The organism is Haemophilus haemolyticus M19501 (genome assembly GCF_000222025.1).
GTDB classification, from domain to species: domain Bacteria; phylum Pseudomonadota; class Gammaproteobacteria; order Enterobacterales; family Pasteurellaceae; genus Haemophilus; species Haemophilus haemolyticus_G.
This window is the reverse complement of the sequence record NZ_AFQO01000007.1, coordinates 1-364637: the sequence shown is the minus strand read 5'-3', so window position 1 is coordinate 364637 and position 364637 is coordinate 1. Positions and strand designations below refer to the sequence as shown.

At 38.3% G+C, this 364637-nt stretch carries 365 protein-coding genes, 12 tRNA genes, 4 rRNA genes, 5 pseudogenes, 2 riboswitches and 1 other annotated feature; of the genes and pseudogenes, 151 read left to right on the top strand and 235 right to left on the bottom strand.

Annotated features, from left to right (window positions below; translation table 11 throughout):
- From GG9_RS0108720 to GG9_RS0108700, 6 genes are all read right to left on the bottom strand, one after another.
- Positions 1 to 463: ribosomal RNA gene (locus GG9_RS0108720) — 16S ribosomal RNA — on the bottom strand; the annotation flags it as partial.
- Positions 464 to 637: 174 nt separating this feature from the next.
- Positions 638 to 714, bottom strand: a tRNA-Pro gene (locus GG9_RS0108715).
- 22 nt (positions 715 to 736) lie between these two features.
- Positions 737 to 812, bottom strand: a tRNA-His gene (locus GG9_RS0108710).
- Positions 813 to 838: 26 nt separating this feature from the next.
- Positions 839 to 915: transfer RNA gene (locus GG9_RS0108705), tRNA-Arg, on the bottom strand.
- A 147-nt stretch (positions 916 to 1062) separates the two neighbouring features.
- On the bottom strand, positions 1063 to 3198 hold the full coding sequence (gene rlmKL / locus GG9_RS04015; protein ID WP_005631535.1) for a bifunctional 23S rRNA (guanine(2069)-N(7))-methyltransferase RlmK/23S rRNA (guanine(2445)-N(2))-methyltransferase RlmL: 2136 nt from the start codon (positions 3196 to 3198) through the stop codon (positions 1063 to 1065).
- A gap of 129 nt (positions 3199 to 3327) precedes the next feature.
- Positions 3328 to 3404, bottom strand: a tRNA-Met gene (locus tag GG9_RS0108700).
- Positions 3405 to 3590: 186 nt separating this feature from the next.
- On the opposite strand from GG9_RS0108700, the gene mltA reads away from it, so the two are divergent.
- The 3 genes from mltA to znuA all read left to right on the top strand — a co-directional run bounded on the left by mltA (position 3591) and on the right by znuA (position 6614).
- Positions 3591 to 4700 carry a murein transglycosylase A gene (gene mltA, locus GG9_RS04020; protein WP_005631533.1) on the top strand — a complete coding sequence of 370 codons (1110 nt, stop codon included), beginning with the start codon at positions 3591 to 3593 and terminating at the stop codon, positions 4698 to 4700.
- A complete protein-coding gene (tcdA, locus tag GG9_RS04025; RefSeq protein ID WP_005631531.1) occupies positions 4700 to 5470 on the top strand; it encodes a tRNA cyclic N6-threonylcarbamoyladenosine(37) synthase TcdA in 771 nt (256 codons plus the stop codon). The genes mltA and tcdA overlap by 1 nt, the downstream gene beginning before the upstream one ends.
- 178 nt (positions 5471 to 5648) lie before the next feature.
- Positions 5649 to 6614, top strand: a complete 966-nt coding sequence (gene znuA, locus GG9_RS04030) for a zinc ABC transporter substrate-binding protein ZnuA (protein WP_005631530.1) — start codon at positions 5649 to 5651, stop codon at positions 6612 to 6614.
- A gap of 49 nt (positions 6615 to 6663) precedes the next feature.
- Here znuA and GG9_RS04035 read toward each other — a convergent pair whose 3' ends face one another.
- Positions 6664 to 7170: a DUF2301 domain-containing membrane protein gene (locus GG9_RS04035; RefSeq protein WP_005631528.1), complete on the bottom strand. Its 507-nt coding sequence runs from the start codon at positions 7168 to 7170 to the stop codon at positions 6664 to 6666.
- Between the two features lie 112 nt (positions 7171 to 7282).
- Complete coding sequence (gene mpl / locus GG9_RS04040) at positions 7283 to 8644, bottom strand: UDP-N-acetylmuramate:L-alanyl-gamma-D-glutamyl-meso-diaminopimelate ligase (protein ID WP_005631527.1); 1362 nt, start codon at positions 8642 to 8644, stop codon at positions 7283 to 7285.
- 146 nt (positions 8645 to 8790) lie between these two features.
- Between mpl and GG9_RS04045 the strand changes: the two genes are divergently transcribed.
- On the top strand, positions 8791 to 9384 hold the full coding sequence (locus GG9_RS04045) for a hypothetical protein (RefSeq protein WP_005631525.1): 594 nt from the start codon (positions 8791 to 8793) through the stop codon (positions 9382 to 9384).
- Positions 9385 to 9435: 51 nt separating this feature from the next.
- Here the strand turns inward: GG9_RS04045 and metC are convergent, their stop codons facing one another.
- A complete protein-coding gene (metC, locus tag GG9_RS04050) occupies positions 9436 to 10623 on the bottom strand; it encodes a cystathionine beta-lyase (protein ID WP_005631522.1) in 1188 nt (395 codons plus the stop codon).
- Between the two features lie 137 nt (positions 10624 to 10760).
- Between metC and GG9_RS04055 the strand changes: the two genes are divergently transcribed.
- The 5 genes from GG9_RS04055 (at position 10761) to GG9_RS0108685 (ending at position 12467) form a co-directional block, all read left to right on the top strand.
- Positions 10761 to 11363 (top strand): peroxiredoxin C, encoded by a 603-nt coding sequence (locus tag GG9_RS04055; protein ID WP_005631520.1) that lies wholly within the window; start codon positions 10761 to 10763, stop codon positions 11361 to 11363.
- Positions 11364 to 11463: 100 nt separating this feature from the next.
- Positions 11464 to 12021: a CDP-diacylglycerol--glycerol-3-phosphate 3-phosphatidyltransferase gene (pgsA, locus tag GG9_RS04060; protein ID WP_005625600.1), complete on the top strand. Its 558-nt coding sequence runs from the start codon at positions 11464 to 11466 to the stop codon at positions 12019 to 12021.
- A gap of 153 nt (positions 12022 to 12174) precedes the next feature.
- Positions 12175 to 12250, top strand: a tRNA-Gly gene (locus tag GG9_RS0108695).
- A gap of 4 nt (positions 12251 to 12254) precedes the next feature.
- A tRNA-Leu gene (locus tag GG9_RS0108690) sits at positions 12255 to 12341 on the top strand.
- A 50-nt stretch (positions 12342 to 12391) separates the two neighbouring features.
- Positions 12392 to 12467, top strand: a tRNA-Lys gene (locus GG9_RS0108685).
- 222 nt (positions 12468 to 12689) lie between these two features.
- Here GG9_RS0108685 and thrC read toward each other — a convergent pair.
- Genes thrC through thrA form a run of 3 tightly spaced genes read right to left on the bottom strand, consistent with a single transcriptional unit; the run spans position 12690 to position 17411 of the window.
- Entirely contained in the window at positions 12690 to 13964 is a 1275-nt protein-coding gene (gene thrC, locus GG9_RS04065) for a threonine synthase (RefSeq protein WP_005631517.1), read from the bottom strand.
- Positions 13965 to 14006: 42 nt separating this feature from the next.
- On the bottom strand, positions 14007 to 14951 hold the full coding sequence (thrB, locus tag GG9_RS04070) for a homoserine kinase (RefSeq protein ID WP_005631514.1): 945 nt from the start codon (positions 14949 to 14951) through the stop codon (positions 14007 to 14009).
- A gap of 12 nt (positions 14952 to 14963) precedes the next feature.
- Positions 14964 to 17411, bottom strand: coding sequence for a bifunctional aspartate kinase/homoserine dehydrogenase I (gene thrA, locus GG9_RS04075; RefSeq protein ID WP_005631512.1), 2448 nt, complete (start codon positions 17409 to 17411; stop codon positions 14964 to 14966).
- Positions 17412 to 17446: 35 nt separating this feature from the next.
- Positions 17447 to 17565: a sequence feature (Thr leader region), on the bottom strand.
- 170 nt (positions 17566 to 17735) lie between these two features.
- On the opposite strand from thrA, the gene GG9_RS04080 reads away from it, so the two are divergent.
- Complete coding sequence (locus tag GG9_RS04080) at positions 17736 to 18437, top strand: YggS family pyridoxal phosphate-dependent enzyme (protein WP_005631511.1); 702 nt, start codon at positions 17736 to 17738, stop codon at positions 18435 to 18437.
- Positions 18438 to 18511: 74 nt separating this feature from the next.
- Here GG9_RS04080 and GG9_RS04085 read toward each other — a convergent pair whose 3' ends face one another.
- The 9 genes and pseudogenes from GG9_RS04085 to GG9_RS04120 form a co-directional block, all read right to left on the bottom strand.
- The gene (locus tag GG9_RS04085) at positions 18512 to 19267 is read right to left on the bottom strand and encodes a class I SAM-dependent methyltransferase (protein ID WP_005631510.1); all 756 of its coding nucleotides are present in this window, start codon (positions 19265 to 19267) and stop codon (positions 18512 to 18514) included.
- 108 nt (positions 19268 to 19375) lie between these two features.
- On the bottom strand, positions 19376 to 20413 hold the full coding sequence (locus GG9_RS09305; protein ID WP_005631509.1) for a YadA-like family protein: 1038 nt from the start codon (positions 20411 to 20413) through the stop codon (positions 19376 to 19378).
- Positions 20414 to 20437: 24 nt separating this feature from the next.
- Positions 20438 to 20668, bottom strand: a pseudogene (locus GG9_RS09755) (YadA-like family protein); the annotation flags it as partial.
- A gap of 333 nt (positions 20669 to 21001) precedes the next feature.
- Positions 21002 to 22147 (bottom strand): N-acetylglucosamine-6-phosphate deacetylase, encoded by a 1146-nt coding sequence (gene nagA, locus GG9_RS04095; protein WP_005631508.1) that lies wholly within the window; start codon positions 22145 to 22147, stop codon positions 21002 to 21004.
- Positions 22148 to 22204: 57 nt separating this feature from the next.
- Positions 22205 to 23008, bottom strand: coding sequence for a glucosamine-6-phosphate deaminase (gene nagB, locus GG9_RS04100; protein WP_005631507.1), 804 nt, complete (start codon positions 23006 to 23008; stop codon positions 22205 to 22207).
- Positions 23009 to 23186: 178 nt separating this feature from the next.
- Entirely contained in the window at positions 23187 to 24065 is an 879-nt protein-coding gene (gene nanA / locus GG9_RS04105; protein ID WP_005631506.1) for an N-acetylneuraminate lyase, read from the bottom strand.
- Positions 24066 to 24075: 10 nt separating this feature from the next.
- On the bottom strand, positions 24076 to 24942 hold the full coding sequence (locus GG9_RS04110; protein ID WP_005625613.1) for a MurR/RpiR family transcriptional regulator: 867 nt from the start codon (positions 24940 to 24942) through the stop codon (positions 24076 to 24078).
- Positions 24935 to 25837, bottom strand: a complete 903-nt coding sequence (locus tag GG9_RS04115) for an N-acetylmannosamine kinase (RefSeq protein ID WP_005631505.1) — start codon at positions 25835 to 25837, stop codon at positions 24935 to 24937. The genes GG9_RS04110 and GG9_RS04115 overlap by 8 nt, the downstream gene beginning before the upstream one ends.
- 44 nt (positions 25838 to 25881) lie before the next feature.
- Complete coding sequence (locus tag GG9_RS04120) at positions 25882 to 26568, bottom strand: putative N-acetylmannosamine-6-phosphate 2-epimerase (RefSeq protein WP_005631497.1); 687 nt, start codon at positions 26566 to 26568, stop codon at positions 25882 to 25884.
- A gap of 358 nt (positions 26569 to 26926) precedes the next feature.
- Between GG9_RS04120 and GG9_RS04125 the strand changes: the two genes are divergently transcribed.
- From GG9_RS04125 to GG9_RS04145, 5 genes are all read left to right on the top strand, one after another.
- A complete protein-coding gene (locus GG9_RS04125; RefSeq protein WP_080563589.1) occupies positions 26927 to 27913 on the top strand; it encodes a sialic acid TRAP transporter substrate-binding protein SiaP in 987 nt (328 codons plus the stop codon).
- A 70-nt stretch (positions 27914 to 27983) separates the two neighbouring features.
- Positions 27984 to 29834 (top strand): TRAP transporter large permease subunit, encoded by a 1851-nt coding sequence (locus tag GG9_RS04130; RefSeq protein ID WP_005631491.1) that lies wholly within the window; start codon positions 27984 to 27986, stop codon positions 29832 to 29834.
- A 123-nt stretch (positions 29835 to 29957) separates the two neighbouring features.
- On the top strand, positions 29958 to 31085 hold the full coding sequence (locus GG9_RS04135) for an N-acetylneuraminate epimerase (protein WP_005631490.1): 1128 nt from the start codon (positions 29958 to 29960) through the stop codon (positions 31083 to 31085).
- A gap of 88 nt (positions 31086 to 31173) precedes the next feature.
- Positions 31174 to 32637, top strand: coding sequence for an N-acetylglucosamine-specific PTS transporter subunit IIBC (nagE, locus tag GG9_RS04140; protein ID WP_005631489.1), 1464 nt, complete (start codon positions 31174 to 31176; stop codon positions 32635 to 32637).
- A 63-nt stretch (positions 32638 to 32700) separates the two neighbouring features.
- A complete protein-coding gene (locus GG9_RS04145; protein ID WP_005631487.1) occupies positions 32701 to 33135 on the top strand; it encodes a methyltransferase family protein in 435 nt (144 codons plus the stop codon).
- A gap of 41 nt (positions 33136 to 33176) precedes the next feature.
- Here the strand turns inward: GG9_RS04145 and hflC are convergent, their stop codons facing one another.
- From hflC to GG9_RS04210, 16 genes are all read right to left on the bottom strand, one after another.
- Complete coding sequence (gene hflC / locus GG9_RS04150; RefSeq protein ID WP_005631485.1) at positions 33177 to 34064, bottom strand: protease modulator HflC; 888 nt, start codon at positions 34062 to 34064, stop codon at positions 33177 to 33179.
- Positions 34064 to 35299: an FtsH protease activity modulator HflK gene (hflK, locus tag GG9_RS04155; protein ID WP_032825083.1), complete on the bottom strand. Its 1236-nt coding sequence runs from the start codon at positions 35297 to 35299 to the stop codon at positions 34064 to 34066. Before hflK ends, hflC begins: the two co-directional genes overlap by 1 nt.
- 751 nt (positions 35300 to 36050) lie before the next feature.
- Positions 36051 to 36509 (bottom strand): hypothetical protein, encoded by a 459-nt coding sequence (locus GG9_RS0108675; protein ID WP_032825081.1) that lies wholly within the window; start codon positions 36507 to 36509, stop codon positions 36051 to 36053.
- 19 nt (positions 36510 to 36528) lie between these two features.
- Complete coding sequence (locus tag GG9_RS0108670; protein ID WP_032825080.1) at positions 36529 to 36900, bottom strand: hypothetical protein; 372 nt, start codon at positions 36898 to 36900, stop codon at positions 36529 to 36531.
- A 222-nt stretch (positions 36901 to 37122) separates the two neighbouring features.
- Entirely contained in the window at positions 37123 to 37446 is a 324-nt protein-coding gene (locus GG9_RS0108665; protein WP_032825079.1) for a hypothetical protein, read from the bottom strand.
- A 77-nt stretch (positions 37447 to 37523) separates the two neighbouring features.
- Entirely contained in the window at positions 37524 to 38231 is a 708-nt protein-coding gene (locus tag GG9_RS04160; RefSeq protein ID WP_005631482.1) for a 4'-phosphopantetheinyl transferase family protein, read from the bottom strand.
- A gap of 60 nt (positions 38232 to 38291) precedes the next feature.
- Positions 38292 to 39623 carry an anaerobic C4-dicarboxylate transporter gene (locus GG9_RS04165; RefSeq protein WP_005631480.1) on the bottom strand — a complete coding sequence of 444 codons (1332 nt, stop codon included), beginning with the start codon at positions 39621 to 39623 and terminating at the stop codon, positions 38292 to 38294.
- Between the two features lie 204 nt (positions 39624 to 39827).
- Positions 39828 to 40058: an acyl carrier protein gene (gene acpP / locus GG9_RS04170; protein ID WP_005627318.1), complete on the bottom strand. Its 231-nt coding sequence runs from the start codon at positions 40056 to 40058 to the stop codon at positions 39828 to 39830.
- Between the two features lie 272 nt (positions 40059 to 40330).
- On the bottom strand, positions 40331 to 41059 hold the full coding sequence (fabG, locus tag GG9_RS04175; protein ID WP_005631476.1) for a 3-oxoacyl-ACP reductase FabG: 729 nt from the start codon (positions 41057 to 41059) through the stop codon (positions 40331 to 40333).
- Positions 41060 to 41071: 12 nt separating this feature from the next.
- Complete coding sequence (gene fabD / locus GG9_RS04180; RefSeq protein WP_005631474.1) at positions 41072 to 42010, bottom strand: ACP S-malonyltransferase; 939 nt, start codon at positions 42008 to 42010, stop codon at positions 41072 to 41074.
- 625 nt (positions 42011 to 42635) lie between these two features.
- Entirely contained in the window at positions 42636 to 43586 is a 951-nt protein-coding gene (locus GG9_RS04185) for a beta-ketoacyl-ACP synthase III (protein WP_005631472.1), read from the bottom strand.
- 20 nt (positions 43587 to 43606) lie between these two features.
- Positions 43607 to 44626, bottom strand: coding sequence for a phosphate acyltransferase PlsX (plsX, locus tag GG9_RS04190; protein WP_005631471.1), 1020 nt, complete (start codon positions 44624 to 44626; stop codon positions 43607 to 43609).
- Positions 44627 to 44648: 22 nt separating this feature from the next.
- The gene (rpmF, locus tag GG9_RS04195; protein ID WP_005544470.1) at positions 44649 to 44819 is read right to left on the bottom strand and encodes a 50S ribosomal protein L32; all 171 of its coding nucleotides are present in this window, start codon (positions 44817 to 44819) and stop codon (positions 44649 to 44651) included.
- Between the two features lie 22 nt (positions 44820 to 44841).
- Positions 44842 to 45366, bottom strand: a complete 525-nt coding sequence (gene yceD / locus GG9_RS04200) for a 23S rRNA accumulation protein YceD (RefSeq protein WP_005631470.1) — start codon at positions 45364 to 45366, stop codon at positions 44842 to 44844.
- 89 nt (positions 45367 to 45455) lie between these two features.
- On the bottom strand, positions 45456 to 46832 hold the full coding sequence (locus tag GG9_RS04205; protein WP_005631469.1) for a rhodanese-like domain-containing protein: 1377 nt from the start codon (positions 46830 to 46832) through the stop codon (positions 45456 to 45458).
- Positions 46833 to 46845: 13 nt separating this feature from the next.
- Entirely contained in the window at positions 46846 to 47832 is a 987-nt protein-coding gene (locus tag GG9_RS04210) for a YeeE/YedE family protein (protein ID WP_005631468.1), read from the bottom strand.
- Between the two features lie 143 nt (positions 47833 to 47975).
- Between GG9_RS04210 and asd the strand changes: the two genes are divergently transcribed.
- From asd to yedF, 4 genes are all read left to right on the top strand, one after another.
- Positions 47976 to 48845, top strand: coding sequence for an archaetidylserine decarboxylase (gene asd, locus GG9_RS04215; protein ID WP_032825088.1), 870 nt, complete (start codon positions 47976 to 47978; stop codon positions 48843 to 48845).
- A gap of 24 nt (positions 48846 to 48869) precedes the next feature.
- The gene (locus tag GG9_RS04220) at positions 48870 to 49493 is read left to right on the top strand and encodes a BamJ family beta-barrel-assembly machinery protein (protein WP_005631466.1); all 624 of its coding nucleotides are present in this window, start codon (positions 48870 to 48872) and stop codon (positions 49491 to 49493) included.
- A 203-nt stretch (positions 49494 to 49696) separates the two neighbouring features.
- Positions 49697 to 50917: a selenium metabolism membrane protein YedE/FdhT gene (gene yedE / locus GG9_RS04225; RefSeq protein WP_005631465.1), complete on the top strand. Its 1221-nt coding sequence runs from the start codon at positions 49697 to 49699 to the stop codon at positions 50915 to 50917.
- A 17-nt stretch (positions 50918 to 50934) separates the two neighbouring features.
- Positions 50935 to 51204 carry a sulfurtransferase-like selenium metabolism protein YedF gene (yedF, locus tag GG9_RS04230; protein WP_005627337.1) on the top strand — a complete coding sequence of 90 codons (270 nt, stop codon included), beginning with the start codon at positions 50935 to 50937 and terminating at the stop codon, positions 51202 to 51204.
- A gap of 49 nt (positions 51205 to 51253) precedes the next feature.
- Here the strand turns inward: yedF and GG9_RS09775 are convergent.
- The 6 genes and pseudogenes from GG9_RS09775 to suhB all read right to left on the bottom strand — a co-directional run.
- Positions 51254 to 51585 (bottom strand): annotated as a pseudogene (locus GG9_RS09775) (5-methyltetrahydropteroyltriglutamate--homocysteine S-methyltransferase); the annotation flags it as partial.
- A 59-nt stretch (positions 51586 to 51644) separates the two neighbouring features.
- Positions 51645 to 52850, bottom strand: coding sequence for a BaiN/RdsA family NAD(P)/FAD-dependent oxidoreductase (locus GG9_RS04235; RefSeq protein WP_005631463.1), 1206 nt, complete (start codon positions 52848 to 52850; stop codon positions 51645 to 51647).
- Positions 52847 to 53989 carry a heme lyase NrfEFG subunit NrfF gene (gene nrfF, locus GG9_RS04240; RefSeq protein WP_005631460.1) on the bottom strand — a complete coding sequence of 381 codons (1143 nt, stop codon included), beginning with the start codon at positions 53987 to 53989 and terminating at the stop codon, positions 52847 to 52849. The genes GG9_RS04235 and nrfF overlap by 4 nt, the downstream gene beginning before the upstream one ends.
- On the bottom strand, positions 53986 to 54516 hold the full coding sequence (locus GG9_RS04245; protein WP_005631458.1) for a DsbE family thiol:disulfide interchange protein: 531 nt from the start codon (positions 54514 to 54516) through the stop codon (positions 53986 to 53988). Before GG9_RS04245 ends, nrfF begins: the two co-directional genes overlap by 4 nt.
- Complete coding sequence (gene nrfE, locus GG9_RS04250; protein WP_005631455.1) at positions 54516 to 56423, bottom strand: heme lyase NrfEFG subunit NrfE; 1908 nt, start codon at positions 56421 to 56423, stop codon at positions 54516 to 54518. The genes GG9_RS04245 and nrfE overlap by 1 nt, the downstream gene beginning before the upstream one ends.
- Before the next feature lie 108 nt (positions 56424 to 56531).
- Positions 56532 to 57335 carry an inositol-1-monophosphatase gene (gene suhB / locus GG9_RS04255; protein WP_005631453.1) on the bottom strand — a complete coding sequence of 268 codons (804 nt, stop codon included), beginning with the start codon at positions 57333 to 57335 and terminating at the stop codon, positions 56532 to 56534.
- A 199-nt stretch (positions 57336 to 57534) separates the two neighbouring features.
- Here suhB and GG9_RS04260 point away from each other — a divergent pair, with 199 nt between their 5' ends.
- The 8 genes from GG9_RS04260 (at position 57535) to degS (ending at position 65830) form a co-directional block, all read left to right on the top strand.
- Positions 57535 to 58053 carry a type II secretion system protein gene (locus tag GG9_RS04260; protein WP_032825078.1) on the top strand — a complete coding sequence of 173 codons (519 nt, stop codon included), beginning with the start codon at positions 57535 to 57537 and terminating at the stop codon, positions 58051 to 58053.
- Positions 58047 to 58763 (top strand): PulJ/GspJ family protein, encoded by a 717-nt coding sequence (locus GG9_RS04265; RefSeq protein ID WP_032825077.1) that lies wholly within the window; start codon positions 58047 to 58049, stop codon positions 58761 to 58763. The genes GG9_RS04260 and GG9_RS04265 overlap by 7 nt, the downstream gene beginning before the upstream one ends.
- 29 nt (positions 58764 to 58792) lie before the next feature.
- Positions 58793 to 59476, top strand: coding sequence for a DUF2572 family protein (locus GG9_RS04270; protein WP_032825087.1), 684 nt, complete (start codon positions 58793 to 58795; stop codon positions 59474 to 59476).
- Positions 59469 to 59756 carry a DUF5374 domain-containing protein gene (locus GG9_RS04275; protein WP_005655928.1) on the top strand — a complete coding sequence of 96 codons (288 nt, stop codon included), beginning with the start codon at positions 59469 to 59471 and terminating at the stop codon, positions 59754 to 59756. Before GG9_RS04270 ends, GG9_RS04275 begins: the two co-directional genes overlap by 8 nt.
- 45 nt (positions 59757 to 59801) lie before the next feature.
- Positions 59802 to 63176, top strand: a complete 3375-nt coding sequence (gene recC / locus GG9_RS04280; RefSeq protein WP_005631444.1) for an exodeoxyribonuclease V subunit gamma — start codon at positions 59802 to 59804, stop codon at positions 63174 to 63176.
- A 63-nt stretch (positions 63177 to 63239) separates the two neighbouring features.
- A complete protein-coding gene (gene nrdR / locus GG9_RS04285) occupies positions 63240 to 63689 on the top strand; it encodes a transcriptional regulator NrdR (RefSeq protein WP_005631443.1) in 450 nt (149 codons plus the stop codon).
- Positions 63690 to 63691: 2 nt separating this feature from the next.
- Positions 63692 to 64810, top strand: coding sequence for a bifunctional diaminohydroxyphosphoribosylaminopyrimidine deaminase/5-amino-6-(5-phosphoribosylamino)uracil reductase RibD (gene ribD, locus GG9_RS04290; RefSeq protein ID WP_005631442.1), 1119 nt, complete (start codon positions 63692 to 63694; stop codon positions 64808 to 64810).
- Entirely contained in the window at positions 64811 to 65830 is a 1020-nt protein-coding gene (gene degS / locus GG9_RS04295; protein WP_005631441.1) for an outer membrane-stress sensor serine endopeptidase DegS, read from the top strand.
- 73 nt (positions 65831 to 65903) lie between these two features.
- Here degS and mutM read toward each other — a convergent pair whose 3' ends face one another.
- The 4 genes from mutM to radC all read right to left on the bottom strand — a co-directional run bounded on the left by mutM (position 65904) and on the right by radC (position 68088).
- A complete protein-coding gene (gene mutM / locus GG9_RS04300; protein WP_005631440.1) occupies positions 65904 to 66719 on the bottom strand; it encodes a DNA-formamidopyrimidine glycosylase in 816 nt (271 codons plus the stop codon).
- 71 nt (positions 66720 to 66790) lie between these two features.
- Positions 66791 to 66961, bottom strand: coding sequence for a 50S ribosomal protein L33 (rpmG, locus tag GG9_RS04305; protein WP_005613503.1), 171 nt, complete (start codon positions 66959 to 66961; stop codon positions 66791 to 66793).
- Positions 66962 to 66972: 11 nt separating this feature from the next.
- Complete coding sequence (gene rpmB / locus GG9_RS04310; RefSeq protein WP_005631437.1) at positions 66973 to 67209, bottom strand: 50S ribosomal protein L28; 237 nt, start codon at positions 67207 to 67209, stop codon at positions 66973 to 66975.
- A 213-nt stretch (positions 67210 to 67422) separates the two neighbouring features.
- Positions 67423 to 68088 carry a RadC family protein gene (gene radC, locus GG9_RS04315; protein ID WP_005631435.1) on the bottom strand — a complete coding sequence of 222 codons (666 nt, stop codon included), beginning with the start codon at positions 68086 to 68088 and terminating at the stop codon, positions 67423 to 67425.
- A 163-nt stretch (positions 68089 to 68251) separates the two neighbouring features.
- Here radC and coaBC point away from each other — a divergent pair, with 163 nt between their 5' ends.
- From coaBC to crp, 5 genes are read left to right on the top strand one after another with little or no spacing between them, the layout of a single operon-like run.
- On the top strand, positions 68252 to 69454 hold the full coding sequence (coaBC, locus tag GG9_RS04320) for a bifunctional phosphopantothenoylcysteine decarboxylase/phosphopantothenate--cysteine ligase CoaBC (RefSeq protein WP_005631433.1): 1203 nt from the start codon (positions 68252 to 68254) through the stop codon (positions 69452 to 69454).
- A 47-nt stretch (positions 69455 to 69501) separates the two neighbouring features.
- Positions 69502 to 69957, top strand: a complete 456-nt coding sequence (dut, locus tag GG9_RS04325; protein WP_005631431.1) for a dUTP diphosphatase — start codon at positions 69502 to 69504, stop codon at positions 69955 to 69957.
- Positions 69958 to 69960: 3 nt separating this feature from the next.
- On the top strand, positions 69961 to 70617 hold the full coding sequence (gene slmA, locus GG9_RS04330; RefSeq protein WP_005631429.1) for a nucleoid occlusion factor SlmA: 657 nt from the start codon (positions 69961 to 69963) through the stop codon (positions 70615 to 70617).
- 21 nt (positions 70618 to 70638) lie between these two features.
- The gene (locus tag GG9_RS04335) at positions 70639 to 70890 is read left to right on the top strand and encodes a YheU family protein (protein WP_005631427.1); all 252 of its coding nucleotides are present in this window, start codon (positions 70639 to 70641) and stop codon (positions 70888 to 70890) included.
- Positions 70875 to 71552, top strand: coding sequence for a cAMP-activated global transcriptional regulator CRP (crp, locus tag GG9_RS04340; RefSeq protein ID WP_005631425.1), 678 nt, complete (start codon positions 70875 to 70877; stop codon positions 71550 to 71552). Before GG9_RS04335 ends, crp begins: the two co-directional genes overlap by 16 nt.
- Positions 71553 to 71919: 367 nt before the next feature.
- Here the strand turns inward: crp and rlmC are convergent, their stop codons facing one another.
- The 11 genes from rlmC to rpmH form a co-directional block, all read right to left on the bottom strand.
- Entirely contained in the window at positions 71920 to 73098 is a 1179-nt protein-coding gene (rlmC, locus tag GG9_RS04345; protein ID WP_005631423.1) for a 23S rRNA (uracil(747)-C(5))-methyltransferase RlmC, read from the bottom strand.
- The gene (gene nagZ, locus GG9_RS04350) at positions 73095 to 74147 is read right to left on the bottom strand and encodes a beta-N-acetylhexosaminidase (RefSeq protein WP_005631421.1); all 1053 of its coding nucleotides are present in this window, start codon (positions 74145 to 74147) and stop codon (positions 73095 to 73097) included. The genes rlmC and nagZ overlap by 4 nt, the downstream gene beginning before the upstream one ends.
- 3 nt (positions 74148 to 74150) lie before the next feature.
- Positions 74151 to 74501, bottom strand: coding sequence for a YcfL family putative periplasmic lipoprotein (locus tag GG9_RS04355; RefSeq protein WP_005631419.1), 351 nt, complete (start codon positions 74499 to 74501; stop codon positions 74151 to 74153).
- Positions 74501 to 74851 (bottom strand): purine nucleoside phosphoramidase, encoded by a 351-nt coding sequence (gene hinT, locus GG9_RS04360; protein WP_032825076.1) that lies wholly within the window; start codon positions 74849 to 74851, stop codon positions 74501 to 74503. Before hinT ends, GG9_RS04355 begins: the two co-directional genes overlap by 1 nt.
- Positions 74852 to 74929: 78 nt before the next feature.
- Positions 74930 to 76798: a peptidylprolyl isomerase gene (ppiD, locus tag GG9_RS04365; RefSeq protein WP_005631415.1), complete on the bottom strand. Its 1869-nt coding sequence runs from the start codon at positions 76796 to 76798 to the stop codon at positions 74930 to 74932.
- A 66-nt stretch (positions 76799 to 76864) separates the two neighbouring features.
- Positions 76865 to 76993 (bottom strand): manganese efflux pump, encoded by a 129-nt coding sequence (locus tag GG9_RS09770; RefSeq protein ID WP_420167074.1) that lies wholly within the window; start codon positions 76991 to 76993, stop codon positions 76865 to 76867.
- Positions 76990 to 78348, bottom strand: a complete 1359-nt coding sequence (gene mnmE / locus GG9_RS04370) for a tRNA uridine-5-carboxymethylaminomethyl(34) synthesis GTPase MnmE (protein WP_005631413.1) — start codon at positions 78346 to 78348, stop codon at positions 76990 to 76992. Before mnmE ends, GG9_RS09770 begins: the two co-directional genes overlap by 4 nt.
- Positions 78349 to 78691: 343 nt before the next feature.
- Positions 78692 to 80320 (bottom strand): membrane protein insertase YidC, encoded by a 1629-nt coding sequence (gene yidC / locus GG9_RS04375; RefSeq protein ID WP_005631411.1) that lies wholly within the window; start codon positions 80318 to 80320, stop codon positions 78692 to 78694.
- Positions 80320 to 80580 (bottom strand): membrane protein insertion efficiency factor YidD, encoded by a 261-nt coding sequence (gene yidD / locus GG9_RS04380; RefSeq protein WP_005631409.1) that lies wholly within the window; start codon positions 80578 to 80580, stop codon positions 80320 to 80322. The genes yidC and yidD overlap by 1 nt, the downstream gene beginning before the upstream one ends.
- Complete coding sequence (gene rnpA, locus GG9_RS04385) at positions 80544 to 80903, bottom strand: ribonuclease P protein component (RefSeq protein ID WP_032803246.1); 360 nt, start codon at positions 80901 to 80903, stop codon at positions 80544 to 80546. The genes yidD and rnpA overlap by 37 nt, the downstream gene beginning before the upstream one ends.
- Positions 80904 to 80915: 12 nt before the next feature.
- Positions 80916 to 81050 carry a 50S ribosomal protein L34 gene (gene rpmH / locus GG9_RS04390; RefSeq protein ID WP_005539760.1) on the bottom strand — a complete coding sequence of 45 codons (135 nt, stop codon included), beginning with the start codon at positions 81048 to 81050 and terminating at the stop codon, positions 80916 to 80918.
- Between the two features lie 255 nt (positions 81051 to 81305).
- Between rpmH and dnaA the strand changes: the two genes are divergently transcribed.
- From dnaA to recF, 3 genes are read left to right on the top strand one after another with little or no spacing between them, the layout of a single operon-like run.
- The gene (dnaA, locus tag GG9_RS04395; protein WP_005631405.1) at positions 81306 to 82670 is read left to right on the top strand and encodes a chromosomal replication initiator protein DnaA; all 1365 of its coding nucleotides are present in this window, start codon (positions 81306 to 81308) and stop codon (positions 82668 to 82670) included.
- A gap of 12 nt (positions 82671 to 82682) precedes the next feature.
- Positions 82683 to 83783: a DNA polymerase III subunit beta gene (gene dnaN / locus GG9_RS04400; protein WP_005631401.1), complete on the top strand. Its 1101-nt coding sequence runs from the start codon at positions 82683 to 82685 to the stop codon at positions 83781 to 83783.
- A 1-nt stretch (position 83784) separates the two neighbouring features.
- Positions 83785 to 84864, top strand: a complete 1080-nt coding sequence (recF, locus tag GG9_RS04405; RefSeq protein ID WP_005631398.1) for a DNA replication/repair protein RecF — start codon at positions 83785 to 83787, stop codon at positions 84862 to 84864.
- Positions 84865 to 84905: 41 nt separating this feature from the next.
- On the opposite strand, the gene leuD is transcribed toward recF, so the two are convergent.
- From leuD to leuA, 4 genes are all read right to left on the bottom strand, one after another.
- Complete coding sequence (gene leuD / locus GG9_RS04410) at positions 84906 to 85508, bottom strand: 3-isopropylmalate dehydratase small subunit (RefSeq protein WP_005631396.1); 603 nt, start codon at positions 85506 to 85508, stop codon at positions 84906 to 84908.
- A 23-nt stretch (positions 85509 to 85531) separates the two neighbouring features.
- Positions 85532 to 86941 carry a 3-isopropylmalate dehydratase large subunit gene (leuC, locus tag GG9_RS04415; RefSeq protein WP_005631394.1) on the bottom strand — a complete coding sequence of 470 codons (1410 nt, stop codon included), beginning with the start codon at positions 86939 to 86941 and terminating at the stop codon, positions 85532 to 85534.
- 73 nt (positions 86942 to 87014) lie between these two features.
- Entirely contained in the window at positions 87015 to 88091 is a 1077-nt protein-coding gene (gene leuB / locus GG9_RS04420) for a 3-isopropylmalate dehydrogenase (RefSeq protein WP_005631391.1), read from the bottom strand.
- Positions 88092 to 88253: 162 nt separating this feature from the next.
- Positions 88254 to 89801 (bottom strand): 2-isopropylmalate synthase, encoded by a 1548-nt coding sequence (gene leuA, locus GG9_RS04425; RefSeq protein WP_005631390.1) that lies wholly within the window; start codon positions 89799 to 89801, stop codon positions 88254 to 88256.
- Between the two features lie 543 nt (positions 89802 to 90344).
- Between leuA and dprA the strand changes: the two genes are divergently transcribed.
- From dprA to smpB, 5 genes are all read left to right on the top strand, one after another.
- Positions 90345 to 91466 carry a DNA-processing protein DprA gene (gene dprA / locus GG9_RS04430; protein ID WP_005631389.1) on the top strand — a complete coding sequence of 374 codons (1122 nt, stop codon included), beginning with the start codon at positions 90345 to 90347 and terminating at the stop codon, positions 91464 to 91466.
- A 52-nt stretch (positions 91467 to 91518) separates the two neighbouring features.
- Entirely contained in the window at positions 91519 to 92295 is a 777-nt protein-coding gene (yaaA, locus tag GG9_RS04435) for a peroxide stress protein YaaA (protein WP_005631388.1), read from the top strand.
- Complete coding sequence (locus GG9_RS04440) at positions 92288 to 92869, top strand: hypothetical protein (protein ID WP_005631387.1); 582 nt, start codon at positions 92288 to 92290, stop codon at positions 92867 to 92869. The genes yaaA and GG9_RS04440 overlap by 8 nt, the downstream gene beginning before the upstream one ends.
- Before the next feature lie 107 nt (positions 92870 to 92976).
- Positions 92977 to 93942, top strand: coding sequence for a 6-phosphofructokinase (pfkA, locus tag GG9_RS04445; RefSeq protein WP_005631386.1), 966 nt, complete (start codon positions 92977 to 92979; stop codon positions 93940 to 93942).
- A gap of 238 nt (positions 93943 to 94180) precedes the next feature.
- Positions 94181 to 94663: an SsrA-binding protein SmpB gene (gene smpB / locus GG9_RS04450; RefSeq protein WP_005631385.1), complete on the top strand. Its 483-nt coding sequence runs from the start codon at positions 94181 to 94183 to the stop codon at positions 94661 to 94663.
- A gap of 51 nt (positions 94664 to 94714) precedes the next feature.
- On the opposite strand, the gene GG9_RS04455 is transcribed toward smpB, so the two are convergent.
- Positions 94715 to 95503, bottom strand: coding sequence for an outer membrane protein assembly factor BamD (locus GG9_RS04455; protein WP_005631384.1), 789 nt, complete (start codon positions 95501 to 95503; stop codon positions 94715 to 94717).
- A gap of 107 nt (positions 95504 to 95610) precedes the next feature.
- Here GG9_RS04455 and rluD point away from each other — a divergent pair, with 107 nt between their 5' ends.
- Positions 95611 to 96585 (top strand): 23S rRNA pseudouridine(1911/1915/1917) synthase RluD, encoded by a 975-nt coding sequence (rluD, locus tag GG9_RS04460; RefSeq protein WP_005631382.1) that lies wholly within the window; start codon positions 95611 to 95613, stop codon positions 96583 to 96585.
- Position 96586: 1 nt separating this feature from the next.
- Positions 96587 to 97321 (top strand): peptidoglycan editing factor PgeF, encoded by a 735-nt coding sequence (gene pgeF, locus GG9_RS04465; RefSeq protein WP_005631380.1) that lies wholly within the window; start codon positions 96587 to 96589, stop codon positions 97319 to 97321.
- A gap of 42 nt (positions 97322 to 97363) precedes the next feature.
- Here pgeF and mnmA read toward each other — a convergent pair whose 3' ends face one another.
- From mnmA to GG9_RS04515, 10 genes are all read right to left on the bottom strand, one after another.
- Positions 97364 to 98515, bottom strand: a complete 1152-nt coding sequence (gene mnmA / locus GG9_RS04470) for a tRNA 2-thiouridine(34) synthase MnmA (protein WP_100185031.1) — start codon at positions 98513 to 98515, stop codon at positions 97364 to 97366.
- Between the two features lie 116 nt (positions 98516 to 98631).
- Positions 98632 to 98892: a (Na+)-NQR maturation NqrM gene (nqrM, locus tag GG9_RS04475; protein WP_005629187.1), complete on the bottom strand. Its 261-nt coding sequence runs from the start codon at positions 98890 to 98892 to the stop codon at positions 98632 to 98634.
- 2 nt (positions 98893 to 98894) lie between these two features.
- A complete protein-coding gene (locus tag GG9_RS04480) occupies positions 98895 to 99935 on the bottom strand; it encodes an FAD:protein FMN transferase (protein ID WP_005631376.1) in 1041 nt (346 codons plus the stop codon).
- Between the two features lie 143 nt (positions 99936 to 100078).
- The gene (gene nqrF / locus GG9_RS04485; protein ID WP_005631375.1) at positions 100079 to 101314 is read right to left on the bottom strand and encodes an NADH:ubiquinone reductase (Na(+)-transporting) subunit F; all 1236 of its coding nucleotides are present in this window, start codon (positions 101312 to 101314) and stop codon (positions 100079 to 100081) included.
- 12 nt (positions 101315 to 101326) lie between these two features.
- Positions 101327 to 101923, bottom strand: coding sequence for an NADH:ubiquinone reductase (Na(+)-transporting) subunit E (gene nqrE, locus GG9_RS04490; protein ID WP_005631374.1), 597 nt, complete (start codon positions 101921 to 101923; stop codon positions 101327 to 101329).
- A 3-nt stretch (positions 101924 to 101926) separates the two neighbouring features.
- Entirely contained in the window at positions 101927 to 102553 is a 627-nt protein-coding gene (gene nqrD, locus GG9_RS04495; RefSeq protein WP_005629349.1) for an NADH:ubiquinone reductase (Na(+)-transporting) subunit D, read from the bottom strand.
- Positions 102553 to 103287: a Na(+)-translocating NADH-quinone reductase subunit C gene (locus tag GG9_RS04500; protein ID WP_005629176.1), complete on the bottom strand. Its 735-nt coding sequence runs from the start codon at positions 103285 to 103287 to the stop codon at positions 102553 to 102555. The genes nqrD and GG9_RS04500 overlap by 1 nt, the downstream gene beginning before the upstream one ends.
- Positions 103280 to 104515 (bottom strand): NADH:ubiquinone reductase (Na(+)-transporting) subunit B, encoded by a 1236-nt coding sequence (locus GG9_RS04505; protein WP_005631373.1) that lies wholly within the window; start codon positions 104513 to 104515, stop codon positions 103280 to 103282. The genes GG9_RS04500 and GG9_RS04505 overlap by 8 nt, the downstream gene beginning before the upstream one ends.
- Positions 104516 to 104517: 2 nt before the next feature.
- The gene (locus GG9_RS04510) at positions 104518 to 105861 is read right to left on the bottom strand and encodes a Na(+)-translocating NADH-quinone reductase subunit A (protein WP_005631372.1); all 1344 of its coding nucleotides are present in this window, start codon (positions 105859 to 105861) and stop codon (positions 104518 to 104520) included.
- 295 nt (positions 105862 to 106156) lie between these two features.
- Positions 106157 to 106468, bottom strand: coding sequence for a BolA family protein (locus tag GG9_RS04515; RefSeq protein ID WP_005631371.1), 312 nt, complete (start codon positions 106466 to 106468; stop codon positions 106157 to 106159).
- Positions 106469 to 106560: 92 nt separating this feature from the next.
- On the opposite strand from GG9_RS04515, the gene GG9_RS04520 reads away from it, so the two are divergent.
- Positions 106561 to 107160 (top strand): YajG family lipoprotein, encoded by a 600-nt coding sequence (locus GG9_RS04520; protein WP_005631370.1) that lies wholly within the window; start codon positions 106561 to 106563, stop codon positions 107158 to 107160.
- A 230-nt stretch (positions 107161 to 107390) separates the two neighbouring features.
- Entirely contained in the window at positions 107391 to 108761 is a 1371-nt protein-coding gene (gorA, locus tag GG9_RS04525; protein ID WP_005631368.1) for a glutathione-disulfide reductase, read from the top strand.
- 70 nt (positions 108762 to 108831) lie between these two features.
- Here gorA and pnuC read toward each other — a convergent pair whose 3' ends face one another.
- The 17 genes from pnuC to galT all read right to left on the bottom strand — a co-directional run bounded on the left by pnuC (position 108832) and on the right by galT (position 125282).
- Entirely contained in the window at positions 108832 to 109509 is a 678-nt protein-coding gene (gene pnuC, locus GG9_RS04530; protein ID WP_005631366.1) for a nicotinamide riboside transporter PnuC, read from the bottom strand.
- Between the two features lie 165 nt (positions 109510 to 109674).
- The gene (locus GG9_RS04535; protein ID WP_005631364.1) at positions 109675 to 110442 is read right to left on the bottom strand and encodes an amino acid ABC transporter ATP-binding protein; all 768 of its coding nucleotides are present in this window, start codon (positions 110440 to 110442) and stop codon (positions 109675 to 109677) included.
- 9 nt (positions 110443 to 110451) lie between these two features.
- A complete protein-coding gene (locus tag GG9_RS04540; protein ID WP_005631362.1) occupies positions 110452 to 111168 on the bottom strand; it encodes an amino acid ABC transporter permease in 717 nt (238 codons plus the stop codon).
- Complete coding sequence (locus GG9_RS04545) at positions 111152 to 111925, bottom strand: amino acid ABC transporter substrate-binding protein (protein ID WP_005631360.1); 774 nt, start codon at positions 111923 to 111925, stop codon at positions 111152 to 111154. The genes GG9_RS04540 and GG9_RS04545 overlap by 17 nt, the downstream gene beginning before the upstream one ends.
- A 299-nt stretch (positions 111926 to 112224) precedes the next feature.
- Positions 112225 to 113499, bottom strand: a complete 1275-nt coding sequence (murA, locus tag GG9_RS04550; RefSeq protein ID WP_005631358.1) for a UDP-N-acetylglucosamine 1-carboxyvinyltransferase — start codon at positions 113497 to 113499, stop codon at positions 112225 to 112227.
- 10 nt (positions 113500 to 113509) lie between these two features.
- On the bottom strand, positions 113510 to 113767 hold the full coding sequence (locus GG9_RS04555) for a BolA family protein (protein WP_005631356.1): 258 nt from the start codon (positions 113765 to 113767) through the stop codon (positions 113510 to 113512).
- Between the two features lie 11 nt (positions 113768 to 113778).
- On the bottom strand, positions 113779 to 114105 hold the full coding sequence (locus GG9_RS04560) for an STAS domain-containing protein (protein ID WP_005631354.1): 327 nt from the start codon (positions 114103 to 114105) through the stop codon (positions 113779 to 113781).
- Between the two features lie 10 nt (positions 114106 to 114115).
- The gene (mlaC, locus tag GG9_RS04565) at positions 114116 to 114760 is read right to left on the bottom strand and encodes a phospholipid-binding protein MlaC (protein WP_192805825.1); all 645 of its coding nucleotides are present in this window, start codon (positions 114758 to 114760) and stop codon (positions 114116 to 114118) included.
- 28 nt (positions 114761 to 114788) lie between these two features.
- Positions 114789 to 115295: an outer membrane lipid asymmetry maintenance protein MlaD gene (gene mlaD, locus GG9_RS04570; RefSeq protein ID WP_005628338.1), complete on the bottom strand. Its 507-nt coding sequence runs from the start codon at positions 115293 to 115295 to the stop codon at positions 114789 to 114791.
- A 10-nt stretch (positions 115296 to 115305) separates the two neighbouring features.
- Entirely contained in the window at positions 115306 to 116091 is a 786-nt protein-coding gene (gene mlaE, locus GG9_RS04575; protein ID WP_005628334.1) for a lipid asymmetry maintenance ABC transporter permease subunit MlaE, read from the bottom strand.
- Complete coding sequence (gene mlaF, locus GG9_RS04580; RefSeq protein ID WP_005631350.1) at positions 116088 to 116882, bottom strand: phospholipid ABC transporter ATP-binding protein MlaF; 795 nt, start codon at positions 116880 to 116882, stop codon at positions 116088 to 116090. The genes mlaE and mlaF overlap by 4 nt, the downstream gene beginning before the upstream one ends.
- A 39-nt stretch (positions 116883 to 116921) precedes the next feature.
- Complete coding sequence (lnt, locus tag GG9_RS04585) at positions 116922 to 118460, bottom strand: apolipoprotein N-acyltransferase (protein WP_050541741.1); 1539 nt, start codon at positions 118458 to 118460, stop codon at positions 116922 to 116924.
- Between the two features lie 122 nt (positions 118461 to 118582).
- On the bottom strand, positions 118583 to 119482 hold the full coding sequence (gene corC, locus GG9_RS04590; protein ID WP_005631346.1) for a CNNM family magnesium/cobalt transport protein CorC: 900 nt from the start codon (positions 119480 to 119482) through the stop codon (positions 118583 to 118585).
- A 145-nt stretch (positions 119483 to 119627) separates the two neighbouring features.
- The gene (locus GG9_RS04595) at positions 119628 to 121844 is read right to left on the bottom strand and encodes a TonB-dependent receptor domain-containing protein (RefSeq protein ID WP_005631344.1); all 2217 of its coding nucleotides are present in this window, start codon (positions 121842 to 121844) and stop codon (positions 119628 to 119630) included.
- 119 nt (positions 121845 to 121963) lie between these two features.
- Positions 121964 to 122998 (bottom strand): galactose-1-epimerase, encoded by a 1035-nt coding sequence (gene galM / locus GG9_RS04600; RefSeq protein ID WP_032825075.1) that lies wholly within the window; start codon positions 122996 to 122998, stop codon positions 121964 to 121966.
- Between the two features lie 9 nt (positions 122999 to 123007).
- Complete coding sequence (gene galK / locus GG9_RS04605; protein WP_005631340.1) at positions 123008 to 124162, bottom strand: galactokinase; 1155 nt, start codon at positions 124160 to 124162, stop codon at positions 123008 to 123010.
- Between the two features lie 70 nt (positions 124163 to 124232).
- Positions 124233 to 125282, bottom strand: a complete 1050-nt coding sequence (gene galT, locus GG9_RS04610) for a galactose-1-phosphate uridylyltransferase (RefSeq protein ID WP_005631339.1) — start codon at positions 125280 to 125282, stop codon at positions 124233 to 124235.
- A gap of 210 nt (positions 125283 to 125492) precedes the next feature.
- Here galT and GG9_RS04615 point away from each other — a divergent pair, with 210 nt between their 5' ends.
- The 11 genes from GG9_RS04615 (at position 125493) to mtgA (ending at position 135403) form a co-directional block, all read left to right on the top strand.
- Positions 125493 to 126491, top strand: coding sequence for a substrate-binding domain-containing protein (locus GG9_RS04615; RefSeq protein ID WP_005631336.1), 999 nt, complete (start codon positions 125493 to 125495; stop codon positions 126489 to 126491).
- 186 nt (positions 126492 to 126677) lie between these two features.
- Positions 126678 to 127673, top strand: coding sequence for a galactose/glucose ABC transporter substrate-binding protein MglB (mglB, locus tag GG9_RS04620; protein ID WP_005628316.1), 996 nt, complete (start codon positions 126678 to 126680; stop codon positions 127671 to 127673).
- Positions 127674 to 127738: 65 nt separating this feature from the next.
- Positions 127739 to 129259 carry a galactose/methyl galactoside ABC transporter ATP-binding protein MglA gene (mglA, locus tag GG9_RS04625; RefSeq protein ID WP_005631334.1) on the top strand — a complete coding sequence of 507 codons (1521 nt, stop codon included), beginning with the start codon at positions 127739 to 127741 and terminating at the stop codon, positions 129257 to 129259.
- An 18-nt stretch (positions 129260 to 129277) separates the two neighbouring features.
- Positions 129278 to 130288, top strand: coding sequence for a galactose/methyl galactoside ABC transporter permease MglC (gene mglC / locus GG9_RS04630; protein ID WP_005631332.1), 1011 nt, complete (start codon positions 129278 to 129280; stop codon positions 130286 to 130288).
- Between the two features lie 160 nt (positions 130289 to 130448).
- Positions 130449 to 131183 carry a hypothetical protein gene (locus GG9_RS04635; protein ID WP_005631330.1) on the top strand — a complete coding sequence of 245 codons (735 nt, stop codon included), beginning with the start codon at positions 130449 to 130451 and terminating at the stop codon, positions 131181 to 131183.
- A 5-nt stretch (positions 131184 to 131188) separates the two neighbouring features.
- Complete coding sequence (locus GG9_RS04640; protein ID WP_005631328.1) at positions 131189 to 131746, top strand: septation protein A; 558 nt, start codon at positions 131189 to 131191, stop codon at positions 131744 to 131746.
- Positions 131746 to 132222 (top strand): acyl-CoA thioester hydrolase YciA, encoded by a 477-nt coding sequence (gene yciA, locus GG9_RS04645; protein WP_005631326.1) that lies wholly within the window; start codon positions 131746 to 131748, stop codon positions 132220 to 132222. The genes GG9_RS04640 and yciA overlap by 1 nt, the downstream gene beginning before the upstream one ends.
- 16 nt (positions 132223 to 132238) lie before the next feature.
- A complete protein-coding gene (locus GG9_RS04650) occupies positions 132239 to 132535 on the top strand; it encodes a YciI family protein (RefSeq protein ID WP_005631324.1) in 297 nt (98 codons plus the stop codon).
- 15 nt (positions 132536 to 132550) lie between these two features.
- Positions 132551 to 134332 (top strand): transglycosylase SLT domain-containing protein, encoded by a 1782-nt coding sequence (locus tag GG9_RS04655; protein WP_005631322.1) that lies wholly within the window; start codon positions 132551 to 132553, stop codon positions 134330 to 134332.
- A gap of 38 nt (positions 134333 to 134370) precedes the next feature.
- The gene (trpR, locus tag GG9_RS04660; protein WP_005631320.1) at positions 134371 to 134676 is read left to right on the top strand and encodes a trp operon repressor; all 306 of its coding nucleotides are present in this window, start codon (positions 134371 to 134373) and stop codon (positions 134674 to 134676) included.
- The gene (mtgA, locus tag GG9_RS04665) at positions 134654 to 135403 is read left to right on the top strand and encodes a monofunctional biosynthetic peptidoglycan transglycosylase (protein WP_420167073.1); all 750 of its coding nucleotides are present in this window, start codon (positions 134654 to 134656) and stop codon (positions 135401 to 135403) included. Before trpR ends, mtgA begins: the two co-directional genes overlap by 23 nt.
- 105 nt (positions 135404 to 135508) lie before the next feature.
- Here mtgA and frdD read toward each other — a convergent pair whose 3' ends face one another.
- Genes frdD through frdA form a run of 4 tightly spaced genes read right to left on the bottom strand, consistent with a single transcriptional unit; the run spans position 135509 to position 138849 of the window.
- Entirely contained in the window at positions 135509 to 135853 is a 345-nt protein-coding gene (gene frdD, locus GG9_RS04670) for a fumarate reductase subunit FrdD (protein WP_005631316.1), read from the bottom strand.
- A 12-nt stretch (positions 135854 to 135865) separates the two neighbouring features.
- A complete protein-coding gene (frdC, locus tag GG9_RS04675; RefSeq protein ID WP_005631314.1) occupies positions 135866 to 136276 on the bottom strand; it encodes a fumarate reductase subunit FrdC in 411 nt (136 codons plus the stop codon).
- Positions 136277 to 136286: 10 nt separating this feature from the next.
- A complete protein-coding gene (locus tag GG9_RS04680) occupies positions 136287 to 137057 on the bottom strand; it encodes a succinate dehydrogenase/fumarate reductase iron-sulfur subunit (protein ID WP_005631312.1) in 771 nt (256 codons plus the stop codon).
- A complete protein-coding gene (gene frdA, locus GG9_RS04685; RefSeq protein ID WP_032825074.1) occupies positions 137050 to 138849 on the bottom strand; it encodes a fumarate reductase (quinol) flavoprotein subunit in 1800 nt (599 codons plus the stop codon). Before frdA ends, GG9_RS04680 begins: the two co-directional genes overlap by 8 nt.
- A 215-nt stretch (positions 138850 to 139064) precedes the next feature.
- Between frdA and epmA the strand changes: the two genes are divergently transcribed.
- Complete coding sequence (gene epmA, locus GG9_RS04690) at positions 139065 to 140036, top strand: elongation factor P--(R)-beta-lysine ligase (protein WP_005631308.1); 972 nt, start codon at positions 139065 to 139067, stop codon at positions 140034 to 140036.
- Between the two features lie 37 nt (positions 140037 to 140073).
- Here the strand turns inward: epmA and cpxA are convergent, their stop codons facing one another.
- The 4 genes from cpxA to yejK form a co-directional block, all read right to left on the bottom strand.
- Positions 140074 to 141468, bottom strand: a complete 1395-nt coding sequence (gene cpxA, locus GG9_RS04695; protein ID WP_005631305.1) for an envelope stress sensor histidine kinase CpxA — start codon at positions 141466 to 141468, stop codon at positions 140074 to 140076.
- A 4-nt stretch (positions 141469 to 141472) separates the two neighbouring features.
- Positions 141473 to 142156: a response regulator gene (locus GG9_RS04700; RefSeq protein ID WP_005631303.1), complete on the bottom strand. Its 684-nt coding sequence runs from the start codon at positions 142154 to 142156 to the stop codon at positions 141473 to 141475.
- Between the two features lie 53 nt (positions 142157 to 142209).
- Complete coding sequence (gene bamE, locus GG9_RS04705; RefSeq protein ID WP_005631300.1) at positions 142210 to 142623, bottom strand: outer membrane protein assembly factor BamE; 414 nt, start codon at positions 142621 to 142623, stop codon at positions 142210 to 142212.
- A 65-nt stretch (positions 142624 to 142688) separates the two neighbouring features.
- Positions 142689 to 143705: a nucleoid-associated protein YejK gene (gene yejK / locus GG9_RS04710; protein ID WP_005631298.1), complete on the bottom strand. Its 1017-nt coding sequence runs from the start codon at positions 143703 to 143705 to the stop codon at positions 142689 to 142691.
- A 128-nt stretch (positions 143706 to 143833) separates the two neighbouring features.
- Here yejK and GG9_RS04715 point away from each other — a divergent pair, with 128 nt between their 5' ends.
- The 6 genes from GG9_RS04715 (at position 143834) to acrB (ending at position 152086) form a co-directional block, all read left to right on the top strand.
- Positions 143834 to 144052 carry a YejL family protein gene (locus GG9_RS04715; protein ID WP_005631296.1) on the top strand — a complete coding sequence of 73 codons (219 nt, stop codon included), beginning with the start codon at positions 143834 to 143836 and terminating at the stop codon, positions 144050 to 144052.
- Between the two features lies 1 nt (position 144053).
- Complete coding sequence (locus GG9_RS04720; RefSeq protein ID WP_005631295.1) at positions 144054 to 145811, top strand: DUF3413 domain-containing protein; 1758 nt, start codon at positions 144054 to 144056, stop codon at positions 145809 to 145811.
- A gap of 196 nt (positions 145812 to 146007) precedes the next feature.
- On the top strand, positions 146008 to 147000 hold the full coding sequence (locus GG9_RS04725) for an amidohydrolase family protein (protein ID WP_005631292.1): 993 nt from the start codon (positions 146008 to 146010) through the stop codon (positions 146998 to 147000).
- Positions 147001 to 147196: 196 nt separating this feature from the next.
- Complete coding sequence (gene acrR, locus GG9_RS04730) at positions 147197 to 147760, top strand: efflux transporter AcrAB transcriptional repressor AcrR (RefSeq protein ID WP_005631290.1); 564 nt, start codon at positions 147197 to 147199, stop codon at positions 147758 to 147760.
- Positions 147761 to 147791: 31 nt separating this feature from the next.
- A complete protein-coding gene (gene acrA, locus GG9_RS04735) occupies positions 147792 to 148988 on the top strand; it encodes a multidrug efflux RND transporter periplasmic adaptor subunit AcrA (protein ID WP_005631288.1) in 1197 nt (398 codons plus the stop codon).
- A 17-nt stretch (positions 148989 to 149005) separates the two neighbouring features.
- Positions 149006 to 152086 (top strand): multidrug efflux RND transporter permease subunit AcrB, encoded by a 3081-nt coding sequence (acrB, locus tag GG9_RS04740; RefSeq protein WP_005631286.1) that lies wholly within the window; start codon positions 149006 to 149008, stop codon positions 152084 to 152086.
- Positions 152087 to 152152: 66 nt separating this feature from the next.
- Here the strand turns inward: acrB and adk are convergent, their stop codons facing one another.
- From adk to GG9_RS04795, 11 genes are all read right to left on the bottom strand, one after another.
- A complete protein-coding gene (gene adk / locus GG9_RS04745) occupies positions 152153 to 152797 on the bottom strand; it encodes an adenylate kinase (protein WP_005631284.1) in 645 nt (214 codons plus the stop codon).
- Positions 152798 to 152880: 83 nt separating this feature from the next.
- Positions 152881 to 154158 (bottom strand): MFS transporter, encoded by a 1278-nt coding sequence (locus GG9_RS04750; RefSeq protein WP_005631281.1) that lies wholly within the window; start codon positions 154156 to 154158, stop codon positions 152881 to 152883.
- 143 nt (positions 154159 to 154301) lie between these two features.
- Positions 154302 to 155318: a UDP-glucose 4-epimerase GalE gene (gene galE, locus GG9_RS04755; protein ID WP_005631278.1), complete on the bottom strand. Its 1017-nt coding sequence runs from the start codon at positions 155316 to 155318 to the stop codon at positions 154302 to 154304.
- Between the two features lie 43 nt (positions 155319 to 155361).
- Positions 155362 to 156609, bottom strand: a complete 1248-nt coding sequence (gene rhlB / locus GG9_RS04760) for an ATP-dependent RNA helicase RhlB (RefSeq protein WP_032825072.1) — start codon at positions 156607 to 156609, stop codon at positions 155362 to 155364.
- A 116-nt stretch (positions 156610 to 156725) separates the two neighbouring features.
- Positions 156726 to 156932 (bottom strand): DNA gyrase inhibitor YacG, encoded by a 207-nt coding sequence (yacG, locus tag GG9_RS04765; RefSeq protein WP_005631273.1) that lies wholly within the window; start codon positions 156930 to 156932, stop codon positions 156726 to 156728.
- Positions 156925 to 157545: a dephospho-CoA kinase gene (gene coaE / locus GG9_RS04770; protein WP_005631270.1), complete on the bottom strand. Its 621-nt coding sequence runs from the start codon at positions 157543 to 157545 to the stop codon at positions 156925 to 156927. Before coaE ends, yacG begins: the two co-directional genes overlap by 8 nt.
- A gap of 70 nt (positions 157546 to 157615) precedes the next feature.
- Positions 157616 to 158881 carry a serine hydroxymethyltransferase gene (glyA, locus tag GG9_RS04775; RefSeq protein ID WP_005631268.1) on the bottom strand — a complete coding sequence of 422 codons (1266 nt, stop codon included), beginning with the start codon at positions 158879 to 158881 and terminating at the stop codon, positions 157616 to 157618.
- A 123-nt stretch (positions 158882 to 159004) separates the two neighbouring features.
- On the bottom strand, positions 159005 to 160294 hold the full coding sequence (gene purD, locus GG9_RS04780; RefSeq protein WP_005631266.1) for a phosphoribosylamine--glycine ligase: 1290 nt from the start codon (positions 160292 to 160294) through the stop codon (positions 159005 to 159007).
- 94 nt (positions 160295 to 160388) lie between these two features.
- Positions 160389 to 161987 carry a bifunctional phosphoribosylaminoimidazolecarboxamide formyltransferase/IMP cyclohydrolase gene (gene purH, locus GG9_RS04785; RefSeq protein WP_005631264.1) on the bottom strand — a complete coding sequence of 533 codons (1599 nt, stop codon included), beginning with the start codon at positions 161985 to 161987 and terminating at the stop codon, positions 160389 to 160391.
- Positions 161988 to 162174: 187 nt separating this feature from the next.
- Complete coding sequence (locus GG9_RS04790) at positions 162175 to 162579, bottom strand: DoxX family protein (RefSeq protein WP_005631262.1); 405 nt, start codon at positions 162577 to 162579, stop codon at positions 162175 to 162177.
- 111 nt (positions 162580 to 162690) lie between these two features.
- On the bottom strand, positions 162691 to 164430 hold the full coding sequence (locus GG9_RS04795; protein ID WP_005631261.1) for a protein-disulfide reductase DsbD: 1740 nt from the start codon (positions 164428 to 164430) through the stop codon (positions 162691 to 162693).
- A 191-nt stretch (positions 164431 to 164621) separates the two neighbouring features.
- On the opposite strand from GG9_RS04795, the gene arcA reads away from it, so the two are divergent.
- The 3 genes from arcA (at position 164622) to hpf (ending at position 167683) form a co-directional block, all read left to right on the top strand.
- Positions 164622 to 165332, top strand: coding sequence for a two-component system response regulator ArcA (gene arcA / locus GG9_RS04800; protein WP_005631260.1), 711 nt, complete (start codon positions 164622 to 164624; stop codon positions 165330 to 165332).
- Between the two features lie 198 nt (positions 165333 to 165530).
- Positions 165531 to 165641: riboswitch (glycine riboswitch) on the top strand.
- Positions 165642 to 165752: 111 nt separating this feature from the next.
- On the top strand, positions 165753 to 167123 hold the full coding sequence (locus tag GG9_RS04805) for an alanine/glycine:cation symporter family protein (RefSeq protein WP_005631259.1): 1371 nt from the start codon (positions 165753 to 165755) through the stop codon (positions 167121 to 167123).
- A 236-nt stretch (positions 167124 to 167359) separates the two neighbouring features.
- Positions 167360 to 167683 (top strand): ribosome hibernation-promoting factor, HPF/YfiA family, encoded by a 324-nt coding sequence (hpf, locus tag GG9_RS04810; RefSeq protein WP_005631258.1) that lies wholly within the window; start codon positions 167360 to 167362, stop codon positions 167681 to 167683.
- 75 nt (positions 167684 to 167758) lie between these two features.
- Here hpf and GG9_RS04815 read toward each other — a convergent pair whose 3' ends face one another.
- The 4 genes from GG9_RS04815 to GG9_RS04830 form a co-directional block, all read right to left on the bottom strand.
- Complete coding sequence (locus GG9_RS04815) at positions 167759 to 169075, bottom strand: MFS transporter (protein ID WP_005631257.1); 1317 nt, start codon at positions 169073 to 169075, stop codon at positions 167759 to 167761.
- Between the two features lie 55 nt (positions 169076 to 169130).
- A complete protein-coding gene (gene menH / locus GG9_RS04820) occupies positions 169131 to 169874 on the bottom strand; it encodes a 2-succinyl-6-hydroxy-2,4-cyclohexadiene-1-carboxylate synthase (RefSeq protein ID WP_005631256.1) in 744 nt (247 codons plus the stop codon).
- 61 nt (positions 169875 to 169935) lie between these two features.
- The gene (menD, locus tag GG9_RS04825; protein ID WP_005631255.1) at positions 169936 to 171642 is read right to left on the bottom strand and encodes a 2-succinyl-5-enolpyruvyl-6-hydroxy-3-cyclohexene-1-carboxylic-acid synthase; all 1707 of its coding nucleotides are present in this window, start codon (positions 171640 to 171642) and stop codon (positions 169936 to 169938) included.
- 14 nt (positions 171643 to 171656) lie between these two features.
- Positions 171657 to 172928 carry an isochorismate synthase gene (locus GG9_RS04830; RefSeq protein WP_005631253.1) on the bottom strand — a complete coding sequence of 424 codons (1272 nt, stop codon included), beginning with the start codon at positions 172926 to 172928 and terminating at the stop codon, positions 171657 to 171659.
- Between the two features lie 156 nt (positions 172929 to 173084).
- Between GG9_RS04830 and GG9_RS04835 the strand changes: the two genes are divergently transcribed.
- From GG9_RS04835 to tsf, 5 genes are all read left to right on the top strand, one after another.
- Positions 173085 to 174299: a pyridoxal phosphate-dependent aminotransferase gene (locus GG9_RS04835; protein WP_005631251.1), complete on the top strand. Its 1215-nt coding sequence runs from the start codon at positions 173085 to 173087 to the stop codon at positions 174297 to 174299.
- Between the two features lie 116 nt (positions 174300 to 174415).
- On the top strand, positions 174416 to 175672 hold the full coding sequence (mtr, locus tag GG9_RS04840) for a tryptophan permease (RefSeq protein WP_005631249.1): 1257 nt from the start codon (positions 174416 to 174418) through the stop codon (positions 175670 to 175672).
- A gap of 64 nt (positions 175673 to 175736) precedes the next feature.
- Positions 175737 to 176501: a class I SAM-dependent methyltransferase gene (locus tag GG9_RS04845; RefSeq protein ID WP_005631247.1), complete on the top strand. Its 765-nt coding sequence runs from the start codon at positions 175737 to 175739 to the stop codon at positions 176499 to 176501.
- 177 nt (positions 176502 to 176678) lie between these two features.
- Positions 176679 to 177401, top strand: coding sequence for a 30S ribosomal protein S2 (gene rpsB / locus GG9_RS04850; protein ID WP_005645552.1), 723 nt, complete (start codon positions 176679 to 176681; stop codon positions 177399 to 177401).
- Between the two features lie 133 nt (positions 177402 to 177534).
- Positions 177535 to 178386: a translation elongation factor Ts gene (gene tsf, locus GG9_RS04855; protein WP_005631243.1), complete on the top strand. Its 852-nt coding sequence runs from the start codon at positions 177535 to 177537 to the stop codon at positions 178384 to 178386.
- A gap of 179 nt (positions 178387 to 178565) precedes the next feature.
- On the opposite strand, the gene lpxD is transcribed toward tsf, so the two are convergent.
- From lpxD to uppS, 6 genes are all read right to left on the bottom strand, one after another.
- Positions 178566 to 179591, bottom strand: a complete 1026-nt coding sequence (gene lpxD / locus GG9_RS04860; protein WP_005631241.1) for a UDP-3-O-(3-hydroxymyristoyl)glucosamine N-acyltransferase — start codon at positions 179589 to 179591, stop codon at positions 178566 to 178568.
- 12 nt (positions 179592 to 179603) lie between these two features.
- A complete protein-coding gene (locus GG9_RS04865; RefSeq protein WP_005631239.1) occupies positions 179604 to 180212 on the bottom strand; it encodes an OmpH/Skp family outer membrane protein in 609 nt (202 codons plus the stop codon).
- Between the two features lie 112 nt (positions 180213 to 180324).
- Positions 180325 to 182703, bottom strand: a complete 2379-nt coding sequence (bamA, locus tag GG9_RS04870; protein WP_005631237.1) for an outer membrane protein assembly factor BamA — start codon at positions 182701 to 182703, stop codon at positions 180325 to 180327.
- Positions 182704 to 182722: 19 nt separating this feature from the next.
- Positions 182723 to 184054: a sigma E protease regulator RseP gene (rseP, locus tag GG9_RS04875; RefSeq protein WP_005631235.1), complete on the bottom strand. Its 1332-nt coding sequence runs from the start codon at positions 184052 to 184054 to the stop codon at positions 182723 to 182725.
- Positions 184055 to 184063: 9 nt separating this feature from the next.
- On the bottom strand, positions 184064 to 184930 hold the full coding sequence (locus GG9_RS04880; RefSeq protein ID WP_005631233.1) for a phosphatidate cytidylyltransferase: 867 nt from the start codon (positions 184928 to 184930) through the stop codon (positions 184064 to 184066).
- 21 nt (positions 184931 to 184951) lie between these two features.
- The gene (uppS, locus tag GG9_RS04885; RefSeq protein ID WP_005631230.1) at positions 184952 to 185671 is read right to left on the bottom strand and encodes a polyprenyl diphosphate synthase; all 720 of its coding nucleotides are present in this window, start codon (positions 185669 to 185671) and stop codon (positions 184952 to 184954) included.
- A gap of 152 nt (positions 185672 to 185823) precedes the next feature.
- Here uppS and yggU point away from each other — a divergent pair, with 152 nt between their 5' ends.
- From yggU to GG9_RS04910, 5 genes are all read left to right on the top strand, one after another.
- The gene (gene yggU, locus GG9_RS04890) at positions 185824 to 186111 is read left to right on the top strand and encodes a DUF167 family protein YggU (protein ID WP_005631228.1); all 288 of its coding nucleotides are present in this window, start codon (positions 185824 to 185826) and stop codon (positions 186109 to 186111) included.
- A 128-nt stretch (positions 186112 to 186239) separates the two neighbouring features.
- Positions 186240 to 188825, top strand: coding sequence for a leucine--tRNA ligase (leuS, locus tag GG9_RS04895; RefSeq protein ID WP_005631225.1), 2586 nt, complete (start codon positions 186240 to 186242; stop codon positions 188823 to 188825).
- A gap of 95 nt (positions 188826 to 188920) precedes the next feature.
- Positions 188921 to 189424, top strand: coding sequence for an LPS-assembly lipoprotein LptE (locus tag GG9_RS04900; protein WP_005631222.1), 504 nt, complete (start codon positions 188921 to 188923; stop codon positions 189422 to 189424).
- Positions 189424 to 190458, top strand: coding sequence for a DNA polymerase III subunit delta (holA, locus tag GG9_RS04905; protein ID WP_005631220.1), 1035 nt, complete (start codon positions 189424 to 189426; stop codon positions 190456 to 190458). Before GG9_RS04900 ends, holA begins: the two co-directional genes overlap by 1 nt.
- An 89-nt stretch (positions 190459 to 190547) precedes the next feature.
- On the top strand, positions 190548 to 190811 hold the full coding sequence (locus GG9_RS04910; RefSeq protein ID WP_032803225.1) for a DUF5339 domain-containing protein: 264 nt from the start codon (positions 190548 to 190550) through the stop codon (positions 190809 to 190811).
- A 48-nt stretch (positions 190812 to 190859) separates the two neighbouring features.
- Here GG9_RS04910 and mutT read toward each other — a convergent pair whose 3' ends face one another.
- From mutT to secM, 3 genes are all read right to left on the bottom strand, one after another.
- The gene (gene mutT, locus GG9_RS04915; RefSeq protein ID WP_005627484.1) at positions 190860 to 191273 is read right to left on the bottom strand and encodes an 8-oxo-dGTP diphosphatase MutT; all 414 of its coding nucleotides are present in this window, start codon (positions 191271 to 191273) and stop codon (positions 190860 to 190862) included.
- Between the two features lie 64 nt (positions 191274 to 191337).
- Positions 191338 to 194043, bottom strand: coding sequence for a preprotein translocase subunit SecA (secA, locus tag GG9_RS04920; protein ID WP_005631216.1), 2706 nt, complete (start codon positions 194041 to 194043; stop codon positions 191338 to 191340).
- A 123-nt stretch (positions 194044 to 194166) separates the two neighbouring features.
- Positions 194167 to 194469, bottom strand: coding sequence for a secA translation cis-regulator SecM (secM, locus tag GG9_RS04925; protein ID WP_005631214.1), 303 nt, complete (start codon positions 194467 to 194469; stop codon positions 194167 to 194169).
- A gap of 78 nt (positions 194470 to 194547) precedes the next feature.
- Here secM and GG9_RS04930 point away from each other — a divergent pair, with 78 nt between their 5' ends.
- Positions 194548 to 194862 carry a DciA family protein gene (locus GG9_RS04930; RefSeq protein ID WP_005631211.1) on the top strand — a complete coding sequence of 105 codons (315 nt, stop codon included), beginning with the start codon at positions 194548 to 194550 and terminating at the stop codon, positions 194860 to 194862.
- Between the two features lie 33 nt (positions 194863 to 194895).
- Here GG9_RS04930 and tadA read toward each other — a convergent pair whose 3' ends face one another.
- From tadA to ampD, 6 genes are all read right to left on the bottom strand, one after another.
- Positions 194896 to 195411 carry a tRNA adenosine(34) deaminase TadA gene (gene tadA / locus GG9_RS04935; RefSeq protein WP_005631209.1) on the bottom strand — a complete coding sequence of 172 codons (516 nt, stop codon included), beginning with the start codon at positions 195409 to 195411 and terminating at the stop codon, positions 194896 to 194898.
- Entirely contained in the window at positions 195411 to 196262 is an 852-nt protein-coding gene (locus tag GG9_RS04940) for a thymidylate synthase (RefSeq protein ID WP_005631208.1), read from the bottom strand. Before GG9_RS04940 ends, tadA begins: the two co-directional genes overlap by 1 nt.
- A 9-nt stretch (positions 196263 to 196271) precedes the next feature.
- Positions 196272 to 197078: a prolipoprotein diacylglyceryl transferase gene (lgt, locus tag GG9_RS04945; protein WP_005631206.1), complete on the bottom strand. Its 807-nt coding sequence runs from the start codon at positions 197076 to 197078 to the stop codon at positions 196272 to 196274.
- An 8-nt stretch (positions 197079 to 197086) separates the two neighbouring features.
- A complete protein-coding gene (locus GG9_RS04950) occupies positions 197087 to 197884 on the bottom strand; it encodes a sulfite exporter TauE/SafE family protein (RefSeq protein ID WP_005631204.1) in 798 nt (265 codons plus the stop codon).
- The gene (gene rppH, locus GG9_RS04955) at positions 197884 to 198474 is read right to left on the bottom strand and encodes an RNA pyrophosphohydrolase (RefSeq protein WP_005631202.1); all 591 of its coding nucleotides are present in this window, start codon (positions 198472 to 198474) and stop codon (positions 197884 to 197886) included. Before rppH ends, GG9_RS04950 begins: the two co-directional genes overlap by 1 nt.
- 525 nt (positions 198475 to 198999) lie before the next feature.
- On the bottom strand, positions 199000 to 199554 hold the full coding sequence (ampD, locus tag GG9_RS04960) for a 1,6-anhydro-N-acetylmuramyl-L-alanine amidase AmpD (protein WP_005631200.1): 555 nt from the start codon (positions 199552 to 199554) through the stop codon (positions 199000 to 199002).
- A 113-nt stretch (positions 199555 to 199667) separates the two neighbouring features.
- Between ampD and GG9_RS04965 the strand changes: the two genes are divergently transcribed.
- From GG9_RS04965 to GG9_RS04980, 4 genes are read left to right on the top strand one after another with little or no spacing between them, the layout of a single operon-like run.
- Positions 199668 to 200117 carry a prepilin-type N-terminal cleavage/methylation domain-containing protein gene (locus tag GG9_RS04965; protein WP_005631198.1) on the top strand — a complete coding sequence of 150 codons (450 nt, stop codon included), beginning with the start codon at positions 199668 to 199670 and terminating at the stop codon, positions 200115 to 200117.
- A complete protein-coding gene (locus tag GG9_RS04970; RefSeq protein WP_005631196.1) occupies positions 200114 to 201511 on the top strand; it encodes a GspE/PulE family protein in 1398 nt (465 codons plus the stop codon). Before GG9_RS04965 ends, GG9_RS04970 begins: the two co-directional genes overlap by 4 nt.
- The gene (locus GG9_RS04975) at positions 201508 to 202728 is read left to right on the top strand and encodes a type II secretion system F family protein (RefSeq protein ID WP_005631192.1); all 1221 of its coding nucleotides are present in this window, start codon (positions 201508 to 201510) and stop codon (positions 202726 to 202728) included. The genes GG9_RS04970 and GG9_RS04975 overlap by 4 nt, the downstream gene beginning before the upstream one ends.
- A complete protein-coding gene (locus tag GG9_RS04980; protein WP_005631189.1) occupies positions 202725 to 203417 on the top strand; it encodes a prepilin peptidase in 693 nt (230 codons plus the stop codon). Before GG9_RS04975 ends, GG9_RS04980 begins: the two co-directional genes overlap by 4 nt.
- Before the next feature lie 53 nt (positions 203418 to 203470).
- Here the strand turns inward: GG9_RS04980 and rho are convergent, their stop codons facing one another.
- Positions 203471 to 204733 carry a transcription termination factor Rho gene (rho, locus tag GG9_RS04985; protein WP_005629550.1) on the bottom strand — a complete coding sequence of 421 codons (1263 nt, stop codon included), beginning with the start codon at positions 204731 to 204733 and terminating at the stop codon, positions 203471 to 203473.
- A gap of 246 nt (positions 204734 to 204979) precedes the next feature.
- Here rho and metJ point away from each other — a divergent pair, with 246 nt between their 5' ends.
- Positions 204980 to 205297: a met regulon transcriptional regulator MetJ gene (gene metJ, locus GG9_RS04990; RefSeq protein WP_005631186.1), complete on the top strand. Its 318-nt coding sequence runs from the start codon at positions 204980 to 204982 to the stop codon at positions 205295 to 205297.
- 13 nt (positions 205298 to 205310) lie between these two features.
- On the opposite strand, the gene GG9_RS04995 is transcribed toward metJ, so the two are convergent.
- Positions 205311 to 205697, bottom strand: a complete 387-nt coding sequence (locus tag GG9_RS04995; RefSeq protein WP_005631185.1) for a Cu(I)-responsive transcriptional regulator — start codon at positions 205695 to 205697, stop codon at positions 205311 to 205313.
- A 76-nt stretch (positions 205698 to 205773) separates the two neighbouring features.
- On the opposite strand from GG9_RS04995, the gene GG9_RS05000 reads away from it, so the two are divergent.
- From GG9_RS05000 to GG9_RS05015, 4 genes are all read left to right on the top strand, one after another.
- Positions 205774 to 205980, top strand: coding sequence for a heavy-metal-associated domain-containing protein (locus GG9_RS05000; protein ID WP_005631184.1), 207 nt, complete (start codon positions 205774 to 205776; stop codon positions 205978 to 205980).
- Complete coding sequence (locus GG9_RS05005) at positions 205955 to 208123, top strand: heavy metal translocating P-type ATPase (protein WP_005631183.1); 2169 nt, start codon at positions 205955 to 205957, stop codon at positions 208121 to 208123. The genes GG9_RS05000 and GG9_RS05005 overlap by 26 nt, the downstream gene beginning before the upstream one ends.
- A gap of 223 nt (positions 208124 to 208346) precedes the next feature.
- Positions 208347 to 209585: an HAAAP family serine/threonine permease gene (locus GG9_RS05010; protein WP_005631182.1), complete on the top strand. Its 1239-nt coding sequence runs from the start codon at positions 208347 to 208349 to the stop codon at positions 209583 to 209585.
- Between the two features lie 35 nt (positions 209586 to 209620).
- Entirely contained in the window at positions 209621 to 210988 is a 1368-nt protein-coding gene (locus GG9_RS05015; protein WP_005631177.1) for an L-serine ammonia-lyase, read from the top strand.
- Positions 210989 to 211056: 68 nt separating this feature from the next.
- Here the strand turns inward: GG9_RS05015 and GG9_RS05020 are convergent, their stop codons facing one another.
- The 11 genes from GG9_RS05020 to ccmA form a co-directional block, all read right to left on the bottom strand.
- On the bottom strand, positions 211057 to 211356 hold the full coding sequence (locus tag GG9_RS05020) for a hypothetical protein (RefSeq protein ID WP_005631174.1): 300 nt from the start codon (positions 211354 to 211356) through the stop codon (positions 211057 to 211059).
- A gap of 11 nt (positions 211357 to 211367) precedes the next feature.
- Positions 211368 to 211898: a DUF8095 domain-containing protein gene (locus tag GG9_RS05025; RefSeq protein WP_005631172.1), complete on the bottom strand. Its 531-nt coding sequence runs from the start codon at positions 211896 to 211898 to the stop codon at positions 211368 to 211370.
- A gap of 107 nt (positions 211899 to 212005) precedes the next feature.
- A complete protein-coding gene (gene ccmI, locus GG9_RS05030; protein ID WP_005631170.1) occupies positions 212006 to 212923 on the bottom strand; it encodes a c-type cytochrome biogenesis protein CcmI in 918 nt (305 codons plus the stop codon).
- Positions 212924 to 213385, bottom strand: a complete 462-nt coding sequence (locus GG9_RS05035; RefSeq protein WP_005631167.1) for a cytochrome c-type biogenesis protein — start codon at positions 213383 to 213385, stop codon at positions 212924 to 212926.
- Positions 213385 to 213930, bottom strand: a complete 546-nt coding sequence (locus GG9_RS05040; RefSeq protein WP_005631165.1) for a DsbE family thiol:disulfide interchange protein — start codon at positions 213928 to 213930, stop codon at positions 213385 to 213387. Before GG9_RS05040 ends, GG9_RS05035 begins: the two co-directional genes overlap by 1 nt.
- Positions 213931 to 214072: 142 nt before the next feature.
- On the bottom strand, positions 214073 to 216019 hold the full coding sequence (locus tag GG9_RS05045; RefSeq protein WP_005631163.1) for a heme lyase CcmF/NrfE family subunit: 1947 nt from the start codon (positions 216017 to 216019) through the stop codon (positions 214073 to 214075).
- A complete protein-coding gene (gene ccmE / locus GG9_RS05050) occupies positions 216016 to 216537 on the bottom strand; it encodes a cytochrome c maturation protein CcmE (RefSeq protein WP_005631161.1) in 522 nt (173 codons plus the stop codon). The genes GG9_RS05045 and ccmE overlap by 4 nt, the downstream gene beginning before the upstream one ends.
- Positions 216534 to 216737: a heme exporter protein CcmD gene (gene ccmD, locus GG9_RS05055; RefSeq protein ID WP_005631159.1), complete on the bottom strand. Its 204-nt coding sequence runs from the start codon at positions 216735 to 216737 to the stop codon at positions 216534 to 216536. The genes ccmE and ccmD overlap by 4 nt, the downstream gene beginning before the upstream one ends.
- Before the next feature lie 133 nt (positions 216738 to 216870).
- Positions 216871 to 217608, bottom strand: coding sequence for a heme ABC transporter permease (locus GG9_RS05060; protein ID WP_005631157.1), 738 nt, complete (start codon positions 217606 to 217608; stop codon positions 216871 to 216873).
- A gap of 59 nt (positions 217609 to 217667) precedes the next feature.
- On the bottom strand, positions 217668 to 218333 hold the full coding sequence (gene ccmB / locus GG9_RS05065) for a heme exporter protein CcmB (protein WP_005631155.1): 666 nt from the start codon (positions 218331 to 218333) through the stop codon (positions 217668 to 217670).
- Positions 218334 to 218337: 4 nt separating this feature from the next.
- The gene (gene ccmA / locus GG9_RS05070; protein WP_005631152.1) at positions 218338 to 218976 is read right to left on the bottom strand and encodes a cytochrome c biogenesis heme-transporting ATPase CcmA; all 639 of its coding nucleotides are present in this window, start codon (positions 218974 to 218976) and stop codon (positions 218338 to 218340) included.
- A 261-nt stretch (positions 218977 to 219237) separates the two neighbouring features.
- On the opposite strand from ccmA, the gene sodA reads away from it, so the two are divergent.
- Complete coding sequence (gene sodA / locus GG9_RS05075; protein ID WP_005631151.1) at positions 219238 to 219885, top strand: superoxide dismutase [Mn]; 648 nt, start codon at positions 219238 to 219240, stop codon at positions 219883 to 219885.
- A gap of 100 nt (positions 219886 to 219985) precedes the next feature.
- Here sodA and cysK read toward each other — a convergent pair whose 3' ends face one another.
- Together cysK and cysZ are read right to left on the bottom strand one after the other, a co-directional pair.
- Positions 219986 to 220936 carry a cysteine synthase A gene (gene cysK, locus GG9_RS05080; protein ID WP_005631149.1) on the bottom strand — a complete coding sequence of 317 codons (951 nt, stop codon included), beginning with the start codon at positions 220934 to 220936 and terminating at the stop codon, positions 219986 to 219988.
- A 99-nt stretch (positions 220937 to 221035) separates the two neighbouring features.
- Entirely contained in the window at positions 221036 to 221854 is an 819-nt protein-coding gene (cysZ, locus tag GG9_RS05085) for a sulfate transporter CysZ (protein WP_005631147.1), read from the bottom strand.
- Between the two features lie 152 nt (positions 221855 to 222006).
- On the opposite strand from cysZ, the gene zipA reads away from it, so the two are divergent.
- Complete coding sequence (gene zipA, locus GG9_RS05090; RefSeq protein ID WP_005631145.1) at positions 222007 to 222993, top strand: cell division protein ZipA; 987 nt, start codon at positions 222007 to 222009, stop codon at positions 222991 to 222993.
- Positions 222994 to 223103: 110 nt separating this feature from the next.
- Positions 223104 to 225122 (top strand): NAD-dependent DNA ligase LigA, encoded by a 2019-nt coding sequence (ligA, locus tag GG9_RS05095; protein ID WP_005631143.1) that lies wholly within the window; start codon positions 223104 to 223106, stop codon positions 225120 to 225122.
- A gap of 69 nt (positions 225123 to 225191) precedes the next feature.
- On the opposite strand, the gene GG9_RS05100 is transcribed toward ligA, so the two are convergent.
- From GG9_RS05100 to GG9_RS05145, 10 genes are all read right to left on the bottom strand, one after another.
- Positions 225192 to 226835: an ABC transporter substrate-binding protein gene (locus GG9_RS05100; protein ID WP_005631140.1), complete on the bottom strand. Its 1644-nt coding sequence runs from the start codon at positions 226833 to 226835 to the stop codon at positions 225192 to 225194.
- A 153-nt stretch (positions 226836 to 226988) separates the two neighbouring features.
- Positions 226989 to 228377 (bottom strand): MDR family MFS transporter, encoded by a 1389-nt coding sequence (locus GG9_RS05105; RefSeq protein WP_005631137.1) that lies wholly within the window; start codon positions 228375 to 228377, stop codon positions 226989 to 226991.
- Positions 228374 to 228889, bottom strand: a complete 516-nt coding sequence (gene mobB / locus GG9_RS05110; protein ID WP_005631135.1) for a molybdopterin-guanine dinucleotide biosynthesis protein MobB — start codon at positions 228887 to 228889, stop codon at positions 228374 to 228376. The genes GG9_RS05105 and mobB overlap by 4 nt, the downstream gene beginning before the upstream one ends.
- Before the next feature lie 141 nt (positions 228890 to 229030).
- Positions 229031 to 229252, bottom strand: a complete 222-nt coding sequence (locus GG9_RS05115) for a hypothetical protein (RefSeq protein WP_005631132.1) — start codon at positions 229250 to 229252, stop codon at positions 229031 to 229033.
- Positions 229253 to 229362: 110 nt separating this feature from the next.
- On the bottom strand, positions 229363 to 229797 hold the full coding sequence (locus tag GG9_RS05120; RefSeq protein WP_005631130.1) for a SoxR reducing system RseC family protein: 435 nt from the start codon (positions 229795 to 229797) through the stop codon (positions 229363 to 229365).
- Positions 229791 to 230564: a class I SAM-dependent methyltransferase gene (locus GG9_RS05125; protein WP_005631128.1), complete on the bottom strand. Its 774-nt coding sequence runs from the start codon at positions 230562 to 230564 to the stop codon at positions 229791 to 229793. Before GG9_RS05125 ends, GG9_RS05120 begins: the two co-directional genes overlap by 7 nt.
- Positions 230546 to 231637: a tRNA (uridine(54)-C5)-methyltransferase TrmA gene (gene trmA, locus GG9_RS05130; protein ID WP_005631126.1), complete on the bottom strand. Its 1092-nt coding sequence runs from the start codon at positions 231635 to 231637 to the stop codon at positions 230546 to 230548. The genes GG9_RS05125 and trmA overlap by 19 nt, the downstream gene beginning before the upstream one ends.
- A 143-nt stretch (positions 231638 to 231780) precedes the next feature.
- Positions 231781 to 232116: a MaoP family protein gene (locus GG9_RS05135; protein ID WP_005631125.1), complete on the bottom strand. Its 336-nt coding sequence runs from the start codon at positions 232114 to 232116 to the stop codon at positions 231781 to 231783.
- A gap of 61 nt (positions 232117 to 232177) precedes the next feature.
- Entirely contained in the window at positions 232178 to 232795 is a 618-nt protein-coding gene (dsbA, locus tag GG9_RS05140) for a thiol:disulfide interchange protein DsbA (protein ID WP_005631122.1), read from the bottom strand.
- A 12-nt stretch (positions 232796 to 232807) separates the two neighbouring features.
- Positions 232808 to 233074, bottom strand: coding sequence for a YihD family protein (locus GG9_RS05145; RefSeq protein WP_005631120.1), 267 nt, complete (start codon positions 233072 to 233074; stop codon positions 232808 to 232810).
- Positions 233075 to 233138: 64 nt separating this feature from the next.
- Between GG9_RS05145 and mobA the strand changes: the two genes are divergently transcribed.
- Entirely contained in the window at positions 233139 to 233729 is a 591-nt protein-coding gene (gene mobA / locus GG9_RS05150; RefSeq protein ID WP_005631118.1) for a molybdenum cofactor guanylyltransferase MobA, read from the top strand.
- Positions 233730 to 233750: 21 nt separating this feature from the next.
- Here mobA and GG9_RS05155 read toward each other — a convergent pair whose 3' ends face one another.
- The 5 genes from GG9_RS05155 to GG9_RS05175 form a co-directional block, all read right to left on the bottom strand.
- Positions 233751 to 234611 carry a Dam family site-specific DNA-(adenine-N6)-methyltransferase gene (locus tag GG9_RS05155; RefSeq protein WP_005631116.1) on the bottom strand — a complete coding sequence of 287 codons (861 nt, stop codon included), beginning with the start codon at positions 234609 to 234611 and terminating at the stop codon, positions 233751 to 233753.
- Between the two features lies 1 nt (position 234612).
- The gene (gene aroB, locus GG9_RS05160) at positions 234613 to 235701 is read right to left on the bottom strand and encodes a 3-dehydroquinate synthase (RefSeq protein ID WP_005631113.1); all 1089 of its coding nucleotides are present in this window, start codon (positions 235699 to 235701) and stop codon (positions 234613 to 234615) included.
- 19 nt (positions 235702 to 235720) lie between these two features.
- Complete coding sequence (gene aroK, locus GG9_RS05165) at positions 235721 to 236263, bottom strand: shikimate kinase AroK (RefSeq protein WP_005631111.1); 543 nt, start codon at positions 236261 to 236263, stop codon at positions 235721 to 235723.
- A 286-nt stretch (positions 236264 to 236549) separates the two neighbouring features.
- A complete protein-coding gene (gene nadN, locus GG9_RS05170; RefSeq protein ID WP_005631109.1) occupies positions 236550 to 238361 on the bottom strand; it encodes an NAD nucleotidase in 1812 nt (603 codons plus the stop codon).
- Positions 238362 to 238383: 22 nt separating this feature from the next.
- The gene (locus GG9_RS05175; RefSeq protein WP_005631107.1) at positions 238384 to 239163 is read right to left on the bottom strand and encodes a hypothetical protein; all 780 of its coding nucleotides are present in this window, start codon (positions 239161 to 239163) and stop codon (positions 238384 to 238386) included.
- Positions 239164 to 239473: 310 nt separating this feature from the next.
- Here GG9_RS05175 and rpsP point away from each other — a divergent pair, with 310 nt between their 5' ends.
- The 4 genes from rpsP to rplS are packed head-to-tail and all read left to right on the top strand — an operon-like array spanning position 239474 to position 241456.
- The gene (gene rpsP, locus GG9_RS05180; RefSeq protein ID WP_005631105.1) at positions 239474 to 239719 is read left to right on the top strand and encodes a 30S ribosomal protein S16; all 246 of its coding nucleotides are present in this window, start codon (positions 239474 to 239476) and stop codon (positions 239717 to 239719) included.
- A gap of 44 nt (positions 239720 to 239763) precedes the next feature.
- Positions 239764 to 240291, top strand: a complete 528-nt coding sequence (gene rimM, locus GG9_RS05185; protein ID WP_005626427.1) for a ribosome maturation factor RimM — start codon at positions 239764 to 239766, stop codon at positions 240289 to 240291.
- 37 nt (positions 240292 to 240328) lie between these two features.
- Complete coding sequence (trmD, locus tag GG9_RS05190; protein ID WP_005631103.1) at positions 240329 to 241069, top strand: tRNA (guanosine(37)-N1)-methyltransferase TrmD; 741 nt, start codon at positions 240329 to 240331, stop codon at positions 241067 to 241069.
- Positions 241070 to 241105: 36 nt separating this feature from the next.
- Positions 241106 to 241456, top strand: coding sequence for a 50S ribosomal protein L19 (rplS, locus tag GG9_RS05195; protein WP_005631101.1), 351 nt, complete (start codon positions 241106 to 241108; stop codon positions 241454 to 241456).
- Positions 241457 to 241507: 51 nt separating this feature from the next.
- Here rplS and GG9_RS05200 read toward each other — a convergent pair whose 3' ends face one another.
- Positions 241508 to 242245 carry an epoxyqueuosine reductase QueH gene (locus GG9_RS05200; protein WP_005631100.1) on the bottom strand — a complete coding sequence of 246 codons (738 nt, stop codon included), beginning with the start codon at positions 242243 to 242245 and terminating at the stop codon, positions 241508 to 241510.
- A gap of 50 nt (positions 242246 to 242295) precedes the next feature.
- Positions 242296 to 243285 carry an octaprenyl diphosphate synthase gene (gene ispB / locus GG9_RS05205; protein ID WP_005631099.1) on the bottom strand — a complete coding sequence of 330 codons (990 nt, stop codon included), beginning with the start codon at positions 243283 to 243285 and terminating at the stop codon, positions 242296 to 242298.
- Between the two features lie 213 nt (positions 243286 to 243498).
- On the opposite strand from ispB, the gene rplU reads away from it, so the two are divergent.
- The 4 genes from rplU (at position 243499) to cgtA (ending at position 246289) form a co-directional block, all read left to right on the top strand.
- Positions 243499 to 243810 carry a 50S ribosomal protein L21 gene (rplU, locus tag GG9_RS05210; RefSeq protein WP_005626416.1) on the top strand — a complete coding sequence of 104 codons (312 nt, stop codon included), beginning with the start codon at positions 243499 to 243501 and terminating at the stop codon, positions 243808 to 243810.
- Between the two features lie 20 nt (positions 243811 to 243830).
- Positions 243831 to 244088: a 50S ribosomal protein L27 gene (gene rpmA / locus GG9_RS05215; RefSeq protein ID WP_005626413.1), complete on the top strand. Its 258-nt coding sequence runs from the start codon at positions 243831 to 243833 to the stop codon at positions 244086 to 244088.
- Positions 244089 to 244168: 80 nt separating this feature from the next.
- Positions 244169 to 245089: a DMT family transporter gene (locus tag GG9_RS05220; RefSeq protein ID WP_005631098.1), complete on the top strand. Its 921-nt coding sequence runs from the start codon at positions 244169 to 244171 to the stop codon at positions 245087 to 245089.
- A 27-nt stretch (positions 245090 to 245116) separates the two neighbouring features.
- Complete coding sequence (cgtA, locus tag GG9_RS05225; RefSeq protein WP_005631097.1) at positions 245117 to 246289, top strand: Obg family GTPase CgtA; 1173 nt, start codon at positions 245117 to 245119, stop codon at positions 246287 to 246289.
- A 70-nt stretch (positions 246290 to 246359) separates the two neighbouring features.
- Here cgtA and ndk read toward each other — a convergent pair whose 3' ends face one another.
- From ndk to glnA, 4 genes are all read right to left on the bottom strand, one after another.
- Positions 246360 to 246782 carry a nucleoside-diphosphate kinase gene (gene ndk / locus GG9_RS05230; protein WP_005631096.1) on the bottom strand — a complete coding sequence of 141 codons (423 nt, stop codon included), beginning with the start codon at positions 246780 to 246782 and terminating at the stop codon, positions 246360 to 246362.
- 9 nt (positions 246783 to 246791) lie between these two features.
- Entirely contained in the window at positions 246792 to 248096 is a 1305-nt protein-coding gene (gene pepB / locus GG9_RS05235) for an aminopeptidase PepB (protein WP_005631095.1), read from the bottom strand.
- Positions 248097 to 248157: 61 nt separating this feature from the next.
- Positions 248158 to 249204: a dTDP-glucose 4,6-dehydratase gene (rfbB, locus tag GG9_RS05240; protein WP_005631093.1), complete on the bottom strand. Its 1047-nt coding sequence runs from the start codon at positions 249202 to 249204 to the stop codon at positions 248158 to 248160.
- Between the two features lie 87 nt (positions 249205 to 249291).
- Entirely contained in the window at positions 249292 to 250710 is a 1419-nt protein-coding gene (gene glnA / locus GG9_RS05245; protein WP_005631090.1) for a glutamate--ammonia ligase, read from the bottom strand.
- A gap of 230 nt (positions 250711 to 250940) precedes the next feature.
- Here glnA and typA point away from each other — a divergent pair, with 230 nt between their 5' ends.
- The gene (gene typA, locus GG9_RS05250; RefSeq protein WP_005631087.1) at positions 250941 to 252791 is read left to right on the top strand and encodes a translational GTPase TypA; all 1851 of its coding nucleotides are present in this window, start codon (positions 250941 to 250943) and stop codon (positions 252789 to 252791) included.
- 87 nt (positions 252792 to 252878) lie between these two features.
- Here the strand turns inward: typA and pdxH are convergent, their stop codons facing one another.
- A complete protein-coding gene (pdxH, locus tag GG9_RS05255) occupies positions 252879 to 253511 on the bottom strand; it encodes a pyridoxamine 5'-phosphate oxidase (protein ID WP_032825071.1) in 633 nt (210 codons plus the stop codon).
- A 192-nt stretch (positions 253512 to 253703) separates the two neighbouring features.
- On the opposite strand from pdxH, the gene GG9_RS05260 reads away from it, so the two are divergent.
- The 3 genes from GG9_RS05260 to GG9_RS05270 all read left to right on the top strand — a co-directional run bounded on the left by GG9_RS05260 (position 253704) and on the right by GG9_RS05270 (position 255960).
- Positions 253704 to 254411 (top strand): 7-cyano-7-deazaguanine/7-aminomethyl-7-deazaguanine transporter, encoded by a 708-nt coding sequence (locus GG9_RS05260; protein WP_005631081.1) that lies wholly within the window; start codon positions 253704 to 253706, stop codon positions 254409 to 254411.
- A gap of 274 nt (positions 254412 to 254685) precedes the next feature.
- Positions 254686 to 255729 (top strand): YeeE/YedE family protein, encoded by a 1044-nt coding sequence (locus GG9_RS05265; protein WP_005631079.1) that lies wholly within the window; start codon positions 254686 to 254688, stop codon positions 255727 to 255729.
- Between the two features lie 9 nt (positions 255730 to 255738).
- Positions 255739 to 255960, top strand: coding sequence for a sulfurtransferase TusA family protein (locus GG9_RS05270; RefSeq protein ID WP_005631077.1), 222 nt, complete (start codon positions 255739 to 255741; stop codon positions 255958 to 255960).
- 64 nt (positions 255961 to 256024) lie between these two features.
- On the opposite strand, the gene nanQ is transcribed toward GG9_RS05270, so the two are convergent.
- The 3 genes and pseudogenes from nanQ to GG9_RS09485 form a co-directional block, all read right to left on the bottom strand.
- The gene (nanQ, locus tag GG9_RS05275) at positions 256025 to 256492 is read right to left on the bottom strand and encodes an N-acetylneuraminate anomerase (protein ID WP_005631076.1); all 468 of its coding nucleotides are present in this window, start codon (positions 256490 to 256492) and stop codon (positions 256025 to 256027) included.
- Between the two features lie 75 nt (positions 256493 to 256567).
- The gene (locus GG9_RS05280) at positions 256568 to 257176 is read right to left on the bottom strand and encodes a glycosyltransferase (protein WP_237702619.1); all 609 of its coding nucleotides are present in this window, start codon (positions 257174 to 257176) and stop codon (positions 256568 to 256570) included.
- A 99-nt stretch (positions 257177 to 257275) separates the two neighbouring features.
- Positions 257276 to 257410, bottom strand: a pseudogene (locus tag GG9_RS09485) (glycosyltransferase family 8 protein); the annotation flags it as partial.
- 273 nt (positions 257411 to 257683) lie between these two features.
- On the opposite strand from GG9_RS09485, the gene pnp reads away from it, so the two are divergent.
- The 5 genes from pnp to GG9_RS09610 all read left to right on the top strand — a co-directional run bounded on the left by pnp (position 257684) and on the right by GG9_RS09610 (position 264572).
- Positions 257684 to 259813: a polyribonucleotide nucleotidyltransferase gene (gene pnp, locus GG9_RS05285; RefSeq protein ID WP_005631070.1), complete on the top strand. Its 2130-nt coding sequence runs from the start codon at positions 257684 to 257686 to the stop codon at positions 259811 to 259813.
- An 81-nt stretch (positions 259814 to 259894) separates the two neighbouring features.
- On the top strand, positions 259895 to 260839 hold the full coding sequence (nlpI, locus tag GG9_RS05290; RefSeq protein ID WP_005631069.1) for a lipoprotein NlpI: 945 nt from the start codon (positions 259895 to 259897) through the stop codon (positions 260837 to 260839).
- A gap of 119 nt (positions 260840 to 260958) precedes the next feature.
- Positions 260959 to 262797 (top strand): DEAD/DEAH box helicase, encoded by a 1839-nt coding sequence (locus tag GG9_RS05295; protein ID WP_005631068.1) that lies wholly within the window; start codon positions 260959 to 260961, stop codon positions 262795 to 262797.
- Positions 262798 to 262966: 169 nt separating this feature from the next.
- Complete coding sequence (gene mltF, locus GG9_RS05300) at positions 262967 to 264418, top strand: membrane-bound lytic murein transglycosylase MltF (protein ID WP_005631067.1); 1452 nt, start codon at positions 262967 to 262969, stop codon at positions 264416 to 264418.
- Position 264419: 1 nt separating this feature from the next.
- Positions 264420 to 264572, top strand: coding sequence for a hypothetical protein (locus GG9_RS09610; RefSeq protein ID WP_005631066.1), 153 nt, complete (start codon positions 264420 to 264422; stop codon positions 264570 to 264572).
- Between the two features lie 82 nt (positions 264573 to 264654).
- On the opposite strand, the gene GG9_RS05305 is transcribed toward GG9_RS09610, so the two are convergent.
- The 4 genes from GG9_RS05305 to arsC (GG9_RS05320) form a co-directional block, all read right to left on the bottom strand.
- Entirely contained in the window at positions 264655 to 265266 is a 612-nt protein-coding gene (locus GG9_RS05305; protein ID WP_005631065.1) for a YagU family protein, read from the bottom strand.
- A 142-nt stretch (positions 265267 to 265408) separates the two neighbouring features.
- The gene (locus tag GG9_RS05310; RefSeq protein ID WP_005631064.1) at positions 265409 to 265705 is read right to left on the bottom strand and encodes a DUF5377 family protein; all 297 of its coding nucleotides are present in this window, start codon (positions 265703 to 265705) and stop codon (positions 265409 to 265411) included.
- A 23-nt stretch (positions 265706 to 265728) separates the two neighbouring features.
- Positions 265729 to 265974, bottom strand: a complete 246-nt coding sequence (locus GG9_RS05315) for an alternative ribosome-rescue factor A (protein WP_005631063.1) — start codon at positions 265972 to 265974, stop codon at positions 265729 to 265731.
- A gap of 67 nt (positions 265975 to 266041) precedes the next feature.
- Positions 266042 to 266392, bottom strand: coding sequence for an arsenate reductase (glutaredoxin) (gene arsC, locus GG9_RS05320; protein ID WP_005631062.1), 351 nt, complete (start codon positions 266390 to 266392; stop codon positions 266042 to 266044).
- Between the two features lie 77 nt (positions 266393 to 266469).
- Between arsC (GG9_RS05320) and GG9_RS05325 the strand changes: the two genes are divergently transcribed.
- Entirely contained in the window at positions 266470 to 267519 is a 1050-nt protein-coding gene (locus tag GG9_RS05325; RefSeq protein WP_005631060.1) for an AI-2E family transporter, read from the top strand.
- Positions 267520 to 267617: 98 nt separating this feature from the next.
- Here the strand turns inward: GG9_RS05325 and secF are convergent, their stop codons facing one another.
- The 9 genes from secF to uvrA all read right to left on the bottom strand — a co-directional run bounded on the left by secF (position 267618) and on the right by uvrA (position 277925).
- Positions 267618 to 268592, bottom strand: coding sequence for a protein translocase subunit SecF (gene secF / locus GG9_RS05330; protein ID WP_005631058.1), 975 nt, complete (start codon positions 268590 to 268592; stop codon positions 267618 to 267620).
- Between the two features lie 10 nt (positions 268593 to 268602).
- Positions 268603 to 270453, bottom strand: a complete 1851-nt coding sequence (gene secD, locus GG9_RS05335) for a protein translocase subunit SecD (protein ID WP_005631056.1) — start codon at positions 270451 to 270453, stop codon at positions 268603 to 268605.
- Positions 270454 to 270522: 69 nt separating this feature from the next.
- Positions 270523 to 270816 carry a preprotein translocase subunit YajC gene (yajC, locus tag GG9_RS05340; protein WP_005631054.1) on the bottom strand — a complete coding sequence of 98 codons (294 nt, stop codon included), beginning with the start codon at positions 270814 to 270816 and terminating at the stop codon, positions 270523 to 270525.
- Between the two features lie 109 nt (positions 270817 to 270925).
- Positions 270926 to 271147, bottom strand: coding sequence for a sulfurtransferase TusA family protein (locus GG9_RS05345; protein ID WP_005631052.1), 222 nt, complete (start codon positions 271145 to 271147; stop codon positions 270926 to 270928).
- Complete coding sequence (locus tag GG9_RS05350) at positions 271144 to 271662, bottom strand: hemerythrin domain-containing protein (RefSeq protein ID WP_032825069.1); 519 nt, start codon at positions 271660 to 271662, stop codon at positions 271144 to 271146. The genes GG9_RS05345 and GG9_RS05350 overlap by 4 nt, the downstream gene beginning before the upstream one ends.
- A gap of 64 nt (positions 271663 to 271726) precedes the next feature.
- Positions 271727 to 272875, bottom strand: a complete 1149-nt coding sequence (gene tgt, locus GG9_RS05355) for a tRNA guanosine(34) transglycosylase Tgt (protein ID WP_005631048.1) — start codon at positions 272873 to 272875, stop codon at positions 271727 to 271729.
- A 343-nt stretch (positions 272876 to 273218) separates the two neighbouring features.
- Positions 273219 to 274310, bottom strand: coding sequence for a tRNA preQ1(34) S-adenosylmethionine ribosyltransferase-isomerase QueA (gene queA, locus GG9_RS05360; protein ID WP_005631046.1), 1092 nt, complete (start codon positions 274308 to 274310; stop codon positions 273219 to 273221).
- Positions 274311 to 274496: 186 nt separating this feature from the next.
- Entirely contained in the window at positions 274497 to 274940 is a 444-nt protein-coding gene (locus GG9_RS05365; RefSeq protein ID WP_032825068.1) for a hypothetical protein, read from the bottom strand.
- 153 nt (positions 274941 to 275093) lie between these two features.
- Positions 275094 to 277925, bottom strand: a complete 2832-nt coding sequence (gene uvrA, locus GG9_RS05370; RefSeq protein ID WP_005631042.1) for an excinuclease ABC subunit UvrA — start codon at positions 277923 to 277925, stop codon at positions 275094 to 275096.
- Between the two features lie 152 nt (positions 277926 to 278077).
- On the opposite strand from uvrA, the gene GG9_RS05375 reads away from it, so the two are divergent.
- The 5 genes from GG9_RS05375 to GG9_RS05395 all read left to right on the top strand — a co-directional run bounded on the left by GG9_RS05375 (position 278078) and on the right by GG9_RS05395 (position 283963).
- Complete coding sequence (locus GG9_RS05375; RefSeq protein ID WP_005631041.1) at positions 278078 to 278572, top strand: single-stranded DNA-binding protein; 495 nt, start codon at positions 278078 to 278080, stop codon at positions 278570 to 278572.
- A gap of 150 nt (positions 278573 to 278722) precedes the next feature.
- Positions 278723 to 280003 carry a site-specific integrase gene (locus tag GG9_RS05380; protein ID WP_016533798.1) on the top strand — a complete coding sequence of 427 codons (1281 nt, stop codon included), beginning with the start codon at positions 278723 to 278725 and terminating at the stop codon, positions 280001 to 280003.
- Positions 280004 to 280147: 144 nt separating this feature from the next.
- Positions 280148 to 281509 (top strand): site-specific integrase, encoded by a 1362-nt coding sequence (locus tag GG9_RS05385; protein ID WP_272941224.1) that lies wholly within the window; start codon positions 280148 to 280150, stop codon positions 281507 to 281509.
- Between the two features lie 2 nt (positions 281510 to 281511).
- Positions 281512 to 283551: a hypothetical protein gene (locus tag GG9_RS05390; protein WP_005631036.1), complete on the top strand. Its 2040-nt coding sequence runs from the start codon at positions 281512 to 281514 to the stop codon at positions 283549 to 283551.
- A gap of 1 nt (position 283552) precedes the next feature.
- Complete coding sequence (locus GG9_RS05395; RefSeq protein ID WP_005631033.1) at positions 283553 to 283963, top strand: hypothetical protein; 411 nt, start codon at positions 283553 to 283555, stop codon at positions 283961 to 283963.
- A 49-nt stretch (positions 283964 to 284012) separates the two neighbouring features.
- Here GG9_RS05395 and GG9_RS09690 read toward each other — a convergent pair whose 3' ends face one another.
- A complete protein-coding gene (locus GG9_RS09690; RefSeq protein ID WP_228840868.1) occupies positions 284013 to 284231 on the bottom strand; it encodes an efflux RND transporter permease subunit in 219 nt (72 codons plus the stop codon).
- On the opposite strand from GG9_RS09690, the gene GG9_RS05400 reads away from it, so the two are divergent.
- Complete coding sequence (locus tag GG9_RS05400) at positions 284164 to 284985, top strand: zinc-dependent alcohol dehydrogenase family protein (protein ID WP_005631031.1); 822 nt, start codon at positions 284164 to 284166, stop codon at positions 284983 to 284985. The two genes, GG9_RS09690 and GG9_RS05400, sit on opposite strands and share 68 nt — an antisense overlap.
- Before the next feature lie 52 nt (positions 284986 to 285037).
- On the opposite strand, the pseudogene GG9_RS09685 reads toward GG9_RS05400, so the two are convergent.
- Together GG9_RS09685 and GG9_RS05405 are read right to left on the bottom strand one after the other, a co-directional pair.
- A pseudogene (locus GG9_RS09685) lies at positions 285038 to 285403 on the bottom strand (arsenic resistance protein); the annotation flags it as partial.
- A gap of 14 nt (positions 285404 to 285417) precedes the next feature.
- A complete protein-coding gene (locus tag GG9_RS05405; RefSeq protein ID WP_005628504.1) occupies positions 285418 to 285816 on the bottom strand; it encodes a Cd(II)/Pb(II)-responsive transcriptional regulator in 399 nt (132 codons plus the stop codon).
- A 71-nt stretch (positions 285817 to 285887) separates the two neighbouring features.
- Between GG9_RS05405 and GG9_RS05410 the strand changes: the two genes are divergently transcribed.
- Positions 285888 to 286502: a cation diffusion facilitator family transporter gene (locus GG9_RS05410; protein ID WP_005628502.1), complete on the top strand. Its 615-nt coding sequence runs from the start codon at positions 285888 to 285890 to the stop codon at positions 286500 to 286502.
- 83 nt (positions 286503 to 286585) lie between these two features.
- Here the strand turns inward: GG9_RS05410 and arsB are convergent, their stop codons facing one another.
- From arsB to GG9_RS05440, 7 genes are all read right to left on the bottom strand, one after another.
- The gene (arsB, locus tag GG9_RS05415) at positions 286586 to 287602 is read right to left on the bottom strand and encodes an ACR3 family arsenite efflux transporter (protein WP_005628501.1); all 1017 of its coding nucleotides are present in this window, start codon (positions 287600 to 287602) and stop codon (positions 286586 to 286588) included.
- A gap of 3 nt (positions 287603 to 287605) precedes the next feature.
- The gene (arsC, locus tag GG9_RS05420; protein WP_005628499.1) at positions 287606 to 288010 is read right to left on the bottom strand and encodes an arsenate reductase (glutaredoxin); all 405 of its coding nucleotides are present in this window, start codon (positions 288008 to 288010) and stop codon (positions 287606 to 287608) included.
- Positions 288011 to 288073: 63 nt separating this feature from the next.
- Complete coding sequence (locus tag GG9_RS0108655; RefSeq protein WP_014550505.1) at positions 288074 to 288376, bottom strand: ArsR/SmtB family transcription factor; 303 nt, start codon at positions 288374 to 288376, stop codon at positions 288074 to 288076.
- A 190-nt stretch (positions 288377 to 288566) separates the two neighbouring features.
- Entirely contained in the window at positions 288567 to 288896 is a 330-nt protein-coding gene (locus GG9_RS05425; RefSeq protein WP_005628495.1) for a hypothetical protein, read from the bottom strand.
- 13 nt (positions 288897 to 288909) lie between these two features.
- Positions 288910 to 289377 (bottom strand): DUF411 domain-containing protein, encoded by a 468-nt coding sequence (locus GG9_RS05430; RefSeq protein ID WP_005628492.1) that lies wholly within the window; start codon positions 289375 to 289377, stop codon positions 288910 to 288912.
- A 542-nt stretch (positions 289378 to 289919) separates the two neighbouring features.
- Entirely contained in the window at positions 289920 to 290132 is a 213-nt protein-coding gene (locus GG9_RS05435) for a hypothetical protein (RefSeq protein WP_005653483.1), read from the bottom strand.
- Positions 290133 to 290215: 83 nt separating this feature from the next.
- Positions 290216 to 290605 carry an IS1 family transposase gene (locus tag GG9_RS05440; protein ID WP_005628489.1) on the bottom strand — a complete coding sequence of 130 codons (390 nt, stop codon included), beginning with the start codon at positions 290603 to 290605 and terminating at the stop codon, positions 290216 to 290218.
- Here GG9_RS05440 and GG9_RS05445 point away from each other — a divergent pair.
- The 3 genes from GG9_RS05445 (at position 290519) to GG9_RS05450 (ending at position 291552) form a co-directional block, all read left to right on the top strand.
- Positions 290519 to 290812 (top strand): flavodoxin, encoded by a 294-nt coding sequence (locus tag GG9_RS05445; RefSeq protein ID WP_005612106.1) that lies wholly within the window; start codon positions 290519 to 290521, stop codon positions 290810 to 290812. The genes GG9_RS05440 and GG9_RS05445 overlap by 87 nt on opposite strands.
- Before the next feature lie 49 nt (positions 290813 to 290861).
- Positions 290862 to 291188, top strand: coding sequence for a hypothetical protein (locus tag GG9_RS0108650; RefSeq protein ID WP_220089296.1), 327 nt, complete (start codon positions 290862 to 290864; stop codon positions 291186 to 291188).
- A 151-nt stretch (positions 291189 to 291339) separates the two neighbouring features.
- Positions 291340 to 291552, top strand: coding sequence for a Gfo/Idh/MocA family oxidoreductase (locus tag GG9_RS05450; protein ID WP_005628486.1), 213 nt, complete (start codon positions 291340 to 291342; stop codon positions 291550 to 291552).
- A gap of 293 nt (positions 291553 to 291845) precedes the next feature.
- Here GG9_RS05450 and GG9_RS05455 read toward each other — a convergent pair whose 3' ends face one another.
- Positions 291846 to 293708, bottom strand: a complete 1863-nt coding sequence (locus GG9_RS05455; protein WP_005631022.1) for a monovalent cation:proton antiporter-2 (CPA2) family protein — start codon at positions 293706 to 293708, stop codon at positions 291846 to 291848.
- A gap of 122 nt (positions 293709 to 293830) precedes the next feature.
- Between GG9_RS05455 and GG9_RS05460 the strand changes: the two genes are divergently transcribed.
- From GG9_RS05460 to nrfD, 8 genes are all read left to right on the top strand, one after another.
- Positions 293831 to 294283, top strand: a complete 453-nt coding sequence (locus tag GG9_RS05460; RefSeq protein ID WP_005631020.1) for a DUF441 domain-containing protein — start codon at positions 293831 to 293833, stop codon at positions 294281 to 294283.
- Entirely contained in the window at positions 294284 to 294658 is a 375-nt protein-coding gene (locus tag GG9_RS05465; protein ID WP_005631018.1) for a DUF423 domain-containing protein, read from the top strand.
- Positions 294655 to 298566, top strand: coding sequence for an ATP-dependent RNA helicase HrpA (gene hrpA, locus GG9_RS05470; protein ID WP_005631016.1), 3912 nt, complete (start codon positions 294655 to 294657; stop codon positions 298564 to 298566). Before GG9_RS05465 ends, hrpA begins: the two co-directional genes overlap by 4 nt.
- 10 nt (positions 298567 to 298576) lie before the next feature.
- Complete coding sequence (locus GG9_RS0108645; protein ID WP_032825067.1) at positions 298577 to 299092, top strand: hypothetical protein; 516 nt, start codon at positions 298577 to 298579, stop codon at positions 299090 to 299092.
- A 748-nt stretch (positions 299093 to 299840) separates the two neighbouring features.
- Positions 299841 to 301367 carry an ammonia-forming nitrite reductase cytochrome c552 subunit gene (gene nrfA, locus GG9_RS05475; protein WP_032825065.1) on the top strand — a complete coding sequence of 509 codons (1527 nt, stop codon included), beginning with the start codon at positions 299841 to 299843 and terminating at the stop codon, positions 301365 to 301367.
- A 76-nt stretch (positions 301368 to 301443) separates the two neighbouring features.
- Positions 301444 to 302094 carry a cytochrome c nitrite reductase pentaheme subunit gene (nrfB, locus tag GG9_RS05480; protein WP_005631012.1) on the top strand — a complete coding sequence of 217 codons (651 nt, stop codon included), beginning with the start codon at positions 301444 to 301446 and terminating at the stop codon, positions 302092 to 302094.
- Positions 302091 to 302768: a cytochrome c nitrite reductase Fe-S protein gene (nrfC, locus tag GG9_RS05485; RefSeq protein ID WP_005631011.1), complete on the top strand. Its 678-nt coding sequence runs from the start codon at positions 302091 to 302093 to the stop codon at positions 302766 to 302768. The genes nrfB and nrfC overlap by 4 nt, the downstream gene beginning before the upstream one ends.
- Complete coding sequence (nrfD, locus tag GG9_RS05490; RefSeq protein ID WP_005631010.1) at positions 302765 to 303730, top strand: cytochrome c nitrite reductase subunit NrfD; 966 nt, start codon at positions 302765 to 302767, stop codon at positions 303728 to 303730. Before nrfC ends, nrfD begins: the two co-directional genes overlap by 4 nt.
- Positions 303731 to 303804: 74 nt before the next feature.
- On the opposite strand, the gene GG9_RS05495 is transcribed toward nrfD, so the two are convergent.
- The 4 genes from GG9_RS05495 to serB all read right to left on the bottom strand — a co-directional run bounded on the left by GG9_RS05495 (position 303805) and on the right by serB (position 307046).
- The gene (locus GG9_RS05495) at positions 303805 to 304350 is read right to left on the bottom strand and encodes a YggT family protein (protein ID WP_032825064.1); all 546 of its coding nucleotides are present in this window, start codon (positions 304348 to 304350) and stop codon (positions 303805 to 303807) included.
- Positions 304350 to 305297: a magnesium/cobalt transporter CorA gene (gene corA / locus GG9_RS05500; RefSeq protein ID WP_005629627.1), complete on the bottom strand. Its 948-nt coding sequence runs from the start codon at positions 305295 to 305297 to the stop codon at positions 304350 to 304352. The genes GG9_RS05495 and corA overlap by 1 nt, the downstream gene beginning before the upstream one ends.
- Positions 305298 to 305592: 295 nt before the next feature.
- Positions 305593 to 306084, bottom strand: coding sequence for a YajQ family cyclic di-GMP-binding protein (locus tag GG9_RS05505; protein ID WP_005631008.1), 492 nt, complete (start codon positions 306082 to 306084; stop codon positions 305593 to 305595).
- A 17-nt stretch (positions 306085 to 306101) separates the two neighbouring features.
- Positions 306102 to 307046 (bottom strand): phosphoserine phosphatase, encoded by a 945-nt coding sequence (serB, locus tag GG9_RS05510; protein ID WP_005631007.1) that lies wholly within the window; start codon positions 307044 to 307046, stop codon positions 306102 to 306104.
- Between the two features lie 56 nt (positions 307047 to 307102).
- Here serB and GG9_RS05515 point away from each other — a divergent pair, with 56 nt between their 5' ends.
- From GG9_RS05515 to GG9_RS05525, 3 genes are all read left to right on the top strand, one after another.
- Positions 307103 to 307741 carry a YtjB family periplasmic protein gene (locus tag GG9_RS05515; protein ID WP_005631006.1) on the top strand — a complete coding sequence of 213 codons (639 nt, stop codon included), beginning with the start codon at positions 307103 to 307105 and terminating at the stop codon, positions 307739 to 307741.
- 111 nt (positions 307742 to 307852) lie between these two features.
- On the top strand, positions 307853 to 309850 hold the full coding sequence (gene tkt / locus GG9_RS05520) for a transketolase (RefSeq protein ID WP_005631005.1): 1998 nt from the start codon (positions 307853 to 307855) through the stop codon (positions 309848 to 309850).
- A gap of 190 nt (positions 309851 to 310040) precedes the next feature.
- Positions 310041 to 310736 carry an IS1595 family transposase gene (locus GG9_RS05525; RefSeq protein WP_005631004.1) on the top strand — a complete coding sequence of 232 codons (696 nt, stop codon included), beginning with the start codon at positions 310041 to 310043 and terminating at the stop codon, positions 310734 to 310736.
- Here the strand turns inward: GG9_RS05525 and bioB are convergent.
- The 11 genes and pseudogenes from bioB to murJ all read right to left on the bottom strand — a co-directional run bounded on the left by bioB (position 310692) and on the right by murJ (position 324416).
- Positions 310692 to 311702: a biotin synthase BioB gene (gene bioB / locus GG9_RS05530; RefSeq protein ID WP_005631001.1), complete on the bottom strand. Its 1011-nt coding sequence runs from the start codon at positions 311700 to 311702 to the stop codon at positions 310692 to 310694. The genes GG9_RS05525 and bioB overlap by 45 nt on opposite strands.
- Positions 311703 to 311820: 118 nt before the next feature.
- Positions 311821 to 312468 carry a thiamine ABC transporter ATP-binding protein gene (gene thiQ / locus GG9_RS05535; protein ID WP_005630999.1) on the bottom strand — a complete coding sequence of 216 codons (648 nt, stop codon included), beginning with the start codon at positions 312466 to 312468 and terminating at the stop codon, positions 311821 to 311823.
- A pseudogene (thiP, locus tag GG9_RS05540) lies at positions 312452 to 314067 on the bottom strand (thiamine/thiamine pyrophosphate ABC transporter permease). Before thiP ends, thiQ begins: the two are co-directional and overlap by 17 nt.
- Before the next feature lie 4 nt (positions 314068 to 314071).
- The gene (thiB, locus tag GG9_RS05545; RefSeq protein WP_005630995.1) at positions 314072 to 315070 is read right to left on the bottom strand and encodes a thiamine ABC transporter substrate binding subunit; all 999 of its coding nucleotides are present in this window, start codon (positions 315068 to 315070) and stop codon (positions 314072 to 314074) included.
- 51 nt (positions 315071 to 315121) lie between these two features.
- A riboswitch (TPP riboswitch) is annotated at positions 315122 to 315209 on the bottom strand.
- Between the two features lie 118 nt (positions 315210 to 315327).
- Entirely contained in the window at positions 315328 to 315675 is a 348-nt protein-coding gene (locus GG9_RS05550) for a ComEA family DNA-binding protein (protein ID WP_005630993.1), read from the bottom strand.
- A 170-nt stretch (positions 315676 to 315845) separates the two neighbouring features.
- Entirely contained in the window at positions 315846 to 316790 is a 945-nt protein-coding gene (ispH, locus tag GG9_RS05555) for a 4-hydroxy-3-methylbut-2-enyl diphosphate reductase (protein ID WP_005630991.1), read from the bottom strand.
- On the bottom strand, positions 316787 to 317302 hold the full coding sequence (lspA, locus tag GG9_RS05560; protein WP_005630989.1) for a signal peptidase II: 516 nt from the start codon (positions 317300 to 317302) through the stop codon (positions 316787 to 316789). Before lspA ends, ispH begins: the two co-directional genes overlap by 4 nt.
- A gap of 69 nt (positions 317303 to 317371) precedes the next feature.
- Positions 317372 to 318931: a phosphoethanolamine transferase gene (locus GG9_RS05565; RefSeq protein WP_005630987.1), complete on the bottom strand. Its 1560-nt coding sequence runs from the start codon at positions 318929 to 318931 to the stop codon at positions 317372 to 317374.
- A 76-nt stretch (positions 318932 to 319007) separates the two neighbouring features.
- Complete coding sequence (gene ileS / locus GG9_RS05570; protein ID WP_005630984.1) at positions 319008 to 321833, bottom strand: isoleucine--tRNA ligase; 2826 nt, start codon at positions 321831 to 321833, stop codon at positions 319008 to 319010.
- A 32-nt stretch (positions 321834 to 321865) separates the two neighbouring features.
- Positions 321866 to 322792 (bottom strand): bifunctional riboflavin kinase/FAD synthetase, encoded by a 927-nt coding sequence (gene ribF, locus GG9_RS05575; RefSeq protein ID WP_005630983.1) that lies wholly within the window; start codon positions 322790 to 322792, stop codon positions 321866 to 321868.
- A gap of 49 nt (positions 322793 to 322841) precedes the next feature.
- On the bottom strand, positions 322842 to 324416 hold the full coding sequence (murJ, locus tag GG9_RS05580; RefSeq protein ID WP_005630982.1) for a murein biosynthesis integral membrane protein MurJ: 1575 nt from the start codon (positions 324414 to 324416) through the stop codon (positions 322842 to 322844).
- A gap of 265 nt (positions 324417 to 324681) precedes the next feature.
- Here murJ and rpsT point away from each other — a divergent pair, with 265 nt between their 5' ends.
- The gene (gene rpsT / locus GG9_RS05585; protein ID WP_005548279.1) at positions 324682 to 324945 is read left to right on the top strand and encodes a 30S ribosomal protein S20; all 264 of its coding nucleotides are present in this window, start codon (positions 324682 to 324684) and stop codon (positions 324943 to 324945) included.
- Between the two features lie 71 nt (positions 324946 to 325016).
- On the opposite strand, the gene GG9_RS05590 is transcribed toward rpsT, so the two are convergent.
- Positions 325017 to 325583: a DUF5358 domain-containing protein gene (locus tag GG9_RS05590; RefSeq protein WP_005630981.1), complete on the bottom strand. Its 567-nt coding sequence runs from the start codon at positions 325581 to 325583 to the stop codon at positions 325017 to 325019.
- A 145-nt stretch (positions 325584 to 325728) separates the two neighbouring features.
- On the opposite strand from GG9_RS05590, the gene menB reads away from it, so the two are divergent.
- The 12 genes from menB (at position 325729) to fis (ending at position 336136) form a co-directional block, all read left to right on the top strand.
- A complete protein-coding gene (gene menB / locus GG9_RS05595; RefSeq protein WP_005630980.1) occupies positions 325729 to 326586 on the top strand; it encodes a 1,4-dihydroxy-2-naphthoyl-CoA synthase in 858 nt (285 codons plus the stop codon).
- 68 nt (positions 326587 to 326654) lie between these two features.
- A complete protein-coding gene (gene menC / locus GG9_RS05600; protein ID WP_032825062.1) occupies positions 326655 to 327644 on the top strand; it encodes an o-succinylbenzoate synthase in 990 nt (329 codons plus the stop codon).
- A 56-nt stretch (positions 327645 to 327700) separates the two neighbouring features.
- Positions 327701 to 328150: a type II 3-dehydroquinate dehydratase gene (gene aroQ, locus GG9_RS05605; RefSeq protein WP_005630978.1), complete on the top strand. Its 450-nt coding sequence runs from the start codon at positions 327701 to 327703 to the stop codon at positions 328148 to 328150.
- A gap of 153 nt (positions 328151 to 328303) precedes the next feature.
- On the top strand, positions 328304 to 328771 hold the full coding sequence (accB, locus tag GG9_RS05610) for an acetyl-CoA carboxylase biotin carboxyl carrier protein (RefSeq protein ID WP_005630976.1): 468 nt from the start codon (positions 328304 to 328306) through the stop codon (positions 328769 to 328771).
- 176 nt (positions 328772 to 328947) lie between these two features.
- Positions 328948 to 330294 (top strand): acetyl-CoA carboxylase biotin carboxylase subunit, encoded by a 1347-nt coding sequence (gene accC / locus GG9_RS05615; RefSeq protein WP_005630974.1) that lies wholly within the window; start codon positions 328948 to 328950, stop codon positions 330292 to 330294.
- Positions 330295 to 330500: 206 nt separating this feature from the next.
- Complete coding sequence (locus GG9_RS05620) at positions 330501 to 330758, top strand: YhdT family protein (RefSeq protein WP_005630971.1); 258 nt, start codon at positions 330501 to 330503, stop codon at positions 330756 to 330758.
- The gene (panF, locus tag GG9_RS05625; protein ID WP_005630969.1) at positions 330755 to 332209 is read left to right on the top strand and encodes a sodium/pantothenate symporter; all 1455 of its coding nucleotides are present in this window, start codon (positions 330755 to 330757) and stop codon (positions 332207 to 332209) included. The genes GG9_RS05620 and panF overlap by 4 nt, the downstream gene beginning before the upstream one ends.
- 130 nt (positions 332210 to 332339) lie before the next feature.
- Positions 332340 to 333212, top strand: coding sequence for a DMT family transporter (locus GG9_RS05630; protein ID WP_005630967.1), 873 nt, complete (start codon positions 332340 to 332342; stop codon positions 333210 to 333212).
- A 29-nt stretch (positions 333213 to 333241) separates the two neighbouring features.
- On the top strand, positions 333242 to 333787 hold the full coding sequence (fic, locus tag GG9_RS05635) for a protein adenylyltransferase Fic (protein WP_005630965.1): 546 nt from the start codon (positions 333242 to 333244) through the stop codon (positions 333785 to 333787).
- A gap of 41 nt (positions 333788 to 333828) precedes the next feature.
- Entirely contained in the window at positions 333829 to 334716 is an 888-nt protein-coding gene (gene prmA, locus GG9_RS05640) for a 50S ribosomal protein L11 methyltransferase (RefSeq protein WP_005630963.1), read from the top strand.
- A gap of 146 nt (positions 334717 to 334862) precedes the next feature.
- Positions 334863 to 335843, top strand: coding sequence for a tRNA dihydrouridine synthase DusB (dusB, locus tag GG9_RS05645; protein ID WP_005630961.1), 981 nt, complete (start codon positions 334863 to 334865; stop codon positions 335841 to 335843).
- The gene (gene fis / locus GG9_RS05650) at positions 335837 to 336136 is read left to right on the top strand and encodes a DNA-binding transcriptional regulator Fis (RefSeq protein ID WP_005630960.1); all 300 of its coding nucleotides are present in this window, start codon (positions 335837 to 335839) and stop codon (positions 336134 to 336136) included. Before dusB ends, fis begins: the two co-directional genes overlap by 7 nt.
- Positions 336137 to 336253: 117 nt before the next feature.
- On the opposite strand, the gene glmS is transcribed toward fis, so the two are convergent.
- The 13 genes from glmS to GG9_RS05715 form a co-directional block, all read right to left on the bottom strand.
- Complete coding sequence (gene glmS, locus GG9_RS05655) at positions 336254 to 338086, bottom strand: glutamine--fructose-6-phosphate transaminase (isomerizing) (protein ID WP_005630958.1); 1833 nt, start codon at positions 338084 to 338086, stop codon at positions 336254 to 336256.
- Between the two features lie 55 nt (positions 338087 to 338141).
- Positions 338142 to 338915, bottom strand: a complete 774-nt coding sequence (locus GG9_RS05660) for a DeoR/GlpR family DNA-binding transcription regulator (RefSeq protein WP_005630956.1) — start codon at positions 338913 to 338915, stop codon at positions 338142 to 338144.
- Positions 338916 to 339042: 127 nt separating this feature from the next.
- Entirely contained in the window at positions 339043 to 339315 is a 273-nt protein-coding gene (locus GG9_RS05665; RefSeq protein ID WP_005630954.1) for an HU family DNA-binding protein, read from the bottom strand.
- A 138-nt stretch (positions 339316 to 339453) separates the two neighbouring features.
- Positions 339454 to 340044, bottom strand: coding sequence for a YjaG family protein (locus GG9_RS05670; RefSeq protein WP_005630952.1), 591 nt, complete (start codon positions 340042 to 340044; stop codon positions 339454 to 339456).
- Between the two features lie 32 nt (positions 340045 to 340076).
- Positions 340077 to 340874, bottom strand: a complete 798-nt coding sequence (gene nudC / locus GG9_RS05675) for an NAD(+) diphosphatase (RefSeq protein ID WP_005630950.1) — start codon at positions 340872 to 340874, stop codon at positions 340077 to 340079.
- A 67-nt stretch (positions 340875 to 340941) separates the two neighbouring features.
- A complete protein-coding gene (gene nfuA / locus GG9_RS05680) occupies positions 340942 to 341538 on the bottom strand; it encodes a Fe-S biogenesis protein NfuA (protein WP_005630948.1) in 597 nt (198 codons plus the stop codon).
- Positions 341539 to 341613: 75 nt separating this feature from the next.
- Positions 341614 to 342300, bottom strand: a complete 687-nt coding sequence (locus tag GG9_RS05685) for a ComF family protein (protein ID WP_005630945.1) — start codon at positions 342298 to 342300, stop codon at positions 341614 to 341616.
- Positions 342301 to 342726: 426 nt separating this feature from the next.
- A complete protein-coding gene (gene tnpA, locus GG9_RS05690) occupies positions 342727 to 343182 on the bottom strand; it encodes an IS200/IS605 family transposase (protein ID WP_005630943.1) in 456 nt (151 codons plus the stop codon).
- A complete protein-coding gene (locus GG9_RS05695) occupies positions 343179 to 344522 on the bottom strand; it encodes a type IV pilus secretin PilQ family protein (RefSeq protein ID WP_005630941.1) in 1344 nt (447 codons plus the stop codon). The genes tnpA and GG9_RS05695 overlap by 4 nt, the downstream gene beginning before the upstream one ends.
- A 9-nt stretch (positions 344523 to 344531) precedes the next feature.
- On the bottom strand, positions 344532 to 344945 hold the full coding sequence (locus tag GG9_RS05700; RefSeq protein ID WP_005630939.1) for a pilus assembly protein PilP: 414 nt from the start codon (positions 344943 to 344945) through the stop codon (positions 344532 to 344534).
- Entirely contained in the window at positions 344942 to 345463 is a 522-nt protein-coding gene (gene comC / locus GG9_RS05705) for a competence protein ComC (protein ID WP_005630937.1), read from the bottom strand. The genes GG9_RS05700 and comC overlap by 4 nt, the downstream gene beginning before the upstream one ends.
- Entirely contained in the window at positions 345460 to 345969 is a 510-nt protein-coding gene (locus tag GG9_RS05710; RefSeq protein ID WP_005630935.1) for a hypothetical protein, read from the bottom strand. The genes comC and GG9_RS05710 overlap by 4 nt, the downstream gene beginning before the upstream one ends.
- Entirely contained in the window at positions 345970 to 346767 is a 798-nt protein-coding gene (locus GG9_RS05715) for a type IV pilus biogenesis protein PilM (protein WP_005630933.1), read from the bottom strand.
- 98 nt (positions 346768 to 346865) lie between these two features.
- On the opposite strand from GG9_RS05715, the gene GG9_RS05720 reads away from it, so the two are divergent.
- The 7 genes from GG9_RS05720 to GG9_RS0108635 all read left to right on the top strand — a co-directional run bounded on the left by GG9_RS05720 (position 346866) and on the right by GG9_RS0108635 (position 354073).
- The gene (locus GG9_RS05720; protein WP_005630931.1) at positions 346866 to 349460 is read left to right on the top strand and encodes a penicillin-binding protein 1A; all 2595 of its coding nucleotides are present in this window, start codon (positions 346866 to 346868) and stop codon (positions 349458 to 349460) included.
- Positions 349461 to 349532: 72 nt separating this feature from the next.
- Positions 349533 to 350378 carry a 23S rRNA (adenine(2030)-N(6))-methyltransferase RlmJ gene (locus tag GG9_RS05725; protein ID WP_005630930.1) on the top strand — a complete coding sequence of 282 codons (846 nt, stop codon included), beginning with the start codon at positions 349533 to 349535 and terminating at the stop codon, positions 350376 to 350378.
- A 168-nt stretch (positions 350379 to 350546) separates the two neighbouring features.
- The gene (locus GG9_RS05730; protein WP_005630928.1) at positions 350547 to 350876 is read left to right on the top strand and encodes a YbaB/EbfC family nucleoid-associated protein; all 330 of its coding nucleotides are present in this window, start codon (positions 350547 to 350549) and stop codon (positions 350874 to 350876) included.
- 62 nt (positions 350877 to 350938) lie between these two features.
- A complete protein-coding gene (gene recR, locus GG9_RS05735) occupies positions 350939 to 351541 on the top strand; it encodes a recombination mediator RecR (protein WP_005626527.1) in 603 nt (200 codons plus the stop codon).
- Between the two features lie 15 nt (positions 351542 to 351556).
- Positions 351557 to 353491, top strand: coding sequence for a DNA topoisomerase III (locus tag GG9_RS05740; protein WP_005630927.1), 1935 nt, complete (start codon positions 351557 to 351559; stop codon positions 353489 to 353491).
- A gap of 130 nt (positions 353492 to 353621) precedes the next feature.
- Positions 353622 to 353963: a preprotein translocase subunit SecG gene (gene secG, locus GG9_RS05745; protein WP_005630926.1), complete on the top strand. Its 342-nt coding sequence runs from the start codon at positions 353622 to 353624 to the stop codon at positions 353961 to 353963.
- 24 nt (positions 353964 to 353987) lie between these two features.
- Positions 353988 to 354073, top strand: a tRNA-Leu gene (locus tag GG9_RS0108635).
- A gap of 469 nt (positions 354074 to 354542) precedes the next feature.
- On the opposite strand, the gene GG9_RS0108630 is transcribed toward GG9_RS0108635, so the two are convergent.
- From GG9_RS0108630 to mutY, 5 genes are all read right to left on the bottom strand, one after another.
- Positions 354543 to 354618: transfer RNA gene (locus GG9_RS0108630), tRNA-Asn, on the bottom strand.
- A 2-nt stretch (positions 354619 to 354620) separates the two neighbouring features.
- Positions 354621 to 354696: transfer RNA gene (locus tag GG9_RS0108625), tRNA-Phe, on the bottom strand.
- 235 nt (positions 354697 to 354931) lie between these two features.
- Complete coding sequence (gene mltC / locus GG9_RS05750; RefSeq protein ID WP_005630925.1) at positions 354932 to 356008, bottom strand: membrane-bound lytic murein transglycosylase MltC; 1077 nt, start codon at positions 356006 to 356008, stop codon at positions 354932 to 354934.
- 14 nt (positions 356009 to 356022) lie between these two features.
- Complete coding sequence (locus tag GG9_RS05755) at positions 356023 to 356295, bottom strand: oxidative damage protection protein (protein WP_005625838.1); 273 nt, start codon at positions 356293 to 356295, stop codon at positions 356023 to 356025.
- Positions 356273 to 357409 (bottom strand): A/G-specific adenine glycosylase, encoded by a 1137-nt coding sequence (mutY, locus tag GG9_RS05760; protein WP_005630924.1) that lies wholly within the window; start codon positions 357407 to 357409, stop codon positions 356273 to 356275. Before mutY ends, GG9_RS05755 begins: the two co-directional genes overlap by 23 nt.
- Positions 357410 to 357583: 174 nt before the next feature.
- Here mutY and rpmE point away from each other — a divergent pair, with 174 nt between their 5' ends.
- Positions 357584 to 357796 (top strand): 50S ribosomal protein L31, encoded by a 213-nt coding sequence (gene rpmE / locus GG9_RS05765; RefSeq protein ID WP_005625828.1) that lies wholly within the window; start codon positions 357584 to 357586, stop codon positions 357794 to 357796.
- Between the two features lie 85 nt (positions 357797 to 357881).
- Here rpmE and GG9_RS0108620 read toward each other — a convergent pair whose 3' ends face one another.
- Together GG9_RS0108620 and GG9_RS05770 are read right to left on the bottom strand one after the other, a co-directional pair.
- Positions 357882 to 358484 carry a hypothetical protein gene (locus tag GG9_RS0108620; protein WP_032825061.1) on the bottom strand — a complete coding sequence of 201 codons (603 nt, stop codon included), beginning with the start codon at positions 358482 to 358484 and terminating at the stop codon, positions 357882 to 357884.
- 77 nt (positions 358485 to 358561) lie between these two features.
- Complete coding sequence (locus GG9_RS05770; protein ID WP_005625827.1) at positions 358562 to 359245, bottom strand: 2,3-diphosphoglycerate-dependent phosphoglycerate mutase; 684 nt, start codon at positions 359243 to 359245, stop codon at positions 358562 to 358564.
- Positions 359246 to 359420: 175 nt separating this feature from the next.
- Here GG9_RS05770 and envC point away from each other — a divergent pair, with 175 nt between their 5' ends.
- Positions 359421 to 360653, top strand: coding sequence for a murein hydrolase activator EnvC (gene envC / locus GG9_RS05775; protein WP_005630923.1), 1233 nt, complete (start codon positions 359421 to 359423; stop codon positions 360651 to 360653).
- The gene (locus GG9_RS05780) at positions 360653 to 361495 is read left to right on the top strand and encodes a divergent polysaccharide deacetylase family protein (RefSeq protein WP_005630922.1); all 843 of its coding nucleotides are present in this window, start codon (positions 360653 to 360655) and stop codon (positions 361493 to 361495) included. Before envC ends, GG9_RS05780 begins: the two co-directional genes overlap by 1 nt.
- A 28-nt stretch (positions 361496 to 361523) precedes the next feature.
- Here the strand turns inward: GG9_RS05780 and murQ are convergent, their stop codons facing one another.
- The 7 genes from murQ to GG9_RS0108595 form a co-directional block, all read right to left on the bottom strand.
- Entirely contained in the window at positions 361524 to 362435 is a 912-nt protein-coding gene (gene murQ, locus GG9_RS05785) for an N-acetylmuramic acid 6-phosphate etherase (protein WP_005630921.1), read from the bottom strand.
- Between the two features lie 9 nt (positions 362436 to 362444).
- Positions 362445 to 363584: an anhydro-N-acetylmuramic acid kinase gene (locus tag GG9_RS05790; protein WP_005630920.1), complete on the bottom strand. Its 1140-nt coding sequence runs from the start codon at positions 363582 to 363584 to the stop codon at positions 362445 to 362447.
- Positions 363585 to 363717: 133 nt separating this feature from the next.
- Positions 363718 to 363793 (bottom strand) — tRNA-Trp (locus GG9_RS0108615).
- A gap of 16 nt (positions 363794 to 363809) precedes the next feature.
- Positions 363810 to 363886: transfer RNA gene (locus GG9_RS0108610), tRNA-Asp, on the bottom strand.
- 12 nt (positions 363887 to 363898) lie between these two features.
- A 5S ribosomal RNA gene (gene rrf, locus GG9_RS0108605) occupies positions 363899 to 364014 on the bottom strand.
- A 46-nt stretch (positions 364015 to 364060) separates the two neighbouring features.
- Positions 364061 to 364176: ribosomal RNA gene (rrf, locus tag GG9_RS0108600) — 5S ribosomal RNA — on the bottom strand.
- Between the two features lie 140 nt (positions 364177 to 364316).
- Positions 364317 to 364637, bottom strand: a 23S ribosomal RNA gene (locus GG9_RS0108595); the annotation flags it as partial.

The window sequence follows — 364637 nt, the reverse complement described above, 5'->3', positions numbered from 1 at the left end:
ACATACATCCCTTCCTCAATACCGAAAGAACTTTACAACCCGAAGGCCTTCTTCATTCACGCGGCATGGCTGCATCAGGGTTCCCCCCATTGTGCAATATTCCCCACTGCTGCCTCCCGTAGGAGTCTGGACCGTGTCTCAGTTCCAGTGTGGCTGGTCATCCTCTCAGACCAGCTAGAGATCGCAGGCTTGGTAGGCCTTTACCCCACCAACTACCTAATCCCACTTGGGCTCATCTCATGGCATGTGGCCCGAAGGTCCCACACTTTAATCTTTCGATATTACGCGGTATTAGCGACAGTTTCCCGTCGTTATCCCCCTCCATAAGCCAGATTCCCAAGCATTACTCACCCGTCCGCCACTCGTCAGCAAGAAAGCAAGCTTTCTCCTGCTACCGTTCGACTTGCATGTGTTAAGCCTGCCGCCAGCGTTCAATCTGAGCCATGATCAAACTCTTCAATTCAAGTTCAATCGCTCAATATACTGCTTAGCTATAAATAAAACACTACTTAAAAAGTAATTATGAATTTTCAGTTAAGCACCTATTAAGACTTCAAAATTAAAAATATTTTAAAACAAGTCAATCAACAAGTGCCCACACAGATTGTCTGATACATTGTTAAAGAGCAAAATAAAGTGGTCGGCGAGATAGGATTTGAACCTACGACCCACTGGTCCCAAACCAGTTGCGCTACCAAGCTGCGCTACTCGCCGTCAGATCTTATTAAAGATAAGATGGGGTGGCTAATGGGATTCGAACCCACGACAACTGGAATCACAATCCAGGGCTCTACCAACTGAGCTATAGCCACCATTAAAAGTTGTTATTGCACTGACCTGGCGCGCTCGACAAGATTCGAACTTGCGACCTTTGGCTCCGGAGGCCAACGCTCTATCCAACTGAGCTACGAACGCGTTACTGCGTCGTTGCGGAGGCGTATATTAATGATTTAATAAAACCTTGTCTAGCACTTTTTGAAAAAAAATGTTTGAGCGATAGTTTTTTATTCAGTTTGTTTAAAATTCACTATTTTTTCGACTATTTTACAACTTGGCGAATCATTATATATGTTGAATCATCCAACAATTATGAATTTGTTTATTACGTTCAAAATCTAGTGGTAACGTTTTATGCGAAATTTCTACCGCACTTAAACCTAATTCTTCCAACGCAACTAGATTCATTTTGAATCCACGTTTATTATTCGAAAAGACAATTGTGCCATTATTCGACAAAACTCGTTTTAGATTACTCATCAATTTCACATGATCTCGTTGAACATCCCAACTCTCGTCCATACGTTTAGAATTTGAAAACGTCGGTGGATCCACAAATATCAAATCAAATTGACGATCACATTTTTCTAACCATTGAAGGCAATCTGCTTGAATTAATTTATGTTGTTTACCTTCAATATCATTCAAAATAAGATTTTGCTCCGCCCAATTAAGATAAGTATTGGACATATCAACGGTCGTTGTCGATTTCGCACCACCAAGTGCCGCATGAACAGTTGCTGAGCCAGTATAAGCAAATAAATTCAAGAAATCTTTACCTTTTGCCAATTCACCAATCATTTTTCTTGTTAAACGGTGATCTAAGAATAAGCCTGTGTCTAAATAATCTGTCAAATTTACCCAAAGTTGCACGCCATATTCATTCACATAAAAGTATTCACCTTTATTGGCTAATTTCTCATATTGGTTGGTACCTTTTTGTTTCTGGCGAACTTTAAGGATCAACTTATTCGTTTCGACACCTGTAACGTGCAAAGTTGCAGTAACCGCATCCAATAAACGTTGACGCGCTTTATTTTCATCAATATTTTTCGGCGCTGCATACTCTTGCACAACAATGTAATCTGCATAACGATCGACGGCTAAATTATATTCAGGCAAATCAGCATCATATAAACGATAAGCATCTAATCCTTGTTGCTTTGCCCATTTGCTAATTTTCTTAATATTTTTTTGTAATCGATTAGCAAAATCGGTTACCACCTCCGAAGTGCGGTTAAATTCTAGTTCATTTTCAGCTGTAATTTCGTCAGATTTTCGTTCTGAAACTTGATAATTCTTCTGCACACAATCTAATGGGCCATTTTTTGCTTTAAACTGTCGGCTAGCACGCATTCTCAAACAATCAAGCAATGTGGATTCGCTACTAAAAACAGAAACATTCCAACCGCAAAATTCTTTTTTAAGTCTTTGCCCAATTACAGAATAAAGTGCGATCAATGCTGGGGTTGTACCTAAGCGTTCTCCATAAGGTGGATTACAGATAACCGTACCGACTTCATTTAAATGAGGATTTTTCAACGCTGCCACATCAGACTGCTGCCATTTAATTAAATGTGAAACACCTGCATTTTGTGCATTCCTCTGTGCCTTTTTTAATACGCGGTGATCGAGGTCAAATCCATAAAAGTGCGGTTGAATTTCACGTTGTTTTTCTTCTGCTAATTCAATCGCTTCATTTTTTACCTTTTCCCAAGCCGATTGATTATGCCCTTTCCAAAAATCAAATCCCCAATGTAAACGATACAGCTGCGGCGCAATTTTGGCTTCCATTTGTGCCGCTTCAATTAAAAGCGTGCCTGAACCACACATTGGATCCACTAATGGAGAACCCGCTTGCCAACCTGAACGCATAACAATTGCAGCTGCTAAAGTTTCGCGTAAAGGAGCTTGACCTGCATCTTCACGATAGCCTCGTAAATGCAATGCTTCCCCACTTAAATCTAAAGAAATCACTAAATTTTCACGATTCAAATAAGCGTGAATACGTACGTCTGGCTGAATTTTATCTACATCAGGGCGAGTTTTACCTTGACGTTCAAAGTAATCGACAATTCCATCTTTAACACGCATCGCACCAAATTGAGTATGACGAATTTCTTGGTTGGTTCCATTAAAATCGACAAAGAATGTAACTCTTTCATCAAATTGCGCTAACCAATTAAAGCCTGAAACAGCCGCATAAAGATCCAAATCACTGTAAATTTTGGTTTCAATCAAAGGAAATAAAATGCGTGAAGCAAGGCGTGACCAAAGTAAAGTGCGGTATAAAGTTTCGTCATCAGCTTGATAATGAACGCCACCTTGAACCACTTTTGCCTCTTGCGCACCAAGTTCAGTGAGTTCAACTTTTAATAATTCTTCAAAGCCACGAGAAGTCGTTGCAAATAATTGTTTCATTTAGATACCGATTTTGAAAATTTTGAGGGATTATAGCATAGAAAAAGATGATCTAATTGAGATCATCATTGCGAATTAAACTGTAAAAAGAAAGCCCTGATTTTCTTAAATCAGGGCTTTAGAATTTGTTGGTTGCGGGGGCCGGATTTGAACCGACGGCCTTCGGGTTATGAGCCCGACGAGCTACCAAGCTGCTCCACCCCGCGTCTGATGGGGCGTACTATACTCGCTTAAAATTTAATTGCAAGAATTAAACAAAACTTTATCAATTGTTTGTTAATAAAATGTTCAATATGTAGTTTTATTAAGCAATTTCACTAAATAACACTGGTTGTTTTCTGTAAATTTTGGTAGCGTATGCAACCTTATTTCTGCTTACTTTAGGATTGAAAATGTCGGTGTGTAAACCATTTTGGTTCAAAACTTTTTCTATCTCAATTATTACCGCACTTTTGGTGTCTTGTACCTCTAACATAAAAAACACTCAGATTCCCACCACCTCAAATGGTAGTGATCCTCAACAATTCGGTGCAAAATATACCAATCGAACTTATCAGCAAGCAGCTCTTATGCCTGTTTCCCATATAGAAAACCAAAGTACGGTAATAAATCAAGGCGATTTTTTAACACAGCTTTCCAATATAAAAAATTATTCGAGTAAACTTTCCACCAATTTTTACGATAATTATGAAAAAATTACAAATTGGGTTCTTTCTGGGGCAAATATTAATGAACTCACTCAATTTAATATCCAACCGCAAATTATGCGTGGCTTTGATGGATTTCAAAATGTGCTGATGACAGGCTATTATTCGCCTATACTTTATGCTCGTCATACCCCACAAGGTCAATTTAAAAATCCAATTTATCGTATGCCTGTGAAAAAACGTCTAAGTCGAGCGCAAATTTACGCGGGAGCATTAGCGGGGAAAGGATTAGAGTTAGCATATAGCGATTCCATGTTGGAAAACTTTTTACTTGGGGTACAAGGCAGTGGTTATATAGATTTTGGCGATGGCAATCTTAACTATTTTGCTTACGCAGGACAAAATGGTTTCCCTTACACGGCTATCGGGCGTTTATTAGTGGAAGATGGCGAAATTCCAAAAGAAAAAATGTCTATTCAAGCAATTCGAGAATGGGGTAATCGTAATCCATCGCGTGTACAAAGCTTGTTAGAACGCAATGAAGCTTATGTATTCTTTAAAAATGATCCAAGTGGCAAAGTAAAAGGCTCTGCAGGCGTTCCTCTTGTAGCAATGGCTTCAGTGGCATCAGATCGCAATGTTATCCCATCTGGCTCTGTACTTTTAGTCGAAGTACCAGATATTGATAATAATGGAAATTGGCTTGGCACACACAAATTACACTTAATGGTTGCACTTGATGTAGGCGGTGCAGTGAAAGGTCATCACTTTGACTTATATCGTGGTATCGGTGCTAGAGCGGGACATATTGCAGGGCTTTCAAAACACTACGGTAGAGTATGGGTATTACAATAATGGCTAGAATAGATAATTACGAACAACGCTTTGGTGGCATTGGGCGACTTTATACGCCTGATGGCTTAGCACGCTTACGCCAAGTGCATATTTGCGTGATTGGCATTGGCGGTGTCGGATCTTGGGTTGTTGAAGCCTTAGCACGATCTGGCATTGGCGAACTCACATTAATTGATATGGATGATATTTGCGTCACGAATATCAATCGCCAACTTCCTGCGATGAGCGGCACAATCGGCAAATTAAAAACTGAAGTCATGTCAGAGCGAGTAAAATTAATTAACCCAGAATGTACCGTCAATATTATTGATGATTTTATCTCGCCAGAAAATCAAGCGGATTACCTCAATCGAGGCTATGACTACGTCATTGATGCCATCGATAATGTGAAAACTAAAGCGTCGCTGATTGCTTATTGTAAACGTAACAAAATTAATGTAATTACTATTGGTGGTGCTGGTGGTCAAACTGATCCAACCCAAATTCAAATTGCCGATCTTAGTAAAACCATTCAAGATCCTCTCCTTGCTAAAGTGCGGTCAATTTTACGCAAGGATTACAATTTTAGCCAAAATCCAAAACGCAAATTTAGTATCGATGCGGTATTTTCAACACAACCTTTAATATTTCCACAAATGACTGAGGACTGTGCAATTTCTGCTACGATGAATTGCGCAAATGGGTTTGGTGCAGCCACAATGATCACGGCAGCCTTTGGTTTTTTTGCTGTTTCTCGTGTAATAGATAAATTACTCAAGAAAAAATCTTAGTCTTCCTTTTAAAATGCACATTGACCATAAATGTGCATTTTTTATTGAATGAAACCTATTTACTTTAAAAATGAAAAATTTTCCCTCTTTTTCACTATAAAATCATTGCAATTTACAGAAAAGAGCGTAGGCTTTTTGCCCTTTACTAATTATTATCAACAAGTAAGGAAACAGAAATATGAAAAAACTTTTAAAAATTAGTGCAATTTCTGCCGCACTTTTAAGCACACCAATGATGGCAAATGCCGATGTATTGACATCAGTAAAACCTTTGGGCTTTATTGTTTCATCTATTGCAGAGGGTGTAACTGGCACGCAAGTTCTTGTGCCTGCTGGCGCATCTCCACATGATTACAATTTGAAATTATCTGATATTCAAAAAGTAAAATCTGCAGATTTAGTAGTATGGGTTGGTGAAGATGTTGATTCATTTTTAGATAAGCCAATTAGTCAAATTGAACGCAAAAAAGTGATTACCATTGCCGATCTTGCGGATGTTAAACCTTTATTAATTCAAGCTCACCACGAGCATTTCCATGAAGATGGCGATCATGACCATAAGCACGAACACGATCACGACCATAAACACGATCACGAACATCATGATCACGATCATCACGAGGGTTTAACAACAAACTGGCACGTTTGGTATTCTCCAGCTATCAGCAAAATTGTTGCACAAAAAGTAGCGGATAAATTAACTGCACAATTCCCAAATAAAAAAGCATTAATTGCACAAAATCTTTCAGATTTTAACCGCACTTTGGCAGAACAAAGTGAAAAAATCACAGCACAACTTGCAAATGTAAAAGACAAAGGTTTCTACGTTTTCCACGATGCTTATGGTTATTTCAACGATGCTTATGGTTTAAAACAAACGGGTTACTTTACCATCAATCCATTAGTTGCTCCGGGTGCAAAAACTTTAGCACACATTAAAGAAGAAATTGATGAACATAAAGTAAATTGCTTATTCGCAGAGCCTCAATTTACACCAAAAGTGATTGAGTCTTTAGCTCAAAATACTAAAGTCAATGTAGGACAACTCGACCCAATTGGCGATAAAGTCACTTTAGGCAAAAATTCTTATGCAACATTCTTGCAATCTACCGCAGATAGTTACATGGAATGCTTAGCTAAATAAACCTTTCTAAAAACAATGACCGCACATAAAAGTGCGGTCATTTTCTTTTCTAAATTTGATATTTTGTTTTGTCTCCAATATCAAAATGCAAAGGCATTCGCCATTTTTGTATCGCTAAAACGAAAAGTAATACGCCAGAAATAATAGAAAAAATTCGTAGTGCGATAAAATTATTTAATACCCACGAAAACCACAAGCAAGCCACAAATATCGGCTGTAAATTTAGCAAAGGTACGCGGAAACAAAAATATTCTTTAAAACACAAACCACCTAAAGTAAGTAACGCACCACCAAGAGCCAAAGCAGGATAATGATTAATATAAAAAAGTAATCCTATCCAAGTAGCAAATTGGAAAAGCAATCGGAAGGATTTGAGATAAATATGTAACGAAGAGGCACAGCAAGTTGCTGCAATTAATATAAATATAAGTGACAAATCTGGATACCAGCTTACTGTAAGAACAGCCAACGCTGCTATCACAAAGCCAGTGCGGTAAATAATAACAGTCAGATTATCTAAAAAATCCATCGGTGATTTAATATGTGGATCAGCCATTGTATAAATGTTCCTTTTTATGAATTACAAATTAAAAATAGATATAGCCTAAAAGTCAGAAATAAAAAGTGCAGTCAATTTAAAAACAGGTTCTAAATTAACCGCACTTTTATTATTTCAGTTTTAGCTTATCAAGAATTTTTTGATGAATGCCACCAAAACTGCCGTTAGACATCACTAAAATATGATCCGTAGGTTGAGCCTCTGCAACAATCATATCCACTAATCGATCCAAATTTGCGTGCCAATAAGCAGGTTGTACACATTGGTTTGCAATATCAGCCACTTCCCAAGGAAGCTGTTCAGGTTGAAGCATAAACACGGCATCAGCTCGACCAAGCGCAGACGCAATTTCATCTTTATGAACCCCCATTTTCATTGTGTTAGAACGAGGCTCAAGCACGGCAAGAATTCGCACGCCGCCACCTACTTTATCTCGCAAAGCAGTTAGCGTAGCAAGAATAGCTTCTGGATGATGCGCAAAATCATCATAAACTGTAATGCCATTAACTTCGCCTTTCACTTCTAAACGACGTTTAGCATTTACAAAAGATCCCAATGCTTTGCACGCATCTTCAATAGCAACGCCAATATGATGAGCAGCCGCTATTGCCATTAACGCATTATGCATATTATGTTGTCCCACGACATTCCATTTTACTTCTGCCACTTTTTCTCCATGATGGAAGACAGCAAAATGTGAAGCATCATTTGTAATACGTTCAGCAAACCACTCATTATCTTTGCCTAAAAATTGTTGTTGCGACCAACATCCCAATGCCAGCGTTTCTTTTGCACTTTGTTCACTCGCCGAACTTAATACCAAGCCACTGGCTGGAATAGTTCGAATCATATGATGAAATTGGCGTTGAATCGCTTTGAGATCATCAAAAATATCTGCATGATCAAAGCTAATGTTATTTACGATAAGTGTACGCGGATTGTAATGGACAAATTTCGAACGTTTATCAAAGAAAGCCGTATCATATTCATCAGCTTCAATAACAAAATAAGGGCTGTCTCCTAAACGAGCTGAAATGCCAAAATTACCCGCAATACCACCGATTAAAAAACCAGGTTTTAAACCATTTTGTTCCAGAATCCAAGTCAGCATGCCTGTTGTCGTTGTTTTTCCATGCGTACCAGAAACCGCCAATACCCAACGATCTCGCAATAAATGATCATGTAACCATTGAGGACCAGATGTGTATTTCAAATTATTTTCCAACACATATTCTACGCAAGGATTACCGCGTTTCATCGCATTACCAACAATTACCATATCAGGCGCAGGTTGTAATTGTACAACATCATAATTTGGAATGATCTGGATACCTTGCTCTTCTAAAAAAGTGCTCATTGGAGGGTAAACATTAGTATCTGAACCCGTTACGTGATAGCCCATTTGTTTAGCAATCATCGCCACGCCGCCCATAAATGTGCCACAAATACCTAAGATATGAATATGTTTCATTGTGCTTCTCTGTTGATTAAGGAAAACGAAAAATATGATAAAACAACTTCTATGAACTTTCAAAAGAAAAGACTGTCATACCAAAATATATGATCTATAATTAACGCCACTGAACCATTATTTAACCACTTCAATAGGAATAAACAATGAAATTTAATAAGTCTTTTCTTTTCGCAACTATCGTCGCAAGCTCAATTGCTTTAACTGCTTGTAACGATAAAGAACAAAAAAAAGCTGAAAAACCCTCAGTAGAAGCAACTCAACCTGCTGTAGAAAAAGCTCAACCCGCAACAGAAGCTGCACAACCAGCAACCAACCAATCAGAACAACAGGCACAAATCAAAATAGATGAATTAGTCGCTCAAGCTAATGCAGAATTTCAAAAAGTTGCAAACATAAAAGTTACTAATGTTTCTGTTACCGATGATTTAAAATCTTTTTCTATCACTTATGAAATTACAAATTTAAGCGATAAAGCAATTTCAGAAGCACAATGGCTAACTATTTATAAAGAAAATAACCAGCCGTTCTATGTAGCAAATCTTCCTGCATTACAATTTGGAAAAACAATTGCACCGAAAGCAAATGAGATCGTTACCTTATCAACCGATGAAGAAGCAGTGCTTTCTCAAATTCGTCCTCACTTACAACAAGGAAAAAGTATTCAAGTCGATATTATTGGGACTTCAATTCATTTTTCTGACGGTTCCCAAATTGGTTTAGTTTCAGAACAAAAATAATCCTAATAAAAATGCCTGTAATAAAACAGGCATTTTTTTTATCCGCACTTTTTAAGCAATTCGCTCAAATCCAGCTTTTAAATCTGCAATCAATTCATTTACATCTTCAAAACCGATATGCACACGAATTAACGAACCTGTAAGATTACGTTTAATATTTGGACGAATATGTGCAATTTCTTCTGGTTGATTACAAAGAATTAAAGACTCAAATCCTCCCCATGAATAAGCCATAGTGAACAGTTGAAAATGATCCATGAAATTTGAGACTTGTTCCGATGTCAATCGCTTAGTTAATTCAAAAGAAAATAAGCCACTGCTTCCACTAAAGTCTCGTAAAAAGAATTTATGACCAGGACAGCTTGGTAAGGCTGGATGATACACCGTTTTTACTTCTGGTTGCTCACTCAACCATTTTGCCACTTTAATACTGCTTTCCTGATGTTGTTTTAATCGTACACCCAATGTACGAATACCACGAGCAGTCGTATAAGCAGAATCCGCATCCACCATCTGCCCCATTAAATAGGAATGTTCTCTAAGTTGATCCCAAGTTCGGGCATTCGCAACAGCAGTACCAATCATAATATCAGAATGCCCCACTAAATATTTCGTACCCGCTTGAATAGAAATATCAATATCATGCTCTAACGCTTTAAATAGAACACCTGCCGACCAAGTATTATCAATCATAATCACAATATTAGGATTCACCGTTCTTGCAGCTTTCACAATAGTCGGAATATCGGGAATTTCCATTGTGATAGAACTCGGTGCTTCTAAAAAAAGTACTTTTGTATTCGGTTGAATAAGCGTTGCAATATCAGCCCCAATAAGAGGATCGTAATAAGTGGTATCGATCTGCATTTTTTTCAGCACAATATTACAGAAATCTTGGGTTGGCTCGTAAGCTGCACCACTCATTAATACATGATCGCCACTTTTTACAAAAGAAAGAATCGAATTAGTTACTGCTGCTGCACCACAAGGATAAAGATAACAGCCTGCGCCTCCCTCCATTTCACACATTAAATCTTGTAAAGCAAAATGTGTTAGCGTCCCTCTTCTGCCATAAAATAATTCACCTTTTGCTCTATGTTGAGTAGCGTGTTTTTTATCTTCAATACTGTCAAATACTAATGAAGAAGCTCGCTGTAAAACGGGGTTTACAGATCCTTGTGAAAAACGTTTTTTACGCCCTGCATGGACAAATGTTGTTGATAGATTGTGTTGTTGCATATTTCCACCTTATTTTAGATAAGATTAATTGCTTTAATAGATAAAATCGAGTATAAAAATGTCGGCGTTTCAAATAGAATCGCGTCGCTATTTTGTGTGGCAAAACTTCAACTTAACTTTATATAGGAATTATGACTATGGTATTAGTAACCCGTCAAGCACCAGATTTTACTTCATCTGCTGTATTAGGCAATGGCGAAATCGTTGATAACTTCAACTTTAAACAACACATTGCTGGTAAAGCAGCGGTAATCTTCTTCTACCCGTTAGACTTTACCTTCGTTTGCCCTTCTGAGTTAATCGCATTTGACCACCGTTATGAAGAATTCAAAAAACGTGGCGTAGAAGTCGTTGGTGTTTCTATCGACTCTCAATTTACTCACAATGCATGGCGTAACACCCCAACTGAAAATGGTGGTATCGGCCAAGTTAAATATGCATTAGCGGCAGACGTAAAACACGAAATTGCTCAAGCATACGGTATTGAACATCCTGAAGCAGGCGTTGCATTACGCGCTTCATTCTTAATCGACAAAAATGGCGTCGTTCGTCACCAAGTAGTAAACGATCTTCCATTAGGTCGTAACATCGATGAAATGTTACGTATGGTTGATGCATTACAATTCCATGAAGATCACGGTGAAGTTTGCCCTGCTCAATGGGAAAAAGGTAAAGAAGGGATGAAAGATAACCCTGAAGGCGTTGCAAAATACTTAAAACAAAACGCTGATAAACTTTAATCCGTAATTATTTACAAGAAAGCCACATAATGTGGCTTTTTTTATAGTCTTAGATACTTTAGAATAGGCGTATCTCTAACACCAAGAGCGGTTCATTTCTATGAAATTTAATATTCCTATTTTCCTAACGATGTTTCGCGTAATCCTGATTCCGTTTTTCGTGATTGCATTTTATTTACCTATCGAATCCTCCCCTTTTATTACTACATTCATATTCTTTATTGCAGGTGTTACTGATTGGCTTGATGGTTATTTGGCTCGTAAATGGAAACAAACTACAAGATTTGGCGCTTTTTTGGATCCTGTTGCGGATAAAGTAATGGTTGTCGCCGCCTTGGTTCTCATCGTTGAATATCAACACTCTCTTTGGATTACGATTCCTGCGATTATTATGATTTCTCGCGAAATTATTATTTCCGCATTACGTGAATGGATGGCTGAACTCGGAGAACGTAGTAAAGTCGCTGTCTCTTGGTGGGGAAAATGGAAAACAACCGCACAAATGTTAGCCCTAGGCGGATTATTATGGCGTTACAATAACTATATGGAAATTGCCGCTATAATCTTGCTTTACATCGCAGCCATTTTAACAGTATGGTCAATGATCCAATATTTACAGGCAGCAAAAGGTAGCCTACTAGATGACCTAAAACTCTAGTTCAGGATAAAGTGCGGTATTTTCTACCGTACTTTTATTATTTTGTCTTATTTTTAATCAAACAAAGTTTTTTTTATTTTTTCATTTGACACAAGACTATAAAACCGTAAAATACTCCCCGTTGTCACGCAGCAATGCTGATTGGTGATAAATGCGGGAATAGCTCAGTTGGTAGAGCACGACCTTGCCAAGGTCGGGGTCGCGAGTTCGAGCCTCGTTTCCCGCTCCAATTTGCCCGAGTGGTGGAATCGGTAGACACAAGGGATTTAAAATCCCTCGCCTTTCGAGGCGTGCCAGTTCAAGTCTGGCTTCGGGCACCATTTAAACACTAATCCAAAGATTTTAAAATTTACTTTAAAATCATCTAATTGGGTCGTTAGCTCAGTCGGTAGAGCAGCGGACTTTTAATCCGTTGGTCGAAGGTTCGAATCCTTCACGACCCACCACTTAAAAATAAAGTAAGTGCTGAAATGTGTTTTTTATTGCCTAAATTAATACTACTTTTTTAAATCACTAGCTTATTGATAAATAGGTGTTCTTTCTATCTAATATAAAACTAATTAGTTAATACATCCTTATTTTTTATCTCTATACCCTATTTTCTAAAAATAAATAGCACCTAAAAATCAGATGCTATCCAAAACACAATAAAAATTTACCGCACTTTATTACTTTAATAAGTAAGCCCGTAGTTGTGCAAAATCATTATCCATTTCATCAGAAAGCAATGGTAGCTGATTATGTTTATCCAGTGTTTCAGGTAATGGAAGCTGAATACCAAGAATACGTTCTACAGATTCTTTAAATTTTGCAGGATGCGCCGTACACAGGAAGATTCCTGTTTCATCTGCTTTAAGTTGATCTTTCAGCACCTGATAAGCAATCGCACCGTGAGGTTCACATAAATAACCTTTTGCCTGCATCGCTTTTAAGGTATCTTCTGTTTCGCTATCACTTAACATTCCCGAGCCTAAATCAGTTAAATTCCAACCATTTCGTTTAAACAGTTCTTCCACTCTTGGCCAGTTATTTGGGCGACTTACATCCATTGCGTTAGAAAGAGTTGCAACTGTCGTTTTAGGATCCCAATTTCCCGACTTCAAATAACGTGGCACAGTATCATTTGCATTTGTTGAGGCGACAAAGCGTTTTATTGGCAAGCCTAAGGTTTTTGCAATTAATCCCGCAGTTAAGTTACCAAAATTACCACTTGGCACAGAAAGCACAACATTATCACGTTTTTCTTTTGGCAATTGTGCGACAGCTTCAAAATAATAACAAACTTGAGCTAATAAGCGGCTGATATTAATAGAATTTGCAGAGTTAAGTCCGATAGCTTGGCGCAATTCAACATCATCAAAGGCTTGCTTAACCAAAGCCTGACACGCATCGAAATCACCATTAATCGCAACAGTACGAATATTCCCACCTAAAGTACAGAATAGCTTTTCTTGTAATGGACTGATTTTGCCTTTTGGATAAAGGATAACTACATTAATATTTTCTAATCCATAAAACGCATGTGCTACAGCAGCTCCAGTATCGCCAGACGTAGCCGTTAAAATGGTAATTTTTCCATCGCCACGTACCGCAGCAAGTGCCTGTGCCATAAAACGCCCACCAAAGTCTTTAAATGCTAATGTGGGGCCATGAAATAATTCAAGTGCATAAATATTATCTTCCACTTTTTCTAACGGTGCGGTGAAAGTGAATGCATTTTTTACCATCTCATCTAACGTTGCTTTAGGTAATTCTTCACCGATTAAGGCGCCTAAGATTTTTTGACTACGCTCAACAAGAGGTAATTCAAGTAATTCATCAATGTTATTAAGTTGAGGAATAACTTCAGGAAAGAATAAACCTTGATCCCGACCAAGTCCTTGACGAACAGCCTGAGAAAAAGTGACTTGTTCTTCGGGATGTTTGATATTGTATAAATTCATATTTAATCCGTTTTTAATCTGACTTTATCTATTTAAATTAACTTATTTAATTTCTCTTGCGCCTTCGTTATCAACCTTACATACATGCACAAAACCTTCATTATTTTGTAAATAATGATTCTCTAAATAAGTTGAAAGTTTAATTGCGGTTTGTAAGTCTGGAGCAATAGAGAAAATAGTTGGGCCTGAGCCTGAAATACCTGTGGCAAGCGCGCCTAAGTCTCGCGCAGCTTGTTTTACTTCAGCAAAATTAGGTAACAGAGATTCACGATAAGGCTCGGCAATGACATCTTTCATCATAATCGCTGCAAGGTTTTCCTGATGGGTATGGCAAGCATGCACAAAACCACCCAAATGACGACCATGGGCAATCACGTCTTGTCGAGTATAGCTTTTCGGTAAAATTGCACGAGCTTCAGCAGTAGAAACTTCAATTCCTGGATACGCCAACACCCAATACCAATTATCAAAAAATGGCAGTTTTTGACAAATATTGCCAAGCGATTGCACCATAAATTGCACACCGCCAAGATAGCAAGGTGCGACGTTATCATAATGGATTGAACCAGAAATACGACCTTCCAATTCGCCCATCATTTCAAGCAACTCCATTTTCGAAAAAGGTTCATTATGAAACTGATTTAATGCCACTAATGCAGCAACAATAGAACAAGCACTAGAGCCTAAACCAGAGCCAATAGGCATATTTTTTTCCAGCGTTAAACGCAAAGGTTTTACATTTGCTCCGCATAATTTTAATTGCTCAGTAAATAGCACATAAGCTTGGTAAACAATATTTTTTTGCGGTTCTTTCGGTAATTTACGAACAAAATAGCCCGCACTTTCTAACTCAAAACCACTTGAAATAGATTCTATTTGAACCACATCACCTAACAATGAACCATCAATAGGAGAAATCGCAGCACCTAAAGTATCGAAACCTACGCTAATATTCGCGCTAGATGCAGGGGCGTAAATTCTTAACATTGGGAATCCTTATTAATGTTGTAATGTTCTTAAAATATCTGCAAAGATACCTGCCGCCGTCACCGCATTACCTGCACCATAACCACGTAATAAAAGTGGGATAGGTTGGTAATAACGAGTATAAAATGCCAAAGCATTTTCACCATCTTTCACTTTATAAAGTGGGTTATTCTGATCAACTGCAACAATGGATACTTTACATTTACCTTCACAAATTTTTCCAACATAACGCAATACTTTTCCTTCAGATTTAGCGGTGGAAACACGAGCGTTAAACTCTTCATCAAGTTGTGGCAACATTGCCATAAATTCATCTGCAGATTTTCCTTCAGAGAAGCCTTTCGGCAATACACCTTCAACTTCAACATCTGAAAGTTCAAGCTCAATTCCAGCTTCACGAGCAAGAATTAATAATTTGCGCGCGACATCTTGTCCAGAGAGATCATCACGAGGATCTGGCTCAGTAAACCCTTTTTCACGCGCAAGCGCGGTGACTTCTGAAAGAGAAAGTCCCTCTTCCAATTTACCAAAAATAAAGGAAAGCGAGCCAGATAAAATGCCTTCAAAATATTCAAGTTCATCACCCGCAGCAAGTAAGTTTTGAAGATTTTCAATAACTGGCAAACCAGCGCCCACATTGGTTTCATATAAGAATTTATGTTGGCTTGCTTGAGCATTTTGACGTAACTCATTGTAATAAGCTAATTCTCGTGTATTCGCTTTTTTATTTGGCGTAACCACATGGAAACCTTCTTTTAACGCACGAGCATAAAGCCCCGCTACAGATTCGGCTGAGGTACAATCTACAAATACTGGATTCACCACATGATGTAATTTAATGAAAGAAAGCAATACATCAAAATCTGATGGCTGAGTCGCATTTTCTAAATCGTTTTTCCAATCGTCTAAACATAATCCATTTTCATCAAGTAACATACGATTAGAATTTGCTATAGCACAAACTCGAATTTCAACATTCTTCTTTGCTAGATACTCCTTTTGGCGTTTTACCTGCTCAATTAATTCTCCGCCTACTCCACCAACGCCCACTAAAAACATATCCACTACTTTTTTATTATTGAAAAGAGCCTGATGGGTAGCTTTCACCGCTTCAATCGCTTTATTTTGCGGCACAACTGCAGAAATTGAACGTTCACTAGAACCTTGTGCAATCGCCACAATGCTAATATTTGCCTGCGCTAAAGCAGAGAAGAAACGAGCAGCAATTCCTTTCGCTTGCTTCATTCCATCACCCACCACAGAAATAATGGATAAATCTTTAATCACTTCAATTGGTTCTAATTGATGTTCGTTTAATTCATTAGCAAACTCTGTTTCTAGTACGGTTTTCGCTACTTCTGCAGATTTCACTGGCACGCAGAAGCTAATACTGTATTCAGATGAAGACTGGGTAATTAAGATGACTGAAATGCCTGCGCCTGACATAGCTGAAAATACGCGAGATGCCATGCCTACCATGCCTTGCATACCAGGGCCTGATACATTAAACATCGCCAAGTTATCTAAGTTAGTGATACCTTTGACTTGTAAACCTTCTGATTTCACATTGCCATCAATAATCGAACCCGGCGCAGAAGGATTTCCTGTATTTTTAATGACACAAGGAATATTTTGTGGCAACAATGGGCCAATCGTACGAGGATGAATCACTTTCGCACCGAAATAAGAAAGCTCCATCGCTTCACGATAAGAAAGAGTTGGTAATAAACGTGCATCAGGCACTAAACGCGGATCGCAAGTATAAACGCCATCCACATCAGTCCAAATTTCGCATACGCTTGCGCCTAAACAAGCGGCTAAACAGGCTGCAGAATAGTCTGAGCCATTACGACCGAGCAGAACCAACTCACCTTTTTCGTTACCCGCAGTAAAGCCAGCCATAAGCACCACTTTATCTTTTGCGATACTTGCTGCATCAACACGTTTTGTTGATTCTTCAATTTCAACAGAAGATTCAAGATAACCGCCTTTTGCTAATAATTGCTTGACAGGATCCACAATATGTACGCTATAGCCACGCGCTTCAAACCAAGCTTTCATCATTGCAATAGAAAGTTTTTCACCACGGCAATCAATCGTCGCTTTAACTGCATCTTCTACTTTTCCTGCCTGACGAATTTCTTCTAATAATCCTTTGATTTGAGCAAATTCAGTATCAATAAGCGCTTTGGTGCCATTTAAGTCGAATTGATTATTTTCGGCATGTAAGCCATTGATGATGTTATAGAAAATTTCGATTGCTTCGTTGAAATGCGTATCGGTTGGTTGATTTAATGCAGCTTTTTCAGAAAGGGCGACGAGATGATTAGTTATTTTGGCTGGTGCTGATAAAACACCTGCTGCCTGCTCTTCTAAATGAGCTTGCTCGATCAATTTCGCTGCTTGGGAAAAACGTTCCGGATTTGCAAGCGAAGTGCCGCCAAATTTTAGTACGCGCATGATTGGTTCTCCTAGAGATATTGTGTTTTTTAATTTATAAAAAAACCCGCTATTCAGTTGAATCGCGGGTTTTCTGTATCCTGTTTTTTGGTGCACTAACCCGCGCCATTAATCATAGTAATGGTCATCATAATCGTGGTAATCGTGCTAATGATTACGGATAAAGTGCGGTTATTTTTCATTGTGTTTTATCTCGAAAAATGAATGCATAAAGAAATACCGAAATTTTCCGAGCTTGTCAAACAGAAAGTAACAAATTTTTCAGAAATTTTCTCAGTAAATAAATTTCGTGTAAACTAACCGCACTTTTATAAAGGAGAACCTATGGATATCCAGCATAATATCAACCTAATTCATCAAAAAATTAAAACAGCTTGCGAAGAAGCAAGACGCGATCAAAATACTGTTAAATTACTTGCCGTATCTAAGACCAAACCTATTTCCGCCATTATTTCGGCTTATCAAGCTGGACAAACGGCTTTTGGAGAAAATTACGTGCAAGAGGGGGTAGAAAAGATCCAATATTTTGGATCTCAAGGTATTAACCTTGAATGGCATTTTATCGGTCCATTACAATCGAATAAAACACGTCTCGTTGCAGAACATTTTGATTGGATGCAAACACTTAATCGAGCAAAAACTGCAGATCGTTTAAATAAACAACGACCAATTAACAAAGCACCGTTGAATGTCTTAATTCAGGTTAATATCAGCGATGAAGAAAGTAAATCAGGTATTCAACCTGAGGAAATGCTAACACTGGCAAAACACATCGAAAATTTACCGCACTTATGCTTACGTGGCTTAATGGCAATACCCGCGCCAACCGATAACATCTCAGAACAAGAAAATGCATTTAGAAAGATGTTGTCTCTATTTGAGCAACTTAAACAAGCCTTACCCAATCAACAAATTGATACTCTTTCTATGGGAATGACTGACGATATGCCGAGCGCAATAAAATGCGGTTCTACTATGGTACGAATTGGCACTGCGATTTTTGGTACAAGGGATTATTCAAAATAAATCTAAACAACCCTAGTGAAAAAATTATCGTAAAAAAAGCGAACCGCACATAAAAGAGCGGTTCGTTTTTTATATTATTTTTGGCTACATACAGCAATAAAATGTAATTTATGTTCAGGATCATTAAAGGTTTTAAACATTCTTTTAAATTGCTCACGATTTTCCGCTTTCATCGCATTACGGATGATTTTTAACGTCCCGAGAATGCCCTCATCATAAATCATTCCTTTTGGTGAAAGTAATGTCATCTCACCAGAGAAAGTATCAACATTTCTAAAGCCACTTTCTTGGAATATTCCCTTCCAGCCATCTTTCGTTAATGGCGTGACAGTCACATTAATCGCTTTTCGCATATTTTCTAGAATAGTTTGATGATCATTCCCCACCAGCATAACATCGTGAGTAAGCAATAAACCATTTGGTTTTAACACTCGAAAATATTCTGCAATGGCTTTTTTCTTCGCTTCCACGGGTAACATCGTGAGCATCGCTTCATTAATGACAATATCAAAACTTTCATCCTCGAAAGGCAACTTCATCGCATTCGCACGCTGCACATGAATTTTTTCTTGCAAGCCATTTGCTTCAATATTTGCTTGTGCTTTTTCTAACGCATTTTCATCTAAATCAACACCTTCAATATGGCAACCAAATTGCTTCGCCAATCCAATGGCTGTCGTTCCCATATTACAAGCAACCTCTAACACTTTTTTATCTTGGCTAAAATCGCCATTGGCAATTAACCAATCTGTCGCTTTTTTACCACCTGGACGCAAACGCGTTTTACCCAAACGTGCAAGAAAATTATGCCCAACTTCATCTTTTGCCATTTTTATCTCCTAGTAATTAACTTGGTTTTTATATTATAGATAAAAATGATAACTATTAAAATGGCAGATCAAATAAATAAGGCGGAATAATTGTTCCGCCTTTTTCTCTTATTTCTTCAATGCTTTTTTCAATTCAAGTAATTCACGACGTAACTGCTTCAATTCGCTTTCCATTTCAGCTTGTTTATGCAGTTTTTTGTTGGTTTCTACTTGTTGAGAACGCATCATCACTACTTCTTGTCTCAATTGCAAAACTTCCGCAGAATTGACCGCACTTTGTGTTGAAACTGCAGGTTTTGATTTGTTACCAAATTTCCAAGAAACACCTGCGCCAAAAGTTTTTTCCGAACCAGAAAAACTCCCCGCTACATTAAGCAACACATTTTCAGCAGGCTTAAACACTGCACCCATTGCCATCGCTTGTGCATTTTTATAGCTTCCCACGCCTAAAGACAACGCAAATTTATCATCTTCGCCTAATTGTGCAGGTTTTAATGAAGCCAACGCCGCAGCACTTGCACCAACGCGGTTAATACGTAAATCTGTTCGATTTAAACGGGTATCAACTTGAGCAAATTGATTATTCACTTGACCAATTTTAGCTTCTACTGCATTTAATTGACGGACATTTACTGCATCATAATCTTCTGTGCCATCGGCGACATTGACGATTTGGCGACGATAGTTCGCTTGTTTGCTTCCCACAGAAACCGTGTTGGCACGGTCGGCAATAGAATAATTACCTAAAGCAACCGATTTTTCTTTTTCTGCTGTGCTATTTGCGCCTAATGCCAAAGAGTCTTGTGCCTTCGCTTCAGCAAAATACCCTAATGCAGAAGAATCTTTTTGTATTGCCTTTGAATTAAAGCCAATGGCTGTACTGAATTTACCTAATGCACTACTTTGCGCACCGTATGCGCTAGCACCTGTTGCCCCTGTAGTGCTATATGCACCGAATGAATTGGCGAGTAGTCCGTGCGATGAAGCTTTATAACCAAATGCTTGGCTACCGAAAGTTTCACCATAACTTTTAATGACAGTTTCTTCATTTTGAGAAGTTGTAATAACATTTGTCACATTACCGCTACCGTCGGTAACAACTTGCTTAGACGTGCCATTGATTGGCGTTGTTTGATTTACAGGCAATTTAGAAACTTTGGCATCTTGACCAAATGCTACGGCATTATCACCGTCTTGAGCCTGCGCACTATTACCTACTGCAATAGAGTCTTTAGACTTAGCTTGTGCTTGAAAGCCAACAGCAACACTTGAATAGCCATTTAATGCTTTACTGCCGTAACCAATGGCTATGTTGCCTCCCTCTGAAGAATTAGATTCTGCATTATAACCAATTGCTACAGCAAAAATACCCTTTGATTTGCTATTTTTCCCAATTGCAATATTATCTGCATTTTTTTTGGTATCGTCTTTAGCATTTAAACCTTTACCTGTTTGTAACTGCCAAGTTGTATCATCTGCCGCAAAAGATTGAACAGAATAAAAAGATGTGGAAATAAGTAGAGTGATTAAAGAAAGGCGGGTTAGACTATTTTGCTTGCTTGCTTGCTTGCTTGCTTGCTTGCTTGCTTGCTTGCTTGATGATTGTCATAATATTTTTCCTTTTGTCAAATAAATGATAATTAAGAGATTTTTTAGAGTAGCAAAATATCAATCAAAAATCTGTGACATATATCACAGATTTTTAAATCAATTAGCTATTTAAGGTGTGTACTATTAATTCTCTTTCCACTCTCCGTTTACTACTGTGCCGATTACTTTGTAATCTGGTGTAAATATAGCTAAATTCGCGATTTTTCCTTTTTCTACAGAACCTAAACGCTCATCCACACCAATTGCTCGTGCAGGATAAAGGTTACTCATTCGAATTGCTTCAGCAAGTGGAATTTCTACAAACTCCACTGCATTTTTAATAGACTCGATCATGGTAATTGATGCACCAGCGATCGTACCGTTTGCATCAAAACAGCGGCCATCTCGGATATAAATGGTTTTACCTACAAAGGTAAATGTTTCCAATTCAGGTGGGGCGCCTGCTGCAGCGAGAGAATCAGTTACAATACAAAGTTTGTCACCTTTGATTTTTTTATCAATGCGAACATTGCCGTAATTGATATGCACACCATCCACGATAATACCAGTGTAAACATCAGAATCTAGTACCGCCCCTACTACGCCCATAGCACGTCCAGAACTAATTGGCGACATTGCATTATGCAAGTGAGTCGCAAAAGTTGCACCTTTGTGGAATGCGGCTTTAGCGACTTCATAAGTCGCATTGGAATGGCCTACAGAGACAATAATGCCCGCTTTCACAAAATCAGGCGTATAGTTAATAGTTGGGTTTTCTGCGGCAATGGTAATTTTTGTAATAACATCACCATTTTCACAGAGGAAATCCTTCATTTCAGGCGTAATTTCACGAATATATTCAGGACGGTGTACCCCTTTTTTCTCAACACTGATAAACGGCCCTTCAATATGTAAACCAAGTGCTTGGTTTTTATGCTTATTTAAATATTCACGCATAATTTTCACCGCACTTTTTATGTTTTCATCTGGTGCAGTGATAAACGTTGGAAGGAAACTTGTACAACCTGATTTCAAGTTAGTTTCCTGCATAATTTCCAAGGTTTCAACGCTAGTTTGATCGTTAAACATCACGCCACCACAGCCATTTAATTGCAGATCAATAAAACCAGCAGTTAAATTATTACCGTGTAAATCAATGGTTTTGATGCCTGTTTCTAATTCAGCTTGTGGAACTACCGCTTCAATAATTTCACCGTTAATAATTACAGCAAAATCACGTAAAACATCATATTTTGTGTAAATCACACAATTCGTTAATGCATATCTCATTTTTTGTCCTTAAATAAAATAATCAGAAAAATTACCGCTCTTTTGAGCGGTAGGATCTTATAACACGCTATGAATGGCGCGTTGTTCTAATTCAGTAAAATATTTAACAGTTTTTACTTTCAATTCTTGTTGTGCAGGTTCATCACAAACTAACACAAAATGGCGATGTAGCTGAAGTGCACTCACTGTCCACATATGGTTCACACCACCTTCTACAGCTGCTTGAACTGCAAGCGCCTTATGATGGCCTGTCGCAAGGATCATCACTTCTTCGGCATCTAATAATGTGCCTACGCCAATCGTCAAAGCATATTTAGGCACTTTATTTACATCATTATCAAAGAAACGTGAATTTGCGATCAGTGTATCTTGAGTTAACGTTTTAATACGAGTGCGAGAGCTCAATGATGACGCTGGTTCATTAAAGGCGATATGACCATCATTACCGACTCCGCCCATAAATAAATTAATTTTTCCATAAGATTTAATTTTTTCTTCATAACGGCGACATTCAGCATCATGATCATCCGTGTTACCGTTAAGAATATTGATATTTTCTGGCTGAATATCGACATGATTAAAGAAATTGTTATACATAAAACTATGATAACTTTCAGGATGTTCCTCTGGTAAACCCACATATTCGTCCATATTGAATGTTACTACATGCTTAAAGCTCACCTCTCCCACTTTACAAAGTGCGATTAATTCTTGGTAAGTTTTTAATGGCGTACCACCAGTTGGTAAACCGAGAACAAAAGGGCGTTCAGCCGTAGGATTAAAATGATTGATACGATCAACAATATGGCGTGCAGCCCAACGACTCACCTGTTGTTCGTTGTGTAGAGGGATAAGACGCATACTATACTTCCTTTATTTTCAATACCGTGGATAAACAAACCAACGGTTAAACATAATGGTTCCCCACTACGAAATAGAAAAACTGAGAAGCAGGAAACGAGAATTGCTACCCCAAGAGGGATAAATTATGAGTAACCTAGGGAAATCGCTCCCCTAGGTTCTCACGATATTCCATTAATTATAAAAATTTCGCTTTCAACTCTTTTGCTTTAGCAAGCTGAGCATCTGTTGCTTTTGCTGTCATTGGCTCACGGCAATAACCCGCATCCACCCCTTCTAATTTAAGCAATTCTTTGATGGTTAAATATAAACCGTTCGCTAAAATACCTTCGATTAAGTCGTTGGTTACATGTTGAATTTCTAACGCTTCGGCTAATTTACCCGCTTTGGTTAATTCAAAAATTTGACGAGCACGAACACCGTTTACATTGAAAGTTGAACCAATTGCACCATCCACACCAAGTGCGGCCGCAGGTAACATCATTTCATCGAAACCAGCCCAAATTAAGTGGTTTGGATAAGCTTTTTTCAAACGTTCTAATAAGTAGAAATCACCTGCTGTGAATTTTACCCCTAATACTTTCGGGTTTTTGTAAAGTTCACCAAATTGTTCAATTCCCATATTCACGCCAGTTAAGAACGGAATAGAATACACGATCATATTATTGCCCGTTTCTGCAATAATGGTGTCGTAATAATGTTTGATTTCAGGAAAACTAAATTTATAGTAGAACGGAGTGACGGCAGATAAGCTATCGTAGCCTAATTCTGTTGCATATTTACCTAATTCCACCGCTTCTTTTAAGTTTACGCTACCCACTTGAGCAATTAGCGCGATTTGATCTTTTGCTTCATCTTTTGCAATACGGAAGATTTCTTTTTTCTCTTCAGTTGAAAGCATAAAGTTTTCGCCTGTTGAACCACCCACATATAAACCATCAACTTTCATCTTATCGATATTGTGGCGGATAATTTGACGTAAACCTTTTTCATTAATTGTGCCATCTTCATTAAATGACACTAATAATGCACTGAAAATACCTTTTAAATCACGCATAAGTTTTCTCCTATTTTATACGTTGTTCAAGAATCACATTGAGAGTTTTTTGCTTGGTTTGAGCTGCAAGTTCTTCTTCGCCCTGCACTAACAAAGCATAAATTAAATCTAATACAAAAAGCTGTGCAATTTTGGTACCAATGGAGTCACCTTGTAGCTTCCCTTGTTTATTACCATTTACCAAAACATAATCAGCATATTCTGTAACGGGTGAACGCAAACTGTGAGTTAATGCCACTGTCGTTGCACCATTTTGTTTAGCAATTTTGAGTGTGTGCGCTGTTTCAGCGGAATAGCCGGAATGACTTAAACCAATTGCCACATCAGAAGACGTAAGTAATGCTGCCTGCATATACATAAAATGATTATTGCCTGTTGCATCCACTTGGAAACCGATGCGCATCAATTTATTTTTCGCATCTTCAGCTGTCACACCAGATGATCCCACGCCGAATAAAAAGATACGACGTGCTTTTTTAATGGCTTTAACCACTTGTTCAAGCTGTTTTAAATCTAATAAATTAACCGTTTCTTCCATTACATTAGAAACTGCCGCTTGCAACTTTTGTGCAATCGTTAAAGAATCATCACTCGGCATAATTTCTGTTTCGAGCACAGTTTCATCATTGTTATCTTTCGTGGCAAGCTCAATGGAAAGTTCTAATTTAAAATCGCTGAAACCTTTAAAACCAATGGTTCGACAAAAACGGACGAGCGTAGCTTCTCCAACTTCCAAATGTTTAGCGATTTCTGAAAGGGGACATTGAGACACCAAATCAGGGGAACGCAAAATCGTATCAGCAATTTTTTTCTCTGACTTGGTTAGGCTATGGTAAAGCGAACTAATGGTATTTAACACATTTCCGGATTTAGCCATAAATTGTTCCTTTTGGTTTATCAAGCACAACATCTTTCACCCAATAAGCTGCGCCAACTAATCCTGCATCTTGACCAAATTTAGCAGATTCAATATCACAACTATATACAGCAGGCATAGCCTGTAAGAAACGTTTGACTAATGGTAAATAACCATCAGCCAACCCGACACTACCGCCTATAACGACTTTTTGTACATCCAATCCAATCACAAAATCTGCCACTAAATTGGCAATGGCTTGAGCTGAACGTTCTATAAGTGCGGTAGCTTTTTCATCATTTTTTCTAAAACGTTCAAAAACTTCTTTTGGTTCGCAAGGATCATCCCATTGGGAAGATACCGCTTCAATAGCACGACCAGCAGCAACGGCTTCTACACAACCTCGACGACCACAACCACACATTGGGCCATTTGGATCCGCTAATGTATGCCCGATATGTCCTGCGATTCCCTTTGGGCCAGTTTGTAATTGTTGGTTTAATATGACACCACCACCCACGCCAGTAGAAACTGTAATAAAAACAAAGTTTGATACTTTCTCTGGATCTTGAAGTTGATATTCCGCATAAGTCGCGGCTTGTGCATCATTTAATAAACCAATTGGTTTATCCGTGTGTTTAGCAATACTTTCTTTTAGTGGAAATTGATTCAAACCACCCAAATTTTTAGGATTAAGTGCGGTTAAAATACCGTCATTTATAATGCCTGTTGAAGCCACCGCTACATAATCAAATTGCCCCGCATAATGAGTAAGAAGTTGTTCCAATGCTTGATGCATTCCTTCTACCACATTTTCACGCGGTGTATGAATTTGTTGGCGTTGTTCAACTTCGCCATTTTTTACGATAGCTGCTGCGATTTTTGTACCGCCAATGTCTAGAGCTAAACAACGCATAACTTATCCTTATAGTATGAAGTATTTTCTCACATGTCTTACGACTATCTTGCAGATTTCACAGAATTAGCGAACCAACTCACGATATGCTCAAGGCGAGTTAAGGCTGAACCCACGGTTACGCAATCTGCGCCAATTTCAATGGCCACTTTTGCCAATTCAGGCGTATTATAGCGACCTTCTGCCATCACAAAACAACCTGCAGCTTTTAAATCTTTCACTAATTGATAATCAGGTTCTTCGGGGACTGGACCACCTGTATAACCGGACATTGTGCTCCCCACAATATCAAAACCGAGTTTTTGACAATACAAGCCTTCTTCTAAATTAGAGCAATCTGCCATAGCCAAGCAGCCCATTTCATGAATTTTTTTCACCGCACTTTCAATATCAACTGGGCGAGGACGGTTAGTACCATCTACCGCAATAATATCAGCCCCAGCATTGGCAAGATCTTCAATATCTTGCAGAAATGGCGTAATACGAATCGGACTATCAGGTAAGTCACGTTTTACAATACCGATAATTGGAATGTTTACAAAAGGACGTGTCGCTTTAAGGTTATCTACACCTTCAATACGTAAACCTGATGCGCCACCAGCAACAGAAGCTTGAGCCATGGCAGAAACAATTTCTGGTTTATCCATTGGGCCATCATCAACAGGTTGGCAAGAAGCAATGAGACCATATTGAATTTGAGAAAGCGCATCTTGATGAGATAATTTCGACATAATATCACTCCTAAATATATTGAGGCCGATAATGCTCAAATGCTTTATTACAAGCCATATAGGCGTTAGCATTATTTAGACTCAATCATCCTCAAAAATATAACTGAGCCCGCATTTTCGTCAGTGCTTGGCATTATATAAAAACACAACTCCATTTTAAAAGTTTTTTTGAAGTATTTTTTTGCAAATGTGATCTACCTCTCAATTTTGAAATAAAACTTCAAAGATTAGTTCAAAAAGTATTTTTTTACTTTAGAATAACGTCCGAGTCGTTTTTTGATGTCATAAACATCAAGTATTCACTTTTAAGCTGAGCCAATAATGGCTTATATCAACATAGGTTCACACAGGAGCGAACATTATGAAATTTACTAAACTTTTCCTTGCAACTGCTATCACATTAGGAGTTTCTTCAGCCGTTTTTGCCGCAGATTATGACTTAAAATTTGGTATGAATGCGGGTACTTCATCTAATGAATACAAAGCTGCAGAAATGTTTGCGAAAGAAGTAAAAGAAAAATCACATGGTAAAATCGAAGTTTCACTTTATCCAAGTTCACAACTTGGTGATGACCGTGCAATGTTAAAACAATTAAAAGACGGTTCTCTTGACTTCACTTTTGCTGAATCAGCTCGTTTCCAATTATTCTATCCTGAAGCCGCAGTGTTCGCGTTACCCTATGTAATCACCGACTACAACATTGCACAAAAAGCCTTATTTGACACCTCATTTGGTAAAGATTTAATTAAGAAAATGGATAAAGATCTTGGTGTTACTCTACTTTCTCAAGCCTATAATGGTACTCGCCAAACAACTTCAAATAGAGCAATCAACAGCATTGCAGATATGAAAGGTTTAAAACTTCGTGTACCAAATGCGGCAACTAACTTAGCTTATGCAAAATATGTAGGCGCATCTCCAACACCTATGGCGTTCTCTGAAGTATATCTTGCACTTCAAACCAACTCTGTAGATGGTCAAGAAAACCCATTAGCAACAGTACAAGCACAAAAATTCTATGAAGTGCAAAAATTCTTAGCGATGACTAACCACATTTTGAATGACCAACTTTATTTAGTGAGTAACGAAACTTATAAAGAATTACCTGAAGATCTTCAAAAAGTAGTCAAAGACGCCGCTGAAAATGCAGCAAAATACCATACTAAATTATTCGTAGATGGCGAAAAAGATTTAGTGACATTCTTTGAAAAACAAGGGGTGAAAGTAACTCGTCCTGATTTAACGCCATTCAAAGACGCAATGAAACCATTCTATGCTGAGTTTGTAAAACAAACTGGTGAGAAAGGTGAAAAAGCATTAAAAGAAATCCAAGCTCTTAAATAATCTCTACACGTGCGCCAGCAATTTGGTTGGCGCACTCATTTTCGTTCTCCACAATCTCTCGGAGTGAAGTATGAAATTTTTTAACAAACTTGAAGAATGGATTGGTGGCGTACTGTTCCTTGTCATCTTCGGTATTCTTGTAGCCCAAATTCTATTCCGTCAAGCTTTCCACTCGCCGTTAATTTGGAGTGAAGAACTCGCTAAACTATTGTTTGTTTATGTAGGAATGCTCGGTATTAGCGTGGCAATTCGCAAACAAGAACACGTTTACATTGATTTCTTAACCAATTTAATGCCACCTTCAGTTAAAAAAGTCGCAAACTCTTTTGTACAGTTAGTGATTTTCCTTGGTATTATTTTCTTTATTCATTTTGGTATCAAAACTTTCCTTGGCTCTAGTTTCCCGATTGATGCATTAGGTGGAATTTCAGAAAAATGGATTTACGCTTCTTTACCGATCATTTCTATCCTAATGTTAGTGCGCTTCTTCCAAGCACAAGCGGACAATTTTAAAGAAGATAAAAGCTATTTACCGGCAACCTTCTTTATTGTAAGTGCGGTCATTTTATTAGGCATTTTGTTTACTTTCCCAGAGTGGTACAAAGTATTACGCATTACAGAATATGTGAAATTTGGTTCTAACTCTGTATACGTTGCCCTAATATTCTGGCTAGTTATTATGTTCCTTGGTGTGCCAGTAGGTTGGTCATTATTCATCACCACATTGCTTTATTTCTCCATGACCAGATGGAATGTGGCAAACGCAGCAGCTGAAAAGCTGACCATGAGTTTAGATAGTTTCTCATTACTTGCTGTGCCGTTTTATATCCTAACGGGTATTTTAATGAATACTGGCGGTATCACAGAACGCATCTTTAATTTTGCGAAAGCCTTACTCGGCCACTATACTGGTGGTATGGGTCATGTAAATATTGGTGCAAGTTTATTATTCTCAGGTATGTCTGGTTCTGCACTTGCTGATGCGGGCGGCTTAGGTCAATTAGAAATCAAGGCTATGCGTGATGCAGGTTATGATGATGATATTTGTGGCGGGATCACTGCAGCATCTTGTATCATCGGTCCATTAGTTCCACCAAGTATCGCCATGATTATTTACGGTGTAATCGCCAACGAATCCATTGCGAAACTCTTCGTTGCAGGTTTTGTACCAGGCGTACTCGTTACGATTGCCTTGATGTTCATGAACTACTACATCTCTAAAAAACGTGGTTATCCAAGAACACCAAAAGCAACTCGTGAAGAACTTTGCACATCATTCAAAAAAGCGTTTTGGGCAATTTTAACCCCATTACTCATCATCGGTGGTATCTTCTCTGGCTTATTTAGCCCAACAGAATCTGCCGTTGTTGCTGCGACTTACTCTGTAATCATTGGTAAATTCGTTTATAAAGAATTAACCATGAAAATGCTCTTCAATAGCTGTGTTGAAGCAATGGCAATTACCGGTGTGGTTGCATTAATGATTATGACTGTGACCTTCTTCGGAGATATGATCGCGCGTGAACAAGTTGCAATGCGTATTGCAGATGTATTCGTTGCTGTAGCTGATTCTCCATTGATGGTATTAGTGATGATCAATGCGCTCTTGCTCTTCTTGGGTATGTTCATTGATGCATTAGCATTGCAATTCTTAGTGTTACCAATGTTAATTCCAATTGCAATGCAATTTAATATCGACTTAGTCTTCTTTGGTGTAATGACAACATTAAATATGATGATTGGTATTCTTACCCCACCAATGGGAATGGCTCTCTTTGTGGTGGCGCGTGTGGGTAACATGTCTGTATCTACTGTGGCTAAAGGTATATTGCCGTTCTTAATCCCAATATTCTTAACATTAGTATTAATTACGATTTTCCCACAAATCATTACTTTTGTGCCAAATCTATTGATGTCTTAACACTAAAGTGCGGTTAAAAAAAGCAAGGCTTTTATAACCGCACTTTTTTTATAAAATAAATCCTATTCAATGCGGTTTTATGAATAGCAATCCATAAACATAACTTAATAAATGAGGTTTATTATGAAATTGACAAAAACAGCATTATGCGTCGCACTTTTTGCAACTGTTGCATTTTCAGCTAACGCACAAGCCTATCCAGATTTACCAGTAGGCATCAAAAGCGGAACGGGCGCACTCATCGGAGATACCGTATATGTAGGCTTAGGTTCTGGTGGCGATAAATTCTATTCTTTAGACTTAAAAGATCCTGCCGCACAATGGAAAGAAATTGCCGCATTCCCTGGTGGTGAACGTAATCAACCTGTTGCAGCAGCCGTAGATGGAAAACTTTATGTATTCGGTGGTTTGCAAAAAAATGAAAAGGGCGAACTACAACTTGTTAATGATGCTTACAGCTACAATCCAGCTGATAATACTTGGGTGAAACTTCCTACTCGCTCTCCGCGTGGTTTAGTGGGCTCAAGTGGCGCATCTCACGGCGATAAAGTTTATATTTTAGGTGGTTCTAATCTCTCTATATTTAATGGTTTCTTCCAAGACACTGTGGCAGCAGGTGAAGATAAAGCGAAAAAAGATGAAATCGCAGCAGCTTATTTCGATCAACGTCCAGAAGATTATTTCTTCACAACAGAATTATTGAGCTATGAACCATCAACCAATAAATGGCGCAATGAAGGTCGTATTCCATTCTCTGGCCGTGCTGGTGCGGCATTCACTATCCAAGGTAATGACTTAGTGGTGGTCAATGGTGAAGTGAAACCAGGGCTTCGTACCGCAGAAACGCATCAAGGTAAATTCACCGCTAAAGGTGTGCAATGGAAAAACTTACCTGACTTACCTGCGCCAAAAGGTAAATCACAAGATGGTTTAGCCGGTGCTCTCGCAGGCTATAGCCATGGCCATTATTTAGTCACGGGTGGAGCCAACTTCCCTGGTTCAATTAAACAATTCAAAGAAGGCAAACTTCATGCACATAAAGGTTTAACCAAAACGTGGCATAACGAAGTTTATACTTTAAATAATGGTAAATGGAGTATCGTTGGTGAATTACCAATGAATATTGGCTATGGTTTCTCTGTGTCTTACAACAATAAAGTATTGCTCATCGGTGGTGAAACTGACGGTGGTAAAGCATTAACCAGCGTCAAAGCCATTAGCTACGATGGTAAAAAATTGACCGTTGAATAATTTGGCATAGAATAATGTATAAGGCTTGAGGCAAAGAATGGGCTCAAGCCTTTTGATTTCATCAAAATATAAAAATTAAGGAGATTATATGAGTGTACTTAGTTACGCACAAAAAATCGGTCAAGCCTTAATGGTGCCTGTGGCAGCCTTACCTGCTGCAGCATTATTAATGGGTATTGGCTATTGGATCGACCCAGATGGTTGGGGTGCAAACAGTCAATTAGCGGCATTATTAATTAAATCTGGTGCAGCAATTATTGATAACATGGGCTTACTCTTCGCTGTGGGCGTTGCGTTTGGTCTTGCAAAAGACAAACACGGTTCCGCCGCACTTTCAGGCCTTGTTGGTTTCTACGTAGTAACCACCCTACTTTCCCCTGCTGGTGTAGCACAATTACAACACATTGATATTAGTGAAGTGCCTGACGCATTCAAAAAAATCAATAACCAATTTATCGGGATTTTAATTGGTGTAATTTCAGCTGAACTTTACAACCGTTTCTATCAAGTTGAATTACCAAAGGCACTTTCGTTCTTTAGCGGAAAACGCCTCGTCCCAATTTTGGTTTCTTTTGTGATGATCGCCGTATCATTTGCTTTACTCTATATTTGGCCTCATATTTTTAACGCGCTCGTTTCATTTGGTGAATCCATCAAAGATTTAGGTGCAGTCGGTGCGGGCATTTACGGTTTCTTCAACCGCTTATTAATTCCTGTTGGCTTACACCATGCCTTAAACTCTGTATTCTGGTTTGATGTAGCGAGTATCAACGATATTCCAAACTTCTTGGGCGGAGCTAAATCTATTGCCGAAGGCACTGCAACTGTGGGGGTAACGGGTATGTATCAAGCTGGTTTCTTCCCAGTGATGATGTTTGGTTTACCGGGTGCGGCTCTTGCGATTTATCACTGTGCAAAACCAAATCAAAAAGTACAAGTGGCCTCAATTATGCTTGCGGGTGCGTTAGCCTCTTTCTTTACAGGGATCACCGAACCGCTTGAATTCTCATTCATGTTCGTTGCACCTGTGCTTTATGTATTGCATGCATTATTAACAGGTATCTCTGTATTCATTGCAGCTACAATGCACTGGATTGCAGGATTCGGCTTTAGTGCTGGTTTAGTGGATATGGTACTTTCTAGCCGCAACCCACTTGCTGTTAGCTGGTATATGTTGCTTGTACAAGGTATTGTATTCTTTGCGATCTATTATTTTGTGTTCCGTTTTGCAATTAATGCCTTTAATCTCAAAACGCTAGGACGTGAAAATAAAGCAGAAACAGCTGCAGCCCCAACACAAAGCAATCAATCTCGCGAAGAAAGAGCGGTGAAATTTATCGCTGCTTTAGGTGGTTCAGAAAACTTCAAAACTGTGGATGCTTGTATCACTCGTTTACGCTTAACTTTAGTTGACCATCACAATATTAATGAAGATCAACTTAAAGCGCTTGGTTCAAAAGGTAATGTAAAATTAGGTAATGATGGATTACAAGTCATTTTAGGGCCTGAAGCTGAACTTGTAGCAGAAGCGATTAAAGCAAAATTAAAATAAATTTTGACCGCACTTTACATGCCGTCTATCACTAGGCGGCATTTTTATTAATGAGATTTAGCAATGTTATTTATTCCACCACCACTACTCTGTTTATTAATTGGCACAGCAATGTATTTTTTGCCAAAAGTAGCGAGTTATTCTGTCCATTTTGTAGTCATTGCCTTTGTCATTACTTTTTCATTTTTGATTGCTGGAGGCAGTGTGGTTCAATTTTTTATCCGCAAAACGACCATCAATCCTCATGACTTTAAACATACAACACAATTAGTTTCTACAGGCATATTTCGATTTAGCCGTAATCCAATGTATTTAAGTTTGCTGTTAATGTTAATTGCGTGGGCTCTTTGGTTAGGTAATAGTTTGGCTTGGTTAGGCGTGATTGTCTTTATACTAGTGATGAATCGCTTTCAAATAGCCCGAGAAGAAGCCTATTTGGAAAATAAATTTGGCAATGAATATCGTCGTTACAAACAAAAAGTAAGACGCTGGCTATAAAAAACACCTTCACGAGGAAGGTGTTTTTATCAATTTTAAATCTATTTCTTCGGAGCTTGCATAAAGCGGAAGAAATCACTATCTGGTTTTAAAATCATCATATTGTCAGAGCTTGCAAAACTCGCTTCATAGGCTTTTAAGCTACGTACAAAACTGAAGAATTGTGGTTCTTGAGCAAAAGCATCTGAATATAATTTTGCCGCCGCAGCATCGCCAGAGCCTCGTAATTCTTGTGCAGTTTTATTTGCATTAGCAAGAATCAACGTCACTTTACGATCTACATCTGCTTGGATAAATGCAGCTTTTTCTTTACCTTGAGAACGGTGTTCACGCGCGACTGCATCACGTTCTGCACGCATACGTTGGTAAATTGAAGAAGATACTTCGTCCGGTAAATTAATTTGTTTTACACGCACATCAATCACTTCAATACCCAATTCTGCCGTACTATCTTGCCCTGAATTTAAAGCTTTTTTGGCACCTTCCATTAATTCACCACGCGTACCAGAAACGATATCTTTAATAGTTCTTGTACCAATTTCAGAACGCAAACGGTCATTTACTTTACGGCTTAACAAGCTTGAAGCTTGGGTATAATCGCCACCACCAGTAGATGTGTAGAATCGACCAAAATCACTAATCTTCCATTTCACATAAGAATCTACTAGCAAGTCTTTTTTCTCAACAGTAACAAAACGTGTTGCTGAACCATCTAAAGTACGAATACGTGCATCTAAAACTTTAATGCTATCAATCAAAGGCACTTTAAAATGCAAGCCTGGTTCATAGACAACCACTTTATTATCTGCATCACGTTGTACTTTGTTGAATCGCAACATAATACCGCGAGTACCTTCAGTCACGACCACGACACTGGAATACACCACTGCCGCAATGACAAAAATAGCTGGTAATAAAAATTTACGCATTAGTTAAATCTCCCTTGGCGAATCGGCTCAACAGCGCTTGGTAGTTGGCTTGAAGAATGATTAATACGCTCTGGCTGTGATAAAACAGGCGCAGATTCTACCGCTCTTTCTGTTACGGTTGGCGCTTTAGCTGATACTTTTTTACCCATAATTTGTTCTAACGGTAACACGGTTAAATTGTTACCATTATTGCCATCAAGCATCACTTTTGGCGTATTTGCCATGACTTTTTCCATGGTTTGAATGTATAAACGCTCACGCAGTAAATCTGGTGCAGCTTTAAATTCAGGCAACAAACGCTGTAAACGTTCCACTTCGCCTCGTGCATCTAACACGATACGATCTTTATAAGCTGTTGCTTCTTCAATAATACGTTGTGCATCACCACGCGCAATCGGCTCCTTCTCACGGGCATAGGCTTCCGCTTCACGAATGAAACGTTGTTCATCTTCTTGCGCTTTAATCGCATCATCAAAGGCATCTTTTACTTCTTCAGGTGGGCGCGCAGATTGGAAATTCACATCAATAACCTCAAGTCCCATATCATAGGATTTGATAATGTCATTTAACGCTTTCCACGTATCTTCACGAACAACCGCACGGCCTGTTGTTAAAATATCATTCATTGACATATGGCCGATCACATAACGCAATGCACTATCAGTCGCTTGACCTAAACTGTCATCCGCATTCGTCACACTAAAACGATATTTAGCAGGATCTTGTACGCGATATTGCACGGTCATTTCCACTCGAACCATATTTTCATCTTTAGTCAGCATTGAACCTTGCGTGCGAAGTTCTTTAACCTGCTCAACATTCACCGGCAATACTTTATCTACAAATGTTGGTTTCCAGTTCAAACCTGGTTGAACAATAGAATGCAATTCACCAAAACGAAGCACCACACCACGCTCAGCCTCTTTAATGGTGTAGAAACCACTTACGCCCCAAATAATCGCACCAATGGCAACCGCAAGCGGCACCACTTTTCCAAAATTAAATGGCGTACTGTTTTGAGAACTACCATTATTTTGACCGCTCTTTTTATTTCCACCACCTAATTTTCTGAGAAGGTTATTAAAAATCTCCTCAATATCTGGCGGAGATTGTTCTTGATTTCCACGATTTTGATTGTTATTCCATCCATTATTATTGGATGAATTTCCCGGCTGTTGGTCGTTGCTTTGCCCTGGTTTACTCCAAGGATCGCGATCTGAACCGTTCTGTGACATTTCATTCTCCATTTGTCAAAAAATTGTTAAGAGTTTAGCTAAATAAATGGGGCGCGTCTATGAAAATGCAAGAAGGGATAACCATTAATTTCGCCGCACTTTCAAGTTATGCCCCTTAGGAGCGGAGATTTTTTCCGTTGGCATTAGATAGCTTTTACTGTTTGCTATCATAGCAGTTACTGTCTTAACAGATTTTTTAATTAAGATTGCCTTTAATAGCAATACGTACATTTTCAGAAAAAACGATATTAATTCTCATCGCAGCTTAGGGGTCTTGCTCTCTTGTGATATTTCCGTAGAAAATCGGGTGTGCTTACTCTAGATTGGATGTAAAGTTATAAAGTTTACTTAACACAAGCATAATTAAAAATACAAAAAATGCGGTCAATTTTTGAGAAGTTTTAAAACTCTTTGAAAATTGACCGCACTCTGTGCCTCAGTATTTTAAATTATAGTCTGTTTAAATATCAAACAAACTACAAACTTCTAAGAACTTAACACTAGAAATTAAACACTTTCTATTCTATATACCTCTCAGTTTTTTAGATATAAGCATTGCTAATACTATTAATGGTGACATCCTATAAAAAATATAGAAATTAAAAGATAGTATATCCTTTATCTCAAGAATAGAAATATCACCTAGATTTATGATAAAGGTAAACACGATAAAACATAAAGATATTATTATAAATCCAGATAGAAAAACAACGAGGGAATAAATAAAAAACTGAATAATATTATTAAACACTTATTCACCTCCTAGAATTATAGATTTAATGTTTTTCTCATTATTTTCCAATTTTTTACTTGTAGCTTCACTCGCCATTGAATCGACTACTACCCCAAATCTAACTGGTAAATATTTATAATCTTCGTATCCTGTATAATAAAAATTTTTATTTCTATATTGATGCTCATAATTATTTTTATATTTACTAATACTTCTAACAACCAAGGAATCAATTGATTTCTCAGCTACTTTACCTGCAAAACTGCCAGTTGCTGTTGCTACCCCAGAAGATACTGCTTTATAACCAGCATGTTTAATTGAATCCTCATTAGACTCAAAATATCCTTGCAAGCCTGAACTCACGGTATTCACTATCAATGTCGTTTTAAAATTTGTTCCACCAGTAATAAATCCTGTTGTACCGCTCCAAGCTAAATCACTGGCTGATGTATCTTTACCTTGATAAGAGTTTCCCAAATATCCTGATAAAATCTATCTACTTCAAATGACATATATCTAAATCAGGATAAAAATAATTTAAATAAAATAGTCCATCATAAAAGTTTACTCCCATATATTGTTCACCTTTACAATAATCTCCATCACTAACCTTAACAAACCCTAGAGATAATATAAAATCATTTAACTCATTATAATTAGTTTCTTTTATGGAGAATTTTACAAAAGCATAGATCCTGTTAGAATCAGATATATCAACAATTTTATCTTTATATCTTTCCAAAACAAGCATATAAATATCTTGCTTTTTTTTATTATTTTTTTCCTTATCAACAGCACCTTCTTTTAACAAAGATAAGAGAAGAAAAAAGAAACAAGATATAAATAAAAATTTCAATACATTATTCATTTTAATTTATCCGTGTATTCAGTCCCAATTGAGAATCCCTGCCCAACACCAATTCAAAGTATTTACAAAAAGTGCAGTCAGTTTTGGGGAGATTTTAAAACTCTTTGAAAATTGACCTCACTTTTTTCTTTAAGACACATGCTAAATTAACAATTAAAAATCACAAATATTCTAGCATTAAGAGTATCCTAAATCTCAATAAGCTATATCTAAATTGAAAACCTATCCATAATTTAAAAAATTCTTATTTTCGACAATCTCTTTTATAAGATAGAACACACTCTCCTCATCCTGTCTATCAAACTCATAAATAAAATCACGCAAATAATCACTTAATGGATAATTATACTTATATAACAATGCAGATAAATCATTTTGAATGCTGAATAATTTATAAATATTTTCCACAGAGGGATCATGTTTTTTTATTTCATTTACTATGTTTTTAATTTCATTTTCATAATCATGTAAAATTCTATCTATCTGGTTTCTAGAGCTTATAAAAACCTCTAGCTGCTCAATTAGAATTGAATATTTAATACTCATATTATTTTCCTTTAACTGGTTGAATATGCCAAATTTCTTTTGTTCTAGGGTTATTTTTAAATATAATAATAGTCCCTCTAGTTCACACAATAAAAGCTGAATTCTTGTAGTATTTTAAGTTGCAATCGTTCCCCACTCCATTCATAAAAGTGCGGTAATTTTTCTTGATGATTTACAAAAGCGGCTAAATAAACAGGGAGTTCATCAGTAAACCATAATTGCCCCTGCGGACAATAATCTGAAAAAATTTTTTGTTGTTCAGGAAAATGACGAACATTGGATAATTTTACGATCCCGAATCCTTGGGATTTCAATACGGCTTCTCGCAAACACCAACAACGATAAAAAGCCTTCAAAGAATCCTGCTGATGATGAAACCAATCAATTTCTTCTTTTGGTGCAATATGTTCCATCAACGCCGAAAAATTTCTTATTTTAGGAAATTCAATATCAATTCCCACCGCACTTTTTTCTTTATTTCTAATATCTAATATTACCGCCACCCAATCACCAGAATGGCTAATATTAAAATCTATTCGCTCATCAAGAAAATAAGGTCTGCCACTTTCGGTACGATGAATTTGAGATAAAAGTGCGGTGGATTTTCCTGATATTTTTAGAAGTTGGAAAAGTAATAAGTGAGCAAGCCGACGGCACTGATGACGCTGAAAAACACGCGAGCTATCCGTTTCAATTTGATATAGATTTTCTGGAATCAGTGCATCGGGTAAGGATTCCAAAGAAAAAGGTTGATTTATATTGCCGTAGGCGATGTAGGTTGTCATAAAAATAAAAGCACCATTCAAAGGTGCTTTTATATTAAAAGGATTTAGTTTATGTGTAAATTAGCGAATCACTAATTCCGCCACAGAAACACCGACCAAGCAAGCAACAACAACCCCAATTAAACCTGGCACCATGAAACTGTGGTTAAAATAATATTTACCAATTTTCGTTGTACCTGTTACGTCAAAGTTTACAGTGGCAATGTCTGACGGATAATTTGGGATGAAGAAATATGCATAAGTTGCAGGCATTAAACCAACCAAGATTGGTGCGGGAATACCTAAACCAATACCAACAGGTAATAACATGACTGCGGTCGCAGCTTGGCTGTTAATTACGACTGAAACTGCAAATAATGCTAACGCGAATGTCCAAGGATAAGTTTGAACCATATCAGTAATCGCGGCTTTAAATTCTGGCATTGCATATTGGAAGTAAGTATCGCTCATCCAAGCAATACCATAAATCGCAATAGCTGCCACCATACCTGACTTAAATACCACGCCATTTGGCACGATTTGAGGATTCGTTTTCGTTGCGAGTAAAATCACACCACCAAAACAAAGCATCATCATTTGGATAATTAGCGACATGGAAATTGCTTTTCCGCTACCAATAGTACGAATTTCAGGAATCATCGCAATCGCAACAATCACCACCAAGGCTAATAAGAACAAATAAACTGATTTTTTAGCGCCTTGTGGAAGGGCTTCATTCAATGTTGTGCTTGTGGTATTTAAAATGCGTTCGCGCCATACTGGATCTTGTAAGCGACGTTGATATTCAGGATCTTGTTCTAACTCTTTACCACGACGCATACTGTATAAAGAAAGCGCTATCGTACCCGCTAAGGTTGCAGGAACAGTCACACAAATAATATCTAACAAACTAATATGCTCAAAACCAGGCATTGCTGTAATTTTACCTAGATAGAAGACAACAGCTGCAGAGAGTGGACTAGATGTAATCGCTAACTGAGATGCCACCGAAGACGCTGCCATTGGACGTTCTGGACGAATTTTGTTTTTCAATGCAACATCGCCGATGATTGGCATAATTGTGTAAACAGAGTGGCCAGTACCAAGCATAAACGTTAATAAATACACGACCAATGGGCCGAGTAAAGTGACACGTTTTGGATTTTTACGGAGAATGCGTTCGGCAATTTGTAACATAAATTTCAAACCGCCTGCAGCTTCAAGCACAGATGCACAAGTCACTACCGCAAGAATGATGAGCATTACATCAATCGGTGCTTTCCCCACTGGCATACGGAATACGAAAACTTCGATAGCAAGACCGATACCAGAAACAACACCTAATCCGATACCACCGTAACGGCTTCCCATATAAAGCATTAATAATAAGAATAAAAATTCTAAATAAAGCATAAGCACCTCAAAAACAAAAAAACTGTAAAAATAATACCCTTTTTGAGGAATAAAACTAGATATTTTTTAAATTTTAGAGCAAGAATTGAATTAAAAGGTAATTCAGATCAATTTTACAATGCTGGAATAAGAGAAAAGTGCGGCGATTTTAGAAAGAAATTTTTGAAAAAAATTAGGCGACTTAAAAAGTCGCCCAACTTGAAATTATTGATTGTTTTGCACGTAGTCAATCGCAGATTGAACAGTTGTGATTTTTTCAGCTTCTTCATCTGGAATTTCGATATCGAATTCTTCTTCTAAAGCCATTACTAATTCAACTGTGTCTAAAGAGTCCGCACCTAAATCTTCAACGAAAGAAGCTTCAGATTTAACATCTTCTTCTTTAACACCTAATTGTTCAACGATGATTTTTTTCACGCGTTCTTCAATACTCATTTGTTTTTCCTATTTTGTTGGTTTTAACTCATAAAAGAGCGGTTAGTGTATGTATTTTTTATCAACTTGCAACTATTTTATAGGCTGGTCGCACCACAAAACGGGCAATCTGAATACACACATTAAAAATAGTTACGTACCTTTGCATACGCTCAAGGCGTAACCAAGCTACACTGCGAATGGGATTCTAACATTATCTAAAATCTTTGGCTATGATTTTGTGTTTAGAACGCCACTCAAGTCCAAATAAAGAGAAATGCTGATTTTCAGCATTAGCTCATATATAAACCACCATTTACATGCAACGTTGTGCCTGTAATGTAAGCTGCATCATCAGAAGCTAAGAAAGCAACGGCTTTAGCAATATCTTTAGCTTCGCCTAAACGACCTGCTGGAACATTAGATAAAATACCTGCTTTTTGTTCATCAGTAAGCACTTCTGTCATATCCGTTGCAATAAAACCAGGTGCAACCACATTTACAGTAATACCACGCGCAGCCACTTCTTTCGCTAAAGATTTAGAAAAACCGATCACACCCGCTTTTGCCGCACAATAGTTAGCTTGTCCTGGATTCCCCATTGAACCCACCACTGAACCAATATTGATGATACGACCAAAACGTTTTTTCATCATTGAACGTAACATGGCTTTAGAAAGATGATACACCGAAGTTAAGTTAGTTTGCATAATATCAAACCACTCATCATCTTTCATACGCATCAATAAGTTATCACGAGTAATACCTGCGTTATTCACGAGAATATCAATATCGCCAAAATCATCTTTAATTTGCTCAAGTAAAGTTTCAATAGATTCTTTATCTGTGACGTTTAAAACTAAACCTTTACCTTTATCTCCTAAATATGCAGAAATTGCTTCTGCACCTTTTTCAGATGTTGCAGTACCAATTACAAACGCACCTTTTGAGCTAAGTTCTTCTGCAATCGCTCGGCCAATACCACGAGTAGCCCCTGTCACTAAAGCAATTTTACCTTGCATTTTTCCTTCCTTTTACGCTAAAAATTCTTCTACGGCATTGAATGATGCAACATCATTTACAGATATTGCTTGTAAATCACTCACAATGCGTTTGGTTAAACCATTTAATACTTTACCCGGTCCCACTTCAACAAGTGCTTGAACGCCATCTTGCGCCATTTTTTCAACGGTTTCAGTCCAACGAACTGGGCTATATAACTGACGAACAAGTGCGGTACGAATTTCTGCATCTTTAGTTTCAGCTTTCACATCAACGTTATTTAATACCGATGTTGTTGGTGTATTAATTTGAATATTCTCAAGTGTTACCGCTAATTGCTCAGCTGCTGGTTTCATCAAGGCACAGTGAGAAGGTACGCTCACCGCTAATGGCAATGCGCGCTTAGCACCCGCTTCTTTACATAATGTAGCCGCACGCTCAACTGCTGCTTTCGCGCCAGCGATAACGACTTGACCTGGTGAGTTAAAGTTCACAGCAGATACGACTTCGCCTTCCTCTGCTTGTTTGCAAGCATTAATAATTGCTTCATTGTCCAAACCAATGATTGCATACATTGCGCCAGTGCCTTCAGGCACAGCTTGTTGCATTAATTTTCCGCGCAATTCCACTAATTTAATCGCATCTTGGAAATCCAACACGCCAGCACAAACCAAGGCAGAATACTCACCTAAGCTATGGCCTGCCATTACTTCTGGTTTTAATTGAGGAAATTTTTCTTGCCATACGCGATAAATAGCGACTGAAGCAGCCAAAAGTGCGGGCTGAGTTTGCCAAGTTTTATTAAGTTCTTCAGCAGGGCCTTGTTGAACAAGATGCCATAAATCATAACCAAGCGTATCAGATGCTTGTTTAAATGTTTCAGTAACGATTGGATATTCAGTTGCAAGATCAGCAAGCATACCGACAGTTTGGGAGCCTTGGCCTGGGAAGACCATTGCGAATTTTTTCATTATGTTTTGTCCTATTGTTTTAATTAAAAATATTTTTCGGTAATTGACGTCAGGATTTCGCCTGACGGCGACCTACTTTTCTTTGCTTGTGCAAAGCAAAGTAGGCAAAAGAAACACACCCCAATTAAATCGCTGATCTTTGCTTTGTTTCAATTTTCTTTACGGCAATTTGCTGAACTCGCTTCGCTCAAACAGACGCAAATTGCCTAAAAATTGAAAGTCACAAAGGCGATTTATATGGGGCCCAAATTTAATCGGAGCATTATTTAAAAAGTGCAGTTGATTTTGAGTTCATTTTTAGAGTGAAAAACATTTTGAATTTTCACTGCACTTTACATCGAAGAAAGAACAAATCGGGTTCCCTTCTTTGCCGCCTGGAAAAATAGAAATTTGTAGGAAATTTGCGTCTGTTTGAGCGAAGCGAGTTCAGCAAATTTCCGTGAAGCAAATTTCTATTTTTTCAGGAAATAAGGCAAAGCAGGGTTGCTTTTCTTTTTGCTTACTTTTTCTTTGGCAAAGCAAAGAAAAAGTAAGTCGCCGTCAGGCGAACCCCTGACTCTTTAACAGAAAAAGTGCGGTCAAATTTTACCGCACTTTAAAATCCTCAATAATTATATCAAATCAACTAAAATCTCACTAATGCCGAACCCCAAGTCCAACCACCGCCAAAGGCTTCTAATAATAGTAACTGCCCACGTTGAATACGGCTATCTCGAATAGCTTCATCTAAAGCAACAGGCACAGTAGCTGCACTGTTGTTAGCGTATTTATCTAACGTTACCACCACTTGCGACATATCCATTTCTAATTTTTTAGCTGTCGCTGTAATAATACGTAAATTTGCTTGATGTGGTACAAGCCAGTCTAAATCTTTTTTATCTAAATTATTTACTAAAAGTGTTTCTTCCACCACATTTGAAAGTTCACGAACTGCCAGTTTGAAGGTTTCATTACCTTGCATCTCGATATATCCAGATTTTTCTACACCACGTTCAGGTTGAGCTAAAACAAGCGCATTATGTTTATCTGCTGAAGCATGTAAATGAGTAGAAATAATCCCTTCTTGTTCACTCGCTTCAAGAATGACCGCGCCTGCACCATCACCAAATAGCACAACAGTACTGCGATCTGTTTCATCTAATTTACGAGAATTGAGATCTGAACCAATCACTAAGGCTTTTTTCACCTTGCCGGCACGAATAAATTGATCTGCCACGCTCAATGCATAGACAAAACCTGTACAAGCTGCTGCCAAATCAAAAGAAATCGCATCATTAATATTTAATAACCCTTGTACTTGGCACGCGGCACTTGGATAAGCGTGCGAGTGACTTGTCGTTGCAACAATAATCAGTTCAATATCTTGAGGATTAATTTCAGCAGCTTCGATCGCATTTTTTGCTGCCTCAAATCCCATTGTTGCAACAGTTTCATCTGCCGCTGCGATACGACGTTCACGAATACCGGAACGAGTGACAATCCATTCATCTGATGTATCAACCATTTTTTCCAATTCCGCATTTGTGCGGATGTAGCTTGGTAAATAACTACCAGTAGATAAAATTCTGCTATTCATAATAAATAAAAATTAAGTTATTAATAACGAGCAAGCCCAGCCAATATTTTTTCTGGAAGTTGCTGGCGAGCTTGTAAGGCAGCATCGGCAATGGCGTGCGCAAAAGCATTCACATTTGCGCCACCGTGGCTTTTCACCACCACGGCACTTAAGCCGATAAGCGATGCGCCATTATATTCATCAGGGTTAATACGTTTCAAGCGTTGATAACTTTGTTTGAAAAAATAACGCATCATTCCTGCAAAAATTGGTTTTAACCAACGTGATTTCGATTGACCTTTAAACAAAGATAACAGGTTTTTTGCCGCCCCTTCTAAGGTTTTCAACGCGACATTGCCTGCAAAACCATCACTCACAATCACGTCGGCTTTCCCATTCAGTAAAACATCACCTTCGATAAATCCGACATAATTAAGTGCGGTTGATTTTTGCAGTAAATTAGAGGCATCACGAATAGATTGATGGCCTTTAATTTCTTCAATACCTATATTCAATAATCCAATTCGCGGGTACACCAAATTAAGTCGAGCTTCAGCAAAAATCGCACCCATTATAGCAAATTGATAAAGATTTTCCGCACTACACTCAATATTTGCACCAAGATCCAACATCACTGATTTTTCACCATCAATGGTCGGAATCAAAGAAATCAATGCAGGGCGTGCAATGCCTTGTAAAGGCTGCAATAAAATCTTCGACAATCCCATTAACGCCCCAGTATTACCTGCACTGACACAACCTTGCGCTTCGCCACGTTGTACAGATTCCAATGCTAAACGCATTGATGTACCTTTACTATGACGCAACGCATAAGATATGCCTTGATTATTTTCGATAACACTTGAGCAATGTTGAACTTGTATGCGTTCTAAAACTGATTGAGAACAGTTATTGAGAAGAGGAGAAATTTGTTGGCTATCGCCAAAGAGGATTAAAGAAAGCATAGGATCATTTTCCAATGCTAAAAGAGAGGCAGGGATAGTAATACGGGGACCAATGTCCCCGCCCATCACATCTAACGCCAAGGTTAGACGGTTCAAGTGAACACCTATAAGTAAAAAATTACTTATTGATCACTTTACGACCACGATAGTAACCGTCTGCAGTTACGTGGTGGCGTAAGTGAGTTTCGCCGCTTGCTTTATCCACTGATACTGCAGCAGTAGTTAAAGCATCGTGTGAACGACGCATATCACGACGTGAACGAGATTTTTTGTTTTGTTGAACAGCCATTGGCTATACTCCTAAATTTAATTTACTTTTGCTTTAAATTAGCTAATACAGCGAACGGGTTCGGTTTTTTTGCCAATTCTTCAGGCAATTCGCCAAAAACCTGTTCCTGCGCGGACACTTCACAGTGTTCAGATGAATGCATTGGTACAAGCGGCAAAGCTAAAATTAGCTCATCTTCCACCGTGCCAATTAAATCTATTTCGCCAAACTCATTGAACTCGATTGGCTCATAAATTTCCGGCAATACATCAGCTTGATCCCAATTAGCCACTGGACTATAAGTAAACTCACATTCCAATGTTTGTTTGTAAGGTTCGTTACAACGCTGACATTCTAATTCAACATCAACTTGCACTTTACCTTTCATCACCACTAATTTTTGTGGATCAATATAAAACGATAATGTTACCTGTGCATCGCTGAGCACGTTTACCACTGATTCCGCCAAACGCTCAAGCTGATTTGCCGCATAATAACCAACATAATCAAGCCGTCTTTGAGCATCTTTTACCGGATCAACGGTGAGGGGTAGTTTTACCTTTTGCATAGGGCGTGAATATTACCTGTTGTTGCGAAGATAGTCAAAGGGAAATCACATTTTTTATGTAAGAAAACTCGTGATTTCCCCCCTCTTAATTAACTTTTACAGGAATTTCCTTTTTTCATCACTTTGCCAAAATCATTTTTCGAATCCGGTTTTGTCATATTATTTGGCGCACCTTTTTGTACAGGATAAACAGAATCCATTTGCCATTGATTCCAGCCACCATCATAAACCAAAGTATCTTTCCAGCCAGCTAGTTGAGTCATAAACCAAGGTACGCCTGCTCGCCAGCCTGTGCCACAATAAAAGGCTAATTTATTACCTTTTTCGATACCTTGAGTTTTCCACAAAGCAAAAATTTCATTTGGGTTACGCAACGTGCCATCCGGATCATAAAAATCAGCCATATTAGAAGAATCAGTGCCAGCAAAGCCCCAAATTGCTCCTTGCGGTTCACCTTTGCCCGGAATGTAATCATAGCCACTCACTTTGCCAGTATATTCATCCCAAGCACGGTTGCTAATGAGTTTCAAGCCATTTTGTTGTGCCAACATAATTTCTTTCGGCGTTTCAATATCAATCGCAGGATTTGCTGGAATTGTTGCACCAAAATGAGTTTCAGGTATTGGTGTATTCACTGTGGTTTCTGTTGGTAAATTAGCATCCATCCAAGTAGAAAGATTGCCATTTAATACACGCACATCTTTCACGCCAGCCCATTTTAACGCCCAAAATACGCGATAGGCTGCCAATTGATTATCTGAATACAAAATAATAGTTTTGTCCGCCGTAATACCATTTTTCAACAAATTTTGCTCAATCACTTCCGGCGATGATAAATTCCAAATCGGGCCATTTTCGATCCAATCCGTATCAAAATGATAAGCGCCAACAATGTGTTGCACATAGCCTTGGGATTTTTCTAGCGGTCCCCAAGACACTTCAAAAATCGCAAATTTATCATTGTCATAAGTTTCTGGTTTTTCGCCTTTCAACACAGAATTAATCCATTCCGGAGAAACGCTATATTGGAAATTTTGAAAACGTTCTAGTGGATAATCTGCATTAGCGTAACTGATAAAATCATTAAATACGCGAGTTTTATAGCCTTTTGCGGCGAAATCAGCACTAATACAAGCTAAATTATCTAGATTAGAATCATAAAATACCAAGGTTTTATCCTTAGTAATCCCCTTGCCTGCTGCAAAAGATTCAAATTTATCCGGTGCAATGGAATCTAGCCATGAGCAAGAAAATTGCACAGCGTTAGGAATATGTCCACCACGCATCGTATTTTTATCTTTGAAACCGTTGTAAAGGCTATCTTGGCGAGAATCAATAATCACATAATTAGGATTATTCAAATTATCCAAAAGTTCTTTTGTTTCAATAGTTTTTACTTGATTATCATCACAAGCTGCAAGTGCAAATACAACACCAATACCTAGTAAAGAGCGGTTAAATTTCATTGAGTTTCTCCTTTTATCTTCTCACGAACAATCTGTTACCAATCCAACATCCTAATAAAATAAAGCCTGTGGCAAGCCAGCCTTGCCAAGAAAAATAGGCGGTAGCTACTAAGGAATTTGTCACCGTGCAGCCACCAGTTAATGCTGCGCCCAAACCCATTAAAACGCCCCCTAAAATACGCCGTAGGGCTTCTTTTGGCTGAGGTATTCTGAGATTAAAATCGCCACTAAGTTTTGCCATAAAAAATGATCCCAATGGAATCCCAAGCACAAATAAACTCCCCCAGTTTAAATAACGTTGCTGACCGATGACTAAATATTGCACCACATTCGCCGAAGGTACAGAAATACCATAACCAAAATTGCGTCCGGCCTTAGAACTAAAATACCAAGCGACAACACCCAACAAACCGATTAATAACGCCCCCAAATAAGGATTCCAATTATGCTTAAAAGTGCGGTCAAAAAATGAAAGATTTTCTTGGGAAGCAATTTTTTCTCGGCGAGAAAACAGAATCAGCGTGATAATAATTAAAATCGCAACCAACCACCAAGGAGAAATGGAGAATGTTAAATAAATATTATTCCATTGTGTGGTTTGTTGGGTTAATCCGCCAATAAATTGATGAAGGCTGCCAGTTTGTGTTGAAGCCATTGTGAGCGCAAAAGCAAACAGAGCAAGTAAACTGCCTAACGCCCCTTCTGCACTGCGAAACCAAGCCCCGCTCCCACAACAATTACTTAACACCATACCAATGCCAAATAACAATCCACCTAAAATACTAGCAAGCACAGGCAACTGAGATGTAGGAATTTTGATGAGTTCAAATTCAGCCAGCGTAAAAAGCCCGATAGATTGCACACTGACAGCGATTAAAAGTGCGGTTAAAAAACGGAAGTTTTTTTCAAATAAAAAACGACGAAAACCAGAAACAAAACAGAATTGTGTACGTTGAAGTAGAATGCCGAAAGCTATTCCAATAAATAAGCCGCTAAACATAGATTAAACCTTAATACTGATGGCGGAAATGAATTGCTGATATTAAAGCATAATTGTTCTATAGTTGTCATTATTTAAATAGTTGGAAGAATAAAAAAAATTGCTATAATCACGCCTTTTTTTTTTAACAAGGAAAGATAATGATGACTTCAAATTCTTATTGGCAACGCTTAAAAGTGGCATTTCAATATGTCATGCCGCAAATTTATTTAACTCAAATTGCAGGCTGGTTTGCTAAACAAAAATGGGGTGTGCTAACCCATGTTGTAATTAAAGCTTTTGCGAAAAAATACAACATTGATATGAGCATAGCGCAAAAAGAACAATTTTCTGATTACGCAAGTTTTAATGAATTTTTTATTCGTCCGTTAAAAGAAAACGCGCGTCCAATTAATCAAAATCCTACCGCACTTTGTTTACCCGCAGACGGGCGCATTAGTGAGTGTGGTCATATTGGCGATAATCTTTTATTACAAGCTAAAGGGCATTTTTTCAGCCTAGAAGACCTACTGGCAGAAGATAAAGAATTAGTTGAAACCTTTAAAAATGGTGAATTTGCCACTACTTATCTTTCTCCTCGTGATTACCACCGAGTGCATATGCCGTGCGATGGTACGCTACGCAAAATGATTTATGTACCGGGTGATTTATTCTCTGTGAACCCATTTTTAGCCCAACATGTACCCAATTTATTTGCGCGTAATGAACGCGTGATTTGTGTATTTGATACTGAATTTGGCACAATGGTACAAATTTTAGTCGGCGCGACCATCACTGCAAGTATTGGCACAACTTGGGCAGGCATAATTAATCCACCGCGCTACAATGAAGTGAAAACTTGGACTTATGAAGGAGAAAGTGCGGTCAAATTATTGAAAGGTCAAGAAATGGGTTGGTTCCAACTTGGTTCGACAGTGATTAATTTATTCCAAGCCAATCAAGTGCGTTTAGCTGATCATTTAAGCGTGAATGAACCTGTTCGCATGGGCGAAATCTTGGCATATAAAAAATAATTTTTAACAAAAGGAAAACATCAAATGAATTTTGAACAAGTAAAATTAGAAAGCGTTTCTGAAAAAGGTAGCTACGGTATTGGTTTGCAAATTGGCCAACAATTAGCCGATAGCCAAATGGAAATCACCGTTGAAGCGGTGGCAAAAGGCATTTTTGACGCGTTAAACCATAATCAACCTGCATTAGACATCAATGAGTTAATGCATTCGGTTCAGGCACTTCAACAACAAGCAGCTGAAGCACAACAAGCGCAATTTAAAGCCATTGAAGAAGAAGGCAAAAAATTCTTAGAAGAAAATGCGAAAAAAGCGGGCGTAAACGTAACCGACAGCGGTTTGCAATACGAAATCATGACTGAAGGCAAGGGCGCAAAACCAGCTGCGACAGATAAAGTGCGTGTACACTACACAGGTACATTACCAGATGGCACCGTATTCGACAGCTCTGTGGCTCGTGGCACACCAGCTGAATTCCCAGTAAATGGTGTAATCCGTGGTTGGGTGGAAGCATTACAAATGATGACTGTTGGTTCTAAATGGAAACTCACTATTCCACACGAACTTGCTTACGGTGAACGTGGCGCTGGCGCATCAATTCCGCCATTCTCAACACTCGTATTTGAAGTAGAATTATTAGATATTCTTTAATCGAAAAATATGATATCTATAAAGGCAAAGCTATAAAGGGTTTGCCTTTATTGTTAAAATAATGTTATTATTTTATCTGACAAATTTCATTTGTCTTATATCGCAAGTTTTGTGTATAGGAAAATGGGCACTTCTTTTTTCACTGTATTCATTATTTATACCTTTCTTGCAAATCTTTCTTTTCAATAAATTTAGGTTATCTTATGAAAGAGATTTGGCTACAATTTAAACAAAATTATTTAATTAAATACTGGAATCCGATTGTTGCAGTGACTGCAGCGGGTTTGCTTTCTGCTTATTACTTTGGGGTAACAGGCACTTATTGGGCTGTTACAGGGGAATTTACTCGATGGGGAGGGCATGCATTACAAGCGTTAGGCGTTGATGTATCTGAATGGAGTTACTACAAAATCATAGGAATGCAAGGTAATATCTTCTCACGTATTGATGGTGTCATGATCTTAGGCATGTTTGCAGGTTGTATTTCTGCGGCACTTTGGGCAAATAATGTAAAATGGCGCAACCAACCACATAAACGTCGGATTGTTCAGGCTTTAATTGGAGGTGCATTAGCAGGATTTGGTGCACGTTTAGCAATGGGATGTAATTTAGCTTCACTTTTTACAGGTATCCCACAATTTTCGGTACACGCTTGGTTCTTCACTATCGCAACAGCAATAGGTACTTATGCTGGTGTAAAAGTCACATTACTACCAATATTTCGCGTTAAATTAGAACTGAAAAAAGGCGCAGCGAAAATAAAAGAAACAGATCCTAAACAAGCACAACGCCGTTTCTGGATTGGTATGATTGTATTTTTTGCTTATCTTATTGCTTCACTTTATGTAATGACTCAATCTATTAAGCTTGGTTTTGCTATGCTTTGTGGTTTGGCTTTCGGGTTATTAATTGAACGAGCTCAAATTTGTTTTACCTCAGCTTTCCGTGACTTATGGGTAACTGGGCGTGCTTACATGGCAAAAGCTATTATTTTTGGAATATTAGTGGGCACAATTGGTGTATTTAGCTACATTCAACTTGGCGTCTCGCCTAAAATTATGTGGGCTGGCCCCAATGCTATTATTGGCGGTTTATTATTCGGATTTGGTATTGTACTCGCTGGTGGTTGTGAAACAGGTTGGATGTATCGCTCAATGGAAGGTCAAGTACACTTTATGTGGGTTGGCCTAGGTAACGTAGTCGGATCAACTTATCTCGCCTATGTTTGGGATGATATCGCTCCTGTTTTAGCACTTGATTACGAAAAACTTAATTTACTAAAATCTTTCGGGCCCGTAGGTGGCTTACTTGTGAATTACGGTTTATTAATTTTATGTTTAATTGCCGTAGTCTGGTGGGAACGTCGTTTCTTAGCCAAAGCAAAATCTCAAATAACCGCACAAACTGGCTGTGGATGTAATTAACCAAAAGGAGCATAATCATGGCATTTACTATTGTTCAAAAATTAGATAAAGATCCAAAAGACATTTCACCCGATTATACATTAGATACGTTAGGCGAACCCTGTCCTTACCCTGCTATTGTAATGTTAGAAACCATGCCACAATTACAAAAAGGTGAAATTTTAGAACTATTAAGCGATTGCGCACAATCTATCAACAACATTCCTATTGATACTAAAAATCATGGCTATACACTGCTAAGTGTAGAGCAAGATGGAACAAAATTGCGTTACTTAATTCAGCGTTAATAAATGGCTCCATAAGGAGCCATTTATTATCTACCAATAAATCGCCCCAAACCTCTTTAGCGATTTCTTCGCGTGTACCATAAATGCCCGCATCCCACTGGATAGGATACATGAATTGATTAGGACTAGGGATGCTGTATTTAACTATGCCACGATCACCAACAATAGCATTCAATTTCTTAAAATGCTCAATAAATAGATGATTTGAATACCTACATCTAACTGAGCTTGGGATAACTTTGTAATTGCTTGATCTTCAATCTCAGTTAATTATTCACGAGAGAGCTCACCTTATGCAAATTTTAAACGAGCCTCTTTTAATGCTTGTGAGCGTAAATAAAAGCCTACTGTGGCTGCATGTAATGGGAGGTTTTTTGATATTTTACTTCCTTATTTTATGATTTAATTAAAAGAATTCTAACGTATTTTCTACACCCCTTCTATTTTTCACTAATTCCTTGTGAACAAGCATAAGCTGAACTCCACGCCCATTGGAAATTATAGCCACCGAGCCAGCCCGTTACATCTAATACTTCACCAATAAAATATAAACCGCTGACTTGATTACTTTCCATTGTTTTAGAAGAAATTACTTTAGTATCCACACCGCCCATTGTGACTTCAGCCGTACGATAGCCTTCTGTGCCATTTGGAGTAAATTCCCAGTGATGAATAAAATCCACCAGATTTTTTACCCGCACTTTACTGATGTTAGCGATAACTTCATCCTGCACAAGGCCTTGTTCAATCCAAAGCTCAACCAATTTTTTCGGCAATAATCGAACCAAGATGGTTTTCAACATTTGTTTTGGCGAATGCTGTTTTGCTTGATTAATTTCCTCTTCTAAATTGTGGTTCGGTAATAAATCGATTTCCACTGACTCAATTGGCTGCCAATAATTAGAAATTTGCAACACCGCAGGGCCTGAAATACCACGATGAGTAAACAAAAGCTGATTATGAAAAGATTTTCCGCACTGTGCCGTGATCGTGACTGGCAAGCTAATGCCTGAAAGTGCGGTTAAAAATTTATCTGTTTCTCGATAAGTAAAGGGCACCAAACTCGCGCGAGGCGGAATAACGGGAATGCCAAATTGTTCTGCAATTTGATAGCCAAATGGCGTTGAGCCAAGCCCTGGCATAGAAAGCCCGCCTGTGGCAACAATCAAATTTTTACATTGCCATTGGGTTGAATTTACCTGTAAAACAAACCGCACTTTTTCATCATTTTGAATGCGTTCAACTTGAGAAACTTCGCTACGCAATAAAATCTTAGCACCATATTTATCGCATTCAGATTTCAGCATTTCAACGATTTGTTCTGCGCCCTCATCGCAAAATAATTGCCCCAATTCCTTTTCGTGATAAGCAATCCCCTGCTCCGCCACTAAAGAAATAAAATCCCAGTTGGTATAACGAGCTAGTGCCGATTTGACGAAATGAGGATTTTGCGAAAGATAATGAGCGGGCGTAACCTCTAAATTGGTGAAATTACAAAACCCACCGCCCGACATCAAAATTTTACGTCCGATTTTTTTGCCGTTATCGAAAACTGTCACCGACTTGCCTAACTTAGCCAACTGTGCGGCACAAAATAATCCTGCCGCACCCGCACCAATAATAATGTTTTCAGAATATTGGCTCACGGATTTTGCCCTTTTTCACCACGTTGTAAAAAATCCAACATCTTCATTCGTTGAATAACTGAACGACGATCCACTGCCGCATTACCTGAATCTAATAACTGCTGTAAATACGCACCGGCTTGTTGATATTGACGATTTTCTAAGGCAATCGTCGCCAACAAAGAAAGGCTCGATACTTCATTTTTATCTTTTGCCAAAGCTTCATTCAAAAGTTGCTCGACTTTTGCTGTCACTTGCTGACCTGCTTGATAATAAAGTGCGGTGGCTGCCAAGCCTAAAATATTAGGTTTACTGCCTGATATTTTTTCCGCATTAGAATAAGCCACAAGCGCACTATCAAATTCATTATTCTGCACATAGGCTTCCCCAAGTTGAAGCCAAGTTTCCGCATTATTCGGATCAGTACGCAGTTTATTTTGGATCTTCTCAATTACATTTTCATTTTTGTGTTCATCATTCATTTCAACATTTTGATTATGTTGCTCAATCATCGATTGCTCGCCTTGTTGAACACGACTAAAACGATTAAGAGAAAAATAATAAGCGGTTGGAATAGCGATGAGTAAAGTAAAAAGCACAAAATAAATTTTGCTATTCACTTTTCCCCTAGAAAGTTTACTTGGCTCCCCTTGCTTGCGGGGGGAGCTGCCAAAGGCTGAGGGGGGAGAAACTATTTCATCATTCTCTGGTTGTTGTGTAACCACTTTTTCTGAAAACTGTTTTTTTCTATTTGATAAATAAAGCAATACAGCAGCCAAAATTAAAAGCGCGACTGGCAACAGCCACAATAACGCCGTATTCCATTTGAATGGCGGTTTGTAATTCACAAAATCGCCAAATCTAGCCGTCATTTGATCGATAATTTGCTGATTAGTTTTTCCTTCGTCCACCATTTTGTACACTTCAAGACGCAAGTCATAAGCAATTGGCGAATTAGATTCCACCAAATTTTGATTTTGACATTGTGGGCAGCGTAAAGATTTTGCCAACTCTACGGCGCAAGTACGATCATCTTGATTTTGGAATTGATAGGTATCCACCATTTCCGCTTGAGTAAACAAGGAAAATGCGAATAAAAGTGCGGTTGCAAAAACAAATGTTTTTTGAACTCGAGTAAAAATATCTAATAGGCTTTTCATTTATTCTTCAATGCTTCAATTTTTGGCAAAAATACCGTTTGCCAAGTTTCTTTATCCAATAAACCAGAATGGCGATAACGAATCACACCATTTTCATCCAAAAGATAAGTTTCTGGCGCGCCATCCACGCCTAATTTGAGGGCAAGTTCTCCCTGACTATCATTAATGGTTAAAACGAACGGATTGCCCATTCGCTTAAGCATTTCAATGCCATTTTGCGGATTGTCGCGATAATCTACACCCACAATAGGCAAGTTTTTTGCAATCTCAATTAACAACGGATGCTCTTCCTTGCAATAACCACACCAACTGCCCCACACATTTAATAAAAATGGCTGTTTAGGAAAATCTTTCGGGCTTACGATTTGTGATGGCTCATGTAAATTAGCCTGATAAAACTCTGGAACAGGTTTATCAATTAAAGCCGACGCAATTTTTTTTGGATCTTGATTTAACCCAGCAATTAATAATACACACACGCCTAAAAGCACAAAGAGCGGTGCAAAAAAGAGAAGTTTTTTGTTCATTATTTTTCCTGTTTTCTGCGTAATCCGAAGACGCTAAAAAGTGCGCCAAAGGCCATTAAAATACCGCCAGCCCAAAGCCAACGAATCAGCGGTTTATAATGTAAGCGGAAAGTAAATTCTCCTTTGCCGAGAGAATCTCCCATCACAATATATAAATCGCCCCAAAAACCGCCATTAAGCCCCACTTCACTCATTGTCATTGTACGAACATCGTAATAACGGCGTTCGGGGATAATTTCTGCATAAGGTTTACCATTTTCAGTTACATCAAAAAAGGCAACTTCTGCCGTAAAGTTCGGTCCGATTTCATTAGAAAATTGGCGATAGTGAAATTCATATTGTCCCAGCGTTTGACTTTGTTGCGGTGCTAAACGCACACCAATTTCACTGCCAAAATAACCACTCATTACCGCGCCAATAGTCACAATCGCCACACCACAGTGGGCTAAAATCATACCAAATTGAGACAAACGAATTTGTCGCCAATTTTGCCATAAAGTGACTAACAAAAGCCAAATCGCAAGAGTTAATAACACAAAAGCGAAAGCGTGAAAATTCAACGCAGAATTATGGCGTAGCTGTTGCCAAATCATCAAGCTGGCGAGAATCAAAGACGGAATAAGCAACCATACGCAACGTATCAATAATGTGCGATCAAATTGCACCCAACGAATGGTAAGGGAAACCACCATTAAGATTAAAATCACCGTAATGATTGGGAAGAAAATACTATTAAAATAAGGACTTCCCACCGAAATTGAGCCCCAATTCATCGCTTGGAATAACATTGGGTAGAAGGTGCCTAAAAAAGTAGAAACAGTGGCAATGCTAAGCAAAATATTCAGCAATAAAATGCCACCCGATTTAGAAATGAACTGAAAATTCACCGCACTTTCTGATGAACTGCCCGCACGCAAAGCGAATAAACCAAAGGCTAACACTGTTAAAACAAAGAAAATTAATAACAACACATAACCGCGCGTGTTATCCAATGCAAAAGCATGCACAGAAGTGAGCGCACCAGAACGAACAATAAACGTGCCTAATACGCTAAAGGCAAAAGCAAGCAGAGAAAAAAGCGTTGTCCAATAATTAAATACGCCTTGTTTTTCTGTTGCCATTAAACTATGTAATAACGCCAAACCAAGCAACCAAGGCATTAAAGACGCATTTTCTACGGGATCCCAGAACCACCAACCGCCCCAGCCGAGTTCGTAATATGCCCACCACGCACCAAGCACAATTCCAATGGTTAAAAATAACCAAGAAACCAACACCCAGCCACGCATTGAGCGTGCAATTTGTCGTGCTGACTGGTTATAAATCAACGCACTCAAACTCATGGCAAAATTCACTGCAAAGCCCACATAGCCAACGTATAACAAAGGTGGATGGAAAATAAGTCCCACATCTTGCAACATTGGATTGAGATCGCGCCCTTCTGCGGGAGCTGGGAAAATGCGTCCAAATGGATTGGAATAAAATAAAATAAACACCGCAAAACCAAAGCAAATCAATCCCAATAAAGATAAAGATTGAGCGGAAAAAGTGTGGTTATTTTTTCGATTAAAAAAAGCAAAAGCAGCAAGCCATAAACTCAATGAAAATAACCAAAACAACATTGAACCTTCATGTCCACCCCAAGTGGCAGCCACTTTAAAAAATGTAGGTAATTGAGAATTAGAATGTGCCGCTACATATTCAAGGGTAAAGTCATCTGCCGCAAAAGAATAAGCAAGCAAACCAATTGATAACGTCGTCGCAAGGGTAAAAATATAACTCAGCGGCCAAGCGGCATTAATTAAAGTAGGATTCTTTTTGAATAACCCAAATTGGGTCACTAATGCAAGAAAAAACGCGCTAGCTGTTGCGAGTAAAAGAAGGAAAAAGCCAAGTTCTGGAAGCATAATGTCATCGTTTTTTTCGTTGATGCGCAGATAAAGTCGCTAATCAAGTATGTTTCATTAATAAAATTAAAAATAGCACCTTGATAGGTGCTATTGTACTTATAAAAATTAATGATTAAATTCAGCACCTAAACAAGGGCGGATTTTATTTAACATTTCTTTTATTACGCGTGATGGGGCTGCGATGATATTGCCACTGCGTAAGTAGCCATTACCTGCATCAAAATCACAGACTAAACCACCTGCTTCACGCACGATTAAATCGCCAGCTGCGCAATCCCAGGCTTTTAAGCCCATTTCAAAATAGCCATCAATACGATTTGACGCCACATAGCATAAATCTAATGCAGCGGAACCCGTGCGACGGAAATCCGCAGCATCTTCAATTAAGGCATTCATCATTGCAAATTGAGTTGGCATTAATTTTGGTTGTTTGAATGGAAAACCAGTGGCTAAAATTGAACCTTGAAGTTCACGTTTACTATCTACACGTAAACGTACTTCATTTAATTTTGCGCCTTCGCCACGCACAGCAGTAAATAATTCATTGCGGATTGGATCGTAAACAACCCCGACTTCAGTGCGATTTTTTACACGAACTGCGATAGACACAGAAAAGTGGGGAAGTCCTGTCATAAAATTCCGGGTACCATCTAGAGGATCAATAATCCATTGTACATCGCTATCTTTGCCTTCAATTGCGCCTGTTTCTTCCGTAATAATTGTGTGATCAGGATAAGATTTACGAATAACTTCAATGATTTCTGCTTCAGACGCTTTATCAACGTTTGTCACATAATCATTAATACCTTTTTGTGTGCTTTCGATCGCATCACGGCGTTCATAATTTTTAGCAATCACATTGCCCGCTTTTCGTGCCGCACGAATAGCGATATTTAACATTGGATTCATATTTCCACCAGATTTTAAAGAACAGAAAAATTCCGCGTCATTATAGCGAGATTTGCCAAAATAACCAGTTGAAAATCATAAAACAATGGTTTTTATAGGTTTTCAGGAAAAGTTTACGATACAGATCGCAAAAATAGCATAAAGTGATTTTTCCATTAATTATTTACCATTAAAGTGCGGTAGAAAATTGGAGCGTTTTATGCAGAAAGGTATGACATTAGTGGAATTATTGATTGGGTTAGCCATTATCAGCATTGCGCTGAGTTTTGCCATGCCATTATGGCAAACAGATTCACCTAAAACGATTTTAGCCAAAGAGCAACATCGCCTGTATTTATTTCTACGCCAAATTCAGGCTCGGGCAGAAAATTCATCGGAAGTGTGGTTTTTACTTATCAATCGTAATCTTGCAACACAACAATGGTGCTTAACGGCACAAGTAAAAAATGATCAAACTTGCGATTGTTTAAACCCAACAAACTGCCCGAAAGAAGCCTATGCTCATTTTTACTATCCTTATTTTCCTCAAAAAACGATGATTCAAAGCCATTATATTTATCCCAAAGAAATCACGAGGTTTTATGGTGCTCGTAATACCAGTGTTACTCGTTGTTTTATTCTACAAGCAGAAAATGAACGTACATTATTTTCATTTTTCAATGTTGGCAGTATTCGTTTGAAAACCAATCAGGCGGCTAGTGCATGTAATCAATCATGAAAACATTATTAAAAGGGCAAACCCTATTAGCACTGATGATTTCGCTAGCATTGTCGTCTTTATTATTGCTAAGCATTTCACATTTTTATGTGCAAATACAAACACAAAATCAACACATGTTATTGCATTTAAAACTACAAGCAGAATTACAACGAACATTACAGCTCATCGGTAAAGATCTTCGGCGATTGGGATTTAGAGCATTAAATACAAAAGGAACAGAAAGCAATTTATCTTTATTTGAATTAGATGAACAAGGCACTGCCATTTTCATTAGCCAGGAAGATAACGCCCCACTTAATAGCTGCGTGTTGTTCTTTTATGATTTAAATAAAAATGGGTGTATTGGCAAAGATTCACCGAAAACCTGTATGAAAAATGGGAAAAATACATCCAAAAACAGTACAGAAGAATTATTTGGTTATAAAGTGAGTAACAAAATGATAAAAACCAAACTGACTTATCAAAGTGTTATTCCTACTAATTGCACAGCAGAAACTTGTAAACGTGCTTTTCAACAAACCGCTTGTAACGCTGGGGGCGGTTGGACGGATTTATTAGACAACAATGAATACGAAGTCACTACCCTACAATTTAATTGGTTAATCGAAGGCAAAGGATTAGAAATCAAGCTAAAAGGAAATTTAAAACAAACCCCAAACATCAGTTATGAAACATCCCTTGTTGTTGCGCTATGGAATCAAAAATAATGGAATCAAAAATAACGGAATCAAAAATAATGACAATGCAAAAAGGCATTATTACGCTGACTATTCTAATTTTTATTTCAGGCTTATTAACTGTAATCCTATTATTAGATGACAGTCATTTAAGTTTTTTTCGTGCGCAACAAAATCAACGAAAACATTATGTGGAAAGAACATTACAACTGCAAAACATGACAGAGGAGAAAAAACAAACCGCCTGTCTTGATTTACCGTTAAATAATAATGAAAGTGTAAAGCAAATCAGCATCACGCTTGATGGCGCCACCGATGCAATTCAATATTTTCTTTGGTGTGAAAGAATGAGTCTATTTAAAAAATCGCCTAAAAAGGGAGATAATCAAGGTGCATTGAAAGATTTTGTGACTGGCGAAAAACTTGCCTATTTTCGACCGCACTTTTCTTCCCCACCCAGAATTTTAAACGCGAATAAAATGCCTAAACTTTATTGGTTTTCAGATTCACAAGCAGAAGTTGAAATTAATGGCACCGTATCTGTCATATTAATTGCAGAGGGCGATTTAAAATTGACTGGCAAAGGGAGGATTAGTGGCGCAGTGATTACCAGTGGGAATTTAACTTTAGATGGCGTAACTTTAGCTTATGGGAAAAAGACGGTGGTTGCTTTAGTGCAACAATATAGTCAGTGGCAGTTAGCAGAAAAAAGTTGGAGTGATTTTAATGTTCAGGATGAATAAAGGAATATCTTTTATTACATTGTTATTTTCTTTAACTTTATTTAGCGTTTTATTTCTTGTTTTTAATCAATGGACGGCAAGCCAAAGAAAAAGTGCGGTGAAAACTTATCAAGATTTTCAGGCAATACAGATTGCGGAGAATCAAGCTCAACGCCAATTTTTAGGGTTAGCTTGTGAACAATTGATACAACAAAATGGCTTAACTTTTCGTATTCAATGTGAAAATGAACGTATTATTGTGCGTTATCCTACGAGTGAAATTTTGATAAAAACTCAGTAAAATGGCGTTGTTTTTTCTAGGTTAAATCATCAAAAGGTCGCCATTGTGTTCATTGTTTATTATTCCAATCAACTCGAAAAACAAAAAGAAATTCTTTCGTCCTTATTCAAATCTTTACCGCCTGAAGATCCTTTTCAGCAGGATATTATCTTGGTGCAAAGCCCGGGGATGGCGCAATGGCTGCAAATTGAATTAGCGAAAGAAACAGGCATTTCAGCGAACCTCAAATTTCCTATGCCAGCAAGTTTTATATGGCAACTTTATGCTCAGAACTTACCCGCAACGGCATTGGAAAACCCTTTTGATAAAGATTCAATGACATGGCGCTTAATGCGCTTAATCCCGACTTTTCTTGAGAAAGCAAGTTTTTCACCTTTACGCAATTATTTAGCGTCCTCGCCTCATTCTGAACAATACAAACTTTATCAACTCAGCAGCAAAATTGCCGATTTATTTGACCAATATTTAGTTTATCGACCAGAATGGATTTTTGCTTGGGAAAAAGGCGAAGATGAACAAATCACCGCTCAAATACAAAAACAGCAACCTAACCTCAACAATACGTTGTTTGAGCAAATTCAAGGCAATACAAAATGGCAAGGTGAGTTATGGCGTGCATTGGTCGTCGATATTAAATCAGATGTGGGTGATGCTACCCATCGAGCGGCTTTGCATAATCAGTTCTTAGCCTTGCTTGCCGATAAAAAAGCACCGAAAAAATTACCTTCACGCATATTTATTTTTGGTATTCCTGCGCTCCCAACTGCTTATCTCAATATTTTGCAAGCGATGTCATCAGAAGTGGATATTCATTTATTTTTTAATAATCCATGCCAAGAGTATTGGGGAGATATTAGCGATTTACGCCTCGATTATTTGCGTTCTCGCAAGCGTTATCAATTCAATAAACAAGATGAAAATCAACCGCTCTTTTCCGAGGATCAACTTTCTCAACTAGAAAACGCTCAGTTTGATGTCACTTACCAAAAAGAAAACCTTCAAGTAGGTAATCCGTTACTGGCGGCTTGGGGAAAGATGGGGCGAGATTTTATCTATACATTGGTGAGAGATGAAGAATATATTCCAACTTATCCCGTCAATGCCTATCAAGAAATTGAATCGAACAGTTTACTTGGACAATTGCAGTCTCAAATTCTGCATTTAGAAAATAAACCGCTAAATATCGCAAAAAATGACCGCACTTTAACCCTACATTCTTGCCACAGTGCTATGCGGGAAGTGGAAGTATTGCACGATTATTTACTGGATTTATTCAATCAAGATCCTAACCTTACGCCAAAAGATGTGGTTGTTATGGTGGCAGATATTAACCAATACACACCTTATATTCAGGCAGTTTTCGGGCAAAAAAATGGGGATGCGCCACAAATTCCATTTTCACTTTCAGATAATAAACTTTCAGAAAACGATGTGTTGGTCTCAAGTTACTTAACTTTATTACGCTTAAAAGAAAGTAATTTTAGTGCAGAAGATGTCTTAGCATTGTTGGATATTCCTGCGATGCGAGAACGATTTAATATTTCTCTTGCTGATTTACCATTAGTGCGAGAGTGGGTGGCGGATTCAGGCATTCGTTTCGGTTTGCAAAAAAATCAAGATGGTATCAATTTCAATTCTTGGCAGGCTGGATTAGAACGAATGATGTTAGGTTATGCAATGCGTGAAGAACACGGCATTTGGCAAGATAGTCTGGGGTTAAACAGCAGCTATGGCTTAAAGGGTGAACTTGCTGGAAATTTATCTCACTTTTTCACCGCACTTTCCGCGCTGCATGAAACGCTGCAACAAGCACATTCCATCGAAAAATGGCAAGAGATTTTAACCGCACTTTTATCGGATTTCTTCGTGCAAAATGAAGACACAAGCGACACGATTTTCTATATTCAAGAGAAAATTAATGAATTAGCTGAGCATCTAAAAACGCTCCATTTTAATGAAGAATTACAAGCAGAAGTGATTGCTGATGTCATCACAATGAAATTAGAAGATTCACCAAATAGCCTCAAATTCCTTGCAGGGAAAGTAAACTTCTGCACCTTATTACCAATGCGTTCTGTGCCATTCAAAGTAGTTTGTTTGCTTGGTATGAATGATGCGGATTACCCTAGAACACAAACACCAAACAGTTTTGATTTAATGCAATATCATCATCAAAAAGGTGATCGTGTCCGCCGTGATGATGATCGCTATTTGTTCTTAGAAGCCTTATTGGCAGCACGTGATTATTGCTATATCAGCTATGTTGGCCGTTCCATTACAGATAATCAACCGAAAGAACCTTCTGTATTAGTAAGCCAACTCCTAGATTATATTAATCAAGGGCAAACCGAACATACTCTTACGGTGATTGAGCATCCAATGACCGCATTTAGCCCAGATAATTTCAAATATAACGAGAAATTTACCCGCTCATTTGCGACAAAATGGTTGCCAATAGCGCAATTTGACGCGAGTGCTAGCAATTCAGAATTTGCCGTCACCATGACAGAAAACCCAGAAAAAATCGAAGAAATTGAACTGGATCGTTTAGTCAGCTTTGTGGAAAACCCAGTGAAATTTTTCTTTGAAAAAAAACTCGGTGTCTATTTCCGAGATGAAGATGATCGTATTGCCGACAGTGAAAACTTTACCTTAAGTGGGTTAGATAATTACGCGCTCAATAATGACTTAATCTACCTTGATGAACAAAATTTTGCTGATTATTTTAGACAAGCAGAAGTAAAAGGCGTGTTACCTCGCGCCGAGTTTGGAAAGGTTTATGCTGAAAATATTCGCGACAATGTTCTTGAATTTAAAAAGAAAATAGCGGATCTTGACGAAGCTAAACATGCTTCCGTCGATTTCAATCTCTCCGTAGATTGGCAAAATGAAAATCAAAAAATCCGTCTATTTGGTTATATGGAGCCTTTATTTGGCGATGATTCACAGGTGATTCAGTGGCATTTTGCGAAATACAAAGATCGCTATTGCATCCGTCCTTGGATTTATTATTTGATTCAATGTGTCACACAAGAAAATGCGGTACCACCAAAATTAATTACACAAGATCAAGTTATCGAATTACCGCCTATTGAGCGTAAAACCGCTCTCGCTCAATTACAAACTTACGTAAAAGATTATTTACAAAGCCAAATAGAAATACAATTAGTGCCAACCATAAGAAATATTAATGATTTTATTGTGAATGATGAAAGTGCGGTAGATTTTGACAATATTTCTACAAAACTTCAGGAACTGGGCGAAAACAGCAATTACGGCGCTCAAGTAGATCCATATTGGTCACGCATATTGGCGCAGACCTCAAGATTTGAACAACCTGAAAATATTAAAAAATTATTAAAACAAACAAAAGATTGGTTTGGCTTATTATTCGTACAAAAGAAGACAAGAAAGGCATAAAGCTAATCGTCAAAGAACCGATTTTTTGCTAAGATAAGTGCCCTTTTTTACGGAGAATTGTCTATGCGCTGTCCATTTTGTTTTACAGAAGAAACCAAGGTAATTGATAGCCGTTTGGTATCGGATGGCTATCAGGTTCGCCGCCGCCGTGAGTGCGGCCATTGTCATGAGCGTTTTACCACCTTTGAAACAGCCGAATTAATCGTACCAAAAATTATTAAAACTGACGGCACTCGAGAGCCGTTCAATGAAGATAAATTACGCAGTGGTATTCAGCATGCGTTGGAAAAACGCCCTGTAAGTGCGGATGATGTTGAACAAGCAATTAACCATATAATTTTTCAATTACGTGCGACGGGTGAACGTGAAGTACCAAGTAAACTGGTTGGAAAACTTGCGATGAATGAGTTAAAAGAACTCGATAAAGTGGCTTATATTCGTTTTGCATCGGTCTATTTGAGTTTTGATAACATTAATCAATTCACCAAAGAAATTGAGAACCTAAAGGATTAATCATGAGCGAATTTTCCGCACAAGATCACAAATTTATGCAACTAGCCTTGGATTTAGCCGCCAAAGGACAATATACCACCACACCGAATCCATCGGTGGGATGCGTATTGGTAAAACATGGTGAAATTGTGGGGGAAGGCTTCCATTTTAAAGCGGGGCAACCTCATGCTGAACGTGTTGCCTTAGCTCAAGCGGGTGAAAATGCGAAAGGAGCAACCGCTTACGTCACCTTAGAGCCCTGCTCTCATTATGGTCGCACACCGCCTTGTGCATTAGGATTAATCGAGGCTGGAATAGTGAAAGTCATTGCTGCTATGCAAGATCCTAATCCTCAAGTCGCAGGAAAAGGTTTGAAAATGTTGTCTGATGCTGGTATCGAAAGTGCGGTGAATTTATTAAACGATCAAGCGGAAAAAATAAATAAAGGCTTTTTAAAACGAATGCGTCAAGGTATGCCTTTTGTTCAACTCAAACTTGCGATGAGTTTAGATGGGAGAACTGCAATGGCAAGTGGAGAAAGTAAATGGATTACGGGTTCAGATGCTCGTTCAGACGTACAAAAAATGCGTGCAAAATCATCCGCACTTTTATCCACTTCTGCGACAGTACTTGCAGATGATCCAAGCCTTAATGTACGCTGGGATGAATTCCCTGAAAATCTTAAAACAGAATATAAAAAAGAAGATCTTCGCCAGCCTGTGCGTGTCATTTTAGATTCACAACATCGCATTCAGCCGACTCATAAACTTTTTTTAACTCATTCTCCCGTTTGGCTAGTTTCTAATGAACCACGAGATTTAACAGGCTTTCCTGATTTCTGCGAACAAATTATTCTTCCAAAAGAAAATTTACTAAAAGAATTAATGCGAGAACTGGGAAAACGCCAAATAAATATGCTTTGGGTAGAAGCTGGAGCAAATTTAGCGGGTAGTTTAATTGATGCGAAATTAGTGGATGAATTGATTATTTACGTTGCGCCAAAATTACTTGGCGACAATGCTCGTGGTCTATGCCAATTACCGAATTTAACTAAACTTGCCGATGCACCATTATGGCAACTCAATGAATTAGAACAAATCGGTAATGATATAAAATTAACTTACACACCGAAAGGAATCTAAATGCTTAAAAAACTTTTCCATTCCGCACTTTGGGGCTTGGCTGCTGCGGGCGTGATTTTGTTTGCGGTTCCAAGATTGAATAACAGCAACATCTTCACTACTGATGATATTGTATCATTCAAAAATGCCGTGCGTATTGCCTCTCCAGCAGTAGTGAATGTTTATAACCGCTCTTTTTCTTCCAGCATTAATGATAATGAGCAACTACAAGTGAATAACTTAGGTTCTGGCGTGATTATGAGCAAAGATGGCTATATTCTGACGAATAAACACGTTATCCAAAATGCGGATCAAATTGTAGTAGCGTTGCAAAACGGAAATATTTTTGAGGCCAGCCTTGTTGGTTCAGATAATCTCACTGATCTCGCTGTTCTCAAAATTCGTGCAAATAATCTTTCAACTATTCCACAAAATTCAAATCGTCAAGCTCACGTAGGCGATGTGGTATTGGCAATCGGTAATCCTTACAATTTAGGACAAAGTGTGTCTCAAGGTATTATTAGTGCAATAGGGCGTAATGCGGTAGGCGATTCGGTGGGCAGACAAAATTTTATTCAAACCGATGCTTCAATTAACCGCGGAAACTCAGGTGGTGCTTTGATTAACTCTGCAGGGGAATTGGTTGGAATCAGCACGCTAAGTATTGGTAAAACCGCAAATGAAATCGCAGAAGGACTAAATTTTGCCATTCCAATAGATATTGCAAATGACGTACTACATAAAATTATGCGTGATGGACGTGTGATTCGAGGTTATTTTGGTGTACAAAGTGATATTAGTTCAAGTAATGAAGAAGGCATAGTGATTACAGGCGTAAGCCCGAACAGCCCAGCTGCGAAATCAGGTATTCAAGTTGGCGATGTGATTTTGAAATTAAATAATCAAGAGGGGATTTCAGCCCGAGAAATGATGCAAATTATCGCAAATACAAAACCTAATTCAAAAGTTCTTGTTACTATTTTACGGTTAGGCAAAATCTTACAAGTTCCTGTTGTCATTGAAGAATTCCCAGTAAATTAAAAATAGCGGTCTATTTTGACCGCTGTTTTCATTATATTTAATACTTGTTTTTCAATTTGAAAATTTATTTGTTTTAGCCCATTTTCTGACATTTCGGGCAAAAAAAGCTATTACGCTGCCCAATAACTAAACTTTCAATTTTTCCACCGCACTTTGGACAAGGTTTATCTTTATTGCCATATACCAATAATTCTTGTGCAAAATAACCTGGGCGACCATCTGGCTGTAAAAAATCTTTAAGTGTCGTTCCGCCTTGAATAATGGCTTTTCTCAAAACATCTTTAATCGTGTTCACTAAGGAAATACATTGATTGCGGGTCAAATTTTTAGCGAGTTTAAGTGGATGAATACCACAAATAAACAAACTTTCATTCGCATAAATATTTCCAACACCCACCACCACAGCGTTATCCATCAAGAAGGTTTTAAGTGCGGTTGATTTTTGACGAGATTTTTTGAAGAAATATTCTGCATTAAATTCATCAGAAAGCGGTTCAGGCCCTAGCTTTAAGAAAAGATGAAAGTTATCTAAATTTGCAGTCCACAACCATGCACCGAAACGACGCGGATCGTTATAGCGTAATAATTTGCCATTGTTCATCACAATATCAATATGATCATGTTTATCTATTGCGCTATCCTGTGGCACAATTCGCACCGAACCTGACATGCCCAAATGCCCGATGATATAACCTTTTTCCGTGTGAATAATCAAATATTTTGCTCGACGAGTGAGATCGACAATTTTTACATTTTTTAGCGTTATCAATTCCTCTGATACGGCCCAGCGCAATTTAGGCTGGCGCACGACAACTTTCTCAATCGTAAAATTCTTAATATAAGGGCTAATACCACGTAGTGCAGTTTCGACTTCAGGAAGTTCCGGCATGATTTGTTCCTTAATAAATCTGGGATACAAAAAAACCCGAACAATGTCGGGCTTTTTTCAAATCAGCAAAATTATTTGATTTTTGCTTCTTTATAGATAACGTGTTTACGCACTACTGGATCAAATTTTTTGATTTCCATTTTTTCAGGCATATTACGTTTGTTTTTATCAGTTGTGTAGAAGTGACCAGTCTCTGCTGTAGAAACTAAACGGATTTTCTCACGAGCGCCTTTAGCTGCCATGTTTTAGCTCCTTAGATTTTTTCGCCACGAGCACGGATTTCAGCTAACACTGTATCAATGCCTTTTTTATCGATAATACGCATACCTTTCGCAGTTAAACGTAAGGTCACGAAACGGTTTTCACTTTCAACCCAGAAACGGTGAGTGTGAAGGTTTGGAAGAAAACGACGACGTGTCGCATTCAACGCGTGTGAGCGGTTGTTACCCACAGCTGGACGCTTGCCTGTTACTTGACAAACTCTAGACATAATAATCTCCAATAATTAAATATAAGCTCGAGCTTACGGTTCGGATTGTTTAAAGCCAGTTAAAACCAGCTTGCTACCTCGTCAGGTCGCGCTAATCCGACCCGCTTACTATATTAAAGGTCGCAAATTATACTGGCTTTGTTTTCATTTCTCAAGTGCAAATGCGATTTTCCTGAATGTAATCGGTAAAAAAATGGTCAACATTATAAAAATTTATAATAAAAAGTTCTCTGCAAAAGAATAGCAATCTGTTTTTCCGACAATTAAGTGATCAAGTACTCTAATTTCCATTAATTCTGCAGACTCCTGAATTTTTTTAGTAATAAGCTGATCCGAATAACTCGGCTCCGTTATACCTGAAGGATGATTATGCGCCAAAATTAAAGCAGCCGCATTACAATAAAGTGCTTCTTTAATAATTTCTCGAGGATAAACAGCAGATACATTAATTGTACCTAAAAATAACCGCTCTTTTTTAATCAGACGATGTTGATTATCTAAAAATAAAACCATAAACACTTCTCTTTCCTCATGTTGCAATTCAGTGAGTAAAAAAAGTTTTACCGTTTCAGGATCATTAATAATCGGCGTACTTAACATCTCTTGCTTTAAATAACGCTTGGTCATTTCCGTAATTGCTTGCAGTTGAATAAATTGCGTAATGCCTAAGCCTTTTACAGAACAGAAGGCTTTTTCATCCGCAGAAAGTAAAGCATGCAAGGAACCAAAATGTGATAAGACATTTTTCGAAAGCTGAATGACTGGGCAGCCTTTTATGCCAGTTCGTAAAAAGATCGCCAGCAATTCATAATCAGCGAGAGTTTCTACGCCAAATTTAAGCAATTTTTCCCGTGGCATTAAATCATCATTGTTTTCCATAAAATATTGAACGCAAAATAGAAAAAATTTTGACCGCTCTTTTCTTGTTTTACGAGTAACTTATACAAAGTCTGCGACATATATCGCAAAAATAGCATTGGGCATTCTATAAAATTAAAGTAAAATAACAGAATTGTGGCTAAGCACTAACAAAGGTTGAAACATGAAATTAAACGGAAAGCATATTGTAGTCGGCATAACTGGCGGTATTGCGGCCTATAAAACAATAGAGTTGATTCGTTTATTACGCAAAGCAGAAGCTGAAGTACGTGTAGTATTAACCCCAGCTGCAGCAGAATTTGTTACTCCTTTAACGCTTCAAGCCATTTCTGGCAATGCTGTCGCACAATCTTTACTTGATCCACAAGCTGAGCTGGCAATGGGTCATATTGAACTTGCCAAATGGGCTGATGCCATTATTATTGCGCCAGCTAGTGCAGACTTTATTGCCCGTCTTACTGTAGGCATGGCGAATGACTTACTTTCAACAATTTGTCTTGCGACTGATGCGCCAATTTTTCTTGCCCCAGCAATGAATCAGCAGATGTATCGCCAATCCATTACTCAACAAAATTTAACGGCTCTTCAAACGCGTGGAATTGAGCTTGTTGGCCCGAATAGTGGTTTTCAAGCTTGCGGCGATATGGGGAAAGGACGTATGTCAGAACCAGAGGAAATTTTTACCGCTCTTTCTGACTTTTTCTCTCAAAAACAAGATCTACAAGGATTAAATGTCGCTATTACAGCAGGCCCAACGCGTGAGGTAATCGATCCAGTTCGTTATATTTCTAACCATAGTTCAGGCAAAATGGGATTTGCAATTGCTGAAGCATTTGCCGAACGTGGGGCAAACGTCACGCTGATTTCAGGGCCAGTGAATTTAACAACACCCAAAAATGTAACTCGAATTAATGTCATCTCAGCACAAGAAATGTGGCAAGCCTCTCTTGAAAGTGCGGTGAAAAATCAAATTTTTATTGGTTGTGCGGCCGTTGCTGATTACAGAGTAGCTGAAGTTGCTGACCAAAAAATCAAAAAATCTGGAGATGAAATATCTATCAAGTTAATTAAAAATCCCGATATTATCTCAGATGTAGGACATTTAAAAACACATCGTCCTTTTACTGTTGGATTTGCGGCCGAAACCCAAAATGTTGATGATTATGCAAAAGATAAACTTGAACGCAAAAATCTTGATATGATTTGTGCCAACGATGTATCTGGCGGACAAGTTTTTAACGCAGATGAAAATGCCTTGCAGCTTTTTTGGAAAAATGGTCATAAAAAATTATCGCTAAAATCAAAAGTGGAACTTGCAACTGATTTAGTTAATGAAATCATCGAACGCTATCAAAAAACCTTATAATTCCAACCGCACTTTTACCTAAAAATGAATTTCAAACGGAGTATTACATGAAAAAAATTGACGTAAAAATTTTAGATTCTCGCATTGGAAATGAATTTCCTCTGCCAACTTATGCAACTGAAGGTTCGGCAGGTCTTGATTTACGTGCATTAATCGATGAAAGCTTTGAAATTCAACCCGGTGAAACCAAATTAATTCCGACGGGGCTATCAATTTATATTGCGGATCCAAATTTAGCGGCAGTGATTTTGCCTCGCTCGGGTCTTGGTCATAAACACGGCATTGTGCTAGGAAACCTTGTGGGATTAATTGACTCCGATTATCAAGGGCCATTAATGGTATCAATGTGGAACCGTGGAAATGAGCCATTCAAAATTGAAGTCGGCGATCGCATTGCTCAACTTGTTTTCGTGCCAGTAGTACAAGCTGAATTTAATATTGTAGAAGATTTTCAACAAACCGAACGTGGTGAAGGCGGTTTCGGTCATTCAGGTAAACAATAATTTATGGTAGAAGAACAATTATCTTTATCAGGCGTGGAAGAGATTGCGCCTAAAATTGAAACACCCAAAATTGAAAAAAGAACGGTAAAAGAACGTCGTCAACAAGTGCTTACTGTGTTGATACATATGCTTCATTCCGAACGCGGCATGGAGCGAATGACAACGGCTCGTCTAGCAAAAGAAGTGGGGGTGTCTGAAGCTGCGTTATATCGTTACTTTCCAAGCAAAACAAAAATGTTTGAAGCCTTAATCGAGCATATCGAAAATACCCTATTAAGCCGTATTACCGCTTCTATGCGTAACGAAACCCAAACAATGAATCGCATTCATGATATTTTACAAACGATCTTAGATTTTGCCCGTAAAAATCCTGGCTTAACTCGAATTCTAACAGGTCATGCATTAATGTTTGAAGATGCGCAATTGCAAGTTCGAGTCGCACAATTTTTTAATCGTCTTGAAATGCAGTTTGTCAATATTTTACAGATGCGAAAATTGCGTGAAGGATGCGGCTTTAATGTGGATGAACGTATAATTGCCTCGCATTTAGTGACACTATGTGAAGGACAATTTATGCGCTATGTTCGTACTAACTTCCGTCTGAATGCAAGCCAGTCTTTCGAACAACAATGGCGTTTTATCGAGCCACTTTTTGCCTAATTGACTTTACCGAGTAAATATATGATTATTCCTTGGCAAGAACTAGAAGCAGAAACATTAGATAATATCGTAGAAAGCGTAATTTTACGCGAAGGAACCGATTACGGTATAGAAGAACTTTCACTCAACCAAAAAAAACAACTTTTACTGACTCAAATTCGCAATGGAATTGCGGTGATTGTATGGTCTGAATTGCATGAATCCATTGACATCAAAAATAAAACGGAATTTTTGAAACAGGAATGTAAGGAGCACGAATGTCAAATGAATTAACCGAAATTGATGAAGTTGTCACCTCCTCTCAAGAAGAAGAGGCAACTCAACGAGATCCAGTTTTAGATTGGTTTCTTACTCACTGCCATTTACATAAATATCCCGCAAAATCGACTTTAATTCATGCAGGTGAAGATGCAACGACACTTTATTATGTCATTAAAGGCTCTGTAATGGTGTCAGCAAAAGATGATGAAGGTAAAGAGATGATTCTCACTTATTTGGGTGCAGGACAATTCTTTGGTGAGGCTGGATTATTTGATGAAGGTTCAAAACGCTCTGCTTGGGTAAAAACAAAAACAACATGTGAAATTGCTGAGATTTCTTATAAAAAATATCGCCAATTAATTCAAGCAAACCCAGAAATCTTAATGTTTTTAACCGCGCAATTGGCAAGACGTTTACAAAATACTTCACGCCAAGTCAGTAATTTAGCATTCTTAGACGTGGCAGGTCGTATTGCTCAAACGCTAATGAACTTAGCTAAACAGCCTGACGCAATGACACATCCTGATGGAATGCAAATCAAAATTACACGTCAAGAAATAGGGCAAATGGTTGGTTGCTCACGAGAAACTGTAGGACGCATTATTAAAATGTTAGAGGATCAGAATCTTATCCATGCTCATGGAAAAACAATCGTTGTATATGGCGCAAGATAATTTTTCATCATAATTTATTCAAAATAAAACCACCCAAAAATCAATTTGGGTGGTTTTTGTTTAATTAGAAATAATATTCAAAACATTAATTGACAATTAATATAAAGGATTCTATCATTACTCAACTTCTTACAAATATAGTGGGAAGACAGGATTGGTCTCCTGATATAGTGGCTTTTAAAGGTTTATAACCTTATTGCATAGTTTTATGCCGCAAAAGCTAGAACACCAAGATGCATTTTCTAATCTATGGTGGGCTAGGTAGAAATCCCGCAGGGATGCGTGCAGTAAGCCACTTGCTGTTAAGACCAATTCTGCTTAGTTCCACCACCCTTCTTTCAAATTCCCTAGCTTTTTCTATCTCACCTTAATTAATCTTTTTTATTTCTAGTAAAACTAATACTTCATAGTGAGATGTTTGCGGAAACATATCAAAAAGTTGAATTTTCAATGGTTTATAACAAGTGAGATACTGTAAATCTTTACCCATTGTCACGGCATTACAGCTGGAATACAAGATAAAGTGCGGTTGAATTTGGTTAAGAAATTCACTTAATTCCTTTCTAATTCCACGACGTGGTGGATTTACAATCACAAGATCTGGCTTATTCTTATCCTGATTTTTCATCACACTCGCCGCATCGAGAGATTGGAAATTTATATGTTCTAACCCCAATATTTTAGCGGAATGACTCGCTGCAAAAATAGCGGATGAGGAAATTTCAATTCCAGTTAACTCTATATTTTTTCCCCATTTTTCCTGTAAAGCTTTAGCACAATGTAAGCCAAATCCCCCCACGCCACAAAATAAATCCCAGATTTTATAGATTGGTAATTCCCTCACCCATTGCTGAGCGGTTGCATATAATCCCGCAGCCACTTTAGGATTGGTTTGAAAGAAACCTTGTGGGCGAATAAAGAGCGGAATACCGTTGAAATTCTCTGGCAAAAATTGTTGTTCTGTCAGAAAAGTTTCTTGTTCACCTTCTAAAATGGCTGCGTGTTGTGGTTGTAAATTAATGCCAACCACTTCTAAGTGCGGTAATTTTTCCAATAATTTGGGTAATTCTCGACGAATTAATGGCAATTTATTTTCTGTGCGCAATACAAAGCGCAACATTAATTTTCCCGTCGCAATACTTTCTGTCAGCAAAATATATTTAAGCTCACCTTTTTGTTTAGCAATGTTATAAGGTACTAAACCAGCACGACCAATAAAATCCTTCAAAACCGGAAAAATCAATGAAAAATGAGTTGGATAAAGGGGACAATCACACAAATCAATCGCACTTTGCGGATCATTAGGATTTTTTAGAATGCCAAGTATCGGGCGTTCAACACTACCACTAACAACCATCTTAGCTTTATTACGAAAGCCTTGTTCATCAGATTGAAAAGGAGCCAACCATTGCGCTCCATCGCAATTAATAGAAATCAGTTGCTGCTTTAAATGATGTTGTTTTTCAGTTAGCTGCTGACTATAAGGTATCTCAAGCCATTGACAAGAACGACATTCATTTTGTTGATAGTATCGACAATCAATCATTTTCTTGCAGCCTGAATATCTAGCCAACGGCTTTGAATATCTGCGAGATTTCGGTGATTCAATTTCCAACGTTGATCTAAAACCAAGTCATTCCACTTGATCACTCTACGTTTAAATAAATTTTGTAATCGAGCTTGACGAGCCATAAAGTGCGGTTCATTTTCATTAATTTTTAGATTATCTAATACTTGAATGACACCTTCACGTTCATTGCACAGTAACAAAAGATCACAACCTGCATTCAGTGCTTTTTTGCTACGCTCCACAAAATCGCCCATTACACCTGCGCCTTTCATACCGAGATCATCGGAAAAAATCGCACCTTGGAAATTTAATTGTTTTCGTAAGATTTCTTTCAACCAATATTCTGAACCACTTGCTGGTTGACTATCACATTGTCTATAAATGACATGTGCAGGCATAATGGCATCGAGTTTATTTTGTGAAATCAACTGCTGGAAAGGTTGGAGATCGCCACTAAAAATTTCGTCTTTTGCGCGATCATCATAAGGTGTTTCTAAATGAGAATCGGCTAATACATGGCCATGACCAGGGAAATGTTTACCTGTAGATGCCATACCTGCTTGATGCATACCATCGATAAAAGCGGCTGCTAAATTTACCGCACTTTTTACATCAGATGAAAAACTGCGATCACCAATCGCTCGACATTCATGCCCCAAATCCAGCACCGGCGCAAAACTTAAGTCAATATCCAAGGCAATCATTTCTGCTGCCATTTGCCAACCTGCTTCTTTAGCAAAACTCACTTGTTCAGTTGTGGACAGTGTTTCTTGAAAAGCCTGCATTGAAGGCAACGTTGTGAATCCATCACGGAAACGTTGAACTCGTCCACCTTCTTGATCCACCGTAATCAATAAAGGCTTTTTCACTCGCTGACGAACAGAACGAATTAATTCTTGAATTTGTTCTCTGTCTTCAAAATTTCGAGTAAATAAAATCAATCCTGCAACAAGAGGGTGAGAAAGTAACTCAACTTCCTCTTGTTCCAACTCTTTTCCTTTTAAATCAATTAACAACGTGCTCATAAATTATTTTAAATAAAGGCGATAATTTTTACTTTCTACAGTGGGTTTAATTAAATCGATCGATTTCTCTTCTTGTGGTTTTAGCAACAATTGAGCGGAATAGCTCTCTTGCTGATTTTCCCAAGTTTGGGTTACTCCTAAATGATCGTACCAATATAAGTAGTAACTTATATTCAAAAGTTGCTGACTTTTATTTTTTATAAGCGCTGATTTTTGACTCGTTTCAACTTGAATTAAAGGTGAAAGATTAGATGTGATATTTAAAATCGGCTTCGTTGAATAAGTTAAGTTTTCTACTGAACTTGAACAAGCAGCGAGCACAAGGCTCGCCAAAATTAAAAAATATTTTTTCATTATTTCGCTAACATTCTACCTAAAGGTTCACCACCGACTAAATGCATATGCAAATGGAATACTTCTTGCCCACCATGTTTATTGCAATTCATAATTAGGCGATAACCGTCTTCTGCAATGCCTTCTTCTTTAGCGAGTTTAGCCGCCACGCTAAATAATCGACCTAGCGATACTTCATCTTGCTCCGTTACATCATTCACTGTTGGGATTACTTTATTTGGAATGATCAAAATATGTGTTTTAGCTTGTGGTGAAATATCACGAAACGCTGTGACTAATTCATCTTGATAGACAATATTTGCAGGAATTTCTTTACGGATGATTTTACTAAAAATTGTTTCTTCTGCCATTGTTTGCTCCCTATAAAAAAGTGCGGTGAATTTACCGCACTTTTTATCAAAATTTATCTGAGATTGCAATTTAATCAATTATTGCTGTGCTTCATCATCTTGATTGATGAAAGAATCATTTACTTCAATTTTTGCTCTCTCACGCAATCCTTGCATTAATTGCACTTGAACTTCAGCTTGACTGGTACGTAATAACTGAGCACTAAATTGGCTTAATTCTTTATCGTTAAGCACGCCGTCTTCTACTTTATTTAAAGCAATAACAACCACATCGCCTTTATCATTACGAGCAACTTGGTAAACCACTTTACCTGATTCTGGTTTAGCAATTGAGAATACACCATTTGTTAAAATTGGATCTTTATTTTCACTTAAAGTAAAAGTTTGCTCACTTGAGAAATTAATTCCATCCACTTTCGATTCAGCATTTTCGCTTAATGCTTTCACCGCTTGTTGTGCTTTTTCGTTAAGAACATTTTCAGCCTTCTGGCGTTTTAAGAACATTTCAATATCTGCTTTCGCATCTTCCAATGTTCTCACACCTTCAGGTTTATGATCTAACACTCGCACTACAATAGCGTGATAATCGCCGACATTCAAAGGCTCTGAATTAGCGCCACCATTGGCAATATCAGATTCAAAAACGGCAGAAACTACATTAGGGAAATTTAATTCTGCAGGTACATTTTGACGAGAAAAATAACCGCTCTCTTGAACTTTAACACCTGCAACTTGTGCAGCGGTATTCAGAGATTTGCTATCTTCAAAAGCCTTATCACGCACTTGCTTTTCAATTGCGTAATAACGATTTTCTAATAAGGATTTACGCACTAAATCTGCAACTTGTGCTTTCACTTCATCTAAAGTTTGAGCTTTACGTTCTTGCACTAAAACAATATGGTAATTGCCATCCACATTGATTGGCTGGCTATATTGCCCTACCTGCAATGCAGCTGCGGCATCTTCAAAGGCTTTTGGTAATTCATTCGCATTTACCCAACCCAAATCACCACCATTCTCACCAGAAACTTTATCTAAAGATTTAGCTTTAGCTACATCAGCGAAATTTGCACCTTTTTGCAATTCATCGTAAGTAGCCTTAGCGTCTTGCTCATTTGCAAATTGAATATGTGCTAAACGCTGAGTCATAAATTGAGCTTTATTATCTTGATAATATTGCGCAATTTCTACATCTTTAACTTCGATACCTTTTTCGATTTGGCTACCTGAGAGATCAATATATTGAACCTTCACTTGTTCTGGCTGAACAAAAGATTTTTGATTAGCTTCGTAATAAGCTTTAATTTCATCATCGGATACCGATTGCTTTGCCATTTCATCAGCAAGAGATAACGTCGCTAAGCGCGCTGAACGTTTTTGGAAGAAAACTTCTGAGGTATTTTTTGCCTGAACAGGCACGATAAACTCACTGTTAGCAACACCACTTTGCATTTGTTCAAGAGTCAATGCGCCACGCAAAATAGCCGCATAACCATCTGAACTTAAACGATTTTGTTGTAATACTTGTTGATAAACACCGTTATCAAATTTGCCATTAACTTGAAAATTAGGATCTGTCACGATTGCTCGTTTAATCATTTCATCACTGACGCCTAATTTTAATTCTTTCGCATATTGACGAAGCAATTCTTGATCAATCATTCGATTGATGGTGCTTTGACGAAGTGCGGTAACAAATTCAGGAGAATCTGACTGAGCCATAAATGCTTCGCCTTCGCGTTGTGCACGAGCCTCAAATTCTTGGTTGTAGCGATTTAAAAAATCCTGTTGCGAAATCACTTCACCATTAACTTTTGCAGCATAAGTATCATTTGAACTAAAAAGATAGCCAGACATCCCCCCGACTAAAAACGATAAAGTAATCAAACCCAAAATAAACTTAGCTGCCTTTGAATTTGATAAATTGTGCATTTTTTCAATTAACATTCTATAACCCTTGTTATAAACATAAAATTTTCCCCGATTATAATCTAAACGTAGAAAATTAGCATCTTAAAAAGTGAAAACACCGTGCTCATAAAGCAGGCTAATACCAATTCCAATCAGCACTATTCCACCAAAAATTTCCGCTTTTGATCTAAATTTTTGCCCAAGAAAATGACCGCACTCTACTCTTGCTATTTTCCAATACAGAAAGAACTAAAAATATTACCTAGCAAGTCATCTGATGTGAATTCACCTGTAATTTCACTCAAGTAAGTTTGAACTAAACGTAATTCTTCCGCTAAAAGCTCTCCTGCGTGAAATTCTGTAAGTTGAACCAAACCGATTTGCAAATGCTCTGCAGCTTTCTCAAGTGCATCTAAATGACGACGACGAGCTAAAAAGCCCCCTTCCATACCAGTTTGAAAGCCCATTGCTTGTTTCAGATGCTCACGTAAAAGTTGTACACCATCATGCGTTTGAGCGGAAAGACGAATTATTTGATAACCGCTCTCTTCGCTTTCACTTGCTTGTTCGCCATTTAAATCTATTTTGTTTCGAACAATAGTGACAGGCAACGTTATGGGTAATTTTGCTAAAAATTCTGACCGCACTTTGCTTAAATCAGCACTTTCAGGATCGCTACTATCTAACATCAAAATGATACGATCGGCTTGTTCAATTTCCGTCCATGCGCGAGAAATGCCAATGCGCTCGACTTCATCGGTTGCATCTCGAAGACCCGCGGTATCAATAATATGCAATGGCATGCCGTCAATATGAATATGCTCACGCAGTACATCACGCGTTGTACCTGCAATATCCGTTACTATAGCTGCTTCGCGGCCAGCAAGCGCATTAAGCAAGCTAGATTTGCCTGCATTTGGGCGACCGGCAATCACCACTTTCATGCCTTCACGTAAAATAGAACCTTGTTTGGCTTCAGAGCGAACATCTTTCAACTGATTAATAATACCGCGTAAGTTTGCTTCAATTTTTCCATCCGCCAAGAAATCAATTTCTTCATCAGGAAAATCAATGCTTGCTTCTACATAGGTGCGTAAGTAAATAACAAAATCAACTAATTCATTTACTTTCTTCGAAAATTCACCTTGCAAAGATTTTAATGCGGAACGTGCTGCCTGTTCTGATGTTGCATCAATTAAATCCGCAATGGCTTCCGCTTGAGCAAGATCCAATTTATCATTCAAAAAAGCTTGTTCAGAAAACTCACCCGGTCTCGCCAAACGGATTCCATCAATTTGTAAAATACGTTTGAGTAATAAATCTAATACAACCTGCCCACCATGACCTTGCAATTCCAATACATCCTCACCAGTAAATGAATTTGGTGATTTGAAGTAAAGGGCAATCCCTTGATCTAAAACAGTGCCATCAGCATCCTTAAAAGGGAGATAATCAGCCATTCTTGGCTTAGGACATTTTCCCAACACCGCTTGTGCAACTTCTGTTGCTAAAGGCCCAGAGACTCTTAAAATCCCAATACCACCACGACCTGGCGCAGTAGCTTGAGCAACGATTGTTTCTTTCATATAAAACCTATTATTGTCTGGGATAGATATCTTTCCTAGGGTAGGTATACCCTAGGTTTATTCCAATACTACCCCTTTGGGGTAGAGTTTAACGTTCCCCAAAGGGGAACTATTATAACTATAATTAACCGTGGGTATACTTACCCACGGTTGATTGCCTAGGGTTATATTATTACCTAGGGTAAGTATACCCTAGGTTCATTGCAGTGCTACCCCTTTGGGGTAACGCCTGACGTTCCCCAAAGGGGAACTATTATTACTATAATTAACCGTGGGTATACTTACCCACGACAGCAAAATAAAGAAAGGCACTATTCGTGCCTTTCTTTTTACCAACTAGTGACTATTTCTTACGGGAATGTAACCCTTTTTTCTCTAACCCTCGATAAATTAATTGCTGTTGTGCAATTGTAATTAAGTTAGAAACTAACCAGTACAACACTAAACCAGCCGGGAACCATAAGAAGAATAACATAAAGACTAATGGCATAAAGTTCATCACTTTTTGCTGCATTGGATCAGCCACTGGTGTTGGCGACATTTTTTGCAACAAGAACATTGAGATACCCATTAAAATAGGGAAAATATAATAAGGATCTTGTGCTGATAAATCTTGAATCCAACCAAAGAATGGAGCATGGCGTAATTCAACTGCTTCCATAAACGTCCAATACAATGCGATGAAGATTGGCATTTGAAGAAGAATTGGCAAACAACCACCAAGTGGATTTACTTTTTCTTCTTTATAAAGTTTCATCATTTCTTGGCTCATACGTTGGCGATCATCACCGAAACGTTCACGCATTTCTTGCATTTTAGGTTGCAACATACGCATTTTAGCCATTGATGTATATTGTGCTTTCGTAAGTGGATACAAAATTGCTTTCACAACGATTGTTACACAGATAATCGCTAAACCCCAATTAGACACAATCCCTTGGATAAAGGTTAATAACCAGAATAACGGTTTCGCAATAAACCAAGCCCAACCGTAATCAACAGTTAAATCTAAGTGATTTGCTACGGTAGCCATCTGATTTTGAAGTTTAGGGCCAGTCCATAATGAACTTGTAATCGTCTCTTGACCACCAGCAGGAATAGTGACAATAGGACCACGATAACCGATGGAAGCGACATTATTTTTAGTATCTGTAATTGTGTAAAGCTGATTATTTACATCTTGATTAGGAATCCAAGCCGATACGAAATAATGCTGCAATACTGCAACCCAACCAGCTTTAGTATCAATAGAAAGATTATTATCCTTCATATCGCCAAAACTATATTTTTTATAGTTAGTTTCTGAAGAAGAATATGCGCCACCAGTATAAGTTGGCATTGCGACATTACCAGAGCTTTCAACAATAGAATGTTTCAATTGACCATAAGGCTCGACTTCAATAGCTTGACTACTTTGGTTATCAATCTTGTAATCCACGCCTAAATCGTAGCTACCACGTTTTAACACAAAGATTTTTTGATAAGTCACACCATCTTTTTCAAAAAGAAGAGGAACTGAAAGAGACGCTTGACCATCAGCTAATTTAAAATTATCACCTTCAATTTGATATTGCGCACGACCAGAACGAGTATCGATACCATTTTTACCAATTAAACCACTTTGTGCAATATACACATGTTCTTTGGTGTCTTTTAATAACTCAAATGGTGTTTTTGAATCCAATTCTGCGTCATATTTTAGTAATTCAGAACTAATTACATCACCGCCTAAAGTATCAACTTTCAAACGGAATACATCGTTTTCAAGGGTAATAATACGACCATGAGTTTGAGAATCTGATACGACTTGTGAATTAGAAGAAGGAGAACTTGCCGGAACATCAGAATTGGCAGTCATTGAAGTTGTTTGCTCAGTTGGCACCTGTGGATTTTTATCCAATTGCCATTGCTGATAAACAAGGAAAGAAATAAAAATTAGCGCTAACACTAATAGGCTACGTCTTGAGTCCATTATTTTTTCTCATCGTTATTATTGATTTTAGGTGGAACAGGATCGAATCCACCAGCGTTCAAGGGGTGACATTTTAATACACGTTTTAGAGTAAGCCAACTACCTTTTAACAATCCATGTGTTTTTAACGCTTCAATGCCATAGCAAGAACAAGTAGGCACAAACCGACAACGCGGTCCGATAAGAGGACTAATAACAAGTTGATAGAAACGAATAAATCCAATTAAGATTTTTGCACCAAACGAATGTGTCGTTGCCATAATTTTTCTAAGATTTGCACAAAAGAGCTATTATCAAGCTTACCAATACCCCCTTTTGCAACAAAAACAAAATCACATGCTGGTAAACGATGTTGCGATAAACGAAAACTTTCTCGTACTAAGCGTTTAATACGATTACGATCATGAGCTCGTTTTAAATGTTTTTTAGCCACAGTCAAACCTAAGCGAGGATGCTCAAGATTATTTTTTCTGGCAAGGATAGTTATTTCTGGAGTGCTAGCTCTGAACGGTTGTTCGAAGACATTTTTGAATTGAACGGGAGTTAACAAACGTAACTCCCTTGAAAAGTTCAGCTTAACCACTAAGAACGGTGATTATGCAGATAAACTTTTACGACCTTTAGCACGACGACGCGCTAAAACTTGACGGCCATTTTTAGTTGCCATACGAGCACGGAAACCGTGAGTACGACTACGTTTTAATACAGAAGGTTGAAATGTACGTTTCATTGTAATCTACCTAAATCCAGATTATGAGTTAATAAAAATAGAGCGCAATTTTAATCATAAAATACGCGTTCGTCAAATAAGAAACGGAAATTTTTCGGGAAAAACTCTCGAACTTCCAAAATCGGGGGGATTATACGGGTTTTTGTATAAATCTCAAGCCGATTTTTTAGAAGATTTTTCCACGCATTTATTGTAAAATCTCCGCCAATTTTTACCGCACTTTTCTCTAATTACAAAAACAACAAGGATCCTTTTGTGAATCTCTCAAATCTTTGGCAAAGTTGCCTGTTACAACTTCAAGATCAAGTTTCAGCCAGCGATCTTAGCACTTGGCTTCGTCCTTTACAGGCTGATATGGTGGCGGATAACCACATTGTTTTATATGCTTCTAATATGTTTGTGAAAGGTTGGGTGGAAACTCATTATCTCGCACAAATCCAGCAAATTTGTCAAACACTTGCACAAAATCCTGAACTGCGCATTTCTTTAAAAGAAGGGGTCAAACCAGCACCTAAAGTAGTGGAGAGTGCACCAAGTGACAATCCTAAAAAAGAAAGTGCGGTAGATTTTCAAGCTGAATCTAGTGCTTCAGTAAAATTTGAATCTCATCTCAATACTAAACACTTATTTGATAACTTTGTTGAAGGTAAATCGAACCAACTCGCACGCGCAGTCGGTCAAAAACTTGCTCAAGCTCCAGGCGAACCTTCGGCCAATCCTTTCTTTTTATATGGTGGTACAGGTTTAGGTAAAACCCACTTATTACACGCAATTGGCAATGGCATTTTAGCCAATAAACCGAATGCGCGCGTGCTTTACATTCACGCAAATAACTTTATGCAACATATGGTAAAAGCAGTGCGTGACAATAAAATGGATCAGTTCAAAAAATTCTATCGTTCTCTCGATGCGCTTTTAGTGGATGATATTCAATTTTTCGCTGAAAAAGAAAAAACCCAAGAAGAATTCTTCCATATATTCAATAACTTATTTGAAACGGGTCGCCAAATTATCTTAACGTCAGATCGTTATCCTAAAGAAATTGAAAAAATTGAAGAACGTTTAAAATCACGTTTTGGCTGGGGCTTAACAACAGCTATTGAGCCGCCCGATCTTGAAACTCGCGTAGCGATTTTATTGAAAAAGGCGGAAGAGCATAATATGAACTTGCCAGAAGAAGTCGCTTTCTTCATTGCTCAACGCTTGCGTACCAACGTGCGTGAACTCGAAGGGGCATTAAATCGAGTGAAAGCAATGCAAGACTTCAAAGGAGGTGACATTGATATTGATTTCGTGCGTGATACCTTGAAAGATATTTTGGCTCTGCAAGAACGCTTGGTTACCATTGAAAATATTCAAAAAGTAGTAGCTGAATATTATCGAATTAAGGTTTCAGATTTAAAATCAAAAAGTCGAGCGCGCTCAGTGACTCGTCCTCGCCAAATTGCAATGGCGTTAGCAAAAGAACTCACAAATCGCAGTTTGCCTGAAATCGGTCGTGCATTTGACCGTGATCACACGACCGTATTAAACGCTTGTCGCGAAGTCCCAAAATTCCGCGAACAAGACAATAGTATTCAAGAAGATTGGGCGAATTTAATCCGCACTTTGTCCGCATAAAAGGAGAACGCAATGCAATTTAGTATTTCAAGAGAAAATTTATTAAAACCGTTGCAACAAGTATGTGGCGTATTGAGTAGTCGTCCAAACATTCCTGTATTAAACAACGTGTTGTTGCAAATTGAAGATAATCAATTGACTATCACAGGTACAGATTTGGAAGTCGAATTATCGAGTCAAACTCAGCTTTCATCGTCTTCTGAAAATGGCACCTTCACGATTCCAGCAAAAAAATTCTTAGATATTTGCCGCACTTTATCTGATGATTCGGAAATCACGGTTACTTTTGAGGAAGACCGTGCGTTAGTACAATCTGGGCGTAGCCGTTTTACACTTACAACTCAACCTGCAGAAGAATATCCAAACCTCACGGACTGGCAGTCTGAAGTAGATTTTGAACTACCGCAAAATACCTTGCGCCGTTTAATTGAAGCCACTCAATTTTCCATGGCAAACCAAGATGCGCGCTATTTCTTAAATGGCATGAAATTTGAAACAGAAGGCAATTTATTGCGTACTGTGGCGACAGATGGCCATAGACTTGCGGTATGCACCATCTCGCTTGAACAAGAATTACAAAATCATTCGGTGATTCTACCGCGTAAAGGCGTGTTAGAACTTGTTCGTTTATTAGAAACAAGCGATGAGCCTGCACGTTTACAAATCGGTACCAACAATTTACGTATCCATTTAAAAAACATTGTATTTACATCAAAATTAATTGATGGTCGTTTCCCTGACTATCGCCGAGTGTTGCCTCGTAATGCAACGAAAATTGTCGAAGGCAGCTGGGAAATTCTTAAACAAGCCTTTGTTCGCGCATCAATTTTATCGAATGAGCGTGTGCGTAGCGTGCGTTTAAACTTAAGCGAAAACCAACTAAAAATTACCGCCTCCAACACCGAACATGAAGAAGCGGAAGAAATCGTGGATGTCAATTACAATGGCGAAGAATTAGAAGTCGGCTTTAATGTCACCTATATTCTTGATGTTTTAAATGCGCTTAAATGTAATCAAGTTCGCATGCGTCTAACTGATGCCTCTTCTAGTTGCTTAATCGAAAACTGCGAAGACAGCAGTAGCGAATATGTAATTATGCCAATGCGTTTATAATATGGCGATTTCGCGTTTATTGGTCGAAAAATTTCGTAACTTAACAGCCGTGGATCTTGATTTTGATCCCGGCTTTAACTTTTTGGTCGGCAACAATGGCAGCGGAAAAACGAGCTTATTAGAAGCTATTTTTTATCTTGGTCACGGACGCTCATTCAAAAGTGCGGTAACAAATCGCATCATTTCTTACGACGAACCTCACTTTACCCTATTTGGACAAATCCAAGAAAGCCAACATCAATGGTCAGTGGGATTACAAAAACTTCGTCAAGGCAACACGTTAGTAAAAATTAACGGTGAAGATGGCAATAAAATTTCCGATCTTGCTCATCTTTTACCAATGCAATTAATCACCCCAGAAGGCTTAACCTTACTGAATGGTGGGCCAAGTTATCGTCGAGCATTTTTGGATTGGGGACTTTTTCACCATCAAACAAGTTTTTATGCTGCCTGGAGCAACCTTAATCGATTACTCAAACAAAGAAATGCAGCGCTTGCACAAAATCAGACCTACTCCGCTATTAAAGTTTGGGATGTCGAGCTTGCCAAACTCGCTCATCAAGTGAGTCAATGGCGTGCTGAATATGCAGAAGCACTACGCCCTGAAATCGAGCAAACTTGCCAACTTTTCCTCCCTGAATTAGAAATTAATGTCAGCTTTCATCAAGGATGGGAAAAAAATACAGATTACGCAGAGGTTCTTGAGCAAAATTTTGAACGAGATCGTGCCTTAAATTACACATTTTCTGGACCTCAAAAAGCTGATTTTCGTTTCAAAGCACAGGGATTGCCGGTGGAAGATGTGCTTTCTCGTGGACAGCTTAAACTTTTAATGTGCGCATTGAGACTGGCTCAAGGCGAGCATTTAATGAAAGAAAAGCAACGCCATTGTATTTTTTTGATCGATGATTTTGCATCGGAATTGGATCAATATAAACGAGCATTGTTGGCAGAACGATTACAACAAAGTGGCTCACAAGTGTTTGTTACCGCCATTACTCAAGAACAATTAAAAGAGATGCAAGTCGAAAACAGAAAAATGTTTTCAGTCGATAATGGAATCATTAAAACGTTAGATTAGATCAAAAGTACGGTGAAAAATCACCGCACTTTTATCATTTTTTAACGCAAGAACGCTGGGATGTTTTTCTCGTATTCTGAGATTTTGTCTTCGTGCTGTAGAGTTAAGCCGATATTGTCCAATCCGTTTAACAAACAATGACGGCGAAATTCATCCAGTTCAAAGTGATAAACTTTATCCCCTACAGTGACCGTCATCGCTTCTAAATCTACATGGATTTGTTTGCCATCATTTGCCCACACCCATTGGAAGATTTCTTCCACTTCTTCTTCGCTTAAACGAATCGGTAACATATGATTATTTAAGCTGTTGTTATAGAAAATATCTGCAAAACTTGGAGCGATCATCACTTTAAAACCATAATCGGCTAATGCCCAAGGGGCATGTTCACGAGAAGAACCACAGCCTAAATTTTTACGCGCCAACAAAATCGTCGCACCTTGATATTGCGGAAAATTTAAGACAAATTCTGGATTTGGCTTGGTGCCGTCCACATCAAGATAACGCCATTCGTGGAATAAATGTTTGCCGAAACCTACGCGGGTAATGGCTTGTAAAAATTGTTTTGGGATAATCGCATCGGTATCTACATTCGCCGCATCCAATGGTACGACTAAGCCTGAAAGTTGTTTAAATCCTGCCATTTTTCTTTTCCTCTTATTGAGCCTTAATTTAATGCCACTTCACGAATATCAACAAATTTACCGAACATTCCTGCCGCCGCTGCCATTGCAGGACTTACTAAATGGGTACGCCCATTACGACCTTGACGCCCCTCAAAGTTACGGTTAGATGTAGAAGCACAGCGTTCCCATTCGCCTAAACGGTCATCATTCATTCCTAAACACATTGAACAACCTGGATTACGCCATTCTGCACCTGCGGCAATAAAGATTTTATCCAAGCCCTCTTTTTCCGCTTGTTCTTTTACTAAACCAGAACCTGGTACCACTAAAATACGTTTTACGTTATCCGCTTTTTTACGACCTTTCATCACTGCCGCTGCTGCGCGTAAATCTTCAATACGTGAGTTGGTGCAAGATCCAATAAACACTTGATCAACTTTAACCTCTTTTAAATTAGTACCAGCTTCCAAGCCAATATAATGTAAGGCTTTTTCCGCCGAAGCACGTTGTACAGGATCTGCCATTTCTTGCGGATTTGGTATGGTTTCATTCACAGAAATTACCTGCCCTGGGTTTGTCCCCCAAGTGACTTGTGGTGCGATGTCTTTTGCTTCTAGCGTTACCACAGTGTCAAATTGTGCATCATCGTCAGATTTTAAGGTTTTCCAATAAGCAACGGCATCATCCCAATCTTTACCTTTCGGTGCATGTGGACGATCTTTCAAATATGCAAATGTGGTTTCATCTGGTGCAATCAAGCCTGCTTTCGCGCCCATTTCAATTGCCATATTACAGACGGTCATACGACCCTCCATAGAAAGGTCTCGGATCGCTTCTCCACAAAATTCCACAACGTGTCCTGTTCCGCCTGCCATCGTGGTTTTACCGATAATGGCAAGAATAATATCTTTTGCCGTAATACCTGATGCGACTTTACCACGCACTTCAATTTTCATACTTTTTGCTCGAGCCTGTTTTAAAGTTTGGGTGGCTAATACGTGTTCTACTTCAGAAGTACCAATACCAAATGCTAAAGCACCGAATGCACCGTGAGTAGCTGTGTGGGAGTCACCGCAGACGATTGTCATACCAGGTAAAGTTAAGCCTTGCTCAGGCCCCATCACATGTACGATTCCCTGCTCTTTCGTTGTCATATCAAATAATTTGATACCCGTCGCCTTGGTATTTTTATCCAGTTCTAACACTTGAATTTTGGCTTGACCTTCAAGTTTATTGACATCGCGTACTTGAGTAGAAATGCTGTGATCCATTGTGCCGAAAGTTTTGTTTACTTGACGTACTTGGCGATTTGCGACGCGTAACCCATCAAAGGCCTGCGGGCTGGTTACTTCGTGAATCAAATGACGGTTGATATACAAAATCGGCGTTTCGCCCTCTGCTTCATACACAATGTGTGAATCAAATAATTTTTCGTAAAGTGTTTTTGCCATAATATTTTTCTCTATTCGTTAAGGAAAGTGCGGTTAAAATTCGACGTGTTTTTCAACCGCACTTTAATTAGTATTAAATTGCTTGTGCAATCAATGTACCCATTTCTGCCGTTGAAACTGGTGTAGAATCATCTGCTAAATCGGCGGTGCGATGTCCATTTGCCAAGACTTTTTGAACCGCATTTTCAATGGCATCTGCTGCTTCGTTTAAGTTGAAGCTGTAACGCAACATCATCGCGGCAGAAAGAATTTGTGCGATTGGGTTGGCAATGCCTTTGCCTGCAATATCAGGGGCAGAACCACCAGCAGGCTCGTATAAACCAAAACCCTCTTCATTTAAGCTGGCAGATGGCAACATTCCCATAGAACCCGTGATCATCGCTGCTTCGTCAGAAATAATATCGCCGAAAATGTTAGAACAAAGCAAAACATCAAAAGATTCTGGTGCTTTGATTAATTGCATTGTGGCATTGTCGATATAAATGTGTTCTAAAGTGACTTCAGGGTAGTTTTTAGCCACTTCAGTTACGGTTTCACGCCATAAGATTGAAGCTTGTAATACGTTAGCTTTATCCACTGAAGTCACGTGTTTACGACGTTTCATTGCTGCATCAAAAGCCGCATGTGCAATGCGTTCGATTTCATATTTATAATACACTTCCGTATCAAATGCTTTGGTTTGTGCGCCTTCGCCTTCACGACCTTTTGGCTGACCGAAATAAATCCCACCCGTTAATTCACGAACCACCACCATATCAAAGCCTTTTGCAGCAATATCTGCACGTAATGGGCAGAACTTTTCCAAGCCTTTATAAAGGGTTGCAGGACGAAGATTACAGAATAATTTGAAATGTTTACGCAAAGGCAATAATGCACCGCGTTCCGGTTGTTGATCGGGCGGTAAATTTGTCCATTTAGGGCCGCCTACAGACCCAAACAAAATCGCATCAGCCTCATCACAACCTTTTAAAGTTTCTGCTGGTAATGGGCAACCACAATGATCAATGGCAGCACCACCGACAAAAAACTCATTGAAGTTAAGTTTAAAACCAAATTTTTCTTGGACTTTGTTTAATACTTTAATGGCTTCAGCCATTACTTCGGGACCAATACCGTCTCCTGGTAGAACAGCGATGTTGTATAATTGCATATTGTTTTCCTATTTCAGTCACACTAAAGTGCGGTTAATTTTCTCTCATCTTTTGTGAAGAGGGTCTGGAGGAGATTTTAACGATATAAAATTCACCACTGAGGTTGATGTTACTTCTGCCAAATCTCCCCTAACCCCTCTTTGCTAAAGAGGGGGATTGGGTTAGTGATGTTTGTGGCTTTTAATGTCTGCCACTTTATGCGCTCGATAAATCGCATTAATCGCATGAACTAAAGCAAGTGCGGAAGATTCAACAATGTCTGTTGCTAAACCAACGCCGTGAAATTTACGCCCTTTGTGTTCCACCACAATATCCACTTGCCCTAATGCTTCTGCACCCTCGCCTTTCGCGGTTAAGTTATAGTGAGACATTTTGATTTCTAAGCCTGTTAAATTTAAGATGGCGTTATAAACCGCATCTACTGGGCCATTACCGCCAATTGAAGACGTACTTAATTTTTCGCCATCTAATTTCAATTGCACAAAGGCTGTGGCTGGATATTCTTTCGTTGAATGCGCAGAAAGTTTATCTAATACCAAACGATCTTCATCCCCTTGTTGCATATCGATAAATGCCAAGGCTTCCAAGTCATAATCGAACACTTGACCTTTTTTATCCGCCAATTTTAAGAACGCGTCATACAATTTATCCAAATCATAATCTTGTTCGTTATACCCCATATCCGTCATATGACCTTTCACAGCGGCTCGACCTGAACGTGCAGTTAAATTCAATTTTTCTTTTTTCAAGCCAATGGTTTCTGGAGACATAATTTCGTAGGTATTTTTGTTTTTCAACATACCATCTTGATGGATACCAGAAGAATGGGCAAAAGCATTTGAGCCTACGATGGCTTTATTCGGTTGAATTGGCATATTGCAAAGCTGGCTAACCATTTGACTTACGCGATGAATTTCTTGGGTATTAATACGAGTATCCACGCCCATAAAATCCTGACGCACTTTCATTGCCATAACCACTTCTTCAAGGGAAGTATTGCCCGCACGTTCGCCAATTCCATTAATAGTACATTCAATTTGGCGTGCACCATTTTGTACAGCGGTTAAAGAATTAGCGGTTGCCATACCTAAGTCATTGTGGCAATGCACAGAAATCACAGCTTTGTCGATATTCGGCACGCGATTACGCACTTGAGCAATAATATTGCCGTATTCATTTGGTAAGCAAAAACCAACGGTATCTGGAATATTAACCGTAGTTGCACCGGCATTGATTGCGGCTTCAACAATACGACAGATATTGTCAATGCCTGTACGGCCTGCATCTTCGCAAGAGAACTCAACATCATCCGTATAATTACGTGCGCGTTTCACTGCTGCAACAGCCATTCCTACTACATCATCAAAAGAACGTTTTAATTTCGCTTCAACGTGTAATGCCGAGCTTGCAATAAAAGTATGAATACGGAATGCTTCAGCAACTTTCAATGCTTGGTATGCGGCATCAATATCTTTATCTACGGCTCGAGATAATGCGGCAACACTAGCGTTTTTGATATGGCGTGCAATGGTTTGTACCGATTCAAAATCCCCTTGAGAAGAAACAGGGAACCCCACTTCCATTACATCCACACCTAAGCGTTCAAGTGCTAAAGCGATCTGTAATTTTTCTTTTACCGTCAAACTTGCTTTTAACGCCTGTTCCCCATCACGCAAAGTCGTATCAAAAATAATAACGCGATCTGTCATAACAATTTCCTTACTAAAAGTCCTTCTTAAATCACTCCAAAAGTGCGGTGCGTTTTTCCTGTATTTTTTAGACAAAAAACCCGCGACTTATAAAGTGCGGGTTTAAAATTGGGTATTTACATCTGACTGTTTTTTATCCACAACTTAGCCGCACACAAAATGTGAGAGCAGCAGGTTGAGAGATAAAGAAAAAATATGAGACATAAATAAAAATCCTTCTGTGTAAAACGTTTTCCATATTACGAATAAAAAACTGGCTGTCAAACTATTTTTTGGCATTTTATATTCAAAATAAACCTACTTACACTTTATCAAATATATATTTAACTAATAAATTTAATAAAATTAGCATATTTAACCAACACTATCTTAATCAACAAATTTTTCTTATTGGATTTTTTATATTTTCAAAATAAGAAAAATTTTGCAATTTTTTATTCATTAAAAAGAATTTTTGCGATCTGCATCGCAAAATGCTTTTAAATTAATCGTTTCTCTCCCTCGTTTTTTCCATACTAGGCTTTCAAATAAAAAGGAAAAAATATGAATGACATTACCTACACATTACTCCGCCTAATGCAAGTCCCTAAACTTGGCGGAGTGGGCATTGATAAAATTTTATCCAATATTACGCTAGATGAGTTGCTCAATTATGATGATGTTGCTTTCCGACAAATGGGATGGGGCGCCATTCAAATTCGTCGTTGGTTCAAGCCTGAAGCAAAATTTATTGAGCCTGCGCTAGAGTGGTCTCAAAAAGAGGGGAATCATTTGATAAATTCTTTTTCCCCCTTTTATCCCTTTCTATTGAAACAGATAGCAAGCTTTCCTCCTCTATTATTTGTAAAAGGAAATTTGACCGCACTTTCACAACGTCAAATTGCGATGGTGGGAAGTCGCTACTACACGGCTTATGGTGAATATTGGGCTAAATATTTTGCTACGGAACTTTCATTGGCTGGCTTTACGATTACCAGTGGACTCGCATTGGGAATAGATGGGCATTGCCATCAAGCAGTTGTTGATATTCAAGGACAAACCATAGCGGTTTTGGGAAGCGGATTGGAACAAATTTATCCCGTAAAGCATCGCAAACTTTCAGAACTTATTTTACAAAACAACGGTACATTAGTTTCTGAGTTTTTACCAAACCAAGCACCTATTGCGACAAATTTCCCTCGTCGTAATAGAATTATTAGCGGGCTTTCAGTCGGGACATTAGTGGTGGAAGCCACAGAAAAAAGCGGCTCTCTGATTACCGCTAGGTATGCTTTGGAACAGAACCGAGAGGTTTTTGCTGTGCCAGGCAATATTCAAAGTGAATTTAGCCAAGGTTGTAATCGCCTCATCAAACAAGGCGCAATGTTGGTGGAAAATGCAAAGGATATTTTGGAAACTCTCTACCAACATTCTATCCATAGCCAAACTGAAATCGATTTTGACCAGATCGCTGTGCCTAATTACACGCCTCCACCCGATCCTCGGCGATTAGTAGAAGCACCAAGTCACCCGAAACTTTACTCGCGTATCGGTTACACGCCTGTGAGCATTGATGATTTAGCTAAAGAATTTAACTTGAGTGTCGATGTTTTACTTGTTCAGCTGCTCGATCTTGAATTGCAAGATCTCATCATGAGTGAAAATGGGCTATATAAACGCGTTTAGTGTAAATTTTTATGCTAATATACGCCCATTCTTTTTTCATAAAAGGACGATTATGTTAGCCATTATCTCCCCTGCAAAAACCCTTGACTTTGAAAGTGCGGTAAAAAATTTTCCTGTTTCTCAACCGCACTTTACTGATTACAGCGAACAACTTATTGAAGTTTGTCGTAAACTTTCTCCGCAAGATCTTTCATCTCTTATGTCTATCAGCGATAAGTTAGCCGGTCTAAATGCCGCACGCTTTGCAGAATGGACAAAAATTCACAATGAAAACAATTCCCGCGCTGCATTATTTGCATTTAAGGGGGATGTTTATACAGGCCTAGATGCTGATTCCCTTTCGGAAGATGATGTCATTTTTGCGCAATCCCATTTACGTATGCTGTCTGGGCTTTATGGGCTTTTAAAACCACTTGATTTAATGCAACCTTACCGATTAGAAATGGGCACAAAATTAGCCAATCCGAAAGGAAAAGATCTGTATGCCTTTTGGGGAAATGTGATCACGCAAGCGGTTCAACAAGCTATTGATGAACAAGGCGATAATGTATTAGTCAATCTAGCCTCTGATGAATATTATAAATCGGTTAAAGAAAACCAACTTAAAGCCAAGATAATCAAGCCAGTTTTCTTAGATAATAAAAATGGCAAATATAAAGTAATTAGCTTTTATGCGAAAAAAGCTCGAGGCTTAATGTGCCGTTATCTTATTCAAAATCGTTTAACCGACATTGAACAATTAAAAGAATTTGATTTAGGTGGTTATTGGTTTGATTCAGCATCATCAACTGAAACCGAATTTGTATTTAAGCGAGATATCAATGAATAAAATTTTTGTTATATTGACCGCACTTATACTCTCTGGCTGTGCAACTAAACTGACTCAATTAAATGTTCCTACACAGTTAGAGCACAACGGTAAAAATTATGCCCTTACCAGCAGCCAAGATTTAGAAACCATTGCTCGCTATGTTTATATCGCTAAGCCAGATACGCTAGAAAATTGGCAATCTGAAATTGAAATTCTCTTTGATCGCAATCAACCAGCGCGTTCAATTAAAGAGCGGATCGCATTAAGAGAACGTATTTATCGTAATACAGGCGTAAAAGATTTCCATTTCGATGCTATTCCAGAAAATTCGATGAATCCACAGGAATTAAATGGATATGTCATCTATTCGCCAACAAAGGACAATCCATCTTGGCAAGTCAATGTGATGAAAGGACGACAATTACCACAATGTGGCTTTGTTCAGTATCAATATTCACAAAAAGTACAGCAACCAACACTTTCTAAACATTTATCCATCGATAAAGTGCAACAACATTTGCAAAAATACGTTGTGGATATAGAAAGAAAGCACTTACAAGATTTGAAGTGGCAACTGTTTTGTCAAAAATAATGTAAAAAATTATACCGGATCAAAATCTCATCAGATTTTGCTAGAGCAGATACCTCTAATGATGTAATCTTATACCAGTTTCCAATTACGGTTAAAAGTAGGTAAATATGATTAAAAAAATTGCAGTTTTAACAAGTGGTGGCGATGCGCCAGGTATGAATGCCGCAATTCGTGGCGTAGTACGTTCTGCACTTGCAGAAGGCTTAGAAGTATTTGGTATCTATGATGGTTACCAGGGCTTATACAACAATAAAATCAAACAACTAAACCGCTACAGCGTATCAGATGTGATTAATCGTGGCGGTACTTTCTTAGGTTCTGCACGCTTTCCTGAATTTAAGGATCCCAATGTTCGCGCGAAGTGCGCAGAAATTTTACGTTCTCACGGCATTGATGCACTTGTGGTTATCGGTGGTGACGGTTCTTACATGGGCGCAAAATTGTTAACCGAAGAACATGGTTTCCCTTGTGTTGGCTTACCTGGCACGATTGATAATGATGTTGCAGGTACTGACTATACCATCGGCTATCAAACCGCATTACAAACTGCAGTTGATGCTATCGATCGTTTACGCGATACCTCAAGCTCACACCAACGTATTTCTATCGTTGAAATTATGGGGCGCCACTGTAGTGACTTAACCATTTCTGCAGGCATCGCTGGCGGTTGTGAATATATCGTCGCATCAGAAATTGAATTTAATCGCGAAGAATTAATTCAACAAATTGAACGTAGCATTATTCGTGGTAAACGCCATGCAATCATTGCAATCACAGAACTTTTAACCGATGTTCATTCTCTCGCAAAAGAAATTGAATCTCGCGTTGGACACGAAACTCGTGCGACTGTTTTAGGGCATATTCAACGTGGCGGCTCTCCTTGTGCATTTGACCGTATTCTTGCTTCACGTATGGGCGCATACGCAGTAGATTTATTGCTACAAGGTAAAGGTGGCTACTGCGTAGGCATCCAAAATGAACAACTGGTTCACCATGATATTATTGATGCAATTAATAATATGCATCGTGAATTTAAAGCTGATTGGCTTAAAGTGGCAAAACGTTTGGAATAATCGTTTATTTACTTTATATAAATCACCAAAACTTAATTCATCTTTTTTATCTCACTTAAACAGACACAGCAATGTGTCTGTTTTTTCTTACAAAAGTGCGGTGATTTTTTCTTGAGTTTTCTATAAATCTTTTAAAGCTTGAAAATAAACGCGACTGCCATTTCTACCTAGATGATCTTTTTTGCTATAAAAATAGATATCCTATAAAATGCGCCAAGCAAAATAAGGTATAAAAATTATGACAAAGAAAAAAGTAAAACCAGGATCAAATACTATCGCACTGAATAAACGTGCGAGACATGATTATTTTATAGAAGATGAAATTGAAGCAGGTCTTGAACTACAAGGCTGGGAAGTTAAATCAATGCGCGCAGGCAAGGCAAACATTAGTGATAGTTATGTCATTTTTAAAAATGGCGAAGCCTTTTTATTCGGTGCAAGCATTCAGCCATTAAATGTAGCATCAACGCATATTGTTTGTGATCCAACTCGCACTCGTAAGTTATTATTAAATAAACGTGAATTAGAATCCCTATTTGGCAAAGCAAACCGAGACGGTTTTACCATCGTAGCGCTTTCTCTTTACTGGAAAAGTGCATGGGCAAAAGTCAAAATTGGTTTAGCCAAAGGTAAAAAACAACATGATAAACGCGATGATATTAAAGAGCGTGAATGGAAAGTAACAAAAGATCGCATTATGAAAAATTCACATCGAGGATAATATATAGTAAGAAGCCCGAAATTATTCGGGCTTTTTATTCATATATTATGACTATTTAGCAGTCGGAACTTTTAATTCTGGCTCATCTGGTTTTTCAATTGGTGCAAAAGTTTCATCTTTATTTGCATCAATAATTTTTTGGGTATCATTGGCTAATGCTGTTAAACCCATTTTTTCATGCGCTTCTTTCATCAAAGATAAACCTTCATAAGTTGCTTTAGCATCAGGATATTGTTTCAACATTCCAACTACACGGTTTGACACTGCAACCCAAGCATCACGTTTTGCATAGAATTTTGCAATATCTAACTCATGACGAGCAAGCGCATCTTTAATATAAGCCATACGTGCTAAAGCATCTTGAGCATAAGGGCTATTAGGGAATACACGAACTAAATTTTGGAAATTAGAAAAAGCGGTACGCATAGAAGTGGTTTCACGTGTCGCACGATCAATTCCAAAGAAATCTTGAATGAAATTATCACCTGTTGCAGCGTTGGTTAACCCCGCCATATAGACTGCATAGTCTTGGTTTGGACTTTGTGGGAATTGATGCAAAAAGCTATCTATCGTCAATAATACTTGCGTATAATCTTGCGCTTTATAATTTGCATAAATTAAATCTAGCATCGCCTGTTCTTGATAAATACTACCAGGAAAACGTTCAGTCGCCGCTTTTAAATAACGAATAGCTTCAGAATAGCCGCCTTCTTGTAATGATGTAACACCTTTAGTGTACAACTCATTTACTGATGCTTGCTCAACATCTTTTGAACCACTTGAACATCCAACAACTAATGCTGCCACGGCAAGCAATGCCAAAGATTTTATTTTACGCATTGTTTTTTCCTTAATTTTTACGAAAACCAATAAATAAGATACAATTGTCCGCTATTGTATAGAACATTAATCAATAAGCCAACTTTTAAAATTTTTGAGAGCTATTTATGCCACAAATTACCCTTTCGGCTGAAGTGCAGCCAGAACAAATGGGACAGCGTTTAGACCAAACACTTGCAGAGTTGTTCCCTGAATATTCTCGCTCCCGATTAAAAACGTGGATTGAAGCCGATCTCGTAAAACTTAATGATCGCATTACCAATATTCCGCGTGAGAAAGTGCTCGGAGGAGAAAAAATAGAAATCACCGTAGAAGTGGAAGATGAGACACGTTTTGAACCAGAAAATATTCCATTGAATATCGTATATGAAGATGACGACATTATTGTGATTAACAAACCCAAAGATCTTGTCGTACACCCTGGTGCTGGCAATCCAAATGGAACCGTGCTTAATGCGCTACTCTATCATTATCCGCCGATTGCAGAAGTACCGCGTGCAGGAATTGTACATCGATTAGATAAAGATACGACAGGTCTAATGGTTGTTGCGAAAACTATACCAGCACAAACTAAGTTAGTACGTGACTTACAAAAACGCAAAATTACGCGTGAATATGAAGCAGTCGCTTCAGGCATTATGACTAAAGGCGGTACAGTTGATCAACCTATGGCTCGTCATGCAACCAAACGTACTTTAATGGCGGTTCATCCAATGGGAAAACCAGCTGTCACCCATTATCGTATTATGGAAAATTACCGTAACTACACCCGTTTACGTTTACGTTTAGAAACTGGGCGTACCCATCAAATCCGTGTTCATATGGCACATATTGCCCATCCATTGCTAGGCGATCAAACCTATGGCGGACGCCCTCGTCCACCCAAAAATGCAAATGAAGACTTTATGGAAGTATTGCGTAATTTCAAACGCCAAGCTTTACATGCGGTCATGTTACGCTTAGCTCATCCAATTACAGGTGAAATGATGGAATGGTATGCACCATTGCCAGATGATTTCGTTGAATTGCTTAATGCACTCAAAGCCGACTATCTCGAACATCAAGATGAGTTAGATTATTAATATGCAAGCAATTAACCCAAATTGGAACGTTCCAAAGAACATTCATGCCTTTACCACTACTCGTGAAGGGGGCGTGAGCTCGACGCCTTATTTTAGTTTCAACTTAGGCGATCATGTCGGTGATGATAAAAGTGCGGTAAAAACTAACCGCACTTTATTAGTAGAAAAATTTGGTTTGCCACAAACACCTATATTTCTAACGCAAACACACAGTACTCGAGTGATTCAATTACCTTATTCAGGACAAAATCTTGAAGCGGATGCAGTTTATACAAATGTTCCCCATCAAGTTTGTGCTGTTATGACGGCAGACTGTTTGCCGGTTCTATTCACTACAACATCTGGAACTGAAGTGGCAGCCGCACATGCTGGCTGGCGTGGTTTATGTGATGGCGTATTGGAAGAAACTGTCAAATGCTTTCAGGCTAAACCTGAAGATATTGTCGCGTGGTTTGGCCCTGCAATTGGACCAACTGCATTTCAAGTTGGAATCGATGTTGTAAAACAGTTTGTTGCGGTAGATGAAAAAGCCAAACTCGCATTTCAACCCGATGCAATAGAAGAAGGTAAATATCTAGGTAATCTTTATCAAATCGCGACTCAGCGATTAAACAATCTAGGCATTACGCAAATTTATGGTGGAAATCACTGTACATTCAATGAAAAAGAATTGTTCTTTTCTTATCGCCGTGACAACCAAACGGGCCGAATGGCAAGTGTCATTTGGTTTGAATAAATAGTCTAAAAGCGCATAAAATGCGCTTTTAGTATCTTTGTTTTATATTCTTTCTTCGATAATACCACCGCCCAAACAAACTTCACCAAGGTAAAATACGGCAGATTGTCCTGGTGTGACGGCTGATTGAGGTTCATCGAAAATCACTCGAATAGTTTCATCATCAATCGGTTCAATCACGCAAGGAATATCTTGTTGGCGATAACGTGTTTTCACCGTGCAACGTAATAACTCTCGAATTGGTTCGCGATCAACCCAATGTAATTGGCTAGCAATCAAACCTTTTGAAAATAAACGAGGATGGTCATGCCCCTGAGCGACAATAAGTTCGTTATTTTCTACATCCTTATCTACTACATACCAAGCCTCATCACCCGCATTTTTTAAACCACCAATGCCTAATCCTTTACGCTGTCCCAACGTGTGATACATCAAACCATCATGGCGACCAATAATTTCACCCTCAACAGTACGAATATCACCTGGCTGAGCAGGTAAGTAACGAGCTAAGAAATCCTTAAATTTACGCTCACCAATAAAACAAATACCGGTAGAGTCTTTTTTCTTCGCCGTAATTAAGCCAAGATCTTCAGCAATAGCGCGAACAATGGGTTTCTCAATTTCACCAACGGGGAATAAACTTTGCCCTACTTGTTTATGGCTTAAGGTATAAAGAAAATAACTTTGATCTTTATTAGCATCTAAACCACGTAATAATTTTGCATTTTCATCATCACCGGCTCTACGTACATAATGCCCTGTTGCAATGTAATGGGCACCAAGATCTTCAGCGGCATATTCTAAAAATGCTTTAAATTTAATTTCTTTATTACACAGAATATCTGGGTTCGGCGTGCGCCCTGCTTTATATTCAGTTAGAAAATGCTCAAAGACATTATCCCAATATTCTGCCGCAAAATTAATTTTATGTAGTTTAATACCCAACTTATCACATACAGCCTGAGCATCTGCAAGATCAGCTGCGGCAGTACAATAATCCGTATCATCATCTTCTTCCCAGTTTTTCATAAACAGGCCTTCTACCTGATAGCCTTGCTGTTGAAGAATAAAAGCTGACACAGAAGAATCCACTCCGCCAGACATACCACAAATCACTTTTTTTGTCGCATTTCTCGCAAGCTGTTCTTGCATCAGTTGAGGAAAGTGTTGATTATAAGTATTTGAAATTAACATAGTTCTCCCGTAACTTCGGTTAAGGCGAAGCACATTGGTAATTGAATGAGAAAACGGCAAAATAATTTTGCCGTTAAGTTTATTTTGCACATAAAGTGCGGTCATTTTTGAGCAAGTTATTTCACTTCATAAAATTGCGAATCATCATCTTTTTTCGCAAATTTTTGCTCATATTCGGCTTTTGCTTGTTCATCGCCCGCATCTAATTTTGATTGAAGCGTGTCGCAAGGTTTATCACAATCACAAGCTTTGGCAATACCAAGGGTAGATAAACCACCACAGCTGCCTTTTAAACTTTGTTTTTTGATAATAAATCCAATAGACATCAACAATATAATTGCGACGAAAGCGATTAAAGTAAAAAATAAAGTTTGCATAACTATTCTTTTGTTTCTGTTAATTTTTTGAACGCAGAGGATGATTTTGTGACAAAACCACTATCTGTTTTAATGATTAAGTAAATGGCAAAATTATTTTTCTCTGCCACTTCTAACGCCTTGTCTTCACCCAGCACAAATAACCCTGTTGATAAGCCATCCGCAGTCATTGAGGTTGGAGCAAGTACCGTAATTGAGGCTAAATGATGCTGAATTGGGTAACCTGTTTTTGGATCAATTTCATGAGCAAAGCGTTTACCATTTTCTTCAAAGTAAATACGATAATCGCCAGAACTTGCCATTCCCATATTATCTAATCCAATGACAGCTTCAACCGCTCTTTCAGCTGTTGTGGTTGGTCTTTCAATTGCGATCTGCCAAGGTTTACCTTCAATATTTTTTCCTTTCGCACGAATTTCACCGCCGATTTCAACCATGTAATTCTGAGCATTTAGTTGTTCTAACTTTTCAGCGACCTGATCGACGCCAAAGCCTTTAGCAATCGAGGACAAATCGATATAAACTTGAGGAAGTGCTTTGCTTAATGTCGGTTTTGCACCACTCATATCGAGGGCAATTTTATCAATACCAACCCAAGCTTGGCGTTCAGCTAATTGTTCTGGTGTAGGTTGTTTTTCTGGGCGTTTTTCAGGGCCAAATCCCCATAAATTCACAACAGGGCCAACAGTTACATCCAACGCGCCTTCGGTCACTTTATTTAAACGAATCGCTTCAGCTAATACTTTGGCAAAATCTGCTGAAATCTCAATCGGTGTGTTCACTTGGGTATTTTGATTGAAGCGGCTCAATTCCGAATCTTTTTTGTAAGTGGACATTTTCGCGTTCACATCTTTTAAGATTTCTTCAATTTCTTCATGCGTCTTTTCAGATGTTGCTTTTATTGAACCATCATCAAGGTATTTAACATGATAAGTTGTCCCCATTGTTTTACCGCTTAAAGAGATAACTTTTGTTTCTTTTTGACAAGCAGCAAGACTTAATGCCATTGCTACTGCTATGATACCGCTTATTAATTTTTTCATCTGGATTTCCTAAATTTGTGAATTACTGGCAAACTCAACAAAACTTACCTGTAATCATAGAAAATTTTTAAAAACATCTTAAATTTTGACCGCACTTTATCACAAAGTGCGGTCAGCTTTTATGATGAATTGATTAACTAAAATCAGCCACCAAAGTCATCTAATAAAATGTTTTCATCTTCAACACCAAGATCTTTCAACATTTTAATTACAGCTGCATTCATCACTGGAGGCCCACACATATAGTATTCACAGTCTTCTGGTGCTTCATGATTTTTCAAGTAGTTTTCATAAAGTACATTGTGAATAAAGCCTGTATAGCCAGTCCAATTATCTTCAGGCAATGCGTCCGATAATGCAACATGCCATACAAAGTTTGGATTTTCAGCTTGTAATTGGTCAAAGTCTTCTTGATAGAAGATTTCACGTTTAGAACGTGCACCATACCAAAATGACATTTTACGTTTAGAGTGAAGACGTTTTAACTGGTCAAAAATATGAGAACGCATTGGAGCCATACCCGCACCACCACCGATAAATACCATTTCTGCATCAGTTTCTTTCGCAAAGAATTCACCAAATGGACCAGAAATAGTAACTTTGTCACCTGCTTTTAATGACCAAATATATGAAGACATTTGACCTGGAGGTGCATCAGGTTGACGTGGCGGAGGCGTTGCAATACGCACGTTAAGCATAATGATGCCTTTCTCTTCAGGGTATGAAGCCATTGAGTAAGCACGAATAATATGCTCGTCAACTTTAGAGACATAACGCCATAAATCATATTTATCCCAGTCTTCGTGGTATTCTTCAGGAATATCGAAATCTTTATAGTTTACCACATGTGGATCAGCTTCGATTTGAATATAACCACCCGCGCGGAAAGGTACTTCCTCGCCTTCAGGAATAGCCAATTTAAGCTCTTTGATAAAGGTTGCTTTGTTATCGTTAGAAATAACAGTGCATTCCCATTTTTTCACGCCGAAGATTTCTTCTGGAAGTTCAACTTCCATATTACCTTTCACGTTAACTTGACAAGCTAGACGATAACCTTCTTTTGCTTCACGCTTGTTAATGTGAGAAAGTTCGGTTGGAAGAATTTCTCCACCACCATTTTTCACTTTAACAATACATTGACCACAAGAGCCACCGCCACCGCAAGCAGAAGATACGAAAATACCTTTACTTGCTAAAGCACCTAATAATTTGCCACCTGCAGATAATGTGATCGCTTTTTCAGGATCGTCATTGATGCCGATAGTAATATCACCAGAATCGACTAATTTTGATTTCGCAAATAAGATGATCGCCACTAACACTAATACAATAACTGTAAATGCGGCAATACCGAGTGCAAGAATTACTGAATCGCTCATTGATTACACTCCTTATAATTGAATACCAGAGAAAGACATAAAGCCTAACGCCATTAAACCAACAGAGATAAAGGTAATACCTAAACCTTTTAACCCAGCAGGAATATCCGCATATTTCATTTTCTCAGTTAAGCCAGCAAGCGCAACAATCGCCAACATCCAACCTAAACCTGAGCCAAAACCGTACACGATAGATTCAGGGAAATTGTAATCACGTTGAACCATGAAAGATACCCCACCAAAAATCGCACAGTTTACTGCAATTAACGGTAAGAAAATCCCTAATGCGTTATAAAGAGATGGCATAAATTTGTCTAATACCATTTCAAGAATTTGCACTAAACCAGCAATAACCCCAATGAAGGTAATGAAGTTCAAGAATGATAAGTCCACACCTTCAATTAAAGCATTTTCTTTTAACACATTTGCATAAATTAATTGGTTTACTGGCACTGCGATCCCAAGAACGAAAGTTACCGCAATACCAAGACCGAACGCAGTTGATACCTTTTTAGATACCGCTAAGAAAGTACACATTCCTAAGAAGAAGGAAAGTGCCATATTTTCAATGAAGACTGCCTTAACGAATAGGCTAATATAATGTTCCATTGATTACTTCTCCTGTTGCTCTGGTTTCCAAGTTCTTAATCCCCAGATAACAAATCCGATGATAAAGAATGCACTTGGTGCAAGTAGGAATAAACCATTTGCTTGGTACCAACCACCATTCTGAATGGTTTCAAAAATAGTCATACCAAATAATTTACCTGAACCGATAAGTTCACGGAAAAATGCTACGATAATTAACATCGCACCATAACCTAAACCATTACCGATACCATCTACAAAACTTTCAACGGGAGGTGACTTCATCGCAAATGCTTCAGCACGTCCCATTACGATACAGTTAGTAATAATCAAACCAACGAATACCGAAAGTTGTTTAGATAAACCATAAGCGTAGGCTTTTAATATTTGGTCAACAACGATTACAAGTGATGCAATAATTGCAAGTTGCACAATAATACGAATACTGTTTGGAATGTAGTTGCGAATCAGAGAAACAAAGAAACTTGATAACCCAGTTACCAAACTCACTGCAATCGCCATTACAACAGCAGTTTCTAATTTTGTTGTTACCGCCAATGCAGAACAAATACCCAAGATTTGTAATGCAATTGGGTTGTTCTTAACAACCGGAGCTAACAACAGATCTTTATAATTTGCTTTTTCAGACATTAGTTTGCTCCCGCATGAAGTTTTTCAAGATATGGACCAAAACCGTTCGCACTAAACCAATAATCAAATGTACCTTGTACACCATTACCAGTTAAAGTCGCGCCTGATAAACCATCAATACTATGCTCATCTTGTGGAGCTTGACCCTTCACGATGTGAATTGCAGGTTGATGTTGTTCATCAAACAATTTTTTACCTTTAAATAAACTTGCCCAGTTTGGATTTTCAATCTCACCACCTAATCCTGGCGTTTCACCATGTTGGTAGTAAGTGATTCCATTGATCGTATTACCATCTGGTTGAACAGATACTAGACCATACATCACTGACCACAAGCCAGTTCCATAAATTGGTAAAATAACTTGTTGAGTTTTACCTTGTTCATCTTTTACAAGATAAACTTCAGTCGTTTTACTACGAGAACGAATACGTGCTTTATCGGCATCAGCAGGAATTGCTTGTTGGCTATCATCTGCTTGTTGTGTGTATTCACCCGTTGCTAAATCAACGAAACGAGGCTCGATAAATTTTGCATAAGTTTCTTTTACATTCGTGTTTTCTTGTAAAAGACCAGCTACATTTAAGATATTTTTTTGTTTATCGAGTAACTTTTGTTCTTCTTGTGCAGGCTTTAACATTACTGCGGAACCAGCAACAATAATGGAACAAACTAAACTCAGTAGCAATACGACAAGAATTGTGCCGCCTACGCTGTCTTTATTAAACTTAGCCATTTGTTCTTGCTCTCCGACGTTTGATATTTGCTTGAACAACGATGTAGTCGAAAATCGGTGCAAATAAGTTTGCAAATAAAATCGCTAACATCATTCCTTCCGGATAAGCTGGGTTTACAGTACGAATTAATACAGCCATTACACCAATTAATGCACCGTACCACCACTTACCTGCATTGGTAAAGGATGCTGAAACAGGGTCTGTTGCCATAAATACCATACCTAATGCAAATCCACCTAAAACAAGGTGCCAATGCCAAGGCATTGAGAACATCGGGTTAGTATCAGAACCAACTAAATTAAATAGCGTTGAAGTTGCAATCATACCAATCATCACACCAGCAATGATGCGCCATGCCGCAATACGAGTGAACACAATCACTGCACCGCCGATTAAAATTGCAAGCGTAGAAACTTCACCCATTGAACCAGGTAAGTTACCAACAAAAGCATCCATCCAAGTAATTGGAGCACCAGTTACAGTATGTTGTAATGCACCCTGACCGCCTTGCGACCATTGTGAAAGTGCGGTTGCGCCAGAGAAACCATCAGCGGCAGTCCAAACAGTATCACCTGAAATTTGAGCTGGGTATGCGAAGAACAAGAAAGCTCGACCTGCTAGTGCAGGGTTCATAAAGTTACGGCCTACGCCACCAAAAATTTCTTTTGCAACAACGATACCAAAAGTAATACCTAATGCGGCTTGCCATAATGGTAATGTTGGTGGAACGATCAACGCAAATAAAATGGTTGAAACGAACATCCCTTCATTTACTTCATGACCACGCACAACTGAGAACAATAATTCCCAAATCGTACAAACGGTGAACACCACTAAGTAAATTGGTAAAAAGAAAATTGCACCCAGCGCCATTTTTGAGCCCCAAGTTGCATTGGCAGTTAAATCTAAACCTAATGAACTTGCAAGGGCATAGTGCCAATCATTAGCAATTAGTTGATCTAAATTGCCTAATTGATTTAAGGCTGGAATCGCTTGGTTACCCACATTGTACATCCCATAGAAAATCGCAGGGAACAACGCAAGGAAAACCGTAATCATCATACGTTTTGAGTCTAACGCATCACGAACGTGAGTATTTTTGTGCGTTACTGTACCTGGTGTATAAAGCAAGGTATAAATCGATTCAAAGATCGGATAAAGCTTGCTGTATTTACCGCCTGGTAAAAACGCGGGTTCCATTTTTTCAAAAAGATTTTTTAAACCCATTTTTAACCTTCCTTCTCAATCTTATCTAATACCTGACGCAAGATTGAACCGTATTCATATTTGCCTGGGCAAACGAAAGAGCATAATGCTAAGTCTTCTTCGTCTAATTCAAGACAACCTAACGCTTGCGCACCATCAGTATCACCCACGATTAAATCACGTAATAATAATGTCGGTAAAATATCCAACGGCATAACACGCTCATAGCTACCAATTGGAACCATTGCTCGCTCACCACCGTTTTCTGCGGTAGTAAAATTGAATAATTTCTTACCGAAGTGACCTAACACGGTACGAGTAATTGAATATTTATTTGATTGCGGTGTAATCCAGCCAAGGAATTCTTTCTCATTACCTTCAGCGATTACCGATACTTGCAATGCATAACGACTTAAATAGTCATGCGCACCTTTTGCAGTTTGTCCACAAAGCACTGAACCAGAAATTACGCGATTTTCACCCGCACTTAATTCATTTTGGGTTAATTGAGAGAGATTAGCACCAATTACAGTGCGAATTAAACGAGGTTCTTTCACTTGCGGACCAGCAAGAGAAATAACGCGTTCAACATAAAGTTCACCTGTTATAAATAATTTACCCACTGCGATCACATCTTGATAATTGATGTGCCATACAGTTTTATTTACACCAACAGGATCAATAAAATGAATATGAGTACCAACAAGACCAGCAGGGTGAACGCCACCAAAATCATGAATCTGTAAATTTTCAAGATCAACCGTTGGGATATTGGTATCACCTGCTTTACACAAATGTAACGGTTTTGTAGGGAATAAACGGCTTAATACGGTTAAACCGTTCGTGAAATCTAGCCAAAACTCTTTTAGCACGATTGCAGGATCTGCTGCTAACGGATTGGTATCCATTGCATTCACGAAAATTGAGGCTGGTTCACTATCAATCGCAGGCACTTTGCTAAATGGACGAGTGCGTAAGGCAGTCCATAAACCTGATTCCACAAGGTTTTGTTTTACTTGTTCGGAAGAAAGTGTATTCAGCTCATCTGCGCTATATTTTGTGAAAGTGATTTGCTCATCACCTTCCGCGTTGATTACCACAGATTGTAATACACGTTTTTCGCCACGATTGATCACAGTGATAGTACCGCTTGCAGGGGCTGTAAAAATCACACCAGGATTTTTCTTGTCTTCAAAAAGCACTTGACCTTTCTTAACAACATCGCCTTCGCGCACCTTCATCGAAGGACGCATCCCCACATACTCCTCACCAAGAATCGCAACTTGATTCACAACATTACCGTTGTGGATTACTTGTGCTGGTTTTCCTGCAATAGGAAGATCCAAGCCTTTCTTAATTGTAATCATACTGTTTGCACTACTTTTCAAGGTTAAAAATACGATTGCAAATAAGCTAACTTAAATGCAATCTCGTGTTTGAGCGTAGTAAAATGCCTTTAATAAAGACACTAATACCACAAAAATAAAAAACTCAAATCGGTTAATTTCACGATAAACATCCTTATCGAAAAATTGAATTTGGACAAAATTAAACGCCTTATTCTAGCGAAAATCTGCTTTTTTCGCTACTTAAACACCTACTTTTTTGTAAAAAACCTTTTTCGATATATCAAAAAAATGTTACATCTTCATAACAAAAAAATTAATGTCCAACACCTGCGCATTTCGTTGAAGCAGGAATTTTCTCATTTAACTCGCTCCATTCTTCTGCAGTAAACAAGTGCAACGCTAACGCATGAACACCGCTATTAAGCTCATCTGCAAGCAATTGATAAACACTTTGATGGCGTTGAACTTTACGCATACCTTCAAAAATATTACTCACAATCACACATTTAAAATGAGATTCCGTACCACGACCAGAACTATGTAAGTGGCTTTCATTTTCTACACTAAAAAAGTGCGGTTGAAATTCTAGTTGAATTTTTTGTTCGATAGTTTGTTGAACAGACATCATAAATCTCCACAAAATCACAATGAAACGCTATACATTAGCAATGAAGTTTGCAAGAATAACACAGTTTTAACTGGCTCATTGGGGAAATTATGACATTATCAAACAAAATCAAAACATTATCAGCAGTAAGTATTGCAGCCGCTACGCTGTTCCTTGCTGGCTGCCAAGCACAATCAAATACATTAACGTTCACACCACCAGCACCGAATGCCACAATGAACATTAATCAAAATGCGATTGTGTATGTAACAACGAAAGATAGCCGCACAACGCAAGATATCGCGAGCTATACCAAACGAGGAGAACTCATTAAATTAAATTCATCACCAAGTGTTACACAATTATTCCAACAAGTGATGCAACAAAATCTTATTAGTAAAGGTTTCAGAATTGGGCAATCCAATGGATCAAATGCATGGGTAACTGTGGATGTACGTGAATTTGCTACGCAAGTAGAACAGGGTAATCTTCGTTATAAACTTAATACCAAAATTCAAGCAACTGTTTATGTTCAAGGCGCAAAAGGTTCATATAACAAAGCATTTAATGCTACTCGTTCACAAGAAGGCGCATTAAACGCGGATAATGACGAAATTCAAAAAGTTCTATCTCAAACATTTAACGATATTGTGAACAACATTTATCAAGATCAAGAAGTATCCGCTGCGATTAACCAATATGCTAATTAATCGCATAGCTAATTAGATATCTCTTAAGTGAGGAAGGTTAATACAACCTTCCTCATTTTTTATGATGCCATTTTATTCTACATACTACTTTTCACGTAAAATCATCTAAAGCTAACCACCTGTTCAAAAGAATAAAAATATTCATAAAACCAATTACATCAATTTATAGCATTCTTCATAAAAATTAGGCAAAATACGGAAAATTTTTGAGTTCAAAAAAGGATCAAACTATGACTAAACATTATGATTACATCGCTATTGGCGGTGGCAGTGGCGGTATTGCTTCTCTAAATCGTGCTGCGAGCTATGGAAAAAAATGCGCAATCATTGAAGCAAAACATCTTGGTGGTACTTGTGTAAATGTAGGTTGCGTACCTAAAAAAGTAATGTTTTATGGTGCACATATTGCAGAAGCAATTAACAATTATGCGCCAGATTATGGCTTTGATGTTGAAGTAAAAAAATTTGATTTTTCAAAACTGATTGAAAGTCGCCAAGCCTATATTGGTCGTATTCATACATCTTATAACAATGTATTAGCGAAAAATAATATTGATGTAATTAAGGGTTTCGGAAAATTTGTCGATGCGCATACTATCGAAGTAACACTTGCTGATGGTAAAAGAGAACAAGTAACCGCAGATCATATTTTAATCGCAACAGGTGGCCGCCCATATCGTCCAAATATTAAAGGACAAGAATACGGCATTGATTCAGATGGTTTCTTTGCATTAACCGAATTACCAAAACGCGCTGCTGTTATCGGTGCCGGCTATATTGCAGTTGAACTTTCTGGTGTATTAAACAGCTTAGGCGTGGAAACGCATTTATTAGTGCGTCGCCATGCGCCAATGCGTAATCAAGATCCATTAATCGTAGAAACACTAGTGGAAGTGCTTGCGCAGGATGGAATTCAATTACATACCAATTTCACACCATCTGAAATTGTTAAAAATGCAGATGGTTCACTTACAGTAAAATGTGATGGTCAATCTGATATTACTGTGGACTGTGTTATTTGGGCTGCAGGTCGTGTTCCAGCGACAGATAAAATTGGCTTAGAAAATGCTGGTATAGAAACAAATGAATACGGCTATGTCAAAGTAGATAAATATCAAAATACCAATGTGAAAGGCATTTATGCAGTAGGCGATATTATCGAAAACGGCATTGAATTAACACCAGTTGCAGTTGCAGCGGGTCGTCGCCTTTCTGAGCGTTTATTCAATAATAAACCGACTGAACATTTAGATTACAATTTAGTTCCAACCGTTGTATTCAGCCATCCACCAATCGGCACTGTAGGTTTAACTGAACCTCAAGCTATCGAACAATATGGTGCTGAGAATGTTAAAGTATATAAATCCTCTTTCACAGCAATGTACACTGCAGTCACTCAACATCGCCAACCGTGCAAAATGAAATTGGTTTGTGTGGGTAAAGATGAAAAAGTTGTGGGTTTACATGGTATTGGTTTCGGTGTAGATGAAATGATTCAAGGATTTGCCGTAGCAATCAAAATGGGCGCAACAAAAGCTGATTTTGATAATACCGTGGCTATTCACCCAACAGGTTCAGAAGAATTCGTGACCATGCGTTAATCTTCAAAGCAAAGAAAAAAGAGCGGTAAAATTACCGCTCTTCTTTGTTTCTAAGTTTGCTTAAGTATGTTTAAATACGTTTAACCAATTTCGTCCAGTTATAATAACCGTACAACGAGTTAAGTAAGTAGGCTGAATACATTAAGTACATGGCTGGTGTTTCTGCCCATAAGAAAATAGAAAGGATATTTAAAGCAATCCATAACAACCACTGTTCACGATAGCGCAAAATCATTAAAATCTGTGCAGCAACCGTAATAATTGTGGTTAGACCATCTAAACCTGTTGAACTACCACCAGCCGCTTGTAATACTTGAACAAAAAGCAAAGTACCAACCGTAGTCACAACAATTAATGTCATCCATCCTTTAACAGTTAACGCTTTTGCTATCACACTTTCTCCACCATCACTATTTTGCATATTAGCTTTCCACATGAAGTAACCAATAAATTGAGATGGCAAATATACATAGAGTACGGTATTCATTTCGCCTAAGAAATTCGATCCCCAAGCAACATAAAAATAAGTGTAAGCAAAAATTAATCCAAAGAAATAATTACTAATTTTACCTTTACTTACCAATACCACGCACAAAATACCGGAAATACCAGAAATCATTGCTAACCAAGAATCTGGCGCTTGTACATAAGCCCAAATCTGCGCAATGATGAAAAGCGCAAGCCAAACTACCTCAAAAGGTTTCCAACCAGAAACAAATTCTTGTTTTAAACGTTCTGTCAAAGTCATTATTTACTCCTGTTGACTTAAATTTAAATGCGATCATTCTTGCATTGTGGGTTGATAATGTAAAGATTCAGAGGCATTTAATTCTCAACTTGTGAAATTCATCACGTTTCGATTACATCCTAAATAATCCATTATTCAGAAAACTCTCTAAAAGTTTACCGCACTTTAAATACAATAATCTGGATCAAGTGGTATTTTTGCTTGTAGCAAGAACTGTTTAGTCCGCTCGTGTTGTGGGCAAGAAAAGAATTTATCTGCGGTATTTTGTTCTACAATATGCCCATCCGCCATCAAAATCACACGATCTGCAACATCTTTCGCAAACTGCATTTCATGAGTAACAATAATCATTGTCCAGCCTTCTTGAGCAAGCATTTTTAATGTTTGTAACACCTCGCCAACCAATTCAGGATCTAACGCCGATGTAGGTTCATCTAATAAAATAATATCAGGTTTTACCGCAAGGGCTCGGGCAATCCCCACTCGCTGTTGCTGACCGCCAGAAAGTTGGGATGGGTATAAATCCGCTTTATTTTTTAGCCCTACCTTCTCTAACAAGCTAAGAGCCTTTTCTCTAGCCTGAGCCTTATCTTGTTTTTGCACGACAACCATTCCTTCCATAATATTTTCAAGGGCGGAACGATGAGGAAATAAATTATATTGTTGGAATACCATTGATGAACGTCGGCGCAACTTCAATTCATCTGCTTTACTAATTTTCTGGCTAAAATCAATTTTTAGACTACCATCAGTAAATTCCAAAATGCCTTGCTCTGGTCTCTCAAGCAAGTTTAAGCAACGTAAAAAGGTAGTTTTTCCTGAACCAGACGGCCCTAAAATTGCTACCACTTCACCTTTATTAATTTCGAAATCAATGCCTTTTAACACATGATTGCCATTAAAGTTTTTCTGAATATTACTTACTTTTAGCATAGACAATCCTTACAAGTGACAAGAAAGGCGTTTTTCTAAACGCATTTGACCAATAGATAACACAAGGCAGAAAACCCAATAAATCAATGCTGCCTCACTATAAATCAAAATAAACTCATAATTTTCCGCTGTAATATTTTGTGCGACACGAAACAGTTCTGCAATCCATACTAAAGAAGCCAAAGAAGTATCTTTCACCGTACTAATAAAAGTGTTAGAAAGCGATGGCACGGAAATGCGTAATGCCTGTGGCATAATCGTGCGAATAAATGCCTGTTGATAATTCATTCCGATGGCATAAGAAGCCTCCCACTGCCCTTTTGGAATCGCAATAATTGATGCGCGCACAGTTTCTGCAGCATAAGCACCGATATTGACTGAGAAGGCAATAATTGCAGTTGGGAAAGGCTCGAGTTTAATGCCGACTTCAGGCAATCCATAGAAAATAATAAAAATCTGCACAAGCATTGGCGTACCACGAATAATAGAAATATAAGCGCGACAAATACTTTGCAAAAGTTTAGTCATAAAATTTGGATGAGGAAGCGTACAAATTACGGCAACAATTACCGCAATAAATAAACCACAAAAAAAGGAAATAATGGCTAAGGGAATCGTATATAAAATTGCACCTTCCAACATAGGCCAAAACGAGCTGATTACATAATCAGCTCGTTCTGCACTCATAAATGGAAGACTCGCTAACAAATTATTGAGTAATGTCATCACCAAACCATTTAATTGAAAGTTGTTTTAATGTACCGTCTTGGCGTAATTCTTCTAGTGCTTTATTCACTTTTGCAATGAGTTCTTCTTCACCTTTCAAAAATGCAAAACCTGTTGGAATTTTCTTATCGCTCTCAACAGCAATTTTTAAACCTGCATTTGGTTGTTTTTTGAAATAATCAAGCACCGCTAATTTATCATTCACTGTTGCATCAACGCGTTCTTGTTTGACTGCTTCAAGATTTTGCGCAAGGCTATCCACGGTCACAATAATCGCACCATTATCACGAGCGTCTTTGCTCCAATTACTCGTTGCTGATTGAGCTGATTTTTTGCCTTTTAAATCAGAGAAAGTCTTAATGCTGTTATTATTTTCTTTCGTCACAATAACACCAGCAGAATAATTATAGGGCGCAGAATAATCATATTTTTTTAAGCGCTCTGGACTTGGATTCGTTTGGTTTGCAATAACATCAAATCGTTTCGCATTCAAACCTGCATACATTCCATCCCAAGCGGTTTCTTTAAATTCAATTTTCAAACCTAATTTTTCTGCCACTTTCTCAATGATTTCTACATCAAAACCGGTCAACTTGCCGTCTTTACCATGAAAAGTAAATGGAGCATAAGTACCCTCAGTTCCCACTAATAAAGTTTTAGTTTTTTCAACGCGGTCAGCAATTTCACCAGCGTGAGAAAATGTTGAGAAAGCAATACCAGCACTTAAAAGTGCGGTTGTAAAAAGTAATTTTTTCATTTTTTCTTCCTTGTGTTGTGTTTGTCTAAGCGTGATTATAAAAACCAAACTTATGAAAAAACAAGATTATTTATTTATAGTTTATAAATTTTAGTTATAAAAAATTAATCTGACTGATTACTATCAAAATAAGAAAATAATCTACCGCACTTTCTTGTAGAAAAACACATTTCTAAACAATGTAATCAATCTACTCTTATAACATTTCGGTAAAAAAATACCTTTCTAAAGAAAGGCATTAATAGAAATTTAAGATTATAAATAAACTTGTAATGTCTAATAGAAAATGGCGTACCTAATTACGCTTCATCACTTCCAGAAAAACGTTCAATTTTTACACCTAGGCCACGTAATTTATCTTCGATATGTTCATAACCACGATCAATATGATAAATACGATCTACAATCGTTTCACCTGTTGCGATACAACCTGCAAGAACCAAACTGATTGATGCGCGTAAATCTGTCGCCACCACTTCTGCACCAGACAACTGTTCAACACCATGACATACCGCAGTATTCCCTTCAATTTCAGCTTTCCCACCCATGCGAATTAATTCAGGAATATGCATAAAACGATTTTCAAAAATCGTTTCGGTAATAATACTCGTGCCCTCTGCCACCATATTTAATAAGGTGAATTGAGCCTGCATATCAGTAGGGAAACCTGGATGTGGCGCAGTACGAATATTCACTGCTTTAGGGCGATTTCCAAGCATGTCTAAAGTGATACTATTCTCAGTAACATCAACTTGAGCGCCAGCTTCACGAAGTTTATCGATCACTGCATCTAAAGTATCAGCTTTAGTATTTTGACAAACAACACGACCGCCTGAAATTGCTGCGGCAATTAAGAATGTACCTGTTTCAATACGATCTGGCACGACACTATGCTCACAACCAGTTAAACGTTCAACACCTTCAATCGTAATGTGATCAGAACCTGCACCAGATATTTTCGCACCCATTTTATTGAGGAAGTCAGCGGTATCTACAATTTCAGGCTCACGAGCCGCGTTTTCAATCACGGTGGTGCCTTTCGCAAGCGTTGCTGCCATCATAATAGATAAAGTTGCACCTACGCTCACTTTTTCCATTACAATGCGAGTTCCCACAAGACGATCTAATACTTGTGCTTTTACATATCCTTCTTCAAGAACGATGTTTGCGCCTAATTTTTCTAAACCGCTAATATGGAGATCAACTGGACGAGCACCAATAGAGCAACCACCAGGCAAAGATACTTGGCCTTGATGAAAACGAGCAACCAAAGGCGCCAATGCCCAAATTGAAGCACGCATGGTTTTAACCAATTCATAAGGGGCAGTGAAATGATCAATATTCGATGCATCTAATAAAACTGCGCCAGTTTCATCACGTTCTACAACTACACCTAATTGACGTAAAATTTTTAGAGTGGTTTCAATATCTTTAAGAATAGGAACATTTGTCAATTTAACTGGTTCTGTAGCCAAAATAGCCGCAAAAAGAATTGGAAGTGCGGCATTTTTTGCACCTGAAATATTTACGGTTCCACTTAAACGAGATTGCCCATAAACACGGAATTTTTCCATTTTTGAATCCTTAATTAAGTTGGTTTAATGCACGATCACGTTTCCACTTTTCAGTGGTATAAGTTTTAATTGTTAACGCGTGAATTTCGCCAGTAGTAAAATAAGCCATTAACGGAGCATAAATTGTTTGTTGTTGTTTTACGCGAGAAAGTGCGGCAATTTCATCACTCACTACAATCACGCCAAAATGCGCATTTTCACCTTGAGCATAAACCTCTTCTACGTTTAGCGCATCTTTTAAAATTCGTTCAATTTCTTGAAGTTCCATCAGATTTCCGTTTAATTAAGATCTGTAAAATTTGCGATCCAATCAGACAAACCAACAAGATCTGCAAGGGTTAATAATTGTTTTGGCGGATAAACTAATCGCACTGTTTTGTTAAGCTTTTGGCACTCCCGTAAAAAATCACAAAGAGCTGCAAAACCGGCTGAATCAATATGTTGAATACCAGACAAATCCCATTCAATAACCGTTTTTTCAAGCGCGTTAGCTGATAAAAAAATATCACGTTGCTGCCACATAGGCAACAACGTGTTGCGAGATAGCTCCCCTGACAAAAGGAGCGCTATCTTATCATCATTTTTCTTTAAATCCCAATTTAACATGGCAACAAGATTATTTGCTTAATGTTACAGGTTGAGCGGCTGATTTTTGTACTTGTGCAGTTAATGCATCAATGCCATGCTGACGCAAGATACCACTCCATTCTTGTTGTTTTGTTACAACCATGCTCACGCCCTCAGCAACCATGTCATAAGCTTGCCATTCGCCAGTTTTACTATTTTTACGCCATTTAAAATCTAATTTAATTGGCGTCGCTCCGTTAACTTGAATGATATTCACACGAATATTTACTAAGTTTTTATCGCCTAATGCTTTTTCTGGCTCAATTTGAATTTGTTGATTTGAATATGCCGTTAATACTTGTGCATAAGCTTGTTCAATAAAATCACCAAAAGCTTTAAAGAATTTTTCACGTTGTTCAGGTGTAGTCGATTTAAAATGAGAACCTAACACCAAAGAACCTGCATAATTGACTTGAACATAAGGCAGTAAATCATTACGAACGATAGTACGTAGATAATTTGGATTCTTTTTAATTTGACTTTGATTTGCCTGAATATCAGAAAACAATTTATCTGACGCTTGTTGCATCAATACATAAGGGCTTGTTTCAGCCATAGCTGTACCAGCAGTAAAAAGTGCGGTAAATACTAAGGTTAAAATTGCAAACCATTTTTTCACTTGGAAAAATTTCATCATAAATCTCCTAAATAAATGTTAGTTGTTATTGTACTGTAGGCTCAGTCTTTTCACTGTTACCATCAGATTTTTTATCGCCGTAAAGGAATTGGCCGATTAAATCCTCCAACACCATAGCAGATTTTGTATCTTGAATTTGGCTACCCTCTTTAAGCATAGCCGATTCACCATCATCAAATCCCATTGTCAATGCAATATATTGCTCACCTAATAAGCCCGATGTCTTAATTGATAAAGAACTGTTTTCTGGGATTTCATTATATTCCTGATTAATTGCAATACTGACTTTTGGTAAATAACTTTTTTCATCAAGCGTAATACTGCTCACACGCCCAATAACCACTCCGCCAACTTTTAATGGTGCACGCACTTTTAGTCCACCAATATTATCAAAAGTTGCAGTCACAGTATAAGATTTCGTCTCACCAAAACCTTGTACGTTGGCTACGCGTAAACCTAAAAAAACTAAGGCGCCAATACCAAGTAATAAAAATAACCCGACCCAAAATTCATATTTAATTGTTTGTCTCATAAAAAAATCCTTAACCTGCTCCAAACATAATAGCAGTCAAAATAAAATCTAATCCTAGAACAACAAGCGATGCATGCACAACTGTTCGTGTTGTAGCTTGGCTAATGCCTTCTGATGTTGGCATACAATCATAACCATTAAAAAGCGCAATCCAAGTTACGGCAACCGCAAAGAAAACCGCTTTAATAAAGCCATTTAAAATATCATAGCTCCAACTCACGGAATTTTGCATCACAGACCAAAAACTGCCTGAATCAACACCTTTCCAATCTACACCGACTAAGGAACCGCCCCAAATACCAATCGCAATAAACAAGATTGACAAAATTGGCATGGAAATAACTCCTGCCCAAAAACGAGGTGCAATCACTCGACGTAAAGGATCAACAGCCATCATTTCAAGACTAGAAAGTTGTTCAGTGGCTTTCATTAAGCCTATTTCAGCCGTCAATGCAGAACCCGCCCGACCAGCAAATAAAAGTGCGGTAACAACAGGCCCTAATTCTCGCAAAAGAGAAAGTGCCACCAACTGACCTAAACTTGTTTCAGCAGAAAAATCAACTAATACGACATAACCTTGTAGTCCTAATACCATTCCAATAAATAAACCGGACAACAAAATAATCAGTAACGATTGGACACCTAAAACATGCATTTGCTTCACAAGCAAAGGAAAATGCTTGCGAATTTGTGGCTTACCGATCAATGCGCCAAATAACATAAAGCCTGCTCGCCCTAATGCACGGAAAAAATCAATCACCTGTTTTCCCAAAGCAGAAATAAAATTGACGATCATTCAAACAATTCCTTCACATAATCTTGCGCTGGGTACTTAAAGCGCACAGGACCATCAGATTCACCTTTTAAGAATTGCACCACGCGCGGATCTTGGCTTTGTAAAAGCTGCTCAGATGTTCCTTCTGCGATGACTTTTTGGTCTGCAATAATATAGGCATAATCTGCAATACTCAATACTTCCTCCACATCGTGAGATACCACGATAGAAGTCAAATTTAACGCTTCATTTAATCGTTTTATCAGGCTCAAAATTACGCCCATACTGATCGGATCTTGCCCAGTAAATGGCTCATCAAACATAATTAAATCAGGATCAAGCGCAATAGCGCGTGCTAATGCAGCTCGACGAGCCATACCACCAGAAAGTTCTGAAGGCATCAATGCGGCAGCGCCTCGCAACCCAACCGCCTCCAATTTCATCAATACGATTTGACGAATTAAACTTTCAGGCAAATGCGTATGTTCACGAATTGGAAAGGCAACATTATCAAAAGTAGAAATATCCGTAAAAAGCGCACCTGATTGGAATAACATCCCCATCCGCTTGCGTACTTCGTACAGTTCACGATTAGATAGACGACAAATATCTTGTCCATCAAACAAAATTTCACCTTGCTCTGGTATTAGTTGCCCACCGATCAATTTAAGTAAGGTGGTTTTACCAATCCCAGACGGCCCCATGATCGCTGTGATTTTTCCCTTTTTTACTTGCAAATTCAGGTTATCGTAAATCACGCGATCACCACGTTTAAAGGTGAGATTCTTAACTTCAATTAGATTTTGATTCATTAAAATCTCGTTTATAAATAAAAAGTGCGGTCGTTTTGACTAGCGTTTTTGTGAAAGGTTCATCTTACGACGAACAAACGCCATCATGCCGTGTAATCCTAAAAACAACAATGATAAAGCATATAAAGGCATATTTCCCAACGCAGAATAAGGGGTTTTACCTTCCGCTGGTGCAATTTTATGCGTCAATGTTGTTTCAATAAACTGTGGTGCCTGTGCTAACACTTTACCTTGTGCATCAACAAAGACTGAAATCCCGGTATTCGTTGCACGAATAAGCGGTTTACCCAATTCTAAAGCGCGCATTCTTGCCATCTGTAAATGTTGCCAAGGTCCAATCGAATCACCAAACCAAGCATCATTAGAAATTGTGAGCAAATAATCTGTATCTTGTTTCAAATTTTGCCGCACTTGTTCTCCAAAAATAATCTCGTAGCAAATTGCTGGCGAAAAAGCGCGTTTTTTTGCCATTAAAGATGGCTGAATCGCATCCCCGCTTTGAAATGCAGACATCGGCAAATTAAACACTGAATTAAGTGGTCGCAGAATACTTTCTAGTGGAACATATTCACCAAACGGCACAAGATGATGCTTACTATAACGATTTGACGTATCTGGCTGATAAGGAAAGTCTGGGTTTCCTGCAGTCATAATAGAATTAAGCAATTTACCAGATTTCGTATCTTGGAATACGGTTCCAACCATTATCTCCGTTTTCGTTTCTTTAGCGGCACGATCTAACCCTTCAAAAAATGGGGTAATCGCATTTTCAAGAGTTGGCAATGCGGATTCAGGCAAAATAATTAAATCTGTTTTACCAAGATTTTCTGCGATTAATTTTTGATAAATCTCCAAAGTAGAATAGAAATAAGCTGGATCCCATTTGAGATTTTGTTCAATATTTCCTTGAGCAAGCGTGACTGAAATTGCCTTATCTTCAACAGCTTTTACAAAGTGAATTCTGGATGAATAAACACTTAATCCCCCCACGATGATCAATAACAAAACGTTCGCTAAAACTAATTTAAGATTTTTCGTTTTAAATAAAGATAAAACAAAATTAAACATCACCGCACTTGCCCAAACGGTAAAAAACGTTAATCCTGTTACCCCAAAAATTGGGGCGATGCCATAAAATGGGCTGTCAATTTGTGTATAACCAAATTGGAGCCAAGGAAAACCGGTAAAAACCCAACCTCGTAAAAATTCTGTCAATGTCCAAATCACGGCAAAAATTACCGCACTTTGAACTTGGAAACGCTGAACCAAATAGGTAAAGAGCATCGGGTATAGTGCAAGATAAGCCGCAAGTAAACCGACAAGGAAATAACTCACACCTAAAGATGCGCCACCAAATTGGTGAATACTGACATTAAGCCAACTCACTCCAAAGCAGAAAAATCCCATCGACCACAAAAACGTCGCTAAAAGTGCGGTGGATTTTTTAGAATTTTTAGCGACATACAGTAAACCGAGTAAAGAAACATAGGCTAAAGGCCAATAATCAAATGGCGAAAAGGCAAAAACACCGACGAAACCAGATATAAGCGCAATAAGATAAGTAAAATATTTATTCATAAATTCAATTATATTTTGCACGCCCTTACGAGCGTCTTTTGTATTAGAATTTGAAATCCCATTTCAAGTAAATAAAAAGCACGCGTTAGAAAACGCGCGCCATCATTGAGGATGATAAAATACTATTCGGCTTTTTCTTCCACATCATCCATTTCTGCCAAATGTTCATCTGGCACAGTGACTCGAAGTTGAATCAATCGGCGACTATCTGCCGAGGTGACTTTAAATTGAAGATTTTTCAACGTAATTTCTTCACCACGTTTTGGTAAATAACCAAAAGTTTGCATAATCAGCCCACCAATGGTATCGGCTTCTTCATCATCAAAATCCGTATTAAATTGTGCATTGAAATCATCAATATCTGTGAGCGCACGTACAGCATAAGTATGACGAGAAAGCTGACGAATATCCGCGACTTCTTCTTCATCAAATTCATCTTCGATATCGCCAACAATTTGTTCCAAAATATCTTCAATAGTAACAAGACCTGATACCGCACCAAATTCATCCACCACAATAGCCATATGAAAACGCTCTGAGCGGAAATCTTTCAACATACGATCCACTCTTTTGCTTTCTGGCACAATCACGACGGGGCGCAATAATGAAGATAAATCAAAGACTTCCGCATCTTCACGTAAAAATTTTAATAAATCTTTTGCGTGCAAAATACCCACGATATTATCGCGATCATCGGCATCGGCAATCACAGGAAAACGAGAATGAGCGGATTCAATAATTGTGTTTAAACAAGTATTTAAATCTTGTTGATCTTCAATAAAAATAATTTGTGAACGAGGAATCATAATATCGCGAACACGAAGCTCCGCGATTTCCATCACGCCTTCAATCATTTCACGCGTATTTTGATCAATTAAATCATTTTGTTCTGAATCGCGAATCACTTCCACAAGTTCTTCACGATTTTTTAATTCGCCTTGAAAAAAGCGACCAAATAAAGATTGGAAAAAAGGTTTTTTCGTATTTTCAGATTGGTTTGAATTTTGCTGTTCGTCGTTCATATTGGTTTGTAGTTGATGTCTTATTGACGGCGAAAAAGTATCATATTTTGGAAAAAAGCGCAAAAAGCGAAAAGGGGAAAATCAATAAAAATAACCGCACATTAGGTTTGGCCCTAAAGTGCGGTTAATTTCATCTAGATTTTAGTTAGAACTCATAACGTACGCCAATATTAAAATTACGTCCTGGTGCGCTATAATGATCCGCATTAGCTGATGTAATCGCCATTGGAATACTTGATGCTGGTTGCCCTTGCTGTTGTTTATTTCCCATTGCCTTTGTTAACAAGGAAAGATAAGAAATATCATTCCAATTCCAATATTTTTTATCAAACAGATTATTCACATTAGCTGTAAACATTAAGTTTTTGGTTGGTTTCCAATAAGCGCCCAAATCGAATAAAGAATATCCACCTGTTGGGTTGTACTGGTAAGCTAATGATTGTTCAATATCTTTGTCTGATTTACCTCGACTGTATGTCCATTGGATATTAGCACCAAAAGATTCTCCTTCATAACCAAAACCTAATTTTGTTTTCATTGGCTGAATGCTATTTATTGGTGTTTTTATACCATTATTTTCAGCTTTACCACGTGAATATGAAATACCTGCAATAGTGTAAAAATCATCATAAAAATTCCATTTCATATCGGCTGTGACACCATATACCTTAGCTTTATCAAGATTATCATATTGAATAAAGCTAGTGTAACCATTCGTCGGTTTGGTAATCCAATCAATAAAATTATGATAGCGGTTGTAATAACCAGTCACTAAATAATTAATCTCTGATGTTTTACCTTTTACACCAACCTCAAAATTATCTGCAGTTTCTGATTTCAAATTTGGATTCCCTACCACTGCGACATTTATATTGCCATAACTGTTAAAGAGATACGAGCTTAACTGTTGTATTGATGGTGTTCTAACACCACGAGAATATTGCAAATAAGGAATAAAGTTATCAGATAAACGGTATTCCAAGCTAATTTTTGGAGTAAATTGGGTTTCAGATTGCTTACGAGCCTGTAATTCAGCAACTCGATTATTATTAGATATTGGTTTTACTCGATAATGTACAAACCCCAATTGTGGTGTAATAGCAAAGTTACCAAACGCCATTTCATTTTCTAAATAACTAGTAAACTTATCCTGTTGCATCTCTGCCATTGGATACATATTGGTGATTTGATGATAAGCTGGTCTGACAAGATGAATATCATCACTCGCTTTATTATGCACATAAGATAAACCATAGCGTAACACTTGAGGAATATTTCCATCAATTACAGAAATTAAATTACTTACAAGGCCATAGCTTTTATCACTAAATTTAGTATTTTCTTGGCGATAGCTTTGTGTACCTAAACGATAACGATAGTTTTCAGTTTTGGCATTTTGATAAAAAATTTGTGTTTTTGCATATTGCAACCAGCCTTTTTCACTATTGTATTCGTGACTTAACGAAAAACGATCTCTAGTTACTTTATCCTGCGTATAGCCCGTTATCTGCGTTCCTGTACGCATATCAATGTTAGAATTATTGAAAGAAAGTAAATCTTTATTAATATTCTTATGTTGATGTTCAAAAATAAATCCTAACTTATTCTTATCATCTAGTTGATAATAGTGCTTAGTTAATAGATAAGTATTTTTAGTATCCGTTGGATTTGGAGTTGTACGTGTTTCCCCAACACTATTATTTTTACCTTGGTTTTTAATTTCATTCCCTTTTCGTTGGGTTAGCATTACCATGCCTTCATAATCTCCAGCTTTGACTGCGCCTCCAGCACTACCATAAACTGAACGATCAACACTGTTATAACCAGTTCCTACAACGCCACCGAAATGACGACCTTTTAATAAATATGAAGGTTCTATCGTTGTAAAATTAACACTACCAGAAAGGCTATTAGCTGAACCAGCATAACGAACATCAGCACTACGTAAAGCACTTACATCAATGTAATCAGTACGACCAAATTCCGAACCATAAGAAATAAAATGTTTCGCTTCTTGCGCTTCTGGTAAAGGAATATCATCTATTGTTGTAGTGACTCGGTTAGCTTGTAAGCCTCGAATATTTACACCTTCTCCGCCGGAGCGTGCACCTTGCAATTGGCTGACATTAACATCCATTTTTCCTGCAAAAACATCTTTTACATCACGTGACTGTTTTAAGAAAATTTGTTGATGGCTTACCGATGTATTCACCAATGCATCGCTAATATTTGAATCACTCACAACAATTTCATTCAACTTTTCTTGCGGTGAGTTATGAGAAAGTGTAGGCTGTTCTTGAGCAAACACTATCGGAGATGTGCAAAAAAACGCTACTAATGTAGCAAGCTTTGTTTTTTTCATAAATAAACCTCAGATATAATTGATAAACATTATCAATTATATCTGAGTGTATTATTTTTTCAAAATTTCTTCATGCTTAAGTGATTGACATAACCTTATTGCTAACAAACCGAACACAGTTAACCAGAGATCAATAAGAACTTAAACTCCGTCCATTGATAATATCGCACGCCTGCTTTTTGAATGCCACCGTAATTTTGCCATTCAGGATGATTTGGGGTATCGGGCAAACATTGGGTTTCCAGTGCTACGCCAGAAAAATCTGCATATAATTCGCCATTTCTCGTTGGTGTACCTGCAAGATAATTCCCCGTATAAACCTGCAATGCGGCTTGCGAGGTTCTTACCTCTAAACTTAAATCACCAGTTGGAGAAGTCAGTAACACGCAAGGCTTTTGCCAAGCTTTATTTACAATAAAGGAATGATCGTAACCTTTTGTTGCTTGCTGATCCCCTTGTAAAAAATCTTGTTTGATGGGTTTAGCAATACGGAAGTCAAAACTCGTATTCACTACGTGCTTTAATGGAGAATTAGGGATCCCCTCATTATCTACAGGCAGATAAAAATCAGCATTTAAACGTAATGTATGTTCACGCACGTCACTGCCTTGCTCTGCATTTTCTAAATTGAAATAGGCATGATTCGTTAGGTTCAATGCAGTATCCGTATCACACATCCCTGCATATTCAATTTTTACACTATTATCATCTGTTAGCGTATAGGTTACAGACACATCCACATTACCAGGAAAACCTTGCTCACCATCCTCTGAATGTAATGAAAAGCACACAAAATTCTCACCGCACTCTTGAATTTTCCAACGGCGTTTATCAAAGCCCTCTCCACCATGAAGTTGATGTTTACCTTGATTACTTTTCAATTGAATGAGTTCGCCATTCAATTCAAATTGAGCATTTGCAATACGATTTGCATAACGCCCTACGCTTGCACCTAAATAGCTTTGATGAGTGGGATAATCCTCCACCTTACAACCCAATAAAACCTCACGTAAAGTGCCATTTACTGGCACTTTACAGGAAAGCCAAGTTGCGCCCCAATCCATAAATTGAACACGCATCCCATTTTCATTTTGCAGGGTTATCAGCTGATAAGGTGCGCCATCAGGCGCATTAAAAGTGGTTTGTTCTAACATCATTTTATCTTAAATCACTCGAACACCTTGTGATGCAGTGCACACATAAAAAGTTTCTTTTAAACCAGTCGTTCTCTCGTAATTATCCGCAATAATTTTACGAACTGCATCGACTTTATCATGCGGCGCAAGTGCGACAATACAACCACCAAAACCGCCACCTGTCATACGTGCACCGCCACTTTTGCCAATAACAAGTTGAGCCAATTCAACTAAATAATCAATTTGTGGCACGGTGATTTCAAAATCATCACGCATTGAATCATGAGATTCCCCCATTAACTCACCTAAACGGGTCAAATCATTTTTCTTCAATGCTTCCACTGCATCGAGTACTCGTTGATTTTCTGTTACGACATGACGAGCACGTTTTGCTGCTAATGGTGAAAGTGCGGTCAATTCTGCTTCTCTTTTTCGGAATTGTTCAACTGAAACATCACGTAATGCTTTTACTCCAAAAAATTTTGCCGCATCTTCACATTGCTGACGGCGAGTATTGTATTCACCCGTCACCAAATCGTGCGGTACATTTGAATTCACAATAATAACGGCGACATCTTGTGGCACGGGTGTTGGAATGGTTTCAAGACTACGACAATCGATCATCAGTAAGTGATTTTCCTGCCCAAGTGCGGAAATTAACTGATCCATATTGCCACAATTTGCGCCAACAAATTGGTTTTCCGCTTTTTGCCCATTCAATGCAATATCCGTGTGAGAAAGCGGTAAATCGCCAAGTTGTTGGCAGAATTTACCCACCGCAACTTCTAACGCTGCAGATGAACTTAATCCAGAAGAAAGCGGCACATTTCCAGAAATCACTAAATTTGCACCTTGTTGAAAATGCGGGTAACGTTCCTGGATAAATTTTACAACCCCACGCACGTAATTAGCCCATTTGTGTTCACTCTTAGGAATTTCAACATTGAGAGAAAACTCATCAGTTTCATCAAGATCCGCTGCATAAACATTCCAAATATGATCATCTCGTTTTGTACCAGAAACGGCCGTACCAAAATTAATCGCACAAGGCATAACAAAGCCGTCGTTGTAGTCGGTATGTTCACCGATGATATTTACTCGGCCAGGCGCATAGACGGTAATTTCTGGACAATTTTTATGCTGTTTATTGAAAATTTGTTGAGCATTTTGGATTGGAGTCATATTTCTATCCTTTATATTAAATCTGTACTCGATCTTCTCCACTCTTTGCTAAAGAGGGGGACTGGCTATATTATTTAGTTCTTTCTTTATAATGAACTTCACTCAAAGCACGTAATCGCTCTGCTGCCTGTTCCGCCGTTAAATCGCGTTGACTTTCGCCTAACATTTCATATCCCACCATAAATTTACGCACAGTTGCTGAGCGTAAAAGAGGAGGATAAAAATGAGCATGTAACTGCCAATGTTCGTTATCCTCGCCATTAAATGGTGCGGCATGAAATCCCATTGAATATGGGAAAGAGGTCTCAAATAGATTGTCGTATTTGGTCGTCAATTTTTTCAAAATAACCGCAAGATCTTTTGATTGTTCGTCACTTAATTCAGTTAAACGTTTTACATGAGTTTTTGGTAAAAGCAATGTTTCAAATGGCCAAACAGCCCAATAAGGCACTAAAGCTACCCAATGTTCAGTTTCAACGACAATACGTTCTTTTAACTCCAGTTCTCGTTTCACATAATCAACTAGCATTACTGAACCATGTTTTAATAAATAATCACGTTGTGTGCGATCTTCACGAGCAACTTCATTTGGCAAGAAACTATTCGCCCAAATTTGACCATGTGGATGTGGGTTAGAACACCCCATTGCTGCTCCTTTGTTTTCAAAAATTTGCACCCATTGGTATTTCGTACCAAGTTCACGAAGTTGCTCTTGCCATACTTTAATCACTTCTTCAATCTCAAGTGCGGTTAATAATGGCAATGTTTTACTATGATCTGGAGAGAAACAAATGACCCGACTTTCCCCACGAGCTTGAGAACTTTGGAAAAGTGGATCGGAGGATTTTTCAGGGGCTGGCGTATCTTCTAAAAGCGCAGAAAAATCATTTTTAAACACATAAGGTTTACGATAATCTGGATTTAATTCACCTGTAATACGCTTATTACTCGGGCAAAGATAACAAGTTGGATCATAACTTGGTTTTTGTTCTTCATTCACTTTTTCTTGTTGCCCTTGCCATGGACGTTTAGCACGATGTGGTGATACCAAAACCCATTGATCAATTAACGGATTATAGCGACGATGTGGATGCTCGGTTGGTTCAAAAATATCACTCATGATTGGCTCCCTTTCTAAATTGTAAACGGTTACACAAAATACTGCGCATAAGATAGCAAATTCAAAAAAATAAACCGTGATCAGTATCACATAATGGGAAAATCTCTAAAAGTTTTTTGTGATCTCGGTTACAAATCAGAAAGTAACCGCTTTCAATTTTATTTAGAAAGAACATAATGAGAAACGTGATTTTATTATGGAGAGCATTATATGAGCACCATTCATGATGTAGCCGAATTAGCCCATGTATCTATTGCTACTGTTTCTCGTGTTGTAAATCAGCATCCCTCAGTGAGTGAAGATACCCGCCTTGCCGTAAAACAAGCAATTGAGCAACTTAATTATCAGCCAGATGCAAATGCTAAAGCCCTTGCAATACAAAACACCGATACTATTGGTGTGGTTGTCACCGATGTAACAGACTCATTTTTTGCTATTTTAGTAAAAGCCGTAGATAAAGTTGCAGAAGCACATCGTAAAACAATCTTGATTGGCATTGGCTATCACCATGCAGAGAAGGAACGTGAAGCTATTGATACTTTACTTCGCAAGCGTTGTAGTTGTTTAGTTGTGCATTCCAAAGCGTTATCCGACGATGAACTTAGCCATTATTTGAAAACAGTACCAGGAATGGTCATTATCAACCGAGTGATTCAAGGCTATGAAAATCGTTGCGTAAGTTTAGATAATAAAAAGGGAACTTACTTAGCAACAGAAATGCTTATCCGCTGTGGCCATAAACATATTGCATATATTGGATCTAACCATGCTATTTTCGATGAAATTGAGCGCAGAGAGGGTTATCTTACTGCATTAAAAGATCACAATTATCCCATTATTGAGCATGCCATAACGCACAATTCACCAGACTTCGAAGGTGGTGAAAAAGCAATGATTGATTTGCTTAGTTATAACAAAGATCTTACTGCGGTCGTAGCTTATAACGATTCAATGGCTGCGGGAGCCATTTCAGTTCTCAATGAAAACAATATTAGTGTACCAAGCCAATTTTCAATCATTGGTTTTGACGATATGCCAATTGCTCGTTATTTAATTCCTAAATTGACGACCATTCGCTATCCTATTGATTTAATGGCAACTTATGCAGCCAACCTTGCATTAAGCCTTGTCGATAATGAGGTGAGAACGCCATCAACAATTCAATTTAACCCAACATTAGTACGTCGTTTTTCTGTGGAATCTATCTAAATTCGAAGGTGAACGCACTCATAAAATGTGATGTCGATCACAAATCCGAATTTTTAATGTAATCGTTTTCATTTATGTGAGTTTGATCACAGATTCCAAGCAGATTATTCGCTAATATGGCATCAATTGCAGAATGTAATGCAATATTTATCTCTAACATCAACATTCCAAAATAGGAGCGTTATTATGAAAAAAACAGCAGTATTAAGTGCGGTTGCTTTGGCTATCGGTTTAGGTGCAGCATCTTCTAGCTTCGCAGCAAGTAACAAAATCGGTGTAACCATTTACAAATACGATGACAACTTCATGTCTTTAATGCGTAAAGAAATTGATAAAGAAGCTAAAGCACTTGGTGGCATTAACTTATTAATGAATGACTCCCAAAATGCACAATCAATTCAAAATGACCAAGTTGATGTATTACTTTCCAAAGGTGTGAAAGCTCTTGCAATTAACTTAGTTGACCCTGCTGCAGCGCCAACCATTATTAGCAAAGCAAAACCAGATAACATTCCTGTTGTATTCTTTAATAAAGACCCAGGTGCAAAAGCTATCGGTTCTTATGAACACGCTTACTATGTAGGTACTGATCCAAAAGAATCTGGCTTAATTCAAGGGGATTTAATTGCAAAACAATGGAAAGCGAATCCAGCTCTAGACTTAAATAAAGATGGTAAAATCCAATTTGTATTATTAAAAGGTGAACCAGGTCACCCAGATGCTGAAGCTCGTACAAAATTCGTAGTTGAAGAACTTAATGCGAAAGGTATCCAAACTGAACAATTATTTATTGATACTGGTATGTGGGATGCTGCAATGGCGAAAGATAAAGTAGATGCCTGGTTGTCTAGCTCTAAAGCGAACGACATTGAAGTCATTATTTCTAACAACGATGGTATGGCATTAGGCGCATTAGAAGCAACCAAAGCACATGGTAAAAAACTACCAATCTTCGGTGTGGATGCATTACCAGAAGCATTACAACTCATCAAAAAAGGTGAACTTGCTGGTACTGTGTTAAACGATGGTGTGAACCAAGGTAAAGCGGTTGTTCAATTATCTAACAACTTAGCACAAGGCAAAGCAGCAACTGAAGGCACAAAATGGGAATTAAAAGATCGTGTTGTACGTATCCCTTATGTTGGTGTAGATAAAGACAACTTAGGTGACTTCTTAAAATAATTTCTCATCAATTTTTGTTGTAATCCAAGGGGAAGTTACCCTTCCCCTTTTTAACGAGGTTGGATATGACATCTCAAACTCAAAGTCAAGACAGCCAAGTGCTGCTCACAATGACCAATGTCTGCAAGTCCTTTCCAGGTGTAAAAGCCTTAGATAACGCAAACTTAACGGTTCGATCACATTCTGTTCATGCCTTAATGGGTGAGAACGGCGCGGGCAAATCTACATTACTAAAATGTTTATTCGGTATTTATGCCAAAGATGAAGGTGAAATCCTTTTCTTAGGTCAACCCGTCAACTTTAAAACATCTAAAGAAGCCCTTGAGAATGGTATTTCAATGGTGCACCAAGAACTAAACCTCGTGCGCCAAACTAGCGTAATGGATAACTTGTGGCTTGGACGCTATCCACTTAAAGGACCTTTTGTCGATCACGCAAAAATGTACCGTGATACTAAAGCGATTTTTGATGAATTGGATATTGATGTAGATCCGAAAGAAAAAGTCGCCAAACTTTCAGTTTCTCAAATGCAGATGATCGAAATTGCGAAGGCGTTCTCGTACAACGCGAAAATCGTAATCATGGATGAACCAACATCCTCGCTTTCTGAAAAAGAAGTTGAGCATCTGTTTAAAATTATCGACAAATTAAAACAACGCGGTTGCGGAATTATTTATATTTCTCACAAAATGGATGAAATCTTCAAAATCTGTGATGAAATTACTATTTTGCGCGACGGTAAATGGATCAACACGGTAAACGTGAAAGAATCCACAATGGAACAAATTGTCGGAATGATGGTAGGTCGTGAATTAACACAGCGTTTCCCTGAAAAAACAAACACACCAAAAGAAGTAATTTTACAGGTGGAAAATCTTACTGCTAAAAATCAACCATCCATTCAAGACGTATCTTTTGAATTACGCAAAGGTGAAATTCTCGGTATTGCAGGGCTTGTGGGGGCTAAACGTACCGATATCGTTGAAGCTATTTTTGGCGTACGTGAATTAACCGAAGGAACTATCAAGTTACACGGAAAAACCGTGAAAAATCATACCGCACTTGAAGCGATTAATAATGGTTTTGCATTGGTCACTGAAGAGCGTCGTTCAACAGGTATTTACTCTAATTTAAGCATTGAATTTAACTCATTGATTTCAAATATGAAATCTTATCTCACACCTTGGAAATTACTTAGCACGAAGAAAATGAAAAGTGATACCCAGTGGGTAATTGATTCAATGAATGTTAAAACGCCATCACATAGAACAACAATTGGTTCTCTTTCTGGCGGTAACCAACAAAAGGTCATTATTGGTCGTTGGCTTTTAACTCAACCTGAAATTCTGATGCTTGATGAGCCAACTCGTGGTATCGACATCGGAGCAAAATTTGAAATTTACCAACTCATTCAAGAGCTCGCTAAAAAAGATAAAGGCATTATTATGATTTCATCCGAAATGCCTGAATTACTAGGTGTAACTGACCGTATTTTAGTGATGAGTAACGGTAAATTGGCGGGTATTGTAGAAACTGCAAAAACTTCACAAGAAGAAATCTTACAACTCGCTGCGAAATATTTATAAAGATAAAAGGAACAAATCATGAGTGCCTTACAAAAAAACAAATCCTTTGATTTATTAAAACAAAATGCGATTTATTTTGTCTTGCTGATTTTGCTCGGCATTATTATTGCGCAAGATCCAACCTTTTTAAATTTAATCAACTTCAGTAACATCTTAACCCAATCTTCTGTGCGCCTAATTATTGCTTTAGGAGTTGCTGGTTTATTGATTACACAAGGGACAGACTTATCTGCTGGTCGCCAAGTTGGTTTGGCTGCGGTTATCTCTGCAACCATGTTGCAGTCAATGGAAAATATGAACCGTGTATTCCCTGAAATGGGTGAAATTCCAATTCCTGTCGTCATTCTTGCAGTATGTGCTGTGGGTGCGTTAATCGGCTTGATCAATGGGTTAGTTATCGCTTATTTAAACGTTACCCCATTCATTGCAACAATGGGTACGATGATTATCGTATACGGTTTTAACTCACTTTATTATGATGCTGTGGGTGGTTCGCCAATCGCAGGTTTTAGCGAAAATTTCTCAACATTTGCTCAAGGATTCTTCCGAATCGGCAGTTTTAAACTCTCTTACATCACAATCTATGCAGCCATTGCCTCATTCTTAGTTTGGGTAATGTGGAACAAAACACGCTTCGGTAAAAACGTATTTGCTATCGGTGGTAACCCAGAAGCAGCGAAAGTATCAGGTGTAAACGTTGCACGTAACTTAGTTGTAATCTATATGATTGCAGGTATGTTCTATGCTTTTGGTGGTATGCTCGAAGCCGGTCGTATCGGTTCTGCAACTAACAACTTAGGTTTTATGTATGAATTAGATGCTATCGCAGCTTGTGTAGTGGGTGGTGTGTCTTTCGCTGGTGGTGTTGGTACCGTAATTGGTGTTATCACTGGGGTTATCATCTTTACAGTTATCAACTACGGTTTAACTTACATCGGTGTAAACCCTTACTGGCAATACATCATCAAAGGTAGCATTATTATTCTAGCTGTTGCTATCGACTCCTTAAAATACGCGAAGAAAAAATAATACGAATAATCTCTCTAAAGATAACAAAAAAGTGGGCGTCCTTGCCCACTTTTGTTTTATATATTCAATTCAGTATGAATTCATCGCCTCACTAACGATATTTATGCAATAATCAGCAAACCTTGTATAATTGCGCCACCATTTTTATAGAGAGATAATCATGCAAATTAACTTTACACAAGTATTGCAAGACAGTTGGAACTTCTTCCGTAATCAACAAAAACTCATGCTGCAATTTGTCGCAATTTTATTTATTGTGCAAAGCGCGAGTGCACTTTTAAGTTTTCCAGTTAATGATGAAAATAAAAATGATGTATTAAATCTCGCCAATACAGATATCACTAGTTTTATCTTTTCAGTTGCAATCACTCAGATTTTAACGAGTTTTATCGCTGCTTGGGGATTAACCTCAATCCACAAAATTAGCCTACAAAATTACCGCACTTTAGGGCAAACTTTCTCGCTTACCTTGCGTCGTTTTGCAGGTGTAATTCTGTTGGATCTATTAATGGTTGCACCAATGTTACTTGGTCTTGGTGAAGCATTTGCTGCATTACTCACAAAAAAATCGCCCTCTATCATGTCACTTATCGCGATGATTGTTGGCGTTTGGTTCTTTGTCCGTTTAAATTTAACGGCAGTACATTATCTTTCGACCCAAGATACACTTTCGCAAACTATCCGAAAAATTTGGATGCGGGGAAATGCTAGAAAAGGCGTATTGTTTATTTACACCTTACTGGTTTATTTTCTCGTGCCAATTCTTATTTTCCAATTAAGCGCATTTTCCAATAATGCTGTGTTTGATATGGTGATAGGTATTTTCACCGCATTACTTAATATTTTTATGCTAGTAGTGACTTATCGTTTCTACAGCTTATTTATGAAGGATTAATCAATATGAAACAACTCCTTGACTTTATCCCTTTAATTTTATTTTTTGTCACTTACAAACTCGGGGGGGTACGTGAAGCAGCCATCGTGTTAGTGGTTGCAACAATTTTGCAGATCGTGATTTTAAAATGGAAATACGGAACCGTTGAAAAACAACAAAAAATTATGGCAAGTGCGGTCGTTTTTTTTGGACTTTTAACTGCTTACTTTAATGAAATCCGCTATTTGCAATGGAAAGTGACAATTATCAATGCCTTGTTTGCCATTGTTTTGCTCGTCGCACAATTTCAATTTAAAACCCCATTAATCAAAAAATTACTTGGCAAAGAGCTACAACTGCCCGAAAAGGCTTGGAATACACTTAACCTCGGTTGGGCCGTATTCTTTATTATTTGTATGTTGGTGAATATTTATATCAGCCATAATATGTCGGAAGAAGTTTGGGTTGATTTCAAATCTTTCGGAATTATTGGTATGACGGTGATTGCAACGATTATTTCAGGTGCTTATATCTATCGCTATTTACCTAAAGATGATTCAAATTCAAAAGATGGAGAAAAATAATGTCTTCCAATTTTACTGATAAAAATGGTCGCCAATCAAAAGGTGTTCTTTTACTACGAACTTTGGCGATGCCTTCTGACACTAATGCCAACGGAGATATTTTTGGTGGCTGGATTATGTCTCAAATGGATATGGGCGGTGCGATTTTAGCAAAAGAAATCGCGCACGGACGCGTGGTTACCGTTGCCGTTGAAAGTATGAATTTTATCAAACCAATCTCTGTGGGCGATGTGGTTTGTTGCTACGGTCAATGTCTCAAAGTTGGGCGTTCTTCTATTAAAATTAAAGTGGAAGTATGGGTGAAAAAAGTGGCGAGTGAGCCAATTGGCGAACGTTATTGTGTAACCGATGCGGTATTTACTTTTGTTGCAGTTGATAATAATGGTCGCTCTCGCACGATTCCCCGTGAAAACAACCAAGAGTTAGACAAAGCATTAGCCTTAATTTCAGAACTAGAAGCAGAACAACCCTTGTAAATAAAAGGAAATTATTATGTACTATGTTATTTTTGCCCAAGATATTCCAAATACATTAGAAAAACGTCTTGCCGTACGCGATCAGCACTTAGCTCGTTTAAAACAACTTCAAGCAGAAAACCGTTTACTTACGGCAGGTCCAAATCCAGCTATTGATGATGAAAATCCTGGAGAAGAAGGTTTTACTGGTTCAACCGTAATTGCACAATTTGAAAATCTACAAGCGGCAAAAGACTGGGCTGCACAAGATCCTTATGTCGAAGCTGGCGTATATGCGGATGTTATTGTAAAGCCGTTTAAAAAAGTCTTTTAATTTAAATAACGTAATATGAAAAAAGTCGTCTTAATTTCTCTCTGCATTTTGACCGCACTTTCTGCTTTTGCCGGATCATCTAACAGGGAAAGTAGTTCCATTAATCTTGAGCAAGAAAAACAAAACTGGGCGTCTGCACAGCATCAAGACTACTTAAAACGTTTAAAACAACGTGAAACCTTTTTGCAGGTTGAAGGTTTGCTAAAAAGTGCGGTAAAAAACCAACAATTTTCTGAAGCGACTCAAAATATCACAAAAACCTTAATAGACTCATTGCAAGGCTATCCTTTGCAATACGATTTACTAGCTCGCTTTTGGGAAACCAAAATCGCCTTTTTGAAGAATGATGATATTCAAGGCAAGCAACAAGCAATAAATGAACTCAATGCGTTAGTGCAACAAAATTACCCTTTTGTGACGCCAGTATTTCAAGCCTTATTACAAAAACTATCCACTTCAAACGAACAACAAACATCAGCAACATCAGATAATGCTAAAGAAAATAACAGGGTTCAAAAAGAACAAAATCAACTAGAAAATCCTAAACGACTTGCTGATATTATAAAGAACAGTAATCCTAGCTCTTTAGATAAAAATGCATTAATCGATGCTTTTCCTCGTTATCTAAAAACACTATCGGAACAAATAGAGAATCCAAGCTTTGAGCTCTATCAGCAATGGGCTGAAACTTGGCAACTCTCAGAAGATGAAATCAAACAGTGGAAAATAGCCTTTTTAAATCGTTTTTTTGATAATGAAAACGCTGATTTTCAAAAATGGCGTGATGAACAAATCCAACAATTAAAAACTGATAATCTAATTGAACGCCGTTTACGAATGGCAATTTGGCAAAAAACTGAATTAACCTCTTGGCTGAATTTGCTTTCTGCTGAATCAAAAAGTAAGCAAGAATGGCGTTACTGGGAAGCGAAACAAGATATATCAAAAAATATAGAAAAACTAACCGCACTATCAAAAGAGCGGGGATTCTATCCAATGTTGGCTGCGGCACAATTAAAGCAAGCATATAAAGTCGATTTTCCAGTAGCACCAAGTTTTACCGTAGCTGAACAACTTCCTTTCAAGCAAGTTTTTGTAATGATTACAGAATTAAGAGAACTTGGTCGTAACGGTTTAGCCAAACAACGCTGGCGAATTTTACTTGATAATGCTGATTTCATAACTCAGCTAAAACTTGCAGAATATGCTGAAAACCAACAATGGTTTGAATTAGCTGTTGATGCTTCTATTGTGGCAAAAGCCTGGGATTACCTTTCTCTTAGACTGCCAAATGCTTATCCTGAATACTTCAATGCGGCATTGCAAAATTTGAATATCAGCAAAACTTTTGCAATGGCAATCGCCCGTCAAGAAAGTACTTGGAATCCAATGGCACAATCTTCTGCAAATGCTCGGGGCTTAATGCAACTTCTGCCAAGCACAGCAAAATTGACAGCAGAGAATAATCAACTACCTTATCAAAGCGAACAAGATTTATTCAAACCATTGAATAATATTTTGCTAGGTACCGCACATCTGAACGAACTCAATGGAAAATATCCTAATAATCGAATATTGATTGCAGCAGCTTACAATGCAGGCGCAAATCGAGTAGAAAAATGGTTAAGCCGCGCCAATGGAAAATTAGCATTAGACGAATTTGTCGCATCTATTCCTTTTTACGAAACTCGTGGTTATGTGCAAAATGTAGTCACTTATGACTTTTACTATCAAATTTTACAAAATAAAGAAAACCCACAAACCTTTAGCCAAGAAGAATTGAATCGGCTATACTAAACGCACTAGTTTAATAGTGTGAATGTGGGAGCGTAATTATGTATATCAGCCGCAATTTAGAACAATGGAATGCATTTCTTCAAATGCTAAAAATCGCCTTTGAAGAAAACAAAGCACAGGAGTTTCTAACCTTATTATTAACTGCAGACGAACGGGATGCAGTAGGATTGCGCTTGCAGATTGTCTCTCAGCTGATCGATAAAAATATGCCTCAGCGGGAAATTCAACAAAATCTTAATACAAGTGCCGCCACTATTACTCGAGGTTCCAATATGATTAAAACGATGGATCCTGATTTTATGCAATGGATGAAACAACATCTTGCTCTCATTGAAAAAAACTAAGCGAATTTTTACCGCACTTTCACGCTTATTTAGTCCTAAATGGTGGAAAAGAAATTGGCAACGAGTTGTCTTTCGTTTTTTTTTCGCCGTTTTTGCTTTCTCGCTGCTTTTTCGCTTTGTACCTATTCCATTTTCCGCTTATATGGTACAACAAAAAATCGCTAATTTTTTACAAGGCGATTTTCGATATCAAATCCAATATAACTGGGTCAGCCTAGAAAATATCTCCCCAAATATTCAATTAGCTGTGATTTCATCAGAAGATCAGCGTTTTCCTGAACATTTCGGCTTTGATTTTGAAGCTATCCAACGAGCAATTCGGTATAACGAAAAATCTAAAAAAGGAATTAGAGGGGCATCAACCATTTCCCAGCAAACCGCTAAAAACTTAATGCTTTGGCACGGACAAAATTGGCTAAGAAAAGGTTTAGAAGTTCCAGCAACTATGTTGCTCGAGCTGACTTGGTCAAAAAAACGTATTTTAGAAGTGTATTTAAATATTGCAGAATTTGGGAATGGTATTTTTGGTGTGGAAGCGGCAAGTCGCTATTACTTTAAAAAGTCCGCTAAAAATTTATCTCAAAATGAAGCCGCACTTTTAGCTGCAGTGTTGCCCAATCCAATCATTTATAAAGTAAATAAGCCAAGCTTATTAGTTCGTAAAAAACAAACTTGGATTTTGAGACAAATGGGAAATTTAGGTACTGAATACTTGAGCCATTTATAAAAAATCTAATCGAATTTCTAAAATAAAACAAACTAAAAAATATTTACTTAATACATAAAATAAAAAAACGAGTCTTAGACTCGTTTTTTATTTATAGCATTTTTATTACAGGTTTATTACCGCAAATAACACCCAAACAGTATAAATTGTGGCTAAACCATAAAAGATAAATCCACCAGCTGGCACATGCACTTTAAGATCGTGCATACCGTGGTGAATACGGTGTAAACCACACCACATTGGGAAAATAGTAAGCACTAAAATAACTAATTTACCAATCCAAGAATAAGCAAAAGTAATTAAATTATGCGCATCGACTAAACCAAATGGTAATAACAAACCGATAATTAAAATAACGACAGGGAAGAAAATTGCACTCACTGTACCACCTGCACCGAACATTAACCATACTGGCGGTTCGCCGGAGCGTTTTGGATTTTGATCAACCATTTTTTCTCTCCCTTAAATATAAACTAAAACTAAAGCAATCACGCTAACTAATGCGGTTACCGCCCAAAGTGCATTTCTTACAACAGTGTGTGGTAAGCGTTCATTTTTCACAATGATATTCATCACTTTTGGTGTCATTAAGAAATATGTCACCGTATGATAAAGCGTTGCGATAAGCGTAATAATATTTAAGAATACCACAATTGGGTTTCTTAAAAACTCAATAAAGCTCAAGATGCCTAAGCCTGGCATTGGATTGCTTGCGAGGCAAAGAACACCATAAAGCAATACAATACAAAACCATACAGCAAAGATTGAAGTCGCTTCACGTAGCATATAAGCTTTGTAGAAGTCCAATTTTTGCCACCAAGTCGCTGTCATTGGACGAACATATTTTTTACGTTTACTAACTGTTACTGACATTCCTTCCCCCTTAGCCTTTTGGTTTTAGCATAGAGATAACATAATCTTTGGCACTTTCCACTTTTCCTTGGTTAATTGCAGAAGCAGGATCCACATGTTTTGGACAAACTTCTGAGCAATAGCCAACGAAAGTACAACTCCAAACCCCGTTTTTACCATTTAATAATGACATACGTTTTGCTTTACCATGGTCACGGTTATCAAGATTATAACGATGAGCCATAGTAATAGCTGCAGGGCCTAAGAATTCAGGATTTAAACCAAATTGAGGGCAAGCGGCATAGCATAAACCACAGTTGATACACATTGAGAATTGACGATATTTCTCAAGCTGTGCTGGCGTTTGTTTAGTGCGACTTGCTTGCAATTCTTTCGATGGATGTGGTTTGCCATCTAATGCTGGTGCTTCGTTACCAATAATATAAGGTTTAATAGCCTCTAAACTTTCGATAAAGTGGCTTAAATCAACTACTAAGTCGCGTTCAATTGGGAAGTTTGCTAACGGCTCAATACGCATATGGCCGCTGTAATCACGTAAGAACGTTTTACAAGCCAATTTCGGTTTGTTATTTACCATCATCCCGCAAGAACCACAAATCGCCATACGGCAAGACCAGCGATAAGAAAGAGATGGTTCAAGTTTATCCTTGATATAACCTAACGCATCAAGCAATGAAGTTTGATTATCATAAGGTACTTGATAAGTACTTAAATGCGGTTCTTGATCGATTTCAGGATTGTAGCGTAATACTTCAACATTCATTACTGGTGAATTAGCCATTTGCTTGCTCCTTAGCTTTCGCAGCGGCTTCTTGAGCCTCTGCTTCCGCACCGTAAACACGTTTTGCAGGTTGAGATTTAGTAATTTTCACTGGACTGTATTCAATGCGCGGTGCACCATTCTCATTGTAGAAAGCAAGTGTGTGTTTTAAATAATTTACATCATCACGTTCAGTGTAATCTAAGCGTTGGTGAGCCCCACGAGATTCTTTACGTTCAATCGCTGAATTTGCAATAGATTGTGCAACATCTAGAATATAGCCCAACTCAACAGTGTAAAGTACATCTGTATTGAACACGCTTGAGTTATCTGCTACGCGAATGCGTTTGTAACGTTCTTTTAATTCTGCAATTTTATCTACTGCTTTTTGCATGCTTGCTTGATCACGGTAAATACCACAACCTTCTTCCATTACAGAACCCATTTCATCACGGATTTCAGACCAAGATTCATTACCTTCTTGTTTATGAAGGGCTTCTAAGCGAGCAACCACATCTTTTGCTTGAGCATCAACCGCACTTTGATTTACCGATTGAGCCTCAACGGCACGTTGCGCAGAATATTCCCCTGCGACACGACCTAACACAACAAGTTCTGCTAAAGAGTTAGAGCCTAAGCGGTTTGCACCATGTAAACCTGAAGATGCACACTCACCTACAGCAAATAAACCTTTGATACGCGTTTCGCTGTTAAAATCAACCTCAATACCACCCATTGTGTAGTGAACAACTGGACGAACAGGGATTGGCTCATTCACTGGATTTACACCTTCATAAGCACTTGCTAATTCACAAATGAATGGCAAACGCTCGTGTAAATATTTTTCGCCAAGATGACGTAAATCTAGATGCACAACATCTACGCCTTTCGCGGTTTTTAAGGTATTACCTTTTTTCCATTCTTGCCAGAATGCTTGAGAAACTTTATCACGAGGACCAAGTTCCATATATTTATTTTGAGGTTTGCCAATTGGTGTTTCTGGTCCTAGACCGTAATCTTGAAGATAACGGTAGCCATCTTTATTCACTAAGATACCGCCTTCACCACGACAACCTTCAGTCATTAAGATGCCAGTATTTGGTAAACCTGTTGGGTGATATTGAACAAACTCCATATCACGAAGTGGTACACCATGACGATACGCCATAGATAAGCCGTCACCTGTTACAATACCGCCGTTGGTATTGAATTTAAATGCACGACAACCACCACCCGTTGCAATCACAACCGCATTTGCATTAATTTGAACAAGCGAACCTTCCATCATGTTCATTGCAACCATACCACGAGCATGGCCATCATCAACAAGAATATCTAATACGAAGTGTTCATCAAAACGTTGGATTTGTGGATATTGAATAGAAGTTTGGAAAAGCGTGTGTAATAAGTGGAAACCTGTTTTATCGGCAGCGAACCAAGTACGCTCAATTTTCATTCCACCAAAACGACGTACGTTTACATCGCCATCTGCTTTACGGCTCCAAGGACATCCCCAACGTTCTAATTGAGTCATTTCCACTGGTGAATGTTGTACGAAATATTCCACAACATCCTGTTCGCAAAGCCAGTCACCACCTGCAACGGTATCTTGGAAGTGTTTATCGTAAGAATCTTCTTCTTTGATAACTGCCGCTGCACCACCTTCTGCTGCCACGGTATGACTACGCATTGGGTACACTTTTGAAACTAATGCAATTTTTAAGTTAGGATTTGCTTCTGCTGCTGCAATCGCTGCACGTAAACCGCCGCCACCAGCACCAACAATTGCAATATCGACATTAACTGTTTGCACGATATCCTCCAATAAATGTAGAAAGTAAAAAAAGAAATTACCCTAAAAGGGTAATGTTTCGCAGGCATTGTGCCATTTTTTGTTACAAATTAATAACGTTTTTTTATGTCTAAAGATGGAAAAGATCGGATTTTGTGATCTACCTCAAAAAAGCGTAGATTGAGTTGAGAAGGGCTCTCGTTTACAATAATGCAAATTTAAAAATGGGAATAAAAATGACCGCACTTACTCATTGGCAACCTTCTGCTGATATAAAAAATCTTCTTAAACGGGCAAAAATTATTGCTGAAATTCGTCAATTTTTTACAGAACGAGGCTTGCTTGAAGTTGAGACGCCTGTTCTAAGTGAATTTGGCGTCACTGATTTACATCTCTCCACCTTTAGCACGGAATTTCTCGCGCCTTTTGATAATCAATCCAAAACACTTTGGCTTTCTACAAGCCCTGAATATCATATGAAACGCTTGCTTGCTGCAGGCAGTGGACCGATATTCCAAATCAGTAAAGTGTTTCGCAATGAAGAAGCTGGTAATCGCCACAATCCAGAATTTACCATGTTGGAATGGTATCGACCGCACTTTAGTATGCATCGTTTAATTAATGAAGTAGATGATTTACTCCAACAAATTTTAGATTGCCCACCTGCAGAAAGTTTAAGCTATCAATTTGTTTTCCAAGAATATGTAGGCTTAGATCCCTTATCTGCAGAACGTTCAGAATTAATCGAAGCGGCACGTAAACATAATTTTATGGCTGAAGATAATGAAGATCGCGATACTTTATTACAGTTTTTATTTAGTGAAGTCGTTGAACCTCAAATAGGAAAAGATCGACCTGTTGCCGTGTATCATTTCCCTTCAACGCAAGCCGCCCTAGCACAAGTTAGCCCAGAAGATCAGCGGGTTGCAGAACGCTTTGAGTTTTATTACAAAGGATTAGAACTGGCAAATGGTTTCCATGAATTGACCGATGCACGAGAACAAAGACATCGTTTTGAATTAGATAATCAACAAAGAAAGAAACATGGGTTACCAACTCGAGACATTGACGAACGCTTTCTGGCTGCATTAGAAGCTGGATTACCAAATTCTTCTGGTGTTGCTTTGGGAGTTGATCGTCTGGTTATGGTTGCATTAGGTTGTGAGAAAATTAATGAAGTGATTTCTTTTGCCGTGGATAATGCCTAGACGAGAAGTGCGGTAAAATTTACCGCACTTTTGATTTTTATTTGCTGATCCACAATGGCAATCGTATAGTAACGGCAAGTCCGCCTAGTGGGCTTTTTTCAGCCCAAACTTTTCCTTGATGCTCCTTAATCACGTTAGATACAATCGCTAAACCAAGTCCTGTGCCACCAGTCGTTCTAGTTCGCGTCTCATCTACTCGATAAAATGGTTTGAAGATTTTTTCAAATTCATCTGGATGCACCCCAGATCCGTTGTCATCTATACGGATCCTGAGAAATTCTTCTTCTTCTTGGATAAAAATATGAAGTTCGATCTTATCCTTTGTGTATTTGAGTGCATTTGTCATGATATTTTCAACCGCACTTTCTAGTAATCTAAAATTGCCGTTAAGTTGTAATTCATTTTTTGGTAAACGAATATTTGTGAGAAATGCTATACCTCGTTGCTCTGCCTCAAATTTTGCATCGTTGATAATATCAGTCCAAAGCGTATTGACATAAAAAATATCCCGTTCAACTTGACTATTCATTTGATGGCGTGAAAGTAGAAGTAGCTCACTAATCATTTTATCCATGCGTTCAATTTCTCTTTCAATACGTTTTATATTATCCTCACCACATTGGTGACGAATAAGAGCCGCAGCCAACTGTAAACGAGTGAGTGGCGTTTTTAATTCATGTGAAATAGATGAAAGTAGTGTTTGTTGATTAGAGATTAAATGATCAATAGAAGATGCCATTCGATTAAAACTTTGACCAACTTGGCGTAGCTCTAATGGACCATGAGCCGTTAATCGCTTATCAATTTTAAAATTGCCTAATGCCACTGAATTTGCAGCTTTTTGCAAATGAGAAATCGGCTTGGTTAGCATTCTTGTGAACCACCAAAGCAATGGACTGGTGATTAAAAGAATAAGCAAAATCAATATAATGGGTCTATCAAAAATGTAATTAAACATCTCTCGTTGCGGATTAACGTAAGATATAAAGTACAAGGCATAAGAATTTGCCTCATCTCCCAAATACACTTGAAATGGACCTGAAATCTGAACTTCATTGAAGTTTTTACGTTTGGGTTCTGAAAAATCACCTGATACATCCGCAAATCTTCGGATATAAGGTACTTCCTCTGGTAGTTCCCCTAGAATATCTTTAGTTTGTAAATCAATAAGAATGGGTCTGGAGGGTTGAAATTTATCTGTATGTAAAACAGGAACTTCTGCAATAAGCCCTTTTAATTGACCGTTGCGGATAATATCGATAATTTTTTTTTGATAGGTAACAACATCTGCTTCTTTTAAAGGCGAATAGACTCTGAGATCGAGAGTAGGCACAGCGATCACAAGACTCATCATGGCAAAAAAAGCAAACCAGAATATAGCAAATGTTCTGATCGCAAGTTGATTTAAACTGAAAAGACTGCGCAATTTCATAAAACTAGGTCACTAAAAGATATCCTTTTCCACGTAAAGTTTTAAACCAAGGCAGTTTACTTTTTCGTTCTGGTAATTTGCGTCTCAAATTAGAGATGTGCATATCAAGAGAACGATCAAATGGGGTTAGTGGTTTTTCCATTACTTCTAAACTTAATTCTTCTCGACTTACCATATTTCCCTTAGATTTAAGCAATAAACAAAGAATCTTAAACTCATAATCCGTTAAATTTAGATTTTCTTCATTATAGGTTGCAATTCCGTGAGAAAAGTTGAGAGTAATTCCGTCAAAAGAAAGGATTTCTACATTTGCGGTATTATTTGAAGGAGATGCACTACGACGCAAAATCGCCTTAATTCTTGCAATAAGCTCACGATCGTTAAAAGGCTTGGGTAAATAATCATCCGCTCCCAATTCTAAGCCTAATACGCGATCAATGTCTTCGCCTCTTGCTGTCAGCATCATCACTGGCACGTTAGAGACTTTACGAATTTCTTTTAGTGTTTCGATACCATTTAACTTTGGCATCATTACATCAAGCAAAACCAACTCGTGGCTTTCATCAAGTTTTTGTAATGCCTCTAATCCATTATTTGCTGTTTGAACATTAAACCCTTCTAGCGTTAAAAGGGATGAAAGTAATTCCGTCAGTTCAACATCGTCATCAACGAGCAAGAGTTTTGACATTGGAGATTCCTTTTACCAATTATTCTTATTGTAGTGCGGTGAAAATAAAAAGATTATTTCCAGAATTTCCACCAACTTGATTTTGGTTTCTCACCTGTTTCAATAATGGTGTTATTTTCGCCTTGTTGTGAAACTTCTGGCAAAGGTTTATCAAGATTGGTTTCTGTCACAATCCCACGTTGATCAAATTTTACTGTGAAAGTGTGTTGAACAGGTGTTTCATAAGCACGTTGTTGTAAGAACACGTAGTACCAAGTGTAGTTATTATAAGGATCGATTAATACTGGCGTACCCAACAAATATTGTACTTGTTGAGCAGTCATGCCTTCTTTAACTTGAGCAACTGTAGTCGCTTCTAAATAGTTGCCTTGCGGTACATCAATTCGATATACAACTTTTTCAACGGTGGAACAAGAAGCGAGGCTTAATGCTAAAAATGTTGCGCCTAAAAGTGTTTTAACTTGCATTTTCTTTACCTTAATTTGTGCAAAAGTACTGTCAAATAATACCCAAAGTTGGCTATGTTTCCAAATTAATTCTCTGATTTTAAAGCCTTTTGTAATTGATCTTTTAAATTTGGCGGTAAACCTTTGATGGTTAGGGTATCTGTCATAGGATCCCATTGAATACGTGTATTCAATAATTCCGCATCAAAACTTAAGGTAACGCCCTTTCCTGACCCAGAGAATTTTGTTAGCGATTTCAATGTTGAACGAACAGGCGGAATGCTCTCTTCCAAACCATAATTCTGTTCTTCCGTAAAGGCGACAAAAGGCTGTTCGTTTAGAGTGGGTAATAAATCAGAAAGTTCCCTTAATTCAATATTGTTACCGTTTGAAAGCTGACCTTTACAATATTCAAACACTTGTTTTTTTACCGCTTGAGTTTGCTCTTTGTTGAGTTCGCCTTGATCGCAGTAATCACTCACCGCTTGCAATAAACACTGATTTTGAACCTGTGGATTTAATCTTTCTTCAGCATCTAAGAAATCCATAAAAAAATCACTAATTTTGCGACCTACACGGCCTTTTATGAAAGTTAAATAACGATTAGAGTTCGCATTTACTTGCAAATCCGTCAAATTTATCCGTGCCGCAATATCAAACTGAGTTATATCAAGATATTCTGTACGGTGAATATCTAAATGCTCATCGACTAACATACTATGGCGGCTATCAAGCAATGCAATAAACAAATAATCTGTCGCTAAGAAATTATATTGGCATAAAATCAAGGTTCCACTATTTGCAAAGTTATATTTACCCAACTCATCTGCAAGCAATTTTGTTGAATATTGACTAAAACCTAAAAACTCAATTTCTTGTTCCAATAAACGATTTAAATGTTGTGCAAATATAGACTTTTCCTGAAACACGCCAAAAGCCTTAGCTTTATTTTGATAACCTTGATGAAGTTGTAACATCATTTGTTCTACTTCTGGCGTAATTGACAACAACTCATCGCGTAATACGCTTTCCATTTTTATGCTGTCGCCATCTATATGTTTTACTAACTGATGCAAAACAATTTGATTAACGGTAATACTCATTTTTGTCACCTTTGAAAAATTTGTTGCAAATTATAACCGCACTTTTTCAGCAAGAAAAAAGAAATTATTTAGGTTCTACCAAATAATCGGGTATCATAAGCCAAATTTTTTGTTTTATTTTTAACATTATGGCTCAACATTCTAAATATTCTGATGCGCAGCTAAGTGCGATTGTGAACGATATGATCGCGGTATTAGAAAAGTATAAAGCACCGGTAGATCTCTCCTTAATCGCATTAGGTAATATGGCAAGTAATCTATTAACCACGAGTGTGCCACAAACTCAACGCGAAGCATTAGCTCAAGCATTTGCGAATTCCTTAATTAATGCGGTAAAAACACGTTAATATGAAATGGATTAAAAAAGGCACCTTCAGCGGCAAACAATACCGCGATGACGTTTCACGAAAAATTTCGTGGGGCCATTGGTTTGCCTTTTTTAATATCATTGTTGCTATTCTTATTGGCACTCGTTATGCCTTTATCATTGACTGGCCAGATACTCTCGCAGGAAAACTTTATTTTTTTGTGAGTTTGCTCGGGCATTTCAGTTTCAACGTTTTTGCGTTGTACTTACTCGTGGTCTTTCCACTAAGTTTCATTGTTAAAAATCACCGCACTTTTCGCGGATTAAGCGTGATTTTTTCCACGATTTGCACAACCTTATTATTATTTGATACCGCTGTTTTCAATCGTTTTAATCTGCATTTATCCTCTGTGGTATGGAATTTGCTGGTCAATCCAGAAAATGGTGAAATGTCACGCGATTGGCAGATTTTCTTTGCACCAATGCCGATTATTTTATTAGCACAGATGTTATTTTCTCGCTGGAGTTGGGAAAAATTACGTAGTCTTGAACGCCAAAAATGGCTAAAAGCTGTCGGTGTATTCTTAACTTCCACGTTTATCACTACGCACTTAATTTATGCTTGGGCAGATGCTTATTTATATCGCCCAATTACGATGCAACGCTCTAATTTTCCTCTTTCTTATCCAATGACAGCTCGTTCTTTTTTGGAAAAACACGGATTCATTGATGGCGAGAAGTACGCACAAACATTAAAACAAGAGGGGCGTTTAGATGCCTTAAAGATTGATTATCCTAAAAAAATACTCACTTTTGCACCAATTGACAATAAACCAAACATTTTGATGATCACTGTTTCTGGATTGCGTTACGATGCCATTTCTCAAGGCAAAATGCCCAAGTTAGCTGAATTTGCAACGAGCGCAACAGAATTTACGAATCATTACAGTACTGGTAATAGTAATAATGCAGGATTAGTAGGATTATTTTATGGCTTAAATGCAAATTACACCGATAGCATTTTAAGCAATCATACCCAATCTGTTTTAATCGAAAAATTACGTGCTGAAAATTATCAATTGGGTTTATTTTCTGCTACGAATTTCAAAGATAGCGTCTTCCACCAAGCATTATTTCGTGAAATAAAACTTTCATCGAATAAAACCAACAAACCAAATAATGAAAGTGCGGTAAAAAATCTCAATGATTTTATTAAAGCACAAAAAACTGACTCACCTTGGTTTGCTTATTTGGATTTAGCCTTGGAGGCTAAAAACCTATCAGACTATGACCGCACTTTGCAGGATATTGATTCTCTTTTAGCAAAATCGTTAGAAGCTACACCACTTGAAAATGCATTAGTCATCATCACGTCAGAGCATGGTTTAACCTTTAATGAAATGAATGAAAAAGAACGAGAAAATTATTTTGGGCGTGATGAAATTCAAGTGCCATTGCTCGTTTATTGGAAAGATTTACCAGTAGGTAAACAAAACGGATTAAGTCATCATACAGATGTTTTCTCTGCATTAATGCAGACAGTATTCCGTGTAGAAAACCCGTTGATGGATTATAGTCAGGGACGTAATCTCTTTGATCTTAAAGGGGATGATTGGGTACTTGCCTCTAATTTCCATTGGAATGTAGTGATTCAACCTGATGGAACTCAATATCACATTGATCGTAAAGGTAATTACAAAAAATTAGATAAAGATTATATCGAGCAATCGTCAGACAGACCACCACTTGGAATCTTCTTAGAAGCCTTCCAATTACAAAATTTCTTCTTTGAAAAATAATCTATAAGGGCACAAAAGAATAGATTTTTTGCTCTTAAGCCTTTATACTCACGACTCAGTTTAAGACTGGAAAATGTTATTAATGAAAATCCGTGAGTTTTTCATAACATTATCATAATGCTTCTCGCCGTACTTACAGCACCTTTCAATTAATATACATTCTCGTCTTTTTATCCTTTCTTTTTACGGAGTTTGTATGAAAAGCCATGTTCGTAGTTTTAAAACCTATATTCGCGATGAAATTATCAAAAAAGGCGGATGGGTAAATGCCCATGCACATGCTGACCGCGCTTTTACGATGACGCCAGAGAAAATTGGGATTTATCATAGTAGTAATTTGCAACAAAAATGGGATTTAGTGGATGAAGTAAAACGCACTTCCAGTGTTGATGATTATTACGCACGTTTTTGCCAATCTATTGAATTAATGATATCCCAAGGCGTTACCGCATTTGGCACCTTTGTCGATATAGACCCAATTTGTGAAGATCGTGCAATTATCGCCGCACACAAAGCTCGCGAAGTGTATAAACACGACATTATTTTGAAATTCGCCAATCAAACTTTAAAAGGGGTAATCGAACCCACTGCGCGTAAATGGTTTGATATTGGTGCAGAGATGGTAGATATGATTGGTGGCTTACCATATCGTGATGAATTGGATTATGGACGTGGCCTAGAGGCGATGGATATTTTATTAGATAAGGCCAAATCTCTTGGAATTATGTGTCATGTACATGTAGACCAATTCAATAATCCAAGTGAAAAAGAAACTGAGCAACTTTGCGACAAAACCATTGAACACGGAATGGAGGGGCGAGTTGTGGGTATCCACGGGATTTCCATTGGCTCACATTCGAAAGAATATCGCTACAAACTTTACGAAAAAATGCGTAAAGCCAAAATGATGATGATCGCCTGTCCTATGGCATGGATTGACAGTAATCGCAAAGAAGATCTTATGCCATTCCATAATGCACTCACGCCAGCAGATGAAATGATCCCCGAAGGTATCACTGTTGCCCTAGGCACAGATAATATTTGTGATTACATGGTTCCTTTATGTGAAGGCGATTTATGGCAAGAATTAAGCCTATTGGCTGCGGGCTGCCGTTTCCCACACTTAGATGAGATGGTCAATATCGCAAGTATTAACGGTCGTAAAGTGTTAGGACTAGAACCAATTTAGATTTTTATTCCCCACAATCAAAAGTGCGGTCAAAATGGGCAACATTTAAAAGTTGATTACAAAATCTAGCTTTTAAATGTTGCCCATTTTTGTTGTGCTTTTGTGTTTTTTAACTTGCCAAAAAACAAAAAATAACTAAAATGAACGCTCATTCATTTTTGAGCAATTATTGCTCCTTATTTTACTCAAGGATCTTATGCGACAAGCTAAAATAGACTTAGCTGAACAGATTTTTTCAGCGACAGATCGTTTAATGGCAAAAGAAGGGTTGAATCAACTTTCTATGCACAAACTTGCGAAAGAAGCGAATGTAGCAGCAGGAACGATTTACCTTTATTTCAAAAACAAAGATGAGTTGCTTGAACAATTTGCACACAGAGTGTTTTCAATGTTTATGGCAACACTTGAAAAAGATTTTGATGAAACCAAGCCTTTTTTCGAACAGTATCGACAAATGTGGAAAAACATTTGGTATTTCTTACAAGAAAATCCCACTATCTTATCCAATTTAAAGCAATATGAATCTTTGCCTAATTTCAAGGATATTTGTAAAAACGTTAAAAATTGCCGTTGGGATTTATTTTGTCATCAAGTACAAAAAGCTGGCTTATTAGCAGAATTATCTGAAGATATTCTCTTTTTATTAAGTTTGAAAACGGCGATAAATTTAGCCTCTGATGCAAAATTTATCGATTTCGATCTTAAGCCTGAAATTTTAGAATCTGTGATTGAACGCTCTTGGCGTGCGATTCAGAAATAATTGTTGTTATTTTTATAACGGAGCTTTAAACATGAGTCAAACTCAACATCAAAGACCAAAACGCTCACATATTTTCTTTATGAAAATAATTTTAGTGGTATTTGTCTTAATTTTTGCCGGTGTCATCGGTTTTAATATGATAAAAGGTGTAATGATAAGCCGAGCCATTGCGGGAATGCCAGAACCTTCAAGCCCAGTGACCGCACTTGAAGTTCAACCTCGTGAATGGACGCCAGTTATCAACACAACAGGTCTTGTGCGTCCAAATCAAGGCGCAATGCTCAGTACACAAAATGCGGGTACGGTTTCACAAGTGCTTGTTCAAAATGGACAAAATGTGAAAAAAGGTGAGGTGCTTGTGGAACTTGATAGTTCTGTTGAACGAGCCAGCCTACAAGCTGCTCAGGCACAATTATCAGCACTTCGTCAAACTTACCAACGTTATGTGGGCTTATTAAATAGCAATGCTGTATCACGTCAAGAAATGGATAACGCCAAAGCGGCTTATGATGCTCAAGTAGCTAATATTGAATCTCTAAAAGCAGCAATTGAACGTCGTAAAATTGTGGCACCATTTGATGGCAAAGCGGGTATTGTGAAAATCAATGTTGGACAATATGTGAATGTTGGAACAGAAATTGTGCGTGTAGAAGATACTAGCTCAATGAAAGTGGATTTTGCTCTTTCACAAAATGATTTAGATAAATTGCATATCGGTCAGCGCGTCACAGCGACAACAGATGCTCGCTTGGGCGAGACGTTTTCAGCTCGAATTACCGCTATTGAACCCGCCATTAATTCATCAACAGGTTTAGTTGATGTTCAAGCTACATTTGATCCAGAAGATGGACGTAAATTGCTTTCAGGTATGTTCTCTCGTTTAAGAATTGCGCTTCCAACTGAAACAAATCAAGTTGTCGTTCCACAAGTAGCAATTAGCTACAACATGTATGGTGAAATTGCTTATTTACTCACACCATTATCTGATGAAGATAAAGAGAAAATGGCTGAGAATAAAAAATTAGATCGTTTATATCGAGCAAAACAAATCACTGTATTTACTAAAGATCGCCAAGGTATTTATTCTCAATTACAAGGTAATGAAGTAAAACCTGGTGATAAAATTATCACTGGCGGTCAACAAGGTATCGGCAATGGCAGTCTTGTAGAATGGATTGAAAAAGACATTGTAGGTGCAACAGAGCCAGTAAATAAAACTAACCTTTAATTAACTAGGAAATACGAATGAAATTTACCGATATATTTATTCGTCGTCCTGTTTTAGCGATTTCAATTAGCTTGCTTATTATTATTTTAGGTTTGCAAGCTATTTCGAAATTGGCAGTGCGTGAATACCCTAAAATGACCACCACGGTAATTACGGTAACAACCGCCTATCCTGGTGCTGATGCAAATCTAATTCAAGCATTTGTTACTTCTACATTAGAAGAATCTATCGCCCAAGCGGATAACATTGACTATATGTCATCTAGCAGTGCCCCAAATTCATCGACTATTACAGTCAAAATGAAGCTGAATACGGATCCTGCCGGAGCACTTGCCGATGTATTAGCCAAAGTAAATGCTGTGCGTTCTGAATTACCAAGTGGAATTGAAGCACCAAGCGTAGCCTCTTCATCAGGTGGTACGGGGATTATGTATATAAGTTTCCGCTCCAACAAACTCGACTCAAGTCAAGTTACGGACTACATTAACCGCGTAGTCAAACCTCAATTCTTTACGATTGAAGGCGTGGCTGGAGTACAAGTATTTGGTGCAGCGGAATATGCATTACGTATTTGGCTAGATCCTCAAAAAATGGCGTCACAAAATCTTTCTGCGCCAACAGTGATGTCGGCCCTTTCTGCAAATAATGTACAAACTGCGGCTGGTAATGATAACGGCTACTATGTCACTTACCGCAACAAAGTTGAAACAACGACCAAATCTGTTGAGCAATTAGGTAACTTAATTGTTGCTTCTCGTGGTGATGATTTAGTACGCCTGCGCGATATTGCGACCATTGAATTGAACAAAGAAAGCGATAATTCTCGTGCAACTGCAAATGGTGCAGATTCTGTCGTATTAGGCATTAATCCTACTTCATCAGCTAATCCATTAACCGTTGCAGAAAAAATCCGACCGCTCTTTGAAAACATCAAAAAGCAACTACCGGATAGTATGGAAACTGACATTCTTTATGACAGTACTATTGCGATTAATAGTTCAATCCATGAAGTAATTAAAACTATTGTGGAAGCAACTGTTATTGTATTAGTGGTTATTTTGATGTTTATCGGATCGCTTCGCGCAATTTTAATTCCAGTTCTCACCATTCCGATTTCGTTGATCGGTGTTTTAATGATGCTACAAAGTTTAGATTTTTCTATTAACTTAATGACATTATTGGCACTTATTCTCGCTATCGGTTTAGTCGTAGATGATGCGATTGTGGTCTTAGAAAACGTAGATCGCCATATTAAAGAAGGGGAAACGCCATTCCGCGCAGCAATTATTGGTACTCGTGAAATTGCCGTACCTGTAATTTCCATGACTATTGCATTGATCGCGGTTTATTCACCAATGGCTTTAATGGGGGGGATTACTGGCACATTGTTTAAAGAGTTCGCTTTAACTCTAGCTGGTGCGGTATTTATTTCTGGTATCGTGGCATTAACTTTATCGCCAATGATGAGTAGTAAATTACTTAAATCCAATGCTAAACCAACATGGATGGAAGAACGCGTAGAACATACCTTAGGTAAAGTAAATCGTATTTACGAATACATGCTTGATCTCGTTATGCTCAATCGTAAATCAATGCTGGCTTTTGCGGTGGTGATTTTCTCAACGCTCCCATTTTTATTTAATTCACTTTCTAATGAATTAACACCAAATGAAGATAAAGGTGCATTTATTGCGATTGGTAATGCTCCATCTAGCGTAAATGTGGATTACATTCAAAATGCAATGCAACCATACATGAAAAATGTAATGGAAACACCTGAAGTCTCTTTTGGGATGAGTATTGCTGGCGCGCCAAATTCTAATGGCTCGTTAAATATCATCACATTGAAAGACTGGAAAGAACGCTCACGCAAGCAATCTGCCGTAATGAATGAAATCAACGCAAAAGCGAAATCAATTCCTGAAGTCTCTGTATCTGCATTTAACTTTCCTGAAATTGATACAGGGGAACAAGGCCCTCCAATCGCTATTGTATTAAAAACGGCTCAAGATTATAAATCGTTGGCAAATACCGCAGAGAAATTCCTAAGTGCGATGAAAGACTCGGGTAAATTTATTTATACGGATTTAGATTTGACCTATGACACGGCACAAATGACCATTTCCGTAGATAAAGAGAAAGCTGGGACTTACGGTATCACGATGCACCAAATCAGTAATACTTTAGGGAGTTTCTTATCTGGCGCGACGATTACGCGAGTCGATGTGGATGGACGTGCTTATAAAGTCATTTCGCAAGTCAAACGTGATGACCGTTTATCGCCCGAAGCATTCAAAAACTATTACTTAACGGCAAGTAATGGACAATCTGTACCATTAAGCAGTTTAATCACGATGAAGCTAGAAACACAACCAACTTCATTATCACGCTTTAGCCAATTAAACTCAGCACAGATTAGCGCCGTTCCAATGCCTGGTTCATCAACGGGTGATGCTGTTGCATGGCTACAACAACATGCGACTGATAACTTACCGCAAGGCTATACGTTTGACTTTAAATCTGAAGCACGTCAATTAGTACAAGAAGGTAACGCATTAGCCGTCACTTTTGTATTGGCTGTTATCATCATATTCTTGGTACTTGCCATTCAGTTTGAATCTATACGTGACCCAATGGTAATTATGATCTCCGTACCATTAGCCGTAAGTGGTGCATTAGTGAGCTTAAATATTTTATCCTTCTTTGGCATCGCGGGAACAACATTAAATATCTACTCTCAAGTTGGGTTAATTACTCTCGTAGGATTAATCACCAAGCATGGTATCTTAATGTGTGAAGTGGCAAAAGAAGAGCAGCTAAACCATGGTAAAACTCGAATTGAGGCAATCACTCATGCAGCCAAAGTACGTTTACGCCCAATCCTAATGACAACGGCGGCAATGGTAGCCGGCTTAATTCCATTACTCTATGCAACAGGTGCAGGAGCGGTATCTCGCTTTAGTATGGGGATAGTGATTGTAGCGGGATTATCCATTGGTACTATTTTCACCTTGTTCGTATTGCCTGTGGTATATAGCTATGTCGCAACCGAACATAAACCATTACCGGTTTTTGATGAAAATAAAACAACCCACTAATTAAAACATAGAAAAAACAAACCGCACTTAGGTGACCCAAAGTGCGGTTTATTTTTTAGATTATTTTTAGCCTAAAATTTTATCTAACTCTTGGCTAACTTCTTCTACTTTTTGTGTACCGTCTAAACGGAAATATTGAGTATTCCCCGCTTTCGCTTCTGCTTGGTAATAATCAATTAATGGGCTGGTTTGTTTATGATATACAGCTAAACGATCTAACACAGTTTCTGGTTTATCATCTGCACGAATAATTAAATCTTCACCTGTCACATCATCTTTACCTTCCACTTTTGGTGGATTATAAACGATGTGGTAAGAACGGCCAGATGCTTGGTGTACACGACGGCCACTCATACGTTCAACAATCACTTCGTCTGGCACATCGAATTCTAAAACAAAGTCAATTTTAACGCCTGAATCTTTCAATGCATCCGCTTGTGGAATAGTACGAGGGAAACCATCTAACAAGAAACCATTTGCGCAGTCAGGCTGAGCAATACGATCTTTTACAAGCGCAACGGTTAATTCATCTGGTACTAATTTACCTTCATCCATTAATGCTTTGGCTTGTTTGCCAAGTTCAGTCCCAGCTTTGATTGCAGCACGGAACATATCGCCAGTTGAAATTTGCGGGATACCAAATTTGTTCATAATAAATTGTGCTTGAGTGCCTTTACCTGCGCCTGGTGCACCTAAAAGAATAATTTTCATAAAAAATCTCCATTAATAAAAACGTGATTAAGATACTGATAAAGCATAGTGCGGTCAAATTTTTTATAATTTTTACCGCACTTTTATAGTGAATTGGCCGTATTATTTTCTTGATTCCAAGGCGCTACCCAAAATAAACAAAGCATGCCAGGAATCGCTAAAAATAAACAAAACCAAAAATACTGATAATACCCCACTGCTCCCACCACATAACCAGAAAGCATACCTAAAACTTTACTTGGCAAAGCTGAAAGGCTTGTAAAAAGTGCGAGCTGTGTTGCGGTATAAAGAGGATTACTCTCACGCGCCATAAAAGCCACAAAAGCTGCGGTGCCAAGTCCAACGCCGATATATTCTGCGGCAATCACAACACCCAGTTTCCATAACTCGGCTAATGTAATAACATCAAAATGTCCGAAAGCTGCCAACCAAATAAACCCACCAATTGTCACCATCTGTACCAGCCCAAATAGCCACAATGCACGGTTAATACCCAGTTTTAGCATTATCACACCTCCAGCAAGCCCAGATAAAATGCTTGACCAAAGTGCAGTACTTTTTACAACAATGGCTATATCCTCTTTGCTAAAGCCCATGTCATAAATAAATTTGGTTTGTAGCGTTGTGGCAAAAGAATCCCCGAACTTATACAAAAACAAAAACAGTAAAAAACCGATAGCTTGAATAACGCCTTTACGTTGGAAAAATTCTTGTAATGGAATCCAAAATGCTTGATAGAACGGCTGATTAGTTTGCTGCATGTCTATTTTTGGCTCTTTTGCTAAAAATAGCGTCATGAAGATGCCTGCTAACATACAAAGTGCGGTCCACAAAAAGACGGTTTCCCAAGGATAAATCGCCGCCAAATATAGCGATAATCCACCCGGAATTAATCCAGCAATTCGATAAGCATTAATATGAATAGTGTTTCCCAAACCTAATTCATGATCACTCAAAATTTCACGACGATAAGCGTCTAACACGATATCTTGTGTGGCTGAAAAAAAAGCGATAAGCAATGCAATATTTGCTACTGTACTCAGTTGTGTTAGCGGATCAAAAAGGCTAATGATGTAAAGTAAGATCAATAATGCCACTTGTGAAAGCAACATCCAGCTACGACGACGCCCTAAAAAACTCGGGAAATAACGATCCAATAATGGTGCCCACAAAAATTTTAATCCATAAGGCAACATCACACCAGTTACTGCACCGATAAGCTCAATTGAGAGATGTTTATCTGTCAGCCAAACAGGCAACATTTGCAATAACACAAATAATGGCAAACCAGAATTAAAACCTGTGAATACGCAAATCAACATCTTGCGTGTAAAAATTTGGGAAGAAAGGGAATTTGACATAAAGTGCGGTTAATTTTGGTTGTATTTTAGAAACTTCGCCTTTCAATTAAAGGATAAGTGTAAAAATGAGGGGGATTTTTTATCACATCCCCCAATGTTTAGCTTTCTTCTTCCTAAAAAAGAAAAACAAATATTAGAGAATATTAATCTCGATACCCTTTTGGATTATTTTTCTGCCAGTTCCACGTGTCTTGCATCATTTTTTCAAGACCACGTTCTGCCACCCAACCAAGCTCTTTTGCAGCTAAACTAGGATCAGAATAGCATGTTGCAATATCACCAGGGCGGCGTTCTACAAGTTTATATGCAATTGTAATGTCGTTGGCTTTTTCAAAGGCTTTTACCATATCTAATACGGAATAACCATGACCTGTACCAAGGTTATAAATATGTAAACCGGCATCATTTTCATGACGTTGAAGCGCTTTTAAATGCCCCACAGCTAAATCCACTACATGAATATAATCACGCACACCTGTTCCATCATGGGTGTCGTAATCACTACCAAATACAGAAAGTTGTGCTAATTTACCGATAGCAACTTGGCTGATATAAGGCAACAAATTATTTGGAATACCATTTGGATCTTCACCAATTAAGCCACTTTCATGCGCCCCTACTGGATTAAAATAACGCAAGATAGTCATGCTAAATTTTGGTTCCGCTTTTGCTGTATCGCGTAAAATCTGCTCAACCATATATTTAGAGGTACCATAAGGATTGGTTGTACTGCCGACCTCACAATCTTCTGTAATTGGAATAATTTTTGGATCACCGTAAACCGTTGCAGATGAGCTAAATACAAAGTTCCAAACACTTGCTTTTTTCATTTCTTGAATTAATACAAGGGTGCCAGCGACATTGTTCATGTAATATTCTGTCGGCTTTTGAACACTTTCCCCTACGGCCTTCAACCCAGCAAAATGAATAACAGAGCTAATCTCATTTTCTGCAAAAATTTTTTGTAACAAAGCACGATCTAAAATATCACCTTCATAAAACTTTGCTTCTTTGCCCGTAATTTGTTTTACGCGCTCAAGGGATTTTGGCGATGAATTGCAAAGATTATCTAATACCACCACCTCTTTGCCAGCATTTAATAATGCTACAACTGTGTGAGAACCGATATAACCGGCGCCACCTGTCACTAAAATGGCCATAATGATTTCCTTATTAATTATTGAGACTAAAAAAATTATATCACTATTTTGTGTGATAAGAACGATGTCTTGTATGCCCTTGCGGTGGTACCGCACGTTTTAACCGATACGGTTTCGGCAGTTCAAGCAAGGCCTCTGTTTCATATTGGCTGACTGGGATAGAATGACCTATATATTCTTCAATTGCAGGTAAATTCATCGCATATTCTTCGCAAGCGAAACTAATAGAAACACCACTTTCCCCCGCTCGTCCGGTACGGCCGATTCGGTGCACATAATCTTCCCGATCATCAGGTAAATCATAATTGAAAACATGCGTCACATCAGAAATATGCAAGCCACGAGCAGCCACATCTGTTGCCACTAAAATATCTAAATCACCATCAGTAAATTGTTTCAATAGCGACAAACGTTTTTTCTGTGCGACATCGCCAGTCAGTAAACCAACACGATGTCCATCAGCCGCCAAATAACCCCAAATTTCTTCACAACGATGTTTCGTATTTGCAAACACAATACAACGCTCTGGCCACTCATCTTCCATTAAGGTTAAGAGAAGTGCCATTTTATCCTGATTAGATGGATAAAAAAGTTCTTCTTTAATTCGATGTCCTGTTTTTTGTTCCGGTTCAATTTCAATATATTCAGGGTCATTCATATCCTCAAATGCTAATTCACGCACTTTATAAGAAAGCGTCGCTGAAAATAACATCGTTAAACGAGATTGCGGAGCGGGGCATTTACGCAATAAATAACGAATATCACGGATAAATCCAAGATCAAACATTCGATCCGCCTCATCTAGCACGACAACTTGAATTTCATCTAAAGCAATTACGCCTTGTTTCACATAATCAATGACTCGCCCCGTCGTACCAATCAAAATATCGACGCCACGCTCAATCGCTTGTAGTTGTTTATCATAACCATCGCCACCATAGGCAAGTGCGGTTTTTAATCCACAGGCTTTTGCAAGAAATTCTGCGTCATTACTAATCTGCACCGCTAATTCTCGAGTAGGTGCTAAAATCAAAGCTCTTGGGTGAGGATATTCAAGATTAGGATCTTGGTGAGTTAAAAGATGGTGAAAAGTAGCCGTTAAAAAAGCCATTGTCTTGCCTGTACCAGTTTGAGCTTGTCCTGCGACATCTCGTCCATTTAAACTGATAGGCAAGGATAAAGCCTGAATTGGGGTACAAAAATCAAAGCCTTTTTTTGCCAAAGCATCTCGTACAATCGGATGTAGAGAAAGATCGGAGAATCGTTGTTGGCTTAAATAATCTTGTTGCATAAAAATCACATTTTAGAATAATAAAATTACGTTTAGCATAGCATTTTTAGGAAAAATCCTCAAAAAAGCACCGCACTTATAAAAATTAACCGATAGGGTTTCCTATCGGTTAATCTCTATTTAATGCTCCATTCGTCACTCACATTTGGATCCATTGCAAAATCAGCAGTATCACTTGGAATCGCTTTTTCTTCAGCCGCCCATTCGCCAAGATCGATTAACTGGCAACGTTTGCTACAAAAAGGTCGAAAAGTACTTTCATTTATCCAAGGCACCGATTTTTGGCAAATCGGACAAGGTACTTCAATCATTTCGTCAGACATTTTTATTTTCCGCTTGTTGTAAATAAAACTGGTGCAATTCTAGCACCTTTTGTTGCAAGTGCGGTAAGTTTTGGGCCATTTCAGCATCATTATTAATCACATCATCTGCCCACTTTAAACGCTCTTGTTGAGAAACTTGAGAATTCATAATTCGTTGAATTTGTTCAAAATTATTGTTATCTCGTTGAGCTGAACGAGCAAGTTGAGTTTGTGGACTCACATCCACCACCAAAATACGATCACAAAGTGCGGTCAATTTATTTTCTATTAATAAAGGGACGACAAATAATGTGTAAGGCGCAGTTTGTTCAGCTAATTTTTGTTTCATTCGTTCACGAATAGCGGGATGTAGAAGGTTATTTAACCACAATTTATCTTCATCATGGTTAAACACTCGCTCTCGTAAAGCCGCACGATTAAGCTCGCCTTGTTCCGTTAAAATTTGCGCCCCAAAATGTTCAACAATTTTTGACAATAAGGGGGAATCTTTCGCGACGACTTCTCTAGCAACCACATCCGCATCCACTAGAGGTACGCCAAGATCGGCAAATAAATTAGCAATCATTGTTTTACCACTACCAATGCCACCAGTTAAGCCTACAATATAAGTCATATAATTTCCCATAAAAAATAAGCGGCGATATTAATCGCCGCTAAACATATAATCAACGAAAGAAAATAAATTATTTCGGATAAACTGGAAGACGTTTACAAATTGCTAACACTTTTTCTTTAGTTTCAGCAATCACTTGTTCTTCATTTTCTTTGCCTAAAGCATCTAAAACATCACACATCCAGCCAGCTAATTCACGCACATCATTTTCATTGAAACCACGGCGAGTTACCGATGGTGTACCTACACGGATACCTGAAGTTACAAATGGTTTTTGCGGATCGTTTGGTACTGCATTTTTATTCACGGTAATATTTGCTTTGCCTAAAGCTGCATCTGCTGCTTTACCCGTTAATCCTTGTTTAATAAAACTTACTAAGAACAAGTGGTTTTCAGTACCATTTGACACAACATCATAACCACGTTGTTTAAATACCTCAACCATTGCTTTCGCATTTTTGATTACATTTGCTTGGTATGCTTTATATTGAGGCTCTAATGCTTCTTTAAAGCAAACTGCTTTTGCCGCAATAATATGAACTAATGGACCACCTTGATTTGCAGGGAAGACGGATGATTGTAATTTTTTGTAGATTTCTTCATCACCACAAGATGAAAGAATTAAACCGCCACGCGGACCGCCTAATGTTTTGTGGGTAGTAGTGGTTACAACATGTGCGTGCGGAAGTGGATTTGGATATAAACCCGCTGCAATTAATCCTGCTACGTGTGCCATATCCACAAATAAATATGCACCCACTTCATCTGCGATTTCACGCATTTTCGCCCAATCCACAACTTGTGAATAAGCCGAGAAACCAGCAACGATAAGTTTTGGTTTACATTCTAATGCTTTTTGACGAACATCTTCATAATCAATTAAGCCATCCGCAGTGATTCCATAAAGCACAGAGTTATAAATCTTGCCAGAGAAACTGACTTTTGCACCGTGAGTTAAGTGCCCACCGTGAGCCAAATCCATACCTAAAATAGTATCGCCTGCATTAATCAATGCACCATACACTGCAGCGTTTGCTTGTGAGCCAGAGTGCGGTTGAACATTCACGTAATCTGCACCAAATAATTCTTTCGCACGGTCAATTGCTAACTGTTCCACAATGTCCGCATACTCACAACCACCGTAATAACGTTTACCTGGATAGCCTTCTGCGTATTTATTAGTGAATTGTGAACCTTGCGCTTCCATCACACGCGGACTCGCATAGTTTTCAGATGCAATGAGTTCGATATGTTCTTCTTGACGACGATTTTCATCTTGGATCGCTTGCCACAATACTGGATCGTAATCAGCGATAGTCATATTTCTTGTAAACATTGTGTTCTCCTGTTATGTAATTTATGGCAGATAGTTTAACTGTTTATGGATAAAAATTTAATTAAAATTTCATTCCTAAATTTTCATCACTTAAATGAAATTAATTCATCATAATGATATGGATTATTTTTGCAACTCTCGCTCCACAGCCCTGTAACCAATATCTCGACGATAAAAACGCCCAGACCATTGAATTTGCTCAGCCAGTTTTAACGCTTTTTGTTGTGCTTCAAATACACTTTCGCCTAACGCAGTCACACAAAGTACACGACCGCCGTTTGTGACTAGCTTGCCTTCTTGTTCTGCGACACCCGCTAAGAAAACTTTCTCGTTTTTGACCGCACTTTTAGGCAATCCGCTGATTTCATCGCCTTTGCGATAATCTTTTGGGTATCCTTCTGCAGCCAATACGATACCTAAAGAAGCCTGCGGATCCCACCGTGATGTTACTTCATCTAATTTGCCGTCACAGGCTTTAAGACAGAGTTCAACAAGGTCTGATTTGAGACGTAGCATTATTGGCTGGGTTTCTGGATCGCCAAAACGGCAGTTAAATTCGATCACTTTCGGCTGACCGTTCGGCATAATCATTAATCCTGCATACAGAAAACCGGTGTAAACATTGCCTTCTTCCGCCATGCCATTAACCGTCGGATAAATCACTTCCCGCATAATGCGACTATAAATTTCGGGTGTTACCACAGGTGCAGGCGAATACGCACCCATACCGCCTGTATTTAATCCCGTATCATTTTCGCCAACACGTTTATGATCTTGGCTAGTCGCCATAGACTCAACATTTTTACCGTCTACCATTACGATAAAACTGGCTTCTTCGCCATCTAGAAACTCTTCAATTACTACTTGGCTCCCCGCTTCGCCAAAGGCATTGCCAGAAAGCATATCATGCACAGCGTTTTCCGCCTCTTGCAAGGTCATCGCAACGATTACGCCTTTACCCGCAGCTAAACCATCTGCTTTAACGACAATTGGTGCGCCTTTCTCACGCAAGTAAGCCAATGCTGGTTCGACTTCGGTAAAGTTTTGATATTCCGCTGTTGGAATTTTATGACGAGCAAGAAAATCTTTAGTAAATGCTTTGGAACCTTCCAATTGCGCCGCTGCTTGAGTTGGGCCAAAAATTTTCAATCCTGCCTTGCGAAATGTATCAACAACACCAATTACTAACGGAGCTTCAGGGCCAACAATGGTTAATCCAATTTGTTTATCTTGAGCAAATTTCACTAATGCGGGAATATCTGTCGCAGAAATATTCACGTTTTCTACTTTGTGTTCCAATGCAGTACCAGCGTTACCCGGTGCGACAAAAACTTTATCTGCTAATGGAGATTGTGCAACTTTCCAAGCCAAGGCGTGTTCACGACCGCCGTTTCCGATGATGAGGATGTTCATGTTGTAGTCCTTGCATATGCCTAATTTAAAAAAAGTGCGGCTATTTTTTACCTGCAATTCCCCCTCTTTTGTAAAGAGGGGATAGTTAGATAAATTAATGTCTAAAATGTCGCATTCCAGTCAATACCATTACCATATTATGTTCATCCGCTGCATCGATGACTTCTTGATCGCGCATTGAACCACCTGGATGGATCACACATTGAATACCCACTTTCGCCGCCGCATCAATGCCGTCACGGAATGGGAAGAACGCATCAGATGCCATCACACAACCAGCCACTTCTAAACCTTCATCTTGCGCTTTAATACCCGCAATCTTCGCAGAATATACACGGCTCATTTGACCTGCACCAATGCCGATAGTTTGATTGTCTTTGGCGTAAACAATGGCATTGGATTTCACAAATTTTGCCACTTTCCAGCAGAATAATAAGTCTTTTAATTCTTGTTCAGTTGGCTGACGTTTACTCACGACTTTTAAATCATCCACGCCAACCATACCTAAATCCGCATCTTGTACTAATAAACCGCCGTTTACACGTTTGAAATCCAAACGTTCGGAACGAGAAGTCCATTCACCACATTCAAGCAAACGAACATTTTTCTTACGTTTCACGACTTCTTGCGCTTCAGCAGAAACTTTCGGTGCAATAATCACTTCAACGAATTGGCGTTCCACAATTTCATTCGCCGTTTTTTCATCTAATTCACGGTTAAAAGCAATAATGCCGCCAAAAGCAGACGTTGGATCGGTTTGGTAAGCGCGATTATAAGCGTCTAAAATATCTTTACCTAACGCCACACCACATGGATTGGCATGTTTAACGATTACGCAAGCTGGCTCGTCAAATTCTTTCACGCATTCAAGTGCTGCATCAGTGTCGGCAATATTATTGTAAGACAAGGCTTTACCTTGCAGTTGATTAGCTGTAGCCACGCTCGCTTCTTTCACATTTAAATCAACATAAAATGCCGCATTTTGATGGGCGTTTTCGCCGTAACGCATAGTTTGTTTACGCACGAAGTTAAGGTTTAAAGTCCGTGGGAATTGACCGCACTTCGCATTCGCCTCTTCTTCCTTTGCAATATGATAAGGTTTTACTAGCTGACCGAAATAGTTGGCAATCATAGAATCATATTGAGCGGTATGTTCAAATGCTTTAATCGCAAGGTCAAAACGAGTTTCAAAAGTTAGGCTGTTTTGATGTTGATCCATTTCGGCTAGAATTGCGTTGAAATCATTGTTATTAACTACAATCGCTACATCTTTGTGGTTTTTCGCTGCAGAACGCACCATTGTAGGCCCCCCAATATCGATATTTTCTACCGCATCAGTCAAGGTGCAATCAGGTTTTGCTACAGTGGCAGCAAAGGGATATAAATTCACCACCACCATATCAATGCCTTCAATGGCATGTTGCTGCATGATGGCATCATCTGTACCACGACGACCAAGAATCCCGCCATGTACTTTGGGATGTAAGGTTTTCACTCGACCGTCCATCATTTCTGGGAAACCTGTGTAATCAGACACTTCCATTACAGGTAAACCATTTTGTGCTAAAAGTTTTGCCGTTCCACCTGTTGAAAGTAGTTTTACACCACGTTTAACTAAACCTTGAGCAAACTCTACAATACCCGTTTTATCAGACACACTCAGTAAAGCCTGACGAATTGGACGATCTGCCATTGTATTTTCCTTTCATTAAATAGTTAAAAATAAGCGATGAGAATTATAACGCAAACGTTTGCTTAAATATAGAAAAGATTAAATATAATTTCTTAAAGTGCGGTAAAAATACGATAAATTTCAGGCATAAAAAAGCCCACATAAATGTGGGCAAAAATAAGGATAAAATTATGAAACTACAACTAAACTACTTTTTAAAAAACTTATTATCTAAAGCACAAGCACCTGCGCCAGAAAATACAAAATATAGAAAGAGAAGTGAGTAAAGTAATGCAAGCTCGCCGCCATTTGCAATTGGGAAAAATAGGTTTCCTTTTCCTGCTACGTGGAGAAAGAAATAGGCATATGCCATTTCCCCTGACAAAATAAACGCGGCTTGGCGTGTAAATAAACCTAAGATTAATAAAATGGAACCAACAATTTCAATTACGCCTGCCACTAGTAGCATTGGATCGCCTACTGCACCATTTCCTCCAGTCATAGAAATTGGAAATTCCAAAAATTTTGCCGTGCCGTGTAAAATAAACATATAAGCGACAACGATACGTAAAAATGCCAAGAAATACGGGCGATATTTTTCAAGATTGTTCATTTGCTTTCCTTTTGTTTAAAGATGAATTAAAACGGCGTCATATTAATCTTTAACGGATAGTCAAACAATAATTAAAATTGAAAAATACTTTTTACCAAAAGTAAAAAATAACTAAAGTAGCTTTTCAATCCAATTAGAAAAAGCATCAGCATCCATAAAGCCCGTTACTCTACTTCCTTTAATTTCATTATTTTGCTGATCAAAAAATAAAATCGTAGGCAATCCCATCACATTAAAGCGTTCCATTAATGCTTTATTTTCTGGGCTATTCTTTGTCATATTCACTTGTAACAATAAGATATTTTGAAATTGCTGTTGCACTTGTGGATCTGAAAACGTCAGCTTTTCAAATTCTTTACAAGCAACACACCAATCCGCGTATAAATCCAACATAGCAATTGAATGCGGATTTTCCGCTAAAGTGCGGTCAAGTTCTTCAGTATTTTTAATTTGCTTAAATTTAACTTGAGAAACAGGCATATTTTCTACCGCACTTTGTGTTGTAGTTTGAGTTTGCCAAATCCAATTTTGCAGGGGTTGTACAGTAACCATAGCCAACGCAAAACTAATAATTTTAATAGCATAGCCAAAACCGTTCTTAGACATCTGCAACGCAAACCAAATAAAAAATACTGTCGCTAACCCAGCCCATAAGCGTGGCTCCCATACTTCAGGCAAAATACGAGAAAGTAAAAACACAGGTAACGCCAACATAACAAAGCCAAATGTTTGTTTCACTGTGTTCATCCACTCACCTGATTTTGGCAAAATTTTATTACCAAACAATGTGATTAACATTAGTGGCACGCCCATACCAAGTGCGAGCAAATAAAGGGTTGCTGCGCCTGTGAATAAATCGCCACTTTGCGCCACATAAAGTAAAGCACCAGAAAGTGGCGCAGATGTGCAAGGCGATGCCACCAGCCCAGCAATCATTCCCATTGCAAAGGAACCGCCAAAAGCACCCGAAGTTTGTTTTTGGCTCCATGTATTGAGTTTATTTTGTAAGCTATTTGGCAATTGAATAGTAAATAACCCAAACATTGAAAGGGCAAGCGCAACAAATAAAATAGAAAGCCCTATCATCACATAAGGATGTTGCAAGGCGATTTGAAACGGTAAACCGATGGCTGCCACTGCAAGACCTAACAAAGTGTAAGTCAGAGCCATGCCTTGAACATAAAGAAAAGCTAAACTAAATGCTCGCATCATATTTGGACGTTGTTGCTGACCGATAACAATAGCAGAAAGCAACGGTAACATTGGCAATACGCAAGGCGTAAAAGCCAGTCCCAATCCTAATACAAAGAAACCAAAAATTGCCCATTTACTATGGAATAAACCATCAGCTAAACGATCTTGTTCAGATAAAAGTGCGGTATTTTTTTCAACTGTTTTTTCGACAATTTGCTCTTGAGAAACGGCTAAATCCCCAATTCGTAATACTTTAGTTTCAGGCGGATAGCAAAAACCTTCGGTACATCCTTGATAAGTGATTTCAACCTTATCATCAGCATTATTAAATGCACCCCTAAATATGCCATCAATTGAGTGAGTAAAAACTTTTACTTCGCCAAAATAAGGATCTTGATGTAATTCCGCCGCCTGTTGGGTATGTAAAGAGAGAGGATTTGATTTACCGACTAACTCAGCACTAATTTTATCTTGATACAAATAATAGCCATCGGCAATATCCCAATGGGCTTGTAACTGGCTTTTATCTGTAGATAAAGTAGCAGAAAAAGCAAAAGCATCATCTACTTTTAAAAAGGTTTGTTTTTTATCGAATAAACCTGAATTAGCCGCAAAAGCGGTGAAAATCAGCGTAAAAAAAAGAAAGAGTTTTTTCATAGAATTGAGTGTAAAAATATAGATTCTCGAAATTCTATCACAAAGAAAGTTGAATACCTAAAACTATGATTTAGATCACAAAAACGAAAATCAAGTAAAAAATCACCGCACTTTTTTATTGTTACAATAATGTTGCACAGATAGAATGATAGCTTTGATAGCATACGCCAAAATAAGTATAAGGATGGAAAATGGCTACTCCAAAAATTCTCGTTGTTGAAGATGAAATTGTCACTCGAAATACGCTTAAAGGGATTTTTGAAGCGGAAGGATATGATGTGTTTGAAGCAGAAAATGGTGTTGAAATGCATCATATATTGGCAAATCATAATATTAATTTGGTTGTGATGGATATTAATTTACCAGGTAAAAACGGCTTATTATTGGCAAGAGAACTCCGTGAAGAATTAAGCTTACCTCTTATTTTTTTAACTGGTCGAGATAATGAAGTGGATAAAATTTTAGGTCTGGAAATTGGTGCCGACGATTATTTAACCAAACCTTTTAACCCTAGAGAACTGACTATCCGCGCACGTAATCTATTGCATCGTGCAATGCCGCATCAAGAAAAAGAAAATACATTTGGTCGAGAATTCTATCGTTTTAATGGTTGGAAATTAGACCTAAATAGCCACAGTTTAATTACACCAGAAGGACAAGAATTCAAACTTCCTCGCAGTGAATTTCGTGCAATGTTACATTTCTGTGAAAATCCAGGAAAATTGCAAACGCGCGAAGAATTGCTGAAAAAAATGACGGGACGAGAGTTAAAACCTCAGGATCGTACCGTAGATGTCACAATTCGACGTATCAGAAAACATTTTGAAGATCATCCTAATACCCCAAATATCATTATGACGGTGCATGGTGAAGGATATCGTTTTTGTGGAGATATAGAATAAAGTTATTATTTCTATCAACTGAGAGACTATTTTAAAATTCCTTTTTGAAATTAATTTCCCATTTTGATAGAATCCATACGCTTTCATTGTGATTGTCACAATGAAAAGTGAGTTCGGATGAAGGTAGCTGGAGAGCGGGGAATTGACCCCACACCGACGATGTAAAATCTTTCAGGTGCGATGGCAGGGACTGTTACTGGACGAACCCTTGGAGAGATCCATTTTAGAAATGGACGCCGAAGGCGCAAAAGAGCGGTTAATTTTTCAATCGTTTTTCAAACGCTCAGGCAAAAGGACAGGGGCAAAAGACAATCTATCGTAAGTGTGGAAATTATCTATCTTTTCACCGCACTTTCTTTTCCATTGTATCTTTTCGTCTTCTTGTCGTGTTTATTTTTGATTTAAACGACGAGGAATCACATGACAATTGAGTCAATTCTTTCAGCTATTGATAGCTTTATTTGGGGCGCACCGCTACTCATACTCTTATCTGGCACGGGGCTCTATTTAACGCTACGTTTAGGCTTTATTCAAATTCGCTATTTACCACGTGCGCTAGGTTATTTATTTAAAAAAGATAAAGGCGGAAAAGGTGATGTCTCATCTTTTGCCGCACTTTGTACCGCATTAGCTGCAACGATCGGAACTGGGAATATTGTGGGCGTTGCAACTGCTGTACAAGCAGGTGGACCTGGTGCTATTTTTTGGATGTGGTTGGTCGCCTTGTTAGGAATGGCAACAAAATATGCCGAATGTTTACTCGCAGTTAAATACCGTGTTCGCGATAAAAATGGCTTTATGGCAGGCGGTCCAATGTATTACATTGAACGCGGGTTAGGCATCAAATGGCTAGCAAAATTATTTGCATTATTTGGTGTAATGGTAGCCTTTTTCGGGATCGGTACATTCCCACAGGTCAATGCGATTACCCATGCAATGCAAGATACTTTTAATATTCCCGTTTTAGTTACTGCAATTATTGTTACACTTTTAGTCGGCTTAATCATTCTTGGTGGTGTAAAACGTATCGCAACCGCATCATCGGTAATTGTGCCGTTTATGGCGATTTTATACGTCACTACCTCACTGGTTATTATCCTTTTAAATATAGAAAAAGTACCAGATGCGATCTCATTAATTATTTATAGTGCTTTTAATCCGCAAGCTGCTCTAGGTGGGGCTGTTGGCTTTACCGTAATGAAGGCTATTCAATCAGGCGTCGCTCGAGGCATTTTCTCCAATGAATCAGGTTTAGGAAGCGCACCAATTGCAGCCGCAGCGGCACAAACTCGTGAGCCTGTCCGTCAAGGCTTAATTTCTATGACAGGAACATTCTTGGATACCATCATCGTTTGTACAATGACAGGGATTGTATTGGTATTAACTGGAGCGTGGAACAATCCTGAACTAGCGGGTGCGACAGTAACAAACTATGCCTTTGCACAAGGTTTAGGGGCATCAATTGGTGCAACGATTGTAACCGTCGGTTTATTATTTTTTGCATTCACAACTATTTTAGGCTGGTGTTACTACGGTGAACGTTGCTTTGTTTATCTCATTGGTATTCGTGGCGTAAAACTATATCGTTTAGCTTATATTGTGTTGGTGGGATTAGGCTCATTCTTACATTTAAATTTAATCTGGATTATCGCCGATATCGTAAATGGTTTAATGGCCTTTCCAAATCTCATCGCGCTCATGGGATTGCGAAAAGTTGTGATTGAAGAAACAAAAGATTATTTCCAACGCTTGAAAATAAATCATCACGATCAAGACGAAATCGTAGAATAATCAAATGAAAAAAGGTGTGGATACAATCAATATTCACACCTTTTTTCTTATCACAATTTCCCATCTTAACAACTTATCTTCGAAAGAAAAGCAGCTTTTTTTTCAGAAATTAGACATAGATCATATTTTTAAAAATTACTTTGATATTTCCTCTTAAAGCCCTTGAAAACCCGAATTAAGAAAGCTATTTTGTAGTTAAAGAAAACTGTAAATCACGCAACAAAGAGGTAAATGCTATGACACTTAATATCACCAGCAAACAAATGGAAATCACCCATGCAATTCGTGAACACGTGGAGGAAAGACTCGCGAAATTAGGTAAATGGCAAACACAGTTAATCAACCCACATTTTGTTTTAAACAAAGTACCGAATGGATTTACTGTAGAAGCATCTATTGGCACGCCACTGGGCAATTTATTGGCAAGTGCAACCTCAGATGATATGTATAAAGCAATTAATGAAGTTGAGGAAAAGTTGGAGCGCCAGCTTAATAAACTTCAACATAAAAGTGAATCCCGTCGAGCAGATGAACGCTTAAAAGATTCATTTGAAAGTTAATATTGAAAATAAGCTAAACAAAGAAAAAGCAAAAGAGCGGTGAAATTTTTCACCGCTCTTTTTTCTTAACTAGGATTAGATTTGTGTTAAATCTACATTCTTAGTCTCTTTTGAGGCTAATAATGCCAATAGCGTCATGAGAGCATTGATTGCTAAATAAATACCTACGCCCATCACACCAAATGATGCATTAATTTTTAAAGAAATCATCGCCGCAATCGTTGCACCAATAATGGATGCCAAATTATAGGCGAGAGATGCGCCTGAATAACGCACTTCTGTTGGGAATAATTCTGGCAATAGCGCAGCCATTGGACCAAATGTCATCCCCATGATCGCCATACCAATCACTAAAAATGCAAATACGCTCATTGGAGTACCATTTTCTAAGAAGAACGGCATGGTTAAACCGAGCACGCCAACGGCCACCGTCACCCAAATCAACCATTTACGGCGACCAATTTTATCAGCATAAACACCAGAAATACTGATAAAAATACCAAATACAATAGCACTAATTAATAACAAGCCAGTAAATATATTTGCTGGGATACCTAAGCCAAGCGCATAACCTGCTTCAGAAAGCTTTGGCGCGGTTCGAGAATATGCCTGCGCAAAAGCCGTCATAATGTAAAACAAAGAATAAGTTGCCACCATAATAAATGTGCCAATAATCATTGGTTTTAAGTGTTTAGTAAAAACAACACTCACTGGTGCATTCAATTTTTTGCCTTTTTGCTCCGCTTCCACAAATACATGGCTTTCGTGCAAAGTTAAGCGAACATATAAACCAACTACAACTAATAAAATGGAAGATACAAATGGGATACGCCATGCCCATTCCACAAGGGCATCTTGCCCGAGGAAATAGCTAACTAAAAAGAATGTTGCATTCGCTACAAATAAGCCGATTGGCGCACCTAATTGAGGGAAAGTACCGTACCATGCACGTTTACCTTCTGGCGCATTTTCTGTTGCAACTAAAGCTGCGCCGCCCCATTCACCACCAAGTCCAATTCCTTGACCAACACGGCATACGCAAAGCAAAATCGGCGCCCAGATACCGATTTGAGCATAGTTAGGAAGTAAACCAATTACTACCGTTGAACCACCCATTAAAACAAGTGAGGCAACCAAGGTTTTTTTACGACCGATTTTATCGCCAAAGTGACCAAATAATGCAGAACCAATAGGACGTGCAAAAAATGCTAAAGCAAGCGTAGAAAGAGAAAGTAAATCATTAGAAAGCGGATCATCGCTATGGAAGAATTGCGTATTGAAAACTAATACAGCGGCAGCCGCATAAATATAATAATCAAAAAATTCGATTGCCGTACCGACCATCGAGGCTAACGCCACTTTCATCGGATTATTACGAAGTTGTGTAGACATTGTGTTTCCTTAGTAGTTTATTATAAAGAGAAAGGATTGAATCCTAGCATTTTAACTAAGGTCTAGCAATTTTTAATATGCAATTTTCTATTTTTTCAGAGAAATATTTTGAATTTTCTAAATGTGAGTTATGCCCAGCGGAAGGAATGGTTACTAAATTAATTTGATTTTCTTTGGCTAAAACTTGGAACTTATGATCTCGTTTCCCACAAAAATAAAAAAATGGCAAAGAACTTAACCGCACTTTTTCACTAAAATCAGGTTGTTTAGATAGACTTGTCGCCAGTAGCATCTTGCCAAGATTTTCCCCGCAATTTGATTTTCGTTTTTCAACTAACTTCTGTCTTTCTTCTTCAGTTAAATGAGAAAACACGGGCTGTTGATACCAATCATTTAATACATTTTCTGGTGATTCTTGCATAAAACGTTGAGCCCAAACAAAATCATGCTGAAAACGAGCCTGTTTTTCTTCGTCAGTTTTTAAACCTAGATTCGCGCCTTCCAAAATAACACCTTGCAAATTAGATCGTTCCACATGGGCTTGCAGTGCATAATACAAAGCGATCCGTCCACCTAGAGAATACCCAACAAGAAAATACGGTTCATTTTTCACCGCACTTTTAATTTGCTGAGCCAAATACTCCGCCGTATCTTCAAAATTTGTGACTTCAATGTCTTTAGCTTGCCCGTGAAAAGGTAAATCTAGCGCAATACAATTAAAGTGCGGTAGATTTTCAATGACTTTTTGCCAGTCGTTTTTTGTACCAAGAAGTCCGTGAAGAAAAATGATGTTTATCATTGAAGGGATTATTGATAGAAAATAATAAAATATGGCGGACTAAAGCCCGCCTACAGAATACTTAAGCACCAATCACGGCGTGACTAATTTGCTCGATTAGGCGTTTATACAAACTACTACCATCACTCGGATTCGTTTTAATTTCAATTAGCGTTGCCTTGCGACGACTATAAGCCTGTTTCACAACGGAATTGAGATCCGCCCAAGTATAAGGATGAGCATATTTAAGATCGAACATTGCCGCGATTTGAGAAAAATCGCTATTATGCGGTAATCGATAGAACTGATCTTTGACTTGTTCATCCACAGGTAACATATCAAAAATCGCACCACCATTATTATTGATCACAAAGATTACCGTTGGTTGCGTAACGTTTTTGAATAATGCGAACGAATTTAGATCATATAAAGTGGACGTATCGCCAATTACTGCAACAACAGGTTTATTTGAACCAATACCAATTCCTGCAGCAGTAGCCAACAAACCATCAATTCCACTCGCACCACGATTGGTATAAACAGGATAACTTTCTGGTAATTGCGTTAGTGCATCAACCAAACGAACAAGTAAACTATTACCTAAAAATAAAACACCGTTATAAGGTAAAAGTGTTGGTAAACGTAATGCGAGCGAGGCTTCCGTTAAATTTCCGCCTACTTGCTGTTCAATAAAAGTCGCACAGAACTTAGATAAAGCTAACGGCTCAAGTAACCAAGGCTTTTGGCGTAAAGGTGGATGCGCACGCAACCAATGATGCACTTTAGCATTGAATCTTGTCAATGAATGATGGTAAGGATCTAATGCTTTACCGCTTTGTTCAACTAGCCAAAATTCCCCTTTAAACGCCTGCAAGAATTGATTAATGCGTTTACTAATAAAACGCGCGCCAAATTGAATCACAATATCAGCTTGTAGAAGTTTTTCACGAACAGTTTGGTTTGCTAGCCAAATATCTTCATAAGGCGTCGTTGGAACAACACCCGATTGAATATCCGTCAGTAATACCCAGCCCATAGCACTTGCCCAAGAATTAATGCCCATCGCTTGTTCTGCAGGTAATTGACCAACCACAACGACACCACGTTTGGTACGCCAATGATCCCAGTTTTCATGCATTAATACTTCGTTCTGTTGAGCTTCCACATTCATCCAAGGCTTAGTTTGAATTAACCAGCGTTGTAACGGCAGCAGCCAAGGGTGGGAATCTACCGCCTCATCAGTTGCATCATAAAGTGGCTCGGCAAATGGCACATTAATATGAACAACACCACCTTGTTGTTTTTGTTGAAAGGCAGCCTGTTCAAGTAGAGAAATCAACCACTGCGCAGAATAATCCGCGTTCGGTTTAGGTAAATTAACATTTGCAACCGGATATTGACCAAATATATTTTGCTGTAAAATAGCCTGATTTGCACCGCACTCCCAAAGTTCTGGTGGACGATCAGCAGTTAAAACAAATAAATTCACACCCGTTTGGCGTGCTTCAATAATGGCAGGATAAAGGTTTGCAGTCGCTGTGCCTGATGTCACAATAATGGCAACAGGTGATTGAGTTGCCTTAGCAATACCCAAAGCAAAAAAACCTAAACCGCGTTCATCAAAATGCGTATGACAAGTGACTGAACCCGCATTTTGCAAACGTACGGCTTCAAGAGTTAAAGGTGTCGAACGCGAACCTGGCGCGATACAAACGTGAGAAACGCCTTGGCGCACCAAGGTTTCTAAAATCACTTTCGACCAACAACGATTAAACACGCTTACCGACATTTTTTTCTCCGTTATCATTTTTCTTCTGCAAACAAGGAAATTAACCCTGCCGCTTTACGTTCAATTTCTTTCCATTCTTCCAATGGCTGCGAGCCTGCCACAATGCCTGCGCCAGCAAATACACGAATACGATGACCTTCAATAAAGGCTGAACGAATCGCCACACAAAACTCTGAACATGCATCGCTCATCACACCCAATGTTCCCGCATACCAGCCTCGATCAAAGGTTTCGATTTCTGACAAAATCATTTTGGCTTGTTGCTGTGGCAAACCCGATACCGCTGCTGTAGGATGAATCGCTTTTAATATATTTACATCTGCATAATGTGCGGTCAAATTTGCACAAATTTTACGAATCAAATGTTGTACTTTGCGTAACGGTTTCAATTCCACATTACTCACATCAAAACTTTCTACTTGCTTACGTAAATTCTGCGAAATATCTTCTACAACCAACCAATTTTCTTTTAAATTTTTCTCGTCATTTAACAACCAATTCGCTTGAGATTGCGTTTCTTCCTCACTTTCAGAAACCAACGCTGTTCCCGCCAAAGCCTCAGTTAGCAACAAATTATATTCACGAGCAAATAGGCGTTCTGGCGTAGAACCAACAAAAACCGAATGAGGATTTTCAGCCCACAAAAAATGATAACAACCTTGATTTTGTTTTTCGCTTTCAGCTAAAAAATCGTACGCATTAATCGCTTGCTTTAAATGAAAAGTGGTTTCATTGGCTAATACAATTTTTGTCAGTTCCCCACTTTTAATATCTACCAAAGCCTGATTCACCCAATCGCACCAAGCTCTTTCGTTAGCTCGAAGCTCTGTATGCAAAGGAATCTGTTTTGGCAAAGCAGAAAGTGCGGTGATATTTTCAAAAGTTTTTAGGTGGGCTAAAGTATCATTCGCACTTTGCTCATCTTTCACAAAAAATGATACCAATGCACCTTTCTCATCCTGTTCAACAAGAACTTTTGGCAATACAAATTGTGCGCTACCTTGAAATTGCAAACCGCCTACCAGTGGGAAACCGCTTTCTTCAATAAACTCTTGTGCTAAATTTAACTGTGAAAATGACCGCTCTTCGCCAAGCGCAGCCAATGATTTTTCTTCATCACGAAAATGTAAATAAAATTGAGGATACGCAGATTGACCTTTCAGCCAAGCCAACAAATCGACCTTGTCCAGTTTCACCTGAAAACGGACAAGTTCATTCGTTGATTGCTGTAAATATGCGTGAATTTGCGATTTTAACTCGCCTATTGCCTGCGCTAAATAACTCATTAGATTTTGTTTTAAATACACAAAAAATTAGCCGTATTCTACCGCAGATTGTTAATGACAAAAAATTTTTTTACAAAATCTTTTCAATATTGAAAATTCAGCGTAAATTAACCGCACTTTTCTCGAAAAATTTATTAGAAACAAAAGGATTTCACTATGAGATTATTCCCAAAATCCGACAAATTAGAACACGTATGTTATGACATTCGCGGCCCTGTGCACAAAGAAGCACTACGCTTAGAAGAAGAAGGCAATAAAATTTTAAAACTTAATATCGGCAACCCTGCACCTTTCGGTTTTGAAGCACCAGATGAAATTTTGGTTGATGTATTACGTAATTTGCCGTCAGCTCAAGGCTACTGTGATTCAAAAGGGTTATATTCTGCTCGTAAAGCCATTGTTCAATATTATCAATCAAAAGGTATTCACGGTGCGACAGTCAATGATGTGTATATTGGTAATGGCGTATCTGAGCTTATCACAATGGCCATGCAAGCATTACTTAATGATGGTGATGAAGTACTTGTGCCGATGCCTGATTATCCGCTTTGGACTGCTGCAGTAACACTTTCTGGTGGCAAGGCTGTTCATTATCTTTGTGATGAAGAAGCAAATTGGTTCCCCGCTATTGATGATATTAAAGCGAAAGTGAATGCGAAAACTAAAGCCATTGTTATCATCAATCCAAACAATCCAACTGGCGCTGTGTATAGCAAAGAATTATTACAAGAAATTGTAGAAATCGCTCGCCAAAATAATTTGATTATCTTTGCAGACGAAATCTACGACAAAATTTTATACGATGGCTCGGTACATCATCACATTGCAGCACTTGCTCCTGATTTATTAACCGTTACGTTAAATGGTTTATCAAAAGCTTATCGAGTTGCAGGCTTCCGCCAAGGGTGGATGATTTTGAATGGACCAAAACATAATGCGAAAGGTTATATTGAAGGCTTAGATATGCTGGCATCAATGCGCTTATGTGCTAACGTACCAATGCAACATGCAATTCAAACCGCACTTGGTGGCTATCAAAGTATTAATGAATTTATTTTACCGGGCGGCCGATTACTTGAGCAACGAAACAAAGCCTACGATCTCATCACTCAAATTCCAGGCATTACTTGCGTGAAACCAATGGGCGCGATGTATATGTTCCCGAAAATTGATGTGAAAAAATTCAATATTCACAGTGATGAAAAAATGGTGCTGGATTTACTCCGCCAAGAAAAAGTACTACTTGTGCACGGTAAAGGATTTAATTGGCATTCACCAGATCACTTCCGTGTTGTTACCCTTCCTTATGTGAATCAGCTTGAAGAAGCCATTACAAAGTTAGCAAGATTTTTGTCGGATTACCGTCAATAATGAATGCTTTGGCTACATTACAAAGGGGACTAAATGTCCCCTTTTTATCTATATAAATATATTGCACTTTCCTTTTGCACTACTATAATAGTGCAAATTTATCTTAGAGGCATTTTATGACACAACAAAAATCCCCTTCTCTCTTAGGCGGCGCAATGATCATTGCAGGTACAGCGATTGGTGCAGGCATGCTTGCTAACCCAACTTCAACGGCTGGTGTATGGTTTATTGGTTCGATTCTCGCTTTAATTTATACTTGGTTTTGTATGACAACATCAGGATTAATGATCCTAGAAGCTAATCTGCATTATCCAACAGGTTCGAGTTTTGACACCATCGTTAAAGATTTATTAGGAAAAAGTTGGAATATTATCAATGGTCTTTCCGTTGCTTTCGTCTTGTATATTTTGACTTATGCCTACATCACCTCAGGCGGAGGCATTACACAAAATCTGCTCAACCAAGCATTCAGTTCTGCTGAAAGTGCGGTGGATATTGGAAGAACTTCAGGATCTTTAATTTTCTGCTTTATCCTTGCCGCCTTCGTGTGGCTTTCAACCAAAGCTGTAGATCGTTTCACAACTGTGTTAATTGTCGGGATGGTTGTCGCTTTTTTCCTTTCTACTACCGGTTTATTAAGCTCTGTAAAAACAGAAGTTTTATTCAATACCGTTGCTGAAGGCGAACAAACATATTTACCTTATTTATTCACCGCACTTCCAGTTTGCTTAGTATCTTTTGGTTTCCATGGAAATGTGCCGAGCTTAGTAAAATATTACAACCGTGATGGTCGCCGAGTCATGAAATCAATCTTCATCGGTACGGGATTAGCACTCGTAATTTATATTTTATGGCAACTTGCTGTGCAAGGTAATTTACCTCGCAATGAATTTGCTCCAGTAATTGAAAAAGGCGGCGATGTTTCAGCATTACTAGAGGCATTACATAAATATATTGAAGTAGAATACCTTGCCGTCGCATTAAATTTCTTTGCTTATATGGCGATTGCCACATCATTCTTAGGCGTAACGTTAGGTTTATTTGACTATATTGCGGATCTGTTCAAATTTGACGACAGCTTGTTAGGACGAACAAAAACCACAATAGTGACATTTTTACCACCGCTATTATTAAGTTTACAATTCCCTTATGGTTTTGTGATTGCCATTGGTTATGCAGGATTAGCAGCAACCATTTGGGCTGCAATCGTACCAGCACTTCTTGCTAAAGCAAGCCGTCAAAAATTCCCTCAAGCGAATTATAAAGTTTACGGTGGCAATTTTATGATTGGCTTTGTGATCTTGTTCGGTGTGTTAAATATTGTGGCACAGGTCGGCGCAAATTTAGGATGGTTTGCCAATTTCACAGGATAAGTTTTACTCGATACAATAAGGGCGTATATCATGCGCCCTTTTTATTTGTAATATAGGATACGAGATGAATAATAAAACTAGCGTTTATGACAAAGAAAATTTCTTTGAGCTTTATCAGAAACTACGCGCAAATCCAATTAGTCTCAATGAAATTATTGAAAAGCCGACCATGCTCTCACTGTTGCCTGATTTAAAAGGGAAAAAATTACTCGATTTAGGCTGTGGTACAGGAGGACATTTACAACTTTATTTAGAACGAGGAGCAGCTAAAGTAATTGGAATCGATTTTTCAGAAAAAATGCTTGAACAAGCTGAAAAAGATCTGCAGAAGTGCGGTCAATTTTCAGGGCGTTTTTCCTTATATCACTTACCAATGGAAAAATTAGCTGAGTTACCAGAACATCATTTTGATGTGATCACTAGCTCTTTTGCCTTTCATTATATTGAAAATTTTCCGGCATTATTATCAACTATCTATGACAAACTCTCGTCTAATAGCATATTGGTTTTCTCACAAGAACATCCGATAACCACTTGCCACAAAGAAGGGGAACGCTGGGAAAAAAATGACAAAAAACAGCAAATTGCTTATCGTTTAAATCATTACCGAGAAGAGGGCGAACGCAATAGAAATTGGTTCAAACAACCTTTTCAAACCTATCATCGAACAACAGCGACAATTATCAATAATTTAATTCATGCAGGGTTTCAAATTGAGCAAATGGAAGAACCCATGCTTGCCGACCAACCACAATGGCATAATGAATTTAAAGATTTATCACACCGCCCATCATTGTTATTTATCAAAGTAAGAAAAGTAGAGAAATAAACAAAATAAACTGGTTTTTAACCGCACTTTATGGTATAAATCGCCCCGCTGTTTTTGCCTTTCAAAAGCAGCTTTTTAATTACTAACAACACACACATATCAACAAGGCTTAATCGGGGTGCCAAACGGTCGATTAGCTGATATGTGGAGGCTCAACCCCAACAAAAGGAAAATATTATGGCACAAGTTTCAATGCGCGACATGATCAACGCAGGCGTACACTTCGGACACCAAACTCGTTACTGGAACCCACAAATGAAACCTTTCATTTTTGGTGCTCGTAACGGTGTTCACATCATCAATCTTGAAAAAACTTTACCTTTATTCAACGAAGCTTTAGCGGAATTAACTCGCATTGCTAGCAACAACGGTAAAGTATTATTCGTTGGTACAAAACGTGCAGCGTCTGAAGCAGTTCAAGCAGCAGCATTAGATTGTCAGCAATATTACGTAAACCACCGTTGGTTAGGTGGTATGCTGACTAACTGGAAAACCGTTCGTCAATCAATTAAACGTTTAAAAGATTTAGAAACCCAATCTCAAGACGGTACTTTTGATAAATTAACCAAAAAAGAAGCGTTAATGCGTAGCCGTGAGATGGAAAAACTTGAATTAAGCCTTGGCGGTATCAAAGATATGGGCGGCTTACCAGATGCGTTATTTGTTATCGGTGCAGACCACGAACATATCGCAGTTAAAGAAGCAAACAACCTAGGTATTCCTGTATTTGCTATCGTTGATACTAACTCAACTCCAGCTGGCGTAGATTTCGTTATCCCTGGTAACGATGATGCGACTCGTGCTATCCAACTTTACGTTTCTGCAGCTGCAGCAGCGGTTAAAGAAGGTCGTGGCAACGAAGCTCAAGTTGCTGAAGAATTAGCAGCTGACGCAGAATAATTTAAGTTTTGCAATAAGGCGAAGCCCTTAATAATCAAACGATTAATTGGCATAGGGGCTAAAATTTAGCCCCTATATTTTTATCTAAAAGTGCGGTCAAAATAAATCGCATTTTCGACAGAGGATTTTAAAAATGGCTGAAATCACAGCATCATTAGTAAAAGAACTTCGTGAACGTACCGGCGCAGGTATGATGGAATGTAAAAAAGCATTAGTTGAAGCAAACGGTGATATCGAGTTAGCAATCGACAATATGCGTAAATCTGGTCAAGCTAAAGCAGCTAAAAAAGCAGGCCGTGTTGCAGCTGAAGGTGTTATCCTTGCTCGTGTAGAAAATGGTTTCGGTGTATTAGTTGAAATGAACTGTGAAACTGACTTCGTAGCAAAAGATGCTGGTTTCTTAGGTTTAGCAAACGAAGTAGCTGATTTCGCAGCAGCAAACAAAGGTACAACTATCGAAGCATTACAAGCACAATTCGAAGAAAAACGTGCTGCATTAGTAGCTAAAATCGGTGAGAACATGAACATCCGTCGTGTTGCTTACTTAGATGGTCAAGTTATTGCTCAATACTTACATGGGGCGAAAATCGGTGTGTTAGTTGCGGGTGAAGGTTCAGCTGATGAACTTAAAAAAGTGGCAATGCATGTAGCGGCATCTAAACCAGAATTCGTGAACCCAGAAGATGTACCTGCAGAAGTAGTTGAACACGAGCGTCAAATCCAAATTGATATCGCAGTTAACTCTGGCAAACCAAAAGAAATCGCAGAGAAAATGGTTGAAGGCCGTATGAAGAAATTCACAGGTGAAGTTTCATTAACAGGTCAACCATTCGTAATGGATCCTTCTGTATCTGTAGGTGACTTCTTAAAATCAGTAAATACTTCAGTGTCTAACTTCATCCGTTTAGAAGTAGGTGAAGGTATCGAGAAAAAAGAAGAAGACTTTGCTGCTGAAGTAGCAAAAATCACTGGCGGTAACGCGTAATTCTTTAAAGATAACGATATGTTAATAAGCCCAACTTAAGTTGGGCTTATTTGTTTTATAGGATAAGCTGCTTAATTAACAGGCTTAAACTTTTTTAGTTACGTTTAGTAAAATAAAAAATCCACACTTTAATAGTAAACTTTTAAAATGTGGATTTTGTAATAAAACTTCAAAAGAAATTAAGAAATTTTCTTTTCTAACGCTTTTAAACGTTTATTTATTCCATCAATACCTAACGTCAGTGCCGCTGTTTTACGCCATTCTTTATTCGTTTGCAATGGAATACCAGAGGAGTATACGCCAGGCTCTGTAATTGGGCGCATAACCATTCCCATTCCAGTAATCGTGACTTTATCACAAATTTCCATATGGCCATTAATCACACTTGCACCGCCAATTAAGCAATAGCGCCCAACAGTCAAACTACCCGCCATGATAACGCCACCCGCAACCGCTGTACCTGTGCCGATATGAACATTATGTGCAATTTGACAAAGGTTATCGATGATCACGTTATCTTCAATAATTGTTGCGTCTAATGCGCCTCTATCAATACAGGTATTCGCGCCAATCTCAACGTTATTACCAATTATTACTTGCCCTACTTGTGGAATTTTAATCCAACGACCACGATCATTTGCGTAACCAAAACCATCACTACCGATAACTGTTCCTGATTGAATTAAGCAATTAGTGCCAATCTCAACGTTATGGTAAACAGTGACATTAGCCCAAAGTTGAGTGCCTGAACCGATCTTGGTATTTTTACCAACAAAGCAATTTGCACCAATGATCACGTTATTACCAAGTACAACACCTTCTTCAATCACTGCATTGGCGCCAATTGAAACATTCTTCCCTAAAGATGTGCCATCAAAAATTACCGCACTTTTTGCAATGCCTTGCGCAGCCTTTGGTGTGCTATCCATATATTGAGCCAAAATTGCGTAAGCTACATAAGGATCTTTCACAATAAGTAAATTGCTTTCTGAAGAACAATGTTCGACATCCTCTTCAGAAACAACCAAAATTCCTGCTTTAGAATCTTTCAATAATGCACGGAATTTTGCGTTAGAAATAAAAGTAAGTTGATTTGATTGGGCTTTATCGAGTGGAGCGATATTCTCAACAACAACATCGGCGTTACCGCGAACGGTAGCGCCGATTTGAGTTGCCAATTCTTGTAAAGAATAGGATTTTTGCATTATGAGAACCTATTATTTTTTCTCTTCTGCTTTAGAAGGTGCTACTTTTTCACTAGCAGGAATAGATTTTAACACTTCTTCTGTGATGTCTTTACCCTCTACCGCAAATACAACTGAATTTGCATCAAGCACATAAGTATAACCTTTCGCTTTTGCTAAATTATTTGTCGCAGTTTGAATACTATCTAATAATTTACCACGCTCTTCTGCTTGACGTTTTTCATTTTGCGCTTGGAATTCTTGAACTTTTTTATCTTGTTCTTGCATCAATTTTTGTAATTCAGCATCTTCAGCCGCGCTTAATTTATTAATTTCTTCTTGGCGTTTTTGAATATCTGCTTGACGTAGGCGAGGTGCATCTTTTTCTAAAGCCGCAACTTTTGCTTCTACTTTTTTACGAGCAGCTGCAATTTTATCATCAACTTCTTTTTTGCTTGCTGCTAATTTTTCAGCTACAGGTTTAAATTCAGCATCGAGTTTATCCGCTACAGCTTGACGGTCTGGGTGATGTTGAAAAATATAACCTGCATTAATGAAAGCAATTTTTTCTTCAGCTACAGCATAGCCTGAAGCAAGTGCGATACCTAAAGCAAGTGCGGTTACTTTTGCGATGTTTTTCATTTGATAAAGATCCTTAATTAAATTGTGGTTAGTTTAGTATTTTCTCTGCCTAACAAAATTAGGCAGAGAATGCTATCTTTGACATTCGAATGATGAAAAAAGTTCAATCTAATTAGAAAGAACCACCAATACTAAATTGGAATTGTTCTACATCATCATTTTCATATTTTTTAATCGGTTTGGCATAAGAGAATACCAATGGCCCAATAGGGGATTGCCATTGGAAGCCTACACCCGCAGAGGCACGAACACGACTAACTTTTCCATAATCGGGTAAGCTTTTCAATACATTGTTATCTAGCCCACTCTTATCCGATTTCCATTTAGTATTCCAAACACTTGCCGCATCAACAAATAAGGAAGTTCGGACTGTATTTTGGCTCTTATCGCTCACAAACGGTGTTGGTACAATAAGTTCTGCGCTCGCAGTTGTGATTGCATTACCACCAATCACATCAGAACTTATCTTATTAAATTTACCATCTTGATCGGCATAAATTGCGTTAGGTCCAATACTACCATAAGCAAAACCACGTAATGAACCGATACCACCAGCTGTATAAGTTTGATAGAACGGTAAACGCTTGTTTCCAAAACCATTTGCATATCCTGCAGATGCTTTTGCAGATATAACCCAACGGTGATCTCTGTCTAATGGATAGAAACCTTGTACATCTGCACTTAGTTTGTAGTATTTGTTATCCGAACCTGGAATTGTAACTCGTCCACCAAGACTTGCTTTTACCCCTTTAGTTGGGAAATATCCCCTATTAAGGCTGTTATAGTTCCAACCAAAAGAAAAATCAAAGTCACTGGTTTTGATTGAATTTCCATTAAAATTCATGGAATCAAGATATAATTTACGGTTATATTCTGGAGCAAAGTTACTGATCTTATTATAAGTATAACCTAATCCAACATAGTAAGAGTTATTTTCATTTACAGGGAAACCTAAAGTGACATTACCACCGTAAGTCGTACGTTTATAATTAGAAGATGTATCACTTTTAGAGTTATCATAGTTTTCAAAGAAAACATTTCCACCAAGACTTACGCCATCTTTAGTAAAATAAGGTTCGGTATAACCCAAATTGACACTCGTACCATAATCATTTTTCGTACCAGCTATACTTACTGCTGCCCCTGTTCCCAAGAAATTATCTTGTTTAACACTAGCTTGATAGCTAATACCACTTTCTGTACCGTAACCAATACCAAAGTTGATACTACCTGTATTACGCTCTTTAACTTTATACACCACATCTACTTCGTCATCAGTGCCTTTTACAGGATCAATTCGATTTTCTACGGTTTCGAAGAATCCTGTACGATCTAAACGGATTTTACCTAACTCAACTAATTGCGAGTTATACCACGCCCCTTCTTGTTGGCGCATTTCTTGACGTAAAGTACTATCTGCTGAAACAGTATTTCCTTCAAAGCGTAGTTGACGAACAGTTAAACGTCGACCAGCATCAACAACAAAAGTAATTGCTAAGGTTTTATTCGCATCATCAAAATCAGGTACTGCATTCACCGTTGCACTACCGTAACCACGTTCACCCAATTTTGCTTTAATAGCATTTTCAACATCGGCGATATCGCTGCGACGGAAAGTATCATTTAAATGTAATGAAGAAAGCAAAGGTTCAAGTTCAGAAGCCATACCGCCCACATTACCAACTATACGAGCACTACGAAGGTCATACTGTAAACCTTCATTTACATCAATGGTTACATTCACTTTCGTTTTTTCATCATTTAGCTGAACATCAGTTTTAGTGATTTGTGCTTTGGCATAACCATTGTTTAAATAATAATCACGAATTGACTGTAAATCTTTCTCGAACTGAGCACCTTCAAATTTATTACCCCATAATTTCCACCAAGAATCAGGTTGTAATTCCATTTGCTCTTGCAACGTGCTGCTACTAACAGATTCATTACCATTGAAAGTTAATGATGCTAATTTTGCAGTATCATCTTCATTGATCTGAATTAAAATTTCAGCACGATTATTTGGTAATGTATTGACAATAGGTTCAACTGTTGCGTTATAGCGACCTACGCTTGCATAGTGCTCTTTTACACTTTTGGCAAATTCATTTAATTTTTCTCGAATTAAAACATCGCCAACTTTAAACCCGTTAGCATCTAAGTTTTGTTTAAGTGCTTCGGTTGGAATAACAGAGTTACCTTTGATTTTAACATCTGAAATGATCGATTTAGCCACAACGCTAACAACAAGCACATCGCCTTCTTGATGCGCATTCACATCATCGAATCGACCACTTACGAATAAAGAGCGGACAATATTAGCCACATCATTGTCAGTCACACGCTGACCGGCACGAACAGGTAGACTTGCTCGGATTTGTTGTTCTAAGTCACCTTGAACACCATCCACGCGAATATCTTTTGCCACAAAAGGTGCGGCAAACACAGTCGTTGTCGTACCGAATAATAAACTTGCGATTAGAAGTTTTTTCATCGATTGTATCCTATATAAATTATAGACGTAAAAAATCATTAAATAATGCAAACACCGTTAAACTTAGTAACAGTGCTGCGCCAATTCGATAACAGATGCCTTGCACCCGCTCAGAAACAGGTTTTCCTTTAACAGCTTCCATTGCTAAAAAAACTAAATGACCACCATCTAATACAGGCAATGGGAATAAATTCATAATGCCTAAATTAACACTAATCAATGCCATAAAACTTAAAAAATACACCAATCCAATATTAGCGGATGCACCAGCACCTTTTGCAATAGAAATCGGACCGCTTAAATTGTTTAATGACAAATCACCCGTAATTAGTTTTCCTAACACCTTCAAGGTTAACACAGAAAGTTGGCCAGTCTTTTCAATGCCTTTCTGCAAAGAGTCAAGAATATCATATTTTAATTCTGTACGATATTCATCAGATAATTTTACGAAAGTTGGGCTTAAACCTACAAACCATTTTCCACTCTGATTACGCACTGGCGTGATAATTTTGTCAAGCATTTCCCCATTACGTTCAACTTTAATAGAAAAAGATTCGCCTCGTTCGACCTGTTTTATAAAATCTGGCCAAGGAAGTGCGGTTAAATTTTCTTCTAAAATTTTATCACCGATTTGTAAACCTGCTTTCTCAGCTGGAGAACCTTGAACAACTTTAGAAAGCACCATTTCAATTTTAGGACGCATAGGCATGATTCCTAATGCCTCAAAAGCACTTTCTTTTTCAGGATCAAAAGTCCAATTTGTAAGATTTAAAGTCCGCTGTTGTTCAATATTAGAACCAAAAGGAGAAAGGGTAATTTCAACATTAGGCTCCCCCATTTTTGTGGCAAGTAGCATATTGATGGTTTCCCAATCTTGAGTTTCTTCGCCATCAACCGCTAGAATTTGCGTATTAGGTTCAATGTGAGCTTGTGCCGCGATTGAACTTGGAGTTATTGATTCAATCACAGGTTTAACACTTGGCATTCCATAAAGATAGATAACCCAATAAGCAAAAATCGCGAAAATAAAATTTGCCAAAGGACCTGAAATAATCACAAATGCGCGTTGTAATACGCTTTTACTGTCAAATGCTTGTGACTTTTGTTCAACTGGAACCGCTTCATTACGTCCATCAAGCATTTTTACATAACCGCCTAAAGGAATCATTGAAATCGCAAATTCTGTACCGTGCTTATCGATACGTTTCCAAATTACCTTACCAAAGCCAATTGAAAAACGATGGACTTTTATACCGCACTTTCTAGCAGCCCAAAAGTGACCATATTCGTGAACGGATACTAATACCGCAATAGCAATGATAAAAGAGCCTAGCGACCACAAAAATGACATTCAGAATCCTTATAACACAAAGAAATAGAAGTAACTGAAAAAAGGTACCGCGGCAGTCAAGCTATCAATGCGATCTAATACACCGCCATGACCTGGAATTAATTGGCTACTGTCTTTAACTCCGGATTCACGTTTAAACATACTTTCAGTTAAATCACCCAATACTGAAATTGCAACAGTAGCAACGGAAAGAATAACAAATCCAGAGATATTTCGCTCACCAACTAAAGCATCGCCAGAGAAATGAATAAATACAAAAGCAAGCACTAACGCTGTAATTAAACCACCAACAACGCCTTCCCAACTTTTACCAGGTGAAACTTTTGGCGCAAGTTTGCGTTTACCAAATGCTCGTCCGCTAAAATAAGCACCAGAATCAGCCGCCCAAACAAGCACAAATACATAAAGTAATAAAAATAAGCCGTGATAAGGATCATGGGTATAGTGTTCTAAACGTAAACGCAATACCCCAGCGATAAATGGGATTAAAGTAGAAAAGGCAAATAAAAGCTGTAAAAGAGGATTTTTAGACCAAAATTTAGCTGATTTAGGATAACTCACCACAAGCAATAAAGCTAAAAGCCACCAACCAACAGCGTTCATCAATAAAAGCTGAAGATGCTGTTCAAACACACGACCGGCATCTAAATAGTTGCCCTCAGTGTAGAGCCATAAAAAAATAAAGGCGCCTAAAAAAGCGGCAATACAAAAACGCGCTAAAGGCTGTTTAAGGCGAGCAAACTGGGTCCATTCCCAAACGCCTAAAGTCGCCACAGCACCTAACGCGAGGGCAAAATAAAAAGGCGTGAATAAAAATAGCGCACATAACACCGCTGCGATTAACACAATGGCTGATAAAACTCGTTGTTTAAGCATAATTTTAATCCATTTATTGAATTATTCTGTCCCACCAAAACGGCGATGACGTTGTTGATAACAGGCGATGGCGCGGTTAAATTCCGCCTCATCAAAATCTGGCCACAGCACATCGGAAAAATAAAGTTCTGCATATGCGATTTGCCATAATAAAAAATTACTAATTCGTTGTTCACCACTCGTACGAATCAATAGATCAACTGGTGGTTCATCTTGTGTAACCAAATGACGCTGAAAAGCAATTTCATCAATTTCTTCAACGCTCATTTCATTATTTTTTACTTTTTCTGCAAGTTGTTTTGCTGCTTGCACAATATCCCAACATCCACCGTAATTTGCAGCGATATTGAGCGTAAGTGCGGTATTTTTTTCTGTTAAATTTTCCGCTTTTGAAATTTTTTCTTGCAAAGATTCACTAAAACGAGATACATCGCCAATAATTTTCAGGCGAATATTATTTTTATGTAATTTTTTCACTTCGCGATCTAAAGCTTGCATAAAAAGCGTCATTAACGCGCTGACTTCTTGCTCTGGTCGATTCCAATTTTCGCTACTAAAAGCATAAAGTGTAAGGAAATTCACGCCAGTTTGGCGAGCATAACTTACTGCTCGGCGAACGGCAGATACGCCATTGGTATGGCCAAAAATACGCATTTTATTTTTTTGTTTTGCCCACCGCCCATTACCATCCATAATAATGGCAACGTGTTTTGGAATATTGTTTTGATCGAGTTCTATCATTATTTTTATTATAAAAAGATCCCTATAAATTCGGCTGTGAACTATATCATAAGTTGTATTAGCTTGCTATGAATTAGCGAGCCCTAATCCACACTTTATTTTTTACATAATTCATTTTTATAATAAAGAAAAATAAGTAACACGAAGAATTTATGTCTGCGATTGAACAAAATAAAGACGGTATTAGATTAAGAATATTCTTACAGCCAAAAGCCAGTAAAGATCATATTGCTGGCATTCACGATGATGAATTAAAAATTACCATTACTGCGCCACCTGTTGATGGTCAAGCAAATGCGCATTTATTGAAATTTTTAAGTAAATCCTTCAAAGTGCCCAAAAGCAGTATTATTTTAGAAAAAGGGGAATTGAGCCGACACAAACAAGTTTGGATTCCTGAACCCAAATTAATTCCAAAAGAAATTCAAAATCTATTGTAAAAACAAAGAAAAAAATCACCGCACTTTGGTCTCATACCCTATCAATTTATGCCATTTTACGGTATTCTATGCCACGTTTTCTATTGTCAAAATGCTGCAAAAGTGCGGTTAAAATTTAAGGTGATTTTATGCAAGAACAATATCGCCCCGATATGATCGAACCAAAGGTTCAACAATATTGGGCAGAAAATAAAGTTTTCAAAGCAATCAAAGACGAATCTAAAGAAAAATATTACTGTCTTTCTATGTTCCCATATCCTTCTGGTCGCCTGCATATGGGGCATGTGCGCAACTACACTATTGGTGATGTAATTTCTCGTTATCAACGCATGCTAGGCAAAAACGTATTACAACCATTTGGTTGGGATGCTTTCGGCTTACCAGCAGAAGGTGCCGCAATCAAAAACAAAACTGCACCTGCTAAATGGACATACGAAAACATTGCCTACATGAAAAAACAACTTCAGCTTTTAGGCTTTGGTTTCGACTGGGAGCGTGAAATCGCAACCTGCAAACCAGAATACTACAAATGGGAACAATGGTTCTTCACTGAGCTTTATAAAAAAGGCTTGGTGTACAAAAAGACCTCAACCGTAAACTGGTGTCCGAACGATGAAACCGTACTCGCAAACGAACAAGTACACGAAGGTTGTTGCTGGCGTTGTGATACACCTGTGGAACAAAAAGAAATCCCACAATGGTTTATTAAAATCACCGATTATGCCGAGCAATTATTAGGGGGCTTGGATAATCTTCCACAATGGCCTGATATGGTGAAAACGATGCAACGCAACTGGATCGGTCGTTCTGAAGGGGTAGAAATTACCTTTGATGTTGCAGATACCAACGAAAAAGTAGCAGTTTACACCACGCGTCCAGATACCTTTTACGGCGTAAGTTATTTAGGGATTGCGGCAGCACATCCATTAGCAAGTTTAGCGGCTCAAAATAATCCTGAATTAGCCACCTTTATCCAAGAAGCAAAAAATGCCAAAGTGGCAGAAGCTGATCTTGCGACAATGGAGAAAAAAGGAATGGCAACAGGCTTATTTGCCATTCATCCATTGACAGGTGAAAAATTATCAATTTGGGTAGCGAACTTCGTATTAATGCATTACGGTACAGGTGCGGTAATGGCAGTGCCAGCACATGATCAACGCGACTACGAATTTGCCAATAAATACGGTTTGCAAATCAAACAAGTAATTGCACCGCTTGCAGGTCAAGAAATTGATTTAGCAAAAGAAGCCTTCACTGAACATGGCACATTAATCAACTCTGCAGAATTTGACGGTAGAGATTTCGAGGGGGCATTCAACGGCATTGCGGACAAACTCGAACAATTAGGTGTGGGAAAACGCCAAGTAAACTACCGTTTGCGTGACTGGGGCGTGTCTCGCCAACGTTATTGGGGAGCACCAATTCCAATGCTGACATTAGAAAACGGTGATGTGGTGCCTGCACCAATGGAAGATTTACCGATTATTCTGCCTGAAGATGTAGTAATGGACGGTGTGAAAAGCCCAATCAAGGCGGATCCAAACTGGGCTAAAACCACCTTCAATAGTACACCAGCATTAAAAGAAACGGATACCTTCGACACCTTTATGGAATCCTCTTGGTATTACGCGCGCTACACTTGCCCACAATATCAAAATGGCATGCTAGATGCGGAAGAAGCAAACTATTGGTTACCGGTGGATCAATATATCGGCGGTATCGAACACGCAACAATGCACTTGTTATACTTCCGCTTCTTCCACAAACTCTTGCGTGATGCAGGTTTTGTAACCAGCGATGAGCCAGCAACGAAATTGCTATGTCAAGGTATGGTGCTTGCTGATGCGTTCTACTACACAAGTCCAACCAACGAGCGTATTTGGGTGAGCCCAACGCAAGTGACGCTTGAGCGTGATGAGAAAGGTCGTATCATTAAAGCGACAGATCCTGAAGGTCGAGAATTGGTTCATACTGGGATGACCAAAATGTCGAAATCGAAAAACAACGGTATTGACCCACAGGAAATGGTGGAAAAATACGGTGCGGACACCGTTCGTTTATTTATGATGTTTGCATCGCCTGCAGAAATGACCCTTGAATGGCAAGAATCTGGCGTAGAAGGTGCTAAACGTTTCTTAGGGCGTGTTTGGAATTTGGTATATCAATATCAACAAAATCCAGCAAAAACTAGCCTAGATATCACCGCACTTTCAGCCGCGCAAAAAGCACTTCGTCGTGAAGTACATAAAACCATTGCGAAAGTGAGCGATGATATTGGTCGTCGTCAAACATTTAATACTGCGATTGCAGCCGTAATGGAATTGATGAATAAACTGACTAAGGCTTCCTTAGAAAGCGATCAAGATCGTGCAGTCATGGCGGAAGCATTAAGTGCAGTTGTTCGTATGCTTTATCCAATTACGCCACATATCTGCTTTGAATTATGGCAAGAGTTAGGAAATGAAAGCAACATCGATACCACTGAATGGGTGAAAGCTGATGAAGCCGCAATGGTAGAAGATGAAAAACTCATTGTTGTGCAAGTAAATGGCAAAGTTCGTGGAAAAGTAACTGTCCCTGCAACGTCTTTAGAAGAAGAAATTAAAGCGACAGCCAAAGCAGATCCTAATGTTGCAAAATTCCTTGATGGAAAAGAAATTCTTAAAGAAATCTATATTCCATTAAAAATGTTGAATTTTGTGGTTAAACCATAATCCGTAGAATCTGTGGAATATTGATATTTCACAGATTCTATCTTTATTAGTGTATGGATTTTAAATTCATACACTCCACAATAAAGGTAATTTTTATGATTAAATCAATCAAAGCATTGTTCATTGTAGCAAGCATTACCGCGCTTTCTGCTTGTGGCTGGCATTTTCAAAACGGTACATTAATTCCACAAGAATTACGTACTCTTACATTTGAAAGCCCTGATTCATACAGCGAAATGTCAGTGGCGATGCGTAATCAGCTACAAGCGAACAATATTCAGCTCGTCAATTCGACTCAAGGCATTCCTGTTTTACGCATCAATAAATTCCGCGAAAATGATGAAGTCGCTTCGGTATTTAAACGCGGTCGCGAAGCTGAAAAAGTATTAATGCTAGAAGTGGAAGCAAGCGTTCGTTTAGCGAATGGTGAAAGCCACCCAATCACGGCAAAAGTCAACCGCACTTTCTTTGATAACTCTCGCGCAGCATTAGCTAAATCCGCCGAACGAGAATTAATTTGGAATGATATGCGGGAACAAGCTGCGCGTCAGCTCATTACTAAAATGGTTGCATTAGAAAAACAAGTGAAAAACAAATAATGAATCGCATCTTCCCTGAGCAACTTAATCAACATCTTTCCCAACGTTTAGCCAAAGTTTACTTTTTGGTAGGGCAAGATCCATTGTTACTAAGTGAAAGTGAAGATGCCATTTATAAAGCAGTGACCCAAAAAGGATTTGATGAGAAAAATAGCATCCAGATTGATAGCCAAACTGACTGGGCACAACTCATAGAATCCTGTCAGTCCATGGGATTGTTTTTTAATAAACAAGTCATGGTATTAAGTTTACCTGAAAACTTCACCGCACTTTTACAGAAAAATCTGCAAGAATTTATTTCGGTTCTACATGACGATATCTTGCTAATTTTACAAATTGCAAAACTAACAAAAGCAAATGAAAACCAAGCATGGTTTGCTGAACTAAACCAATATGAAACCAGTGCGATTCTTGTAAATTGTCAAACACCTACGGCTGAAAATCTTCCTCGTTGGGTAAAAAATCGTACCAAAGCGATGGGATTAGACGCTGATGATGAGGCTATCCAACAACTTTGCTACAGTTATGAGAATAACTTACTTGCGCTCAAACAAGCTCTGCAGCTTTTAGATTTGCTCTATCCTGACCATAAACTTAACTATAATCGTGTCATTAGCGTCGTCGAACAATCCTCAATTTTTACACCATTTCAATGGATTGATGCGTTGCTTGTTGGAAAGGCAAATCGTGCCAAACGCATTTTAAAAGGTTTACAAGATGAAGATGTGCAACCTGTTATTTTATTACGCACACTACAGCGAGAATTATTTACGTTGCTTGAACTTACCAAACCACAGCAACGAATTATGACAACGGAAAAACTTCCAATTCAACAAATTAAGACTGAATTTGACCGTCTAAAAATCTGGCAAAATCGCCGACCGCTCTTTTTAAGTGCGATTCAACGTTTAACCTACCAAAAGCTCTACGAAATTATCCAGGAGCTTGCAAATATTGAACGTCTTGCTAAGCAAGAATTTAGCGATGAAGTATGGATTAAACTCGCTGATTTATCTGTAAAAATTTGTTTGTAATTGCTATTGTTTTTTTTTGCCCTAAAATGATACAATAAGTCGCCACTTTGGCAATAACTTTATTAATTAACTTTCGTGAGGATATCATGATGAAAAAAACACTAGCTACACTTATTTTAATGGGATTTGGTTTTTCAGCTTCTGCAGCTGATTTGTCTGCAAGTTGTAAAACTTATTTCGCTGAAATTGATTCTTTCTTAGCATCAATGCCAGCTGCGCAAGCAAATGCGATGAAAGCTCAATATGAATCAAGCAAACAACAATTTGCATCAATGCCCGTAGCGGCACAGGATCAGGCTTGTAATCAAGCGGCAGAGCAACTTAAACAAATGAAAGCTGCAATGCCGAAATAATTTGAAAAAATCAATAGATGTTATATAAACCCTAGTCTGACTAGGGTTTTATTTTATGGGATGGAGAGCTTCATTCAATAAGCGATGAATTAATTTAGCATTAGCTGGCGGAAACTGTCCTGCATCCAATGCGCGTTGCTCAACCCAAAAACCTTCTTGCCCTTCTCGCCCAAAAGGCTCACCAATCCATTCATCTACGACATAAAAGAAAAAAGAAATAATCTTTGTTGGATATTCAAATTGGAAGCGTTCGTAAAGTTCAGCATTTAATACAACAATGCCAATTTCCTCTTCCAATTCACGTTTTAAAGCCTGTTCTGGAGTTTCTCCCGCATCCACTTTTCCACCAGGAAATTCTAAAGATTGGGCAAAATCCTGTCCTTCTAAACGCTGCGTTAAATAGATCTGACCAAATTCATTACGAATAATACCCGCAGCAACTTGTATAATTTTTTTATCCATTTTTCTATCCAATGTAGAGATATGAAAAAAGTGCGGTGAAAAATCACCGCACTTTGATTGTTCATTAGTGGCGTGCCACACGACTGCCGTGACAATGCTTATATTTTTTACCCGACCCACAAGGACAAGGCTCGTTGCGTCCAATGCGACGATCTGAATAATCTTCAGTCTCTGAATTTTGAGTTGTCTGACTATTTTCATCCACAGGTAAATTATTTTGATTAATACGTGCCGCCATTTCTTGACGAGCACGTTCAGCTTCTTCCATTTCTTCTTGAGTACGCACACGTACACGGGTTAAAGTCGTGATAACGTGGTGTTTTAAGGAATCTAGCATTTCTGTAAACATACGGAAAGATTCTTTTTTATACTCTTGTTTTGGATCTTTTTGTGCATAGCCACGTAAATGAATACCTTGGCGTAAATAATCCATCGAAGCTAAATGTTCTTTCCAAAGTTCATCTAAGGTTTGTAACATAACACCTTTTTCAAAGTGGCGCATAGCGTCTTCGCCAGCCAAAACCTCTTTTTCTTTGTATTCCTTTTCTGCAATTTCCACAATGCGTTCGCGCAAACTTTCTTCGTGAAGATTATTATCTTCTTCTAACCAATTAGAAATCGGTAATTCCATACCAAACTCTTGGGCTAAACGTTCTTCAAGCCCCTTAATATCCCATTGTTCTTCCAAAGATTGCGGTGGAATATATTGATCAATCACGCTATTAAACACATCGTGGCGAATGGCATTGATGGTTTCAGAAATATCATCATTATCAAGCAAATAATTGCGTTGCTCATAAATGGCATGACGTTGGTCATTTGCCACATCATCATATTCAAGTAGGTTTTTACGGCCATCAAAATGGAACGCCTCAACTTTTGCTTGAGCGGATGCAATCACTTTCGCCAACATTTTCGATTCCATTGCCTCGCCCGGTACAGTAAACGCTTTACGCATTAAATTGAGCTTACCCTCATTCAAATAAATGCGCATTAAACCATCTTCTAAAGAAAGATAGAAACGAGAAGAACCGGGGTCACCTTGACGACCTGAACGGCCACGTAACTGGTTATCAATACGGCGAGATTCGTGACGCTCTGTACCGATAATATGCAACCCACCTGCTTTCATTACAATTTCGTGGTTTTTCTCCCACTCAGCTTTAAGTGCTTCAATTTGTTCTTGAGTTGGATTTTCTAATTTAGCAGCCTGCGCTTTCCAGTTACCCCCAAGGATAATATCCGTACCGCGACCCGCCATATTCGTTGCGATAGTCACCGCACCAGGATAACCAGCTTCTGCCACGATTTCCGCTTCTTGTTGGTGGAATTTCGCATTCAACACATTATGTTTTATACCTGCTTTATCTAACGCTTTAGATAATTCTTCTGATTTTTCGACTGAAATCGTCCCCACTAATACTGGTTGCTGGCGTTCTACACAATCTTTAATATCTTCAATAATCGCATTAAATTTATATTGTTCATTTTCAAACATCACATCAGTGCGATCATCACGAATCATTGGACGATTTGTTGGAATTACAACAGTTTCCAAGCCATAAATTTGTTGGAACTCAAATGCTTCGGTATCCGCAGTCCCCGTCATTCCCGCAAGACGCTCATATAAACGGAAGTAGTTTTGGTAAGAAATTGACGCAACAGTTTGGTTTTCGCTCTTAATATCCACCCCTTCTTTTGCCTCAATAGCTTGGTGCAAACCATCTGACCAACGACGCCCTGCCATTGTACGACCAGTGTGTTCATCAACAATCACAATTTCGCCGTCTTTCACAATGTAATCAACATCTTTTTCAAACAATGTGTGCGCACGTAATGCTGCCATAACATGATGAAGCAACACGATTCGACCAGGAGAATATAAAGAATCCCCTTCAGGCATTAAACCTTGTGCAATCAACCAATCTTCCACTTTTTCTTGACCACGTTCGGTTAAATGCGCTTGTTTAGATTTAAGATCTAAAGTAAAGTCCCCTTCGCCTTGATATTCTTCAGTATCTTCTTTTTCTTGTTTAATTAAACTTGGGATCAGTTTATTTACCGCAATATAAAGCTCTGAACTGTTTTCTGCTTGACCTGAAATAATCAATGGAGTACGTGCTTCATCGATTAAGATTGAATCCACTTCGTCCACCAACGCATAGCCTAAAGTACGTTGGAAACGTTCTTCTTTTGAGTGGGCTAAGTTATCACGTAAGTAATCAAAACCAAGTTCGCTATTGGTTGCATAAGTAATATCTGCCGCATAAGCTGCACGTTTTTCTTCAGGCGGTAAACCGGGAATATTCACGCCTACACTCATGCCTAAAAATTCAAATAACGGACGGTTTGTTTCTGCATCTCGGCGAGCAAGATAGTCATTCACGGTTACCACGTGGACACCCTTACCTTCAAGTGCGATTAAATAACAAGGCAAAGTCGCCGTTAATGTTTTCCCCTCTCCTGTACGCATTTCTGCGATACAGCGGTTAGTCAATACCATCCCACCAATAAGCTGCACATCAAAATGGCGCATACCAAGCACGCGCTTACTTGCTTCACGTACCGTTGCGAATGCTTCTGGTAAAATTTGTTGCAAAGTTTCGCCCGCACTTAAACGATCACGAAACTCTTGTGTTTTTGCTTTTAATTCATCATCACTTAATGCTTCAAAAGCAGGCTCCATTTTATTAATTTTTACGACTTGTTTTTTTAATTTACGTAGAATGCGTTCATTACGACTGCCAAAAATTCTTGTTAAAATGCTCATAATTTCTCTTTTTAAATATATAAGTTAAATAGTTAAATGCTTATGAAATACTTTATTTCATGCACAATAATTTTTTAAATATCGCTATTTCAATAGCAATATTCTTCACAAAAAACAGAAAAATTAAATAAGCAAGGGGCCTGCTCGAATTAGCGCACTAAGATTCAACGCTTCAGCAAAAAAGTGCGGTTGAATTTTAGGTTGTTTTTCAGTTTGGTGGGAAATTAAAGGTTGAGGAATGGCCTGTCGTTGCACTTCACGTGCTACTTTTACCGTTTCCAACGCTTGTTGAATGGAGACACTCGAGGAATAATTTTCCGCATTATTTTGATTTTCAAAACTTTGTGCGTTAGGCAAAGCAAAAATCGCGATAATACTCAAAAGTAATCGCGACCAAAAATTCGGTTTGACAGTGCCTGAAATCATCGTCTCGTTGTTTATTATGAAAATTGCGTGTATTGTAGCGGAAATCTAAACTAATGTCATTTACTGAGGGCAGACTTTATGGAAAACAAGGCTGAACGTTATCAAAAAACAGTCAATATTATGGATGTGCTTGAGCAATCGCCCTTTGCCAAAATAATGAAAAAAGGCTTTGCCATCAATGAACTTAATCAAAAATTTAACCGCATTTTTCCACAGGAATTTCACGGCAAATTTCGTATTGGCAACATAACTGATCATTCAATTTTTATTGAAGTGTCTAATGCCATTGTTCGCCAAGGTATTTTATTCAGACAGACAGAATTGTTGAAACTCATTCAAGAAGAATTTCCGCATGTAAAACGACTTGAGATAACAATAAACCCTAGTTTTTAAAAGCTAAGAATAGGAGAGAAGGGAGATTTAATATCAATCAGACTTTTTTAACAATGCTTTCTCTATTTTTTTCTCTTCGCGTCTCTTCTGAAAAAATGCGCTTAATTTCTGACTACAATCTTCTGCCAATACACCAGATGTAATTTCCAAAGTATGGTTCATTTTATAATCATCAAAAAAATGAAAACGCGATCCAACAGCCCCAGTTTTATAATCAGAAGCACCGAACACAAGGCGTTTAATTCTGCTATGCAAAATTGCCCCAGCACACATTGTGCAAGGCTCTAATGTTACATAAAGCGTGGTATTCAGTAGGCGATAATTTTGAATATTTTTCGCCCCATTACGCAAAGCGATAATTTCAGCATGTGCGGTAGGATCGCTTTGAACAATGGAGAGATTCCAACCTTCTCCAATAATATTGCCATCTTCATCCACCAGCACTGCCCCCACAGGAATCTCGCCTAACGCTTCCGCTTTATTCGCAAGTTCAAGGGCATGGTGCATCATTTTCTCGTCAAATTCTGACCGCACTTTTGCTACATCCATTAAACGGAAAAAGGATATTTAATCGGCTCGTGAGATTGATAGCCAATAACTTTAAAATCATCCATCGTGACCCAAGTTTCTAAATCTTCAAGGCTTTTTATATCTGGATTGATTTCTAATTTTGGCAACGAGAAAGGCTCGCGTTTAAGTTGCACATCACGCATTAATTCAAGCTGATCTTCATAAATGTGCGCATTCACAATTTTATGATATGCCTTGCCTGCTTTTTTACCCGTAATCTGTGCCATAAGCGCTAAGAAAGTGAATACTTGAATTTGATTGAAATTCAATCCAAGCGGAACATCACAGGAACGTTGATAACTAGTAAGATGTAAGGTTTCGCCCACAAGAGAAAAAGTATGCGTATGCATACAAGGACGAAGACAACCAAGATCAAATTCGCCAGGATTAAAAAAAGTGAGAATTTCGCCTCGATCATCGATACCTTTCGTTAAATTATTAACGATTTTACGTAACTGATCGATGGTTTCGCCATTAGGCTTACGCCACGCTCTGCCTTGCACGCCATATACTCGCCCCATATCATCAACGCCTCTACGATGCGGATTGGCGAGCCATGCGGCATTTTCATTCGCATTGGCATCCCAAGTTTTCGTGCCAAGTGTGCGGAAATCAGCGGCATTATCATATCCACGAATGTAACCTAAAAATTCCGCAATTGCCGCTTTCCAATAACTTTTACGCGTGGTAATCAGCGGAAATTGATTATTCGCCACATCATATTCTAAATCTGCATTAATAACGGTGAGACAGCGCTTACCTGTACGTTCATTGGCAACCCATTCACCTTCATTAACAATGCGGCGACAAAGATCAAGATATTGCTTCATAAAAATCTCCTATTTTATTACCGCACTTTTGCGTGAATACGCCCAAGCCATAATTAAAGCACCACCAATAATCATCGGTAAACAAAGTGCTTGTCCTCGCGTAATGACGCCAAAGAAATTTTCAACTTCGGGCTCACGCACATATTCCACAATAAAACGGAAGATGCCATAACCAATTAAAAATAAACCAGCAACGGAACCTATTGGACGTGGTTTTTTAATAAAAATATTCAGAATTGCAAACAACACTATGCCTTCTAGAAAAGCTTCATAAAGTTGTGATGGATGACGAGGAAGTAATAGTGGATCATTCGGGAAAATCATTGCCCAAGGCACATCCGTTTCGCGTCCCCATAGCTCAAGATTAATGAAATTACCAATTCTACCTAAACCTAAACCAAACGGAATCAAAGGCGCAACAAAATCAGCCGTTTGCCAAAAATTACGTTTTTGTGAATAAGATGTCCAAATCATGGCAACAATGACGCCTATTAAGCCACCATGGAAAGACATTCCACCTTCCCAAACACGGAATAAATAAAGCGGCTCTTGTAAGAAACGATCCAAATTATAAAAAAATACATCGCCAACACGTCCGCCAATAAATACGCCCATAAAACCATTGAAAAGTAAGGTATCAACTTGATCCACTGTCCAACCGCTATTTGGGCGATTAGCACGACGAACCGCAAGCCAGCGTGCAAAAATAAAACCCAAAAGGTACATCAAACCATACCAACGTAAGCCGATATTGCTATCACCAAGAGTAAAAATGGTTGGATCAAAATGAGGCAGAAGCAAGTAATTTGAATTCATAATTTTCTCTATCTAATAAACATATCAACAGCAATGGTAATTAATAAAAGTGCAAATCCTTTCTTTAAAGTTGGCACTGGTAGTTTTGAGGTGGCTGTCGCACCAAGTTTTGACGTGAAAAACGATGTGGCAGTAATACATAACACTGCAGGGAAATAAATGTAACCTAAAGAATATTCCGGCATTGCCGCATTTCCCCAGCCACTTAACATAAAACTGAACATTCCAGAAGTTCCGAGTAACATGCCACAGAAAGCCGAAGAACCAATAGCCTTTTTCATATCGATACCGCGAGAATTTAAAAACGGCACAATAAATCCGCCACCACCGATACCTGCAGCACTAGATGCCATGCCAATTAGAATGCCACCGATAATAGACGATTGAGTCGTCAAAGGTTTAACTGTTTTATTTGTCTTAGGTTTAATAGATAAGACCATTTTAACCGCGAGATAAACCACTAAACAGGCAAATAATTTACTAGAAATATCGCGATCAAGTTTTCCGATAAAGAAACCACAAATAAACACGCTAACCATAATGCTCGGAGCAAGGATCTTCACCGCACTCCACACAACATTACCTAACTTATGATGTCGTTGAGCCGAAGAAAAGCCAGTAATAACAATCGTTGCGAAAGAGGTTCCAAGTGCGGTAGACATTAACAAAGGTTCTGGCACACCTACCATTGGTAATAAATACACCAACACAGGAACAATCATTAATCCACCGCCGATACCAAAAAGCCCCGCAAAAAAGCCAGCCACAGCCCCCACAAGCAAACAAAGTAAAATAAAGCTAAGCATTATGAATTCCTTGTTTTATTAAAAGAACGTTTTGGAAATTTTGAACCATTATATTTTTTAGGATGAGTATAAGATTTTTGCTCCAATTCTCGCGCTGGTTGATATACAGGAGGATTTTCTGAGAACAACACGCCCGAAAACTCTTTCATCGCTTTGCGATATACTTCTTTTTTGAACGATACGACTTGACGAACAGGATACCAAAAACTCACCCAACGCCATCCATCAAATTCTGGTGATTTGGTTGTTTGCATATTGATATTTTTTTCATCGCCAACAAGCTGCAACAAAAACCAGCGTTGTTTTTGCCCTATACACATCGGTTTGCTGTCATAACGCAACAAACGTTTTGGTAATTTATAACGCAACCAATGCTTAGATACATATAAAATGCGCACATCTTTAGGCTGTAGACCAACTTCTTCGTACAGTTCACGATACATCGCTTGCTCGGCACTTTCATTATCATTAATGCCACCTTGCGGAAACTGCCACGAATTTTGCCCACAGCGCTTCGCCCAAAGCACTTGCCCGTTGCGATTACAAATCACAATACCCACATTTGGACGGTAGCCATCAAAATCGATCACTATCGTTTTACCTTAAATTTTTCATATAAAAATAGTCTGCAGATTGTTTCATAAATCAGTGTTTTTATCAACCAAAGGGCTGGTTACACAATAAAATGCACAGATTGTGGATAACATTGTGAATAACGGATTTCTGATTGTGAATTGATCACGTAAAAACAGGAAAGGATCCTTATCTCATCAAACTTGAAAATAAATTGAGTTATTTTCGTTCTAAAAATCTAAAGAAAAAATAAACCGCACTTTTCACATATAAAAATGTAAGAAAGTGCGGTAAAAAAATACAATTTTTAAAGGGACGCCATTCACCAAAGATCTTTTAGCTATCTCTTTGAGTTATTCAATATTTCTGTGGATAAAATTGTGGTTGAGAAAATCCATAATGTTGTATAACTCAAACAAACCTTCCCAAGACAATTTCAAGAGAAAATTTATCCATTTAAATTCAAGTATTTAGCCATAAAACATAACAATATTTGTAATACACAGAAGTCTCTAAATTTTAATGTCTAATTTTTAAACAAATTATTTTAGGCTGGCAAAATAACGTTCCCAATCGAAATATTGACCGGGATCGAGCTTACGCCCTGGCGAAATATCACAATGTCCAACAATTCGCTCTTTCGTAATTTTAGGATAACTTTTCATGATTAGGTTAGTAAGTTCTTGCAATGCCAAATACTGCTCATTAGTAAAAGGTTGTTCATTACTACCTTCTAACTCAATTCCAATGGCAAAATCATTACATTTTTCTCGCCCTTGAAAGCTAGATAATCCAGCATGCCAAGCCCTTTGGTTAAAATTAACATATTGCGTGATTCGCCCATCTCGTTCAATCAAGCAATGGGCAGAAACACGCATTTGATGAATTTCTTCAAAATAAGGATGAATCTTAGGATCTAATTTTCCTTGAAAAAAATCATCCACATATCCGCCACCAAATTGTTCTGGCGGTAAGCTAATGTAATGGATCACCAGAAGTGAAATATCTTGTAAATCTGGGCGTTCATCAAAATGAGGAGATGGAATTTGTCGACAATCAGTCAGAAATCCTTTCTCAATATCTTTTATTTTTCGCATACATTTTCCTATTTTTGCGATCAGGATCGCAGAAAAAGAGCGGTCTGTTTTACAAAACAATTTTCCCTTTTCACAATATTTCAGCCAATAAAGGCTTAACGAAAGGAAAATAAATGAAACTAACTACACAAACTACCTTGAAAAAAGGCTTTACCTTAATTGAATTGATGATAGTCATCGCCATCATCGCGATTTTAGCCACTATCGCTATTCCTTCTTATCAAAATTATACCAAAAAAGCAGCGGTATCCGAATTACTGCAAGCATCTGCGCCTTATAAGGCTGATGTGGAATTATGTGTATATAGCACAAATGAAACAACAAACTGTACGGGTGGAAAAAATGGTATTGCAGCTGATATTACAACAGCAAAAGGCTATGTAGCCTCAGTAAAAACTCAATCGGGTGGCATTACCGTAAAGGGGGATGGCACATTGGCAAATATGGAATATATTTTGCAAGCTACAGGTAATGCTGCAGCAGGTGTAACTTGGACAACAACCTGCAAAGGAACGGATGCCTCTTTATTTCCAGCAAATTTTTGCGGAAATGTCACACAATGACGAGCTATGCTTTACTTCATACTCAGCGTGTAACCGCTCAAAACGGCGAGATATTTACGATCTCGCCAGATTTATGGGGGCGTAATCAGCAACAACAGTCGCTACTCTTACGTTATTTTGCTTTACCACTCAAAGAAGAAAATAATCGTCTCTGGCTAGGTGTCGATTCCCTTTCTAATCTTTCCGCCTGTGAAACTATTGCTTTTATAACTGGCAAGCTTGTTGAGCCAGTTTTATTAGAAAGCACTCAACTTAAAGAACTATTACAACAACTTGCCCCTAATCAACTTCAAGTGGAAGAGCAAGTTAAATATTACCAACATCAAGAACAGTCCCATCTTGAACAACAAGATGATGAGCCCGTCATTCGTTTGCTTAATCAAATTTTTGAATCTGCTTTACAAAACAATGCCTCAGATATTCATTTGGAGACCTTATCGGATCATTTCCAAGTGCGGTTGAGAATTGACGGTGTTTTACAAGCTCAGCCTCCACTTAGCAAAAATTTGGCGAATCGAATTATTTCTCGCCTAAAACTGCTCGCTAAATTAGATATCAGTGAAACCCGCCTTCCACAAGATGGACGATTTCAATTTAAAACCACTTTTTCCGATATTCTTGATTTCCGTCTTTCAACGTTACCAACCCATTGGGGGGAGAAAGTTGTCCTGAGAGCACAGCAAAATAAACCTGTAGAACTCAGCTTTTCTGAACTAGGCATGACTGAAAGCCAACAAAAAGAATTTCAACGCGCACTTAACCAACCACAAGGATTAATTTTAGTAACGGGTCCAACAGGAAGTGGGAAAAGTATCTCACTTTACACCGCACTTCAATGGCTAAACACGCCTGATAAACATATTATGACCGCAGAGGATCCCATTGAAATTGAGCTTGATGGCATTATTCAAAGCCAAATTAATCCACAGATTGGATTAGATTTTAACTGCCTATTGCGCGCTTTCTTACGCCAAGATCCCGACATCATTATGCTAGGTGAAATTCGTGATGAAGAAAGTGCAATGATCGCGCTACGTGCTGCCCAAACGGGGCATTTGGTACTCTCAACTTTACATACCAATGATGCAATATCTGCCATTTCCCGCTTACAACAACTCGGTATTCAACAACATGAAATTGAAAACAGTTTGCTGCTCGTCATTGCGCAGCGTCTTGTACGAAAAATCTGTCCAAAGTGCGGTGGAAATTTAATAAATTCTTGTGATTGCCATCAAGGTTATCGAGGTCGAATCGGCGTGTATCAATTTCTACATTGGCAACAGAATGGCTATCAAACTGATTTTCAAAATTTACGTGCGAGTGGTTTAGAAAAAGTTAGCCAAGGCATAACAGATGAGAAAGAAATTGAACGTGTGTTAGGTAAAAACTCATGACTAAAAAACTCTTTTATTATCAAGGTAGTAACGCATTAAATCAGAAACAAAAAGGCTCAATTATTGCAGATACGAAACAACAAGCACACTTTCAATTAATAAGCTGCGGGCTTACTCACATCAAATTACAACAAAACTGGCAATTTGGGGCAAAGCCCAAAAATTCAGAAATCAGTGAATTACTCAATCAATTAGCGACATTGCTACAATCCTCTATTCCGTTAAAAAACAGTCTGCAAATTTTGCAACAAAATTGCACTCAAATTATGCTCAACGAATGGCTTGAACGACTGCTTCAATCTATTGAATCTGGTTTAGCATTCTCACAAGCAATTGAACAACAAAGAAAATATCTCACACAACAAGAAATTCAACTGATTCAAGTAGGAGAAATGACTGGCAAACTTTCCGTTGTTTGTAAAAAAATAGCCACGCATCGTAGCCAGTCTTTAGCATTACAACGTAAATTACAGAAAATTATGTTATACCCCTCAATGGTATTAGGCATTTCACTATTATTGACACTCGCATTACTGCTTTTTATCGTGCCTCAATTTGCTGAAATGTACAGAGGCAATAACGCTGAGTTACCAACAATAACCGCAATATTGCTCTCTATATCCAATTTTCTTAAGCAAAATATCGGCATTTTGCTATTTTTCGCTTTTAGTTTTTTTCTATTTTATTACTTCTATCTAAAACGCCAGACTTGGTTTTATCAAAAGAAAAATCAACTTATTTCTATCACGCCTATTTTTGGCACAATTCAAAAGCTTTCGCGTTTAGTGAACTTTAGTCACAGTTTACAAATTATGTTGCAGGCTGGCGTACCGCTTAATCAGGCACTAGACAGTTTTCTCCCTCGCACACAAACGTGGCAAACCAAGAAAACGCTTGTAAATGACATCGTATTAGATAAAGAAGTGCGGTCAATTTTGCAATGGGTTTCTCAAGGCTATGCGTTTTCTAATAGTGTAAGTAGCGATCTTTTCCCGATGGAAGCACAACAAATGCTACAAATTGGCGAGCAAAGCGGAAAACTCGCTTTGATGCTAGAGCATATTGCTGAAAATTACCAAGAAAAACTTAATCATCAAATTGACTTACTCTCACAAATGCTAGAACCATTAATGATGGTGATCATCGGCAGTCTGATTGGAATTATTATGATGGGAATGTATTTACCTATCTTTAATATGGGTTCTGTTATTCAATGATTTATTTCACAATGTTTTTATTAGGCGGTATCTTAGGGATCGCATTGTGGTTCTACCTATCTGGTTTTATTACGCGTTTGCAGCAAAATATTTATGCGATTTACGTTGAATTATTTCCACAAAACCGTTCTCCATTTCAACCGCACTTTGCCTCTATTCAACAAAAAAAGTGCGGTCATATTTTGAGGTATTTTTTTAGTATTGGGGTTGGATTTATATTTTTACAAATTGCCTTCAAAGATTCTATTTTTACTGTATGGATCGGACTCACACTTATTATTCTTTGGACAATCAGTTATCTTGATTGGCACTATCAACTTATTTCTACGACACCCTGTTTATGGTTACTTACTCTAGGATTATTTGGAGCAGACAATAACTTTTCATTACTAACGTTATCTGAAAGCATAAAAAGTGCGGCTAGTTTTTTTATTGTTTTCTACGAAATCTATTGGATTGCAAAATGTTATTACAGAAAAGAAGCCTTTGGACGGGGAGATTATTGGCTAGCAATGGCATTAGGAAGTTTTATTCGTTTAGAAACCTTACCGCACTTTTTATTATTAGCCTCAGTGCTTGGAATATGTTTTTCGCTTATTCATAAAAAGAAAAAAGAATTTTTACCTTTTGCCCCTTTTATGAACTTATCGGCTATCATCATTTATTTCGTCAAATATTACGGATATTAAAAAGGGGAAAACATAATATTTTCCCCTTGTTCTTCATAGAAGTGCGGTTGCTTTTACGAACGTTTCATCACTTCAAAAAACTCTTCGTTGGTTTTCGCCATCATCAGCTTATCAATCAAAAATTCCATTGCATCCACTTCATCCATTGGATTAAGAATCTTACGAAGAATCCACATTTTTTGTAATTCATCAGATGTTGTGAGTAAATCTTCTTTACGAGTACCAGAGCGTTTAAAGTCAATGGCTGGGAATACACGTCTTTCTGCGATTTTACGAGAAAGGTGTAATTCCATATTACCTGTACCTTTAAATTCTTCGAAAATAACTTCATCCATTTTCGAACCGGTATCAACTAGCGCGGTGGCAATAATCGTTAAACTACCACCTTCTTCCACGTTACGTGCAGCACCAAAGAAACGTTTTGGACGATGCAACGCATTAGCATCCACACCACCAGACAAAATTTTACCTGAAGCTGGAGTGACTGTATTGTAAGCGCGCGCTAAACGAGTAATAGAATCAAGTAGAATTACCACATCTTTTTTATGCTCTACTGAACGTTTCGCTTTTTCGATTACCATTTCTGCCACTTGAACGTGACGAGTTGCGGGTTCATCAAAAGTAGACGCAATGACTTCGCCTTTTACGGAACGTTGCATTTCTGTCACTTCTTCTGGGCGTTCATCAATCAGTAATACGATAAGTTCCACATCAGGATAATTATGCGTGATACTTTGAGCAATATTTTGCAACAACATGGTTTTACCCGCTTTTGGCGGCGCTACGATCAAACCACGTTGGCCTTTACCAATTGGCGAGGCTAAATCCAAAATACGGGCAGTCAAATCTTCTGTTGAGCCATTGCCACGTTCCATTCTTAAACGAGAATTAGCATGTAGTGGTGTTAAGTTTTCAAATAAGATTTTGCTACGGGAAACTTCTGGTTTGTCGTCATTGACTTGATCAACTTTTAAAAGTGCAAAATAGCGTTCGCCTTCTTTTGGTGGACGAATTTTGCCTTCGATTTTATCGCCAGTTTGAAGATTAAAACGACGAATTTGACTTGGGGAAACATAGATATCATCAGGGCCTGCAAGATAGGAACTGTCGGCAGAACGAAGGAAACCAAAACCATCTGGTAAAATTTCTAACACGCCACCGCCGAAAATATCCTCGCCACTTTTGGCGTGCTGTTTTAAGATTGCAAAGACAATATCTTGTTTACGCAAACGAGCTAAATTTTCTAAGCCCATCTGCTCCTCGCCGAGTTTCACAAGATCAGAAACAGGCGTATTTTTAAGTTCTGTTAAATGCATAATGAATAAATGTTGGAATTAATAAGAATTGATTATTCGAATGGTGGGCTTGCACCCTTTGAATGGCGCGTAAATTACCACTAAAACCCTACGCTGTCTAGCTTTTATTAGCATTTAATATAAAAAATTACCGCACTTTTTTTAAGAACTTATTTTGGAAGTTTAGCCGTCTAGATTGTTATTTATTTGATTTTTAATTAGAATACGGACAATTTGTAAGGTTATCGATAAGCTCTAAGGGAAATTATGGCGAATTGGGACGGAAAATATATCAGCCCTTATGCAGAACATGGCAAAAAAAGTGAGCAAGTCAAAAAAATTACAGTATCCATTCCCATTAAAGTACTGGAAATTTTGACGAATGAACGCACTCGCCGCCAATTGAAAAGTTTACGTCACGCAACTAACAGTGAATTGCTTTGTGAAGCGTTCTTACACGCATTCACAGGGCAGCCTTTGCCCACTGATGCAGATTTAATGAAAGAGCGTAATGATGAAATTCCCGAAGATGCCAAAGTGCTTATGCGTGAATTAGGTGTCGATCCAGAAAGTTGGGAATATTAACCGCACTTTTCACTTATCCGTTCAAGCCATTCAAAATTGAACATTCAGGGTTGCCATTGCCTTGACAACTGTCGTGCCAGTGCTGCAATTTTTGTACCATTTTTTGTAGCTGTTCTATTTGTTGATTTAATGTCGCAATATGTTGAGCAGTTAGCACTTTCACTTCTCGGCAGCTACGCTTAGGATTATCTTGTAGTGCTAATAATTGTGCGATTTGATGTAACGAAAACCCAACATTGCGTGAGTGTCGAATAAAATGCAACCTTTCTAAATCACTTTCTCCATAATTTCGATAGCCTGACAAACTGCGAACAGCGGGTTTAATTAACCCCATTTTTTCATAATCACGGATTTGTTTTGTAGATAAACCTACTAATTTTGCGGCTTCACTAATATTCATAAAAAACTTCTTGACCTTAACCTTATGTAAAGGTTTATAGTTTAACCATCAATAAAACAACTAACAAGGAGTAAAAATGAAAACTATCACATTAAACATAAAAGGCATACATTGCGGCTGTTGCGTAAAAAGTCTTACTCAAGTTTTAACTGAATTAGATGGTGTACAATCTGCTGATGTGCAATTAGAGGGTAAAGCAAATATTACTTTTGATGAAAATCGAGTTAATGTTGCACAGTTGATTGAGGTAATTGAAGATGCCGGATTTGATGCCACAGAGTAAAAAAATTTCGATTCAGATTGGTGGGATGACCTGCCAATCTTGTGCCAATCGTATTGAAAAAGTTTTAAATAAAAAACCATTTGTGCAACAAGCAGGTGTAAATTTTGCTGCCGAAGAAGCTCAAGTTGTATTTGACGCTACGCAAGCAAGCGAAACTCAAATTATCGAGATTATCCATAAAACAGGTTTCTCTGCCCATATCAAACAAACCAACGAATTACCAATAGAAAAAAATACATCAATCCCTTGGCGATTAATCGTACTTTGGATAATCAATATTCCATTTCTGATTGGCATGCTTGGTATGATAGGTGGCTCACATAGCTTAATGTTGCCCCCTATTTGGCAATTTGCATTAGCGAGCATTGTGCAACTTTGGTTAGCCATTCCATTTTATCGCGGAGCAATCGGTAGTATTCGTGGTGGACTTGCCAATATGGATGTACTGGTCAGCACAGGAACGCTCACTATTTATCTTTATTCTGCTTTTATGCTGTTTTACCACGCCGATCATGCAATGGGGCATGTGTATTTTGAAGCTTCTGTAATGGTAATTGGTTTTGTCAGTCTTGGAAAATTTCTTGAAGATCGCACTAAAAAGCATAGCTTAAATAGCTTGAGTATGCTCTTGCAGCTGACACCGAAAAAAGTCACTGTTTTACGTAATGAAAAATGGACTGAAATTGCTCTTGACCAAGTCAATATCGGCGAAATCATTCGTGCGAATCAAGGCGAGCGTATTGCGGCAGATGGCGTAATTGAAAGTGGAAATGGATGGTGTGATGAAAGTCATTTAACGGGGGAATCTCGCCCAGAAGAAAAACAGAAAGGTGGAAAAGTATTAGCGGGGGCGATGGTAACAGAAGGTTCTATTATCTATCGAGCAAATCAGCTTGGTAGCCAAACCTTACTTGGCGATATGATGAATGCATTATCAGATGCACAAGGATCAAAAGCGCCAATCGCACGATTTGCTGACAAAGTTGCTTCCGTGTTTGTTCCTGTCGTTTTAGTGATTTCACTTGTTACTTTCGCACTCACTTATATTCTGACGAATGATAGTGTGTCTTCACTTATTCACGCGGTATCCGTGCTTGTGATTGCTTGCCCTTGTGCCTTGGGATTAGCCACACCAGCAGCCATAATGGTTGGTTTAGGTAAAGCGGTCAATGCTGGCGTATGGTTTAAAGATGCGGCAGCAATGGAGGAAACCGCCCATGTGGATACCGTTGTGCTTGATAAAACTGGCACATTAACAAAAGGAGAGCTTGAAATCTCTGCTTTATGGCAGCCACAAAGTGCGGTGTATTCTGCAGACGATTTGTATCGTTTTGCAGCAGCCGTTGAACGACAAGCTAACCACCCAATTGCAAAAGCGATTGTGCAAGCAGCAGAACAAAAAATGTTAGAAATTCCCATCGCACTTTTTTCAAAGATGGAAGTGGGTCAAGGCATTCAAGCTGAATTAGAACAAGTGGGAACAATAAAAGTCGGTAAACCTGATTATTGCGGTTTAATCTTGCCTACAAATTTAGGGGAGATCTGGCAAATTGCGAGCATTGTCGCGGTATCTATAAATGATAAACCTATTGGCGCATTTGCGCTGACGGACACCTTAAAAAACGATAGCTTGCACGCCATTCAACGCTTACAACAGCAAAATATTGATGTAGTAATTATGAGTGGCGATCAACAATCTGTCGTGGATTACATATCTAAACAACTCGGCATTAAGAAAGCCTTTGGAGGCCTCAGCCCTAGAGATAAGGCGGAACAAATTCAAAAGCTGAAAGCTCTAGGTCATGTTGTAGCAATGGTCGGTGATGGAATAAATGATGCGCCTGCTTTAGCTGCTGCAAACGTCAGTTTTGCGATGAAATCAGGTTCAGATATTGCAGAACAAACGGCTTCTGCAACACTTATGCAACATTCGGTGAATCAACTTGTAGATGCGCTTTTTATTGCAAGAGCAACCTTGAAAAATATCAAACAAAATCTATTTTTTGCTTTGATTTACAATATTCTCGGCATCCCCCTTGCTGCTTTCGGTTTTCTAAATCCAGTGATTGCTGGAGCTGCAATGGCGATGAGTTCAATTTCCGTATTGATGAACGCCTTAAGATTGAAAAAAGTGCGGTTCTAATTTCATTTATTTTTATACGCAATCGGTGTCGTGAACGCACCGATTTTTTTGTCGCTGAAAATTACCGCACTTTTTATAAAAAAAATTTTAACTTGATCACAATTTTAGAATTTGCTCTTTGAGATTCTCTATTTATCGGCATAACATAATACTCAAATTTTGTTAGGGCATATTTTGCTCTGCAAATTGACAAATTTAAGTAATTTATGCTTTGGAGCAAACTATGAAACCAACAGAAAAACTCAAATGGAACAAATTTGATGCAACATGGATGTTAAACCTTTTCGGTACAGCGGTTGGCGCTGGCGTATTATTCCTACCGATTAACGCAGGGATGGGCGGATTTTGGCCGTTAGTTTTAATGGCAATTATCGTCGGACCAATGACCTATTTTGCTCACCGAGGCTTAGCCTATTTTGTACTTTCATCAAAAAATCCTGGCAGCGATATTACTGAAGTGGTGGAAGAACACTTTGGTAAAACAGCGGGTAAACTTATCACCCTACTTTATTTCTTTGCGATTTTCCCTATTCTGTTGATTTACGGTAACGGTATCACAAACACCGTAGATTCTTTTATTGTGAATCAACTTGGCATGGCATCGCCAAATCGAGCTATTCTCTCTTTTGTATTAATTGCAGTATTGATTTCCGTCATGCTATTTAATGAAAAAGTGATGTTAAAAATCACGGAATGGCTTGTTTATCCGTTAGTCTTAATTTTATTTGTTCTTTCTATTTACTTAATTCCTGAATGGAATAGTGCCGTATTATATGAATTTCCAACAGCAGGCGGTTTCTTAACCACTTTATGGCTAACCATTCCCGTATTAGTATTTTCATTTAACCATTCGCCAGCAATTTCATCTTTCACTTGCTCACAATTCCGTGAATACAAAACTTTCGATGGTGCAGAACGCCATATCGGCCATACAGAAAAAGGCACCTCAACGATTTTGTTATTCTTCGTTATGTTCTTCGTATTTAGCTGTGTATTAACATTAACACCTGAAGAATTAGTGGCAGCAAAAGCACAAAATATCAGTATCTTGTCTTTCTTAGCGAATAAATTTGATAATCCATATATCTCTTATTTTGGCCCGCTTGTTGCATTCTTAGCGATTACTAGCTCATTCTTTGGTCACTATATGGGCGCACGCGAAGGCTTAGAGGGCTTATATTTGAAAATGAAAGGCGAATCTGTAAATCGTAAAAAACTCAATTATGCGACCGCACTTTTCTTCTTATTAACGTTATGGGGCGTTGCGATTATTAATCCAAGTATCTTAGGCTTAATCGAATCTCTTGGCGGCCCAATCATTGCGATGATTTTGTTTATCATGCCAATGTACGCGATTCGCAAAATCCCAGCGATGAAACGCTACAGCGGACGTTTCAGTAATGTTTTTGTAACGATTATGGGATTAATCGCTATCTCTGCGGTTGTTTATGGATTATTATAAGCGCCCTTTAAAGTTTAGCGAATTTTGAGAAATTTATGATTAGCGTATTTGATATGTTTAAAGTGGGAATTGGACCATCCAGTTCCCACACTGTCGGCCCGATGAAAGCCGGCAAACAATTTATAGACGACTTAATTGAACGAAATCAGTTTGAACAAACGGCTGAAATTCATGTGGATGTTTATGGTTCTCTTTCGATGACTGGGAGAGGTCACAGTACAGATATTGCCATCATCATGGGGTTAGCGGGTTATTTACCACATAATGTGGATATCGATATGATTTCAGGTTTCATCGAGAAAGTGAAACAAACTGCGCTTTTACCAATTAATGTTGGTCAAAAGACAGTAAAATTTGATTTTGAAAATAATCTCATTTTCCACCGCACTTTTTTAAAATTGCACGAAAATGGCATGACAATTACCGCTCTTGATGAAAATCGCACAGAGCTTTATCGCCAAACCTACTATTCGATCGGTGGTGGTTTTATTGTCGATGAAGCCCATTTTGGCAAAGAAGAAAAAACCACAGTCCAAGTGCCTTATCCTTACAAAAATGCCGAAGATATTTTGAAACATTGCAGTGATAACGGCTTAATGCTTTCCACTGTGATGTTAGAAAATGAAGTTGCCTTGCATGGCAAAGAAGCTGTTAGTACTCATTTAGAGAATGTCTGGAAGACGATGCAAGCTTGTATCGAACACGGTATTCACACTGAAGGGATTTTACCTGGGCCATTACGAGTGCCACGTCGTGCAGCATCTCTTTATCGTATGTTGCAAGCAAATACCAATTTATCTAACGATCCAATGCGTGTGATCGACTGGGTCAATATGTTTGCGCTTGCTGTCAATGAAGAAAATGCAGCGGGTGGGCGCGTGGTTACGGCACCAACTAACGGTGCGTGCGGGATTATTCCAGCGGTATTAGCTTACTACGAAAAATTCATCTCGCCATTAACACATGAAATCATTGAACGCTATTTATTAGCAGCAGGGATGATTGGTTCACTTTATAAAATGAATGCTTCGATTTCTGGCGCAGAAGTGGGTTGCCAAGGTGAAGTGGGTGTAGCCTGTTCAATGGCTGCTGCGGGACTGGCTGAAATTTTGGGTGGTAATCCACTGCAAGTATGCATCGCAGCTGAGATTGCAATGGAGCATAACTTAGGATTAACTTGCGACCCTGTCGGCGGTCAAGTTCAAGTACCTTGTATCGAACGCAATGCTATTGCTTCAGTTAAAGCAATCAATGCATCACGCATGGCTTTACGCCGTACCACTAATCCAAGAGTAACCTTGGATAAAGTGATTGAAACCATGTACGAAACAGGCAAAGACATGAACGCTAAGTATCGCGAAACATCTCAAGGCGGACTTGCAGTTAAGATTGTTTGTACTTAAATACAAAAATTTCAATTCAATTTATCGTATATAAAACTAAAGCCTTGATAATCAAGGCTTTAGTTTTTCTATCTAAAATAATGGTAATTATAATGATACCCGACACTTGGGACTACAGGAATAACCGGTAGCGAACTTCTCACTCGAGTTTTAACCTTATTATCGCTCGCATTCAATTTTAAGTTAGTATCAACTTGACTTGCCACTTTATCTTTCTGAGCCTGAGTAACCGTATTACCACTTGTTACACGAGCATTATACTCTTGCACAGCCTTCATATCATAAACACCGCCACCAGTTTGTTCTGGTTGAGATGAACATGCTGCTAAACCTAAAATTACACAACTAACAAAAACTATTTTTCTCATTTAATATGATCCTATTTACAAATTACGTCAGTTAATACTGCTCTACCTTCTGATACATAATTAGCTGCTTTTTCCTTTAGTTTTTTATTTTCTTGTGATTGAATACGCTTAGACACATCTTTATCTGTAATTAAATAAACTGGCACATAACTTAAATTTTGAGGATCTTTTTGATTATAAATCGTCGCCCCCGTTACACTACCGTAATATTCACTTTTATCATTTGGCGAAAGATAATTGTGGGTTGAATTTGTATAATCCACACCTCTTTTCACTTTAAATCCTTGACAAATACCAGCTGGAGATTCGTAAATAGTTTCAGATGAGCTCATCTCATCAATTTTATAAACTTTCAACTCAATGCTTTGACCCAATTTCTGAGTATCATTACTTGATATATCAGAGCTAAAGGCTTTCTTATCTTTTTCATCAACATAAGTTACTGAACTAGATATGTCTTTAGCATTAGATAAATGCGGTATAAATAAACTAACCAGCATGCTACAAAATAAAGAAAAAGAAGTACAATTTTTGTAATTCATCTCCAGTTCTCCTTAACGTTCTTTAAAGTAATTTCTAATATTAAAATAGCTATTTGCCAATTAATAGTATTACTGAACTATATCAAAAAGACTTATATGATACTAGGTTATTTTTCAGGCGTAATACTTTTTGATTTTTCTTCATTTTGAGCTTCTAAAGCATCACGCGCGGCACGAATACTTTTTTCAATTAGTGGAACACGCTCATCATCTTTCGGCATTAAGCGTAGCATCATCGCCCAAGTCACTGCCGCCATTTTATAATCTTCCGTTTCAAAATAACGGAATGCGAGCAGACTTAACGCTTCTATGTTAGTGTGATCTTGACGAATCACTTCTCTCAATAAATTGCCACCTTTAAGTTTATCAGTCGCATCTTCAGAAAACATCAATATGCGAGCATAGCCTAATTTATATTGCACATTATCTGGTTCAAGTTTGTTAGCTTTTTGATAGCTATCGAATGCCAAACGTGCATCACCTAAATTCATCCCAATTTGACCGAGCATCCACCATTTCTTTGCATCAGTTGGATTTTTCTGCAAATCAATTCGAAGTGCGGTAGAAAATTGCTGCATTTCTGCATCAGAAAATGGATTTTTATCTTCATCTTTCATTCGGTCAAAGAAATAGGGCAATTTCGCATAAGTTTGCTCTAACATCGATTCGGCTTGCCAAGAACCAACCATAAAATAAGAAGAGCCCGCGATAATTCCTAGCGCCAACACGCCAGACACAAACCACACTTTTCCATAAGATTTGCCAGAATAATCCACATTCTCTTGAACCTTGCTCGGCACATCATCAAGTAAGGTTTTCTGTAATTCTTGTTTGAGTTGCTCAACATTTTCAACTAAACCTTGGGAATTATCTTGCTCAATTTCTTCCAAGCGTGAGAAATATAACGCCTTATTTAAATCATCACGTTTTTGCCCATGTTTCGCTTTGAATTGACGCAATAAAGGATAAAAACAAATTAACGCAACAACTAAAGTGGTTAATATAAAAATTAATGCAAAATTCATCTATTTATCCTTGTTTAATAATTCTGCCAAACGCGCATTATCTTCATCAGTTAAAACATCTTGGGATTTCACCGCACTTTGAGCTTTTGGTTTACGTCTTAATAAAAATACCACGCCTAACAACACAAGCAATAATGGCGCAATCCATAGCACTAATGTGCTCGCTGTCATAGGCGGATCGTAAGTTACAAAATTGCCGTAACGTGCAACCATATAATTCACTACGTCATTTTTCGATTTGCCTTCTTGTAAAAGCTCAAATACTTTGCCACGCATATCCACTGCGATAGTCGCGTTGGAATCCGCAATATTGTTATTTTGACATTGAGGGCAGCGCAAAGATTGTGTTAATTGATGGTAATCACTCTCTTGCTGTGGAGAAGTAAAGTTAAGTGCATCAATGGCTGAAAACGCCACTGAGCTAAACAAAAGTGCGGTCAAAAATAGCCATATTTTTTTCATTATTGTTGCTCCGAAAGTTTGTCATAAATTGGTTTTAAAGTCTGAGTCCAAACTTTCTCGTTTACATCACCGGCATAACGATAATGAATCACGCCTTTTCCATCTACAATGAACGTTTCTGGCGCACCATATACCCCTAAATCCAAACCGAAAGAACCCTTTTCATCTTTTAAAACAACTTGATAAGGATTACCAAGATCTTTTAACCACTTCATTGCTTTAGGTGATTCATCTTTATAATCTAAACCGATAATTCGCACACCATCTTTAGCAAGTTTATTTAAATATTGATGTTCGGCATAACAAGTCGGACACCAAGTCGCCCATACGTTAAGCAAAACGGGCTTACCTTGTTGAAACAATTCATTCGTGTAAGCTTTATTTTCAAAAAGCTCCGTTAAATTTTTTGCTGGCACAGGCTTTCCAACCAAAGCAGACTCTAATGCTTTAATATCTTCACCTTGCGCATTGCGTTTTAATTGCACTAAAAAGGCAATTGTTATCGATAAAAAGAGAATAAGAGGAACGAGTAATTTTTTTTTCATTTTTTACCGCACTTTAAAATTGGTGCCTAGGGTAAGTATACCCTAGGCTAGTAAAAGTGTAGCCTCTTTGAGGCTAGTTGAAATTCTCCAAAGGAGAAGCATTTTAATTAGCCGTGGGTATACCTACCCACGGCAGTATAAATTATTTTTTCAACAACGCATTAAACCGATAGCGTCGATCGAACATACACAACAATCCACCTAACGCCATAAACAAGCCACCAATCCAAATCCAGCGAATAAATGGCTTGTAATATAAGCGTAACGCCCAAGAATTGTCCTCAAGTTTTTCACCAAGTGCCACATAAAGGTCACGAGTTAAACCACCAGCAATGGCGGCTTCCGTCATAGACATCCGACTTACTGTGTAAAAACGTTTTTCTGCAAATAAACTTGCCTCTGGTTGCCCATCTTTCGAAATATCAATTTGCGCTTTTCCACCAACATAATTTGGACCATTCGCATCCGTCACTCCGGCGAATTTAAAATCGTAACGACCAATTTGTGCACTTTCGCCGACTTTCATTCGAACATCACGCTCTACGCTAAAGTTTTGGCTAAACGCAATTCCCCATACGGTCATTGCTACACCTAAGTGAGCTAACATCATTCCCCAATGAGAACGAGATAGTTTTCGTACGCCCACAAAGAATGATTCTCGATGTGTCGCACGTTGTTGCAATTCATAAAGCGCAAGTAACGCGATAATCACGGTCATCATTGAGCCAAGCACGGAACTCACGGTAATTTTATCTTGCAAGAAGTAAGGTAACGCAAAACCCGCAATCACCATAACAAATACGCTGATAACAACAGGCGTACGAATTGCAGAAAATTGATCTCTACGCCATTTCACCAAAGGTCCAATACCAAGTAATAATGCAAATGGTGTCATAATAATTAAGAACATTTGATCAAAGAATGGCGCTCCAATAGAAATAGAACCCAAACCAAGTTGTTTGTGAACGAGTGGTAACAACGTTCCTAAGAAGACAACGCAAAGTGCGGTCATTAAGAAAATATTATTTAATAACAACATACTTTCGCGTGAATAGCGTTCTGCATTATCACGAGAGCGAATTTGACTGCCTTTATACGCATAGAGCGCAAGCGAACCACCAATTACCACAACGAGGTAAGCCAAAATATACAAACCACGAGTTGGATCCGATGCAAATGCGTGAACTGAAACTAAGATACCAGAACGAACTAAGAACGTGCCGAGCAGACAAAGTGAAAAGGCTAAAATCGCAAGTAATACCGTCCAAGCTTTAAAAGAACCACGTTTTTCTGTCACAGAAAGAGAGTGAATCAATGCAGTACCAGCAAGCCACGGCATAAACGATGAGTTTTCTACTGGATCCCAGAACCACCAGCCCCCCCAGCCCAGCTCATAATAAGCCCACCAAGAACCGAGTACGATACCTAAAGTTAAAAACACCCAAGCAGCAAGCGTCCAAGGACGTGACCAACGCGCCCAAGCTGAATCTAATTTTCCGGTCATTAAGGATGCTATCGCAAACGCAAATGCCACCGAAAAACCAACATAGCCCATATAAAGTAATGGAGGGTGGAAAATCAAGCCCACATCTTGCAACATTGGATTAAGCTCTTTTCCGTCCACTGGAAAATCAGGGAAAGTACGCGTAAAAGGATTTGAGGTGAACAAGACGAACAACACAAAACCGACGCTAATAATCCCCATAATACCAAGCACGCGAGCAACCGCTTCTTGAGGTAAATGTTTACTCAATAAAGCAACGGCAGATGACCAAACAGCAAGTAACCAAATCCACAGCAATAAAGAACCTTCATGAGAACCCCAGACGGCAGATAAACGATAATAAATCGGTAAAGCCGTATTAGAGTTATTCACGACATACTGAACACTAAAATCATTTACTGCGAATAAATAAAATAACGCAGCAAAAGCGATGCTTAAACTTGCAAATAAACCATAAGTCATTGGACGAGCTAATGCCATTAATTGTGCATTGCCCTTTTCTGCCCCCCACAAAGGGAAAATCGCCAACATAAGCGATACGGCTAAACTTAAAGCCAGCGCATAATTTCCTAATTCAGCAATCATTTTGCGCCTTCTTTTTCTTGACGATCACGTGTGCTTTCGCCTTTTAAATCTGCATCACCAATACCCATTGGTTTATGCACTTTTTGCATTTTTTCACCTAATTCTGGTGGCACATAATTTTCATCGTGTTTAGCCAATACTTCTGTTGCGGTTAAAACGGTTGGCTGAGTTAATACTCCTTGAGCCACAATACCTTGCCCTTCACGGAAAAGATCTGGCAAAATGCCTTCATATTCAACAGTGATCGCAGGGCCAATATCATTTAAATCAAACCGCACTTTTAAGCTTTTTGGATCACGCACTACCGTGCCTTCAACCACCATACCGCCAACACGAATACGCTGCCCCACTTCAGGTTTTTGATTCGGATTATTATCCTTACCTTGAATCACTTCAGATGGCGTATAAAACAAGTCGATATTTTGACGTAATGCATACAGCATCAATCCACTTGCAATAGCAATGCCGAGCACAACAAAAATGACTAATTTAAATCTGGATTTACGTCTTGGATTCATAGTGTGTTCCCCTTATTTGCTTGTTGTAAACGTTCTTCGCGTTGTTGCTCACGCAATACATTTTGTAACACTGTATTGCGTTGTTTTACACTTTGAACAATTAAGGCAATAACTGCCACTAAACTTACTGCATAGGATAACCATACGTAAAAACCGTAGCCACCCATATTAAAGAAATCACTCCAAGTTTGGAAAAACATAAAATATTCCTTATTTTTTACCCTAGGGTAGGTATACCCTAGGTTAGTAAAAGTACTACCCTTTTAGGGTAAATTAAACGTTCCCCAAAGGGGAATCATTTTATATTAACCGTGGGTATACCTACCCACGGAATTAGATACGATTCGCAAGTGCTTTAACCCAAGGACGTTTCGCATCTTCTTTCAATAATTCCACGCGATAACGCACTAAAGTAAGCCAAATATACAAGGTTAAAAAACCGAAGATACACAAAATTAATGGAACCAACATTGGAATTGCAATGGATGGTTTTTCCAGTTTAGTGATACTCGCACCTTGATGTAACGTGTTCCACCATTCCACAGAAAAATGAATAATCGGTAAAATCACGACCGTTGTAATGCATAAAATCCCCGCCGCTTTTGCCCCTACATTACGATCTGAAAAAGCAGAATAAAGCGCTAAAATACCAAGATAAAGAAAGAATAAAATTAATTCTGCAGTTAAGCGAGCATCCCACACCCACCAAGTGCCCCACATTGGTTTACCCCAAATCGCGCCAGTCACAAGCGATAAAAAAGTAAACAATGCACCAATTGGCGCCATTGCAATCATTGCTAGATGAGCTTGCTTAATTTGCCACACAAGGGCAACCACAGCGGCAATCGCCATTGAACCGTACACCCCCATTGACCAAATCGCTGTCGGCACATGCACGTACATAATTCGGAAACTATTACCTTGTTGGTAATCTGCTGGGGCGAATGCTAAGCCCCATACAATGCCGACACCGAGTAAAATAAGCGTTAAAAATGCAAATAACGGACTCAATTTACCGCAAATACGATATTGAGTTTCGGGTTTTGCATAAGGATGTAGCCACTTCCACATAAAAAAATCCTTAAAAATTAAAGAGAAAAACCACCGCACTTTTATACGGTGGAATGAAATTAATTATCTAAACTAATTCTAAGTGCCGCTGCGATGGCAAAAGGCGAAAGCGTTACAGCGCCAACCATCATGGCACCTAAAATCGCCAGTTGTCCCCCATAAGGCACATTTAATCCTGCAGCCTCCAATACCGATGAAGCAAAAATTAAAACAGGAATAAATAACGGAACAACAAGCAAACTCAACAACACGCCACCTTTTCGTAATCCCACCGTTAAAGCCACACCAATTGCACCAATACAACTCAATACAGGGGTGCCCAGTAACAATGTCAAAACCAATGCCCACCAAATATTGACCTCAAGAGAAAGCAATAAAGCGGCAATCGGTGATAGCAAAATAAGCGGCAAGCCAGTGAGCAACCAATGTGCAACGACTTTAGCCAAAGCCGTCATCGGCAAAGACTGTGCAGTTAGCATTAATTGTTCAAGAGAACCATCAATAAAATCATCACGAAACAAACGTTCAAAAGAAAGCAATGCTGAAAGTAATGCCGCTACCCACGCAATACCTGGTGCGATACGAGAAAGTAATTTAGGATCCGGCCCAATAACCAACGGAAACAAGGTAATCACAAGCAAAAAGAACCATAGCGGATTTAAAATTTCCGCATTTTTGCGCATCGCAATTTGAAGTTCGCGTTTAATTATCTCTAGAAAAATCATTAAGTTATTCCGCTTTATAAGCCGCTAAATTCAATTTTTTCAGATGAGAACTTGGCACTTCTTGGTGGCTAGTCAACAACACAATACCTCCACGTTGAGCATGCTCATCAAAAAGTGCGGTTAAAATTTCCACGCCTTTTTTATCAATCGCAGTAAACGGCTCATCTAAAATCCATAAGGGCGCTTGAGACAGCCATAAGCGACCTAATGCAATACGTTTTTGTTGTCCTGCAGAAAGTTGTGCGGCGGGCAAATCTTCACGACCTAACAACCCTACCTTCTCAAGCAAATCCCACAAAATCTCAGTATTTTGTTCAGCTTGACTAATTCGTTGATAAAACTGCAAATTTTCCCACGCCGTTAGCTCTGGTTTAACGCCTGAAAGATGACCTAAATAAAGCAAATTCTGATGATACTGTTCACGTTGTTTAGAAATTGCTTCAGAATCCCACCGCACCTCGCCTTCTAAAGGTTGGGCTAAACCAGCAAGAATACGTAATAAACTGGTTTTACCTATGCCATTATGCCCTTCAATTTGCACAAAATCACCGCTACTAAAATCGCAAGTCAAAGCACGAAAAAGTACGCGCTCACCACGTTGGCAGGATAAATTTTGCAGAGATAACTTGTGTGGTTCAAACATAATTGCAAAGGGAAAATAAAAAGTGGCGGTATTCTATCACAAGAGAAATATTTGACGAGATTTTAGCCCCCAAAACAAATAACCATTTAGGTGTAGATCGATAGGTTTATTGATTTAAAACAAGGTTTAATAAATTCGTCTATTAATGCAAAAGGAAAAACATTTAATGATCTAAATCAAAATTTTTGCTATTATTTGCCCACTTTTGGTTATAGACCAAAACCCTCAACGAAATTTGTTTTTACATAGAAGGAATAAATTATGGCTTACACTCTACCTGAATTAGGCTACGCCTACGATGCATTAGAACCACATTTCGATGCGCAAACAATGGAAATCCACCACAGCAAACACCACCAAGCTTATGTAAACAATGCAAACGCGGCATTAGAAGGTTTACCGGCTGAATTAGTGGAAATGTGCCCAGGTCAATTAGTTTCTAACCTTGACAAAATCCCTGCAGAAAAACGAGGCGTATTACGCAATAACGCAGGCGGTCATGCAAACCACAGCTTATTCTGGAAAGGTTTGAAAAAAGGTACCACCTTACAGGGCGCATTAAAAGATGCTATCGAACGTGATTTCGGTTCTGTAGATGCATTTAAAGCAGAATTTGAAAAAGCAGCAGCAACTCGTTTCGGTTCAGGTTGGGCGTGGTTAGTATTAACTACTGAAGGTAAATTAGCTGTGGTATCAACAGCAAACCAAGATAACCCATTAATGGGTAAAGAAGTAGCAGGTTGTGAAGGTTTCCCACTTTTAGGTTTAGACGTTTGGGAACATGCTTACTACTTAAAATTCCAAAACCGTCGTCCAGATTACATTAAAGAATTCTGGAACGTGGTAAACTGGGATTTCGTTGCAGAACGTTTTGAACAAAAAACAGCACACTGCAACTGCGCAAAATAATCAATATTGAAGAAGCCTAGCAAATGCTAGGCTTTTTTGTTTTCAGATATGTCAAATACAAAAATGCGGTGAAAATTCACCGCACTTTGTTCTTTTTTGTTTATCCTTCAATCCCTTCAAACAATGCCGTGCTTAAATAGCGCTCTGAAGCTGAAGGCAAAATAACGACAATGAGTTTATCAGCAAATTCTGGTAATTTAGCTAAGCGATCTGCAGCCGCGACAGCTGCACCAGATGAAATACCTGCAAGGATGCCTTCTTCCGCCATTAAGCGACGAGCTGTGGCAAGTGCGGTATCACTATCAACAGTTTCGACACGATCAATAATAGATAAATCTAAATTTTTTGGAATAAAACCAGCACCGATGCCTTGAATTTTGTGTGGGCCTGGTTTTGCTTCTTCGCCCGCTAAAGTTTGAGTAATGACAGGAGACTCCACTGGCTCAACGGCAACAGAAGTGATTTGTTTACCAAAATCTAATTTAATCGCGCGAGAAATACCCGTAATCGTGCCGCCTGTTCCTACGCCAGCAACCACAACATCGACTTTACCATCTGTATCTTTCCAAATTTCAGGGCCTGTTGTTTCTCGGTGAATTTGTGGGTTAGCTGGATTTTCAAATTGTTTAAGCATGACATAGCGGTTTGGATCAGAAGCAACAATTTCTTCCGCTTTCGCAATCGCGCCTTTCATTCCTTTTGCGCCTTCGGTAAGCACTAAATTAACACCCAATCCGCGCAATAAGCGTTTTCTTTCTAGGCTCATTGTTTCCGGCATGGTGAGCGTGATTTTATAACCTCTAGCGGCAGCAACATAAGCCAAAGCAATACCGGTGTTACCGCTCGTTGCATCTACAATTTCTTTTCCTTTCGTGAGCGTGCCATCTTTTTCAGCTTGCCACACCATATTCGCTCCAATACGGCATTTTACGCTGTAGCTTGGGTTACGCCCCTCAATTTTCACGACCACATTGCCATTATGACCAAAGTGTTTTAAACGCACAAGTGGCGTATTTCCGATAGAATAAGAATTGTCTGCATAAATTGTCATAATATTTTCCTTTCGTTGGACTTCGTTAGTGTTGGTTTATTTATAGCACTGCACTTTTGATTAAAAAAATAGTTATTTGATCTATTTTATAACCGCAAGCTATTTAACAATCCCTATATTTTGTGAACTCACTTCAATCCCTGTTTGAGATGAGGAATGACTATTCATATTAAAACGTAAGTCATTACGATAATTTTCCACCCACATTACAGTTGCACCACATACTGCAACAGGCATAATTAATAAATTAATCACTGGTACAAAAGTACAACAAGTAACCAATCCACCAAAAGTTAAACTTTGAGTTCGTTGATTGCCAAGCGCATTTTTCATGATATCAAAAGAGACTTTGTGATTATCAAAAGGATAATCACAATATTGAATTGCCATCATCCAACAAGTGAACAAGAAAGTAAGTACAGGCACGATGGTTTGCCCAACCAAAGGAATAAAACTTAGTAAAAACAAGGCGATAATTTTTGGTAGGCTATAACGTAATTTTTGCCATTCTCGAGCAAGCATACGAGGCACATCCCTCATTACATCCACGAGACTATCATCATTAATATTTTCACCTGTCAGCATTTTTTCTACTTTTTCCGCTAATAAGCCATTAAAAGGAGCAGCAATAAAGCCAGAAAGTGTGGTGAAGGTAAAATAAAAGAGCAATAAAATTGTTAAGATCGAAAGTATCAGTAAAATTACACTGAGAAAACTCAACCAGTCTGGAATAAAATTCATTACCCAATCAATCGCACTGGTGATTTGACTAATAAAAAGCCAAAATAAACCACAAAGCAAAACGGTATTGAGCAAAATTGGAATAATAACAAACCGATGCAAACCTTTTTGTGTGATGTAATGCCAGCCCATTACAAAATAATGGAAACCAGATTTTAATTCATTAGGATTCAACATTTTTCTTTCCTTTCAATAAAAATACGCCTAAAACAGACCGCTCTTTTCCCTTAAAATTCCACGCCTTGAAGTATTTTTTCACCTACTGAAATATGGTAGAATTAGTGCTATTAATAGCATTCTCGCAGGACTAGCACGCGTAAGGAATAAAGATGGATTTAAATACAATTTTGATTATTGTGGGCATTTTGGCACTTGTTGCCTTAATCGTGCACGGATTATGGTCAAATCGTCGTGAGAAATCAAAATATTTTGATAAAGCCAATAAATTTGACCGCACTTCTCATGTGCAAAGATCCCATACGCAAGAAGAAACGCAACCAACAAATGCTAATTTGTCTCATGTCACTACAGCGCAAGCAAACGCACCAATTCGTCATCAAGTCATGCCTAATGCAGCTGTGAATCAAGAACCTGTTGATTATAGACAAAGTGAAAAAAGCGTCGATGACATTAAGATTTCGATTCCAAATGTTCAACCTGTTTATGATATGGGAAATCATCGTTCTGAGCCGTTAAAGCCGACTCAACCACAATATGATATGCCGACATCAAATAGCGTTGCGAATATGACATTGGAACAAATTGAAGAACAAAGCCAAAATGCTAGTTTCGATGGAATTAATTCATCATCTCCAGAATTAAGAGCGCAACTTGCGGAATTAGCTCACGAAGAACGTCAAGTGGACTACAACGTATCTTTTAATGAACCAAAAGCAGAAACTACAACTAAACCTAAACAAAAAACTGGCTATATTCAACTTTATCTTATTCCAAAATCTAGCGACCAATTTAACGGTGCAAAATTAGTACAAGCACTTGAAAACTTAGGGTTTATCTTGGGTGAGGATGAGATGTATCACCGTCACTTAGATTTAAGTGTGGCAAGCCCCGTTCTCTTTAGCGTGGCAAATTTAGAGCAACCAGGAACATTCGATGCTTACAACTTAGTGGATTTTAGCACGATGGGAATTGTATTCTTTATGCAACTGCCATCACCAGGTAATAATCTCGCTAATTTACGAATGATGATCCGCGCAGCACATACATTAGCCGAAGATTTACAAGGCATCGTGCTTACTGAAGAACAAGAAATCTTTGATGAAAATGCAGAGCAAACCTATCTTGCTCACGTGTAAATTCATATCTTAAATTTACCGCACTTTTATCTTTATTGAGACAGGCTTTACGCCTGTCTATTTTCACTCTAAACAAACAAAAAGTGCGGTCATTTTTCCCCGAGAATTTTATGACAAATATTCAAACTCAAATAGACAATCTACGCAAAACCTTGCGCCAATATGAATACGAATACCACGTTCTAGATAATCCAACCGTACCTGATAGCGAATATGATCGGCTCTTTCATCAGCTAAAAGCGTTAGAGCTAGAGCATCCTGAATTTCTTACTTCAGATTCCCCAACTCAACGTGTGGGTGCAAAACCACTTTCTGGGTTTAGCCAAATTCGTCATGAAATTCCTATGCTCTCTTTGGATAATGCTTTTTCTGATGAAGAATTCAATGCCTTTGTAAAGCGCATTGAAGATCGTTTAATCGTGTTACCCAAACCGCTTACCTTCTGTTGTGAACCTAAACTTGATGGTTTAGCCGTGAGTATTTTGTATGTAAATGGCATTCTCACCCAAGCTGCCACTCGTGGTGATGGCACCACAGGAGAAGATATTACAGCCAATATCCGTACTATTCGTAATATTCCATTACAACTTCTAACAGACAATCCTCCAGAGCGTTTAGAAGTGCGGGGCGAAGTTTTTATGCCACATGTAGGATTTGAGCGTTTAAATGAATATGCACTAGAACATGGTGAAAAAACTTTTGCTAACCCTCGTAATGCGGCGGCAGGTTCTTTGCGCCAGCTTGATCCTAATATTACAAGTAAACGCCCATTGGTATTAAATGCTTATGGCATTGGGATTGCTGAAGGCGTTGAACTACCAAGTACTCATTATGCTCGTTTGCAATGGCTAAAATCTATCGGTATTCCAGTGAATCCAGAAATTCGTTTATGTAATGGTACGAATGAAGTTTTAGATTTTTACCGAGATATTCAAAATAAACGAAGATCGCTGGGTTATGACATTGATGGAACAGTATTAAAAATCAATGATATAGCCTTACAAAATGAGCTAGGATTTATTTCTAAAGCACCTCGTTGGGCGATTGCTTATAAGTTCCCCGCTCAAGAAGAATTAACTGTCTTGAATGATGTTGAATTCCAAGTAGGTCGAACGGGAGCAATCACCCCAGTCGCTAAATTAGAACCAGTGTTTGTTGCAGGTGTTACAGTAAGCAATGCCACCTTACACAATGGTGATGAAATTGAACGCTTAAATATTGCTATTGGCGATACTGTTGTCATTCGCCGAGCAGGGGATGTAATCCCACAAATCATCGGTGTATTACATGAACGTCGCCCTAATAATGCTAAACCAATCATTTTCCCGACAAATTGCCCAGTGTGCGACTCTCAAATTATTCGTATTGAAGGGGAAGCTGTAGCACGCTGTACAGGAGGATTATTCTGTGCAGCACAACGCAAAGAGGAGCTAAAACATTTCGTGTCTCGTAAAGCCATGGATATTGATGGTGTGGGCGGAAAATTAATAGAACAATTAGTCGATCGAGAACTGATTCATACACCAGCGGACTTATTTAAACTTGATTTAACTACTCTCACACGCTTAGAAAGAATGGGCGCAAAATCTGCAGAAAACGCTCTCAATAGTCTTGAGAAAGCCAAAAGCACGACTCTTGCTCGCTTTATTTTTGCTTTAGGCATACGTGAAGTAGGCGAAGCCACTGCATTGAATCTTGCGAATCACTTCAAAACCTTAGATGCCCTTAAAGCCGCTGATCTTGAGCAACTTCAACAAGTGCCTGATGTAGGTGAAGTCGTGGCAAACAGAATTTTTGTATTCTGGCGTGAAGCGCATAATGTTGCCGTTGTTGAGGATTTAATCGCACAAGGCATACATTGGAAAACCGTGGAAGTAAAAGAAGCCAGTGAAAACTTATTCAAAGATAAAACCGTCGTCCTCACTGGCACTCTCACTCAAATGGGTCGCAACGAAGCAAAAGCATTACTACAACAGCTAGGCGCAAAAGTAAGCGGTTCTGTTTCCAGCAAAACGGATTTTGTCATCGCGGGTGACTCAGCTGGCTCTAAACTCACCAAAGCGCAGGAACTAAGTATTACAGTATTAACAGAAGAAGAATTTTTAGAGCAGGTTAATCTTTTAAATTAGTTAAATTAGAATCATATAAATAAAAAGACCCTTACGAAATAAGGGCCTAAAAAACTGAAATGGTATTAATTATTTACCATCAACACTCACGCCATAGAAAGCATCGTAGCCAAATGGGCTTTGTACATAGCCTTTTACGCGTGGACTAAGCGGTGCAAAACCAACAGAATGCGCCACTGGAATCCAAGGTGCTTGATTATGAATGATAACTTGTGCTTGTTTATAAAGTGCGGTGCGTTCTTCCTTATTTGTTAATCCGATTGCTTTATCTAGTAATGCATCAAATTCTGGATTTTTAAAACGAGCCATATTGGAATTACCCGCGTTTGAACTTGCCAATAATGGAGATAAGAAGTTATCAGGGTCACCATTATCACCTGACCAACCAAAGATACCTGCAGTTAATTCACCAGCTTTCGCACGTTTTTGGTAATCCGCCCATTCATAGGTAACTGGGTTAGTTTTTACACCAACTTTTGCCCAGTCCGCCATAATAAGTTCAGCCATACGTTTTGGATTTGGGTTAGATGCACGTACAACAGGTTGAATCCAAAAATCAGTTTCAAAACCATTTGGGTAACCCGCTTCTGCTAAAAGTTGTTTTGCTTTTTCTGGATCATACGGATAATCTTGAACTTCATCGTTGTAACTCCAAATTGTTGGAGGAAGTGGATTTTTAGCTGGTGTACCTGCGCCTTGGTAAACCGCTTCAATAATCGCTTTTTTATCCACTGCGTAGTTCAGTGCTTGACGAACTTTGACATTATCAAATGGTGCTTTTTCGGTATTGAATGCGATATACGCCACGTTCAAACCTTTTTGTTCCAAAAGTTGTACTTTTGGATCTGTTTTCATTTTGGCTAAATCCGCTACATTCGGGAATAAAATTAAATCACAAGAGCCAGCCTGTAATTTTGCATAACGTGTTGTCGCATCTGGCACAATGTTAATGACTAAACGATCCAATGGCGTTCTACCCTTCCAATAGTTTTCGTTTGCTACATATTGAGCAGCTTGATCCGTTTTGTAATCAACAAAAACAAATGGACCCGTTCCCACTGGGCGATTATCAATTGTTTCTGGCTTACCTGCTTTCAGCATTGCATCCGCATATTCTGCGGAATAAATAGAAATAAAATCCATGCCTAAACTTGCCAAGAAAGTCGCATCTTTTTTGTTCAAGGTAATACGAATTGTGTTGTCATCTACTTTCTCCACTGATTTCAACAACTCAGGAAATTTCATTGCTTTGAAATATGGATAAGTCCCCTTAGATACATTGTGATATGGATGATTTGGATCTAACTGACGTTGGAATGAAAAAACAACATCATCCGCATTAAAATCACGTGTTGGGGTAAATTCTTTTGTTGTATGGAATTTAACACCTTTTCTTAAATGGAATGTATAAGTTAAACCATCATCGCTGATTTCCCAGCTTTCAGCTAAGGCTGGTTCTATATCTGTTGATCCTTTTTTAAATTCAACTAAGCGGTTATACACTTGTTGTGAACTGGCATTATAAGATGTTCCCTCTATTACAAGTGCAGGGCTAAACCCTAAAGGTGCTTTTGCTGTACAGTAAACGAAAGTATTGTTAGATGCAGATTTGGTTTCAGCTTGTGCGGTCGGTTTATTTGCTGAACCTGATTGATCGCAAGCTGCTAATACAAGTGTTGCAGCTGCAAGAGTTAGTGTTGTTTTTAGCTTCATGATAGTTCCTCACTTTGTTGGCAGGGATTTATTCGAACATTACTATATAACCAGGATGCTAGATAAATCCTATCTAAAATAAATGTTTAATAAGATATAAGCAAATGTCGCTTTTTTTAAATAAAAAAATTCTATGGATTATAACAAATTAATCTAAGGATTCTTCCGTAAATGATCGCCATCATTTTTATGTAATTTCATAAGCGACCAAACTAAGGCGATTGCAAAAAGTGATGAGGTTAAGAAAGTATAGCTAAATGCCTGTTGTAAGCCATCACTCGCGCTAAAGAAATGTCTATAAAGATTTAGAATTATCGATGAAATAGCAATACCAAATCCAATCCCAACTTGCTGCACAATACTTAATACTGTAGAACCTGTGCCTGCCTGTTGTTTTGAAAGATCTCCTACAGTCAACGTATTGATTGAAGTGAAAATTATCGACATGCAAGCGCCATACCACATAAGATTACAAATAATCCAAATCAGAGAACTTTGTTGATCTAACCAAGCCATTGAAATCACAGATCCCGCCATCAAAAGTGCGGATGAAATTAGCGTTGTTTTATAGCCCCAACGATTTAGAATTCGTCCAATTAATATTTTCAAAATCACAGAAATTAACGCAATTGGTGCTAATAGCCAGCCTGACATTTCAGCGCTGTAACCGAAAGATAATTGAAACATCAAAGGCAATAAAAAGGGAACGCCAGATGCAGATAATCGGATAAAAATATTGGCAATAATGCCTAATCTGAATGTACGAGTGCGGAAAAGGGATAAAGGTAAAATGGCATCTTCATTGTTTTTGGCATAGCTACAATACGCCACGAGTAACAGAACACCGACAACTAATACGCTATAGGTTGTAATTGCACTATGATGGCTTTCACCGAGTAAATCCAAACCAAGTGTGATGCCGACTAACCCTAATGCAAACAGTAAAAAACCTGTCCAATCTAGTTTCTCTGCTTCGCCTTTGATATTACTCATCACGCTGCCCGATGCCAAAATTCCTAGTGCACCAATTGGAATATTAATTAAAAAAATCCAGTGCCAGCTGGCGTGAATGACTAACCATCCACCTAAAATAGGCCCTAGAATTGGCCCAATCAAACCTGCAGTTGCCATTAAATTCCAAGCATTCACTAATTGTTGTTTAGGGACAGCTTGAATAATAGCTAAACGCGCCACTGGCATCATAAAGGCACCGCCTATCCCTTGAATCACTCTGGCTAAGATTAAACTTTCTAAATTAGGGGCTGCAGCACAAGCAATAGAACCTAAAATAAACGTGAAAACTGCCCCTCGAAAAACGGCTAATGTCCCAAATTTTGCCGCAGCCCAAGCGGTAAGAGGAATAAATAATGCAACGGCTAAAGAATAAGCAATAATCGCCATTTGCATTTCAAAGGCGGGCTTATGTAAATCGGAGGATATCGCTGGTAAGGCAGTATTAAGAATGGTAGCATCTAGGCTTTGCATAAAAAGCGCCATTGCTGCTACCCAAGCTAAACCGCGATAGGCATTGGATTCAGTCATCGTGCTCCGTGAAAATGGTGCAACCAATTTTCAATAAAATCGGCAATTTGCGGAATGCGGTTAATATCCAACAAAGTGCGGTCAATTTCAAGGGGATAATTCGTTGCAACTGCGAGCACATATTCGTCAATTTCGGGTAAAGGTTTTGTCATTTCCTGACGATGAAGCAAAATCTTTGGAATTGGCTCTTGTTTAAAGCCTTCCACCAACACTAAATCAGTTAAAGTGCGGTCAAATTGTTGTGCTAAATAATCCAATGAAACAGGTTTTGGCGTTTCCGTCATTATCGCCCAGCGTTCATCATTCGCTAAAATGACTTGAGAAGAACCCGCCTCTTTCATACGCCAACTATCTTTTCCTTCCTTATCAACTTGCATATTGTGATGGCTATGTTTAATCACTGAAACGCGAATGTGACGAGTGATAAGTTCTGGGATAAGTTTTTCTAATAATGTTGTTTTACCACTACCGCTATAACCGGTAATTCCAAGTAAAGGAATATGATTGTTCATAAAAATAACCGCACTTTAGATATGGAAAACCCCGAAAGATCGGGGTTAATAAATTAAGAATGTTTTGCTACATAATTGGCAAAAATAAGTCCGCCGATAGCAAGAAGAGCAACAATGCCAAGCCCTATAGTAAGCCACATATTATTTTCCCTCCACTAATTGACGAAATTTACGCCCCATCAAGAGACAAACATAAGCAATAATGAGCAAAAAACTCATATTTAATCCTTTTAGGAAAAGCGGTTGCTCGCCATAAAGTATAACAGGCATTGCTAGAATAGCAACTTTTGCCACATCATCACTAAGTTTTGACCAAGCCTCTAAAGAACTTTTCTCAATGGGTAATTTAAATAAATTCAGCATAATTTCTCCGATGAATAAAAGAGATATTTTGCTGAAATAGAAGAGAATTACTCAACTAACTTTATAGTTTGCGATCTAGATCGCAGAAATAATAAAAAGCGAATCAAAACTTAAGATAATATGCGCAATAAAACAGGCTGAAACTCTGTTTGCTGCCCTAATTTTCTGCTGGAAGATTTTACAAAAATGAAAGAAAGTGCGGTTAATCCAAAGATTAAAATTGCACGCAAGATTTCATTGTGGCTGATGTAATCAGACAACATCGTCGCAATCAATAAGGTCAAAAGCGGTACAACATACATCAATAATGCCGACAACAATATTGACTTTTCTTCTAATCCAATTTCAACAATTTGACCTTCGCGTAATGGCATTAATGTGTCCACATTAAAAATATGCTCGCCACGTTTGCCGTTTAATTCGGAAAGGCTTGATGTTCCACAACTGTTTTTAGCAGCGCATTGTCCACAGGCACTTTGAGATTGGCATTTCACTTTGGCAATGCCATTTTCATAGCTAATAACAACGGCACTTTCTCTTAGCATTGTGATGCTCCCATATAAATATCAAAGCGATGATTTTTCGTTTCACGGCTAAAGTGCGGTTGTTTTCCATAAAGAAACTCTGCATAGTCAGGACGCTTCACGACCACACGTTTTTTAGCGAGTTGTAGTGCAGGTAAAAGTAATTCATCGGCATCTAAATCTGCTCCAACTAAATGCTGGAATATGCGCATTTCTTTTTTTACTAACGCAGATTTTTGTTTATGCGGATACATTGGATCGAGATAAACCACATCGGCATAATCGGTATTAGGATCTAGTTCATTAATATGCTGAACATTCAGCAAGCGCAAATTTTGTTGCAACATCTCGCCGATTTCTTCATCTTGATAAGCACGATTTAAACCATCTTGTAGAAGTAAAAAAACAACAGGATGACGTTCTACTAAACGAACTTGGCAGCCAATCGAGGCTAGCACAAAGGCATCGCGCCCTAGACCTGCTGTGGCATCAATAACCGTTGGCAATTCCGAACCTTTAATCCCTACCGCTTTCGCTACAGCTTCACCACGCCCCCCACCGAATTTACGACGATGAGCCATAGTGCCACCTACAAAATCAACATAAACCGCCCCGAGTTTAGGTTCATCTAGTTTACGAAGTTCTAAACGCTCATCGGTTTGAACAAGTGCAAGTGGGCTTTGTTCATTATGAATAATATGATGTTCAGCACAAAGTGCGGTCAATTCTGCTAATGTTTTTTCTGAAGATTCAGAAATTAGTTGAATACCTACTTGCGAATAAGCCATACGCCGCTTTCCATGTGGTCAGTGTAAGGGAATTGGTCAAATAACGCCGCTTTTTCAATGCGGTGCGTTTTTGATAGTTCAACAAGATTATCGCACAGCGTATGTGGATTACAGGAAATATACAAAATGCGATCGTAATTTTGTACAAGTTTCACTGTATCAGGATCAAGCCCTGCGCGAGGTGGATCGACAAAAATGGTATTACATTCATAAGATTTTAAATCAATTCCTTTCAAGCGATTAAAGGCTCGAACCCCATTCATAGCCTGCGTAAATTCTTCTGCCGACATACGGATAATTTGTAAATTATCGACTTTATTTTCAGCTATATTAAACTGTGCAGCGGCTACGGAAGGTTTTGCGATTTCTGTTGCTAATACCTTACGGAAATTTTGTGCAAGTGCGATAGAAAAATTACCATTACCGCAGTAAAGTTCTAATAAATCACCTTCGCTATTTTGAGTACAATCAATTGCCCATTCAAGCATTTTGCAGTTTACCGTTGCGTTTGGCTGGGTAAAACTATTCTCGACTTGGCGATAAACATAATTTCTGCCATTCACAGGTAAAACCTCATCCACATAATCTTGATCTAAGCAGATTTTTTGTTTGCTGGCACGTCCGATAAGCTGCACATCAAAGCCAAGTGCGGTCAATTTTTCTTTCAAATTTTTTGCTGCACTTTCCCATTCTTCAGTAAGTGGTTTGTGATACAACAGGCTCACGATGATTTTGTTGCTCAGGGTGCTGAGATAATCAATTTGGAACAGTTTTTTGTGTAATACATCTTGCGTTTTTAATAAAGGCAACAGGGTTTGCATCATGCGATTAATGAGTTCGCTTGCGATAGGGAATTCATCAATGCGATAACGTTGTTTGGTCGCCTGATCAAACATAATGTGGTAAAAATCATCTTGCTCGTGCCAAATACGAAACTCCGTACGCATCCGATAATGAGAAGTTGGTGAATCGAAAACTTGAATTTCAGGTGCGTTAAAAGGGCGCAAAAGTGCGGTCAGTTTTTCGTGTTTTTTTTGCAGGAGTTCGGTGTATTGAGAAATCGGTAATTGCATAGAAATTAGTATTCATAGGGTGTATGAAGACGAATCGTTCATACAAAGATAGGAGAATAAAATTATCAGCCGTGAATTAAGCGTGATTTCACAAGCTATTCAAAAACAAAAGGCAGACTTCCGCCTGCCTTATTTAACGTCTCTTATTCGCCGGAATAATCTTCACCGCCAGAGGCAGCTTCACTCACATCACCAGATAAGGTGTAAACACGTTTTTTAGTGTTAATACGAGTACGATATTTATTCCAAGTTTTTTCAAAGAAAGTCTCTGCTGCGCGCTCACCACGGCAAAAAGCGACGAAATCTTTTTCTTCTTTAGTCGCTGGCTCACGTTCCCCTAAGTCTAATGCTTTGAACGCTTGGCCATATTGCTCAAGCACCTGTGATTCTTTGATTGTGTAATCACCGTGACGGGAAAAACCACGTGGGTAGTTTTTGTCGTCAAAGAAACGACGCGTTACGATAAAACTTGCAGCCATAATATTCTCTCTTCTTTCGTTAATATTTACAAAATAGGGCAGGCATTAAACCAATTTTTCGTTATTTTTGCAATAAACCTTTTACAGTTTCAACATAATCTTTCACGAAATCATCGTAATTTAACCCTTCAGGGTTTACACGGAATTTACCATTGACATAAAAATCAGGTACGCCACGTACTTTAAATTGTTCTGCGGCGTTTACTTGTTTATTGACTAAACCATTCACTGCAAAACTATTAATGCCACCATCAAATTGCTCGGCAGTTATACCATTCGATAAGAAAATAGCTCGAATATCATCCATTGATTTCAAAGCATCCTTTTGGGCCGCTTCAAATAATGGTGCCTTTACTTTACTTTCTGCCCCCAATGCCATTGCTAACGCCCAAGCACGCGTTAAGTTTTCAGACTGGCGACCTAAGAAATTCACATGATATTGTTTAAATTTCACGTCTTTTGGTAAAGCATCTGCGACTTGTTGTGGAATTTTGTATTCCATTTCAAAGGCGTAACAATGCGGGCAGTAGAATGAGAAAAACTCAATCACTTCTTTTTGCTGTGAAGCCTGTTGACTCACTTGAACATATTGTTTGCCCTCTTGTAAATCTGCGGCAAAACTATTTACAGACATAAGCGTGCTGACGCCTAAACCTAACGCAAGTAATACTTTTTTCATTTGCTTTCCTTCTTATTTAATGATACCGCGAGCACGGAGCAATGCGGTTTTAAAATCTTCTTCGTAATCTTTTTTGAGACCAGGAATTGGCTCATGTTTATCGGTACCATCCATTTTTAACTGATAAATAATCACTTCATCAGTTAATTCATTTAATGGCTTTTGGAAACCTGATTCATTGGCAATTTTTTGCAAAATTTCCATTAAGCTCAAATCCGGGTCTTTAGACCAATAAGGCTGTAAAAGTTCCAAAACTTCATTTAAACGCTTACATTTCATTGCTATTTCCTTTTTAATCGTAAAAAATAGGCAAATGATACTTGAAATAACGATAGATTAAAATATGACAATTACAATAAGCGCGGTAATTTTGGCTGGTGGCAAAGCACGCAGAATGGACGGGCAAGATAAAGGATTACAGATTTTAGGTAAACACTCTTTAATTCAACATGTTATTCATCGCTTGCAACCACAAATTCATCAGATTTCAATTAACGCTAACCGAAATCAAACAGAATATGCAAAATTTGGCTTTCCTGTTTTTTCCGATGAACTGCCCGATTTTCAAGGGCCATTAAGTGGCATGCTAACAGCCCTAGAAAAAACAAAAAGCGACTTCATCCTTTTTACACCTTGTGATACACCTTTTTTCCCAACTAATCTTTTAGATAAACTCAAAAGTGCGGTTGAAAATCACCGCACTTTAATTGCTTATGCTTGCGATGAGGAACGTGAACATCCCGTTTTTTGTTTGATGTCTGTTCAGCTAAAGGAAAAATTGCGACACTATTTAGCATCGGGTGAACGACGTCTTTTACAATTTATGAAAGAAAATGGCGGGATTTCAGTAAAATTTACAAAAAAAGAAGGAAATTTCGAGAATTTTAATACGCTGGATGATTTAAAGAAAAACAGTCATCTAACCGAACACTAACAAAAGTGCGGTTTATTTTTATTATTTACGAGCACCAAATATCGCAATCAATTCTTTCACTTTTACGCGTTTTTCTGAATTCTGACTAATAGAACGTTGAACTTTTACCCGTTTAAATTTAGCACCATTATAAATTTCACGCGTAAATTTAGTATCGTGATTCGAGATCAATATCGAAATTTGTTTTTCTTTTTGTATAGATTTCGCTAAATCAGCCAAAGCACGTTGTTGCGCTAGGCCAAACTCATTCCCCGCATAACCAGTAAAATTAGTATCTTGTTGTAGCGGAGCATAAGGGGGATCGCAATAAATCACCGAATCTTTATCTGCCAGTTCAAAAGTTTTTTGAAAATCACAGCATAAAAACACCGCACTTTGCGCTTTATGAGCGAAATAACGTAATTCATCTTCTGGAAAATAATGAGTTTTATAAGCCCCAAAAGGCACATTAAATTCATTTTTGCTGTTATAACGGCATAATCCGTTAAACCCAAAACGGTTCAAATATAAAAAAATAATCGAACGTTCGAAAGGATTCGTAGAAGCATTGAATTGACGACGTTTGGTATAGTAATAATTGGGTGTATTGGCATCATCAGCGAAGAAAATCGGCTTACAAGCTTCGATATAACCCTCTACATTTTCTTTAACAATATTGAATAGATTGATTAAATCAGGGTTGATATCTGCCAAAATATAGCGTTCAAAATTAGAATTAAGAAATACTGCTCCAGCGCCCACAAATGGCTCAATTAAGCAGTTTTTTTTGTTTGGAAAGGCTTTATTTATATCGTCCGTTAAACGAAATTTCCCCCCCGCCCATTTTAAAAATGGACGGTGTTTTAACTTAGGTTTTAAAGATTGTTTTTTCGGACGTAACATCTTAATCCGTTTGAGTACAACGACGAATTGCGTTTAACACGAGGGTATGATCGGTATCATTCGCCACATAAGCTTGACCTAGAGATTTGAGTAGCACCAGACGCAATTTACCCGCTAGAACTTTTTTATCACGCATCATATGCGGTAAATAGTCCTCCGGCTGCATCGTATCCGGTGATACGGTGGGCAAATTGGCACGAGCAAGTAATTTTTCAAGGCGAGACACATCTGCAATAGAAATATCTCCAAGTTCTTCCGAAAGCGCCGCTGCCATCATCATTCCCGTTGAAACAGCTTCGCCATGAAGCCAGTTTCCATAACCTAAGTGAGTTTCAATGGCATGACCAAAAGTATGCCCAAGATTGAGCAATGCACGGTCGCCCTTTTCTGTTTCATCTCTCGCGACCACATCCGCTTTAATTTGACAACAACGAGAAATACAATGTTGAAGCGCCTCAGGATGCAAAGCGACAAGTTCATCAATATGTTGTTCTAGCCATTCAAAAAATTCGTAATCTAAAATGGCGCCATATTTGATAACTTCAGCAAGCCCCGCGTTTACTTCACGTTTAGGAAGCGTATTAAGCGTGAGCGTATCAATAATAACCATTGATGGCTGATAGAACGCACCAATCATATTTTTGCCTAATTCATGATTAACCGCCGTTTTACCGCCCACTGAAGAATCCACTTGTGAAAGCAATGTGGTTGGAATTTGAATTAAACGCACACCTCGCTGATAACTTGCCGCAGCAAATCCCGCAACATCGCCAATCACGCCGCCGCCCAATGCAATAATCGTGGTATCTCTCCCATGATTACCTTGCAAAAGCGCGGTGAAAATTAAGTTTAAAGATTCAAGCGTTTTGTATTTTTCGCCATCTGGCAATAAAACATGATCGACCACGCAACCACGTTTTTCTAACGCATAGATGACTGTATCAAGATAAAACTGTGCGACCGTGGGATTCGTTACAATCATCACGCGCTCCCCACGTTTAATCGGGTAACTACGTTCATCTTGTAACAATCCGCTACCAATTAAAATAGGATAGCGACGCTCTTGCAATTCCACGTTGACGCACAGCATAATTTATCCTTAGGTGTGTTTAAAGTGCACCATTCAATCCATTCATATTATCAATTAAATCAACAATTTGATTTACCATTACTTTGGCATTTTGCTCATCGGTTGGCAAAGTGATGTCCGCAATTTCTTCATAAAGCGGATTGCGAATTTTTGCTAAATCTTCCAACACTTGACGAGGATTATCTGCATCTTGGAGTAATGGACGTTTTTTATCACGTTGAGTACGTTGGAATTGTTTTTCCACCGTTGTTTCTAAATAAATCACGATACCGCGTGCAGATAAATAATTACGACTCTCTTTAGAAAGCACTGCGCCACCACCCGTTGAAAGTACAATGCCTTGCATTTGAGTAAGCTCGTTAATAATGCGTTCTTCACGCTTACGGAAGCCTTCTTCACCTTCCAAATCAAAAATCCAGCTAATATCCGCGCCAGTACGCTCTTCAATCACGGCATCGGAATCAATAAAATCCATATTAAGCTGTTGTGCTAATTGACGACCGATGGTGCTTTTACCTGCACCCATTGGCCCCACTAAAAAAATATTACGTTTTTCCGCCATTGTTCTTTTCTAATTAAATTAAAGGTGAAATAAAAAATTGATCTTTCTAACAAAAATACACAGCCTAAAACAAATTTGACTACTTGAAAGATCTCCCCAAAAATGGTCTAGATTATCGCAATAAACCACCCTATTTTTCAACCTTTCTAGGGAATTTATTTTTCACGAGAAACTATTCAGGTGTGGAATAATCAAGATTCTCTATCATCTATAACATCTTAAAGCAGCAAACTTATAACAAAAATAGCGCGTTAAATACGCGCTATTTTTAGTCTATTTTTCAATTTTATTTTTTAGGTAACGCATCAGTTGAAGCATTAAATTTCACATTTGATGAAGTGTAAGCCTCAAAGTGCGGGTGTTTTTTCATAAATTTAATGAAACTTTCCGCATCAGGCAAGTATGTATCAACGCCTTCATATTTTGGATCGTTAAATAATTTACCAAAAGTTTTATAACCATCTTTACCGCTAGCTACATAGGCATTAGTACCAACGAGATAACGTTTATTATCATCAATCGGTTCCCATTGTTGGGTTTGTTTATTCAAGACTTCAACACTCACTAAACGTTTACCTTCCGCATTTGGTGTTTCATTCGCTTCATAACGAATACCTGCACCATAAGGGAATGCGCCTGTAGAGCCATCAACCAAAGCAAATTGCATTGCATCTTCAAGCACTTGTTTCACTAACGAACCTTCCATTTTATAGGTATATAACGTATTCCCGAAAGGTAAGAAAGTATAAGCATCGTTAAAGGTTACATTGCCCGGTAAAATATCTGCGCGTACACCGCCAGCATTTTGAATAGTTAAATCCACCGTTTTGAGTTCGTTATACATTGTTTCTGCAATAAAACGCGTTGCAATAGAACCTTCTGGATTAGATCCTGCTTTATTTGGGATACGGTTTGCTGAACCACCCGGCATTGCAGAACCAGTGATAACGCCCACAATTTCTTGTGCTAAACGATCTTTTTCACTTTTATATTTAGCAATAAGCTTATCGGTTTTTGCATCGTGATCATCAAGTGAAATACTTTTCATTGATTTTAAAGTATCAAGTGCTTTTTTACGTTCATCGCCAGCTAATTCAGCCCATTTACCTTCCGAATTTTTCACTTGAAGTTTATGAGAACTCATTAACACGTGAGGAATTTTACGAGTAATAGACGCAATACCTTCAGGACTGAATTTAACACCTAAATCACCCACAACAGCAGAATAAGCCCAGCCTTCCATTACAAATACCGGTTCGCCATTTGGATTTTTAAATTCAAGTGGATATTCATAGATTACTGGCAATTTTAAACCACGTAATTCATCATTTCCGTATAAATAATGTGAATCGCCAGTAACGATCACATCAATATCATTTACTTTTTGAGCAATTTCGATATTTTTTTCACTTCCTGCATGTGAAAGTAAAATGATTTTATTAATACCTTGTTGTTTTAGCGCATTTGCCATAATTTGTGCAGTAGCAATTTCATCATAGAACTTCACATCCTTACCCGGTGAAGATGAATTCACTGTTTTATTCACGGTATCTAAACCGATAATGGCAATTTTTTCTCCATCCACTGTGAAAATATCGTAAGGTTTCCATTTGTTATACAAAATTGAACTTTTATCAGGAATCACATTAGCTGAAAGCACAGGGATTTTTAATGGTTCAAGCAGTTTTAATAACCCTTCATTACCCGCGTCAAATTCATGATTACCTAAAGTAAAATAATGGAAATTACCAGCATTCATGACAGCTGCATCTGCAGAACCGCCAAACAGCGTGAAGTAAAGCGTACCAGTAATGGCATCGCCTGCATGCAATACTAATGGATTTTTGTATTTTTTACGCAATTCGTTAAGTTTTGCATTGACAGCAGAAAAACCACCAATATCCACTTTGGTTTGCTGACCATTTAAATTAATCCGTGTTTCATGCGGTTCTAAATAAGAATGGTGATCATTGATGTGCAAAATACTTAATTCCACAGCTTTGTGAGCTTGTGGTGCCTCTTTGGCAAGAGCTGCACTAGTGAAAAGCATCGCGAATGCACTGAGTGCAAAGGTGGCTGATTTTTTGGATAAAAGCATAAAAACTCCTGTTGGTAAGGGATTAATTTAAACCTTCTAGCATTGCTTGAAAGGTTTTGTAACGAATTGCATCATTATTGTGCTGTAAATTTTCTCGAGGTTGATCTAAATACGAGAAATCATCAACTTCCACACCTTTAAATTGGCGATTGAACATCATATTTGCTAAAGCAAGGCGTGGCTTAATTTCAGAAGAAGGAGTAATCAAACTGACACGATTTTCAGTAATCGGAAAAATAGTCTGGTTCGGAAAATCTTGGCGCATTTGTTCAATCATTTTTTGAAATATATCTTTAGCATTCAAAGACAATAGTATAATTTGATCTGCTTTTGCTCCCCGCTCCATTAAAGCCTGAACAAATTGCTCCGAATTATCTGTTTGACGAATATAAATTTTTGCCTGCTCATTTGCTAAAAAAGACACCAATAAGTTTTTCTTCATTTCCTGAATTAAATTAGCATCGCCAGTATTTATCGGCTCAAAGTATAAGTAATCAAGAAATTTAGGGGTTAGATTTTTATCTGTTTTAAAAATACGAGTAAGGATTTTTTCGCTTATTTGGATCTGGTTATCTAGAAATTGAGGAGGTAAAGAAAAAAGTGCGGTGAGTTTTTTCTGTAAAATCGAAACTTGTTGCTTTTCTTGTTTAGCTAAAGCGATTGAAAATTGTTGCTTTAAAGCCTCCGCGGACTCAGTTGATATTGATTGGTGAGAAGACGGGGGAGGACTCGCTATCACAGATTGTTGAATGCCAATACATGACGCTAATCCAAGTAACACAGAATGAAAACCGATTTTCATAATAAACCTCATTTAACTGATATTTTATCAATATAAAATACCGCTTAACGCGTAAACTTGACCTAAAACTGCTTGAGAGTTTCTTAGATTATACGTAAAACAAAATTGCATGTGAATAATAATGTTTACCTTTTCAAAAGAATATAACGTACTTATTAGAATGCGCATCCAAAACTTGCAATTTTGCTCAAAAAGTATAAAATTCGCGGGCTTTTTGTCTATATATACAGAGAAAAAAGTAAGCTATATTCTTAAATCGCTTTCGAATTTGGGAATATTCTTTTAGTAATTAAACATTTAGAGGAAGGTTATGGTAACCATTCGTTTATCTCGTGGCGGAGCTAAAAAACGCCCATTTTATCAAATCGTAGTAGCTGACAGCCGTTCACCACGTGACGGTCGTTTCATTGAGCGTGTAGGTTTCTTCAATCCTATCGCACAAGGTAACGCAGAACGTGTTCGTATCGACCTAGACCGTGTTAACCACTGGGTTGGTCAAGGTGCATCACTTTCAGACCGTGTTGCAACTTTGATAAAAGAAGCTCAAAAAGCATAATTTCGCTTTTTGATTTAGTTCTTAAACTAAGATAGGTGAAAAATATGGAACAACAACGTATTGAAGTTGTGGGCAAATTAGGCTCAACCTACGGTATTCGTGGGTGGTTACGTATTTATTCATCAACAGAACAAGCTGAAAGCATTTTTGAGTATCAACCTTGGTTTTTAAAAATCAAAGGTGAATGGCAGCCAACGGAATTAGAAAACTGGCGTCATCATAATCACGAAATCATCGTTAAATTAAAAGGCGTTGATGACCGTGAAGCCGCACAAATTTTAGCAAATGTTGAAATTGGTGTGGATTTATCTGTTTTCCCAGAACTGGAAGAAGGCGATTATTACTGGCACGATTTAATTGGTTGCTCAGTCGTAAACCTAGAAGGTTATACAATGGGAACTGTAACAGAGATGATGGAAACCGGTTCTAATGATGTGCTAGTGGTGAAAGCTAATACCAAAGATGCTTTTGGAAAACAAGAGCGGTTAATTCCGTTTTTGTATGAACAAGTAGTTAAAAGAGTCGATCTCACCACGAAAACTATTGAAGTGGATTGGGACGCTGGTTTCTAATCTCAAGTATGCACAAACGTAATGTAGTAGGCTTTTTATGTGGATAGGGGTGATTTCATTATTCCCCGAAATGTTTAAAGCGATTACGGAATTTGGGGTTACAGGTAGAGCCGTAAAACATAATCTTCTGCAAATAGAATATTGGAATCCAAGAGATTTTACATTCGACAAGCATAAAACCGTGGATGACCGTCCTTATGGTGGTGGTCCTGGAATGCTGATGATGGTGCAACCTTTACGGGATGCAATTCATGCTGCGAAAGCAGCGGCAGGAGAAGGCGCAAAGGTGATTTACCTTTCTCCACAAGGACGTAAACTCGATCAAAGCGGCGTAACGGAACTTGCTCAAAATCAGAAATTGATTTTGGTATGTGGGCGTTACGAAGGTATTGATGAGCGATTGATTCAAACTGAAATTGATGAAGAATGGTCAATCGGGGATTACGTTCTGACTGGTGGGGAATTGCCAGCAATGACATTAATTGATGCTGTTGCACGTTTTATTCCCGGTGTATTAGGCAAACAAGCCTCCGCAGAAGAAGATTCTTTTGCAGATGGTCTATTAGATTGTCCGCATTACACCAGACCGGAAGTGTTAGAAGGATTAACTGTACCACCCGTGCTGATGTCGGGACATCACGAAGAAATTCGGAAATGGCGATTAAAACAATCGCTACAAAGAACGTGGCTCCGACGCCCTGAGCTCTTAGAAGGCCTAGCTCTGACTGACGAACAACGTAAGCTGTTAAAAGAGGCACAAGCCGAATATAACAGTTAGTTTCAGTTACATCTAGGATCAATAAAGGATCAAACTATGTCTAACGTTATCAAACAACTTGAACAAGAACAATTAAAACAAAACGTACCTAGCTTCCGCCCAGGTGATACTTTAGAAGTTAAAGTATGGGTAGTTGAAGGTAGCAAACGTCGTTTGCAAGCATTCGAAGGCGTGGTTATTGCAATTCGTAACCGTGGCTTGCACTCAGCATTTACTTTACGTAAAGTATCTAACGGCGTAGGTGTTGAGCGTGTATTCCAAACTCACTCTCCAGCTGTAGATTCTATCGCTGTTAAACGTAAAGGTGCAGTACGTAAAGCTAAACTTTACTACTTACGTGAACGTTCAGGTAAATCAGCTCGTATTAAAGAGCGTTTGGGCGAATAATTTCGCAAAGAAAAAGGCTTGGGATTCCAAGCCTTTTTTGTGTTCATCATATTAATCTGCACTATAATACAATTTTCCGATTTCAATTTTTTGACGACCAGTCTCTTCTCGCCATTTATTACTATCACGTAAAGAATACACACAGCCGCAATATTCCTGTTGATAAAACCGCTCACGCTTACTAATCTCAATCATGCGTTGCGAGCCACCTTCTTTTCGCCAGTTGTAATCCCAATAAATAACATCATCATATTTTTCTGCAGCGCGATGCCCACAGCCATTGATTTGATTCATATCCTTCCAGCGAGAAATACCCAGGCAACTAGTAAATACAGGGAAACCATGTTCATGAGCATATTCAGCAGCTTTTTCAAAGCGCATATCAAAACACATAGTACAACGAATTCCCCTCTCTGGCTCCCATTCCATTCCTTTGGCACGATCAAACCAATTTTGACGATCGTAATCTGCATCAATAAATGGAATGCCAAATTTTTGGGCAAAACGAATATTTTCTTCTTTACGAATTAAATATTCTTTGAGTGGATGAATGTTCGGATTGTAAAAATAAATCGTAAATTCAATGCCAGATGCAAGGATTGCTTCCATCACTTCACCCGAGCAAGGCGCACAGCATGAATGTAAAAGGAGTTTATTATGTCCGTCTGGCAACTCAAGTTTTTCACGAATAAAAGGAGCATTAGGATCTTTGCGTACCTTTTGTTTACGAGTTTTACCTTGAAAGTTAACCGCACTTTGCTCGGGTTTAGATTGAAGTTCTGTATTCATAAAGTTTAATTAAAATTAATTGGTATCAAGTATATAAGCTAAATTAAGGACTAATAATTTCTATCCACAGACAAATACGCCAAAGAAATCAATGCCTTCTTATAATCACTGTCTGGCAACATTGCAATTGCATCTACTGCTTTTTGAGCTTCTTCTTTTGCACGATTCATCGCATAATCTAAAGACTTATGCTCAGCCATAATAGCTAATACTTCATCAATAGCTTCACGTTTACCACCTTGCTCAATCGCTTCGCGAATTAAAGCAGCCTGTTGAGCATTACCATGACGCATAGCATGTAGCAGAGGAAGAGTTGGTTTGCCTTCAGCTAAATCATCTCCTACATTTTTACCTAGAGCTTGTGCATTTGCACTATAATCCAATACATCATCCACGAGCTGAAATGCAGTTCCAAGATAACGCCCATAATCTTGTAAAGCCTTTTCTTGATCTTCTGTTCCACCCGCGACAATTGCAGCAGCCTGACCCGCCACTTCAAACAAACGGGCAGTTTTACTATAAATTACACGCATATAATTAGCTTCGCTCGTTTCGGGATCATTAACATTCATTAACTGCTGAACTTCGCCTTCCGCTAAAACGTTAGTCGCATCGGCCATAATTCCCAAAATCTTCAATGACTCTAATTGTGCAACTAATTGAAATGCACGCGTATAAATAAAGTCTCCTACAAGTACGCTTGCAGCATTCCCAAATTCTGAATTCGCCGTAGCGCGCCCACGACGCATATCGGACTCATCCACCACATCATCATGCAATAAAGAGGCAGTATGAATAAATTCAACAAAAGTAGCACAAGTAATTGAATTAGAGCCCTCAAACCCTAAAGATCGAGCTGCGAGAACTGCGATCAATGGACGGATCCGCTTACCTCCACCTTGAACAATATAAAAACCTAACTGTCCTATTAATGGAACATCTGAATTAAGCTGAGCAAGAATATTTTGATTAACTTTTTGCATGTCGGGATCTGCAAGTTTCTGGATCTCGTCTATGCTCATAAGATCTTGTTTCTTCATTTTTTCATCAATTATTAGTCAAAAGTGCGGTGCATTTTACCCGAATTTTCAGACTTTCTGAAATCAATCCGCAAATGAAGGGAATTTTTTTATTTTATTGTAAATAAATTCTTGCCATAGGTAGGATTTTTCCGTAGAATTTGCGACCTATTTATATGAATTTTTAAGTGTGGACTGCTAAAGAGCAGGGAAACACAATTAAGCGGAGTATTTATGTACGCAGTTTTCCAAAGTGGCGGTAAACAACACCGTGTGAGCGAAGGTCAAGTTGTTCGTTTAGAAAAACTTGAACTTGCAACTGGCGCAACAGTTGAGTTCGATTCTGTGTTGATGGTCGTTAATGGTGAAGATGTTAAAATTGGTGCACCAGTGGTTGCTGGCGCAAAAGTAGTGGCTGAAGTAGTTGCACAAGGTCGTGGCGAGAAAGTTAAAATCGTTAAATTCCGTCGTCGCAAACACAGCCGTAAACAACAAGGTCATCGTCAGTGGTTCACAGAAGTGAAAATCACTGGGATTCAAGCATAATTTCAGAGGAGATCAAGTAGATGGCAACTAAAAAAGCTGGTGGTTCAACTCGTAACGGTCGCGATTCTGAAGCTAAACGCCTTGGTGTTAAACGTTTCGGTGGCGAATCTGTATTAGCAGGTAGCATCATTGTTCGTCAACGTGGTACTAAGTTCCACGCGGGTAGCAACGTAGGTATGGGTAAAGACCACACCTTATTCGCAACTGCAGATGGCAAAGTTAAATTTGAAGTAAAAGGCGAGAAAAGCCGTAAATACGTAAGTATTGTTACTGAATAATTTAAAATCTATTCGATTGAAACGCCCTACAATTTTGTGGGGCGTTTTGTCTTTTTTAATTTCACATAAGCGAGCAAGCAATGAAACAACAACCTCTATTAGGCTTTACCTTTGCGCTTATTACTGCTATGGCTTGGGGATCCTTACCTATCGCTCTCAAACAAGCTTTGTCTGTAATGAACGCGCAAACTATCGTATGGTATCGTTTTATTGTAGCCGCAATCTCATTATTAGCTCTACTTACTTATAAAAAGAAATTACCTGAACCAATGAAAGTCGGTCAATATGCTTGGCTTGCTCTTATTGGGGTAATTGGCCTTACCGGCAATTTTCTATTATTTAGTAGTTCACTGAATTATATTGAACCTTCAGTTGCACAAATTTTTATTCATTTATCCTCTTTTGGAATGCTCATCTGTGGTGTCCTGATCTTCAAAGAAAAATTGGGTCTGCACCAAAAGATCGGGCTTTTCTTATTGTTAATTGGTTTAGGCTTATTCTTTAATGATCGTTTTGATGTATTTGCCGGACTAAATCAGTATTCAACAGGTGTCATCTTAAGCGTAGCAGGATCCCTTATTTGGGTCGCCTATGGAATGGCGCAAAAATTAATGTTGCGTAAATTTAATTCACAACAAATCTTGCTAATGATGTATTTAGGTTGTGCCATAGCTTTTATGCCGATGGCTGAATTCTCGCAAGTACAAGAACTCACACCTTTAGCTCTGATTTGTTTTATTTACTGCTGTTTAAATACCTTAATTGGATACGGCTCTTATGCGGAGGCACTTAATCGTTGGGATGTATCAAAAGTCAGTGTTGTTATCACACTTGTACCTCTTTTCACAATCCTATTTTCTCATATTGCCCATTATTTTAGCCCAGCAGATTTTGCGGCACCAGAATTGAATAATATTAGCTATATTGGCGCATTTGTTGTAGTATGCGGGGCAATTTTATCCGCAATTGGACATAAATTATTACCGCATAAAACTCATTAAAGTGCGGTTTATTTTGGAGAAGTTTTAATGAAATTTATTGATGAATCCCTTATTCGAATTGAGGCTGGGGATGGTGGCAACGGTTGCGTAAGTTTCCGTCGAGAGAAATTTATTCCGAAAGGCGGTCCTGATGGTGGAGATGGTGGCGATGGTGGCGATGTATATTTACAAGCTGATGAAAACCTCAATACCTTAATCGATTACCGTTTTAATAAACGCTTTGCGGCAGAGCGCGGAGAGAATGGACGGAGTTCAGATTGTACAGGACGTCGTGGTAAAGATATTATTTTACCTGTTCCCGTAGGAACTCGCGCTATTGATAATGACACAAAAGAAACCTTGGGAGATTTAACCCAACACGGTCAAAAAATGTTGGTAGCCAAAGGTGGTTATCACGGTTTAGGGAATACCCGTTTCAAATCATCGGTAAATCGTGCACCACGTCAAAAAACAATGGGAACACCGGGCGAAAAACGCGATTTATTACTCGAATTAATGCTACTTGCCGATGTGGGAATGCTCGGTTTACCTAATGCTGGTAAATCCACTTTTATTCGTGCCGTTTCAGCAGCCAAACCAAAAGTTGCAGATTATCCATTTACCACCTTAGTGCCAAGTCTCGGTGTTGTAAAAGTGGACGACTCACATAGTTTCGTAGTAGCTGATATTCCAGGATTAATTGAGGGCGCAGCAGATGGTGCTGGACTAGGCATTCGCTTTTTAAAACATCTAGAACGTTGTAGAGTGCTTATTCATTTAGTCGATATTGATCCAATTGATGGCTCTAACCCAGCAGATAATGTCGCTATTATTGAATCTGAACTTTTCCAATACAGCGAAAAATTATCAGAAAAGCCACGCTGGTTAGTATTTAATAAAATTGATACTATGAGTGATGAAGAAGCTGAAGAGCGAGCACGAGAAATTGCTGAACAATTAGGTTGGGAAGAAGACTATTACCTGATTTCAGCTGCAACAGGGAAAAATGTTCCACCACTTTGTCGTGATATTATGGACTTTATCATAGCAAATCCACGCGAAGCTGAAACACAACAAGTTGCACCTGAAGAAGTAAAATTCAAATGGGAAGATTACCATCAAGAACAACTAGCTGAGCATCAATTTGATGATGACGAAGATTGGGATGATGATTGGACCGAAGAAGATGATGAAGGAATTGAGTTCATCTATAAACCTTAAGAAGGTCTTATTTTATAAGCATTAAAAATTCAAAAGCACCTAAACTATTTTAGGTGCTTTTTACTATCGATCAACGCTCAAAAATTTCAGAATCAGTAAAGAAATAGGCAATTTCACGATTTGCACTTTCCACACTATCCGAGCCATGAACCGAATTCTCACGCTGACTCAATGCAAACTCTTTACGAATTGTCCCTTCTGCTGCAGTTTCTGGATTCGTTGTACCAATCAAAGTGCGGTAATCTTTCACTGCATTTTCTTTTTCAAGTACAGAAACCACTATCGGTGAAGACATCATATAATCAACTAAAGGAGCAAAAAATTCTTTGCCTTGATGCTCTGCATAAAAGCCTTCAGCTTGCTCACGAGTTAAGCATACCATTTTAGAGGCTATGATTTTAAAGCCATTTTGCTCAAAACGAGTTAAGATCACCCCAATTAGATTACGCTTTACCGCATCAGGTTTAATAATCGAAAAAGTTCTTTCTGTCATCATATCTCCTTACTTCAATGATTTTGATAACATTAAATTTGCTAAAGTTTGCACACCAATCCCTGTTGCTCCAACAGCCCATAAATCACTACCAGATTTACGATAAGTCGCTGAACAATCAATATGCAACCAATTTTGTTGATAATTTTTTACAAAATACGATAAAAATGCCGTTGCAGTGCTTGCTCCCGCTCCAACTGGAACCGAACCAATATTAGCAATATCGGCAAAAGATGAATTAATTTGTGAACGATGAAAATCTTCAAATGGTAAACGCCAGAAAGGTTCGTTTTCTTGTTGTGCTGATTGGAAAAGATTTTTCACAAGTTCATCATCCATAGATAATACCGAATGATAGTCGTTGCCTACTGCCACTTTTGCAGCCCCAGTTAAAGTCGCACAATCAATAATAACACCCGGATTTTGGTTATCAGCCTCAATCAATCCATCAGCCAACACTAAACGTCCTTCAGCATCCGTATTCAACACTTCTGCACTCACACCATTTTTATAAGTAATAATATCACCCAATTTAAATGCATTATTGCTCACCAAATTTTCTGCGCAACATAAATACAGTTTAACGCGTTGATTTAATCCGCGAGCGATAGCGAAACCTAATGCCCCCGTTAATAGTGCAGCCCCGCCCATATCGGTTCGCATTGTGCTCATTCCATCACTTGGTTTAATGCTGTAGCCGCCACTGTCAAAAGTAATCCCCTTACCAACCAAACAAGCTAACACTGGCGCATTCGGATCTTGTGTTGGATTGAAATCAAGTTGCAACATAGCGGGCAAGTTAGCAGATCCTTTACCCACCGTCCAAATTCCATGATAACCTTGTTGTTCAAGATCCTCCCCAGAAATAATCTTAAAATTTACCGCACTTTTTTCATTATAAATGTCCGCTTGGTTTAAGATAAATTCAGCCGCACGCTCCGCTAATTTCACAGGCGTTAGACTTTGTGCTGGTTCATTAATAATTCCACGCACAAAATCACCACATTCGATACGCGCTAACAATTCATCTTGTAGATCATGATCCAAATGAGGAAACTCAATCCCGTAATCTTGTTTTGCGGTATAAAAACCTTGATAAAACGCCCAGCAAAATTCCAAATCCCATTCTTCACCAACTAATTCCACCTCTTTAATCCCTTGCCCACGCAATTTACGAGCAGCTTGTTGAACTAAAGTGCGGTCAGTTTTTTCATTATTTTTTAAATGAATTGTTGCTTTATTAGAGTCAAAGCTCAAAATAGCATCTTTTCCCCAAGCGTCAGAGGCTTGGTTTATTGATAATATAATTTCCATTTTATTTCTCGAATATAAGCTTATAGCGGAATAAAACTATACCAGTTTTATTTTTAAATAGTTAATTATTTAAAATTCTTTGACACCATTCTTGATGGTTCAAATACCAAATTACCGTTTTTCTTAATCCCGATTCAAAAGTCTCTTTAGGCACCCAGCCTAGTTTATGATTGATTTTACTTGTATCAAGCGCATAACGAAGATCGTGACCAGGTCTATCTTGCACATAGCAAATTAAATCTTCATATTTATCAATATGTTTTGGTTTATTAGGTAAAAATTCTTCCAGTAAAGAACAAATAGAACGCACCACTTCAATGTTGGACTTTTCATTATTTCCGCCAATATTATAGGTTTCCCCAATATTTCCTTTCATCAAAACGCTATACAATGCAGTAATATGATCTTCAACAAATAACCAATCTCTAATTTGCAAACCATCGCCATAAATAGGCAGTATTTTTCCCTCTATCGCATTTAAAATCATCAATGGAATTAATTTTTCAGGGTACTGATACGGGCCATAATTATTTGAACTATGTGTAATGATTGTCGGTAACCCATATGTTCTATACCAAGCTTGCACAAGATGATCGCTTGCCGCTTTTGAAGCAGAATAAGGGCTACTAGGTTTATAAGCTGATGTTTCAGTAAATACCCCCTCATTACTTTTTAAATCGCCATAAACTTCATCGGTGGAAATATGTAAGAATCGGAAGCTGGATTTTTTTTGATTATCTAAACAATGCCAGTAGTCTAGAGTTGATTCAAGTAGCCTATAAGTTCCTACAATGTTAGTTTGTATAAACTCCGAAGACGCATTTATAGAACGATCAACATGACTTTCAGCGGCAAGATGGATAACAGCATCAGGTTGATATTGTGAAAAAATATAAGACAATGCTTTAGTATCACAAACATCTGCTTGTACAAAAGCATAACGTGGATGGTTTTCTACGGTTTTAAGTGAGGCTAAATTTCCTGCATAAGTCAGCTTATCAACATTTACGATCTTATTATGTGTCTTTTCAAGAAGATAACGGACAAGCGCAGAACCAATAAAACCCGCTCCACCAGTAACTAGAATTGTTCTATTTGTATTCGACATTTTTACCCGATTCTCGTTATAAACAATTTCAAACGAAAAGTGCGGTAAATTTTACCGCACTTTTAAACATGATTTCATCAATGATAATTACGCATAATACATTTCAAACTCAACTGGATGTGGTGCCATATTTAAACGCTCCACTTCTTTACGTTTGATGCTGATAAACGCATCAATAAAATCTTTAGCAAATACACCACCTTGAGTTAAGAATTCATAGTCTTTTTCTAGTGAATTCAACGCATCTTCTAGCGAGCTTGCTACTGCTGGAATATCTTTTAATTCTTCTGGTGGAAGATCATAAAGATTTTTATCCATTGCATCGCCTGGGTGGATTTTGTTTACTACACCATCAAGACCTGCCATTAATAATGCAGCAAATGCTAAATATGGGTTTGCTAAAGGATCTGGGAAACGCGCTTCTATGCGAATCGCTTTTGGATTGGTTACAGCAGGGATACGAATTGAGGCAGAACGATTACTTGCAGAATAAGCCAACAATACAGGTGCTTCATAACCCGGCACTAAACGTTTATATGAATTAGTGCTTGGATTAGTGAACGCATTTAATGCTTTAGCGTGCTTAATAATACCGCCGATGTAGTAAAGTGCGGTTTCTGAAAGACCTGCATATTTATCGCCTTGGAAAATATTTTTTCCGTCTTTGCTTAACGACATATTACAGTGCATGCCTGAACCATTATCGCCAGTAATTGGTTTTGGCATAAAACACGCTGTTTTACCGTGCTCTAACGCCACATTTTGCACAACATATTTATAGATTTGGGTTTCATCGGCTTTTAAGGTTAGCGTATTAAATTTAGTCGCAATTTCATTCTGTCCTGCAGTCGCCACTTCATGATGATGGGCTTCGATGACTAATCCCATTTCTTCTAAAATCAAGCACATTTCAGAACGAATATTGTGCGCACTATCAATCGGTGCAACGGCACAATATCCGCCTTTTTTCAATGGACGATAAGCATTATTGCCTTCTTCATATTTTTTATTCGTGTTCCAAGCAGCTTCTATATCATCAATAGAAAAAGACGCTTTGTTCATTGATACATCAAAACGCACATCATCAAATAAGAAGAATTCAGGCTCTGGGCCGAAAAAAGCTTGATCCGCGATACCTGTTGAACGCATATAATTTTCTGCACGAATTGCAATAGAGCGCGGATCGCGATCATAGCTTTGCATTGTCGTTGGTTCATAAACACTACAACGAATAGAAAGCGTTGGAATTTGCGCAAATGGATCGACCACGGCTGTTTCTGCCATTGGCATAAGCAACATATCGGCTTTATTAATTGTCTTCCATCCTTCAACAGAGGAACCATCAAACATCTTGCCGTCTTCAAACATATCTTCATCAACAAGGCTAACTGGGATAGAAACACCATGTTCTTTACCTTTAATATCGGTAAATCGAAGAAGTACAAATTTCACATTATTTTCTTCAATTAGCTTAAATACATTAGCGATTGCATTTGCGTTTGGCATTAGGAAATCCTCTATGGTTAGTCTTATTAAGATAAGCTCACATTATAACGTAGCCATACTATTTTTTCATGAAATTTATTTTTCTTATTCTAGCCATAGCAGAAAAAGAAAAATACATGTATAATTTTTGCCCTTTCGACAAATGTAGAAATGTAGGGTGCAATTCGTTGCACCATTTTTATGTAACAATGCAATAAAAATTGCATCTTATCCAATCAAAGCATTAAACAATGAAAAACGAAATCGATATTAAAAAACTCCGTAACATCGCCATTATTGCGCACGTAGACCATGGTAAAACCACTCTTGTGGATAAACTTCTGCAACAATCTGGTACTTTTGAATCTGCTCGTGGCGATGTAGATGAACGCGTTATGGACTCAAACGATCTTGAAAAAGAACGTGGCATTACCATTCTTGCAAAAAATACCGCGATTAACTGGAATGATTACCGTATTAACATCGTGGATACTCCAGGACACGCCGACTTCGGTGGCGAAGTTGAACGCGTGCTTTCTATGGTAGATTCTGTTCTATTAGTTGTTGATGCGTTTGATGGCCCAATGCCACAAACGCGTTTCGTGACACAAAAAGCATTCGCTCACGGCTTAAAACCAATCGTCGTAATTAATAAAGTTGATCGCCCTGGTGCGCGTCCTGACTGGGTTGTAGATCAAGTATTTGATTTATTTGTCAATCTTGGTGCAACAGATGAACAATTAGATTTCCCTATTATCTATGCATCAGCATTAAATGGTGTTGCAGGTCTTGAGCACGAAGAATTAGCAGAAGATATGACGCCATTATTTGAAGCCATTGTGAAATATGTAGAGCCGCCAAAAGTAGAACTTGATGCGCCATTCCAAATGCAAATTTCACAATTAGACTATAACAACTATGTAGGTGTTATCGGCATTGGTCGTATTAAGCGTGGTGCGATTAAACCAAATCAACCTGTTACTATCATCAATAGTGAAGGAAAAACTCGTCAAGGTCGTATCGGTCAAGTACTTGGTCATCTTGGTTTACAACGTTATGAAGAAGACGTTGCTTATGCAGGCGATATTGTTGCGATCACTGGTTTAGGAGAATTGAACATTTCAGATACGATTTGTGATATTAACGCAGTTGAAGCACTGCCATCATTAACGGTTGATGAACCAACAGTCACCATGTTCTTCTGTGTAAACACCTCTCCATTTGCAGGGCAAGAAGGTAAATATGTCACATCTCGTCAAATTCTTGAACGTTTAAATAAAGAATTGGTTCACAACGTGGCATTACGTGTAGAAGAAACCCCAAACCCGGATGAATTCCGTGTTTCTGGTCGTGGGGAATTACATCTTTCTGTGTTAATCGAAAATATGCGTCGTGAAGGTTATGAACTTGCGGTTTCTCGCCCTAAAGTAATCTATCGTGATATTGACGGTAAAAAACAAGAGCCATACGAACAAGTAACTATCGATGTGGAAGAACAACATCAAGGTTCTGTGATGGAAGCATTAGGTATTCGTAAAGGCGAAGTTCGTGATATGTTGCCAGATGGTAAAGGTCGCGTTCGTTTAGAATACATCATTCCTAGCCGCGGATTAATTGGCTTCCGTGGGGACTTTATGACCATGACTTCTGGTACAGGCCTACTTTACTCAAGCTTTAGCCACTACGATGAAATCAAAGGTGGAGATATTGGCCAACGTAAAAATGGTGTATTAATCTCGAACGCAACAGGTAAAGCACTGGGTTACGCATTATTTGGCTTACAAGAACGTGGTAAGTTAATGATTGATGCAAACGTGGAAGTTTATGAAGGGCAAATTATCGGTATTCATAGCCGTTCAAATGACTTAACAGTGAACTGCTTACAAGGTAAAAAACTGACCAATATGCGTGCTTCAGGTAAAGACGATGCGATTGTGCTGACTACGCCTGTAAAATTCAGTCTTGAACAAGCAATTGAATTTATCGATGACGATGAGTTAGTGGAAGTGACACCTGAGTCGATTCGTATCCGTAAAAAACTTTTAACGGAAAACGATCGTAAACGGGCAAATCGTACAACGACAAGTACTAGCACGCATTAATAAACAACTTTAGCACGAAAATTTGTAAAAAAATTAACCGCACTTTGGGAATACAACTAAAGTGCGGTTATTTTTATGCTCAACTTACTAAGGAGACAATCTTTCTCTAATCCAATTATCACTTACTTTACGATAACGAATGCGATCATGTAAACGACTTGGTCGCCCTTGCCAAAATTCCACGGTTTCTGGCACAACTAAATAGCCGCCCCAATAATCTGGTCGAGGCACCTTTAATGGATGTTTAGCAGCAACCAATGCGGCTTTTGCTAACAAAGATTTATAATTAGAAATCACCGCACTTTGCTCACTTGCCCAAGCCCCTATACGACTGGTGTAAGGTCGGGTAGCAAAATATTTATCGGATTGTTCTGCTGAAATTTTAACCGCCTTACCTTCAATCCGCACTTGGCGTTCCAATTCTGGCCAAAAGAAAGTCAGCGAAACATAAGGATTACGTTCAATACAGCTACCTTTTCGGCTAAGATAATTGGTAAAAAAGACAAATCCTTGATCATTGACTTCTTTTAACAAAACCATTCGGCTATTTGGGCGACCTTGTTCATCAACAGTCGCAATATTCATTGCAGTAGGCTCATTGACTTGCGCATGAATTGCTTCTTTCTGCCACTGTTCAAATTGCAAAATTGGATTTTCATAGCAATCATTTTGTGAAAGCACGCGTTTAGTATATTCATCACGAATATTGTGTAATTCCATTTTCTCTCCTTTCAAATTTGATGAAAAATGCAAATAGAATAAAGACCCTAAAAGCATTCGTCAATTATCATAAAATATAAAACTCAAATGCAATCGCCCCTTGCAATTATTAGAAATATGCGTATCATCTAGCCCCCTATATTCAACCTCGGGTTCCCTAACCCCGATTTATTTAAACTAAAAAGGTACAACATGAAATTAAACTCTCCGATCTTTAATGATCAACAAAAACGTCGTGCAATCATCTGGCTCAGCTTTTTCCACATATTCATCATTGCAGCGAGCAATTACTTTGTACAAATCCCTTTTGAAATCACGCTAAAATTGACCGCACTTGGTGCAGCAAACGATTTTTCCTTCCACAGCACTTGGGGAACGCTCACATTCCCATTTATCTTTTTAGCTACTGATTTAACTGTGCGTATTTTCGGTGCGGAAGATGCGAGAAAAATCATCTTCGTGGTGATGTTTCCTGCACTTATTGTAAGTTACGTCATATCGGTTTTATTCTCTGAAAGCAAATTCCAAGGTTTCGAATCATTAACGCATTTTGATCTGTTTGTATTCCGTATTGCTATTGCGAGCTTTGCCGCTTACGTGGTAGGACAATTACTTGATGTGATCGTATTTAACCGCTTACGCCAGTTAAAAACATGGTGGGTGGCGCCAACTAGCTCAATGACATTCGGCTCAATGGCAGATACGTTTGTTTTCTTCAGTGTAGCTTTCTACCAAAGTGCAGATCCGTTCATGGCTGAACACTGGGCACAACTCGGCTTTGTAGATTATCTATTTAAATTATTTATAGGAATTATCTTATTCGTCCCAGCCTATGGCGTAGTATTAAATGTCATTTTACGAAAGCTACAAATGCTCGTAGCAGAACGCGTTCCTGCATAAACCCAATTTCTGGCGCATATAAAACAATTAACCCGCTCTTTTGAGTGGGGTTAATTATTAAGAAGCTCATTAAATCGCTTGAGAGCACCATAAAGTCTTCCCATTATATTCTCTACACTTATATTGCTAAAGCAGTGCGGTAAAAAAGTATAAATTTATAACCGCACTTTTTTATATCAAAAAAACATATTTTCTAGCCAAAAGTTATTGGCGCTACCTTCTTATTTTTTTAGAAAATACCGACCTACTTAGTTCTAAAATAGAAGGAATATTTATGCTTTTAACCGGATTACTTTGCGGAATTTTACTCGGATTTGTGATGCAGCGTGGGCGCTTTTGTATTACTGGCGCATTTCGCGATATGTATGTCACCAAAAATAACAAAATGTTTGTAGCCCTTTTATTGGCGATTACCGTGCAATCCATCGGTTTCTTCCTCTTAAAAGAAATCGGTGTATTAAATGTCGAGCCGGCTGAAAATTTTGCCTTTTTAGCGGTGATTATCGGTGCCTTTGTGTTTGGTATCGGCATTGTTCTTGCTGGCGGTTGTGCGACAGGTACGTGGTACCGTGCTGCAGAAGGCTTAGTTGGTAGTTGGGTCGCGTTATTCACTTATATGCTATTAAGTGCCATCATGCGTACTGGCCCATTAGGCGAATTTAATAAAGCTTTACGCAGTATTAATATTGAGCAACGCAATATTTACGATACATTCGGTATTTCACCTTGGTGGTTAGTGGCACTATTAACTTTAATAACGGCTTTCTATGTGTACAAACATCTCAGTAAACCAAACGTAAAAGTCGCGGCATTAAAACCAAAGAAAACGGGACTTGCTCACTTATTATTTGAGAAACGCTGGCACCCATTTTTCTCAGCCGTGTTAATCGGATTAATCGCACTTGCCGCTTGGCCACTCAGTGTCGCTACAGGTCGTGAGTTTGGGCTTGGGATTACTGGCCCATCAGCTAATATTATGCAATTCCTTGTTACTGGCGACGGTAAATTTATTAACTGGGGCGTATTCTTAGTCTTAGGGATTTTTATTGGATCATTCATCGGCGCAAAAGCAAGCAATGAATTTCGTATCCGCGTACCGGATGCCACCACGATTCTACGCAGCGGACTCGGCGGTATTCTCATGGGCATCGGTGCAACCCTTGCGGGTGGCTGCTCTATCGGTAATGGTTTAGTTGAAACCGCCTTTTTCTCTTGGCAAGGTTGGGTCTCATTGCCATTGATGATTCTCGGCACCTGGGTGGCTGCCTACTTCACCATTATCCGTCCACAACGTTTAAAATTAACAAAAGCATCATAAGGAGTTTATATGATCGTTAAATTACCAACACTCGGCCTTGTTTGCCCATTTCCTCTCGTTGAAGCCAAGGAGGCTATGGCTAAGTTAAACAAAGGAGATGGCCTAGAAATTGAATTCGACTGCACACAAGCCACTGAAGCTATCCCCGCTTGGGCGGCTGAAGAAGGCTATGAAGTGACAAACTTTGAGCAAATTGATGATGCCAAATGGTCAATTACGGTGATTAAATAATAAAAAAGTAAACTGCCCTCAAAAACCTGTCCAACTTTTTGGGGGCAGTTTACTTTTTTCGAAGTTAAATTAATTTAACAGGTACTTTTACGACTAATTTTTTAATTTTTTCTATTTTTCCATTGACTACACAGCAAGGTTTATGCGGTTCGTAAGGATAGAATACAGCGAACATTTTTGGTTTCATTGTGACGGTGAATTTATCATCAATATCTGCACAAAGTTGATAATCATCTGCTTCGTTGTAAGATTCATACTTAGACAAATCAGGATAATTAGCGCCAACTTCTATATTTTCCGTACCTCGGATTAACACCTGAACATCTAAGTATTCATGATGTAACTCTGCTTTTTTGCTGCTTGATTCTGCAGTTTCTGGTTCCATTACGTTCATATAAATTTGATCGTTAATATCATGGCGACCATTTTCTAACGTATTCAAATCTAACGTATTCAAATAATCACATACTTCAGCAATCACTTTTGGTAAACCAACTTTAAAATTTGGGCTGGTTAAACTGCTAATAATCATAGAATTTTCCTTATAGTGGATAAAAGTTATCCTATGATACCAAGTCGGTTAAATGAAATAAAGCCACCGATTACATCATCTTTCTTGATTAATCCAATTAGCTCTTATAGTACCGAGTGGAAGAGAGCAAATATCTTGCCAACTTATTGACGCATAAAGTCTAAACAATGAAATTACGGCATTAACACAAGCATTTTCAGAAAAAATATTATCAAGAGGCTTATGAGGACCTGTAAAATGAAAAATAACAGGAGAAATATCAAGAGTATTAATTGAAATCATATGATCTAATTGGAAATTATAACGCTTATCTAATGGAATCCACTGTTCTTTAAAATAGTAATTTAGAATATCTTGATCGCCATAAATTAAACTTTCTTTTAATTGGGTATGTAATGTAATTAATTCTTTAGAAAATGATGAAATTCCTAATTGATACTTATCCATATTAAAATATAAAACACCCGCATTGAAATAATCCTTATCTTGATAAGGATGGCCAATGCGAGTTACATAAGGATCTAAAACTGCTGCTATTGTATGACGAGAGAAATCTAAATATTCAAAAGGAAGCGTAATATTGCCATTAATCACGATATCACAATCAAGATAAATCCAATAAGGAATATCACTATAATGAAGTAAGCGATCAATATAAAATCTTAAATAAGTAGCAGAAGTAATATAATTATTTGCACTAAAAGAATCTAATTCTGATTTATCTATATGAACTAATTGTAATGTTGAATAGCGTTTAGCAAAATAAGGTTGAAGATCATTTTACCACGACTCAGAAATATCTCCTGTATGTAAAATAAAAACAGAGAGATTTTCGTGGTGCATTAATAAAGATTTCAGTGTAATTTCTACATAAGGAAGATAGTTGGCATCACTAGCCATCATTACATTATATTTCATATAGAAAGACCTAATTTCAGAGATAGCGCAATTCATTTTGGAGGAAAACTACTGTCGAGACAATGATAACAAATTGGTAATGTGAAATAAAGTTAGCCATTAAAGCCAAACATCCTGTATAATGCACGGGCTTTATTTTCTACATTAGCGTGCGGCTATCAAAAGAAATTTTTAAACGACCAAAGTGCGGTCATTTTTTCGAGAGATTTCTTTTGCTAGTCGCAATCTGGAAAATAAAGCTTTGTTTTAAATATCATTTTGAAGGAAAACATTGTGAATCCAATTGTTAAACAATTTAAATACGGTCAACATACCGTTACTCTAGAAACCGGTGCGATTGCACGTCAAGCAACGGCTGCGGTTATGGCAAGCATGGACGATACCACGGTATTCGTGACTGTTGTTGCTAAAAAAGATGTGAAAGAAGGTCAAGATTTCTTCCCATTAACCGTAAACTATCAAGAGCGTACTTATGCGGCGGGTAAAATCCCTGGTGGTTTCTTCAAGCGTGAAGGTCGTCCATCTGAAGGCGAAACTTTAATTGCACGTTTAATCGACCGTCCAATTCGTCCATTATTCCCTGAAGGTTTCTTCAACGAAATCCAAGTTGTGGCGACTGTGGTTTCAGTAAACCCACAAATCAGCCCTGACTTAGTAGCAATGATCGGTGCTTCTGCAGCATTAACCTTATCTGGCGTGCCTTTCAATGGTCCTATTGGTGCCGCGCGTGTTGGTTTCATCGACAACCAATTCGTATTAAATCCAACCATGGCTGAACAAAAACAAAGCCGTTTAGACTTAGTGGTTGCGGGTACGGACAAAGCAGTATTAATGGTTGAATCTGAAGCAGACATTTTAACTGAAGAACAAATGTTAGCGGCAGTTGTATTCGGTCATCAACAACAACAAGTTGTGGTTGAAGCAATCAAAGAATTTGCAAAAGAAGCTGGCAAACCACGTTGGGATTGGGTTGCTCCAGAGCCAAACACAGATTTAATCAATAAAGTAAAAGCGATTGCAGAAGCGCGTTTAGGCGATGCATACCGCATTACTGAAAAACAAGCACGTTACGAACAAATCGATGCGATTAAAGCAGATTTGATTTCACAAATCACAGCAGAAGATGAAGAAATCAGCGAAGGTAAAATCGTAGATATTTTCACCGCACTTGAAAGTCAAATCGTTCGTGGCCGTATCATTGCAGGTGAACCACGTATTGATGGTCGTACCGTTGATACCGTTCGTGCATTAGACATTTGCACAGGTGTATTACCACGTACTCACGGCTCTGCAATTTTCACCCGTGGTGAAACACAAGCATTAGCTGTTGCAACGTTAGGTACTGAACGTGATGCACAAATCATTGATGAATTAACAGGTGAACGTCAAGATCACTTCTTATTCCACTACAACTTCCCTCCATACTCTGTAGGTGAAACCGGTATGATTGGCTCACCAAAACGTCGTGAGATCGGTCACGGTCGTTTAGCAAAACGTGGTGTAGCAGCGGTTATGCCAAGCCTTGCAGAATTCCCGTATGTGGTACGTGTTGTATCTGAAATCACTGAGTCTAACGGTTCTTCCTCTATGGCGTCTGTATGTGGTGCGTCTTTAGCATTAATGGATGCGGGCGTTCCAATCAAAGCTGCTGTTGCAGGTATCGCAATGGGCTTAGTGAAAGAAGAAGAGAAATTCGTGGTGCTTTCAGATATCTTAGGTGATGAAGACCACTTAGGGGATATGGACTTTAAAGTAGCGGGTACACGTGAAGGTGTCACCGCACTTCAAATGGACATCAAAATTGAAGGTATCACCCCTGAAATTATGCAAATTGCATTAAACCAAGCGAAAAGTGCACGTATGCACATTCTTGGTGTCATGGAACAAGCAATTCCAGCTCCACGCGCAGATATTTCAGATTACGCGCCGCGCATCTATACAATGAAAATCGATCCTAAGAAAATCAAAGATGTGATTGGTAAAGGTGGTGCAACAATCCGTTCACTAACTGAAGAAACTGGTACATCAATTGATATTGATGACGATGGTACAGTGAAAATTGCCGCAGTAGATAGCAATGCGGCGAAAAACGTAATGGGACGTATTGAAGAAATCGTTGCAGAAGTTGAAGCTGGCGCAATTTACAAAGGTAAAGTCACTCGTCTTGCTGATTTTGGTGCATTCGTAGCAATCGTTGGAAATAAAGAAGGTTTAGTTCATATTTCTCAAATTGCTGAAGAACGCGTAGAAAAAGTGAGTGATTACCTCCAAGTGGGCCAAGAAGTAAACGTAAAAGTTGTTGAAATCGATCGTCAAGGTCGTATTCGTTTAACAATGAAAGACTTGGCTCCAAAACAAGAAACTGAAATTAACCAAGAAGATTCTATAGAAGAACAAGAATAATCTTGGAATATCGAATCAAAACTTGGTAGCACTCGCTGCCAAGTTTTGTTGTTTTCCAACTTTTAGGCATAAAGAAAGCAAATGCGGTGTTTTCGCTTATCTCGCCATTTTATAGTCTATTTATTTAGCTTATGTGCGATCTTACTCCTTGCAGGCTGTGCTCAGTCTAGGGGCGGTTTTGTGTCTAAAAATCATGTCGTGTTGGCTGAACAAAATCCGAATACTCACTTTGAACAAGAAGTGATGATCGTACGATTAAGCCAAGTACTACTCGTTGGAAAAATGAGTAATGAAGAACGTGCATCGCTACATTTTGAACGTGGCGTACTCTATGATTCCCTTGGATTATGGGGACTTGCTCGTTATGATTTTACTCAAGCCCTTGCATTACAGCCTAAAATGGCATCCGTGTACAATTACTTAGGGCTTTATTTATTGCTTGAAGAAGATTATGACGGCGCATTGGAAGCATTCAATACGGTGTTTGAATTAGATTCAGGTTACGACTATACCCACCTTAATCGTGGTTTAAATTTTTATTATGTAGGGCGCTACCATCTTGCTCAGCAAGATTTCTTACAGTTCTACCAAGCCGATACAAAAGATCCCTATCGTGTCTTATGGCTATATTTGAACGAACAAAAATTAAAACCACAAGAAGCCCAAACAAACCTTGTTGAACGAGCAAAAGGGCTATCAGAGGACTTTTGGGGTACACATATCGTTCAATATTACTTAGGACACATCTCTGTAGAAGAATTACAACAACGTGCAAGTGAATTTGCTGAAAATTCACAACAATATGCTGAAATTCTCACAGAAACCTATTTTTATCTAGCAAAACAAAAACTCAATGTAGGGCTAGTAGATGAAGCGGCAGCTTTATTTAAACTAGCTATGGCAAATCAGGTTTATAACTTTGTTGAGTATCGTTTTGCTGCGTTTGAACTAATGAAATTAAAACCAGTTCAAACAGAAGACGAAAAAGAAGAGAAAAGTGCGGTAACAAAAGCGATTGTTTTCTAAAAATCAATCAAAACTCACCGCTCTTTACAGTAGAACGAATAGAAAAATTCATTCGCTCTGCTCAACTTAATAAACCGAAGGCCTCTTTGAGCTTTCCTTATTTATATTCGAGTATTTTAATGACTGACAAAATTACTTTTAATGACTTAGGCTTACCTGAGTTCATCTTAAAAGCTGTTTCTGACTTAGGTTTTGAAACCCCTTCTCCAATTCAACAAGCTTGTATCCCGCATTTGCTCAGTGGCAATGATGTGCTAGGTATGGCACAAACAGGTAGTGGTAAAACCGCTGCCTTTGCACTGCCTTTATTAGCGCAAATCGATCCAAGTGAAAAACATCCACAAATGTTAGTGATGGCACCTACTCGCGAACTTGCTATTCAAGTTGCCGATGCGTGCGAACAATTTGTTAAATATGCTCACGGCACCCGCATTGTTACCTTATATGGTGGCCAACGTTATGACATCCAACTTCGTGCATTAAAACAAGGCGCACAAGTGATTGTGGGTACACCAGGTCGTATTCTTGATCATATTCGTCGCGGAACATTAAATCTTTCTGAACTTCGTTTTATCGTATTAGATGAAGCCGATGAAATGCTACGCATGGGTTTCATTGATGATGTAGAAACCGTCATGGCTGAATTACCAGAAAATCATCAAACTGCGTTATTCTCTGCAACAATGCCTGAACCGATCCGTCGTATTACGAAACGTTTTATGAATGATCCACAAGAAGTGAAGATCAAGGTTAATAACGAAAATGCCCCAGATATTGAGCAAAGTTGTTGGTATGTGCACGGCGTGCGTAAAAATGAAGCGCTTCTTCGTTTCTTAGAAGTGGAAGATTTTGATGCTGCGATTATTTTTGCTCGCACTAAAACAGGTACTTTAGATATTACAGAACTACTTGAAAAAAATGGTTTCCGTTCTGCCGCACTTAATGGTGATATGACACAACAATTGCGCGAGCAAACCCTCGATCGTTTACGTAACGGCAGTTTAGATATTGTTGTGGCAACCGATGTAGCCGCACGCGGTATTGATATTGAACGTATCAGCCTTGTGGTGAACTACGACATTCCGCTTGATGCAGAATCTTATGTACACCGAATTGGCCGTACTGGTCGTGCAGGTCGTTCTGGTCGTGCTTTATTATTCGTTGAACCTCGCGAGCGTCGTTTACTTCGTAATATTGAACACCTAATGAAAAAAGGTATCAATGAAGTAGAATTGCCAAATCATCTTGTGTTACAAGAATGCCGCCGCAAAAAATTTGTCGCAAAAATTACGAAACAACTCGAGCATCACGATTTAGAACAATATCGTAGTTTATTGGAAGACTTATTCACAGCCGATCAAGATCAAGAAGATATTGCAGCTGCAATGTTAATGTTACTACAAGGCAAACAAAAATTAATTCTTCCACCTGATCCACCAATGGAAAAACGTCGTCGTGAACGTAATGAACGAGGCGATCGCCGTGAAAATCCACGTTCAGCTGAACGTCGTGGCGAACGTAAAGGCTACGGAAATCCACAACCAATGGATTTATATCGTATAGAAGTCGGTCGTGCGGATGGTGTAGAAGTTCGCCATATCGTTGGTGCGATTGCTAACGAAGGTGATATCAATAGCCGCTATATTGGTCATATCAAACTTTATGATGACTACACTACCGTTGAATTACCACAAGGTATGCCGAAAGAATTATTGCAACAATTCGGTAAAACGCGCGTATTGAATAAACAAATGCAAATGTCTTTCTTAGGTGCGGTGAAGTCTGATAGTTCCCGTGGTGGCGATGATTTTAACGGTAAACGTAAAGGCCGTGGTGGCGATTTCCGTGGAGAACGCGGACGTAATGAACGCAGTGGTGACAATCGTGGAAATCGTAAATTTAATGAAAAAAGTAACCGCTCTTTTAGCGATAAACCACGCCGTGATCGCCGAGGATAGTATCCTTACGATATAAAGAATAGTGCTATTTCCTAATGTTTTTGCATCATTTAAAATTTAGCACTACTCGGTGAACAAAACTTAGCCCCTTGAACCTCAAGGGGCTTTTTATTGTCTATTGCTTAAATTCTAGCTATAACCCCGCAAGCTTTTTATATAGGAAAAATCATTGAAAGGTCTCTTTTTACGTATTATTACTGCCTTGGCTTTATTACTTTGGGCTATTGATATGGTATTCCCATGGCAATTTTTACGCCATGCTGAAGAAAACCACTATACAGCAATTCAAGAACGAGGCTCACTCATTGTGGGCACAATGAACAACCCTATTTCTTATTTTATAAATAAAGACGGAGAACGAGGCTTTGAATATGAATTAGCTAAAGCATTTGCTGATTCACTAGGTGTAGAACTCGAAATTAAAACTTTTGATAATCAAGAACAATTATTTAATGAGCTAGATAAACATAATATTGATTTAGCTGCGGCTCACCTTTTATATCATCCTAATAATGCAGAACGTTTCCAAATTGGCCCAGCATATCATTCAGCTTCATGGCAATTAGCTTATCGAAAAGATGAACAACGCCCTAAAAATCTAGGCAATATCAAGAAAGAAATTTATATCGCTAACAATTCATCATTGGAAGAAACACTAAAAGAATTACAAAAACAATATCCACAATTAACTTGGAAAAGAAATCAAGCGTTTACTCAAGAAGAACTATTGCTACAACTATCTGAAGGAAAAATTCCTTACGTTATTGCAAATTCCATTGATATCGCGGCGATCCAACAAATCAAACCAGAATTAGCCATTGCCTTTGATATTACTGATGAAGCAAACATTCACTGGTATTTACCAAATAATGCCTACAATGATCTGCAAGCTGCCTTACTCAATTTTATGAATAATGCACAAGAAACTGGGCTAGTAGACAATTTAAAAGAAAAATATTTAGGGCATATTTCACAATTTGATTACGTGGATACGCGCTCTTATATGAACGCAATTGAAAATACCCTGCCACAATTCTCGCCGCTCTTTGAAAAATACAAAGGTGAATTAGATTGGCGATTACTCGCAGCAGTCGCTTATCAAGAGTCTCATTGGAATCCAGATGCAACATCACCTACGGGCGTGCGTGGCATAATGATGCTAACGAAAGATACCGCACAACATATGAAAATCAGCGATAGAACAGATCCTGAACAAAGCATTAAAGCGGGATCAGAATATCTACACTGGCTGATTAGTCAAATTCCAGAAACCATTGAAAAAGAAGAAAGAATTTGGTTTGCTTTAGCCGCCTATAACATGGGGCTGGGACACTTAATTGATGCGCGTCGTTTAACTAAAAATCTTGGAGGAAATCCAGATAATTGGCTCGATGTGAAAAAAAATCTGCCTTTATTAGCAGAAAAACGCTATTATTCCCAACTGAAATACGGCTATGCGCGAGGCTATGAAGCGCACCAATATGTAGAAAATATTCGCCGCTATATGAATAGCATTGTGAATTATCATCGAGTCCAAGAAAATCAAACAACAAATGATAATGCCAACAACGAAAGTGCGGTTGGAAATTCAGAAGAAATAAAAGAAAAAAAGGATAAATAAAATGTTAAAACGCAAAACTTTTCTTAAAAAGAAAACCAATTTACAACAAACCTCTTTATCACGTAATCTACGTTTGAGACGCTTGAAACACCGTAAACAACAGCAATTTGCGAGACATTCATTACAATTTGTCGTGCAAGAAATTTGTTGTTAATTAAAGCATCTCTATCCAACAAAAAACGGGTTAAAACTTATTAGTCTTAACCCGTTTCTTATCAAAATTTATACTGTTTAGCTTAAGCTAAAGGAATCTCTGCATCTGGCTCGCCAGTTAAGCGATTACGTAAATCGCGACGAATAACTTCAATAGTCCAGAACCAGAAAATATGACCAACTAGTTCTGAAATATGTTCATATAGCGGCCATTCTGCAACTGGTGGGGTTAAACCTAGTGCTGGGAAAGTAATATAGTGCACGCAAATATTAGCAATAATCCCTGCGCCAATACCTTGCCAAAATTTAATTTTTGGAAAACGTTCTGCGACTAAGCAATAACCAATCGCAAAAACTAAAGAAAAGATTATATGGGTAACACCAATCCAATTGAATGCATGATCCGCAAAGGTAAATGCCGCATCAGTTGGATCAATACCCAAATAATCACGTAAAAACACATGTGGTGGATTTAAAAACGCCCGGGAACATACTGCCAACACTTGATCCTGTGTTAAACCTGTAATATCCACTTTACAAGCAGCCGCAAAGAAATCAATTGGACTACGCGGTGGAAATGGATGCTCTGCGCCCCATTTAACAAAAGCGGAAATAATTCCTGCAACGATACCAACAAATACTGCCACGCCATAACGACGACGGTTTGCTGGACTTTGAGTAAAAATACCTGACATATTTTGCTCTCCAATAAAAGTAAAGAAAAAAATAACCGCACTTTTATGCCATTATTTATACAATTTAAAGTGCGATCCCTATTTTGTCGATATAACAAAATATGGGTAGAATACTAGAATGTTTTATGGATTAGTCAAGTTATTATTCTGATTTCACACCAAGATTCCCAATTTTTACGCCTAATAATCCAATAAAAACAGGATCGAAATAATCACCTAGAAATTTGAATAATTCATTTAGTTCTGTAAAAGAGCGTTGAATTTTTATTTGATCTTCTACTTTACGAACAAACTCATAACGTATTCTATTTTCTTCAAAATATGCCGTTAAAGTTAGGTAGATAGTTTCAAAAAAATGGCTTTTAGCCCCCTCTTCACCAGGATCACTAATGCGTACATTCCATGTATTATTAAATAAGACTTGAGGCTGATTTGACATTTTTATACTCCTTTTTACTATTTTTAGCCTAAGAAAAACCCGATTATAAAGTTTCTGTAATCAAAAAATTTATAATCGGGCTTTTCAAACATTTTCCCTGCGTGTTTCGCTTTACGTTGGTAACTCCCTTTCCCTTTACGTTTTTTCTCAACACGTTGGCGAAATAATTTATCATGCAATAATGCCATCACTGCATTATCTTTTATCACTCCTCGAGTGTGCAAATAAACGGTTTCATTTTCAACCGCACTTTTTTGTTTCTTTCCCATAATTTTTCCTTAAAAAAGCCGCAGAAGGATCTCCACGGCTGGAGTATTATACGCGCAAACGTTTAAATTACAAAATCTCAAGTACAATTTCTGGCGGACGCCCGATTTTAGCCTGATTACCATTGATCACAATTGGGCGTTCAATGAGTGCTGAATGTTCACTCATGGCTTTTAATAATTCAGCTTGAGAGAGCTCTAAATTATCTAAATTTAAGCTTTTGTATAAATCATCTTTCGTACGCATCATTTGACGCACATCATCAATCCCTAATTTTTGGGCAATGCTTTGTAATTCATCAATGGAATACTGCTTTTGCAAATACAATTCAACGATTGGCTGAACACCTTGATTTTCTAATAATGCTAGCGTTTCACGGCTTTTTGAGCAACGTGGGTTGTGATAAATAATAACAGACATAGGATTTCCTCTTAGTAGCTATAAACACTATAAATTTTAACTTATAATGACGAAAAATACTTACAGGAAAAGAAATTATGCTAGAAATGTTGAAAAGCTGGTACTCGCGTCGCTTAAGCGATCCACAAGCAATGGGGCTATTAGCAATATTATTATTTGGCTTTATCTCTATTTATTTTTTTGGAAATTTAATCGCGCCGTTATTGATTGCTCTAGTACTATCCTATTTACTAGAAATGCCGATCAATTTTTTGCATCAACATTTAAAATGCCCAAGAATGCTAGCCACAATCATCATTTTTGGTGGCTTTATTGGACTAGCGACAATCTTCTTTTTAATCCTCATGCCAATGTTATGGAATCAAACTATTTCCTTATTAAGTGATTTGCCTGCAATGTTTAATAAGCTCAATGAATGGTTACTAAACTTACCTGAGCATTATCCTGAGCTCATAGACTATTCAATGGTAGATTCTATTTTCAATTCTGTGCGAGAAAAAATCCTTGGTTTTGGTGAATCTGCTGTAAAACTTTCTTTAGCCTCTATTATGAACTTGGTTTCTTTAGGGATTTATGCCTTTTTAGTGCCATTAATGATGTTTTTTATGTTGAAGGATAAATCAGAACTTTTACAAGGCGTGAGCCGTTTTTTACCAAAAAATAGAAACTTGGCTTTTAAAGTATGGAAAGAAATGCAACAGCAAATTTCCAACTACATTCATGGAAAATTGTTAGAAATTCTGATTGTCACGCTCATCACCTACATTATTTTCTTAATATTCGGACTAAATTACCCGCTCTTATTGGCTTTTGCGGTGGGCCTTTCAGTTCTCGTTCCTTATATTGGCGCAGTAATTGTCACAATTCCTGTTGCATTGGTTGCTTTATTCCAATTTGGAATTAGTCCAACGTTTTGGTATATCATCATCGCTTTTGCTGTGAGTCAGCTCTTAGATGGAAACTTACTCGTCCCTTATTTATTTTCTGAAGCAGTGAATTTACATCCATTGATTATTATTATTTCAGTATTAATTTTTGGTGGTTTATGGGGATTTTGGGGCGTATTCTTTGCCATTCCTTTAGCGACTTTAGTGAAAGCCGTTATAAATGCGTTACCTCAAGATTAAAAGTCTAAATTAAAAAGCTATACAAATAAAAAAATAGTTAACCATGAATTTTTGGTTAACTATTTTTTATTGAAGTTTATTCTAAGAATAGAATTTAACTAAGGTAATTCATCAATTTCCTTATCTACTTTAGGCGGGATCATATGTTCACGGCGTAATCCAACATCGTATGCAATTGCGATTGCAATAAAGATTGAAGAATATGTACCAAATCCAATACCCACAAGTAACGCTAAAGAGAAATTATGAATTGATGGACCACCAAAAAAGAACAATGCAATAACAACAATTAATGTTGTCGCAGAGGTTATAATAGTTCTTGATAAAGTTTGCGTTAAAGAAATATCAATAATATCAATCGTATCCAATCGTCTAATTTTTCGGAAATTTTCACGAACCCGGTCAAAGACCACAATACTATCGTTAATGGAGTAACCCACCACAGATAAAATCGCTGCGACAAAAGTAAGATCAATTTCAATTTGTAATGCAGAGAATACCCCTAGCGTAATAATTACGTCGTGCGCAAGAGAAGCAATACCGCCAAAGCCTAAACGCCATTCAAAACGTGACCCCACATAAATAAGCACCATTGCTAATGTCGCTAAAGTCGCATACACAGCACCTTGTGCTAATTCTTCACCAACATTTGGGCCAACAAACTCAATACTGCGAATTTGAATGTCTTTATCTACATTCTGTAGCATACTTTTGACGTGTTCGCCAATGGTAGAATCATTATTACTTGCAGGTAAACGAATCATCACATCCTGAATCGAGCCTGTGGTTTGTACAATTGGGCTTTCAATTCCATTTTCGTGAAGTTTACTACGGATTTGTTCAAGGTTAGCGGATTGTGAGAAGTGAGTATCAAATACTACTCCGCCAGTAAAATCTAAGCCCCAGTTAAATCCTTTGGTAATAATAAAAAATAGAGAAATTACCATTAAAAGTGCGGATAATATATAACCCCATTTACGCACTTTCATAAATTCAGTCAATGGGAACGGGAGCTTGATCCCATTGATTTCACGGATAAAATGTCCGTCTTTATCTTTTGTAAAAAGTTTCATCATTTCCCGCCTAAATTAATAATTTTTTAAGTTGTTTACCACCGTAAAGGGCATTAACTAATGCGCGAGTTCCTGTAATCGCGGTAAACATAGAAATCGCAACACCAAGTGAAAGCGTAATCGCAAATCCTTGAATTGGACCTGTTCCTACCGCGTATAGAATAATTGCGGTTAAGATTGTGGTTAAGTTTGCGTCAAAAATAGAAGTAAATGCGCCGTTATAACCTTCATTAATCGCTTGCTGAATTGAACGACCATTACGAATTTCTTCTTTAATACGTTCAAAAATCAATACGTTCGCATCTACTGACATACCTAAAGTTAAAACGATACCCGCAATACCCGGCATTGAAAGTGTCGCACCTGGTAAAATAGACATTAATCCCACAAGTAATACGATATTAATAACAAGTGCAAAACTTGCAATCACACCAAACATTTTGTAGTAAAACAACATAAAGACAATAACAGCAACTAATCCCCAAAGACTTGCATTAATCCCTTGCTCTACGTTTTGCGCACCTAATGATGGGCCAATTGTGCGTTCTTCAACAATTTGAATTGGTGCAATTAATGCGCCAGATTTCAACAAGGTAGAAAGATTATGTGCTTCCGCGATGCTATCAACACCAGTAATTTGGAAGTTTGAGCTAAAGCGACCTTGGATCGTCGCCACATTAATCACTTCCTCATGTTTTTCTAAAATAGTTTTACCATTTTCGTCTTTTTTACCGTTATCTTTATATTCAACATAAAGCGTTGCCATTGGTTTCTTATAATATTTTTTGGTAGTTTGAGACATAATCTCACCACCTTCACCATCCAAGGTTACACTCACTTGCGGGGTACTTGAATGCTGATCTAAACCAGAACTTGAATTAATAATATGCTCACCACCTAATACCGCGCGTTTAAATAATGCAACAGGATGACCTTGGCGATCATATTTAACTTCCGAATCAGCTGGTAACATATTACGAGAAATTGCATCAGCTGTAACATTTTGATTTACGATACGAAACTCAAGTGTTGCAGTTGCACCTAAAATTTCTTTTGCACGAGCAGTATCTTGAACACCTGGTAATTCAATTACAATACGTTCAGCACCTTGACGTTGAATAACCGCCTCAGATACCCCTAATTCAGCAACACGTTTACGTAAAATCGTTAAGTTTTGCTCAATTGCTAAGTCGCGTGCTTCATTTAATGCTGAAGTTGAAAGACCTAAATTGATACTATCGTTATCCAGCTCTGTGATATCTAAGGTTGGATGCAACTGATGAATAATACGTTCCGCTTTAGAGCGTTGACTTGCATCGGCCAATGTGACAGAAGTACCAAAATGCTCAGTATTTTTAATTGCCGTATATTGAATTTTTTCTTTGCGAAGTTCATTACGTAAACTGTCTTGTAATTGCTCTTGGCGTTTTACAAGTGCAGCATTCATATCAACTTCCATCAAAAAACGAACTCCACCTCGTAAGTCTAATCCCCATTTCATTGGGTTAGCACCAAACATGCTTAACCAAGCTGGAGTGGCTGGAGCAAGGTTTAATGCAGTGGTGTAATTATTGCCAAGACGTTCAGCAATTTTATCTTTAGCGAGGAGTTGATCATCGGTATTAGTAAAACGAGCTAGAATTGAGCCGTTCTCAAGCACAATAGATTTGGCTGGAAGATTATTGGTTTTAAGCACATCTTGAACTTGTCCAAGCACGCTAGTATTCGCTTCTTGACCGCGCGTACCAGAAATTTGAACCGCAGGATCTTCACCATAAATATTTGGAAGAGAATATAAAATCCCGATGGCCACAATAAAAATCACCATCAAATTCTTCCATAATGGATAACGGTTTAACATAGTTTTCCTTTTCTTTTCTAACGCACAGAGCCACAATTCGTGGCTCTGGAAAATAATTTAACGTTACTCTTAAAGTGATTTTAATGAACCTTTAGGAAGAACGCTTACAATGTAGTTACGATTAATCGTAATTTCTGTCGTGTCGTTTAACGCAATCACGATGCTATCGCTACCTTCGGTTACTTTAGTAATTTTGCCGATTAAACCACCAGCAGTTAAAACTTCAGTACCTTTTGCAAGCTCAGACATCAATTTTTTGTGTTCTTTATTGCGTTTAGCTTGCGGGCGATAAATCATAAAGTAAAAAATTAAACCAAAGATCACGAAAATAAATAACGTGGACATCGGGTTTTGTGCTTCCATTGTATGTTTTCCTTGTTAATTTAAGTTGAAAATTGTGCTTAAAATACCATAAATTGGCTCATTGGGAAAGGTGAACCACGCCCAATATTCTACGTTATGGCGATTAATTTTATTTTTTCAAGATAACGATAAATTCTTTTTCCGAAGCGTAATATTGCTCGACCAAAGCAACCGAATTTTCTTCTGCAAAAATAGAAAAATTTTCCACCGCACTTTCAAGGTTTAAGATCAACATTAGCTCATCATTTTTATCCAAATTTTTTAAGGCTTTTTTGGCACTTAAAAGAGGAATTGGACATCGAAGTGTGGTTAAATTGAGCTGATATTTCATTCTTTAACTTGACGACGAGCACTCATGTTCTTGCCCATTTCAGCCAAAATATCCGCACTTAAGCATTCACGCCCCATTTCAAATAACGGTTCTTCTAATGCAATATGACGATCATAACCTTGAATAAAGCATTCAATTAAATGTTCATCAATATTATGACGTTGTTCAGAAATAAGCTCTTCTAACTGCGCAGATAGTGCACTCCAATTTTCATGCAAATATTCGTGCTGTTTTTCTAATTCATCAATGGAGCTTTGTGCTTGCGGAGCCACTTTGACTAATTGAGGGAAAAAATCTAATTCTTCATCCTCATGATGTAGAGGGGCGGCACGATTGAAATAAGTTAAAATTTGCTCAACATCATTTAATACAGCCTGAGTATAGCCGTGTTTTTCTAGATAATCAGGCAAAATGCTTAACTGACGACAAAAACGTTTTACCTTACTATGACAGGCATAAAGCATTTCAATAGGTTCATTCCATGTGGCGAATTGTTGAGGTTCAAGAATTTGCATAAGGTTTCCTTTGTTAAAAAGTGCGGTCAGAAAACATTTCATTTTTCTACCGCACTTTCATCAATTATGATTTATCCGCTAATTGTAATGGTGGAACAGGTTTGCCCATGCGAGCATAGAATTCCACGACAAAATCATCAAAACGATCGTCTTCGATAGCTTGGCGAATTTCCGCCATTAAACGTTGATAATAGCGTAAATTGTGAATTGTGTTCAAACGCGCACCTAAAATTTCACCGCACTTATCCAAGTGATATAAATAAGCTTTCGTATAGTTTTTACAAGTGTAACAATCGCAGTGAGGATCGAGCGGGCTAGTATCATCGCGATATTTTGCATTACGGATTTTAACAATACCATCAGTCACAAATAAATGACCATTACGTGCGTTACGAGTTGGCATTACGCAGTCAAACATATCAATGCCACGACGCACGCCTTCCACTAAATCTTCTGGTTTACCCACGCCCATTAAATAACGGGGTTTGTCAGCTGGGATTTGTGGGCAGATGTATTCTAAAATGCGGTGCATATCTTCTTTTGGTTCGCCTACCGCTAAACCGCCCACCGCATAACCGTCAAAGCCAATATTCACTAAACCTTCTAATGATACTTTGCGTAATTCTTCAAATACGCCGCCTTGAATAATACCAAATAGGGCATTCTTATTGCCTAATTCATCAAAGCGATCGCGGCTGCGTTTTGCCCAACGAAGTGACATTTCCATAGATTTTTTCGCATAATCGAAAGTCGCTGGGTAAGGCGTACATTCATCGAAAATCATCACGATGTCAGACCCTAAATCATATTGAATTTCCATGGATTTTTCAGGCGAAAGGAAAATACGCTCACCATTAATTGGGTTTTGGAATTTTACGCCTTCTTCGGTGATTTTACGTAATTTACCTAAACTAAATACTTGGAAACCGCCACTGTCAGTCAAAATCGGACGATGCCATTGCATAAAGTCATGTAAATCACCGTGTTTACGCATCACTTCCTGTCCAGGACGAAGCCATAGATGGAACGTGTTACCCAGTAAAATTTCTGCACCTGTCGCACGCACTTCTTCTGGCGTCATGCCTTTTACCGTGCCATAAGTACCCACTGGCATAAACGCAGGGGTTTCTACGCTGAACGTGCCTTGTGGACGTTCAAATACCAAGCGACCACGACGAGCATTGCCGCTTGTTTTATCTAATTCATACTTCATTTTTGCTCCAACGAATAAACAGTTCGAAGATTTTTTGAACAAAAAAGCCTGTTAAAAAATACAGGCTTTGTGATATCATATTTACAATGCTCTTTGAGCAGAGGCGGATCTACTAAGATAGTCCGCCAGTTGCCGCTGTCGGGCTATTTCGTAGATCCTGAGTTTGTTAATCATACTAAGGATAAAAATATGACTAAATTTATGATTAAGTTGGTCATCATTATTCTACTTTGCCTGTTATTGAAAAGTAGCACTGGCTATTAGTAGTTGATGCCGACAAGGGATGGTTACCGCCATCTCTCGTTCTTTATTGTAGGTGCTGACTAATTACAAGTCAAACAACTTATTCCAATCCTCTCACATTAGAATTTTTATTAATAAACATCGCATCGCCATAACTAAAGAAACGATATTTTTCTTGCACTGCATGCTTATACGCATTCATAGTATTTTTATAGCCAGCAAAAGCTGAAACTAACATAATCAAAGTGCTTTCAGGTAAGTGGAAATTAGTAATTAAACAATCCACCACACGGAATGATTTGCCCGGGTAAATAAAAATGGACGTATCAGAAAAATAAGGCTCAATTAAATCTGGATTACCAAATTCTTCTGCAGAAAGCGCCGCACTTTCAATAGAACGAACAGAAGTCGTTCCCACTGCAATAACACGTTTACCCGCTTTCTTTGTTGCAATAATAGCATTGCAAACTTCTTGAGAAACTTCTACATATTCAGCATGCATCACATGATCTTCAATATTTTCGACACGAACTGGCTGAAATGTTCCTGCGCCTACATGCAATGTGACAAATTCAAAATTCACACCTTTCTTTTTAAGTTTTTCAAGCAAGGGATCATCAAAATGTAAGCCTGCTGTTGGTGCTGCTACCGCACCAGGTACTTTACTATAAACGGTTTGATAACATTCTTGATCGGCTTCTTCATCTGGACGGTCGATATAAGGCGGCAATGGCATATGTCCAATGGTTTGCAACACATCTAAAAGAGCGGTTGATTTATCACTTAATTCCACTTCAAACAATGCACCATGACGCGCTGTCATTACCGCTTTAATTCCATTATTTTCGCCTAATTTATCTTCACCTAAAAATAATTCAGCCCCTTCTTTGGGTGATTTTGATGAACGAATATGCGCTAAGAAACGATGCTCATCTAACATGCGTTCAACTAAAACTTCAATTTTCCCACCGCTGGCTTTACGCCCGAACATCCGTGCAGGAATAACGCGAGTATTATTGAAAACCAATAAATCGCCTTCATCAATTAAATCCAATACATCTGAAAAAGTGCGGTCAATTACCGCGCCATTTTCTCCATTCAAATGTAATAAACGGCAAGATGATCTATCCTCCTTTGGATAGCGAGCAATAAGTTCATCAGGTAAATCGAAATTAAAATCTGAAACACGCATAATAAAGTTTAGGTTAAATAAAATAGGCGGTAAGTCTAGTTTGAATCGGGGATGATCTCAAGAAAAAATAAAAATCTTATCTTCTATTCATAGTTAAACTTTTTTATTTATCTATTGAGGTGATGCAAGTTAAGAACTATTTAAGATAGAAAAATGGCTAGCAATTACGCTAGCCATTTTGATGAATTATAAATTTGCTTTTTTAGTTACTTTTGCGTTTACATCACAATTTTTGATGATGATCTTATCGCTAGTTTTACCTTTTTGAATTAAATTCACCGGCACAACAGAATCAAATTTATCTAAAGTTAAACCACTATCTACATTCCAAACATAGTCACCAGAAGTGAAACTTGTAAAATCGTTTTGTGATTTATCACGAGCAAAATCTTTTGCAATAATTTTGTTACCTAAACTAACCATTGCCGCAACTGGCTCTTGGTTTTCAAATTGATACACTGCAGTCACAGTTTTTTTATTACAAGAATAAACTACTGTTTTATCAGTAATAGTTGACGCAGTTTGAGCAGCCATTTGAGTCGATGCTTTTTCCATTACTGGCGCTTCTTTTGCGCATGCAGATAATACAACAGCGGCAACAAATGCCGGTAAAACTTTAGTAAAGTTCATCATTAAATCCTCTTAATTAAGCCCCAATCTGGGGCGCTACTTAGATACGTTTAATTAAATAAAGTTCCCAATGTTAAATCAAAAAATCTATTAACATGAAACTAAATCCTAATTATCATTTTACGACTTTTTATACTAAAAGTGCGGTTATTTTTAACGTTTTTCCAAAATTGGTTTAAGGAATCTCGCTGTATGAGATCCTGCGACTTTAGCAACTTCTTCAGGCGTGCCAGTAGCAATAATTTGTCCGCCACCGCTTCCCCCTTCAGGACCAAGATCGACAATCCAGTCTGCCGTTTTAATCACATCAAGATTGTGTTCAATGACGACGATAGTATTTCCTTGGTCGCGTAATCGATGCAGTACTTCAAGTAATTGCTTAATGTCAGCAAAATGCAAACCAGTCGTCGGCTCATCTAGAATATACAAGGTTTTACCCGTATCACGTTTAGAAAGCTCAGTCGCTAGCTTAACGCGCTGCGCTTCACCGCCTGAAAGTGTTGTGGAAGATTGACCTAATCGAATATAGGATAATCCTACATCCATCAAGGTTTGTAATTTTCTTGCAATCATTGGAATCGCATCAAAAAACTCGCGAGCCTCTTCCACCGTCATATCTAAAACTTGATGAATCGTTTTGCCTTTGTAACGAATTTCTAAGGTTTCGCGATTATAGCGTTTACCTTTACATTGGTCGCAAGGAACATAAACATCGGGTAAAAAATGCATTTCAACTTTGAGTACACCATCGCCTTGACAGGCTTCACAGCGCCCACCTCGTACGTTAAAGCTAAAACGCCCCGGATTATAACCACGCGCACGCGCCTCTGGCACGCCTGCAAAAAGTTCACGAATCGGGGTAAATAAGCCTGTATAAGTGGCTGGATTTGAACGTGGCGTGCGCCCAATCGGGCTTTGGTTAATATCAATAACTTTATCGAAATGCTCTAATCCCTCGATAGACTGATAAGGTGCGTAATCCGTCTTTTCCGCTCTATTTAATGCATTTTGCGCAAGTGGAAATAAAGTGTCATTAATAAGTGTGGATTTTCCTGAGCCTGATACACCAGTTACGCAAGTAAATAAACCAACGGGAATATCTAAATTCACATTTTTTAAGTTATTACCTGATGCGCCTTTAAGTTTGAGCCATTTTTTCTTATCAAGTGCGGTGCGTTTTTTCGGGATTTCGATTTTATCTGCGCCCGATAAGAATTTTCCTGTTATGGAATTTGGATTTATCATAATTTCATCAGCGTTTCCTTGCGCAATAATTTGCCCACCATGCACGCCAGCACCAGGCCCAATATCTATAATATGGTCAGCCGCACGAATCGCGTCTTCATCATGTTCCACGACAATTACCGTATTACCAAGATTACGCAAATGAATTAACGTGTTAAGTAAGCGTTCATTATCACATTGGTGCAAGCCAATCGAAGGTTCATCTAATACGTACATTACACCAACAAGCCCCGCACCAATTTGGCTAGCAAGGCGAATACGTTGTGCTTCACCACCTGAAAGAGTTTCAGCAGAACGAGAAAGAGAAAGATAATTCAAACCAACATTGACTAAGAACAGCAAACGCTCGCGGATTTCTTTAAGAATTTTTTCCGCAATTTGCGCTTTTTGACCAGTGAGAGAAAGTGCGGTAAAAAATTCAAGGGTTTCGCCAATGCTTTTTTCCGCAATTATCGGCAAATTGGTTTTTTCAATATACACATTACGCGCTTCGGGTCTCAAACGAGATCCGCCACAGTCTACACAAGGTCGATTGCTAATATTTTTTGCTAATTCTTCACGCACCGACATTGATTCTGTTTCTTTATATCGGCGAGCCATATTATTCAAAATACCTTCAAAAGGATGCTTGCGAATAACCACATCTCCACGATCATTCATATATTGGAATTCAATTTCCTCTTTGCCTGAGCCATGCATAATGATGTGTTGAATTTTTTTTGGCAAAGATTCATAGGGCGCTTCAACATCAAAATGATAATGTTTTGCCAATGAGGTGAGCATTTGATAATAATAGAAATTACGACGATCCCAACCTTTTACCGCACCACCAGCAAGAGAAATAGTTGGATTTTGCACCACACGATCTTCATCAAAATATTGCTGCACACCCAAGCCATCACAAGTTGGGCAAGCACCTGCAGGATTATTAAAGGAAAATAAACGAGGTTCTAATTCTGGCACAGAATAACCGCAATGCGGACAAGCAAAATTTGCCGAAAAAATTAATTCTTCTGCTTTCGGATTATCCATATCTGCCACAATTGCGGTGCCACCTGAAAGCTCTAATACGGTTTCAAAAGATTCGGCTAAACGTGTTACTAAATCTGACCGCACTTTAAAGCGATCTACCACCACTTCAATAGTATGTTTTTTCTGTAAGGCTAATTTTGGTGGATCAGATAAATCACAAATTTCGCCATCAATACGTGCTCGAATATAACCTTGCGCAGCAATATTTTCTAAAATCTTAACATGTTCGCCTTTTCGATTTTTGACAACTGGCGCAAGTAACATCATCTTGCTGTCTTCTGGCAAACTTAATACTTTATCTACCATTTGGCTAATCGTTTGTGCCGTTAATGGAACATCATGATCTGGACAACGCGGTTCACCTACTCGGGCAAACAATAAACGCAAATAATCATAAATTTCTGTAATTGTTCCAACCGTAGAGCGTGGATTATGTGAGGTAGATTTTTGTTCAATCGAAATCGCAGGGGAAAGCCCTTCAATAGAATCCACATCCGGCTTTTCCATTAAAGATAAAAACTGACGCGCATAAGCAGAAAGGGATTCAACATAGCGACGTTGCCCTTCCGCATAAAGTGTATCAAACGCTAAAGAGGATTTCCCCGAACCTGAAAGCCCAGTGATCACCACAAGTTTATTGCGTGGAATAGTTAGATTTATATTTTTCAGGTTATGGGTTCGAGCCCCGCGAATATCGATATGTTCCATAAAATAACTCAAAAGGATGAAATAAGTTTAAATTTTGCGATCATTATCGCATATTTTAATATCTGTGCAAATATCCAGTTAAAATATATAGATCTTTTGAAAAATTTCAGGCAAAATAACCGCACTTTTTTAGATAAAAAATGAGGTTTTTTATGGCTGGAGTTAATAAAGTCATTATTGTGGGTCATCTAGGCAATGATCCTGAAATTCGTACTATGCCAAATGGCGATGCCGTAGCAAATATTAGCGTAGCGACCAGTGAAAGCTGGAACGACCGCAATACTGGCGAGCGCCGTGAAGTAACAGAGTGGCACCGTATTGTATTCTATCGTCGTCAAGCGGAGATTTGCGGTGAATATTTACGCAAAGGCTCTCAAGTATATGTGGAAGGTCGTTTAAGAACGCGTAAATGGCAAGATCAAAATGGTCAAGATCGTTACACTACAGAAATTCAAGGTGATGTAATGCAAATGCTTGGTGCGCGCAATCAAAACGCAGGTGGTTACCCTAGTGATATGGGAGCTGCACCACAACCTTCTTACCAAGCTCGTCAAACTAACAATGGTGGTAATTATCAATCATCTCGTCCAGCGCCACAACAAGCTGCACCACCAATGGATGGATTCGATGACGATATCCCGTTCTGAAATCCATATACATAAATTATGTAAAAATACATCATAGAAACCAGAGAGAAGCCTTATAAAATAAGACTTCTCTTTTTTTTACATTAATTTTGACACAATATCTTTAATTTGATAGTATTTATATATGATATTTTTGTAAATTAAATGATTATGCATAGATTAGAAACAGTCCTTTTTTCAAATGGAGAACGTTTTCCTATATTGGTTAATGTTAAAACTGGTATTCCTGATTTTTATTCAACCTTATGGGTAACTGTAGAACTACGTAATCAATCCGCAGTAAACACAATTAGAAATAAGCTGGGAACTATACAGTGGGTAATGAATTGGGAAAAACAGAATAATCTTGTTATTAGCGATCTAATTCATAACAAAGCACTCTTAACAGAAAACCAATTAGAATCTCTTATCCAACATATGAGAATAAATGTAAAAAAGCGAAAGAATGTAATCAATACAAAAAAAAGTGTGTTAATGAAAGGTAGGACTCAATTTATTGATATTTATTCTGCCGTATCTCTTAGTCATCAATATAATAGACTAACAACGCTTTCAGAATACATATTATTTCTATCTAAAGTAATTAATGTATCTAATGAATATATTGAAAAATTGACGAAACTAATTACGTTAATTAAAGAGTCAAGACCTAAAAATCATAAAACATTATCTATCAAACCAGAAAGTGAACTACCTGATGGATTGTTAGATGAGTTTATGTCTATTGCGAACTTTTCTAATCCTAATAATCCATTTCAAGATATTGGAATTAGAAAAAGAAACCATTTGATGTTTATCTTATTAAAGGAATTAGGGATTAGAAGAGGAGAGCTATTATCAATTCAAATCCCATTTATTGATATAGGAACAGCTAAATCCTCAATTACAATTAGACGAACGCATGATGATAAATTTGACACAAGGAAGAAGCAAGCTGTAAGTAAAACGAAAGAAAGGCGACTTCCTATTTCACAAAATATAGCTCAACTTATCAATGACTATATTATGAACTATCGCTCTAAGATTCCTAACGCTAATAAACATCCATATTTATTTGTAACCCATCGAAAAGGAAAAACGCAAGGAAACCCAATTAGTACCAGTTCTTTTGATAATGTTATTGTACCAACGATGAAAAAGATAGATTCTAAATTTTCTATTATTCATCCACATATTTTTCGTCATGAATGGAACTTAGATTTTTCACGAAAGGTGGATAAAAATAATCAAAATGTAAATCATGATTCTTCTCATAAAGATTTTATTTCTCCTGAAAAAGAAGCAAAGATGAGACAACATCTTATGGGGCATACATCCGAGAAATCAGGAAATATTTATAATCAACGTTATATAAGAGAAAAAGCTAACAAGATATTATTAGATCTTCAGATTCAGTTTCAAAAAAAGGTTGATAATTATGAATCAGAATAAACGTCTTAGACAGTCAAGAGATGGGTATGTATTTGATGAAAATGAAAACTCTTGGCATATAAGTAAAGACAAAACCATTAACTTTTCTCAACCCATATTAAATATAAATAAAAAACATTAGATGGGTTTAGAAAAACATTAGCAATATATGCCGAAAAATACTCAAGTTATCACGTATATCACATGTATCAACAATTTCAACGATTAGTAATTTCAACTAATTTAGAAGTCATTAATGTGCCAATAATCTTGGATTGGAAAAATAAACTAGGAAAAGAACATGAATGGTATTTAGGAGCATTAAAGGGTTTTTTATTGTCATGGCATGAGTATGGCTATTATGGAGTTGATAAATCTGTTGTGTCATTGCTAGAAAGCTTTACGTTGAGTGGAAATGATAAAGGTAAATCGGTATTAATGAGATGCCCTTATACAGGAGCATTTACCGAAAATGAAATTTTGGCTTTAATGGCTGAACTTGCTAGACTTTGGAGAGAAGATCTTATTTCATTTGAAACATATGCATATATTCACTTACTTCAATCTACAGCTAGAAGACCCATTCAAATACGCCATTTAAAATTTGAAGATTTAAGAAAGGAAATCTCTCAAGGAACATGGAATTATTTTCTAAATATCCCTAGTGCCAAAAAAAGAGGAGGATTATTCAGAGAAACATTTAAAAAACTTGCTATCACAGAGGACTTATATTTAATTCTCCTAAACTTTATAGAATATCAATATAAGAAATTGCTTAGTTTGGTTGATGAAACCTTTATTTCTAGTTATAAAATGAAATTACCAATGTTTATTGATTGGAATTGTTTAAAGAAGAATATCAAAAATAGGAATTTTGATCTTTCATTATTAAACAAAGATATTTTTCATTATTCTGCTTCTTCGTTGGAGCTATACGCATTACGAAAATTCTGTATTCACCAAAAAGCAATTTCAGAACGAACAGGCGAGATTATTCATGTAACAGCAAGACGTTTTCGCCATACTAGAGGAACAAATCTAGGAAGAAAAGGGGTTGGGGCAACGATTATAGCAGAGCTCCTAGATCATACAGATACACAAAACGTTAAAGTTTATACTGAAAATACAGCTGATACAGTGCAATACATTGATCGTGTTATGGGTGCTGAAATGGGAAAACTCGCTCAAGCATTTACAGGTAGAATTATTTCTAACTTAAATGAAAGCGAAAGGGGGCATGATCCAACATCTTTAATAACCAATAACGGAATAGATACAATAGGTGCTTGTGGTACAAATGATTTTTGTATAACTGGCTATGAAACTTGTTATTTATGTCCTAAGTTTAGACCGCTCGTTGATGGTCCTCATCAACAAATCTTAAATAAATTGTATGAGGAAAAGGAAGAACGTTTAAAACAAACCAAAAGCATAGATTATGCATCATCCAAAGATCGTATTATTTTAGCTGTTGAGTATGTTGTTCAAGCTTGCAATGATATGAAAAGAACTATTGGGAGCCACTAATTATGAATAATCTAATTTTTACTCCACAAGATAATAATCCTAAATCTAATTTAGAGCAATTTATTAATTTCAGTAAAAATCAGCTTACTATCTTTGGAAATGATTGCTGGGAAAACAATCAATGGAAAACAACATTCAGCATTTATCCAGTTCAGGTTCGTTTTTCCACAGAAAGAATTAAATCTACAGCTTATAAATATGAGCCATTAGCTGCACCATTCATTGAATTTGCCAAAGCCTATATTCGTTATACTTATTCTCTAAATCCCATTCGTAATTTAGCCAGACATATTGAATCTTTACGTATAGTTGAAATGGCTCTCTATAATATTAAAGGAAAGGCTGACATACTTCAGCTTGATTATTTAGCTATTCATGAAGTAGAAAATATCGTATCAAAAAAGTATAAAAAAGGTACGGAATCAGTCAATAAATTAGGCTATCAAATTCAAAAATTATTTGATTTTTGTAGAGAAAATCAAATTACACCTCAACTACCTTTATGGGAAAATCCTTATAAACGCCCTAGAGATTTGACTATACTACTGGATGATAAAGGAAAAGAATACCGTTCAAGTAAAATGCCAACTGATGAAGAAATGATGCTGGTTGCTAAACTCTTTCATGATGCCCCTAATTTAGACAAAGAAACTGAATATTATACAGCTGTTATGGCTCTACTTATGGTCGCTCCATCTCGTTGTTCTGAGTTGATGTCTTTATCTGTCAATTGCTTAGAATGGGAGGACGATAGCTTGGGAAATAAGCAATTAGGTATTCGATGGATACCAGCAAAAAATGGTAAAGAGGGATTAAAGTGGGTTCCTAGCTGTATGCAAGATATTGTTGTTGAAGCGGTTAGGCGTTTAACAAATATAAGCTCCTTGGCAAGAAAAGCAGCTAAATTTGCAGAAGAAAATCCTAATATATTGATGTTATTTGATAAAGATCTTGTAACATCCCATTCTTTATACAAAAAGCCTTTGACTAAAAGTGAAATAGCTGAAGTGTTAGATATTGATTCCCAAAATATCTGTAACACCAAATGGTTTAAAAATTTAATAAGTGAAAACGATGGAATTATAACTTATGAGATACTAGGAAAATTTTTGTATAAAAAATACACATCAAAATTTAATAATTGGCCCTATGTAGATAAACATAAAAACGTTAAGGCTTCTGAAGCTTTGTTATTATTCAGAGAAAATGAATTTCATGATGACTTTTCCTCTAAAAGTTTCTCTTTTGTGTTACCAACAGTGAACCAAATTAATGATAGATTTTGCTATTCAGAAACTCGCCCTAAAACATCATTATGGGAAAAACATTGTATAGGTACATCTAAAGGAGAATTTATTAGATTACCATCGCATAATGCAAGGCATTGGTTGAGTACAAAAGCTGAGCGAGGTGGAATGGATGAATTAACTTTAGCTAACTGGGCAGGCAGAGCTAGAGTGGCAGATAATAAAGCTTATGATCACAGGACAGAAGAAGAAAAAAGTGAGGCAGTTCGAGATTTACTCATTCCTGAGGATATTTCAATATTAGACAAAATTCATTTAAATCTTCCTATTACCTATGAAGACTTAGGTAAAGACAGAATTGGAGTTGCAACGATAACAGAAATAGGTATTTGTGAACATGATTATGCGATGTCTCCATGTTCTCGTCATGGTGATTGTGAAACATGTAAAGAGCTTATTTGTATTAAAGGATTAGAGTCTTCTTTAGAAATATTAAAGCAACGTGAGACTCAATTAACCGAGCAATTTAATAAAGCCAAAGAACACCATAAAATAGGTGTTTTTGGTGCAGATCGTTGGATAAGTAACCTAGGATGGAGATTAACACATATAAAAACTAAAATTAAGTTCTTAGAAAATAGTGAAATCCCAAATGGATCATTATTAAGAATGCCTGATGAGTACGACCCTTCTCCAGTTAAATTAGCTTTACAGGAAAAGGGAATGGATATAGATCTTCAAAAGCCTGAAACAGCTAGATTAGACGATGATTTATATAGACTAATGGAGTTATAGTATGCCTAAAATTCTTATCACAGAGGAAAATTTAGAAGATATAATCATGTTGATTAATACTTGGGAGGGTAAATTAACATGGGATTTACTTTGTTCTGAAGTTTCACAACTATTGAATATTAAAAGCATTGAAAGACAATCACTAGCTAATTATAGTGATATACAAAAGGCTTTTAGTACACGGAAACAAAGAATAAAAGAAAACTCTAAAGCTAATCCTCAACCAAATGTAACGATAGATTATTTGCAAAAACAAGTAAATAATTTAAAGGCTCAAGTACAACGATTGGAAGAAATCAATGAGCAATACAAGCAAAAATTCATTGTATGGCAGTATAATGCATATATGCATGGAATGACAGAAGATAAGCTAAATAAGCCACTTATTGCAGTTAATCGCCAGCATCGATAAAGAGATACCGTTTGAAATTTAAATTTCAAACAGTATTTTTTCAAAAAGATTATCCTTCTCTTCTTGGGATTCTATCCTCCGGTGTTACTGATGTTAATTTGGCTAATTTCGGGGCTAGCCATTCTCTGAGGTCATCCATTAAGGAATAAACTACAGGCACAAATACTAGGCTCAACAAGGTTGAGGCGATTAAACCACAGATGACAGCGATTGCCATAGGTGCTCTAAATGCCGCGCCTGCACCACTGGCAAACACGGCCGGGATCATTCCCGCTACCATTGCAATGGTGGTCATTAAAATCGGGCGGACACGTTCCGAATACGGCACTTATGGCGAAATCGTAAATATGCCCGTTCACGCTGTGGTAAAACACCCTGAAAACCTCACAATGGAACAAGCTGCGGCAAGTTGGATGATGTTTGTAACCGCATACGGCGGTTTGATTGAATTTGGCAAGGTGCAAAAAGGCGATTTTGTTGTATTGGGCGGAGCGACCAGCTCGGTAGGCATTGCCGCCATTCAAATCGCCAAAATGCAAGGGGCAAACGTGATTGCTCTGTCTCGCACGCACGCCAAAGGTGATGTGCTTTTACAGAAAGGGGCGGATTTTGTGATTGCCACCAAAGAAGATGACGTTACGGCTAAATTACTAGAAATTACAAACGGCAAAGGCGTGAATTTGGTGTTCGACCCTTTGGGTGACAAAGAAGCAGCAAAAATTATCAACGCAATGACACAAGACGGCAAATACATCATCTACGGTGCATTAAGCCACGATGATATCGCCGTGCCTGTGTTCCCAATTTTAGGCAAACACTTAACCGTGCGAGGCTATGAATTGTTTGAAATCACTACCGTACCAGAAAAACTCGCTCAAGCGAAAAAATTCGTGTTTGACGGCTTAGCAAGCGGTCAATTAAAACCAGAAATTGACAAAGTTTTTGCTTTTGATGAAATGGCGGAAGCTCACCGTTATATGGAAAGCAATGCACAGATTGGGAAGATTTTGGTAAAGGTTTGATTGTTTTAAGGTAAATATGCCGTCTGAAAAATAAGTTTCAGACGGCACATCGTTATTTTACCTGCCGATTAAGCCACCACACTAGCGAGAGCATCACAGGCACTTCCACCAGCACACCGACCTCCGTTGCCAATGCTGCCCCCGAGTGCAAACCGAACAAAGAAATTGCCACCGCCACCGCCAATTCAAAAAAATTACTCGTGCCAATCAAGCACGCAGGGGCGGAAATTTCGTGTGGTAATTTGAGCTATTTTGCCAAAACGTGAGCCAAGACAAAAATGCCGTAAGTCTGTGCCAGCAAGGGAATGGCAATCAGCAAAATAATCAAGGGATTGGCAATAATGGTTTGGGCTTGAAAGGCAAACAGCAACACCACCGTCAAAATCAAACCCATAATGGAAAAAGGTTTCAGGCTGCCTGAAAAATATTCCGCTATTCTTTTTCTTTAATACCTTGAATAATCTGACACTTATCAACCGTTTTATTTTCACAACCCACAAATTGCATTAAAAAAGTTTTAACTTGTTGTAGTTCTTTGATTTGTTCGTCCAAATATGCCAAATGTTGCTCGGCAAGTGCATTGATTTCATTGCATTGTTTGTTAGGCGTTTGTTGTAATTGCAACAGCGTTTTGATGTTACTTAAAGAAAGACCGATATTACGGCAAGTTTTAATAAAGCGTAATTGCTCTAACTGATTTTCATCAAACACACGATAGCCGTTTTGTTGATGTGTAGGGGCGATTAAGCCTTGTTTTTCATAATAACGAATGGTTTCCAAATGTACGCCTGTTTGTTCACTGGCTTGTTTTATTTTAAAAAATTTTGACATTTTGGCTTGACCCTGTAATGACTACGGAGTTTATAGTATAGCAAATTTCATCTTAAAACAGGAGCAAAAAAATGGCGTGCCAAAATTGTTGTGGTTCAAATCAGCCCATTCATCAATCGCCCAAGTACAAAAAAGCCTTGTGGATTGTCTTGATATTAAATTTATCAATGTTTTTTGTGGAAATTGTGATGGGGGTTAAATCAGGTTCAACTTCGCTGTTGTCGGACAGTTTGGATTTCTTGGGCGACAGTGCCAATTATTTGATAAGTTTGATTGTTTTGCCAATGGCGTTAAGTTACCGAGCCAAAGCATCTATGGTTAAGGGGCTAACGATGGGCGGTTTTGGTTTATTTATTTTAATGACAACCATTTATCGTGTGTTTTATGGGGAAATGCCCAGTTATTCTGAAATAAGCATTGTGGGATTTTTGGCGTTATTGGTCAATGTGTCGGCATTGTTGATATTATTAAAATTTCGTGATGGCGACAGCAATGTCCGCAGTGTGTGGGTGTGTTCCCGAAACGATGCGATTGGTAATGTGGCGGTAATTTTGGCGGGTATGGCAGTTTATTTTTTTCAATCAAAATATCCTGATTTAATTGTGGCGTTTGTTTTGGCATTTTTGGCATTACAAGCCAGTCAAGAAATCATCAAAAGGGCTTGGGCGGAATTAAAAGTCAGTTAATTTAAAACACCGTTTGGATTGATGTTCAAGCGGTGTTTTTATTTTTAAATTTTGCAAAATAACTTTCAGGCTGCCTGAAAAACCTACACCCCTTTATTCCCCAGCGATTTTCGGTTTATCCACCACACCAGCGACAACATCACAGGCACTTCCACCAGCACACCGACCACCGTTGCCAATGCCGCCCCCGAGTGCAAACCGAACAAAGAAATTGCCACCGCCACCGCCAATTCAAAAAAATTACTCGTGCCAATCAAGCACGCAGGGGCGGAAATTTCGTGTGGTAATTTGAGCCATTTTGCCAAAACGTGAGCCAAGGCAAAAATGCCGTAAGTCTGTGCCAGCAAGGGAATGGCAATCAGCAGAATAATCAAAGGATTGGCAATAATGGTTTGGGCTTGAAAGGCGAACAGTAACACCACCGTCAAAATCAAGCCCATCACGGAAAAGGGTTTTAGACTGCCTGAAAATTGTGCCACCGATTTACCCGATTTTTGTAAATAAGAGCGGGTAAGCCAGCCTGCCAGCAAGGGCAACAGCACATATAAAACCGTGCTTAAAATCAAGGTATTCCACGGAATCTCTATGTCGCTTACGCCGAGCAATACGCCTGCAATCGGAGCATACGCCACAATCATAATCAAATCATTGACCGAAACCTGCACCAAAGTGTAATTGGGGTCGCCTTTGACCAGTTGCGACCACACAAACACCATTGCCGTACACGGTGCCACGCCCAGCAAAATCATGCCGGCAATGTATTCTTGTGCCGACTGTGCGTCCACCCAACCTGCAAAAAACACCCGAAAAAATAACCAGCCGAACATCGCCATCGTAAACGGCTTGACCAACCAGTTGATAAATAAGGTTAAAAATAAGCCCTTTGGTTTTTTGCCCACGTCTTTGATTGCCGACCAATCAATCTGAATCATCATCGGATAAATCATCAGCCAAATCAGTATCGCCACAGGCAAATTCACATGAGCCACTTCCAACGATGCAACCCATTGAAATACATTGGGAAACCAAACACCCAAAACCACGCCCAGCACAATCGCCAACGCCACCCAAAGGCTTAAAAAACGTTCAAACAAACCCATGATTTACTCCTTATGATTAATAATTTCGCCGTCTTCTTTGACAAACGGGGTCGCAAAAGGCGGTAAAAATGCCAAAACTGTTTCGGATGGACGGCATAATTTCACACCTTTTTCACTCACCACAATCGGACGATTGATTAAAATCGGTTCACGAAGCATGGCGGAAATGAGCTCGTCATCGCTTAATTTTTCATTTTGCAAATCAAACGTTTCATACGGAGGCACATTGGTTCGCAGCAATTGGCGAGGCGTGATGCCCATGCGTTTGATTAAATCACGCAAAGTCGTTTCACTTGGCGGATTTTTCAAATATTCAATCACTTGTGGCTCAATACCAGCGTGGCGGATGAGTGCTAGTACATTGCGTGAAGTACCGCAGTTTGGGTTGTGATAAATGGTGATGTTCATAGTTACTCCAATCTTTCAAGAATATAGAAATATTTGGCAATAATTTTTCAGGCTGCCTGAAAATCACTGGCAAGATTCGCCTGTTTGAGAACAGCAGTTTTGGGTCAGAAAATGGGTCAATGCCATCATCAAATCCAGCTCGGCAAAATAACGCATGTGCCGTCCTTCCTGCACCACACGCACAAGCCCCGAATGCAACAGGCTTTTTAGATGAAAAGACACATTATTCGGGGCAAGGTTAAGCTGTTTTGCCAAGTCGCCAGCAATCATGCCAGTACTGCCTGCGGCGGTAAGTTGTTGAAAAATCGCCAGTCTTATCGGAGAAGACAGGCTCTCAAAGAGTTTGCTTGCTTGTATCGTATTCATAGGCGTAATTATAACAAGAAATTTCAATATTTCAAGTATGATTGAAGTGTTTTTTAATTGCCCGAAGCCACCTTTCCAAATACGAAAACCCACTTCCCATTTTTCGCTATTCTTATCCTAATTTCAATACATTAAAATACGCTCATTCCATTTCATAAATAAGGTAAAAAAATGACCAAACAAATCCAATTCACCCAAACAGGTTCGCCTGATGTCCTGCAAATCGTTGATGTACAAATCCCCGCCCAAAATCGGGCGAAGTGCAAATCCAAATGCACGCTTTGGGACTAAACCGTGCCGAGATGATGTATCGAGTCGATTGATTAGCAAGTTTTGGCAACATCCCATTAAGCGATAAACCTGAAGGCATTGCCTCAGTTGGCATTAGGCCAGTAGGTACTGAATGCATCATCGCCATATTGCCATGTTGTGCGTGGTTCATCATATTCGCAAGGCTATAAAGCGAGCTACTGGCTAAGCTAATTCCAATTCCATAACGTAAAAAATCTCGACGTTTCATTCTTTCCTCCCCCCTATTGGTTATAGGATTTAAACACTTCACTTTCACCGTTTTTCTTAATCAAAACAACATCATAAGGATCTTTGCGTCCGCCGTATGCTTCACCGTCCATACCTGGTGAACCAATTGGCATTCCCGGTGCAGACAAGCCTATTGCATCGGGTTTTTCTGCGAGTAAACGTTTGATATCCTCAGCTGGTACATGTCCTTCAATCACATAGCCATCAATCACGGCTGTGTGGCAAGAAGCATGTTCATATTTAATGTTAAAGCGCTTATGAGCATCATAATTGCCTGTTTCGTTGACTTTAACCTCAAAACCGTTTTTCTGCATATAGCTGATCCATTCATTACAACAGCCACAAGTCGGGCTTTTCCACACTTCCATAGAAAGTGTTTGTGCTTGAGCAAAAGCGGTTATGCCTAAACTTAAAAGCAACAATGAGCGGGTGAATTTATGTAATTTGCAAATTTTTCTCAAAATCCTACCGCTTGTTTTTCAATATGTATGAAATCTTTACTATAATACAGTCTCATTACTCAGGACTAATAATGCACACATTCCATCCTCAATCGCTTGTCTGGACAAGAGAGCCGCAAGCTTTTGAAATATCAGAAAATAAAATAACCATCACCACAATGCCACATACGGATTTAAAGCAGTCAATGTGTTTTTGCGTGAACACCCCAATTTAAACATTCATTAGGTATAATAATAAAAACCTTAAACAGAATATCATAGCAAAATGAATTTAAAACCAGTTAAAAATCAAACTTCCCAATACGAAGAGTGGGCAAGAGAAAAAGTCAAAAAAGCTATATCCCCAACCTGAAGAACGGGGCTTTACGGCGCAAAAATGGTAAATTTGACTGGTTAAAAATTGAAGGCAAAATAAGTTATTTTAATTTGCAAACACCCAAATCCTGCATAATTTTGAAGATTTTTTACAAATTATTTATATAACATTGTTTTATATTGTAAAATTTTTAAGCTGTGTTGTTACCCATCAACACTGCTTTCAATTATTTTTTCTTTTTCGCCAATAACTCATCAATTAAACCATTCAGCACTTCCCGAATGGTTACGCCCTGTTCCGCCGCATATTTTTTTAGTTCACGATGATTGGCTTCTGTCATATCAAAGCTAATCCGCTTAATACGCTCTTGCTCGCTGACATCAGCAACAGAAAGTTTGCTTTTAGTTGCGCTTGGGCGACCTGCTGTTAATTTATTCATTTGCATATTTCCTTATTTATTTAAAACATTGGTGGTGTCCTGAAAAGTGTGCTGGGTTAAATTTGTTTGGGATGATTGATTGCCTAAAATCCAATATTAAAAGATTTAACATGATAAAACATTGATTTGGAAAAACAGCAACTGCGCCTGACGGCTCTACTTAATCTGTGCCGAATCCGACAGTTATTACCCTCAATCGCTTTAGTATGTTGCTTACCCACCCATTGGTCACCGGTATCAGAAAACGCATTTACAAAAGCATCCCAATTATCGCCGGCAATACGTTCATAGCTTACTTTGAGTGCTTTTAAACGCTGCTTTAAAGCCAAAGCGGTTTGCAAATCACGTTTGCCCCAAACAAATGCCATGATTTCACTTGTCTTGGCATGATAACCGATGTAGATACGGTATTTTTGGTCTATCCGATTTGGTGGTACAAAATGCCAATGGCGCTTTATTCTTTGCTCGAGCAAGTAGACTTTAGTGGGAAAAATATTGTGCCGGTGGTTGGTCACGGTGGCAGTCGTTTGGGTGGAACGGATAAAGATATTCAGCAACTTCAACCACAAGCCAACGTGAAAAACGGTTTTGAGGCGTATTTGCATAAAACGGTAAGGGCTGAACAACAAGTGGAAAAAAGATTAGCTAAATTCTTAACCGAAAATGGTTATACAAAATAAAAATGTAGGGGCACACAGCGTATGTCTCTACCATTTAAATTTCAATTTTATGAAGAAAAAATATCTCCTCCAACTCGCTCAAGATTTGGTTCTAACGGCAATATTGCTTTCTCTTTTTGGCTATCATCTTTATGAAGAAATCACGCACGAATGGCTCGGCTTGGTCTTTTTTGCTTTGATTATCTCACATCTTTCACTGAATACATGGTGGCTCAAAAAGACCTTTTCAGGCAGTTATAACAGCTATCGCATTTTGCAAAGTGCGGTCAATTTTGCAACTTTTTTGTTATTTTTAACCGCTTGTATCAGTGGCATTATGCTTTCTAAACATCTATTGGTGGAAATGCTATTCCACTCTACCACAGATTTAATGTGAAAAATTCATATGACCAGCACCCATTGGTTGCAAATTTTAGTGGGTGTACATTTGGGGTTACATTGGAAACCTATTGCTAATTTATTCGCAAATGGCTAGATAGAAACGATCTTATACTCGCCACAATTTTATTAATTAAGGATAGCCAAATATGAAGAAAATTAATGTTGCCATTGTGGGGAGTGGGTATTCTACCCGTATTTTCCACGTTCCCTTTTTTAAAAATGATCATCGGTTTAACGTGATAAAATTTTTTGAGCGTTCAACCACTCGGGCATTAGCATGGTTCCCCAACATTGATATTGTGTCAAATTTTGAAAAGTTACTGACTGATGAGGTGGATTTAATCGTGATTAGTCAATAAGTGTAAAAATGGCATAATCAACTCAATGAATTTATGGACAAATATTATCTGTTTGGTATTTTATAGTAAGTACATTGTGTAAAAATAAAATCTGAAATCTAGTCTTTTTATTCTTTATTTTTACATATTCACACTTCAATTTTGACAAGTTAATATTTAATTGATTGATTTTAAAGCATTTTATAATTTACATTTTATAAATGATATAGAAACAACCGTTTTAATTCAAACGGACTCAAAACAAAAAGGAAGCAATTTGCTTCCTTTTTTAGTTGAAATGCATTGAAATCATTTTAAGAATTATTATTTGACGTTTCTTCAGATTCCTCAATCAATATTCCTGCTGTTTCATCATTTAATGCCTGAGCATCAACATGAGGTTTAATGAATGGTTTTGGCGTCCAATATTTTTTTAAGATTTCATTAGAAAAACCATGCAGAACTTCCTCATTTAGGCGTTCTTGATCCAATGCTCTAACTTCTTTAATAACTTCATCAGCCTCAATCTTATCAATACCAAGTTTCATCAATGTTGCTTGGCTAAGGGCAATGGCGGATTCAAAAGTTTCACGCACAATAAAATCCACATCTTGCTTAATTAGGCTTACTGTCGTTTTTCTATCATAAGTGCGGGTTAAAATCGGCAAGTTTGGATAAGCTCCTTTAAGTTGGCTCACAATCGTTTCAATGCGATCTGTATCATTAATACCAATCACGACACATTTAGCTTTTTCAATTCCCGCGGCGTAAAGTACATCCAAACGAATACCATCACCATAATAGACTTTAAAACCAAATTTTGCCGCAGCACGGATATTTTCTATATTACGATCAATCACTGAAACGCTGATGCCACGGATTAATAATGTTTGACATACGATCTGGCTAAAGCGGCCAAAACCAATTACAAGCACGTTATCTTCTAAATCATCAATAGGGGATAGATCGCTCGTATCTGGTTGATTCGCTGATTTTCTCTCCCCAGATTGCGCTAATTTACGAGTAATTTGTGTAATAAATGGAGAAAACAACATGGAAATAATTACCGCTGCAGTAAAAGTGGCATTTTCATGGTTGCTCATTACGCCTGCTGTTGTTGCGGCAGAGAAAAGTACGAAAGCAAATTCACCACCGTGCGCCAAAAGTGACATTCTTCCCACTGCTTCTCTATGTTCTAAGCGAGTAATTCGAGCAACAACATACACAGAAAGTCCTTTACCAATAATATAAAGGAATACAATTCCGAGTAGTAATAACCAGTGATTGAACACTAAGCTCAAATCCAATGACATACCCACACCCATAAAAAACAGACCAAGCAATAGACCTCGAAATGGCTCGATATCAGCTTCTAATTGATGGCGGAACGAAGATTCTGACAGCATAACCCCTGCTACAAATGCCCCCATTGCCATTGAAAGCCCACCTATTTCCATGGCTAATGCCGCGCCAAGTACAACTAATAAAGCAGCCGCCGTCATCATCTCACGAATATGTGCTTTAGAAATTAATCGGAATAACGGATTCATTAACCATTTACCCGCGACAATCAAGCCGATTACCGCCCCTAATGCGATGCCGATTGACATCCAATCGGTATGAGTGCTTTCTTCAGAATGAGGTGCAAGAAACGCCACTGATGCTAATAATGGTACAATAGCAATATCCTCAAAAATTAAAGTCGAAATAATTCGCTGACCTTTAGATGTACTGGTAATACAACGTTCTTCCAAAGTTTGCATCACAATCGCGGTTGAAGAAAGTGTAAATCCCATGCCTGCGATAAACGCGACTTCTTTCGGTAAATCGAGCAAATAAATCCCCGCAAAAGTAAGCAGCACACCACAGAACCCAACTTGCAGCAACCCCCGACCAAAAATTGCTTTTTTCATAGACCAAAGCCGTTCAGGGTGCATTTCAAGCCCAATAATAAACAAGAACATCACGACACCCAATTCAGCCAAATGTACGACTGAAGCCGGATCTTGAATAACACCGAATACTGAAGGACCAATCATACAACCAGCCACTAAATACCCTAGCACACTGCCAAGCCCTAGGCGTTTAAATAACGGCACAATAGTCACGCTCGACGCAAGCAAAATTACGGTTTTAATCAGATCTGAATCGGCAAAGTGGGCAACAGCATTTGACATAGGCATTCTCGAATAAGGGGAAATATAGCTTACATTCTAGCTTGTTTTTACTAAATAAAAAAACACATCGATAACTTAAACTTGATATAATTCATCACAATTTTTCACCGCACTTTTCAAGTATGTCGTTACAATTCAATATAATCGCCTTATTACTGGTGGTTTTAATTATTCTCGGATTACTCAGTCATAACAGCGCAATTACGATTTCTGCTACCGTATTACTTATCATGCAGCAAACTTTTTTATCTTCACAGATTCCTTTGCTTGAAAAATATGGCGTTAAAATTGGTATCATTATTTTAACCATTGGGGTTTTAAGTCCCTTAGTTTCAGGGAAAATTCAGTTACCTGATTTATCAGGTTTTCTTAGTTGGAAAATGGCACTTTCCATTTCCGTTGGTGTGCTTGTGGCATGGCTTGCCGGCAAAGGTGTGCCTTTAATGGGCGAACAACCGATTTTAGTCACTGGCTTGCTTATCGGCACAATTATTGGTGTAGCATTTTTAGGTGGAATTCCTGTTGGCCCACTTATTGCTGCAGGTATATTAGCTTTACTTTTAGGGAAAATTTAAATGAAAAACAAATACCTCACTCTTGCCGCTTTAAGCGGTTTCTTCTGTGTCGCATTAGGCGCATTTGCAGCTCATGGCTTAAGCCATATATTAGAAGCCAAAGCATTATCATGGATTGATACGGGTTTAAAATATCAAATGTTCCATACTATTGCAGTACTTGCCGTTGCATTATCTGCTTTACATGACAACAAATTCGCCCGATTATCCATGTCTTCTTGGTTAATTGGAACCTTATTATTTAGTGGAAGTTTATACGCACTCGCTTTCGGAGCAAGCAATGTAATTGTGTGGATTACGCCTATTGGCGGAACTTTATTTTTAATCGGATGGATTAGCTTAGCTTACGGAAGTTTCAAAAGTAAATCGCTATGAAAAACAGATTGGTAAAACACGCATTAACACCTTTACAACAATCTCTTTTTTCTCAATTAAATGACATCATGTTGGTGGATCAACGTCGTTTATCCGCCCGCATTCATGGTATTGGAAAAATTAAAAGCCTAGAGGCACAACAAGCCGTTGCAGATGAAATCCAACAGAAAATTGAACAAGCAAGATTACGTGTAGAACAACGGAAAAGTGCGGTACAAAATCCCATCGTTTTTCCAGAAAGCCTACCTGTTAGCCAACGCAAAGCAGAAATTCAAAAACTGCTTTCTGAACATCAGGTCATCGTGGTAGCTGGGGAAACTGGTTCAGGTAAAACTACCCAATTGCCGAAAATGTGTTTGGAATTAGGTTTCGGCAACTTAGGCATGATTGGTCATACTCAGCCACGCCGTATTGCTGCTCGTTCGGTGGCGGCGCGTATTGCGGAAGAACTGGAAACGGAGCTTGGCGGTTTAGTCGGTTATAAGGTTCGTTTTAACGATCAGATCAGTGATGATACGCAAATCAAGTTGATGACTGACGGGATTCTGCTAGCGGAAATTCAAAACGATCGTTTTCTCAATCAATATTCTTGTTTGATTATCGATGAAGCCCACGAACGTAGCCTAAATAACGATTTTATTCTCGGTTATCTGAAACAGCTTTTACCTCGTCGTCGTGATTTAAAACTTATCATCACTTCTGCGACCATTGATGTGGAACGTTTTTCAAAACATTTCAACAATGCCCCGATTGTCGAAGTCTCGGGCAGAACCTATCCTGTTGAAGTGCGTTATCGTCCCGTAGTGGAAGAAGACGATCAAGATCAGCTACAAGGCATTCTTAACGCAGTGGATGAACTGCAAGCGGAAGGTCGAGGAGATATATTGATCTTTATGAACGGTGAGCGAGAAATTCGTGATACCGCCGAAGCTTTACAAAAACAAAATCTAAAACACACGGAAATTCTACCGCTCTTTGCTCGCTTGTCTGCACAAGAACAAAATAAAATTTTCCATCCAAGTGGTTTAAATCGCATTGTATTAGCGACCAATGTCGCAGAAACTTCATTGACCGTGCCTGGCATTAAATATGTGATTGACCCAGGTACCGCGCGCATTTCCCGTTATAGCTATCGCACCAAAGTACAACGTTTACCGATTGAACCTATTTCACAGGCATCCGCTAATCAGCGTAAAGGTCGTTGCGGACGGGTGAGCGAAGGCATTTGTATTCGTCTTTATTCGGAGGAGGATTTTAATTCTCGTCCGGAGTTTACCGATCCTGAAATTCTGCGCACCAACTTAGCCTCCGTTATTTTGCAAATGACGGCATTGGGCTTGGATGATATTGAAGCTTTCCCATTTGTGGATGCGCCGGATAAACGTCATATTCAAGATGGGATAAAACTGTTGGAAGAATTGGGTGCGTTTGAAATGGTTCGCACCAAATCAGGTGAGAAACGTCAATTAACAGCCGTAGGCCGTCAATTAGCTCAACTTCCTGTGGATCCACGTTTAGCAAAAATGTTGCTAAGCGCTGTCTCACAAGGTGCCTTGCATGAAGTGATGATTATTGTTGCCGCGTTATCCATTCAAGATCCGCGCGAGCGTCCACAAGAAAAACAACAGGCTTCCGATGAAAAACATCGTCGCTTTGCTGATAAAAAATCGGATTTCTTAGCATTCTTGAACCTTTGGAATTACGTGCAAGAACAGCAAAAGGCATTGACGAAAAACCAATTCCGTCGTCAATGCCAAAAGGATTTCTTAAATTATTTACGCATTCGCGAATGGCAGGATATTTATCATCAAATTCGTTTAACCGTGCGTAAAATGGGCTTGCCGATTAATTCCGAAAAAGCCGAATATCAGCAAATTCATACCGCACTTTTAAGCGGCTTGCTTTCTCATATCGGTTTAAAAGAAGCGGAGAAGCAACAATATCTTGGTGCACGTAATGCCCATTTTGCAATTTTCCCCAATTCTGTGCTTTTCAAAAAACAACCGAAATGGGTGATGGCAGCAGAGTTAGTGGAAACCTCCAAACTTTGGGGGCGTATGGTGGCTGAAATCGATCCAGAATGGATCGAGCCACTTGCCGAGCATTTAATTAAAAAATCCTATTCAGAACCGCGTTGGTCGAAATCCCGTGGCGCCGTGATTGCTGATGAAAAAGTCACGCTTTACGGTGTGCCGATTGTGGCTGCGCGACCAGTGAATTACGGTGCTATTGATCCAACGGTAAGCCGTGAGATCTTTATTCAATCTGCCTTAGTGGAAGGGGATTGGAATACCAAACATAAATTCTTCAAAGAAAATCAACGACTCGTTCGAGAAGTAGAAGAGTTGGAACACAAAAGCCGTCGCCGCGATATTTTGGTGGATGATCGCACGCTTTTTGAATTTTACGATCAGCGTATTGGCGCGGAAGTAGTTTCCCAAAAACATTTTGATACCTGGTGGAAAAAGGCGCAGCAAAAAGATCCTGAATTGCTTAATTTTGAACGCTCATTTTTGATTAATGATGATGCGGAACAAGTGAGCAAGCTGGATTTCCCGAATTTCTGGCATCAAGGCAATTTAAAACTCAAATTAACTTATCAATTTGAACCAGGTACCGATGCAGATGGTGTGACCGTGCATATTCCATTGCCATTGCTTAACCAAGTGGAAATGACCGGCTTTGACTGGCAAATTCCAGGTTTGCGTGAAGAATTGGTGATTGCGCTGATTAAATCTCTGCCGAAATCTTATCGTCGTAACTTCGTGCCTGCACCTAATTATGCTCAAGCTTTTTTAAGTCGAGTCGTGCCGTTGGAAAAACCGTTATTAGATACGCTGATTTATGAATTGCGTCGTATGACGGGCGTTACCGTAAAAGCGGAACATTGGAATTGGGAACAAATTCCAAGCCATTTGAAAATGACTTTCCGTGTAGTAGATGAAAACGGCAAGAAAATCGCAGAATCCATGAATTTGGATGAGCTGAAATTCAACTTAAAAGATCGCGTACAGGAAAGTATTTCTGCTGTGGCAGATGATGGCATTGAGCAAAGCGGGCTACATATTTGGAGCTTTGCAGATTTACCACAATGTTACGAACAAAAACAACGTGGTTTTAGCGTCAAAGCATTCCCAGCTATTGTAGATGAAAAAGATGCGGTAGGTATCAAACTGTTTGAAACAGAGTTTGAGCAAGAAGTGGCGATGCAACAAGGTTTGCGTCGATTGTTGTTACTCAATGTACCGTCACCGATTAAATATTTGCATGAAAAATTGCCGAATAAAGCCAAATTGGGGTTGTATTTTACCCCGTTCGGTCGTGTGTTGGATTTGATTGACGACTGTATTGCTTGTGCCGTGAATAAACTGATTACCGATTTTGGCGGTTTTGTTTGGGATGAAGCAGACTTTGAAAAATTGCGTGATTTCGTTCGAGAAAACCTTAACGAAGTGACCGTGGATATTGCGCAGAAAGTGGAGCAGATCCTCACGCTCACACATCAGCTTAATCAACGCCTCAAAGGCAAAATGGATTTCACCATGGCATTTGCCCTGTCTGATATGAAAAGCCAAATCGCCGGTTTGATTTATCAAGGTTTTGTACAAAAAAGCGGCTACGCCCGCCTGCCGGATTTACTCCGCTACCTGCAAGCTATCGACAAACGCATGGATAAACTTGCTCAAGATGTGAATCGCGATCGTGCCGCCATGTTACGCGTGGAACAAGTGCAACAAGCCTACCAACAACTCCTCGCCAAACTGCCAAAATCCAAACCGATTTCTGATGAAGTGGCGGAAATTCGTTATATGATTGAGGAATTGAGAGTGAGTTTATTTGCGCAACAGCTGGGGACGAAGTATCAGGTGTCAGATAAGCGGGTTTTGAATGTGATTAATAATATTTAAAGAGGAACTAATGATAGATATTTTATCCTTAATAATAGGAATTTTTATTTGTGTTATCGTTGATTTAATCTTAAAACCATGGGTTATTGCTTATAGTAAAAAATGGGGTGAGATAAGTGCTCAGTTAGCAACAAAGGATGATTTAAAAGAAATTACACACAGTATTGAGTCTGCGAAGAAAAATGCTGAGATAGATACTCAATTAGTTAGAAAGGAGGATCTGAAAGAACTTACAGAAGCTATTGAGTCAGTTAAGACTGGACTAGAAAGGAGGAATATAGAGTATCAGATTCGATATTCTAAGATATATGAAAAAAGCATTTTAGAACTGGAAAAAGTAATTAATAAATTTTTAGAGTTATCTTTGTGGGCAAAAAATATAGATATTGAATATAATTCTATGAATGGTGATAAAAATGAGTTTCTTTATAAAAAGTTTTTAGAACTTGATAAAGTTTTAATTGAACAAAAAATAATTATAAAAAAATCATTTATTTGGCTACCTAATGAAATTATAAAAGAATAGAGTTGGAAATGGATAAAAGCGATCCAATACACGCTGGACACGTTTTTCAAGTATATTTTGTAAGCTATACAAAAAAATTTCTTGAAATGGAAAATAAGATTATATGTATAATCAAGAATAGTAACTATTATTCAATGAAATAGTCCCCCACGATAGCGCTCGTCTCTTGACGCGTGCTTGTATCTTCAATTTAAGGGCATCGCCCAAGATAGCGCAAGCGTCTACGCTTGTGCTTAGAGGTCCAAGCGAGGACGCTTGAACCATCGTTCTGTTTTTAGAAAGTGCGGTCATTTTTTCAAACGTTTTTTCAATCTCAAAAACACTTTCAAAATCTACCGCACTTTTGCTTATCGAAACTCCACATAAATCTTCTTACCCAATCCCTCTGCGATACGTTATAGAAAAATTACGAGTCAGTTTATTTGCTCAACAGCTGGGTACAAAATATTAAATATCGGATAAAAGAATAGAAAATATTATTAGTCAATATTAATGATAATAATACTCAAAATTAAGGCGGTATAAACCGCCTTAATTTATTTAAAATAACCCATACCTCTTTGTAAGTATTTTGAGAAATAAGGTTGATCAATCTCACATTTTTTCGTTCTACGGGTGGAAAAACTTTTTTCTTTTGGTATCTTACGCGCGAATGAATCTATATCCACATATTTTATGTGGCATTAAGAATAATTCTCAACTTTCTACTTAACCTAACCTTTTTATTACAACAAATGGAGTGATTATCGTGAACGCATTCAAAAAAAGCCTCATTGTGGCAGCGTCTTTCGCGAGTTTAAGCTTATTTAACTCAGCGGTAGCTGATATGGTTTATAAGCCATTAGAACAACCTGTTGAACCAGTAAAACCAGATTTGAAAATTGAATCTGTAAATGAAAAATTTGCAGAAAAATATCCAAATCAATATAACAGCTGGCGTTCAACTGCAAACGGCAACGGTGAAAAAATTATTTATGCCGATGAAGAAAATCCACGTTTAATCGTTCTTTGGGGCGGTTATGCATTTGCAAAAGAATACAATGCGCCACGCGGCCACTTTTATGCAGTTACTGACGTTCGTAGCATTCTGCGTACTGGTGCACCAAAAACTGCAAATGATGGTCCACAACCAATGGCATGTTGGACATGTAAAGGCCCTGATGTTCCACGTTTAATCGCGGAATGGGGGGAAAAAGATTATTTCAATGCGAAATGGGCAAAAGGTGGTCCAGAAATCGTGAACTCAATCGGTTGTGCTGACTGTCACGATACGACTTCTAAAGATTTTGCTGAAGGTAAACCAGCATTGCGTATTGCTCGTCCACATGTGCTACGTGCATTAGATCACTTAAATAATGCAGTTCAAGCTAAAGCAAAAGCAGAAGGCAAAACCACACCTAACTTAAGTTTTAACACAGCAGAACGTACCGAAAAACGTGCAGAAATCTGTGCAAACTGTCATGTAGAATATTACTTCGCAGGCGACATTAAACAAGTGACTTTCCCTTGGGATAATGGTCAAACTGTGGATGATATTGAAAAATATTATGATGATATTGGTTTCTCTGACTGGACTCACAGTCTTTCTAAAGCACCAATGTTAAAAGCTCAACACCCTGACTTTGAAATTTGGTCTTTAGGTATGCACGGTAAAAATGGTGTAACTTGTGTAGACTGTCACATGCCAAAAGTACAAGGTAAAGACGGTAAAGTTTATACTGATCACCAAATCCAAAATCCATTTGATGCATTTGACCGCACTTGTGCAAACTGTCACGATCAAAGCAAAGAAAAATTACGCGATATCGTCACTTCACGTAAAAAAGAAGTGAAAGATGTAATGGGTCGTTTAGAAGAGCAAGTTGTTAAAGCTCACTTTGAAGCGAAAGCAGCTTGGGATGCAGGTGCAACTAAAGAAGAAATGGAAGCGGCATTAATGGATATTCGTCATGCTCAATGGCGTTGGGATTATGCTGCAGCAAGCCATGGTGGCCATATGCACGCACCTGAAGTCATGCTTCGTGTATTAGGTTCTGGCTTAGATAAAGCAGCGGATGCTCGTACTAAACTTGCAGCAATCTTAACTAAACACGGTGTGAAAACTCCAGTTCAAATCCCAGATATTTCAACAGCTGATAAAGCGTGGAAAGTAATGGGTATTGATATCGAAAAAGAACGCAAAGCTAAAGAAGAATTCTTAAAAACTGTGGTACCACAATGGGAACAACAAGCTAAAGAAAAAGGCTTATTAGTTGATCCACCAGCACAAAAATAAATGAAAAATCCACCGCACTTTTAAGTGCAAACTGGAAAGTGCGGTAATTTTCAAGGTCAAATTTGAGGTAACCCAAATGAATTTAACTTTTTTAATCAACACATCTGCAAAAGTGTTAGCGTTAATTATGGCGTTTATAGCATTGCCGTTTTTGGCTTATGCCGATGATGCACAAAAACCTTCGGATCATTTTACTTATGAACCGCAATTAGATAACCAACGCGATCCAAATCAATATTGCGCTAAATGCCATAAATTCGACAAAGTAGATAAAAACCAAACTGTAGATCAGTCTGGCGGCGAACTCCACTTTGGTAAATTCCATGGTGCACACTTAGATAAGAAAAATCCAAATAACGGTAAAGCAATTACTTGTGTAAGCTGTCACGGTAACGTTTCTGAAAATCACCGTCGTGGTGCTAAAGATGTCATGCGTTTTGAAGGGGATATTTTCGGTAATAAAAAACCGATGTATTCAGTTCAAGAACAAAACCAAGTTTGTTTTGCTTGTCACCAACCTGACAAACTTCGTGAAAAACTATGGGCGCATGATGTACACGCAATGAAATTACCTTGTGCAAGTTGCCATACGCTTCACCCTAAAGAAGACGCAATGAAAGGTATTCAACCAAAACAACGCGTTAAACTTTGCGTAGATTGCCATGGTGAACAACAAAAACGTAAAGCAGAACAAGATAAACTAACCGAACAAAAGGATAAACAATGACAGCCTGCTCACGCCGAAACTTTGTTTCCGGCATGGGGGCAGTGATCCTTATGACGGGAACATCTTTACCTTCTTTTGCGAAAGAAGACAAGGCGGATAAACCTAAACGTTACGCAATGATACACGATGAAAATTCGTGTATCGGCTGTACAGCCTGTATGGATGCATGCCGTGATGTAAACCAAGTGCCAGAAGGCGTTTCTCGCTTAGAGATTCTACGCAGTGAACCTTACGGTGAATTTCCAAATCAGGAATATGAGTTCTTCCGTCAATCTTGCCAACATTGTACAAATGCACCTTGCGTAGCAGTTTGTCCAACTGGTGCATCTTTTATTGATAAAGAGACTGGCATTGTAGATGTACATAAAGATTTGTGTGTAGGCTGCCAATACTGTATAGCAGTTTGCCCATATCGTGTACGTTTTATTCATCCAGTACATCGTACCGCAGATAAATGTAACTTCTGCCGCGATACAAATTTAGCTAATGGTAAACAACCAGCTTGTGTGGAAGCTTGCCCAACCAAAGCATTAACCTTTGGGGATATGAATGATCCAACAAGTGCAGTTTCACGTAAAGTGAAAGAAAAACCAGTTTATCGCACTAAAGTGGAACTAGGTACACAGCCAAACTTGTACCACATTCCATTCCAACATGGGGAGCCTAGAAGATGACATTAGATTATCCAGTTCCATTTCATACGCCTAATCTAGTGTGGGATTCTACCATTGCGATCTACTTGTTCTTATTGGGGATCTCATCTGGTGCGGTACAGTTAGCAATTGCGTATAAACGCAGCAATAAAATAGAAAATCTAAGCCAAAACTGGATTATTCGATCTGGGGTAATTTTAGGGTCTGTACCAACATTAATTGGTTTAACGCTATTAATTTTCCACTTGGCTCGACCTTGGACATTCTGGAAATTGATGTTTAACTATCAATTTAACTCCGTAATGTCGATGGGGGTCATGCTATTCCAAATCTATATGTTGTTTTTAGTGATTTGGGGAGTGGTGATTTTCAAAAAAGAAATCGAAGCATTAATTAATCGCTTTATGCCAAAACTGCAATTTGTGATGAAACTCATCGGTATTGCAGAACGTATTGCAAGTCCAGTCGAAGTTGTTCTTTTCGTATTGGCTGCAGTGCTTGGTGCATACACAGGGTTCTTACTTTCTGCATTGATCAGCTATCCAATGTTGAATAATCCAGTATTACCGGCATTATTCTTAGCTTCTGGTACATCATCTGGTATTGCTGCAACCTTCTTAATTATCTTGATTGCAGGAAAATTAAAAGGTGATTCTCACGAATCGCACTTCATCCACAAATTTGAAGTACCAATTATGGTGACAGAGCTTGGTTTGCTTGTATGTTTCTTCGTTGGCTTACATTTTGGTGGCGGCCAAAAAACAGTTGCGTTACATAATGCATTATCTGGTTTCTGGGGTGCGGTATTCTGGATTGGGGTATTCTTTATTGGTATCTTGATCCCATTAATCGCCAATATGTTTGTTAATGACCGTTTAAAATACAACCGTAACTTTATTATCTTGGTGTCTATTTTTGACTTAATTGGGGTATTCTGTTTACGTTTCTTTGTTTTATATGCGGGACAATTAACAGTAGTATAAATCAGAATTATGTGTATAAGAAAGGCGTATTAATAAATACGCCTTTTTTCTTGTTTGAAATAACCTATTGGTCTCTAACCAGCAATCATCCAAAGTCCACCTAACATATCAAGCATTAGGTTATTTAAGAACAATAAGATAAATACGATGACCATAGGAGAAAAATCAATCATACCTAATGTTGGTAGGAATCGACGGATAGGTCTTAAAAGTGGTTCTGAGAGTTGATAAAACGCATAAATCACAGGACTATTTCCACGATTAAACCAACTTAAAACAGCCCCAATAAAAAGCACATAAAAAATGGCTAAACCAATGCTTTTCAATATAGTTAACACACCCAATACTAAGAGTACATTTACTGATAAACCAAAATAAATAATACCTTTCAACATACCGATAATAAATACTAACAGTAAAGCAGAAGTATCAATATTTTTTACAGTAGGCGCAATTTTACGCAGAGGTTTTAATACTGGATCAGTCATTTTGACTGCAAATGTCGAAACAGGGTTGTAATAATCCACTCGAGCAAACTGTAACCAAGCTCGTAAGATCAATACAAGTGCGTAAAGATTAATAATTGACCCGATAAATAATGCGGTTTGGGATAATTCCATCATAACCATCCTTTTCTTCTAAAATAAATATATGGTGTCAATGCTGCGGCGATCATTAACCCAATTGCCATTGGATAACCATATTTAAAATGTAATTCAGGCATAAAATCAAAGTTCATACCATAAGTGGATGCAACTAATGTTGCAGGAAGGAACATCACAGAAACAACTGAGAAGAATTTCATAATTTTGTTCTGTTCAATATTGATGTAACCCATTGCAGCTTGCATTAAAAAGTTCACTTTTTGGAACAATGATTCATTATGCGGTTGCAAAGATTCAATATCTCGTAAGATTTCTCGTGCTTGTTCTAACTGGTTTGTTGGTAAGCGCGTTTTGCGAACCAAGAAACCTAGTGCACGTTGGGTATCCATCAAACACAAACGAACTTTTGAGCTCGTATCTTCTTGTTCCGTGAGCGTATTTAATGCCTCATCAAAGGCTTCATCTTGTTTTCCGTTTAAAATAACGCGACTCAACTCTTCCAAATCTGCATAAACATTTTCAATCACGTCCGCTAATTGCTCAATTTTCGTTTCAAATAAATCCAATAAAACTTCATAGGAATTACATTCTAACAAGCGCTGGCTACGTGAACGCATACGATATAAACGGAATGCTGGTAGCTCGCGATCACGCAACGTAAATAAACGGCCATCACGAATAGTAAAAGCGACGCTCGCTAAATCAGCATAATTGTCTTCATCTTCGCAATAAAAAAATGAGTGAAGGTGTAGACCATCTTCGTCTTCAAAGAAACGGGCGGAAGCTTCAATATCTTCCAATTCTAGAAAAGATGCTAAGCTCTGGCCTAAGCCTTCTTGTAGCATTTCACGCTCTTCGCCTGTCGGCTCAAGTAAATCAAGCCAAATGGCAGTATTGAGATCGGTTTGGTCTTCGTCAATGCGAACCAAGCGGGAATCATTGATAGCAAACGCGTTGATCATTTCATACTCCTTATAGGATTATGAACAGCTAACAGTGAACAAATTAAAGAAGAAACGAAAGTGCGGGGAAAAATCGCAAAGTTTTCGTTAAGAGATGCCGAAACAACGGTAAATTTACCGGCGAACGCGCGCCGATAATAAAAAGGCGGGCGTCTAGAGCGATATTCGGTATCGACTATGACTGTCCAAAGTGTGTGTCCTTCTCGTTAAAAAATCGGGCGAATGTTACGCTTGAAAGCGGTGTTCGTCAAGTTTTATCAAAAAACTATGGCAACATTTCGCCCTTATTTGAAAACTAATCTCTAAAATTATTAAATTGGAATGGTTGGCCTAATTCAGTGCCTTTAACAAGTTGAATGACTGCCTGTAAGTCATCGCGTGACTTACCTGTCACACGCACTTGTTCACCTTGAATTTGAGTTTGAACTTTGATTTTAGAATCTTTTACTAATTTAGTAATTTTCTTCGCCATCTCTGTTTCAATACCCTGTTTAAGTTTGATTTCTTTACTGTAAAGTTTACCGTGGTGTTCGCTTTCTGCAGGAATATCTAAAGAACTGTGCTCAATACCACGTTTAATACAAGATCCAATTAAAATCTCAATTAATTGCTCAAGTTGGAAATCAGATTCTGTGGTAATTTTAATCGTTTCATTTTTTTCATTTAATTCAATTACCGCTTCCACGCCACGGAAATCATAACGCGTGCTAAGCACACGGTTGGCATTTTCCACCGCATTACGGACTTCGTGTAAAGTAATTTCAGAAACAATATCAAAAGATGGCATAGTCTTCTCCCATTTTATTAAATTCTATCATTGGCACTTAAAAGGCATAAAAGTGCGGTTAAGTCGGCGAAGTTTACCACAATTTGCGCTTGTTGTTGCACTTTAGGTTTAGCATGGAACGCAACACCTAGCCCCGCCACATTCATCATTGCCAAGTCATTTGCCCCGTCACCAATAGCAATAGAATATTGTGAATCAATACCGTATTTCTCTAACAAATGTTGCAATGTTTTAGCTTTGTATTGGGCATCAACTACATCGCCTTTAACTAAGCCAGTGAGTTTTCCGTCTTCAATATCAAATTGATTTGATGCAGCAAAATCAAGCTGTAATAAGGTTTTCAAATAATCCGCAAAATAAGTAAATCCACCTGAAGCAATCGCTGTTTTCCAGCCATATTTCTGTAAGATTTGGATCGTTTCAACTAATCCAGGCATTAACGGTAAATTCTCTCTAACTTGCTGTAAGATACTTTCTGGCGCACCTTTTAATGTACCCACTCGACGACGCAAACTTTGTTCGAAATCTAATTCACCTCTCATTGCACTTTCCGTAATCGCAGAAACAAGTTCGCCAACACCCGCTAATTTCGCAATTTCATCAATACACTCAATTTGAATAGCGGTAGAATCCATATCCATCACCAACAATCCAGCTTGAGACAATTTAGGGATAAAATCTAATTTAGCAATATCCACTTCAACATCATGAGCAAATTTAATGAAGTCAGCAAACCATTGACCTTTCAATAAAACGACAATATTTTGCTCTACCATCCAAACATCAAAAATCTGAAAATTTTGACCGCACTTTTGTTGAAATTTTTCTAGCGTAGTTATGTCCAACTTTGTGCCGTATAAGATAAAAGGTTCTCCGTTCTGTATAGGTTCCTCATTAGCTAAAAGTGCGGTAGGAAATTGTGGGTATTTTTGTGTAATGCTTTCGAAACGTTGAATTTGCATAAAAATCCTGTAAATTGTGGCGACTGAAAAGATTTTAACCGATGTGAGTTGAAAAAGTGCAAATAATTAAAGAAAAACTAATCAAATCAACCATGCTTGCAACGATTATTGTGCTAAGCCTAACTGCACTTAGCGTTATCTTATTTGGTGTGAAGCAATTTAAGCTGAGTTCACAATTTGCTAGCGTAAACCAAGTGGCGAACATCTCACATATTTTGGTTCGTCAACAAGCCAATTTATTTTCAGTTTTACTCACAAATAATGCTAAAACAGAGCAATTAACGGACAATCTTGATCAAATAGTCAAAGAAGTCTTTATTTTAGATGCCAGCTTATATGATGGCGAAGGAAAATTACTGGCTCAAAGTCGCGAAATGCGCAATTCACCCGATGCAAACAATCAACAAATTGTAGAGCCACTTTACGCCCAAAGCGGCATTAAAGGATTTTTACGTGTCACCATTGATGCCCAATATACGCAATCTAACCAATCAAAAATTAATCAAATTTTTCACCAATTATATGGTGAACTCATTATTGTATTTTTACTTGGCGCGGTGATGGCAAGCTCTATTCATTATTTTTTAAATCACTATCGACGGACTTACCGCAAATCCAAAGAGAAAAAAAGTACGGTAAATTTGAAAGTAAAATCGAGTAGCACGCGTTTTCACCAGCGTCGCCGTAGAATTTGATTATTGTCACAAACTATTAAATTGAGTGCGGATTTTTTCTAAATTTCCTTCAGAAATAAGGTAGAATGCGCAAGATTATTTTTTCAAAGCGAATTATAACAGGAGAACAAAATGGCAACTCGTAGACAATTAGCCAATGCAATTCGTTTCTTATCAATGGATGCTGTGCAAAAAGCTAAATCAGGTCACCCTGGTGCACCAATGGGAATGGCGGATATCGCTGAAGTATTATGGCGCGACTTTTTAAAACACAATCCAACCAATCCTAAATGGGCCGACCGAGATCGTTTTGTACTTTCTAACGGCCATGGTTCTATGTTGATTTATAGTCTTTTACATTTAACTGGCTATGATCTTTCTATCGAAGATTTAAAACAATTCCGTCAATTACATTCTAAAACCCCAGGTCACCCAGAATATGGTTATGCCCCTGGTGTTGAAACCACGACTGGTCCGTTAGGTCAAGGTATCACTAATGCAGTGGGTATGGCGATTGCTGAAAAAACCTTAGCGGGCCAATTTAACCGTGAAGGTCATGAAATCGTTGATCACCACACCTATGTATTCCTAGGCGATGGTTGTTTAATGGAAGGGATTTCTCACGAAGCCTGCTCTTTAGCGGGAACCTTAGGTCTAGGTAAATTAATCGCATTCTACGATGACAACAACATTTCCATTGATGGTCATGTAGATGGTTGGTTCAGTGATGATACCGCTGCACGCTTTGAAGCTTATGGCTGGCAAGTAATCCGTAATGTGGATGGCCATGATGCTGAACAAATTCGTCAGGCTGTTGTACTTGCACAATCAGAAAAAGAAAAACCAACGTTAATTATTTGTAAAACCATTATCGGTTTCGGTTCACCAAATAAATCAGCGTCACATGATTGTCACGGTGCACCATTAGGTGATGAAGAAATCGCATTAACCCGCAAAGTACTTGGTTGGGAATATGCGCCATTTGAAATTCCAGCTGAATACTATGCTGAATGGTCTGCGAAAGAAAAAGGTGCTGCAGCAGAAAAATCTTGGGTAGAAAAATTTGCCGCTTATGCTAAAGCATATCCAGAACTTGCTGCAGAATTTACACGTCGTGTAAACGGTGAATTACCAGCAAATTGGGCTGCAGAATCTAAAGCGTTCATTGAAAAATTACAAGCGAACCCAGCGAGCATTGCAAGCCGTAAAGCATCACAAAATGCAATCGAAGCATATGCTCATGTGTTACCTGAATTCTTAGGTGGTTCTGCAGACTTAGCAAGCTCTAACTTAACATTATGGAGCGGTTCTAAACCAATTCGTGCACACGAAAATGTAGGTGGTAATTACCTTAACTACGGTGTGCGTGAATTTGGTATGTCTGCCATTATGAACGGTATTGCTTTACACGGAGGTTTCATTCCTTACGGCGCAACCTTCTTAATGTTCTACGAATATGCACACAATGCGGTGCGTATGGCTTCATTAATGAAACAACGCTCATTATTCGTTTATACTCACGACTCTATCGGTTTAGGCGAAGACGGCCCAACTCACCAACCAGTTGAGCAAACTGCATCACTACGCTTAATTCCAAACCTTGAAACATGGCGTCCGTGTGACCAAGTGGAATCAGCCATTGCATGGCAACAAGCGGTTGAACGTCAAGATGGCCCAAGTACGTTGATCTTTACCCGCCAAAACTTAGCACAAATGGACCGCACTTCTGCACAATTAGATGCCGTTAAACGTGGTGCTTATGTATTAAAAGACTGCGAAGGCACACCTGAGTTAATCTTCATTGCAACAGGTTCTGAAGTAGAATTAGCGGTGAAAGCGGCTGAAGCATTAAGTGCAGAAGGTAAAAAAGTACGCGTTGTTTCAATGCCAAGTACAAACCGTTTTGATAAACAAGACGAAGCATACCGTGAAAGCGTATTACCTGCAGCTGTAACCAAACGTGTTGCGATTGAAGCGGGTATTGCAGACTTCTGGTATAAATACGTTGGTTTTGAAGGTCGTGTAGTAGGCATGAACAGCTTTGGCGAATCAGCACCTGCGGATCAATTATTCAAACTCTTTGGTTTCACTGTTGAAAACGTGGTAGCGAAAGCTAAAGAAATTCTTTAAGATTCATATAAAAAGCTCCTTGACAGTCAAGGAGCTTTTTTATTATCTATTGAAAATTATTATGAGATATGAGATAAAGAAAGGAATAGATTAATACTTAATTTCTCAGCTATCTAACACAAACTACAACTTTTTATTTGGGGCTGTACTAGATAACGACTAAAAATCCCATTTAAGTTAGAATAAACCAATGAGAAAAAGTCGCTTAAGTCAGCATAAACAAAATAAACTCATTGAACTGTTTGTCGCAGGTGTCACAGCAAGAACAGCCAGTGAATTGGTTAATGTAAACAAAAATACAGCCGCTTATTACTTTCATCGATTACTCTTACTCATCTATCAAACAAGCCCACATTTGGAAATGTTTGAAGGCGAGATTGAAGCCGATGAAAGCTATTTCGGCGGTACTCGAAAAGGCAAACGAGGTCACGGTGCCGTGGGAAAAGTCGCGGTATTCGGGCTTCTCAAACGAAATGCCAAGGTTTATACCGTCGTTGTCCCTAATGCGCAATCAGCAACATTATTGCCAATTATCCGAGAGAAAGTTAATCCTGATAGCATTGTGTACACGGATACCTTTCGTAGTTATGATGTGCTTGATGTCAGTGAATTTAGCCATTTTCGCATTAATCACAGCACGCATTTTGCTGAAAATCACAACCACATAAACGGAATTGAGAATTTTTGGAATCAAGCAAAACGCCATTTACGGAAGTTTAATGGCATTCCCAAAGAGCATTTTGAGCTATATTTAAAGGAATGTGAATGGCGTTTTAACAATAGTGAAATAAAATCTCAAATTTCCATTTTAAAACAATTAGTTAAGGGTAATTTGGTCCAGTTATCTAGTACAGCCCCTTTTATTTTCTGCAGTTTCTGGCTCTAAATCTAATTTTGCCATTAATAACTGATCGCCATCTTCTTCTGGGTTACCTGTGACAAGTAATTTATCGCCATAGAAAATAGAATTTGCACCCGCCATAAAACACATCGCTTGCATTTCTTCACTCATGCCACTACGGCCTGCAGAAAGGCGAACATAACTTTTTGGCATGGTAATACGTGCAACAGCAATCGTTCGCACAAACTCTGTCCAATCTAATTCTTCCGCATCGGCTAACGGTGTACCTTCAACCTTAACGAGTTGATTAATCGGTACTGACTCGGGTTGCGGATCAAGATTTGCAAGGCTCGCGATTAATCCAGCCCGTTCTTTGCGGGTTTCATTCATCCCCACAATGCCGCCACAACACACTTTTAACCCAGCTTTGCGTACTTTTCCTAACGTGCTAAGACGATCATCAAAACGACGAGTACCAATCACTTCTGCATAATGTTCTGGTGCGGTATCAAGATTATGATTGTAATAATCCAAACCAGCTTCTTTTAAATCTTCTGCCATACCATCTTGCAATAAACCAAAGGTACCGCAAGTTTCTAAGCCAAGCGATTTCACTGCTTTAATAATTTCAGTGACTTTCTCAATATCTTTAGGCTTAGGACCTCGCCAAGCTGCGCCCATACAAAAACGCCCTGCTCCACGCGCTTTCGCAATTTTTGCTTTCGCGACGATCTCATCAACATCTAATAACTGCTGATTTTGTACTCCTGTATGATAACGGGCTGATTGAGGGCAATAACCACAATCTTCTGGGCATCCACCCGTTTTGATAGACATTAACGTGGATAACTGAATCACTCGAGGATTAAAATGCTTGCGATGAACTTGCGCAGCGCGGTAAACCAATTCCAAAAATGGCGTTTCAAATAACGCCTCAACTTTGCAAACAGACCAATATTCAACGCTTGGATGTGGTGTAATGGAGTTAATTTGTAGTTTTTCAGTTAACATATTTTTCCTTTGAAAGTGCGGTGAATAATCACCGCATTTTTGTATCTTAATTCATTCAGTTTATAGGCTGGTATCTATAGCCATAAATAGATTCATAGGTTATAAAGTCTATATAATTTTACGTCTCTTTTTGCAATTGACTTATCTGACCATTTTCCACCAACAATACTCGATCTATCGTACCAACTAATTCCGATGGTTGGTGAGTAACAAGTAACAATGTTAGGTGTTTCTCATCACAAAGTTTGGCAATTAAAGCTAGCATTTCTACACGAAGCTTCTGATCTAATGCGGAAAAAGGCTCATCTAATAACAAGATAGGTTTATCTCGCAACAAACAACGCGCCAACGCCACTCGTTGTTTTTGCCCCCCTGAAAGAGAATTCGGTAAACGTTGCAAATAATCGCCCAATCCTACAGAACAAGCGACCTGTTCAATTTTTTCCTGTTCAAGTGCGGTTAATTTTAAAGAGGGTTTTAAACCCAACGCAAGATTTTGCTGTACGGTTAAATGAGGAAATAAATTATTTTCTTGAAATAGCATGGAAACCGGACGCTCGTAAGGTGCACGACGAGTATAATTTTTATCGTTTAACCAAATTTCTCCTTGATGAGGAAATTCAAATCCAGCAATTAAATTCAATAAGGTACTTTTTCCCGCGCCACTCTCGCCAATAATTGCGACACGTTCGCCAGCATTTACGCTCAAATTAAAGCACATCGGTAAGGTTTTATCGTTCAAAATCACATTATTTAGATAAATCATCGGCATCCCTATGTGCGTGAATAAAGGCAAATAATATGCCACAAAGCAATAATAAAATCCCAGCAGTGACAGCAGCATCTTGATTACGATAATTCCCTAGCTGCTGATATAACAAGTGCGGTAGGGAAGTAAACTCTTGATTACCGAACAACGCAATAGCTGTAAAATCCCCTAAAGATAGCGCCAAGGCTAAAGCAAAAGCATAGCGCAATGGTGCACGTAAAGTTTGCCACTCAATCAGAGAAAAACGTTGCCAACCCACAATTCCCAGACTATTACACAGATTTTCGTAATAACGCATATTGTTATGAAAAGGTGCGCTCAAAATACGTAAAACAAAAGGCATTGCACTTAACGCATTGCAAAATACAACAATGGCAAATAAATCAATATTCGAAAAGTCACGCTCTTGTAATAATAAAAATAATCCCATCGCAAGTACTAAAATCGGAATTGCCAAAATCACCATTCCTGCATTAATAATAAATTGCGCAATTTTCTGATAATGCAACCATTCTAAACGGCGTGATAAAAGTAGCAAGGCAATAGCCATCGTTAATGCAAGTAATGCAGATAAAGGCGCGATAGAAAGTGAATAGCCTAACGCACGCCAGAGCTGAGAATTATGCCAAACTGTGAGCAAACTTGGTGAACTCAATGCGCTGATAAGAATGTTTAATACTGGCGAAAAAAGGAAAAATACAAAAACAAGTAAAACAAAAACATGGAAAATTTTGACCGCACTTTTAGGCTTCTCAAACCAAGGATTACTATTACTCAAGCCATTTTGATTAGAGGGAGAAAAACGCGACGTTAAGCTAAATAAAACTAAGCAAAATACAAATTGCAACATGGCAAAAAGTGCTGCTTTTGGCAGATCAAATTCAAATAAAATCGCTTGGTAGATTGCGGTTTCTAATGTTGTATATTGAGGCCCACCGCCTAGCGTAAGAACAACGGTAAAACTGGTGAAGCAAAGCATAAAAATCAAGCTGAATGTAGGCAAACATTGCTGACGAAAAACGGGCCACTCCACTAATTTCACGAATTGCCAGCCTTGTAAATTGAGTTGCGCGGCAAGCTGACGTTGCTGATAAGGGATACTTTGCAAACTTTGTAAGAAAAGTTGCGCAGCCAGTGGAATATTGAAAAAAAGATGGGCAATTAAAATACCCGAGAGTCCGTAAATATGTCCCTGCCACGACATTCCCAAAAGATTAGCAAACCAAGCGAACCAACCGCTTGAACCATAAATGCCGATCAAACCAAAAATTGCCACTAAAACAGGTAAAACAAAGGTCAGCGACATTAATTTTAATAGCCACTTTTTTCCTGAGAATGGTTGATAAAACAATGCTCGAGCGAGGAGCAGACCAAAAAAATAGATAAAACGGTAGAAAGTAAAGCTTGCCCAAAACTGAAAAGAATCAGATGCTGTAGGTAATCATCCGTTAACCAAGATCGCCATTGCAATTCATCACCCAATGCAAAGATCGAACTTAACGCGCCACCATAAAAAAGAGTAATGAAACTAATGACAACAACCCCGCCCACATAATGACGAGGGCGGAGTTGTGGGTGATGAAATAACGAAAACATCAAACTATTTTGTTAATGTGGTTTGCCAAGTGCTAATCCAATTTTTTAATTGTTCCGCATTCACCATTGGATTAATTGGAGTTTGAGTTTTTTGTTGAGCTTTAAGCGCATCAAAGTGCGGTTCAATTTCACCTTGAATGACTGGCAACATAATATTGGCTGTCACAATATGTTTTTGTGCCGTAGGTGAAATTAAAAATGCCATAAAATCATCCGCACATTGATTTGGATGGTTTGCAACTCGGGCCGCTAATTCCACTTGAGTGATATGCCCTTCCGAAAAATCTGTCGCTGCATAATTATCTTTTTTCTCAAAAAGTTCGTGATAAAGTGGTGATGTACTGTAACTTAACACTAAATCAGCTTCGCCTTTTAAGAATGCACCGTAAGTATCTGACCAGCCTTTACCCACGGTCACCGTATGCTTATCCAACGCTTTCCAAGCAGATTGAATTTTATCTGCAGAATAAATTGCATTCATCCAAACCAATAAACCACGACCCACACTGCTGGTGCGAGGATCTTGATAAATTACACGGATATCTTGGCGTTCAACCAATTCTTTCAAACTTTTCGGCGGATTTTGTAATTTAGTTTTGTCATACACAAAAGCATAATTACCGAAATCAAAAGGCAAGAATGTTTTATTCGTCCATTTTGTTGGCAGATCAAGTTGAGTTAAATCTACTTTATTTGGTGTGAAAATACCTGTTTTTTCAGCTTGTTCTAAAACAAAGTTATCTAAACCTAATACAATGTCCGCTTTTGTTTTCTTTCCTTCCAAACGAACACGGTTGAGCAACACGCCACCACTTTCAAAAGGGGTAAAATTAATAGTGCATTGTGGGTGCGCTTTTTCAAAATCTTGTTTTACTTTTGGACCTGCGCCCCACTCAGAAGTAAAAGAATCATAGCTATATACATTCACACTTTGTTGTGATTGAGCTAATGCAGCGGCGGAAAAAAGTGCGGTAGAAATTAAGGTTAATTTAAGAAGTTTCATTATTACATCCTTATTTATATCAAAAGGCAGCAATAATGACGGGAAGGAGATAAGGTTGTATTCCTAGTTTCCTACGTCAGTATTAACTGTTTCAGGTTCACGGGTATGATCTCAGCATATTGCACCCCGACTAGGCTTTTTAGTGTATTAAAATTTATTAGGCTTGCCAATGGATTTTTAAAAAGAAATAAACTTTCTACATTTTCTGAAAAATAAAAAAGCCCTGTAAAACAGGGCATCCATAAGAGGTTTTAAAATTAAAAAGTGATCCGATCACGGTTTCTTTCAAGTGTTGCTTTACCAATCCCTTGCACTTCTAACAGCTGTTCAGCACTCGTGAAATTACCGTGTTTTTCACGATATTGCACTATCGCTTCTGCTTTTTTCGCACCAATTCCTGTTAAGGCTTTTTGAATTTCACTCGCAGTTGCCGTATTGATATTCAATTTATCACTCACAGCAGTTGATGCAACTTGAGCTTCAGTTTGAGTTGCCACAACAGGTTGAACGGCCTGCTCTGTAGCTTTTTCCTCAGCAAAAGCCGAAGACGCACCTAAAGCCCCGCACAATATCATCGAAGTGAATAATGTTTTCATTAATTTCATAGAGGTTTCCTTTTAATATGAACATGTTGACGAGCATATCAACACAGCCATTTTTTATGTTTTCAAGAAAACGCTCAAGATTCTTACCGCACTTTTGCGATTCAGATCGCAAAAATTCTTAATTTGCATGAAAAAACAAAGGGCTTATCATTTACGACAAGCCCTTAAGATTAATTAACTTCTTTTATTCTCAGCTCTTTTGGAACCTCAAAGAACATATTTTCTTCTAACCCTTGTAGTTCTTCTATGGTATTCGCACCAAACTCTTTTAAACGGGAAATAATCGATTGGACTAATTCTTCGGGTGCAGACGCGCCAGCTGTAATCCCTATGGTTTTTACATCATTAAACCAATCATCTTGAATATCAGCAGGATCATCAAGAAGCTGTGATTTAACCCCCATTCGAGACGCCAATTCAGCTAAACGATTTGAATTTGATGAGTTTTTAGAACCCACAACCAACACTAAATCTGATAATTTTGCCAATTCTCGCACCGCTTCTTGACGATTGGTTGTCGCATAACAAATATCGTTTTTATGTGGCCCTTGAATAGCGGGATATTTTTTCTTTAATGCAGCAATGGTTTCAGCCGTATCATCTAGCGATAAAGTGGTTTGCGTCATAAAGGTTAAATCATCATTTTCTTGCATCGGCAAACGTGCAATATCTTCGACTTTTTCGATCAAGAAAATTCCGCCATCTTCATTACTATACTGCCCCATTGTGCCTTCAACTTCAGGGTGTCCTTTATGTCCAATCAAAATCGCTTTTGTCCCTTTTCGACTTGCGCGTGCAACTTGCATATGCACTTTAGTTACCAAAGGACAGGTTGCATCAAATACTTTAAGATTACGGTCTTTCGCTTCTTGTCGAACGGCTTGAGATACACCATGCGCAGAAAAAATCACGATCGCACCATCAGGTACTTCGCTTAATTCTTCCACAAAGATCGCACCACGCTCACGCAATCCGTTCACAACAAATCGGTTATGCACCACTTCATGACGAACATAAATCGGTGCGCCATGAATTTCTAAGGCGAGTTCAACAATACTAATAGCACGGTCTACACCGGCACAGAATCCTCGTGGATTGGCTAAAATTATCTTCATTTTTGACCGCACTTTTCTACTTGTTTATCTTGTACTTTTTTCTTTTCGCTCTTAAACGCATCTAATGCTAATAAGACTGCACCAATACAAATGGCAATATCGGCGATATTAAACACTGGATAATGATAAATATCCCAATAGAAATCAAAGAAATCCACGACGAAACCATTGTAAGCGCGATCTACCATATTCGCTAACGCCCCACCAATAATCAGTGCATAAGCAGAATTTTGGATTTTTTGTTCGGCATTATTTTTTGCTAAAAAATAAACCAACATGCCAGAAATAGCCAATGCCAACAAAATAAAGAAATATTGTTGCCAGCCACTATGATCTGCCAAGAAACTAAATGCTGCGCCATAATTTCGAACATAAGTCAGGTTAAAAACAGGTAGCACATTAACACTTTCATACAAATCAAATTTTTGTACCACAATGTATTTTGTAAGCAAATCAACCACAAAAGCGACCGCACTTAACCATAAAAATGAAAGCCCTGATTTTTTGGACATACTATTTCCCTTTTAAAAAAATTCCGCTAATTCTAACATAAGCCGATAAATGATAAAGCAGGATCTTATTTACTGAACGGTTTCTGGTAATTTTGCTGGATCATCAGCCAAGTCTTTAACATTCACAACATTTTTCCAATCAAATACTTTAATTTCCTGTTTTTCAGGGTGGAAGAAATTCACGCCTTGTAAATGTTTTTCCTTAATTCCCATCCAATCAGCAAAACCATAAACAAAATTAAATGCCGATTGTGGCATTTTTATTTTTCCTACCTTTTGGCTATCACTCGAAAACATAATGAAAGGAATTTCATAATCTTGTTTATAAAGATTATTTGGATGCAATGATAAACCTTTAGAATCCTCATAATGAGCAAGCCCATGATCAGAAAAGTAAATCACCGAATAGGGTTCATTTTGAGCCACCAATTGTAAATTTAATTTTTCCAAAAACTGATCCGTATATTTAATCGATTCTAAATAACAGGACATAGATTGATTAATAAAATAATTTTTAACCTCGTATGGAAGACGCTCACAAAAAGCAGGATGTGATCCCATTAAATGAATCACAATTAATTTTGGATTGTTAATATTTTCTTTTAAAACTTTATTTAATACAGGCAACATTTCCTCGTCATAAACTTTTTTAGAATTATAACCTAACGGCTTCATAAAAATCGTTTCATCTGCACTTTGACCAATACGAGAGGCCATCGTATCAAATTCCCCAATTTTGCCTTGGTTAGAAATCCAATAGGTTTTCACGCCCGCTTTTTTGGCTAAAGAAATAATATTATCCGTATAAACCGTTTCCCCTTTTTCTGCTCGATATAGGGTGCGTTGTAAAGACGGTTGCGTATTAGGTGCTGCAGAATAATAATTTTCAAAAACTGTGCCTTTCACACGCTCTAAAAATGGCGTGGTTTTCAGTGGAAAGCCATATAACGACATATAATCTTTTCGCATACTTTCACCAATAATTAAAATATAATTTTTATATTTTGGCGTAAAAGATTGAATATCCCATTGAGAAGGCGAATTAACAGATTGATTTAGAAAATCTCGTTGTTCTAAATATAGATCATTCATTCGATCAAATTCAGAATAAAAAAGAACTGGATAAAAACGGAATTTATAGGCGTAGTTCCAATTAGAAAATTGATTGTAAGAAAACACTAACAATAGACTGATAACAGCCATATTTAGCCATTTAAATGCTTGTTGTTTAACATAAAAACTTAATTTCATTAAAGCAACAAATAAAATGATATAACTAACTTGAAATAAAAATATCCAAAAAGGAATAGTTGTGTAATATTCTAAGGTTTCATTAATATTCGTTTCATAAACAGAAGCGATAATACCCAAAGATGGAATTCCATAGAAAAAACCAGCAGAGCAATAAAATAACGCGCTGAAGAATAATACAGTAATTAATATTCGCCCAAGCCAAGGGGTAAAATAAAAAGAAATCGCCGTGATAACAAATAAAATTGCGTAATCTGAAACGGGAATATTCTCACTTAATACATTACCCAACCCCATATTGGTAAAAATGGAGAAAACAAGTAATAAGAGATAAAACCACATTGTTTTTGAGCGAATCATTTCTTTTCCTAACATCATCTCTACTTCCTTTTGTACAAAAGTAAAAAAGTGCGGTTAAAATCAACCGCACTTTTCTGTTTTACAACGAATTTAATTATGCAAAATGGCGTACTTCACCATTACCCGCCACATTTTCTACACAACGTGGACAAAGTGTCGGATGTTCAGGATTCACGCCGATTTTGTCAGAATAATGCCAGCAACGTGGACATTTTTCACCGTTAGAACGCGCTACGCTTACGGCAATTCCCTCTAACTCACCCGCTGCCACATCCGCAGGTTTGTCAGCTAATGGTTTGACTTCTGCTTTTGAGGTAATTAACACAAAACGTAATTCATTGCCTAATTGCTCTAACAATGCACGATATTCATCGTTAGCATAAACCGTTACTTCTGCTTCTAAACCACCACCGATCACTTTATCGTTACGCGCGATTTCTAGTACGCGGTTCACTTCAGAACGAACTTTAATCAGTTGTTGCCAGTAAGCATCATCTAATTTCTCATTCTCGCCTAAACCAAATAAGCCTTCGTAGAATTCTTCAGTAAAGACAAATTCAGCACGTGGCGTCGCCGTTTGTGGCAAGTAGCCCCAAATTTCATCTGCAGTGAATGACAAGATTGGTGCCATCCAACGAACCAATGCTTCTGCAATGTGCCATAATGCTGTTTGGCAGCTACGACGCGCAAGGCTGTCTGCTTTAGTGGTGTATTGACGGTCTTTGATAATATCAAGGTAGAACGAGCCCATTTCCACAGAACAGAAACGCATTAAACGTTGTACCACTGTGTGGAATTGATAGTTATCGTACGCGTCTTTAATTTCTTTTTGAGCATCTAACGCACAAGCTACCGCCCAACGATCCAAGCTAATCATTTCTTCCGGTTTAACCGCATCACGTTGCGGATCAAAACCATTCAAGTTCGCTAATAAGAAACGTGCCGTGTTACGAATACGACGATAGCTATCCGCTGCACGTTTTAAGATCTCATCAGAAACGGTCATTTCCCCCGTATAGTCGGTAGACGCCACCCATAAACGTAAAATATCACCACCAAATTTATCCATAACTTCTTGTGGGGTCACGATATTACCGATAGATTTTGACATCTTACGGCCTTGACCATCCACGGTGAAACCATGGGTTAATACTTGTTTATATGGCGCTTTGCTGTCTGTTGCTGTAGAGAGCATTAAAGAAGACATAAACCAACCACGGTGTTGGTCTGAACCTTCTAAATACATATCGATATCTTGACCGTTAAATTCTGGACGATTCGCCACAACAGAAGAATAGGTTGATCCTGAGTCAAACCATACGTCAAGGGTATCTGGCACTTTACGATAGGTTTCTGCGTCCACACCTAATAATTCTTTTTCGTCTAAATCCCACCATGCTTGAATACCGGCTTTCTCTACACGTTTCGCTACTTCTTCAAGTAACTCTAAGGTACGCGGATGAAGTTCTTCAGTTTCTTTATGCACGAATAAGGTCATCGGCACGCCCCAAGTACGTTGACGAGAAATACACCAGTCAGGGCGGTTTTCAACCATTTTCTCGATACGTGCTTGACCCCAATCTGGAATCCAGCGAACTTGTTTGATTTCACCTAATGCTTGTTGGCGTAACCCCTGTGTTTCCATACCGATAAACCATTGTGGTGTCGCACGGAAAATAATCGGGGTTTTGTGGCGCCAGCAGTGTGGGTAGCTGTGTTTGATTTTCTCAACTTTTAATAAGTTGCCCACTTCTTGCAATTTTTCAACAACCAATGGATTGGCTTCAAATACACCTTTGCCTGCAAAGAATTCAGTCGTTGAAATAAATTTACCGTCATTCGATACAAGACCCGCCATTGGTAAATTATATTTTTGCCCTACAATAAAGTCGTCCAAACCATGATCTGGCGCGGTATGTACTAAACCCGTACCACCATCAGTGGTCACGTGATCACCTAAAATCACTGGTACAGTGAAATCATAGAATGGATGGTTAAAGCGTACTAACTCAAGTGCTTGACCTTTTACTGAACCTAAAACTTCAACCTGTTCTACACCCACCGATTTTGCCACAGACTCCACTAATTCAGCAGCTAAAATCACACGCTCATCGCCAAGTTGTACTAAGTTGTATTCTAAGTCTGCATTTACCGCAATCGCACGGTTAGATGGCATTGTCCAAGGTGTGGTGGTCCAAATCACCGCAGATAATTTGCCATGGCCTTTGCCTACTGCGTTAAATTTCTCTTCAATTTCTGCTGCATTTACTGCAGGGAAACGCACATAGATAGACGGAGAAACTTTGTCTTCGTATTCCACTTCTGCTTCCGCTAAAGAAGAACCACAATCCAAACACCAGTGCACTGGTTTTGAACCTTTGTATAAGTGACCATTCGCAATCACTTTACCAAGTGTACGGATGATGTTTGCTTCGGTGTTGAAGTTCATCGTTAAATAAGGGTTATCCCAATCGCCTAACACGCCTAAACGGATAAAATCTTTTTTCTGACCTTCTACTTGTTCTGCAGCGTATTCACGGCATTTTTGGCGGAATTCAGCGGCGGTCACTTTCTCGTTTGGTTTACCCACCAAACCTTCTACTTTTAATTCAATTGGCAAACCGTGACAGTCCCAACCCGGGATATAAGGCGAATCAAAACCTAATGCAGTTTTGGATTTAACAATAATATCTTTCAGAATTTTATTAACGGCGTGACCGATATGAATGTTGCCGTTCGCATACGGAGGGCCATCATGCAAAATAAAGGATTTTTTACCTTTCGTCGCTTGGCGGATTTTTTGATACAACTGTTTGTCATACCAATTTTTTAACATTACAGGTTCGCGTTTGGCTAAATCGCCACGCATAGGGAAACCTGTTTCAGGTAAATTTAACGTGTTTTTGTAATCAACTGTCATGTTATTTTCCAATTTTATATTTCAATATAATTCTATTTTGCAAAAAATGCTTTTGCTGTTTTTACATCTTGTTCAATTTGAGCCTTCAACGCCTCAAAAGACGGAAACTTTATCTCATCCCGAATCTTATGGCAGAATTCCACCTCTACCATTTGTCCATAAATATTCTGAGAAAAATCAAATAAATGGACTTCTAATAATTGTATCGTACCGTTAATGGTTGGGCGTTTTCCCATGTTGGCGACGCCGTCAAAAATCTCACCCGATTTTAACCGCACTTTCACCGCATAAACCCCTTTTACAGGATTCACTTGACGATGTAAGCGAACATTCGCGGTAGGAAAACCAATGGTGCGGCCTAATTTATTGCCGTGGATCACTCGACCAAAAATACGATAAGGTTTACCGAGTAAATTTTGCGCATGCTGTAAATCATCTTTAGCCAGAGCTTCACGGATAGCCGTGCTACTGATACGTAACTCGTCTAAACAGAAGGTTCGGCTGTCTTCAACTTCAAAACCAAACTGCTTTCCGGCTTGTTGCAACATCGCAAAATTGCCTAAACGTTTCGCACCAAATTTGAAATCATCGCCAATGCTGAGAAACTTCACATTTAATTTGCGCACAAGCCAATCTTCAATAAATTGTTCTGCAGGAAGATCAGCAAAAGTGCGGTCAAATTTCGCGACGATCACCACATCCACCCCCGCCTGAGCTAAATAATGTAATTTATCTCTTAACCGCATTAAGCGCGCAGGGGCTTTGTCACCCATAAAATATTCGCGCGGTTGCGGCTCGAAAAGCATCACTGCCATGGGTAAATTCAGCGCATTCGCTTTCTGACGAAGATGACGCAAAATCGCCTGATGCCCCAAATGCACGCCATCAAAATTGCCAATGGTTAATGCGCACCCTGACAAATATGGCTGTGTATTATGAAGCCCACGAATTAATTGCATTACATCTTATCCAAAAAACAAAAAATAATCGGTGCATTATAGCGGTAACTTAATGTTTTGTCAGTAAATGGTGTTTACGAACACCCAATAGTACCAATACACCTAAATAAACGACCGCAGCCAGTCCGATTAACCAAGCTAGCCAATAGACACGCATTAAAAATGTCATGGCTGCCCATTCTTCGATAGACGGGCAGTTATACCAAAGCAAGCCGCCCATGGCTAAGGCTGCCCCTAAAACTTTCAGAAAAAAGACCGCACTTTTACGTGAAAAATGATACACATCCTCTTTCGCTAAACCACGATAAAGTAAATAAGCATTTAAGGTTGCTGACATCGCAGAAGCAATCGCCAACCCCACATAACTAAATGGAATCGCCAATACGTTAAAAGCCATATTGCTCACCATGGCAATGATCCCGATTTTCACAGGGGTTTTGGTATCTTGACGCGCGTAATAACCATTAGCCAGGATCTTAATCAGCATAAAGCTAAGCAAACCGGCATTGAATGCCCATAAGGAATAAGAGGCTGCGTGCACATCTGTTAAGGTAAAACTGCCACGCATAAACAATACGAGTAACATAGGCTGGGCTAACACAGCAATCCCAATCGCAGCCGGCACACCGAGTAATAAAATCATTCGTACGCCCCAGTCCATTGTGTTGCGAAAATCAACCGCACTTTGGGAAGAATTGTCTTCTCGATTCACGTGATGGCGAGCAAGTGTCGGTAAAATCACAGTAGAAATCGCAATACCAAATAGCCCAAGTGGAAACTCTAATAAACGATCTGAATAATAAAGCCAGCTGATGGAGCCTGTCATTAAGAAACTGGCAATGACTGTATCAAGCAACAAGTTGATTTGACTTACGGAAACCCCGAACAAAGCCGGAATCATCAATCGACGGATTTTGGCTACCCCTTCATCATGCCATGCCCATTTTGGTTTTACGAGCAAGCCTGCTTTCTTCAAGAAAGGGATTTGGAATAAAAATTGTAATAAACCACCTAAGAAGATCCCGATAGCAAGGGCAAGATCAGGATTATCTAATCTTGGTGCGAGGAAAAGTGCGGTCGCAATCATGGCGATATTGAGTAAAACAGGCGAAAACGACATCACACCAAATTTACCTATCGTATTTAAAATCGCCCCAGAAAGTGCCACAAAGGTGACAAACCATAAATAAGGAAACGTAATTTTTAAGAGTAAAGACGCTTGTTCAAATTTGTGTGCATCGGGCCCATCATTTAGCCAATCGGTAAACCAGCCCATCCCGAAGATCGCCGCAACAACAGGCGATCCCACCATAGCAAGCAAGGTCACAATACTGACTAATCCGCCTAGCGTACCCGATACTTTCCCGATAAATTCTCGGGTTTTAGAAAGATCGCCCGATTTTTGATATTCAGCTAATACGGGGACAAAGGCTTGAGAAAAAGCCCCTTCCGCAAATAAACGACGTAAAAAGTTTGGGATACGGTTAGCGAATAAAAACACATCTGCCGCTGCGCCTGCACCGATCAAATGGGCAATCACCACATCGCGGACTAAACCTAACACACGGGACACTAATGTCATCCCACTCACGATAATGCCGGATTTTAAAAGTCGTTTACTCAAAATAGGGGTCTCTTCAAAAAAATTTGCCTTAATTGTATAGAATTTTTGTTTTTACGCTATATTCCGTGAAAAAAAACTGATAAAATCCGCCGCACATCGTTTGTGTGAGCCCATATTGAAAGAGCTTGTAAAAATAACGATACTTACTTTCGGTTGTGTCTCACCGAAATCAACACAAATTTTCCATTGACAAAAGTATAAAAAATCGGCATATTGACGCCCTTTATTTTGTCTATTAATCAACAGAAATTTTAGGAGTTTGACCTTGGCTAATATCAAGTCAGCAAAAAAACGCGCGGTTCAATCTGAAAAACGCCGCCAACACAACGCAAGCCAACGCTCTATGATGCGTACTTACATCAAAAAAGTATATGCTCAAGTAGCAGCAGGTGAAAAAGCAGCAGCTGAAGCAGCATTCGTTGAAATGCAAAAAGTTGTTGACCGTATGGCTTCTAAAGGCTTAATCCACGCTAACAAAGCAGCAAACCACAAATCTAAATTAGCTGCACAAATCAAAAAATTAGCGTAATTTTTAGCTAGAAAGAATGAAAAATAAAACCGCACTTTAAAGTGCGGTTTTTTATTCCATTGAATTTTAGGCTAAAGCAACAACATCGATCCCCATTTGATAATATCAAAGAAGAATTTATTTTCATTCGTCGCGATACCATCAGGATTTTTCGGTGTGCCATCTTCATTTTTCTGCACTTCCACCATGCCATTTTTATATTGACCTTTCACGACAGCCAAATCATCACGCGCTTCATTACGTAATTTTAAACACACCTGTTCAGTTAAAGGCTCAACATTGCCCACTTCGGTACGGAATTTTTTAAACTGATAGCTTGCGTAATTCATTGATTTTTCATCGGCTTGGATAATCTTCACATATTGTTCGCCAATAATTTTTTCCAACGGATAGAAAAAGACATATTGTGAGTGAATATAGCTATCTTCTTTAGAAAAATGCTGTTGCAAAATACGAGTTAAATTTGGGTAAACGCATTGTTCTGCTTGCTTACTTGCAATTGCCCATTGTTTTGAATCTTGATCAGACAGTTGGTAATCCGCCCCCGCAAATTCCGCTGGAATTACGGATTGTTGGCTACCAAACATTGAACAGCTAGATAACAATGCTGCCATACCTAAGGTTGCAATTAATTTCACATTTGATCCTTGTAAAAGTGAGAATACGCAAAATTCTAGCAATATCTTCACAACAGATAAAGCAGCAAATGAATTTAGTTTTCCTGATCCGAAAAACTTCCGCTATAATAACCGCACTTTTTTACGTTAATTAAAAGGAATTCTTATGCAAAATCCAAAAGATGATGTGTTATATGCGCCTGTTGAATGGGTCGATCATAGTGAAGGCTATAGCGACATTCGCTATCATAAATCCACTGATGGTATTGCCAAAATTACCATTAACCGCCCAGAAGTGCGTAATGCGTTCCGTCCACAAACAGTGAAAGAAATGATCACCGCATTTTCTGATGCTCGTTTCGATGAAAATATTGGTGTCATTGTATTAACTGGCGAAGGCGAAAAAGCATTCTGTTCTGGTGGCGACCAAAAAGTGCGTGGCGATTACGGCGGTTATAAAGATGACAGCGGCGTACATCACTTAAATGTATTAGATTTCCAACGCGATATTCGTTCTTGTCCAAAACCGGTTGTGGCAATGGTGGCAGGTTATGCAATTGGTGGCGGTCACGTACTTCATATGCTTTGTGATTTAACGATTGCTGCTGAAAATGCTATTTTCGGTCAAACAGGGCCAAAAGTCGGTTCATTCGATGGTGGTTGGGGCGCAAGCTATATGGCTCGTTTAGTGGGTCAGAAAAAAGCACGTGAAATTTGGTTTTTATGCCGTCAATATAATGCACAAGAAGCATTAGACATGGGCTTAGTCAATACAGTTGTGCCTTATGCTGATCTTGAAAAAGAAACCGTGCGTTGGTGTCGTGAAATGTTACGCAATAGTCCAATCGCAATTCGTTGTTTGAAAGCGGCATTAAATGCGGATTGTGATGGTCAAGCTGGTCTTCAAGAATTAGCGGGTAACGCGACAATGTTGTTCTACATGACTGAAGAAGGTCAAGAAGGTCGCAATGCGTTTAACGAAAAACGCGCCCCAGACTTCAGCAAATTCAGACGTAACCCTTAATTTATCGTTTTAAAGTGCGGTTAAAAATCTTTGTGAATTTTGACCGCACTTTTGTATTGGGAGCAAGCATGGCTGAAAAATCATTTAATCTTTACCGTTATTCCATCCCCGTTGATAGCCAACTTATTCTGCGTGATCGTTTTTTAAAACGCCGTGAAGGCTTAATCGTAAGAGTGAGTTGCAGCCGAGACGGTTGGGGAGAAATCGCCCCGCTACCTGGTTTTAGCGAAGAGACCCTAGACCAAGCTCAAGAACAAGCAATTGAATGGCTAATGACATGGTGCAATGCAAGCTGTGACGCACCTCGCGTACCATTAGATGGCACCTATCCCTCCGTTGCTTTTGGTATCAGTTGCGCAATGGATGAAATGAAAGGTTATTTACAAGCTGAAGGCAATTACCATACAGCACCACTTTGTTATGGCGATCCAGATGAACTGTACGCCAAACTTGCGAGCATGAAAGGCGAAAAAGTGGCAAAAATGAAAGTGGGTATATACGAAGCAAATCGCGATGGATTAATTGCCGATATGTTTTTAGAAGCCATTCCCGATTTACAATTACGGCTTGATGCAAATCGCCATTGGTCGTTAGAAAAAGCGTTACAATTTGCCGCTAAAGTCAAACCGCAACATAGAAAACGTATTCAATTTTTAGAAGAACCTTGTAAAACACAAGAACTCAGCCGTGAATTTGCAGCTCAAACCGATATTGCAATTGCATGGGATGAATCCGTGCGAGAGCCTAATTTTTATCTGGAAAAGGAACCGCACTTATCGGCTGTCGTAATCAAACCCACTTTAATTGGTTCAATTCAACGTTGTGTAGAACTTATTAAGCAAGCCCATTTGTTAGGGATAAAAGCGGTTATTAGTTCAAGTATCGAAAGCAGTTTAGGGCTTTCTCAACTTGCGCAAATCGCACAACAATACACCCCGAATGTGACTCCAGGCTTAGACACGTTAGATTTGATGGAATATCAAGTACTACGCGCTTGGCCTGCTTCTAATTTACCTATTGTGGATTTAGAATCTGAATTTATCACTAAAATTATCTGATTCGACCACCAAAAATCGAAAAACCAGTATAATGCCCCACACAAAAAGGATTAAAAATGTCGCAAACACACAGAATTTTGCTGTTAAATGGCCCGAACTTAAATATGTTAGGGGCTCGCGAGCCAAAACATTATGGCAGTATTTCTCTTGCATCCATTGAAGAGAAAATACAAACATTAGCCACTCAGCACAATGTAAAAGTGGAATGTTTTCAAACCAATAGTGAAGAAAAATTAATTAATAAGATCCACGAAAGTGTTCATCAAGTCGATTTTATTTTAATCAATCCTGCGGCTTATACCCATACCAGTGTAGCATTGCGCGATGCACTTTTAGCCGTTTCAATTCCTTTTGTGGAGATTCACTTATCCAACGTGCATAAACGTGAACCATTTCGTCATCATTCTTATTTTAGCGATGTGGCTGAAGGCGTTATTTGTGGTCTGGGTGCAAAAGGTTACGAGTTTGCCTTTTTATTTGCTATGGATTACCTTGCTAAAAAATAAGAAAATCGAGCATTTTTGGCGAAATTCATAGAATTTTATCGCAAATTTGCAAAATTTGAGGTAATCTCTGCAACACAAAAACAAGTTTATTCATAACCGCACTTTTTTCGTTTAAAAGTGCGGTTAAAATTTCAATCTTTTTAGGAAGAACGTATGGACATTCGTAAAATCAAAAAATTAATCGAATTAGTAGAAGAATCTGGCATTACTGAATTAGAAGTGCAAGAAGAGGAAGGCACAGTACGTATTAGCCGTGCCACACCAGTCGTTGCTCCAGCAGCCGTTCAATATGCTGCAGCACCAGTAGTAGCACCGACTTCTGCCGCTGCACCAGCTCAAGCACCAGTAGCTGCGACACCAGCACCAGCTGCATCGGATGAATTATCAGGTCATCTTGTACGTTCTCCAATGGTGGGAACGTTCTATCGCAGTCCAAGTCCTGAAGCAAAAGCATTTGTTGAAGTGGGTCAGTCTGTGAAAGTTGGCGACGCGCTTTGTATCGTTGAAGCAATGAAAATGATGAACCGCATTGAAGCGGACAAAGCTGGTGTCGTAAAAGCAATTCTTATCAACGATGGCGATGCCGTTGAATTTGACGAACCATTAATCGTTATTGAATAATTTCCAATATTTTGTCGGGCGGGCTTTAGTCCGCCTATTTCATATACAAACAATTAGAGCGAATTTATCGTAGGCGATATAAATTGAAATCTGTTCACTCCAAATTTGAATAGGGAGAACAATATTTCAATAACCTACATAAAAATTCACGTCTATCTGACTAAACGGACTCTTTTATGTTAGAAAAAGTTGTGATTGCTAACCGCGGTGAAATTGCACTACGCATTTTACGTGCTTGTAAAGAATTAGGTATTAAAACTGTGGCGGTTCACTCTACCGCTGATCGTGATTTAAAACACGTTTTACTTGCTGATGAAACCGTTTGTATCGGTCCAGCACCTTCCGCAAAAAGTTATTTAAATATTCCAGCTATCATTGCTGCCGCCGAAGTAACAGGCGCAGATGCAATTCATCCAGGATACGGTTTCTTATCTGAAAATGCTGACTTTGCTGAACAAGTTGAACGCTCAGGTTTCACTTTCATCGGCCCAACTGCGGATGTCATCCGTTTAATGGGCGATAAAGTTTCAGCTATTAAAGCGATGAAAAAAGCAGGCGTGCCTTGTGTACCGGGTTCTGATGGCCCTGTAGGTAACGACATTGCTAAAAATAAAGAAATTGCTAAACGTATTGGCTATCCAATCATCATCAAAGCATCAGGCGGTGGTGGCGGCCGAGGTATGCGTGTTGTACGTAGCGAAGACGCATTAGAAGAATCTATTGCGATGACCAAAGCAGAAGCGAAAGCTGCATTCAATAATGATATGGTCTATATGGAAAAATACTTAGAAAATCCACGTCACGTGGAAATTCAAGTGTTATCAGATACTCACGGTAATGCAGTTTATTTGGCTGAACGTGACTGCTCAATGCAGCGTCGTCATCAAAAAGTTGTGGAAGAAGCACCAGCTCCAGGTATTACAGAAGAAGTTCGCCGTGATATTGGCTCACGCTGCGCAAAAGCTTGCGTAGAAATTGGCTATCGCGGAGCGGGAACCTTTGAATTCTTATATGAAAATGGCGAATTCTACTTCATTGAAATGAATACGCGTATCCAAGTAGAACACCCTGTAACTGAAATGATTACAGGTGTAGATTTAGTGAAAGAGCAATTACGTATTGCAGCAGGTTTACCAATTTCCTTTAAGCAAGAGGACATTAAAGTTAAAGGTCACGCAATGGAATGCCGTATTAACGCAGAAGACCCAAAAACATTCTTACCATCCCCAGGTAGAGTAAATCACTTACATTCACCGGGCGGTTTGGGCGTTCGTTGGGATTCTCACGTTTATGGCGGTTATACGGTGCCTCCACATTACGACTCAATGATCGCAAAACTTATCACTTATGGCGATACACGTGAAGTTGCAATCCGTCGTATGCAAAATGCCTTATCTGAAACAATTATTGATGGTATAAAAACCAATATCCCACTTCATGAATTAATTCTTGAAGATGAAAATTTCCAAAAAGGCGGAACAAACATCCACTATTTGGAGAAAAAATTAGGTATGAATGAATAATTAAACATTAAATGGCTAACAAAGGTTAGCCATTTTTATATATTCCGATATTTATTTAATGATAATAAAAACTAAAACGGAGCAAAGCGTTTTGAATTATTCAAAAAAGTTGTAATATGAATAAGTATAAGGGGCGTAGGATATATGCGCCCCTTATACCATTTAAAAAAATATACTTTCACTTATAAAAATTTTAAGGAAGAAATATGACATTAAAACAACGTTATCAACAAGCTGGTAAAGAAGCCAGCTGGGCATTGAGCCTATCTATTTTATATGTGATAGGTTGGTGCTTATGTGCTTATTTACCTAAAGAAACTCAAGGCCCTATCGGCTTTCCCCTCTGGTTTGAACTCTCCTGTATTTACTTACCTATTTTATTCATTGTGATTGGTTATTGGATTATCAAAATTATTTTTCAGGATATTTCTCTTGAAATTAACGATCAGGAGAATCAAAAATGAATTTAGGTATTATTCTTCCTTTAATTATTTATCTCACTTTTGTTTTTGGTGCGGCAATTTTTGCCTATGTAAAACGTACAAAAGGCGATTTTTTAACAGAATATTATGTGGGAAATCGTTCGATGACAGGGTTTGTACTCGCAATGACCACAGCCTCTACTTATGCCAGTGCAAGTTCTTTTGTGGGCGGGCCAGGGGCTGCTTATAAATATGGATTAGGCTGGGTATTACTTGCGATGATTCAAGTCCCTGCTGTATGGTTAGCATTAGGTGCGTTGGGTAAAAAATTCGCACTCTTATCAAGAGAAACCAATGCTTTAACCATTAATGATCTTTTCTTTTATCGCTATAAAAACAAATATTTAGTTTGGCTATCAAGCCTTGCTCTTCTTCTCGCATTTTTTGCTGCGATGACCGTGCAATTTATTGGCGGTGCGCGTTTATTAGAAACAACCATCGGCATTTCTTATACTCAAGCATTACTCTTATTTGCTTTAACGGTAGGTATCTATACATTTATCGGGGGCTTCCGTGCTGTCGTACTGACGGATACCATTCAAGGTACCGTTATGATTTTTGGAACTATAATTCTCCTTGTTGGCACGATTTATGCCCTCGGTGGTGTAGAAAGTGCGGTCAATAAATTGACTGAAATTGATCCTGACTTAGTCACGCCTTACGGGCCAAATGGAATGTTAGATTTCCAATTTATGGCTTCTTTCTGGATACTTGTCTGTTTCGGGGTGGTTGGTCTTCCACATACCGCAGTTCGATGTATGGCATTTAAAGACAGTAAAGCCTTACATCGCGGCATGCTGATTGGAACCATTGTACTTTCTATAATTATGTTAGGTATGCATTTAGCTGGTGCGCTTGGCAGAGCGGTTATTCCAAATTTAACGGTATCAGATCAAGTAATTCCAACATTAATGATAAAAGTATTGCCGCCTATTGTTGCGGGGATTTTCTTAGCCGCACCGATGTCTGCAATTATGTCTACAATTGATGCGCAACTTATTCAATCATCTTCTATTTTTGTCAAAGATTTATACCTTTCTACGAAACCAGAAGCCGTAAAAAATGAGAAAAAAGTGAGTTATTTTTCATCAATTATTACGCTAATTTTGACCGCACTTTTAATCTTTGCTGCCCTCAATCCACCAGATATGATTATTTGGTTAAACTTATTTGCCTTTGGTGGACTAGAAGCTGCATTTTTGTGGGTAATTGTGCTTGGTATTTACTGGGATAAAGCAAATGCTTATGGTGCGTTAAGCTCAATGATTATCGGCTTGGGGAGTTATATCTTACTCACTCAACTTGGCGTCAAATTATTTAACTTCCATCAAATCGTGCCATCATTAGCATTTGGATTGATCGCTTTTTTAGTAGGTAATAAATTGGGCGAACGTCGAATCGAAAAAACTCAATTAAAAGCTACCGCACTTTAAGTATTAATTAACAAAACAGCCATTTCCCCTGCTTGTGTAGGGGAAAATTCTATAAGGGCGGAGGGTGTCCCCTCAGCTTTCGGTAGCTCCCGTAAATGCAGGGAGCTAAGATAATAAACGAGAAAAAGAAATGATTTACCAAATACTCGCCCTGCTTATTTGGAGCAGTTCATTAATCGTCGGTAAGCTCACTTATTCGATGATGGATCCTGTGCTTGTTGTGCAAGTGCGGTTAATTATTGCAATGATTTTGGTAATGCCACTTTTTTTACGTCGCTGGAAAAAAATTGATAAACCAATGCGTAAACAGCTTTGGTGGTTGGCATTCTTTAACTATACTGCGGTCTTTTTATTACAATTTATTGGTCTGAAATATACATCTGCGTCTAGTGCCGTTACGATGATTGGACTAGAACCGCTACTTGTTATATTTGTTGGGCATTTCTTTTTTAAAGACAAAGCAAAATGGTTTCACTGGCTATTCGGTGCAATGGCATTTATTGGCGTTGCAATTTTAATCAATGGTGGAAAAAATAATGAAGGCATTGATAATGTTAGTTTATTAGGTTGCTTATTAGTGCTAAGTGCAGGGATTATTTTCGCGACTGTGTTACGTTGGACGCGGCGAGTTGTTGCCAAAGTTTCAACGCAAGTTTACACAGCCATTAGTATTGTTCTTGGTGCTATAACAACATTACCTTTTACCTTATTACTGACAGAAAACTGGCAAATATCATTAAATTCCACAGGTATTGTAGGTTTATTATATCTTGCTCTTGGCTGTAGCTGGCTTGCTTATTGGTTATGGCATAAAGGACTTAATACCGTTGATGCTAATATCTCTGGTATTTTACTTGCACTTGAACCATTATTCGGAATCTTATTTGCCGTATCATTACTTGGCGAAACGCTGTCATTTTCAGCCGTACTTGGCATAACAATTATTATGTTAGCCACACTTGGCTCGACTTTACTGCCGAAACTTTTAAAAAAATCGGTATAATATGCCCCAAAATTTTTGGACTTATCATCGTGAAAAAAATTGATCAACAAAGTTTAGAAAATGCCTACCGTTTATTTGAAAGCGGCGATATTCATCACATTGAAATTGGTTCAACAAAAGGGCTACAACAAATTCATCATTACCTATTTAATGGTCTTTATGAATTTGCTGGTAAAATTCGTGAACAAAATATTTCAAAAGGTCATTTTCGTTTTGCTAATGCACTTTATTTAAAAGAAGCATTAGGAAAGATAGAGCAAATGCCAGAAGATACTTTTGAAAATATTATTAATAAATATGTAGAAATGAATATTGCGCATCCTTTTTTAGAAGGTAATGGTCGTTCAACTCGCATTTGGTTAGATTTGGTTCTAAAGAAAAATTTAGGTAAAGTTGTCAATTGGCAAAATGTGGATAAAACTCAATACTTACAAGCAATGGAGCGTAGCCCAATTAACGATTTAGAAATTCGTTTTTTATTACAAATAAATTTAACAGATGATGTAAATAACCGAGAAATTATTTTTAAAGGTATTGAGCAATCTTATTATTACGAAGGTTACGAGAAAGAATAAAGTGTGGTAAAAATACGCAAAATTTTAAAAGGAAAAAACAAATGGCTTGGATTCAAATTCGCCTGAATAGTACCAATGAAAAAGCAGAACACATTAGTGATTTTTTAGAAGAAATCGGATCCGTTTCTGTGACTTTTATGGATAGTCAAGATACCCCGATTTTTGAGCCTTTACCGGGCGAAACGCGTTTATGGGGCAATACGGATGTAATTGCGTTATTTGATGCTGAAACAGATATGGCGGAAATTGTCGCGTTATTGCAAGGTGCAGGGCATTTAGATAGCAATACGGCATACAAAATTGAACAAATAGAAGATAAAGACTGGGAACGCGAATGGATGGATAACTTCCACCCAATGCAATTTGGTAATCGTTTATGGATTTGCCCTAGCTGGCGTGATGTGCCTGATGAAAATGCCGTCAATGTTATGCTCGACCCAGGTTTAGCATTTGGGACAGGCACGCATCCTACAACCGCACTATGTTTAGAATGGCTAGATGGTCTAGATTTAAAAGATAAAACCGTCATTGATTTTGGCTGTGGTTCAGGCATTTTAGCCATTGCCGCATTAAAACTTGGTGCGAAAAGTGCGGTGGGAATTGATATCGATCCACAAGCCATTCTAGCCAGTCGCAATAATGCCGAGCAAAATGGCGTTGCAGATCGCCTACAACTGTTTTTATCTGATGAAAAACCCTCTGATTTAAAAGCTGATGTCGTGGTGGCAAATATTCTTGCTGGCCCTCTCAAAGAACTTTACCCAATCATTAGCCAACTTGTTAAACCGAATGGCGATCTTGGTTTATCGGGCATTTTAGAAACTCAAGCTCAATCGGTATGCGATGCCTATACGCAAACATTTGCGTTAGAGCCAGTCGCGGTCAGAGAAGAATGGTGCCGAATTACGGGTAAGCTAAAAACGCTTTAATTTCTTTTTGTCAATCAAAAAAAGTGTATTTTTTAAACAAATTTCACTTTGCAAAGTAAAGCAAAATGCGTATTATAGCCAGCCTTGTCGGTCGTCGACCAGTTCGACACTAATTAGATTTAGGCTTGCTAGGAAGGTAACGTAAAATGCGAATCGGTTCATACCAATTAAAAAATCGTGTTTTACTTGCACCAATGGCAGGCATTACCGACCAGCCTTTCCGTCGTCTTTGTGCATATTATGGTGCTGGGCTCACATTTTCAGAAATGATGTCCACAAATCCGCAAGTTTGGCATACCGAAAAATCCAAATTGCGTTTGGCACATAGTGAAGATTTAGGTCTCAATGCCGTGCAAATTGCAGGTAGTGATCCACTCGAGATGGCGCAAGCTGCGGCTATTAACGTGGAATATGGCGCACAAATCATTGACATTAATATGGGATGCCCCGCCAAAAAAGTAAATCGCAAACTCGCAGGCTCTGCGTTGTTACAATTTCCAGATTTGGTGGAAAAAATCTTGCGAGAAGTAGTGTCCGCCGTCGATGTGCCAGTGACCTTAAAAATTCGTACAGGCTGGGATAAATCTAATCGAAACTGCGTTCAAATCGGCAAAATTGCAGAACAATGTGGCATACAAGCATTAACGGTGCATGGTCGTACACGCGCTTGTCTTTTTGAAGGCGAAGCGGAATATGACAACATCAAAGCCGTTAAACAAGCGATTGCCATACCAGTTATAGCCAATGGTGATATTGATTCTGCTCGGAAAGCAAAATTCGTTCTCGATTATACCGGAGCGGATGCCATTATGATCGGTCGTGCTGCCTTAGGTAACCCTTGGTTATTTCAAGCTGTGGAAAACCTAATTGAGCATGATTCGATAAGCCAAATGCCAAGTTTAAATGAAAAGTGCGGTCAAATTTTGCGTCATATTCAAGAATTACATCAATTCTATGGCGAACAAAAAGGCTATCGCATTGCGCGTAAACACGTGGCTTGGTATTTACAGGGAATTCAACCTGATTCCGTTTTTAAACAGACTTTTAATGCAATTAGTGATCCGAAAGAGCAACTCATTGTATTGGAAGATTTTTTCAATTTAATTTTGGATAAAGAAAAATGTTAGAACAACAACGTAATCCTGCTGATGCTTTAACGGTATCAGTATTAAATGCGCAATCACAAGTGACCAACAAACCATTACGCGATTCAGTAAAACAAGCATTGCGTAATTATTTAGCGCAATTAGATGGTCAAGATGTGAATGATCTTTACGAATTAGTATTAGCGGAAGTTGAACACCCGATGTTAGATATGATTATGCAATATACTCGTGGTAATCAAACCCGTGCAGCAAATATGCTTGGTATCAACCGTGGTACATTACGTAAAAAACTAAAAAAATACGGTATGGGCTAAGTTATACTTTTTTTAGATAGCAAAGGGCGAACATTTTAATGTTCGCCCTTTTCATTCAATCAGATAAAGCACAAGCTATAACCTGTGCTTTAAATTTATCTTAAAATCAACCGCACTTTATTCTACGGTAACAGACTTCGCTAAGTTACGAGGTTGATCTACGTCAGTACCTTTAATTAAAGCCACATGATAAGAAAGCAACTGCATTGGGATAGTATAAAAAATCGGTGCAACGATATCATTGACTTTTGGCATCGTGATGATTTTCATTCCTTCACTTGGTGTAAAGCCCGCTTCTTTATCGGCAAATACGTATAATTGACCGCCACGAGCACGAACCTCTTCAATGTTCGATTTTACTTTTTCTAATAATTCATTATTTGGCGCCACAACAATTACTGGCATATCGGCATCAATCAACGCTAATGGACCATGTTTTAATTCTCCAGCTGCATAAGCTTCAGCGTGAATATAAGAAATCTCTTTCAATTTCAACGAAGCCTCTACGGCAATTGGATAAAACGCACCACGACCTAAGAAAAGTGCATGATGTTTTTCAGCAAAATCCTCAGCCAATGCTTCAATTTCTGTATCAAAAGCTAACGCTTTTTCAATTTCAGCAGGTAAAGATTGCATTGCTTTGATAATCTCTTGCTCTTTTTCTGCAGAAATATGACCTTTAACTTTACCAAGTGCCGTCACCAACATTAATAACGCAGCGAGCTGTGTCGTAAATGCTTTTGTTGATGCCACCCCAACTTCAACACCAGCACGCGTCATAAATGCAAGATCTGATTCGCGTACTAGCGAAGATCCGGCAACATTACAAATTGTTAATGCCGCCATATAGCCCTTTTCTTTCGCTAAACGAAGAGCCGCTAAAGTATCGGCTGTTTCACCAGATTGAGAAAGGGTAATCAATAAGCTATTTGGACGGATAACAAATTTGCGATAACGAAACTCTGATGCAATTTCAACATCACAGCTCACTCCAGCCAAAGATTCAAACCAATAACGCGCTACCATACCTGCATTATAGGATGTACCACAAGCAACAATTTGAATATGCTCAACTTTTTCTAAAATGCCTTTTGCACCATTACCAATTGAATCGACAATCACATTTTCATGATTGATACGCCCTTCCATTGTATTGATAAGTGCGGTGGGCTGTTCGTAAATTTCTTTCTGCATAAAATGACGGAATTTACCTTTCTCTGCCGCGTCATTTTCAAGATTAGATTCGTGAATTTCACGCTCAACTTTATTTCCGTAAGTATCATAAATATCAACTGTACGACGTGTAATTTCTGCAATATCCCCTTCTTCTAAAAAGATAAAACGGCGGGTAACACTTAAAAGTGCAAGTTGATCTGAAGCTAAGAAATTTTCACCAATACCTAAACCAATCACTAGCGGACTGCCAGAACGAGCCGCGACTAAATGTTCAGGATGACGGCTGTCCATTACCACCATCCCGTATGCGCCCGTGAGTTGTTTTACCGATTTCTGCACAGCCTCTAAAAGGGAATCCGTGCTACGCATTTCCCATTCAACTAAATGCGCGATCACTTCAGTATCTGTTTGCGATAAAAAGATATAACCACGAGATTTTAATAATTCGCGAAGTTCTTCGTGATTTTCAATAATACCGTTATGTACTACAGCAAAAGTACCTGACGCATGGGGGTGCGCATTAGTTTCTGATGGTTCACCATGCGTTGCCCAACGCGTATGCGCAATTCCTGTACCACCAATCAATGGTTTCTCCGATACTGCCTCATCTAAAGCTTTAACTTTACCTAAGCAGCGCACTCGTTGTAATTCGTGATGTTCATTTACCACTGCAACGCCTGCAGAATCATAACCACGATATTCCAAACGATGTAAACCATTAATTAAGATTTCCGCTACATCACGTTGCGCTACCGCGCCGACAATACCACACATAAGCTTTCCTTATTGTTAATTAAATAAAAAATACGTCTAGTTTTTTAACCGCACTTTATACGCAAATTACTTCTACGCCATGAGCTAAAATGGCTTGTTTATCTTGTTCTGACAATCCTGTATCAGTAATAAGCACATCAATTTGTTTCCAAGTTAATTCTAAATTTGGCATTTTTCGCCCAATTTTCTGAGATTCCACCATCACAACAACTTCACGAGAAACTTCCGCCATCACCTGACTTAATCCTACAAGTTCATTAAAGGTCGTAGAACCTCGCGCTAAATCAATGCCATCGGCACCAATAAAAAGTTGGTCGAAATCGTAAGAACGTAGCACCTGTTCAGCTACTTTTCCTTGAAACGATTCCGAACGAGTATCCCAAGTGCCACCAGTCATCAGCAACGTTGGCTCATTTTCTAATGCTCTCAATTCTGTTGCCACCGAAAGTGAGTTCGTCATGACCACTAAGCCTTGTTTTAAATTAAGTTGCTTAATCAGAGCCGCTGTAGTACTACCGCTATCTACGATAATACGGTTATGATCACGAATACGTTCGGCGGCGGCTTTCGCTATGACAAACTTTCGTTTCGTAAGTTCATCATTTTCGTTTTCATCAATAATTTCTTTTGGCATTAAAATTGCGCCACCATATTTACGCAATAAAAAACCATTTGTTTCTAGCGCACTTAAGTCTTTACGAATAGTCACTTCAGATATATCAAAAAGCTGTACTAGCTGTTCTACACTTACCTCACCTTGTTCTTGCAAAAGTTGCATAATAGTATGGCGACGTTGTTTAGTATTACGAGGCTGGCTACTTTTTTTCATAAAGCTATCCTTAGATGCAATAAATTTCGGTTCGAAAGTTTATTTAAAGAAGATTGTTTTGTAAAGTAAATTTTAGGTAACAAAAAACCCTGCTCATTGGCAGGGTTTAAAATCATTCAAATATTAATTATTTGATTGCATCTTTTAATGCTTTACCAGATACAAATGCTGGCACTTTAGATGCTGCGATTTGGATTTCAGCACCAGTTTGTGGGTTACGGCCAGTACGAGCAGCACGTTCATTTACTTTAAATGTACCGAAACCGATTAATTGTACAGGCTCACCTTCTTTTAGGCTTGCAGTAATTGCATCTAAAGTCGCTTCTAACGCTGCTTTAGCTTGTTTTTTGTTTAACTCTGCAGCGTTTGCAATTGCATCAATTAAATCTGTTTTGTTCATAAATTTGTACCTTCTGTTAAATAAAAATTTGATTCTTTAAAAGTATCTTTGCGAACTCGTCGCAAAAGCTGTGCAAAGGATAATCTAACTTGAGATGAATTAAAAGCATGATTTATAAAAATTGTGACAAATCTCACGTTATTGATGAAATTCTATACCAATGTTAGATATGCCCTCAGTCCGAATTTCATTTTTTAAAGCTAAAATTAATTCAATATCACGTTTTTCACATTCTTTAAGCAAACGATAAACTTGCCATTGCACATCAAGTTCTGTTTGAATATCTTCATTTTCTTTTAGCTCACTTTCTGACCAATCTCGTCCAGTTTCTGTTTCCAATAACGCTCTTATTGTTCCCAACGAAATTAAGCTTATTTCTACCGCTTTTTCTAAAGTTTCGCCCGCAATAATGGCGTGTAAAATTTCAGCTAAAGCCTGACAAGCATCTAATGCAGGCACAACACCAAAACTATCATAATCATTCACATCGGGAATAATGCTTTCTAATTTTTCCAGCTGATTTTCAAAGTTGATTTTAACCTCTTTAATTGTTAAATATTCCCACACCAAATTGAGAATATTTTGATACGTTTTGGCTTCAACGCTAAGCTCGTTCATTTGACAGAACAATTTAAAATTTGGTGTCATACGTTCACATAAAGCAGCCATAAAAGTCAGATGTTGCCAACTTTCTAAGTTTTCTAAGCGTTTATGAATCGGATTTCGCATCTTATTTCCTTAATTCGTAAGAGTTGGAATATTTATGAATCGCATTTATGTTCCGCTTTACAAAGTTCAAGCGTCGCATGAATTAATTTGCGAGCGATAGTACCCGTTGGCGGTAATTCTGGCAAGGGTTGATCATAAGAAAACCATTGTGCATCGTGAATTTCACTTTCCTGCAATGTTATTTCTCCGCTTTCATAATCAGCAAGAAAACCCACCATTTGAGAGTTTGGAAATGCCCAAGGCTGGCTACCGAAATAACGAAGATTTTTTATTGAAATCCCTGTTTCTTCAAAAACCTCTCTCTGCACCGCTTGTTCAAATGTTTCCCCTACTTCGACAAAACCTGCAAGCGTCGTGTATATTCCTCCGTTAGGACTATAATGTCGCTTATGATTTGCCAATAGAATTTCGTGACCACGACGAACCGCAACAATAATTGATGGGCAAATCACAGGATAAGTTCGATACCCACAGTGAGTACATTGCACGGCAAGTTCATCTTGAGTTTGTTGTGTTTTATGACCGCACTTTCCACAGAATTTATGGGTTTTCAGAAAATGATTAATTTCCACACCTCGACTTAATATATAAAATTCATCCTCTGGCAGTGAAAGTAATTTACGCAAACTCACATATTCTCGTTCGTCATTTATTTGCTCTGCAACAAGCCATAAGGGATTATTTTTCCATTCTCCAATTTGCATTGCTTTCAATCCTTCCAAATCAACATCTTTAGCGATACCAAAAGGCAATTCATTATTCACTAAATACAGATTAGAACCTTGTGTAAGCAACCAATAACCAAAATCATCTTGTTGAAGTATTTTCATTTTTTCTCCATAAAAATAACCGCACTTTCAAAAGTGCGGTCATTATAAATCTTCTTTTTATAACTCACTAATAATAAGAATGTTCTCCACGTTGATGCTCGGTTATATCTTTTGCACCTTTTAATTCATTTGGGAATAGGCTAACAAGTTGTTTTTCTACGCCATCTTTTAATGTAACGTCCACCATTGAGCAACCATTACAGCCACCACCGAATTGTAAAATTGCGTAACCATCTTCAGTAATTTCAATTAAAGTTATGCGTCCACCGTGATTTGCAAGCTGTGGATTAATTTGAGTTTGAATCACATATTCAACACGTTCAATTAATGGCGCATCATCAGCCACCTTACGCATTTTAGCATTTGGTGCTTTTAAGGTAAGTTGTGCACCAAGCTCTTCGGTAACATAATCAATTTCTGCTTCTTCTAAGAAAGGTAAGCTAACCTCATCAATAAATGCAGAAAAAGTATTATATTTCATTTCAACATCGCTTTCTTCCACGGCATTCGGTGGGCAATAAGATACGCCACATTCCGCGTTAGGTGTGCCTGGATTAACCACGAAGATACGAATATTTGTTCCTTCTTCTTGCGTGTCTAAAAGTTTTCGAAAATGCGCTTGTGCGGCATCAGAAATAGCGATTTGCTGGGTTGCTTGTTCCATAATTATGTCCTAAATACTTGAGAGAAAGTATAGGGAATAATACGCTCATCGTGCTTTTTTTTCCAGTGCTTTATATTAAGCCCGCACCAGCCCCCACACTTGGATCTCCTCCACTCCTAATTTTCGCAACAATTTTGAGATTTCATTGAGTGTAGAACCTGTAGTAATTACATCATCCACCAGCGCGACACGACGATAAGGAAACTCATTTTTCGAAACAGCAAGAGAAAAGGCATTTTTTAAATTCTGACGACGATCTTTTGCACTCAGACCACGTTGAGTATGGGTATGTCTCACACGTTTTACGATATTGTTCAAATTAGGAATATCCAGCCAACGACTTAATTGCCGAGATAATAAATCAGCCTGATTATAACCCCGTCGCCACTGACGAAAATGATATAAAGGCACGGGAATGATTGCTTCTGGCAATTTAAGTTGATGTGTTCGCTTAGCATCACGCACCGCAAGATATAAAAGCCGAGCTAAAGTGCGGTCAATCCAAAATTGATTTTGAAATTTAAAACGGTGAATCAATATCGAAAGTGGCTCAATATAATGCCCTATAATGACCATCTTATCCCAACTAGGTTCTTGTTTAAGGCAATTACCACAATGCAGCGCATAATATTGCAATTCCGAACCACAATGACCGCAATAAGGAAAAGATTTAATTTGTTTTTGGCAACGTGAACATAGCCCATTTCTTGCAATATGAAGATTGCCACGACAGTGGATACAGCGAAAATTGAAGAAGTTCATTTGATCCTTATTAGTGATTACTGCAACTTAGGGTAGATGTAGTAACCTAGGGTAGGTATACCCTAGGCTAATTGTAATGCTACCCCGTTGGGGTAGATATAAGCGTTCCCTCAAAGGGGAACTACGATTACCATCGCTTACAAACCTAGGGTAAATATAAGCATTCTCAAAAGGGGAGCTATGATTACTATCACTAAACGTGAGTATACCTACCCACGACTTACAAACCTAGGGTAGATGTAAGCGTTCCCCAAAGGGGAACTACGATTACTATCACTAACCGTGGGTATACTTACCCACGGATTACAAACCTAGGGTAGGTGTAAGCGTTCCCCAAAGGGGAACCACGATTACCCTCACTAACCGTGGGTATACTTACCCACGGATTACAAACCTAGGGGGAAAAATAAGCATTCCCAAAAACAACTAAACATTTCTCTCAAACCATTCTACGTTAAAATCCATTTCTTCAAGTTGAAATAGACTCTTCATTTCATCATTGAAATGGGTTTCTTTGTGATGCTGTTTTTGATTCTTAATGTAATTAATAAGTTGATGTTTATCCCTGTCGCTATAAGTTAATGCGCAATATCCTACTGACCAAGCCGTAAATTCTGGAAATAATGATTTATTTTCATCTAAAAAACGGTGTGTCGATTTTTTTAATTTACGAACAAATTCAGCCACTGAAATCGTTTGGTGTAATTCAACAAATAAATGTAGATGATCTGGCATACCATTAATTCGATGAAGTATAGATTGGTGCGCTTTAACAAATCCCCAAATGTAATCATAGAGAATTTTCTCATTTTCTTCATTAATGGCATAAACACTGTCTTTTGTCCTAAAAACAATGTGATAAAACAAACGGCAGTAACTCATTGTAACTTTTTACCCGCACTTTTTTGTTTCAAGGCATCTAACGTTTCTCCAGCTTTTAAAATATGTGGCGTCACGAAAATCACTAGCTCACGTTTTTGATGTCGTTCACTTTCTTTACTAAACAATCGTTTAATGCCTGGTATATCGCCAAGTACTGGCACTTTATCTTCGCTTTTTGTGATCGTATCGTGGAACACGCCGCCAAGCACAATGGTTTCCCCATCTTTGGCAAAAACCTGAGTATTAATTTCTTGCTTATCAATAGAAACCACCTCGTTTTGTCCATAAGCGACACGAGAACCTGGTGAGTTTTGGCTCACTAATAAATCAAGCAAGATATTGTTATCTTTAGAAATATGTGGCGTCACTTCCAAACCAAGCACTGCCTCACGAAATTCCACAGATTGCGTATCATTACGGGTATTGCTCACGACATAAGGAATTTCTGTCCCCTGTTTAATGCTCGCACTTTTCTTATTGGTAGTGAGTAAGCGAGGACTAGCGATAATTTCTACATTATTTTCACGTTCCAAAGCGCTCAATTCTAAATCAAGCAATCGCCCATTAATTCTCGCGACTTGTAATGCTATCGAGCCAGCAGGTGTCGTCGTTGTCGCAAAATTTACATTAAGATTATCCGCAATATTTTCAAAGCTATTGCCTGTAAGGCTGCCCGCAACTCGTCTTGCATTTTCAGTTGGATTAAAAATCCCCCACCGAACGCCAAGTTCTTTCAAACTCTCATCCGTAATTGTCACAATTCGCGCTTCAATAGCGATCTGTTCAATAGGCTTATCCATTTCAGCAATCAGTTTTTTGATATTTTGCACAGAACGAGGTTCATCCTGAATAACCAGCAAATTACTGCGATCATCAAAGGTAATGCTCCCCGCAGGAGAAAGCAAAGATCCACTTCCTGTTGTTAAGGATTTCATTAATTCAGAGGCTTTAGCAAAATGAAGTTTTACCGTGTGACTCACTAAGTGCGGTTCATTTGTCGTAAGATTTCCTGCAACTTGACCTTTGCCAGATTGACTGCCGTTTAAATAATAAACCCCATCATCTTTATTCAAAGTAAGATGCTTACTTTTTGCGATTATTTTTAGCAAACGTGGCATATCAATATTGTTTAATTTCAAAGAAATATTGCCTTCTAACGCCTCATCCATCACTAAATTGACATCATATTGAAAAGCTAATTGCTCCAGTGTTTGAGCTAAAGGCGCTTGCGATAAACGAATAAAAAAACGTTCGTTATCAGTTTTTGGGTTAGCAAAAACGATTAATGGCAAACAAAAAACAACTAAAAAACAACCGCACTTTAAAAGATATTTCTTCATAATCTTCCTTTAAAAACTTAATTCTTTCTGTTCAGTGCTATCACATTGCTCACCGAGCTTACGCATAAATTGAACTTTATTTTGATTGATTTTTGTTACAACATATCCTTCTTTAGCTACATCAACGCCCTCTAAAACGCTGTAAATTTGCAAATCCTGATCCAGCAATAACGCAAACGCTTTATCTTTAGAAATCACTACGCCCACCAATTTTAAAGCGTTCAAAGGAATTTCAGCCGCTTGGCGATTTTCATCAGCTCCACATAGATTATTAGGTACATCTGAGGAAATTATTTCTGTCTGCTCCATTACTGTTTGTGCGTTATCAAACTGAGAACGGTTACGCTGTGTTTTATCGAAAGGATCTTGTCCCCAACTGCAATTCATAAAAAATAATGTAATCAGGTAAAACCAATACTTCATTTTGCCTCCTTATCTAGCTGAAAAATGATCTCGGTTTGCAATGAGCTGTCTTCAGGTTTCATAAATTGCAACCGGCTTACAGAAAGCTGTGACGTATTAGCTAAAAGTGCGGTTAAAAATATCCTCGTTTTTTCAAAATGCCCCGTAAGCTGTAAATGCAAAATGGGCTGTTGCCCCATTTCCCAACGTAAATGCTGAGATAAACCGTTACGCGCAGCTAAACGTTGAATTTGTTTATTCAAAGGCATAATTTGTGCAGCCAGTTCAGGAGAAAGTTTTCGATTTTCCGATTGCTGCTGTAAAGAAGTTAAAATTTTCTGTTGATGCAATAATTCTGAACGCTTCACCGCTAACTCATCTTCAGTTTCATGGAGACGGGAGTTACCCTCTATATAATCTAAAACGGGGCGAAAAATCACCGCACTTAATAACAATAAAAAGGTTAAACCGTGCACATAAAAAGGCTGACTTAGCCATTTTCCAAAAGGAGTAAAAGGATCGTTCAAAAAGGCTTTCACTTATCTTCTCCAACTTCTTCCACATCAAAGCGAAAAAACAATGTATGTTGCTCAGGCTGAACTTGACTTAATTTCACATTGGGGAAATGTTGCTTTAAAAATTGATGTACCGACTCAAATTCCATTTGATCTTGCGCTCGACCCTCAAAACTTAAGTTATGGCCATCTTGTTTAAATCGGTTTAATTCGCCTTTCTGAAGAGGTAATTCACTTAATCGTTGCAAACTATTTTGAACTTGCCCGTTCGTGAGAGATTGCAAAACTTCACCAACTTGCACCGCACTGCGTAACTGTTCAATTTGTATGGTAGTTTTATGAAGCTGTTGATTAAATTTTTCAAAAGACTTTTGCTGTGCCTGCAAATTTTGTTGCTGTTGTTCAATCAAATTGCTAAAAGCCAACATTAAATTAATAGCAAGCAAGATAAATAAAGCGATATAAAAAGCTAAACTACGTAAACGCTTTTGATGTTGATAAGTACGCCAAGGCAATAAATTCATCGACATTTAACTACTCACTTTTTGTTGATATAAATCTTTTTGCCACAGCGCATTGCCAAGTGCGATAAAAGGTAAATCCGTTTCTACTCGCTGCCAGTTTTCTGGTAATGGCGTATGACTTGAAGGAATTTGATAAACCAAAATTCGTTCAATTTGCCCTTCAAAACGTTCGGTAAATTGTTCATAAAGTGCGGTCAAATTTTCGTGAGATTGTAAAATTTGCGATTGCTGTGCTTTTTCACAAATCGCCAAACAATAGTCATCTTCTTGAAATAAAAACAAGGTATTTTCTGACCGCACTTGTTCATTCAACAGATATTGAAATGCACGCAAAACAGCATTTGATGCAACATCCAATACATTAATTTTAAATGGCTGAAAATCTTGCAAATAAGTTTGAGCAGTACTTTTACGAATTGCAGTAACGTCTAATCGAAAACCTTGCTTTAACGGAGTAGAACGATAATCAAACCACAATTCTTCTAAAGAAATAGGCAGCTCTTTTTCAATCACAAATTTACATTGTTGATGACATTCTTGCGCATTTAACACTTGTGGCAACATTAATACTTTCGACCAAGTTAAGTGAGCGGGAATACTTGCCACAAACTGCAAAGGAAAGGTTTTCCCTTGATATTGTGTTTTTAGCTGTTGTAAAAAACGATTTTTAAAATCACGATCATTAACAAAGATTTGATAACTTTGTGGCTGTTCAAGATCATTAAACCACACAAAATCAAAATACCCCTGCTTACGATGAATGCCGATTTGTAAAGTGCGGTAATTTTTCAGGGAGAATTGCATATTCTTTCCTATTCTTTAAAGGCTGAATCTTTTATACTTAACAGCCAAATCATAGGTCTCTTGACAAGAATATTCATTAACGAAGCGAGAATTTTACGATGCGGATCGCAAAATTAATATTAAGCACCCTATTAACTTTATGTATTTTAGGTTTAGTGGCTGGCGGAATGCTGTATTTCCACCTAAAATCTGAATTGCCCTCAGTAGAAACATTAAGAACTGTTGAATTACAGCAACCAATGCAGATTTATACGGCCGACGGTAAATTAATTGGCGAAGTGGGCGAGCAACGCCGTATTCCAGTAAAATTAGCCGATGTGCCACAACGCTTAATTGACGCATTTTTAGCGACGGAAGACAGTCGTTTTTACGATCATCACGGATTAGACCCTATCGGCATTGCCCGTGCATTGTTTGTCGCAGTGAGTAATGGCGGTGCATCACAAGGTGCAAGTACGATCACTCAACAATTAGCGCGTAACTTTTTCTTAACTCCAGAAAAAACCATTATTCGTAAAGCTCGTGAAGCCGTGCTTGCCGTAGAAATTGAAAATACTCTCACTAAACAAGAAATCTTAGAGCTTTATTTAAACAAAATCTTTTTAGGCTATCGTTCTTATGGTGTTGCAGCGGCGGCACAAACCTATTTCGGTAAATCATTAAATGAATTGACGTTATCGGAAATGGCGATTATTGCTGGTTTACCTAAAGCACCTTCAACAATGAACCCGCTTTATTCTTTAAAACGTTCAGAAGAACGCCGCAATGTGGTGCTAAGCCGAATGTTAGATGAAAAATACATCAGCAAAGAAGAATATGATGCTGCATTAAAAGAGCCTATTGTCGCCAGTTACCATGGGGCTAAATTTGAGTTCCGTGCGGATTACGTCACTGAAATGGTACGCCAAGAAATGGTTCGCCGTTTTGGCGAAGAAAATGCTTACACCAGTGGTTATAAAGTATTTACCACTGTACTTTCAAAAGACCAAGATGAAGCCCAAAAAGCTGTGCGTAACAACTTAATTGATTACGATATGCGTCGTGGGTATCGTGGTGGTGCGCCTTTATGGCAAAAAAATGAAGCAGCTTGGGATGATGAACGTATTCTAGCGTTTTTACGTAAATTGCCAGATTCTGAACCATTTATTCCCGCAGCTGTGGTTGGCATGGCAAAAGGTGGGGCAGATCTATTATTAGCATCTGGTGAAAAAATGACGCTCTCCACTAATGCAATGCGTTGGACTGGCAGAAGTAATCCTGTAAAAGTAGGTGAGCAAATTTGGATTCGTCAACGCACTAATGGTGAATGGCAATTAGGGCAAATTCCAGCAGCTAACTCTGCGTTAGTATCTCTTAACTCAGATAATGGTGCGATTGAAGCCATTGTTGGTGGCTTTAGCTATGAACAAAGTAAGTTCAACCGTGCGACACAATCCTTAGTTCAAGTGGGTTCTTCTATTAAACCATTTATTTACGCAGCGGCATTAGAAAAAGGATTAACGCTTTCTAGCGTACTACAAGACAGTCCGATTTCTATTCAAAAACCGGGACAAAAACTGTGGCAACCCAAAAACTCACCTGATCGTTATGATGGTCCAATGCGTTTACGCGTAGGATTAGGTCAATCCAAAAATATGATTGCTATTCGTGCGATCCAAACGGCAGGTATTGATTTCACAGCAGAATTTTTACAACGTTTTGGTTTTAAACGTGATCAATATTTTGCTAGTGAAGCCTTAGCGCTTGGCGCTGCCTCTTTCACACCATTAGAAATGGCTAGAGCTTATGCGGTGTTTGATAATGGCGGTTTCCTCATTGAACCTTATATCATTGAAAAAATTCAAGATAACACGGGTAATGACTTATTTGTTGCAAACCCTAAAATTGCTTGTATTGAATGTAATGATCTCCCTGTGGTTTATGGTGAAACGAAAGATAAAATCAACGGCTTTGCCAATATTCCTTTAGGCGAGAATGCCTTAAAACCATCAGATGACAGTACAAACGGTGAAGAAGTTGATCAACAACCTGAAACGGTACCAGAACTGCCAGAATTACAGTCAAATGTGACCGCACTTAAAGAAGATGCGATTGATTTAATGGCAGCAGCAAAAAATGCCTCGTCAAAAATAGAATATGCGCCACGTGTCATTAGTGGCGAACTTGCCTTTCTCATTCGTAGTGCCTTAAATACTGCGATTTATGGAGAACAAGGTTTAGACTGGAAAGGCACCAGTTGGCGCATTGCACAAACCATTAAACGTAGCGATATAGGCGGAAAAACAGGTACTACCAACAGTTCAAAAGTAGCTTGGTATGCAGGATTTGGTGCAAACTTAGTAACCACAACTTATGTCGGATTTGACGACAACAAACGTGTACTTGGGCGCGGAGAAGCGGGGACGAAAACAGCGATGCCAGCTTGGGTCGCTTATATGAAAACTGCATTGAGCGACAAACCTGAACGTAAATTACCATTACCACCGAAAATTATGGAAAAAAGTATTGATACGATGACTGGATTGCTTTCTCCAAACGGTGGGCGCAAAGAATATTTTATTGTAGGTACTGAACCAACTAGAACCTATCTTTCGGAAATGCAAGAGCGTGGTTATTACGTTCCTACAGAGTTACAGCAACGCTTAAATAATGAAGGCAATACGCCAGCGACGCAACCACAAGAACTCTTCTAAAAATGGCCGCACTTTAGTGTGTAATCGGGCGAGTCAATTGACTCGCCTTCGTTATTAAACAAAGGATATATTATGCTGAGTTATCGTCACTCATTTCACGCTGGCAATCATGCCGATGTCTTGAAACATATTGTTTTAATGCTCATTTTGGAAAACCTTAAACTCAAAGAAAAAGGCTTTTTTTATTTGGATACGCACTCTGGTGTAGGTCGTTATCGTTTATCCTCAAACGAATCAGAAAAAATGGGGGAATATAAAGAAGGTATTGGACGCTTGTGGGATCAAACAGACTTACCCGAAGATGTTGCTCGTTATGTAAAAATGATCAAAAAACTCAATTATGGTGGCAAAGAACTACGTTATTACGCTGGCTCACCGTTAATTGCCGCGGAATTGTTGCGCCCACAAGATCGTGCACTATTGACCGAGCTTCATCCTAGCGATTATCCAATCCTTCGAAATAATTTTAGTGACTACAAAAATGTCACCGTAAAATGTGACAATGGCTTTCAACAAGTCAAAGCAACGCTACCTCCCAAAGAACGCCGTGGCTTGGTGCTAATCGATCCGCCTTATGAATTAAAAGAAGATTATGATCTTGTCGTCAAAGCCATTGAAGAAGGCTATAAGCGTTTTGCCACTGGCAGTTATGCGATTTGGTATCCCGTTGTATTACGCCAACAAACTAAACGTATTTTTAAGGGATTAGAAGCAACGGGGATTAGAAAAATTCTAAAAATTGAACTCTCTGTTCGCCCTGATAGCGATCAACGAGGCATGACAGCAAGCGGTATGGTAGTAATTAATCCACCTTGGACATTAGAAACTCAAATGAAAGAAATTTTGCCTTACCTCACAAAAACATTAGTTCCAGAAGGTACAGGAAGCTGGACGGTCGACTGGATTACGCCTGAATAACCGTCTCTTCCCATTCTAAACCGCACTAAATTTCACCGCACTTGACTTCAAAAGTGCGGTGAAATTTTCTGAGATTTTAAATACCCCAAATCATTAACCCCACTGTTCCCAAAAGCCCATTTTTTCGCTAGAATGCACGCAATTTTTGACTTAATAAAGGATAACATTATGTTTGGAAAAGGCGGTTTAGGCGGCTTAATGAAACAAGCCCAACAAATGCAAGAAAAAATGCAAAAAATGCAGGAAGAAATCGCGCAACTAGAAGTAACGGGTGAATCTGGTGCAGGTTTAGTGAAAATCACAATTAATGGTGCACATAACTGCCGTCGCATTGACATTGATCCGTCTTTAATGGAAGACGATAAAGAAATGTTAGAAGATTTAATCGCGGCCGCTTTTAACGATGCGGTACGTCGTGCAGAAGAATTACAAAAAGAAAAATTGGCATCGGTTACTGCTGGAATGCCATTGCCTCCAGGAATGAAGTTTCCGTTTTAATTATTAGGCGCGTGAATATAAGATTCACGCGTCATCTCTCATTTGCCTCTCATTAAAACACTATGCAAAGTAGCCCACTTTTAGAACACCTTATTGAAAACTTACGTTGTCTTCCAGGCGTAGGGCCTAAATCTGCGCAACGTATGGCTTATCATCTTTTACAGCGTAATCGTAGCGGTGGAATGAATTTAGCTCGAGCACTCACAGAAGCTATGTCTAAAATTGGCCATTGTTCACAATGTCGAGACTTTACGGAAGAAGACACTTGCAACATTTGCAATAATCCACGCCGTCAAAATTCAGGTTTGCTTTGTGTCGTTGAAATGCCCGCAGATATTCAAGCTATTGAGCAAACAGGGCAATTTTCAGGACGTTATTTTGTCTTAATGGGACACTTATCACCACTTGATGGTATTGGACCTCGTGAAATTGGCTTAGATTTACTGCAAAAACGTTTAGTAGAAGAATCTTTCCATGAGGTAATTCTTGCAACAAACCCAACAGTGGAAGGTGATGCAACAGCAAACTACATCGCTGAAATGTGCCGCCAACATAATATCAAAGTGAGTCGTATCGCACATGGCATTCCTGTCGGTGGTGAACTGGAAACTGTGGACGGCACAACGCTTACTCACTCTTTTCTAGGTCGTCGTCAAATCGACTAATCTTCTCATACCATTATGCGTTTATTTATCGCCGAAAAACCAAGCTTAGCTCGCGCTATTGCTGATGTGCTCCCCAAGCCTCATCAACGCGGCGATGGTTTTATTAAATGTGGCGATAATGATGTAGTAACTTGGTGTGTAGGGCATCTACTCGAGCAAGCAGAACCCGATGCCTATGATCCTAAATTCAAACAATGGCGTTTAGAACATCTCCCTATCATTCCTGAAAAATGGCAACTTTTACCACGAAAAGAAGTAAAAAAACAACTTTCTGTAGTGGAAAAACTAATCCATCAAGCCGATACACTTGTTAATGCGGGAGACCCTGATAGAGAAGGACAATTACTTGTCGATGAAGTGTTCAGCTATGCCAATTTATCTGCAGAAAAACGCGATAAAATTTTACGCTGCTTGATTAGCGACCTAAATCCAAGTGCGGTAGAAAAAGCGGTTAAAAAATTACAACCCAACCGTAATTTTATTCCTCTTGCCACATCCGCACTCGCACGAGCTCGCGCCGATTGGCTTTATGGCATCAATATGACGAGAGCCTATACTATTCGTGGCAGACAAACTGGCTATGATGGCGTGCTTTCGGTTGGTCGAGTGCAAACCCCTGTGCTGGGTTTAATTGTACGTCGAGATTTGGAAATTGAACATTTCCAACCGAAAGATTTCTTTGAAGTACTAGCCTGGATTAATCCAGAGAATAAAGAACAAAAAACTCAGGGGAAATCAACCGCACTTTTTAGTGCCTTATGGCAACCTAGCAAAGCTTGTGAAGATTACCAAGATGATGACGGCAGGGTGCTCTCTAAAGGATTAGCAGAAAACGTTGTAAAACGTATTACAAATCAACCAGCAGAAGTAACCGAATACAAAGACGTTCGTGAAAAAGAAACGGCGCCCTTGCCTTATTCCCTTTCTGCGTTACAAATTGATGCAGCAAAGCGATTCGGTATGTCCGCTCAAGCCGTATTAGATACGTGCCAACGCCTATATGAAACTCATCGTTTAATTACTTATCCGCGTTCTGATTGTCGATATTTGCCCGAAGAACATTTTACAGAACGTCATAACGTATTAAATGCAATTTCAACCCATTGTGAAGCTTATCAAGTCTTACCAAATGTCATTTCAATTGAACAAAGAAATCGCTGTTGGAATGATAAAAAAGTAGAAGCTCACCATGCAATCATTCCAACCGCCAAAAATCGTCCAGTAAATCTAACACAAGAAGAACGTAATATTTACAGCCTTATCGCTCGCCAATATTTAATGCAATTTTGTCCTGACGCAGAATATCGTAAAAGCAAAATCACATTAAATATCGCCGGCGGTACTTTTATAGCCCAAGCGCGAAATTTACAAACGGCTGGGTGGAAAGAATTATTAGGCAAAGAAGACGGCACAGAAAATCAAGAACCCTTATTACCAATAGTAAAGAAAGGACAAATTTTGAATTGTGAACGCGGAGAGGTAATTAGTAAAAAAACTCAGCCGCCAAAGCCTTTCACAAATGCAACTTTGCTTTCAGCAATGACGGGAATTGCACGATTTGTACAGGATAAAGAACTCAAAAAAATTCTGCGAGAAACGGATGGATTGGGCACAGAGGCTACTCGCGCTGGCATCATTGAGTTACTTTTTAAACGCGGTTTTTTAACGAAAAAAGGGCGAAATATTCATAGCACAGAAACTGGAAGAATTTTAATTCAGGCATTACCAGATATTGCCACCCAACCAGATATGACCGCCCATTGGGAATCACAACTCACAGACATTAGTCAAAAACAAGCAACCTATCAGCAATTTATGCATAACTTGAATCAAATATTGCCTGATTTAGTCCGTTTTGTAGATCTTAATGCATTAAGACAATTAAGCCGCATTAAAATGATTAAATCCGATAGAGCAAAACCTAAAAGTGCGGCAAAAAAAATCCAGTAAATCAAACGGTCAAACTGATTAAAGTTAAACCAGTTAATATTTTTTTTATGCAAAGCACTTGCGAGAAAATTGAATTTTCTATAACATTCACGACTGGTTTTCTTGCAAAATTGCAAATTAGAGAGAAAAAATGTATCAAGTTCTTTTATTTATTTATGTTGTTGTCGCGATTGCCTTGATCGGGTTTATTCTCGTTCAACAAGGTAAAGGAGCGAACGCTGGCGCATCTTTTGGTGGCGGCGCATCAGGTACAATGTTTGGCGCTGCTGGTGCAGGTAACTTTTTAACACGTACCAGTGCGATTTTAGCAACCGCATTTTTTGTTATTGCTCTTGTTTTGGGAAACATGAATTCACATAAAGGCAATATTCAAAAAGGTGCTTTTGACGATTTATCACAAGCTGCAGAGCAAGTTCAGCAACAACAAGCAGCTCCAGCGAAAGAAAATAAAAATAGCGACATCCCACAATAAAATAGGATTAGCATAAAAATTAACGCTCTGGTGGTGGAATTGGTAGACACGCTATCTTGAGGGGGTAGTGACCACAGGTCGTGCGAGTTCAAGTCTCGCCCAGAGCACCATTTGACTAAACAAAGCCCCGCGAAACTAATCGCGGGGTTTTGTTTTATCTACTATTATTGGGGTTATCTTATTTCCCGTCTCATATTCCATCACAATACGCTCTCCAAGATTCAATATCAAAAACAGTAAACTATAGAAGATAAGACCTGATTATTAGATATGGCAAAGAGTTTTCCTTGAATGCTCTATAAAGGCTTTATTTCATTATTACAAACTGTAAGAAACCACTCCTTTTGTAACTAGATATAATCTTTATAAATATACACAAGGTTCATATAAACGTTTTTCTTTACTGATTCAAAGCATTAATGAAAATACAAAAGAAAGAAGATAAGGAAAAAAGATGGGAAAAAACAGAATTAATTCTGATGCTTAATAACTTCCGTTTTAAATGGGGAAATAATTTATGTGCTGGAATAAGAGATAGCAAAAAGCCGCTAAAATTCTTTAGCGGCTTTTTTTTGAATTTGGCTCCTCCTGCGGGACTCGAACCTGCGACATATGGATTAACAGTCCACCGTTCTACCGACTGAACTAAGGAGGAAATGGTGCCTCGAGGCGGAATCGAACCACCGACACGGGGATTTTCAATCCCCTGCTCTACCGACTGAGCTATCGAGGCGTTATCGTTATTGGCTACTGCCTGACAACGGAGCGTATTAAACTATTTTTTTGGGATTCGGTCAACACTTAAATTTAAAAAAATACAAAAAAACGTTGCGTTTGAATAGTTAATCATCAATATGTTTATTAAAACAACGAAATAATAAAATTATTTCAAAATAAACCGCACTTATTATAAAAAATGCTCGATGGTATTTCCTAACGAGCATTTTTGATTATCTGAAAAAATTCAATTATCGTCTTACACGGAATTTTTTCTGTGCCTTATCAACTTTCAACAAATAATTGCGAGCCTGTGATGATGGGTGAGCTGTCGTTAGAATGCGATAAACTTGCTCTGGATACATTTGGTTAATTTTGTAAATCGCCATATCCTTATCATTATCAAAAACACGCAATACAGCACCAGCCCCACTATTATAAGCAGAAATCATTGCAAAACGTTTTGAGGTTGGATTCGTAATTCCATCTAAATATTGATTTTGTAAAATCCACAAATAAGATACGCCAGCATCAATATTATTCGCAGGATCATATAAATAACGAGTTGATGGTTGACCGCCCTTTCCTTTCATTGCAAATACATCTCGACCTGCCGTATGAGGCACGACTTGCATTAATCCAATTGCATTTGCATAGCTAATCGCGTATGGGTTAAAACTAGATTCTGTTTGTATAATACCTAAGATCAAACTTTCATCAATGCCATAACGTTCAGCCGCTTTACGAACTAATGATAGATATTTCTGCGCACGCACTTCTACGTGATTTGCAATCATTGGAATTGCAACAAATTGCACAGTATTCCCGTTTTGCAATCGACGAGTTTGTAATTTATTTTGAATCAAGTAAGTGGCGAAATTACTTGCGATAACTTGATTGGAAATTTGTTGCCCTTGATGATCCACAACCTGCCCTAAAAGGAATGGGCGAGAGCTAATCGGCACATCTCCAGATGCAAATAAATCAATACCTTTTGCATCCGCCCCCATTAACAAGGTATGGACAATAGCATTATGTAATCGATTTAGATCTTGCTGAGTTTCAATAACGATATTACCTTCATCAAAACTCACGTGGCTACGCGTATAAAAAGAATCTGTATATTTCACGTAATCTTTTCGACTAGCCACTAACAATTCATTGACCCCCCAAATGCGGTCAATATTATGCGAGAATTGCCCTGTGAGGATATCTAACCCTTGCGTGTCTTTTGCAAAGGACTCATCATAATTCATGCCTCCACGATTCAACGAGTCGCTACAAGCATACAAAAGCGGTAATAACGCTAATACTAAATACTTTTTCATTGTATAACAGCCAATTAATTTGATGGAGGAACATAACCTTCAATATGAACATCTTTACCTTCAAACAAAAAATTTACCATTTCTTGTTCTAACAATTTACGGTGTTCCGCATTCATCATATTGAGTTTTTTCTCATTCACTAACATCGTCTGTTTCTTAATCCATTCACCCCAAGCTTTCTTACTCACCGAATCAAAAATTCGTTTACCTAATTCTCCAGGATAAAGTTGGAAATCTAAACCTTCTGCTTCTTGTTTGAGATACTCACAAAATACCATTCTTGCCATAATAATTCCTTGCAAATTGTATTAAAAGATTCTTCACAGGCTGAGCCAGCCCGATCTGTTCAGGATTTTTCGGATCATACCAATATTTAACTGCACTTGATAGATTTGATTGATATTCTTTTGGACTTTCCACAACTTTGCGCCAATCTAAATTAGCTTGCTCAATATTAATTCCACCGTCCATTTCAGCATAAATAGGATGGATATCTAAATGAAAATGGCTAAAGGTATGACGAAAAGCTGGCCATTCTTGATAATGCGTGACTTTTTCTTGCGCTAAAAAATTAAGTAACGAAGCTTTATCTTCAAATTGTGGAAAACAAAATAATCCGCCCCATAACCCCGAGTTTTCTCGCTGCTCCAAGCACACTTTGCCATTTTTAGATAAAATCAAAAAATAAGTGTCTTTTTCAGGCATATCTTTTTTAGGCTTTTTGGCAGGAAACTTTTCCCAACTATGATTTTGATAAGCTAAGCACTCCAAATTTAATGGGCAAAGCTCACATTTTGGTTTGGTTCGCGTACATACCATCGCGCCAATATCCATCATAGCTTGATTAAAATCCGCCACACGATCTATGGGTGTAACCTGTTCCGTCAACGTCCACAAATAATTTTCTACTTTTTTCTCGCCAGGCCACCCTTCAATAGCAAAATAGCGAGCTAACACGCGTTTTACATTACCGTCTAAAATTGGATAAGGCTGATTTAATACAGAAGATAAAATAGCCCCAGCTGTCGAGCGCCCCACACCCGGTAACGCCCAAACATGCATAAAGTCTATCGGAAAATTTCCATTAAATTCATCCCGCACTTTTTGGGCCGCTTTATGCAAATTACGCGCCCGAGCGTAATAACCTAAACCAGACCATAAATGCAAAACTTCGTCTTGCGAAGCATTGGCAAGTGCGGTGATATTTGGAAATGTTTTAATAAATCGCTCAAAATAAGGAATAACTGTCGCGACTTGTGTTTGTTGTAACATCACCTCAGAAAGCCATACGCCATAAAACGTTTTATCTTGTTGCCACGGCAAATGTTTACGGCCAAATTTGTCATACCATTTCAGCACAGATTGTGCAAAAGGTGCGTTACTTGAAGATTTTGCTAACATAAAAGAAAAGTGCGGTTAAAAATCCTAATGATTTTACACGAAAATAAGGCTTGTTTATCTGTATTTTTTCAGTATAATCCGCGATCTATTTGGTGCCAATTATGGCGTATTATTAACTCACGCGGTGTGGGGAGAAAGTTCTTATAGCGGCGTGGCTTCATTTTGAGGTTTTCTATGAAACAAGGTATTCATCCTGAATATAAAGAAATCACAGCAACCTGTTCTTGTGGTAATGTGATCAAAACTCGTTCAACTTTAGGTAAAGACATCAATCTTGATGTATGTGGTAACTGCCACCCATTCTACACTGGTAAACAACGTGTTGTTGATACTGGTGGTCGTGTTGAGCGTTTCAACAGCCGTTTCAAAATTCCAAGCACAAAATAATTTGGACTTGTTTAAAAAACCCCGCTAATTTGCGGGGTTTTGTTTTATCAAGAAGATAAAATGTTGCTCATTTCAACAAACTAGTTTACAAACTCATCGCATTCTCAACCTGAACGAAAAATCCTTTATCATTCAAAATAATGCTGTAATCTGTTTGATAACTTTTTCCATCCGTCACTACTAAAGCATGGCAGCTTCGAATGCCTTTTTGTGGATAAAATTGCGTTTCTCTTGCTTGAAGAATTTGTTTCACCATCATGCTGGTTTTAGTTGAATCTCCTTGCTGCTTAAATGCATCAGATAGCACTTTTGACACAGAAAAATCATTACATTGTGGCACGATCACTGGCTTATAAACTGATTTCTCCTTTGCTGCTTTTTCATGTTTTTCTGAAACAACTGTTGTCGGTTTTTTCTCAATAGATGTCTTAGGTTTCGAGCTAATTTCCTTTACCAAAGCTTTAGGCTTTTTGTCTGTCAATTTCACAACTTGTTTTTTATTTTTAGTACTCATTTTCTTGGTTAGAACTAATTTAGTTTCTTTCGTTTTTTTAGTTTGTTGTTTTTTATCTAAAGATTTGGTTACTACAATTTTTTTATTTATTTGATTTTTATGTACTGGTGCTGCAGTAACTGATGTCGTAAAAAATGGCAACAACACCAAAATGAACGTTATCAATTTTCTCATTCATGTCTCCTTAAACGTAAAGTGCGGTTAAAATTAACCGCACTTTGAATGTTAAATTAAAAAAGTAAAGCGATAAATTAAAGGTAGTAATGTTCTACGTAATTTAATTTATCATCTAGTTTTAATACTAAAGGTTGACCTGTTGGAATTTCAAAATCCATAATTTCAGCATCAGAAATACCGATAATATGTTTTGCCAACGCACGGAGTGAGTTACCGTGAGCAACAACTAAAACACGTTTACCAGAAAGCATTGCTGGTGCAATTTGGTCTTCCCAGAATGGAAGTGCACGCTCTAAAGTAATTTTTAGATTTTCAGCATTCGGCACTACGTCAGATGGAATATTTGCGTAACGGCGGTCATTGTGTGCAGAATTTGGATCTTGTGGATCTAGATCTGGTGGAGAAATGTCATAAGAACGACGCCAAATATGAACTTGTTCGTCACCGTATTGCTCCGCAGTCGCTTTTTTATCTAAACCTTGTAAGGCACCATAATGACGTTCATTTAAACGCCAGTTTTTCACTTGAGGAATCCATAATTGATGGGATTCTTCTAACACGATGTTACAAGTTTTGATTGCACGAGTTAGCACAGATGTAAATGCGATATCAAACTCATAGCCAGCATCTAATAATTTTTTGCCCGCTGCTTTTGCTTCTTCTACGCCACGTTCTGTTAAATTTACATCACGCCAGCCAGTGAACAAGTTTTTCGCATTCCATTCACTAAAACCGTGACGGATAAATACTAATTCCATAAGAATCTCCTAATGTTTTCAAATAAAAAGAACGCGCATTTTATAGCAAAAAATCCTTAGCTTTAAAAGTTAAAAGGAATGATTTACTGATCTTTAGCAAAAAATAACCATCAAACTTTTTCGACTTTTCACAAATATGATAAGATTTGCGAGTTTTACGAATTTAGGATGAATTATGTTGCGTTTTGGCGTTAATCAAAAAACATCATTATTATTAACCGCACTTTTAAGCTGCGGTTTATTAATATTTTCGCCTGTCAGCCAATCTTCCGATCTCAATCAAATTCAAAAACAAATTAAGCAACAAGAATCTAAAATTGAGAAACAAAAACTTCAGCAAGCTAAGTTGCAAGCGAATTTAAAAAAACACGAGAGTAAAATTAACAGTGTTGAGAGTGAGCTGCTTGAAACCGAAATAAGTTTAAAGGAAATTCGTAAGCAAATTGCCGATGCAGATAAGCAACTCAAACAATTAGAAAAACAGGAACGTGAGCAAAAAGCACGATTAGCCAAACAAATAGATATAATTTACCGTTCAGGCATTAATCCATCACTGATTGAACGAATGTTTGCCCAAGAGCCAACAAAAGCAGAGCGAATGAAAGTTTATTATCAGCATTTAAATCAAGTTCGGATTGAAATGATTGAGAATTTAAAAGCAACCCAAGCACAAATTGTAACGCAAAAAGAGGTGATTCTCGCTCAGCAAAAGAACCACCGAAATCAACTTTCCACACAAAAGAAACAACAACAAGCATTGCAAAAAGCACAACAAGAACGTCAATCTACGCTAAATGAACTTAATAAAAATTTGGCGAGAGATCAAAATAAATTGGATAGCCTAAAAGCTAATGAACAAGCGCTCCGTCAAGAAATTCAACGTGCCGAAAAAGCGGCCTTAGAACAAGAAAAAAGAGAGCGAGAAGCACTTTCACAACGACAAAAAGCTGAAGAAAAACGGACTTCAAAACCTTATCAACCGACAGCACAAGAACGTCAATTGCTTAACAGTACAAGTGGTTTAGGAATTGCCAAAAAACAATATTCAGCACCAGTTTCAGGGCCAACTTTACATAATTTTGGAACGATTCAGGCAGGTGAAGTTCGTTGGAAAGGTATGGTTATTGGTGCCTCAGCTGGAACTGCAGTCAAAGCGATTGCGGCTGGACGTGTCATTTTAGCTGGGTATTTGAATGGCTACGGTTATATGGTCATCGTCAAACATGGTGAAACCGACTTAAGTTTATATGGCTTCAATCAAGCTGTATCAGTAAAAGTTGGTCAGCTTGTTTCAGCAGGGCAGGTTATTGCTCAAGTAGGAAATACAGGGGAAATATCACGTTCCGCGCTTTATTTTGGTATTAGCCGTAAAGGAACGCCAGTGAATCCTGCTGGGTGGGTTCGTTGATGAATATTCTGATAACAAGTGCGGTGAAAAATTTCATCATTTTTTCTACCGCACTTTATACTTCCATCTCCCTTGCACAAAATAAACTTGCTATTGTTATTGATGACGTAGGCTATCGTCTCAAAGAAGATGCGGCTATTTTTGCAATGCCGCGTGAAATTTCCGTCGCAATTATTCCTGCTGCACCTCATGCTCGAGCACGTAATCAAGAAGCAAAATCTCAAGGCCGAGACATTTTAATTCATATGCCGATGCAACCGGTGAGTGCGGTAAAAATAGAAGATGGAGGGCTGCATTTAGGAATGTCTTCAGCTCAGGTCAATGATCGGGTAAATACGGCTAAAAATATCGTAAATTATGCCATTGGCATGAATAATCACATGGGCAGTGCGGCTACGGCCGATCCCCAATTAATGACTTATTTAATGACCGCACTTCAAGAAAAACATTTATTCTTTTTAGATAGTCGAACAATAGGAAAATCTGTAGCAGGAAAAATAGCAAAAGAACAAGGGGTTCGTTCATTAGATCGCCACATATTTTTAGATGACAGTAACGAACTAGCTGACGTTCAACATCAGTTTCAAGCTGCAATTCAATATGCAAGGAAACATGGTACCGCGATTGCAATAGGACATCCTCGTCCAAATACAATAGCGGTGTTACAAGCAGGTCTTAACAATTTACCAGCAGATATCCAACTTGTCGGAATGGGTAACTTATGGCGCAATGAAAAAGTAATTCCACCTAAACCATTTATTCTATTATTTACAGAAATGCCTGCGCCAACCTCAATGGAACCTTTTGAACCAGTAGGATTACTACGTGGAATTCCAAAATAAAACCTGATTTTACAATCAGGTTTTTGTCTTATTTAGAAAGTGCATTTCTTAATTTACCTTGATGTCTTTCTAATAATGCCTTCGCCTCTAATTTTGATAAATTACTTAAAATCATCATAATCGCCAGTTTGGCATTTTGATCTGCTTCAAGTAATGTCTGTTCGGCTAATGTTTTATTGCAATCCGTTGCTTGCATCACAATACGCACAGCGCGTGCTTTAAGCTTTTCATTACTGGCTTGTACATCGACCATCAAATTTTCGTAACATTTACCCAATAAAATCATACTTGCCGTAGTCAGCATATTCAGTACCATTTTTTGTGCGGTACCAGATTTTAAGCGGCTAGACCCCGTCAATATTTCAGGCCCAACAATCGTCTCTATCGCAATATCGGCTATCTCAGCCATCGCAGATTTTGGATTACTCGCAATAGAAACTGTCAAAGCACCAAGAGATTTAGCGTACTGAAGACCTGCAATAACATAAGGTGTGCGACCACTTGCTGCGATTCCTACTAATACATCATTTTTTGAAAAATTTATGCTTTGTAGATCCTCAAGTACAGCTTTCGTATTATCTTCCGCCCCTTCTATGGGATGACGGATAGCATGTTCGCCTCCCGCAATAATACCTTTGACCATTTCTGAAGATACACCAAATGTAGGAGGACATTCTGACGCATCCAATACACCGAGGCGACCACTCGTCCCAGCCCCAACATACACTAGACGGCCGCCCTGTTGGAAAGCATAAACGATTTTATCTACCGCTAACGAAATCTCAGGCAAACATGCTTCAATAGCTAAAGGAACTTGTTTATCTTCCTTATTCATTAATCGAACAATATCTAAAGCACTTTGACGATCAATATCAACTGAATTCGGATTTCGTTGTTCAGTAATTAACGTGGATAAACTTTTTAATATAATATCATTCATATTTTGACCTTAGTTTTTAGGGAAAATAGCCCCCAAACTAACCGCTCTTTTTGCGCCAGTTACTCTAGGCAGGTTTGCTGGTAAATTGTTGATTCGACAATAAGCCAACCAAGCAAAAGCAGCGGCTTCTACATAATCAATATCAAAACCTTGCTCTGTCGTTGTACCAACCTGCCAATCGAGTAAATTCTCATACAATCCACGCATAATTAAGCTATTCTTGGCACCACCGCCACATACTAGTAAACGTTTTGGTAAATCTGTTTGGAGCTGATTTAGTGCATTGACAATGCTTGTTACCGTCAATTCAACAAGCGTCGCTTGCACATCTTCTGGGGATAATATGATTTTGGAGCAAAGAGCGGTAAGTTTTTTAGATGCTTTTTCTACTTTGCCAATTAACCACTCAAGATTAAATAGCTCTCTCCCTGTACTTTTTGGAGCGGGTAAAGAGAAAAAAGATTCATTTAATAATTCCTCAAGCAGAATTTGATTCACGTTGCCTTTTGAAGCCCACTCACCATTTTTGTCATAGCGAAGGCCTTGGTGTTTTTCTATCCATTGATCTAATAATGTATTACCTGGCCCTGTATCAAACCCAATTACAGGTTGATTAGGAAACAATATAGAAACATTACTAATCCCACCAATATTTAAAACAACTGTGGCAAAATTAGGATTTGAGAATACAGCTTTGTGGAAAGCGGGTACAAGAGGAGCCCCTTGTCCACCTAAAGCCATATCTTTACGACGAAAATCACCAATAACAGATATTCCCGTTTTCGCTGCCAATAAATTCATATCACCTAGTTGCATCGTGAAAGGAAATGCTGAAGCAGGAGAGTGCCATACCGTCTGTCCATGACAACCAATAGCTTCAATTTGGCTTGGAAGAAGATTATATTTTTGTAGAAAAGTATTTACACAATCGCAATACAGTAAAGCAAGCTCATGATCGAGTTCGCCTAAATTTTGCAGAGTAGTTTCACCAGCTTGAATGAGTTTGGTTAATTTCTGACGTAAATTTTCTGGCATAGGAAAAAAATCAGATAAGATAAGTCGAGGCTCTAGAGAAAAATCAACGAGAGCAACATCCACTCCATCTAGACTAGTTCCAGACATCATGCCAAGATAATATTGATATTTCATACTAATTATTTTTATATTTAAAATTCGATAATTATATATCTAATTCAAAAAGAAAAATAAAAAGAATTATTAAATAATATAAAAAATGGATTAGTATTAAATATTTTATAATTAGTTGAAAAGAAGATTTTAATGGCAGGGGCGGAGAGGCTCGAACTCCCAACACCCGGTTTTGGAGACCGGTGCTCTACCAATTGAACTACGCCCCTATTGGTATGAATAAATTGGCGGAATGGACGGGACTCGAACCCGCGACCCCCTGCGTGACAGGCAGGTATTCTAACCAGCTGAACTACCACTCCGCTAAATGTGGTAATTGGCAGTGCCTTACTCTCACATGGGGATACCCCACACTACCATCAGCGTTACAACATTTCACTTCTGAGTTCGGTATGGTATCAGGTGGATCTATTGCACTATCTCTGCCAAAAATTTTTTATTTTCTTAATTCACTCAATAAATAAACTAAAAAATAAACCTGGCGGTGCCCTACTCTCACATGGGGATGCCCCACACTACCATCGGCATTACAGCGTTTCACTTCTGAGTTCGGTATGGTGTCAGGTGGTTCCACCGCACTATCGCCGCCAGGATAATTCGTTGATAACTTGTCTTTATCTTTCGCTACTCAGCTCTTCCTCTACCTTTCACTCGTTCTTATTGGGCACAAGCTGAACGTTTAGTTAATTTCTTTTTCTTTTACTCTGTTTTCCAAAAACACTTGAGCGTTGTATAGTTAAGCCTCCTCGGGCAATTAGTACAGGTTAGCTCAATGACTCACATCACTTACACACCCTGCCTATCTACGTCTTAGTCTTAAACAACCCTTACACACTTGATGTGTGGGAGAACTCATCTCTTGGCAAGTTTCGTGCTTAGATGCTTTCAGCACTTATCTCTTCCGCACTTAGCTACCCGGCAATGCGTCTGGCGACACAACCGGAACACCAGTGATGCGTCCACTCCGGTCCTCTCGTACTAGGAGCAGCCCCAACCAATTCTCCAACGCCCACGGCAGATAGGGACCGAACTGTCTCACGACGTTCTAAACCC

What these genes read in the sequence shown, in the direction of transcription:
- rlmKL (WP_005631535.1), bottom strand. Translation starts at nt 3,198, where the DNA reads ATGAAACAATTATTTGCAACGACTTCTCGTGGCTTTGAAGAATTATTA.
- mltA (WP_005631533.1), top strand. Translation starts at nt 3,591, where the DNA reads ATGTCGGTGTGTAAACCATTTTGGTTCAAAACTTTTTCTATCTCAATT.
- tcdA (WP_005631531.1), top strand. Translation starts at nt 4,700, where the DNA reads ATGGCTAGAATAGATAATTACGAACAACGCTTTGGTGGCATTGGGCGA.
- znuA (WP_005631530.1), top strand. Translation starts at nt 5,649, where the DNA reads ATGAAAAAACTTTTAAAAATTAGTGCAATTTCTGCCGCACTTTTAAGC.
- GG9_RS04035 (WP_005631528.1), bottom strand. Translation starts at nt 7,170, where the DNA reads ATGGCTGATCCACATATTAAATCACCGATGGATTTTTTAGATAATCTG.
- mpl (WP_005631527.1), bottom strand. Translation starts at nt 8,644, where the DNA reads ATGAAACATATTCATATCTTAGGTATTTGTGGCACATTTATGGGCGGC.
- GG9_RS04045 (WP_005631525.1), top strand. Translation starts at nt 8,791, where the DNA reads ATGAAATTTAATAAGTCTTTTCTTTTCGCAACTATCGTCGCAAGCTCA.
- metC (WP_005631522.1), bottom strand. Translation starts at nt 10,623, where the DNA reads ATGCAACAACACAATCTATCAACAACATTTGTCCATGCAGGGCGTAAA.
- GG9_RS04055 (WP_005631520.1), top strand. Translation starts at nt 10,761, where the DNA reads ATGGTATTAGTAACCCGTCAAGCACCAGATTTTACTTCATCTGCTGTA.
- pgsA (WP_005625600.1), top strand. Translation starts at nt 11,464, where the DNA reads ATGAAATTTAATATTCCTATTTTCCTAACGATGTTTCGCGTAATCCTG.
- thrC (WP_005631517.1), bottom strand. Translation starts at nt 13,964, where the DNA reads ATGAATTTATACAATATCAAACATCCCGAAGAACAAGTCACTTTTTCT.
- thrB (WP_005631514.1), bottom strand. Translation starts at nt 14,951, where the DNA reads ATGTTAAGAATTTACGCCCCTGCATCTAGCGCGAATATTAGCGTAGGT.
- thrA (WP_005631512.1), bottom strand. Translation starts at nt 17,411, where the DNA reads ATGCGCGTACTAAAATTTGGCGGCACTTCGCTTGCAAATCCGGAACGT.
- GG9_RS04080 (WP_005631511.1), top strand. Translation starts at nt 17,736, where the DNA reads ATGGATATCCAGCATAATATCAACCTAATTCATCAAAAAATTAAAACA.
- GG9_RS04085 (WP_005631510.1), bottom strand. Translation starts at nt 19,267, where the DNA reads ATGGCAAAAGATGAAGTTGGGCATAATTTTCTTGCACGTTTGGGTAAA.
- nagA (WP_005631508.1), bottom strand. Translation starts at nt 22,147, where the DNA reads ATGAGATATGCATTAACGAATTGTGTGATTTACACAAAATATGATGTT.
- nagB (WP_005631507.1), bottom strand. Translation starts at nt 23,008, where the DNA reads ATGCGTCTTATCCCTCTACACAACGAACAACAGGTGAGTCGTTGGGCT.
- nanA (WP_005631506.1), bottom strand. Translation starts at nt 24,065, where the DNA reads ATGCGTGATTTAAAAGGTATTTTCAGTGCATTATTAGTGTCATTTAAT.
- GG9_RS04110 (WP_005625613.1), bottom strand. Translation starts at nt 24,942, where the DNA reads ATGGCTAAATCCGGAAATGTGTTAAATACCATTAGTTCGCTTTACCAT.
- GG9_RS04115 (WP_005631505.1), bottom strand. Translation starts at nt 25,837, where the DNA reads ATGCGTTGTTTAGCTCTAGACATTGGCGGTACAAAAATCGCAGCAGCT.
- GG9_RS04120 (WP_005631497.1), bottom strand. Translation starts at nt 26,568, where the DNA reads ATGTCGAAATTATCTCATCAAGATGCGCTTTCTCAAATTCAATATGGT.
- GG9_RS04130 (WP_005631491.1), top strand. Translation starts at nt 27,984, where the DNA reads ATGAAATTTTTTAACAAACTTGAAGAATGGATTGGTGGCGTACTGTTC.
- GG9_RS04135 (WP_005631490.1), top strand. Translation starts at nt 29,958, where the DNA reads ATGAAATTGACAAAAACAGCATTATGCGTCGCACTTTTTGCAACTGTT.
- nagE (WP_005631489.1), top strand. Translation starts at nt 31,174, where the DNA reads ATGAGTGTACTTAGTTACGCACAAAAAATCGGTCAAGCCTTAATGGTG.
- GG9_RS04145 (WP_005631487.1), top strand. Translation starts at nt 32,701, where the DNA reads ATGTTATTTATTCCACCACCACTACTCTGTTTATTAATTGGCACAGCA.
- hflC (WP_005631485.1), bottom strand. Translation starts at nt 34,064, where the DNA reads ATGCGTAAATTTTTATTACCAGCTATTTTTGTCATTGCGGCAGTGGTG.
- hflK (WP_032825083.1), bottom strand. Translation starts at nt 35,299, where the DNA reads ATGTCACAGAACGGTTCAGATCGCGATCCTTGGAGTAAACCAGGGCAA.
- GG9_RS0108670 (WP_032825080.1), bottom strand. Translation starts at nt 36,900, where the DNA reads ATGAATAATGTATTGAAATTTTTATTTATATCTTGTTTCTTTTTTCTT.
- GG9_RS0108665 (WP_032825079.1), bottom strand. Translation starts at nt 37,446, where the DNA reads ATGAGTATTAAATATTCAATTCTAATTGAGCAGCTAGAGGTTTTTATA.
- GG9_RS04160 (WP_005631482.1), bottom strand. Translation starts at nt 38,231, where the DNA reads ATGACAACCTACATCGCCTACGGCAATATAAATCAACCTTTTTCTTTG.
- GG9_RS04165 (WP_005631480.1), bottom strand. Translation starts at nt 39,623, where the DNA reads ATGCTTTATTTAGAATTTTTATTCTTATTATTAATGCTTTATATGGGA.
- acpP (WP_005627318.1), bottom strand. Translation starts at nt 40,058, where the DNA reads ATGAGTATTGAAGAACGCGTGAAAAAAATCATCGTTGAACAATTAGGT.
- fabG (WP_005631476.1), bottom strand. Translation starts at nt 41,059, where the DNA reads ATGCAAGGTAAAATTGCTTTAGTGACAGGGGCTACTCGTGGTATTGGC.
- fabD (WP_005631474.1), bottom strand. Translation starts at nt 42,010, where the DNA reads ATGAAAAAATTCGCAATGGTCTTCCCAGGCCAAGGCTCCCAAACTGTC.
- GG9_RS04185 (WP_005631472.1), bottom strand. Translation starts at nt 43,586, where the DNA reads ATGAATAGCAGAATTTTATCTACTGGTAGTTATTTACCAAGCTACATC.
- rpmF (WP_005544470.1), bottom strand. Translation starts at nt 44,819, where the DNA reads ATGGCTGTTCAACAAAACAAAAAATCTCGTTCACGTCGTGATATGCGT.
- yceD (WP_005631470.1), bottom strand. Translation starts at nt 45,366, where the DNA reads ATGCAAAAGGTAAAACTACCCCTCACCGTTGATCCGGTAAAAGATGCT.
- GG9_RS04205 (WP_005631469.1), bottom strand. Translation starts at nt 46,832, where the DNA reads ATGAAATTTAACCGCTCTTTACTAGGTATTGGTGTTGTATTTGCACTT.
- GG9_RS04210 (WP_005631468.1), bottom strand. Translation starts at nt 47,832, where the DNA reads ATGTTTAGCGGCTTATTTATTGGAATAGCTTTCGGCATTCTACTTCAA.
- asd (WP_032825088.1), top strand. Translation starts at nt 47,976, where the DNA reads ATGACTTCAAATTCTTATTGGCAACGCTTAAAAGTGGCATTTCAATAT.
- GG9_RS04220 (WP_005631466.1), top strand. Translation starts at nt 48,870, where the DNA reads ATGAATTTTGAACAAGTAAAATTAGAAAGCGTTTCTGAAAAAGGTAGC.
- yedE (WP_005631465.1), top strand. Translation starts at nt 49,697, where the DNA reads ATGAAAGAGATTTGGCTACAATTTAAACAAAATTATTTAATTAAATAC.
- yedF (WP_005627337.1), top strand. Translation starts at nt 50,935, where the DNA reads ATGGCATTTACTATTGTTCAAAAATTAGATAAAGATCCAAAAGACATT.
- nrfF (WP_005631460.1), bottom strand. Translation starts at nt 53,989, where the DNA reads ATGAAAAGCCTATTAGATATTTTTACTCGAGTTCAAAAAACATTTGTT.
- GG9_RS04245 (WP_005631458.1), bottom strand. Translation starts at nt 54,516, where the DNA reads ATGAACAAAAAACTTCTCTTTTTTGCACCGCTCTTTGTGCTTTTAGGC.
- nrfE (WP_005631455.1), bottom strand. Translation starts at nt 56,423, where the DNA reads ATGCTTCCAGAACTTGGCTTTTTCCTTCTTTTACTCGCAACAGCTAGC.
- suhB (WP_005631453.1), bottom strand. Translation starts at nt 57,335, where the DNA reads ATGAATCCAATGTTAAATATCGCTATTCGTGCGGCACGAAAAGCGGGC.
- GG9_RS04260 (WP_032825078.1), top strand. Translation starts at nt 57,535, where the DNA reads ATGCAGAAAGGTATGACATTAGTGGAATTATTGATTGGGTTAGCCATT.
- GG9_RS04270 (WP_032825087.1), top strand. Translation starts at nt 58,793, where the DNA reads ATGACAATGCAAAAAGGCATTATTACGCTGACTATTCTAATTTTTATT.
- GG9_RS04275 (WP_005655928.1), top strand. Translation starts at nt 59,469, where the DNA reads ATGAATAAAGGAATATCTTTTATTACATTGTTATTTTCTTTAACTTTA.
- nrdR (WP_005631443.1), top strand. Translation starts at nt 63,240, where the DNA reads ATGCGCTGTCCATTTTGTTTTACAGAAGAAACCAAGGTAATTGATAGC.
- ribD (WP_005631442.1), top strand. Translation starts at nt 63,692, where the DNA reads ATGAGCGAATTTTCCGCACAAGATCACAAATTTATGCAACTAGCCTTG.
- degS (WP_005631441.1), top strand. Translation starts at nt 64,811, where the DNA reads ATGCTTAAAAAACTTTTCCATTCCGCACTTTGGGGCTTGGCTGCTGCG.
- mutM (WP_005631440.1), bottom strand. Translation starts at nt 66,719, where the DNA reads ATGCCGGAACTTCCTGAAGTCGAAACTGCACTACGTGGTATTAGCCCT.
- rpmG (WP_005613503.1), bottom strand. Translation starts at nt 66,961, where the DNA reads ATGGCAGCTAAAGGCGCTCGTGAGAAAATCCGTTTAGTTTCTACAGCA.
- rpmB (WP_005631437.1), bottom strand. Translation starts at nt 67,209, where the DNA reads ATGTCTAGAGTTTGTCAAGTAACAGGCAAGCGTCCAGCTGTGGGTAAC.
- radC (WP_005631435.1), bottom strand. Translation starts at nt 68,088, where the DNA reads ATGGAAAACAATGATGATTTAATGCCACGGGAAAAATTGCTTAAATTT.
- coaBC (WP_005631433.1), top strand. Translation starts at nt 68,252, where the DNA reads ATGAAATTAAACGGAAAGCATATTGTAGTCGGCATAACTGGCGGTATT.
- dut (WP_005631431.1), top strand. Translation starts at nt 69,502, where the DNA reads ATGAAAAAAATTGACGTAAAAATTTTAGATTCTCGCATTGGAAATGAA.
- slmA (WP_005631429.1), top strand. Translation starts at nt 69,961, where the DNA reads ATGGTAGAAGAACAATTATCTTTATCAGGCGTGGAAGAGATTGCGCCT.
- GG9_RS04335 (WP_005631427.1), top strand. Translation starts at nt 70,639, where the DNA reads ATGATTATTCCTTGGCAAGAACTAGAAGCAGAAACATTAGATAATATC.
- crp (WP_005631425.1), top strand. Translation starts at nt 70,875, where the DNA reads ATGTCAAATGAATTAACCGAAATTGATGAAGTTGTCACCTCCTCTCAA.
- rlmC (WP_005631423.1), bottom strand. Translation starts at nt 73,098, where the DNA reads ATGATTGATTGTCGATACTATCAACAAAATGAATGTCGTTCTTGTCAA.
- nagZ (WP_005631421.1), bottom strand. Translation starts at nt 74,147, where the DNA reads ATGAGCACGTTGTTAATTGATTTAAAAGGAAAAGAGTTGGAACAAGAG.
- GG9_RS04355 (WP_005631419.1), bottom strand. Translation starts at nt 74,501, where the DNA reads ATGAAAAAATATTTTTTAATTTTGGCGAGCCTTGTGCTCGCTGCTTGT.
- hinT (WP_032825076.1), bottom strand. Translation starts at nt 74,851, where the DNA reads ATGGCAGAAGAAACAATTTTTAGTAAAATCATCCGTAAAGAAATTCCT.
- ppiD (WP_005631415.1), bottom strand. Translation starts at nt 76,798, where the DNA reads ATGTTAATTGAAAAAATGCACAATTTATCAAATTCAAAGGCAGCTAAG.
- mnmE (WP_005631413.1), bottom strand. Translation starts at nt 78,348, where the DNA reads ATGAAAGAAACAATCGTTGCTCAAGCTACTGCGCCAGGTCGTGGTGGT.
- yidC (WP_005631411.1), bottom strand. Translation starts at nt 80,320, where the DNA reads ATGGACTCAAGACGTAGCCTATTAGTGTTAGCGCTAATTTTTATTTCT.
- yidD (WP_005631409.1), bottom strand. Translation starts at nt 80,580, where the DNA reads ATGGCAACGACACATTCGTTTGGTGCAAAAATCTTAATTGGATTTATT.
- rpmH (WP_005539760.1), bottom strand. Translation starts at nt 81,050, where the DNA reads ATGAAACGTACATTTCAACCTTCTGTATTAAAACGTAGTCGTACTCAC.
- dnaN (WP_005631401.1), top strand. Translation starts at nt 82,683, where the DNA reads ATGCAATTTAGTATTTCAAGAGAAAATTTATTAAAACCGTTGCAACAA.
- recF (WP_005631398.1), top strand. Translation starts at nt 83,785, where the DNA reads ATGGCGATTTCGCGTTTATTGGTCGAAAAATTTCGTAACTTAACAGCC.
- leuD (WP_005631396.1), bottom strand. Translation starts at nt 85,508, where the DNA reads ATGGCAGGATTTAAACAACTTTCAGGCTTAGTCGTACCATTGGATGCG.
- leuC (WP_005631394.1), bottom strand. Translation starts at nt 86,941, where the DNA reads ATGGCAAAAACACTTTACGAAAAATTATTTGATTCACACATTGTGTAT.
- leuB (WP_005631391.1), bottom strand. Translation starts at nt 88,091, where the DNA reads ATGCAATTATACAACATCGCTGTTCTACCAGGAGACGGTATTGGTCCC.
- leuA (WP_005631390.1), bottom strand. Translation starts at nt 89,801, where the DNA reads ATGACAGATCGCGTTATTATTTTTGATACGACTTTGCGTGATGGGGAA.
- dprA (WP_005631389.1), top strand. Translation starts at nt 90,345, where the DNA reads ATGAATGACATTACCTACACATTACTCCGCCTAATGCAAGTCCCTAAA.
- yaaA (WP_005631388.1), top strand. Translation starts at nt 91,519, where the DNA reads ATGTTAGCCATTATCTCCCCTGCAAAAACCCTTGACTTTGAAAGTGCG.
- GG9_RS04440 (WP_005631387.1), top strand. Translation starts at nt 92,288, where the DNA reads ATGAATAAAATTTTTGTTATATTGACCGCACTTATACTCTCTGGCTGT.
- pfkA (WP_005631386.1), top strand. Translation starts at nt 92,977, where the DNA reads ATGATTAAAAAAATTGCAGTTTTAACAAGTGGTGGCGATGCGCCAGGT.
- smpB (WP_005631385.1), top strand. Translation starts at nt 94,181, where the DNA reads ATGACAAAGAAAAAAGTAAAACCAGGATCAAATACTATCGCACTGAAT.
- GG9_RS04455 (WP_005631384.1), bottom strand. Translation starts at nt 95,503, where the DNA reads ATGCGTAAAATAAAATCTTTGGCATTGCTTGCCGTGGCAGCATTAGTT.
- rluD (WP_005631382.1), top strand. Translation starts at nt 95,611, where the DNA reads ATGCCACAAATTACCCTTTCGGCTGAAGTGCAGCCAGAACAAATGGGA.
- pgeF (WP_005631380.1), top strand. Translation starts at nt 96,587, where the DNA reads ATGCAAGCAATTAACCCAAATTGGAACGTTCCAAAGAACATTCATGCC.
- mnmA (WP_100185031.1), bottom strand. Translation starts at nt 98,515, where the DNA reads ATGTTAATTTCAAATACTTATAATCAACACTTTCCTCAACTGATGCAA.
- nqrM (WP_005629187.1), bottom strand. Translation starts at nt 98,892, where the DNA reads ATGCAAACTTTATTTTTTACTTTAATCGCTTTCGTCGCAATTATATTG.
- GG9_RS04480 (WP_005631376.1), bottom strand. Translation starts at nt 99,935, where the DNA reads ATGAAAAAATTAATAAGCGGTATCATAGCAGTAGCAATGGCATTAAGT.
- nqrF (WP_005631375.1), bottom strand. Translation starts at nt 101,314, where the DNA reads ATGAGCGATTCAGTAATTCTTGCACTCGGTATTGCCGCATTTACAGTT.
- nqrE (WP_005631374.1), bottom strand. Translation starts at nt 101,923, where the DNA reads ATGGAACATTATATTAGCCTATTCGTTAAGGCAGTCTTCATTGAAAAT.
- nqrD (WP_005629349.1), bottom strand. Translation starts at nt 102,553, where the DNA reads ATGTCTGAAAAAGCAAATTATAAAGATCTGTTGTTAGCTCCGGTTGTT.
- GG9_RS04500 (WP_005629176.1), bottom strand. Translation starts at nt 103,287, where the DNA reads ATGGCTAAGTTTAATAAAGACAGCGTAGGCGGCACAATTCTTGTCGTA.
- GG9_RS04505 (WP_005631373.1), bottom strand. Translation starts at nt 104,515, where the DNA reads ATGGGTTTAAAAAATCTTTTTGAAAAAATGGAACCCGCGTTTTTACCA.
- GG9_RS04510 (WP_005631372.1), bottom strand. Translation starts at nt 105,861, where the DNA reads ATGATTACAATTAAGAAAGGCTTGGATCTTCCTATTGCAGGAAAACCA.
- GG9_RS04515 (WP_005631371.1), bottom strand. Translation starts at nt 106,468, where the DNA reads ATGTCTGTTCAACAAACTATCGAACAAAAAATTCAACTAGAATTTCAA.
- GG9_RS04520 (WP_005631370.1), top strand. Translation starts at nt 106,561, where the DNA reads ATGACATTATCAAACAAAATCAAAACATTATCAGCAGTAAGTATTGCA.
- gorA (WP_005631368.1), top strand. Translation starts at nt 107,391, where the DNA reads ATGACTAAACATTATGATTACATCGCTATTGGCGGTGGCAGTGGCGGT.
- pnuC (WP_005631366.1), bottom strand. Translation starts at nt 109,509, where the DNA reads ATGACTTTGACAGAACGTTTAAAACAAGAATTTGTTTCTGGTTGGAAA.
- GG9_RS04535 (WP_005631364.1), bottom strand. Translation starts at nt 110,442, where the DNA reads ATGCTAAAAGTAAGTAATATTCAGAAAAACTTTAATGGCAATCATGTG.
- GG9_RS04540 (WP_005631362.1), bottom strand. Translation starts at nt 111,168, where the DNA reads ATGACATTACTCAATAATTTGTTAGCGAGTCTTCCATTTATGAGTGCA.
- GG9_RS04545 (WP_005631360.1), bottom strand. Translation starts at nt 111,925, where the DNA reads ATGAAAAAATTACTTTTTACAACCGCACTTTTAAGTGCTGGTATTGCT.
- murA (WP_005631358.1), bottom strand. Translation starts at nt 113,499, where the DNA reads ATGGAAAAATTCCGTGTTTATGGGCAATCTCGTTTAAGTGGAACCGTA.
- GG9_RS04555 (WP_005631356.1), bottom strand. Translation starts at nt 113,767, where the DNA reads ATGGAACTTCAAGAAATTGAACGAATTTTAAAAGATGCGCTAAACGTA.
- GG9_RS04560 (WP_005631354.1), bottom strand. Translation starts at nt 114,105, where the DNA reads ATGTTAAATTGGGATTTAAAGAAAAATGATGATAAGATAGCGCTCCTT.
- mlaC (WP_192805825.1), bottom strand. Translation starts at nt 114,760, where the DNA reads ATGAAATTTTTCCAAGTGAAAAAATGGTTTGCAATTTTAACCTTAGTA.
- mlaD (WP_005628338.1), bottom strand. Translation starts at nt 115,295, where the DNA reads ATGAGACAAACAATTAAATATGAATTTTGGGTCGGGTTATTTTTATTA.
- mlaE (WP_005628334.1), bottom strand. Translation starts at nt 116,091, where the DNA reads ATGATCGTCAATTTTATTTCTGCTTTGGGAAAACAGGTGATTGATTTT.
- mlaF (WP_005631350.1), bottom strand. Translation starts at nt 116,882, where the DNA reads ATGAATCAAAATCTAATTGAAGTTAAGAATCTCACCTTTAAACGTGGT.
- lnt (WP_050541741.1), bottom strand. Translation starts at nt 118,460, where the DNA reads ATGAATAAATATTTTACTTATCTTATTGCGCTTATATCTGGTTTCGTC.
- corC (WP_005631346.1), bottom strand. Translation starts at nt 119,482, where the DNA reads ATGAACGACGAACAGCAAAATTCAAACCAATCTGAAAATACGAAAAAA.
- GG9_RS04595 (WP_005631344.1), bottom strand. Translation starts at nt 121,844, where the DNA reads ATGAAAAAAACAAAGCTTGCTACATTAGTAGCGTTTTTTTGCACATCT.
- galM (WP_032825075.1), bottom strand. Translation starts at nt 122,998, where the DNA reads ATGTTAGAACAAACCACTTTTAATGCGCCTGATGGCGCACCTTATCAG.
- galK (WP_005631340.1), bottom strand. Translation starts at nt 124,162, where the DNA reads ATGACTCCAATCCAAAATGCTCAACAAATTTTCAATAAACAGCATAAA.
- galT (WP_005631339.1), bottom strand. Translation starts at nt 125,282, where the DNA reads ATGAGTGATATTTTTGAACCAACCGAGCATCCACATCGTCGCTATAAT.
- GG9_RS04615 (WP_005631336.1), top strand. Translation starts at nt 125,493, where the DNA reads ATGAGCACCATTCATGATGTAGCCGAATTAGCCCATGTATCTATTGCT.
- mglB (WP_005628316.1), top strand. Translation starts at nt 126,678, where the DNA reads ATGAAAAAAACAGCAGTATTAAGTGCGGTTGCTTTGGCTATCGGTTTA.
- mglA (WP_005631334.1), top strand. Translation starts at nt 127,739, where the DNA reads ATGACATCTCAAACTCAAAGTCAAGACAGCCAAGTGCTGCTCACAATG.
- mglC (WP_005631332.1), top strand. Translation starts at nt 129,278, where the DNA reads ATGAGTGCCTTACAAAAAAACAAATCCTTTGATTTATTAAAACAAAAT.
- GG9_RS04635 (WP_005631330.1), top strand. Translation starts at nt 130,449, where the DNA reads ATGCAAATTAACTTTACACAAGTATTGCAAGACAGTTGGAACTTCTTC.
- GG9_RS04640 (WP_005631328.1), top strand. Translation starts at nt 131,189, where the DNA reads ATGAAACAACTCCTTGACTTTATCCCTTTAATTTTATTTTTTGTCACT.
- yciA (WP_005631326.1), top strand. Translation starts at nt 131,746, where the DNA reads ATGTCTTCCAATTTTACTGATAAAAATGGTCGCCAATCAAAAGGTGTT.
- GG9_RS04650 (WP_005631324.1), top strand. Translation starts at nt 132,239, where the DNA reads ATGTACTATGTTATTTTTGCCCAAGATATTCCAAATACATTAGAAAAA.
- GG9_RS04655 (WP_005631322.1), top strand. Translation starts at nt 132,551, where the DNA reads ATGAAAAAAGTCGTCTTAATTTCTCTCTGCATTTTGACCGCACTTTCT.
- trpR (WP_005631320.1), top strand. Translation starts at nt 134,371, where the DNA reads ATGTATATCAGCCGCAATTTAGAACAATGGAATGCATTTCTTCAAATG.
- frdD (WP_005631316.1), bottom strand. Translation starts at nt 135,853, where the DNA reads ATGGTTGATCAAAATCCAAAACGCTCCGGCGAACCGCCAGTATGGTTA.
- frdC (WP_005631314.1), bottom strand. Translation starts at nt 136,276, where the DNA reads ATGTCAGTAACAGTTAGTAAACGTAAAAAATATGTTCGTCCAATGACA.
- GG9_RS04680 (WP_005631312.1), bottom strand. Translation starts at nt 137,057, where the DNA reads ATGGCTAATTCACCAGTAATGAATGTTGAAGTATTACGCTACAATCCT.
- epmA (WP_005631308.1), top strand. Translation starts at nt 139,065, where the DNA reads ATGACCGCACTTACTCATTGGCAACCTTCTGCTGATATAAAAAATCTT.
- cpxA (WP_005631305.1), bottom strand. Translation starts at nt 141,468, where the DNA reads ATGAAATTGCGCAGTCTTTTCAGTTTAAATCAACTTGCGATCAGAACA.
- GG9_RS04700 (WP_005631303.1), bottom strand. Translation starts at nt 142,156, where the DNA reads ATGTCAAAACTCTTGCTCGTTGATGACGATGTTGAACTGACGGAATTA.
- bamE (WP_005631300.1), bottom strand. Translation starts at nt 142,623, where the DNA reads ATGCAAGTTAAAACACTTTTAGGCGCAACATTTTTAGCATTAAGCCTC.
- yejK (WP_005631298.1), bottom strand. Translation starts at nt 143,705, where the DNA reads ATGAGTATTACCGTTAATCAAATTGTTTTGCATCAGTTAGTAAAACAT.
- GG9_RS04715 (WP_005631296.1), top strand. Translation starts at nt 143,834, where the DNA reads ATGGCTCAACATTCTAAATATTCTGATGCGCAGCTAAGTGCGATTGTG.
- GG9_RS04720 (WP_005631295.1), top strand. Translation starts at nt 144,054, where the DNA reads ATGAAATGGATTAAAAAAGGCACCTTCAGCGGCAAACAATACCGCGAT.
- GG9_RS04725 (WP_005631292.1), top strand. Translation starts at nt 146,008, where the DNA reads ATGAAAAGCCATGTTCGTAGTTTTAAAACCTATATTCGCGATGAAATT.
- acrR (WP_005631290.1), top strand. Translation starts at nt 147,197, where the DNA reads ATGCGACAAGCTAAAATAGACTTAGCTGAACAGATTTTTTCAGCGACA.
- acrA (WP_005631288.1), top strand. Translation starts at nt 147,792, where the DNA reads ATGAGTCAAACTCAACATCAAAGACCAAAACGCTCACATATTTTCTTT.
- acrB (WP_005631286.1), top strand. Translation starts at nt 149,006, where the DNA reads ATGAAATTTACCGATATATTTATTCGTCGTCCTGTTTTAGCGATTTCA.
- adk (WP_005631284.1), bottom strand. Translation starts at nt 152,797, where the DNA reads ATGAAAATTATTCTTTTAGGTGCACCAGGCGCAGGTAAAGGCACTCAA.
- GG9_RS04750 (WP_005631281.1), bottom strand. Translation starts at nt 154,158, where the DNA reads ATGTCAAATTCCCTTTCTTCCCAAATTTTTACACGCAAGATGTTGATT.
- galE (WP_005631278.1), bottom strand. Translation starts at nt 155,318, where the DNA reads ATGGCCATTTTAGTGACAGGTGGCGCCGGTTATATCGGTTCTCACACA.
- rhlB (WP_032825072.1), bottom strand. Translation starts at nt 156,609, where the DNA reads ATGCAACAAGATTATTTAAGCCAACAACGATTCTCCGATCTTTCTCTA.
- yacG (WP_005631273.1), bottom strand. Translation starts at nt 156,932, where the DNA reads ATGTCTGACGAAATGATTGAAGTACCTTGTCCGATTTGCCAAAAATCG.
- coaE (WP_005631270.1), bottom strand. Translation starts at nt 157,545, where the DNA reads ATGACTTATATTGTAGGCTTAACTGGTGGCATTGGTAGTGGTAAAACA.
- glyA (WP_005631268.1), bottom strand. Translation starts at nt 158,881, where the DNA reads ATGTTTACAAGAAATATGACTATCGCTGATTACGATCCAGTATTGTGG.
- purD (WP_005631266.1), bottom strand. Translation starts at nt 160,294, where the DNA reads ATGAACATCCTCATCATCGGAAACGGCGGTCGTGAACACGCCTTGGCT.
- purH (WP_005631264.1), bottom strand. Translation starts at nt 161,987, where the DNA reads ATGGCAGATCGTCCAATTCGTCAGGCTTTACTGAGTGTGTCTGATAAA.
- GG9_RS04790 (WP_005631262.1), bottom strand. Translation starts at nt 162,579, where the DNA reads ATGAACAATCTTGAAAAATATCGCCCGTATTTCTTGGCATTTTTACGT.
- GG9_RS04795 (WP_005631261.1), bottom strand. Translation starts at nt 164,430, where the DNA reads ATGAAAAAACTCTTTCTTTTTTTTACGCTGATTTTCACCGCTTTTGCG.
- arcA (WP_005631260.1), top strand. Translation starts at nt 164,622, where the DNA reads ATGGCTACTCCAAAAATTCTCGTTGTTGAAGATGAAATTGTCACTCGA.
- GG9_RS04805 (WP_005631259.1), top strand. Translation starts at nt 165,753, where the DNA reads ATGACAATTGAGTCAATTCTTTCAGCTATTGATAGCTTTATTTGGGGC.
- hpf (WP_005631258.1), top strand. Translation starts at nt 167,360, where the DNA reads ATGACACTTAATATCACCAGCAAACAAATGGAAATCACCCATGCAATT.
- GG9_RS04815 (WP_005631257.1), bottom strand. Translation starts at nt 169,075, where the DNA reads ATGTCTACACAACTTCGTAATAATCCGATGAAAGTGGCGTTAGCCTCG.
- menH (WP_005631256.1), bottom strand. Translation starts at nt 169,874, where the DNA reads ATGATAAACATCATTTTTCTTCACGGACTTCTTGGTACAAAAAACGAC.
- menD (WP_005631255.1), bottom strand. Translation starts at nt 171,642, where the DNA reads ATGTCGGTAAGCGTGTTTAATCGTTGTTGGTCGAAAGTGATTTTAGAA.
- GG9_RS04830 (WP_005631253.1), bottom strand. Translation starts at nt 172,928, where the DNA reads ATGAGTTATTTAGCGCAGGCAATAGGCGAGTTAAAATCGCAAATTCAC.
- GG9_RS04835 (WP_005631251.1), top strand. Translation starts at nt 173,085, where the DNA reads ATGAGATTATTCCCAAAATCCGACAAATTAGAACACGTATGTTATGAC.
- mtr (WP_005631249.1), top strand. Translation starts at nt 174,416, where the DNA reads ATGACACAACAAAAATCCCCTTCTCTCTTAGGCGGCGCAATGATCATT.
- GG9_RS04845 (WP_005631247.1), top strand. Translation starts at nt 175,737, where the DNA reads ATGAATAATAAAACTAGCGTTTATGACAAAGAAAATTTCTTTGAGCTT.
- rpsB (WP_005645552.1), top strand. Translation starts at nt 176,679, where the DNA reads ATGGCACAAGTTTCAATGCGCGACATGATCAACGCAGGCGTACACTTC.
- tsf (WP_005631243.1), top strand. Translation starts at nt 177,535, where the DNA reads ATGGCTGAAATCACAGCATCATTAGTAAAAGAACTTCGTGAACGTACC.
- lpxD (WP_005631241.1), bottom strand. Translation starts at nt 179,591, where the DNA reads ATGCAAAAATCCTATTCTTTACAAGAATTGGCAACTCAAATCGGCGCT.
- GG9_RS04865 (WP_005631239.1), bottom strand. Translation starts at nt 180,212, where the DNA reads ATGAAAAACATCGCAAAAGTAACCGCACTTGCTTTAGGTATCGCACTT.
- bamA (WP_005631237.1), bottom strand. Translation starts at nt 182,703, where the DNA reads ATGAAAAAACTTCTAATCGCAAGTTTATTATTCGGTACGACAACGACT.
- rseP (WP_005631235.1), bottom strand. Translation starts at nt 184,054, where the DNA reads ATGTCATTTTTGTGGTCGCTAGGCTCTTTTATCATTGCTATTGCGGTA.
- GG9_RS04880 (WP_005631233.1), bottom strand. Translation starts at nt 184,930, where the DNA reads ATGCTTAAACAACGAGTTTTATCAGCCATTGTGTTAATCGCAGCGGTG.
- uppS (WP_005631230.1), bottom strand. Translation starts at nt 185,671, where the DNA reads ATGATAGAACTCGATCAAAACAATATTCCAAAACACGTTGCCATTATT.
- yggU (WP_005631228.1), top strand. Translation starts at nt 185,824, where the DNA reads ATGTCTGCGATTGAACAAAATAAAGACGGTATTAGATTAAGAATATTC.
- leuS (WP_005631225.1), top strand. Translation starts at nt 186,240, where the DNA reads ATGCAAGAACAATATCGCCCCGATATGATCGAACCAAAGGTTCAACAA.
- GG9_RS04900 (WP_005631222.1), top strand. Translation starts at nt 188,921, where the DNA reads ATGATTAAATCAATCAAAGCATTGTTCATTGTAGCAAGCATTACCGCG.
- holA (WP_005631220.1), top strand. Translation starts at nt 189,424, where the DNA reads ATGAATCGCATCTTCCCTGAGCAACTTAATCAACATCTTTCCCAACGT.
- GG9_RS04910 (WP_032803225.1), top strand. Translation starts at nt 190,548, where the DNA reads ATGAAAAAAACACTAGCTACACTTATTTTAATGGGATTTGGTTTTTCA.
- mutT (WP_005627484.1), bottom strand. Translation starts at nt 191,273, where the DNA reads ATGGATAAAAAAATTATACAAGTTGCTGCGGGTATTATTCGTAATGAA.
- secA (WP_005631216.1), bottom strand. Translation starts at nt 194,043, where the DNA reads ATGAGCATTTTAACAAGAATTTTTGGCAGTCGTAATGAACGCATTCTA.
- secM (WP_005631214.1), bottom strand. Translation starts at nt 194,469, where the DNA reads ATGATTTCAGGCACTGTCAAACCGAATTTTTGGTCGCGATTACTTTTG.
- GG9_RS04930 (WP_005631211.1), top strand. Translation starts at nt 194,548, where the DNA reads ATGGAAAACAAGGCTGAACGTTATCAAAAAACAGTCAATATTATGGAT.
- tadA (WP_005631209.1), bottom strand. Translation starts at nt 195,411, where the DNA reads ATGGATGTAGCAAAAGTGCGGTCAGAATTTGACGAGAAAATGATGCAC.
- GG9_RS04940 (WP_005631208.1), bottom strand. Translation starts at nt 196,262, where the DNA reads ATGAAGCAATATCTTGATCTTTGTCGCCGCATTGTTAATGAAGGTGAA.
- lgt (WP_005631206.1), bottom strand. Translation starts at nt 197,078, where the DNA reads ATGAATTCAAATTACTTGCTTCTGCCTCATTTTGATCCAACCATTTTT.
- GG9_RS04950 (WP_005631204.1), bottom strand. Translation starts at nt 197,884, where the DNA reads ATGCTTAGCTTTATTTTACTTTGTTTGCTTGTGGGGGCTGTGGCTGGC.
- ampD (WP_005631200.1), bottom strand. Translation starts at nt 199,554, where the DNA reads ATGCGAAAAATAAAAGATATTGAGAAAGGATTTCTGACTGATTGTCGA.
- GG9_RS04965 (WP_005631198.1), top strand. Translation starts at nt 199,668, where the DNA reads ATGAAACTAACTACACAAACTACCTTGAAAAAAGGCTTTACCTTAATT.
- GG9_RS04970 (WP_005631196.1), top strand. Translation starts at nt 200,114, where the DNA reads ATGACGAGCTATGCTTTACTTCATACTCAGCGTGTAACCGCTCAAAAC.
- GG9_RS04975 (WP_005631192.1), top strand. Translation starts at nt 201,508, where the DNA reads ATGACTAAAAAACTCTTTTATTATCAAGGTAGTAACGCATTAAATCAG.
- GG9_RS04980 (WP_005631189.1), top strand. Translation starts at nt 202,725, where the DNA reads ATGATTTATTTCACAATGTTTTTATTAGGCGGTATCTTAGGGATCGCA.
- rho (WP_005629550.1), bottom strand. Translation starts at nt 204,733, where the DNA reads ATGCATTTAACAGAACTTAAAAATACGCCTGTTTCTGATCTTGTGAAA.
- metJ (WP_005631186.1), top strand. Translation starts at nt 204,980, where the DNA reads ATGGCGAATTGGGACGGAAAATATATCAGCCCTTATGCAGAACATGGC.
- GG9_RS04995 (WP_005631185.1), bottom strand. Translation starts at nt 205,697, where the DNA reads ATGAATATTAGTGAAGCCGCAAAATTAGTAGGTTTATCTACAAAACAA.
- GG9_RS05000 (WP_005631184.1), top strand. Translation starts at nt 205,774, where the DNA reads ATGAAAACTATCACATTAAACATAAAAGGCATACATTGCGGCTGTTGC.
- GG9_RS05005 (WP_005631183.1), top strand. Translation starts at nt 205,955, where the DNA reads ATGCCGGATTTGATGCCACAGAGTAAAAAAATTTCGATTCAGATTGGT.
- GG9_RS05010 (WP_005631182.1), top strand. Translation starts at nt 208,347, where the DNA reads ATGAAACCAACAGAAAAACTCAAATGGAACAAATTTGATGCAACATGG.
- GG9_RS05015 (WP_005631177.1), top strand. Translation starts at nt 209,621, where the DNA reads ATGATTAGCGTATTTGATATGTTTAAAGTGGGAATTGGACCATCCAGT.
- GG9_RS05020 (WP_005631174.1), bottom strand. Translation starts at nt 211,356, where the DNA reads ATGAGAAAAATAGTTTTTGTTAGTTGTGTAATTTTAGGTTTAGCAGCA.
- GG9_RS05025 (WP_005631172.1), bottom strand. Translation starts at nt 211,898, where the DNA reads ATGAATTACAAAAATTGTACTTCTTTTTCTTTATTTTGTAGCATGCTG.
- ccmI (WP_005631170.1), bottom strand. Translation starts at nt 212,923, where the DNA reads ATGAATTTTGCATTAATTTTTATATTAACCACTTTAGTTGTTGCGTTA.
- GG9_RS05035 (WP_005631167.1), bottom strand. Translation starts at nt 213,385, where the DNA reads ATGAAAAAAATATGGCTATTTTTGACCGCACTTTTGTTTAGCTCAGTG.
- GG9_RS05040 (WP_005631165.1), bottom strand. Translation starts at nt 213,930, where the DNA reads ATGAAAAAAAAATTACTCGTTCCTCTTATTCTCTTTTTATCGATAACA.
- GG9_RS05045 (WP_005631163.1), bottom strand. Translation starts at nt 216,019, where the DNA reads ATGATTGCTGAATTAGGAAATTATGCGCTGGCTTTAAGTTTAGCCGTA.
- ccmE (WP_005631161.1), bottom strand. Translation starts at nt 216,537, where the DNA reads ATGAATCCAAGACGTAAATCCAGATTTAAATTAGTCATTTTTGTTGTG.
- ccmD (WP_005631159.1), bottom strand. Translation starts at nt 216,737, where the DNA reads ATGTTTTTCCAAACTTGGAGTGATTTCTTTAATATGGGTGGCTACGGT.
- GG9_RS05060 (WP_005631157.1), bottom strand. Translation starts at nt 217,608, where the DNA reads ATGTGGAAGTGGCTACATCCTTATGCAAAACCCGAAACTCAATATCGT.
- ccmB (WP_005631155.1), bottom strand. Translation starts at nt 218,333, where the DNA reads ATGATTTTTCTAGAGATAATTAAACGCGAACTTCAAATTGCGATGCGC.
- ccmA (WP_005631152.1), bottom strand. Translation starts at nt 218,976, where the DNA reads ATGTTTGAACCACACAAGTTATCTCTGCAAAATTTATCCTGCCAACGT.
- sodA (WP_005631151.1), top strand. Translation starts at nt 219,238, where the DNA reads ATGGCTTACACTCTACCTGAATTAGGCTACGCCTACGATGCATTAGAA.
- cysK (WP_005631149.1), bottom strand. Translation starts at nt 220,936, where the DNA reads ATGACAATTTATGCAGACAATTCTTATTCTATCGGAAATACGCCACTT.
- cysZ (WP_005631147.1), bottom strand. Translation starts at nt 221,854, where the DNA reads ATGTTGAATCCTAATGAATTAAAATCTGGTTTCCATTATTTTGTAATG.
- zipA (WP_005631145.1), top strand. Translation starts at nt 222,007, where the DNA reads ATGGATTTAAATACAATTTTGATTATTGTGGGCATTTTGGCACTTGTT.
- ligA (WP_005631143.1), top strand. Translation starts at nt 223,104, where the DNA reads ATGACAAATATTCAAACTCAAATAGACAATCTACGCAAAACCTTGCGC.
- GG9_RS05100 (WP_005631140.1), bottom strand. Translation starts at nt 226,835, where the DNA reads ATGAAGCTAAAAACAACACTAACTCTTGCAGCTGCAACACTTGTATTA.
- GG9_RS05105 (WP_005631137.1), bottom strand. Translation starts at nt 228,377, where the DNA reads ATGACTGAATCCAATGCCTATCGCGGTTTAGCTTGGGTAGCAGCAATG.
- mobB (WP_005631135.1), bottom strand. Translation starts at nt 228,889, where the DNA reads ATGAACAATCATATTCCTTTACTTGGAATTACCGGTTATAGCGGTAGT.
- GG9_RS05115 (WP_005631132.1), bottom strand. Translation starts at nt 229,252, where the DNA reads ATGCTGAATTTATTTAAATTACCCATTGAGAAAAGTTCTTTAGAGGCT.
- GG9_RS05120 (WP_005631130.1), bottom strand. Translation starts at nt 229,797, where the DNA reads ATGCTAAGAGAAAGTGCCGTTGTTATTAGCTATGAAAATGGCATTGCC.
- GG9_RS05125 (WP_005631128.1), bottom strand. Translation starts at nt 230,564, where the DNA reads ATGGCTTATTCGCAAGTAGGTATTCAACTAATTTCTGAATCTTCAGAA.
- trmA (WP_005631126.1), bottom strand. Translation starts at nt 231,637, where the DNA reads ATGCAATTACCGATTTCTCAATACACCGAACTCCTGCAAAAAAAACAC.
- GG9_RS05135 (WP_005631125.1), bottom strand. Translation starts at nt 232,116, where the DNA reads ATGGCTGCAAGTTTTATCGTAACGCGTCGTTTCTTTGACGACAAAAAC.
- dsbA (WP_005631122.1), bottom strand. Translation starts at nt 232,795, where the DNA reads ATGAAAAAAGTATTACTTGCGTTAGGTTTAGGCGTCAGCACGCTTATG.
- GG9_RS05145 (WP_005631120.1), bottom strand. Translation starts at nt 233,074, where the DNA reads ATGAAATGTAAGCGTTTAAATGAAGTTTTGGAACTTTTACAGCCTTAT.
- mobA (WP_005631118.1), top strand. Translation starts at nt 233,139, where the DNA reads ATGACAATTACAATAAGCGCGGTAATTTTGGCTGGTGGCAAAGCACGC.
- GG9_RS05155 (WP_005631116.1), bottom strand. Translation starts at nt 234,611, where the DNA reads ATGTTACGTCCGAAAAAACAATCTTTAAAACCTAAGTTAAAACACCGT.
- aroB (WP_005631113.1), bottom strand. Translation starts at nt 235,701, where the DNA reads ATGCTGTGCGTCAACGTGGAATTGCAAGAGCGTCGCTATCCTATTTTA.
- aroK (WP_005631111.1), bottom strand. Translation starts at nt 236,263, where the DNA reads ATGGCGGAAAAACGTAATATTTTTTTAGTGGGGCCAATGGGTGCAGGT.
- nadN (WP_005631109.1), bottom strand. Translation starts at nt 238,361, where the DNA reads ATGCTTTTATCCAAAAAATCAGCCACCTTTGCACTCAGTGCATTCGCG.
- GG9_RS05175 (WP_005631107.1), bottom strand. Translation starts at nt 239,163, where the DNA reads ATGAAAATCGGTTTTCATTCTGTGTTACTTGGATTAGCGTCATGTATT.
- rpsP (WP_005631105.1), top strand. Translation starts at nt 239,474, where the DNA reads ATGGTAACCATTCGTTTATCTCGTGGCGGAGCTAAAAAACGCCCATTT.
- rimM (WP_005626427.1), top strand. Translation starts at nt 239,764, where the DNA reads ATGGAACAACAACGTATTGAAGTTGTGGGCAAATTAGGCTCAACCTAC.
- trmD (WP_005631103.1), top strand. Translation starts at nt 240,329, where the DNA reads ATGTGGATAGGGGTGATTTCATTATTCCCCGAAATGTTTAAAGCGATT.
- rplS (WP_005631101.1), top strand. Translation starts at nt 241,106, where the DNA reads ATGTCTAACGTTATCAAACAACTTGAACAAGAACAATTAAAACAAAAC.
- GG9_RS05200 (WP_005631100.1), bottom strand. Translation starts at nt 242,245, where the DNA reads ATGAATACAGAACTTCAATCTAAACCCGAGCAAAGTGCGGTTAACTTT.
- ispB (WP_005631099.1), bottom strand. Translation starts at nt 243,285, where the DNA reads ATGAAGAAACAAGATCTTATGAGCATAGACGAGATCCAGAAACTTGCA.
- rplU (WP_005626416.1), top strand. Translation starts at nt 243,499, where the DNA reads ATGTACGCAGTTTTCCAAAGTGGCGGTAAACAACACCGTGTGAGCGAA.
- rpmA (WP_005626413.1), top strand. Translation starts at nt 243,831, where the DNA reads ATGGCAACTAAAAAAGCTGGTGGTTCAACTCGTAACGGTCGCGATTCT.
- GG9_RS05220 (WP_005631098.1), top strand. Translation starts at nt 244,169, where the DNA reads ATGAAACAACAACCTCTATTAGGCTTTACCTTTGCGCTTATTACTGCT.
- cgtA (WP_005631097.1), top strand. Translation starts at nt 245,117, where the DNA reads ATGAAATTTATTGATGAATCCCTTATTCGAATTGAGGCTGGGGATGGT.
- ndk (WP_005631096.1), bottom strand. Translation starts at nt 246,782, where the DNA reads ATGACAGAAAGAACTTTTTCGATTATTAAACCTGATGCGGTAAAGCGT.
- pepB (WP_005631095.1), bottom strand. Translation starts at nt 248,096, where the DNA reads ATGGAAATTATATTATCAATAAACCAAGCCTCTGACGCTTGGGGAAAA.
- rfbB (WP_005631093.1), bottom strand. Translation starts at nt 249,204, where the DNA reads ATGTCGAATACAAATAGAACAATTCTAGTTACTGGTGGAGCGGGTTTT.
- glnA (WP_005631090.1), bottom strand. Translation starts at nt 250,710, where the DNA reads ATGCCAAACGCAAATGCAATCGCTAATGTATTTAAGCTAATTGAAGAA.
- typA (WP_005631087.1), top strand. Translation starts at nt 250,941, where the DNA reads ATGAAAAACGAAATCGATATTAAAAAACTCCGTAACATCGCCATTATT.
- pdxH (WP_032825071.1), bottom strand. Translation starts at nt 253,511, where the DNA reads ATGGAATTACACAATATTCGTGATGAATATACTAAACGCGTGCTTTCA.
- GG9_RS05260 (WP_005631081.1), top strand. Translation starts at nt 253,704, where the DNA reads ATGAAATTAAACTCTCCGATCTTTAATGATCAACAAAAACGTCGTGCA.
- GG9_RS05265 (WP_005631079.1), top strand. Translation starts at nt 254,686, where the DNA reads ATGCTTTTAACCGGATTACTTTGCGGAATTTTACTCGGATTTGTGATG.
- GG9_RS05270 (WP_005631077.1), top strand. Translation starts at nt 255,739, where the DNA reads ATGATCGTTAAATTACCAACACTCGGCCTTGTTTGCCCATTTCCTCTC.
- nanQ (WP_005631076.1), bottom strand. Translation starts at nt 256,492, where the DNA reads ATGATTATTAGCAGTTTAACCAGCCCAAATTTTAAAGTTGGTTTACCA.
- nlpI (WP_005631069.1), top strand. Translation starts at nt 259,895, where the DNA reads ATGCGGTGTTTTCGCTTATCTCGCCATTTTATAGTCTATTTATTTAGC.
- GG9_RS05295 (WP_005631068.1), top strand. Translation starts at nt 260,959, where the DNA reads ATGACTGACAAAATTACTTTTAATGACTTAGGCTTACCTGAGTTCATC.
- GG9_RS09610 (WP_005631066.1), top strand. Translation starts at nt 264,420, where the DNA reads ATGTTAAAACGCAAAACTTTTCTTAAAAAGAAAACCAATTTACAACAA.
- GG9_RS05305 (WP_005631065.1), bottom strand. Translation starts at nt 265,266, where the DNA reads ATGTCAGGTATTTTTACTCAAAGTCCAGCAAACCGTCGTCGTTATGGC.
- GG9_RS05310 (WP_005631064.1), bottom strand. Translation starts at nt 265,705, where the DNA reads ATGTCAAATCAGCCTCAAGTCTTATTTAATAATACATGGAATGTACGC.
- GG9_RS05315 (WP_005631063.1), bottom strand. Translation starts at nt 265,974, where the DNA reads ATGGGAAAGAAACAAAAAAGTGCGGTTGAAAATGAAACCGTTTATTTG.
- arsC (WP_005631062.1), bottom strand. Translation starts at nt 266,392, where the DNA reads ATGTCTGTTATTATTTATCACAACCCACGTTGCTCAAAAAGCCGTGAA.
- GG9_RS05325 (WP_005631060.1), top strand. Translation starts at nt 266,470, where the DNA reads ATGCTAGAAATGTTGAAAAGCTGGTACTCGCGTCGCTTAAGCGATCCA.
- secF (WP_005631058.1), bottom strand. Translation starts at nt 268,592, where the DNA reads ATGAAACTTTTTACAAAAGATAAAGACGGACATTTTATCCGTGAAATC.
- secD (WP_005631056.1), bottom strand. Translation starts at nt 270,453, where the DNA reads ATGTTAAACCGTTATCCATTATGGAAGAATTTGATGGTGATTTTTATT.
- yajC (WP_005631054.1), bottom strand. Translation starts at nt 270,816, where the DNA reads ATGGAAGCACAAAACCCGATGTCCACGTTATTTATTTTCGTGATCTTT.
- GG9_RS05345 (WP_005631052.1), bottom strand. Translation starts at nt 271,147, where the DNA reads ATGAAATATCAGCTCAATTTAACCACACTTCGATGTCCAATTCCTCTT.
- GG9_RS05350 (WP_032825069.1), bottom strand. Translation starts at nt 271,662, where the DNA reads ATGCAAATTCTTGAACCTCAACAATTCGCCACATGGAATGAACCTATT.
- tgt (WP_005631048.1), bottom strand. Translation starts at nt 272,875, where the DNA reads ATGAAGTATGAATTAGATAAAACAAGCGGCAATGCTCGTCGTGGTCGC.
- queA (WP_005631046.1), bottom strand. Translation starts at nt 274,310, where the DNA reads ATGCGTGTTTCAGATTTTAATTTCGATTTACCTGATGAACTTATTGCT.
- GG9_RS05365 (WP_032825068.1), bottom strand. Translation starts at nt 274,940, where the DNA reads ATGAACTTTACTAAAGTTTTACCGGCATTTGTTGCCGCTGTTGTATTA.
- uvrA (WP_005631042.1), bottom strand. Translation starts at nt 277,925, where the DNA reads ATGGAACATATCGATATTCGCGGGGCTCGAACCCATAACCTGAAAAAT.
- GG9_RS05375 (WP_005631041.1), top strand. Translation starts at nt 278,078, where the DNA reads ATGGCTGGAGTTAATAAAGTCATTATTGTGGGTCATCTAGGCAATGAT.
- GG9_RS05380 (WP_016533798.1), top strand. Translation starts at nt 278,723, where the DNA reads ATGCATAGATTAGAAACAGTCCTTTTTTCAAATGGAGAACGTTTTCCT.
- GG9_RS05390 (WP_005631036.1), top strand. Translation starts at nt 281,512, where the DNA reads ATGAATAATCTAATTTTTACTCCACAAGATAATAATCCTAAATCTAAT.
- GG9_RS05395 (WP_005631033.1), top strand. Translation starts at nt 283,553, where the DNA reads ATGCCTAAAATTCTTATCACAGAGGAAAATTTAGAAGATATAATCATG.
- GG9_RS05400 (WP_005631031.1), top strand. Translation starts at nt 284,164, where the DNA reads ATGACAGCGATTGCCATAGGTGCTCTAAATGCCGCGCCTGCACCACTG.
- GG9_RS09690 (WP_228840868.1), bottom strand. Translation starts at nt 284,231, where the DNA reads ATGATCCCGGCCGTGTTTGCCAGTGGTGCAGGCGCGGCATTTAGAGCA.
- GG9_RS05405 (WP_005628504.1), bottom strand. Translation starts at nt 285,816, where the DNA reads ATGTCAAAATTTTTTAAAATAAAACAAGCCAGTGAACAAACAGGCGTA.
- GG9_RS05410 (WP_005628502.1), top strand. Translation starts at nt 285,888, where the DNA reads ATGGCGTGCCAAAATTGTTGTGGTTCAAATCAGCCCATTCATCAATCG.
- arsB (WP_005628501.1), bottom strand. Translation starts at nt 287,602, where the DNA reads ATGGGTTTGTTTGAACGTTTTTTAAGCCTTTGGGTGGCGTTGGCGATT.
- arsC (WP_005628499.1), bottom strand. Translation starts at nt 288,010, where the DNA reads ATGAACATCACCATTTATCACAACCCAAACTGCGGTACTTCACGCAAT.
- GG9_RS0108655 (WP_014550505.1), bottom strand. Translation starts at nt 288,376, where the DNA reads ATGAATACGATACAAGCAAGCAAACTCTTTGAGAGCCTGTCTTCTCCG.
- GG9_RS05425 (WP_005628495.1), bottom strand. Translation starts at nt 288,896, where the DNA reads ATGAAACGTCGAGATTTTTTACGTTATGGAATTGGAATTAGCTTAGCC.
- GG9_RS05435 (WP_005653483.1), bottom strand. Translation starts at nt 290,132, where the DNA reads ATGAATAAATTAACAGCAGGTCGCCCAAGCGCAACTAAAAGCAAACTT.
- GG9_RS05445 (WP_005612106.1), top strand. Translation starts at nt 290,519, where the DNA reads ATGATAACCGATGTAGATACGGTATTTTTGGTCTATCCGATTTGGTGG.
- GG9_RS0108650 (WP_220089296.1), top strand. Translation starts at nt 290,862, where the DNA reads ATGAAGAAAAAATATCTCCTCCAACTCGCTCAAGATTTGGTTCTAACG.
- GG9_RS05450 (WP_005628486.1), top strand. Translation starts at nt 291,340, where the DNA reads ATGAAGAAAATTAATGTTGCCATTGTGGGGAGTGGGTATTCTACCCGT.
- GG9_RS05455 (WP_005631022.1), bottom strand. Translation starts at nt 293,708, where the DNA reads ATGTCAAATGCTGTTGCCCACTTTGCCGATTCAGATCTGATTAAAACC.
- GG9_RS05460 (WP_005631020.1), top strand. Translation starts at nt 293,831, where the DNA reads ATGTCGTTACAATTCAATATAATCGCCTTATTACTGGTGGTTTTAATT.
- GG9_RS05465 (WP_005631018.1), top strand. Translation starts at nt 294,284, where the DNA reads ATGAAAAACAAATACCTCACTCTTGCCGCTTTAAGCGGTTTCTTCTGT.
- hrpA (WP_005631016.1), top strand. Translation starts at nt 294,655, where the DNA reads ATGAAAAACAGATTGGTAAAACACGCATTAACACCTTTACAACAATCT.
- GG9_RS0108645 (WP_032825067.1), top strand. Translation starts at nt 298,577, where the DNA reads ATGATAGATATTTTATCCTTAATAATAGGAATTTTTATTTGTGTTATC.
- nrfB (WP_005631012.1), top strand. Translation starts at nt 301,444, where the DNA reads ATGAATTTAACTTTTTTAATCAACACATCTGCAAAAGTGTTAGCGTTA.
- nrfC (WP_005631011.1), top strand. Translation starts at nt 302,091, where the DNA reads ATGACAGCCTGCTCACGCCGAAACTTTGTTTCCGGCATGGGGGCAGTG.
- nrfD (WP_005631010.1), top strand. Translation starts at nt 302,765, where the DNA reads ATGACATTAGATTATCCAGTTCCATTTCATACGCCTAATCTAGTGTGG.
- GG9_RS05495 (WP_032825064.1), bottom strand. Translation starts at nt 304,350, where the DNA reads ATGGAATTATCCCAAACCGCATTATTTATCGGGTCAATTATTAATCTT.
- corA (WP_005629627.1), bottom strand. Translation starts at nt 305,297, where the DNA reads ATGATCAACGCGTTTGCTATCAATGATTCCCGCTTGGTTCGCATTGAC.
- GG9_RS05505 (WP_005631008.1), bottom strand. Translation starts at nt 306,084, where the DNA reads ATGCCATCTTTTGATATTGTTTCTGAAATTACTTTACACGAAGTCCGT.
- serB (WP_005631007.1), bottom strand. Translation starts at nt 307,046, where the DNA reads ATGCAAATTCAACGTTTCGAAAGCATTACACAAAAATACCCACAATTT.
- tkt (WP_005631005.1), top strand. Translation starts at nt 307,853, where the DNA reads ATGGCAACTCGTAGACAATTAGCCAATGCAATTCGTTTCTTATCAATG.
- GG9_RS05525 (WP_005631004.1), top strand. Translation starts at nt 310,041, where the DNA reads ATGAGAAAAAGTCGCTTAAGTCAGCATAAACAAAATAAACTCATTGAA.
- bioB (WP_005631001.1), bottom strand. Translation starts at nt 311,702, where the DNA reads ATGTTAACTGAAAAACTACAAATTAACTCCATTACACCACATCCAAGC.
- thiQ (WP_005630999.1), bottom strand. Translation starts at nt 312,468, where the DNA reads ATGATTTATCTAAATAATGTGATTTTGAACGATAAAACCTTACCGATG.
- thiB (WP_005630995.1), bottom strand. Translation starts at nt 315,070, where the DNA reads ATGAAACTTCTTAAATTAACCTTAATTTCTACCGCACTTTTTTCCGCC.
- GG9_RS05550 (WP_005630993.1), bottom strand. Translation starts at nt 315,675, where the DNA reads ATGAAATTAATGAAAACATTATTCACTTCGATGATATTGTGCGGGGCT.
- ispH (WP_005630991.1), bottom strand. Translation starts at nt 316,790, where the DNA reads ATGAAGATAATTTTAGCCAATCCACGAGGATTCTGTGCCGGTGTAGAC.
- lspA (WP_005630989.1), bottom strand. Translation starts at nt 317,302, where the DNA reads ATGTCCAAAAAATCAGGGCTTTCATTTTTATGGTTAAGTGCGGTCGCT.
- GG9_RS05565 (WP_005630987.1), bottom strand. Translation starts at nt 318,931, where the DNA reads ATGATGTTAGGAAAAGAAATGATTCGCTCAAAAACAATGTGGTTTTAT.
- ileS (WP_005630984.1), bottom strand. Translation starts at nt 321,833, where the DNA reads ATGACAGTTGATTACAAAAACACGTTAAATTTACCTGAAACAGGTTTC.
- ribF (WP_005630983.1), bottom strand. Translation starts at nt 322,792, where the DNA reads ATGCAATTAATTCGTGGGCTTCATAATACACAGCCATATTTGTCAGGG.
- menB (WP_005630980.1), top strand. Translation starts at nt 325,729, where the DNA reads ATGCAAAATCCAAAAGATGATGTGTTATATGCGCCTGTTGAATGGGTC.
- menC (WP_032825062.1), top strand. Translation starts at nt 326,655, where the DNA reads ATGGCTGAAAAATCATTTAATCTTTACCGTTATTCCATCCCCGTTGAT.
- aroQ (WP_005630978.1), top strand. Translation starts at nt 327,701, where the DNA reads ATGTCGCAAACACACAGAATTTTGCTGTTAAATGGCCCGAACTTAAAT.
- accB (WP_005630976.1), top strand. Translation starts at nt 328,304, where the DNA reads ATGGACATTCGTAAAATCAAAAAATTAATCGAATTAGTAGAAGAATCT.
- accC (WP_005630974.1), top strand. Translation starts at nt 328,948, where the DNA reads ATGTTAGAAAAAGTTGTGATTGCTAACCGCGGTGAAATTGCACTACGC.
- GG9_RS05620 (WP_005630971.1), top strand. Translation starts at nt 330,501, where the DNA reads ATGACATTAAAACAACGTTATCAACAAGCTGGTAAAGAAGCCAGCTGG.
- panF (WP_005630969.1), top strand. Translation starts at nt 330,755, where the DNA reads ATGAATTTAGGTATTATTCTTCCTTTAATTATTTATCTCACTTTTGTT.
- GG9_RS05630 (WP_005630967.1), top strand. Translation starts at nt 332,340, where the DNA reads ATGATTTACCAAATACTCGCCCTGCTTATTTGGAGCAGTTCATTAATC.
- prmA (WP_005630963.1), top strand. Translation starts at nt 333,829, where the DNA reads ATGGCTTGGATTCAAATTCGCCTGAATAGTACCAATGAAAAAGCAGAA.
- dusB (WP_005630961.1), top strand. Translation starts at nt 334,863, where the DNA reads ATGCGAATCGGTTCATACCAATTAAAAAATCGTGTTTTACTTGCACCA.
- fis (WP_005630960.1), top strand. Translation starts at nt 335,837, where the DNA reads ATGTTAGAACAACAACGTAATCCTGCTGATGCTTTAACGGTATCAGTA.
- glmS (WP_005630958.1), bottom strand. Translation starts at nt 338,086, where the DNA reads ATGTGTGGTATTGTCGGCGCGGTAGCGCAACGTGATGTAGCGGAAATC.
- GG9_RS05660 (WP_005630956.1), bottom strand. Translation starts at nt 338,915, where the DNA reads ATGAAAAAAAGTAGCCAGCCTCGTAATACTAAACAACGTCGCCATACT.
- GG9_RS05665 (WP_005630954.1), bottom strand. Translation starts at nt 339,315, where the DNA reads ATGAACAAAACAGATTTAATTGATGCAATTGCAAACGCTGCAGAGTTA.
- GG9_RS05670 (WP_005630952.1), bottom strand. Translation starts at nt 340,044, where the DNA reads ATGCGAAATCCGATTCATAAACGCTTAGAAAACTTAGAAAGTTGGCAA.
- nudC (WP_005630950.1), bottom strand. Translation starts at nt 340,874, where the DNA reads ATGAAAATACTTCAACAAGATGATTTTGGTTATTGGTTGCTTACACAA.
- nfuA (WP_005630948.1), bottom strand. Translation starts at nt 341,538, where the DNA reads ATGGAACAAGCAACCCAGCAAATCGCTATTTCTGATGCCGCACAAGCG.
- GG9_RS05685 (WP_005630945.1), bottom strand. Translation starts at nt 342,300, where the DNA reads ATGAACTTCTTCAATTTTCGCTGTATCCACTGTCGTGGCAATCTTCAT.
- tnpA (WP_005630943.1), bottom strand. Translation starts at nt 343,182, where the DNA reads ATGAGTTACTGCCGTTTGTTTTATCACATTGTTTTTAGGACAAAAGAC.
- GG9_RS05695 (WP_005630941.1), bottom strand. Translation starts at nt 344,522, where the DNA reads ATGAAGAAATATCTTTTAAAGTGCGGTTGTTTTTTAGTTGTTTTTTGT.
- GG9_RS05700 (WP_005630939.1), bottom strand. Translation starts at nt 344,945, where the DNA reads ATGAAGTATTGGTTTTACCTGATTACATTATTTTTTATGAATTGCAGT.
- GG9_RS05710 (WP_005630935.1), bottom strand. Translation starts at nt 345,969, where the DNA reads ATGTCGATGAATTTATTGCCTTGGCGTACTTATCAACATCAAAAGCGT.
- GG9_RS05715 (WP_005630933.1), bottom strand. Translation starts at nt 346,767, where the DNA reads ATGCAATTCTCCCTGAAAAATTACCGCACTTTACAAATCGGCATTCAT.
- GG9_RS05720 (WP_005630931.1), top strand. Translation starts at nt 346,866, where the DNA reads ATGCGGATCGCAAAATTAATATTAAGCACCCTATTAACTTTATGTATT.
- GG9_RS05725 (WP_005630930.1), top strand. Translation starts at nt 349,533, where the DNA reads ATGCTGAGTTATCGTCACTCATTTCACGCTGGCAATCATGCCGATGTC.
- GG9_RS05730 (WP_005630928.1), top strand. Translation starts at nt 350,547, where the DNA reads ATGTTTGGAAAAGGCGGTTTAGGCGGCTTAATGAAACAAGCCCAACAA.
- recR (WP_005626527.1), top strand. Translation starts at nt 350,939, where the DNA reads ATGCAAAGTAGCCCACTTTTAGAACACCTTATTGAAAACTTACGTTGT.
- GG9_RS05740 (WP_005630927.1), top strand. Translation starts at nt 351,557, where the DNA reads ATGCGTTTATTTATCGCCGAAAAACCAAGCTTAGCTCGCGCTATTGCT.
- secG (WP_005630926.1), top strand. Translation starts at nt 353,622, where the DNA reads ATGTATCAAGTTCTTTTATTTATTTATGTTGTTGTCGCGATTGCCTTG.
- mltC (WP_005630925.1), bottom strand. Translation starts at nt 356,008, where the DNA reads ATGAAAAAGTATTTAGTATTAGCGTTATTACCGCTTTTGTATGCTTGT.
- GG9_RS05755 (WP_005625838.1), bottom strand. Translation starts at nt 356,295, where the DNA reads ATGGCAAGAATGGTATTTTGTGAGTATCTCAAACAAGAAGCAGAAGGT.
- mutY (WP_005630924.1), bottom strand. Translation starts at nt 357,409, where the DNA reads ATGTTAGCAAAATCTTCAAGTAACGCACCTTTTGCACAATCTGTGCTG.
- rpmE (WP_005625828.1), top strand. Translation starts at nt 357,584, where the DNA reads ATGAAACAAGGTATTCATCCTGAATATAAAGAAATCACAGCAACCTGT.
- GG9_RS0108620 (WP_032825061.1), bottom strand. Translation starts at nt 358,484, where the DNA reads ATGAGAAAATTGATAACGTTCATTTTGGTGTTGTTGCCATTTTTTACG.
- GG9_RS05770 (WP_005625827.1), bottom strand. Translation starts at nt 359,245, where the DNA reads ATGGAATTAGTATTTATCCGTCACGGTTTTAGTGAATGGAATGCGAAA.
- envC (WP_005630923.1), top strand. Translation starts at nt 359,421, where the DNA reads ATGTTGCGTTTTGGCGTTAATCAAAAAACATCATTATTATTAACCGCA.
- GG9_RS05780 (WP_005630922.1), top strand. Translation starts at nt 360,653, where the DNA reads ATGAATATTCTGATAACAAGTGCGGTGAAAAATTTCATCATTTTTTCT.
- murQ (WP_005630921.1), bottom strand. Translation starts at nt 362,435, where the DNA reads ATGAATGATATTATATTAAAAAGTTTATCCACGTTAATTACTGAACAA.
- GG9_RS05790 (WP_005630920.1), bottom strand. Translation starts at nt 363,584, where the DNA reads ATGAAATATCAATATTATCTTGGCATGATGTCTGGAACTAGTCTAGAT.